This is a genomic window from Mycobacterium simiae (assembly GCF_010727605.1).
GTDB lineage: Bacteria > Actinomycetota > Actinomycetes > Mycobacteriales > Mycobacteriaceae > Mycobacterium > Mycobacterium simiae.
This window is the reverse complement of the sequence record NZ_AP022568.1, coordinates 2925966-3384292: the sequence shown is the minus strand read 5'-3', so window position 1 is coordinate 3384292 and position 458327 is coordinate 2925966. Positions and strand designations below refer to the sequence as shown.

Annotated in this window: 452 protein-coding genes, 7 tRNA genes and 4 pseudogenes (2 of these 463 cut by a window edge); 221 read left to right on the top strand and 242 right to left on the bottom strand. The window is 66.2% G+C overall.

Annotated elements, in window-relative coordinates; translation table 11 throughout:
- On the top strand, positions 1-103 hold the end of the coding sequence (locus tag G6N33_RS15845) for an acyl-CoA dehydrogenase family protein (protein WP_081662348.1). The gene continues 656 nt to the left of window position 1, outside the view; the window shows 103 of its 759 coding nt (coding positions 657-759); its start codon lies beyond the left edge, outside the window; its stop codon occupies positions 101-103.
- A gap of 66 nt (positions 104-169) precedes the next feature.
- Positions 170-484 carry a hypothetical protein gene (locus G6N33_RS15840; RefSeq protein ID WP_044508403.1) on the top strand — a complete coding sequence of 105 codons (315 nt, stop codon included), beginning with the start codon at positions 170-172 and terminating at the stop codon, positions 482-484.
- Positions 485-486: 2 nt separating this feature from the next.
- Here the strand turns inward: G6N33_RS15840 and G6N33_RS15835 are convergent, their stop codons facing one another.
- The gene (locus G6N33_RS15835; protein ID WP_044508404.1) at positions 487-1662 is read right to left on the bottom strand and encodes an acyl-CoA dehydrogenase family protein; all 1176 of its coding nucleotides are present in this window, start codon (positions 1660-1662) and stop codon (positions 487-489) included.
- A gap of 236 nt (positions 1663-1898) precedes the next feature.
- Here G6N33_RS15835 and G6N33_RS15830 point away from each other — a divergent pair, with 236 nt between their 5' ends.
- From G6N33_RS15830 to G6N33_RS15820, 3 genes are all read left to right on the top strand, one after another.
- Positions 1899-2549, top strand: a complete 651-nt coding sequence (locus G6N33_RS15830; protein WP_044508405.1) for a TetR/AcrR family transcriptional regulator — start codon at positions 1899-1901, stop codon at positions 2547-2549.
- A gap of 210 nt (positions 2550-2759) precedes the next feature.
- Positions 2760-3962 carry a cytochrome P450 gene (locus tag G6N33_RS15825; RefSeq protein WP_044508406.1) on the top strand — a complete coding sequence of 401 codons (1203 nt, stop codon included), beginning with the start codon at positions 2760-2762 and terminating at the stop codon, positions 3960-3962.
- Positions 3963-3996: 34 nt separating this feature from the next.
- The gene (locus tag G6N33_RS15820) at positions 3997-4848 is read left to right on the top strand and encodes a mycofactocin-coupled SDR family oxidoreductase (RefSeq protein WP_044508407.1); all 852 of its coding nucleotides are present in this window, start codon (positions 3997-3999) and stop codon (positions 4846-4848) included.
- A gap of 3 nt (positions 4849-4851) precedes the next feature.
- Here G6N33_RS15820 and G6N33_RS15815 read toward each other — a convergent pair whose 3' ends face one another.
- Together G6N33_RS15815 and G6N33_RS15810 are read right to left on the bottom strand one after the other, a co-directional pair.
- Positions 4852-5268: a DUF5313 domain-containing protein gene (locus tag G6N33_RS15815; protein WP_044508408.1), complete on the bottom strand. Its 417-nt coding sequence runs from the start codon at positions 5266-5268 to the stop codon at positions 4852-4854.
- A gap of 25 nt (positions 5269-5293) precedes the next feature.
- Positions 5294-5785 (bottom strand): MarR family winged helix-turn-helix transcriptional regulator, encoded by a 492-nt coding sequence (locus tag G6N33_RS15810; protein ID WP_044508409.1) that lies wholly within the window; start codon positions 5783-5785, stop codon positions 5294-5296.
- Between the two features lie 85 nt (positions 5786-5870).
- Here G6N33_RS15810 and G6N33_RS15805 point away from each other — a divergent pair, with 85 nt between their 5' ends.
- Positions 5871-6722 carry an SDR family NAD(P)-dependent oxidoreductase gene (locus G6N33_RS15805; protein WP_044508410.1) on the top strand — a complete coding sequence of 284 codons (852 nt, stop codon included), beginning with the start codon at positions 5871-5873 and terminating at the stop codon, positions 6720-6722.
- On the opposite strand, the gene G6N33_RS15800 is transcribed toward G6N33_RS15805, so the two are convergent.
- The 9 genes from G6N33_RS15800 to G6N33_RS15760 form a co-directional block, all read right to left on the bottom strand.
- Entirely contained in the window at positions 6719-7528 is an 810-nt protein-coding gene (locus G6N33_RS15800; RefSeq protein WP_044508411.1) for an SDR family NAD(P)-dependent oxidoreductase, read from the bottom strand. The two genes, G6N33_RS15805 and G6N33_RS15800, sit on opposite strands and share 4 nt — an antisense overlap.
- 6 nt (positions 7529-7534) lie before the next feature.
- Positions 7535-9964 carry a CaiB/BaiF CoA-transferase family protein gene (locus tag G6N33_RS15795; protein ID WP_101528632.1) on the bottom strand — a complete coding sequence of 810 codons (2430 nt, stop codon included), beginning with the start codon at positions 9962-9964 and terminating at the stop codon, positions 7535-7537.
- The gene (locus G6N33_RS15790; protein ID WP_044508412.1) at positions 9961-10215 is read right to left on the bottom strand and encodes a hypothetical protein; all 255 of its coding nucleotides are present in this window, start codon (positions 10213-10215) and stop codon (positions 9961-9963) included. Before G6N33_RS15790 ends, G6N33_RS15795 begins: the two co-directional genes overlap by 4 nt.
- 2 nt (positions 10216-10217) lie before the next feature.
- Complete coding sequence (locus G6N33_RS15785) at positions 10218-11345, bottom strand: M24 family metallopeptidase (protein ID WP_101528633.1); 1128 nt, start codon at positions 11343-11345, stop codon at positions 10218-10220.
- The gene (locus G6N33_RS15780; RefSeq protein ID WP_044508413.1) at positions 11335-12579 is read right to left on the bottom strand and encodes a M24 family metallopeptidase; all 1245 of its coding nucleotides are present in this window, start codon (positions 12577-12579) and stop codon (positions 11335-11337) included. Before G6N33_RS15780 ends, G6N33_RS15785 begins: the two co-directional genes overlap by 11 nt.
- Positions 12579-13640 (bottom strand): amidohydrolase family protein, encoded by a 1062-nt coding sequence (locus tag G6N33_RS15775; RefSeq protein WP_179962711.1) that lies wholly within the window; start codon positions 13638-13640, stop codon positions 12579-12581. The genes G6N33_RS15780 and G6N33_RS15775 overlap by 1 nt, the downstream gene beginning before the upstream one ends.
- A 168-nt stretch (positions 13641-13808) precedes the next feature.
- On the bottom strand, positions 13809-15062 hold the full coding sequence (locus G6N33_RS15770) for a cytochrome P450 (protein ID WP_044508415.1): 1254 nt from the start codon (positions 15060-15062) through the stop codon (positions 13809-13811).
- A gap of 1 nt (position 15063) precedes the next feature.
- On the bottom strand, positions 15064-15258 hold the full coding sequence (locus G6N33_RS15765; protein WP_044512409.1) for a ferredoxin: 195 nt from the start codon (positions 15256-15258) through the stop codon (positions 15064-15066).
- An 11-nt stretch (positions 15259-15269) separates the two neighbouring features.
- On the bottom strand, positions 15270-15935 hold the full coding sequence (locus G6N33_RS15760; RefSeq protein WP_044508416.1) for a TetR/AcrR family transcriptional regulator: 666 nt from the start codon (positions 15933-15935) through the stop codon (positions 15270-15272).
- A gap of 110 nt (positions 15936-16045) precedes the next feature.
- On the opposite strand from G6N33_RS15760, the gene G6N33_RS15755 reads away from it, so the two are divergent.
- Positions 16046-16285: an MDR/zinc-dependent alcohol dehydrogenase-like family protein gene (locus G6N33_RS15755; protein ID WP_044508417.1), complete on the top strand. Its 240-nt coding sequence runs from the start codon at positions 16046-16048 to the stop codon at positions 16283-16285.
- 3 nt (positions 16286-16288) lie between these two features.
- On the opposite strand, the gene G6N33_RS15750 is transcribed toward G6N33_RS15755, so the two are convergent.
- Entirely contained in the window at positions 16289-17098 is an 810-nt protein-coding gene (locus tag G6N33_RS15750) for an SDR family NAD(P)-dependent oxidoreductase (RefSeq protein ID WP_044508418.1), read from the bottom strand.
- 147 nt (positions 17099-17245) lie between these two features.
- Here G6N33_RS15750 and G6N33_RS15745 point away from each other — a divergent pair, with 147 nt between their 5' ends.
- The 8 genes from G6N33_RS15745 (at position 17246) to G6N33_RS15710 (ending at position 28421) form a co-directional block, all read left to right on the top strand.
- Entirely contained in the window at positions 17246-18121 is an 876-nt protein-coding gene (locus G6N33_RS15745; protein ID WP_044508419.1) for a hypothetical protein, read from the top strand.
- Positions 18122-18141: 20 nt separating this feature from the next.
- Complete coding sequence (locus G6N33_RS15740; RefSeq protein WP_408632730.1) at positions 18142-20934, top strand: ATP-binding protein; 2793 nt, start codon at positions 18142-18144, stop codon at positions 20932-20934.
- A 96-nt stretch (positions 20935-21030) separates the two neighbouring features.
- Positions 21031-21792 carry an SDR family oxidoreductase gene (locus G6N33_RS15735; protein ID WP_101528649.1) on the top strand — a complete coding sequence of 254 codons (762 nt, stop codon included), beginning with the start codon at positions 21031-21033 and terminating at the stop codon, positions 21790-21792.
- Between the two features lie 22 nt (positions 21793-21814).
- Positions 21815-22537 (top strand): SDR family NAD(P)-dependent oxidoreductase, encoded by a 723-nt coding sequence (locus G6N33_RS15730; RefSeq protein ID WP_044508420.1) that lies wholly within the window; start codon positions 21815-21817, stop codon positions 22535-22537.
- A 98-nt stretch (positions 22538-22635) separates the two neighbouring features.
- Positions 22636-24276, top strand: coding sequence for a multicopper oxidase family protein (locus G6N33_RS15725; RefSeq protein WP_044508421.1), 1641 nt, complete (start codon positions 22636-22638; stop codon positions 24274-24276).
- A gap of 300 nt (positions 24277-24576) precedes the next feature.
- Positions 24577-26016, top strand: a complete 1440-nt coding sequence (locus tag G6N33_RS15720; RefSeq protein WP_044508422.1) for an MFS transporter — start codon at positions 24577-24579, stop codon at positions 26014-26016.
- 4 nt (positions 26017-26020) lie between these two features.
- Positions 26021-27154 (top strand): lipase family protein, encoded by a 1134-nt coding sequence (locus G6N33_RS15715; protein WP_163771553.1) that lies wholly within the window; start codon positions 26021-26023, stop codon positions 27152-27154.
- Positions 27155-27395: 241 nt separating this feature from the next.
- Positions 27396-28421 carry an AraC-like ligand-binding domain-containing protein gene (locus tag G6N33_RS15710; RefSeq protein ID WP_163771551.1) on the top strand — a complete coding sequence of 342 codons (1026 nt, stop codon included), beginning with the start codon at positions 27396-27398 and terminating at the stop codon, positions 28419-28421.
- Positions 28422-28460: 39 nt separating this feature from the next.
- Here G6N33_RS15710 and G6N33_RS15705 read toward each other — a convergent pair whose 3' ends face one another.
- From G6N33_RS15705 to G6N33_RS15670, 8 genes are read right to left on the bottom strand one after another with little or no spacing between them, the layout of a single operon-like run.
- Positions 28461-29315, bottom strand: a complete 855-nt coding sequence (locus G6N33_RS15705; protein ID WP_044508424.1) for an alpha/beta fold hydrolase — start codon at positions 29313-29315, stop codon at positions 28461-28463.
- Complete coding sequence (locus G6N33_RS15700; protein WP_044508425.1) at positions 29315-30307, bottom strand: cyclase family protein; 993 nt, start codon at positions 30305-30307, stop codon at positions 29315-29317. The genes G6N33_RS15705 and G6N33_RS15700 overlap by 1 nt, the downstream gene beginning before the upstream one ends.
- On the bottom strand, positions 30295-31128 hold the full coding sequence (locus G6N33_RS15695; protein WP_044508426.1) for a coniferyl-alcohol dehydrogenase: 834 nt from the start codon (positions 31126-31128) through the stop codon (positions 30295-30297). The genes G6N33_RS15700 and G6N33_RS15695 overlap by 13 nt, the downstream gene beginning before the upstream one ends.
- A 30-nt stretch (positions 31129-31158) precedes the next feature.
- Positions 31159-32463, bottom strand: coding sequence for an LLM class flavin-dependent oxidoreductase (locus tag G6N33_RS15690; protein ID WP_044508427.1), 1305 nt, complete (start codon positions 32461-32463; stop codon positions 31159-31161).
- 18 nt (positions 32464-32481) lie between these two features.
- Positions 32482-34179 carry an FAD-binding protein gene (locus tag G6N33_RS15685; RefSeq protein ID WP_044508428.1) on the bottom strand — a complete coding sequence of 566 codons (1698 nt, stop codon included), beginning with the start codon at positions 34177-34179 and terminating at the stop codon, positions 32482-32484.
- A gap of 11 nt (positions 34180-34190) precedes the next feature.
- A complete protein-coding gene (locus tag G6N33_RS15680; RefSeq protein WP_044508429.1) occupies positions 34191-35108 on the bottom strand; it encodes a 3-carboxyethylcatechol 2,3-dioxygenase in 918 nt (305 codons plus the stop codon).
- Complete coding sequence (locus G6N33_RS15675) at positions 35056-36774, bottom strand: bifunctional 3-(3-hydroxy-phenyl)propionate/3-hydroxycinnamic acid hydroxylase (RefSeq protein ID WP_044508430.1); 1719 nt, start codon at positions 36772-36774, stop codon at positions 35056-35058. The genes G6N33_RS15680 and G6N33_RS15675 overlap by 53 nt, the downstream gene beginning before the upstream one ends.
- Positions 36774-37637 carry an alpha/beta fold hydrolase gene (locus G6N33_RS15670; protein WP_044508431.1) on the bottom strand — a complete coding sequence of 288 codons (864 nt, stop codon included), beginning with the start codon at positions 37635-37637 and terminating at the stop codon, positions 36774-36776. The genes G6N33_RS15675 and G6N33_RS15670 overlap by 1 nt, the downstream gene beginning before the upstream one ends.
- Before the next feature lie 125 nt (positions 37638-37762).
- Between G6N33_RS15670 and G6N33_RS15665 the strand changes: the two genes are divergently transcribed.
- Together G6N33_RS15665 and G6N33_RS15660 are read left to right on the top strand one after the other, a co-directional pair.
- Positions 37763-38440, top strand: a complete 678-nt coding sequence (locus G6N33_RS15665; protein ID WP_044508432.1) for an IclR family transcriptional regulator — start codon at positions 37763-37765, stop codon at positions 38438-38440.
- Positions 38441-38454: 14 nt separating this feature from the next.
- Positions 38455-40080 (top strand): FAD-dependent oxidoreductase, encoded by a 1626-nt coding sequence (locus G6N33_RS15660; RefSeq protein WP_101528634.1) that lies wholly within the window; start codon positions 38455-38457, stop codon positions 40078-40080.
- A gap of 66 nt (positions 40081-40146) precedes the next feature.
- Here G6N33_RS15660 and G6N33_RS15655 read toward each other — a convergent pair whose 3' ends face one another.
- Complete coding sequence (locus G6N33_RS15655) at positions 40147-41346, bottom strand: sensor histidine kinase (RefSeq protein ID WP_044508433.1); 1200 nt, start codon at positions 41344-41346, stop codon at positions 40147-40149.
- A gap of 113 nt (positions 41347-41459) precedes the next feature.
- On the opposite strand from G6N33_RS15655, the gene G6N33_RS15650 reads away from it, so the two are divergent.
- Positions 41460-42113 carry a response regulator gene (locus tag G6N33_RS15650; protein ID WP_044508434.1) on the top strand — a complete coding sequence of 218 codons (654 nt, stop codon included), beginning with the start codon at positions 41460-41462 and terminating at the stop codon, positions 42111-42113.
- Here G6N33_RS15650 and G6N33_RS15645 read toward each other — a convergent pair.
- A complete protein-coding gene (locus G6N33_RS15645; RefSeq protein WP_044508435.1) occupies positions 42106-43005 on the bottom strand; it encodes a thiamine pyrophosphate-dependent enzyme in 900 nt (299 codons plus the stop codon). The two genes, G6N33_RS15650 and G6N33_RS15645, sit on opposite strands and share 8 nt — an antisense overlap.
- Positions 43006-43131: 126 nt before the next feature.
- A complete protein-coding gene (gene meaB, locus G6N33_RS15640; protein WP_044508436.1) occupies positions 43132-44019 on the bottom strand; it encodes a methylmalonyl Co-A mutase-associated GTPase MeaB in 888 nt (295 codons plus the stop codon).
- 273 nt (positions 44020-44292) lie between these two features.
- On the opposite strand from meaB, the gene G6N33_RS15635 reads away from it, so the two are divergent.
- Both G6N33_RS15635 and mbp1 read left to right on the top strand, forming a co-directional pair.
- Positions 44293-45186 (top strand): proline iminopeptidase-family hydrolase, encoded by an 894-nt coding sequence (locus G6N33_RS15635; RefSeq protein WP_044508437.1) that lies wholly within the window; start codon positions 44293-44295, stop codon positions 45184-45186.
- A gap of 74 nt (positions 45187-45260) precedes the next feature.
- On the top strand, positions 45261-45503 hold the full coding sequence (mbp1, locus tag G6N33_RS15630) for a microaggregate-binding protein 1 (RefSeq protein ID WP_044508438.1): 243 nt from the start codon (positions 45261-45263) through the stop codon (positions 45501-45503).
- A 35-nt stretch (positions 45504-45538) separates the two neighbouring features.
- Here the strand turns inward: mbp1 and G6N33_RS15625 are convergent, their stop codons facing one another.
- Genes G6N33_RS15625 through G6N33_RS15610 form a run of 4 tightly spaced genes read right to left on the bottom strand, consistent with a single transcriptional unit; the run spans position 45539 to position 49690 of the window.
- On the bottom strand, positions 45539-46306 hold the full coding sequence (locus G6N33_RS15625) for an enoyl-CoA hydratase/isomerase family protein (protein ID WP_044508439.1): 768 nt from the start codon (positions 46304-46306) through the stop codon (positions 45539-45541).
- Between the two features lies 1 nt (position 46307).
- Entirely contained in the window at positions 46308-47396 is a 1089-nt protein-coding gene (locus G6N33_RS15620; protein WP_044508440.1) for an acyl-CoA dehydrogenase family protein, read from the bottom strand.
- Positions 47383-48297: an acyl-CoA dehydrogenase family protein gene (locus tag G6N33_RS15615; RefSeq protein ID WP_044508441.1), complete on the bottom strand. Its 915-nt coding sequence runs from the start codon at positions 48295-48297 to the stop codon at positions 47383-47385. Before G6N33_RS15615 ends, G6N33_RS15620 begins: the two co-directional genes overlap by 14 nt.
- Positions 48275-49690, bottom strand: a complete 1416-nt coding sequence (locus G6N33_RS15610) for a class I adenylate-forming enzyme family protein (protein WP_101528635.1) — start codon at positions 49688-49690, stop codon at positions 48275-48277. The genes G6N33_RS15615 and G6N33_RS15610 overlap by 23 nt, the downstream gene beginning before the upstream one ends.
- Before the next feature lie 165 nt (positions 49691-49855).
- Between G6N33_RS15610 and G6N33_RS15605 the strand changes: the two genes are divergently transcribed.
- The 3 genes from G6N33_RS15605 to G6N33_RS15595 are packed head-to-tail and all read left to right on the top strand — an operon-like array spanning position 49856 to position 51802.
- On the top strand, positions 49856-50158 hold the full coding sequence (locus G6N33_RS15605; protein WP_044508444.1) for a 2Fe-2S iron-sulfur cluster-binding protein: 303 nt from the start codon (positions 49856-49858) through the stop codon (positions 50156-50158).
- 21 nt (positions 50159-50179) lie between these two features.
- Positions 50180-50503 carry a DUF4286 family protein gene (locus G6N33_RS15600; RefSeq protein ID WP_044508445.1) on the top strand — a complete coding sequence of 108 codons (324 nt, stop codon included), beginning with the start codon at positions 50180-50182 and terminating at the stop codon, positions 50501-50503.
- Positions 50504-50539: 36 nt separating this feature from the next.
- Positions 50540-51802: an amidohydrolase family protein gene (locus G6N33_RS15595; protein WP_044508446.1), complete on the top strand. Its 1263-nt coding sequence runs from the start codon at positions 50540-50542 to the stop codon at positions 51800-51802.
- A 107-nt stretch (positions 51803-51909) separates the two neighbouring features.
- On the opposite strand, the gene G6N33_RS15590 is transcribed toward G6N33_RS15595, so the two are convergent.
- The 6 genes from G6N33_RS15590 to G6N33_RS15565 all read right to left on the bottom strand — a co-directional run bounded on the left by G6N33_RS15590 (position 51910) and on the right by G6N33_RS15565 (position 57509).
- Positions 51910-52893: a CaiB/BaiF CoA transferase family protein gene (locus G6N33_RS15590; RefSeq protein ID WP_456299198.1), complete on the bottom strand. Its 984-nt coding sequence runs from the start codon at positions 52891-52893 to the stop codon at positions 51910-51912.
- Positions 52894-52946: 53 nt separating this feature from the next.
- On the bottom strand, positions 52947-53903 hold the full coding sequence (locus G6N33_RS15585) for an LLM class F420-dependent oxidoreductase (protein WP_044508448.1): 957 nt from the start codon (positions 53901-53903) through the stop codon (positions 52947-52949).
- Positions 53888-54313 carry a cobalamin-dependent protein gene (locus G6N33_RS15580; RefSeq protein ID WP_044508449.1) on the bottom strand — a complete coding sequence of 142 codons (426 nt, stop codon included), beginning with the start codon at positions 54311-54313 and terminating at the stop codon, positions 53888-53890. Before G6N33_RS15580 ends, G6N33_RS15585 begins: the two co-directional genes overlap by 16 nt.
- Positions 54314-55891 (bottom strand): methylmalonyl-CoA mutase family protein, encoded by a 1578-nt coding sequence (locus G6N33_RS15575; RefSeq protein WP_044508450.1) that lies wholly within the window; start codon positions 55889-55891, stop codon positions 54314-54316.
- A gap of 80 nt (positions 55892-55971) precedes the next feature.
- Positions 55972-56784 (bottom strand): class I SAM-dependent methyltransferase, encoded by an 813-nt coding sequence (locus tag G6N33_RS15570; RefSeq protein ID WP_101528636.1) that lies wholly within the window; start codon positions 56782-56784, stop codon positions 55972-55974.
- Positions 56785-56846: 62 nt separating this feature from the next.
- Positions 56847-57509 carry a M15 family metallopeptidase gene (locus G6N33_RS15565; protein WP_232069481.1) on the bottom strand — a complete coding sequence of 221 codons (663 nt, stop codon included), beginning with the start codon at positions 57507-57509 and terminating at the stop codon, positions 56847-56849.
- A 578-nt stretch (positions 57510-58087) separates the two neighbouring features.
- Between G6N33_RS15565 and G6N33_RS15560 the strand changes: the two genes are divergently transcribed.
- Together G6N33_RS15560 and G6N33_RS15555 are read left to right on the top strand one after the other, a co-directional pair.
- Positions 58088-58474 (top strand): hypothetical protein, encoded by a 387-nt coding sequence (locus G6N33_RS15560; RefSeq protein WP_101528637.1) that lies wholly within the window; start codon positions 58088-58090, stop codon positions 58472-58474.
- 151 nt (positions 58475-58625) lie between these two features.
- Positions 58626-59081 carry a PPOX class F420-dependent oxidoreductase gene (locus G6N33_RS15555; protein WP_044512420.1) on the top strand — a complete coding sequence of 152 codons (456 nt, stop codon included), beginning with the start codon at positions 58626-58628 and terminating at the stop codon, positions 59079-59081.
- 214 nt (positions 59082-59295) lie between these two features.
- On the opposite strand, the gene G6N33_RS15550 is transcribed toward G6N33_RS15555, so the two are convergent.
- Entirely contained in the window at positions 59296-59484 is a 189-nt protein-coding gene (locus G6N33_RS15550) for a hypothetical protein (protein WP_044508451.1), read from the bottom strand.
- Positions 59485-59950: 466 nt separating this feature from the next.
- Between G6N33_RS15550 and G6N33_RS15545 the strand changes: the two genes are divergently transcribed.
- The 6 genes from G6N33_RS15545 to G6N33_RS27760 all read left to right on the top strand — a co-directional run bounded on the left by G6N33_RS15545 (position 59951) and on the right by G6N33_RS27760 (position 64983).
- The gene (locus tag G6N33_RS15545) at positions 59951-60451 is read left to right on the top strand and encodes a Chromate resistance protein ChrB (protein WP_044508452.1); all 501 of its coding nucleotides are present in this window, start codon (positions 59951-59953) and stop codon (positions 60449-60451) included.
- The gene (locus tag G6N33_RS15540; RefSeq protein ID WP_044508453.1) at positions 60448-60879 is read left to right on the top strand and encodes a chromate resistance protein ChrB domain-containing protein; all 432 of its coding nucleotides are present in this window, start codon (positions 60448-60450) and stop codon (positions 60877-60879) included. Before G6N33_RS15545 ends, G6N33_RS15540 begins: the two co-directional genes overlap by 4 nt.
- Positions 60880-60953: 74 nt before the next feature.
- On the top strand, positions 60954-62174 hold the full coding sequence (gene chrA / locus G6N33_RS15535) for a chromate efflux transporter (protein ID WP_081662088.1): 1221 nt from the start codon (positions 60954-60956) through the stop codon (positions 62172-62174).
- 113 nt (positions 62175-62287) lie between these two features.
- A complete protein-coding gene (locus G6N33_RS15530) occupies positions 62288-62581 on the top strand; it encodes a PepSY domain-containing protein (RefSeq protein ID WP_044512422.1) in 294 nt (97 codons plus the stop codon).
- A 354-nt stretch (positions 62582-62935) separates the two neighbouring features.
- Positions 62936-63646 (top strand): response regulator transcription factor, encoded by a 711-nt coding sequence (locus tag G6N33_RS15525; protein ID WP_269210866.1) that lies wholly within the window; start codon positions 62936-62938, stop codon positions 63644-63646.
- Positions 63643-64983, top strand: a complete 1341-nt coding sequence (locus G6N33_RS27760) for an ATP-binding protein (RefSeq protein ID WP_049919025.1) — start codon at positions 63643-63645, stop codon at positions 64981-64983. Before G6N33_RS15525 ends, G6N33_RS27760 begins: the two co-directional genes overlap by 4 nt.
- 289 nt (positions 64984-65272) lie before the next feature.
- Here G6N33_RS27760 and G6N33_RS15515 read toward each other — a convergent pair whose 3' ends face one another.
- Complete coding sequence (locus G6N33_RS15515) at positions 65273-66454, bottom strand: PucR family transcriptional regulator (protein ID WP_044508454.1); 1182 nt, start codon at positions 66452-66454, stop codon at positions 65273-65275.
- 112 nt (positions 66455-66566) lie between these two features.
- Between G6N33_RS15515 and G6N33_RS15510 the strand changes: the two genes are divergently transcribed.
- The 5 genes from G6N33_RS15510 (at position 66567) to G6N33_RS15490 (ending at position 73099) form a co-directional block, all read left to right on the top strand.
- Positions 66567-67394, top strand: a complete 828-nt coding sequence (locus tag G6N33_RS15510; RefSeq protein ID WP_044508455.1) for an alpha/beta hydrolase — start codon at positions 66567-66569, stop codon at positions 67392-67394.
- A gap of 37 nt (positions 67395-67431) precedes the next feature.
- A complete protein-coding gene (gene mdlC, locus G6N33_RS15505; protein WP_044508456.1) occupies positions 67432-69045 on the top strand; it encodes a benzoylformate decarboxylase in 1614 nt (537 codons plus the stop codon).
- A 10-nt stretch (positions 69046-69055) separates the two neighbouring features.
- Positions 69056-70882, top strand: coding sequence for an FAD-binding oxidoreductase (locus tag G6N33_RS15500; RefSeq protein WP_101528638.1), 1827 nt, complete (start codon positions 69056-69058; stop codon positions 70880-70882).
- A 4-nt stretch (positions 70883-70886) separates the two neighbouring features.
- Positions 70887-71798: an alpha/beta hydrolase fold domain-containing protein gene (locus G6N33_RS15495; protein ID WP_081662090.1), complete on the top strand. Its 912-nt coding sequence runs from the start codon at positions 70887-70889 to the stop codon at positions 71796-71798.
- A 62-nt stretch (positions 71799-71860) separates the two neighbouring features.
- The gene (locus tag G6N33_RS15490) at positions 71861-73099 is read left to right on the top strand and encodes a cytochrome P450 (protein ID WP_155945910.1); all 1239 of its coding nucleotides are present in this window, start codon (positions 71861-71863) and stop codon (positions 73097-73099) included.
- A 149-nt stretch (positions 73100-73248) separates the two neighbouring features.
- On the opposite strand, the gene G6N33_RS15485 is transcribed toward G6N33_RS15490, so the two are convergent.
- The 3 genes from G6N33_RS15485 to G6N33_RS15475 form a co-directional block, all read right to left on the bottom strand.
- Positions 73249-73325, bottom strand: a tRNA-Phe gene (locus G6N33_RS15485).
- 35 nt (positions 73326-73360) lie between these two features.
- Positions 73361-73434, bottom strand: a tRNA-Asp gene (locus G6N33_RS15480).
- Between the two features lie 48 nt (positions 73435-73482).
- Positions 73483-73555, bottom strand: a tRNA-Glu gene (locus G6N33_RS15475).
- Positions 73556-73691: 136 nt separating this feature from the next.
- Here G6N33_RS15475 and G6N33_RS15470 point away from each other — a divergent pair.
- Both G6N33_RS15470 and G6N33_RS15465 read left to right on the top strand, forming a co-directional pair.
- A tRNA-Lys gene (locus G6N33_RS15470) sits at positions 73692-73767 on the top strand.
- Between the two features lie 166 nt (positions 73768-73933).
- Positions 73934-74740 (top strand): TIGR04255 family protein, encoded by an 807-nt coding sequence (locus G6N33_RS15465; RefSeq protein WP_044512431.1) that lies wholly within the window; start codon positions 73934-73936, stop codon positions 74738-74740.
- Positions 74741-74749: 9 nt separating this feature from the next.
- Here G6N33_RS15465 and G6N33_RS15460 read toward each other — a convergent pair whose 3' ends face one another.
- Positions 74750-75649 carry an SAM-dependent methyltransferase gene (locus G6N33_RS15460; protein ID WP_044508459.1) on the bottom strand — a complete coding sequence of 300 codons (900 nt, stop codon included), beginning with the start codon at positions 75647-75649 and terminating at the stop codon, positions 74750-74752.
- Between the two features lie 119 nt (positions 75650-75768).
- On the opposite strand from G6N33_RS15460, the pseudogene G6N33_RS15455 reads away from it, so the two are divergent.
- Positions 75769-76281 (top strand): annotated as a pseudogene (locus tag G6N33_RS15455) (nucleoside deaminase).
- Here the strand turns inward: G6N33_RS15455 and G6N33_RS15450 are convergent.
- Positions 76278-77342 carry an oxygenase MpaB family protein gene (locus G6N33_RS15450; RefSeq protein ID WP_044508460.1) on the bottom strand — a complete coding sequence of 355 codons (1065 nt, stop codon included), beginning with the start codon at positions 77340-77342 and terminating at the stop codon, positions 76278-76280. The pseudogene G6N33_RS15455 and the gene G6N33_RS15450 overlap by 4 nt on opposite strands.
- Positions 77343-77410: 68 nt before the next feature.
- Here G6N33_RS15450 and G6N33_RS15445 point away from each other — a divergent pair, with 68 nt between their 5' ends.
- The 5 genes from G6N33_RS15445 (at position 77411) to phoU (ending at position 83423) form a co-directional block, all read left to right on the top strand.
- Entirely contained in the window at positions 77411-78022 is a 612-nt protein-coding gene (locus G6N33_RS15445) for a TetR/AcrR family transcriptional regulator (RefSeq protein WP_101528639.1), read from the top strand.
- A 159-nt stretch (positions 78023-78181) separates the two neighbouring features.
- Positions 78182-79204, top strand: coding sequence for an acyl-ACP desaturase (locus G6N33_RS15440; RefSeq protein ID WP_044508461.1), 1023 nt, complete (start codon positions 78182-78184; stop codon positions 79202-79204).
- A 17-nt stretch (positions 79205-79221) separates the two neighbouring features.
- Positions 79222-80355 (top strand): tRNA dihydrouridine synthase DusB, encoded by a 1134-nt coding sequence (gene dusB, locus G6N33_RS15435; RefSeq protein ID WP_044508462.1) that lies wholly within the window; start codon positions 79222-79224, stop codon positions 80353-80355.
- Positions 80356-80573: 218 nt separating this feature from the next.
- Complete coding sequence (locus G6N33_RS15430; protein ID WP_044508463.1) at positions 80574-82697, top strand: LCP family protein; 2124 nt, start codon at positions 80574-80576, stop codon at positions 82695-82697.
- A gap of 57 nt (positions 82698-82754) precedes the next feature.
- Entirely contained in the window at positions 82755-83423 is a 669-nt protein-coding gene (phoU, locus tag G6N33_RS15425; RefSeq protein ID WP_044508464.1) for a phosphate signaling complex protein PhoU, read from the top strand.
- Positions 83424-83427: 4 nt separating this feature from the next.
- Here phoU and pstB read toward each other — a convergent pair whose 3' ends face one another.
- The 6 genes from pstB to G6N33_RS15395 form a co-directional block, all read right to left on the bottom strand.
- The gene (gene pstB, locus G6N33_RS15420) at positions 83428-84204 is read right to left on the bottom strand and encodes a phosphate ABC transporter ATP-binding protein PstB (protein ID WP_044508465.1); all 777 of its coding nucleotides are present in this window, start codon (positions 84202-84204) and stop codon (positions 83428-83430) included.
- Between the two features lie 13 nt (positions 84205-84217).
- Positions 84218-85132: a phosphate ABC transporter permease PstA gene (gene pstA, locus G6N33_RS15415; RefSeq protein ID WP_044508466.1), complete on the bottom strand. Its 915-nt coding sequence runs from the start codon at positions 85130-85132 to the stop codon at positions 84218-84220.
- Positions 85129-86091 carry a phosphate ABC transporter permease subunit PstC gene (gene pstC, locus G6N33_RS15410; RefSeq protein ID WP_044508467.1) on the bottom strand — a complete coding sequence of 321 codons (963 nt, stop codon included), beginning with the start codon at positions 86089-86091 and terminating at the stop codon, positions 85129-85131. Before pstC ends, pstA begins: the two co-directional genes overlap by 4 nt.
- A 109-nt stretch (positions 86092-86200) precedes the next feature.
- Positions 86201-87316, bottom strand: coding sequence for a phosphate ABC transporter substrate-binding protein PstS (gene pstS / locus G6N33_RS15405; protein ID WP_408632729.1), 1116 nt, complete (start codon positions 87314-87316; stop codon positions 86201-86203).
- A 139-nt stretch (positions 87317-87455) separates the two neighbouring features.
- On the bottom strand, positions 87456-88385 hold the full coding sequence (mshD, locus tag G6N33_RS15400) for a mycothiol synthase (RefSeq protein ID WP_044508468.1): 930 nt from the start codon (positions 88383-88385) through the stop codon (positions 87456-87458).
- Positions 88382-89152, bottom strand: coding sequence for a winged helix-turn-helix transcriptional regulator (locus tag G6N33_RS15395; protein WP_101528640.1), 771 nt, complete (start codon positions 89150-89152; stop codon positions 88382-88384). Before G6N33_RS15395 ends, mshD begins: the two co-directional genes overlap by 4 nt.
- Positions 89153-89338: 186 nt before the next feature.
- On the opposite strand from G6N33_RS15395, the gene lmeA reads away from it, so the two are divergent.
- The 9 genes from lmeA to G6N33_RS15355 all read left to right on the top strand — a co-directional run bounded on the left by lmeA (position 89339) and on the right by G6N33_RS15355 (position 97377).
- On the top strand, positions 89339-90151 hold the full coding sequence (gene lmeA, locus G6N33_RS15390; protein WP_044508470.1) for a mannan chain length control protein LmeA: 813 nt from the start codon (positions 89339-89341) through the stop codon (positions 90149-90151).
- Positions 90152-90191: 40 nt separating this feature from the next.
- Positions 90192-90614, top strand: coding sequence for a thioredoxin family protein (locus tag G6N33_RS15385; RefSeq protein ID WP_044508471.1), 423 nt, complete (start codon positions 90192-90194; stop codon positions 90612-90614).
- A 5-nt stretch (positions 90615-90619) separates the two neighbouring features.
- Positions 90620-90739, top strand: a complete 120-nt coding sequence (locus G6N33_RS27990) for an Ms5788A family Cys-rich leader peptide (protein WP_408632728.1) — start codon at positions 90620-90622, stop codon at positions 90737-90739.
- A 93-nt stretch (positions 90740-90832) separates the two neighbouring features.
- Positions 90833-91303 carry a DUF4395 domain-containing protein gene (locus G6N33_RS15380; RefSeq protein WP_044508472.1) on the top strand — a complete coding sequence of 157 codons (471 nt, stop codon included), beginning with the start codon at positions 90833-90835 and terminating at the stop codon, positions 91301-91303.
- A 38-nt stretch (positions 91304-91341) separates the two neighbouring features.
- The gene (locus G6N33_RS15375) at positions 91342-92175 is read left to right on the top strand and encodes a sulfurtransferase (RefSeq protein ID WP_044508473.1); all 834 of its coding nucleotides are present in this window, start codon (positions 91342-91344) and stop codon (positions 92173-92175) included.
- A gap of 1 nt (position 92176) precedes the next feature.
- A complete protein-coding gene (locus G6N33_RS15370) occupies positions 92177-92479 on the top strand; it encodes a DUF1416 domain-containing protein (protein WP_044508474.1) in 303 nt (100 codons plus the stop codon).
- A 172-nt stretch (positions 92480-92651) separates the two neighbouring features.
- Positions 92652-93320, top strand: coding sequence for an FABP family protein (locus tag G6N33_RS15365; protein ID WP_044508475.1), 669 nt, complete (start codon positions 92652-92654; stop codon positions 93318-93320).
- A 100-nt stretch (positions 93321-93420) separates the two neighbouring features.
- On the top strand, positions 93421-95757 hold the full coding sequence (locus G6N33_RS15360; protein ID WP_044508476.1) for a hypothetical protein: 2337 nt from the start codon (positions 93421-93423) through the stop codon (positions 95755-95757).
- A gap of 117 nt (positions 95758-95874) precedes the next feature.
- Positions 95875-97377, top strand: coding sequence for a sensor domain-containing protein (locus G6N33_RS15355; protein WP_101528641.1), 1503 nt, complete (start codon positions 95875-95877; stop codon positions 97375-97377).
- A gap of 240 nt (positions 97378-97617) precedes the next feature.
- On the opposite strand, the gene G6N33_RS15350 is transcribed toward G6N33_RS15355, so the two are convergent.
- Positions 97618-98478: an aminodeoxychorismate lyase gene (locus G6N33_RS15350; RefSeq protein ID WP_101528651.1), complete on the bottom strand. Its 861-nt coding sequence runs from the start codon at positions 98476-98478 to the stop codon at positions 97618-97620.
- A gap of 98 nt (positions 98479-98576) precedes the next feature.
- Between G6N33_RS15350 and ygfZ the strand changes: the two genes are divergently transcribed.
- A complete protein-coding gene (gene ygfZ / locus G6N33_RS15345) occupies positions 98577-99671 on the top strand; it encodes a CAF17-like 4Fe-4S cluster assembly/insertion protein YgfZ (RefSeq protein ID WP_044508480.1) in 1095 nt (364 codons plus the stop codon).
- 147 nt (positions 99672-99818) lie between these two features.
- Positions 99819-99998, top strand: a complete 180-nt coding sequence (locus tag G6N33_RS15340; RefSeq protein ID WP_044508481.1) for a DUF3073 domain-containing protein — start codon at positions 99819-99821, stop codon at positions 99996-99998.
- Positions 99999-100061: 63 nt separating this feature from the next.
- On the opposite strand, the gene purM is transcribed toward G6N33_RS15340, so the two are convergent.
- The 3 genes from purM to G6N33_RS15325 all read right to left on the bottom strand — a co-directional run bounded on the left by purM (position 100062) and on the right by G6N33_RS15325 (position 103289).
- Complete coding sequence (gene purM / locus G6N33_RS15335; RefSeq protein WP_044508482.1) at positions 100062-101156, bottom strand: phosphoribosylformylglycinamidine cyclo-ligase; 1095 nt, start codon at positions 101154-101156, stop codon at positions 100062-100064.
- Between the two features lie 71 nt (positions 101157-101227).
- On the bottom strand, positions 101228-102763 hold the full coding sequence (gene purF / locus G6N33_RS15330) for an amidophosphoribosyltransferase (RefSeq protein ID WP_061557203.1): 1536 nt from the start codon (positions 102761-102763) through the stop codon (positions 101228-101230).
- A gap of 130 nt (positions 102764-102893) precedes the next feature.
- Positions 102894-103289 carry a sterol carrier family protein gene (locus G6N33_RS15325; protein WP_044508485.1) on the bottom strand — a complete coding sequence of 132 codons (396 nt, stop codon included), beginning with the start codon at positions 103287-103289 and terminating at the stop codon, positions 102894-102896.
- Between the two features lie 19 nt (positions 103290-103308).
- Between G6N33_RS15325 and G6N33_RS15320 the strand changes: the two genes are divergently transcribed.
- Entirely contained in the window at positions 103309-104523 is a 1215-nt protein-coding gene (locus tag G6N33_RS15320; RefSeq protein WP_044508486.1) for an MCE family protein, read from the top strand.
- A gap of 2 nt (positions 104524-104525) precedes the next feature.
- On the opposite strand, the gene purL is transcribed toward G6N33_RS15320, so the two are convergent.
- A complete protein-coding gene (gene purL / locus G6N33_RS15315; RefSeq protein ID WP_163771800.1) occupies positions 104526-106802 on the bottom strand; it encodes a phosphoribosylformylglycinamidine synthase subunit PurL in 2277 nt (758 codons plus the stop codon).
- 50 nt (positions 106803-106852) lie between these two features.
- Complete coding sequence (locus G6N33_RS15310; protein ID WP_044508487.1) at positions 106853-107641, bottom strand: helix-turn-helix domain-containing protein; 789 nt, start codon at positions 107639-107641, stop codon at positions 106853-106855.
- 124 nt (positions 107642-107765) lie between these two features.
- On the opposite strand from G6N33_RS15310, the gene G6N33_RS15305 reads away from it, so the two are divergent.
- Positions 107766-108164, top strand: coding sequence for a nuclear transport factor 2 family protein (locus tag G6N33_RS15305; RefSeq protein WP_044508488.1), 399 nt, complete (start codon positions 107766-107768; stop codon positions 108162-108164).
- Between the two features lie 135 nt (positions 108165-108299).
- Here the strand turns inward: G6N33_RS15305 and G6N33_RS15300 are convergent, their stop codons facing one another.
- Both G6N33_RS15300 and G6N33_RS15295 read right to left on the bottom strand, forming a co-directional pair.
- The gene (locus G6N33_RS15300; RefSeq protein ID WP_044508489.1) at positions 108300-108647 is read right to left on the bottom strand and encodes a VOC family protein; all 348 of its coding nucleotides are present in this window, start codon (positions 108645-108647) and stop codon (positions 108300-108302) included.
- Between the two features lie 34 nt (positions 108648-108681).
- Positions 108682-109950 carry a M18 family aminopeptidase gene (locus G6N33_RS15295; protein ID WP_044512437.1) on the bottom strand — a complete coding sequence of 423 codons (1269 nt, stop codon included), beginning with the start codon at positions 109948-109950 and terminating at the stop codon, positions 108682-108684.
- 109 nt (positions 109951-110059) lie between these two features.
- Between G6N33_RS15295 and G6N33_RS15290 the strand changes: the two genes are divergently transcribed.
- The 4 genes from G6N33_RS15290 to G6N33_RS27750 are packed head-to-tail and all read left to right on the top strand — an operon-like array spanning position 110060 to position 112688.
- A complete protein-coding gene (locus tag G6N33_RS15290; RefSeq protein ID WP_044508490.1) occupies positions 110060-111082 on the top strand; it encodes a Dyp-type peroxidase in 1023 nt (340 codons plus the stop codon).
- Complete coding sequence (locus G6N33_RS15285) at positions 111082-111888, top strand: family 1 encapsulin nanocompartment shell protein (protein ID WP_044508491.1); 807 nt, start codon at positions 111082-111084, stop codon at positions 111886-111888. The genes G6N33_RS15290 and G6N33_RS15285 overlap by 1 nt, the downstream gene beginning before the upstream one ends.
- A 58-nt stretch (positions 111889-111946) precedes the next feature.
- On the top strand, positions 111947-112207 hold the full coding sequence (locus G6N33_RS27755) for an SDR family NAD(P)-dependent oxidoreductase (RefSeq protein WP_269210868.1): 261 nt from the start codon (positions 111947-111949) through the stop codon (positions 112205-112207).
- A complete protein-coding gene (locus G6N33_RS27750; protein ID WP_269210869.1) occupies positions 112197-112688 on the top strand; it encodes an SDR family NAD(P)-dependent oxidoreductase in 492 nt (163 codons plus the stop codon). Before G6N33_RS27755 ends, G6N33_RS27750 begins: the two co-directional genes overlap by 11 nt.
- 61 nt (positions 112689-112749) lie before the next feature.
- Here the strand turns inward: G6N33_RS27750 and G6N33_RS15275 are convergent, their stop codons facing one another.
- Positions 112750-113466 (bottom strand): SDR family oxidoreductase, encoded by a 717-nt coding sequence (locus G6N33_RS15275; protein ID WP_044508492.1) that lies wholly within the window; start codon positions 113464-113466, stop codon positions 112750-112752.
- 153 nt (positions 113467-113619) lie between these two features.
- Between G6N33_RS15275 and G6N33_RS15270 the strand changes: the two genes are divergently transcribed.
- From G6N33_RS15270 to G6N33_RS15230, 9 genes are all read left to right on the top strand, one after another.
- Positions 113620-114489 carry an alpha/beta fold hydrolase gene (locus G6N33_RS15270; RefSeq protein ID WP_044508493.1) on the top strand — a complete coding sequence of 290 codons (870 nt, stop codon included), beginning with the start codon at positions 113620-113622 and terminating at the stop codon, positions 114487-114489.
- A gap of 74 nt (positions 114490-114563) precedes the next feature.
- Positions 114564-115265: a TetR/AcrR family transcriptional regulator gene (locus G6N33_RS15265; protein ID WP_044508494.1), complete on the top strand. Its 702-nt coding sequence runs from the start codon at positions 114564-114566 to the stop codon at positions 115263-115265.
- Positions 115262-115921, top strand: a complete 660-nt coding sequence (locus tag G6N33_RS15260; RefSeq protein ID WP_044508495.1) for a TetR/AcrR family transcriptional regulator — start codon at positions 115262-115264, stop codon at positions 115919-115921. Before G6N33_RS15265 ends, G6N33_RS15260 begins: the two co-directional genes overlap by 4 nt.
- A 123-nt stretch (positions 115922-116044) precedes the next feature.
- Positions 116045-117091 (top strand): zinc-binding alcohol dehydrogenase family protein, encoded by a 1047-nt coding sequence (locus tag G6N33_RS15255; RefSeq protein WP_044508496.1) that lies wholly within the window; start codon positions 116045-116047, stop codon positions 117089-117091.
- A 54-nt stretch (positions 117092-117145) separates the two neighbouring features.
- Positions 117146-118033 (top strand): DUF427 domain-containing protein, encoded by an 888-nt coding sequence (locus G6N33_RS15250; protein WP_044512439.1) that lies wholly within the window; start codon positions 117146-117148, stop codon positions 118031-118033.
- 24 nt (positions 118034-118057) lie between these two features.
- The gene (locus G6N33_RS15245; protein WP_231382492.1) at positions 118058-118651 is read left to right on the top strand and encodes a TMEM175 family protein; all 594 of its coding nucleotides are present in this window, start codon (positions 118058-118060) and stop codon (positions 118649-118651) included.
- Positions 118652-118653: 2 nt separating this feature from the next.
- Positions 118654-119343 carry a haloacid dehalogenase type II gene (locus G6N33_RS15240; RefSeq protein WP_044508497.1) on the top strand — a complete coding sequence of 230 codons (690 nt, stop codon included), beginning with the start codon at positions 118654-118656 and terminating at the stop codon, positions 119341-119343.
- Between the two features lie 43 nt (positions 119344-119386).
- Complete coding sequence (locus tag G6N33_RS15235; RefSeq protein WP_044508498.1) at positions 119387-120826, top strand: dihydrolipoyl dehydrogenase family protein; 1440 nt, start codon at positions 119387-119389, stop codon at positions 120824-120826.
- A gap of 14 nt (positions 120827-120840) precedes the next feature.
- On the top strand, positions 120841-121308 hold the full coding sequence (locus G6N33_RS15230) for a cupin domain-containing protein (protein WP_044508499.1): 468 nt from the start codon (positions 120841-120843) through the stop codon (positions 121306-121308).
- Here G6N33_RS15230 and G6N33_RS15225 read toward each other — a convergent pair.
- The gene (locus G6N33_RS15225) at positions 121302-121700 is read right to left on the bottom strand and encodes a VOC family protein (RefSeq protein ID WP_044508500.1); all 399 of its coding nucleotides are present in this window, start codon (positions 121698-121700) and stop codon (positions 121302-121304) included. The genes G6N33_RS15230 and G6N33_RS15225 overlap by 7 nt on opposite strands.
- A gap of 217 nt (positions 121701-121917) precedes the next feature.
- On the opposite strand from G6N33_RS15225, the gene G6N33_RS15220 reads away from it, so the two are divergent.
- Together G6N33_RS15220 and G6N33_RS15215 are read left to right on the top strand one after the other, a co-directional pair.
- On the top strand, positions 121918-122382 hold the full coding sequence (locus G6N33_RS15220) for a hypothetical protein (protein WP_044508501.1): 465 nt from the start codon (positions 121918-121920) through the stop codon (positions 122380-122382).
- A gap of 300 nt (positions 122383-122682) precedes the next feature.
- Complete coding sequence (locus G6N33_RS15215) at positions 122683-123495, top strand: lysophospholipid acyltransferase family protein (RefSeq protein WP_044508502.1); 813 nt, start codon at positions 122683-122685, stop codon at positions 123493-123495.
- 11 nt (positions 123496-123506) lie between these two features.
- Here G6N33_RS15215 and G6N33_RS15210 read toward each other — a convergent pair whose 3' ends face one another.
- The gene (locus tag G6N33_RS15210) at positions 123507-124346 is read right to left on the bottom strand and encodes a mycofactocin-coupled SDR family oxidoreductase (protein ID WP_044508503.1); all 840 of its coding nucleotides are present in this window, start codon (positions 124344-124346) and stop codon (positions 123507-123509) included.
- Positions 124347-124538: 192 nt separating this feature from the next.
- On the opposite strand from G6N33_RS15210, the gene G6N33_RS15205 reads away from it, so the two are divergent.
- Positions 124539-125954 carry a WS/DGAT/MGAT family O-acyltransferase gene (locus tag G6N33_RS15205; protein ID WP_179962634.1) on the top strand — a complete coding sequence of 472 codons (1416 nt, stop codon included), beginning with the start codon at positions 124539-124541 and terminating at the stop codon, positions 125952-125954.
- On the opposite strand, the gene purQ is transcribed toward G6N33_RS15205, so the two are convergent.
- From purQ to G6N33_RS15190, 3 genes and pseudogenes are all read right to left on the bottom strand, one after another.
- A complete protein-coding gene (gene purQ, locus G6N33_RS15200; protein WP_044508505.1) occupies positions 125925-126599 on the bottom strand; it encodes a phosphoribosylformylglycinamidine synthase subunit PurQ in 675 nt (224 codons plus the stop codon). The genes G6N33_RS15205 and purQ overlap by 30 nt on opposite strands.
- A complete protein-coding gene (gene purS, locus G6N33_RS15195) occupies positions 126596-126835 on the bottom strand; it encodes a phosphoribosylformylglycinamidine synthase subunit PurS (protein WP_044508506.1) in 240 nt (79 codons plus the stop codon). Before purS ends, purQ begins: the two co-directional genes overlap by 4 nt.
- A 75-nt stretch (positions 126836-126910) precedes the next feature.
- A pseudogene (locus tag G6N33_RS15190) lies at positions 126911-127644 on the bottom strand (ATPase).
- On the opposite strand from G6N33_RS15190, the gene G6N33_RS15185 reads away from it, so the two are divergent.
- A complete protein-coding gene (locus G6N33_RS15185) occupies positions 127621-128259 on the top strand; it encodes an MBL fold metallo-hydrolase (RefSeq protein ID WP_044508508.1) in 639 nt (212 codons plus the stop codon). The pseudogene G6N33_RS15190 and the gene G6N33_RS15185 overlap by 24 nt on opposite strands.
- A 25-nt stretch (positions 128260-128284) precedes the next feature.
- On the opposite strand, the gene G6N33_RS15180 is transcribed toward G6N33_RS15185, so the two are convergent.
- Together G6N33_RS15180 and G6N33_RS15175 are read right to left on the bottom strand one after the other, a co-directional pair.
- Positions 128285-129952: an FAD-binding dehydrogenase gene (locus G6N33_RS15180; protein WP_044508509.1), complete on the bottom strand. Its 1668-nt coding sequence runs from the start codon at positions 129950-129952 to the stop codon at positions 128285-128287.
- 49 nt (positions 129953-130001) lie between these two features.
- Complete coding sequence (locus tag G6N33_RS15175) at positions 130002-130706, bottom strand: DUF2334 domain-containing protein (protein WP_044508510.1); 705 nt, start codon at positions 130704-130706, stop codon at positions 130002-130004.
- A 183-nt stretch (positions 130707-130889) separates the two neighbouring features.
- Between G6N33_RS15175 and G6N33_RS15170 the strand changes: the two genes are divergently transcribed.
- Together G6N33_RS15170 and G6N33_RS15165 are read left to right on the top strand one after the other, a co-directional pair.
- On the top strand, positions 130890-132509 hold the full coding sequence (locus G6N33_RS15170; RefSeq protein WP_044508511.1) for a DHA2 family efflux MFS transporter permease subunit: 1620 nt from the start codon (positions 130890-130892) through the stop codon (positions 132507-132509).
- Between the two features lie 158 nt (positions 132510-132667).
- Positions 132668-134305 (top strand): DHA2 family efflux MFS transporter permease subunit, encoded by a 1638-nt coding sequence (locus tag G6N33_RS15165; protein ID WP_044512443.1) that lies wholly within the window; start codon positions 132668-132670, stop codon positions 134303-134305.
- A 15-nt stretch (positions 134306-134320) separates the two neighbouring features.
- On the opposite strand, the gene G6N33_RS15160 is transcribed toward G6N33_RS15165, so the two are convergent.
- Positions 134321-134884 (bottom strand): TetR/AcrR family transcriptional regulator, encoded by a 564-nt coding sequence (locus G6N33_RS15160; protein WP_044508512.1) that lies wholly within the window; start codon positions 134882-134884, stop codon positions 134321-134323.
- 92 nt (positions 134885-134976) lie between these two features.
- On the opposite strand from G6N33_RS15160, the gene G6N33_RS15155 reads away from it, so the two are divergent.
- A complete protein-coding gene (locus G6N33_RS15155) occupies positions 134977-135423 on the top strand; it encodes a DoxX family protein (RefSeq protein WP_044508513.1) in 447 nt (148 codons plus the stop codon).
- On the opposite strand, the gene G6N33_RS15150 is transcribed toward G6N33_RS15155, so the two are convergent.
- Positions 135352-137514, bottom strand: coding sequence for a S9 family peptidase (locus tag G6N33_RS15150; RefSeq protein ID WP_044508514.1), 2163 nt, complete (start codon positions 137512-137514; stop codon positions 135352-135354). The two genes, G6N33_RS15155 and G6N33_RS15150, sit on opposite strands and share 72 nt — an antisense overlap.
- Positions 137511-138416: a phosphoribosylaminoimidazolesuccinocarboxamide synthase gene (locus tag G6N33_RS15145; protein ID WP_044508515.1), complete on the bottom strand. Its 906-nt coding sequence runs from the start codon at positions 138414-138416 to the stop codon at positions 137511-137513. Before G6N33_RS15145 ends, G6N33_RS15150 begins: the two co-directional genes overlap by 4 nt.
- A 62-nt stretch (positions 138417-138478) precedes the next feature.
- Between G6N33_RS15145 and G6N33_RS15140 the strand changes: the two genes are divergently transcribed.
- Entirely contained in the window at positions 138479-139099 is a 621-nt protein-coding gene (locus G6N33_RS15140; RefSeq protein WP_044508516.1) for a hypothetical protein, read from the top strand.
- A 111-nt stretch (positions 139100-139210) separates the two neighbouring features.
- Here the strand turns inward: G6N33_RS15140 and G6N33_RS15135 are convergent, their stop codons facing one another.
- Positions 139211-140458: a cytochrome P450 gene (locus G6N33_RS15135; RefSeq protein ID WP_044508517.1), complete on the bottom strand. Its 1248-nt coding sequence runs from the start codon at positions 140456-140458 to the stop codon at positions 139211-139213.
- Positions 140455-141873, bottom strand: a complete 1419-nt coding sequence (purB, locus tag G6N33_RS15130) for an adenylosuccinate lyase (RefSeq protein WP_101528642.1) — start codon at positions 141871-141873, stop codon at positions 140455-140457. The genes G6N33_RS15135 and purB overlap by 4 nt, the downstream gene beginning before the upstream one ends.
- An 80-nt stretch (positions 141874-141953) precedes the next feature.
- Between purB and G6N33_RS15125 the strand changes: the two genes are divergently transcribed.
- Complete coding sequence (locus tag G6N33_RS15125; RefSeq protein ID WP_044508518.1) at positions 141954-142700, top strand: DUF429 domain-containing protein; 747 nt, start codon at positions 141954-141956, stop codon at positions 142698-142700.
- On the opposite strand, the gene G6N33_RS15120 is transcribed toward G6N33_RS15125, so the two are convergent.
- The gene (locus tag G6N33_RS15120; protein ID WP_044508519.1) at positions 142701-143318 is read right to left on the bottom strand and encodes a TetR/AcrR family transcriptional regulator; all 618 of its coding nucleotides are present in this window, start codon (positions 143316-143318) and stop codon (positions 142701-142703) included.
- A gap of 73 nt (positions 143319-143391) precedes the next feature.
- Here G6N33_RS15120 and G6N33_RS15115 point away from each other — a divergent pair, with 73 nt between their 5' ends.
- Together G6N33_RS15115 and G6N33_RS15110 are read left to right on the top strand one after the other, a co-directional pair.
- Positions 143392-144306, top strand: coding sequence for an alpha/beta hydrolase-fold protein (locus tag G6N33_RS15115; RefSeq protein ID WP_044508520.1), 915 nt, complete (start codon positions 143392-143394; stop codon positions 144304-144306).
- A gap of 58 nt (positions 144307-144364) precedes the next feature.
- Positions 144365-145948 (top strand): gamma-glutamyltransferase family protein, encoded by a 1584-nt coding sequence (locus tag G6N33_RS15110; RefSeq protein ID WP_044508521.1) that lies wholly within the window; start codon positions 144365-144367, stop codon positions 145946-145948.
- Here G6N33_RS15110 and purD read toward each other — a convergent pair.
- Positions 145945-147213: a phosphoribosylamine--glycine ligase gene (purD, locus tag G6N33_RS15105; protein WP_044508522.1), complete on the bottom strand. Its 1269-nt coding sequence runs from the start codon at positions 147211-147213 to the stop codon at positions 145945-145947. The two genes, G6N33_RS15110 and purD, sit on opposite strands and share 4 nt — an antisense overlap.
- A gap of 255 nt (positions 147214-147468) precedes the next feature.
- Here purD and G6N33_RS15100 point away from each other — a divergent pair, with 255 nt between their 5' ends.
- From G6N33_RS15100 to G6N33_RS15065, 8 genes are read left to right on the top strand one after another with little or no spacing between them, the layout of a single operon-like run.
- Entirely contained in the window at positions 147469-147990 is a 522-nt protein-coding gene (locus G6N33_RS15100) for an MSMEG_0572/Sll0783 family nitrogen starvation response protein (RefSeq protein WP_044508523.1), read from the top strand.
- A gap of 31 nt (positions 147991-148021) precedes the next feature.
- Positions 148022-148915 carry a carbon-nitrogen hydrolase family protein gene (locus tag G6N33_RS15095; protein WP_044508524.1) on the top strand — a complete coding sequence of 298 codons (894 nt, stop codon included), beginning with the start codon at positions 148022-148024 and terminating at the stop codon, positions 148913-148915.
- Positions 148908-149204, top strand: coding sequence for an MSMEG_0570 family nitrogen starvation response protein (locus tag G6N33_RS15090; protein WP_044508525.1), 297 nt, complete (start codon positions 148908-148910; stop codon positions 149202-149204). Before G6N33_RS15095 ends, G6N33_RS15090 begins: the two co-directional genes overlap by 8 nt.
- Positions 149201-150478, top strand: a complete 1278-nt coding sequence (locus G6N33_RS15085) for an MSMEG_0569 family flavin-dependent oxidoreductase (RefSeq protein ID WP_044508526.1) — start codon at positions 149201-149203, stop codon at positions 150476-150478. Before G6N33_RS15090 ends, G6N33_RS15085 begins: the two co-directional genes overlap by 4 nt.
- 41 nt (positions 150479-150519) lie before the next feature.
- Positions 150520-151575: an MSMEG_0568 family radical SAM protein gene (locus G6N33_RS15080; protein ID WP_044508527.1), complete on the top strand. Its 1056-nt coding sequence runs from the start codon at positions 150520-150522 to the stop codon at positions 151573-151575.
- Positions 151575-152999, top strand: a complete 1425-nt coding sequence (locus tag G6N33_RS15075; RefSeq protein WP_044508528.1) for an MSMEG_0567/sll0787 family protein — start codon at positions 151575-151577, stop codon at positions 152997-152999. The genes G6N33_RS15080 and G6N33_RS15075 overlap by 1 nt, the downstream gene beginning before the upstream one ends.
- Before the next feature lie 10 nt (positions 153000-153009).
- Positions 153010-153855: a carbon-nitrogen hydrolase family protein gene (locus G6N33_RS15070; RefSeq protein WP_044508529.1), complete on the top strand. Its 846-nt coding sequence runs from the start codon at positions 153010-153012 to the stop codon at positions 153853-153855.
- On the top strand, positions 153852-154973 hold the full coding sequence (locus tag G6N33_RS15065; protein ID WP_044508530.1) for an MSMEG_0565 family glycosyltransferase: 1122 nt from the start codon (positions 153852-153854) through the stop codon (positions 154971-154973). Before G6N33_RS15070 ends, G6N33_RS15065 begins: the two co-directional genes overlap by 4 nt.
- A 7-nt stretch (positions 154974-154980) precedes the next feature.
- On the opposite strand, the gene G6N33_RS15060 is transcribed toward G6N33_RS15065, so the two are convergent.
- Positions 154981-155412, bottom strand: coding sequence for a MarR family winged helix-turn-helix transcriptional regulator (locus G6N33_RS15060; RefSeq protein ID WP_044508531.1), 432 nt, complete (start codon positions 155410-155412; stop codon positions 154981-154983).
- Between the two features lie 56 nt (positions 155413-155468).
- Between G6N33_RS15060 and G6N33_RS15055 the strand changes: the two genes are divergently transcribed.
- The gene (locus G6N33_RS15055) at positions 155469-156554 is read left to right on the top strand and encodes an aldo/keto reductase (protein WP_044508532.1); all 1086 of its coding nucleotides are present in this window, start codon (positions 155469-155471) and stop codon (positions 156552-156554) included.
- A 65-nt stretch (positions 156555-156619) separates the two neighbouring features.
- Entirely contained in the window at positions 156620-157729 is a 1110-nt protein-coding gene (locus G6N33_RS15050; protein ID WP_044508533.1) for a zinc-binding metallopeptidase family protein, read from the top strand.
- Here the strand turns inward: G6N33_RS15050 and G6N33_RS15045 are convergent.
- The 4 genes from G6N33_RS15045 to G6N33_RS15030 are packed head-to-tail and all read right to left on the bottom strand — an operon-like array spanning position 157726 to position 161296.
- Entirely contained in the window at positions 157726-158157 is a 432-nt protein-coding gene (locus G6N33_RS15045) for a carboxymuconolactone decarboxylase family protein (protein WP_044508534.1), read from the bottom strand. The genes G6N33_RS15050 and G6N33_RS15045 overlap by 4 nt on opposite strands.
- Positions 158157-159014 carry an NAD(P)-dependent oxidoreductase gene (locus tag G6N33_RS15040; RefSeq protein WP_044512444.1) on the bottom strand — a complete coding sequence of 286 codons (858 nt, stop codon included), beginning with the start codon at positions 159012-159014 and terminating at the stop codon, positions 158157-158159. Before G6N33_RS15040 ends, G6N33_RS15045 begins: the two co-directional genes overlap by 1 nt.
- Before the next feature lie 48 nt (positions 159015-159062).
- Positions 159063-159812: an SDR family oxidoreductase gene (locus tag G6N33_RS15035; RefSeq protein ID WP_044508535.1), complete on the bottom strand. Its 750-nt coding sequence runs from the start codon at positions 159810-159812 to the stop codon at positions 159063-159065.
- Positions 159813-159829: 17 nt separating this feature from the next.
- A complete protein-coding gene (locus G6N33_RS15030; protein ID WP_044508536.1) occupies positions 159830-161296 on the bottom strand; it encodes an aldehyde dehydrogenase in 1467 nt (488 codons plus the stop codon).
- A 223-nt stretch (positions 161297-161519) separates the two neighbouring features.
- Here G6N33_RS15030 and G6N33_RS15025 point away from each other — a divergent pair, with 223 nt between their 5' ends.
- The 10 genes from G6N33_RS15025 (at position 161520) to G6N33_RS14980 (ending at position 170784) form a co-directional block, all read left to right on the top strand.
- On the top strand, positions 161520-162158 hold the full coding sequence (locus G6N33_RS15025; protein WP_044508537.1) for a TetR family transcriptional regulator: 639 nt from the start codon (positions 161520-161522) through the stop codon (positions 162156-162158).
- Entirely contained in the window at positions 162155-163375 is a 1221-nt protein-coding gene (locus G6N33_RS15020; protein ID WP_044508538.1) for a cytochrome P450, read from the top strand. Before G6N33_RS15025 ends, G6N33_RS15020 begins: the two co-directional genes overlap by 4 nt.
- Positions 163375-164199, top strand: a complete 825-nt coding sequence (locus G6N33_RS15015; RefSeq protein ID WP_044508539.1) for an SDR family oxidoreductase — start codon at positions 163375-163377, stop codon at positions 164197-164199. The genes G6N33_RS15020 and G6N33_RS15015 overlap by 1 nt, the downstream gene beginning before the upstream one ends.
- Before the next feature lie 220 nt (positions 164200-164419).
- Positions 164420-165775 carry a cytochrome P450 gene (locus tag G6N33_RS15010; RefSeq protein ID WP_044508540.1) on the top strand — a complete coding sequence of 452 codons (1356 nt, stop codon included), beginning with the start codon at positions 164420-164422 and terminating at the stop codon, positions 165773-165775.
- Between the two features lie 7 nt (positions 165776-165782).
- Positions 165783-165989, top strand: coding sequence for a ferredoxin (locus G6N33_RS15005; protein WP_044508541.1), 207 nt, complete (start codon positions 165783-165785; stop codon positions 165987-165989).
- A gap of 4 nt (positions 165990-165993) precedes the next feature.
- Complete coding sequence (locus G6N33_RS15000) at positions 165994-166548, top strand: nuclear transport factor 2-like protein (RefSeq protein ID WP_044508542.1); 555 nt, start codon at positions 165994-165996, stop codon at positions 166546-166548.
- Positions 166549-166701: 153 nt separating this feature from the next.
- The gene (locus tag G6N33_RS14995) at positions 166702-167829 is read left to right on the top strand and encodes an NDMA-dependent alcohol dehydrogenase (RefSeq protein ID WP_044508543.1); all 1128 of its coding nucleotides are present in this window, start codon (positions 166702-166704) and stop codon (positions 167827-167829) included.
- 22 nt (positions 167830-167851) lie between these two features.
- Positions 167852-169906 carry an oxidoreductase gene (locus G6N33_RS14990; protein ID WP_101528644.1) on the top strand — a complete coding sequence of 685 codons (2055 nt, stop codon included), beginning with the start codon at positions 167852-167854 and terminating at the stop codon, positions 169904-169906.
- Positions 169907-169921: 15 nt separating this feature from the next.
- A complete protein-coding gene (locus tag G6N33_RS14985) occupies positions 169922-170341 on the top strand; it encodes a ketosteroid isomerase family protein (protein WP_044508544.1) in 420 nt (139 codons plus the stop codon).
- Positions 170342-170379: 38 nt separating this feature from the next.
- Positions 170380-170784 carry an HIT family protein gene (locus G6N33_RS14980; RefSeq protein ID WP_044508545.1) on the top strand — a complete coding sequence of 135 codons (405 nt, stop codon included), beginning with the start codon at positions 170380-170382 and terminating at the stop codon, positions 170782-170784.
- Positions 170785-170787: 3 nt separating this feature from the next.
- On the opposite strand, the gene G6N33_RS14975 is transcribed toward G6N33_RS14980, so the two are convergent.
- Positions 170788-172227, bottom strand: coding sequence for a sensor histidine kinase (locus G6N33_RS14975; protein WP_044508546.1), 1440 nt, complete (start codon positions 172225-172227; stop codon positions 170788-170790).
- Positions 172228-172274: 47 nt separating this feature from the next.
- Positions 172275-172994 carry a two-component system response regulator PhoP gene (gene phoP, locus G6N33_RS14970; RefSeq protein ID WP_044508547.1) on the bottom strand — a complete coding sequence of 240 codons (720 nt, stop codon included), beginning with the start codon at positions 172992-172994 and terminating at the stop codon, positions 172275-172277.
- Between the two features lie 156 nt (positions 172995-173150).
- Here phoP and G6N33_RS14965 point away from each other — a divergent pair, with 156 nt between their 5' ends.
- From G6N33_RS14965 to G6N33_RS14955, 3 genes are all read left to right on the top strand, one after another.
- On the top strand, positions 173151-173873 hold the full coding sequence (locus tag G6N33_RS14965) for a hypothetical protein (RefSeq protein WP_044508548.1): 723 nt from the start codon (positions 173151-173153) through the stop codon (positions 173871-173873).
- Between the two features lie 28 nt (positions 173874-173901).
- Positions 173902-173976 (top strand) — tRNA-Thr (locus G6N33_RS14960).
- Positions 173977-175045: 1069 nt separating this feature from the next.
- On the top strand, positions 175046-175303 hold the full coding sequence (locus tag G6N33_RS14955) for a hypothetical protein (protein ID WP_101528653.1): 258 nt from the start codon (positions 175046-175048) through the stop codon (positions 175301-175303).
- Positions 175304-175563: 260 nt separating this feature from the next.
- Here G6N33_RS14955 and G6N33_RS14950 read toward each other — a convergent pair whose 3' ends face one another.
- From G6N33_RS14950 to G6N33_RS14940, 3 genes are all read right to left on the bottom strand, one after another.
- On the bottom strand, positions 175564-176823 hold the full coding sequence (locus G6N33_RS14950) for an amidase (protein ID WP_049919031.1): 1260 nt from the start codon (positions 176821-176823) through the stop codon (positions 175564-175566).
- Positions 176820-178043: an MFS transporter gene (locus G6N33_RS27485; RefSeq protein WP_163771547.1), complete on the bottom strand. Its 1224-nt coding sequence runs from the start codon at positions 178041-178043 to the stop codon at positions 176820-176822. Before G6N33_RS27485 ends, G6N33_RS14950 begins: the two co-directional genes overlap by 4 nt.
- Before the next feature lie 100 nt (positions 178044-178143).
- On the bottom strand, positions 178144-179430 hold the full coding sequence (locus G6N33_RS14940) for a M20 family metallo-hydrolase (RefSeq protein WP_044512448.1): 1287 nt from the start codon (positions 179428-179430) through the stop codon (positions 178144-178146).
- Between the two features lie 446 nt (positions 179431-179876).
- On the opposite strand from G6N33_RS14940, the gene G6N33_RS14935 reads away from it, so the two are divergent.
- Positions 179877-181100 (top strand): PucR family transcriptional regulator, encoded by a 1224-nt coding sequence (locus G6N33_RS14935; RefSeq protein WP_101528645.1) that lies wholly within the window; start codon positions 179877-179879, stop codon positions 181098-181100.
- Positions 181101-181147: 47 nt separating this feature from the next.
- Here G6N33_RS14935 and G6N33_RS14930 read toward each other — a convergent pair whose 3' ends face one another.
- Positions 181148-181942 carry a DUF732 domain-containing protein gene (locus G6N33_RS14930; protein ID WP_044508552.1) on the bottom strand — a complete coding sequence of 265 codons (795 nt, stop codon included), beginning with the start codon at positions 181940-181942 and terminating at the stop codon, positions 181148-181150.
- A 113-nt stretch (positions 181943-182055) separates the two neighbouring features.
- Here G6N33_RS14930 and G6N33_RS14925 point away from each other — a divergent pair, with 113 nt between their 5' ends.
- From G6N33_RS14925 to G6N33_RS14910, 4 genes are all read left to right on the top strand, one after another.
- Positions 182056-182424, top strand: a complete 369-nt coding sequence (locus G6N33_RS14925; protein ID WP_231382495.1) for a hypothetical protein — start codon at positions 182056-182058, stop codon at positions 182422-182424.
- A gap of 120 nt (positions 182425-182544) precedes the next feature.
- Positions 182545-182859 (top strand): hypothetical protein, encoded by a 315-nt coding sequence (locus tag G6N33_RS14920; protein WP_044508553.1) that lies wholly within the window; start codon positions 182545-182547, stop codon positions 182857-182859.
- A 121-nt stretch (positions 182860-182980) separates the two neighbouring features.
- Complete coding sequence (locus G6N33_RS14915) at positions 182981-183445, top strand: hypothetical protein (RefSeq protein ID WP_155945912.1); 465 nt, start codon at positions 182981-182983, stop codon at positions 183443-183445.
- 153 nt (positions 183446-183598) lie between these two features.
- A complete protein-coding gene (locus tag G6N33_RS14910; protein ID WP_044508554.1) occupies positions 183599-184045 on the top strand; it encodes an ATP-binding protein in 447 nt (148 codons plus the stop codon).
- A 145-nt stretch (positions 184046-184190) separates the two neighbouring features.
- Here G6N33_RS14910 and G6N33_RS14905 read toward each other — a convergent pair whose 3' ends face one another.
- Complete coding sequence (locus G6N33_RS14905; RefSeq protein WP_163771544.1) at positions 184191-184661, bottom strand: hypothetical protein; 471 nt, start codon at positions 184659-184661, stop codon at positions 184191-184193.
- A gap of 131 nt (positions 184662-184792) precedes the next feature.
- On the opposite strand from G6N33_RS14905, the gene G6N33_RS14900 reads away from it, so the two are divergent.
- Complete coding sequence (locus G6N33_RS14900) at positions 184793-185518, top strand: response regulator transcription factor (RefSeq protein WP_044508555.1); 726 nt, start codon at positions 184793-184795, stop codon at positions 185516-185518.
- Entirely contained in the window at positions 185515-186987 is a 1473-nt protein-coding gene (locus tag G6N33_RS14895; protein ID WP_044508556.1) for a sensor histidine kinase, read from the top strand. Before G6N33_RS14900 ends, G6N33_RS14895 begins: the two co-directional genes overlap by 4 nt.
- Positions 186988-186993: 6 nt before the next feature.
- On the opposite strand, the gene G6N33_RS14890 is transcribed toward G6N33_RS14895, so the two are convergent.
- From G6N33_RS14890 to G6N33_RS28105, 7 genes are all read right to left on the bottom strand, one after another.
- On the bottom strand, positions 186994-188610 hold the full coding sequence (locus G6N33_RS14890) for a diflavin oxidoreductase (protein ID WP_101528818.1): 1617 nt from the start codon (positions 188608-188610) through the stop codon (positions 186994-186996).
- A gap of 115 nt (positions 188611-188725) precedes the next feature.
- On the bottom strand, positions 188726-189496 hold the full coding sequence (locus G6N33_RS14885) for an enoyl-CoA hydratase (protein WP_044508557.1): 771 nt from the start codon (positions 189494-189496) through the stop codon (positions 188726-188728).
- Positions 189497-189518: 22 nt separating this feature from the next.
- Entirely contained in the window at positions 189519-190430 is a 912-nt protein-coding gene (locus G6N33_RS27195; RefSeq protein ID WP_179962629.1) for an MAP_0585 family protein, read from the bottom strand.
- A 54-nt stretch (positions 190431-190484) separates the two neighbouring features.
- Positions 190485-190949 (bottom strand): lipoprotein LpqH, encoded by a 465-nt coding sequence (locus G6N33_RS14875; RefSeq protein ID WP_044508559.1) that lies wholly within the window; start codon positions 190947-190949, stop codon positions 190485-190487.
- A gap of 123 nt (positions 190950-191072) precedes the next feature.
- Positions 191073-191675: a S1 family peptidase gene (locus tag G6N33_RS14870; RefSeq protein WP_044512452.1), complete on the bottom strand. Its 603-nt coding sequence runs from the start codon at positions 191673-191675 to the stop codon at positions 191073-191075.
- 316 nt (positions 191676-191991) lie between these two features.
- Positions 191992-192867 carry an alpha/beta fold hydrolase gene (locus G6N33_RS14865; RefSeq protein WP_179962633.1) on the bottom strand — a complete coding sequence of 292 codons (876 nt, stop codon included), beginning with the start codon at positions 192865-192867 and terminating at the stop codon, positions 191992-191994.
- 221 nt (positions 192868-193088) lie between these two features.
- Complete coding sequence (locus tag G6N33_RS28105; protein WP_044508560.1) at positions 193089-193316, bottom strand: hypothetical protein; 228 nt, start codon at positions 193314-193316, stop codon at positions 193089-193091.
- A gap of 161 nt (positions 193317-193477) precedes the next feature.
- Here G6N33_RS28105 and G6N33_RS14855 point away from each other — a divergent pair, with 161 nt between their 5' ends.
- Together G6N33_RS14855 and G6N33_RS14850 are read left to right on the top strand one after the other, a co-directional pair.
- On the top strand, positions 193478-193747 hold the full coding sequence (locus G6N33_RS14855) for a hypothetical protein (protein WP_044508561.1): 270 nt from the start codon (positions 193478-193480) through the stop codon (positions 193745-193747).
- Between the two features lie 411 nt (positions 193748-194158).
- On the top strand, positions 194159-195733 hold the full coding sequence (locus G6N33_RS14850) for an LCP family protein (RefSeq protein WP_081662096.1): 1575 nt from the start codon (positions 194159-194161) through the stop codon (positions 195731-195733).
- A gap of 33 nt (positions 195734-195766) precedes the next feature.
- On the opposite strand, the gene G6N33_RS14845 is transcribed toward G6N33_RS14850, so the two are convergent.
- From G6N33_RS14845 to G6N33_RS14835, 3 genes are all read right to left on the bottom strand, one after another.
- Positions 195767-196558: an SDR family NAD(P)-dependent oxidoreductase gene (locus G6N33_RS14845; RefSeq protein WP_044508563.1), complete on the bottom strand. Its 792-nt coding sequence runs from the start codon at positions 196556-196558 to the stop codon at positions 195767-195769.
- A 14-nt stretch (positions 196559-196572) separates the two neighbouring features.
- Positions 196573-197409 (bottom strand): SDR family oxidoreductase, encoded by an 837-nt coding sequence (locus G6N33_RS14840; protein ID WP_044508564.1) that lies wholly within the window; start codon positions 197407-197409, stop codon positions 196573-196575.
- Between the two features lie 119 nt (positions 197410-197528).
- Positions 197529-198464 carry an enoyl-CoA hydratase gene (locus tag G6N33_RS14835; RefSeq protein ID WP_044508565.1) on the bottom strand — a complete coding sequence of 312 codons (936 nt, stop codon included), beginning with the start codon at positions 198462-198464 and terminating at the stop codon, positions 197529-197531.
- A gap of 130 nt (positions 198465-198594) precedes the next feature.
- Between G6N33_RS14835 and G6N33_RS14830 the strand changes: the two genes are divergently transcribed.
- The 3 genes from G6N33_RS14830 to G6N33_RS14820 all read left to right on the top strand — a co-directional run bounded on the left by G6N33_RS14830 (position 198595) and on the right by G6N33_RS14820 (position 200926).
- Positions 198595-198759: a hypothetical protein gene (locus G6N33_RS14830; RefSeq protein WP_090607062.1), complete on the top strand. Its 165-nt coding sequence runs from the start codon at positions 198595-198597 to the stop codon at positions 198757-198759.
- On the top strand, positions 198760-200253 hold the full coding sequence (locus tag G6N33_RS14825; protein WP_044508566.1) for an alpha,alpha-trehalose-phosphate synthase (UDP-forming): 1494 nt from the start codon (positions 198760-198762) through the stop codon (positions 200251-200253).
- A gap of 94 nt (positions 200254-200347) precedes the next feature.
- The gene (locus G6N33_RS14820; RefSeq protein WP_044508567.1) at positions 200348-200926 is read left to right on the top strand and encodes a hypothetical protein; all 579 of its coding nucleotides are present in this window, start codon (positions 200348-200350) and stop codon (positions 200924-200926) included.
- 8 nt (positions 200927-200934) lie between these two features.
- On the opposite strand, the gene G6N33_RS14815 is transcribed toward G6N33_RS14820, so the two are convergent.
- From G6N33_RS14815 to G6N33_RS14760, 12 genes are all read right to left on the bottom strand, one after another.
- Entirely contained in the window at positions 200935-201426 is a 492-nt protein-coding gene (locus G6N33_RS14815) for a mammalian cell entry protein (RefSeq protein WP_044508568.1), read from the bottom strand.
- Entirely contained in the window at positions 201426-202115 is a 690-nt protein-coding gene (locus G6N33_RS14810) for a hypothetical protein (protein WP_044508569.1), read from the bottom strand. The genes G6N33_RS14815 and G6N33_RS14810 overlap by 1 nt, the downstream gene beginning before the upstream one ends.
- A complete protein-coding gene (locus G6N33_RS14805; RefSeq protein ID WP_044508570.1) occupies positions 202115-203791 on the bottom strand; it encodes a virulence factor Mce family protein in 1677 nt (558 codons plus the stop codon). Before G6N33_RS14805 ends, G6N33_RS14810 begins: the two co-directional genes overlap by 1 nt.
- 13 nt (positions 203792-203804) lie before the next feature.
- Positions 203805-204956, bottom strand: coding sequence for a virulence factor Mce family protein (locus G6N33_RS14800; RefSeq protein WP_044508571.1), 1152 nt, complete (start codon positions 204954-204956; stop codon positions 203805-203807).
- The gene (locus G6N33_RS14795; protein WP_101528711.1) at positions 204953-206401 is read right to left on the bottom strand and encodes a virulence factor Mce family protein; all 1449 of its coding nucleotides are present in this window, start codon (positions 206399-206401) and stop codon (positions 204953-204955) included. Before G6N33_RS14795 ends, G6N33_RS14800 begins: the two co-directional genes overlap by 4 nt.
- A gap of 16 nt (positions 206402-206417) precedes the next feature.
- Entirely contained in the window at positions 206418-207482 is a 1065-nt protein-coding gene (locus G6N33_RS14790; RefSeq protein WP_044508572.1) for a virulence factor Mce family protein, read from the bottom strand.
- Positions 207472-208524 carry an MCE family protein gene (locus G6N33_RS14785; RefSeq protein ID WP_044508573.1) on the bottom strand — a complete coding sequence of 351 codons (1053 nt, stop codon included), beginning with the start codon at positions 208522-208524 and terminating at the stop codon, positions 207472-207474. Before G6N33_RS14785 ends, G6N33_RS14790 begins: the two co-directional genes overlap by 11 nt.
- Positions 208524-209726: an MCE family protein gene (locus G6N33_RS14780; RefSeq protein WP_044508574.1), complete on the bottom strand. Its 1203-nt coding sequence runs from the start codon at positions 209724-209726 to the stop codon at positions 208524-208526. Before G6N33_RS14780 ends, G6N33_RS14785 begins: the two co-directional genes overlap by 1 nt.
- Positions 209727-209742: 16 nt before the next feature.
- The gene (locus tag G6N33_RS14775; RefSeq protein ID WP_044508575.1) at positions 209743-210585 is read right to left on the bottom strand and encodes an MlaE family ABC transporter permease; all 843 of its coding nucleotides are present in this window, start codon (positions 210583-210585) and stop codon (positions 209743-209745) included.
- 7 nt (positions 210586-210592) lie between these two features.
- A complete protein-coding gene (locus tag G6N33_RS14770; protein WP_044508576.1) occupies positions 210593-211357 on the bottom strand; it encodes an MlaE family ABC transporter permease in 765 nt (254 codons plus the stop codon).
- Between the two features lie 239 nt (positions 211358-211596).
- Positions 211597-212511, bottom strand: coding sequence for a 3-oxoacyl-ACP reductase (locus G6N33_RS14765; protein ID WP_044508577.1), 915 nt, complete (start codon positions 212509-212511; stop codon positions 211597-211599).
- Between the two features lie 34 nt (positions 212512-212545).
- A complete protein-coding gene (locus G6N33_RS14760; protein WP_044508578.1) occupies positions 212546-212737 on the bottom strand; it encodes a ferredoxin in 192 nt (63 codons plus the stop codon).
- A 190-nt stretch (positions 212738-212927) separates the two neighbouring features.
- Between G6N33_RS14760 and G6N33_RS14755 the strand changes: the two genes are divergently transcribed.
- The 5 genes from G6N33_RS14755 (at position 212928) to G6N33_RS14735 (ending at position 218462) form a co-directional block, all read left to right on the top strand.
- Positions 212928-214109 carry an acyl-CoA dehydrogenase gene (locus tag G6N33_RS14755; RefSeq protein WP_044508579.1) on the top strand — a complete coding sequence of 394 codons (1182 nt, stop codon included), beginning with the start codon at positions 212928-212930 and terminating at the stop codon, positions 214107-214109.
- 20 nt (positions 214110-214129) lie between these two features.
- Positions 214130-215227, top strand: coding sequence for an acyl-CoA dehydrogenase family protein (locus G6N33_RS14750; protein WP_044508580.1), 1098 nt, complete (start codon positions 214130-214132; stop codon positions 215225-215227).
- A 13-nt stretch (positions 215228-215240) separates the two neighbouring features.
- Positions 215241-216782, top strand: coding sequence for a long-chain-fatty-acid--CoA ligase FadD17 (fadD17, locus tag G6N33_RS14745; RefSeq protein ID WP_044508581.1), 1542 nt, complete (start codon positions 215241-215243; stop codon positions 216780-216782).
- Between the two features lie 4 nt (positions 216783-216786).
- Entirely contained in the window at positions 216787-217500 is a 714-nt protein-coding gene (locus tag G6N33_RS14740) for a serine hydrolase (protein ID WP_044508582.1), read from the top strand.
- 197 nt (positions 217501-217697) lie between these two features.
- On the top strand, positions 217698-218462 hold the full coding sequence (locus G6N33_RS14735; RefSeq protein WP_044508584.1) for an alpha/beta fold hydrolase: 765 nt from the start codon (positions 217698-217700) through the stop codon (positions 218460-218462).
- Here the strand turns inward: G6N33_RS14735 and G6N33_RS14730 are convergent.
- The 4 genes from G6N33_RS14730 to G6N33_RS14715 are packed head-to-tail and all read right to left on the bottom strand — an operon-like array spanning position 218459 to position 223268.
- On the bottom strand, positions 218459-220006 hold the full coding sequence (locus G6N33_RS14730) for an acetolactate synthase large subunit (protein WP_044508586.1): 1548 nt from the start codon (positions 220004-220006) through the stop codon (positions 218459-218461). The genes G6N33_RS14735 and G6N33_RS14730 overlap by 4 nt on opposite strands.
- On the bottom strand, positions 220003-220827 hold the full coding sequence (locus G6N33_RS14725; protein ID WP_044508587.1) for an amidohydrolase family protein: 825 nt from the start codon (positions 220825-220827) through the stop codon (positions 220003-220005). Before G6N33_RS14725 ends, G6N33_RS14730 begins: the two co-directional genes overlap by 4 nt.
- 24 nt (positions 220828-220851) lie before the next feature.
- Positions 220852-221619 carry a fructosamine kinase family protein gene (locus G6N33_RS14720; protein ID WP_044508590.1) on the bottom strand — a complete coding sequence of 256 codons (768 nt, stop codon included), beginning with the start codon at positions 221617-221619 and terminating at the stop codon, positions 220852-220854.
- On the bottom strand, positions 221616-223268 hold the full coding sequence (locus tag G6N33_RS14715) for an acyl-CoA synthetase (RefSeq protein WP_044512456.1): 1653 nt from the start codon (positions 223266-223268) through the stop codon (positions 221616-221618). The genes G6N33_RS14720 and G6N33_RS14715 overlap by 4 nt, the downstream gene beginning before the upstream one ends.
- Before the next feature lie 34 nt (positions 223269-223302).
- Between G6N33_RS14715 and G6N33_RS14710 the strand changes: the two genes are divergently transcribed.
- Positions 223303-224166, top strand: coding sequence for a crotonase/enoyl-CoA hydratase family protein (locus G6N33_RS14710; RefSeq protein WP_044508592.1), 864 nt, complete (start codon positions 223303-223305; stop codon positions 224164-224166).
- A gap of 61 nt (positions 224167-224227) precedes the next feature.
- Here G6N33_RS14710 and G6N33_RS14705 read toward each other — a convergent pair whose 3' ends face one another.
- Genes G6N33_RS14705 through G6N33_RS14695 form a run of 3 tightly spaced genes read right to left on the bottom strand, consistent with a single transcriptional unit; the run spans position 224228 to position 227234 of the window.
- Positions 224228-225436 (bottom strand): cytochrome P450, encoded by a 1209-nt coding sequence (locus tag G6N33_RS14705; protein WP_044508594.1) that lies wholly within the window; start codon positions 225434-225436, stop codon positions 224228-224230.
- Positions 225433-226149: an acetoacetate decarboxylase family protein gene (locus G6N33_RS14700; RefSeq protein ID WP_044508596.1), complete on the bottom strand. Its 717-nt coding sequence runs from the start codon at positions 226147-226149 to the stop codon at positions 225433-225435. The genes G6N33_RS14705 and G6N33_RS14700 overlap by 4 nt, the downstream gene beginning before the upstream one ends.
- Positions 226150-226193: 44 nt before the next feature.
- On the bottom strand, positions 226194-227234 hold the full coding sequence (locus G6N33_RS14695; protein ID WP_101528710.1) for an LLM class F420-dependent oxidoreductase: 1041 nt from the start codon (positions 227232-227234) through the stop codon (positions 226194-226196).
- 81 nt (positions 227235-227315) lie between these two features.
- Between G6N33_RS14695 and G6N33_RS14690 the strand changes: the two genes are divergently transcribed.
- From G6N33_RS14690 to G6N33_RS14675, 4 genes are read left to right on the top strand one after another with little or no spacing between them, the layout of a single operon-like run.
- Entirely contained in the window at positions 227316-228314 is a 999-nt protein-coding gene (locus G6N33_RS14690; RefSeq protein ID WP_044508600.1) for a Zn-ribbon domain-containing OB-fold protein, read from the top strand.
- A gap of 15 nt (positions 228315-228329) precedes the next feature.
- Complete coding sequence (locus tag G6N33_RS14685; RefSeq protein WP_044508601.1) at positions 228330-229394, top strand: thiolase domain-containing protein; 1065 nt, start codon at positions 228330-228332, stop codon at positions 229392-229394.
- Positions 229394-230587 (top strand): thiolase domain-containing protein, encoded by a 1194-nt coding sequence (locus tag G6N33_RS14680; protein WP_044508603.1) that lies wholly within the window; start codon positions 229394-229396, stop codon positions 230585-230587. Before G6N33_RS14685 ends, G6N33_RS14680 begins: the two co-directional genes overlap by 1 nt.
- A complete protein-coding gene (locus tag G6N33_RS14675; protein WP_044508605.1) occupies positions 230587-230994 on the top strand; it encodes a nuclear transport factor 2 family protein in 408 nt (135 codons plus the stop codon). Before G6N33_RS14680 ends, G6N33_RS14675 begins: the two co-directional genes overlap by 1 nt.
- Here the strand turns inward: G6N33_RS14675 and G6N33_RS14670 are convergent.
- On the bottom strand, positions 230991-231515 hold the full coding sequence (locus G6N33_RS14670) for a gamma carbonic anhydrase family protein (RefSeq protein WP_044508607.1): 525 nt from the start codon (positions 231513-231515) through the stop codon (positions 230991-230993). The genes G6N33_RS14675 and G6N33_RS14670 overlap by 4 nt on opposite strands.
- Before the next feature lie 114 nt (positions 231516-231629).
- Between G6N33_RS14670 and G6N33_RS14665 the strand changes: the two genes are divergently transcribed.
- Positions 231630-232805, top strand: a complete 1176-nt coding sequence (locus tag G6N33_RS14665; RefSeq protein ID WP_044508609.1) for a Rieske 2Fe-2S domain-containing protein — start codon at positions 231630-231632, stop codon at positions 232803-232805.
- 5 nt (positions 232806-232810) lie between these two features.
- Positions 232811-233257: a hypothetical protein gene (locus G6N33_RS14660; RefSeq protein WP_044508611.1), complete on the top strand. Its 447-nt coding sequence runs from the start codon at positions 232811-232813 to the stop codon at positions 233255-233257.
- Between the two features lie 2 nt (positions 233258-233259).
- Here the strand turns inward: G6N33_RS14660 and G6N33_RS14655 are convergent, their stop codons facing one another.
- From G6N33_RS14655 to G6N33_RS14625, 7 genes are all read right to left on the bottom strand, one after another.
- Positions 233260-234414 (bottom strand): sulfotransferase family protein, encoded by a 1155-nt coding sequence (locus G6N33_RS14655; RefSeq protein WP_044508612.1) that lies wholly within the window; start codon positions 234412-234414, stop codon positions 233260-233262.
- Positions 234414-235196, bottom strand: a complete 783-nt coding sequence (locus G6N33_RS14650; RefSeq protein WP_044508614.1) for an SDR family oxidoreductase — start codon at positions 235194-235196, stop codon at positions 234414-234416. The genes G6N33_RS14655 and G6N33_RS14650 overlap by 1 nt, the downstream gene beginning before the upstream one ends.
- Before the next feature lie 2 nt (positions 235197-235198).
- Positions 235199-236338 (bottom strand): hypothetical protein, encoded by a 1140-nt coding sequence (locus G6N33_RS14645; RefSeq protein WP_044508616.1) that lies wholly within the window; start codon positions 236336-236338, stop codon positions 235199-235201.
- 88 nt (positions 236339-236426) lie between these two features.
- Positions 236427-236735 carry a hypothetical protein gene (locus tag G6N33_RS14640; RefSeq protein WP_044508618.1) on the bottom strand — a complete coding sequence of 103 codons (309 nt, stop codon included), beginning with the start codon at positions 236733-236735 and terminating at the stop codon, positions 236427-236429.
- A 65-nt stretch (positions 236736-236800) separates the two neighbouring features.
- Complete coding sequence (dmpG, locus tag G6N33_RS14635; RefSeq protein WP_044508620.1) at positions 236801-237859, bottom strand: 4-hydroxy-2-oxovalerate aldolase; 1059 nt, start codon at positions 237857-237859, stop codon at positions 236801-236803.
- Positions 237856-238788, bottom strand: a complete 933-nt coding sequence (locus G6N33_RS14630) for an acetaldehyde dehydrogenase (acetylating) (RefSeq protein ID WP_101528709.1) — start codon at positions 238786-238788, stop codon at positions 237856-237858. Before G6N33_RS14630 ends, dmpG begins: the two co-directional genes overlap by 4 nt.
- Before the next feature lie 50 nt (positions 238789-238838).
- Positions 238839-239624: a 2-keto-4-pentenoate hydratase gene (locus tag G6N33_RS14625; protein WP_044508624.1), complete on the bottom strand. Its 786-nt coding sequence runs from the start codon at positions 239622-239624 to the stop codon at positions 238839-238841.
- Positions 239625-239696: 72 nt separating this feature from the next.
- Here G6N33_RS14625 and kstD point away from each other — a divergent pair, with 72 nt between their 5' ends.
- Together kstD and G6N33_RS14615 are read left to right on the top strand one after the other, a co-directional pair.
- On the top strand, positions 239697-241379 hold the full coding sequence (kstD, locus tag G6N33_RS14620; protein WP_101528728.1) for a 3-oxosteroid 1-dehydrogenase: 1683 nt from the start codon (positions 239697-239699) through the stop codon (positions 241377-241379).
- Position 241380: 1 nt separating this feature from the next.
- Positions 241381-242250 (top strand): MaoC/PaaZ C-terminal domain-containing protein, encoded by an 870-nt coding sequence (locus tag G6N33_RS14615; RefSeq protein WP_044508626.1) that lies wholly within the window; start codon positions 241381-241383, stop codon positions 242248-242250.
- Positions 242251-242281: 31 nt separating this feature from the next.
- Here the strand turns inward: G6N33_RS14615 and G6N33_RS14610 are convergent, their stop codons facing one another.
- The 7 genes from G6N33_RS14610 to G6N33_RS14580 form a co-directional block, all read right to left on the bottom strand.
- Positions 242282-243121, bottom strand: coding sequence for a DUF559 domain-containing protein (locus tag G6N33_RS14610; protein ID WP_044508628.1), 840 nt, complete (start codon positions 243119-243121; stop codon positions 242282-242284).
- Between the two features lie 116 nt (positions 243122-243237).
- Positions 243238-244407: a lipid-transfer protein gene (locus G6N33_RS14605; RefSeq protein WP_044508631.1), complete on the bottom strand. Its 1170-nt coding sequence runs from the start codon at positions 244405-244407 to the stop codon at positions 243238-243240.
- Positions 244407-244808 carry a MaoC family dehydratase gene (locus G6N33_RS14600; protein WP_044508633.1) on the bottom strand — a complete coding sequence of 134 codons (402 nt, stop codon included), beginning with the start codon at positions 244806-244808 and terminating at the stop codon, positions 244407-244409. The genes G6N33_RS14605 and G6N33_RS14600 overlap by 1 nt, the downstream gene beginning before the upstream one ends.
- Positions 244805-245764, bottom strand: a complete 960-nt coding sequence (locus tag G6N33_RS14595) for a bifunctional MaoC family dehydratase N-terminal/OB-fold nucleic acid binding domain-containing protein (RefSeq protein ID WP_044508635.1) — start codon at positions 245762-245764, stop codon at positions 244805-244807. Before G6N33_RS14595 ends, G6N33_RS14600 begins: the two co-directional genes overlap by 4 nt.
- Positions 245761-246924, bottom strand: a complete 1164-nt coding sequence (gene fadE29 / locus G6N33_RS14590; RefSeq protein ID WP_044508637.1) for an acyl-CoA dehydrogenase FadE29 — start codon at positions 246922-246924, stop codon at positions 245761-245763. Before fadE29 ends, G6N33_RS14595 begins: the two co-directional genes overlap by 4 nt.
- A complete protein-coding gene (locus G6N33_RS14585) occupies positions 246915-247940 on the bottom strand; it encodes an acyl-CoA dehydrogenase family protein (protein WP_044508638.1) in 1026 nt (341 codons plus the stop codon). Before G6N33_RS14585 ends, fadE29 begins: the two co-directional genes overlap by 10 nt.
- Positions 247940-249190, bottom strand: coding sequence for a cytochrome P450 (locus G6N33_RS14580; RefSeq protein WP_044508639.1), 1251 nt, complete (start codon positions 249188-249190; stop codon positions 247940-247942). Before G6N33_RS14580 ends, G6N33_RS14585 begins: the two co-directional genes overlap by 1 nt.
- A gap of 131 nt (positions 249191-249321) precedes the next feature.
- Here G6N33_RS14580 and G6N33_RS14575 point away from each other — a divergent pair, with 131 nt between their 5' ends.
- The 3 genes from G6N33_RS14575 to G6N33_RS14565 are packed head-to-tail and all read left to right on the top strand — an operon-like array spanning position 249322 to position 251363.
- A complete protein-coding gene (locus G6N33_RS14575; protein ID WP_044508640.1) occupies positions 249322-250497 on the top strand; it encodes a steroid 3-ketoacyl-CoA thiolase in 1176 nt (391 codons plus the stop codon).
- A gap of 8 nt (positions 250498-250505) precedes the next feature.
- Positions 250506-250904: a hypothetical protein gene (locus G6N33_RS14570; RefSeq protein ID WP_101528708.1), complete on the top strand. Its 399-nt coding sequence runs from the start codon at positions 250506-250508 to the stop codon at positions 250902-250904.
- 12 nt (positions 250905-250916) lie between these two features.
- On the top strand, positions 250917-251363 hold the full coding sequence (locus tag G6N33_RS14565) for a nitroreductase family deazaflavin-dependent oxidoreductase (protein WP_044508642.1): 447 nt from the start codon (positions 250917-250919) through the stop codon (positions 251361-251363).
- Positions 251364-251455: 92 nt separating this feature from the next.
- On the opposite strand, the gene G6N33_RS14560 is transcribed toward G6N33_RS14565, so the two are convergent.
- Positions 251456-252361, bottom strand: a complete 906-nt coding sequence (locus G6N33_RS14560) for an SDR family oxidoreductase (RefSeq protein ID WP_044508644.1) — start codon at positions 252359-252361, stop codon at positions 251456-251458.
- 15 nt (positions 252362-252376) lie between these two features.
- The gene (locus G6N33_RS14555) at positions 252377-253135 is read right to left on the bottom strand and encodes an SDR family oxidoreductase (protein ID WP_101528727.1); all 759 of its coding nucleotides are present in this window, start codon (positions 253133-253135) and stop codon (positions 252377-252379) included.
- Between the two features lie 104 nt (positions 253136-253239).
- Here G6N33_RS14555 and echA20 point away from each other — a divergent pair, with 104 nt between their 5' ends.
- The 4 genes from echA20 to ipdC are packed head-to-tail and all read left to right on the top strand — an operon-like array spanning position 253240 to position 256760.
- On the top strand, positions 253240-254007 hold the full coding sequence (echA20, locus tag G6N33_RS14550; RefSeq protein WP_044508647.1) for a (7aS)-7a-methyl-1,5-dioxo-2,3,5,6,7,7a-hexahydro-1H-indene-carboxyl-CoA hydrolase: 768 nt from the start codon (positions 253240-253242) through the stop codon (positions 254005-254007).
- Between the two features lie 47 nt (positions 254008-254054).
- Positions 254055-254936: a cholesterol ring-cleaving hydrolase subunit IpdA gene (gene ipdA / locus G6N33_RS14545; RefSeq protein ID WP_044508648.1), complete on the top strand. Its 882-nt coding sequence runs from the start codon at positions 254055-254057 to the stop codon at positions 254934-254936.
- Positions 254933-255679, top strand: a complete 747-nt coding sequence (ipdB, locus tag G6N33_RS14540) for a cholesterol ring-cleaving hydrolase subunit IpdB (RefSeq protein ID WP_044508652.1) — start codon at positions 254933-254935, stop codon at positions 255677-255679. The genes ipdA and ipdB overlap by 4 nt, the downstream gene beginning before the upstream one ends.
- Positions 255680-255689: 10 nt before the next feature.
- Complete coding sequence (ipdC, locus tag G6N33_RS14535) at positions 255690-256760, top strand: (3aS,4S,5R,7aS)-5-hydroxy-7a-methyl-1-oxo-octahydro-1H-indene-4-carboxyl-CoA dehydrogenase (protein ID WP_044508653.1); 1071 nt, start codon at positions 255690-255692, stop codon at positions 256758-256760.
- A 157-nt stretch (positions 256761-256917) separates the two neighbouring features.
- Here the strand turns inward: ipdC and fadA6 are convergent, their stop codons facing one another.
- The 4 genes from fadA6 to ipdE1 are packed head-to-tail and all read right to left on the bottom strand — an operon-like array spanning position 256918 to position 260676.
- Entirely contained in the window at positions 256918-258078 is a 1161-nt protein-coding gene (fadA6, locus tag G6N33_RS14530) for a steroid 3-ketoacyl-CoA thiolase FadA6 (protein WP_044508654.1), read from the bottom strand.
- A 13-nt stretch (positions 258079-258091) separates the two neighbouring features.
- Complete coding sequence (gene kstR2 / locus G6N33_RS14525; RefSeq protein WP_044508655.1) at positions 258092-258700, bottom strand: TetR family transcriptional regulator KstR2; 609 nt, start codon at positions 258698-258700, stop codon at positions 258092-258094.
- A 42-nt stretch (positions 258701-258742) separates the two neighbouring features.
- On the bottom strand, positions 258743-259531 hold the full coding sequence (gene ipdF / locus G6N33_RS14520) for a (5R,7aS)-5-hydroxy-7a-methyl-1-oxo-2,3,5,6,7,7a-hexahydro-1H-indene-carboxyl-CoA reductase (protein WP_044508656.1): 789 nt from the start codon (positions 259529-259531) through the stop codon (positions 258743-258745).
- Entirely contained in the window at positions 259528-260676 is a 1149-nt protein-coding gene (gene ipdE1, locus G6N33_RS14515; RefSeq protein ID WP_044508657.1) for an acyl-CoA dehydrogenase IpdE1, read from the bottom strand. Before ipdE1 ends, ipdF begins: the two co-directional genes overlap by 4 nt.
- 174 nt (positions 260677-260850) lie before the next feature.
- On the opposite strand from ipdE1, the gene fadD3 reads away from it, so the two are divergent.
- From fadD3 to G6N33_RS14490, 5 genes are read left to right on the top strand one after another with little or no spacing between them, the layout of a single operon-like run.
- A complete protein-coding gene (fadD3, locus tag G6N33_RS14510; RefSeq protein WP_101528726.1) occupies positions 260851-262389 on the top strand; it encodes a 3-((3aS,4S,7aS)-7a-methyl-1,5-dioxo-octahydro-1H-inden-4-yl)propanoate--CoA ligase FadD3 in 1539 nt (512 codons plus the stop codon).
- Position 262390: 1 nt separating this feature from the next.
- The gene (locus tag G6N33_RS14505) at positions 262391-263536 is read left to right on the top strand and encodes an acyl-CoA dehydrogenase family protein (protein WP_044508659.1); all 1146 of its coding nucleotides are present in this window, start codon (positions 262391-262393) and stop codon (positions 263534-263536) included.
- The gene (locus G6N33_RS14500; RefSeq protein WP_044508661.1) at positions 263533-264489 is read left to right on the top strand and encodes an acyl-CoA dehydrogenase family protein; all 957 of its coding nucleotides are present in this window, start codon (positions 263533-263535) and stop codon (positions 264487-264489) included. Before G6N33_RS14505 ends, G6N33_RS14500 begins: the two co-directional genes overlap by 4 nt.
- Positions 264486-265448, top strand: a complete 963-nt coding sequence (gene ipdE2, locus G6N33_RS14495; protein WP_044508663.1) for an acyl-CoA dehydrogenase IpdE2 — start codon at positions 264486-264488, stop codon at positions 265446-265448. The genes G6N33_RS14500 and ipdE2 overlap by 4 nt, the downstream gene beginning before the upstream one ends.
- Positions 265445-266614: a pyridoxal phosphate-dependent aminotransferase gene (locus G6N33_RS14490; RefSeq protein ID WP_044508664.1), complete on the top strand. Its 1170-nt coding sequence runs from the start codon at positions 265445-265447 to the stop codon at positions 266612-266614. The genes ipdE2 and G6N33_RS14490 overlap by 4 nt, the downstream gene beginning before the upstream one ends.
- Here G6N33_RS14490 and G6N33_RS14485 read toward each other — a convergent pair.
- Positions 266604-268427: a fatty acyl-AMP ligase gene (locus G6N33_RS14485; protein WP_408632798.1), complete on the bottom strand. Its 1824-nt coding sequence runs from the start codon at positions 268425-268427 to the stop codon at positions 266604-266606. The two genes, G6N33_RS14490 and G6N33_RS14485, sit on opposite strands and share 11 nt — an antisense overlap.
- Before the next feature lie 222 nt (positions 268428-268649).
- Complete coding sequence (locus G6N33_RS14480) at positions 268650-269480, bottom strand: arylamine N-acetyltransferase family protein (RefSeq protein ID WP_044512465.1); 831 nt, start codon at positions 269478-269480, stop codon at positions 268650-268652.
- 259 nt (positions 269481-269739) lie between these two features.
- Here G6N33_RS14480 and G6N33_RS14475 point away from each other — a divergent pair, with 259 nt between their 5' ends.
- On the top strand, positions 269740-270216 hold the full coding sequence (locus G6N33_RS14475; protein WP_044508667.1) for a hypothetical protein: 477 nt from the start codon (positions 269740-269742) through the stop codon (positions 270214-270216).
- Between the two features lie 17 nt (positions 270217-270233).
- Here the strand turns inward: G6N33_RS14475 and hsaB are convergent, their stop codons facing one another.
- From hsaB to hsaA, 4 genes are read right to left on the bottom strand one after another with little or no spacing between them, the layout of a single operon-like run.
- Complete coding sequence (gene hsaB, locus G6N33_RS14470) at positions 270234-270800, bottom strand: 3-hydroxy-9,10-secoandrosta-1,3,5(10)-triene-9,17-dione monooxygenase reductase subunit (protein WP_044508669.1); 567 nt, start codon at positions 270798-270800, stop codon at positions 270234-270236.
- A 14-nt stretch (positions 270801-270814) separates the two neighbouring features.
- Complete coding sequence (gene hsaC, locus G6N33_RS14465) at positions 270815-271729, bottom strand: iron-dependent extradiol dioxygenase HsaC (RefSeq protein WP_044508671.1); 915 nt, start codon at positions 271727-271729, stop codon at positions 270815-270817.
- A complete protein-coding gene (gene hsaD, locus G6N33_RS14460) occupies positions 271726-272613 on the bottom strand; it encodes a 4,5:9,10-diseco-3-hydroxy-5,9,17-trioxoandrosta-1(10),2-diene-4-oate hydrolase (protein WP_044508673.1) in 888 nt (295 codons plus the stop codon). Before hsaD ends, hsaC begins: the two co-directional genes overlap by 4 nt.
- A gap of 3 nt (positions 272614-272616) precedes the next feature.
- Complete coding sequence (hsaA, locus tag G6N33_RS14455; RefSeq protein WP_044508674.1) at positions 272617-273801, bottom strand: 3-hydroxy-9,10-secoandrosta-1,3,5(10)-triene-9,17-dione monooxygenase oxygenase subunit; 1185 nt, start codon at positions 273799-273801, stop codon at positions 272617-272619.
- Between the two features lie 158 nt (positions 273802-273959).
- Between hsaA and G6N33_RS14450 the strand changes: the two genes are divergently transcribed.
- Complete coding sequence (locus tag G6N33_RS14450) at positions 273960-275042, top strand: ferredoxin--NADP reductase (RefSeq protein WP_044508675.1); 1083 nt, start codon at positions 273960-273962, stop codon at positions 275040-275042.
- A gap of 47 nt (positions 275043-275089) precedes the next feature.
- Positions 275090-275647 carry a hypothetical protein gene (locus G6N33_RS14445; RefSeq protein WP_044508676.1) on the top strand — a complete coding sequence of 186 codons (558 nt, stop codon included), beginning with the start codon at positions 275090-275092 and terminating at the stop codon, positions 275645-275647.
- Between the two features lie 15 nt (positions 275648-275662).
- Here G6N33_RS14445 and G6N33_RS14440 read toward each other — a convergent pair whose 3' ends face one another.
- On the bottom strand, positions 275663-276544 hold the full coding sequence (locus G6N33_RS14440) for an SDR family oxidoreductase (RefSeq protein ID WP_044508677.1): 882 nt from the start codon (positions 276542-276544) through the stop codon (positions 275663-275665).
- Positions 276545-276629: 85 nt separating this feature from the next.
- Between G6N33_RS14440 and G6N33_RS14435 the strand changes: the two genes are divergently transcribed.
- A complete protein-coding gene (locus tag G6N33_RS14435; protein ID WP_044508679.1) occupies positions 276630-277202 on the top strand; it encodes a TetR/AcrR family transcriptional regulator in 573 nt (190 codons plus the stop codon).
- On the opposite strand, the gene G6N33_RS14430 is transcribed toward G6N33_RS14435, so the two are convergent.
- Positions 277199-279364 (bottom strand): acyl-CoA dehydrogenase, encoded by a 2166-nt coding sequence (locus G6N33_RS14430; RefSeq protein WP_044508681.1) that lies wholly within the window; start codon positions 279362-279364, stop codon positions 277199-277201. The two genes, G6N33_RS14435 and G6N33_RS14430, sit on opposite strands and share 4 nt — an antisense overlap.
- A gap of 274 nt (positions 279365-279638) precedes the next feature.
- Here G6N33_RS14430 and kstR point away from each other — a divergent pair, with 274 nt between their 5' ends.
- Positions 279639-280238: a cholesterol catabolism transcriptional regulator KstR gene (gene kstR / locus G6N33_RS14425; RefSeq protein ID WP_163771794.1), complete on the top strand. Its 600-nt coding sequence runs from the start codon at positions 279639-279641 to the stop codon at positions 280236-280238.
- Between the two features lie 2 nt (positions 280239-280240).
- On the opposite strand, the gene G6N33_RS14420 is transcribed toward kstR, so the two are convergent.
- Positions 280241-281320 (bottom strand): LacI family DNA-binding transcriptional regulator, encoded by a 1080-nt coding sequence (locus G6N33_RS14420; protein ID WP_044512467.1) that lies wholly within the window; start codon positions 281318-281320, stop codon positions 280241-280243.
- Between the two features lie 145 nt (positions 281321-281465).
- Between G6N33_RS14420 and G6N33_RS14415 the strand changes: the two genes are divergently transcribed.
- Genes G6N33_RS14415 through G6N33_RS14380 form a run of 8 tightly spaced genes read left to right on the top strand, consistent with a single transcriptional unit; the run spans position 281466 to position 288530 of the window.
- On the top strand, positions 281466-282416 hold the full coding sequence (locus tag G6N33_RS14415) for a metal ABC transporter solute-binding protein, Zn/Mn family (protein ID WP_081662098.1): 951 nt from the start codon (positions 281466-281468) through the stop codon (positions 282414-282416).
- Positions 282403-283230 carry a metal ABC transporter ATP-binding protein gene (locus G6N33_RS14410; protein ID WP_044508684.1) on the top strand — a complete coding sequence of 276 codons (828 nt, stop codon included), beginning with the start codon at positions 282403-282405 and terminating at the stop codon, positions 283228-283230. Before G6N33_RS14415 ends, G6N33_RS14410 begins: the two co-directional genes overlap by 14 nt.
- Positions 283227-284087 (top strand): metal ABC transporter permease, encoded by an 861-nt coding sequence (locus tag G6N33_RS14405; RefSeq protein WP_044508685.1) that lies wholly within the window; start codon positions 283227-283229, stop codon positions 284085-284087. The genes G6N33_RS14410 and G6N33_RS14405 overlap by 4 nt, the downstream gene beginning before the upstream one ends.
- Before the next feature lie 39 nt (positions 284088-284126).
- On the top strand, positions 284127-284837 hold the full coding sequence (locus G6N33_RS14400; RefSeq protein WP_044508686.1) for a sensor domain-containing protein: 711 nt from the start codon (positions 284127-284129) through the stop codon (positions 284835-284837).
- A 3-nt stretch (positions 284838-284840) separates the two neighbouring features.
- Positions 284841-285587, top strand: a complete 747-nt coding sequence (locus G6N33_RS14395; RefSeq protein ID WP_081662099.1) for a sensor domain-containing protein — start codon at positions 284841-284843, stop codon at positions 285585-285587.
- Between the two features lie 9 nt (positions 285588-285596).
- Positions 285597-286355, top strand: coding sequence for a LamB/YcsF family protein (locus tag G6N33_RS14390; protein WP_044508687.1), 759 nt, complete (start codon positions 285597-285599; stop codon positions 286353-286355).
- Positions 286355-287275 carry an MBL fold metallo-hydrolase gene (locus tag G6N33_RS14385; RefSeq protein ID WP_044508688.1) on the top strand — a complete coding sequence of 307 codons (921 nt, stop codon included), beginning with the start codon at positions 286355-286357 and terminating at the stop codon, positions 287273-287275. The genes G6N33_RS14390 and G6N33_RS14385 overlap by 1 nt, the downstream gene beginning before the upstream one ends.
- Before the next feature lie 13 nt (positions 287276-287288).
- Complete coding sequence (locus tag G6N33_RS14380; protein ID WP_101528707.1) at positions 287289-288530, top strand: SLC13 family permease; 1242 nt, start codon at positions 287289-287291, stop codon at positions 288528-288530.
- A 9-nt stretch (positions 288531-288539) separates the two neighbouring features.
- Here G6N33_RS14380 and G6N33_RS14375 read toward each other — a convergent pair whose 3' ends face one another.
- Positions 288540-291164 carry a helix-turn-helix transcriptional regulator gene (locus G6N33_RS14375; protein ID WP_044508690.1) on the bottom strand — a complete coding sequence of 875 codons (2625 nt, stop codon included), beginning with the start codon at positions 291162-291164 and terminating at the stop codon, positions 288540-288542.
- Positions 291165-291334: 170 nt separating this feature from the next.
- Here G6N33_RS14375 and G6N33_RS14370 point away from each other — a divergent pair, with 170 nt between their 5' ends.
- Complete coding sequence (locus tag G6N33_RS14370; protein WP_101528725.1) at positions 291335-292747, top strand: FAD-dependent oxidoreductase; 1413 nt, start codon at positions 291335-291337, stop codon at positions 292745-292747.
- Here G6N33_RS14370 and G6N33_RS14365 read toward each other — a convergent pair.
- From G6N33_RS14365 to carD, 6 genes are read right to left on the bottom strand one after another with little or no spacing between them, the layout of a single operon-like run.
- Positions 292744-293739 (bottom strand): glycerophosphodiester phosphodiesterase, encoded by a 996-nt coding sequence (locus tag G6N33_RS14365; RefSeq protein ID WP_081662100.1) that lies wholly within the window; start codon positions 293737-293739, stop codon positions 292744-292746. The genes G6N33_RS14370 and G6N33_RS14365 overlap by 4 nt on opposite strands.
- On the bottom strand, positions 293736-294668 hold the full coding sequence (rlmB, locus tag G6N33_RS14360) for a 23S rRNA (guanosine(2251)-2'-O)-methyltransferase RlmB (protein WP_044508693.1): 933 nt from the start codon (positions 294666-294668) through the stop codon (positions 293736-293738). The genes G6N33_RS14365 and rlmB overlap by 4 nt, the downstream gene beginning before the upstream one ends.
- A gap of 10 nt (positions 294669-294678) precedes the next feature.
- Positions 294679-296088, bottom strand: coding sequence for a cysteine--tRNA ligase (gene cysS, locus G6N33_RS14355; protein ID WP_044508695.1), 1410 nt, complete (start codon positions 296086-296088; stop codon positions 294679-294681).
- A gap of 51 nt (positions 296089-296139) precedes the next feature.
- A complete protein-coding gene (ispF, locus tag G6N33_RS14350; RefSeq protein WP_408632797.1) occupies positions 296140-296619 on the bottom strand; it encodes a 2-C-methyl-D-erythritol 2,4-cyclodiphosphate synthase in 480 nt (159 codons plus the stop codon).
- 5 nt (positions 296620-296624) lie between these two features.
- Positions 296625-297305 carry a 2-C-methyl-D-erythritol 4-phosphate cytidylyltransferase gene (ispD, locus tag G6N33_RS14345; RefSeq protein WP_044508699.1) on the bottom strand — a complete coding sequence of 227 codons (681 nt, stop codon included), beginning with the start codon at positions 297303-297305 and terminating at the stop codon, positions 296625-296627.
- A 15-nt stretch (positions 297306-297320) separates the two neighbouring features.
- A complete protein-coding gene (carD, locus tag G6N33_RS14340; RefSeq protein ID WP_003419482.1) occupies positions 297321-297809 on the bottom strand; it encodes an RNA polymerase-binding transcription factor CarD in 489 nt (162 codons plus the stop codon).
- Between the two features lie 381 nt (positions 297810-298190).
- Here carD and G6N33_RS14335 point away from each other — a divergent pair, with 381 nt between their 5' ends.
- The 3 genes from G6N33_RS14335 to disA all read left to right on the top strand — a co-directional run bounded on the left by G6N33_RS14335 (position 298191) and on the right by disA (position 301261).
- Positions 298191-298667, top strand: a complete 477-nt coding sequence (locus tag G6N33_RS14335; protein ID WP_231382681.1) for a hypothetical protein — start codon at positions 298191-298193, stop codon at positions 298665-298667.
- Positions 298668-298751: 84 nt separating this feature from the next.
- The gene (radA, locus tag G6N33_RS14330) at positions 298752-300173 is read left to right on the top strand and encodes a DNA repair protein RadA (protein ID WP_044508702.1); all 1422 of its coding nucleotides are present in this window, start codon (positions 298752-298754) and stop codon (positions 300171-300173) included.
- 14 nt (positions 300174-300187) lie between these two features.
- A complete protein-coding gene (disA, locus tag G6N33_RS14325) occupies positions 300188-301261 on the top strand; it encodes a DNA integrity scanning diadenylate cyclase DisA (protein ID WP_044508704.1) in 1074 nt (357 codons plus the stop codon).
- Between the two features lie 6 nt (positions 301262-301267).
- On the opposite strand, the gene G6N33_RS14320 is transcribed toward disA, so the two are convergent.
- Both G6N33_RS14320 and G6N33_RS14315 read right to left on the bottom strand, forming a co-directional pair.
- Positions 301268-302071 carry a hypothetical protein gene (locus tag G6N33_RS14320; RefSeq protein WP_101528724.1) on the bottom strand — a complete coding sequence of 268 codons (804 nt, stop codon included), beginning with the start codon at positions 302069-302071 and terminating at the stop codon, positions 301268-301270.
- Positions 302072-302199: 128 nt separating this feature from the next.
- Positions 302200-302817, bottom strand: a complete 618-nt coding sequence (locus G6N33_RS14315) for a carbonic anhydrase (RefSeq protein ID WP_044508707.1) — start codon at positions 302815-302817, stop codon at positions 302200-302202.
- Between the two features lie 30 nt (positions 302818-302847).
- Between G6N33_RS14315 and G6N33_RS14310 the strand changes: the two genes are divergently transcribed.
- On the top strand, positions 302848-303732 hold the full coding sequence (locus G6N33_RS14310) for an HhH-GPD family protein (protein WP_044508710.1): 885 nt from the start codon (positions 302848-302850) through the stop codon (positions 303730-303732).
- Here G6N33_RS14310 and G6N33_RS14305 read toward each other — a convergent pair.
- The gene (locus tag G6N33_RS14305; RefSeq protein WP_044508712.1) at positions 303715-304470 is read right to left on the bottom strand and encodes an alpha/beta fold hydrolase; all 756 of its coding nucleotides are present in this window, start codon (positions 304468-304470) and stop codon (positions 303715-303717) included. The genes G6N33_RS14310 and G6N33_RS14305 overlap by 18 nt on opposite strands.
- A gap of 64 nt (positions 304471-304534) precedes the next feature.
- On the opposite strand from G6N33_RS14305, the gene mhuD reads away from it, so the two are divergent.
- Positions 304535-304855 (top strand): mycobilin-forming heme oxygenase MhuD, encoded by a 321-nt coding sequence (mhuD, locus tag G6N33_RS14300; protein ID WP_044512474.1) that lies wholly within the window; start codon positions 304535-304537, stop codon positions 304853-304855.
- Positions 304830-306209 carry a class A beta-lactamase-related serine hydrolase gene (locus G6N33_RS14295; RefSeq protein ID WP_231382497.1) on the top strand — a complete coding sequence of 460 codons (1380 nt, stop codon included), beginning with the start codon at positions 304830-304832 and terminating at the stop codon, positions 306207-306209. Before mhuD ends, G6N33_RS14295 begins: the two co-directional genes overlap by 26 nt.
- Positions 306210-306233: 24 nt before the next feature.
- Here G6N33_RS14295 and G6N33_RS14290 read toward each other — a convergent pair whose 3' ends face one another.
- From G6N33_RS14290 to G6N33_RS14200, 19 genes are all read right to left on the bottom strand, one after another.
- Entirely contained in the window at positions 306234-306776 is a 543-nt protein-coding gene (locus tag G6N33_RS14290; protein ID WP_044508717.1) for a histidine phosphatase family protein, read from the bottom strand.
- Positions 306773-307576 carry a CbtA family protein gene (locus tag G6N33_RS14285; protein ID WP_044508719.1) on the bottom strand — a complete coding sequence of 268 codons (804 nt, stop codon included), beginning with the start codon at positions 307574-307576 and terminating at the stop codon, positions 306773-306775. Before G6N33_RS14285 ends, G6N33_RS14290 begins: the two co-directional genes overlap by 4 nt.
- A gap of 6 nt (positions 307577-307582) precedes the next feature.
- On the bottom strand, positions 307583-307792 hold the full coding sequence (locus tag G6N33_RS14280; protein ID WP_044508720.1) for a CbtB domain-containing protein: 210 nt from the start codon (positions 307790-307792) through the stop codon (positions 307583-307585).
- Positions 307793-307955: 163 nt separating this feature from the next.
- Entirely contained in the window at positions 307956-308336 is a 381-nt protein-coding gene (locus G6N33_RS14275) for a YbjQ family protein (RefSeq protein ID WP_044508721.1), read from the bottom strand.
- 77 nt (positions 308337-308413) lie between these two features.
- The gene (gene clpC1, locus G6N33_RS14270) at positions 308414-310948 is read right to left on the bottom strand and encodes an ATP-dependent protease ATP-binding subunit ClpC (protein ID WP_044508723.1); all 2535 of its coding nucleotides are present in this window, start codon (positions 310946-310948) and stop codon (positions 308414-308416) included.
- 299 nt (positions 310949-311247) lie between these two features.
- Complete coding sequence (lsr2, locus tag G6N33_RS14265) at positions 311248-311586, bottom strand: histone-like nucleoid-structuring protein Lsr2 (protein ID WP_044508725.1); 339 nt, start codon at positions 311584-311586, stop codon at positions 311248-311250.
- A 119-nt stretch (positions 311587-311705) separates the two neighbouring features.
- A complete protein-coding gene (gene lysS / locus G6N33_RS14260) occupies positions 311706-313214 on the bottom strand; it encodes a lysine--tRNA ligase (protein WP_044508727.1) in 1509 nt (502 codons plus the stop codon).
- A gap of 165 nt (positions 313215-313379) precedes the next feature.
- Positions 313380-314204, bottom strand: a complete 825-nt coding sequence (locus tag G6N33_RS14255; RefSeq protein WP_101528706.1) for a type III pantothenate kinase — start codon at positions 314202-314204, stop codon at positions 313380-313382.
- A 2-nt stretch (positions 314205-314206) separates the two neighbouring features.
- Positions 314207-314626 (bottom strand): aspartate 1-decarboxylase, encoded by a 420-nt coding sequence (panD, locus tag G6N33_RS14250; RefSeq protein ID WP_044508730.1) that lies wholly within the window; start codon positions 314624-314626, stop codon positions 314207-314209.
- Entirely contained in the window at positions 314626-315549 is a 924-nt protein-coding gene (gene panC / locus G6N33_RS14245) for a pantoate--beta-alanine ligase (protein WP_044512475.1), read from the bottom strand. The genes panD and panC overlap by 1 nt, the downstream gene beginning before the upstream one ends.
- Before the next feature lie 5 nt (positions 315550-315554).
- Complete coding sequence (locus G6N33_RS14240; protein WP_044508732.1) at positions 315555-316466, bottom strand: Rossmann-like and DUF2520 domain-containing protein; 912 nt, start codon at positions 316464-316466, stop codon at positions 315555-315557.
- A gap of 137 nt (positions 316467-316603) precedes the next feature.
- The gene (locus tag G6N33_RS14235) at positions 316604-318025 is read right to left on the bottom strand and encodes a DUF6779 domain-containing protein (protein ID WP_101528705.1); all 1422 of its coding nucleotides are present in this window, start codon (positions 318023-318025) and stop codon (positions 316604-316606) included.
- A gap of 122 nt (positions 318026-318147) precedes the next feature.
- Entirely contained in the window at positions 318148-318624 is a 477-nt protein-coding gene (locus tag G6N33_RS14230; RefSeq protein ID WP_044508734.1) for a DUF3180 domain-containing protein, read from the bottom strand.
- The gene (gene folK / locus G6N33_RS14225; protein WP_044508735.1) at positions 318624-319175 is read right to left on the bottom strand and encodes a 2-amino-4-hydroxy-6-hydroxymethyldihydropteridine diphosphokinase; all 552 of its coding nucleotides are present in this window, start codon (positions 319173-319175) and stop codon (positions 318624-318626) included. Before folK ends, G6N33_RS14230 begins: the two co-directional genes overlap by 1 nt.
- Before the next feature lie 101 nt (positions 319176-319276).
- Positions 319277-319675, bottom strand: coding sequence for a dihydroneopterin aldolase (gene folB / locus G6N33_RS14220; protein WP_044508737.1), 399 nt, complete (start codon positions 319673-319675; stop codon positions 319277-319279).
- A complete protein-coding gene (gene folP, locus G6N33_RS14215; RefSeq protein ID WP_163771538.1) occupies positions 319668-320510 on the bottom strand; it encodes a dihydropteroate synthase in 843 nt (280 codons plus the stop codon). Before folP ends, folB begins: the two co-directional genes overlap by 8 nt.
- Positions 320507-321115, bottom strand: coding sequence for a GTP cyclohydrolase I FolE (gene folE, locus G6N33_RS14210; RefSeq protein ID WP_044508739.1), 609 nt, complete (start codon positions 321113-321115; stop codon positions 320507-320509). Before folE ends, folP begins: the two co-directional genes overlap by 4 nt.
- A 15-nt stretch (positions 321116-321130) precedes the next feature.
- Positions 321131-323494 carry an ATP-dependent zinc metalloprotease FtsH gene (gene ftsH / locus G6N33_RS14205; RefSeq protein WP_044508741.1) on the bottom strand — a complete coding sequence of 788 codons (2364 nt, stop codon included), beginning with the start codon at positions 323492-323494 and terminating at the stop codon, positions 321131-321133.
- A gap of 183 nt (positions 323495-323677) precedes the next feature.
- Entirely contained in the window at positions 323678-324043 is a 366-nt protein-coding gene (locus G6N33_RS14200; protein WP_044512479.1) for a VOC family protein, read from the bottom strand.
- Positions 324044-324230: 187 nt separating this feature from the next.
- On the opposite strand from G6N33_RS14200, the gene G6N33_RS14195 reads away from it, so the two are divergent.
- From G6N33_RS14195 to G6N33_RS14185, 3 genes are read left to right on the top strand one after another with little or no spacing between them, the layout of a single operon-like run.
- Positions 324231-325199 carry an alpha/beta fold hydrolase gene (locus G6N33_RS14195; RefSeq protein WP_101528723.1) on the top strand — a complete coding sequence of 323 codons (969 nt, stop codon included), beginning with the start codon at positions 324231-324233 and terminating at the stop codon, positions 325197-325199.
- Positions 325196-326383: an LLM class flavin-dependent oxidoreductase gene (locus tag G6N33_RS14190; protein ID WP_044508743.1), complete on the top strand. Its 1188-nt coding sequence runs from the start codon at positions 325196-325198 to the stop codon at positions 326381-326383. The genes G6N33_RS14195 and G6N33_RS14190 overlap by 4 nt, the downstream gene beginning before the upstream one ends.
- On the top strand, positions 326383-327408 hold the full coding sequence (locus tag G6N33_RS14185; protein WP_044508745.1) for a zinc-binding dehydrogenase: 1026 nt from the start codon (positions 326383-326385) through the stop codon (positions 327406-327408). Before G6N33_RS14190 ends, G6N33_RS14185 begins: the two co-directional genes overlap by 1 nt.
- Before the next feature lie 14 nt (positions 327409-327422).
- Here the strand turns inward: G6N33_RS14185 and G6N33_RS14180 are convergent, their stop codons facing one another.
- The gene (locus tag G6N33_RS14180; protein WP_101528704.1) at positions 327423-328670 is read right to left on the bottom strand and encodes a PPE family protein; all 1248 of its coding nucleotides are present in this window, start codon (positions 328668-328670) and stop codon (positions 327423-327425) included.
- Between the two features lie 12 nt (positions 328671-328682).
- On the bottom strand, positions 328683-328982 hold the full coding sequence (locus G6N33_RS14175) for a PE family protein (RefSeq protein ID WP_044508746.1): 300 nt from the start codon (positions 328980-328982) through the stop codon (positions 328683-328685).
- A 405-nt stretch (positions 328983-329387) separates the two neighbouring features.
- Between G6N33_RS14175 and G6N33_RS14170 the strand changes: the two genes are divergently transcribed.
- The 4 genes from G6N33_RS14170 to G6N33_RS14155 all read left to right on the top strand — a co-directional run bounded on the left by G6N33_RS14170 (position 329388) and on the right by G6N33_RS14155 (position 332517).
- Positions 329388-330188, top strand: a complete 801-nt coding sequence (locus G6N33_RS14170) for a helix-turn-helix transcriptional regulator (protein ID WP_044508748.1) — start codon at positions 329388-329390, stop codon at positions 330186-330188.
- Positions 330189-330258: 70 nt separating this feature from the next.
- On the top strand, positions 330259-331506 hold the full coding sequence (locus G6N33_RS14165; protein WP_231382498.1) for a cytochrome P450 family protein: 1248 nt from the start codon (positions 330259-330261) through the stop codon (positions 331504-331506).
- Positions 331503-331772 carry a hypothetical protein gene (locus tag G6N33_RS14160; RefSeq protein WP_049919040.1) on the top strand — a complete coding sequence of 90 codons (270 nt, stop codon included), beginning with the start codon at positions 331503-331505 and terminating at the stop codon, positions 331770-331772. Before G6N33_RS14165 ends, G6N33_RS14160 begins: the two co-directional genes overlap by 4 nt.
- 10 nt (positions 331773-331782) lie before the next feature.
- A complete protein-coding gene (locus G6N33_RS14155; protein WP_044508750.1) occupies positions 331783-332517 on the top strand; it encodes an SIMPL domain-containing protein in 735 nt (244 codons plus the stop codon).
- 15 nt (positions 332518-332532) lie between these two features.
- Here the strand turns inward: G6N33_RS14155 and G6N33_RS14150 are convergent, their stop codons facing one another.
- From G6N33_RS14150 to glnT, 5 genes are read right to left on the bottom strand one after another with little or no spacing between them, the layout of a single operon-like run.
- The gene (locus G6N33_RS14150) at positions 332533-333723 is read right to left on the bottom strand and encodes an NAD(P)/FAD-dependent oxidoreductase (RefSeq protein WP_044508751.1); all 1191 of its coding nucleotides are present in this window, start codon (positions 333721-333723) and stop codon (positions 332533-332535) included.
- Entirely contained in the window at positions 333720-335093 is a 1374-nt protein-coding gene (locus G6N33_RS14145; protein WP_101528703.1) for an FMN-binding glutamate synthase family protein, read from the bottom strand. Before G6N33_RS14145 ends, G6N33_RS14150 begins: the two co-directional genes overlap by 4 nt.
- Positions 335093-335782, bottom strand: coding sequence for a GltB/FmdC/FwdC-like GXGXG domain-containing protein (locus tag G6N33_RS14140; RefSeq protein ID WP_044508753.1), 690 nt, complete (start codon positions 335780-335782; stop codon positions 335093-335095). Before G6N33_RS14140 ends, G6N33_RS14145 begins: the two co-directional genes overlap by 1 nt.
- Complete coding sequence (locus G6N33_RS14135) at positions 335770-336666, bottom strand: class II glutamine amidotransferase domain-containing protein (RefSeq protein WP_044508755.1); 897 nt, start codon at positions 336664-336666, stop codon at positions 335770-335772. The genes G6N33_RS14140 and G6N33_RS14135 overlap by 13 nt, the downstream gene beginning before the upstream one ends.
- A gap of 35 nt (positions 336667-336701) precedes the next feature.
- Positions 336702-338042 (bottom strand): type III glutamate--ammonia ligase, encoded by a 1341-nt coding sequence (gene glnT, locus G6N33_RS14130; protein ID WP_044508757.1) that lies wholly within the window; start codon positions 338040-338042, stop codon positions 336702-336704.
- 242 nt (positions 338043-338284) lie between these two features.
- Here glnT and G6N33_RS14125 point away from each other — a divergent pair, with 242 nt between their 5' ends.
- The gene (locus G6N33_RS14125; protein ID WP_044512486.1) at positions 338285-338950 is read left to right on the top strand and encodes a helix-turn-helix domain-containing protein; all 666 of its coding nucleotides are present in this window, start codon (positions 338285-338287) and stop codon (positions 338948-338950) included.
- A 7-nt stretch (positions 338951-338957) separates the two neighbouring features.
- Here G6N33_RS14125 and hpt read toward each other — a convergent pair.
- The 4 genes and pseudogenes from hpt to dacB all read right to left on the bottom strand — a co-directional run bounded on the left by hpt (position 338958) and on the right by dacB (position 343000).
- Positions 338958-339606, bottom strand: a pseudogene (hpt, locus tag G6N33_RS14120) (hypoxanthine phosphoribosyltransferase).
- Between the two features lie 12 nt (positions 339607-339618).
- Entirely contained in the window at positions 339619-340587 is a 969-nt protein-coding gene (tilS, locus tag G6N33_RS14115; RefSeq protein WP_101528702.1) for a tRNA lysidine(34) synthetase TilS, read from the bottom strand.
- The gene (locus G6N33_RS14110) at positions 340566-341618 is read right to left on the bottom strand and encodes a zinc-dependent metalloprotease (protein ID WP_044512488.1); all 1053 of its coding nucleotides are present in this window, start codon (positions 341616-341618) and stop codon (positions 340566-340568) included. Before G6N33_RS14110 ends, tilS begins: the two co-directional genes overlap by 22 nt.
- Positions 341615-343000, bottom strand: coding sequence for a D-alanyl-D-alanine carboxypeptidase/D-alanyl-D-alanine endopeptidase (gene dacB, locus G6N33_RS14105; protein WP_044508762.1), 1386 nt, complete (start codon positions 342998-343000; stop codon positions 341615-341617). The genes G6N33_RS14110 and dacB overlap by 4 nt, the downstream gene beginning before the upstream one ends.
- Positions 343001-343124: 124 nt before the next feature.
- Here dacB and G6N33_RS14100 point away from each other — a divergent pair, with 124 nt between their 5' ends.
- Positions 343125-343613 (top strand): inorganic diphosphatase, encoded by a 489-nt coding sequence (locus G6N33_RS14100; RefSeq protein ID WP_044508763.1) that lies wholly within the window; start codon positions 343125-343127, stop codon positions 343611-343613.
- Positions 343614-343627: 14 nt separating this feature from the next.
- On the opposite strand, the gene G6N33_RS14095 is transcribed toward G6N33_RS14100, so the two are convergent.
- Entirely contained in the window at positions 343628-344710 is a 1083-nt protein-coding gene (locus tag G6N33_RS14095; protein WP_044508764.1) for a DUF475 domain-containing protein, read from the bottom strand.
- Positions 344711-344846: 136 nt separating this feature from the next.
- Between G6N33_RS14095 and G6N33_RS14090 the strand changes: the two genes are divergently transcribed.
- From G6N33_RS14090 to G6N33_RS14080, 3 genes are read left to right on the top strand one after another with little or no spacing between them, the layout of a single operon-like run.
- Entirely contained in the window at positions 344847-346148 is a 1302-nt protein-coding gene (locus G6N33_RS14090; RefSeq protein WP_101528701.1) for a hypothetical protein, read from the top strand.
- Positions 346149-346162: 14 nt separating this feature from the next.
- Positions 346163-346864 (top strand): glycosyltransferase family 2 protein, encoded by a 702-nt coding sequence (locus G6N33_RS14085; RefSeq protein ID WP_044508765.1) that lies wholly within the window; start codon positions 346163-346165, stop codon positions 346862-346864.
- Positions 346865-346877: 13 nt separating this feature from the next.
- On the top strand, positions 346878-347219 hold the full coding sequence (locus G6N33_RS14080; RefSeq protein ID WP_044508767.1) for a DUF2304 domain-containing protein: 342 nt from the start codon (positions 346878-346880) through the stop codon (positions 347217-347219).
- Here the strand turns inward: G6N33_RS14080 and G6N33_RS14075 are convergent.
- Positions 347216-348160 carry an NAD-dependent epimerase/dehydratase family protein gene (locus tag G6N33_RS14075; protein WP_044508769.1) on the bottom strand — a complete coding sequence of 315 codons (945 nt, stop codon included), beginning with the start codon at positions 348158-348160 and terminating at the stop codon, positions 347216-347218. The genes G6N33_RS14080 and G6N33_RS14075 overlap by 4 nt on opposite strands.
- Between G6N33_RS14075 and G6N33_RS14070 the strand changes: the two are divergent.
- Positions 348126-349983, top strand: a pseudogene (locus G6N33_RS14070) (hypothetical protein). The gene G6N33_RS14075 and the pseudogene G6N33_RS14070 overlap by 35 nt on opposite strands.
- Before the next feature lie 162 nt (positions 349984-350145).
- Here G6N33_RS14070 and G6N33_RS14065 read toward each other — a convergent pair.
- From G6N33_RS14065 to G6N33_RS14055, 3 genes are all read right to left on the bottom strand, one after another.
- Complete coding sequence (locus G6N33_RS14065; protein ID WP_155945913.1) at positions 350146-350373, bottom strand: hypothetical protein; 228 nt, start codon at positions 350371-350373, stop codon at positions 350146-350148.
- A 105-nt stretch (positions 350374-350478) separates the two neighbouring features.
- Positions 350479-350554 (bottom strand) — tRNA-Thr (locus tag G6N33_RS14060).
- Between the two features lie 111 nt (positions 350555-350665).
- Positions 350666-351883, bottom strand: a complete 1218-nt coding sequence (locus G6N33_RS14055; RefSeq protein ID WP_101528721.1) for a DNA polymerase III subunit delta' — start codon at positions 351881-351883, stop codon at positions 350666-350668.
- Positions 351884-351972: 89 nt separating this feature from the next.
- Here G6N33_RS14055 and G6N33_RS14050 point away from each other — a divergent pair, with 89 nt between their 5' ends.
- Positions 351973-353655, top strand: a complete 1683-nt coding sequence (locus G6N33_RS14050; RefSeq protein WP_101528720.1) for an adenylate/guanylate cyclase domain-containing protein — start codon at positions 351973-351975, stop codon at positions 353653-353655.
- A gap of 11 nt (positions 353656-353666) precedes the next feature.
- On the opposite strand, the gene topA is transcribed toward G6N33_RS14050, so the two are convergent.
- From topA to cspA, 3 genes are all read right to left on the bottom strand, one after another.
- Entirely contained in the window at positions 353667-356480 is a 2814-nt protein-coding gene (gene topA, locus G6N33_RS14045; RefSeq protein WP_044508780.1) for a type I DNA topoisomerase, read from the bottom strand.
- Between the two features lie 190 nt (positions 356481-356670).
- Complete coding sequence (locus tag G6N33_RS14040; RefSeq protein WP_044508782.1) at positions 356671-357261, bottom strand: hypothetical protein; 591 nt, start codon at positions 357259-357261, stop codon at positions 356671-356673.
- Between the two features lie 184 nt (positions 357262-357445).
- A complete protein-coding gene (cspA, locus tag G6N33_RS14035) occupies positions 357446-357649 on the bottom strand; it encodes a cold shock protein CspA (RefSeq protein WP_007166602.1) in 204 nt (67 codons plus the stop codon).
- A 248-nt stretch (positions 357650-357897) separates the two neighbouring features.
- Between cspA and G6N33_RS14030 the strand changes: the two genes are divergently transcribed.
- Both G6N33_RS14030 and G6N33_RS14025 read left to right on the top strand, forming a co-directional pair.
- The gene (locus tag G6N33_RS14030; protein ID WP_101528719.1) at positions 357898-360225 is read left to right on the top strand and encodes a DEAD/DEAH box helicase; all 2328 of its coding nucleotides are present in this window, start codon (positions 357898-357900) and stop codon (positions 360223-360225) included.
- A 309-nt stretch (positions 360226-360534) separates the two neighbouring features.
- Positions 360535-361572 carry a PAS domain-containing protein gene (locus G6N33_RS14025; RefSeq protein ID WP_044508788.1) on the top strand — a complete coding sequence of 346 codons (1038 nt, stop codon included), beginning with the start codon at positions 360535-360537 and terminating at the stop codon, positions 361570-361572.
- Here the strand turns inward: G6N33_RS14025 and G6N33_RS27480 are convergent.
- From G6N33_RS27480 to ssd, 7 genes are read right to left on the bottom strand one after another with little or no spacing between them, the layout of a single operon-like run.
- Positions 361555-361884, bottom strand: a complete 330-nt coding sequence (locus G6N33_RS27480; RefSeq protein WP_044508790.1) for an Rv3654c family TadE-like protein — start codon at positions 361882-361884, stop codon at positions 361555-361557. The genes G6N33_RS14025 and G6N33_RS27480 overlap by 18 nt on opposite strands.
- Before the next feature lie 16 nt (positions 361885-361900).
- On the bottom strand, positions 361901-362203 hold the full coding sequence (locus G6N33_RS27475) for a TadE family type IV pilus minor pilin (protein WP_231382500.1): 303 nt from the start codon (positions 362201-362203) through the stop codon (positions 361901-361903).
- A gap of 23 nt (positions 362204-362226) precedes the next feature.
- On the bottom strand, positions 362227-362418 hold the full coding sequence (locus G6N33_RS14015) for a DUF4244 domain-containing protein (RefSeq protein ID WP_044512495.1): 192 nt from the start codon (positions 362416-362418) through the stop codon (positions 362227-362229).
- A gap of 45 nt (positions 362419-362463) precedes the next feature.
- A complete protein-coding gene (locus G6N33_RS14010) occupies positions 362464-363060 on the bottom strand; it encodes a type II secretion system F family protein (protein ID WP_179962631.1) in 597 nt (198 codons plus the stop codon).
- Positions 363057-363863: a type II secretion system F family protein gene (locus G6N33_RS14005; RefSeq protein WP_231382501.1), complete on the bottom strand. Its 807-nt coding sequence runs from the start codon at positions 363861-363863 to the stop codon at positions 363057-363059. Before G6N33_RS14005 ends, G6N33_RS14010 begins: the two co-directional genes overlap by 4 nt.
- Positions 363860-365032: a TadA family conjugal transfer-associated ATPase gene (locus G6N33_RS14000; protein ID WP_044508793.1), complete on the bottom strand. Its 1173-nt coding sequence runs from the start codon at positions 365030-365032 to the stop codon at positions 363860-363862. The genes G6N33_RS14005 and G6N33_RS14000 overlap by 4 nt, the downstream gene beginning before the upstream one ends.
- Positions 365029-366123: a septum site-determining protein Ssd gene (ssd, locus tag G6N33_RS13995; protein WP_179962630.1), complete on the bottom strand. Its 1095-nt coding sequence runs from the start codon at positions 366121-366123 to the stop codon at positions 365029-365031. The genes G6N33_RS14000 and ssd overlap by 4 nt, the downstream gene beginning before the upstream one ends.
- A 439-nt stretch (positions 366124-366562) precedes the next feature.
- Here ssd and G6N33_RS13990 point away from each other — a divergent pair, with 439 nt between their 5' ends.
- On the top strand, positions 366563-367420 hold the full coding sequence (locus G6N33_RS13990) for an HAD-IB family hydrolase (protein ID WP_044512498.1): 858 nt from the start codon (positions 366563-366565) through the stop codon (positions 367418-367420).
- Between the two features lie 437 nt (positions 367421-367857).
- Here the strand turns inward: G6N33_RS13990 and G6N33_RS13985 are convergent, their stop codons facing one another.
- The 5 genes from G6N33_RS13985 to G6N33_RS13965 are packed head-to-tail and all read right to left on the bottom strand — an operon-like array spanning position 367858 to position 373648.
- On the bottom strand, positions 367858-368619 hold the full coding sequence (locus G6N33_RS13985; protein ID WP_044508794.1) for a Fic family protein: 762 nt from the start codon (positions 368617-368619) through the stop codon (positions 367858-367860).
- Positions 368620-368630: 11 nt separating this feature from the next.
- Positions 368631-370244, bottom strand: coding sequence for a dipeptide ABC transporter ATP-binding protein (locus G6N33_RS13980; RefSeq protein WP_044508796.1), 1614 nt, complete (start codon positions 370242-370244; stop codon positions 368631-368633).
- Complete coding sequence (locus tag G6N33_RS13975) at positions 370241-371104, bottom strand: ABC transporter permease (RefSeq protein ID WP_044508798.1); 864 nt, start codon at positions 371102-371104, stop codon at positions 370241-370243. Before G6N33_RS13975 ends, G6N33_RS13980 begins: the two co-directional genes overlap by 4 nt.
- The gene (locus G6N33_RS13970) at positions 371097-372023 is read right to left on the bottom strand and encodes an ABC transporter permease (protein ID WP_044508800.1); all 927 of its coding nucleotides are present in this window, start codon (positions 372021-372023) and stop codon (positions 371097-371099) included. The genes G6N33_RS13975 and G6N33_RS13970 overlap by 8 nt, the downstream gene beginning before the upstream one ends.
- A gap of 2 nt (positions 372024-372025) precedes the next feature.
- On the bottom strand, positions 372026-373648 hold the full coding sequence (locus G6N33_RS13965; protein WP_044512500.1) for a peptide ABC transporter substrate-binding protein: 1623 nt from the start codon (positions 373646-373648) through the stop codon (positions 372026-372028).
- A 98-nt stretch (positions 373649-373746) separates the two neighbouring features.
- Here G6N33_RS13965 and G6N33_RS13960 point away from each other — a divergent pair, with 98 nt between their 5' ends.
- Complete coding sequence (locus G6N33_RS13960; protein WP_044508802.1) at positions 373747-374538, top strand: LppU/SCO3897 family protein; 792 nt, start codon at positions 373747-373749, stop codon at positions 374536-374538.
- A gap of 1 nt (position 374539) precedes the next feature.
- Here the strand turns inward: G6N33_RS13960 and G6N33_RS13955 are convergent, their stop codons facing one another.
- On the bottom strand, positions 374540-374989 hold the full coding sequence (locus G6N33_RS13955) for a DUF4232 domain-containing protein (RefSeq protein ID WP_044512501.1): 450 nt from the start codon (positions 374987-374989) through the stop codon (positions 374540-374542).
- Between the two features lie 232 nt (positions 374990-375221).
- Here G6N33_RS13955 and acs point away from each other — a divergent pair, with 232 nt between their 5' ends.
- The gene (gene acs, locus G6N33_RS13950) at positions 375222-377183 is read left to right on the top strand and encodes an acetate--CoA ligase (protein ID WP_044508804.1); all 1962 of its coding nucleotides are present in this window, start codon (positions 375222-375224) and stop codon (positions 377181-377183) included.
- Positions 377184-377192: 9 nt separating this feature from the next.
- Here acs and G6N33_RS13945 read toward each other — a convergent pair whose 3' ends face one another.
- Positions 377193-377891, bottom strand: coding sequence for a chymotrypsin family serine protease (locus G6N33_RS13945; RefSeq protein ID WP_061557428.1), 699 nt, complete (start codon positions 377889-377891; stop codon positions 377193-377195).
- Between the two features lie 267 nt (positions 377892-378158).
- Here G6N33_RS13945 and G6N33_RS13940 point away from each other — a divergent pair, with 267 nt between their 5' ends.
- Complete coding sequence (locus tag G6N33_RS13940; protein ID WP_044508807.1) at positions 378159-378701, top strand: phage holin family protein; 543 nt, start codon at positions 378159-378161, stop codon at positions 378699-378701.
- Positions 378702-379667 carry an alpha/beta fold hydrolase gene (locus G6N33_RS13935; RefSeq protein ID WP_044508809.1) on the top strand — a complete coding sequence of 322 codons (966 nt, stop codon included), beginning with the start codon at positions 378702-378704 and terminating at the stop codon, positions 379665-379667.
- On the opposite strand, the gene marP is transcribed toward G6N33_RS13935, so the two are convergent.
- The 4 genes from marP to nth form a co-directional block, all read right to left on the bottom strand.
- A complete protein-coding gene (gene marP, locus G6N33_RS13930) occupies positions 379660-380853 on the bottom strand; it encodes an acid resistance serine protease MarP (RefSeq protein ID WP_101528717.1) in 1194 nt (397 codons plus the stop codon). The two genes, G6N33_RS13935 and marP, sit on opposite strands and share 8 nt — an antisense overlap.
- Before the next feature lie 5 nt (positions 380854-380858).
- On the bottom strand, positions 380859-381563 hold the full coding sequence (locus G6N33_RS13925; protein WP_101528699.1) for an NUDIX hydrolase: 705 nt from the start codon (positions 381561-381563) through the stop codon (positions 380859-380861).
- A 136-nt stretch (positions 381564-381699) separates the two neighbouring features.
- Complete coding sequence (locus G6N33_RS13920) at positions 381700-382344, bottom strand: TlpA family protein disulfide reductase (RefSeq protein ID WP_044508818.1); 645 nt, start codon at positions 382342-382344, stop codon at positions 381700-381702.
- Between the two features lie 18 nt (positions 382345-382362).
- Entirely contained in the window at positions 382363-383043 is a 681-nt protein-coding gene (gene nth, locus G6N33_RS13915; RefSeq protein WP_044508820.1) for an endonuclease III, read from the bottom strand.
- A gap of 173 nt (positions 383044-383216) precedes the next feature.
- Between nth and G6N33_RS13910 the strand changes: the two genes are divergently transcribed.
- The 4 genes from G6N33_RS13910 (at position 383217) to G6N33_RS13895 (ending at position 386466) form a co-directional block, all read left to right on the top strand.
- A complete protein-coding gene (locus G6N33_RS13910) occupies positions 383217-383612 on the top strand; it encodes a hypothetical protein (RefSeq protein ID WP_044508822.1) in 396 nt (131 codons plus the stop codon).
- Between the two features lie 85 nt (positions 383613-383697).
- On the top strand, positions 383698-384372 hold the full coding sequence (gene crp, locus G6N33_RS13905; RefSeq protein ID WP_044508824.1) for a cAMP-activated global transcriptional regulator CRP: 675 nt from the start codon (positions 383698-383700) through the stop codon (positions 384370-384372).
- A 228-nt stretch (positions 384373-384600) separates the two neighbouring features.
- A complete protein-coding gene (locus G6N33_RS13900; protein WP_101528698.1) occupies positions 384601-385827 on the top strand; it encodes a TerC family protein in 1227 nt (408 codons plus the stop codon).
- Positions 385828-385842: 15 nt separating this feature from the next.
- Positions 385843-386466, top strand: a complete 624-nt coding sequence (locus G6N33_RS13895; RefSeq protein ID WP_044508828.1) for a DedA family protein — start codon at positions 385843-385845, stop codon at positions 386464-386466.
- Positions 386467-386584: 118 nt separating this feature from the next.
- Here the strand turns inward: G6N33_RS13895 and G6N33_RS13890 are convergent, their stop codons facing one another.
- From G6N33_RS13890 to G6N33_RS13880, 3 genes are read right to left on the bottom strand one after another with little or no spacing between them, the layout of a single operon-like run.
- Positions 386585-387376, bottom strand: a complete 792-nt coding sequence (locus G6N33_RS13890; RefSeq protein ID WP_044508830.1) for an MBL fold metallo-hydrolase — start codon at positions 387374-387376, stop codon at positions 386585-386587.
- Between the two features lie 5 nt (positions 387377-387381).
- A complete protein-coding gene (locus tag G6N33_RS13885) occupies positions 387382-387837 on the bottom strand; it encodes a RidA family protein (protein ID WP_044508832.1) in 456 nt (151 codons plus the stop codon).
- 12 nt (positions 387838-387849) lie between these two features.
- Positions 387850-388011 carry a DUF4177 domain-containing protein gene (locus G6N33_RS13880; protein ID WP_101528697.1) on the bottom strand — a complete coding sequence of 54 codons (162 nt, stop codon included), beginning with the start codon at positions 388009-388011 and terminating at the stop codon, positions 387850-387852.
- Between the two features lie 40 nt (positions 388012-388051).
- Here G6N33_RS13880 and G6N33_RS13875 point away from each other — a divergent pair, with 40 nt between their 5' ends.
- The gene (locus tag G6N33_RS13875; RefSeq protein ID WP_044508834.1) at positions 388052-389077 is read left to right on the top strand and encodes an ArsA-related P-loop ATPase; all 1026 of its coding nucleotides are present in this window, start codon (positions 388052-388054) and stop codon (positions 389075-389077) included.
- Complete coding sequence (locus tag G6N33_RS13870; protein ID WP_044508836.1) at positions 389074-390216, top strand: ArsA family ATPase; 1143 nt, start codon at positions 389074-389076, stop codon at positions 390214-390216. The genes G6N33_RS13875 and G6N33_RS13870 overlap by 4 nt, the downstream gene beginning before the upstream one ends.
- A gap of 282 nt (positions 390217-390498) precedes the next feature.
- Here the strand turns inward: G6N33_RS13870 and G6N33_RS13865 are convergent, their stop codons facing one another.
- Positions 390499-390849, bottom strand: coding sequence for a WhiB family transcriptional regulator (locus tag G6N33_RS13865; protein WP_044508838.1), 351 nt, complete (start codon positions 390847-390849; stop codon positions 390499-390501).
- A gap of 359 nt (positions 390850-391208) precedes the next feature.
- Between G6N33_RS13865 and ponA2 the strand changes: the two genes are divergently transcribed.
- From ponA2 to G6N33_RS13830, 7 genes are all read left to right on the top strand, one after another.
- Positions 391209-393635 carry a transglycosylase/D,D-transpeptidase PonA2 gene (gene ponA2, locus G6N33_RS13860; RefSeq protein WP_044508840.1) on the top strand — a complete coding sequence of 809 codons (2427 nt, stop codon included), beginning with the start codon at positions 391209-391211 and terminating at the stop codon, positions 393633-393635.
- A 72-nt stretch (positions 393636-393707) separates the two neighbouring features.
- Positions 393708-394706 carry a metallophosphoesterase gene (locus G6N33_RS13855; protein WP_081662107.1) on the top strand — a complete coding sequence of 333 codons (999 nt, stop codon included), beginning with the start codon at positions 393708-393710 and terminating at the stop codon, positions 394704-394706.
- The gene (gene cds1, locus G6N33_RS13850; RefSeq protein WP_044508843.1) at positions 394703-395809 is read left to right on the top strand and encodes an L-cysteine desulfhydrase Cds1; all 1107 of its coding nucleotides are present in this window, start codon (positions 394703-394705) and stop codon (positions 395807-395809) included. The genes G6N33_RS13855 and cds1 overlap by 4 nt, the downstream gene beginning before the upstream one ends.
- Positions 395810-395869: 60 nt before the next feature.
- Positions 395870-395943, top strand: a tRNA-Pro gene (locus G6N33_RS13845).
- Between the two features lie 226 nt (positions 395944-396169).
- On the top strand, positions 396170-396544 hold the full coding sequence (locus G6N33_RS13840) for an XRE family transcriptional regulator (RefSeq protein ID WP_231382502.1): 375 nt from the start codon (positions 396170-396172) through the stop codon (positions 396542-396544).
- Positions 396541-397215 carry an RES family NAD+ phosphorylase gene (locus G6N33_RS13835; RefSeq protein WP_044508846.1) on the top strand — a complete coding sequence of 225 codons (675 nt, stop codon included), beginning with the start codon at positions 396541-396543 and terminating at the stop codon, positions 397213-397215. Before G6N33_RS13840 ends, G6N33_RS13835 begins: the two co-directional genes overlap by 4 nt.
- Positions 397216-397376: 161 nt before the next feature.
- Positions 397377-397805 carry a hypothetical protein gene (locus G6N33_RS13830; protein ID WP_155945914.1) on the top strand — a complete coding sequence of 143 codons (429 nt, stop codon included), beginning with the start codon at positions 397377-397379 and terminating at the stop codon, positions 397803-397805.
- Positions 397806-397855: 50 nt separating this feature from the next.
- On the opposite strand, the gene G6N33_RS13825 is transcribed toward G6N33_RS13830, so the two are convergent.
- The 3 genes from G6N33_RS13825 to G6N33_RS13815 form a co-directional block, all read right to left on the bottom strand.
- Positions 397856-398236, bottom strand: a complete 381-nt coding sequence (locus G6N33_RS13825) for a thiol-disulfide oxidoreductase DCC family protein (RefSeq protein WP_044508849.1) — start codon at positions 398234-398236, stop codon at positions 397856-397858.
- Positions 398237-398258: 22 nt separating this feature from the next.
- On the bottom strand, positions 398259-398552 hold the full coding sequence (locus tag G6N33_RS13820; RefSeq protein WP_044508850.1) for a DUF4193 domain-containing protein: 294 nt from the start codon (positions 398550-398552) through the stop codon (positions 398259-398261).
- A gap of 178 nt (positions 398553-398730) precedes the next feature.
- Positions 398731-399030 carry a hypothetical protein gene (locus G6N33_RS13815; RefSeq protein WP_231382503.1) on the bottom strand — a complete coding sequence of 100 codons (300 nt, stop codon included), beginning with the start codon at positions 399028-399030 and terminating at the stop codon, positions 398731-398733.
- Between the two features lie 146 nt (positions 399031-399176).
- Between G6N33_RS13815 and G6N33_RS13810 the strand changes: the two genes are divergently transcribed.
- On the top strand, positions 399177-399851 hold the full coding sequence (locus G6N33_RS13810) for an HAD family hydrolase (protein WP_044508853.1): 675 nt from the start codon (positions 399177-399179) through the stop codon (positions 399849-399851).
- Positions 399852-399856: 5 nt separating this feature from the next.
- Here the strand turns inward: G6N33_RS13810 and G6N33_RS13805 are convergent, their stop codons facing one another.
- Positions 399857-400357 (bottom strand): DUF6328 family protein, encoded by a 501-nt coding sequence (locus G6N33_RS13805; RefSeq protein WP_044512505.1) that lies wholly within the window; start codon positions 400355-400357, stop codon positions 399857-399859.
- A 180-nt stretch (positions 400358-400537) separates the two neighbouring features.
- Between G6N33_RS13805 and G6N33_RS13800 the strand changes: the two genes are divergently transcribed.
- The 3 genes from G6N33_RS13800 to G6N33_RS13790 are packed head-to-tail and all read left to right on the top strand — an operon-like array spanning position 400538 to position 403435.
- Positions 400538-401098, top strand: coding sequence for a hypothetical protein (locus G6N33_RS13800; RefSeq protein WP_044508855.1), 561 nt, complete (start codon positions 400538-400540; stop codon positions 401096-401098).
- Between the two features lie 50 nt (positions 401099-401148).
- Positions 401149-402414, top strand: coding sequence for a Dyp-type peroxidase (locus G6N33_RS13795; RefSeq protein ID WP_101528716.1), 1266 nt, complete (start codon positions 401149-401151; stop codon positions 402412-402414).
- A 10-nt stretch (positions 402415-402424) separates the two neighbouring features.
- Positions 402425-403435: a hypothetical protein gene (locus tag G6N33_RS13790; RefSeq protein ID WP_044508860.1), complete on the top strand. Its 1011-nt coding sequence runs from the start codon at positions 402425-402427 to the stop codon at positions 403433-403435.
- Positions 403436-403437: 2 nt separating this feature from the next.
- Here G6N33_RS13790 and G6N33_RS13785 read toward each other — a convergent pair whose 3' ends face one another.
- Complete coding sequence (locus G6N33_RS13785; protein ID WP_231382504.1) at positions 403438-403806, bottom strand: STAS domain-containing protein; 369 nt, start codon at positions 403804-403806, stop codon at positions 403438-403440.
- Between the two features lie 159 nt (positions 403807-403965).
- Between G6N33_RS13785 and G6N33_RS13780 the strand changes: the two genes are divergently transcribed.
- From G6N33_RS13780 to G6N33_RS13755, 6 genes are all read left to right on the top strand, one after another.
- Positions 403966-404847, top strand: a complete 882-nt coding sequence (locus G6N33_RS13780; RefSeq protein ID WP_044508864.1) for an STAS domain-containing protein — start codon at positions 403966-403968, stop codon at positions 404845-404847.
- 22 nt (positions 404848-404869) lie between these two features.
- Positions 404870-405259 carry an STAS domain-containing protein gene (locus G6N33_RS13775; RefSeq protein ID WP_044508865.1) on the top strand — a complete coding sequence of 130 codons (390 nt, stop codon included), beginning with the start codon at positions 404870-404872 and terminating at the stop codon, positions 405257-405259.
- Positions 405249-405668, top strand: coding sequence for an anti-sigma regulatory factor (locus G6N33_RS13770; RefSeq protein ID WP_044508867.1), 420 nt, complete (start codon positions 405249-405251; stop codon positions 405666-405668). Before G6N33_RS13775 ends, G6N33_RS13770 begins: the two co-directional genes overlap by 11 nt.
- Complete coding sequence (locus tag G6N33_RS13765) at positions 405661-406287, top strand: SpoIIE family protein phosphatase (protein ID WP_044508869.1); 627 nt, start codon at positions 405661-405663, stop codon at positions 406285-406287. Before G6N33_RS13770 ends, G6N33_RS13765 begins: the two co-directional genes overlap by 8 nt.
- Complete coding sequence (locus tag G6N33_RS13760) at positions 406284-408521, top strand: SpoIIE family protein phosphatase (protein ID WP_044508871.1); 2238 nt, start codon at positions 406284-406286, stop codon at positions 408519-408521. Before G6N33_RS13765 ends, G6N33_RS13760 begins: the two co-directional genes overlap by 4 nt.
- Before the next feature lie 91 nt (positions 408522-408612).
- On the top strand, positions 408613-409617 hold the full coding sequence (locus G6N33_RS13755; protein WP_081662359.1) for an iron-containing redox enzyme family protein: 1005 nt from the start codon (positions 408613-408615) through the stop codon (positions 409615-409617).
- On the opposite strand, the gene G6N33_RS13750 is transcribed toward G6N33_RS13755, so the two are convergent.
- From G6N33_RS13750 to G6N33_RS13725, 6 genes are all read right to left on the bottom strand, one after another.
- On the bottom strand, positions 409610-409819 hold the full coding sequence (locus G6N33_RS13750) for a CDGSH iron-sulfur domain-containing protein (protein WP_044508872.1): 210 nt from the start codon (positions 409817-409819) through the stop codon (positions 409610-409612). The genes G6N33_RS13755 and G6N33_RS13750 overlap by 8 nt on opposite strands.
- On the bottom strand, positions 409816-410508 hold the full coding sequence (locus G6N33_RS13745; protein WP_044512509.1) for a HemK2/MTQ2 family protein methyltransferase: 693 nt from the start codon (positions 410506-410508) through the stop codon (positions 409816-409818). The genes G6N33_RS13750 and G6N33_RS13745 overlap by 4 nt, the downstream gene beginning before the upstream one ends.
- Positions 410509-410605: 97 nt before the next feature.
- Positions 410606-411160, bottom strand: coding sequence for a type 1 glutamine amidotransferase domain-containing protein (locus tag G6N33_RS13740; protein ID WP_044512510.1), 555 nt, complete (start codon positions 411158-411160; stop codon positions 410606-410608).
- Between the two features lie 10 nt (positions 411161-411170).
- A complete protein-coding gene (locus G6N33_RS13735) occupies positions 411171-411572 on the bottom strand; it encodes a hypothetical protein (RefSeq protein ID WP_044508873.1) in 402 nt (133 codons plus the stop codon).
- Between the two features lie 39 nt (positions 411573-411611).
- Positions 411612-412598: an LLM class F420-dependent oxidoreductase gene (locus G6N33_RS13730; RefSeq protein WP_044508874.1), complete on the bottom strand. Its 987-nt coding sequence runs from the start codon at positions 412596-412598 to the stop codon at positions 411612-411614.
- Between the two features lie 51 nt (positions 412599-412649).
- Entirely contained in the window at positions 412650-413114 is a 465-nt protein-coding gene (locus G6N33_RS13725; RefSeq protein ID WP_044508875.1) for a GatB/YqeY domain-containing protein, read from the bottom strand.
- Positions 413115-413173: 59 nt separating this feature from the next.
- Here G6N33_RS13725 and G6N33_RS13720 point away from each other — a divergent pair, with 59 nt between their 5' ends.
- The 5 genes from G6N33_RS13720 to G6N33_RS13700 are packed head-to-tail and all read left to right on the top strand — an operon-like array spanning position 413174 to position 418696.
- The gene (locus G6N33_RS13720; protein WP_044508876.1) at positions 413174-414568 is read left to right on the top strand and encodes a membrane protein; all 1395 of its coding nucleotides are present in this window, start codon (positions 413174-413176) and stop codon (positions 414566-414568) included.
- An 18-nt stretch (positions 414569-414586) separates the two neighbouring features.
- Positions 414587-415240: a DUF4129 domain-containing protein gene (locus G6N33_RS13715; RefSeq protein WP_044508877.1), complete on the top strand. Its 654-nt coding sequence runs from the start codon at positions 414587-414589 to the stop codon at positions 415238-415240.
- A 5-nt stretch (positions 415241-415245) separates the two neighbouring features.
- Positions 415246-416388 carry a DUF4350 domain-containing protein gene (locus G6N33_RS13710; protein WP_408632796.1) on the top strand — a complete coding sequence of 381 codons (1143 nt, stop codon included), beginning with the start codon at positions 415246-415248 and terminating at the stop codon, positions 416386-416388.
- Positions 416385-417362, top strand: coding sequence for an AAA family ATPase (locus G6N33_RS13705; RefSeq protein ID WP_044508880.1), 978 nt, complete (start codon positions 416385-416387; stop codon positions 417360-417362). Before G6N33_RS13710 ends, G6N33_RS13705 begins: the two co-directional genes overlap by 4 nt.
- Entirely contained in the window at positions 417362-418696 is a 1335-nt protein-coding gene (locus G6N33_RS13700; protein WP_044508881.1) for a DUF58 domain-containing protein, read from the top strand. The genes G6N33_RS13705 and G6N33_RS13700 overlap by 1 nt, the downstream gene beginning before the upstream one ends.
- Positions 418697-418699: 3 nt before the next feature.
- Here G6N33_RS13700 and G6N33_RS13695 read toward each other — a convergent pair whose 3' ends face one another.
- On the bottom strand, positions 418700-419701 hold the full coding sequence (locus G6N33_RS13695) for a stage II sporulation protein M (protein WP_044508882.1): 1002 nt from the start codon (positions 419699-419701) through the stop codon (positions 418700-418702).
- Positions 419702-419778: 77 nt separating this feature from the next.
- Here G6N33_RS13695 and G6N33_RS13690 point away from each other — a divergent pair, with 77 nt between their 5' ends.
- Positions 419779-420657: an RDD family protein gene (locus tag G6N33_RS13690; RefSeq protein WP_101528695.1), complete on the top strand. Its 879-nt coding sequence runs from the start codon at positions 419779-419781 to the stop codon at positions 420655-420657.
- A gap of 12 nt (positions 420658-420669) precedes the next feature.
- Here the strand turns inward: G6N33_RS13690 and G6N33_RS13685 are convergent, their stop codons facing one another.
- Positions 420670-421059, bottom strand: coding sequence for a hypothetical protein (locus G6N33_RS13685; protein WP_081662108.1), 390 nt, complete (start codon positions 421057-421059; stop codon positions 420670-420672).
- A 151-nt stretch (positions 421060-421210) separates the two neighbouring features.
- Between G6N33_RS13685 and G6N33_RS13680 the strand changes: the two genes are divergently transcribed.
- Positions 421211-421990 carry a PadR family transcriptional regulator gene (locus tag G6N33_RS13680; RefSeq protein ID WP_044512513.1) on the top strand — a complete coding sequence of 260 codons (780 nt, stop codon included), beginning with the start codon at positions 421211-421213 and terminating at the stop codon, positions 421988-421990.
- A gap of 48 nt (positions 421991-422038) precedes the next feature.
- On the opposite strand, the gene glpK is transcribed toward G6N33_RS13680, so the two are convergent.
- The gene (glpK, locus tag G6N33_RS13675; RefSeq protein ID WP_044508883.1) at positions 422039-423595 is read right to left on the bottom strand and encodes a glycerol kinase GlpK; all 1557 of its coding nucleotides are present in this window, start codon (positions 423593-423595) and stop codon (positions 422039-422041) included.
- Positions 423596-423741: 146 nt separating this feature from the next.
- Between glpK and G6N33_RS13670 the strand changes: the two genes are divergently transcribed.
- Positions 423742-425229 (top strand): hypothetical protein, encoded by a 1488-nt coding sequence (locus G6N33_RS13670; protein WP_044512514.1) that lies wholly within the window; start codon positions 423742-423744, stop codon positions 425227-425229.
- Between the two features lie 91 nt (positions 425230-425320).
- Here G6N33_RS13670 and egtE read toward each other — a convergent pair whose 3' ends face one another.
- From egtE to G6N33_RS13610, 12 genes are all read right to left on the bottom strand, one after another.
- Positions 425321-426466: an ergothioneine biosynthesis PLP-dependent enzyme EgtE gene (gene egtE / locus G6N33_RS13665; RefSeq protein WP_044508884.1), complete on the bottom strand. Its 1146-nt coding sequence runs from the start codon at positions 426464-426466 to the stop codon at positions 425321-425323.
- Positions 426463-427428, bottom strand: a complete 966-nt coding sequence (gene egtD, locus G6N33_RS13660; RefSeq protein ID WP_044508885.1) for an L-histidine N(alpha)-methyltransferase — start codon at positions 427426-427428, stop codon at positions 426463-426465. The genes egtE and egtD overlap by 4 nt, the downstream gene beginning before the upstream one ends.
- A complete protein-coding gene (gene egtC, locus G6N33_RS13655; protein ID WP_044508886.1) occupies positions 427425-428138 on the bottom strand; it encodes an ergothioneine biosynthesis protein EgtC in 714 nt (237 codons plus the stop codon). The genes egtD and egtC overlap by 4 nt, the downstream gene beginning before the upstream one ends.
- Positions 428138-429448 carry an ergothioneine biosynthesis protein EgtB gene (gene egtB / locus G6N33_RS13650; protein ID WP_044508887.1) on the bottom strand — a complete coding sequence of 437 codons (1311 nt, stop codon included), beginning with the start codon at positions 429446-429448 and terminating at the stop codon, positions 428138-428140. Before egtB ends, egtC begins: the two co-directional genes overlap by 1 nt.
- Positions 429445-430734: an ergothioneine biosynthesis glutamate--cysteine ligase EgtA gene (egtA, locus tag G6N33_RS13645; RefSeq protein WP_101528694.1), complete on the bottom strand. Its 1290-nt coding sequence runs from the start codon at positions 430732-430734 to the stop codon at positions 429445-429447. The genes egtB and egtA overlap by 4 nt, the downstream gene beginning before the upstream one ends.
- A 158-nt stretch (positions 430735-430892) precedes the next feature.
- Positions 430893-431534 (bottom strand): sensor domain-containing protein, encoded by a 642-nt coding sequence (locus G6N33_RS13640; protein ID WP_044512516.1) that lies wholly within the window; start codon positions 431532-431534, stop codon positions 430893-430895.
- A 59-nt stretch (positions 431535-431593) separates the two neighbouring features.
- On the bottom strand, positions 431594-433036 hold the full coding sequence (locus G6N33_RS13635) for a catalase (protein ID WP_044508889.1): 1443 nt from the start codon (positions 433034-433036) through the stop codon (positions 431594-431596).
- A 172-nt stretch (positions 433037-433208) separates the two neighbouring features.
- Positions 433209-433634, bottom strand: a complete 426-nt coding sequence (locus G6N33_RS13630) for a hypothetical protein (protein ID WP_044508890.1) — start codon at positions 433632-433634, stop codon at positions 433209-433211.
- Positions 433635-433845: 211 nt separating this feature from the next.
- Positions 433846-434232 carry a hypothetical protein gene (locus tag G6N33_RS13625; protein ID WP_081662109.1) on the bottom strand — a complete coding sequence of 129 codons (387 nt, stop codon included), beginning with the start codon at positions 434230-434232 and terminating at the stop codon, positions 433846-433848.
- A gap of 1008 nt (positions 434233-435240) precedes the next feature.
- Complete coding sequence (locus tag G6N33_RS13620; RefSeq protein WP_408632795.1) at positions 435241-436338, bottom strand: DUF4185 domain-containing protein; 1098 nt, start codon at positions 436336-436338, stop codon at positions 435241-435243.
- Between the two features lie 40 nt (positions 436339-436378).
- Complete coding sequence (locus tag G6N33_RS13615; RefSeq protein WP_044508892.1) at positions 436379-437413, bottom strand: aspartate-semialdehyde dehydrogenase; 1035 nt, start codon at positions 437411-437413, stop codon at positions 436379-436381.
- Positions 437414-438679, bottom strand: a complete 1266-nt coding sequence (locus tag G6N33_RS13610) for an aspartate kinase (RefSeq protein WP_044508893.1) — start codon at positions 438677-438679, stop codon at positions 437414-437416. It abuts the gene before it with no gap.
- Positions 438680-438975: 296 nt separating this feature from the next.
- Here G6N33_RS13610 and leuA point away from each other — a divergent pair, with 296 nt between their 5' ends.
- Positions 438976-440898, top strand: coding sequence for a 2-isopropylmalate synthase (gene leuA, locus G6N33_RS13605; RefSeq protein WP_232069434.1), 1923 nt, complete (start codon positions 438976-438978; stop codon positions 440896-440898).
- A 3-nt stretch (positions 440899-440901) separates the two neighbouring features.
- Here the strand turns inward: leuA and G6N33_RS13600 are convergent, their stop codons facing one another.
- Positions 440902-442425 carry a GMC family oxidoreductase gene (locus tag G6N33_RS13600; protein ID WP_101528692.1) on the bottom strand — a complete coding sequence of 508 codons (1524 nt, stop codon included), beginning with the start codon at positions 442423-442425 and terminating at the stop codon, positions 440902-440904.
- Between the two features lie 137 nt (positions 442426-442562).
- Between G6N33_RS13600 and G6N33_RS13595 the strand changes: the two genes are divergently transcribed.
- Positions 442563-443630: a helix-turn-helix transcriptional regulator gene (locus tag G6N33_RS13595; RefSeq protein WP_049919050.1), complete on the top strand. Its 1068-nt coding sequence runs from the start codon at positions 442563-442565 to the stop codon at positions 443628-443630.
- A gap of 66 nt (positions 443631-443696) precedes the next feature.
- Here the strand turns inward: G6N33_RS13595 and G6N33_RS27470 are convergent, their stop codons facing one another.
- Positions 443697-443834, bottom strand: coding sequence for a hypothetical protein (locus G6N33_RS27470; protein ID WP_231382506.1), 138 nt, complete (start codon positions 443832-443834; stop codon positions 443697-443699).
- 121 nt (positions 443835-443955) lie between these two features.
- The gene (locus tag G6N33_RS13585) at positions 443956-444957 is read right to left on the bottom strand and encodes a DEDDh family exonuclease (protein ID WP_044508894.1); all 1002 of its coding nucleotides are present in this window, start codon (positions 444955-444957) and stop codon (positions 443956-443958) included.
- Positions 444958-445257: 300 nt separating this feature from the next.
- Here G6N33_RS13585 and G6N33_RS13580 point away from each other — a divergent pair, with 300 nt between their 5' ends.
- The 3 genes from G6N33_RS13580 to G6N33_RS13565 are packed head-to-tail and all read left to right on the top strand — an operon-like array spanning position 445258 to position 447740.
- Positions 445258-446598, top strand: coding sequence for a Mur ligase family protein (locus G6N33_RS13580; RefSeq protein ID WP_232069433.1), 1341 nt, complete (start codon positions 445258-445260; stop codon positions 446596-446598).
- Positions 446591-447310: a type 1 glutamine amidotransferase gene (locus tag G6N33_RS13570; RefSeq protein ID WP_044508896.1), complete on the top strand. Its 720-nt coding sequence runs from the start codon at positions 446591-446593 to the stop codon at positions 447308-447310. The genes G6N33_RS13580 and G6N33_RS13570 overlap by 8 nt, the downstream gene beginning before the upstream one ends.
- A gap of 1 nt (position 447311) precedes the next feature.
- Positions 447312-447740 (top strand): hypothetical protein, encoded by a 429-nt coding sequence (locus G6N33_RS13565; protein WP_231382507.1) that lies wholly within the window; start codon positions 447312-447314, stop codon positions 447738-447740.
- Positions 447741-447754: 14 nt separating this feature from the next.
- On the opposite strand, the gene recR is transcribed toward G6N33_RS13565, so the two are convergent.
- Together recR and G6N33_RS13555 are read right to left on the bottom strand one after the other, a co-directional pair.
- Positions 447755-448366, bottom strand: a complete 612-nt coding sequence (gene recR, locus G6N33_RS13560; RefSeq protein ID WP_044508897.1) for a recombination mediator RecR — start codon at positions 448364-448366, stop codon at positions 447755-447757.
- A gap of 13 nt (positions 448367-448379) precedes the next feature.
- On the bottom strand, positions 448380-448748 hold the full coding sequence (locus G6N33_RS13555) for a YbaB/EbfC family nucleoid-associated protein (protein WP_044508898.1): 369 nt from the start codon (positions 448746-448748) through the stop codon (positions 448380-448382).
- A 98-nt stretch (positions 448749-448846) separates the two neighbouring features.
- Between G6N33_RS13555 and G6N33_RS13550 the strand changes: the two genes are divergently transcribed.
- A complete protein-coding gene (locus tag G6N33_RS13550; protein ID WP_044508899.1) occupies positions 448847-449620 on the top strand; it encodes an Rv3717 family N-acetylmuramoyl-L-alanine amidase in 774 nt (257 codons plus the stop codon).
- A gap of 408 nt (positions 449621-450028) precedes the next feature.
- On the top strand, positions 450029-458327 hold the 5' portion of the coding sequence (locus G6N33_RS13545; protein ID WP_163771531.1) for a non-ribosomal peptide synthetase. Its footprint extends 3926 nt past the window's final position; the window shows 8299 of its 12225 coding nt (coding positions 1-8299); the start codon lies at positions 450029-450031; its stop codon lies off the right edge, out of view.

The following is a 458327-nucleotide window of genomic DNA, read 5'->3' as shown; positions in this document are numbered from 1 at the left end:
ACTGGTTCTGGATAGCCTCCTGGGTAGCGCGCGGGAGCTGACCGGACAGGCCGGAGCGGCGTTGCGGGCCAAGGGCTTCGCGCCGCGGCTGGTGCAGCTTTAACTCGTCTGTAACTCGTCGAACGCCTCGGCATCCCGCTTCGGCCGGTGCTCCCTAGAATCAGGGCGCATGAACTCCCCCGGCGAACCGCGAAATCAGGTCGGCGTCGTCTCGGTGATCCTGGGCGTGTTGGCCTTGGCCACCTGCTGGCTGCTGATCGGCGTGCCGCTGGGTATCGCGGCGGTGCTGAGCGGGGATATCGCGCGGCGGCGCGCCCGCCGCGGCGAGGCGACGAATCCGCGGGTCGCGGCGGCGGGCATGGTGTTGGGTGGGGTGGCGATCGTGGCGGGACTCATCGCCATCGGCTACTACGCCTGGCTGGACTCCCTGGATCCGGGTCGCTTGCAGCGATGCTTGGACAATCCGGCCGCCACCAACTGCTAGCCCTATCCGCGGGGCAATCCCAGTACGCGTTCGGCGATGATGTTGCGCTGAATTTCGGAGGTGCCGCCGGCGATCGTGGCGGCGAAGGTGCGGGTGTAGCGGTCGAACCAGCTGCCGTAATGGCTGTCCAAGTTGAGCGGGGCGAACTGGGCGGTGACCCCCCGCAACACCAGCCCGTCACCGCCCTTGGCGTTGAGCGCATCCTCGCAGGCGCGCTGCATTGCCTCCGAGCCCAGCAGCTTGAGCACCGACTGCGCTGGCACGTCTTCCTCGCCGCGCGCGGCTTTGGCCAGCGTCGCCGACCCCAACAACCGCATCGCGTAGAAATCCATCACCAGCGTCGCGTAGCGATCTCGCTGCACGGACCCCGACGGGGTCGACTCGACCGTCAGCGCGTGCAGCATGTCGGCGTAATCCAGCCACAGCATGGCCCGTTCGTGGCCGAGCGAGCCGGTGGCCACGCGCCAGCCTCCGTTGAGTTCGCCGAGCAAGTTCTCCGCCGGCACCCGCACGTCGGTGAAAAAGACCTCGTTGAAATCGACGTCTTCGATGTCACCCATCGAGGCGAACGGACGGCGGACCACGCCGGGGGTGTCGGTCGGAATCAGTAACGCGCTGATGCCCTTGTGTTTTGGCGCGTTTGGATCAGTGCGAACGAACGTCAACAGCACGTCGGCATGATGGGCACCCGAGGTCCAGACCTTTTGTCCGTTGACCACGAAGTGGTCGCCATCCCGCACGGCGCGGGTCTTCAGCGAGGCCAGATCCGAGCCCGCGCCCGGCTCGCTCATGCCGAGCGAGGCCGTCATCTCCGCGCGCAAAATCGGCACGGCCCAACGCCGCTTCTGTTCGTCCGTTCCGAACGACAGCAAGGAAGCCGCAATGATGCCGACGCCTTGCGGATTGAAGCTTTGGTAGATCCGCCGCCGCGACAACTCTTCGAGATACACGTACTGCTGCAGCAGCGTCGCGTTGCGCCCGCCGAACTCCGGCGGGTTGCCGGGCAGCAGCCACCCGCTGTCGAACAGCAGCCGCTGCCACCGCCGCGCCCACTCGGGAATGTCGGAACTCGACCGCGGCCGCTCACCCGCCACTGCGGGCTCGGGCAGGTTCGCATCCAGGAACGAAGCGAACTCGGCGCGGAACTCCTCCACGTCGGAGTCGAAGGTCAGCTGCACTGCACTCCCTGCAATTCGCGGGCGCTCATTCGCCTAGATCCGGGTTTTCGCCGACGGCGCGGTTCACTCTTGCGATTCCGCTTCTATACACGCGTACAGGAGAATAGTATTCTCACGACAAGAAAGTTACAATCTCCGACACCTGGTCCAGGAGGGGGTCGAGCGCAGCGATGTCACGGCGTTCTCCGGTAGAGTCCAACCATGTTCTCCCCTCGCGGCAATCGTCCGAGCCTTCCGTGACCAACCCAAGCGAAGAGCCGGCCTGGAAGCAGCGCGCCGTCGAGCGATCCATCAAGACCGCGAAACTACGTGCCGCGCAGCGCGTGCAGCGTTTCCTCGATGCGGCGCAAGCCATCATCATCGAAAAGGGCAGCACCGACTTTACCGTCCAGGAGGTCGTTGACCGCTCGCGCCAGTCGCTGCGAAGCTTCTACCTGCAGTTTGACGGCAAGCACGAGCTGCTGCTCGCGCTGTTCGAAGATGCGCTGAGCCGGTCGGCCGATCAGATCCGCGCCGCGACCGAAAGTCACTCCGATCCCCTTGAGCGGTTGAAGGTGGCCGTCGAGCTGTTGTACGAGGCCTCGCGGCCCGATCCCGCCGCCAAGCGCCCCCTGTTCACCGACTTCGCCCCTCGGCTATTGGTGACCCATCCGGCCGAGGTCAAGGTGGCCCATGCACCGCTGCTGGCGCTGCTGACCGAGCTGATGGAAGCCGCCAGCGAGGCGGGCAAGTTGCGCACCGGACTCAACCCGCGGCGGATCGCCGCGATGACAATGCAGACGGTCATGTTCATCGCGCAGTCCAGCGGCGGCTCCGACGACGCGACGATCCATCCGATCACCGCCGACGAGGTGTGGGACTTCTGCTCAGCCGGATTCGTCGGCTAGCCCTAGCACGCACGACCTTCCTCTCATCCGCACTGAGCAGATAACGCACGCGGGTTGCCTCGTGAGAATGAGATTCTCTAATATCTAGAACTACAAATAGCCAAAACGGATTCGTCGTTGACACCCGGTTGCCGGTGATGACAGAGTTCAGTGGCGGCACCCCGGGGGAGCGGGGCAAACGCGGTTACTGCGAGAGGCGATTGATTACCCGTGACGGTCAGCGCGGCCAAGGATGTCTATTACGACCCGTACAACATTGAGCTCAACGCCGACCCGTATCCGACGTTCCGGCGCCTGCGCGAAGAATCGCCGCTGTATTACAACGCCGAACACGACTTCTACGCCATCAGTCGGTTTGCCGACGTCGACGATGCGCTGGTGGACTTCCAGACCTTCAGCTCGGCGAAGGGCGCAATACTCGAGCTGATCAAGGCGGATATCGAAATCCCTTCGGGCGTATTGTTGTTCGAGGACCCACCCGTCCACGATATCCACCGTAAGCTGCTGTCGCGGATGTTCACGCCGCGAAAGATCAACGAGTTGGAATCGAAGATCCGCGAATTCTGTTGTCGCTGCTTGGATCCGCTGATCGGCACCGACCGGTTCGACTTCGTCGCCGATCTCGGCGCACAGATGCCGATGCGGGTAATCGGGATGTTGCTCGGTATTCCCGAGGAATTCCAGGAAGCCGCGCGCGATCGAGCCAACGCGAATCTGCGCACCGAGGCCGGCAAGCCGATGGACACCTCGTCCGAGCACATGATGCAAGGCGACTTCTTCGGCCAATTCATCGACTGGCGCGTCGATCATCCCTCCGACGACATCATGACCGAACTGCTCCATGTGGAGTTCACCGACGAGACCGGGACCGTCCGCCGACTGCGCCGCGATGAGCTGCTCACGTACGTCAGCGTCGTGTCCGGCGCCGGCAACGAGACCACGACCCGGCTGATCGGATGGGCAGGCAAGGTGCTGGCCGAGCATCCGGACCAGCGGCGCGAATTGGCCGCCGACCCGTCGCTGATTCCGGCGGCCATCGAAGAGTTGCTGCGCTACGAGCCGCCTGCCCCGCAGGTGGCACGCTATGTCACGCGCGACGTCGAATACTACGGTGGACGGGTACCCGAAGGCAGCGTGATGATGATGCTGATCGGCGCGGCCAACCGCGATCATCGCCAATTCCCGCCTGACGGAGATACTTTCGACATTCATCGGGATCCGCGTCAACACCTGACGTTCAGCGTCGGCACGCACTACTGCCTCGGGTCGGCACTCGCACGGCTCGAAGGCCGCATCGCTCTCGAAGAAATTCTCAAACGCTTCCCCGACTGGGAGGTTGACCTTTCCGAGTGCAAGCTTTCCCCGACATCCACGGTGCGGGGCTGGGACACGATGCCGGCTGTTCTCCGCTGAGACATTCCCGTTCGAACAACGAAGTGAGGTAGCGATGACTGGACGTGTTGAAGGCAAGGTCGCTTTCGTCACCGGGGCGGCGCGTGGCCAGGGCCGCAGCCACGCGGTGCGGTTGGCGCAGGAGGGTGCCGACATCATCGCCGTCGACATCTGTAAGCCCATCCGGGAGGGTGCCGTCGAGGGCTCGGCGATCCCCGCCTCGACGCCCGAAGACCTGGCCGAGACGGCCGACCTGGTGAAGGGCCACAACCGCAGGATCTATACGGCCGAGGTCGATGTGCGTGACTTCGACGCGCTGAAGGCGGCCGTGGACTTCGGCGTCGAGCAGCTGGGGCGCCTCGACGTCATCGTCGCCAACGCGGGAATCGGCAACGGCGGCGAAACGCTGGACAAAACCAGCGAGCAAGACTGGACGGAGATGATCGACGTCAACCTGTCCGGCGTGTGGAAATCGGTGAAAGCCGGTGTCCCGCATATCCTCGCGGGCGGACGCGGCGGATCGATCATCCTGACCAGCTCGGTCGGCGGCCTGAAGGCCTACCCGCACACCGGTCACTACGTCGCCGCCAAGCACGGCGTGGTCGGATTGATGCGTGCGTTCGGAGTCGAACTGGGTCAGCACATGATTCGCGTCAACTCCGTGCACCCTACTCACGTCAGCACGCCGATGATCATGAACGAGGGCACCTGGAAGATGTTCCGGCCGGACCTGGAGAACCCCGGCCCGGACGACATGGCACCGATTTGCCAGATGTTCCACACCCTGCCGATCCCGTGGGTAGACCCGATCGACGTCAGCAATGCGGTGCTGTTCTTTGCCTCCGACGAGTCGCGTTACGTCACCGGCGTCACCCTGCCGATCGACGCCGGCAGCTGCCTGAAGTAGCCGTTAAAACGGGCTGCTGTTGTTCTGCCACTCCGCCGACTCGGGTCGCGGACCGTAACGGCGGATGTAGTCCTCGTGCATCCGTGCCTGCTTGCGCCGGTTGATCACATCGACCAGATTCGGGTCCAGCCCGTGGTCCTGCAATCGGTGTCGGCGCCAAACCTTGTTCAGCGCAAGGGATATCAGCAACGCCCAGATGTAGAGCGGTGCAGTCATCTCGGTATGCACGTAGAGCGATGCGGGCAGCAACCACAGTGGAGCCAGCACCACCAGTGGCGGTATGGCCCACCTGATCATGTGCCGCCGGATGGCACCCTGGCCGGCCAGATCCCGCGCAACCCAGCTGCGCATCGAATCCGGTAGGCGCCGCCCGTAGCAGTAGCAGACGTACTGCCAAAGATTGGGCTTTTCGGCGGTCATATTCGCTCCTCGGGGATGCAGATTGTCACGACTGTAGGGCGCCCGCCGCGACCGCGGCGGCGTTGATGCGGGTGAGCACCTGGTGGAGATGCTGCAGTTCGGCCAGATCGACGCCCAAACGTGCCACGACGGCGGGCGGAATTTCGAGCGCCCGCTCCCGTAGGGCGATGCCATGTTCGGTGAGCTTGACGTCGGTGGTGCGCTCGTCGGCCGGATTCTTGGCGCGGCTGATCAGTCCCAGACCCTCCAACCGCTTGAGCATCGGCGACAACGTGGCGGAATCCAACTGCAATGCCGCGGCGATCTGCTTGACCGACATCGGGAACTGCTCCGCCGCGGGCGATTTGCGATGATCCCACAGCGCCAGCATCACCAGGTATTGCGGATGTGTCAGACCCAGCGGCTCCAGCAGCGGCCGATACACCGCCAAGACCGCCCGGTTCGTGGTCGCCAATGCGAAGCACACCTGCTGTTCCAGGGCCAGCGGATCCACTTCGGGTGCGGTCGGCGCGGCCATGAGTACATGGTGCCCTAATAGTTAGGGCGCTATCTATATGATGCCACTCACAGCACGCCCGCGTGTGGGCATACGCTCGGGACCCATGGACGGATACACCTCCGATTTCGCGGGTCGCGGGGCAGTCATCACCGGTGGTGCCAGCGGTATCGGATTGGCCACCGCCACCGAATTTGCCCGCCGCGGCGCTCGCATAGTGCTGGCCGACGTTGACACCGCGGCACTGGAGCGGGCCGTCGCGCACCTGAAGACCGAGGGCATCGACGCCCATGGCGTGACCTGCGACGTGCGCCATCTCGAAGAGATGGTCCGCCTGGCTGACCAGGCCTTCTGCCTGCTCGGCCAGGTCGACGTCGTGTTCAGCAACGCCGGCATCGTTGTCGCCGGTCCGCTCGTGGCGATGACGCACGAGGACTGGCGTTGGGTGATCGACATCGATTTGTGGGGTTCGATCCATGCGGTCGAGGCGTTCGTGCCGCGGCTCATCGAGCAGGGCAAGGGCGGCCACGTTGCCTTCACCGCGTCTTTCGCCGGGTTGGTGCCCAACACCGGCCTCGGGGCGTACGGGGTTGCCAAGTATGGCGTCGTGGGGCTGGCGGAAACGCTGGCGCGTGAGCTGAAGGACCACGGCATCGGCGTCTCGGTGCTGTGCCCGATGGTCATCGAGACCAAGTTGGTCGCCAACTCCGAACGGATCCGCGGCGCCGATTACGGACTGGCGTCCACACCCGACCTGACCGAAGCGTTCGGGCCTCTCCCGCCGACGCAGGACGACACGGTGTCGGTCCACAACGTGGCGCAATTGACCGCCGACGCAATTCTGGCCAACCGGCTCTACATCCTGCCACACGAGGCGGCGCGGGCGTCGATTAAGCGCAGGTTCGAACGCATCGACCGCACCTTCGACGACCAAGCCGCCGAGGGCTGGAAACACTAGACCGGCGGTCCCAGCCGATAGGCACCGGTCTGCCGGTCGTGATACCAACCGCCGGCCGCGTGGGTGCCGCCGTCGACATGTAGTGTCTGCCCGGTGAGATAGACCGACATGTCGGACGCCAAAAATACTGCTGTAGCCGCGATTTCATCGACATGGCCCGCGCGGCCGATCGGGACGATGTCGGCCATCGCGGCCGCCGCACCGTCGCTGTTCAGCGCGGCCAGACCCTCAGTCAGGGTGATATCGGGCGCTATCGCGTTGACCCGGATGCCATGCGGCGCCAGTTCCAGCGCGGCGGTCTTGGTGTAGTTGATGACGCCGGCCTTGGCGGCGGCGTAGGCCGCATAGCCCGGGGCGGCACGCACGCCTTCGATCGACGTAACAGAGACGATGCTGCCGGGCAGGTCGGCGGCGACCAATTGCCGCGCGACGCGCTGAGTGCAGAGCAGCACGTGGCGAAGGTTAGCCTTATACAGTGCGTCCCAGCCGTTTTCGCTGGTCTCCAGCAGTGGCGACGAGAATACTCCACCGGCATTGTTGACCAGGATGGTGGGTGCCCCGAGTTCGGCGGTGGTCCGCTGCAGCGCGGCGTCGACCTGATCGCTGTCCCGGACATCGGTGACAAGGCCAAGGGCGCCAATCGATTCCGCCACCCGAGCGCAGGTCTGCGGGTCTCGCTCCCAGACCGCCACCTGGGCACCGAAGGCGACCATTCCGGCGGCGATGCCGCGGCCGATCCCTGACCCGCCACCGGTCACGACCGCGACCCGGTCGGTGAGCAGAATGTCCGAGGGATCGATCGCCATCGCGGCTCAGATCGCCGCCCGCAGCGCCGGTTCGGTGCCGATAACGTTCTCGGCTTCCAGCTCCGCTATCTCTGCCGCGCTCATACCCAACTCGGCGAGCAACTCGTGATTGTGCTGTCCCAGCATTGGGGCGGGCCGAGTGTGAAAGAGCTGGGGGCCGCCCGACAACCTCATTGGCACGGTGCTGAGCCTAGCCCGGTTGCCTATCGGATGGTCGACTTCTTCAAAGAAGCCGCGAAACCTCAGCTGTGCCAACTCGGTTTGCCGATGCGGTTGCAGCACCTTGGCCACCGGGACACCGGCGTCCCACAGCGTTGCGATGATCTCGTCGCGGCTGCGCGCTTGGCACCAGGCGGCGAGGTAGTCGTCGATGACGTCGTGGTGCTCGTGCCGGCCGCTCGCCGTGGCGAGTGCCGGGTCGTCTGCCCACGACGGCGTTCCGAGCGCGCGGCACAGCCTCGCCCAGTGCTCGTCGGTGGCCACGGCAATGGCGACCCAACTGTCGAGCCGGCCGAACTCGTCGATGTCGGCGCTGCGGTACAGGTTCTGCGGCGCCGCGCTGGGCCCCCGATTGCCGGCTCGCTCGAGCAGTGCCCCGTATGCGGAATACTCGATGACCTGCTCGGCCGCGATGTTGAGCGCAGCATCGACCATCGCCGCTTCGACGAACACGCCTTCGCCGGTGCGACGACGATGCTCCAGCGCCAGCAGCACGGCGTTGACCGCGTGCACCCCGGCGTTGGGGTCACCGACCGAATACGGGTCATATGGGGTCCGGTCCGGATAACCGGTCAGCCAACTGACCCCGGACGCGGCCTCGATGACGTAGGCGAAGGCCGGGTTGTCCCGCCACGGTCCGTCCAGGCCGAAGCCGGGCATGCGCACCAGTACCGCGTCGGGTCGCAGCGACTGGACCGCGGCGAAGTCCAGGCCGGTCTGGTCGAGCACCCGGGGTGTGAAGTTTTCCACGATCACGTCACATGTTTCGATGAGTCTGCGCAACACCTCTCGGCCGCGCGCGTGCTGCAGGTCCAGGGTGAGTCCCTTTTTGTTGGTGTTGAGGGCCTGGAAGATGGGCGACTTCTCCCACCACCGGTCTTCGGTGGTCGGTATCCCGGCGATCAGGCGGGTGCCGTCCGGCCGGCGGGTGGATTCGACGTGGATGACCTCCGCGCCAAGCATGGCCAGGAAATGGGTGCCGCACGGACCCGCCCAGAAGGTGGTCAAGTCCAGTACCCGAAGACCGCGCAGCGGCAGCACTTTTGCCGCCCCGGTGGGGGCCGGCCGAACGGGCAGCTTCGCGGCGCGGTAGTGCTCGGTGTGTTCGCCCAACCGCGGCGCGGGATGCGGCGGCCGCAGCCGCGCGGGACGCATCCGGTACGGGTGATCGGGTTGCTGAAACCCATCGCGCGGATTGTGGACGAACGAACCCCGCTCCACGAATTGGTCGAACGAGGTGACGTTGGCACCGTTGGCGACCGGCGCGTTAGGAATGCGGAATGCCGTTGCCAATTCCCGGATTTCGTTGGCCGGGGTACTCGCGATCCACGCGAAGATCTCGTCGGAGTACACATTGGCCAGCTCGGTGATGGACAGCGGCGAGTCTTCGTCGATCCACTCGGGGTGACCCACCATGGCACACAAGTCGAACCACTGCTGTGCGGTACCGCAGCCGAGATCCACCAGGCCGTCTTTGGCCTGGGCGACGCCCGGTACTGTCGGCCGGCGTGCATCGCGCCACGGCCGCCCAAGCATCTCGTAATAAGTGACCGGGTGGTAGGTGAGGCAGAGAATCTGCGCTTCCAGCATCGACAGGTCCACCAGTTCGCCTGCCCCGCCGTCGATGCCGCGCCACCGCGATGCCAGGGTGGCCACGCTCGCGAACGCCCCGGCCAGGTACTCGCCGACCTGACCGCCGATGAACACCGGGGCGCGTTGCTGCTCGCCCCGGCCTAGCCCGACGATTCCGCCCGACCACGCCTGCAGCGTGAATTCGGTTGCGGCGCGGTCGCGCCAGGGGCCATCGAGCCCGAACGGTGTGATCGCGGTGACCGTCAGGTGCGGGTGGCGCGCACGGATGGCATGTGGGGTGAACTCCGGTTGGTCGGCCAGTCGCGAGCCTCGAGACCACACGACCGCGTCCGCCGCGGCCAGTAACCGGTTGACCAGGGCAGTGTCGCATTCGCGGTCGGGATCGGCGACGACGCTGTGCTTAGCACCGGCCAGAAAGCTAAACAGCGCACCGTCGGCACCGTCGGGGACGGATGCCCCCGAGGCCGACCATCGGCGCAACGGATCACCCTCGGGCGGTTCGGTTTTCACGATGTCGGCACCGCCGTCGGCCAGTAACTTTGTGCAATACGCGCCGGCTATCCCGGTGGACAGATCGACCACCGAATAACCGGTCAGCGGCGGCTCGACGCGGCGCTGCGTCACGGATTCATTCTCTTCGACTTGGCGCCGTTGGCTGCTTTGGTGTCCTCGCACGCCGTCTTTCGTGCATTCTTGCTCCGGGGCAGCCCGGCGGGGAACTTCTCGTCGTTGTCGTTGACCGCGTCGCCCTTCGCCTCGAGGATGCTGATCTTCTTGCAGCCCTGCAGCCCACGAGTACCGGAGTTCGGGCTGGCGTACCACTGGCCGTCGTACCGAATAATCTTTTCGGCCGGTGATTCTGCCGGGCCGGGCATGGCTAGGGTTGCCAGAACGGGCTAGCGGTGAGCACCTCGCAACCGCCGGCGGTGATCAGGACCGCTTCTCGCCCGAAGATCGCGCCGACTCCTTCCTGCCACACATATCCGGTGACGGCGAGCACCATTCCCGGTTCCAGCTGCTCCCCGGCGGCGGTCGCGGGCAGATGCTTCGAGACGACCGGCGGATCGAAGCCCATGCCCAGGCCGCGGGCCACCGGCATCGGCGGTTCCGGCTCCCCGGCGGCGTGATACGCGCCGAGCAGGCCGCCTGCTCGCGCGCCCGGGCGGCAGGCGTCAAACAATTTGCCCCACAGGCTTTCCCACCTACTGTGCAGGGCCGCGGCGCCGCGTGGGGGCCGCCGCGTATCGGCCGGCCAGGTGCGGCCGACCTCGCCGACGTAGCCCCCGGCGAGAACACCGGCGGAGAATGCCACCAGGTCGCCGTCCTGTACGCGGCCGCCACCGTCGGCGCGCCGCCACGAATGCGTGCGCGACGTCACCCAGGCCACATCTTGATTCGACGGGGTGCTCACCCCGCCCGCGGCTGCTGCCTCTAGCAGGGCGCCGGCCAGCGCCTGCTCGGTGACGCCGGGACGCAGCTCCGTGACCGCGGCCGCCAGGGCCGCCTCGGCCACCACGACCGATTCCCGCAACGCGGCGATCTCCTCGGAGGTCTTGATGCGCCGGGCCGCCCGCATGGCCAGCTCGCCGTCCACCAGCTGCGCGTTGGGAAACGCGGTGGGCAGCAGCTGCGCGAAAGCCGGTGAGATTGCGTCGGTTCCGACACGTCGGGCCGTCGCCGCTCCATCGATACGGCTTACCGCCGCCATGGTGTTTACCGGGTTCCACGAGATGCCGTACAGGTTGTCGTGCGGGATATCCTCGGGCACGCCCTCGTCCCAGGTGCTCAGCAGGTGTACGGCGCCGGTCTCGCGTACGACGACACAGGTCGGGCCGAAGGGGCGGGTGCCCGCGACCCACAGCTGCGGCGCCCCGGTCACATACCGGACATTCGCTTGCCGGCCGAGCACCAGCACGTCGAGATCGTGTGCGGCCATCTGTTCCAGCGCCCGCTGGCGACGCCCCAGGCGCAGCGTGCGCTCATCGGGCAGGACTTCAGTTGACATGGCCGTAGGGGTCATAGGGGTAGTCGGTCAACCGGATCCAGCCTTCCTCGGTAATGACCAGGACCTCTTCGCTGCGGTAACCGCCGGTGCCGTCCTCCCACACCACCGGCTCGAGAACCAGCACCATCCCGGATTGCAAAACGAAGCTTTCGTCGAACTCCTGGCCCAAATCGGTTCCAATCATCGGCATTTCGGCGGCGTTGACGCCGATGCCGTGGCCCAGATAGAAGTGCGGCAGCCATGGCCTGGTGCCGCCGTTGGCCGCGGTCGCGGCTCGGCCGAGGTCTGCCGCGGTGGCGCCGGCCCTGGCCACACCCAGCACGGCGGTCATGATCTCCAACCATTTGTCGAACTGTGCCTGTTGTCGCGCCGACGGGTTACGTCCGACGATCCAGGTGCGACCGAAGTCGGAGCAGTAACCCTGGTAGGTGATGCTGACGTCGGTCCACAGCACGTCCCCCTCGGCGAGTGCGCGTTCGGTGCTCAGCAGTGGCAGGGCCAAGTCGCCGTGTGTCGTCCACACGCCCTCTGACTTGCTCGGCGGCATCACCTGCCAGATCGGCTCGAGCATGCTGGCTGTGGCTCCCAGCTCGAAGGCACGACGCAAAAAGCTTGCCGACAAATCGATCTGGCGCACCCCCGGCGCCAATCGCTTCTGGACTTCGACCATCGCTTCGTCGGTGATCCGGATGGCGGTCCGCATGCACGACAGTTCATCCGGGGTCTTGACGGACTTGGCCGCGCTGACGATGGCGGCGGCGTCTATCGGGGCGCCGGAGGGGAAGAGCAGATTCATGGCACGCGACATCGCGCCTGTGCATTCGTCGACCGCGACCACCGCGCCGGGCCGAATCAGGTCGGCGGTCGTTCGCGCGAATTCGAGGACACCTTCCTCGAATTCCAGGTATACCGGGCCGTGGAGGTGATCGCCGGGTAGGCCCGACTCGTGCGCGGCTCCTTCCCGGAACGGCAGGAACAGGTGTGGCCAGTCGTCGTCGGCGAGCACGACGGCGACGGGGCGTTCGACGTAGGAAAGCCCGGCATCGCCCAGCGGCCAACTGGCGCCGGTGGCGTAGACGACGGCATTGTTGCCCAGCAGGATCATGGCGTCGACGCCGCGGTCGGCCATGGCCGATCGCAACCGTGCGCCGGTGTCGCGGCGCAGCCGCGCCAGGTCGGGTGTCTCCGGGATCACCAGGCCGGGACCGGTGTCCGGTTGTGCGAACGTCGTCACTACAGGCCCAGGAATGCCGTGATGTTGTCGCTGACGACCTTCACCGCATCGGTCGGGCCCACCGCGTCAACGACGGCCTTCAGCGACTTTTCGGAGTAGCCGTACGTGCTTTCGTTGTGCGGGTAGTCGCTGGACCACATCACCTTGTCCACGCCGATCCGGTCGATCAGCTGCAGACCCAGCGGGTCGACCATGAATGACGCACTCATGTGCGTGTCCCAGTAATGACGCACGTCGTGCTGCAGCGACCGGTTGAACATGTGCTGGTAGGAGGCGACCAGGTGCTCGGCGTCTTGCAGAGCCCACGGCACCCAGGCGATCCCACCTTCGAACCAGCCGATCCGCAGCCCGGGGTGGTCGTCGAGAATCCCGGTGAAGAGGTACTTGGCGAACTGCTCGCGGAAGCCGTCGACGTTGATCATCATGCCGACCACCACGCTGTTGAACTGACACGGGGTTTTCGGTGGGGTCTCGCCGATGTGGTGGGTCACCGGCAGTCCGGCGGCTTCGATCTCGTCCCAGACCGGCTTCATCGCAGTGCTGCCGTAGTCGATCACGTTGCCGTCGTCGTCCTTGCCGGGGTTCAGGGGCAACAGAAACGTCTTGATTCCCAACGACTTCAGCTCGGACAGCGTGCGTCTGGCGCCTTCGGGTTCCCACCAGTTGATCAGTCCCGCGCCATAGAAGTGCCCGTCGGATCGCTCTTGCAACTCGGCGATGTACTCGTTGTAGATACGGAAAGCCAATTCGCGCAGCTTCTTATCGGGATAGTGAAACAGCGCCAGCACCGCGTTGGGGAAGGCCAGTTCCTTGTCGACACCGTCCTCGCGTAGTTCCTCGATGCGGGCCTCGATGTTGGTGCTCGCGGCGCCGGGTAGGTCGTCGTACTGCATCAGCACGGCACTGAAGTCGCCGGGCAAAAAAGACTGCCCCTTGCGGCCGAGCTGGTACGCGCCATCCTCATACCAGATCCGGGGCGCCTTGTCCTTCAGGTCGTCCGGGAAGCGGTCGTAGAAGATATCGTCGGCCAGCGAGATGTGGTTGTCCGCCGAGAAAACCACGGTGCCCTGGGGCAGGCCCACATCGCTGCCCGCGGCGTGACCGCGCCGATCCTTAGGAGCGCCGTAGCCTCCGGGCGGGTAAAGCGTGCTTGTCTGCGTTGACATTATTGACCCTCCATTTGGATCGGCACTGCGCACGTGATCATCGGGCTGCCCAAGATCTTTAGGTCACCACGTAACCGGCAGTTCATAGACGCCGTAGGCGAGTCGGTCGTGCTTGAACGGGATTTCCTCGATCGGCACGGCCAACGCCATCGTGGGGATGCGGCGCAGTAGCGTCTGGAACACGATCTGCAGCTCCGCGCGCGCCAGTTGCTGGCCCACACACTGATGGCGGCCGTAGCCGAAGGCGACGTTGCGGTCCGCCCCGGCGCGGTGCACATACAGCCGGTCCGGTTCGGGGAAGGCGTCGGCGTCCCAGTTGGCCGGTGCCAGGTCGATGATGATGCCCTCCCCGGCGCGGATGGTCTCGCCGCCGATGTGGATGTCGTCGAGCGCGACGCGGCGCTGACCGTTCTGGATGATGCTCAGGTAGCGCAGTAACTCCTCCACCGCGCTGGCAAGGACTTTCGGATCCTCGGCGTCGCGGACCACCGCCAGTTGGTCGGGATTTTCCAGCAGGGCAAGCACTCCGAGCCCGATCATGTTTGCCGTCGTCTCGTGTCCGGCGATCAGCAGCCCGGTGCCGAGCTGGGCGGCCTCTTTGACGCTCAGTTCGCCGGCCTTGACCCGTTCGGCGAGATCGGAAACCGCGTCCTGCGACGGGTTTTCCATCTTCGCCTCGACCAACTGGGCAAGGTATTTGTGCAGGCTCATCGCGCCCTTGGCGGTGTCCGCGCCGGTGGCGTAGCGCGCTAGCCCCATCGTCGCGTGCTGCTGGAACATTTCTGCGTCTTCGTAGGGCACCCCGAGCATCTGGCTGATCACCAGCGACGGAACCGGAAGGGCAATGCTGGCAACGATGTCCGCGGGCTGTGGACCGGCCAGCATGGTGTCGATGTGTTCGTCGGTGATCCGCTGAATCGTCGGCCGCAGGCCTTCAACTCGACGGAATGTGAATGGTTTGGCCAGCATTCGCCGGAACCGGGTGTGCTCCTCGCCGTCGGAGGTGAACACCGACCTGGGCCGTTTGTGCACTGTCGACAGCATGCCTTCGTTCCAGTGCGGGAAGCCGGGCACCCGGTCGTCAACGCTGACCCGGGAATCCGAAAACAGTTCGCGCACTTCCTCGTAACCCGTAACGAGCCAGGGCGTGCTGCCGTCCCAGATCCGCACCCGGGACAGTGGCCGCTCTTCGGCCAGGGCCATGACATCCGGCGGTGGGGCGAACGGGCAGCGCTCGTTGCGGGACATCGGGTAGTCCGGAATCTCCGAGCTCGGCTCGGTCTCGGAGATGCCCGTGCTCGTCACCGCGTCTGACATGTCATTCCTCGAGGTCGATGGCGTGCGCGGGGCACGCCGCGACGGCCTGGCGCACCCCTTCGGTCTGTTCGGCCGACGGCTGCTCGGTGAGCAGAACGACGACGCCGTCTTCTTCGCGCTGGTCGAATACCTCGGGTGCGTTCATCACGCAGTTGCCTGAGGATGCGCAAAGGTTCTGGTCGACAATCACTTTCATCAGCGTGCTCTTCATTCGTATGGCGTTACTGGCGCCAGCCACAGGCCCACGATCGCGTCGATGAGACCGGACGCGGCCGCCCGCCAGGAGGGCTGGACCATTGCTGCACCCGCGGCGAGCGCACGTTCGCGATCGGCGCAGGTGTGCATTAACAGGTTGCGGGCCATGATGTTTCGCTCGAAGCGCACGTCGACCGGAAGGTTGGGCAGGCAGCGGTTGATGCCGTCGACGACCTGCACCAGCGAGGGCGAGCTAAGTGCGCCCTTGACGATGATGTTGTAGTAGGCCGGGTCCGTCATGGCCTGAGCCGCGAAACGCGCATACCAGGTCGGGTTGCCGAGCTCCTCGAGGTGATCGGTCAATGGGCGCACCAGGCAGGCCACCCAGCCGCGCATCTCGCTGTCACGGCCCGAAGCAAGCAGCTCCGCCAACATCTGCTCCCGCAACCGCTCGACGGGTCCGCGGTGCTTTTCTTCGATGGCGCGCACCAGGTCCGCCTTGGTGCCGAAGTGGTAGCCCACCGCGGCGTTGTTGCCCTGCCCGGCTGCCTCGCTGACCTGCCGGTTGGACACCGCAAACATGCCGTGCTCGGCGTACAGGCGTTCGGCCGCCACCAGGATCGCCTCCTGGGTGGAGCTGGCGCGCTCGGTGCGAACGGCACGGCCGGCGGTGGTCATCGGCCCAGTCAACCCCCTTCCCAGCGGTTAAGTCAAGCGCTTGATTTAAACGTAGGGGTGCGCGTTTCGCCGCGACGCGCCGGGAGTGAAACCGGCTAGCTCGCGCCGGGATGAATAAAAACGTTCGGCTGCAATACATTCTGACCTACCTGACGGAGCCGGACGGGAAGCTGGCCTCGGTGCGTGCGGTTACTGCGGCGGCCGCGGCCGGTGCGCTGGAGGTCGGTGATCCGGCCGGGTTGCCCGTCATCCGCTATCTCCTCGAGCAGACCGCCGATGCGCACCGCGTCTCGCAGCAGGGCGTGGTGGGCAAGATCGTGATCGACGTGGCGCGGCTGGACGGGGCGTGAGAATCATCCGTCGCCCTTGGCGGATCGGATCGGTTTGCCCGCCACCGTCCCCCCGTCGACAGGAAGCACCGTGCCGGTGACGTAGCGGGACCGGTCAGTCGCGAAATACAGTGCCGCCTCGGCGATGTCGTCGGGCGTGCCCTCGCGCTTGAGCGGCCGGTCATCGCGCATCGTCTCGCGGATCCGAGCCTCGAATCGCTGCAGCTGCTCGGCGTCCATCCCGGCCGCTGCCTTCCCCAAAATTGGGGTGGGGATGTTGCCGGGCGCGATCGCGTTGACTCGAATGTCGTGATGCGCCAACTCAATTGCCGCGGCCTTGGTGAATTGGATGACGGCAGCTTTCGACGCGCGGTAGACCATCACCCCGCCGCCGGCTTGGATGCCGCCGATCGAGGTCATGTTGATGATCGATCCCCCGCCGTGGCCGGCCATGTGCCGTGCGGCGTCTCGGGTACCGGCCATCACGCCCAACACGTTGACCCCCATCACTCGATGAAAGTCCGCGAGGTCGTCGTCGAGCAGCCTGCGCAGCGGGCTGGACACCCCGGCGTTGTTCACCATGACATGCAGGCCGCCGAACCTTTCGACGGCGTCGGCCACCAGCGCTCCCACCTGTTCGGGGTCGGACACGTCGGTCTGGCGAAAGACGGCAGCATCGCCGAGCGATGCCGCCAGCGCCGTACCCGAGTCGGACTCGACGTCGGCGATCACCACCTGTGCGCGCTCGGCGACGAACCGCTGGACGAGACCGCGACCGATACCGGAGGCGCCGCCGGTGACGATGGCGACCTTGCCATCCAATTCGTTGACCACACCGAGAGTTAATCGGCGCGCGCCACTTTAAGTCAAGCACTTGATTTAGAAGCGACACTGGACGACGCCGCGCAGCAAACTTCCCGGTCTGCCCGCCAAGTCTGGCTACTGTTTGGCCATGAGCGCATGCATCGGAGTGCGGCGGCAATGAATCCCGACACCTTTTGCACATCCGACCAATGGAGCATGATCGCGTCGGCACCCTCGACCTCGCAACTGGCCGGCGTGCTCGGCGGATTTCTGATCACCGCGATCGCCCTGCTGTTCGACCGCAACAGCCGCGAAGGCATCCACACGCTGGCCTTGTTCGCGTCGGCGGTGCTGATCTTGATGCTCAGCAGTTTTCTGTTCAGTCTCATCAGCGGCACTCACCCGCCCGATAATGGTGATCGCCAAGGGATCTGCGCGATTGCCTGGACCCAGGGCGCCCTGGCGACCGGCATGCTGGCGGCCGGCACCACCGCACTGTTCGGCGGGCTGGGCTGGATGCTCGCCAGCCATGCGGTCAACAAGGCGCACCAGGTGGATCCGGAGGACATCCGTGCCTACTCTTTCCTCGCGGACCTCGGCGGCTGGCTGACGTTCGGCGCCGCGATGGCGACAACGCTGATCATGAGCGAGACGAGCATCGACTATCTGCACTTCGTACTGGGCCACCGGCCCGCGCTCTGGCTCACCGGGTTGATCGTGACGTTCTGCGCGCTAGCCATCGTCGTCGACCTGGTGGTGGTCTACATCCGCACCAGAAATCTCAACCGCTCGCTGTCCAACACCGCCGAGCCGACGCAGCTGGCGTTGCGGTCGATCAAAGTTGCCACGGTGGGCACGCTGTTTCTCGCGGTCGCTGCGTCCTGGCTGGCCGTCACTCTCGCCCGGCTTCCGAGCGGGTGGCTGACGACCCCCAACCGCGGCTTCGTCATGTTCGTCTTCGTGCTGGCGCTACTGGTCCCGACGATTATTTCGACCGCGTCCTGTTACTCGGTTGCCAGCACCGACGAGGGTCTCGCCCGCCGCTTCTCCTGACCGCCCGCAAACTGGTGTACGTGACTTCTCGGCGAACGCAGACTCTGCGCGGGCGGCGCGCCGAATGCACCACCCTCGAGCAGTTGACGGCGTCGGCCCGCGCGGGCCAGAGCCAGGTCCTGGTGTTGCGCGGCGAGGCCGGCATCGGCAAGACGGCGCTGCTGGACTTCGTCACCGGCAGCGCGGCGGGTTTCGGCATCGCGAGGACCGCCGGTGTCGAATCCGAAATGGAGCTCGCTTTCGCTGGCCTGCACCAACTTTGCATACCGTTGCTCGACTTCGTCGATCGCTTGCCGGCCCCACAATCCGAGGCATTGGACATCGCGTTCGGGCGCAGAACAGGGCCGGCGCCCGATCGCTTCCTTGTCGGGCTGGCCGTGCTGAGCCTGATCGGCGCCGCGGCCGAGAGCCGACCGTTGATCGTCGTCGTCGACGACGCACAGTGGATCGACCGCATCTCGGCCCAGACGCTGGCGTTCGTGGCGCGGCGGCTGATCGCCGAACCGGTCGCCTTGATCGTCGCCGTGCGCGACGGCTATGACGACGAGTTCGCTGGGCTGGCGGAAATGACGGTGCGGGGCTTGACGTCCGGCGATGCCAGGGCGTTACTGGATTCCGTCATCCCAGGCCGACTGGACGACCAGGTGCGCGATCGGATCGTGGCCGAAACGCGGGGCAACCCGCTGGCCCTTCTCGAGTTACCCCGCGGGTTGACGGCCGCCGAGCTCGCGGGCGGCTTCCAGCCGCCCGACGCGCGACCGCTAGCCGGGCAGATCGAGCAGACGTTTGTGCGCCGGATCCAGTCCCTGCCCGATGAAACCCAGCAGCTATTGCTGACCGCCGCCGCAGAACCGGTCGGCGACGCGGCGCTGCTCGCGCGGGCCGCCGACCGGCTGGGGTTGCCGTCGGATGCGGCGGGGCCGGCCGAGGCGGCGGGTCTGATCGAACTCGGCACCCGGGTGCGCTTCCGCCACCCGCTGGTGCGCTCCGCCGCGTACCGCTGCGCGGACCTAACGGAACGTCGCCGCGCGCATCGGGCGCTGGCCGACGCGACCGACTCCGTCATCGACCCGGACCGGCGCGCGTGGCATTTGGCGAGCGCGGCGCCCGGTCCCGACGAGGCCGTCGCCGCGGCACTCGAGCGCTCTGCCGATCGCGCGCAGGCCAGAGGAGGCATGGCGGCGGCGGCCGCATTCCTGGAGCGGGCAACGCAGCTGACCGCCGACCCGGGTCGGCGTGGTGCCCGCGCGTTGGCCGCCGCACAGGCCAAACGCGAGGTGGCCGCCTTCGACGCCGCGGAGGAGCTGCTGACCATCGCCGAATCGTCCGCACTGGACCCCTGGCAACAGGCCCGGTCGGCCCGACTACGCGCCCAGATCGCCTTCGCCCGCAGCCGCAGCGGCGCCGCGGACGCGCCGACCGTCTCCGACTCGGCCGTCGGCCTGCTTGACGCGGCACGTGGGCTGGTGACGCTGGACGCCGCGTTGTCCCGGGAGACGTATCTCGAAGCCGTCGCGGCTACCCTCTTCGGCGGCCGGCTGTGCCCGCACGGCGGGATCCAGATGACGGCGCGGGCGGCGCGGGCCGCACCTGCCGGACCGAACCCCGCGCGGCCGGTCGATTTGCTGCTGGACGGCATCGCCATCCGCGCCACCGATGGCCACGCCGCAAGTGTGCCGGCGTTGCGCGCGGCGCTGGAGCTGGTCCGCGCGGAATCCGCACGGGACGACGGCGACGCGATGCGGTGGTTCTGGCAGGCCTTCCCCATCGTGCAGGAGTCGGCGGCCCACGAAGTGTGGGATGACGACGTCTGGCATCAACTGGCCACCGAGTCGGTGCGGTTGGCCCGCGATGCGGGCGCACTGGCCGTGCTTCCGCATGCCCTGGTGTACCGCGCCGGCGTCCACGTGCAGGCCGGCGAGTTCGCGTCGGCCTCGGCGCTGATCGAGGAAGCCAACGCCATCAGCGCCGCGACGGGCGATGCCCGGGTCAAATACCACTCGGTGCTGCTCGCCGCGTGGCGCGGTGCCGACGGTGACGCCGTGAAACTCATCGAGACCGCAGCGGCCGACGGCATGTCTCGAGGCGAGGGACGAGTCATCGGCCTGACCGGGTATGCGAAGGCCGTGCTTTACAACGGTCTCGGTCGCTATCAGGAGGCGTTCGTTGCCGCCCGGGAAGCCTGCGAAGACGACGACTACGGGTTGTTCGGCTGGTGCTTGATCGAACTCATCGAGGCCGCCGCCAGAAGCGGCCAATCCGCGGCGGCCGGCAAGGCGCTGCGTCAACTCGAAGAGCGGGCGCGGGCCGCCGGAACGGATTGGGCTGCAGGCGCTTTGCTCCGGTCGCGGGCATTGCTGACCGATGGCAGCACTGCAGAAGACCTCTACCGCGAGGCAATCGAACGGCTCGAGCGGACGCGCATCGCCGTGCATTTGGCCCGCGCTCACCTCATCTACGGAGAGTGGCTGCGGCGGTGTAATCGCCGCGTCGACGCTCGCGTGCAGTTGCAAACCGCCCACCAGATGTTCGGGCGGATGGGTGCTGAGCCGTTCGCCGCGCGTGCTCGCCGCGAACTATTGGTCACCGGTCAGAAGGTGAGCAAGCGCGGCAGCCAAAGCGCCCCGGGCGAGGAGTTGACGGCCCAGGAAGCCCAGATCGCCCGGCTGGCCGGTGCGGGCCTGACCAATCCTGAAATCGCCGCGCAGTTGTTCATCAGTACGCACACCGTCGAATGGCATCTGAGGAAGGTGTTCGCCAAGCTCGGCATCACGTCGCGACGGCAGCTTCGGGGTGTCGAGCTGGCCCATTGAGTCCGCGACGACTACGGACTTTCCGGGGTTCCCGGGCGCACCGGCAAGGACCATGCTGAAGGGGCCAGCGCATCGGGAAACTCGGAAGGCGTGATCATGAAGGTTCTGGTAATCGGCGGCAGTGGACTCATTGGATCGCAGGTAGTAGCCCAGCTCACCGAACTGGGGCACGAGGCCGTCCCGGCCTCGCCGAGCTCGGGGGTCAACGCCATCACCGGCGAAGGTCTCGCCGCGGCGGTTGCCGGAGTGCACACAGTGGTGGACGTGTCGAACTCTCCCTCCTGGGCCGACGACGACGTACTGGAATTCTTCACTACCTCCACCCGTAACCTCCTCGAGGCCGAGCGCGCGGCCGGAGTGCAGCATCACGTCGCACTGTCCATCGTCGGAGCCGACCGGGCGGCCGCAAGTGGATACATGCGGGCCAAGATCGCCCAGGAGAAGCTGATCCAGGAATCCGGAGCGCCGCACACCATCGTGCGCGCCACCCAATTCTTCGAATTCGTTGGCGGCATTGCTGATTCGCTGACCGACGGGAATACCGTCCGGGCCCCGCACGGGGCTTTCCAGCCGATCGCGGCCACCGATGTGGCCACGGCCGTCACGCGCGCGTCGATCGGCGAGCCGGCCGGACTGATCAACATCGCTGGCCCCGAAAAGCAAGGCATGGACGACTTCATCCGGGCCCGGTTCGCCGCGACCGGCGATCCGCGCGAGGTGGTGACCGACCCCAACGCCCAGTATTACGGTGCGGTGCTCGACGACCGCATGATCGTTCCCATCGACGGTGAAGACGTGGCCCTCTACCCCACCAGGTTCGGCGACTGGCTCGCCGCTCAGGTGCCCTCCGCCAAGTAGCAATGCCCAGGAGGCGAGTCCGATGGAGCTGGTCGACCAGACCGCGGTGATCACCGGTGGGACAGCGGGCATCGGACTCGAGTCCGCGCGGTTGCTCGCAAGCGAAGGCGCCACGGTCATCGTCTCAGGCCGTGACCGCGACAGAGGCGAACGAGCGGTCCAGGTCATCGGCGGGGACGCCCGGTTCGTGCAGACCGATATGGCCGACGCCGAGGCCGTGAATTCGCTTGTGCGACAGTGCGGCGATGTCGACATCATCGTCAACAACGCCGGTAGTTTCCCGTCTGCGCTGACGGTCGACCAGGACATGGCCGCGTTCGAGGAGATGTTCCATACCAATGTGCGCGGCGCCTACTTTCTGGTCGCTGGCCTGATTCCGCGCATGTTGGAGCGCGGTCGCGGCAGCATCGTCAACGTCACCACCATGGCCGCGTTCAAGGGGATTGCCGGCGCGTCGGGCTACAGCGCCTCCAAGGCCGCCCTGGAATCGCTCACCCGTACTTGGGCTGTCGAATTCGGGGCCGCAGGGGTGCGGGTGAACAGCGTGGCGCCCGGCCCCACCCGCACCCGCGGGGTGGCCGCGGCCTGGGGAGAGATCAACGAGGAGCTCGGGCGGGCGCTGCCGTTGGGTCGTAGCGCCTACGCGTCCGAGATCGCCGAAGCCGTCCTTTTTCTCAGCTCCCCCCGCGCCAGTTTCATCACCGGCTCCACTCTGCACGTCGACGGTGGCGGCGCCGCAGTCTGAGTTCGGATAAGAATCGTCGATCGGTGGTTGCGTTCTGGCTAACTCCCGTGCACCGTTAATTCGCCGAGAACCAACCGACCGACGACAGGGAGCGATCAATGCCGGTGCAACCCACCAGTGGGGGTCCCTTCGGTGCGCGGTTCACCCGGCGCGGGTTCATGGCGGCAGGCATTGCGGGCGGACTGACGCTGGCGGCGTGTGGCCAGTCCAAGTCCACAGCGCCGGACAGTGCCACCAAGATGGCGGACGCGATCGCCACCGCGGAGGCCGCCCGGCCGCACAGCGGGCGGACGGTGACGGCCAGTTTGACCGCGCGGGTCAGGCAGATCGATCTGGGTGGGCCCGTCGTCCAAACGCTGACCTTCGGCGACACGATCCCGGGCCCGCTGATCCGGGCCGCGATCGGGGACGAGCTTGTGGTGCGGGTCTCGAACCAACTCGACCGGCCGACATCGGTGCACTGGCACGGTATTGCATTGCGCAACAACATGGATGGCGCCGAACCCGCGACACCGAACATCGAAGCCGGCCAGGAATTCACCTACCAGTTTTCGGCGCCCAATTCGGGTACCTTCTGGGGCCATCCCCACACCGGTCTCGACGAAGACACCGGCCTGTACCTGCCGGTCATCATCGATGACCCAACAGAGAGCGATTACGACGCCGAATGGATTGTTGTCCTTGACGATTGGACCGACGGGGTAGGCAAGAGCCCGCATCAGCTCTACGAGGAACTCACGAATCCGAACAAGACGAACGTGCCGCCGCCACCCCCTCCCGAGACGACGTCGACCACCCCCGAGACCACGTCTGAGACTTCTACGACAGCGACCACCGCGACCACATCCACCACGCCGACCACCTCCAGCACGCCGACCACCTCCACCAGCCCCGCGCCGCCGGCAGCCCCCGCGCGGGTCGGCACCAGCGATCTCCTCGGTGGTGACGCGGGCGACATCGCCTACCCGTTCTATCTGATCAACGGCCGGATTCCGGCCTCCCCTACCGTCTTCAATGCGAAGCCGGGCCAGCGCATCCGGATCCGTTTCATCAACACCGGGTCCGACACCGCGTTTCGGGTCGCGCTAGCCGGCCACACCATGACCGTCACCCACACCGACGGCTTTCCGGTCATACCGACGGAGGTCGACGCGCTGCTCATCGGGATGGCTGAACGGTATGACGTCATCGTGACCGCAGCCGACGGGGTCTTCCCGCTGGTCGCGCTGGCCGAAGGCAAGAACGCGCTGGCGCGCGCGCTGCTGTCTACCGGTAAGGGCAGTCCGCCGGACGCACAGTTCCAGCCGGCGGAACTCACCAAGCGGGTGGGCACCGTCGCGATGTTCGCCGCCACGACACCCGCCCGGCTGCCCCGTCCCGAGCCGGGGCTCAACCTTCCGGTCATATTGGGCGGCAATATGATTCAATACGACTGGACGATCAACGGCGAGCCCTACAGCAAGACCAATCCGCTGCGCGTGCAGCAGGGTCAACGACCCACCATCACGTTCGACAACACCACGACGATGTATCACCCGATCCACCTGCACGGGCACACTTTCCAGCTGATCAATCCCGACGGAACGCTGGGCGCCCGCAAGGACACCGTGATCGTGCTGCCCAAACAGAAGATGCTCGCCGTCCTGGTCGCCGACAACCCGGGCGTGTGGCCACTGCACTGCCATAACACCTATCACCAAGTGGCGGGGATGATGACCCGGCTGGAGTACGTCTTTTAAACGCTGCGGGCATCCTTTGCGGTGGGCCACAGCCTTTGACGTCACCCCGCACAGCATGTCGATGCTGACCGAATGTGCGCCACCATGCAACCCGTCATCATCTCCTCGATAGTGCTGGAACGGATCGCGGGAAACAATGAATCATCCCGTTCGTAGGTTGCAGCTTTCGACGACGTAAAGCAGGAAATAACAAGCACTTCGACGACCCTTGAGCCTTGGCCGATATGTCCGGCCACGGCATTCGTCAAGCCGCACCCCGGGTCTCATCACACAAACGTGCCCCGCCACGGGAAGGTCGACATGACGATTGAGTCAGCTGCGCGTCTGAAGGTCTTTGCGTTGCCATTGGTATGCATCGCACAGTTGATGGCGACCCTGGATGTAACCATCGTCAACCTCGCAATACCGGCGATTCAACAGGACTTTGGCCTGTCGAACGCAGGTTTGGCATGGGTGGTTGACGCTTACACGCTGGCATTCGCCGGCTTGTTGCTGGTCGGTGGCCGCACCGGTGATCTCATCGGTTACCGCAATACCTTGATCATCGGTATTGGGCTGTTCACGGCGTCATCATTGTTGGGCGGTCTTGCGCACGATTCAGCGATGTTGTTTGCAGCCCGTGCGGGACAGGGAGTCGGCGCCGCCGTCGCCAGCCCGACCACGCTGGCGCTGATCTCCACACTGTTTCCTCAGGGCCCGGCCAGAACGCGAGCGATGGTGGCTTACGGCGCAATGGCCGGCCTGGGGATCACGCTTGGCCTGGCATTGGGAGGCGTGCTTACCGAGTTGTACAGCTGGCACTGGGTTTTTCTGATCAACGTTCCCATCGGCCTCGTGGTGCTGTGTGTCGCACCCCGGGTATTGCCAGACGCGAGGGGCGTACGGCGTCGCATCGACGTGGCCGGGGCCGCGGCGGCAACCGCGGCGATGACCTTCCTCACCTATGGGGTGATCCGCGCGGGGACCGACGGATGGGGTGACGTTATTTCGACGGTGACATTGGTTGCGGCCGCGGTAATGATGACGCTATTCGGCTTCGTCGAGAAGGCCACGCCCGAGCCGATGCTGCCCGCGCGAATCCTGCGGCACCGCATACGACTCGGCGCGTATCTCATCGCTGCGTTACTGTTCGCCTGCTTGTATCCGGCGTTCTTCTTTCTCAGCCGAACCCTGCAGGTGATTCTTCGGCAGGGGCCGATCGAGGCGGGGCTGCGGTTCTTGCCGCTGGGAGCGGGGGTTCTTCTTTTTGCGATTGTTGCCCGGCGCCTCCTTGCGGTCACGCAACCGAAGACCATCGTTACCGGCGGCACGGTCGTTACCGCGGCCGCGGCGATAGGTCTCGTCTTTCTACGGGAGAACACGCCCTACACGCATCTGTTTCTTCCGGCAATCATTGGGCTCGGCGCCGGCGTGGGCACCACCTTCGTTGCCAACGCCGCCATGGCGATGGCCGATGTCGACGAGCAAGACGCCGGAATTGCCGCCGGGCTGCTGAGCACCTTCCAATCAACCGGCGGGACAATCGGAGTGGCGGTGCTGGCCTCGGTGGCCGCGACCCGCACCCGTGACGCGCTGACCACCGGTAGGACGACACCGACCGGCGCCCTGATGGACGGCTTCTCCCTCGGCCTAACACTCGCCGCCGCCCTTGCCCTCCTCGCCGTTGTGGCCGCGTTGTCCCTAGGACGCCCGTCGCGGCTCGAGTCAGGCCTTCGTGACCGATTGATCAATGAGAGGTAGTGCCGTGAAGATTCCCAGACCTGAAGCAGACCGTTTCTACGAACCCGTGGAGACCGACGGAATCCGGCCGGGCCACCTTTTCCGAATGCGGCAGGTCGAAGTCCAAACCGGGGTCGAAAGCTCGGCCTGCCAAGTGGTTTACAGCTCCATCGGCGTCCGAGGGGAAACGATCCCGGTGTCGGGCACGATATTGCAGCCACTCGCTGATTGGACTGGCCCGGGAACGCGTCCAATTGTCAGCTACGGTGTGTTAGCGCGCGGTCTCACCAGAAACGCCGCCCCCAGCTATGCGATGAGACGGGGTATAGAGTTCGAACTGCCGCTCATCGAACTCGCCCTTAGCCAGGGATGGAGTGTGGCCGTCACTGACGGTGTGGGTCTGGGGATGCCGGGACCGCATTCGTATTGCGCGGGGCGACCTGGCGGACACGCGATGCTGGACATAGTCCGGGCAATCTCGCGGACCGACCTCGTCGGTAACGATGCGCCAGTATTGTTGTGGGGCTATTCCGAGGGCGGCCGCTATGCCACCTGGGCGGCCGAACTTCAGCCCACATACGCACCGGAACTGAACGTGCGGGCGATCGCCGCCGGCGGAGTTCCGGCCGATCTCTACCAGGTCGCCAAGGCGCTCGATGGCGGTCCGTTCTCGGCAATCAATCTTGCGGTCACCGTTGGCCTGATCCACGCGTACGGCAGTTCCGTGCTCGGGCATGTACTGAACAAACAAGGACATGCCGCGGCCGCGCACGCAAAAACGCTCGACATCGCGGCCCTCATCCGTGCGTATCCACAGGAATTACGGCACCACATGCACTGCGATGACGCCTGGGACACACCCATGTGGCGCTCACTACTGGCGCGGGAACGACATGGGCGTGTCAAACCGGATGCCGCCGTTTTCCTCTACCACGCGAACAACGATGCGGTAGTACCGGTGCAGCAGGCGCGGGAACTTTACGACCGCTACGTTGCACTCGGAGCAGACGTCACCTGGTCCACCACGCCCGCTGAGGACCACTTCACAGGGACTTTCCAAGCCGGACCGGCAGCTGTGTGCTGGCTGAAGCAACAGCTCGACCGTCGGCAGGCGCATTTTCCCGAACAACACTTACACCTTCGCCATGACGCGAGCTAACCGACCGCGCGGAAGTTCAAAGTCGCTTCTGCAGGCTAACTTTGGGATCCGGACCCTCGGTCCGCATTGACTAATCGCTTCTCCGGATCAATGAGAGCCGCAAAGCCAGCGCATAAGCTCACCCACCACGAGATGGCGACAGTGATTGATCGGCTAATCGACATATTCCCGCGCTTGTCGATGCGTGCGGACTTCGCACCAAGGCGGGCAGAAGGTCAAGCGACATATAGTGATAACGCGTTTGTCGCTTGCCAAGCACTGCTTATCGCGGCGGCATACCAGGCGAAGAAAGGGTGCGTGGGTGGTCCGTCTTCTAGATCAAAGCTTCACCGGCACAGACGAATTCGAAGAGTATGGCCAGCACCTGTCCGACCGGCTCCTGCCGGTGTGCTTTTCCAGCGAGGACGTCGACGATTTCCGTTCCGTCGTGCGAACGGTAGATCTCGGCTTGATTCGGATCTCAGAGGTATGGACGCGCAATGCATTCGTGGTCCGTCGTACCAACAAGCTCATCGCGGCGGGCAATGACGACGATTTTCTGAAGCTCGGTGTGCAGCGAAGTGGTGTGTCCGAGGTCAGCCAGGGCGGCCGGCAATCGACATTGACCGCGGGAAGCCTCATGCTCTACGACACGGCGTGCCCGTATCAGGTCGACGGGACGCCATCTTCGCGGATGCAGATAGTGCTGGTCCCCCGCAGTGTGCTTGGGCTGCCCCCGACGGCACTGCGGCGCCTGCTGGGCCAGCCCATCGATGGCCGCGCGGGCCACGGATGGCTGTTGACGACGTATCTCGACGCCCTGACCCGAGAGCTTGGTGCCGGGATTGGCAAAGGGAGCTGGCATTCGGCCGAGGCCGTGTTGGAACTGATCCGAGCGCTGTTGACCGAGCGGCTGACGCCGACAAATCACGGCAGTCGGCACGACGCCAAAGCGAGTTTTTTCCTCAAGGTCCAGCTGCACATCGAGGAGAGGTTGAGCGAGCCGGACCTCAACGTGACCAGCATCGCTGAGGCTCATCACGTTTCGCTTCGGTGGCTTCAGCAGATCTTCGAGGAACGGGGGCACACCCTAAGTGGGTGGATCCGGGCAAGACGCCTCGAACATTGCCGCAGGGACCTGGCCAATCCCGCACTTGCGGGCGAACGGGTATGTTCCATCGGGGCGAGCTGGGGGTTGGCCAACCCGGCTCACTTCTCTCGGCTCTTCAAATCAAAATACGGCGTCACCCCCCGCACCTATCGCGCTAAAGCGTTGGGCGTCTCCTGACACCTGGCTGTCATGGTCTGCACGTACCGACGGACAGAACTAGTTGCGGCGACGGGTCCGCGGCGAGTCCTGATCGGCTTGTGCCAGGAAACGCAGCAGCAGCTCGTTGACTCGGGACGGTTGCTCGATCTGCGGGCAGTGACCGGCGTTGTCGACGATCACCGAGCGAGCCCCGGGGATCTGTGCCGCGATGTTGGCGGCCCAGCCCGGGGGCAGCAGCTTGTCATTGCCCCCCTCGGCTATCAGCGTCGGCACCTCGATGCGCTGGTATGCCCGCGCACTCGACGGCGTCGGTGCCCGCCCCGCACCGGGGCGGCGAAACCGGGCCGCCGCCACCGCCTCCCACGCGCCCGGTGCGATGCTCGATTCGTACCGCCGGCCCACATACTCGTCATCGGCCGGATAGCTGGGATCGTGGAACAACGCTTCGACGATGCGGCGCATACCGGCCAGGCTTGCGTCGTACTCCTGCAGCGCCTCAAAATGCTTGTTCTGCTGAATCTCTCCGCCGCCACAGATGATCGTCAGGCTGCGGACCGGCAGCAGCGGCGCGTCCGACGTGGCGTCGTTGAGCAGGTTGATGGCACCCATGGAGTTGCCGGCGAAGTGCGCCGACGTGATACCCAGCACCTCGCAGAACCGTGCCACATGCCGAATCCGCATGCCCCGGCCATTGACGAAGTCGATCACTTTCGCCGAATTCCCGTAGCCCAGCATGTCCGGTGCCAGCACCCAGTAGTGTGCCGCCAGCGCGGAAATGTTGTGTTCCCAGCCGAGTTGGGCACTGGCCCCGAACTCACCGCCGTGCAGCAGCAGCACCGGTTCGCCGTCTCCAGCCTCCAGGTAGCCGGTGGTCAGGCCGTCGACCACGAGGGTCTTGTAGTGCAAGCTCATCACTTGATCGCGATCGGATTCACCGGGGAGCCGACGGCACCGACCACCCGCAACGGCGGTGCGATCAGCTGGAAGTCGTAGACACCGTCGGCGGCGCAATCCTCGGCCAACGCGGTGAGGTCCCAGTATTCGCCGAAAATCATGCCCATGTCGCGCAGGCAGAGCAGGTGCAGCGGAAACGTGATGCCTTCGACGCCGGACACCAGGTCTTCGACCTGAAGATTGTCGGCTGCCACCGCGGCGATCTGGTGATCGTGCAGCCACTGCGCACATCGCCAATCCAGCCCGGAGTAGCCTACCGTCTTATTGCCGGTCATGAGAAACCTTGTCCACCAGCCGGTTCGGATGAGTACGATGTCGCCTCGCCCGATGGTCACGCCCTGGGCGCGGACCACGTCGTCGAGTTCTTCGGGCGAGATGGGATTACCGGCCTCCAGGAAAACCTCGGCTCCTCGATGCCGTACCAGGTCCAGCAGCACACCGCGTGACGTGACGCCCTTGACGTCCACCTTGTCGATGCCACAGTGGTAGGCGCCCATACTGGTCACCGAATCGGCTGGAAAACCGTTGTAGAGCCGATCGTCGTAGTAGACGTGCGACAGCGCGTCCCATTGGCTGGCCGCCTGCAGCGGCATGATGATGATGTCGTCGTTGAAGCGGAACGGATTGTCGGCGGTCATGTAGCCACTCAGCTGTTGCGCCAACGGGTTACGCGGCCAACTGGAACCGTACTTGGCCAGCGTGTGCACGTCGCCGCCGTCGACGGTCATGATGTGGACCGGGTTGTGCCGAAACTCGAAGGCGCCCTGTGGGCCCGAGGCGCCGAAGTCGACGCCGAGCGGAAAGATCTTGCCGTGCCGGACCAGGCTGGCGGCCTGCGCGACCTTGTCCGCGGTGATGAAGTTCAGGGTACCGAGTTCGTCGTCGTCTCCCCAGCGGCCCCAGTTGCAGACGTCACGCGCGACCCGCCGGAAATCAGTCAAGTCGGCCACGAGGATCCTTCCTGCGCTTGTAAGAGGTCGCGCGCGATTGCCGCGCCGACATTCCCACCGTCGACCCAGATGACCTGTCCGGTGATGTAACTGGCTGCAGCACTGTTCAAGAAGAGCAGCACCGCCGCCTGCTCGGCGGGTTCGGAAACCCGGCCTAACGGCTTGGGGATGTCGTCGAGGAAGCCTTGCCCGTAGGCGGTGCGCAACTGATCGAGGATCGGCGTCTCGGTCACGCCGGGGCCCGAGCAATTGATGCGGATACCGCGGGCCCCCAGCGGAGTAGCGCTTCGCATCGTGTAAAGAATGATCGCTTCCTTGGACAACTGGTAGCCGTTGCCCAGGGCATCGGGATTGCCACGACACCAGTTGATGCCCTCTCGCATGGTCGTGGTGTTCAGCAGCGGGGCCACCGCCGTCGCATGTTCGCGATACGCGGCCGCGGCGAGCGAGGACACACTGACGATGGACGATCCCGCGACCATTTTCGGGACCACCGCCTCGGTGAGCTGACGCAGACCCAGAAAGTTGATCGTCACGACGAGCACCGGATCACCGATTCCCGAGGAAACCCCGGCGACGTTGAACAACGCATCGACCGGCCCGACGATGCGCGCCGCGGCGTACTCGATCGAATCCGGGTCGGCGAGGTCCACCTCGTGAAAGGCGTTGGCTGCACACGACGGTCGGCGCCGGTCCAAGCCGATCACCTCGGCACCGGATTCAATGAGCTGACGGGCCACGTGTTCACCGATGCCCGACGCGCAGCCGGTCACCACCGCGCGGCGGCCGTCATATCGCCACAGCCCGTCGATTGCTCCCACGATCGTCCTAGCGCCGGAGCCCGTACGGAATCACTTGCTGCGCTCCTCCTTCGCGCGCTGCGCGGCCTGGACCCGACCCTCGTTGATCTCGGCCATCGCCTCAGGGATCTCACTGGCAGTGAAGCTACCGCCGCGACCGGTGGGCAGTCCGCCGAACGAGTAGCTTTCGTCGAATTTCGGCGAGCTGGATTGCGGGCGCCGCGACTCGACCTTGTCGATGACCGGCGCCAGCCGCTTCGCCTTCTCGGCCACCGCCTTCTCGTCTCGTTCGATGAACTCGGGCAGCACCTCTTTGCCCATCAACTCGATCGATTCCATGGTGCCCTCGTGGCTGCGAGGGTTGAGCAGCAGAATGATCTCGTCGACGCCGCTGTCCTCGTAGCCCCGCAAAAAATCGCGCACGGTGGCGGGGGAACCGATCGCGCCGCGTCCGGGGCCGTAGGCCAGCGTCGGGTCCTTGGCGACCTCCTGCAGATACCGCTCCCACACTCCAGTGCGTCCCGGCGTGTGCACGCCGGTCATGTAGTAGTGCATGATGCCGAACGAGAAAAACCCGCCGCCCTGGCCCAGCCGCTCGAGCGCCTGCTCGTCGGACTTGGCCACCATCATCGACAGGTCACCGCCGATGGCCAGGATGTTCGGGTTGATCTGCGGTGTGACCGGCACCCCGCTCTCCTCGAACTCCTTGTAGTAGCCGTTGACCCGCTCGGTCAACGGACCGGGACCGGTGTACGCGAAACTTAAAGCGCCGATAGCTTTTTGGGCCGCCATCTGCACGCTGGCCGGCCGGGTGCAGGCCACCCAGACCGGTGGGTGCGGCTTCTGCAGCGGCTTGGGCACCACGTTGCGGGCCGGCATCTGGATGTGCTTGCCCTGAAAGCCGGAGAATGGTTCTTCGACCATGCATCGGATCGAGACCTCCAGCGCCTCTTCCCATTGCGCACGTTTGTCGGCGGGGTCGATGTTGAATCCGCCCAGCTCGCCGACGGAGGACGACTCGCCGGTACCGAATTCGACGCGCCCGTTGGATAAAAGGTCAAGGGTGGCAATACGTTCGGCCACCCGAGCCGGGTGATTCACCGCTGGCGGCAGGTGCATGATGCCGAACCCCAGCCGGATGTTATTGGTTCGCTGGCTGGCCGCGGCCAAGAAGATCTCCGGGGCGGTGGAGTGGCAGTACTCCTCGAGGAAGTGGTGCTCGGTCAGCCAGACGGTCGAGAACCCGGCTTTGTCGGCGGCCTCCACCTCGTCCAGGCAGTCCTGCAACAGCTCATGTTCGTCGTCGGGTGCCCATGGCCGCGGCAGCGCGAACTCGTAGAACAGTGAAATTTTCATTGTTACCTCCTTAGCGACTCAGGCCTGGCTGGCAATATGTTTCGCGGCGACGAAGCCGAACGTCATCGCAGGACCGATCGTCGCCCCCGCTCCCGCATAGCTGCGGCCCATCACCGGTGCCGAGGTGTTACCCACCGCATACAACCCGGGCACAGTGGTCCCGTCGCGCCGCAGCACCCGGGCGTGTTCGTCGGTCAGCAGACCGCCCGAGGTGCCGAGATCGCCGAGCACGATGCGGAACGCGTAATAGGGAGGGTCGCCCAGGGGACACAGATTGGGATTCGGCAAGGTGGGATCGCCGTAGTAATTGTCGTAAACGCTGTCTCCTCGATTGAAATCGTCGTCGTGGCCCTTGCGGGCGAGCTCGTTGAAACGCGCCGCGGTGGCCCGGAGTTCGGCCGCCGGGACGCCGATCTTGGCCGCCACCTCGTCCCAGCTGTTCGCCGCTTTGACCACGCCGGATTCCAGCCAGGCGGGCGGCAGCTTACGGCCGGTGGGCACCGGCGCGAAAGGGATCTTCGGTATCGGCAGGTGCCCGGCCACCACGTAGCGATTGAAGGACCGGTGATCGGTGATCAGCCAGCACGGGATGTGGGTGACCCCGGACTTCTGGCCCTCGATCATCGCATGGCCGAAATCCATGTATGGCGCCGCCTCGTTGATGAACCGCTTGCCATCGCCGTTGACAATGAACTGCGCGGGCATCATCCGCTCGTTGAGCATGAACTGCATACGGCCGTCCGGCCATTGGATGGCCGGGAACCACCATGCCTCGTCGAGCAGGTCGGTTGCGGCGCCGACCTTTTGGCCGGCCCGGATGCCGTCTCCCATGGCGGCGGGGTTACCGAAGCTCCAATCCTGCGCCAGAATCGGCAGTTCCTCCTTGCGCCAGGCCAGGTCGTGATCGAACCCGCCGGAGGCCAGGATCACCCCCCGCCGCGCGCCAATTCGTTGTGTTTCGCCGTCGCGCTCGATCACCACACCGGTCACTGCGCCGTCGGCGCCGGTGAGCAATTCGGTCATCGGTGCGTTCAGCCAGAGCGGGATACCGCGGTCGCGCATCGCCAGCCGCAACCGTGCCGCCAGCGACTGGCCGATCGCCGCCATCCGCTCGTTGAATACCCGCGCCTTAAACATCCGCCAGATAAGTTTCACCAGCACGCCTTTCCCGGCCCACGACTGCCTGATCCGGTAGAACGTTCGAAGCTCTTTCGGGCCCAACCAGATTCCCCGAGGTGCCAGCGCCAAGGGCTGCAACAACGTCTTCTCGTCGGGACCTAGCTTGCGCAGATCGATAGCTGGCACATTGATCGTGCTGCCCAGCTCCGAGCCGCCGGGCAGTTCCGGATAGTAGTCGGCATACCCGGGCTTCCAGACGAATTCGAACCATCCAGAAAGTCCCTCGAGGAACTCGAGCATCTTCGGGGCCGAATCGACGTATTGCCGGATACGCGCTTGGCTGACCAGTCCGTCGGTGATCCGGAGCAGGTATCCAACCACGCCTTCGGGATCCGGGCAGTAGCCTGCCCGGCGTTGCGACGGCGCACCGGGCACCCAAATGCCGCCGCCGGACAACGCGGTGGAACCCCCGAAGTACGGCGATTTCTCGACCACCAGGGTGTCCAGCCCGAATGCGTGCGCGGTCAGGGCGGCGGCCATGCCGCCGCCCCCGGACCCAACGATCAGCACGTCGACGACGTGGTCGAAGTCATCCATCTCTGTCCCGGTCACGTCGATGTCGCCGTCCGGATCGCGAACCCGGCGATCAACTCTTCGGCCGGCTTGTAGTACCGCAGCGCCGTCCGATACGGACCCGCGGCTTCCAGCGCGGCGAAAGCGGCTATCCACGCGCGGATCTCGTGCGCCGAGCTACCGCCCTCGTAGGTCACGAACGCATTCGACCAGAGGTCGAACTCCTCAAGCCGATCGCCGTCGATGATCTCCAGGACGCGGTGATCCCAGGCCGGGTTGAGGGGCTGCAGATCGCTGTGACCGTCGGCGAAGGCCTTGGCCGCTTCAATGACGGCGAGCTGGCGGGCCTGGCGCTGCTCGGTTGTCATCGGCCGACCCTGCACGATCCGTTCGAGGACTTCAGGGCCCGCCGTCGCCAGGGTGGGCACCGGGGGGCTGTGGGAGAGTCCGCCGGAGCCGATCACCAAGACCCGCTTGTCCAGGGTGGACAGGTAGTTGCCCACGGCGGTGCCCAACGCACGGCAGCGGTGCAGCGGCCCCAGGGGCACCGCGACCGCGTTGACGAAGACGGGGATGACCGGACATGAGACCGCATCCCCGAACAGCTTCTCCAGCGGCTGGACGGTGCCGTGGTCGACATCCATGCTGGCCGACACCGCCACGTCGATGCCCGCGTCGAGGACGGCCTCGGCGCATTGCGAGGCCAGCTCGGTGGGCACGTCGAGCGGCCCGGAGTGCGTACCGTAGTCGCCAACCCCGTTAGCGCTCAACCCAATACAGAACGGCGGCATCGCCTTGTAGAAGAAGCCGTTGTAGTGATCGGGGGCGAAGATCACAGCCAGTTCGGGGTCGTAGTCACCGACGAAGTCGCGCGCCCGCGCGATGGCGTCCTCGACGTCGTCAAGCAGGTCCCGCGACGGCCCCGGAAGATTCAGGAGCGGGCTGTGGGACATACAGCACAGAGCCATTGCCACCGTCGACATCACCCCCTCCCGGAATCAGCGTCAGGGCATCGAGGAGCGACGCGCTCAGTTCGGGCGCGAGCTGAGCGATACAGGCACCGGCTATGCACCGGTCGGGACGCAAGAACAGCACCGATTCGGAGTGCGCGTCGAACCACGTCTTGAGCCCGCCGGTGCGATCACCCACGACGACGACGTCGGGATCGTCGTGTCCGGTCCAGTGCAGCTGGGTCAGCGGCCGCAGCGCAATGAATGACGCGCCCAACGCTTTCCACTTCGCGAAGGCCTCGTCGCCGAGAATTTTGTGCGGATTGTTGTTCCAGCACAGCACCGCGAACCAGGGACCGATGACGTCGTCCAACAACACATCCTGCTCGGTCCGGGTATCGACCCGGGGTTGGATGAACAACCTGCCTACCGGTGATTCGGTGCGCTGTGGCGAGCCAGGATTCGAGGTGTGTACGACGGCGCCGTGCTCGTAACGCGGCATCGGTTTGAACCGCATCTCCAGCACATATCGCTTGAGCGGCGGCACAATTGACGCCGAGCGCACCAGCAGGTCGCGGGCACTGGCCACGTGACGGTTGGTCGGCGAAATGACGCGGCCCACCATGGTGGACAGGTCGATCATGGCCCGGGCGTGCTTGCGGCGTTCCATGTCATAGGTGTCCAGCAATTTGTCGTCGGCGCTGCCGCTGACCACGGCGGCCAGCTTCCAGCCCAGGTTGGCGGCATCCCGGATGCCGCTGTTGTAGCCCTGCCCCTGCCACACCGGCATCAGGTGCGCGGCGTCACCGGCCAGCAGCAGCCGACCACTGCGAAAGACGCCGGCGAGTCGCGAGTGGTGGGTGTAGACGCGTCGCCGGATCACGTCGACACGACCGGGTCGCGGCACCATGCGGGCCAGCATCTGCTCCAGGAACGCGGGATCCTCGGCTTGCTCGTCGGTCTCGTGAGCGTGAATCATGAACTCGAACCGGCGGATTCCGTGCGCGATTGAGATCGAGGCGTAGGGGCGTTCGGGGTCGGCACCGACCTCACTGTTGGGGTGGCCCAACGGGTCGTTGGCAATGTCGACCACGAGCCAGCGGGTCGGGGAGGTCGTTCCGTCGAAGGACACACCCATCATCCGGCGGGTCATGCTGCGGCCGCCGTCGCAGCCCACCACATAGCGGGCCCGCACCGTGTCGGGCGCACCGCCCAGCTCGACGGTCACCGCATCGGCCGCTTGCTCGCATCTCGTCATCGGCCGGCTCCATCGAACTTCGACGCAGTCGAATCTGTCCAGCCCGGCCAACAATTCGGCATCGACGAGCGGCTGCACGAACCCGTTGCGCTTCGGCCAGCCGAACCGCGCATCGGGCGGAGCCATCTCGGCGAGTACCCGTCGCTTGGCGTCGTAGAACCGCAGGATCTGATTCGGGACGGTGTGCGGTAACACCCGGTCGACCAGGCCGATCGACTGGAAGGTGCGCAACGATTCGTCGTCGAGCCCGACGCCGCGCGGGTAGTCGATGAGGGTGTCGCGCTCCTCGACGAGCAGGGTCGGAACCCCTTGCACGCCGAGGATATTGGCCAGGGTCAAGCCAACCGGGCCGGCGCCGACGATGACGACGTCGAAATCCACGCCTTGCCTGGGGCGCCCGGCAGCTTCCATCAGCGCCCTAACAGAAAGTCGAGATGCAACTGATTGAACGTCTTGGCGTCTTCGTACTGCGGCCAGTGCCCACAACCGGGCATCACCTCGAACCGGGCGCCCGGGATCATCGACGCCATCCGGCGTCCCTCGCTGACGTCGGCCGTGGGATCGTCGCTGGTCCACAACACCAGCGTCGGTGCGACGATCGACCCGTATTCGTCCGGTCCGAGGATGTTGCGCGCGCGAATCCCGGGATCCTGCAATGCCATGATGTCGCTCATCGCCGAGACGAATCCCGGCTGGCGGTATACGCGCTGGCGACTGGCAACCAGGTCGTCGTAGTCCTTCGACTTGTCCGCCATCAGCCATTTGATGCGCGCCTGCACCGTTTCCCAGGTCGGATTCTCGGCTGCCGCCATGGACAGCGTGATGATCCGTTGCATCACTACGGGATCGGCCTGAGAGCCACCGGCCGTATTGAGCACCAGTCGCTCAACGACTTCCGGGTAGTCGGCGGCGGTACGGGCGGCCACCCAGCCGCCGAGCGATTCGCCGCTGAGGTGGGCGCGGTCGGCCCCGATGGTGCGCAGCACCGCCATCAGGTGCTCGACGTAGTGGCTCACTTCCAGCGGGTGACCCGGCTTGTCGGTGTACCCGTGCCCCAGCATGTCGATGGACCAGGTCCAGAAGTGCTCGGCGTGCGCCCCCAGGTTCCGCACATATGCCTCGGCGTGGCCGCCCGATCCGTGCAGCAGGACCAGTACCGGCTTGCCGGCATCGCCGGCCCGCAGGTAGCGGGTCCGGACGCCTTCGGCATCGAGGTAGCCCTGCTCGAACGCGACACCCTGCAGATCGCTCCAGATGCTTTCGAACTCCGCCACGGTTCCTCTGCCTACCTCTGGTGAAAATGTCGTTCTCGTTTTAGACTTATCTGATGTGCGAATATCGCACACTCGCGTGCGTTATATATTAGAGCCTTGCTCTCCTAGGGAGGTCTGTCAAGACTGTGACGGGTTCGGGTACCGGCTCACAGACACTGGCCAGGGGACTCACCGCGCTGCAGATAGTGGCCGATTCCCCGACCGGTCTGACCGTGCAACAACTCGCCGACCAGGTCGGAGTGCACCGAACCATCGCCTATCGCCTGCTGTCGACGCTGAGCCAATTCCGGCTGGTCGCCAAGGGAGAAGACGGGCGGTACCGGCCGGCCGCGGGTCTTGCGGTGCTCGGCGCGTCGTTCGACCGCAACGTCCGGCAGCTGAGCCTGCCCACGTTGCGCGCCCTGGCCGACGACCTGGGCACCACGGTATCGCTGCTGGTCGCCGAGGGCGACCAACAGGTGGCGGTGGCGGTAATCGTGCCCAGCCACGTCGCCTACCAGCTGTCGTTTCACGAGGGCAGCCGCTACCCGCTGGACCGCGGCGCCGCCGGAATCGCCTTGCTCGCAAGCCTTCCGCCGCGGCCCGGGGAACGCGAGCTGGTGGCGCGAGCACGCGAACGTGGTTGGGTGACGACCTACGGGGAGATCGAGCCGAATACCTACGGTCTGGCCGTGGCGGTACACCGCCCGGCACCGTCCCCACCGACGTGTATCAACCTCATCTCGCATCGAGAAGATGTCGTGCTGCGCGGCCGGGAGGCGGTCATCAAAGCCGCGAAGCAGTTGTCCGAGCTGCTGAGCTGAAGGGATAACCATTCATGTCTTGGGACCCCGAACCCGACCTCGAGACCGACGTCGTTGTGCTGGGGACCGGCAGCGCCGGGCTCACCGCCGCTCTGTCGGCGGCTGCGGCTGGCGCAGCCGTGGAGGTGTTCGAGAAGGCCGCGACCGTCGGCGGGACCACGGCGGTGTCGGGCGGCGTGGTATGGATTCCGGCCCATAATCGTTGTCCCGACGGCGAATTGACCGAGAGCGACGCGTTGCAATACCTGCGCGCCCAGTCCCTCGGCCAGATGGACGACGATCTGGTCGAAACGTTCGTCCGGACCGGGCCGGCCATGCTCGAGTTCGTCGAGGCGTACAGCGGCTTGCGGTTCGAAGTCGCCACCGGATTCCCGGACTACCGTCCGGAACTGCCCGGGGGACGACCGACCGGTGGCCGTTCACTCAGTGCCGGGCCGTTCGACCTCAACCAGCTTGGTGAGTGGGGCAGCCGGATCACCTTCTTTCCCGCCGACTGGTCCAACGTCGGTTTCGATGCCGAGACGCGTGCTCGTCTGCACGCTGCGGTCGAGGAAGGCAGCGAGCTTTGTGTGGCCGGCACCGCCCTGATTGCGGGGCTGCTCAAGGGCTTACTCGACGCGGGGATCACCCCGCACACCAATGCCCGCGCCGAAGAGCTCATCGCCGAGCGCGGAGAGATCGTCGGGGTACGCCTCGCGCTGCCCGACCGCACCCTCAGGGTGCGAGCCCGGCGCGGAGTTGTGTTGGGCGTCGGCGGTTTTGAATGGGACGCGAGATTGGTGCAAGCCTTCCTGCGTGGCCCGATGCACGGTGCGGTCTCCCCGCCCAACAACACCGGCGACGGGCTGCGCATGGCGATGGCACACGGCGCGGATCTGGGCAACATGGGCGAAGCCTGGTGGGTGCCAATCGTGCAGATCCCCGGCGACACCATCGACGGCAAGCAGCGCAGTCGCAGCGTGCGGTTGGAGCGCACCCGGCCCCGCAGCATCATCGTCAACCAGGCCGGGCACCGGTTCGTCAACGAGGCCTGCGACTACAACTCGATGGCCGGCGCGTTCCACTACCTGGACCCGCGAGACGGATACGTCAACGATCGCGGATGGATGGTCTTCGATTCGGTTCACTTGCAGCGCTACGGTTTTCTGGGCGTGGCGCCTGGCGAGCCAGTCCCCGACTGGTTCTGCGAATCCGCCGACCTCGCCGAGCTGGGCGCCAAGACCGGTATCGACGCCGACGGACTGATCCGCACGATCGACGAATGGAATCGCCACGTGGCCCAGGAGGTCGATCCGGAGTTCGGCCGCGGCTCCAGCGCCTACGACGGTTACTGGGGCGACGACAGTGCCACTACTGCCGCCGGGAAGACGCTCGGCCCCATCGACACCGCGCCGTTTTACGCGGTGCCGGTGCGCATCGGCGCGATGGGGACCAAGGGCGGGCCGCGCACCGACCACGACGGCCGCGTGCTCCACGTCAGCGGGGAGCCCATCCCCGGCTTGTTCGCCGCGGGCAACACGATGGCGGGTGCGACCGGGCGGGCCTACGGCGGGGCCGGCGGAACAATCGGCCCGGCAATGGTTTTCGGATATCGCGCCGGCTACACCGCCGCGACCGGAAAATCCGTAGACCTTCGGTAACTTTTCGCCGCGACACTCAACCGGTTACGAAGGCAAGTGTCGCGCGGTAACGGCCACCCGGATCGATTACTTCAGCGGTACGTCCACGCAGATGTGCGTGCCTTGCGGGACGTCCAGGAAGACGAACACTCCGCGAGCGGCGTCCACGCGGGCGCGGTGGGACGCCAACCCGATGTGGCCCTCCCCCAACCGGCGTGCGATGGTCTCGCCGCAGAACCCCACGCCGTCGTCAACCACATGCATGACACATCGGCGATCGGTGACCCCGAGCGTGACCGACGCGTGCCGGGCCCGCGAGTGTTGGACGATGTTGGACACCAGTTCGCGCGCCACCCCGAACATGATCGGGTCGATCTCGTTGCGGATCGGGTAGTCGATGTCCGTGGTGATCTCGATGCCCGAGCGCTGGGCCGCATCGGATGCCAGCTGGTGCACCGCCGCGCCCAAACCGACCTGCTGGAGCACGGCCGGGTGCAACTCGAAAGTGGCCTGCCGCAGGCGCTGTGAGGCGATCTGAAGTCCGGCCAGCGCGCGCTCGACGCGCTCGTCGCCGGGCAGTTCCATGCCCAGTTCGACGAGTTCCTGACGCACCACCAGGATGTCCTGCAACGGTCCGTCGTGGATCGACTCGGAGATGCGACGCTGCACGACGTCCGAGGCGGTCATCGTCTGCGCGAGCAATTCCTCCCGCAGCACGCTCAGGCCGGCAACCGATCGAGTGTGCCGATCCTCGATGCGGACGGCCAGGTACGCCGTCGCACATAGAAAGCCATACAGCAGAAAGCGAAAGATTGCCTCGAGCAGGCCGACCGAACGCAGCATGTCCGGGTCCTGAATCACCGCGATGGCGAACCCGGCCATGGAGAAGGTCAGCACCACCGCGGCGCGCCGCGACGACACGTCGAGGCCCAACAGAATCGGCAGCATGGTCATGATCAACAACGGGTAGACGCCGTCGGTCGACAACAGTTGAAAGACCGTCAGCGCAACGACATCGATGACCGTGAAGGCAAACGGTTCCAGCCGGCCCACCGCGCCCCGGCGACCGACCGGATAGAACGCGCGCACCATGGCGCACAGCGCGGCGAACGCGTACACGCCGATCAGGACGGCTTGGCGCGGCCATTCGGAGCGGCTGGTACCGATGATCATCGCGGCGACCATCAAGCCGACCACGCCGATGCGGATCACCGACGCGATGCGGTACGAGCGCAGCTGATGGATGCCGCGTACCCGACGTAGCTCCGCGTCGCTGGTATCGGCCACGCGAACACAGTACTCATCTGAGTCGGCGCCACCGGGGTGACGCGGCAAAATCCCCATCAGGACGTCCGTCGTGGCGAACGGTGCAGGTGCGGCCAGCCGTTACACTGTCCGCCATGGCCGGCGCAGCAACGCCAGAAAAGGTCAGCGTCGTTGTCGGCGATGATCACCCACTCTTCCGGGAAGGCGTCGTGCGCGCGCTCGCGTTGAGCGGTTCGGTGAACGTCGTCGGCGAGGCCGACGACGGCTCGCAAGCGCTCGACTTGATCAAGAAACACCGTCCCGACGTTGCGCTGCTCGATTTCCGGATGCCGGGCATGGACGGCGCGCAAGTGGCCGCGGCGGTGCGCAGCAATGAACTGCCCACCCGCGTGCTGCTGTTGTCGGCCCACGACGAGTCGGCGATCGTGTATCAGGCCTTGCAGCAAGGCGCCGCCGGCTTCCTGCTCAAGGACTCGACACGCACCGAGATCGTCAAGGCCGTGCTCGACTGCGCGAACGGACAGGACGTGCTGGCCCCGTCGCTGGCCGGTGGGCTCGCCGCCCAGATTCGGCAGCGAGCCGAGCCGGCGACTCCCGTCCTGTCCGCCCGTGAACGCGAGGTGCTCGGCCGGATTGCCCGCGGCCAAAGCATCCCCGCGATCGCGGCCGAGTTGTTCGTGGCGCCGTCGACAGTCAAGACGCATGTGCAGCGGCTATACGAAAAGCTCGGCGTCAGCGATCGGGCGGCTGCGGTCGCCGAGGCGATGCGGCAAGGCCTGCTTAACTAGCCGCGGGCCACGCTTCGGGCTCCCGAAACGGCGCCGGCTCCTCGTCCCACAGCATGGCCCGGGCGAAGGCCTCGGCCTCGGCGACCAGGCGGCGAGCCCGCCGCTCAACTTCGTAGAGGTGGGCGGCACTGATGCCGGCGCCGATCAGCTGTTGGCGGGCCAAGACCAGCGGGTCCACCGCGGCTGTGCCACGCGGGTAGTCGGTCACCGCCTGAAGCAGCACGGGACCTCCGCCGGCGCACGCCCTGCGGACCGCGTCGGCCACCGAGTCGCGCACGGCCGCAACGTTATTGCCGTCGACGGTTAGCACCGGCATGCCGTGGCATGTGCTCGCGTCGACGTCCGGGCGGGCGTTTGCGACGACGAAGACGACCGGCAGCTGCCAGGACATCGCGATGTGCGCGGCCTCAGCGAAGTCCGCGGACTCGGCGTCGCGCGTTTCCATCACGCACACCGTGACCCTGCCGTCGTCGACCAGCTGCTTGCCGTAGGCGTGCCCCACGGCAAGCAGCGGTGACTGTTGCAAAGCGTCTGACATCGAACACAATCCGCGAATGGAAGCCACGAAGGGAGCTTCCTCGCCGGCGTCCGAACCCAGGCCGGGGCCGCTCAACGCGGCGATCGCCGGAGCCAGCGGCAATGCGCACCCGATCTGCTGGGCGTGCTGCAAGTGGACGATGCCGGTGGTCATCAGGTCGCCGGGGCGCAGTGCCGCCACGGTGCCGATGGCCACGGCCTCCTGGCCGAAGGCGGGCCGCACCGCTCGGTTCAGTCGGCCGTCGATGCGCAGCTCCTCCACTGCCATGTCCAGTAGGCGCAGGACCCACATTTGGCGGTACAGCTCGAGCTGGTCACGCAACCGCGCCGCTGCGGCGTCAGGGGTGTGAGTCATGCCGTTGTCTCCTCACTCGTCGGGATACACGAGCAAAGTTAGGCGGCGCGGGCTCGCGACAACTCCGCCGATCGGACCGCTGTCGAGAGGAATGCCCGTTCCCCCGATTGGGGGACAGACAAGGATTCAGTCGTGCTGCTCACCGGCGCGCAGCAGCAGCCGCGCGGCGGCCGAATACGGATCGTCTTGGCCATCGACGACCGACTCCGCGAGCAAGACCAGGTCCGGCTGGGTCCGCAGCTGGCTCTGTGCCAGCGACAGGATCTGTGCGCGGGCGCGTGCCACCCGACGTGCGCGGTTGTCGCTGCGGTGATGTTCGTCGATGGCAGCCACCAGGTCGGCGACGCCGTCGCCGCGGGCCGCGACGAGGCGGATGATCGGCGCCTGGGTCTCGGCCCGCAGATCCCGCACCGTCTGTTCGGCGCCATCGCGGTCGGCCTTGTTGACCGCCACGATGTCGGCGACCTCGAGCAGGCCTGCCTTGGCGGCCTGCACGGCGTCGCCGGCCCCGGGGTTGAGGATGACGACGGTGGGATCGGCAACGGCAGCGATCTCGATCTCCGACTGCCCCACCCCGACGGTTTCCAGCAGCACCAGGTCGTAGCCGATCGCGCCGAGCAGCCGGATCGCCGCGGGGACCGCGGCGGCCAGGCCGCCGAGATGACCGCGGCTGGCGACCGAGCGGATCAGCACGTCAGAGTCGTTGATATGCGCGGTCATTCGAATGCGGTCACCCAACAGCGCGCCGCCGCTAAACGGTGACGACGGGTCGACGGCCAGCACGGCCACCCGGGAGCCACGCCCGCGATAAGCCCCGACCAGCGCCGCGACCGTCGTCGACTTACCTGCGCCGGGCGGACCGGTAATGCCGATGACACGCACCGTCAGACCGCTTGCCGGGTCCGTGGCCGCGAGCACCTCGTCTCGCCGGTCACTCTCGACGAGAGTGAGCAACCGACCCGCAGCACGCGGAGATCCGTTGCGCGCCCGGGAAATCAGGTCGGCGATGGTCATGGGCACATCATGCGGCGGGTACCTCGACGACCGTGGCGGAAGCCATGCCGACGCCGGCACACATCGCAGCCACTGTCACTCACGCGTTCCCCTTATCGCCGCCGAGAACCATAATGAGAACTTTATTCTCTCAACAGGAGAGTGGCAGCTGCAAGCACACCACCCGCGAGACTGCAACTACGAACACCGGCACTCGCGAAACGTGTCGCTAGTTGCAGTGTCGCGGGGAAAATAGGGGAACTGCTCGCAACAACCAGGAGGCGATGCCCGGCCATGACTCAATCGGAGGGGACCATTTCGGTCCCGGGCGGAAAAGTCTGGTTCAAGCGAGTCGGTGCTGGGCCGGGCCGTCCGCTGCTCGTAGTCCACGGCGGCCCGGGCGTGCCGCACAACTACCTGATGGCGCTGCAGCGCCTGGCCGACGAGCGCGAGGTCATTTTCTGGGATCAGCTCGGCTGCGGCAACTCCGAATGCCCCTCGGACACCGGACTGTGGACGATGGATCGTTCGGTGGCCGAGATGGACGCCGTGATCAATGCTCTCGACCTGGGACGTTTCCACCTGTTCGGCAACTCGTGGGGCGGCATGCTGGCGCAACAGTATGTGCTCGATGTGCCCTCGACCGCGGTGAGCCTGACGATCTCGAACAGCATCGCCTCGATACCCGAGTTCTCTGGCATGGTGGCGAGGTTGAAACGCGATCTGGATCCGGCTACCCAGGCCGCAATCGACCGCCACGAGTCCGCCGGTACGACGTCATCGCCCGAATACCAGGACGCGATTCGCACGTGGAACCAGACCTATCTGTGCCGCGTCCGGCCGTGGCCGGACGAGCTGCAGGACGCGTTCGCCCGAATGGGAATCGAGATCTTCACAACCATGTTCGGGCCCAGCGACTTTCACATTGTCGGAACGGTGCGCGACTGGGACGTCGTCGACAGGCTGACCGAGATCAGATTACCGACCCTCGTCGTCGCCGGCCGGTACGACGAATGCGCTCACGAACACATGTGGGAGATGCACCAGCGGATCAAGGATTCACGGTTCGAGTTGTTCGAGGCGAGTTCACACATGCCGTTCATCGAGGAACCGCAGCGCTTCGATGAGGTGGTGCGAGATTTCTTGCGGCACTGCGACGACATCGATGCGGATCGCCGGCCAGCGTGACCGACGCCACGTTGGCCTGCAACCCCTTTCGGGTATTGGCCAGTTGTCCGTAGAAATCACGAAGGGAGCTCGCCATGAGTGACCGCAACAATGGACTCGTGGAAGGCGTCCGGGGCGTCATCGAGGACGCGCTCGGCAAGACCAAGGAAATCGTCGGCATCCTGTTCAACCACGAGGGGCTTCGCAAGGAAGGCCGCGCACAGCAGGACAAGGCGCAGGCGCAGCGCGACGCGGCCAAGAAAGAGGCTCAGGCCGAGGCCGCGCGTGGGGCGGAAAAAACCGCGGAAGCCCGCGAGAAAGCCGCCGCCAAAAGCTAACTAGCCTCCGGAAAAGGCTGGGCCGCCGGTGCGGCTCAGTTTTTTCCGGCTGTCAGTTTGTCGACGATCGTCCGGAAGTCCTCGGTCACGAACGACGCGCTCTCGGCGGAGAGCGCATAGTCGAGGCTGGCCAGCACGGCGCGTTCCAGATGGATGTTGAGCACCCGCTTCGTGCTCTCCACGGCTTGCTGCGGCAACTCCAAAATCTTTCTGGCGCACGCTATGGCCTCTTCGACCGGATCGGTCGCGACGTGGTTGGCCAGCCCGAGTTCCACGGCGCGCTGCGCGCTGATGCGCCGACCCGTCAAGGCGTACTCCTTGGCCAGCATCAGGCTGATGTGTAGCGGCCAGGTCAGCGGACCGCCGTCGGCGGCCACCAATCCCACCTGGACATGCGGATCGGCGAGGTAGGCGTCCTCGGCGATGTAGACGAGGTCGCTCAGGGCGACCAGGCTGCAACCCAACCCGACCGCGGGCCCGTTGACCGCTGCTATCACCGGGATTCGGCATCGCGCCATGCCGAGCACGATCTCGCGACCGTCCCGGATCGTCTTGGCACGCAGCTCGGCATCGCCCGAGAGCTCCTTGAGATAGGTGAAGTCGCCGCCGGCCGAAAACGCCCGCCCCGCACCGGTGATCACCGCGGCACGAGCGGTGGGATCGTCGGTGAGCCGCTGCCATATTCGGGCCAGCCCCGAGTGCAGATCATCGTTGACCGAATTCAGCGAGTCCGGACGGTTCAGCGTGATGATCCGCAACGCGCCGTCGGCGCGGACGTCGATTTCAGCAGGCATGTCGTACACGTCAGACTCCCAATCCCAGGATTCGTGAAGCGATGATGTTCTTCTGTATCTGCGATGTCCCGCCCATTACGCTTTGCGCACGGCTGTACAAGTAGGCGCTGAGCAGATCGGGGTCGCGGGTCCCGGCGACGGCCAGGGCGGCGTGCCCCACGGACTGTTCGACCCAGGTCATCAGCAGCTTGTCGAGTGAGCCTGCCGAACCGTGCGAAACCCCGTCCAGTTGTTCAGAAAGCCGCCGACGCACATGGTGGGTCAGCATGTCGGACTGAATCGCCGCCCAGGCCAGCTCTTCCGATACCTCACCATCAGTGCGGCCCAACAATTCTCGGACCAGCTTGCCGTATCGTGCGGCATAGCCAAGGGTGGAGGGCTCGCGTTCGTGCCCGACGACCGTCATTGCCACGGCCCACCCGTCACCGGGCGCTCCGACCATCCGGTCAACGGGCACCGTGGCGCCGTCGAAGAACACCTGGCCGAACTCGTTGGTGACGCCGTTCATCATCTGCAGCGGGCGTTGTTGCACGCCAGGCTGTTTCATCGCGACCACGAACGCCGACAGACCGCGGTGCCGCTTGGCTTCGGGATCGGTGCGGGCCAGCAACAGACACCAGTCGGCCACGTCGGAGTAGCTGGTCCAGATCTTGTGTCCGTGAATGACGTAGTCGTCACCGTCGCGGGTGGCGGTCGTCGTCAGCGACGCCAGGTCCGAGCCGGCGCCCGGTTCGCTGAAGCCCTGGCACCAGCGCTCGGTGCCGTTGATGATGCCGGGCAGAAACCGCTTGCGTAGTTCGTCGTTGCCATGCGCACCGATGCCGTACACCAGATAACCGACGCTGGGTCGCGGCGGCGCACCGGCGCGCACCAGTTCCTCATCGACGATGACGTCGTACACCGGTGCCAACTCCTGTCCGCCCCAATCGCGCGGCCAGGACAGGCCGAAAAATCCGTTCTCGTACAGGGCGCGGTGCCAGTCCGCCATGCGCACCCAGTACTCGTCGCCCGAGCTGGAGAACTCCTTGGCATGCGCGGAAAGCCAAGTGCGCAAGCGTTTTCGGAATGCGGCCTCGTCGGCTGAGTCACGAAAGTCCAAAATCGATCTCCTTCAACGTGACGGGCCACAGCTCCGTCGATGTCAGTGCGCGGCGCAGATAGACATGGGCGATACACTCCCAGGTATTGCCGATGCCGCCGTGCACCTGAACCGCGGTCTCACACACGGTTCTGGTGGCACGCGCGCAGTAGACCTTCGCGATCTGTGCGGCGCGGATGGCCCGCGCCGGTTCGAGTTCGTCGACGCCCCACGCGGCATGCCGTAATACGCTGATCGAACCTTCGATCAACGCGAGGCTTTCGGCGAGTAGGTGGGCGACGGCCTGATACGACCCGATGGGCTTGCCGTATTGTTCGCGGATTTTGGCGTAGTCACAGGCGACGGCCTGAGCGCCACGGGCGATGCCGACCAGGTCCGCCGTCGTGGTGACCAGCGCGAGTGCCTGCCAGCGGGCCGCCTCGTCGGCGGGCAGTTCGCCGAGAGTCTGCGCGGCGCCGCCTAATTCGGCTTCGGCTCTGGTCAAGTCGGCGCCGGTGCGAACGTCACCCAGGTCCGCGCCGCGTACCGTGCTGCCAGACAGCCACAGCGCCCGGCTGGCACCTCGTGCGTCGACCGCGCGGTCGTCGACCGCCACGGTCGTCGCGGGTGTTCGGTCGACCTCGGCGCCGAGTCGGCGGGCCAGGTCGTCGGCCAGCACCGGACCAAGGAACGGGCTGTCGACCAAACGGCGGCCGAATTCCTCGGCAACGATTGCGACTTCGACTCCGGTGGCTCCGTCGAAGCGCAGCGACCGCCACCCGGTCGCTGCGATCTGCTTGTCCAAACGGGTGATTCGGCTCTCGTCGGCGAGGTCCTGCACGGCGGCCGGTCCGAGGTCGTCGGCCAGCTTGGCGGCAGCGTCACGCAACTGCTGCTGCTCAGCTGTCAGTCGTACATCCATAGCGCTCCTTAAGCACTCGGCGCAGCACCTTGCCCGACGGCAGGCGAGGAATATCCGGCACGAACACGATCCGGCTCAGGTGTTTGTAGGACGCCAGCTTCTCGTCGACCCAGGCGGTCAGATCCGCGGCAACCGTCTTTCCGTCATGCGAGCCGCGGGTGGCGACCGCGGCGACGACGGCTTCCCCGTTGATTCCGTCCGGAATCCCGAATACCGCACAGTCTTCGACCGCGGGGTGACCGTGCAGCACCGTCTCGATTTCGGCGGGGGCGACCTGGAATCCGCGCACCTTGATCATCTCTTTGAGCCGGTCGGTGATCCGCAACCAGCCGTCGCCGTCAAGCCAGCCGACGTCCCCGGTGCGATACCACCCGTCGCACATCACCTCGCCGGTGGCCGCGGCCGGCAGGTATCCCGCCATCAGCGTGGTGGAGCGCGCCTGGATCTCCCCGACCTCGCCCGGCCCGACCGGCTGACCGGTCAGCAACGAGACGACCCGCAGCTGCACCCCCGGCACCGCGCGCCCCACCGTATCCAGACGCGGAGCGTCGAGCGGATTGCATGCGATTACCGGCAATTCCGTGGTGCCGTAGGCCGGAACCCAGCCGACGCCGGTGCGCCGGGTCACCGTCTCGGCGACGCTCGCGGTGACCGGCGTCGCGCCCCACATGATGTAACGCAGTGACGACAGGTCGTAGGACTCCAGGGTCGGATGCGACGCGATGGCCAGCGCAATCGGCGCGACAGCCATTTCGATTGTGATGCGGTCTTTTTCGATGTGGTGCAACATCCGGTCGATGTCGAAGCGGGGGTGCAGCCGTACCCGGGCCCCGATGCGCAGCGCGGTGACGATGTTCAGCAACCCCAGGATGTGCGACGGCGGGGTGGCGACCTGGATCCGATCTCGGCGGGTCAGCTGCAGCGCGGTGCACCAGTGCTGGACCGCCTCGCCCAGCGCCCCGTGGGTGTGCCGGACCGCCTTGGGCAGACCGGTGGTGCCGGAACTGAACACCAGCACGGCGTCGGCGGCAGGCGGCCCCGACATCGCAACCGGCTCCGCGGTGGTGACCGGGTCGTCGAGATGCAGCATCGACATCCGCGAGCCCAGCACCGGGTGATCCCCGACGGCGTGCTGCGGTTCAGTGAGCCCCAGCGCGTGGTCGACCTCGTCGTGTTTCCATGCGGGACTGATCAGCACCGCCGTGGCGCCCAGCCGCCAGATGCCCAGCAGCGCGGCGACGAATTCCGGCCGGTTGGCGGACATGACGGCGATGCGCTGGCCCTCGGCGACCCCCCGTTTGCGCAGCGCGGCGGCCAGACCATTAGCCAGCGCGTCGAGCTGCGGCAGGCTGAATTGCCGTTCCTCGAACACGAGCGCGGCCCGCTCGCTCACACGTTCTGTCCTTCCCCGCAGGCCAGGCTAATCCCGACATCGGCGCAGTAGAGAAGATGCTATCGCTAGATGAGAATAGTATTCTCTATACTGAAGAACGCAAGTACGGCCGCGCGGGCCAGCACTGCGCGCGGCGGTTACGCGAACACCGAGGAGACTCCCAGGGTGGCAGATCCGACATCCAACGGTGCCGAGCCCGGCACAGTGACGATCCACCTGGAGCGCAAGAAGGTGACGGTGCCGCTGGTTCCGGGCGAGACGCTCCTGGAAAGCGCACGGCGGGCCGGCCTGGACCCGCCGTTCAACTGCGAGGCCGGCAACTGCGGGACGTGCATGGCGCGGCTCGAAAGTGGCCACGCCACGATGCGAACCAACGACGCGCTCGACGACGACGAAGTGGCCGAAGGCTACATTCTGACGTGCCAGGGCGTCCCGGACACCGACTCGGTCACGGTGCGCTACGAATAGTCACGAAAGAGGTGACGACCTATGTCCAAGAAGGCCAAGGGCATCATCCTGGTGGAGAGCCGACCCAGTTCGCCCGAACGCGACCAGGAGTACAACACCTGGTACGACGAAGTCCACTTACCCGAACTCGTAGCCCTCGACGGATTCGTCTCGGCGCGACGGTTGCGCCCGGTCAACGGTGACGGCGCCTACGTCGCCATCTACGAAATCGAGGGTGACGACCTGCAAGCCGTGCTGCACAACATGATCGCCAACGCCGGCCGGCTGACCATGTCCGACGCCCTGCAGCTGGATCCCGCGCCCATCCCCCGACTGCTGCAGACCACTACCGAGTGCACCGGCTAGCCCAATTGGGCTGCCGCGGCATGAGAGAGGATATCTATGCGGGCCGACGACCTGATCTTGGTGAGCATCGACGACCACGTGGTCGAGCCACCGGACATGTTCCTGCGCCACGTGCCCGCCAAGTACAAGGACGAGGCGCCCATTGTCGTGACCGACGACAAGGGCGTCGACCAATGGATGTACCAGGGCCGCCCACAGGGGGTGAGCGGACTGAACGCCGTGGTGTCTTGGCCCGCTGAGGAATGGGGCCGCGACCCAGCCGGTTTCGCGGAAATGCGACCGGGCGTCTACGACGTTCACGAACGCGTCCGCGACATGAACCGCAACGGCATCCTGGCATCAATGTGCTTTCCGACGTTCACCGGCTTTTCCGCCCGACACCTCAACATGACGCGCGAGGACATCACCCTGGTAATGGTGTCGGCCTACAACGATTGGCACATCGACGAATGGGCCGGCTCCTACCCGGACCGCTTCATTCCGATCGCGATCCTGCCGACGTGGACCCCCGAGGGGATGTGCGCTGAAATCCGCCGCGTCGCCGCGAAGGGCTGCCGCGCGGTGACCATGCCGGAACTGCCGCACCTGGAAGGACTTCCGAGCTACCACGACGACGACTACTGGGGTCCGGTGTTTCGCACGCTGTCCGAAGAGAACGTGGTGATGTGCCTGCACATCGGTACCGGGTTCGGGGCGATCAGCATGGCCTCGAACGCGCCGATCGACAACTTGATCATCCTGGCCACCCAGGTCTCGGCGATGTGCGCGCAAGATCTGTTGTGGGGCCCAGCAATGCGCAACTACCCGGACCTGAAGTTCGCTTTCTCCGAAGGCGGTATCGGCTGGATTCCGTTCTATCTGGACCGCAGCGACCGCCACTACACCAACCAGAAGTGGCTGCGCCGCGACTTCGGCGACAAACTGCCCAGCGACGTCTTCCGTGAGCACGCGCTGGCCTGCTACGTGACCGACAAGACGTCGTTGAAGCTGCGCCACGAGATCGGCATCGACATCATCGCGTGGGAATGCGACTACCCGCACTCGGACTGCTTCTGGCCTGACGCGCCGGAGCAAGTGTTGGCCGAGCTGAACGCCGCCGGTGCCGACGACACCGACATCAACAAGATCACTTGGGCTAACGCCTGCCGGTTCTTCAGCTGGGATCCGTTCGCCCGCACCCCCCGCGATCAGGCGAGCGTGAAAGCCTTGCGCGCCAAGGCCGCCGACGTGGACGTGTCGATCCGCTCACGCGCCGAATGGGCGCGGCTCTACCGGGAGAGGCAACTCGCCAGCTCGTGACGGCCGGGGCAGGGCGCGGCCGAACGTGCGGCTAACTTCACGCTCGGGACCGAACGTGCGGCTAACTTCACGCTCGCGCGGTGACGCCGGCCTGGCGCACGGCGGCTTCAGCCTTCGGGAAGCGGCGGCGGTGGCCGGTATTCGGGTTGGTAACCCGAGACCTGGATCGGCGAGCCGACCAATCGGAAATCGCCTGCGGTGACGATGACTTCCGGCGTCGCCTCCAGCGCCTCGGGCAGGGTCCGCACGGCCGCCGCCGGAACTCCGAGCGGGCGTAATCGTCGCTCCCACCCGACCGCGGTGTCGGTCGCGAGCATCGCCGTGACCACGGCCAGCACTTCGTCGCGACGGGCGACCCGTTCGGCCATGGTTTCGAAACCGCCGATGCCCGCTTCGGCGGCGAACGACTTCCAGAATCCGTCGTGGGTGATGAACAGCGCCAGATAACCGTCGGCGGTCGGAAAGAGTTGGGCCGGAACGTAATAGGAATGGGCGCCGTACGGGCGGCGCTGTGGCTCGATGCCGCCGTTGAGATACGCCGAAGCGTGGTAGTTCAGCTGCGAGAGCATCACGTCGCGCAGCGACACGTCGACCTGGCCGCCGGTGCCGGAGATGATCTTCGCCAGCAGCCCAAGAGCGGCAGTCATTCCGGTGGAGTTGTCGGCCGAGGAGTAGCCGGGCAGTGTCGGTGGCCCGTCCGGGTCGCCGGTCAGCGCCGCGGTGCCGACTCCCGCTTGCACCACGTAGTCGAATGCCGGATCGTCGCCGCCGTACAGGCCGAAGCCGGTGATCGCGACGCAGACGATTCTGTCGTTGTGTCGCCGCAGCGCGTCGTAGGTCAGACCGAGCCGGCGGATCGCGGACGGTTTCAGATTCACCAGCAGCGCGTGGGATTCGGCGACCAGTTCACCCAACCGATGCTGTCCGGAATCGGCATTGAGGTCCAACACGATGCTGGATTTGTTGCGGTTGAGGCTGGCGAAGTAGGTCGCGCCGACGCTGCGGGAGATCTCACCTCCGGCGGGCTCGATCTTGGTGACCTCGGCGCCGAGATCGGCCAGCAGCATGGTGGCGTACGGGCCCGCCAGCATGGTGCCGACCTCGAGGATGCGGATCCCCGTCAGCGGCCCGATGTTGCTGTCGGTCACCGCAATTCCGCCGCGAGTCCGGCGATCATCTCGCGGGTACGACGCTTGGAGGCGACCAACTCGTCCCGGTTTTCACCGATCGGCAGCAGCCGCACCGACAGGTCGGTCACCCCGGCGTCGGCGAAGCGGCGCATCCGGCCCAAGATGGCCGCCTCGTCGCCGGCCGCACACAGATCGCCGACATCGCGGGCGTCGCCACGGTCGAGCAGCCGCTGATAGTTCGGCGATACCTCGGCCTCACCCAGGATGCGGTTGGCCCGTTCCTTGGCCTCATCGACTTGTCCAGGTGCACAAAGACATACCGGGATGCCGGCAACGATTCGCGGTGCGGGGCGACCCGCGTCCGCGGCGGCCTTGGTGATCTTCGGCGCGATGTGATCGCCGATCGCGCGCTCGTCGGCCATCCACAACACGGTGCCGTCGGCGAGCTCGCCGGCAATCTGCAGCATCACCGGCCCCAGGGCGGCGACCAGCACCGGCATCACAGTGTCTGCCCCGATCGCCATCGGGTTGTGTACGGTGAACGAATCATTCTCGACGTCAACCGATCCGGGTCCCGCGATCGCGGCGTTGAGTACCTGCAGGTAGTCGCGGGTGTAGGCAGCCGGCTTCTCGTACGGTAGGCCGAGCATGTCCCGGATGATCCAGTGGTGCGACGGGCCGACCCCCAGCGCCAGCCGTCCCGATGCGACCGCGTGGGTCGAAAGTGCTTGGCGGGCAAGGGCGATCGGGTGCTGAGCCTGCAGCGGCACCACCGCGGTGCCCAGTTCGATGCGCGAGCTGTGCGCGGCCATCAACGAGACCATGGTCAGGCAGTCGAAATCGTTGGGCACCTGAGGCATCCACGCGGTGTCCAGTCCGGCAGTCTCGGCCCACTGGATGTCGGCGGCCAGCTTGTCCACCTTGCGGGCCATATCGCCCCGCTCGGCACCGATCATCACTCCGACGCGCATGGTTCCTCCGTGACGGGTTCCGCCGTGCCGGTCAGTGCGCGGATCTCGCGCACGAGCACGTCCAGCGGTGTCCCGGTGGGGAACACCGCCGCCGCGCCGGCGGACCGCAGCTTAGGCACGTCGGCGTGCGGGATGGTGCCGCCGACCACGACGGCGATATCGGCGGCGTCGGCGGCGCGCAGGGCGTCGATGGTGCGGGCGGTAAGCGCCAGGTGCGCTCCGGACAGGATGCTCAAGCCCACCACGGCGACGTCTTCTTGCACCGCGATCGAGGCGATGTCCTCAATGCGCTGCCGGATGCCGGTGTAGATGACCTCGAACCCGGCGTCGCGCAGCGTGCGCGCGACGATTTTCGCGCCGCGGTCGTGCCCGTCCAAACCGGGTTTGGCGACCAGGATGCGGGCGGCCACCTAGAACACCACCGGTTGCTGAAACTCGCCCCACACCGCCTTGAGCGCGGAAACCATCTCCCCGACCGTGCAGTACGCGACGGCGCAGTCGATCAAATTGTGCATCAGGTTGTCATTTCCTTCGGCGGCGCGCGACAGTGCGGCAAGACTGGATTTTACTGCGGCCGAATCTCTTTCCGACTTAATCTTCGAGAGCCGCTTGAGCTGGAGATCACGCCCTTCGGCGTCGAGCTCGTAGGTGACCACGTCGTGGTCGGGCTCCTCGGTGACGAACCGGTTGACTCCGACGACCGGGCGCGCGCCGGATTCGATCTCCTGGTGGAGTTTGAACGCCTCGTCGGCGATCAGGCCCTGCAGGTAACCGTCCTCGATGGCGTGGACCATTCCGCCGTGCCGCTCCAGGTCGGCCATGATCTCGACGATGCGCGCCTCGGTGGCGTCCGTCAGCGCCTCGACGAAGTAGGAGCCGCCCAGCGGGTCGGCGACGCTGGCCACACCGGTCTCGTGCGCCAAGATCTGCTGGGTGCGCAGCGCCAGGGTCGTGGTCTCCTCGGTGGGCAGGGCAAACGGCTCGTCCCAGGCCGCGGTGAACATCGACTGGACACCGCCCAGGACGGCGGCCATCGCCTCGTACGCCACCCGAACGATGTTGTTGTGGGCCTGCGGCGCGTACAGCGACGCTCCGCCGCAGACACAGCCGAAGCGGAACATCGCCGCCTTGGCCGTTTTCGCCCCGTAGCGCTCCTGCACGATGGTCGCCCAACGCCGCCGACCGGCCCGGTATTTGGCGATCTCTTCGAAGAAGTCGCCGTGGGTGTAGAAGAAGAACGAGATCTGCGGTGCAAACTGGTCGATCGTCATCCGGCCGCGTTGCACCACGGTGTCGCAGTAGGTCACGCCGTCGGCGAGGGTAAACGCCATTTCCTGCACCGCGTTGGCTCCGGCATCGCGGAAATGCGCACCGGCCACCGAGATGGCGTTGAACCGCGGCACCTCGGCGGCGCAGAACTCGATGGTGTCCGCGATCAACCGCAGCGACGGTTCCGGCGGCCAGATCCACGTCCCACGCGAGGCGTACTCCTTGAGGATGTCGTTCTGGATGGTCCCGGTGAGCTTCGCCCGCGGAATGCCCTTCTTCTCGGCCGCGGCGACGTAGAAGGCCAGCAGGATCGCCGCCGTGCCGTTGATCGTCATGCTCGTGCTGAGCTTGTCCAGCGGGATGCCGTCGAACAAGATCTCGAAGTCGGCCAACGTGTCGACCGCAACGCCGACCCGGCCGACCTCCTCGCCGAACTCGGGGTCGTCGGAGTCGTAGCCACATTGGGTGGGCAGGTCCAGCGCCACCGACAATCCGGTCCCGCCCTGCTCGAGCAGATAGCGGTAACGGCGGTTGGATTCCTCCGCGGTACCGAATCCCGAGTACTGCCGGAAGGTCCAGAGCTTGCCCCGATAACCGGACGCGAAGTTACCCCGGGTGAAGGGGAACTCTCCCGGCTGCGGCGGCTCCGCGGTCAAATCCGCCGGACCGTAGACCAGCTGCAGCGGGATGCCAGACGGAGTGTGGGCCGTATTATCCATCGATGCATAACGTACTTGCAAAAAAAGAGAATGCCAATACCATTGCCTTGACCAGGGCAAAGGAGACGTGTGGCGGCGATTTAAGCGCGGCAGATGATTTCGCCGTGTGGGATCCCGAACCAGCCGTCCGGGGCGGCGGCCCACCGGCGCCATGCCGCTGAGATCTCTTCGAGCTGCGTGGGCGTTGCCAGGCCGAGCCGCACGACGTCGTGGGCGATGCTGGAATGCAGGATGCGATCGGCCCACATGCCGCCCCACCACTGGCGGCTCGTGTCCGTCGCATAGCACCAGAGGCTGCCCGAGGGTGTGACGTCGTCGTAGCCGGCTGCCAAGGCCCACGACAACAGCCGTCGACCGGCGTCCGGTTCGCCACCATTGGCGCGGGCGGTCCGTTGATAGATGTCATGCCAGGCGTCCAGGCCGGAAAGCGTGGGGTACCAAGTGAATCCGGAGTAGTCGGCGTCGCGTGCCGCCACGATTCCGCCCGGTTTGCACACCCTGCGCATTTCCCGTAGCGCCTGCACCGGATCGGTGACGTGCTGCAGCACCTGATGCGCGTGCACGACGTCGAAGGTGTCGTCGGGCAGGTCGAGCCGATCGATGTCGCCGACTGCGAACGAGATGTTGGACAGGTTGCGCCGCTGCGCCTCCTCGCGGGCATCGTCAAGGACCTTGGCGGACTGGTCGATGCCCGTGACCGATCCAGGCGCGACGAGGGCGGCGAGGTCGGCGGTGATCGTGCCGGGGCCACATCCCACGTCGAGCACCGCGAGCCCTGGCCTCAGCCAGGGCAGCAGATAGCCGGCGGAGTCCTGCGCGGTGCGTCGCTGATGGCTTCGTAGCACCGACTCGTGGTGCCCGTGGGTATAGCTAGCCCGGCGCGCGTCATCCATGTGACACAGCCTACCGATGTTGGTTCAGGATATGAAACTATTGTCTCAATATATGAGACATATCAGTCTACCGGCACATCGAGAATCGGGCGGTCGACACCCGCGCCGGGTCCGTCGAAGTGCCACCATTCCCCGGAGTAGGGGCTCAACCCGCCGTACTTCATCGCATCTCGCAACCGGGCCCGGTTCGCCTGGGCATCGGCACTGACGCCCTGGGTGGCGTATGCCGTTGCGCGCGGGGAAAAGTCGTCGAATCCGGTACCCATGTCAGCGAGACACAGACCGCCGGCGTGCTGCTCGGGCGGGCACTGTTGTCCGGCGGCGGTCAATGTCACGTCCACCGAACGTCCGGACTCGTGACTGTGCGCGTACGGGCCGGGCCGAGCCACCCAGGCCGGATTGGGAACGACGTTGAACATCCGGACCTGAACGTCGTGCGGCCGGTAGCAATCCCAGAACACCAGCAGGTGGCCTTGTGCGCGCAGCGTGGACGCGGCGTTGGCGAGGCCTTGGGACAGGGATTGGTGCACAAGGCATCGAGCGTCGGAGGGATACAGCTGGGTGCCCGTGAAGTTGTTCGGGGTCGCATAACGCAGGTCGATGACGGCATCGGGGACGACGGTGCGGACGTCGACGAATCCAGCGGCCCGTGCGGCGTCGCTGACGGGCGGTACATCGGGACTGGCCTGAGCGGGCGGTGCGGTAACGAACGCGACAAGGAGCATTACCGCCGACCGGCGAACACTGGGCATCCCGCCATTGTCGCGGCCCACCGCGGGGTTGAACCGCAATTCGTTGAGAACTCATTGATCGGCTTGGCCGTCGTCCGGGACTCGGTCACCGAGCAGGCATTGGGCCGACTGGCCGACGAAGTCGAGGAGCCGGCGAGCCGCAATTCGGGTTGTATGCGCGGCGGGATTCGGACACTGGACCGAAAGCATTTCACGTCCGGACGCTCATTCACCAAATTCTCGAGGGCAATTGGGCCGGCGGTAACGTCCACTACCAGCAACGACCTCGTGGCCGAGAATTACGACCGCTCGGCAAGGCGCTTTCATCATGGTGTGAACTGCATGCCGATTTTTGCCGAATGTGATTTGGCTAACTTCTGTCACCTTGTAGGCGATTACGTTCACTACTCTTGGTACGTTTGCAAGACTAACTTTGGCAAACTTCATGCGTCGGGAAACAAATGCGGAAAATCACTACAGCGGTGCTCCTTGGCGCTAATCTGCTTGGCACAGCGACTGTTTGGGGATTAACCGGCGTCGCCGCGGCCGACTCCAGTGGAGCGGGCAAGTTCGTGCCATTGACGCCGAAACTTCGGGCGTGCGATTTCACCTGGGCGGTAAACGTGCCGACCGATGGTGTGGGCACGGGTCACACGGTGATCAGCACAGGGGCCTCCCACGATGTTGTCGCGCAGGTGCAACTCGCCGCAGCCGAGCCGCAGGCCCACTACAACGTCAGGCTGATCCAGTCGCCCAGAACTTCCCCGGGCTGCGCGGCCGGTGATCCCGGCGTCGCCACCGGCGGGATCGACACCGACGCAACCGGAGCCGGAACCGTAACGGTGCAAGGCGGTATCGCTGCGGGCACTACGGGTGTCTGGGTGTTCGTCGACCGCCCGTCGCCGCACTCGCAACGACCGATCGACTTTTACACCTCAGAAATCATCACCCCGATCTAGCGGTATCGCTAGTGCGCCGCGGCGAACTCGACATAGCGGTGCTAGGCCTCGCTCCTGGGATGAATCCCGTTACATCGCAGGTCTTCCCGCGACCGTCGGTGTCGGGCGCATGCGCAAGTAGGTGGCTCGGGTGGCCGCTACTGTGGACCTCATGGCTCCCAAGATGGCGACCGCCGATGCGGTCGGGCTTCCCGAACTTCTCGAATTCATCCGGCCCCGGCACAGAATGTTGCTGACCACGTTTCGCTCGGACGGATCGCTGCAGAGTTCGCCGGTGACCGGTGGCGTCGACGAAAAAGGGTGCATCGTGATCGCGACCTATCCTCAACGCGCCAAGAGCGTGAACCTGCGTCGCAACCCGTCGGCGAGCGTGGTTGTCCTCTCCGATGATTTCAACGGGGCGTATGTCCAAGTCGACGGTGACGCCGAGGTGATCTTGCTGCCAGAGGCCGTGGAGTTGCTGGTGGACTACTACCGGGTAATCGCCGGCGAGCACTCCGACTGGGCCGAGTACCGCAAAGCCATGGTGGATCAGGGCAAGTGTCTGATCCGGATCACACCGCGCCGCTGGGGGCCGGTTGCCACCGGCGGGTTCCCGCCGAAGTAGGACCGTTCGGCAGCTAGCGGAATTCGCTTCCGCGATGGTGGAACCGATCCTCCAATGATCTGACCTAGCGCCTTCGTTAACTGAGATAAAGCGCATGGCGGACAAGTGCGGCCCTGAGCACCCCTAGGAATGCGCAGGATTGGCCCCACAATAGGGTCCCGCGCAGAGCGGCCCGGATGGATCCGCTGGGGATGTCCGGGCCGCCCTGGTCGGTTTAGAGGTGGTGCAGTATCTGCTGCAGCACTGCGATCAACTCGTCGATCACCCATTCCACGCCCGCGAAGACTGCCTCGACCACCTTGACCGGGATCATGACGATTGCTTCCGCGGTCTTGATGACGGCCTCGACGATCTCATGAACGATCGGGAAGGGTGGCGGAGGCGGGACGTCCGCCAGCCACACACCGCCAGGCGTCAGTGGGAAGGCAGGCTGCAGCGGCCGGTGCGGGTAGGCCGGTGGTCTCGAAATCGAGGACTGCGAAGCCGGCCACGTGCACTCCTATTCCTCGCAGCGATCTGCCTTTCGCAGACTAAACAGGAGTTCGGTACAAAACCGCGCTTTTCGGCAAATCTGGTCTTCTACTACTTGCCAATTTAGTTAGGAGTTAACCGGGGATCCGCCTCGCACGTTGCCCCGCGCTTTATACCTGTATGTCACGGCCCGGGCCACCACGGCCCCGTTGCATGCGACCTCGACGGTCGCGCCCAGTCTCGTACCCAAGTTCATTCACAACGTTTCGTGGGTCATGCCGTCGAACAATTAACGCGAAAAGCAGCACCGCCACGCGACCGCCCGCGGGATCGACCGTTTCCGGGCCTTAGTGTGTGGATAAAGCGTTGCAAGGGACGAGATCAAATCGAGGTGGTCTATGGCAGAACAGAATGCCACCGCGCCTGGTCGCTGGGTGCTACTTTCCTATCGGATCCCGCGCGAGCCGTCCACGCCGCGGATTGCGGTGTGGCGCAAGCTTAAGCGCCTCGGAGCCGCGCAGATCTCGGACGGGCTGGTCGCACTGCCGGCCGACGCGCGGACCCGTGAGCAACTGGAATGGATCGCCGAAGAAGTAACCGAAGCAAGCGGCAGCGCCTCGATCTGGATTGCTCAACCGGCGACCCTGGGCGCTGAACGCGAACTCACCACCGCGATGGCCCAGGCTCGCGGAATCGAGTATGCGGCGATCATCGCCGAGGCCGAGGCTGCCGCCCACGCGACATCTACCGAACGCCAGTCGCTGGCGCGACGATTACGCGCGGAACTTCGGCGCATCCACCGCCGTGACTACTTCCCGCCCGCCGAGCGTGAGCTGGCTATTGCGGCTGTTCGCGCGTTGGTGGCCGACACGCCCCTTGGTAGCGAGAAGGCATTATGAAGTGGGCGACTCGAGCTGGTATCCACATCGACCGAGCTGCCTGCGCTTGGCTGATTCGCCGTCACATCGACGAGTCCGCCGAATTCATTTTCCTGACTGACCCGGTCGATCTGCCCACCGGGGCAACAGGTTTCGATATGCGCGGCGTCGACTTGTCCCACCACGGCGGTGACTGCAGCTTCGAAACGATCCTGCATCGCTATGACCTGCAGGACCCAGTGCTGTGGAAGCTCGCCGAGGTCATCCACGAGGCAGATATCGACGATGAGCGCTTCGACGCCCCCGAGGCACCGGGCCTGGACGCTGCTCTGCGCGGACTGTCGATGGTCTGCACCGACGATCAGATCATCGAGATCACCGGCCCTATTTTCGATGGGTTATACGAATTCTTCCGGCGAGCAACACTTCTCGGTCGCGAACCCGCCTGACGGTTAACCACACGTTCACCTCACGCCGAGCTCAACAGTCGACCTACAGGTGCAACCATGGTTACATAATCGCCATGACTGAGTCCGCCCGTGACCGACCGGCCAACCCGCAGCACCAGTCCGCAGAACCCGAATCCGCCGGAGCCGTCAACTTCGGGCGAGTTCTCGCATACTTCCTGAAGCTGGGTGCGATCGGTTTCGGCGGACCAATCGCCAGCGTTGGCTATATGCAACGTGACCTGGTCGAACAGCGTCGGTGGATTGACCGTCAAGACTTCCTCGATGGGGTAGCCCTCGGACAGACCATGCCCGGGCCGCTTGCGGCCCAAGTCGCGATGTGGGTCGGCTACTTGCGCCGCGGCGCCCTCGGTGCGGCCGCGGTGGCCGCAGCGTTCGTCGCACCCGCATTCGCGATCGTGGTGGCCGTGGGCGCCATCTACTCCCACTACTCAGGCTCGCGTGTCGTGCAGGCGCTGTTCTACGGAATCGCTCCGGCCGTGATGGCGATCATTACCATCGCTGCGATCAACCTGATCAAGCTAACCGACAGACGAGACTGGCGGCTCTGGACTATTAGCACGGCCGTATTCGCGCTTACCGCGTTCACCGGCTCCGAACCGGTCCTAGTAATCGTCGGGGCGGGCGTGCTAATGATTCTGCTTGACGCGCGGCCACGCATCCGCCTACGCCATCGCAAATCCGGAGACCACGTTGCCAAGCCGGACGATAACCCGAAACGGATGCCACTTGTGATCGGGCTGGGAATGATCGCTGGCGGCGGGACGCTGGCGGCTCTCGCGTGGTTCTTCTTGAAGACGGGTGCCATCGTGTTCGGATCCGGGCTGGCGATCGTGCCGTTCATGCGCGCCGGCGTCGTCGATCAGCACCATTGGCTCACCAACAGCCAGTTTCTCGATTCCGTAGCAATAGGATTGATCACCCCCGGGCCGGTCGTGATCAGCGCCGGGTTCATCGGCTACCTGGTTGCCGGATTGCCCGGCGCAATCGTCTCCAGCGTCGCCATCTTCACCCCGATCTACCTCGGCGTCGTCGTGCCCGGCCACTGGTTCTTGCGTCACCGCGATAACGCGCAAGTGCGCGCCTTCGTGGCTGGCGCCACATCCGCCGCCGGCGGTGCGCTCTGCGGCGCCGTCGTGGTGCTGACTCGACAAGCCGTCACCGACTGGATGACTGCGACGATCGCCGTGGTCACCCTCGGTCTACTGTGGCGCTTCAAGATTAAGGAACCCTATGTTGTGCTCGTCACGGGAGTGCTTGGGCTGCTTGTATTTTGAATCGAACCTACCCGCCATCTGGGCAGCAAAAGAACTGGATGACCTTCATCATGGCTTCATCTGTCGCCGCTAGCGTCGCCTTCACAACCAAGGTTACGAGGAGGGATGAATCAATGAGGGTCAGAACGAAGATCGGCATGGGTGTCGCAAGCGCCGCCATCCTGGCAACCCTCGGCGTCGGCATCGCCGTTGCCGACGACCAGGAGGTCACCGGACCTGCCGCAGATCAGGCTCGCACCGCAGCGGTACAAGCGATACCGGGTAAAGCCGGAAAGGTCGAAAAGGAAACCAACGAGGGAGCCGCCTATTACGGCGTACTCGTCACTAAGCCCGACGGCACTCAGGTGGAAGTGCACCTGGATCAGGGCTTCCATTTCGTGGGCACTGAAGCCCCGGATAACGACTGATCATGGGATTCCAAGTAGACACTGTCGCAAGGTGTTTCGCTAGGATCGCATTCCAGGCGAGCGACCAAGAGAGCGCGCCTAGCCGCCCATAGAAGCGTCTCGTTGTTGTCTGACTCGCCAAAGCCGCATGCCCGTCCAACGTGCCCCGGCTTGATGTCCACACCGGAGGAGGTGATGTGAAGATCGCCCTGGCCTATGGCTTCTTTATGAAGCCATGATGAAGCCCGACCGCGGGACGCCGGGGCGGCGAACCGTCCTCATCTCAGGTTCAGGACGCCGAATGCCTGCTTTACCTCACCTGAAGGCGATCCTGGATGAAGGTCCGGTGACGCCACGACACCAGAATCCAGAGAGGTGGTGGCGACCCTGCGCGTACTGGTGGTGGAAGACGAGCCCAAGATGGCCGCCCTACTGCGCCGCGGTCTAATCGAAGACGGATACGCCGTCGACCTTGCCGCCGACGGACCCAGTGGCTACGAGGCCGCAATGGTCTATGACTACGACGCGGTGGTGCTCGACGTGATGCTGCCCGGCATGTCCGGTTTCGATATCTGCCAGAAATGGCGAAGCGGCCAGAAGTGGGTACCGGTGTTGATGCTCACCGCGCGCGGCGCTGTCACTGACCGAGTCGCCGGACTTGACGGCGGCGCCGACGACTACCTCACCAAGCCTTTCCACCTCGACGAGCTATTCGCCCGGCTGCGATCGCTGATCCGACGCGGGCCGACACCACGACCCACGGTGTTGACGGTCGGGGCACTGCGCGCCGATCCTGCCAGCCACCGATGCTGGCGAGGTAATCTCGAGATCCTTTTGACCGCAAAGGAATTCGGTCTCATTGAATTGCTTATGCGCCGGCCGGGCACGGTACTGACCCGAGAGATGTTGGTGGAGCACTGCTGGGACTTCGCCTACGAGTCACGTTCGAATGTCGTCGACGTCCATATCCGGGCGCTGCGGGAAAAGATCGACCGGCCGTTCAGGGTGCGTTCCATCGAGACTGTCCGGGGTATCGGCTATCGACTACGTTCCGACGGCGGTGTGCCCGAAAACGCGGGCCGATGATGCACCGCTGGCCGATCCGGATCAGGCTAACGGCCGCGTTCACCGCGGTGATGGCGCTCGTACTGCTGGCTGTCGGGGCCTTGACGGTTGTCCACACGAAGGAATCGCTGGATGAAGCGATCACCGAGTCGTTGTCACACCGACTGGCTAACCTGCGCCCGGTCGTATCCTCGGCCGATCCAATGTTGGTCGGAGGCAATCCCGACACCGCGCAGCAGATAATCGGCGCAGACCGTCAGATATTGGCCGCGACCCCAAATCTCGCCGGGCAGGCGGCACTGACACCAGCCGAGGTCGACGTCGCCCGCCGCGGGCAACTGGTCGCCGATCGCTCGCATCTTGGCAATCTGGAGGGTCCGGTGCGGGTGGCAGCCGGACCGGCCCCCGGCGATCGCGTCGTTGTAGCGGCTCAGAGTCTTGCCGACCGCGACGCCGCGGTAGCGGACCTGCGCAACGAACTGGTCACCGGTCTCCCAATCGTTTTGCTAGCCGCCGCAGGGGGCGCGTATCTGCTGGGCGCCGCCGCCCTTCGACCCGTCGAACGCATGCGCGCCCGCGCCGCCGGCATCAGCGCGACCGACACGCATGCCCGCCTACCCGTTCCGCCAGCGCGTGACGAAATCCACTATCTTGGCACGACTTTCAATGACCTACTGCAACGGCTCCAAGACGCGCTAGAGCGAGAACGACAATTTGTCAGCGATGCGGGTCACGAACTTCGAACCCCCCTTAGCCTGCTGACCACCGAACTGGAGCTTGCGCTGCGGCGTCCACGCAGCAATCCCGAATTGGTCACCGCGATTCGCTCGGCCCTGGATGAGACTACCCGGCTGTCCCGTCTGGCGCGCGACCTGCTTACCGTTGCAGACACTGGGATTTCGGCCAAGCCGCCGATCATTGACCTAAGCAGGCGTCTGCGGGAGATCGGCGAGCGCTACCGTCACAGCCTCGACGGCCGACTCCATATCGTGTGCCCCACTGACCAATACGTCTGCGCCGACCCCAACGACGTCGATCGGATCGTCGGCAACCTCATCGATAACGCGACCGAGCACGGCGATCCACCTATCACCATCCGGGTCCAGCCCATCGAAGACGGTGTAGAGATCCGCGTCGGCGACCATGGTCCCGGATTCCCATCCGATTTTCTCCCACAGGCCTTCCACCGATTTACCCGTGCCGACGCCGCGCGGACCACCGGAGGGAGCGGACTCGGACTAGCCATCGTCGAGACCCTCACGCGCCGAAACCACGGCACGGTGACCGCCCAAAACCGCCCGGCTGGTGGCGCTGAAATCACCATTCTGCTCGCAGCTGCGTCTGGCAGTCCTCCATGACACCGCGGCGATCCAGCCGCGACGATGGGAAATCAACTTACCCGCGTAGTTTTTGGAGTTCCTCTCGGCGGTCGGGTCATTCGCAAGCCGTTACCGCATACGATGAAGTAGTGTTGCCCGGACTTCGATGCAATCGACACCCTGCTTGCCGGCATCGCGGAAGGTGCCGTTGACTTGCCGCCCGATGCCCTGACCAAGGACGCGACGCGGACATGGAGCTGCCCGCCGATTTTCAGAGCGCTTGGCGCTTTGGGAGTAGGCGTCGTGCAGATCGCGCGCGGTTTCCCTCCTAAGCGCGTGCGGCTTCCAGTGCCAATGCGACTTGGGCCAGCCAGAAATTGTCGGCCAGCGGCCGTCCGGTGAGTTCGGCGAACCGGCGCAACCGGTAGTTGACGGTATTGCGGTGACAATGCAGCTCGTCGGCGGTAGCCGCGACTGACTGGCCGCGCTGTAGCCAGGTGTACACCGCGGTGAGGATTGGTTCGCGCCGTTCAATCGGCAGCTCGAGCACGGGGCCCAGTGTGGCTGTCACTACGGATGCGGCGGCGTCCGGCGAGCTGGCCAGCAACACTGCCATGACATCGCGGTCGTAGCGAATGGTCGGGCGACCCGTCGAGCAAGCGGAAGCGGCGACTTGAGCTTGAGCGCGGGCCTTCGAGCAGTCAGCGATATCGGTGAAGGGGCTGCTGAGGCCGATCGTGACACGTATGTCGGCGCAGATGTCGCTGGCAATGCCATCGAGGGCGTCGGCGCGGTTCCGCCGAAGCGAGACCACCCCCAGTTGCGCATGCGACGTGAGGCGAAACCACGAGTCGTAAACAGCGGAGTGCGCCGAGATCAGCGTTTCGATGTCGGGAGGCGGATGCTGGACTGAGGGCTCTGCGCTGGAGGCCGCGATGATCGTGAGTTGACCTGTCCGCGGGAGGCCGAGGGCGGCGACCGCATCCCAGAATGGCGCTCCCATGCTGGACTCGTTGAACAGCACAGTGTCGAGCAGGGCCGCGCGAACTTGTTCGTTGCGTCGCGCGTCGCGGATGTCGATCTCGCGGAATACTGCATGTGCGCGGAGCGAATTGGTGTTCATCCAGGCGAATATTGACGGTGTCGCCGCAATGAGGGCCTCCTTGTCGATTTCGCCGGTGGCGGCTAGGCGCGCGAGCTCGTCCCAGATGGCTGCCGCCCCTAGGCGGTAGGCGTGCAACAGATTCGACAAAGTCAGACCTTGGCTAGCACGGTGACGAATGGCGGAATCGAAACTGGGATGGCCGGGTTCAGCACCCCGGTCAATCCAGTCGAGCATCTCTTCCAGATAATCGGCGATGTTGTCGCGGACAGATTCGCCGCTGTCGTCACTGCTGGGAAGGTAGTCCGGGACCTCCGTGCGAAGCAGAGTCAGCACCTTCGTCACGATCTCGCCGGAACGTTGCCGCACACGATCGACGAGGACTGCTGACGGTCGCTGCTGCAACATGTATCGAATCGTAAAGCGCAGCCCGGTGTTGTGCCTGGGCACAAGGCTCGAGATCGCGACTTTGGGCTGCCGTTCATTGTGAGGCCCACTCGCGCCAGCCACGATTCATGTCATGAACGCCGCCCCTGAGCAGACCATCGTTTTGGTCCACGGCCTGTGGATGACACCGTTTGCGTGGGAGGACTGGGTCGCGCGTTACCGCGCTCGCGGTTTCACCGTCCTGACACCCGGCTACCCCGGCGTGGCTCCCGGCCCGGGAGGGGTCGCCGCGCTGCGCGAAAATCCGGCACCCTTGGCCGACCTCGGGGTGCGGGAGGTCGTCGACCACCTCGCCGAGCTCATCGAGGAACTCGCCGAGCCGCCGATCTTGATGGGCCATTCGTTCGGCGGCACCTTCGTGCAGCTCCTGCTCGACGCCGGTTATGGGCGGGCCGGGGTGTCGATCGACGGTGCCGCTGTGAAAGGCATTAAAGCGCTGCCGTTCTCCGAGGTCCGGGCTACATTTCCGGTATTGAGTAACCCTGCCAACCTGCACCGCGCGGTGCCCATCACAGCCGAGCAATTCCATTACGCGTTCACCAACACACTCACCGAAGCCGAATCCGCGAACGCCTATGAGCGGTACGCGGTTCCGGTACCGGCGCGCATCTTGTTCCAGGGCGGCCTTGCCAACGTCACGCCCCACGCGGCCACCACATACAACTTCGCCAACGACGACCGCGCGCCACTGCTGTTCATCGCCGGCGGCCACGACCACATCCTGCCGCCCGCAGTGCAGCACGAGAACTACACGGAAAACGCCAAACACTCGGCCGCGATCACCGCCTACAAGCTCTTCCCTGAGCGAGACCACTTCACTTGCGGCGCACCGGGATGGGAAGAAGTCGCCGACTTCGCCTTGAGCTGGGCGCTGAACCCCGTGCCCGGGGAACTCGACTGACTCCTCTCACACCTTCGTCCGAAAGTAACGGCCATCCATGACCACCGTGCGCGACGCCATCATCGACCTGTTCCGCTCACACAATTTGACCACCTGGTTCGGCAACCCCGGCTCGTCGGAATTGGCTCTGCTGCAAGACTTTCCCGACGACTTCCGCTACTTCCTGGGCCTGCAGGAGATGATCCCGGTCGGGATGGCCGACGCCTACGCGCAAGTCACCGCCCGCCCGGCCCTGGTCAATCTGCACACCGCCCCGGGCATGGGTAACGCGCAAGGCCAGATCTACAACGCCTACGTCAACAAGACACCGCTGATCATCACCGCGGGCAACCAGCGCCGCAACATGCAAAACCAGTACTGCCTGCTCACCAATCACGAACCCACCACCACACCAAAGCCATTCGTGAAATGGGCTGCCGAGCCAGCCATCGCCAGTGAGTCACCGGCCGTCCTGGCTCGGGCGATCCACCTGGCCACCACCCCACCGATGGGACCGGTGTTCGTCTCGCTGCCGATGGACGACATGCCGGTCGAACTGACCGACGACCAGCTCGCCGATATCGCGGTGGTGCGCGATCGCACCGTGACCCACGCGACGGGTTTTCCGACCGAGCTGGCCGAGCAGGTCGGTGCACAACTCGACGCAGCCACCTCGCCGGCGATCATCGTCGGCGGCGACATCGACCGCTACGACGCCTATGACGCGGTGATCGAGCTGGCCGAGCGCACCGAATCACCCGTCTACACCGCGCCTTTGACCGGCTGGAGTGGGTTCCCGGAAAATCACCGGCTCTATCACGGCGCGCTACCCCCGGGGGCGGGCTGGATCTCTGGGCTTCTCGCCGGCCACGACCTGATCCTCACGATCGGTACGCCGGTGTTCCGCTATTACCCGTTGGTGCCCGGGCCGTACCTGCCTGAGGGTGCTCGCTTGATCCAGATCACCAACGATCCCGACGAGGCCGCCCGCGCCCCCGTCGGCGACGCGATTGTCGCCGACATTCGCACCGCCACAAAGGCGTTGGCGGCGGCGGTGAAACCCACTCAGCGCTCCGCGCCCGCGCCCCGCGCCGCGGTCCCCGAGCGGATCTCGGAGCAGGTACCGCTCAAGCCCGCGGATCTGTGGACCGCCGTCGCTCACGCCGCACCCGCGGACACGCTGTGGGTCAGCGAAGCCGGCAGCAACGAGATCGCCATGACCAACAGCATCCGTCCGGGCAATCCACGGTCACATCTGTCGGCCGCCGGCGGTGGGCTCGGCTGGGGCCTGCCAGCATCGGTCGGCGCGCAAATCGCGGCCCCCGATCGTCCGGTCGTGTCGTGCATGGGTGACGGCTCCATCCACTACGCGATCACCGCGCTGTGGAGCGCGGCACGCTACAACATTCCCCTCACGGTAGTGGTCGCGTCCAACGCCGAATATGGCGTGGTCAAAGAATTCGGTGTCTGGGAAAAGACCCCGAACGTTCCCGGACTCGACATCCCCGGCCTCGACATCGTCGCGACCGCAGCCAGCTACGGCGTCGACGCCCACGAAGCACAGAGCTCTGACGAGGTATACGAGTTGATCAAAGCCGGCATCGCCGACCGCGACCGACCCACCCTGATCAACGCCCGCACGACACCCGTGCCCGGCGGATTCGGCAGCTAGGAGACATCTAGTGGATGACGCGATCGTTTCGGCGTTTGCCGAAGCACTTCATGGCGGCGACGCGGTAGCCATTGACGATGCTACACTTGCCGAAAACGCCAAAGACTATTGGGGTTTCGGCCGACAACCCGGGCTGGTGTTGCGTCCGCGCAGTCGCGACGACGTCGTCGCCGCAGTCAAAGTTGCTGCTGCACACCATGTTTCGTTGGTCGCCCGCGCCGGCGCATCGAATTGCAGCGCCGGAGTCATGGCCGGGGCCGACCGCGCGGTGCTCGATCTGACCCAGATGAACCGGGTTCTCGACATCAACCCGACTGCCCGCACCGCCCGGGTACAGCCCGGTGTCATCAATTTCGATCTTCAGCAGCAGCTAGCCCCGCACAAACTGGTGTTCTCCCCCGACCCGGTCTCGGCACATCTGGCAAGCATCGGCGGCAACATCATCGAAAACGCCGGTGGGCCACACGCTCTCAAATACGGCGTCACCTACAACCACGTCCTCAGCGTCGAAGCGGTTCTGGCTGATGGCACCGTGATCAACCTCGACGCGGCCGACGACGGCCCGGACCTGCTCGGGATTCTGATCGGCTCGGAAGGCACCCTGGCGATCCTGACGGAGGCGACCGTCGCGTTGCGACCCATTGCGCCGGTCACGCGCAGCCTGATGGGCAGCTTCACCACCGCCCGGGCGGCAGCCGAAACCATCTCCGCGATCATCCACACCGGCACGGTGCCCGCGGCGGTCGAATGGCTCGACCGAGCCGGCATCAACGGCCTGCAGCAGTTCACCGACACCGGCTATCCCACCGACGCCGACGCGATCGTGCTCATCGACGTCGACGGGACCGCGGCCGAAGTCGACTGCGACGCCGCGATCGTCGAAAAGGTGTTGCGGCAACACGCCACCGAGGTGCGCCGCGCCGACGACGATGAAGCCCGCGCCAAGCTCTGGTATGGACGCCTGCACGCCCCCGACGCCGTCGTGCACAGCGGCAAGGGCTTCTTCATCGGTGACGTCACCGTCCCACGCCAACACATTCCGGAGATGCAGCAGGCCATCCAGGACGCCGCCAAACGACACTCCGACGGCCTGCTGTTCATCGCTGTGACCGGCCACGCCGGAGACGGGGACCTCCATCCGACGACCTTCTACGACAAGGACAACCCCAACGCGGCCACGGCGTTGGAGGCCGCCAATAACGAAATCATCGAAGCAGCACTGAAACTCGATGGCACCATCACCGGCGAGCACGGTGTCGGCACCGAGAAGATTCAATTCATGACCAAACGCTTCACCCCGGTCGAGATCGCCGCTCAGCGCATCCTCAAGCAGGTCTTCGATCCCGCGCAGACCTTCAACCCCGGCATCATGTTGCCCGACGTCTCGCCAGAAGAGCCCGCGCTGCCGGCATTCGAAGCCGCCGTGCGCGCGGCGCTCGAGGGCCAGCCGAGCTCCGCGCCCCACGCCGACGGTGACGACACCACGGTCGAGGTCAACACCGGCAACCTGAACCTTGTGGTCGGCGCAGCGGTCACGCTCGCCGATCTGTCGCGCACACTCCACGAGCAAGGTGTGATTTGCCCGGCCATCCCGACCGAGGGCCTCGACCGTACCGTCGGCGAAGTGATCGCCAACGCAACCGGCGAGGAACGCCTCGAGGTGCGCCACGGGCTGCTCGGCGTCGAGGTTGTCCTGCCCGACGGCGCCGCGGCCCGCTTCGGCGGCCAGAACATGAAAGACGTCGCGGGCTACGACACCAAACGGCTATTCATCGGCGGCAGAAATGCATTCGGGACGATCACCAGCGCTGTCTTCAAGATTGCGGTCGTACGGTAGACCGATGTCTTGGCAGATGCATGCCATCGCTACCTACGGGCGACTCGTCCGCCGGCCTCGCACCTATGCAACGGAGCGGAGCGCGCGCGCTTTTCTCAACCGGGCCAAGAAAAGCGGCAAACCACCCTCTCGGGTCGCAACGTCCGCTCGTTACCACCTGACCAGCACCACCGTGAGCGGGTTCGGTTGCTACACAGTGCAATCAGCGGGCGGAGAACCCATTCCTGAACGCGGACCGTCGGTGATCTACGTCCACGGGGGCGCCTACGTCAACCAGATCGAACCCGCGCACTGGAAACTCGTCTGCTCGATCGCCGACGCGACCCGACGCCCCGTACACGTCCCGCTCTACGGACTCGCGCCGCAGCATCATGCCGACGAAGCGGTCCAATTCGTCGGGCAGGTGATCAGCCGAGCCGCGCACAATGGGCCCACGTATCTGGCCGGCGACTCCTCCGGTGCCGGCCTCGCGCTCGCCGCGACCCAGGCGACCATCAGCGCCGGCGCCACCCCGCCGCTGGGGCTCACCCTGATCAGTCCCTGGCTCGACATCGCACTGACCAATCCCGCCATCCCGACCCTGGCCAAGCGCGACCCCTGGCTCGCGGTTCCCGGCCTACGTGAGTGCGGCCGCGTGTGGGCCGGACACCTCGCAGCGGATGATTACCGGGTCAGTCCCATCTTCGGTGCGCTGGACAACCTTCCACCGATCGACCTCTACATCGGCGACCGCGACATCTTCGTCGCCGACTGCCGTCGGCTGCGGGACAGCATTGGCACCAGCCGCATCACCTACCATGAGCAACCCGGGGCAATTCACGTCTACCCGCTGCTGCCCGTTCCGGAAGCCAAGCCCGCCCGCCGTGCACTGTTCAGCCACATCGATGCCGCCCTCATGAAAAGTGAGGAACTTTGACGAGTCGCACAGCGGCCCTCCCGCACACCAGCACACTGGAGAGCCTGCGTTTCACGACGCTGGTGGCGCTGCCCAATCTGGCCGAGGGGCTTTTCAGCCGCCGGCGCACGGTCACCGCCGCGCTCGGCCGGGCCGGTGTCGCCCGTCGCGCACACCGGCTGCTCGCCGCGCTGCACCGGCGCTACGGTAATGGACCTATCTGGGTGAAAGTCGGCGGCAAGCCCACGCTGCTCGTCTTCGGCCCGGATCAGATCCGCTTCGTACTCTCAGGTGCGCCATCGCCTTTCGCGTCCGACCCCGAACCCAAACTCTCCGGAATGAACAAATTCCAACCGCACGCCCTGACCATCTCACGAGGCGACCATTGGGCGGACCGCCGCCGCTTCACCGAGGCCGTCCTGGCGCACGCCACCGGTAACGGCGCGATCGCCCACCGCTGCGACGCCGTCACGGAGGAGGAAGCCCGAGCCCTGCCCGACAATCTCGACTGGCCACAGTTTCACAGTGCGTTACAGCGAATCGCGCGGCGAATCATTCTCGGCGACAACGCAGCTGACGATCAACAGTTATCGGCGCAACTCGTGACGCTGATGGCTAAAGCCAACCCGCCCGGCAAGGGAGATCCCGAGCTTTTCGACACCTTCCTGACCGCGCTGAACCGCTACGTTCAAGCCGCGGATGCACACGGTCTGGTCGGACAATTCGCCGCAGCGCCCGTCTCCGATATCACGTTCCCGACCCATCAGGTCATCCACTGGATGTTCGCGATGGGTGACACCCTGGCTATCAATCTCTGGCGTTGTCTAGCGCTGCTGGCCACACACCCTGAGGTTCTTCTCCACGCGCAGAAAGCAATCGAGGAAAACACCGCTCACGACTACCTTCTCGGCTGCCTATCCGAAGCAATGCGCCTCTGGCCCAGCACCCCCGCCCTCGCGCGAACCCTGACCGAGCCCACCGAGTGGGACGGCGAGACTGTACCCGCGGGAACACAAGTCATGATCGTCAACACCTTCAACCACCGCGACACCAGCCGTTTCCCCGATGCCGACCAGTTCAAACCCCTCGCATGGATCGAAGGGCCCGCCCAATCGTCGTGGTCGTTCAACTTCTTCAGTCACGGCCCGCAAGCATGTCCCGGAGCCGACCTGGCGTTGCGACTCGGCGTCGCCGTATTGACAGCGTTACTCGGCGAGCGCACACCGGCAACGACCGACGCCACACTCAACCCACATAAACCGCTGCCTCTCACGCTCGACCAGTCGCGTGTCAATTTTCGCTTGAAACCGCGGCACCGCTGAGCGCCTTCCCGGCCGACGCGACGGCGCCTCCGGCGCCGACCTTCGCTACGTCCAGAAGGCCGACCAGCTCAACGACGTCGCCAAGAACCAGGCGAACGGACAAGACCAATCCGATAGAGTGCCGGCACCGCGTCCGTGCAGCTAAAGCCTGGTGGCCAGGGCCGGGATCGAACCGGCGACCTTCCGCTTTTCAGGCGGACGCTCGTACCAACTGAGCTACCTGGCCCGGAAGGCACCGATAACGTGCCTCGCCTTCATGGGCGACCCTGACGGGACTCGAACCCGCGACCTCCGCCGTGACAGGGCGGCGCGCTAACCAACTGCGCCACAGGGCCTTGCTTACCTGCATATAGTGCTCGCTCCGACGTCGCCGCCGTTGCGCGTACCCCCAACGGGATTCGAACCCGTGCTACCGCCGTGAAAGGGCGGCGTCCTAGGCCACTAGACGATGGGGGCCAGTCCGAATCACTCCGGGGGTACTCGCAACGCAACTTGCGTTGGGAGCCACGCCAGCTTAGGTCACCGCAGGCCCAATCCTCAAACGAGGAGTGTTCGAGCCCCGATTCGGGTGCAAGTATCCTGAATCTTCGCCGCCCCTATAGCTCAGTTGGTAGAGCTACGGACTTTTAATCCGCAGGTCCTAGGTTCGAGTCCTAGTGGGGGCACCAAAGCGGTGTATGACGTCGGCTGATAGTTGACATTTTGTCTTCGGGTGATGCCTGACAGTGTTTCGGTTGATGCTTGACAGTTGCTTCGGCTGATCCGTGACACTCCGTGGATGAGGAGTTCAGCGTGGCCGAGGAACGGTACGTCCGCCCGCCGGGCGGCTTGGCTATGCTTCGCGAGGTGAGCGTCGATCCGAGCCGACAGAACGCGCCTGTAGCCCTGGTAACGATGGAAATCCGGCACCCGGCAACGGATGCCCTCACCGAGGGGTCGAGCCGGGAGCTCAAACGGTTTCTGGCTGACGAGCTGCCCATCGAACGGCCAGCTCAGGACGTCACGTGGGGCATGGGCCCGGGCGGAAGCCCGGTGCCGACCGCCGAAAACTTCGTTCGCTACGTCAACCGGGACAGCACCCTGGCCGCGTCGATCAAGACTCAGGCAGTTGTCGTCGAAACCACCGCCTACAACGGGTTCGAGTCGCTGTGCGACGTGGCGATGCGGGTCGTGGACGCCCGCGCCCAGGTGTCCTCGATCGTCGGGGTGGAACGCATCGGGCTGCGCTACCTGCTCGAGATCCGAATCCCGGCCGACGAGCACGGCCGCATCGAATGGAGCGAATGGATCTCCGAGTCGCTGCTCGGTCCACAACGCGTGACCCCCGGCGGGCTGACCCTGACCGAGTGGCAGGGCGCCGCGGTATACCGCGAGCCGCAGCCCGGCAAATCGATGATCGTGCGCTACGGCCCGGGCATGGGCCAGGCGCTTGACCCGAACTACTACCTGCGGCGCACCCTGCCTGCCCAGCCCGGACCGTTTTTCCAGTTGGACATCGACAGCTTCTGGACACCGGTGGCGTCCATCCCCGAATACAACCGTGACGCGGTCCGCGCGACCTTCCACAACCTCTACGAGCCGGCCCACGCCGTGTATCGGGAGCTCGTCACCAGCCCCCTGCACGGCGACTTGCCGCGCTGACGTCCGCCGCTATCGCGAGAGCACCGCGCTGCTGTAGGTCACGTCGGCGAAGGCCGCCGCGACCTCATCGTCGGGATAGTGAAAACCGTTGGCGGCGTGCAGCTCTTTGACCGTGCGCGACGACACTTCCCAGCCGCGCTGTTTGACGTGATCGACGAGATGACTGCGCTGGCCGTGGTAGACGAGATCGTTGAAATCCACCTCGAACCCGTACTCGCTCATCCGCTCGTGGTGCGCACGCCACCGCGGGTCGGCGAAAACCGCTGTGTCCGGGACGAATTCGAACGCCAGCCGACTGCCCGGGGCGCTGAGTTCGGTGATGTTGTCGAACAGCGCGTCCTGCGCGTCGTCCGGCAGGTACACCACCAACCCCTCCGCGCTCCACGCCGACGGCGCCTTGGGGTCGAATCCCGCCGCCTGCAGCGCGGTTGCCCAATCGTCGCGCAAGTCGACCGCGACCGTACGTCGCTGGGCAGTGGGCTCCGCACCCAGATCGCTCAGGGTCTGGGTCTTGAACTCGATCACGTCCGGCATGTCAACCTCATAGACGACGGTGCCCGCCGGCCATGGCAACCGGTAGGCCCGCGCGTCCAGCCCGGAGGCGAGGATGACCGCCTGCGTGATGCCGCCCCGGGTGGCGTCGAGGAAGTGCTGGTCGTAGAAGCGGGTCCGGGTGGCCATGGCTTCGGCGGTTCGCCGCGGGTCAAAATCGGAGCCCTCGCCCACCGGGATCTCCCCGTTGACCATGCGGACGTACACGTCGATTCCGACCGCACGCACCAACGGCGCGGCATAGGGGTCGTCGATCAGCTTCTCGTCGTTGGACAGCGCCCGCTGCGCGGCCACCATGGTGGCCGTCGCCCCCACACTCGTCGCGAGATTCCAGCGATCGCTTTCGGTGCGGGCCATGTGCTCTCCTACGTCAAAGACCAAAAATATAGATAAGCTAGTTATTACCACAGCGCCGATCGCCCGCCCCGGCGGGACTACTCTGCGAACTACCTGATCCCGTGCGCTTCGGAGGAACCGTGACCGACTTCGCCGAACGCACCATCGAGCTGGCTCGCCGTAACGTCGCTGCGGGTGGCCGTCCATTCGCAACGGTGATTGTCAACGACGGCGCGGTCCTGGCCGAGAGCGCCAACATGGTCGCCCAAACCAACGACCCCACCGCGCACGCCGAAATTCTCGCTATCCGAGCGGCATGCGTGAAGCTCGGAACCGAGCACCTGGTCGACGCCAGCATCTATGTGCTGGCGCACCCATGCCCAATGTGTCTGGGCTCGCTGTACTACTGCTCCCCCAAGGAAGTCATCTTTTTGATCACCCGCGACTCCTACGAGCAGTACTATCTCGATGACCGGAAATACTTTGAGGTGTCAACGTTTTACGACGAATTCGCGAAAGACTGGGACTAACGCCGGCTGCCGATGCGTTACGACCCCCGCGACGCCGCCGTGGACGTCTACCGATTCTGGCATGAACGCAACGGCGGGCAACGTGCGTCGACGATTGTCCCGCCGGCCTCGAGCGGACTTTAGGAAACCTCAGGGCAGTAGTGCATGGGATTGCTGCGCTCGTCCAGCGGCGGCAGATTGCGTGCCGGGGTGTGAACGAGCGGCGCGTCGGTCCGAATCCGTCCGGCGGCCCGATCCAAGCCCGCTCGCGCCCGCGGATGTTTGCGGAATCGTGTTGGCACACAGGCGAAGACGACGCGGACCAAGTTACCGAGGCGTCGGTGTAGCCATTCGTCGCGGCGGGACCACCGGTAGCCCATCAGCCGGCGCACCGCAGGATCGTAGAGGCCAACGGTGAACCACACGAAGAACGGCGCCAGCAGTTTGCGCTGTGCGGCCCATAGGCTATCCGGAAGCCATTGCGCGAAAGGAGGTTTGGGCAACTCCGTCAGGTCCAGCACCGCGCGGGCGGCCCAATTGTCCTCTAACACGTTGTTGCACATATGGTCCCAGTAGGCCTGGAACTCCTCCCACGACGCCGGAACCGGCCGCATGCTCATCCCGTACATCCGGTACCACTGGACGTGTTCGTCGAACAGCTGCCGCTTCTGATCTTCGGTCAGTCCCCCGCAAAAGCGTTCTGCCACAATGATTGTCCCGACGAAGAAGGTGGCGTGCGCCCAGTAGAACACCTCGGGGTTCAGTGCGTGGTATCGACGCCCCTGCGCGTCGACACCCTTGATGTTGATGTGGTAGTCACGCACCTCGGCGCCGGTGTTCGGGGCCCGGTCCCCGTCGAAGACCACTCCGCCGATCGGATACAACGACCGCAGTAACCGCGGCCAGCGTTCGCGGAAAAACGTCGAGTGATCGATGACCGCGGCCCCGAGCTGGGGGTGCATGTTCTGCATCGAGCCCGCCCACGGCCCCTGCAACATGCCGCGCCAATCGCCGAAGTAGCGCCATGTCAAAGACTCCGGACCAAGGGGGGTCGGCGGCGCCTGATACCCCGCCGGAGACACCGGGCACCCGCCCGCGACGGCGTCGGAGGCATCGGGTCCAATTGCCACCCCGCCTACCGTGGTCGTGTCGCTACCAGCTTCGGCGCTGGTCAGTGGGCAGGTCGCGGACGTATCTTGGGTCACTGTCGGGTTTCCTCATTGTGTCCGAAATTCTGACTACGAGCGTTGTCAATTTTAAGCTTAGGAGCGATGTGCAGACCAGTCAACGACGGGGCCGTTGGTCGGGCGTCCCCCTGGAAAGTCGCCACGCCCTTCGTCGCGACAACCTCATTGCCGCCGGCGTACAACTACTGGGCAGCGAGCGCGGGCCCGCGCTCACCGTCCGCGCAGTGTGTCGCAAGGCGGCATTAACCGAGCGGTATTTCTACGAGAGTTTCTCCGACCGTGACGAATTCGTCCGCGCGGTGTACGACGATGTCTGCGCCCGCGCTATGACGGCGCTCACATCGGCGGATACTCCGCGTGAAGCGGTCGAGCAATTCGTCGAGCTGATGGTCGACGATCCGGTGCGCGGACGGGTGTTGCTGTTGGCGCCGGCCGTCGAGCCGATCCTGACCCAATCGGGCGCCGAGTGGATGCCCAGTTTCATCGATCTGCTGCAACGCAAGTTGTCCAGCATCGGCGATCCCGTCCTGCAGAAGATGATCGCCACCAGCTTGGTCGGTGGCCTGACGAGTCTGTTCACCGCGTACCTCAACCGGCAACTCGGAGCGACCCGGAAGCAATTCATCGACTACTGCGTGAACATGCTCTTCAACACCGCCGCGCCGTATGTTCCGCCGACGGAAGGGGTATCCGAGTAGCAATTCCGTCCGGTCGCCAACGGCCGTCTCGGTGGCCTCCCGAACAAGCATGGGACGTAGGCCAAACCGTGACCTCGGCGCGCGCGGCGGAAACTTGATGCTACTGACCGACACAGATATATTGACTGCAACCACGAGACACAGATAACTGGGGGAGTCATGCCAGCCGAACTGACTGACCTGCAGCTTTTGCATGAGCTTGAGCCGGTGGTCGAGAAGTACCTGAACCGGCACCTCTCCATGCACAAGCCGTGGAACCCGCACGACTACATCCCGTGGTCGGACGGCAAGAACTTCTACGCGCTCGGCGGACAGGACTGGGAGCCGGGACAGTCCCAACTTTCTGATGTCGCTCAGGTGGCGATGGTGCAGAACTTGATGACCGAGGACAACCTGCCCTCATACCACCGCGAGATCGCGATGAACTTCGGCATGGACGGCCCCTGGGGACAGTGGGTCAACCGCTGGACGGCGGAGGAGAACCGGCACGGCATCGCGCTGCGCGACTACCTGGTCGTCACGCGCGCGGTGGACCCCGTCGAACTGGAGAAGCTGCGCATCGAGGTCGTCAACCGCGGCTTCAGTCCCGGCCAGAACCACCAGGTTCGCGAAGACCTGTTCGCGGAGAGCCTGTTTGATTCCGTCACGTACGTGACGTTCCAGGAGTTGGCGACTCGGATCTCGCACCGCAACACCGGCAAGGCCTGCGACGAGACGATCGCGGACCAGCTGCTGGGCAAGATCTCGGCCGACGAAAACCTGCACATGATCTTCTACCGCGACGTCACCTCGGCCGGGTTCGAGATCGCACCGAATCAGGCGATGAAGTCGCTGCACAAGGTGTTGCGCAACTTCCAGATGCCCGGCTACCAGGTGCCCGAATTCCGGCGCAAGGCCGTGATGATCGCCGTCGGCGGCGTCTACGACCCGCGCATCCACCTCGACGAAGTCGTTTTGCCGGTGCTGAAGAAGTGGCGCATCTTCGAGCGCGAGGACTTCACCGGAGAGGCCGCCGAGCTGCGCGAGGACTTGGCGTTGCTGATCAAGGAACTCGAACAGGCCTGCGAGAAATTCGAGGTGTCCAAGCAGCGCCAGCTGGAGCGGGAAGCCCGCACCGGCAAGCGCACGACCGCCTTCGAACTGCACCAAACCGCCGGCAAGCTGGCGATGAGCCGCCGGTAGTCGGACCGGACACCGCGTTGCGTATCGGCCCCATCACGCTCGCCAGCCCGGTGGTGCTGGCCCCGATGGCGGGTGTGACCAACGTCGCATTCCGGACGTTGTGTCGCGAACTCGAGCAAGCCAAGGTCGGCACGGTCAGCGGGCTCTACGTCTGCGAGATGGTGACGGCGCGCGCCCTCGTCGAGCGGCATCCGGTCACCATGCACATGACGACGTTCGCGCCGGACGAATCACCCCGTTCGCTGCAGCTCTACACCGTCGACCCGGCCACCACCTACGCGGCGGCGAAGATGATTGTCGACGAAGACCTCGCCGACCACATCGACATGAACTTCGGCTGCCCGGTGCCCAAGGTCACCAAGCGCGGCGGCGGTGCCGCGTTGCCCTACAAGCGGCGGCTGTTCGGCCAGATCGTGGCGGCCGCGGTCCGCGCGACCGAAGACGCCGACATCCCGGTGACCGTGAAGTTTCGGATCGGTATCGACGACGAGCACCCGACGCACCTGGACGCCGGCCGGATCGCCGAGGCCGAAGGCGCCGCGGCCGTCGCCCTGCACGCCCGGACGGCGGCCCAGCGCTACAGCGGCACCGCCGACTGGGAGCAGATCGCCCAGCTCAAGCAGCACGTGCAGACCATCCCCGTGCTCGGCAACGGCGACATCTACGACGCCAGCGACGCCCTGACGATGATGGCCAGCACCGGCTGCGACGGTGTCGTCATCGGCCGCGGATGCCTAGGCCGGCCGTGGCTGTTCGCCGAGCTGTCGGCCGCGTTCACCGGCAGCCCCGTCCCCGCGCCGCCCACCCTCGGAGAAGTCGCCGATATCGTCCGCCGGCACGGCGAGTTGCTCATCGCGCATTTCGGCGAGGACAAGGCCATGCGCGACATCCGCAAGCACGTCGCCTGGTACCTGCATGGTTTTCCGGCCGGCTCCGAGCTGCGCCGCGCGCTGGCCCTGGTCAAGACATTTGACGAGCTGAACGCTCTGCTGAATCAGCTCGACACCGCGATCGCATTCCCGGACGCGGCGAACGGACCGCGGGGCCGCCAGGGATCCGCCGCTCGGGTGGCCCTACCCGACGGCTGGTTGGACGACCCTGACGACTGCACGGTGCCGGCCGGGGCGGACGTGATGCACTCCGGCGGCTGAACCCCGCTCGAAATCGCGCCCGGGCCGATAAGTCAGTACGATGTGGACCTTGCTGGATTGCGCGTGGGCGGCGGTTCGGTTTGTCGGCCACGTAGGGGCTACGAAACACAGCGTGACCTGAGGGGCAGCGAAGTTGCAGCGCTTGGCAGGGCGCTGCGGTGATTTGACGCACGGACATCACTGACGGCGGCATCAACGCTTCGGAGGCGAGTAAGGACATGGGTGACGGCGAGGTAGACGCCACTCTGGGCTATCGCCGCTCCAGCGACCGGCCACCGGCCGGCTCCGTCGCCTTGGGTGCGGCGCCGTGGGAGCGGTTCTCCGAGCCGCCGCCCGACGACACCGTCCACCGCTGGCAAGTCCCGCAGCCGGCCGCACCAGCCCCCGACGAACCTGACGAATCCGACGAGTCACCGGAGCCCAGCGGAAACCACGCGTCGGGCGCAATCAGCGTCGCCGACCTGATCGCCAAAGTCGGCGCCGACACCGGCGGCCGCCGTCACCGCCGCGCGGCGTTCGACGACGACGAATTCTTGGACGACGAATTCTTGGACGCCGAACCCTTCGACTCCGATTCCTTCGAGTCCGACGCGGACCTGTTCGTCGCCATGCAGGACACCCAGGTCATCGATACTCCGGCCTATTCGCTCGCCGTCGCGGAGATACCCGAACTCGAGTCATCGGCCTCCCCGACCGACGACGAGGCCGAGCCGGCTCCGACCCCGCGTAAGCGGTTCCGCCGGTCGAAACCTGTCGAGGAGCCGAAACCCACGTCACGCCGTCGGGGCATGCTGGTCGCCGGGCGTTCGCTGGCCGCGCTGGTGGCGGTCCTGGCACTGGCCCTGACCGGCGGCGCCTGGCAGTGGAGCGCGTCGAAGAATCACCGGCTCAACATGATCAGTGCGCTCGACCCGCACTCCGACGACATCGTCGACCCGAGCGGACAGTACGGCGACGAAGACTTCCTGATTGTCGGCATCGACTCCCGGTCGGGCGCCAACGCTGACATGGGCGCCGGGGACACCGAGGACGCCGGAGGCGCCCGCTCGGACACCGTGATCCTGGTCAATATCCCGGCGAACCGCAAACGGGTGGTGGCCGTCTCGTTTCCCCGGGACCTCGCGATCACCCCCATGCAGTGCGAAGCATGGAACCCTGACACCGGAAAATACGGGCCCCTCTACGACGAGAAGTCGAAGACGTGGGGCCCGAAGATGGTCTACACCGAGACCAAGTTGAACTCCGCGTTTTCCTTCGGCGGTCCGAAGTGTCTGGTGAAGGTAATTCAGAAGCTATCCGGGCTGAGCATCAATCGATTTATCGCCGTCGACTTCGCGGGCTTCGCCAAGATGGTCGAGGCCCTCGGCGGTGTGGAGGTGTGCAGCAAGACGCCGCTGCACGACTACGAGCTCGGCACGGTGCTGGAGCATTCGGGACGTCAACTCATTGACGGCCCGACAGCGCTGAACTATGTGCGGGCGCGTCAGGTCACCACCGAGTTCAACGGTGACTACGGCCGGATCAAACGCCAGCAGTTGTTCCTGTCGTCGCTGTTGCGTTCGCTGATCTCCGAAGACACCCTGACCGACCTGAACAAGCTGAACAACGTGGTCAACATGTTCATCAGCAACAGCTACGTGGACAACGTGCAGACCAAAGACCTCGTGCAACTGGGCCAGTCGCTGCAGGGCATGGCGGCCGGTCACTTCACATTCGTCACGGTGCCGACCGGCGTGACCGACCAGAACGGCGACGAACCGCCCCGCACGGCCGGCATGAAAGCGCTCTTCAGCGCCATCATCAACGACGATCCACTACCCCAAGAAAACGACCAGAACGCCGCGAGCCTGGGCAATAACCCCAAGTCGGGGCCGACCACTGCCCCCACCACAAAGCCGTCGCCGACACCCGCTCCCGAGGCGCGCCGCGAGCAGGTAACGACGACCTCGCCCGAGGACGTCACCGTGCGCGTGTCGAATGCGACCGCTCAGAGTGGGCTTGCCGCGACCGCCACGAACCAGCTCAAGCGCAATGGCTTCAACGTCATGTCGCCGGATGACTACCCGAGCCCGCTGACGTCGACAACGGTGTTCTTTTCGCCCGGCAACGAGCAAGCGGCCGCGACGGTGGCCTCGGCCTTCGCCAACTCGAAGGTCGCGCGGGTGTCCGGCTACGGGCAGGTCGTCCAGGTGGTACTTGGGCCCGACTTCCAGTCGGTTAGCCCTCCCGCGCCCAGCGGCTCGTCGCTGTCCGTGCAGATCGACCGCAACCCAGGCAGCACACCCACCAAATTGCCCGACGACCTGACGGTGACCAACGCCGCCGATACCACCTGTGAATAACGGCATTTCGCCGCGCTAGACCGCCGTTTTCGACGCCGAGAAAGTAGGCTTGGCGACATGCGGACCGCCTACCACGAGCAACTCTCGGATTTATCCGAGCGGCTGGGCGAAATGTGCGGGCTGGCCGGGGTGGCCATGGAGCAGGCTACCCAGGCGCTGTTGCAGGCCGACCTCGTCCTTGCTGAGCAGGTGATTTCCGGACACGAACTGATTGCGCGGCTCAGCGCTGGCGCCGAAGAAAGCGCTTTCGTGTTGCTGGCGCTGCAGGCACCGGTGGCCGGTGATCTCCGCTCGATCGTCAGTGCCATCCAGATGGTCGCCGACATCGACCGCATGGGCGCCCTGGCGCTACACGTCGCCAAAATCGCCCGCCGGCGGCATCCACAGCACGCACTGCCCGAGGAGGTCAACGGCTACTTTGCCGAAATGGGCAGGGTGGCAGTCGAATTGGGTAACAGCGCGCAAGAGGTGGTGCTATCCCGCGACCCGGAGAAAGCGGCGCGGATACGCGAAGAAGACGACGCGATGGACGACCTGCACCGCCACTTATTCTCGGTGCTGATGGACCGGGAGTGGCGCCACGGCGTGGCGGCCGCCGTCGACGTGACGTTGCTGGGGCGGTTCTACGAACGCTTCGCCGACCACGCGGTGGAAGTCGCCCGGCGCGTCATCTTCCAGGCGACCGGCAAATTGCCCGAGGACGAGGCAACGTCCACGACGCCGTAGGACCTCAGCCGAAGCGGCCCGAAATGTAATCCTCGGTCGCCTTTTGCGAGGGGTTGGAAAAGATCTTTTCGGTGTCATCGATCTCGATGAGCCGACCGGGCTTGCCCGCCGCTTCCAGGTTGAAGAACGCCGTGTGATCGCTGACCCGGGCCGCCTGTTGCATGTTGTGCGTGACGATGACAATCGTGTAGTCCTGCTTCAGCTCACTGATCAGTTCCTCGATCGCCATCGTCGAAATCGGGTCCAGTGCCGAGCACGGCTCATCCATCAGCAGGACGTCGGGTTGCACGGCGATGGCCCGCGCAATGCACAACCGCTGCTGCTGCCCGCCGGACAGTCCACCGCCGGGCCTGTTCAACCGGTCCTTGACCTCATCCCACAGGTTGGCGCCGCGCAACGAGTGCTCGGCGACCTCGTCGAGCAGCTTGCGATTGCGCACCCCTTGAAGCTTCAGACCCGCCACCACATTGTCGCGAATCGACATGGCGGGGAACGGGTTCGGCCTCTGGAACACCATGCCGATCGCGCGGCGCACACCGACCGGGTCGATGCCGGAGGCGTAGATGTTCTCGTCGTCGAGCAAAACGGTGCCCTCGACGCGAGCCCCTGGGATGACCTCATGCATCCGATTCAGTGTTCGTAGCACGGTCGTCTTACCGCAGCCTGACGCTCCGATGAACGCCGTCACACTGCGCGGCAGAATCGACAGTGTCACATCCGCGACCGCCTGAAACGATCCGTAGTAGATGTTGACGTCTTTCAAGTCCAAGCGCTTGGCCACCCAGCACTCCTCCTTAGGACTTTTTGGGAGCAAACATCATTGAGACGACCCTGGCTCCGATATTGATCACCGCGATCAGCAAAATCAGTGTCAGCCCCGCTCCCCACAGCCGCTCCGTGGGTACCGGGTTGACGCCCGCACCGGCCGCCGTCTGATTGAACATCATGCCAGGCAGCGTTCCCATGAATCCTCTGAGTAGGTCGAAGTTCATTGCCTGCGAATAACCCACCAAGATCAGCAGCGGTGCCGTCTCGCCCATGACTCGGGCCACCCCCAGCATGACACCGGTGATGATGCCCGACAACCCGGTCGGAATCACAACTCTGACAATGGTTTTCCACTTCGGGACACCCAGGGCATAACTGGCCTCGCGGAGTTCTGTCGGAACTATCCGCAGCATCTCCTCGGTTGTGCGCTCGATCACCGGAAGCATCAACAACACCAACGCCAGCGACACCGCGAAACCCGAACGGGGCAGCCCCAGCGTCGCCACACACAGCGCGTAAATGAACAACGCCGCCACGATGGAGGGGACGCCGGACAGGATGTCCACCATGAAGGTCGCCACCCTGCCCAGCCGGGTGCTGCCGCCATACTCGACCAGGTAGACGGCGAGCATGACACCGATCGGGACCGAAATCGCCGCGGCCACCAGTCCCTGCAGCACGGTGCCGACGATCGCGTGATACGCGCCGCCGCCGGGCAGAAACGGTGTTATCCCCGCTTGGGAATGCGTCCACCACGTCGAGGAGGCGACCGCGCGGTACCCCTTCGCGATCACCGCGTACAGCAGCCACAGCAACGGGGTCAGCGCGATCAGCATCGCCACCGAGACCAGCACGGTCGCAACGATGTTGGCGGCCCGCCGGCGCCGGCCGAGGCGGGACAGCCTGCGCGCCTTGAGCGGCCGATCGAAGATCGAGGTCATCGCCGGCCCCGGACGGAACCGGCAACGACCCCACGCGCGACGGCGTCGATCACGAAGGTCAACAGGAAAAGCACCAAACCCGCGGCGATGTACGCGCCGGCCTTGTAGCGGTCGTTGAATTCCCATGCTGTCGCGGCGATCTTGGTGGCGAACGTCGAGCCACCGTCGAACAGCGACCAGCCGAACGCCTTCTGGGTGCCACGCAGGATGATCAACAGCGCGACCGTCTCCCCCAGCGCACGGCCCAGGCCCAGCATTGCGCCGCTGACATATCCCGACCGCCCGAAAGGCAACACCGTGGTCTTGACCACCTCCCATCGGGTCGCCCCGAGGGCGAGCGCGGCCTCGATCTGTTCATCGGGTGTCTGCATGAAAACCTCGCGGGTAACCGCGGTGATGATGGGCAAGATCATCACCGCCAAGACAAGCCCCCCGGTGAAAATGGTGCCGCCGCCGGCCGCTGACGCGCTGCCGTCGGCGAACAGGAAGCACCAGCCCAGCGAATGGTTCAGCCAGGTCGCGACGGGTCGCAGTTGCGGCGCCAGCACGTAAAGACCCCACACGCCGTAGATGATCGAGGGCACCGCGGCCAGCAAGTCGACCGTGTAGGCAAGCGCTCCGGCAAGTCGTCGCGGCGCGTACTGACTGAGGAAGATGGCGACGCCCAACCCGACCGGCATGGCCAGGATCAGAGCGAATATCGACACGAACACCGTCACCTGCAGCAGGTCCAGGATTCCGAAGTGCATGGCCGAGGTGTCCACGGTGACCCAGTTGCCGCGATAGGTGAAGAAGTTCTCCTGGTTGCGCTGCAGGGCCGGTATCGCACGCCAGAGCAGGAATCCGCCGATCGCGATCACCAGGACCGCGATCAAGGCCCCGGTAGCCTCCGCCAACCGGCGAAACGTCCGGTCCCCGAACCGCGGTGACGCGTCGTTCCACGGCGGGATCGGTAGCATCGGCGCCCGCGTCGACGACCGGGCGCTGTCCGCGGCCGAACTCGCAGGGCCTGGATCTGGCGTCGTCACTGTGAATCCGTCACTTCTGCTGTCGCTCTCGGCTCCAGGGCTACTCCATCGCGTCGATTGCGGCGATCAGTCGCTCCTTGACCTTATCGGTCACTGGGATGTAGCCGGCCGCCGAAAGGCTGTCCTGACCGGCGTTCGCGGCCACGGTCAAAAAGGACTTGATTGCCTGGGCGGTCTGCGGGTCGTACCCCTTCGAACAGACGATCTCGTAGGTCACCAGCACCAACGGGTAGGCGTTCGGCTGCTGATTGCCGTACATCGAGTTGAGGTTCAGCACCAAGTCGTTGCCCCCTTGCACGAACGTGGCGGTGTTGATCGCGTTACTCGTCGTCGCGGTAGTCAGTGGGACGACACCGCCACCGGTGGCGATCTGTGCGTAGGGCAGGCCGGCCTGGTCGGCGAAACCCTTCTCTACGTAGCCAATCGCACCATGCATCGTGCGCACGGCCTGGATGACGCCGGACGACTTCGCCGCACCTTCCCCCACGCCGCCCTGAAATTCGGTGCCGACCCCTTTAGGCCAACTCTGGGGTGCTGCGGCAGTCAGGTACTTCTGCAGATTGTCGGTGGTGCCCGACGAGTCCGACCGGTAGATCGGCGTGATCTTCAGGTCGGGCAGCGTCACCCCGGGATTCAGTCCGGCCAGGACCGGATCACTCCACGTGACGATCTTTCCGGTCAGGATCCGGGCCAGCGCGTCACTGTTCACCGTCAGCTCGGCTATGCCGGGCACGTTGTAGACCAACGCGACCGGTCCGAACACCAGTGGTAAATCCCACGCCGGGTTTCCGTTGCAGCGCTTGGTCGCCGGTGTGATCTGGTCGGCGACCAAAGGAGAATCCGAACCCGCAAAGTCGACGTGCCCGGCGATGAACTGCTCACGACCGGCGCCTGACCCAGTTGGGTTGTACGACACGGATTTTCGTGGACAGTATTGGCCCCACACGTGACCGAATACCGCCATCGCGTTCTGTTGCGCGGTGGATCCTTCGGCCGTCAGCTCGCCTTTGCCGCCGCATGCGACGGTGCCGGCGGGGTTGAGGGTGGTGGCGCCGTGGTGATTGTTGTCGTTGCCACAGGCCGTCAATCCGACGCACGTCATCAGCACTGCCGACACCGCTGCCGTCAGCGCGTTGCCCGCAACGTGGAGCCTCACCGATCTCGCTTTCTGACGCATTCCGTCGCATGCGACCGACGCTCGAAACTATCCGCCGGTGCACCTCGCACGAGGGCGCCTAATCCGTGAACGTGCGGTGAATAATTTGCTGGCACAGTACTTCTGCCCGCGATGTCCGTCAGCCCGGAGCGTACGCGGTGTCGACGCTGTAGGTGGTGAAACCCTGGCGTTGATAGGTCCGCACCGCGGGGATGTTGTCCGACTCGACGTAGAGCAGCACGGTGACTTCGTTTGCGGAGCCGTCGGAGTTCGCCGACCCGGACAGCCGTCGAGCCAGCGACTCAATTCCCACTGCGGTCAACATCTGCCCCAGCCCGCGACCTTGGGCCTCGGGGTCGACACCAAGGACGTACACCTCCCCCAGTCTCGATTGGTCGAGGTGCACCTTGGTCCAGTGAAAGCCCAGCAGCCGTCCCGCGTCGTCGAACGCCAGGAACAACCCTGCCGGGTCGAACCACGGCTCGCTGCGCCGCTCCGCCAGATCGGCCTCCGTCCAGCCGCCCTGCTCGGGATGGTCGACGAATGCGGCGTTGTTGACCCGCAACAGCTCCGCGTCATCGTCGGTACCCGCGTAGGTCCGCACCCGCACGCCGGGCATCGAGTCCACCGGCTCGGGAACCTCGGCAAGCGTGCGCCTCATCTGGACGAGTTCGCGCACCGGAGCCAAATCCAGCGCCGCCGCCGTCGCCTTGGCCGGCTCGAGCGTGCCGTGCGCCCAGAATCGGTTGGTGCCACCGGTTTTCGCGATGGTCGCCCGTGCCATCGCCGCGCCGATACCGCGGCGGCGGGCCCGCGGATGCACCACCATCTCGGCCATTCCGGGGCCGTCGTCGCGCGGCGGACCAAGGTTGAGATAACCCGCGATGGTGTCGTTCGCACTGACCAGCAGATGATCGGTGCGATCGTGTCCGAGTTCGCGCAGTACCTGCTCACCAACGGGCGCAACTCGATCGAATTCGGTTGCCGCCGAGATCAATTCGCGCACACCGTGCTGCTCATCACCGGTCAGTGCGGAGCGCCAGTCAGGCCTCCAGTCCGACCATTTCACTGACTGTGCAACGGGTCGGCCAACGGCTCTTCCAGTTCTTCGGCGTCGGCGTCGTCACCGTCGACGTCGTCGGGTGTCGCGATCGGCGGGCGGCCACGGGCCGGCCGGACGGCCTTGTAGCCGACGTTGCGCACCGTGCCGATCAGCGCCTCGTACTCGGGCCCCAGCTTGGCCCGCAACCGGCGGACGTGGACGTCGACCGTGCGGGTGCCGCCGAAGAAGTCGTATCCCCACACCTCGTGCAGCAATTGAGCGCGGGTGAAGACCCGGCCCGCGTGCTGGGCCAGATACTTCAGCAGTTCGAATTCCTTGTAGGTCAGATCGAGCGGGCGGCCCCGCAGCCGGGCGGTGTAGGTGCCTTCGTCGATCACCAGCTCGCCCAGGCTGACCTTGCCCGCGCTTTCCTGGTCGGCCAGGCCGCCCCGACGGCCCACGACCAGCCGGATCCGGGCATCGACCTCCGCCGGACCGGTGGCGGGCAACAGAATCTCGTCCAAACCCCAGTCGGCGCTGACCGCCACCAGGCCGCCTTCGGCCACCACCGCCACCACCGGAACCGACCGGCCCGCGGTGCTCAGCAACCGGCAAAGCCCGCGCGCCGCCGACAGGTCGGTGCGCGCGTCAACCAGCACCGCATCCGCGGTGCCCGCCTCGAGAAGTGACGATGGTTCGGGCGGCGCCGTCCGCACGGTGTGAGGGAGCAGTGACAACGACGGCAGGACCGGGTCCGGATGCAGCTCCGAGGTCAGTAGTAGTAACTCCAACAAGCCCCTCCAGCTTCGGGGGGAAAGGCATCTCCCAGATTCGCAAGCCACACGGCGTTAGTGGCGAGGTCACCCTACGATAACGTGCTACCTGGCCTTTGTGCGTGCGGATGTTACGTACTGTGAGGCCCACCACCGGGTGTTCGGCCAGAAATCCGCACCGCGCGCCGCAGCGGACTGCGTCACAATATGCGGATGCGCAGGGTGCTGATCGGTGTCATCACGGCGGTATCTGCCGTGGCGGTGATTGTCATCGGTGTTGTCGGCGTCGACTACGGAACCAGCATCTACGCCGAATACCAGCTCTCCCGCAGCGTGCGCAAAGCGGCAAATCTGGGCTCCGACCCCTTCGTCGCGATCCTGGCTTTCCCGTTTATCCCCCAGGCGCTGCACCGCCACTACAACGAGCTGGAGATCAAGGCCAACGGGATCGACCATGCGATGACCGGCACGGCCACCCTCGAAGCGACCATGCACTCGATCGACCTGACCTACGCATCATGGCTGATCAGACCCCACGCAAAGCTTCCGGTGGGCAAGCTGGAAAGCCGCATCATCATCGATTCGACGCACTTGGGCCGCTACCTGGGCATCGATGATTTGATGGTCGAGGCCCCGCCTGCCGAGACCAACGACGCGACCGGCGGCACCACCGAATCGGGGATCTCCGGCAACCACGGCCTGGTTTTCAGCGGCACCCCCAAAACGGCTGGGTTCGACCACCGGGTCAGCATCTCGATGGATCTCTCGATCGCTCCCGAGGACCAGGCGACGCTGGTGTTCACCCCGACAGGCGTGCTCACCGGTCCGGACACGGCTAACCGGGTCGTGCCCGACGACAAGCGTGACGCGGTGCTGCAGGCCTTCGCCACCCGGCTGCCCGATCAGCGCCTTCCATTCGGCGTGGCGCCGCGCACGGTCGGTGCACGCGGGTCCGACGTGATCATCGAAGGCATCACTACGGGAGTAACCGTGACCCTCGATGGGTTCAAACAGTCATGAGCGCGAACGGCAACCTGCCGGGCGAAAGTGAGGAGCGCAAGTGACCACTGTCGTCGTGGCCATCGCGGCGGCCCTTGCATTGGCCGGTCTACTCGGCTGGCTGCTGACGCGTCGGTCCGGGAGCATCACCGAGGTGGCCGCGGACTCGAGCCGGGCCACCGCAGCAGCCACCACGGACCTGGGGCTGTCCACCAGCGGCCCGACGATCGTGCATTTCAGCGCACCGTGGTGCGGGCCGTGCGACCGGGTCCGCCGACTTGTCGAGCAGGTGTGCGAGAACATGGGCGACGTCGCTCATGTCGAGGTCGATGTCGACGCCAACCCGGCGGCCGCGCGCCAGTTTGCCGTGCTATCGCTGCCGACAACGCTGATCTTCGACGTCGATGGGCGGCAGCGGTACCGGTCCTCGGGTGTCCCGAAGGCTGGGGACCTGCGTTCCGCACTCGAACCGCTGTTGGCTTGATCCCAATGTCATTGGGTAAGCTGACCGACGTGTTAGCCCGCATGGAGCTCATGCTCACCAAGCGCCGCGCAGTCGATCTGTGCCGCGTCGCGGGTTGTTGTTGTTGCTGTTGCTGTAGCTGCTGAGTAAGCCGCGCCGCCCGCGCCGCACTCAGACCAGCCCGGAGCCCCCTAGCGTGTCTCCACTTTTTCCGTGCAACAGGCAATGAGGAGTCGTTCGTGTCAAGCAGTAACACCACCGCCACGCCGGACCGCGTCGACGTTCGTGGACCCAGGTTCGCGGCGTGGGTCACCACCGCGGTGCTGGTCGCCACCCTGATCGTGTCGGCATTGCATCCGCTGGTTGCCGCGGTCCTTCTGGGCCTGCAGGCCGTGGTCTTCGCCATCGGTGCCGTCGGCGGCCCGCGCCGGCATCCGTACGGCCGCCTGTTCGCCACCCTGGTGGCACCCCGGCTGGGTCCGGTCAAGGAGCGCGAGCCCGCGCCGCCGCTGCAGTTCGCCCAGCTGGTGGGCTTGATCTTCGCGGTCGTCGGGGTCGCCGGGTTCGCCGTCGGTGCTTCCCTGGTCGGCGTCATCGCCACGGCTTTCGCGCTCGTGGCCGCGTTCTTGAACGCAGCCTTTGGCATCTGCCTCGGCTGCCAGCTGTACCCTCTCGTGGTTCGCTTACGACCGTCTGGCGGTCGCGCGTAACCCCCCCAAACCGCTACGTAGTGAAAGGACCACCCACCATGGCACGTTCCGACGTCCTGGTCTCCGCCGAATGGGCTGAGAAGAATCTCGACGCCGCGAACGTCGTATTCGTTGAGGTCGACGAGGACACCAGTGCTTACGACGACGGCCACATCGCCGGGGCGATCAAGCTCGACTGGCGCACCGATCTGCAGGACCCGGTCAAGCGCGACTTCGTCGACGCCGAGCAGTTCTCCAAGCTGCTGTCCGACCGCGGCATCGCCAACGACGACACCGTCATCCTCTACGGCGGCAACAACAACTGGTTCGCCGCCTACGCCTACTGGTACTTCAAGCTCTACGGCCACCAAGACGTCAAGCTGCTCGACGGCGGCCGCAAGAAGTGGGAGCTCGACGGGCGCCCACTGACGACGGACCCGGTCAGCAGGCCCGCCACCTCCTACACCGCCTCGGCCCCAGACAACAGCATCCGGGCGTTTCGGGATGAGGTCATCGCGGCCATCAACACCAAGAACCTGGTCGACGTGCGCTCCCCCGACGAGTTCTCCGGCAAAATTTTGGCTCCGGCACATTTGCCGCAAGAGCAAAGCCAGCGTCCCGGCCACATCCCGGGCGCCATCAACGTGCCCTGGAGCAAGGCTGCTAACGAGGACGGCACCTTCAAGTCCGACGAGGAGTTGGCCAAGCTGTACGCCGACGCGGGGCTGGACGGCACCAAGGAAACGATTGCCTACTGTCGAATCGGGGAACGTTCGTCGCACACCTGGTTCGTCCTGCAGGAATTGCTCGGGCACACAAACGTCAAAAACTACGACGGCAGTTGGACGGAATACGGCTCCCTGGTGGGTGCCCCGATCGAGTTGGGAAGCTGATATGTGCTCTGCACCTAGGCAAGGACAGACGTTGCCGGCCAGCGTCGACCTGGAAAAGGAAACGGTGATCACCGGCCGCGTCGTGGACCGCGACGGCCAGGCCGTCGGTGGCGCGTTCGTCCGCCTGCTGGACTCGTCCGACGAGTTCACGGCGGAGGTGGTCGCTTCGGCGACCGGCGACTTCCGGTTCTTCGCGGCGCCGGGTGCGTGGACCCTGCGTGCGCTGTCGAAGGCCGGCAACGGCGACGCCGTCGTGACACCGTCGGGCGCGGGCATTCACGAGGTCGACATCAAGATCGCCTGACCGGCTGCCGAGCGGGTTCGCGCGGCACGCTCCCCCGGCGGTGTGGCGCACAACAGGAGGCGAATAGACTTGTCGGCGTGGTGTTGTTCTTCGAGATCATGCTGGTCGCGGCCGTTGTGGTCATCTCCTGGTTCGCGTTGTACACCCTCTACCGGCTCATCACCGACGAGTCGTGAGTTACGGCGAGGACCCTGAGGGACCGGCCGGTTCCGCGGGTTCCGGTGACCGCGCCGTCGCAGCGGCCGCCGAACGCGCCAAGGTGACCGCGGCCCGCAACATCCCGGCCTTCGACGACCTGCCCGTCCCGGCCGATACGGCGAATCTGCGCAAGGGTGCCAACCTCAACGACGCTCTGCTGGCGCTGCTGCCGCTGGTCGGCGTGTGGCGCGGCGAGGGCGAAGGCCGTGGACCCGACGGCGACTACCGGTTCGGTCAGCAAATCGTGGTCTCCCATGACGGCGGCGACTACCTGAATTGGGAAGCCCGATCCTGGCGGCTCGACGACAGCGGCAATTATCAGCAGCCGGGCCTGCGCGAGACCGGCTACTGGCGTTTCGTCCGCGACCCCGACGACCCCAGCGAATCGCAGGCCATCGAGCTGCTGCTGGCGCACTCGTCCGGATATGTCGAGTTGTTTTATGGGCGACCGCGTAACCAGTCGTCGTGGGAATTAGTGACCGACGCGCTGGCCCGCAGCCGGTCTGGTGTGCTGGTCGGCGGCGCCAAGCGGCTCTACGGCATCGTCGAAGGCGGGGACCTGGCCTACGTCGAGGAGCGGGTGGACGCCGACGGCGGACTGGTTCCACACCTGTCGGCGCGGCTGTCGCGTTTCGTCGGCTAGCCGGCCGCCGGCTGGCACGCCAACCATTGCTTTCGGCCGACCTTTTGCGTGTACTGTTCGACGTCCGAGCAGCCGGTACCGCGCGAAGGGAGATCGGCGGATGCCCCGCACCAAGACACCCTCGCCCGTATTGCGCTGGGTCGTCACCGGGGTGGGTCTGCTCCTCATCGTCTATCTGACGGTGCTCGATTTGCGGCCCGCCATCATCGACGTCTTGCCGCGGACGTTGGCGTGGTTCGGCCGGCCCGGGTCGATGCCGACGCTGACCATCGTGGTGGCCGTGCTGATTTGGGCGTCGGTGCTGACCTTTCGCTCGGGCAGCAGTCATCGCGTGGTCGGTGTTTCGTTCACGCTGATTGCCGCCCTCGTTCCGATCACCGCGGTGCTCGGCCTCAGTTCCTACTGGGGATGTCACGACACCAACCATCCGGCCTTCTTCACCCCGCTGATGGCAACCGCCAGTCTGGTCAAGGGCGGCACCGGCGACTTCTCGCTGGGCGGGCGCACCTGCCCGAACCCGACGCCGGTCGGCCTGGAACTGGCTCGGATCGCAGCACTTTCGGCGATCTTTACCGGATTGGGCGGCGTCGTCGTCGGCGTGTTCCGGTCGCAGGTCGACCGGCTGCGAGCCAACTGGGCGGAGTCGGTCACCGTCATCGTCGGTCTCGACGACGACACCCAATCGATGATCAGCGCGGTCCGGCGCACGCTGGACCGGCGCGGCACCCTGGTCGTCATCACCGGTTTCAGCGACGACCGGGTCGCGCGGGCGCGCCGGCAGGGCGCCCGGGTGGTGCTGGCGGATTTCACCAATCCATCCACCCTGGTGTCACTTCGGTTATGGCGCCGCTTGTCTCGGCTTTACCTGATGGCACCGGACCCGGCCGTCAATCTGATGTGGCTGGATCTGATCAGTCGTCGGCTCACCGAGGTCGCCCAGCGGCAGCGGTTGCCACTCATCGTCCGGATGGACGATCCCTGGCTGGCCCAGGCGTGGCGTGCCCAGCAGTTCGGCGGATCGGATACCCGCTGGGCCGCCGACGTTGTCGGAAAATATGAGGTGACCGCCGGGCGGTTGCTGGACAGCATCATTGCAACCGGCCGGACTGAGCGTGTATTCGTTTGCGGCACTTCGCAATTGACCTTAGCACTGTGCGCCGACCTGACTCAGCGGGTGCTGGAGCGTGACTTCTACACGCCGCCCGGCGCGTCCGCGTTGCCCGCGCTCACCCTGGTCGAGCGAGACGCCCAGGAGTACTTGCGCGATCACGAATTCCACCGGCAGCAAGCAGGATTCGCCTCGCAAGGGCCGGCCATCGACGCCGTTGCAGAGGCGCCGACAATACCCACCATGCTCAAGCTGATCGGTGACGCCGGCCCTGCAACCAGCGCGGTGGTCTTCGTCGACGCTCACGCCGGCACGACGGTCGCTCGGCTGGCTGCCCGTTTTCCCGAAATGCCGATCTACGCCTCGGATCTGAACACCAGCATCAGCGACGATTCGATCCAGGTCGTCGGCCGGTTGCAGTCCTATTCACTGGTGCTCGACACCCAAGAGGGTCAGGTGCAAGACGCCTGGGAGCGCGCGGCACGGCTCATCCACGAGCGCTACGTTTCGACCATCGACCCGGACGGTCCGCGTTCCCCAGCCGCGATGCCGTGGAGCGAACTCAACGAGTTCTATCGCGGGTCTAACCGACGCCAGGTCCGCAACGCGTTGTGGATGGTGGAGCAGATCGCTGGTCACACCTGGAACACCTGGGGCAGCCCGCCCGCCCAGTTATCCGGCAGCCAGATGGGCGGATTGGCGCCTTTCGATCAGCTCGACCGGATGGGCTTCGACCATGACTCGGCGCTGCGGATGGCTCAAGCCGAACACGAGGACTGGTGTCGCTACTACCGCCGCAACGGCTGGCGATACGGCTCCCCACGCGACGACTCCCACAAGATTCACGACAAACTCGTCGACTGGTCGGTAGTGGAAAGCGACCCGAATCTGTTGAATGCCGCGGTTCGCAGTCTGGCGGGCACGCTGTGGAGTCTGCGCCAACTGGGCTTTCGGTCCCGCCCGCTGTGGCAGACCTTTACCCGGGTGGGCACGGTCACCGCCGAACAACGCGCTGCCCCATGGACATGGACATCGGACTCGGGGCACACCATGCGCGCCGACCCCGGCGACTGGGCGATCCACGAGGACGGCAAGGTGTGGTCGGTCCGCGACGACATCTTCCGCCAGACCTACGAGCCGGCCGGTGACGGGCAGTGGCACCGCAAGGGACGGGTGCACGCGCGCCCGGCCTACCCGGGCGAAACCGTCGACACCCTCGAAGGTCCCACCGTCGCCGCGGAGGGCGACTGGATCGTCCGGGGAAGCAACGGTGAGCAATGGCCGGTCCCCGGTGCCGAGTTCGCGCGGCGCTACGCCGAGATCCGCTGAAAATTTGCGCATCCGGGAGCACCCCAACACTGATACGGTATCGGCGCAGGTGCGTACGGGTCGCAAGGCCGGCTTTCGCGTCAGTTCGTTCGCTGCACTGCACTCTAGGAGACTGCGATGGCGCTGTTCATCAGCTACTCGAGCCAGGATCGGGCAAAGGTCGACGCCCTGACCAATGCGCTTCGGCGTGGGCAGAACCAGGTGTGGTTCGACCAAGAGCTCGGCGGCGGTGACTCCTGGTGGGCCAAGATTCTCGAGCAGATCCGCGAGTGCGAGGTCTTCATCGTTGCGCTGTCGAGCAATTGGCTGCAATCCAAGCCGAGCCAGGCCGAGTTGCGGTACGCCCAGGCTCTGGGTCGTCCGATACTCCCGGTTCGGGTCGGCGACGTCGACAGCATGCGGGTGAATCCCCTTGCGGCGTTGCAGATCATCGACTACCGCGAGCCGACGGTCGACGCCGGCATCCAGTTGGTCACCGCGGTGCACGGACTGCGTAGCAAGCCGGTGCCGCTGCCGGACCCGCTACCCGAAGAACCGCCGGTGCCGTTCGGGTACATCACCCGACTGGGAAACACACTCGCCGAAAAGGAACTCAGTCCGCAGCAGCAGCTTGCGCTGCTAGTCGAGTTGCGCTCCGGGCTCGACGAGGACGGTGACGATCCCAGCGCGCGCAGCGACATCGCCCAACTGTTGCGGATGCTTCGCCTGCGCCACGACGTTACGTACCGCACCCGCAGCGAGATCGACAACGTGCTAGCCGAAATCGAGGCGAAAGACGGGACGCCCGCGGGTCCGAAGGCGCCGGCGCCCGCGCCGCCCACCGCAACGCCCGGGGATCCATCCCCCGCGGCGGCCGTCCCGGCGCCGGCGGTCAGCGGCGTCGCGGCCGGCGGGTCCAACAAACGACTGCTCATCATCGGCGCCGCCGCCGTGGCGGTGATCGCCGCCATCGCGGTCGTGGTGGTGTTCACCACACAGGGCGGCAAGACCAAGTCGGCGTCGCGGGCCGGCAGCGCGAATTCCGCAACGTCAGCACCGAATTCGTCGGCGAGCGCAGGCAAGTTGGACGCCCTGTTGGTCGGCGCGCCGGAAGTCGGCACGGTAGTGGGTGACCCAACCGTAGTGCCGGGCGAAAGAATCAACGAACTGCGTAGCCCCAAGTGGACGCTGTCGGACCCCGATTGCGCGGGCAGCTACGAACCCGCCACGGCGGCGGCGTACCAAAGCGCCGACGGCTTCAACGCGGTCAGCGGTCTGATTGTGCACACGCCCGGTCAGGACGTGCCGAACCGGATCATCGAAACCGTCGCGGAGTTCTCCTCACCCGACAGCGCCCGCGCCTTCGTGCAGGCGTCCGCAGACAAGTGGAAAACCTGCGCCGGAAAAGCGGTGACAGAGACCCTCAATGGTCACAGCTTCGACTGGAACTTCGGTCAAGTCGAGGGCACCGTACCGAGGATCGCGCAACAGCGAACCCGGGGCGACAACGGCAAGATCTGCCACCACGTGCTGCACGCGCAGGGCGCCGACGTCATCGACGTATCGGTGTGCGGCCCGAACGCCGCGCCCGGCCAGGCGGGCAAGATCGCCGAGCTGATCGCCGCGAAATTGGTCCAGTAGCGGCCCAGACATGGAGCGGCCCCCGAGCAATGCTCCTGGTTGGACAGACCGGGATGCTCGGGGGCCGGGTGGCTACGGGGAATTCGCCAGCGCGCGTAAATCGCTAGCTCTTCCGAGCCATGCAGCTAGCGCGTAGCCACCTCACATGTCCATGAAGCTATCAATTTCGCGGACCACCTCCTTCCCTGTGTACGGCCGACCGTACCCGCCGTTCCGCGTGCCGACAACATAATTCAGCGCTCAGCGATCGCTGATGATCGCGGCATCGACCAGCTCTGCGAATTCCTCGGTCATGGGCGAACGGAGCAGTCGGCGACCGTCGAGCGTGTGCACGCGAGCCGCCAGAGTCATGCTCGACACCAGCCAAATCCCTTGAGCGGCATGCAAATCCGCGATGCGTAGGGCGCGATAGTCACAGTCGTAGCCTTTGCTGCGCGCCACCTCGAAGAGGGCCTGCTGGGTGGTGCCGCGCAAAATCGGATACCAGGGTGGCGGCGTCAGCAGACAGAGGTTACCGTCGGCGCCGGTTTCGGCGATCACCACCGTCGAGCGCGGGCCTTCGAGGATGTAGCCGTCGGTGCTGACGAAGATGACATCGCCGGCGCCTTGGCTGGCCGCGTGCCGCAGCGCGGCCATGTTCACCGCATAGGACAAGGTTTTGGCGCCGGCCAGCAGCCAGCGCATTCCGTCGACGCCGGTCGCGGGCAGACCCCGATCCAGCGTGAGGGCCGCAACCCCGTCCCGACGCACCGCGGCGACCCGTTCGGGAACGTCGGTGATCATCACGTACGCCGTCGGTGCCGACCCGCTTTCGCGGCCCCGGCTGTAGATCAACCGCAGCGCGCCCTCACGCGCCGAGCCGTTCCACTCCCGGACCGCCAGCTGGATCGCCCGCCGCCACCCCGGCAGGTCCGGCTCCGGTAGATCCATCAGTGTGGCCGAGTGGGTCAGCCGCTGCAGGTGTGGCTCGACCAGGCACGCGCGGCCGTCGCGGACCAGCAGTGTCTCGAAGGCGCCGTCGCCGCGAACGGCGGCGAGGTCGTCGGCGTACAGCAGCGGCGCACCGGGCGGGTGAACCGCGCCGTCCAGCGTGACGATCACACCCGTCTGACCTGCCATGCCGACTGAGCCTAGCGGCCGCATGCGGCTCCTAGCCGGGCGCCCGGATCCATAGAGTTGACGTCCGTAGAGTTGACACTGTGCATCCCGTTCCCGCGCCCGAATCCGGCCCCGACGCCGGCGCAATCTGGCACTACGGGGATCCGTTGGGCGAGCAGCGCGCGGCCGAGACGGACGCTGTGCTGGTGGATCGCACCCACCGCGCGGTTCTCACCCTGACCGGCGGGGACCGGCAGAGCTGGCTGCACAGCATCTCCACACAGCACGTCAGCTCGCTTCCCGACGGGACCAGCACGCAAAATCTCAGCCTGGACGGGCAGGGGCGTGTGGAAGACCACTGGGTCCAGACGGAGCTCGGCGGGACCAGCTACCTCGACACCGAACCGTGGCGCGGCGAGCCGTTGCTGGCCTACCTGAGCAAGATGGTGTTCTGGTCCGACGTCCAGCCGGCGGCCGCCGACTTGGTGGTGTTGTCGCTCCTGGGGCCGCGACTGGCCGACCGCGCAGTGCTCGACACGCTCGGGCTGGATGCGTTGCCTGCGGAGATGGCCGCGGTGCCGCTGGCGGGCGGCGGCTTTGTCCGTCGAATGCCCACCTCGCCCGCCGGCCAGCCCGAGCTCGACCTGGTAGTGCCGAGAGGCGCGGTTGCCGGGTGGCGCAGCCGTCTCCTCTCGGCGGGCGTGCGAGCCGCGGGGGTGTGGACCTACGAAGCGCACCGAGTGGCGGCGTTGCGTGCACGTCTGGGCGTGGACACCGACGAACGCACGATTCCGCACGAGGTGCGGTGGATCGGGGGTCCTGGTGTTGGGGCCGTGCATTTGGACAAGGGGTGTTACCGCGGCCAAGAGACCGTCGCCCGCGTGCACAACCTGGGCAAACCACCGCGGATGCTGGTGCTGCTGCACCTCGACGGCTCGGTGGAGCGCCCGTCCACCGGCGAGTCGGTACTCGCGGGCGGCCGCTCCGTCGGGCGCCTAGGCACCGTGGTCGACCACGTGGATCTGGGCCCGATTGCGCTGGCGCTCGTCAAGCGCGGACTGCCCGCCGACACCGAGCTTGCCACCGGTCCGGATGCCGCCGTCGCGGCAGTCATCGACGCAGATTCGCTGCCTGCGGCCGAGCAGATCGGGGCCGGACGGCTGGCCGTTGAACGCCTGCGAGGCGGTGCGGGATAATTTCCGATGAAGTCCAACACGGCGGGCAGGGGGCACCGACGCCCCTCCCCGAGGCACGGTAAACTGTTGGCAGGACAATAACGACACCAAGAGATCGGAGCCGCCTACTTGTTAGGCCGCTCCGTTATTGCGCGAGGGGGTCCCCCCATGGGCCGCGGCCGGGCGAAGGCAAAGCAGACCAAGGTTGCTCGAGAACTTAAGTACAGCTCCCCCCAGACCGACTTCGATCGGCTTCAGCGCGAGCTGTCGGGGACCGGTGCGGACGAACCCGGCGACCTGGACGGTGCCGATGACTCCTGGGATCACGACGACGACTGGCGCCGCTAGAACTTACTCCGTGCCGATGCCGCAAGCATCGGCACAGTGTTGGTGCCAGTTAGGCGCAGGTCCTTAAAATCTTGGGTGTTGCCCAACCAGCTTTGCGCGTGGGCCTTCTTTTCCGCCTTTGCAGACGGTGCCCAGGACCCAGCAGTCCAGGTGCCGTGCGGTCAAGATCGCCAGCGCGCGGTCGGTGTCTTCGGGAGCGACGACAGCGATCATGCCGACCCCCATGTTGAAGGTCTTCTCCATCTCCTCGCGGGTGACCCGGCCGCGCTGGGCGATCATCGCGAACACCGGTGCGGGCGTCCAGGTGCCGCGGTCGACCTCGGCGACCAGCCCCTGCGGGATGACGCGGCCGAGGTTGCCGGCCAGCCCGCCGCCCGTCACGTGGCAGAACGTGCGGACATGGGTTTCGGCCGCCAGGGCCAGGCAGTCCTTGGCGTAGATCCTGGTCGGTTCGAGCAACTCCTCGCCCAGCGTGCGGCCGAACTCCTCGACGTAGCCGGCGAGGTTCATGCGGTCGATCTCGAGCAGCACGGAGCGCGCCAGGGAGTATCCGTTGGAGTGCAGGCCGGAGGATCCCATCGCGATGATGACGTCGCCGGGTTTGACGCGGTCCGGTCCCAGCACATCGTCGGCCTCGACGACGCCGACACCGGTTGCCGAGATGTCATAGTGATCGGGTTCCATCAGGCCGGGATGTTCGGCGGTCTCACCGCCCAGCAACGCACAGCCCGCCCGCACGCAACCCTCGGCGATACCGCCGACGATCGCTGCCACACGTTCGGGCACCGTGCGGCCAACGGCGATGTAGTCCTGCAGGAACAGCGGTTCGGCGCCGCACACCACCAGGTCGTCGACGACCATCGCCACCAAGTCGAGGCCGACGGTGTCGTGCTTGTCCATCGCCTGCGCGACCGCCAGCTTGGTGCCGACACCGTCGCTGGACGCGGCGAGCACCGGCTCGCGATAGTCGCCGCGCAGCGCGAACAACCCGGCGAATCCGCCTAGCCCGCCGCGCACCTCAGGTCGGGTGGCTTTTGCCGCCAACGGCTTGAACAGATCGACTGCGCGGTCGCCGGCCTCAATATCCACCCCGGCCGACGCGTAGGTAATGCCCTGGCTGCCCGGTTCTGCTCCGGGGCTTTTTCCGGGATCGGTCATCGCGATAAAGGCTACCGGTAGGCGCTTCGCGCCGGTATCAAACGTGTTTGACCTACCCGCGCGAACCTCGGTCAGTGGTTGACCGGGACTTCGTCGGCGACCAGCTCGCCGAGCTCCGCACCGCGGGCCGCGTTGGCGAGCATGTGCTCGATGACGTTCTTGCCCAGCGCCGTTTCGCTGGGCAGCTCGATCGGATACTTGCCGTCGAAGCAGGCGGTACACAGCCGCGATGCGGGCTGCTCGGTCGCCGCGATCATGCCGCGCAGCGAGATGTAGCCCAGTGAGTCGGCGCCGATGGCATGCCGGACGGCTTCGAGCATCTCGTCTTCGTCTTCAACGGCGTTGGCGATCAGCTCCGCCGGCGACGGAAAGTCGATGCCGTAGAAGCATGGCCACTTCACCGGGGGCGAGGCGATCCGCACGTGCACCTCGACGGCGCCGGCCTCGCGCAGCATCCGCAGCAACGCGCGCTGCGTGTTGCCGCGCACGATCGAGTCGTCGACCACGATGAGACGCTTGCCGCGGATCACTTCTTTGAGCGGGTTGAGCTTCAACCGGATACCCAGCTGGCGGATGGTCTGCGACGGCTGAATGAAGGTCCGGCCCACGTAGGCGTTCTTCATCAGGCCCTGGCCGTAGGGAATGCCGGACTCCTGGGCGTATCCAACGGCCGCCGGGGTGCCGGATTCCGGCACGCCGATCACCAGGTCGGCCTCCACCGGAGCTTCGCGCGCCAACCGGCGGCCGATTTCCACCCGCGCGCCGTGCACGGAGCGACCACCGATGTTGCTGTCCGGCCGGGCCAGGTACACGTACTCGAAGACACAGCCCTTGGGGGTGGGGTTGGCGAACCTGGTTGAGCGCACCCCGTCAGCGTCGATCGCCAGCAGCTCGCCCGGTTCGATGTCGCGCACGAATGAGGCGCCGACGATGTCCAGTGCGGCGGTTTCGGAAGCCACCACCCAGCCGCGATCCAAGCGGCCCAACGAAAGCGGCCGCACCCCATAGGGGTCGCGGCAGGCGTACAGCGTCGTCTCGTCCATGAACGTCAGGCAAAAGGCGCCGCGGACGGTCGGCAGCAGTTCCAGCGCCGCCTGTTCCAGCGTGGCGTCGGCGGCGCCGTGGGCCAGCAGCGCGCCCAGGATGTCGGAGTCGGTGGTCGCCGGGGCCGGGGCCCGCTTGGCGATCAGCCCCTCGTCACGGGCGCGCGCGGCCAGCTCGGCCGTGTTGACCAGGTTGCCGTTGTGGCCCAACGCAACCCCGGTGCCGGCCGCGGTGTTGCGGAACACGGGCTGGGCGTTTTCCCAGGTCGTGTCCCCGGTGGTGGAGTAGCGGCAGTGTCCGATGGCGACATGGCCGGGCATAGCCGCCAATGTCTGCTCATCGAACACCTGACTGACCAGGCCCAGATCTTTGAAGACCAACACCTGAGATCCGTCGGCGACCGCGATGCCGGCGGCTTCCTGACCGCGATGCTGCAGCGCGTAGAGGCCGTAGTAGGTGAGCTTGGCGACTTCCTCCCCGGGGGCCCAGACGCCGAATACACCACATTCTTCGCGGGGTGAGTTCAGGTCCTGCTCGGCTGCATCTGATCCAGCGACGGTCACGGTGGGCGGCTCCCTAGAGAGAGTGGTGACGTACCCGGAGTTTACGGCCAGGACCGGCGCGCCGACGAATCCACGCGGCGTGTCAAGCGTTGAAGTTTTCGGCGTGTCAGGCTAAACCTGCAGTTCAGGGTTATATGCGCCGCACATCGAACAGCGGTAGCCAGTGGCCAATTTCACCCGCTCGAGCACCCGAGGATCGCAGCGCCCCGGTGCCTTCGGCGTCGGTGAGTGACAACATTCCGCTGACCAGCAGCAGCCACGTCCTCGGGTCCGTCTCCACCACGTTGGGCGGTGTGCCACGGGTGTGTTTCGGGCCGGCCACACATTGCACCGCGACGAATGGCGGGATCCGCACTTCGACGCTGGCGCCGGGTGCCAGGGTGGCTAGCGTGCGTGCGGTGAGCCGCACGGCCGTCGCGAGCGTGGTGCGCTCCGGCGCCGGGTGGGATTCGTCGCGCAGCCAATCTGCGACGGCGGTCAGGGCCTCGCGCGTCTTGGCCGGATCGGCATTATCACGGGCGGGCATACCTTAGGGTCTCAGAGTCATGGAGCGTCGTCGCTCTCGGCCGCCGCCCCCGTACAAGATCGTCGGCCTTCTGACGATCGTCGTCATGGGTCTCGTGGGGCTGGCCCTGTACGCACAGTTCCGCGGCGAGCTCACTGCAAAGACAGAGGTGACCATGATCGCCCCCCGGGCGGGCCTGGTGATGGATCCGGGCTCGAAGGTCACCTATAACGGTGTCGAAATCGGCCGGGTATCAGGCATTTTCGCGATCGAGCGCAACGGTAGACCCGCCGCCAAGGTGGTGTTAGACGTGACGCCGAGATACCTGGTCGCGATTCCGGCCAACGTGGCGGCCGAGGTCAAGGCGACCACCGTGTTCGGCAACAAGTACGTCGCCCTGAGTTCGCCGAAGCACCCTGCGCCACAACACCTTACGCCTTCCACTATTATCGATGCGACGTCGGTGACGACGGAGTTCAACAGCTTGTTCGAGACCCTGACGTCCATCGCCGAGAAGGTCGATCCCGTCAAGGTGAACTTGACGCTGTCCGCGGCGGCACAGGCGCTGACCGGGCTGGGCGAGAAATTTGGCGCCGCGCTGCTCAACGGCAACGCGATACTGGATGAGCTGAACCCCCGACTGCCCGGGCTGCGTTCCGACATCGCAAGCCTGGCATCGCTGAGCGACACGTACGCCGACGCCGCACCCGAGCTCTGGGATGCCCTCGACCACTCGGTGACGACCGCGCGAACGCTCAACCGGCAACAGACAGAGCTGGACGCGGCGCTGCTGGCGGCCGCAGGTTTGGGCGGCACCGGCGCCGACGTCTTCGGGCGGGGCGGACCGTACCTGGCCCGCGGGGCCGCCGATCTCACTTCTTCCAGCCAGCTGCTCGACTACTACAGTCCGGAAATCTTCTGCACCATCCGCAACTTCAACGAAGTGGCACCCAAGATTCACAATGCGCTCGGGGACAACGGCTACGCGCTCGGCGCGCACTCCTCGGGATCGATTGCGGGAGCACCTAATCCGTATATCTATCCGGAGAATCTGCCGCGGATCAAAGCCCGGGGTGGGCCCGGCGGCCGGCCGGGGTGCTGGCAGTCGATTACCCGCACGCTTTGGCCGGCGCCCTATCTGGTCGCCGACACCGGCGCGAGCATTGCCCCGTACAACCATTTCGAGGTCGGATCACCGCTAGCGGTGGAATACGTGTGGGGACGCCAACTGGGCGACTACACCATCAACCCGTGAACCTAGCCGAACAGTCGCGGCAACACCGCTTCGGAGATGGCGCGTAGTTCGGCCAGCGGCACCGTGAATAGCCCCTGGAATTCCACTTCATCCGAGGCCTGGTCGACGACGCCGATGCGCACCGCGGGCAGCCCCCGCGCCTCACACATCGACCGGAATCGACTCTCCTCGGTGCGAGGCACCGCGACCAGTACCCGGCCTGCGGACTCGGAGAACAGCATCACAAACGGATCCGTGCCCTCGGGAAGTACTATCCGGCAACCGGTTTCGCCGGCCAACGATGACTCCACGATGGCCTGGGCCAGGCCGCCTTCGGACAAGTCGTGAGCGGCGGTCACCAATCCATCGCGCGATGCGGCGGTCAGCACCTCGGCCAGCAGCTTCTCCCTGGCCAGGTCGACAGCCGGTGGCACCCCGCCCAGATGATCGGCGGTCACCTGCGCCCAGATCGATCCGTCGAACTCGTCGCGGGTGTCACCGAGCAGCAGCAGGCTCTCGCCCGGCTCGGCGCCCAGCGCCGTGGGGATGCGCCGGTCGACGTCGTCGATCACCCCGAGCACGCCGACCACCGGAGTGGGCAGGATTGCCACCGAACCGGTCTGGTTGTAGAAGCTGACATTACCTCCGGTCACCGGAATACCCAGGGCCACACAGCCATCCGCGAGCCCGCGGACGGCCTGGGAGAACTGCCACATCACCCCGGGATCTTCGGGTGAGCCGAAGTTGAGGCAGTTGGTCACCGCCACCGGCACAGCGCCGGTGACGGCGACGTTGCGGTATGCCTCGGCCAGCGCCAGCTGTGCTCCGACGTAGGGATCGAGTTTGGTGTAGCGGCCCGAGGCGTCGGTCGATATCGCGATGCCGCGGCCGGTGGATTCGTCGATGCGCAGCACCCCGCCGTCGGCGTGCTCGGCCAGCACGGTGTTGCCGCGCACGTAACGGTCGTACTGTTCGGTGATGAATGCCCGGCTGCACAGGTGCGGACTGCCCAGCAGCGCAAGCAAAGTCGAGCGCAGCTCGTCGCCGGTGGTGGGCCGGGGCAGCCCGGCGGTGGTGTCCGCGTTCAACGCGTCCTGCGTTTCGGGGCGGGCCACCGGCCGCTGGTACACCGGGCCCTGGTGGGCAACGGTGCGCGGCGGCACGTCGACGACCGTCTCGCCGTGCCAAGTGATCTGGAGCCGGTCACCGTCGGTGACCTCGCCGATGACCGTCGCCAGCACCTCCCACTTGCGGCACACCGCCAGGAAAGCCTCGACGTTTTCGGGTGCGACCACCGCGCACATCCGCTCCTGGGATTCACTGGACAGAATCTCGGCCGGGGTCATGTTGGCCGCTCGCAGCGGGACGGTCTCCAACTGCACTCGCATGCCGCCGTCGCCCGCGGATGCCAGTTCTGAAGTGGCACAAGACAATCCGGCACCGCCGAGATCCTGGATGCCGATCACCAGCCCGGCCGCGTACAGCTCGAGACAACACTCGATGAGCACCTTCTCGGTGAACGGGTCACCCACTTGCACCGACGGCAGCTTCTTGCGGCCGGGACCGCCACCCTCGTCACCGCCGAAGGTCTCCGACGCCAGGACGGACACGCCGCCGATCCCGTCGAGGCCGGTGCGGGCCCCGAACAGGATGATCTTGTTGCCGGTGCCGGAGGCGAACGCGAGGTGCAGATCCTCCTTGCGCAGCACTCCGACGCACAGCGCATTGACCAAGGGGTTGCCGGCGTACGACGCGTCGAATACGGTCTCGCCGCCGATGTTGGGCAGGCCCAGCGAATTACCGTAGCCGCCGATTCCGCGGACCACGCCGTCGAGCACCCGGCGGGTGTCCGGCGCGTCGGCGGCCCCGAAGCGCAGCTGATCCATCACCGCGACGGGACGTGCGCCCATCGCCATGATGTCGCGCACGATGCCGCCCACACCGGTGGCGGCGCCCTGATAGGGCTCGACGTAGGACGGATGGTTGTGCGACTCGACCTTGAACGTGACGGCCCAGCCGTCACCGATGTCCACCACGCCGGCGTTCTCGCCGATCCCGGCCAGCATCGCCGCGCGCATCTCGTCGGTCGTGGTCTCACCGAAGTAACGCAGATGGACCTTCGAGGACTTGTACGAGCAGTGCTCACTCCACATCACCGAGTACATCGCCAGCTCGGTGTCGGTGGGCCTGCGGCCGAGGATCTCGCGAATCCGCTGATACTCGTCGTCCTTGAGGCCCAGTTCGTGGAAGGGCTGCGGGTGGTCGGGGGTGGCGGCTGCGTGTTCGACGGTGTCCGCCACGTGGGTACGGGCGCCCGTTCCGGAGACAGTCACGCCCACAGTGTAGAGAGCTAACCGCCGCGCAGCAGGTGGGCGCTTTCGGGGTCGGCCGGATAGAACAACTCGACCGCCAGCTCGGCCAGCGTGATGTCGAGCGGAGTCCCGAACGTCGTCAAGGTGGTGAACATCGACAGTCGCCGGCCGGCGCCAGCGTCGAGCACGAACGGCACCAGCAGCGATGCGCTGTCGGAGGGTGGGGTTCGCGCTCGCGCGGCCGCGGCGACGCCGGGGTATTGCCGCACCTCTTCGTCGAGCGTCCGCAGCCCGGGGTCAGCGGTCAGCGCAATCGTGCGGTGCAGCTGGTGCAGCAAATAGCCCGCCCAGTCGGCGAAGTTCAGGGTCCGGCCGGCGAGTCCCTCGGGATGCAGACACAACCGGTAGACGTTGACAGGCGGCCCAAGCAGCTCCTGGGGCAGGCCGGCGGTGAGTGCGGACGCCGCGGCGTTGGCGCTGACGATGTTCCAGCACCGATCGATCACCACTCCCGGGTAGGGATCGTGCGCGTCGAGGAGGCGCTGCACCGCGGCGAGTGCCGGGGACAGTGCGGCGTCGTCGAGGGGGCGCGCCTGATAGCGCGGGGCGAATCCGGCGGCCAGTAATAGCGCGTTGCGCTCCCGTAGCGGGATGTCGAGACCTTCGGCGAGCGTGAGGACCATCTCCGGGCTGGGCCGCGCGCGTCCGGTCTCGATGAAGCTCAGATGACGCGCCGACACCCCGACGCTCAGCGACAGGTCGAGTTGGCTGACCCGTCGGCGGGTCCGCCATTCACGCAGCAGGACACCGACCGGCGCGTGACTCACGCCCTAACGGTAACCAGCCGCGGTACCTGCCGCGATGACCTCGGAGGTAATTGTGCGGCCGCACCGCGCCGGGACACGCTGGGGCGACCGCGCTCGATCGAAGCGCCCGACCGTTGGAGGAGTAATGACCGACACCACATCCACCGCGCCGAGGTTCAGCGCCGAGGTGTTCGCGGCGTTCTGGGCCGCGCCCGATGTGTCGCGGGGGTTGCCGATTTTGGCCGACGACATTGTGGGCTACTGGCCCAGCGACCCCGAGCCAGTCCGCGGCATCGAGGCATACACCGCCAAGATCGCTGAAATACTCGCGGCGGCACCGGATTTACGGCTCGAGGTGATCGACAGCGCGACCGTCGCAGGCGCCGTCGAGGGTGAGGAGCTGGTGTTCTTGCACTACACCGGTCGGGGTACCGGGCCGGCCGGCCCGTTCCGGCTGCGGGGTCTGGACCGGGTCCGCACCCGCGATGGGATGGTGGTGGAAAACGTCATCCGCTACGACCCGCTGTTCCTCGAGCAGGGCTGACGCTCACTCGGCGCTCACGGTGACCGGCCGCCGGGATCAGTCCGCGGGCGAGACCGGGGCCCGACAGCGCGACCAGACGTCCTCGCCGCCGGGCAGCAGGCAGGGGGATCGTTGACGCGCTCTGCGACCGGCTGGCTAACTGCCTGCCACGCAGAACGCGTTACCTTCGGGGTCGGCCAGCACAATCCAGCGGAAGCTGTCGCCGAACTGGTGCCGGCCGACCTCGGTGGCCCCCGCCGCCGTCAGCCGCGACACCTCGGCGTCGACGTCTTCGGCCGCGAAGTCGAGGTGGACGCGGTTTTTGCCCGGCGTGGGATCGGGCACCTGCTGAAAGCCCAATCGGGGACCGTCCGGCCGCACGACGGCGATGAATTCCCCGGGGATGAGTTCGTGTGTGGTGCCGCCGAACTGGGAGGCCCACCAACTGGCTAGTTTCGCGGCATCGCCGCAGTCGAACGTGACCATCTCCACTTTGAGCGTCATACCGATTGACTCTATGCCTGCCTGACCCGCCTGCCTATTGCGGTGACAAAAACGCCTGCAGCGCAGCGGAATAGGAAGCGACGTCGTGGGCACCCATCAATTCGCGTGCGGAGTGCATCGCCAGCTGCGCGGCACCGACGTCGACGGTCGGGATTCCGGTGCGCGCCGACACCAGCGGCCCGATGGTCGAACCGCACGGTAGGTCGGCGCGATGCTCGTAACGCTGCAGCATCACCCCCGCCTGATCGCAGGCCAACGCGAACGCCGCGGCCGTACGGCTGTCGGTGGCATACCGCAAATTCGGGTGCACCTTGAGCACGGGTCCGCCGTTGATCGCGATCAGGTGGCTGGGCTCGTGGCGCTCGGGGTAGTTGGGATGGGTGGCGTGCGCCATGTCCGCCGAGGCGAGCAGCGATGCGGGCAGCCGTCGCAGGAAGTCCTCCCGGGTGCCGCCACCCATCAGCACGATGCGTTCCAGCACGGTGCTCAGCAGGTTGGACTGCGCGCCGTGGTCTGACGACGAACCGACCTCCTCGTGATCGAAGAGCACCAGCACCGGAACGAAGCCGTGCGGCACGACGTTCAGTAAGGCCTCGGTTCCCGCATAGCAACTGGCGAGGTTGTCCAACCGGGGTGCGCTGAGCAGGCTTGCCGTCCCGTTGTCCGACGAGCCGATCACGGTCGACGGGGTCAGGTCGTGTGTCATCAAGTCGGCGGCCAGCACGTCGGCCGGGACCACGCCGGCCCGCTCGGCGACATGATCCACGAACGACCGCGGTTCGGCCCCCACACCCCAGACCGCATTGACGTGTCGCTGCGGGTCCAGGGTCAGGGACTTGCGGTCTTCGGCGAGATGGATGGCCAGCTGCGGGACGCGCAGCAGCGGCTCGTCGATCCGTACCAGCCGATGGTCCAACCCGGAGCCGGTGCGCACCGACAACCGTCCGGAGACGCCCAGATCGCGATCCAGCCAAGAGTTGAGCCAAGCTCCGCCGTAGGGCTCCAGGGCGACCACCCGCCAGCCGGCGACCAACCGATCAGGGTGCTGCTTGACGCGCAGGTTGGGACTGTCGGTGTGTGCGCCGACGATCCGGAACGGGCCGTCCGGGCCAGTGGTGTTCCAGGCCACCAGCGAACCGGCACGAACGGTGAAGAAGCGTCCCGGCCGCTCGGGCCAGGTATCGCCCTCGGGTAGTTCGGCATAACCAGCGGCGAGCAGACGACCGGCGACCGTTTCGCAGGCATGGAAGGGCGATGGGGAACCGTCGATGAATTCGCAGAGGCCTGCGGCGCTGGCCGACATGGTGAACATCATCGCGGTTCGCGACGACGCACGTCACGCTGGCCCCGATTGCGCGACTCCTCGTTCGCGTACTACCTACGCTCACCGTCGTCACGCTAAGGTCACCAGAGTGCCGTCGATTCAGCCGCAGCCCATCCTCGCGCCGTTGACGCCCGCCGCGATCTTTCTGGTGGTCACCATCGACGATGGCGGCGAGGCGACGGTGCACGACGCGCTGCCGGACCTGTCTGGGTTGGTGCGCGCCATCGGCTTCCGTGACCCGTCCAAGCGGCTATCGGTGATCGCCTCGATCGGTTCGGATGCCTGGGATCGGCTGTTCACCGGTCCGCGCCCCGCCGAGCTCCATCGGTTTCCTGAACTGAATGGCCCTCGGCACTTTGCGCCGGCCACTCCGGGCGATCTGATCTTCCACATTCGCGCCGAGACGATGGACGTCTGCTTCGAACTCGCCGGCCGCATCCTCAAGTTGATGGCCGGGGCCGTGACGGTGGTCGACGAGGTACACGGGTTCCGGTTCTTCGACAACCGCGATCTGCTGGGCTTCGTCGACGGCACCGAAAACCCTGATGGCGCAATCGCTCTCAGCGCGAGTGCCGTCGGTGACGAGGATCCCGACTTCGCCGGGTCGTGTTACGTGCACATTCAGAAGTACGTGCACGACATGGCGGCGTGGGAGTCGCTGTCCGTCGACGAACAAGAAATGGTGATCGGCCGGACCAAGCTCGAAGACATCGAACTTGACGATGACGTCAAACCGGCGAACTCGCACATTGCGCTGAATGTCATTGAAGACGACAACGGCACTGAGCTGAAGATCATCCGGCACAATATGCCGTTCGGCGAGGTCGGCAAGGGCGAGTACGGTACCTACTTCATCGGATACTCACGCACACCCGAAGTGACGGAACAGATGCTGCGCAACATGTTTCTCGGTGACCCGCCGGGCAACACCGACCGCATCTTGGATTTCTCCACCGCCGTCACCGGTGGTTTGTTCTTCTCCCCCACCGTTGACTTCCTCAATGATCCGCCACCGCTGCCCAGCTCTCTCGATACCCCGGCTACACCGCCCGCTGACCTCGCTTCAACCGACGGCTCGCTTGCGATCGGCAGTCTGAAAGGACCGAACTGATGAAGAACAACCTCTACCGCGAACTGGCTCCGATCACCGACGCGGCGTGGGCCGAAATCGAATTGGAGGCCACCCGGACGTTCAAACGCCACATCGCCGGGCGCCGCGTGGTCGACGTCAGCGAGCCCGGCGGCCCAACGACCGCGGCGATCAGCACCGGCCGGCTGGTCGATGTCGAGGCGCCGACCAATGGTGTGGTCGCCCATCTACGTGCCGCCAATCCCCTCGTGCGGCTGCGCGTTCCGTTCACGTTGTCCCGCACGGAGATCGACAACGTGGAACGGGGTGCGCAGGATTCCGACTGGGATCCGGTCAAAGCGGCTGCCAAGAAATTGGCGTTCGTCGAGGACCGTGCCATCTTCGAGGGGTACCCGGCCGCGCAGATCGAGGGCATCCGATCAGCCAGTTCCAACAAGCCGCTGACGTTGCCCGCCGACCCACGCGAAATACCCGACGTCATCACCCAGGCGATCTCGGAGCTGCGGCTAGCCGGCGTCGACGGCCCTTACTCGGTGCTGTTGTCCGCGGACGTGTACACGAAGGTCAGCGAGACCACCGAACATGGATATCCGATCCTTGAACACATCGACCGGCTGGTCCCCGGTGACATCATCTGGGCACCCGCCATCGACGGCGCCTTCGTATTGACCACGCGCGGCGGCGACTTCGATTTGCAGCTGGGCACCGATGTCTCGATCGGCTACACCGCCCACGACGCGGACTCCGTTCAGCTCTACCTGCAGGAAACCATGACCTTCTTGTGCTACACCGCCGAGGCGTCGGTACCGCTGGGGGCTCCGGAATAAAACCAACCGGGCTACTGCTGACGCGGGGTTGGTGAACTCCTCTTGGACGCAGGGTCCGTTGGCTACAACATTCGCCGGCTCGACGGCGTTGGTAGCGGGTGCCACCTCCGGCATCGGCCGCGAGGTCGCATGGGAACTGGCCAGGCTTGGTGCTGACGTCGTGGTGCATGGGCGTAGCGCCGAACGCGGCGCCAAGGTCGTCCGGGACATCGAGAACGTTGGCGGCACATCACATTTCGTCGCCGCGGACCTCAACGACGCCGATGACGTGCGGCGGCTCGCCGCCGACGCCGGAACCGTTGACGCCGGTGATCAATAACACCGGCATCTATCAGTTCGGTGAGACCGTGAATACCGACGACACAAAGTTCAACGAACACGTCCACGTCAACTTGCGGGCTCCCTACCTGCTGGTTCGGCAGCTGGTGCCGGGCATGGCCGAACGTGGCCACGGCGCGGTGGTCAATCTCAGCACCGTCGCCGCGTCCATTCCGGCCGCCGGCGCAGGCATCTACGGAGCCACCAAAGCCGGGCTGGAACTGCTGACGAAGGTGTGGGCCGACGAGTTCGGCAAGGCGAGTGTCCGGGTGAACGCGATCGCCGTCGGACCGACAGATACGCCCGGCGTCGCCGTCTATCCGGGCATGTTGAAGGCGGTCGCGGCGACCACCGCATTGGGTCGGCCGGCCGACCCGCACGAGATCGCCCGCGCGGTCGTCTTTCTCGCCTGCCCGGAGGCCAGCTACGTCAACGGCGCGGTGTTGAACGCGACCGGCGGTGAGCGGGCAATTGCCGCCTGAGGCAGCGGATCTCTTTGACCGTCGTCGTCGATGTTCAGACCGGCCTTGCCCCGGGGAGAGCCTAAATCAGCGGTTCGCCGCCGTCGACTTTCAATGTCATCCCGGTCATGAAGGTGTTTGTCATGCTGAACAACACCGCACTGGCCACGTCTTGGACGGTCCCGATCCGTCCCGCCGGATTGGTGGCGGCGATGTGCCGGAAATAGTCTCGCTTACCCTCGTCGCCGAGAGCGTCCCACGCGCCGGTGTCAATGACGCCCGGCGAAATCGCGTTGACCCTGATCGGTGCAAGTTCGACGGCCAGCCAGCGGGCGAGAAAGTCGACGGCGCCGTTAGTCACACCCACCCCGAGGTACCCGACGTTGAGTTTGAAGGCGTGCACACCGGAAAACAGCACCAACGAACCGCCCGGATTTATCTGGGAGGCAAAGTGTTTGGCCAGCATGGCGGGGCCGATGACCTTGGTGTCGAAGGATAATTGAAGGTTTCGGCGCTCGAGGTCGGCGAGCTTTCCCCGGGCCCGCGCAGAGGCCGTCGATATCACGTGATCCACGGCGCCCACGCGCTCGGCAAGCGCGGCGATCGAGGAATCCTCGGCGAGATCGATAGTTTCAGCGGTGATGGCGGTGTCACGATAGGCATTGTCAAGTTTGGCTCGGTCCCGCCCGGCGGCGATGACGCGCCCGCCCTCCGACTGCGCCAGCAAAGCGACCGCTCTGGCGATGCCGCTGCCCCGGCCGACCACCAGAACAGTCTTGTCTTGCAACGAGTTACCCACGCTTACTCCTCGACGCAAGGGCCCTAAATGGGATGTACAGCCCAGAATATCTCTGTGCTGGAGGCACGGTCAACCGATGCACACTATTGCGGGCCACCCCTGCGGGTGCATACTGGGATGCACATCCCAGAACATCTCGTCAGGAGGAACCTTATGCCGGTTGTTCATCATCGCTACATCGTCGTCGACGGTCATCGATTGTTTTTCCGGGAAGCCGGCGACTCCGCAGCACCCGTACTGGTGCTCCTGCATGGATTTCCGACCAGCTCGTTCATGTTTCGAAATCTGATTCCCGCGCTCGCCGACCGCTACCACGTGATCGCTCCGGATCACCTCGGCTTCGGATTTTCCGACGCCCCGGCGGTCACGGAGTTCGACTACACCTTCGATGCGCTCGCCGAACTGACGGCGGCCCTGTTGGGCAGCCTCGGCATCGTCCGCTATGCCATATACGTCCAGGATTACGGCGCCCCGATCGGCTGGCGGCTGGCGCTGCGGGATCCCTCCGCCATCGCGGCGATCATCACTCAGAACGGCAATGCGTACGACGCCGGTTTCGTGCCGGACTTCTGGAACGCCGTAACGGCCTACCAAACGGAGCAGACCGCCGAGACCGAGGCCCCGCTGCGCGGGTTCCTCACGTTGGACGCGACCCGATGGCAGTACGTCACCGGGGTGGACGACGAGACGGTGGTCGATCCCGAATGCTGGCATCACGACTACGCGCTCTTGTCCCGACCCGGCAATGATCTGGTGCAGTTGACACTGTTTCGGGATTACGCCACCAATGCGCCGATGTACCCGCGGGTGCACGAGTACTTCCGCATTAGCCAAGTTCCGCTGCTCGCAGTGTGGGGACGCGGCGACAAGATCTTCGGGCCGGCCGGAGCCGAAGCATTCGCCGACGACCTGCCCGACGCGCAGATCCATCTGCTAGACGGCGGGCATTTCCTGCTGGAGTCGGCACTCGACGAGGCGACTGTCCTCATTCGCGCATTCCTCGCGCAACACATGCCCGTCTGACGCCAACGGCGCACCCGCGAAGCAATGGGCTGGAGATCCCATAATCGGGGGCGTCACCGGGTTAGCCTGACGCGATGGCCCATCCCGAGGTCCATGATGAACGACGGTTGACCGCCAAGGGGCGGGCGACCCGCGACAGGATTGTCCAGGCCGCCGCCCAGCTGATCGTCAGCGAGGGGCTGTCGGCGGCGAACATGGAAAAAGTGCGCAGGGCCGCGTCGGTCAGCGGGTCGCAGCTCGCCCACTACTTCGCCGACAAGGGCGCCCTGATCCGCGAGGTGATCAGACGTCAGATCGCCGTGGTGCTCGACTTCCATCGCCAGCCCAGCCTCGGCGATCTGGACTCGTTCGACGACTTCGAGCGATGGATCGATCTCAACATGCGCTACCTGCGACGCATCGGGACCTCCGGCGGCACTCCCACCTACCACGCGCTGGCCGCTCAGTTGGCCAAGTCCGACAACACGACGCGCGCCACCTTGGCGGCCGGCTATTGGCAGTGGGTGGAGTTGCTCGAATCCGCGATCCAGCGCATGAAGGGCAACGGCGCCCTGATGCCCGGCGCCGATCCGCGACGGCTGGCCCTCGCCATCGTCGCCGCGCACCAAGGGGGCGGCACGATGGCCTTCACCTATCGAGCGGAGTGGCCGCACGCCGACGCCACGCGCTTCGCGGTCAACTACTTGCGCATGTTCGCTACCGACCCCGACGAGCGCAAGCCGCGCCCTGCCCGGCGCCCTCGGGTCCGCCGGGTAAGTCCGAGGGCCGCAACGTGATCGACGATGCGAAGCCTCGGTTCACCCGCAAGGGACAGGCGACGCGCAACCGCATCATCAAGGCCGCGGCCAAGTTGATGTTCGAGCGGGGAGTAGCCAACACAAGCATCGAAGACGTGCGCCGCACCGCGGCGGTGAGTGGGTCACAGATCTCGCACTACTTCCGCGACAAGCGCGACTTGACCCGCGAGGTCATCGCCGCGCGCCGCGACGATGTCATCAAGTTCCACACCCAACCGCGGCTCGCCGCGCTCGACAGCATCGACGCACTGCAAGCGTGGGCCGATGCCTGCATTGACGACATCGACAGGGTGTACCGAGTGGGTGGGTGCGTCTATGGGTCGCTGGCTGGCGAATTGATCGAAGCCGACGACGAAGTACGCGACGACCTGGCCTACGGCTACGACCGGTGGCTTGAACTGTTCCGGACCGGCCTGACAACCATGCGTCGGCGCGGGGAACTTCGGCCCGATGCCGATCCCCGGCATCTGGCCGCGTCGCTGGTCAGCGCGCATCAGGGCGGGGCCATGATTACCCATGCCACCGGCGATGCCGAACCGCTGCGGGTGGCGGTCACCGCGGCCGTCGACTACGTGCGCTCCTTCACCACCGAGCCGGGCAAACGGGGCCGATCTCGGCAGCGACGCAAATCCTGACCGTCCCCTGTCAGCGCTGGACATTGTGGGTCTCCCAGCCCATAATTACTGGGTTGGCCGGCCCATTATTGCCGCGTGCGTCGCTATCACCGTCTGCCCGACGAGTCGGAAAGAGGCATTGCTATGAGCACCACCACCAGCGGCACATTGCCGACCGCTCCAGCAGTGGTGCGGGAGCAACCCGGCGGGGAAAACATGCGCGCCATCATCTTGGCAGGGTTCGGCGGGCTCGACAGTCTGGTCTATACCGAAATCCCTAAGCCGCGACCCAAGGACGGCGAGGTGGTGATCGAGGTGAAGGGATTCGGGATCAACCATGCCGAGCTGCACATGCGCCGTGGCGAGTGGGCCGAGGCCGCGGAAGTCAGCGGGATCGAATGTGTCGGGATCGTCGATTCCTGCCCGAGCGGGGAATTTCCGGTCGGCGCCAAGGTCGCCGCGCTCATGGGCGGTCTGGGACGAACGATCAACGGTAGTTACGCCCAATACACGCGGGTACGGGCGGCCAACGTTGCGCTCATCGAATCCGAGCTGCCGTGGTCGCAACTGGCCGCGCTCCCTGAGACCTACGCGGTAGCGTGGACGTGCCTGTTTCGCAACCTCGATCTCAAGGCCGGACAAACGCTGGTGTTGCGCGGCGCCACATCATCATTCGGCCAGGCGGCGCTCAAGATGGCGGTGGCCGCCGGCGCGAATGTGATTGCCACCGCGCGTAATCCGAAGCGCTTTGCGACACTCGAAGGCCTGGGCGCCTCCCGCGTCGAGCAGGAAAGACCTGACCTTGCCGCCCACATTGCCGAATCCAAACGGATCGATGCCGTGCTGGACCTGGTGGGCAACAGCACGATTCTCGACTCGCTGGACATGCTGCGCCGCGGTGGCACTGCGTGCCTCGCCGGATGGCTGGGCGGCCTCGATCCGATCGGCGACTTCAACCCGCTGCTGCGCATGGCCAGTGGGGTCAACCTGAACTTCTTCGGTAGCTTCGTGTTCGGCACACCCGGCTTCCCTCTGTCCGACGTGCCCTTGCAGGACATCGCACGGCAGGTGGCGGAGGGCAAGCTCGATGCAACGCCGTCACACGTCTTCTCTTTCGACCAGATTCACGAGGCACACCGCATGATGGAGGCCGGAGAAGCCGGCGGAAAAATGGTCGTCGTCATGGACTAAAAGTTCACGAAATATCGGCTCTGACAAGGTATTCAGCGAAGGGTGGCGGCGAAGATGGGGTTGGCATGGCAGCAAGGCCCGCTGGCCACCGGGTCGGTCGGCCACTTCTTGACTCCGCAGCCGCTGCCGCCCCGGCTACTTTACGCAGAGCCGTTACGTCGCCGCATGCGCGTCCGCTTTGCGGACCGATGGATCGCCGACAGCCAGGACGTGGTGCTACTGCACGAGCCCGGCCGCTATCCCGTCGCGTATTTCCCGGTGGACGACGTGGCAGGGGGCATCCTGCTCTCCGAGGGCCGCGTGACCCAGCACCAAGACCTCGGCGACACTCAATGGTTCACCGTGCGGGTCCCCGGGCGGGAGGCCACGCACGCGGCGTGGCAGCACATCGCCCTGCCCCACCATGCCGCGATTCTCGGCGGACGTGTGGCCTTCGCGTGGCGTGCCGTGGACGCCTTCTTCGAGGAAGACGAGCGCATCGTTGGGCATGCGGCCGACGCCTATCATCGCATCGACATTCGCTCCACCTCACGGCATCTGGTGGTTCGAGACGCCGATCGGGTGGTCGCCGACACACACCGCCCGTTGGCTCTGTACGAATCCGGCTTTGCGCCGCGTTGGTACGTGCCACGTGACGACATCGACGACTCGGCACTCAAACCCGTTGATGGACAGACATTCTGCCCTTACAAGGGAATCGCCTCTTACTACGATATCGGCGCCCACAAGCGCGCCGCCTGGTCCTATGTCAATGCCTGGGCCGAGGTTTCTCGGGTGCGCAACCTGGTGTCCTTCGAGCCCGACAAGATCGAGGTGTGCCTCGACGACAAACGGCTGCACCTCGAACCGGGTCAAACCGTCGTCCCGCACGGCGTCGACCGGGGACTCGACATCGATGAGGTGCTCGGCGAGCCGCCGCTGGCAGACCGTCGGCCAGAGTGAAACGCGACGCGACGGGAGGTCACGGTGGCTGCACGCAAAGTCAGCGCGGAGCGAGTGCAGGCATTCTCCGACGGCGTCTTCGCGGTGCTCATCACCATTCTGGTGCTCGAACTCAAGCCGCCCAGTGCACCCAGCATCGACGCGTTGTTGCCGCTGTGGCCGACGGGGCTGAGCTACGTAGTCAGCTACGTGTTCATTGCGATCGTCTGGGTCAACCATCACCATCTGTTCGGCTACGCCCAGAGCGCAACACCGCGGCTGGTGTGGTCCAATTTCGCGCACCTCTTCTCGGTGTCGCTGATCCCGTTCACCACCGAATGGATCGCCGACAGCCGGTTGGCCGACGCACCGGTGGTCTTGTATGCCTCGGTGTTCGTCCTGGTCAACATCACCTACATTGCGTTGTGCACCGAGGTCATCGACCGTCCCGCCCATGAGGATGTTTCGCATCGGTTGCGCAGGCTGCTGCGGATGAGGTCATTCCTCACGATCTTCGTCTTCGCGACAGCTGCGGTTGTCGCACTCCGCTGGCCGGCCGTCGCGATGGCGTTGATATGTCTGTGTCTGATCGGATACATACGGCCGGACATTCCGGATCATCAGGAGGCGCAGCAATAGTCATGCGGACGACACCATCGGTACTTGTTTTCGACGTCAACGAGACACTCATTGATGTCGAATCGATAGCGCCGCTTTTCGGCGAACTGTTCGGTGACGAGAAAGTGCTGCGCGAATGGTTCGGCCAACTCGTGATGTACTCGATGACGATCACGCTGGCCGAGCGCTATGTCGACTTCTTCACGCTCGGCCAAGGCGTCCTGCGCATGCTGGCCGATGCCCACGCTGTCGACATCACCGACGAACAGGTCGACCGCCTACACGCGCACATGAGAACGATGCCCGCCCATCCGGACGTCGAAGAAGGCCTTGTGGCATTGCGAAACAACGGTTTTCGGCTTGTTACGCTAACGAATTCGCCACACCGCCCCGGTGCAACGACACCCCTCGAGCATGCGGGACTCGCCGGATTCTTCGAGCGGCAGCTCAGCGTGGACTCCTGTCGTGCATTCAAGCCGTCTCCCGCGGTCTACCAACACGCCTGCCAGTCCCTCGACGTGGATCCCGCCGATTGCATGATGGTGGCCGCCCATGTGTGGGATCTGCTCGGCGCGCAGAACGTCGGCTTCAGCACCGCCCTGATCACGCGACCGGGCAACCCCCCACTGCCGGTCGACGGCCTGCCCCAACCGACCCTGGTCGCAAGTGACCTGCGACAGCTAGCCGAGCAGCTCGCCGCCGGGGCCTCTTAACCGACCGCCGATCGACGCAAACAGGCCCACCGAAAGCGAGAACATGACACCCAGCAACGAATTCGACGTGGTGGTGCTCGGCGCCGGACCGGTGGGCCAGAACGCCGCCGAACGTGCCCGCTCCGGGGGCCTGCGGGTCGCGGTCGTCGAGCGCGAACTCGTCGGCGGTGAATGCTCGTACTGGGCGTGCGTGCCGAGCAAGGCACTGTTGCGGCCCGTCCTTGCCCTGGCCGACGTCGGGCGGGTTGACGGCGCACGCGAGGCTGTCACCGGTCCGATCGACCCGCTGGGGGTGTTCGGGCGCCGCAATCGCTATGTGACCGATTGGGATGACACCGGCCAGGCCGACTGGGTCAGCGGAATCGGCGCGACCCTGGTACGCGGGCACGGCCGGCTCAATGGGCCCCGGCGGGTCACCGTGTCGTCGTCCGACGGGGAGATCACCCTCGATGCCCAGCATGCGGTAGTCGTATGCACCGGTAGTCGGGCCGCGCTTCCCGACTTGCCGGGCATCGTCGAGGCGCGGCCGTGGACGAACCGTCAAGCAACCGATAGCAGCACCGTGCCGGGGCGACTAGCGATCGTCGGGGCCGGTGGTGTCGGCGTCGAAATGGCAACCGCCTGGCAGGGATTGGGATCCGCGGTAACTCTGCTGGTTCGAGGATCCGGCTTGCTGCCGCGAATGGAACCGTTTGTCGGCGAACGCATCCGGTGCGGCCTCACCGACGCGGGTGTCGATGTGCGGGTGGGAGTCACCCTACGCGCGCTTCGGCGGCCCGAGGCGGCGGGCCCGGTCACTGTCGAGCTCGACGACGGCACCGACATTACGGTCGACGAGGTGCTCTTCGCCACGGGCCGGGCACCGCTCACCGACGACATCGGCCTGGAAACAGTAGGGCTGACCCCGGGCAGCTGGCTCGATGTCGACGACACCTGCCGAGTGCAGGCTGTCCAGGACGGTTGGCTCTATGCGGCGGGCGATGTCAATCACCGAGCGTTGCTGACTCACCAGGGCAAGTACCAGGCCCGTATCGCCGGTGCCGCGATCGCCGCACGTGCCGCCGGAAAGCCGTTGGACACCGCGCCGTGGGGTACGCATGCCACAACGGCCGACCACCATGCGGTACCCCAGGCATTCTTCACCGACCCCGAGGCAGCCGCCGTCGGACTGACCGCTGAGCAGGCGGTGCAGGCCGGGCATCGGGTCCGCACCGTCGACGTCGAAATCGGTGAAGTTGTCATGGGCGCCAAGCTTTATGCCGACGGCTATAGTGGCCGAGCGCGTATGGTGGTCGATGAAGATCAGCGCTATCTACTTGGGGTTACATTGGTCGGTCCCGGTGCCACCGAAATGTTGCACTCGGCCACCATCGCGGTCGCCGGTCAGGTTCCCATCGCCCGGCTGTGGCATGCGGTGCCCTGCTTCCCGACGATCAGTGAACTGTGGCTGAAACTTCTTGAGGCCTACCGAAATTCAGACTAGCGACAGGAGCGCAAATGGCAACCGCGGACGGTTTTCACCCCGATTTCGACGACACCGAACAAAGCCCACTGCGCAGCCGGGTACACCACATCAAGGCGTCCGACATCAGCACCGACACCGCACAATCGGAAGGCCTGCGGCGGTTCGCGGCCCTCAACGGCAAGTCGGTCGGCGCTGAGAAGCTATGGATGGGTGAGACTCACGCGCTACCGAACACCGTCTCCGACAACCACCATCACGGCGACTCCGAGACGGCGATCTACGTGCGCAGTGGACACCCGGAGTTCGTGTTTCACGACGGAGTCGACGAGGTGCGCATCGCGACCGCCCCCGGCGACTACGTCTTCATCCCGCCCTACCTGCCGCACCGCGAAGAAAATCCCCGCCCGGACGAGCAGGCCGAGGTCGTGATCGCCCGCAGCACACAGGAAGCCATCGTTGTCAACCTGCCCGCCCTGTACCCCCTGGAAAACGGTCAGTAGACGGCGATTTCGACCAGGTTCCCGTCGATATCCCGGCAATAGTGCGAGGTCATCGGTCCCAGTGCACCGGTCTTGGTGACCGGACCGGCAGTGATCTCGACTCCACACTCGATGAGATGAGCGCGCACGTCGTCCGGAGCGGTGTCGGTGATGAAGCAGAGGTCTTCGGAGCCTGGCGCTTCCACGGCCCCGGTGACCCAGTCGGGATCGTCGGCCAGGGCGCCCAGGGGCCGAAGGTTGATCTTCTGATTCCCGAAGACCAGCGCGGTTCTGTTCGACGGCCCGAAGGTCTCTTTTTTCATGCCCAACACCCGCTCATACCACGCGGCGGTAGCTTCGACGTCGTTGCAGTTGATCACGATATGGTCGAACCGGTTCACGGTGAATCCCATACTCATCCCTCGTACGCTAATGCGTCGCAGCACGACCTGCCGCGGCGCGGGCCCGATGCGGCTCTACCCGCCGGCGTCAGAACGTCACGATTGGGTAGCTGTATTCCGTTGTGCGCGTGACTGAATCGTTATACTCAGCAAACTCTCAACAGATTCTTGGCTGACCCACTGCTTGGCTCCAAGGATCCGCAAAGGCGCAGGTCTCAGCATTGATTCCATGACGACTGAGGCGCTGTCCGCCGATCTGATCGAACGTTACCTGTGCACCCGCGGCAGCCGGTATTTTCGCGGCCAGCACGACGGGGAGTTCTTTTACGTGGCCAATACCCGCCCGCGGCGGTTGCATGTCCACCTCGGCATCTCCCGTTGGCACAGTGATGAATTCACGATCCAAGTGACTCCTGGTTGCTTCTTCCCGGTGGGCGACAGCGCGCGGCTGGCCGACCTCGCCGATTCGTGGAATCACAAGAGCCGAGCAGTCATCGCGACCGTTCATGGATCCTCCGATCCGCGGCGGGTCGGCGTCGTGGCGCGTAACTCTCGGAGGGTCCGCGAACCCATCGAGTTCGACGAGTTCGCGACGCACGTCGACCACAGCATCGCGGCCGCGATCGAATTCTTCGCCGAGCTGAGCTGTGTCCCCGAGTGCCCGCAGGAGCCGTTGCTGCGGGACGCCGGGTGAGAGCCCTCACTCGGGCCCGGACGCGGGTTGAACTCGTAACGGATCACCGCGCACGGTCGGCGTAGCCGCCGGATGAATTCGGCTGGGTGGCAAGGTGATTGAAGAATTAAGGCACGAATTACGCTCCGACCCGTCCGAAGCCACCGGGACCAGAACAGCGTCGGGCATATTCCCCGCGATGCCGCCGCCCCAGCAAACGGATATAGCATTCTCTAAAACTGAGAGTACTCTATGTCACATGCGCTGCGGCCCGGGGACGGCCTCGCGCCGCCAACTACTGGCAACACAGACCGCGGGGGAATGACCATGGCCGACGCCGAACCGGCGACGCATGAGACCGCTAAATGGGACCCTCTGTTCACCGAACAGGTCGGGAACACCATCGGACCCGTGGTCAACCGCTGGTATCGCGCCGAAGTGCGAAACCTGGACAACCTTCCTGCGACCGGCGGTGCGCTCGTGGTGTCCAATCACTCCGGCGGCATGTTCACCCCGGACGTGATGATCTTTTCGTCGGCGTATTACGACAAGTTCGGTTACGACCGCCCGGTCTACACCCTGGCCCACTACGGGGTGTTCATGGGCCCGATGGACGGCTGGCTGCGCCGCGTGGGCGTCATCGAGGCCAGTCGTGAAAATGCCGCTGCGGCATTGCGTTCCGGCGCAGTCGTGCTCGTCTTCCCCGGCGGTGACTACGATTCCTACCGTCCCACACTGAGCGCTAATACGATCGACTTCAACGGTCGTACCGGCTACGTGCGGACCGCCATCGAGGCCGAGGTGCCGATCGTGCCGACTGTCTCGATCGGTGGGCAGGAGACCCAGTTTTTCCTGACCCGCGGCAATTGGCTGGCCCGCAAGCTGGGAATCACGAAAGCCCGGGTGGACATCTTGCCGCTCAGCTTCGGCTTCCCATTCGGATTCAGTGTCATCTTCCCGCCGAACCTGCCGCTGCCCGCCAAGATCGTCACCGAGGTGCTCGAGCCTATCGACATCGGTGCGCGGTTCGGCAAAGACGCCGACGTCGACGAGGTGGATGCTCACGTGCGTCGGGTGATGGAGGCCGCGCTCAGGCGGCTGGCGGACCAGCGCAGGTTTCCCATTCTGGGCTGACGGCGCGGCGCCTAGTGCTTCAGGTGCCCGCGATCCACCACGATCTGACTGCCGGACATGTTTATCGATCCGTCCCCGGCAAGCCAGGCGACGACATCCGCGATGTCCTCGGGAGCCATGAACTCTTCCGGAGCCCCAAGCGCGCGGTACGGCATCGGCGAGAGACTGTGCAGATAGGACGGATGCTGGGACAGAAGCGTCAGCATCTCATCGGAGCTGTTCATCGGCGTGCTCACCGCGTATGGGTGCACCGAGTTGACGCGGATGCCGTATTCGCCCAATTCCACCGCCAAGGCGTTGGTGAGCCCGACCAGACCATGCTTGGCCGCCGAGTAGTGCCCGTTACCGGGCGTGGCCTTCAGGCCGGTGGTCGAGCTGATGACGATAATCGAACCGCCGTTACCCAGCTCGATCATTGCCGGGACGGTGGCGCGCAAGGTTCGCCATGTGCCGCTGAGGTTGACGTCGATGACGGTGTCCCAGTGCTCTTCGGAGAGCTCCCACAATCGGCCGAAGCTCAATATCCCGGCGTTGGCGACCACGACATCGAGTCGGCCGAATTGCTTGACTGCGTCGTCGACCAGCTGCTGCATGTCGCCCAACTGGCGAATATCGACCTCGCGGGTCAGCACTTTGCGGCCCAAGTCTTCTACCGTCCGCGCCGTCTCCACCAAGTCCGCGGAAGTGGCGGGTGGGTACCGAACGGTGCTGGATACCGGAGCGCAGACATCGACGGCGACGATGTCGGCACCTTCGCCAGCAAGCCGCGCCGCGTGGGCGCGACCCTGCCCGCGCGCTGCCCCGGTCACGAGCGCGACTCGGCCCTCAAGACCGTTGTCTTTTCGACTCATTGGCTTCCCCCCCCTTCTACGAATCGTGTCCGTCGGCAGCGGCCCTGACAACGACTCATCTCCTAACTCGAAAGAGGCCGCCCCTCTCACTGCCTCGCACCGCGACGGAGATGCGAAACCGACCCGTAGCAAACTTGGATGCACTGCGGCATAGTTGGATCAGGTCGCGTCGGGACGGCGAGACGGGGGCGGGTGAAAAGACTCAACGGCATGGACGCCATGCTCCTTTACAGCGAGACGCCGAACCTGCACACGCACACACTCAAGGTGGCGATCCTCGACCCGTCCGGCTGCGACGGCGACTTCAACTTCGCGGCTTTTCAACGCCACGTGCTGCGCCGGCTGCATCTGCTCGAACCGTTGCGCTACAAGCTCGTCGATATCCCCTGGCAGCTCCATCACCCGATGTGGCAGGAAGATTGCGACCTCGACCTGGACTACCACCTGCGTCAAGTACAGGTGCCGGCGCCGGGTGGCCGCCGCCAACTCGATGAAGTCATCGGGCGGGTGGCCTCCACGCCGCTTGATCGCAACCACCCGCTGTGGGAATTCCACTTCGCCGAGGGGCTCGCCGGGGGCCGATACGCGCTGATCGGAAAGATCCACCACGCGTTGGCCGACGGCGTGGCCTCGGTCAACCTGCTCGCCCGCGCGATGGATATCGAGGGCTCGGCACAAGACGAACATGACAATGACCAGGCGGGGCACACCGCGACAACGAGCGAGCTGCTGCGTGCCGCAGCGCGAGATCACGTCCGGCAAATCGCCGAGCTACCCGGCCTGATCCGGGACGTGGCGCTGGGCATGCGCCGGGTGCGGCGTCGCTGGAAGCAACGGGGCCAACATCCCGATCTCGCCGAGACCTTCGACGCACCGCGGACCTTCCTGAATCACGTGGTATCCCCGCAGCGACGGTTCGCCAGCGCGCCGCTGCCGCTGGCCGACGTCAAGGCAACGGCCAAGGCGTTGGGCATCACCGTCAACGACACGGTACTGGCGATTGCGACCGGGGGCTTGCGCACGCTGTTGTTGAACTACGACGGCCGGGCCGACCGGCCGCTCATAGCATCGGTGCCCACCGCGACCGACAAGTCCCAACGCATCACCGGCAACGAGATCAGCGGGCTGATGATCTCGCTGCCGGTGCACATCGACGACCCCGCCAAGCGGGCACGGCTGGTTTCGCTGGCGACCTCGATTGCCAAAGAGGACCACGAGATCATGGGCCCGGCACTCTACGGCCGGATGATGGCGTATCTGCCGACGGCGTTCGCCCCGACCGCGTTTCGCTGGCTCGGTCAGCATGACATGCCCAACCGGCTGATGAATGTGGCGGTGTCCAGCGTGGTGGGCCCGCGCAAGCGCGGGCATTTCGGCGGCGCCGCGGTGACCGAGATCTACTCCACCGGAGTGCTCTCGCCGGGGGCCCCAGTCAACATCACGGTGTGGAGCTACGTCGATCAGCTCGGGATCGCGGTGCTCACCGATGACCAGACCTTTAACGATCCACACGAGGCAACGGATGCGATGACCGAAGCATTCGCCGAATTACGCAGAGCCGCAGGCATTTCGGTAGGGTCAGGCAGTCAAGACGGCGTCCAGGGCTGAATAGAACAGCCCCAACCCGTCGTCGGACGGCCCCGTCAACGCCTCGATCGCATGCTCGGGATGCGGCATCAGCCCGACCACCCGACCGTTGGCCGAGCTGATCCCCGCGATGCCGCGCATCGAACCGTTGATGTTGTCGTGGTAGCGAAACACCACGCGTCCCTCGCCCTCGAGTTCGTCGAGCACATCGTCCGGCGCGACATAGCGCCCTTCACCCGATTTGAGCGGAATCAGCAGATCGGCGTCGGCAGCGAAGCGTGACGTCCATGAGGTCGTGTTGGAGGCGACCCGCAACCACACGTCGCGGCAGACGAAGTGCAGACCCGCGTTGCGAGCCAGCGCCCCCGGCAGCAGCCTGCTCTCGCAGAGCACCTGAAAGCCGTTGCAAATTCCCAACACCGGCATTCCTGCGCGTGCAGCGTGGATCACTTCGGACATCACCGGGGCGAACCTGGCGATCGCGCCGGCCCGCAGGTAGTCGCCGTAGGAAAAACCGCCCGGCACCACCACCGCGTCAACCTTCTTCAGGTCGGCGTCGGCATGCCAGAGGCTGACCGCCTCCGCGCCGACGCGGCGCACCGCGCGAGCGGCGTCGACGTCGTCGAGTGTCCCGGGGAAGGTGATGACGCCGATCCGCGCGCTCACAGCGCTTCCCGGCTGATGGACCAGTCCTCGATCACGGTGTTGGCCAGCAAGGATTCCGCGATTTCGGCGAGCGCGGAATCATCGACGGAATCGTCGATTTCCAGCTCAAACCTTTTGCCTTGCCGGACGTCTGAAATTCCGGGATGGCCGAGTCGGCCCAGCGCGCCGACAATCGCCTGTCCCTGCGGGTCGAGAATCTCCGCTTTGGGCATCACATTGACGACCACCCGTGCCACCGGCGTCCCTCCTGACGATTTGCTACCGGACCCAACTCTACCGGGGGGCCCTGGCCTTCGCGTGACCTGCGGCGCTTACGGACAGGACGCGATATACGCCTCGCACAGCGGCGCCGTCATCGCGTCCAACGGTTTGGTGTCGGGCATCGACGGCCAGGACACCTGGGGCGGCCCGGACGACCACAGCGTCAGCTCGCTGATCGTGCTGCTCGCGACGTGCGCGATCAGGTAGGTGTGCATGATCACCGGTCCGCTGATGACCGCGGCCATCCGGTTCGTCTCATCGGTGGTGATCGACGGTGATTGCAGCGGCGCCCCCTGCTGGCAGGCGCGCAGCACCGCGACGGCGTTGGCGAACACCGAGGCCGCGATGGCGCCGCCACGTGCCGTGTCGCCACGCCAGTGCAGGATCTGGGCCTGCAGCTGCCACTGCCCGTCGGGCTGGACCACCGTCGCGCGGGCCGTGACCGCCGAGTCGCGCGGGTCCTGCGGGCGCGGCAGCGTTGCGCACAGCTCCTCGAACCGAAACCGGGGGCCCGGCCTGGTCGCCGTCGTCTGCACCGCCCGCCCCGCCAGCACAGGCCAGTTATACGGCGAGTTCAGCGGAATCGCGCTCTGCTGGATCCATGCGCTCGCGGGGATTTGGTCGCACACCGGTGGGCAAGTCTCCGGTTCGGCCGGCGCGGGAACCACGAATACAACGCCCGCCACCAGGCCGCCGGCGAGAAGTATCGTCGCGAAAACTACCCGCACACGACCACCCCCGTCAGGGCACAATCGTAGACATGCAACTGACGCATTTCGGGCATTCCTGCCTACTTGCCGAGTTCGACCACACTAGCTTGCTCTTCGATCCCGGTACCTTCGCGCACGGCTTCGAGGGAATCACCGGTTTGTCCGCCATTCTGATCACCCACCAGCACCCGGATCATGTCGACCCGACGCGGTTGCCGGCGCTGCTCGAGGCCAATCCCGGCGCCGCGCTATATACCGATTCGCAGACGGCGGCACAGCTGGACGCGCCGTTCGAGGTCGTACACGTGGGTGACGAGCTGCAGATCGGGGAGCTGACTATTCGGGCCGTCGGGGGCAGGCACGCAACCATTCACCCGGAAATCCCTGTGATAGAGAATATTTCGTATCTGGTGGATGATGGGGACCACCGTGCCCGGCTGATGCACCCCGGTGACGCGCTGTTCGTGCCCGACGAGCCAGTGGATGTGTTGGCCGCACCGGCCGCAGCGCCATGGATGAAGATCGCCGAGGCCATCGACTACCTGCGCGCGGTCGCTCCGGCCCGCGCGGTACCCATTCACCAGGGCATCGTCGCACCCGAGGCGCGCGGTATCTACTACAGCCGCTTCACCGAGATGACCGACACCGATTTCCAGGTGCTGCCCGAAGAATCCGGGGTCACCTTCTAATCTGCGCCGATGGCGAACCGCCGGACTAGGTTATGTCGCCGGCGGCGCCGCGGCCGGCAGCCCGGCCGCTGAAGATGCAGCCGCCCAAAAATGTGCCCTCCAAGGCTCGATAGCCGTGCACCCCGCCGCCACCGAAACCGGCAACCTCGCCGGCCGCGTACAGTCCGGCCAGCGCAGTGCCACCGGCTTTGAGAACACGCCCATCCAGATCAGTCTCGATGCCGCCCAAGGTCTTTCGCGTGAGTATGTGCAGTTTGACGGCAATCAGCGGACCGGCCTTCGGGTCGGTCAGCCGGTGTGGCGGCACTACCCGGCCCAGCCGGTCGCCGAGGTATCCGCGGGCCGCACGAATCGCGGTGATCTGACCGTCCTTCGTGAAGTTGTTGGCCACCTCGCGATCGCGGGCGGTGACCTCGGCCGCCACCGTCGCATAGTCCAGCGGGACCACATTCGGCAGCTTGTTCATCCCGGTTACCAACTCGCGCAACGAGTCTGCGCTGACAAAGTCGACCCCTCGGTCGACGAATGCTTGCACCGGACCAGGCGGACCGGAACTAACCCTGTTGCGCAGCAGCGCCCGCACACTCTGGCCGGTCAGATCCGGATTCTGTTCCTGCCCGGAAAGTGCGAACTCTTTCTCAATGATCTTGGCGTTCAAGATGAACCAGGTGTAGTCGTACCCGGATTTGGTGATGTATTCGCACGTACCGAGGGTGTCGAAGCCGGGATACAGCGGAACCGGCAACCGGTTGCCGGTCGCGTCCAGCCACAGCGACGACGGTCCGGGGATGATGCGGATGCCATGCAGCGGCCAGATCGGGTCGTAGTTGGTGATGCCCTCGGTGTAGTGCCACATCCGGTCCGGGTTGATCACCCGGGCTCCGGCCCGCTGGGAAATACCGATCATCCGGCCGTCCACGTGCGCCGGCACCCCGCTGAGCAGCTGCTCGGGCACCCGGCCCATTCGTTCGGGCCAGTTCTTGCGCACCAGATCGTGGTTGCCGCCGATGCCTCCGCTGGTCACGATCACCGCGGAAGCACGGAATTCGAACTGACCCAACCCTTTCCGCGACGACGGTCTGCCGCGCGGCTCGGCCGATGGCTCTAAAACGGTGCCCCGCACGCCGGTTACCGCGTTGCCCTCGACGATCAGCTCGTCGACTTGATGCCGGTGCGCGAATCGGACCGTGGAGCGATCCCGCAACCGACGAGCGAAGATGTCGACCAGCGCCGGCCCGGTGCCCCAGGTGATGTGGAATCGGGGGACGGAATTGCCGTGCCCCTGAGCGTTGTAACCACCGCGCTCGGCCCATCCGACCAACGGAAAGAGCTTCAGACCGCGCTCCCGCAGCCAGCTGCGCTTCTCGCCCGCGGCGAAATCCACGTAGGCGTGCGCCCATTGCCTTGGCCAGTAGTCCTCTTCGCGATCGAAAGCCGCTGTGCCCAACCAGTCCTGCAGGGCAAGCTCGTGACTGTCCCGAATACCCAGCCGCCGCTGCTCGGGGCTGTCCACGAAGAATAGGCCGCCGAACGACCAGAACGCCTGCCCACCCAGATTGGCGCTGTTCTCCTGGTCGACAACAAGCACCCGCAAACCGCGGTCCACCAGCTCACACGCGGCCACCAACCCCGACAGCCCGGCCCCGACAATGATCGCGTCAGCGGCGAAACCCGCCGCCGAAGAATCGCTCATGTCCGAAGAGCGTAGTGGCCGCAACCCACCGGGAGATCAGTCGGCTTGCTCAGGCCGCGTCCAGAATCGCCCTGTCGGGTCGCCACCGATACACGGTGGGCACGCAGCCGTGCATCGAGGCCAAGTCGACGGCATCGAGCATTGTTTGCAGTGGGCCGGGTTTGCGCAATTGCCGCGCCGCGACTGCGACCCGCACGATTCCACCACGTCGTGCGATCCGCTCGGCCGACAGCACCACCATGCGGCACCACCACGGCTCGGTCAAAAAGCCTTCGCCGATGCCCAGCACCCGGGCCCGGACGGTGCTGTGCCGGACCAGGTCGGTGACGCCGTGTAGATCAGCAAGCAATCGAAAGCCGTTGTGAGGCAATGCCTTCACCACGCCCGGCGACACTGTCCAGCCCGGTGCCGCGAACAGCCGGGTGCGCAGGCCGATGTGCTCGAGCACGCGGTCGGCCGCCATCAGCCGCAGGTTGGCCTCATGCGCCCGCAACATGGCGAACTCACCGCGTCGTTTCTTGCTCGCCGCATCGTCGTAGCCGTGCAGGACGATTGCGTCCCCTCCGGCGCGGCGGGCCGCCAGCCATTCGACGGTGCGCGGATCGCGGTCAAGTCGGTAGTCACCGGATAGGCGCGGCGCCACCAGCAACGACACGGGCACCCGGCGGGCGTCCATTTGGGCGCAGAACGCCTCGACGTCATCGAGGGTGCGCTCGCCAATCCCCGAGACCGAGACGATCAATTTTCCAGCCACGACCGAAGTTTGACCAGCTCAGGTGTCGGGACGGTGAAGGACACGCAGACGAGAGGCATATATCCACGCAACCAACGGACGCCATGGTGCGCTCGACGCGTGCCGCCTGCTACCGGACCACCGGCCACAACGCCCTAGGAAGCGAGCAAACACATGCCAGCCCCGGCTCGAAATCGATTCGATATGCTAAGCAACGTCATGGAGAAGGCCCGTTCCGCGGCGGGCGACGCCGCACCGCCCGCCACCCACACTGGGTTGCTGGGCGCCGGCGAACGAGTTTATCCGGACAAATTGGACGCGCCGCTGCTGCGGATTTCGGGCGTCTGCCTGCTCGCGGCCATCATGGCGATACTCGATGTCACCGTCGTCACCGTCGCGCAACGCACCTTCATCACCGAGTTCAACTCCGACCAAGCCGTCGTCGCATGGACGATGACCGGCTACACGCTCGGGTTGGCAACCGTCATTCCATTGGCCGGGTGGGCCGCCGACCGGTTCGGCACCAAACGACTCTTCATGGGCTCCGTGGTGGCGTTCGTACTGGGGTCACTGCTATGCGCGGTGGCGTCAACAATTGTGCAGCTCATCGTATTTCGGGTGGTGCAAGGTGTCAGCGGTGGCATGCTGATGCCGCTGGGATTCATGATCATGACCCGGGAAGCAGGCCCGGGACGGCTCGGGCGGCTGATGTCGATTCTGAGTATTCCCATGCTGCTTGCGCCGATCGCCGGGCCAATCCTGGGCGGGTGGTTGATCGACACCTCCAGCTGGCGGTGGATCTTCCTGATCAACCTGCCGATCGGACTGGCAACGCTGGTGCTGGCGGGCATCGTGTTCCCCAAGGATCAACCGGCGCGTTCGGAGACGTTCGACGTCGTTGGCGGATTGCTGCTCTCCCCGGGATTGGCCACGTTCTTGTTCGGAGTCTCCTCCATCCCGCACTGCGGGACGGTCGCCGACCGTCGCGTGGTGCTGCCGGCGACGATCGGGTTGCTGCTCATCGCCGCGTTCGTCGTGCACGCGTTGCGTCGCGCGGATCACCCGCTGATCGATCTGCGGTTGTATCAGAACCCGGTACTGACTCAGGCCAACGTGACAATGCTGCTATTCGCCGCGGCTTTCTTCGGTGCCGGCCTGCTGCTTCCGAGCTATCTGCAGCAGGTGCTGCACCAGAGCCCGATGCAAGCCGGCGTGCACCTCATCCCGCAAGGCCTCGGTGCCATGCTGACCATGCGACTGGCCGGACCACTGGTGGACCGGCAAGGACCGGGGAAGTTCGTGTTGGCCGGCATCGCGATGATCATCGCCGGCCTGGGCGCCTTCGCCTTCGGTGTAGCCAGGCACGCCGCATACCAGCCGATCCTGTTGGTTGCGCTGGCGATCATGGGCCTGGGGATGGGGTGCACGATGATGCCGCTCTCGGTCGCGTCCGTGCAGGCCTTGGCGCCACATCAGATCGCTCGCGGAACGACGCTGATGAGCGTGAGCCACCAGGTGGGCGGGTCGCTGGGGACCGCGCTGATGGCGATGATTTTGACGAATCAGTTCAACCGCAGCCACGACATCGTCGCGGCGAATAAATTGGCGGCGTTGCAGCAAAAGGCCGCAATTTCCGGGGTGCCGGTCGACCCGTCTCAAATACCGCCCGAATCGCTCGCGCCGGGCTTTTCCGCCAATCTTTTGCACGACCTTTCGCATGCCTATACGACGGTGTTTGTGGTGGCAGTCATCGTCGTGGCATTCACCATCGTCCCGGCAGCATTTCTGCCGAAAAAACCGGCCATCCAGACCGCCGCCCAATAGCCGTCCAGCCCGGTGTGCGCTGTCCGCCGCCGTTATCTCCACCGCCGCGCCCGTGAGCTGGAGCTTCGTCCCGGTCGCGCGCGATGAATGCGCAGTTGAGCGCCGTGGGTATACCCAAAGCTCCCACACAACAGAACGGCCTCGATATGCTCAGCCGCATGCTCAGCGACGCCATGGGACGAGCGCGTTCCACAGCTCCCAGGGTCGCGACGCCGCAACCGTCCCCCCAAGTTCAGGCTGCGAGCGACCAGGACTATCCCGACAAGCTCGACGCCAAGATGCTTCGCATCGTCTTCGTGTGCGGACTGGCCTGCATCATGGCGGTGCTGGACAGCACGGTGGTCGCGGTCGCCCAGGGCACCTTCGTCACCCAATTCAATTCCGATCAGGCGGTCGTGTCGTGGACGGTCGCGGCCTACATGTTGGCGTTTGCCACCGTGATACCGATAACGGGATGGGCCGCCGACAGGTTCGGCACCAAACGACTTTTCATCGGCTCGGTTCTGCTGTTCATGGTGGGCTCGCTGCTATGTGCGATAGCACCAAACATCGTGCTGCTGATCATATTTCGAGTAGTGCAAGGCATCGGTGGCGGCATGTTGATGCCGGTGAGCTTCGTGATCCTCACCCACGAGGCCGGCCCGAAGCGGGTGGGCCGTCTGATGGCGATCGGCGGCATCCCGATTTTGCTGGGGCCGATCGGCGGGCCAATCCTGGGCGGGTGGTTGGTCGGCGCCTACGGCTGGCAGTGGATTTTTCTGGTCAACCTGCCGATCGGCCTGCTCGCGGTGGCGCTGGCCGCCCTCACCTTTCCGAAAGATCGGCCGGCGCCCGCGGAGGCGCTCGACATCGTCAGCGTGCTGCTGCTACCTCCCGGCGTCACCTTGTTCCTGGCCGGGGTGTCGTCGGTGCCGGCGCAGGGCACGATCCTCAATCGGTACGTGCTGGCACCGACAATCGCCGGGCTGGTATTGGTCGCGGCATTTGTGTTTCACTCCTTTCGCGTGCAGCACCCGCTCATAGACCTGCGCTTGTTCAAAAACCGCGTGGTGACACACGCCAATTTGGCCCTGCTGGTATTCGGTGCCCCGTTTGTCGGCGTCGGCTTGCTGGTTCCGAGCTATTTCCAGCTCGTCATGCATCAGACCCCGATGGAGTCCGGGATGCATTTAGTACCGGTCGGCCTGGGTGCCGTATTGACGATGCCGCTCGCCGGCGCATTCATGGACAAACACGGACCTGGCAAAGTGGTGCTGGTCGGGCTACCGGCCATGGCGATCGGCCTGGGTATCTTCACCTACGGTGTCGCGACGCAGGCCGCCTTTTCCCCGGTGCTGCTGATCGGATTGTCGGTCATGGGACTCGGCGTCGGCTGCACCACGTCGCCACTGTCGGCGGCGGTGCTTCAGTCCCTGGCTCCGCACCAGGTGGCCCGCGGCACCACGCTGGTGACCGTCAACCAGCAGGTGAGCGGGTCGATTGGGGCCGCGTTGATGACGGTGATCCTGACTCAGCTGTTCAACCACAACGAAAGCCTGATCACGGCGAACAAGTTGGTGGCGGCGCAACAACAGAGCAGCGGACGGCGCCTTCCGGTCGAATCCGCGGACAGCGCATGGAAGGGTTTGGGCCCTGACTTCGGGGCCAGTGTGGCGCAAGCCTTTTCGCACGCCTACACCACCGTATTCGTGGTCGCCGTCGCATTGATCGTCGTGACGATCATTCCGGCGGCGTTCCTGCCGATGAAGCGGCCGGAGCCCCCGGTAGACCCAGAACCCGCCGCACCGTCCGCCTGACCACCGGCTGGCCGACTACCCCTCGAACAGCATCGTCGCGATCCGCAGCACAGTCACCAGCGGGTCGGTCGCTTTCACATCGGCGTTGACCGCGTCGTTGAGCCAGAGCGTCGAAAAGCCGTGCACCAGTGACCATGCCGCCAACTGTGCCGCCGCGGGGTCGGCCCTGGCCTGGGGATCACTTAATGTGTCCACGCCTCTGGACAATTCGGCGCCGGCGGCTGCTTGGGCCTCGGCCAGTTCGGCGTTCGCGGAGTCCAGCAGCGACCCGTCGAACATCACCTGGTAGTGCCCGGGGTGTTCGAGGGCGAACCGCACGTAGGCCAGCGCGGCGCCGGCGAAGTCGCCGCGGGCGTCGTTCAGCGCCTCGGCGAGCAGCCGGAAGCCCTGCGCGGCCAGCGCGGTGAACAAGCCGCGACGATCGGTGAAGTGATGCGCCGGCGCGGCATGGGAAACCCCCGCGACACGGGCCAGCTCGCGCAGCGATATGCCATCCGCGCCGCGTTCGGCCACCAGTTGTGCGGCTTGGCCGAGGATCACCGCCCGTAGGTCGCCGTGGTGGTAGGTGGGACGGTCCACCCGCCCAGCATAGCGGGTTCATCTTGACAATGACTAGATACAGCGAATAGCCTCAGATTTCGTATCTTGTCACTGTCTAGATTGGATCTGAGATGGCTCCGCTGATCACCTTGTTGTCGGGTAGCGTCGTCGCCGGCGTCGCCGGGCTGCTCGGCGTCGGTTACCTGCAGGGTTGGGCCGCGCCGATTGCCGTCGGCCTGGCCGCCATGTTTACCGTGACCGGTATCGCGCATTTTGCGCCGCCGCTGCGTCACGACCTCGTCGCGATCGTCCCGCCCCGGCTACCCGCCCCCGCCCTGCTCGTCAGCATCACCGGTGTGCTGGAACTCGCGGGGGCGGTCGGGCTGCTGCTGCCCGCTACCCGGGCAAGCGCAGCCTGGTGCCTCCTGGTGCTGATGCTGGCCATGTTTCCGGCCAACGTCTACGCCTCCCGGATGCCGCAACCCCCCAAGTCGATGACCACACGGCTACCGTCGCGCACCGGCACCGAGATCGTCTTTCTCGCCGCCGCCGTAGCGGTTGCCGTCGGCAACGGATAATAGCCAGGCGTACTGAAACGCGGTTTCCTGCCATGCCCGGTAACGGCCACTGACCCCACCGTGGCCCGCCGCCATCTGAGTCTTGAGCAACACCGTGTTCCCGTCCGGGTTGGCGTGCCGCAGTGCGGCAACCCATTTGGCCGGTTCCACGTAGTACACCCGGGTGTCATTGAGCGAGGTCATCGCCAAGATGGCGGGATACCTTTTGGTCTCGACATTCTCATAGGGCGAATAGGACTTCATGTATGCGTAGACTTCACTGTCGCTCAACGGGTTTCCCCATTCGTCCCACTCGGTGACGGTCAGCGGCAGCGACGGGTCCAGGATGGTGGTCAGCGGGTCGACGAACGGAACCTGGGCGAGGATTCCGGCGAACAGATCCGGCGCCAGGTTGGCCACCGCGCCCATCAGCAACCCACCGGCACTGCCACCCAACGCCACGAGCCGGTCCGGGCGCGTCACGCCGGAATCCACCAGATGCTGTGCTGCCGCAACGAAGTCGGTGAACGTGTTCTTCTTCTCCAACAGCTTGCCGTGCTCGTACCACAGCCGGCCCATCTCTCCCCCGCCGCGGGCATGGGCAATCGCGAACACCATGCCCCGGTCCAACAGCGACAACCGCGCTATCGAAAAGCTTGGATCCGTGCAGATTTCGTAGGCGCCGTAGCCGTAGATGAGGGTGGGAGCGGGAAGGTCCAGACCGGCCCGATGCACGATCGAGACCGGGATCAAGGTGCCGTCGGAGGCCGGTGCCCAGTCGCGGCGCTCCACATAGTAATCGGGTCGATAGTCGCCGAGCACGGGCTGCTCCCGCAGCAGCGTGCGCTCGCCGGTGCTCAGGTCGATGTCATAGATCCGCAACGGCGTGACCAAAGACCCCGCCCTGACCCGAAGCTTTGGCGAAACCCAGTTCGGATTGGCACCCAGGCCCGACGACATCAGTTCCGACTCGAAACCGATCTCCTCCGGCTCACCGTAGCTGCCGTCGGAAGCGATGGGCCACAACTGTATTCGCGGCAGGGCTGCGCGCCGGTAGCTGATCACCAGATGACTGGCGAAGGCATCCGCGGCTTCGATCCGCACGTCATCGCGGTGTGGGATCAGCGTTCGCTGCTGGGTGGGATCGCTGACCGGGGCCTCGGTGAGAGTGAAATTCACCGCGCCGTCGTTGTGCAGAATCAGGAAGCGGTCCCCCGCGCCGGCTATCGCGTGCTCCACCGAGTACTCGACGCCGTCCCGGCGCGGCAACACGACGGTGAATCGGGCCTGTGGGTCCCACGCGTCGGCGTAGTGAACCTCAGAGGTGATGGACGAACCGGACGCGATGAAAACGTAGGCTTCGCTGCGGCTCAGCCCCACCCCGAGCCAAAATCGCTCGTCGGCTTCGTGATAGACCAATTCCGCCGGCTCGCCGGAGCCCAGCCGATACCGCCACACCTTGTCCGGGCGGTGTGCGTCGTCCAGGGTCAGGTAGTACACCGTCCGGTTGTCCGCGGCCCATGTCACTCCGCTCGCGATATCGGCAATTTCGTCTGGGTATTTCTCGCCCGTACGTAAATCCTTGAACCGCAAGGTATACCGCTCGTCGCCGACAGTGTCGACGGAGTAGGCGAGCAGCTGGGCATCCAGGCTCACCAAGGCGGCGCCCAGGGCGAAGAAGTCGTACCCCTCGGCCTCTTCGTTCGAATCGAGCAGTATTTGCTCATCAGCAATGTCGGTGTTCTCGTCCAGGGCCGGCGGGTCCCAGTCGTCGGGGTCAGCGACCGGGCACCGGCATTGAACACGGTACTGCTGACCCTCGAACGTGCGTGAGTAGTACCACCAATCGCCCTGCCGGGTGGGCACCGAGAGGTCGGTCTCCTTGGTGCGCGCCTTGATCTCGTCGAAAAGCTGCTGCCGCAGCGGTTCTAGATGTTCAAGCCTCCGGTCGGTGTAGTCGTTTTCGGCCTCCAGGTAGGCGATGACCTCGGGATTGGATTTCTCACGCAACCACTCGTAGGGGTCGACGAAGACGTCGCCGTGGTGCTCACGGGTGGTCGGAACACGCTTGGCGACCGGCGGCGACGCCGTCGGGGCGTTGACCTCCGTCATGCCGCCGGGCCGATCCAGTCGTCGAAACTCAAGCCGGAGATGCGTTCGTAGGCGTTGAGGTAACGGTCACGAGTGGCGTCGATGATCGGCTGCGGCAACGGCGGTGGCGGTATGGAGCCGTGCCGGTCCCAGCCGGATTCCGGGCTCGTCAGCCAGTTACGCACGAACTGCTTGTCGAAACTGGTCTGCACCACCCCGACTCGGTAATCCTCAGCGGGCCAGTACCGCGACGAGTCGGGAGTGAAGATTTCGTCGGCCAATAGCAGATTGCCGTCCGGGTCGGTGCCGAATTCGAACTTCGTGTCGGCGATGATGATTCCCCTCGTCAGCGCGTGGTCGGCGGCCTGGGCATAGATCTGCAGCGTGCGATCGCGTAGCTGGTTGGCGCGGTCCGCACCCACCAGCTCTATCACCCGGTCGAAGGCGATGTTTTCGTCGTGGTCGCCCAGCGCGGCCTTGGTGGCTGGTGTGAATAGCGGCTCGGCGAACTTGCTGGCTTCGACCAGGCCGGGCGGTAATTCGATGCCGCATACCTGTCCGGTCTTCTGGTAGTCGAGCAACCCGGAGCCGGTCAGGTATCCCCGAGCCACGCATTCGACGGGCATCATCTCCAACTGCCGTACCACCAGCGCGCGGCCCAGCACCGAGTCGGGGATGCGCGGGTCGTCGGGCGGTCCGGCCAGGTGATTGGGAGTGTCGGTGAGTTCAGAGACGAGGCCGAAGAAGAAGACGCTCATCGCGGTCAGGATGCGTCCCTTGTCCGGGATTGTGCTGTCCAGGACGAAGTCATATGCGGAGATCCGGTCGCTGGCGACCAGCAACAGATGCTCGCCGTCGACGCGGTAGAGCTCACGGACCTTTCCGCTGGCCAGGTGCTGATAGTCGGACAGTGCAGGGCGCATCGGGCCAGCCTATCGGGCGTCGCGACGACCGTCGGGGCGGGAGCTGTGCTGGGATCGAGGTCATGAGATCGCGCTTTTTGCCCTACGCCACCAGGCCGGGCCGGCTGCTGGCCCAGTTGTTCAGCGACGCCGTCATCGTCGTGTGGACGGCGATCTGGCTGTTGATCGGCACCGCCGTCTACGATGCCCTCTCGACTATCGCCGACGCCGGCCGGCAGGTGGAGAGTGGCGCCCATAGCATTGCTGACAACTTGGGTTCGGCCGGCCATGGGGCACAACATGTTCCGCTCGTCGGGGACGCGGTTGGCAAGCCGCTCAATGCGGCCAGTCAAGCGGCTGTCGACATCGCGGGCGCCCTGCACGAGTTGGACACCACGGCAAGCTGGCTGGCAGTGCTGCTCGCACTGGCCGTGGTCGCGGCGCCAATCCTGGTGGCGGTCACGCCGTGGCTTTATCTGCGGCTGCGCTTCTTCCGGCGCAAGTTGACGGTCACCGCGCTGGTCGCCACCCCGGCGGGCGAGCAGCTGCTGGCCCTGCGGGCATTGACCAACCGCTCACCGGCGAAGCTGGCCGCGGTCAGTGCGGATCCGGTCGGCGGCTGGCGTCGCGAGGATCCCAATACCATCCACGCGTTGGCGGCGCTGGAACTGCGCGCGGCGGGCATCGCAGTTCGCCGGCGCTAACCGGCGGATACGACTGCGTGGCGTTGCCTGCAGCCCATCGGGTAGCAATCCCGGTCGTCATCACCGCGGCGACCATATCGGGCGAGGGCTCGGTGTCGGCGAGCCGAAACCTCACTGTTCCTCGATGAGTTCCACGATCAAGTGCCGGATACCGGTGTGCCGGTTGCTCCGTGTCCATTCGACGGGGCCGGCCACTCGGACCGCACCGAAACGCGACAGCAGCTCCTCGAACAGGACGCGCAACTCCAGGCGTGCCAGATTGGCGCCCAGGCAGTAGTGCACACCTTGGCCGAATCCCAAGTGCGGATTGGGTTTCCGGCCGATGTCGAACTCGTCCGGTTGGTCGAAAACGTCGCCGTCGCGGTTGGCCGAACCCTCCCAGATCTGCACCTTCTCACCGGCGCGGATCGCCTGGCCGCCGAGGACGACGTCTCGCGTGGCGGTGCGTCGTTTGGACGGCGACGGCGACGTCCAGCGCACGATCTCTTCGATCGCGGTCGGCAACAGCTCGAAATCGCTACGCAGCCTGGCCAATTGGTCGGAGTGTTCGGCCAGCGCCAGCAGCCCGCCGGCGACCGAGTTACGGGTCGTCTCGGCACCGGCACTGAATAGCAGGCTGAAGAACAGGTACAGCTCGAGATCCGACAACGCCGGCGCGTCGGCGTCGTCGAGGACGGCGTTGGCGACGATCGACAACATGTCGTCGGTGGGGTTGGCGCGCTTGGCCGCGATCAGCTCCTGGCCGTAGGCGTACATCCGCGACCCTGCTTCTTCCGCGGGTAGCTGCGGCAGGGCGGCCCGGCGTGATCCACCGAAGTCGAACTGTGGCTCGATGGCCTGGAACAGCCAATGTCGTTCGGATTCCGGCACTCCCAACAAGATGCAGATCATCTGCATGGGCAGCTCGGCGGCGATGTCGACCAGAAAGTCGAACGGCTGCCGGGGAACCACGTCATCGAGCAGCCGGCGCGTCCGCGTCCGCAGATCGTCTTCGACCAGCCCGATCATGCGCGGTGTCAGCCCGGAGCTGACCAGCCGCCGAATCTGCGAATGCCTGGGGTCGTCCATCATGTTGAGCACCTGTCCCGCGATGGACAGGTCTTGCAGCAATGTGCCGCCGAACGGTCGAGCACCCCCGGTCACCGACGAGTAGGTGATCGGATCTTTCAGCACTGTCAGGGTTTCCGCGTAGCTGGCGACGGACCAGAAGCCCTCCCCATCGGGGGTGTTATCGGTCGGCTGGTGCCAATAAATCGGCGCTTCTCGACGATGCACGGCGAACAATTCGTGCGGGAACCCGTTGGCGAAGTTGTCCAGATCGGTGAAGTCGATGTCCGAGAGCGCCGTGGTGATCGTCACAGAATCTCACTCGGAGCGTATTTGGCGGCGTCCGGGTAATTGCTCACCAGCGCGTCGACGGCCGCAGCCACCTCGTCGACCTGGTCCCCGGCTGCCCCGGTGAACGCCTTCTTGTCGGCGAGTGCGGCGTCCAACGCGGCGCGGTCCAGCGGCAGCCGCTCGTCGGTGGCGAGCCGGTCCAGCAGGTCGGGCTCGGCGCCATGTTCCCGCATCGCCAAAGCGGTTGCCACGGCGTGTTCCCGGATCACATGATGGGCGGCCTCGCGGCCCATCCCGGCACGGACGGCGGCCATCAACACCTTAGTGGTGGCGAGGAACGGCAGATAGCGATCCAGCTCGCGCTCGATCACTGCCGGGTAGGCGCCGAACTCATCGAGCACCGTCAAGAACGTCTCGATCTGGCCGTCGATGGCAAAGAAGCTGTCCGGCAACGCAACCCGGCGCACGACCGAGCAGAACACATCGCCCTCGTTCCACTGGGCGCCGGCCAGTTCGGCGGCCATCGACGCGTAACCGCGCAGCACCACCTGCAGCCCGTTGACCCGCTCGCAGCTGCGGGTGTTCATCTTGTGTGGCATCGCCGAGGAACCGACCTGGCCCGGCGCGAACCCCTCGGTGACCAGCTCGTGGCCCGCCATCAGCCGGATGGTGTGCGCCAACGAGGATGGTCCGGCACCCAGCTGGACCAGGGCGGAGAGCACGTCGTGGTCCAGCGAACGCGGATATACTTGGCCCACGCTGGTCAAAACCGTTGTAAACCCCAGAAATTCGGCGACACGCTGTTCCAGCTCGGCCAGCTTGACCGGATCGCCGCCCAACAGGTCCAGCATGTCCTGCGAGGTTCCCATCGGGCCTTTGATGCCGCGCAACGGATAGCGGTCGATCAACTCGCGCAGCCGCGTCAACGCGATCAGGGTCTCCTGGGCCGCGGAGGCGAACCGCTTGCCCAGTGTGGTGGCCTGCGCGGCAACGTTGTGGCTGCGCCCCGCCATCACCAGATCGCGATAGGCCACCGCCCGCTCGGCCAGCCGCGCAACCACGGCCACCCCGTGGGTGAATACCAATTCCAGCGACCGCCGGATCTGTAGTTGCTCGACGTTTTCGGTCAGGTCGCGACTGGTCATCCCCTTGTGCAGGTGCTCGTGCCCGGCCAGTGCGTTGAATTCCTCGATGCGCGCCTTGACGTCATGGCGCAGCACCCGTTCCCGGGTCGCGATCGAGGCCAGGTCCACGGTTTCCAGCACCCGCTCGTAGTCGGCGAGCGCATCGGTAGGCACGGCAACGCCGAGCTCCAACTGTGCCCGCATCACGGCCAGCCACAGTCGGCGTTCGGCGACGACCTTGGCCTCCGGCGACCAGATCGCGACCATCTCGGCGCTGGCGTACCGGGCGGCCAGCACATTCGGAATGCTCACCGGGTCAGCTTATCGATCGCGAGACTGCAACTGGCAACGCATTTCCGCACTAGCGACGTCGGTGGTTACAGTTTCGCGGCATGTACTTCGCCGGCGTCGACCTGGCCTGGGGTGTCCGCAACCCGACCGGCATCGCGGTCGTCGACTCCGACGGTTGCCTGGTGCGGGCCTGCGCGGTCCGCGACGACGACGAAATCCGTGCCGAATTGCGGCCTTACCTGCGCGGCCGCTGCGTAGTCGGATTTGACGCGCCCCTGGTGGTGACCAACCCGACCGGAACCCGACCGGCGGAGGCCGCGCTCAACCGCGACTTTCGCCGGTTCGAGGCCGGCGCTCATCCGGCCAACACCGGCAGACCCGAGTTCGCCGACGGTTCGCGCGGGGGCCGGTTGGCCGCGGCACTGGGCTTGGATCTAGATCCGCATTCGCCCGGCATGCGGCGCGCGATCGAGGTCTACCCGCATGCCGCGACCGTCGCGCTGTTCCGCTTGGAGCGGACGTTGAAATACAAGGCCAAGCGCGGCCGTACCCTGGATCGCCTCCGGTCCGAGCTGTTGATACTGATGGACGGTGTCGAGCGGCTCGCCGACACCGACGTGCGGCTACACGTCGCCGATCACCGTGACTGGGCTGGGCTGCGCGCACAGGTGGCGGCCGCGCGACGCAAGAGCGAGCTGCGGCGCGCCGAGGATCCCGTCGATGCGGTGGTGTGCGCCTATGTCGCGCTGTACTCGGTGCGCTGCCCGGCGCGCATCACCAGCTACGGCGACGCCGACACCGGATACATCGTGACGCCATCACTGCCGCCGGAGCTGACCGCGCAGTGATCAGATCCGCACCGGCCGTTCGTCGATGGGCGCGAGCACATCGATGATGTCGATCACCGTGCCCATCGCCGCGGTACGCGGGTCACGGCCCTCGACCAGCGCGGAGACGACCGAACCGTCGACTGCACAGATCAGGGTGCAGATCAGCTCGATCCGCACCGCGCGGCCGGAGCGCTCGATCGCCTCGGCGACGGCGTCGGCACGCTGACGCAGGCTGCGGCGCATGGTCTCGCGCAGCGCGGTCAGGCGCGTGCAGGCGATGTTGCGCTCGTATCGCGAGATCAGTTGCTCGACGAGAGTCTGATCGGACAGGTCGCCCACCAACAGGTCGACCAGCACCTCGGCGGTCGTCTCGGGCCCGCGGCGCCGGCGAGATAGCGCGTTGACCCGGGCGCGCAGCTGGGCGACCTCGATCATCGCGATGTGCTCGACGGCGCGGGCGATCAAGTCGTCAAGGGAGGAGAAGTAATAGGTGGTGGATGCCAGGGGCAGACCGGCACGCTGAGCAACCGCCCGGTGCCGCACCGCCTCGAAGCCGCCTTCGGCAAGCAGCTCGGCGGCAGCGCTGATGAGCGCATACCGTCGACGTTCTCCTTTCGGAGTAACCGCTGCAGTCACGAGTAGCCATCGTGCCAGCCAAAGTGGTACTGCATTGCCATTTCCGCTAAACGGCCCGCCAGACCAACATGGCATGATGGCCCGCATGCCTGACTTGAGCCGCCGCGCCGTGCTCGGTCTTGGTGCCAGCGCGGCCATCGGTGCAACGGGTGCTCTTGTGATCGACAACCTGTTGCACACCAGAACATCTCGCAGCGTTCCCGTGTCGACGGCCAGCACGCAGGTGCCGATGGCCCCGCCGGCTGCGCCGCTCGAGCCGGCCGCACCAGGCGAACCGGCGCCCACCATGACGACCGGTTCGTTCGTGTCGGCGGCCCGGGGCGGGATCTCGACCAACTGGGCCATCGCGCGGCCGCCGGGGCAGACGAAGCCGCTGCGACCGGTGATCGCACTGCACGGCAAGGGCAGTGACGCGGCCACCGTGATGGCCGGCGGCGTCGAGCAGGGTCTGGCCCAGGCGGTCAACGCCGGGTTGCCGCCCTTCGCGGTCGTCGCCGTCGACGGCGGCGGCAGTTATTGGCACAAGCGGGCTTCCGGAGAGGACTCCGGGGCGATGGTGCTGGGCGAACTGCTTCCGATGCTCGACACCCAGCGGCTGGACACCTCGCGGGTGGCGTTTCTGGGGTGGTCGATGGGCGGGTATGGCGCGTTGTTGCTCGGCGGACGGCTGGGGGCGGCACGGACCGCGGCCATCTGCGCGGTGAGCCCGGCGTTATGGCTGTCGTCGGGGGCGGCGGCGCCCGGCGCTTTCGACGGACCCGACGATTTTGCGGCGAATTCGGTGTTCGGAATGCCTGCGCTGTCGTCCATTCCGATCCGCATCGACTGCGGTGACAGCGATCCGTTCTACGACGCGACCAAGCAGTTCATCGCGCAGTTGCCTAATCCGCCCGCGGGCGGCTTCTCACCGGGCGGTCACAATCCCGCGTTTTGGAGTTCCCAGCTACCGGCCGAGCTGACCTGGCTCGCGCCGCTGCTGACCGGCTAGGTCTCGGCGGCACCGGGACGGACCGGCCCAAACCGACCGTAGCGCTACGCTCGCGTGCGTGAACGCACCTTTCGACTGGACCCTCCCCTACGCCTGGCCGCGCAAGCCCGTGCTGGGCGCCAACGTGGTCTGCACCTCGCAGCCCCTTGCCGCCCAGGCCGGACTTCGGATGCTCGCCCAGGGCGGCAGCGCGGTCGATGCAGCGGTCGCCACCGCCATCGCGCTGACCCTGGTGGAGCCGGTATCCAACGGTATCGGCTCGGACGCCTTCGCCATCGTCTGGGACGGCGCGCAACTGCACGGGCTGAACGCCTCTGGCCGCTCACCGGCAGCGTGGACGCCAGACTACTTCGGCGGCAACATGATTCCGATCGTTGGATGGAATTCGGTGACGGTCCCGGGCGCGGTATCGGCGTGGGTGGAGCTGCACGCGAAATTCGGCAAGCTTGCGTTCGAGAAGCTGTTCGAGCCGACCATTGGCTACGGCCGCGACGGCTTTTTGGTCTCGCCCACCATCGCCCAGCAATGGGCCGCTCAAGTTCCCACGTTCGAGTCGCAACCCGGCTTCGCCGAGGCGTTTCTGCCCGACGGACGCGCGCCGCGAGCAGGCGAGCGGTTCCGGTTTCGCGATCACGCGGCCACGCTGGAAAAAATAGCCACCACCGGCGGGGCGGCGTTCTATCACGGCGAGCTGGCAGACCGACTCGACGCGCACGCGACAGCGAGCGGCGGCGCGATGCGGGCCAGTGACCTCGCCGCTCACCGCGCCGACTGGGTCGGCACGATCAGCGGCAGCTACCGCGGGTACACCGTCCACGAGATACCACCGAACGGTCAGGGCATCGTGGCCTTGATCGCGCTCGGCATCTTGCAGCACTTCGATATGGCTTCGCTGCCAGTCGATTCCGCCGACAGCGTGCATCTGCAGATCGAAGCGCTCAAGCTGGCCTTCGCCGACGCGCATGCCTACGTCTCCGACATCGATCACATGTCAATCCGTCCTGAGAACCTGCTGGACGAGGGCTATCTGAAACAACGGGCCGGGTTGATCGATCGCGACCGGGCCAAGGCGGCATCGGCGGGTACCCCGAGCGGCGGCACGGTGTACCTCACCGCCGCTGACGCCTCGGGACAGATGGTGTCGATGATCCAGTCGAACTACATGGGCTTCGGGTCCGGCGTGGTGGTGCCCGGCACCGGTATCTCCCTGCAGAACCGAGGCGCGGGTTTCGTTGCCGCACAAGGTCACCCGAATCAGGTTGGGCCGAACAAGCGGCCATTTCAGACGATCATCCCGGGCTTTGTCACCAAGGACGGCACACCCGTGATGAGCTTCGGCGTGATGGGCGGCCCGATGCAACCCCAGGGCCACGTTCAGGTGATGGTGCGCATCGCCGACCACGGGCAGAACCCGCAAGCCGCCTGCGACGGCCCGAGGTTCCGCTGGGTGGACGGCTTGCAGGTCAGTTGCGAGCATGGGTTTGCGCCGTCGACGCTGGAAGAATTGCGTCGGCGCGGACACGACCTGCTCGCTGTCGACGACTACAACGCCTTCGGCAGCTGCCAGGCGATCTGGCGTCTCGAGGACGGATACGTCGCAGCCAGCGACCCCCGTCGCGACGGCCAGGCCGTGGCGTTCTAGACGCGGATCTTGCCTTCCTGCGCCAGCAACCCGATATCGCTTCGGAAGTGGCTGCCCGGCAATCGGATTGACTCCAGAATGCGATAGGCGTGCGACCGCGCCGCGACCAGGTCGGCACCGGTGCCGACCACTGACAGCACTCGCCCCCCGGACGATACGATCGCCCCGTCGTCGCGCACCGTCGTCCCGGCGTGCAGCACCCCCTCGGCCTCGGACCCGACGATGACGTCACCGACCCGCGGGCGCCCAGGATAGTTCTCAGCGGCCAGCACCACCGTCACGGCGGCACCCTCGCGCCAGCGCACCTCGCCGAAGTCGGCGAGCGTGCCGTTTCCGGCCGCGTAGAGCAGCTGGCCCAGCGGCGAGTCGAGCAGGGCCAGCACAGCTTGAGTCTCGGGATCGCCGAAGCGGCAGTTGAATTCGACCACCGCCGGCCCCTTGGCGGTGATGGCGAGTCCGGCGTACAGCAGGCCGGAGAATGGACAGCCACGCCGAACCATCTCGGCCGCAACAGGTTCCACGATCCCAGTGAGCACCTCGCGATACACGTGATCGGGCAGCCACGGGAGTGGCGCGTAAGCGCCCATGCCGCCGGTGTTGGGGCCGGTGTCGCCGTCACCCACCCGCTTGAAGTCCTGCGCGGGCAACAACGGCACCACCGTCGCACCGTCGACGACGCAGAACAGCGAAACTTCAGGACCGTCGAGGTAGGACTCCAACAAGACGGGATGGCCCGACTCGAGCAGGCCGGCGGCGTGCGCGCGGGCAGCGCCGCGATCCGGCGTTACCACCACGCCTTTGCCAGCCGCCAGCGAATCGTCCTTGACCACCCACGCCGGGTCACCGGCCGGTGGTCCGAACCGCTCGAGCGCTGCGTCCAAATGAGCCGGGTTGTCGATGATCTCGCTGGACGCGGTCCGAACCCCGGCGGCCGCCATGATCTCTTTGGCAAAGGCCTTTGAACCCTCGATTCGCGCTGCGTCCTTGCCGGGGCCGAAGCAGACGATGCCAGCCGCCCGCACCGCATCGGCGACCCCGAGCACCAACGGCACCTCGGGACCGATCACGACCAAGTCGGCACCCACGTCGCGGGCCAGCGCCACGACGGCGTCGCCGGAGGTGATGTCGACATCGTGCTGCTCGGCGAGCCGGCCGGTGCCGGCATTGCCCGGTGCGATCGCCAACATCGTGACCTGCGGATCGCGACTCAGAGCCAGCAGCAAAGCATGCTCACGGGCACCGGAACCGATCACCAGAACGCGCACGACACGTCAGACTAGCGGCGCAATGGCCGGCCGCCTACGGCAGGTATGTGACAGCAGTCACGGCCCAACGATCCGGACCGATCACACCCCGATATGTTTCCAATATATTACGGAAGTGATGTATACGATACAGTCACGTAATTCACCCATAACCATTTGGCAACGACCCGGGACTGTAATCGGCAGATCGGCATCCGCCGACACCCTGGCACTGTCGCCAACTCTTCGATATCACACCGAAATGTGGAGCACTCCATGCCTTTTGACGAATCCATCGCCGCAAACATCAAGGCGTCGCTGGCCGAAATCCCACACCCGTCGACGTCGAAAGGCTCGAGCATCTACGGCGCCACCAAGATCTTCCCCGCGTACCAGGCCGAGAACGGGGAAAGCTATTTCACTCTCATCCACGGCATCGCCCACGAATCATCTGCCTCGTTCGTCGCGGTCCTGCAGGCTACTCGCGCCCTGCGCCAAGGCTTTGAGTCGACACTCTACTTTTACGGCCCGGGTTCTATGAATTGTCTTGCTACACGCGGCTTTCCGAAGATCGGTGACGCCGCCTTCCCGGGTCAGCAGAACATCAACGAGGCGCTGGCGACGTTTATCAGCGAGGGTGGCACCGTGTTCTGCTGCCGGTTCGGCCTCGGTTTGCACGGCGGCCGCGAAGAAGATCTCATCGAGGGCGTCATCCCGGCCCATCCGCTCGACGTGCAAGACGCACTCATTTACTACTCCCGAAAAGGCGCCATCATCAACTCCGCCTACATGGTGTGAGTCAGAGCCTGAGCCACAACGGGATTCATACATGAAGACTCTTGCTGCCGTCTCGGCAAACTTCACCCGCGACCTCGAGCAGAACTACGCGGTCATCACCTCGCTGGTCCAGCAGGCCCGCGACAAAGGTGTCGACTTCATGGCTCTACCGGAGGCCGCCATCGGTGGTTACCTGCCATCACTGGGGAACCACGGCGATACGGTGCGCACGACACAGCGCTCGTTGCCGCCGGCCATTCGCCTCGACGGCCCCGAAATCGCACGTGTGCAGGCGATCCTCGGTGACCTGGTCGCCGCGATCGGCTTTTGCGAGCTGGACGACGACGCTGAAACCCGCTACAACACCGCCGCGGTGCTCGACGGCGGCAACGTGTACGGCGTTTACCGTAAGGTGCATCAACCGCTCGGCGAGAGCATGTCGTACTCCGCCGGCTCGCGTTACGAGGCCTTCGACACACCAGTCGGTCGGGTAGGGCTGCAGATATGTTACGACAAGGCTTTCCCCGAAGCCGCGCGCATCATGGCACTTGACGGTGCACAGATCATCGCCAACTTGTCGGCGTGGCCGGCCGCACGCACCGCGCCTGCCGAGAATCTCCAGGAGGACCGCTGGACCTACCGGTTCAACCTGTTCGACATGGCCCGCGCCCTGGACAACCAGGTGTTCTGGATTGCTTCCAACCAGAGCGGCACCTTTGGTTCGCTCCGGTACGTCGGTAACGCAAAGGTCGTGGACCCGGGTGGAAACATCCTGGCCACAACGCTTCTCGGCAGCGGTATGGCGGTCGCCGAGGTGGACATGGACGCAACCTTGCGCACCATGCGGGCCGGGATGTTCCACCTGCGTGACCGTCGGCCCGACGTGTACGGCCCGTTGACCCAGACAACTCAGACGGCCAAGTGGCGGGAAGTCTCCCGTGCCTGAGATGACCTTTGAGGTGCGCTGGCCCGACGGCAGCACGCAACGCTGCTATTCCCCCAGCTTGGTAATGCACGACTACCTGAGCGCCGGAGCCGACTACACCGTTGCCGAATTCTTGGACCGGTCGAGCCGCGCGCTGGCCGAGGCCAATGACAGAGTGCGCGCCAAATACGGCTTTGAATGCGCATCGGCAGCCGACACCAGAGTACGGATCCGCAATGCCGCCAACCACTTTCCGCTCGACGCCGTGATAACGATCACCGCGATGCATCCTGAATTGGAGCAGTCATGACAACGCCAGAGCACACCCGCGTCGCCATCATCGGCGGGGGTCAGGCCGGTCTGTCGGTCAGTTGGTACCTGTGCCGTGCCGGTGTCGAGCATGTCGTCCTCGAGGCACAGACCCCGGTTCATGCCTGGGCCGACAGCCGCTGGGACAACTTCACGCTGGTGACGCCGAACTGGCACTGTCAACTGCCCGGGCACGCCTATGACGGACCAGACCCGGATGGATTCATGACCCGCGACGAGGTCGTCGCGTGGTTAGCCGGCTGGCTGGAGAAGTTCACCCCGCCCGTGCGTGCCCACTCACGGGTGACCCGCCTGACCAACCGGTCCGACGGCGGGTTCGAACTGACGGTGCAGACCACACCTGGTACCCAGACATTGACTTGCGACCATGCCGTCGTCGCGACTGGCGGATACCCAGTGCCGGTGGTGCCGCCGTTTGCGCACTCGATAGATTCGGCAATCGCCCAAGTCCACTCGGCGCGGTACCGCAACCCCGACCAGCTGCCCGATGGCGCGGTATTAGTGGTCGGCACCGGGCAGTCGGGCGCCCAGATAGCAGAGGACTTGCACTTGGCGGGCCGCCAAGTACATCTGTGCGTGGGTGGCGCCCCCAGGGTCGCTCGCTTCTACCGCGGACGCGACTGCATGGCGTGGCTCGCCGACATGGGTCTGTACGAGAAGCCGGTGCAGGAGTATCCCGGCGGCAAGGCCGCGATCGAAAAGACGAACCACTATGTCACCGGCCGTGGCGGCGGCCGCGACATCGACCTGCGCCAATTCGCCGCCGAGGGCATGAAACTCTACGGATTGCTCAGCGCCGGAAAGGATTCGACGCTGAAATTCGACGCCACCCTCACCGCGTCGCTCGACCAGGCCGACTCCGTCTACAACTCCATCTGCGCGGATATCGACGGGTACATCACCCGCGAAAACATCGACGCCCCGCCGCCGTCTCGCTATACACCGGTGTGGCGTCCCGAGTTTGAGCCGACGGAGCTGGATTTGGCGGCCGAGGGTGTGACCAGCATCGTGTGGGCGATCGGCTACCGCCCCGACTATCGATGGATAGAATCCAGTGCCTTCGACGGCGGTGGGCACCCGATGCAAACGCGCGGGATCACCAACGTGGCCGGGCTGAGTTTTGTCGGCCTACCCTGGATGCACACTTGGGGCTCGGGCCGATTCCTCGGCATCGACCGCGACGCTCGGCATATCGCCGCCACCATCGTCAGCAGCCAGCACGAATCCGTGCTGCGACTCGCGGCGGGCCACTGACGCGCGAGACTTTGCCCAACCAACGTCTAGGAGCATCAGCGATGGCCACGTCCACCAGAGTCGAACTTACGCTGCGTGGTTTCCGCGGTGAGGTTCCCGTGAGCCGCACGGCGGGTGCCGGCCCCAGCGCCGACGGCCACTTGGTCATCGATGGACTCAACGCCGCCATTCCGCTGAATCCCAATAGTCCCTTCGTATTCGACGGCAGCCGAATACTCTTGGACGACCAGGACACCGGCCTGGACGTGCAGCTCATCCGCCGGCCCCGTTTCTACGATTTAACGACCGCCAATGGCGTTCCGTACGAAAAACTGGCCCGGCTACACGGACGCAACGTGCTCGCTACCACCGTCGTGCAAACCTGTATCCGCTACGCGCCAGATCAGCGGTGCCGGTTTTGCACCATCGAGGAGTCGCTGCGATCCGGTAGCACCACGGCGGTGAAACGCCCGGCAGAACTTGCCGAAATCGCCGAGGCGGCAGTGCGACTCGACGGCGTGACGCAGATGGTGATGACCACGGGCACATCGGCCGGCGCCGACCGCGGAGCCCGACACCTGGCCCGGTGTGTGCGCGCGGTCAAGGCCGCGGTACCCGACTTGCCGATTCAGGTGCAGTGTGAACCGCCCGCCGACCTGGCGGTGCTCGCCGACCTTCGCAAGGCCGGTGCGGACGCCATCGGCATTCACGTCGAATCGCTTGACGACGAGGTTCGCCGGCGATGGATGCCTGGCAAAGCCGCCATCCCACTGGATGCTTATCGCGTGGCCTGGCGTGAGGCTGTCCGCCTGTTCGGCCGCAACCAGGTCTCCACCTATCTGCTCGTCGGACTGGGCGAAGATCCCGAGCAACTCGTTGCCGGCGCAGCCGAACTGATCGGTATCGGGGTGTATCCCTTCGTGGTGCCGTTCCGGCCGCAGCCCGGATCACTGGCCGTCGACGTCGATGCCGCTCAGGCTCCGGACACGATCGTCGTCGAGAAGGTGACCCGGGCGGTCGCCACCCTGCTGCGCGCGGCCGGCATGTCCGGTGCCGCGCAACGGGCCGGGTGTGCGACTTGCGGGGCCTGCAGCGTCCTGCAGAATTTCGGTGCCTGATGATTCCGTTCAGCACCAACATCGAGATCGCGGCGGTGGATTCGTCGATTCTGACGGGCACGCCGCCAGCGCCCGCGCCGTTTCTGATCCATCCCGTCGAGTCCGCACGCGAACTCGAGGCCTACCGGCGGATACGCCACGATGCATTCGTCACCGATCAGGGTCTTTTCGCCGGAACAGACCGCGACGACGTCGACGAGGATCCACGGGCTGTCGTACTGGTCGCGACGACACCCGACGGCCAGGTACTCGGCGGAGTGCGGCTGGCGCCGGCCACGGCGGTTGACCTCGGCTGGTGGACCGGCTCGAGACTGGCGACACATTCGGCCCGCCGGATCGCGGGGTTGGGCTCCGCGCTCATTCGTGCCGCATGCGCCTACGTCGAATCGGCCGGCGTGCTGCGGTTCGAGGCCACCGTGCAGCAACGCTACGCGCCCCTGTTCACCATGCTGGGCTGGCAGATGCTGGGCGAATGCACCATCGCGTCGCGACCTCATGCGTGGATTCGCTGGCCACTGAACCCGATTCAGCGCATTGCAACGGCAACCAAATCATTCCTCGGGCCCGCGCTCGAGCCGCTGCGTGCCATGCCGGGTGGGCTCGGGCCGGCGGGATTCGTGGGCGATGACGGCACACCGATTCCCGGCAGCGATCTGATCGCCGCGTGCGACGCCATCGTCCCCGCGATGGTCGAGCGCGACCCCGAATGGGCGGGGTGGTGTTCGGTTCTGGTCAACGTCAACGACCTCACCGCGATGGGGGCTACGCCGGTCGGTCTGCTCGACGCCGTGGGCGCGCCGACGCCGCTCCTGCTCGACCGGGTGGTCGCCGGGTTGTCGGCCGCGTCGGCGGCATGGCAGGTGCCGGTGCTGGGCGGGCACACCCAACTGGGCGTTCCGGCGGCCTTGGCGGTCACCGCGCTGGGGCGGGCCGCGACTCCGATTCCGGCCGGCGGCGCATCGGCCGGCGACCGGATCCGGTTGACGGTCGACACCTCTGGTCAATGGCGACCAGGTTATAAAGGGATGCAATGGGATTCGACAAGCACACGCAGCAGCGGCGAACTCGTCACTATGAGCCGCGTGGTCGCATCGATGCATCCACGCGCCGCCAAGGACGTCAGTATGGCCGGCGTCGTCGGGACGCTGGGGATGATGGCGGAGGCCAGTCGATCCGGCGCCGAACTCGACGTGGCCGCGATTTCGCGGCCCGCTGACACCGCCATGGGCGAATGGCTCACGTGCTTCCCGGGATTCGCCATGCTCACCGCCGGCGACGGACTCCCGGTTCCAGATCTGCCCAAGGGCGTCGTGAGCGCGGAATGTGGTTCATTGACCGCGACCCCTGGGGTGAGGTTGCGCTGGCCGGACGGCGTTGTGACAATGGCGCTGGACTCCCCCGTCACCGGACTCGGGCCGGCTTGAGGAGGGCGCGTTGGCACTGACTACGGTCGCCGCTGTCGCCGCTCATTTCGGTAGAGATCTGCAGCGCTGCCTGGACAAGGTTCTGGGAATCACCGCAGCCGCCGCGCAGGATGGGGTCGACCTACTGGTGTTTCCCGACGCCTGCCTCGGCGGCTACATCGGCGATTTCCGGACGCCCGACCTCAATGATCCGCCGCCGGCGCTGGACCCCGACGGTCCTGAGATCGCGTCGGTCGCTGCCGCCGCAGGCTCCATGACGGTGTGCCTCGGGTATGCCGAAGCGGCACCGGACGGCGGCCGCTACAACGCTGCGGTGTGCGTCTGTGGGGACGGCATTCTGGGCACCCATCGCAAAGTGCACCAGCCGGCCGGTGAGTCATTGACCTACCTGGCCGGCGACGCGTTCTCCACGTTCGACGCCCCAGTCGGGCGGATCGGGATGCTCATCGATTACGACAAGACGTTTCCGGAAGCCGCCCGTGCCCTGGCAACCGACGGGGCCCAGATCATCGCGGCACTCTCGGCCTGGCCGGCCAGCATCACCGACCGGGCTTCCCGCTTGCCCGCCGACCGGCAGTCGCGGCTCTTCGACCTCTATGACTGCGCACGCGCCGCCGAAAACCAAGTGGTCGTTGTGTCGTCCAATCAGACTGGCGTGATGGGAAATCTTCGTTTCCTGGGTCAGGCGAAGGTGGTGGGGCCAGGCGGCGACATTCTGGCGACGACCCGCTCCACGGGCGGACTTGCCAAGGCGGACGTCGACATCGATTCCGAGATTGCCCGCGCGCGCCGGGTTTTGAACCATATTGCCGAGCTACGGCCGGCGGCCTATCGGGCAAGGACCAAGCCGAGATGACGCTACGTGTTGCATTGCTGACTTACTCGACCAAGCCGCGCGGCGGTGTCGTCCACACGTTGAGCCTCGCCGAAGCGCTCGCCGGGCTCGGGATCGACGTGACGGTGTGGTCATTGGCACGCGCCAACGACAGCGGCTTCTTTCGCACCGTCGACCCCGCCGTGAAGGTGCGCCTAGTGGAGTTCATCGACTACCCGGGCGACACCGTCACCGATCGTGTCGTCCGCTCGATCGAACTGCTGAGCAAGGCATTCAGGCCCGGCGACTACGACATCGTGCACGCCCAGGACTGCATCAGTGCCAACGCCGTCGGCGACTGCATCCGCACCATTCATCATCTCGACGAGTTCACCACCGCAGTCCTGGCTGCGTGTCACGAGCAGGCCATCACCAAACCCTACGCACGGATTTGCGTTTCCACTGCCGTCGCCGACGAAGTCGCCTCGAAGTGGGGTTTTTATCCGACCGTTATTCCGAATGGTGTTCATGCACAGCGGTTTATCGATGCCGCCGCCGATGATGCCGCGGCAACGGCCGCGCGAGCACAGTGGCGGGACCGCCTGGGGCGGTACCTCCTCACGGTGGGTGGTATCGAACCGCGTAAAGGCACCATCGACTTGGTCGACGCCTACCACCTGGTGCGCCAAGGGGTTCCAGACCTCGCCCTGGTCATCGCGGGGGGTGAAACATTGTTCGACTACCGCGAGTATCGCGCCGCGTTTGAACGGCGGTGCGCCGAGCTCGACGTCGAACCGACCATCCTCGGGGCCGTCGACGACCGGCAATTGCCGAGCCTGGTGGCCGGATGTGACGCGTTCTGTTTTCCCTCCACCAAAGAGGGATTCGGCCTGGCCGCCCTCGAAGCACTGGCTGCGGGACGACCGGTGGTCGCACGCGACTTGCCGGTATTGCGCGAGGTTTTCCGAACCACGATCACGTACGCCCACGATGCCATTGGCATGGCCGCCGGCTTGACCACGGCCATCCAAGGTTGCTACGACCCCACGCCCGGACGCCGCCTCGCTCAGACTATGACGTGGGCTGTCGCCGCGCAGGCACACATCGACTTCTACCGCGACCACCCAAAACCACTGCGACAGAGATCTTCCCGCCACTAAGACGGCGTCAGACGATCCTCTCGAGCAAGCTTTTGAAGTCCTTTCGCTGGGTGGCAGTCAGCCGCCCGAGACGCTTGTCGAACTCGCCGGACAGGACGGCCAGACCTTTGCTCACCACCTGACGTCCGGCAACGGTGAGCAGCAACCGGTGGCGCCGCAGATCGGAGGGGTCGATCTCACGGCGCACGAAGCCCGCGGACTCGAGCCGCTTCAGGTACAGCGTCACCGTGGCCTTCGGCATACTCAACGTCGCAGCCAACTCGGCTGGATAGGGATGGTCGTCGATCTCGGCGAGTAGGAACAACTCCTTCGATTCCAGTCCCAGCGCGCAGATATCGGCCTCGGCACCCGCGATCACCGACAGCAGCACCCGATAGTTCAATGACCAGATCTTGGCGGCATCGAGCGCAGGCACCGACTTGCCAGTTCGTTCAGTCATGAACTAGTTTACTTACGAACAACCGCATAGTCGAACAATCTACAGGAAGTCGTCCCATGCCTCTAGATCAATACGTGACACTCGGGCGCTCCGGCCTGCGTGTCAGCCCCCTCTGCCTGGGCGCGATGACGTTCGGAGAAGACCTTGGCTGGGGTACCAGTGTCGAAGAGTCCCAACGGATCCTCGACCGCTACACCGAACTCGGCGGCAACTTCATCGACACCGCCAACTTCTACACCAGAAGCCACTCGGAAAAGATCATCGGCGACCACGTCGGACGCCACCCCGCCCGTCGCGACCGCTTGGTCATCGCCACCAAGTTCAGCGGCAACCTCTATCCCGGCGACCCCAACGGGGGCGGCGCCGGCCGCAAGTCGTTGATCAACGCCTGTGATAACTCGTTGCGCCGCTTGCAAACCGATTACATCGACCTGTACTGGCTGCACATGTGGGATGTGAACACCCCCATCGAAGAGACGATGGCCGCACTCGACGACCTCGTCGCGGCGGGCAAGGTTCGCTACATCGGCGTCTCGGACACTCCGGCGTGGAAGATCGTCGAAGCCAATCTGATCGCCCGGTTCCGGGGCTGGTCGGCGTTTATCGGCTTGCAGGTCGAGTACTCGCTGCTGGAACGCACGATCGAACAGGAATTGGTGCCGATGGCCGACGAGTTCGGCCTCGGCATTACGCCCTGGTCTCCCTTGAAGGGTGGCGTGCTCAGCGGCAAGTACACGCGGCGAAACGCCGGACAGCACAACGCCGGTCGCGGCGCGCTGGTCGATTCGTTCCTCACCGACAAGACCTACGCGCTGATCGACGAGCTGGAGAATATCGCCGCCGCGCATCAGTGGACCGTCGCCAGCGTCGCCCTGGCGTGGGTGCGGGCCCAGCGTGCCGTCTCCTCCATCATCATCGGCGCGCGCACGCTCTCGCAGCTCGAGGACAATGTGCGCGCCGTGGACGTCAACCTTGGCACCGACGAACTGGCCCGGCTGAGTGCATTGACCAAGCCGAGGTTGGGTTTTCCGCAGAGCATGCTGGAAATGGCAACCAGCATGATCCAGGGTGGGACCACCGTCAACGGTGTCTTCGCACCGCCGTCGGAATACGTCATGCCCGCAGGCGGCCGGCCGTACTGAACGCGCGCGGCACCGCCGACCGTTTTGCGCTCGCCGCGGGAGGGTAGCCGGTTCGGGGAGGACTGATGACGCACAACGATGCCGACGACCTGCTGCAGGAACTGTTGTGGAGCTACGGTCCCTGCGGTCAGGAGGACGTGGTGCGCGCCATATGCGCGCGTGAACTCGAGCCCGTTGTCGACGACATGTGGATCGACGACGCTGGCAACCTGATCGGATTCGTCGGTGCCGCAACCGGTTCCGGTACCGACACTGAACAGAATCGGCACCGGTGGACTCCAACGACGGGGCCGGGCACCGGAACCCGCGTCCTGGCACACCTAGATGAGCTGTCGATGCTGGTCAAGCGGATCGAGCCGGACGGGTCCCTGCGCGTCACACAGCTCGGCGTGATGTATCCGGGCAACTTCGGTCTTGGTCCGGTGGCGGTGCTCGGCGACAACGAGACGTTCACCGCGGTTCTCACGCACGGCTCTGAACACACCACGAAGGAGAGTCCGCGGATCTGGGAGACCAAGCCCGATCAAGGCGACCGAGCGCTGGACTGGCAACACGTCTACGTCTTCACCGGTCGCAACCAAGAGCAGCTGGCGGCCGCCGGAGTCCATGCCGGGACCCGGGTCTGTGTCGACCGAAGCAAAAGGACACTGGTCGACGTCGGTGACTACATCGGCTGCTACTTCCTCGACGACCGCGCCGCCGTGACAGCCCTGCTACGCGCCGCCCGGCTGCTACGCGACCGGGGACTACGGCCGGCCGTGGATGCCTACCTGGTCTTCACCACAAACGAAGAGATCGGCGGGATCGGTGGCTGCTACGCCAGTGCCACGCTGCCGGGCACGCTCACCCTGGCGCTCGAGGTGGGACCCACTGAAGAGGAGTACGAGACCACCGTCCGCGGAGGACCGATCGTGGGTTACAGCGACGCGTTGTGCGTTTACGACAAGGACATCGCCGACCGGCTGATGCGGACGGCCGCCGATCGGGGCCTGACGCCCCAGGCCGCGGTGCTGGGCGCTTTCGAAAGCGATGCGTCTCGCGCCAAGGCCGGGGGTCTGACGCCGCGTGCCGGACTGCTGTGTCTGCCCACCTTGAGCACGCACGGTTTCGAAGTCATCACCCGCGGTGCGATCGACGCGATGGCCGCGATCGTCGCCGACTTTCTGGTGGCCTAGTCGGGCGTCTTGCCCGAATGCATCTTCAGCGCAGTGTCGACGTTGGCCTTCTTGTCCTCGGCTGCGCCCGCGGCCTTCTTGCGCTTGGCCACGACGCTCTCCACCGCACCGTTGAGCGCGGAGCCGAGCGGGAAGCCCAGGTAGTGAGTCAGGAAGACGGCCATCTCCTTCAGTTCGGTCTCGGAGAGTTCGCCGTTGAGCAGCGCTGCGTTGATCTGAATCTCGGCCAGGTCCCGCTTCCCGGCCGCGGTCACCGCGGTCAGCGTCATGATGCGCTTGTCGCGCATCGACAATCCCGGGCGTGTCCAGATACTGCCGAACAAGTGATCGACGGTCAGGTCGAAGTAGGCGTCGCCCTCGACATTGGGCATCTCCCAGCCGTAGACCTCGTTCATTTTCTCGAGACCCTTGCGGCGTAGTTCGTCCATTACGACCCTCCCTCTGTGTGCGGCACGCCGAGACCTGCTGCCAGCCCGTCATACGCCAACCGGGCCAGCGGCAAATCGACCGACACCGATTCGCCCAATGCCAAGGCCAAACTCAGATCCTTCTCCCCCAGCTCCCGCGTGTGCACGAAGGGTTGATACAGGAAGTCGTCTGGCTCAATGTCCTTCATATTGTCGCGCACCATGATCGCGCCGGGCCCGCTGGTGAGCGCATCGGTGTGACGCACCACCCGACCCAACGCCTGCAAATCCAGCCCGGCAGCCTCCGCCAGTCTCATGGCTTCGCATGCCGCGACGTATGAGGTGAAGGTCAACATGTTGCGGGCCAACTTCATTCGTGTGCCGGCGCCCGGCTCACCGGCGTGCACGACCACCGCCGCCCAATGTTTGAACGCCGGCTTGATCCGCTCGTAGACTTCGCGTTCGGCGCCCACCATGGTGGCGAGCTCACCCTTGCCCGCCGCAGCGGCCCCGCCGCTCACGGGTGCGTCGACGACGTGGATGCCGTGCGGTTTGAGCTCGGCAGCGAGCTCGACGGCCGTGGTGTCGCTGATGGTGGAGTGAATCGCAATGACGGTGCCGGGCTTGGCGTTTGCGGCCAGCTCGGCGACAACCTCCCGCACCTGGGCGTCGTCGAGGACGGTGATGTGGATGATGTCGGCGGCAGCCACGCTCGCCACGCTATCCGCCAGGCTGGCGCCCTTCTCGGCCAGCGGCGTCATCGCCTCGGCGCGAACATCGTAAACCGTTACCCCACCAGGCCATTCGGTCATCTTCGTCGCCATCGGGGCGCCCATGTTGCCCAGACCGATATAGCCGAGCCTGAAATGCTCAGTCATCTGCGCCGCTCCTTTCCACGGGAAGCGTTGCATCGTCACGGGCGCGACTCATGACCGGATTACCTGCCCGCCGTCGACGTTGAAGATCTGCCCGGTGATCCACTTGGCCTCATCGGAGAGCAGGAACAGGCACATGCCGACCAGATCCTCGGGAGTTCCCATGCGAGACAACGGAAGTCCTTTGACGATGTCGTCCACCATCTCTTTGGGCGTGGTGGTCCGACTGGCCTCGGTGTCGATCGGTCCGGGTGCGATCGCGTTGATCCGGATGTTGCGGCCACCCAGCTCGCGCGAGAGCTGCTGGGTCAGACCGTTAATGCCGACCTTGGCCAGTCCGTAGTAGTTGGAGTACAACCACGCCGCGGTGGAGGACTGGTTGACGATCGCCCCGCCACCGCGCTTGCTCATCTTCTTGTACACCGCACGCGTACACCACAGCGCTCCGTCGAGATTGACGCTCATGAACTTCTTGTAGTACTCGGGCTCAATGGTCAGCAGGAAGTCCAGCTTCATCCCGCCGAAGATCGCCGCGTTGTTGACGAGGTAGTCGATGCCGCCGAACTCGGCCAGCGTGCGATCGGCCATCGCCTTGGCCGACTCCGGATCCGACACGTCAACGGGGATGCTGATGGCCGTGCCGCCGTCGGCGGTGATCTGCTTGGCCACCCCGTCGGCCGCCTCGGCGTTGATGTCGGCGACGACGACCGCGGCGCCCTCGCGCGCCAGCGCCTCGACGTAGGCCCGGCCGATGCCGCCGCCCGATCCGGTGACGATCGCGACCTTGTTTTCGAATCTCATCTGTCAAGCTCCTCGACTCAAACCGCGGTCGCAATGGTTTTGATCTCGAGGTACTCCTCGAAACCGGCCAACCCCATCTCACGACCGTTCCCGGACTGCTTGTAACCACCGAACGGCGCATCGGCCGAATACCACACGCCGCCATTGACATTGATCGTTCCGGCACGGACGCGGGTGGCGGCCGCGGCCGCCCTGTCGGGATCAGCGCCGAAAACGGTGCCCGACAAGCCGTAGAGCGAGTCGTTGGCGATGCGGATGGCGTCGTCGTCGCCGTCGTGAGCGATGACGGTCAAGACCGGGCCAAAGATCTCTTCACGCGAGCAGCGCGCGTGGTTGTCCAGCCCCGCGATCACGGTCGGTTCGATGAAGAAGCCGAGTTCGCGGCCGGCCGGTCGGCCGCCCCCGCATGCGAACGTCCCGCCCTCGGTGATCGCCGACTCGAGGTAGCCCTCAATGCGGTCCCGCTGCCGTGCTGAAATCACCGGCCCACAAATGGTTCCGGGGTCGGTGGGATCGCCGGCTTTGATGCCGCCCATCGTGGCAGCGGCGACCGAGACGGCTTCGTCATACCGTGCACGCGGCACCAACAGCCGGGTGGTGATTGCGCATCCCTGGCCGGCGTGCATGCACACCGAGAATCCCGCCACGCTTACCGCTGCGCTCAGGTCGGCATCGTCGAGGACGATGAACGCCGACTTGCCGCCCAGCTCGAGGAACACCTTCTTGATTGTCGCGGCGCCATCCGCCATCACGCTGCGCCCGGTGGCGGTCGATCCGGTGAACGAAACCATATCGACCCGAGGGTCTTTCGCCAACAATGCGCCGACGCTGTGGTCAGTGGAGGTGACGATGTTGATCACGCCCGGCGGAAAGTCCGTGTGCTCGGCAATGAGTTCACCTAGCACGGCGGCACACCACGGGGTGTCGGGGGCGGGCTTGAGGACAACGGTATTTCCGGCGGCCAGGGCCGGCCCGATCTTGGCGAGGTTGATCTGATGCGGGAAGTTCCACGGCGTGATAGCGCCGACCACGCCGACGGCTTCGCGGGCGATGGTGCGCCGCGTCGGGATGCCCATCGGCGACGCCACCCCGAGATCCTGGTTGTATTCATAGGATTCGGCGGTATCCGCCGCGAACGCCAGGTCGTTGACGGGACCTTCCAGCTGCGCGATGCCGGTCAGCATGCGCGGCGCGCCAACCTCGGCGATGGTGAGTTCGCGTAGCTCTTCGAGATTCTGTTGCATCGCCTCGCGTAATTGCCGCACGCACCGCACCCGCAATGCGGTGTTGCGCGACCAGTCCGTCTCGTCAAACGCGCGGCGGGCGGCGTCGATGGCGCGGCTCATGTCGTCGGCGTCGCCGTCGGCCGCGACTCCGAGCACTTCCTCGGTCGCCGGGTTGATGGTGGGGAAGGTGCCGGCGCTGCCGGCCGACATCTTGCCGTCGATGAACAGTTCACTCACGCCGTCGGCCAGCAAGGCCATCTCGCACTCCCGTCTGTGCGTCGCATCCCAGCGGCCGAATATCGACATCCCGCTTAGGTGGACAGTTGTCCGATATTGTTTCCCCGCACCATAGCCGCCGGGCCCTCAGCGGTGCAAGGCCCCCGTCCCGAATGACGGCCTAGCAAGGCTTATTCCGCACCATAAGCTGGGTTTTTACTCGACGGACTTGCTTCGCCTGCCACCCTTCCTCTAGTTTGGACATGTGTCCAGCGATGCCTTAGTTGCGGTCACTTCCCAGGCCGAGCAACAATCCGGTCTTCCGGCGCGCAACCGACGCCAGGAGGGGACCTTCCGTAAGGTGCTCGCCGCCGGCATCGAGACCTTGCGGGAGAAGTCGTATGCCGGCTTGACGGTGCGCGCGGTCGCCGCCCGCGCCAAGGTCGCACCGGCCACCGCGTACACCTATTTCTCGTCGAAGAACCACCTGATCGCCGAGGTTTATCTGGACCTGGTGCGGCAGGTGCCGTTCTTCACCGACGTCAACGAACCGATGCCGATCCGAGTGGACAAGGTGTTGCGCCACCTGGCGCTGGTCGTCGCCGACGAACCCGAGGTCGGTGCGGCGTGCACGACGGCGTTGCTCGGCGGCGGCACCGATCCCGTGGTGGCGGCCGTGCGCGACCACATCGGCGGTGAGATTCACCGCCGCATCGAGACGGCCATCGGGCCGACCGCCGACCCGAACACGGTCGCCGCGTTGGAGATGGCCTTCTTCGGTGCCTTGGTGCAGGCCGGCAGTGGCCAATTCACCTACCACCAGATCGCCGACCGGCTGGCCTATGTCGTCGGCCTGATGCTGCCCGGTCACGGGAGGACGAGCCAGGAGGCAGGAACCGAATGACCGTGCACATCGGAGACCACGAGTTGGTGCTTGACCCCTACGATTACCACTTCCACGAGGATCCGTACCCGTATTACAAGCGGCTGCGCGACGAGGCCCCGCTGTACCGCAATGATGAATTGAACTTCTGGGCGCTATCGCGCCACCAGGATGTGCTGCAGGGATTTCGCAACAGCACCACGCTTTCCAACAAGTACGGGGTGTCGTTGGACCCGGCCTCGCGCGGCCCACATGCCAGCAAGACGATGAGCTTTCTGGCCATGGATGATCCCGCCCACTTGAGGCTGCGTACCCTGGTGTCGAAGGGCTTCACGCCGCGCCGTATCCGCGAGCTGGAACCGCGGGTCACCGAGATCGCGGTCAGACACCTCGACACCATGCTCGACCTCGCCTCGTCCGGCGCCACCGTGGATTTCGTCGACGAGTTCGCGGGCAAACTGCCGATGGACGTGATCTCTGAGCTGATGGGCGTGCCGGAACAGGACCGCGTGCAGGTGCGAGCCTGGGCCGACGGAGTGATGCATCGCGAGGAAGGCGTCACCGACGTTCCGCCGGAGGCGGTCGAGGCTTCGCTCAACCTGATCGTCTACTACCAGCAGATGGTGGCCGACCGGCGCGCCAAACTGACCGACGATCTCACGTCGGCCCTACTGGAGGCCGAGATCGACGGCGACCGGCTCACCGACGACGAAGTCCTCGGCTTCATGTTCTTGATGGTGATCGCCGGCAACGAGACCACCACCAAACTCCTTGCCAACGCCGCGTTTTGGGGGCACAAGCATCCCGACCAGCTCGCGCCCGTCTACGACGACGCCGCCCTGGTGCCGCAGTGGGTGGAAGAGACCCTGCGCTATGACACCTCGAGTCAGATCCTGGCCCGCACCGTGTCCGGCGAGCTGACTCTCTATGACACCACCATCCCCGACGGGGATGTCCTGCTGCTGCTGCCCGGCTCCGCCCATCGCGACGAGCGGGTGTTCGACAACCCAGACGAGTATCTGATCGGACGCGATATCGGTTCCAAACTCATGAGTTTCGGTAGCGGCGCGCACTTCTGCCTCGGTGCCCACCTGGCCCGGATGGAAGCCCGCGTGGCGCTCACCGAGTTGTTCAAGCGAATCCGCGGATACCGGGTGGACGAGGCCAACGCCGTCCGCGTCCACTCCAGCAATGTCCGCGGATTCGCTCACCTACCCATCACCGTGGAGAGCCGCTGATGCCCCGCTTTGAGCCCCTGCCCGAACGTCGACCGGCCATCGTGGCCGGTGCGTCCTCTGGCATCGGAGAAGCCACCGCGATCGAACTCGCCGCGCACGGCTTCCCGGTGGCGCTGGGCGCCCGGCGGGTGGACAAGCTCGACGACATCGTCGGCAAGATCAACGCCAACGGCGGCGAGGCGGTGGGATTTCATCTCGACGTCACCGATCCGAACTCGGTGAAATCATTTGTCGCGCAGACGGTCGACGCGCTTGGTGAGATCGAGGTCCTGGTGGCCGGGGCGGGCGATACGTACTTTGGCAAGCTCGCCGAGATCACCACCGACGAGTTCGAATCCCAGCTGCAGATTCACCTCGTCGGCGCCAACCGGCTGGCCGGCGCGGTGTTGCCCGGCATGCTCGATCGGCAGCGCGGCGACCTGATCTTCGTCGGCTCCGACGTGGCGCTGCGTCAGCGCCCGCACATGGGCGCCTATGGCGCCGCCAAGGCGGCACTCGTCGCGATGGTCACCAACTTTCAAATGGAGCTGGAGGGCACCGGCGTGCGGGCCTCGATCGTGCACCCGGGCCCGACGAAGACATCGATGGGGTGGAGCCTGCCGGCCGAGAAGATCGGTCCTGCCCTGGAGGACTGGGCGAAATGGGGCCAGGCCCGTCACGACTACTTCCTGCGCGCGGCGGACCTGGCGCGGGCCATCACGTTCGTCGCCGAGACACCGCGCGGCGGCTTCATCGCCAACATGGAGCTGCAGCCCGAAGCGCCGCTGGCCGACAACAAGACTCGTCACAAACTCGCGCTCGGCGAAGAGGGGATGCCGTCATGACCCGCGAAACAACGATGCGGCGCGCGACACGCGCGCCGAGGAGGCGTGAGCACATCACCCCCGAAACAACGATGCGGCGCGCGACACGCGCGCCGAGGAGGCGTGAGCACACCACCCCCGAAACAACGATGCGGCGCGCGACACGCGCGCCGAGGAGGCGTGAGCACACCACCCCCGAAACAACGATGCGGCGCGCGGCGCGCCGGGGAGGCATGAACACATGACATCTACCGCTATCGTGCCGCGGGTGTCCGGGGGTGAAGAAGAGCACGGCCACCTCGAGGAGTTCCGCACCGACCCGATCGGTTTGATGAAACGGGTCCGCGAGGAATGCGGCGATGTGGGGTGGTTCCAACTCGTCGACAAACACGTCATCCTGCTGTCCGGCGCCCGCGCCAACGAATTCTTCTTCCGCTCCGCGGATGAGGATCTGGACCAGGCCGAGGCCTATCCGTTTATGACGCCGATCTTCGGTAAAGGTGTGGTGTTCGACGCCAGCCCCGAGCGGCGCAAGGAGATGCTGCACAACTCGGCGCTGCGCGGCGAGCAGATGAAGGGCCACGCCACCACCATCGAGGGCGAAGTCAAGAAGATGATCGCCGACTGGGGTGAGGAGGGTGAGATCGAGCTGCTCGACTTCTTCGCCGAGCTGACCATCTACACCTCGACGGCCTGCCTGATCGGCCTGAAGTTCCGTGAGCAACTGGACCACCGCTTCGCCGAGTACTACCACGAACTGGAACGCGGCACCGATCCGCTCTGCTACGTCGATCCCTACCTGCCGATCGAGAGCTTCCGGCGCCGTGATGAGGCGCGCGTCAAACTCGTTGCGCTGGTGCAGGAAATCATGGACCAGCGGCTGGCCAACCCGCCGCAGGACAAGGCCGACCGCGACATGCTCGACGTGCTGGTGTCGATCAAGGACGAGGACGGCAATCCCCGTTTCTCCGCCGACGAGGTCACCGGGATGTTCATCTCGCTGATGTTCGCTGGGCACCACACCAGCTCCGGCACCTCAGCCTGGACGCTGATCGAGCTGATCCGCCATCCCGACGTGTACGCCGAGGTGCGGGCGGAGCTCGAAGAACTCTACGCCGACGGCCAGGAGGTAAGTTTCCATGCGCTGCGGTCGATTCCAAAGCTGGACAACGTGGTCAAAGAAACCCTGCGGCTGCACCCGCCGCTGATCATCCTGATGCGGGTCGCAAAGGGCGAGTTCGAGGTTGAAGGTTTTCCGATTCACGACGGCGATTTCGTCGCGGCGTCCCCGGCGATCTCCAACCGGATTCCCGAGGACTTTCCCGATCCGGACACATTCCGTCCGGACCGCTACCTCAAGCCCGAACAGGCCGACATCGTCAACCGGTGGACCTGGATCCCGTTCGGCGCGGGGCGACACCGCTGTGTCGGCGCGGCCTTCGCCCAAATGCAGATCAAGGCGATCTTCTCGGTTTTGTTGCGCGAGTATGAGTTCGAGATGGCACAGCCGGCCGACAGCTATCACAACGACCACTCCAAAATGGTGGTGCAGCTAGCCCGGCCGGCCAAGGTGCGGTTCCGCAAACGGAAGGGGTGAGAAGATCATGCCTTTTCGAATCGGAGCAGATTTGGATCTATGCCAGGGCCACGCCATGTGCGAACTGGAGGCACCGGACTACTTCCGAGTGCCCAAGCGGGGCAAGGTCGAGATCGTCGATCCCGAGCCACCCGAAGACGCCCGCGACGAGGTCGAGCTTGCGGTGCAAATGTGCCCAACCCAAGCACTATTCATCAAAGAGAAAGAAGACTGACCCCATGAATTCCAAGGCGTCACATTCGCGGGAAGATCTTGAGGCGTGGGTGCAGCGCTGGCTGCAGGTAAACAGGGACTGCGAAAAGGCCGGTGACTGGCGGCCACTGGCCGACTTCTATGCCAAGGACGCCACCTATGGCTGGAACATCGGTCCCAAGGAAGACGTGATGTGCGTGGGCATCGACGAGATCCGCGACATCGCACTGGGACTGGAGATGGAGGGCCTGGAGAACTGGGTGTACGAATACCAGAAGGTGCTCATCGACGAGAAGCAAGGCGAGATCGTCGGCTTCTGGAAGCAGATCGTCAACAAGACCGACGGCAGCAAGGACGAGATCTACGGCATCGGCGGCAGCTGGTTCCGGCTCAACGGTGATGGGCTCATCGAGTGGCAACGCGACTTCTTCGACTTCGGTCACGTGGCCAAGATGTTCGCCAAACTCATCGAGTCCGGCGACCTCAGCGAAGGCATGCAGCGACGCATCGAACGCAGCGTCGCGGGTGAGAAGCTCCCCGGCTACTACCCGCTGGGCGAGGCGCCGGTTCCGATCTGGTGAGCACCGGGCCAATGCCAGCCAACCAAGCATTTGATTTGTTGCACGCGCTATGCTGACGCGACGGGGTGCCTGTGGCACCCGTCACCGAGCTGTCCGGCAGCAAGGGCCGGGTAGCGCTGATCAATTCAACGGCGAAATGGGGTCAGGACCATCGTGAAGACAAAAGGCGCACTGATCTGGGAGTTCAACCAGCCCTGGTCCATCGAGGAGATCGAGATCGGCGACCCGCAAGCCCATGAGGTCAAGATCCAGATGGAAGCGGCAGGCATGTGCCACTCCGACCACCACCTGGTCACCGGCGGCATCCCGATGGCCGGCTTCCCAGTGCTCGGGGGCCACGAGGGCGCCGGCATCGTCACCGAGGTCGGGCCGGGCGTCGAGGACATCGCCCCCGGTGATCACGTCGTGCTGTCGTTCATCCCGTCCTGCGGGCAATGTCCGACCTGTCAGGCGGGCATGCGCAACCTCTGCGACCTGGGCGCTGGACTGCTCGGCGGCGCCGCGGTGTCCGACGGCACGTTCCGTATCCAGGCACGCGGACAGAATGTCTTCCCCATGACACTGCTGGGGACCTTCTCGCCGTACATGGTCGTGCACCGCAGCTCGGTGGTGAAGATCGACCCGTCGGTCCCCTTCGAGGTGGCCGCGCTGGTCGGTTGCGGCGTGACCACGGGCTACGGTTCGTCGGTACGCACCGCCGACATCCGGCCAGGCCAAGACGTCGCTATCGTCGGCGTCGGCGGGGTGGGCATGGCGGCGCTGCAGGGTGCGGTCAACGCCGGTGCCCGCTACATCTTCGCGATCGACCCGGTTGAGTGGAAGCGCGACCAGGCCATGAAGTTCGGCGCCACCCACGTCTACCCCGACATCTTTGCCGCGATGGCGGGCATGGCGGAGGTTACCTACGGTTTGATGGCGCATAAGGTCATCGTCACGGTGGGTGAGTTGCAAGGCGCCGACATCGACAACTACCTCAACATCACCCAAAAGGGCGGCACCTGCGTGCTGACCGCGATCGGCAGCCTGCTGGACACCAACGTCACCCTGAACCTGGCGATGCTGACCCTGATGCAGAAGAACTTGCAGGGCACCATCTTCGGCGGCGGTAACCCGCAGTACGACATCCCGCAGTTGTTGTCGATGTACACGGCCGGAAAGCTGAACCTGGACGACATGATCACTCGCCAATATCGGCTCGAGCAGATCAATGACGGTTACCAGGACATGCTGGACGGCAAGAACATTCGCGGCGTGATCCGCTACACCGACGCCGACCGGTAACACCGCGAGCCACGTCCATCACGTGACGGGCTTCCCGTTCCTGATGGCGCCGGGACACATCGGCGCCATGAGGCTGCGCAATCGCGTGGTGATGTCTCCGATGGAGACGATGTACGGGACGCCGGACGGCTTGCCCTCCGCCCGCACTCGCGATTATTTCGCCGCGCGCGCTCGGGGCGGCGTCGGACTCATCACGGTGGGCGCCACGGGAGTCGACCATCGTCATCCCGAGACTCCCGGTGGATTGCATCTGGCCACCGATGACGCGGTCCCCGCGCACCGGGCACTGGTGGAGGTGGTGCACGAACACGGCGCCAAGATCCAGCCGCAGATCGTGCATGCCGGACCCGACGGCCTGGGGCCGGAAATCTTTGGCGTAGCGTCGCTGGGACCCTCGGTGATCCCTTCCTACCTCACTGGCCGCCCGTCGAGCGAAATCACTAAGCAGCAACTGGCCGACGTCTTCGACCGGTTCAAGGCCGCCGTCCGGCGTGCCGCCGAGGCCGGTTACGACGGAATCGAGCTGCACGCCGCACACGGCTACATGCTGCTCGGCTCTTTCCTTGCTCCGCAACGAAATCGGCGCACCGACGACTATCGGGGCGACTCGACGCGCGGCCGGCTGCAGGTGGTACTCGAAGCGTTGGCGGCGATCCGGGCCGAGGTGGGCGACACGTTACCGATCACGCTGCGTATCTCGGGGTACGAGCGAGTCGCCGGCGGCCGGCCGATCTACGAAACCGCGCGGATGGCACCCCAACTCGTGGCCGCCGGCGTGGATGCCTTCCACGTCAGCGGGGGCGTGATCGACCGCCTGGTCACCGGCATGGTCAACGCCGCCGACGATGGCGACGAGGTCAACGTCGGCGCCGCGACAGCCGTCAAGCAGGTGGTCGATGTGCCAGTGATTACCGTCGGCCGAATCCACGACCCCGCCCGCGCCGAACAGATTCTGGCCGATGGACGCGCGGACTTCGTTGCAATGGGGCGCCCACTGCTGGCCGACCCCGAGTTGCCGCGCAAAATTGAAGCCGGCCACGCCGACCGAGTGCGCCGGTGCATCTCCTGTGAAAACTGCATCGACGCAATGGAACAGCGGTTTTTTGTCGACTGCGCCGTCAATCCGCGAACCGGCCGGGAACGCGAACTGGCGGCAACCCGGGCGGCTCGCGCCAAGCGCGTCACCGTGATCGGCGGCGGCCCGGCTGGCCTGGAGGCCGCCCGGGTGGCCGCCGAGCGCGGCCACCGCGTCACGCTTTTCGAACGCACCGGGCAGCTGGGCGGGGCACTGCGCTGGGCGTGCGTGCTGCATCCGGAGAATCAGCCGTTCCTGCAGTACCTGCGTGACGAGATCAACCGCAGTTCCACCAAAGTCCATCTAGGACAGGCTGTTTCGGCCGATGACGTCGTCGCGCAAGCGCCCGATGCGGTGGTGGTGGCCACCGGCGGCCGGATCACGGTGCCGCCCATCCCGGGAACGAACCTGCCGCACGTGTACACCGGCCCCGGATTGCGCGAGCTACTCGACGGCAGTGCCAACGCCACCGATCCGGCATGGCAGCGGCTGGGCGCGTCGCTGCTGGGCGGCTGGCGGCAGCGGCTGGTCCGGCCCGCCGCAGTGCGGCTAGCCACCCGCGCCTGGATGCCGGTCGGTCGGCGCGTCGCCATCATCGGCGCCGACTTGGTGGCGCTGGAGCTCGCGGAGTTCCTCGCGGCCCGTCGCCGGCTGGTGTCGATCTTGGCAGCCGGCACGGACATCGCCCCGGAAGTCGGCAACAAACGTAAGACCGAACACATGGATCGCCTGGACCGGTTACAGGTCACCGTGCATGTGGGTGCGGCCGTCGAACGGATTACCACGCGGGCCGTCGTGTTCACGCCTGCCGGCGGGACGGTCCGGAAGCTGCCCGCCGACAGTGTCGTGATCGCCGGATCGGTCGAGCCCGACACCGCTCTGTTCGACACGTTGCGGGTCGCCCTGCCCGACGCCGACGTGCACGCCGCCGGTGATTGCAGCGGCCTCGGGCTCATTCGAAAGGCAACCGAGGAAGGCGCACGCGCCGCGTGCGCGATCTAGTGACAGGAGAGAACCATGACCCAAACCGCTCAATCGCCGGCTCTGACCGCGTCGCAGTCGTCGTGGCGGTGCGCCCAGGCCAGAGACCGCGAGGGCTGGCTGGCCCTGATGACAGACGACGTCGTCATCGAAGATCCGATCGGCCCGTCGGTCACCAACCCCGACGGCTCGGGAGTGCGCGGGAAGGACGCTGTCGGTGAGTTCTTCGACAACAACATCGCCAAGAACCAGCTCACCATCACTTGTGAGGAGACCTTCCCGTCCAGCTCTCCCAACGAGATCGCACATATTCTGGTGCTGCAGAGCAGATTTGAAGGCGGGATGACCAGCAAGGTGCGCGGCGTGTTCACCTATAAGGTCGACGACGCGGGCCTGATCACCAACATGCGCGGTTACTGGAACCTCGACGTGATGGAGTTCGGCCAAGAGGACTGACGCGAGGTCGTCGGATCGAAAGAACCTATGCTGGGCCCATGGCGTCGATCTTCACCAAGATCATTAACCGTGAGCTACCCGGCCGATTCGTTTACGAGGACGACGACGTCGTCGCATTCCTGACGATCGAGCCCATGACGCAGGGGCACACCCTGGTCGTGCCCCGCGCCGAGATCGATCAGTGGCAAGACGTCGACAGCGCGGCATTGGGCCGGGTGATGTCGGTGAGTCAGCTGATCGGCAAGGCCGTCTGCAAGGCATTCCGCGCCGAACGTGCCGGCCTGATCATCGCTGGGCTCGAGGTGCCGCATCTGCATGTGCACGTCTTCCCCACCCGCAGTCTCAGCGACTTCGGTTTCGCCAATGTCGACCGCAATCCGTCGCCGGAATCACTGGACCAAGCTCAGGCCCGGATCAAGGCGGCCCTGGAGCAGCTGACCTGATCCTCATGTCAGCTGGGCGGCAACATCGCTGACCCGCGGCAGGGTGACACGGAAACAGCAGCCCTTGCCGGGCGCGGTCTGCACGGTCACCGTGCCGCCGTGCGCCTGCACCAGCGAGGCGACGATGGACAGGCCGAGCCCGGTCCCGCCGCTGGCGCGGGCCCTCGACGAGTCGGTGCGGTAGAACCGCTCGAAGACCCGGGACGCATCCTCCTGGCTCATGCCGGGGCCGGTGTCGGCCACCTCGATCACCGCGTCGTCGCCGGAGGTGCCGACCCGCACTATGACGTGCGCGGTGACCGGTGTGTGCTGCAAGGCGTTGGCCACCAGGTTGCTCAGCACCTGGCGTATGCGGGGCTCGTCGCCGACCACCTCGGGGGTGCCGGGCCCGTCCAGCACCTCCATCGAAATGCGCCGCTTGGGATCGATCGCCTGCCCGTCATGCACGGCATCGCTGGCCAGCGCCAGCAAGTCGACGCGGTGGTGTTCTAGCGGCCGTTGCACGTCGAGGCGCGCCAGCAGCAGCAGGTCGTCGACCAGTAGGCCCATCCTACTGGCTTCATTCTCGATGCGCGACAGCAGCATGGCTACGTCGCGGGCGGCGCCCTGCCGATACAGTTCCGCGAAGCCGCGGATAGTGGTGAGCGGGGTGCGTAGCTCGTGGCTGGCGTCGGTGATGAACCGGCGCATCCGATCCTCTGAGCTCCGGGCCTTTTCGGCCGAGGACTCCGACGAGGCCACCGCTTGCTGAATCTGGGTGAGCATCCCGTTGAGCGCCAAGGAAAGTCGGCCCACCTCGGTACGCGGATCGCGTTCGGGGACCCGACGATCCAGCTGCCCGGCGGCGATCGCGGCGGCCGTCTGTTCGACTTCGATCAACGGCCGCAGGCTGCGGTGCACCACCGCAAAACCTGCGATGCCCACAACGGCCAGCACCGCGACCCCGATGCCGAACTGCAGCCACACCAAGGACCGCACCGTGTTATCGACGTCGGACAGGTCGATCGCCACGGTCGTCAGGCCGTTGGGTCCGCGAACCGAGACCGCCCGCCACTGAATGTCCGAACCGTTGACCGACTCCAGCGTCGTCGGGTTCGGGCCGACGTCGTTGTCGGGCGGCAGGGCGGGCTCGGCGTTGCGGTCATTGATCGCGGTGAACGGCTTGCCGTCGGGACCGATTCCGCGTACGTAGTACTTTGACGGCGGCCGCCCCGGATCCGGACCCTCGTAGGGGGACGCCGGAACCTGCCGTCGCGGCGCCGACGCCCACCCGCGGGAGGCCTCGAGCAGCGTCTGGTCGATGCGGCTGATCAGACTGTGCCGCAGGATTGAGGTGACCATGACGCCCGAGGCGGCCAGCCCGCAGGCCACCAGTACCAGGGTCGCGGCGACCAAACCTACCCGCAGGGGTAATCCGTGCGGGACCGGTGTGGACGTCTCCATCGTTGTCGCCACCGATCGCTACTTTCTCCGACTGGGAGAGGATGTACTCAGCGCGGCTCCCGCAGGACGTAACCCACTCCGCGCAGAGTATGCAGCAGCCGCTTCTCCCCAGTATCGATCTTGCGACGCAGGTAGGACACATAAGACTCGACGACGTTGACGTCGCCGCCGAAGTCGTAACGCCACACGTGGTCGAGGATTTTCGGTTTGCTGAGCACCGTTCCGGCGTTTATTACGAAGTAACGCAGCAGAGTGAATTCGGTCGGAGACAACGACACCGGTTCGCCGGCCTTCCACACTTCGTGGGTCTCTTCGTCCAGTTCGATGTCGGCGAATGTCAGGCGGGCGTTGTGCGCTTCCGTGGTGCCCTTACCGGCGCGTCGCAAGATGACCCGCAACCGGGCGACAACCTCCTCGAGGCTGAACGGCTTCGTCACATAGTCGTCGCCGCCCAAGGTTAAACCCGCAATCTTGTCCTGCAGCGAGTCGCGGGCTGTCAGGAAGAGCGCGGGAGCATCGATGCCGTCGGCACGCAGCCGACGCAGCACCCCGAAGCCGTCCATTCCGGGCATCATGACGTCGAGAATCACCGCGTCGGGCCGGGTTTCGCGGGCCCGGTCGAGCGCTTGTGCGCCGTTGGTCGCCGTAGCGACCTCGAATCCCTGGAACTTGAGGCTCACGGAGAGCAATTCGACGATGTTGTCCTCGTCATCCACTACGAGAACACGTGCTTCGGGTTTGGTTTCGTTTACAGTCGGCGCTGTCATCTGCTTACTTCCGCCCTGTTTGTACGTTGCCTTTACAATTATTGTGCAAATACTGGGAATTGGTTGAAAACGACCTGCCAGTATTCTGCCAGGAATCATCGGGTCAGCTTGGACCGGTGCCGCTTTTTCTGCGGACCGCGTGCCTAGACTCGGATTATGAATCTCGCCAAGAGCATGGTTTCCGCGGCGACGGCCCCCGCGCGAGTCGGCCTTGCGGCCGCCGAGGCGAGCCTGAACCTGGCCAGCGCGGCGGTCGGAGTGGCCAAGCGTTCGCTCGGTGAAGGCGAGACCGCAACCAACGTCGTGACGTCCATGCTGGGGCTCGACGATGCGATCGTCCGTGCCAATCGCCTGGCCAGAATGATGGACGACGACGCGCCGTTGGGACGCGCGATGGCACCCGACGGACCGCTCGACCGCTTACTTCGCCCCGGCGGCGTGGTCGACCTGCTGATGTCCGATGGCGGTCTGGTTGACCGTCTGACCGCCGAGGGCGGCGGCCTGCACCGGGCGCTGCAACCCGGCGGTCTGGCCGATCAACTGTTGGCCGAAGACGGTCTGATCGAGCGTGTCCTATCCGAGGACGGACTGGCCGATCGGCTGCTCTCCGAGGGCGGCCTGATCGATAAACTCACCGCCAAAAACGGTCCGCTCGACCAGCTCACGGATGTCGCTGACACGCTGGCCCGGTTGACGCCCGGCATGGAAGCACTCGAGCCGGCCATCGCGACGTTGCAAGACGCGGTGGTCGCGCTGACCATGGTCGTCAACCCGTTGAGCAGCATTGCCGATCGCATCCCGTTGCCCGGCCGACGCACCGGTCGCCGCGCGCCGTCGCGTCCGGTGCCCTCGCAACGCATCATCGAGGGCGAGGCGTGACCGGCTAAGCTGGCAGCCGATTTACCCGGCCTCCTTAGCTCAGTGGTAGAGCACTCGCCTTGTAAGCGAGCGGTCGTCAGTTCAATCCTGACAGGGGGCTCCAATGCCTGTGCGTGGGCACTTCACCGGCGGCTTGAGATAGACAAAGATATGAGGGGCTCGAATGCCAGTCTCCGGACCGTCAGAGTGGCATCAGCACCGCCGGACGCGAGTTAGGCCCGACGTTCTTCGGGTCGGCGCTGCAAGGCTGCAGGTCGTGGCAGCGCACTGCGAGGTGGTGTCGGCGGAGTTGATAGCGGCCACTCGGCCGGCCACAATTGGGCTACCAATCCAGGCCACATCGGGCGCTGTCGGTGCTGCCCATGCTGCCCTGGACGGAGCTATCACGGTCCCAGCCCAACGAGCGCAAACGAACTCAGTCACATCGGCCCTGGCACGTGCACAATTTGCGGCGACCGACACTGCTGGTGCGCGGCAAGCCGCCGCGGTCGGTGCCTCGATAGCCCAGGTGTGATCGGTGTCGGAGGTTGGCCGCGTCGGCGTGCCGTCCCTCTCCGAGATTCAAGCGTGGGATGTCGCTCATTTAGAAGGTGCAGCCACGGACTGGAAAGCTACTGCCGAGCATTGGGAATCCTCATTCAGTTCGATCCATCGAGCTACCATCTCCCCGGGCGGGACGGAGTGGGAGGGTGTCGCAGCCGAGGCGGCCCAGCAAACGGCATTTGCTGATCTGGTACTGGTACGAGGGCTGGCCGATGTCCTCCATGAATCCGCCGCGGTAGCGCGCCGCGGGGCCGAGATTCTCGATTCGGTCAAGCGCAGGGTTCTGGATGCCGTCGAGGAAGCAAGAGACGCCGGATACGTTGTCGGCGAAGACCTTTCGGTAACGCCGCCGCGAGGCGGGGTGGCAGCTCAGGCCCAAGCGGAGCTATACACCGCCACGATCCAAGAACGTGCCGCACAGCTCGTCGCCCACGACACGGCAATCGCCGCGTCAACGACGGCGCGCTCACCGACGCAGTTCAGCACCCTCTCAATCCGCCGAGATTTAGGCTCGACGACCAGGGCCGCGGTTCTTACGCGTATGAGGACCCGGATGCGGTGGTCGTCTTGAATCAGGACGGCCAAGTGGTGACCGCCTGGGCTAAGAACCAAAACGGATGGAGGCACCCGTGAACAGTGTTCTGGACGCCATCCCGCCCGAGCATCGCGCGGTGATTATTGACGAACTTTCACGCCGGGATCCGACGATGCTGGCTGAACTTCGCGCCACAAAAGAGCCAAGCGGCGAACAGACTCGCGCCGTGGTGGACGTGCTGATCAGCGAGATGATGAATAATTTTGGGCCCGATTGGCAGCCGAATGAGCGTGGGCGAGCCATCGAAAAAGCACTAGACGCCTACTATTCCGCGTGGCCTACCAATGATTGACTGACAGGTTGCCGGACGGTTTCTGAAGTGCAATGTGGGCGAGTGGGAACCGGCATCCGCAGGCGGGGGGCGCGCACTCCTCCAGCCTTCTGCCCACAAAATGCCGAGAATTCCCGTGGAATAACAGATGTTTCCGCTGAATTCTAGTGATCAGCTTCCACTGATACGAGGGGTTTTCACCCTCCCCCGCTGGCCCGTCGGACGAGTTCAATCCTGACAGGGGGCTCCACGCCGGACCTCATGGACGGCTACTCACCGAGCTATTGGGGTGCGACGTACTCAGACGGCAACGCCGCGAGCAATGAAAGAACGGTCTGATCGGCACCCCACCGGCCCCAGACCTGGATCCCTACCGGGAGACCGGATCGGCCGAGCCCCGCGGGTATGACCGTGATGGGAATGCCCGCCATACTCGAGAGCGTCGACAGCGCCGGCGACCCGGTATAAGTAAGCGTTCTCGGTGCGCAGGACGTCGCCGCAGGCAATATCAGCGCGTCGAACTGATCGAAATAGCCATCCACCCGCGTCCGGATCTCCGCTACCACCTTCTCGGCCTCACGTTGCTGGGTAGCGGTTGTATCACGCCCACGCTGCAGAATCTCAACAGTGTTGGGGCCGAGCTTGTCGATAAGATCCGGGGACAGCAGGTTTCGATGTAATTGATAGATCTCCGGGGCTAAGACACCGTAGTATGCGTCGAATGTCTTGGGCGCCAACACTTCCGGAAGTCGTATCGAATCGACGGTGTGGCCGGCGTCCCGCAACTGCCCGACGTATGTGGTGAACGTTTCCAGGACCTCGTCGTCGGCATCGGCCAAATCTTGGGTGTCGACGACCCCAAGACGATAGTCGCCGGAAACATGTTGGGGCACCACGAAGTTCCCCGCGACTTCTGCCAGCTTTATCACGGTTGCCGCGTCGCGGGCAAAGAACCCGGTGTGATCGAATGAGTCACTGATCCGCGTCATCCCGGTCAGGTCCAGGCGGTCATAGCCTGATTTGTACGCGAACAGTCCGCAGTAGCTGGCGGGTCTGACTATCGAGCCATTCGTCTGGCTTCCGATCGCCGCAGTCACCATGTCAGCCGCGACTGCGGCCGCGGACCCGCTCGACGATCCTCCCGGCGTGCAGTCGATATCGTGCGGGTTTCGCGTGAGAGTTGGTTGGTACCAACAAAGTTCCGTCGAGCGTGTCATACCGGTGAGGACCGCTCCGGCGTCGCGCAATAGCCGGACGAGTGCGGCGTCATCCTCCGGCACTTCGCGAACGAGCAGTTCAAAAGCCGCGCGGTTCCCGTTGCCGGGGCGGCGACCGCTCAGCTCGAAGATGTCCTTGACCCCGAGCGTCATGCCCCGCAGCGGTTGCGTTGCCGCTGCGGGATCTCCCCCGTCGAGAAGCTCGGCCTGTGCGGTTGCATCGTCGGCGAAGACCTCTTCGAATGCCTGAATGGTGTTGTCTGACTGGCGAATCTTCGCTAGCGACGACGAGACCGATGTGCGGACACTGGTGGGGCTGGTCATGATGCGCTGCTCACTGTGGCTGGTTGCGGAACTTCTTGACTCGGTTCGCGCAGGCTGGCGGTAATCAACAGACAGGTTACGGCCGCCGCCGCGAGGAAAAGAAATCCGGCGGTATACGTCCCGGTGACCGCGATCGTCCAACCGATGACAATGGGTGATATGAATCCCGCCAGCTGTCCGGCGAAGTTGATCAGTCCAGCGCCCGCGCCCATCAGTGAGCTCGGGAGCAGCTGCATCGGCAGTGACCAGAACGGGCCGTACATCGCGGGCAGGAAGAACCCGACCCCAATGAGGCAGGCGATCGCGGCGCCCGGGCTCTTCGCAAGAGCCAACAAGGTGAGGAAGGTGGCGTTTCCGACCAGGCAGACCATGATCACGGTGCGGCGCTTCGCGATTCGGTCGGCAGCGTAGCCCGCGCCCAGCATTCCGAGGATGCCAACCGCAAACGGGAGTGAGGCCAACAGGCCGGTCTTTTCCAGCGAGAATGCTCGCCCGGAGTACAGGTACGAAGGCACCCAGGAGATGAATCCCCACCAGGTGATGTCCCAGGTTCCCCAGATGAGGAACAGTTTCCCGATCACCGGATTCATCAGGGCCTTCCGCATGGAGATCGGCTCGGCGGGCGATTCATTCTGTGCGTCGTTGTTGGCCCCGGATCCGTTCTTGGCGGCCGGAAGAAACTTCAAACAGATGAAGGCAGCGAAAATGCCGGGTACGGCGAGGCACCAGAATGCCGGGCGCCACCCGATCGATGCGATGAACGGAGCCAGGACAATGGGCGCCAGGGCCGGCCCGACGAGATTCGATGTCAGCATCAGGGCGTTAGCCCGTGCCCGATTTGTCTCATCCACGGCCATGGACAGGATTTTCCAGGACGCGGGAGAGAATGCGCCCTCGGTCAAACCAAACAAAATCCGCACCGTGATCAGCGTCAGGATGCTCCCAGCCGCTCCGGTAAGGGCACAGAATATGGACCAGCCCAGCACAGCCGCGAACGCGACCCGGCGGGGGCCCACCCGGTCGGCCAGGATACCGCCCGGGATCTGCACCGCGGCATACCCGATAAAGAAGGCGCTGCTGACAAAGCCTTTCAGCGTCGGCGATAGGCCGAAGTCGCGACCAATGAACGGAAGAGCGGTCGCAATTAGCGATCTATCGAAGTATGAAATCAGCCATGTCACAAACAAAACGGCGATGATGGTCCATCGTGATCGTGTCAACGTTATTCACCTACTTGAGAAGTTGAAGGAGTTATGCCGGACTTCAGCGGACGGGCCACCGGCATGTTTGATGCCCGCCGGGTGCTGTCGACCCGCGACCTCAACGTTGCGCTGGCGGGCGGCTGGCAGCGCTGCCGAGTGCGCCGGTGGTGATGCGTGCAAGGAGTTCGGTGACCATGGCCACGCCGTTGCACAGATCCACGTCGGCGGTGTACTCCAATTCGCTGTGTGAGATTCCGCCGACGCTCGGGATGAACAACATCATTGTTGGGACCAGGTCCTTCATATTGGTCGAGTCATGGCCGGCTCGAGTGCGGATCTCCATGTAGCTCAGACCCAGATCTTCGGCAGTTCGGCGGGCGAGTTCGACGCCTTCGGGCTGGTAGTAATTGGCCGACCAGCTATGCGTGCGTCGTTTCTCGATTTTGACGTTGGCCTTTACCTCGATAGCCGCGCACCGTTGTCGTAGTTGCTCCTCCGCCTCAACGAGAATTGGATCGTCGGAGGTTCGTAGGTCGAGATGCATTTGGACTTTGCCCGCAACCGCGTTGGGAGAGTTCGGAAATACAGTTAACTGACCACACGAGCTGTGCAAACGGCCGGGAAACGAATCAGCGATTTCGCGCACAGCGGCCACCACAAGTGCCGCACCGTACAGGGCGTCCTGACGGTCTTCCATGTCGGTCGCGCCCGTATGCGATTGTGCCCCAACAACTTCAACCTCGTACTTGTTCGCCGCCCAAGTGGAGGTGACCAGCCCGATAGCTGTCGCTTCTTTTTCGAGCGTCTTGCCCTGTTCGATGTGGATCTCGACATACGCCGCGGCGGCGACACTCGGCGAGCCGACGGGGTTCGAGCCGAGCTCGTCGATGCTTGCCATCGCTTCCCCCACAGTGACGCCCGCGAGATCTGGGGTGCTCAGCGCATCTTCGAGGTCAAGCTTGCCGGTAAAGACGCCGCTGCCCATCATGCTGGGCTGAAACCGCGACCCCTCCTCGTTGAACCAGTCCACGACGGCGATATTCAGTACAGCTTGAGCACCGTTGCGCCGGTATCGTTTTCGCACTCGGTCGGCGGCGTGCGCGGCCGCGAGGACTCCGTAAGCGCCGTCAAACTTACCGCCTCGTGGCTGGCTATCGAGATGGGAGCCAACAAGTACGTACGGAGCACCGGGCGTTAGCTCGAGGAATCCGAACAGGTTGCCGATACGGTCTCGCTCGATGCGGAAGCCGCGGCCTCCTAGCCAGCTGGCAAGCCATTTACGCGCCTGTCCGTACGCGGCGGTTGCGGCCTGCCGATCCACGCCACCTGCGTCGGTAGCGCCGAAGGCGGACATGGCCGCGAAATCGTCGAGGAAGGCGTCGTCCTGGTTCGGAGCTGTCGCCATGGCCGTGACATGCTCAATATCGGTCCGCGAGGCCACCTGTTACTCACTTCCTGTGCTGATAGGCTGGGTCGATTACGCCAAGCCGCACAAGCTTTTTGGAGCTATGGCCATGCGTCGGCTGGTAAGGAAGTTAGCGCGAGGCGCGCGCTGTTTTCGAGAGCAGGGAGCAACCAGTTATCGGCAATTGGGTGTGCATCTGCACACCCAATTGCCGATAGGTGCGGCCAGCTGCCGCGCTGTCACGGGAAGACCGACCCCGACCTCGGCGACGCCGATATCCGTTGGAAACCATCGATAAACCGCGTTAACACTGGTTGATCGGCTTGTTACAGTCCCGCGCTTCCGCGGCCTCGAGTGCGGCCCGCACCGACCTCACGATCAGTATCGCCGGGGCACAAGCACTCGACAAGAGCTGATGTCACCACAGTGCAACTAAATTTCGACTCATGAAGAGTGTCGATCGCATCCGCGTGACGACGACGGCACGCTGGCTCGAACTTCTCGGAGAGCTTCACGGGTGGCGCGACCAACTTGCGGATCGCTTCATGCAGGAGATCCAGGAAGGACAGCTGTACTACGAGGGATTGGTCGAACGCCAAGAGTTGCGCGAGTCATCCAGGGATGCGTTCGACTTCCTCCTCTCCGAGTTGCGTCGCTATGCCGCGGCCGGCTCGGCGCAACCACCCGCTGCGTCCGACCCCGACTTTCCCCACCGGCTCGGTGCGCGGCGCGCCCGCCAAGGGGTCGAAGCCCAGAAGCTCACTGCAGCAATCCATCTCGACTTCGGCTTACTGTGGTCACACCTGTTGTGGCTGGCCAAGCAAAGCGACGCCCTGACTTTGGCGGTCCACGTTCAACACGTCTGGACGGCGGTCGACTCTTTCGCAGGGCGTATTCACAACGCATTCATGGACGAGCGAGTCCGCATGGCCGAAGAGAAGTCGATCAGCAAACAATCCTTTGTAGCGCTGCTGCTGTCGGATGAGCCGCAGGCGCCTGAGCTGACGGCCCGCGCCAGCGCGACGTTGTCGATCCCCGTGGATGCCGGGCTGTGGGCGGCAGCCGCTCCGATCACGCACGACGACTCACTGCGGTCATTCGCCGAACAACTGCGCAGGCAAGGGCGGCAGGCCTACAGCCATGCACGGGGCGGCTGCACAGTTGTCTTCTGGGCGGCACTCCCGGCGGACGCTACCGCCCTGCACGGGGTACCGGACGGCTGGCGACGCAGCGGCGATGCTCACGCCCTCCTGCAAGTCGCCTGCGGAATCGCGCCGCTTCATCTCGGCTTGCAAGGCGTTCGTCACGCCGCGAGTGTGGCCTGCGAGATCGCGCTGGCCTTGCCACCGAAGTTCACCGGCCCTGCGGCGATGTCTGACGTCTGGACGCTGATGGCTGGCGCAAGCCTGCGGAGTCGAATGCCACAATTTGTCGACAGCGTGCGGCAAAGCGTCGACGCTTTGAGTGAAACTGAACGACACCAACTGCTCATGACAGTCCGGACCTATTCCCGAACCGGGGACATCGCCCGCACGTCGGCAATGCTGTTCTGCCATCGCAACACCATCATGAAACGGCTGCGGCGGTTCAAAGAAGTCACCGGATTAGACATGTCAGTACCCGAGGATGCGGCGCAAGCGCTCATCGCCTTGGCGGACAGGTCGCCGTAACGCGCACCTTCGGGCTGGCCCGGCGGCGACCGGACACGACACCCGGATCAGGGATGCCCCGGCAGACTGTCCAGGCTCCCCCGAATCCCGTGCAGGTCATCCTGAATGCCTTGCAGTTTTCCTTCGATGGCCTGCAAGTCGGAGAGGGTGTTCTGGTAGGTCGGCTGCAGCTCGTCGGCCATGGAGGGTTGAGACTGCGGGCAGTAGGAGATGATGGCGCCCGCGGTGACCTCAGCGCTCTGGTCGGCATCCCAAATCGACGAGCGCTGCACGAAGGCGACCGCATCCGCGTAATTGCGGTGCTGCGCGAGGTAGTCGCACACGGCGTGGCCCTGGCTCACGACGTATTCCGCGCTGGGCACCGGCACGCCTTCGTGCGTCAAGGCCGCGACGAATACCTTGTCTGTAACGCCGCTGCGCGGCTCGGGCGCTTGCGGCACAACCGGGCGCGGCGCTGCGGGCGTGCTCGCTCGCGGCGGGCTTTGCGCCGGTTGCGCCTCAGCCGGCTGTCCTGCCAAAGACTGACGATGCATCACGAAGGTCACGATGACCGCGGCAATCAGACCCACCACGGAAAGCGGCAACGCCGCCCTCAGGCCGAAACGGCGCAGCGTGCCGCGGCAGCGGCGGGTAGCGCGGCGGGCCCTGGTCTCACGGGTCTCACGCAACCAGGCGTCGGGGACGAACACGAGCTCCTCTGCTGCCACCGCGTCGGTGCGGGGCGCGCCCGCGTTGTGCGCCAGGAGCTCATCTAGCAGCGCGTCAGCCTCTCGCGGCGAGAGCTGCCCGCCCCGTTGCGCAAGTCGCCGCAATTCCGACTCGATGGTCTCGCGGTCGCGCATATCACCAGTTTGAGAGCGGCGCGCGGTTGCCACAAGTCTGGGTTGACACGAATGACGGGCGTCACTGCGGGCACAACGTCTATGGACGGTAGATCGCGACAAGAAGGCAGACCATGGCTACTGAACGTGACCCCGAGATACGAGCGGTCGACGCCGCACGCCGCGCCGCTGAACTGCGGCGGCGCCCGGACGGACCGGACGAGGGAAGACCGGTCACCCGGCAAGACGTCGAGGACGCCGAGCACCGAGCAGAGCAGGCGCGTCGAGCGGCGGCTGCGGCGGCGCGTTCGGCTGCCGGAAGCCTCGAAACGTCGGCGAGACTGCACGAGCGACTCGCTGCGGTCGAAGACGAAACCATTCAACAGGGCGTCGGCAACGCCGACGTCATGCGCGAGTCTGCCTGCTTTCACCGCCAGTCGGCCGCGGCCGACCACAAACTGGCCGAGCTCAAACGCCAGGAAGCCGAAGCCGACGACCGGTGACCTCCCGCCGCGATGGTCCGGCGGCCCACTGGGGCGTCCCATCCGAATGGTGTGAACGGCGGGCCGACGTACAGTAACGACACAGCCAACTCCCGGTTAACTTGCGTACGGTCAGCGCCTATGACGAAATTGCTCCCAGTGCTGGTGTTGGCGATTCCGCTTATCGGCGCGGCTGTGACACCCGCTGCGATGGCCACCGCTCACGGCGACCCGATTACGTTTGCTCCCGACTGGCCGAACCACAGGAATCAGACGGAATCGACGATCTGCGCGGCGCTGGCGCAAGGCTGGACACGCCGGCAGATCGTCAGCACGGCCGAGAAGGCCAACGACGTCTTGGTGACCGGTATGGATGACGACGAGGCCGCGGAGCGGGCGGACGCCTTCATCGATGCGGCTCGCTATCAAGATTGTCCCGGGCTGAACGCGAACTAGCCGCCCGCGCACACGGGTTTGCCCCGCGGGGCCGTCGGGTAACTCTGCACTGAACGAAGCGGAATTGAACGAATCCGTCCGAGATTCGTTGACTTCATTGGTGGGGAGACAAGGACACATTGTGGGGGCCAAACATCGAATGCCGGTATTGCGCAAGCGAGACCGCGCAGTCGTATGTGCTGCTGCTCCCCTGTCGCTGCTGTGTGCGGCGGCGTTTGCCGCGTTGACGATGTTGGGGACGTACACCGAGAAGCCCTCGCCGTCCGACGGGGTGGCGGCCACGATACCTTCGGCAGCGGGCGCTCTCCCGGTGAGTCAAGAAGGCGTCCTGATCGCGGTGACACAGGATTCGGTTACCGCGCGCAGTGCCGGCGGGTTTACCCGGACCTACTTCCTCACCCCCGATACCACCGTGATTACCCACAGCGGAAGCCAACGGGTCACCGCCGCTTCGCCTTTCATGGTCGACGAAGCCGTGGACATTGTCGGGACCGTGCAGGGTGGCAAAGCATTCGCGACCAGTTTGGCCGGCCACAATCTCGGACATGGTGACGGGCCACCGATGGACAGCGTCGCGGGCCCGTAGCCCGCGATGGCCGCCATCACCCAAAGATGCTCAGCATCAATGGCTTCGGTGATGAGCCAGGTATCGGCTCCGCTATTGTTCTGTGGCAGAAGCGATACACACCCAGGGTTCTTTCCCGGTTCTTTCCCGGCCCGGCTGGGTATCCGAGGACCTATGAGCTTAACGAATTCAGCGGTCTCGCCAGCGCCGGCGCCGTTGAGCTGTGCGGGCTCAGCCGACGCCATCACCGCGAGCGAGTTGCGTCGCGTCTTGCAAAGCTGGCTGCGAAAGCTGCCGCAGGCGTCGCCGGAGATCAGCGACGACATCGTTCTCGGCGTCAACGAGGCGCTCGCCAACTGCGTTGAACACGCCTACCGCGCCCGGAACACCGTCGGCACCATGGAACTCGAGGCCGGTTACGACCCCGCCGCGGAGACAATCAGGGTATGCGTCAGCGACCGGGGGACCTGGCGACGACAATCGTCGCCGCGCCATCCCCACGACCCACGCGCCTCTCGCGGCATCATGCTGATGCATGCGTTGGCCGATCATTGCCGCATCGACACACGCCCCGACGGCACCACCGTGTGCCTCGATTACTTTGCCAATCAGAAGCATTAAACCCCCGGGGTGGGGTGATGCGGGTCCGGGCAGTCCGCCAGGCGGAGGCGGACTCACCGGACCGGCCATCACCGCTTGACATGCAGCACACATTTCCTCCTGCTACTCGGCCACGTGCGAGTGGCCCGTGCGACACGCAGCACCTTCATCGCTGCGGCCCGGATACCGGAGGCGGGCCACCGGGCTGCGCTGCTCCCGGAGGAGGGGGAGTGATGGCTCCGGGCGGCGTCGGTAGCTGGCCAGGCGGGGGCGGCATAACGGCACGCCCAGGCGGCGGCCCCCATCCGGGGGACGGCGGCCCCCATCCGGGCGGCGGCGGCCCCCATTCGGGAGGTGGTGGTGGTGCGCCCCACGGCGGGACCGGCACTGCGGGCGGCGGTGGGGGTGCACCGAAAGGCCCGGCGATCGGGGGGCCGAACATCAGGGCCGGCAGAATGGCGGCCGTCAGGATCCCGCCCATGACCAGGCCGGCGACGCCGGCTCCGACAGCCACACCGACGGGATACCGCCGCACGATCGAGCGCCGGGGCACCGGTGTCCTCGAGTTGTCGAGGTGGTCAGGGTGTTCCCCGATCGCCGCGCCGGGTGTAGGGGGTATTTGTTGCTCGTCAGCCATGAGTCTGCCTCCAAAAGTGGAAATCTTGCGATGCCCGCGACCGTAGGGAGCGGATCTGAGCCCGACCTGAAGACGAGGGCCGGAACGCGATTTCCTCAGGTCGGCTTCAGAAATCGGTCGACAATGGAGACATGAGCCATCCCCACCGCACGCCCGGAGTCGGGAGGGGTGCGGCACGCTCCGATGTCGCCGCACGCGTCTTGGTCGTCGAAGATTCCGAGGCCATTCGCGAAATGGTCAGCGAAGCGTTGACCGAAGCCGGCTATTTCACCGCGACCCGGCCCGACGGCGGGGAGCTGGAGGACACCCTTAACGGCTTCCGGCCCGACCTCGTCGTCTTGGATGTGATGATGCCGGGACGCGACGGCTTCGAACTGATTGATGTCGTTCGTGATTGGGGCCAGGCCGGGATCGTGTTGCTCACCGCCCGAGACGGGCTGCCCGACCGGTTACGCGGACTCGACGGGGGTGCCGACGACTACATCGTCAAACCCTTCGAACTGGCCGAGTTGATTTCCCGGGTGGGCGCGGTGCTGCGCCGCCGCGGTCGCCTACCCTCAGTCGTCCAATGCGGCGACCTGACGTTAGACCTCGATGCCGCCGTCGCCGCCCGGGCGGGAGCAGCACTGGACCTGACCGGCACGGAGCTACGACTGCTCGCTTTCCTGGTGGAGCAGCGTGGCCGCATCGTCAGTGCCGGACAGATCCTGACCGCGCTGTGGGGATACGACGCCTACGACGCCAATCTGGTGCACGTCCACATCAGCGGGCTGCGACGCAAACTCGAGGCGCACGGGCCCCGGATCCTGCACACCGTGCGTGGTATCGGCTACCGGCTGCAACCAACCCGACCGTGACCGCCCATCCTGCCCCGTCGCTGCCGCGCACCCGGACGCCATCGTTGAGCCGGCGGGTAGCCCTGCTGGTGCTCGGCGTGCTCACCGTCCTGCTGGTGGTGTTGGGTCTCACCATCGACGTGCTGATCGGGATCCAAACTCGTCACGACCTCCACGATCGATTGATGTCCCTCGCGGCCAGGGCGGATGCATTGGCCGCGGCGAATACCGACCCCGACCAGTTGGTGGCACAACTGGGCGGCGGCGGCATCCGTGCACTTCTCGTCGCCCCGGACGGATCGACTCATGGCGACCGGACCATCCAGCCCGACACCACCAACTGGGCCGCAGCGCCTTTACCTCCCCCGGAATGGCCCGCACCGCAGGCTAATTGGGGTGCACCCCCACCGCCGGGCTGGCCCCCGCCACCCCCGCCGGGCTGGCCCCCGCCGCCACCGCCACCTGATGCCACGACGACCATGGTGGTTCACCCGTTGACGTCGGGCGGGCGGGTGATCCTGGTGGCTGACACCAGCCAAACGACCGCGCTGATTCGACGACTACGTGAAGTCATGCTTGCCGGAGGACTGATCACCCTGGCGGTCGCGGGTTTACTACTCACGGTGGTCACCCGTACCGCACTCCGGCCGCTGGACCGACTCACCACCCTCGCCCGGTCCATCACGACCGGCGACCGCGGCCAGCGACTGCGGCCCGATCGCGTGAACACCGAATTGGGCCGCGCTGCGGCAGCTTTCGACGGCATGCTGGATGCCCTTGAAGCCTCCGAACAACGCACCCGCCAGTTCCTCGCCGATGCTGCCCACGAACTGCGCACTCCAATCACCGGCATCCGTGCCACGGCAGAACAGATCCTAGGTGCTGCGGCACAGCAGGGCGACGACACGGCGACGAACAGCCAATACCGCCGCGCGGCACTGTTATTGACCGAATCCAGACGCGCCGGGCGGTTGGTCGCCGACATGCTCGACTTGAGTCGTATCGACGCCGGGCTCACCTTGAACCTCGCCGACACCGATCTGGCGGCCATAGCCGAGGCTGAATGCGAACGGGCGGCAGTCCTGTCCCCCGACCTCGTCGTGACCCGCACCGGCGACCCGACCGCGCCCATTCACGCCGACCGCACCCGCGTCAATCAGATCGTGTCCAACCTCGTTGACAACGCGCGCCGGCACACCCCACCCGGTGGCCAAATCGTGCTCGACGTGCGCCGGTCCACCCAATCTGCCTCACCGAGAGCCGAATTGACGGTGACCGACTCCGGGCCCGGGATCCCCGACGCCGACCGCGAACGCATCTTCGATCGGCTCGTCCGACTAGACACTGCCCGCACGCGCGACCATGGCGGCGCAGGTTTGGGATTGCCCATCGCCCGAGCCCTCGCCCGTGCCCACGGCGGTGAATTATCTTGCGTAGCACATCATCCCGGCGCGCGATTCCTGCTCACCCTGCCGCTTCGGGCGACCTGACCGCGGTCAGTAGACGTCGCGTAGGTAGCGGTGGTTCTTCATGAGGTCGTTGACGTAGGCGTGCGCGGCGGCGTCGTCCATCCCGCCGCAGCGCCCGACGATGCCGCGCAGCGCCGTGTCGACGTCTTTGGCCATCCGTTCGGCGTCGCCACACACGTACACGTGGGCGCCATCTTCGAGCCACGCGTAGATCTCTCCCGCATTCTCCCACATACGTTGCTGCACATATTGTTTCGAGTCGCGTGCAGCACAGTCGCGAGAGAACGCAAGATCGAGGCGGCTGAGGGTGCCGGACCCGATGAAGGCGCCGAGCTCGTCGCGATAGAGGAAATCGCAGTGGCGCCGGCGATCGCCGAAGAACAGCCACGACCGGCCGGACGCGCCCATCGCCTTACGTTCCTGCAGGAACGCCCGAAACGGTGCAATGCCGGTTCCCGGGCCGATCATGATGATCGGCACGTCGGCGTCGGGCAGCCGGAAGGAATGGTTGGGCCGCAGCAGCACTCGTACCGTCTGGGCTCGATCGGCCAGGAACGTCGAGGCCACGCCGCCGTGCCGGCGCCCGCCGACGTCGTAGCGCACCGTCGCGACCGTCAGGTGCACCCGCTCGGGATACATCAGCGGGCTGGACGCGATCGAATAATCCCGGGACTGTAGTGGCCGCAGGGTGTCGACGACTTCACCCACGGTCAGCCCGATCAGCCTGATCAGATCGAGCACATCCTTCCCGTACCACCACGAGCCCGGCGCGTACGCCGCGGCGCCATCCCCGACCCGCATTGCCACCAAAGCCTGCAACGCCCGCGACGGAGTCCGAATTTCGAGCCGCTCCGTAAGCAGGAGGCCCAGCGGCTCGTCATAACCGGCCACCGCATCCTCGCGATCCGCACCCAGCTCGGCAAGGATCGCGTCAACCAGCAATGGATCGTTGCTTGCCTGAACCCCGATGGAATCCCCTGCCTCATACACGATTCCCGATCCGGACAGGTCGATCTCGTAATGGCGGACCTCTTTGTCGGAGCCGGCAGCGCTGAGCAGGCGATTGACCACGACGGGCGCCTCGAAAAGCGGGTGGCTGCGATCGCGCCGGGCGGACTCGACGTTGTCGGCCGGCGTCGGTCCCGGCACGCATGCGACAACCGCGGGCACTGTATTGCTCTGGGCGGCGAGCAACAGCTTGACCACGTCGTCCGTCCAACCCTGCGCCGCCTGTTGGTAGGGGCCGTCGACGTCGACGCGATCGAGCATCCGCATGCCACCCAGACTTGCCAGGCGCTCGTCCAGCAGCCGGCCCGCGTTGCAGAACTTCTCGTAGCCGGTGTCACCGAGCGCGAGGACCGCGAATCGCAAATGCTCCAGCCCGTGGGCGTTCTCGGCGCTTATTGCCTCCCAGAACAATGCGGCATTGTCCGGGAACTCGCCTTCGCCCCACGTCGAGCACACCACGAGGAAGTGCGTCACGGATTGCAGGTCGGCGGGTTCGACCTGGTTGAGTTCGATCGCGGTGGTGCTCAGGCCGAGTGTCTCTTCGAGCGCTTCGGTGAACGACATGGCGGCGTCTTCAGCATTCCCCATGTCGCTGCCGTAGCCGACGAGGACAGCACATTCCGAGCCCGAACTCATGACCGCTCCTTGGTTAGCGCACCCGGACACCGTTATAAGGTAAGGCTTACCTTAATAAGCTGCCCGCGGGGCCGCAACCACATCCGCCGCACGTCGACGGAGCGACGAAGCTCGGCTAACTCATATGGCGTTTGCGCGACAGGAATGCGCGCATGTGCTGCTGCGGCTCTCCGGTCAGAAAGGACAGACCGAACTGTTCCACGCTGTCTTCAATCGCCGCGTGCACGGGCATGTCGAACCATTTGTTGAGTAGGCGCTTCTGCTGGCGGACCGCGGCCGTGCCGAATCCGCTGAGCTTCGTCACCAATTGGGCGATGCGGTGGTCAAGATCCTCGGCGGCCAGGACCTCGTGCACCAGCCCCCAGCTTGCGGCCGTGCGTGCGTCGATCGTTTCGCCGGTCAACAACAGCCAAGCCGAATGCGAGGCCCCGATCAGGGCGGGCAACATGGCCGAATGGATCACCGACGGAATTCCGACGGCCACTTCCGGCATCCCAAACTTGGCCCCCACCTCCGCAATTCGCAGATCGCAGGATATTGCCACCTCCAGACCGCCGCCCAGGCACCACCCCGCAAGCCGGGCAATCACTGGCACGGGGCATGCCCGGATCGCCTCGCACAGGCCGGCGAGCCGACGAATGAACACCTCAGCGGTGGACGGCTGAAGGGTGACCATCTCGTTGATGTCGGCGCCGCCGATGAACGCCGTGTCGCCCGCGCCCCGCAGTACCACCACGCGAACGTCGTTGTCGTCACCGATCGTGCGAAACGCGTGGGTCAGTTCGTCAATAGCGGCGCTGCCCACGACGTTGAGCCGCTTGGAGTTGATCAGCTCGACGACGGCCAGTCCGCCGTCGCGAGAGACCCTGACGAATTGGCTTGCCAACTAAAGGAGCTCTCCGTCGGTATCAGTACAGCGGAACCCACACACCAAAGAACCAGTAGCCCCAACCACCGAACTGCCAGTTGAATACGGGAACGACGGTGAAGGTGTTGTAGGCGAACGGGCCGAAGTCGGCGCGGGCGACGGCCACGTCACGCGGCGGCCCGGACCACGGGCGGTTCCAGCCGCCCGGAGGCGGCGGGCCGTTCCAGCCACCGGGAGGGGGCGGACCCTGCCAATGTGGCGGGGGGTGTCCGGGGGCGGGGCCGTCGTTCCAGCCCCAGCCTCGCGGCGGCGGGGGCGGCGGCGCACCGCGGCCCACAATGCTGAAGCCGACGTCAGCGTTCGTCGGACCACCGACGTCGGCGGTGGCCGTCAGGAACGCGCCGCGCGGAGCGTAGGGCTGGTGCGGCGGTTGGGTACTCGGCGCCACCAGGGCCCGGGTGGGCCGCTGCGCCGACGGCGACGTGGCCTGGCTACCCGCCGGGGTGGTGGTTTGCGCGCTGGGTGAGGTGGTCGTTTGTTCGGCCGGCGTTGTCGCGGACCCGCTCGGCGGCGTCGTGGATGGTGCTGCCGGAGTGGTCGTCTGGCCGGCCGGCGAGGTGGTGGTCTGGCTCGCCGGCGCGGTTGTGGTGGGCGCGCTGGCGCTGGTTTGCGGTGGCGTGGTCTGCGGCACGGTCGTGCTGGGCGCGCTGACGGTGGTCTGTGGACCCGCGGTGGTCTGCGGAGCCGCCGTGGTCTGCGGACCCGCCGTGGTCGCCGGCGCGACCGGGTGCTGCGGTCCCCCACCGGGGCCGCCGGGACCGCTGTGGCAGTCACCCCCAGGGCATGGCGGCGGATCGAGTGGAGCGGCGCTGGCCAGCGCCTGGCTCAACGTCAGTGCGGAGATGCTGAGCCCCGCGGCGACGGCCACCGCACTGACACGCTTTCTAGACATAGCTTGCGTCCCCTCTGGGGCTTCGGCCCCGACGATGTCTCTCGGTGGCCCGGGCTACGGGCAAGTCACGTCCATTTCGAATGTCTTGGTGACGGTTTGCGGCTGCTGCGGATTTGTCATGTCGGTCCCGGTTGCCGTGCCCTTGATCGCATAGTTTTTGCCGTCCACCGCGGCTCCGGCGTTAGTGGCCTGGTTGGGCGCGGCGTCGGAAAAACCGAACGCGATGCCATTGACGTTGCCCAGCCCCACCGAGTGAACGATCGGCGGGTTGCCGTTGCTGATCACCGCGCCGATGCCGGCAGTCGGATCACCAATGCCGATGTTGATGTTGTCGCCGGACGGCGTGCACGAGACCTGACCGGTGACATTCTGCTGCTGCCCGTCCAAGATCACCCGCGGGCCCGACGGCGCCGCCGCCGTACTCGACGCGCCGGTGGTGGACTTGTTGCTCGAACACCCGGCACAGCCGGCGACCACCATGGCCACGCCGGCCGCGCCGATGACGATTTGACGTTTCACCGCCCACCCCCCGTGTTGTTCGCAATCTTTGCGTTCGCCTGGACCCTACCGCTACCCGTGGGCCATCACGCAAGACACCGCGCCGGCCGGCACGCCTCCGCGGGGCCAGATGAAACGGCACCGTCAGGGCAGGATGTGAAGTCCCCACTCGTCCAGCACCGGCTGCACCAGCGCGAAATAGGTGGTGTTGTCGTCGCCGTCAGGGGAGGACATCAACAGGCCGACGGCACTGACCGTTCCGTCGTCGTTCTTGACGTAACCCGGACTCCCACTGTCGCCGTCCAGGCTGAACACACTTGCTTCAACGACGTCGCCGTCGATTCCCATCACCTTGCCGCAGGTTTCCCCGGTGATTGCACCCAGCTTGCAAAACGGTGCACCGACATTGATTTGGTTGCTACTCAACACGTCTCGGATTGGGAAGCCGCCTACTCCACCGGATGGCGGGCCGACATCGGTGTTGAGCCGGATGATGGCCGCATCTCGCCCATCGCCTTCTTTCTCACTCGCCGTGATGGTTCCGAGCGGGATGTGCGCACCATAGGTCCATACCGAACCGTCGTGCGGGTCGCAGTGCCCGCTGGTCAACAGGTAGTAGCTACCGTCGGTGCCCAGAGTCGCGAAACCCGCTGTGCACCTGCCGCTTTTATCATCGAGCTGCACCCCCGCTTTCGGCGGCGCCTCTGCTGCGGCCGTATTCGCGAACAGCGTCGCGGCCATTACCATGCTGACGAACAGCGCCAACGCCCATAACCGCGCTCCGACCACGCCGATCTCCTCTTGTCGGGCCAGGATGCTACCAGCCTCGGGCCGCGCGTGCCTGGTCAGAGCGGCGGCGCTGAGCTGGCGGCGCCGGCCCCGGTTGCAGTCAGTGGACGGTCATAGGTGGGATGGGTGCAGTCCGGTTCGAACGGTGCGATGGCCGCAGGCGACGGGCTGTTCACCGGTGTCGACGAGTTCGGCGGCGCATGTGTGGAACAAATGCGAGGTAGCGACGGAGGTTGCGCCGCAACGGCTCTCGCACCGGTCGATCAGTGCGCCGTTATGCCGCACCGACGTGGCGGGACAGAAAATCCAGGACGGCGTCGGCGAAGATATCGTTGCGATCGCCGGCGACCATGTGTCCGGCCCCGCGGACGTCGGTGAACTCGACCTGCGGGAAACGAGCGAGGAACTCGTCCGCCCGCTCCTGGCTGACCAGATCGCTCATCTGTCCCCGAATCAGCAGCATGGGAACCCCATCCCGCAGAATCGCCTCGACGGCGGTATGCATACGGTCTGCATCGGTGACCTCGAACGGCGGGAAAGCCGCAGTGCCACTAATGAATTGAGGATCCCAATGCCAATACCACCGATCGCCGCGGCGACGCAGGTTGGTGGTCAGCCCCTCGAGGTCGGTCGGCCGCGCGCGGTGCGGGTTGTACTCGGCGATCGCGTCGGCAACTTCCTCCAGCGAGGCGAAGCCGGACTCCACCCGATCGGACATGAAGTTGTGAATACGGGTCGCCCCGGATTGCTCCATGTCCGGCACGATGTCAACCAGAACGACGGCGCCGGCGATGCCCGGCGAGAGTTCCCCGGCCAGCAGCATCGAAGTGAACCCGCCCAGGGATGCACCCACCAACACGGGCTGCGGGGGCAGGCCACGCAACACCTCTTCGACGTCTTTGGCGAAGCTGACCACGCGGTAATCGCCTTCGCTGGACCAGTCCGATTCCCCGTGACCGCGTAAATCGATGGTGACCGCCTGCCAGCCACGCCTGGCCACGGCGGCGGCCGCCCGGCCCCAAGAACGCCTGGTCTGGCCCCCGCCGTGCAGGAACACCACTGCCCGTGCCCGCGGATCGCCTTGCCGGTCGGCGACGATGCGCACACCGCCCAGCCCGGTGGTGGAGAACTGTTCAGGAGCGGTCGTCATCCAGAGATCGTAAGACGACCTAAGCAGGGTATGGCACCCTATTGACCACGAAAGAACCGGCTAATCCGCTGTACGAGTCGCCCCACGGGGTTTTGAGCCCGTTGCGCATCCTTGATGCGGTCGTGCGTCTGCTTACCTTCGGCCGCGTACTCGCGGACGGTTTCGTCGCCTTCCTCAGCACGCATATCGTCATTCCCTTCGTTTGCGACGCTCACCGTTGCCTACCCGCCGAGTCGGCGGCTCAAAACGGAGCCGTCGCCCAACCACCCGCCGTCGCGGCCCGAGTTTCGGGGCGCGTGCTGCTTGCTGGCCTTGACCGGCGCGGTGCTCGGCGGCAGCTTGAGCAGATTTCCGCGCAGACTGCCCTTCGCGGTGCGGACGGCGACCAGCAGCCAGGTGAACAACAATCCGGCGTGAACATCAGAAACGGGATGCTCACCGCGCTGCATAACCCGGCGGCGGTGCCGGCAGTCCACAGCAGGGCCCGATGTTGCCGAGCACCTCGACTCGCCGTTGCAGCGGCGGCCGCTCGCCGGCGGGTGCATGCGTCATAGCTGTGAGACCCTACTTCCCCGGAATCGCCGGTGGTTGTGCTTAGACTCCATCGGTTATGTATTCCGTACACACGAGGCATCCAGTGACTAAAGCTCCCGCCTTGATCGGAATCGTCCTGTCGCTGGTCCTCGCCGTACTCGCGCTGCCGACCAAACAACGGTGCGGCGGGCCGGGGCTCACCTGCGCCACCACGCTGGATACGCGCGGCTATGTTCACCATTACTACGAGGTCGAACCGATCGGTGTGTCCCTTGCCGAAATGATCACCGGGTCGAACATCCGTTTCTTCTACTATTCGGGCGAGGAACTGGAAAGAGCTCGGTAAACGAGCGCCCGCAGCAAACTCTATGGCGCAGCTGGCCCGGAACGCCCGCGGGCTGTTCTGTCGGCCTTACCCACGCCGCGCCAGCCTGCATCGCGGCCCGGTTTGTATCCGTACGGCGACGAGTTGGGATCGGTTTGGTCGGCCCTGAATTCCTCGCGAACCTGGTCCGCGACGTGCCCTGGCCGCGGGATCGCCGGATCATAACGAAAACACGCAGGTAGCGGCGAGATTACGGCCGGCGAGTCGGTTCGTGATGCCCGGTGACAACCGCCACAGTCGGCCGTTTCGGGCGGCCTTCGTGGGGGGCTTCACAGCAAGCTACCGCATACTTGACCTCATGCTTTTCGCGTCAGCACCGCAAACCGCCACGGCGGACCGCGGTGCTGCGCGGGTGACGGGCCGGAGTATCTGATGGGACGTTCCGGCGGCGCGCATCGCCGCCATCGGGCGGTTCGCCGACCCTCGCCGCTACGCCGGGGCGTATCGCGGGCCTTCATGGCATTGGTGTCCACGGCCGCGGTGCTGATGACCGGAGCGGGCTATTACGTGGCGCATGGGGCGTTGGGCGGCATTACCGTCTCCGACGCGTTGACCCCCGACGATCCGCGGTCCACCGGCGACAACATGAATATCCTGCTGATCGGCCTGGACTCCCGCAAAGACCAGAACGGCAACGATCTTCCCAATTCGATTCTCAAGCAGCTGCACGCGGGGGATTCCGACGACGGTGGCTACAACACCAACACACTGATACTCGTGCACGTCGGCGCCGACAACAAAGTGGTGGCCTTTTCGATTCCCCGCGACGATTGGGTCCCGTTCAACGGCGTCCCGGGGTACAACCACATCAAGATCAAAGAAGCCTATGGGCTGACCAAGCAGTACGTCGCGCAGAAGCTCATCAACCAGGGCATCAGCAGCCAAAAGGAATTGGAGACCAAAGGCCGCGAAGCCGCCCGGGCGGCGACATTGCGCGCGGTGCGCAGCCTGACCGGGGTGCCGATCGACTACTTCGCCGAGGTGAACCTGGCGGGCTTCTACGATCTGGCACAAAGTCTGGGCGGGGTGAATGTGTGCCTCAACCATGCGGTGTACGACTCGTACTCGGGGGCCGACTTCCCCGCCGGACCGCAGCGCTTGGACGCTTCGGAAGCGCTGGCCTTCGTCCGGCAGCGGCATGGCCTGGACAACGGCGACCTGGACCGGACCCATCGCCAGCAGGCCTTCATCTCTTCGGTGATGCGGGAGCTGGAGGATTCCGGCACCTTCACCAACCTCGACAAAATGAAGAGCCTGATGGCGGTGGCCCGCAAGGACGTCGTGCTGTCCGCCGGGTGGGACGAGGACATGTTCCGGCGGTTGGGCGAGATCGCCGGCAGTGCCGCGGCGAACCAGGTGGAATTTCGGACGTTGCCGGTGGTCCGCTACGACACCATCAACGGCCAGGACGTCAACATCATCGATCCCGTCGCGATCAGGGCGGAAATCGCGTCGGCCATCGGCGCCAACACTTCGACGAGTTCGTCGCCGACGACGGTCGCCAAGCCCAATCCGTCCACCGTGGTTGACGTCGTCAATGCGGGCAGCATGAGCGGTCTTGCCAGCCAGGTATCCCGCTCGCTGAAGAAGTACGGCTACACGCCGGGACAGGTCCGTGACCGCACCTGGTTCGATCCGACCGCCAGCACCGTCCAATACGGCGCAGGCGCCGAAACCGATGCCCAGAACCTGGCGAATCTGCTCGGTCTGGACGCGCCCAAACAACCCGATCCCAACCTCCAGCCCGGACACGTCCGGGTGACCGTCGACAGCAGCTTCTCCATACCGACACCCGACGAATCCATGGACGATTCGTACTCTTCCACGTCATCAACCACCACGACGACGAGCAAAAGCAGCAGCGGGTACGGCTACGGCACCAGCACCTACCCCACCCCCGATCAGGGCAAACCGATCGACGGCGGCGGCGTGCCCTGCGTCAACTAGCGGCATCACCCGGCGGTGGGCGCGAGGCGCCCGTCAAGCGTGTGTGCCGCCGTCCATCCGGATTTCGGTGCCCGTGATCCAGGCCCCGTCGTCGGACACCAGCATGGCGATCACGCCAGCGACGGCGGCGGGTTCGGCCATCCCCGCCCCGCTGGATTGCGCTGTCGTCGGAAGGATCGGCATCAACCGGGGAAACAGCGACCAGTCCGCGTCGGTGGGCAGGTAGCCGCCGGTGGCATCGGTGATCCCGGACTTGATGCTGCCGGGCGCAACGCAGGTGGCGCGCAGGCCGCCCTTCGCGTACTCCAGCGCCAGGGAATGAGTGAAGGCCTGGATGCCGCCCTTGCTCGCGGCGTAGGCCGCCATGTACGGGTGGGCGAAGGCCGCCGACGTCGAACTGAAGTTCACGATCGCGCTGCGCGGATTTGCCAGCAGCGCCGGCAGGGCCTCCCGCACCACCAGAAAGGTGCCGGTCAGGTTTACCGCGATGATCTGGTTCCACTGGTCGAGCGAGGTCTGGTGGGTATGCCACGCGCGCAGCACCCCAGCCGCATTGACCAGCGAATCCAGCCCTGCGAGCTGGTCGACCGCCGTGGCCACCCCCTCGGTGACCGAGTCCTCGTTGCTCACATCGATCGGCATCGTGGTGAGGCGCTCGCCGGTGCCGGCCCGCTCGGCGCTCACCCGGGTGCGGCTGAGCCCGTCGGTCGAAACATCGGCGGCCGCGACACGGGCTCCTTCGTCCAGCAACCGCAACGCGGTGGCCTGCCCGATGCCCGACCCGGCGCCGGTAATCAGAATCCGTTGTCCCTCAAGTCTTTTCATCTGGTTATCCCGGCTCAGACCACTCCGCGCAACGCGTCCTGACCGAACATCTGCACCATCATCGAGGAGTAGTCCGGGCCGCGGCGCAAGATGTGACCGCCGTCGACGTTGATGCATTGTCCGGTGATCCAGCCGGCCGCATCGCTGAGCAAGAACGCGGCCAGGTTCGCGACGTCCTCAACCTCTCCCACCCGGGGCAGCGGCGTGCACAGCGCATAGTCACCGCTGATCTCCGGTGATCCAATGACGCTCGCGTCAACGAGATCGGTGCGAATCAGACCCGGCCGAATGCTATTGACCCGCACCCACGACGGCCCCAATTCGTCGGCGGCCAACATCATCATGTGATCGATGGCCGACTTGGTGACACCGTACGGCCCGAACCACCGGTGCGTGTTGCTGGCCGCGATCGACGAAATCCCGACGAACGACCCACCGCCGGCGCGGACCAATTCGCGGCAGACGTGCTTGAGCACGTACATGGTGCCATTGACGTTGAGGTCGACGGTGTTTCGCCAAGCCTGCGAGTCGGTGTGGGTGATCGGACCGACCGTCAACGAGCCACCCGCGCAGTGCACCGCGCCGTTGAGCCGGCCGTGCCACGCGGTTGCGGCATCGACGGCGCGGGACACCTCGTCCTCCTTGGTGACGTCGGTGGGCTCGTAGCGGATCGCGCCGCCCTTGGCGGCCAACGGCTCCAGCTCTTCAACGGCACTGGCCAGCCGATCCGGGTTGCGGCCGACGATCATCACCGAAGCCCCCGCCGAGACGAGCCCAGCGGCGACGCCCTTACCGATCCCACTGCCGCCGCCGGTGATCAGGTACGTCCGGTCTTCGAAAGTAAGCTGCACGCGATAGCCTCTCAAACTGGAACAAGTTCTAGATATAGAAGCATGTGCCTTTCGCGTGAATATCGCTACCCCCGGTCTCGTTACCGGGAACCGTGGGGCGGAGCCCCGCGCGGTGGGAGTTACGGTGTGTCGCGGCGAGCGACCTTCGTCGGCTTGGCATTGCGCCAATCCTCGACGTGTGGAGGCTGGCCGACCGGCCACCGGTTCTCGTTGAACGCGGCCCAATGGGCGTGTCCGAGCAGGTGGACGTGGAACGCGTGCCGCAATGCTTCCGTATATCCCATCGCGTCGGAAGCGGCATTCACCGAATCCTTGATGAGCAGCGACGCCATCGTGGGACGCTCCGCAATACGACGGGCGAATTCCAGTGTCTTTTCCTCTAATTCGTCGACCGGGAACACCTTGGACACCATCCCCAGCCGATATGCTTCGTCGGCGTCCAGCGAATCACCAGTCAACAGTAGTTCTTTGGCCTTACGTGGACCGAATTCCCAAGGGTGGGCATAGTATTCGACACCAGGCATGCCTAGCCGAACCGCGACCACGTCGCTGAACTTCGCGTTGTCGGCGGCGACTATCAAATCGCAGGCCCAAATCAGCATCAGGCCGGCTGAAATGGCGTTGCCCTGGACCTGAGCGATCGTGATCTTACGCAGATCTCGCCAGCGGCAAGTGTTCTCGAAGAAAAAGTGCCACTCCTGGTGGTACAGCTTCTCCATGATCGGTTCATAGGTCGCGCCGTGCGAGCGGAAGGTCGGGTGCTGGCCCGGACCGGGCGTACGCTCAGCCAAGGCCTGCTCGGAACCCAGGTCGTGGCCGGCGGAGAAGTTCCTGCCGCGGGCCGCCAGGATCACCACGCGGACGGTGTCGTCGGCCTCGGCCCGCCCGAATGCCTCGTCGAGCTGAACCAGCAGGCCGCGGCTCTGCGCGTTGTGCGCGTCTGGCCGGTTCAACCAGATCCGGGCGATGCGACCCTCGTCAAGGGTTTCGTAGGCCACCAATTCCGGGACCTCGGCGTTGGCCGCCCCGGCGTCGGCTTGCTCGGAGACCGTCATTGCGCCCACCTCGTTCGTCGTTGATTCGCCTTGTTTACACATTACGGCGAGTATGTAAGCGGACCCGCGCCGGGTTGGCCGCTGGCCAAGACCGGTGCGAGCGAATATCGACGTCGCATACAGTTATGTCATGCCTACCAAATCTGATCCTGGCGAAATCGGGGACGTCGAGCCGCTGGCCGACAGCACCGCGAACCAGGCCAGGCGTGTCGTCGCCGCGTATGCGAATGACGCCGACGAGTGCCGCGTCTTTCTGTCCATGCTCGGTATTGGACCGGCGAAACTCGACGCATAAATGGCTTCCGGCGCAGACCCATCCTCGAAGAAAGCGGCGGGCGCCGAGAGCTTCGGGGACTCCGACTTCGTGGTGGTCGCCAACCGGCTGCCGGTCGATCTGGAGCGGTTACCGGACGGCACCACCACCTGGAAGCGCAGCCCCGGTGGCCTGGTCACAGCGCTGGAGCCGTTGCTGCGCCGCCGCAGCGGGGCCTGGGTCGGTTGGCCGGGCATCACCGATGACGAGATAGATGTCGGCGACGAGCCCATCGAGCAAGACGACCTTCAGCTGCACCCGGTGGGGCTGTCCGCCGACGACGTCGCGGAATACTACGAAGGTTTTTCCAACGCCACCCTGTGGCCGCTGTACCACGACGTCATCGTCAAACCGATCTACCACCGTGAATGGTGGGAGCGGTACGTCGATGTCAACCGTCGCTTCGCCGAAGCCGCGTCCCGAGCGGCCGCCCGGGGTGCCACCGTGTGGGTGCAGGACTACCAGCTGCAACTCGTCCCGAAGATGCTGCGCGAGCTGCGCCCCGATCTGACTATCGGCTTCTTCCTGCACATCCCGTTCCCGCCGGTGGAGCTGTTCATGCAGATGCCCTGGCGCACGGAGATCATCGAGGGCCTGCTCGGGGCCGACTTAGTGGGTTTTCATCTGGTTGGCGGCGCCCAGAATTTCCTGATTTTGTCCCGGCGGCTGGTTGGCGCCAACACATCGCGGGGCGCGGTCGGGGTGCGCTCGCGGTTCGGCGAGGTCGAGGTGGGTCACCGCAGGGTCCGGGTGGGCGCGTTTCCCATCTCGATCGACTCCGGCTCGCTCGATCAGGCCGCCCGCGACCGCAACGTCCGGCGCCGCGCCCGCGAGATCCGGGCCGAGTTGGGCAATCCCCGCAAGATCATGCTCGGTGTCGACCGGCTGGACTACACCAAGGGCATCGATGTTCGGCTGAAGGCTTTTTCGGAGTTGCTCGCCGAGGGCCGCGCGAAACGCGACGACACCGTGCTGATCCAGCTGGCGACCCCGAGCCGTGAACGGGTGGACAGTTATCGCCTGCTGCGTAACGACATCGAGCGCCAAGTCGGCCATATCAACGGCGAATACGCCGAGGTTGGTCATGCGGTGGTGCACTACATTCATCGCCCCGTCCCCCGCGACGAACTCATCGCGTTTTTCGTGGCGGCCGACGTCATGTTGGTCACCCCGCTGCGCGACGGCATGAACTTGGTGGCCAAGGAGTACGTCGCCTGTCGCAACGACCTCGGCGGTGCTCTCGTGTTATCTGAATTCACCGGCGCCGCAGCCGAATTGCGGCAGGCCTATCTGGTCAACCCGCACGATCTCGAAGGGGTCAAGGACGTGATCGAGGCGGCCCTGAATCAGACGGCCGAAGAGGGGCGGCGACGGATGCGCTCGTTGCGGCGCCAGGTGCTGGCCCACGACGTGGATCGTTGGGCTCGGTCATTTCTCGATGCGCTTGCCGAAGCGAATCCACCGGAAACCGGGTAGCGACGACCGAACCATGGTGTTGGCGCCGAAACGCTGTGATACTCGATGCAGCGTGCCGGCAACGGCGCGACGAGAGGGCGTGAGGGGAGGGATCGTGAAGGTCCGCCGGATACTGGCCGCCGGGGCTGGCGTAGTCTGCGCGGTAGCGATCGCAGTCGCGCTGGAATCGGGTAATCCGGCGCGCGCGCTGGGCCCGCCCGCAGATGGCAACTACACCTACAACGAGGCCGGGGTCTCGGGGGTTACCTGGACCATCACCGCGTTGTGCGATCAGCCGTCCGGGACGCGGAACATGAACGACTATTCCGACCCGATCGTGTTCGCCATGCAATGCGCGCTCAACATCGTCAGCTTCACCGACGAAAAGATCAGCGCCGCCGACAAGTTGCAGAACTTCACCGGTCGGGCCCGCATGTCGAGCATGCTGTGGACTTTCAAGGTCGAGAAGTCCGATGGCGTCGCATGTCCGGGTGGTGGCACCGCTCCCACCAGCGAGACTTGGGCATTCAGCGACGAAACCATGAGCGGGACCCACACCGTCATACACGGCGCCGTATGCGGGTTGCAGCCGTCGATGAAAAAGCAACCCTTCTCCCTGCAGATGACCGGGCCACCACCCAGCCCGATCCAGCGTTATCCGTTGTACTGCAACGGTATTGCGATGTGCTACTGATCGGTGGCTCAGATCGGGGTGATGTAGTTGATCAGCCACTCGTTGCCGATCTTCTGAAAGTCCACCCGCAACCGGCTGCCGTCGTAGAGCGGCTGTCGCGACTTGTCAGTCACGGTGCGGTTCATGTAGACCATCACCGACGCGGAGTCGCGCTTGGCCGACATAACCCCTGCGCCAACGACATTGGCCTGAACGACGACCTCACGCTTCTTGGCCTCGGGGATGATTTGGGCATTGGCGCTCTTCTGGAACTCCTGGCGGTAGGCGGGCGTCAGCAGCGGATACGCGGCGGCCAGACTGCGTTCCACGGTCTGGTAGTCATAGGCAAACACCTCGGGAACTTCCTTGGCCGCCAACTGCGGCAGCAGCGCCCGGGCAGTTTGCTCGCCGCGCGTCTGCACCCGGTCCCAGTAGAACCAGCCGGCCGCTGCGGACAATCCGACAACGGTCGCGATCGCCAGGTACACCGAGGCGGCAATCAGCCAGCGCCGCAACCGCATCAGTTGCCCCCGTCGGGATACTTCAGGTCGTAGCCCGTCATGTGGCCCTGCTCATCCTCGTGCACGATGACCCGCAGTCGGTACGGCATGGATGGCTTGTGGACGCCGTCGATGTCGGCCACCGTGACGCGCACGGACACCAGCACCGACGCGTTATCGGTCACCGCGTCAATGCCTTCCAGCGCGGCGCCGTTGATCACTGCCTCCGATGTCGCGTTGGTCGAGCGGAACAAGGCCTTGAGGTTTTCGATGTTGTTGTTGGCGCCCAGCATGCCGCGCAACGGACCGCTGGTGCCGTTGTAGAAGCGATTCACGCTCTCGTCGATGTTGTCCTGCTTGTAACTGAACATGTTGACGACCGTCTGAGTGGCGGTGTCGACGAAGCGCTGATCGCGGTCCTGGGCAGCCTGGGCATGCCGCTGCTGGACGACGAGCACGGTGACACCGGCGGCCAGCGCACCGATGGCTAGCAGCGCGGCCGCGAACGAGATCCAGCCGACCAGAACGCGGTTGGGCCTGCGCCGCGGCGGCGGCTTGACCGCCTTGAGCGTCTTGGCACGTGTCGGGGTTTCCTGCTTCGGCTCGGCGGGCGCGTCGAGCGCAATGGTTGCGGCCGCGCTCGGCTCGACCTTCGCCGGCCCCGCCGCCCGCGACGCCCGCCGACGCACCCGTGGTGTCGGAGAAGCCACTACATCGGCCTCGGATCAAGCATCAGGTCCACCCAATTCTCGGCTTTGGACGTGTTTGCGCCGGCCGCGAAAATACCAGTCCCTCCTGCCGGGTCCCTGAAGGCACCGGTATCCGGGTCATAGGTGGTGTATGCCGGCCCGCTGGCCTGCGGGCCCGGACCGGGCACCGGCGCTTGGGGCGGCGCCGGGGGTGGCAGCCACTTCGGATACGGGATCTGCGGCGGTACCGGGGGCACGCCGGGCGGTTGCCACGACGTGAACGGCGGCGGCGGTCCGTTGTCGTTGGGTGGCGGCGGTGAGTAGGCGGGCTGGTGGTTGGGCAGCGGGCCCGGCCCCGGCACCACACCCGGCGGTGGCGGGCCGACGATGGGTGTGCCGGGGTCCGGTTCGACCTCCGGCGGAATGTAGGGGAACTTGTTGGGTGGCAACGTGTTCAGCCCGTTCGTCTGCGGCGTGTTGTACGGCACCGGCGGACCGCGCCACGGGTTGCGGCCCACCGGCACGTAACCCTTCGGATCGCGGCACAGCTGAATCGTCGGAGCCCGCTTGCCCGGGAACTCCTGGCACGGATAGTTGCGCGCGCCCCGAACCGTACTGGGGTCGTTCTGGGCGACCTTGCAGTACAAATCGCTGGGGAGTTCGCGCAGCGTCTCGTCGGCGGGGGTACGCATCAGCGGTGGGGGCAGGAAGCCAACGGCACACGGCGGCGGGTCGTTGAGGTCGAGCTTGAAGTCCAGCTTGGCGCCCTCGTCCTGGGGCGCACCGCCGGCGGCTGTGGCGATCGCCGCGAACAATGCGGGCAAGACCACTAAGAGTTGTTCGATCGTCTTGTGGTAGATCACGCCCACCCGACCCAAATTGGCCAAGTTAGCGGCCAGGGCGGGAAACGACGGGCGGATGCCCGAAAACGCCGTGCTGGCTTCGTCGGTCGCACCCGGGGCGGTCGCCAACGTCGAGCGCAGCTGCGGGTCGGCTCGATGCACTTCGGAGGTGAACCGGGCCAACCCGTCGGACAGCGACTTGATGTCGGCACCGGCGCGAATCTGGGATTCCAGCAACGGGCCGGCCTGATCGATCAGCTGTGAGACCTGTGGATAATCCGCGTTGGCCTCGTCAACCAGCAATCGGGCCGATTCGAGCAACCGGGCCAATTCCGGCCCCGATCCATTGGCCGCCTGGAATGTCTCGTGCAGCAACTCCCGCAACCTGGTGTCGCCGAGGCTGTTGACCAGCGTCTCGGCCCGCTTCAACAGGTCGGAGACATCTTGGCCGATCCGGGTGTTGGCCCGATCGATCCGGGAGCCGTTGTGCAACTTGGTCGTCGCGGGATTGCTCGGCGGCACCAGGTCGATGTACTGCTCGCCGACCGCGGACACGCTCTTCACCGTGGCGACGACGTTGGACGGGATGGGCGTGCCGCTGTTGAGCCGCATTTGGGCGGTGACGCCGTTGGGGTTCAACCCCACCGCGTCCACCCGGCCGACCGCGACCCCGCGGTATGTGACGTTGGCGCTCTTGTACAGGCCACCACCCGCGACGAAATCAGCACTCACCTCGTAAGTTCCGAGTCCGAACGTGGCGGGCAGGCGCAAGTAGAAGATCGCCATGATGGTCAGAGTGATCACGGTGATCACGGCGAATATCCACAGCTGGATCCGGGTGAGTCTGTCAATCACGTCTGCGCCGCCCTCAGTGTGCTGCCGTGCCGGGCGGGATCTTGAACGGGTCGGCGGCCTGTCCGGACAGGTTCGCCAATTCACCGATCAAGAAGTCGGGCGGATTGAGGATCTCGGACATGTGCGCCATGTTCGGGTCGAAATAGGCCGTGGTGAAGAACGTTTCACCCAGCCGCCGCAAGGTGAGGTCGAAGGTGGTGAACACGTTGAGGTAGTCGCCACGCACCGCCTGCTTGATGCCGAAGTTTGGGAACGGAAAGGTCAGCAGCAGCTGCAGCGAGGTGACGAAGTTCTTCCGGTTGTCGTTGAGGGCCTTCACGACCGAGTACAGACCCTTGAGATCCTCGGCGAAGTCGGTCTTCGTCTCCGACAGCACGTGGGAGGTGACCGTCGCCAGCTTTTTCAGCGCGGCGAACGCCTCGACGATGTGGTCGCGATTCTTGTTGAGCACGCGCAACGCGTCCGGCAGGGTGTCCAGCGTTCGACTCAAGTTCTCCTTGTCCCGAGCCAGCGTGGCGGAGAACCGGTTCAGGCCGTCGATCGCGTCGATGATGTCACCGACCTGCCGGCTCAGTCCCGAGGTCAACTCCGCCAGCCTGGGCAGCAGGCCCTTGAATTGGTCTTGCCTGCCGGCCACCGCCTGATATGTCTCGTCCGTGATCTCTTCCAGGGCACCAAGATTGCCCTTGTTGACCACCACGCCGAGAGCGGAGAACACTTCTTCGGTGGTGGGAAAGCGACCGGTGTTGGATTCGCTGATCTTGGATCCGTCGACCAGCCGGCCGGTCGCCGGCTTGCCCTTGGGCGGGGACAGATCGATGTGCAACGAACCCAGCAGCGATGTCTGGGCGACCGTTGCGGTCGCGTTCGCAGGCAGGACGACATTCTTATCCAACGCCAATTTCACTGCGGCGTAGAAGGATCCGTCGCTGCGCTGCTCGGCGGAGATCCCGGAGACGCTTCCGACGGTGACATCATCGATCATCACCGGGGAGTTCTGCGGCAACGTCGCCACGTCGGCCATCTCGACGGTAACCGTGAAAGCGCCACCGCCGTGGCCGGCGGTCCCCGGCATCGCCAGTGAGTTCAGACCATCGAACTGGCACCCGGCCAGCAATACGCTGCCCGCCACCAAGGCACCGCCCCGCAACAGGATTCGCCTCATCCGCCGGACCCCTGACCGTTCTGCAGTCCCGCCGAAGGTCCCGGGGCAGGTCCGGAATTGGGGGCCGGGCCGGGCAGCGGGCCGAACGCTGAACCCGCATTCGGGCCGGGTCCCGGCGCGTTCGCCGGGCCCGGAGCACCCGGCGGTGGGGCGGCCGGCGGGGCCGTCGGCACCAACAGGGCCTGCAGGTCGGCCGGATTCTGCGTGGGGGCAGGCGCGGCGCCGCTGGCCGGCACCCACGTCAGCTGCGGGATCGGGGTCTGCGCCTTGGCTTGCGTTTGAGGGGTGTCGTAGATTATCTGCCCCTTGTACGCCGTGATCGTGTTGAGCGGGTGGAACATGATCGGCGGGTAGTTCACCGCCAGCCGGCGCAGCACCGGGCCCAGCCGCTCGCGGCACAGCTCGGCGCGTCGGTAGTAGTCGGGAGCCCTTGGGCCGCCAGCGGTTTCGAACGAGCCACCGCAGATGAACTGCACCGGGTTGGCGAACTCGGGGATTGACAGCAGACCGTTCAGCGTGCCCTGCGCCGGGTCATAGATGTTGTAGAAGTTCGCGATGCCGGGCCCCGCTACGTGCAGCACCTGTTCGATGTTGTCGCTCTGGTCGCTCAACGTCTTGCTGAAATCGTTGAGCTGGTTGACCGTGTCGATCAATGTCGAGTTGTTCTCGTGCAGGAAGCCGCGGATGTCGGACAGCGCCTGGTTGAGGGTGCCCAGGGTGTTGTCCAGGTGGCGCGAGCTGTCGGCGAGTACCTGGGAGACCGACGCGACATTTCCGGCGAACTGCACGATCTGCTCGTTGCTCTCCGACAACGCGTTGACCAAAACCTGCAGGTTCTTGACCGTGCCGAAGATGTCGCTGCGCGAATCCCCCAGCCGCCCGGCGACTTGCGAGAGCTCCCGCAGCGCACTGTGGAACGATTCACCCTTGCCGTCGAATGTGTTGGCGGCCTGGTTGATCGCCGCACCCAACGGCCCCTGCATGGAGCCGCTGGTCGGCCCGAGCGAGACGGACAGTTGAGTCAGCGCTTCCTTTACCTCGTCCCACTCCACCGGCACGGCGGTACGGTTCAGGTCGATGCTGCCGCCGTCGGGCAGCACCGCCCCGCCGGTGTAAGCGGGGGCGATCTGAATGAAGCGCGCCGCCACCAGATTTGGCGACATGACGACGGCCCGCGCATCATTCGGGATCTTCACGTCCTTGGGCACCGTCATGGTGATCTTGACGTCGGATGGCCGGGGCTCGATCGAGTCGATCGTGCCCACCGGGACTCCGAGGATGCGTACCTGGTCACCGGGATAGAGCCCGACCGCGGAGGTGAAGTAGCCGACGATGGTGCGGTTATTCGCTTGCGCAGTCAGCACATACACGCCACCCACCAGCACCGCGACCAACGCGATGATGGTGAAGTAACGCAACCCCCGGCTGCCGGCGAGCCTTCTCATGAGGCCAATCTCTGCATCATGGTGACTTCGGCCTGATGGTCCAGCGCTCCTGGATCAGCCCGCGCAGGTAGTCCGACAGGCTGGCCGGCAACTTACCCGGCTGATAGAAGAAGTCGAACATCGCGGCCAGCAGCGGCGCCGGGATCACCCCGTAGACGTTGACGTTGAAGCCCGGCCCGGAGCCCACCACCTCGCCGAGCTCGGTCGCGTAGGTGGGCAGCCGTTTCAGCGCCTCGGTGATGTAATCGCGGCGCTCGTTGAGATTGCTCAACACGTCGTTGAGCTTGCTGAGCGCCGGGCCGAATTCCTTGCGGTTGTCGGCGACGAAACCGGAGATCTGTGTCGACAAACCGCTGATTCCCGAGATCAGTTGCGCCAGTGCACCTCGGCGCTCATCGAGGGCGGCGAACAACTCGTTGCCGTCGTTCACCAGCTGGTTGACCTGATTGGCTCGGTCGGACAGCACCGCGGTTACCGACTTCGCGTGGGCCAGCAGGTTTTGCAATGCCTCGTCACGGCGGTTCAGGGTGCGCGACAACGAGGTGACCCCGTCCAGCGCGCCGCGCAATTCCGGGGTGGCGTCCTGCAACGTGTCGGTGAGCACGTTCAACGCCTGTTCGAACTGTGGTTTGTCCAAGTTGTTCGCATTCTGGCCGAGGTCCTCGAGGGCACCGGCCAGCGTGTACGGCGTGGTCGTGCGGCTGCGCGGAATGCTGGTCGCCTTGCCATGACCCGCCGGCGTGACCGCGATCGAGCGCTCGCCAAGGATGGTGTCGGTCCGGATCGCGGCCAACGACTGGTCACCCACGGCGATGTGGCGATCCACCGAGAACGTCACCTTGGCGCTGTCGCCGGCCAGACCGACTTCCTGCACCTTGCCCACCTTGACACCGGAGACGTAGATCGAATTCCCGGGCGTGATCCCGCCGGCGTCGCTGAAGTAGGCGTCGTACACCTTGCCCTGCGGGTAGAACGGCAAGCTGGCATAGCCGAAGGCGAGCAGCACAATACAGACCACCAGCACGACTCCGAATACCCCGGTGCGCAGTGGATCGCGTTCACGTTTCGGGTTATTTGACAAAGGCGCACCTCCCCTGGCTGGGATCCACCTGGCCACCGAGGGGCAGCAGAATGTCGCTGCCGGCCGGTCCGTTGATCTTGATGGTTACGGAGCAGAAGTAGATGTTGAAGAACGATCCGTATGCACCGAGCGCGGCCAGGCGCAGATAGTCCTCGCCCAATTGCTCGATGTCGTTGTTGACCTCGGCCTTGCGATTGTCGAGCTCGGTGGCCAGCGGCCGGGTATTTTCCAGGATGCCCTGCAGCGGCCGACGTGACTTCTGCAGCAGCTCAGTCAGATCCGTCGTCGTTGACGCCAGCGGCGGAATAGCGCCCGCGATCGAATCCTTGTTTTTGGCCAGCCCGGTGATCAGTTGTTGGAGCTGGTCCACGCTGGCCGAGAATTGGGCACTCTTTTGATCGATGGTGCCCAGCACCGTGTTGAGGTTGGTGATCGCGTCACCGATGAGTTGATCGCGCTGGCCCAGTGCCGTCGAGAAGGCGCTGGTGTTGGCCAGCACGTCCGACAACGCCCCGCCTTGACCCTGCAACAGCTCGATCACGGCGCCGCTGATCGTGTTGACCTTGTCCGCATCCAGACCCTTGAGCACCGGCTTGAGTCCGCCCAGCAGCGCGTCCAAGTCCAGCGCCGGCTGGGTGTGTTGGGCGTTGATCGTTCCGCCCGGCGGCAACTTGCGCAATTCCCCCGGCCCCGAGGTGATCTCCAAAAACCGGTCACCGACCAGGTTTTCGTACCGGATTACCGCGCGGGTCGATGAGTACAGCGTGTAGCGGCTGTCGATTTCGAATCCGACGTCGACGGTGTTGTCTGAGTTGAGTTTGATGCCTGTCACCGACCCCACCGGCACCCCGGAGATGCGCACCTTCTGGCCGGCCTTCAATCGGGACGCGTCGATAAACGTTGCATGGTAGGTGTTTTCATCCCCGAACCGGAAGTCGCCGAAAACCACCACCAGGCCCGCGGCAACGAGCAACATCGTGACGGTGAAAATGCTGACCTTGATCACCATCGACCGGTGCGACGGCATTTCCGAACCAACCATTAAAAGTCGTCCCGTTCCGCGAAGGCGCCGTGGAACAGGAACTGCAGCGTCGAGGGCGCGTCGACCTGGAGTTCGGTGAACGGCTCGTACGGGATATTGGCGTTGTCGGTGACCAAGAACTGCGAGCGGTAGAACGATCCGCCGTTCTGCTTGGTCGGGATGTCCGGCAACCCACGGCAATTCGGCCCACCGGAGGCGTTCACGATTGGCAGCGACTCGGGGTAGGTATACGACGGCGCACCCAACACGAAGTTCGACGAGGTGAACAGGCCGGCCTTGCGAACACCGAGTAGCGGGGCGAACTCCTTGATACCGCGCTCGATACCGCCGAATAGGCAACCGAATTCGGGCGAGTAGTCGGCGGCTACCTTGACCGGTGCGCGCAACCGATTGATGGCGGCGATCAAATCCTGCTCGGCCGGCGCCAAGGTGTCATAGGCGTTGTTGGACAGACCGATCGTCGCCAACAGTGTGTCGTTGAGGTTCTTCTGCTCGTCAACGACGGTCTTGTTGATGGTGGGCAGGTTGTCGAAGATCGTGTTCAGGTCCGGCGCCGCGTCGCCGTAGACGCCGGTGACGACGGCGGCCTTGCGGAAATCCTCCTGCAGGGTGGACAGCTTCGGATTCGCTTGCTCGGAAAGGGTATTCAATCCCGACAGCAACGCGCCGAGGTCGTCGCCGTGACCGCGCAGCCCCTCGGCGAAGGCGCTCAGCGTGCCGTTCAATTCGACCGGATCGACCTTGTGCAGCAGGTCGATCAGCGACTGGAACAACGTGTTGACTTCCAGTTGCACCGCGGAGGCTTCGACATGCGCATTGGGCCGCAGGGATGTCGGCGACGGCGTTTGCGGCGGAATGAATTCGACCGACTTGGCACCGAAGATGGTGTTGCCCGCGATGTGCACCGCCGCGTTGGACGGCACGTAATGCATATCGTCGCTGTTGATTGCCAGGGTAAGCCGCGCCTGGTCGTCGCCGTAGCTGATGTCGGTGACCTTGCCGATCTGGATGCCGCGGTATTTGACCTTGGCGCCCTTGTCCATCACCAGCCCGGCCCGCGGAGTTGCGACAGTGACGGTGTCGACCGAGGCGAACGCCGCCGTGTACGAGAGGTAGGTCAGCACCGAAAACGCCACCAACAAACTGGCCAGCAGCGCCGCTGCCAGCCGTACCGTTGTGCGTCGTGGATCGGTATCTGCCATGTATCGAAGCGGTCCCTTACCCGGAGAGGTTGAAGTTACCGGACGCCCCGTAGACGGCCAGCGAGATGAACAAAGTAATGACGACGACGACGATCAGCGAGGTCCGCACCGCCTGACCGACCGCGATGCCCACACCGACTGGCCCGCCGCCGGCGTTGTAGCCGTAGTAGGTATGCACCAGCATCACCGCGATGGACATCACAACGGCCTGCAAGAACGACCACAGCAGGTCCGACGGGATCAGGAAGGTATTGAAGTAGTGGTCATACAGGCCGGCTGACTGGCCATTGATGAACACAGTGGTGAAGCGCGCCGCGAAGAATGCGGCCAGCACCGACAACGAGTAGAGCGGAATGATCGCCACGAGGCCGGCGATCAGCCGAGTCGAGACCAGGTAGGACACCGAGTGCACAGCCATGCATTCCACGGCGTCGATTTCCTCCGACACCCGCATCGCGCCCAGTTGGGCGGTGGCCCCGGCGCCGATCGTCGCGGCCAGCGCAATGCCGGCGATCACCGGTGCGACGACGCGGACGTTCAAGAACGCGGACAAGAAACCGGTCAGCGCCTCGATGCCGATATTGCCCAAAGACGAGTAACCCTGGACGGCGATGACGCCACCAGAGGCCAGGGTCAGGAACGCGGCGACACCGACCGTGCCCCCGATCATCACCAGTGCCCCCGCGCCCAGCGTCATCTCGGCGACGAGCCGGATCGTCTCCTTGCGGTACCGGGTCAGCGCGTTGGGGACATAGCGCATGGTCTGGCCGTAGAACAGCGCCTGTTCGCCGAAGTCGTCGACCGGTCCCTGCAATCGGGCCGCGAAGGTGCGGAACCGGTACGTGAGGTCGTAGCTCATCGGGTGCTCACTTCGTCGAGAACCGCACGCCGATTGCGGTCATCACCACGTTGATGACGAATAGGCAGATGAACGCATAGACGACCGTCTCGTTGACGGCATTACCGACACCCTTCGGCCCGCCCTTGACCGTGAGGCCGCGGTAACACCCCACCAGGCCGGCCATCACGCCGAACAACAGCGCCTTGACCTCGGCAAGCACCAACTCGCGCAGTCCGGTCAACACAGTCAGGCCGTTGATGAATGCGCCCGGGTTGACACCCTGGAGGAAGACGGAGAATACATAGCCACCAGATAAACCGATCGCGCACACCAAACCGTTCAGCAGCAGTGCGACAACGGTCGACGCCAACACGCGGGGCACCACCAGCCGATGGATCGGGTCGATGCCCAATACCCGCATTGCGTCGATCTCTTCGCGGATGGTGCGGGCACCCAAATCGGCACAGATTGCAGTGGCCCCGGCCCCCGCGACGACGAGCACGGTGACCACCGGACCCAGCTGGGTGATGGTGCCGAAGGCCGTCCCGGCGCCGGACAAGTCGGCCGCACCGATTTCACGCAACAGGATGTTGAGGGTGAAGGCCACCAGCACGGTGAAGGGGATGGAGACCAGCAGCGTCGGGACCAACGACACCCGGGCGATCATCCACGTCTGATCCAGGAACTCGCGGAACTGAAAGGGCCGACGGAAGCTCGCACGGGCGGTGTCGATCATCATCTCGAAGAACCCGCCGACAGCACGGGCCGGGACGGCGAGTTGTGGGATCAACCCGACTCCCCCCTTTGCTGCTCACGGCGAAACCTGTGCGTCGCCTTTGCGTAGTCTTCGGTCGCACCCGGCTCCGTGTGAGCCGGATCATATTAACTCAGAAGAAGTTCACGGTTGTCAATGAACAGGTTCTAACTGCCCAATGCGTCAATTTCCCCTGGTCAGGGGCGTTCCGGCAGTACTAATCTGACACACGTTCTACTAACGGATTCCGCCCCCGGGAGAACCTTATTATGCCGCTATTGCTCCATTAAAGCGGTCGCGGAAAAGTTCTGTTCAGGGTCGCGGCCAGCAAAGTAGCCCTGCAAAGTGCTGGTGAGTTGAGCAGCGTCCCAGGCGGGACCGTCCGCGATGAACCGGTGCTCCGCCGTCGGGGCTGAGACCAAGGTCACCTGCGGGCCGTAGACGATGAAGACCTGACCGTTGACCTCCGCGGCCGCCGGCGAGGACAGGAACTGCACCAGCTTCACCACGTGCTCGGGCGACAACGGGTCGACATCGCCTTCCTCTATATCCGGCACGCTGCCGAACACGTCGGCCGTCATGGCGGTGCGGGCGCGGGGGCAGATGGCATTGGCGCACACCCCGTAACGACCCAGCGCCCGGGCGGCGGTCAGGGTCAGCGAGATGATGCCTGCCTTCGCCGCGCCGTAGTTGGCCTGCCCCACCGGACCGACCAGACCCGCTTCCGAGGCGGTGTTGACGATCCGGCCGAAGATCGAACCGCCGGCGTCTTTGGCTTTACCGCGCCAATAGGTCGCGGCGTTGCGGGTGAGCAGGAAGTGCCCGCGCAGATGCACGGCGATGACCTGATCCCATTCCTCGTCGGACATGTTGAACAGCATCCGGTCGCGGGTGATCCCGGCATTGTTCACCACGATGTCCAGCCCGCCCAGCCCGTCGGCGGTGGACACTAGTTCGTCGGCGGTGGCGCGCTGACTGATGTCGCCGGAGACCGCGATGGCCTTGGAGCCGGCCGAGCTGATTTCATCGATGACGTCGGAGGCGTCCAGCGCGGTGGCGATGTCGTTGACGACGACGGTCGCACCCAGGCGCGCCAGCCCAAGCGCCTCGGCGCGCCCCAGTCCCGCGGCCGCGCCGGTAACCACCGCGACCTTGCCGGAGAGATCGGTCGCGTTCGTGCTGCTACTCAATTTATGAATACCTCTAGTTTCGGGGTCCTCGCCATTAGTCCGCACGCAGCAACGCCGCGCGCGGACACTCGGCGATCGCCTGCTCGGCGAGAGCTTCTTGGTCCGACGGAATCGGATCGGTCTTCACCACGGCATAGTCCTCATCGTCGAGGTCGAAGATATCCGGCGCGATTCCCAAGCACACCGCGTTACCTTCGCACCGGTCACGATCGACGATCACCCGCACGGCATCCTCCTTGAAGCTAGCCAGGGATCCGGCCCTATGGCCCCACAGAATGTAGCTCCACCATAGGGCTCGCGAACGCCTGAGGAAACGGTAGCTGGATTCCCAGACTAGAACGTGTTACAACCGGGAAGACGAACGGGTAGCCGTTGGTCGAGTCACAGCGTGTCACGTTAAGCAAAGGACGGCTGGAATGCGCATCAGTTACACCCCCGAACAGGAGGAGCTGCGTCGCGAGCTGCGGTCGTACTTCACCGGGCTTATGACACCCGAGCGTCGCGAGGCGCTGACCTCCTCGGGCGGCGGCGAGGTCGGGACCGGCACCGCGTACCGTGACACCGTCGCGCAGATGGGCAAGGACGGCTGGCTGACCCTGAACTGGCCCAAGGAGTACGGCGGCCAGGACCGTTCCCCGATGGACTCGCTGATCTTCACCGACGAGGCCGCGATCGCCGGCGTGCCGGTACCGTTCCTGACGATCAACAGCGTGGCGCCGACGATCATGGCGTTCGGCACCGAGGAACAGAAGAAGTTCTTCCTGCCCAAGATCGCCGCCGGGGAGCTGCATTTCTCGATCGGCTACTCCGAGCCCGGCGCCGGCACCGACCTGGCCAACCTGCGTACCACTGCCGTCCGCGACGGTGACGACTACGTCATCAACGGCCAGAAGATGTGGACCAGCCTGATCGCCTACGCGGACTGGGTCTGGCTGGCGGTGCGCACCAACCCCGAGGCCAAAAAGCACCGCGGCATCTCGATGCTGGTCGTGCCCACCACCGCCGACGGTTTCTCGTGGACGCCGGTGCACACCATGGCGGGTGTGGACACCAGCGCCACCTACTACTCGGATGTGCGCGTCCCGGTGAGCAACCTGATCGGCGAAGAGAACGGCGGCTGGAAGCTGGTGACCAACCAGCTCAACCACGAGCGGGTCGCGCTGGTGTCGCCGCAACCGATCTTCCTCGCGCTGCGCGAGGTTCGGGAGTGGGCACAAAACACCAAGGACTCCGGCGGGGCACGGCTGATCGACTCGGAGTGGGTGCAGCTCAATCTGGCCCGGGTGCACGCCAAGGCGGAGGTGCTCAAGCTGATCAACTGGGAGCTGGCGTCATCGGACGGCGAATCGCTCAACCCGGCGGACGCGTCGGCGGCCAAGGTGTTCGGGACCGAGTTGGCCACCGAGGCCTACCGGTTGCTGATGGAGGTGCTGGGCACGGCGGCGACCTTGCGCCAGGATTCGCCGGGGGCCAAGCTGGCCGGCCGGGTCGAGCGGATGCACCGCGCCTGCCTGATCCTGACCTTCGGCGGCGGCACCAACGAGGTGCAGCGCGACATCATCGGCATGGTCGCGCTCGGCCTGCCGCGAAACCGCTAAGCCCTGAGAAAGGGATATCGATGGACTTCACGACAACCGAAGCAGCCCAAGACCTCGGCGGCCTGGTCGACACGATCGTGGACTCGGTGTGCACGCCGGAACACCAGCGGGAACTGGACTCGCTCGAGCACCGGTTCGACCGCGACCTCTGGCAGAAGCTGATCGAGGCCGACATCCTCACCAGCGCATCGGCGTCGGTGCTGGGCGGCGATGGTTTCGGAGCGCTCGAGCAGATCGCGATCCTGGTCGCCCTGGGCCGCCAACTGGCCGCCGTGCCCTACCTGGAGTCGGTGATGCTGGGCGCCGGAGTGCTGGCCCGGTTTGGCTCCGAGGACTTGCAGCAGGCGTGGGGGGTTCCGGCCGTCAAGGGCGAGAAGATTTTGGCGGTCGCGCTCGACGGTGAGATGGGCGAAGGGCCGGTTCAGGCCACCAGCTCCGGCGAAGGCTATCAGCTGACCGGAACCCGCACCCAGATCAGTTTCGGCACCGTCGCGGACGCATTCCTTGTTCCCGCCGAAACCAATTCCGGCACAGCGGTTTTTCTGGTCACCGCCGAGGACCCCGGTGTTCGCGTGACCCCGTTGGTCACCACCGGCCTGGGCAGCGTCGCCCACCTGGGGCTGGACGGCGTGGTGCTGGATGAGGCGCGGCGGGTCGGCGGGGGCGAGGTCGCGGCGTGGCTGAGCACCCTGGGAACCTTGGGCCGCACCGCGTATCAGCTCGGGGTGCTCGACCGTGGGTTGCGGATGACGGCCGAATACGCCCGTGAGCGTGAACAATTCGACCGCCCGATCGGCAGTTTCCAAGCCGTGTCGCAGCGGCTGGCGGACGGCTACATCGACGTCAAGGGCTTGCGGCTGACGCTCACTCAGGCTGCCTGGAAGGTTTCGGAGGACATACCCGCCGAGCTCGACGTGGCCAGCGCGGCGTTCTGGGCGGCGGAGGCCGGGCACCGGGTCGCGCACACCATCGTGCATGTACACGGCGGCGTGGGCGTCGATACCGATCACCCGGCGCATCGTTATTTCCTGGCAGCCAAGGAAACCGAGTTCGCGCTGGGCGGTGCCACCGGTCAGCTGCGCCGGATCGGGCGCGAGCTGGCGGAAACCCCGGCCTAGCTACCCGGCGACGATGCGGTCCGGGCAAGCGGGCGTTTTCACCCCGGCGATCCCGTCGGATCCCACGGTCACCAAACTGTTGGCGCCGCTGGCTGAAATTGATGACCGGGGCGTCTTTTTCGAGGATTCGTTCACCAGCTGGCGCGACCATCTGCACCATGGGGCCGCGATCGCGGCGACGCTGCGCGAACGGCTCGACCCGGGCCGACCGCCGCATGTCGGCGTGCTGCTGGAGAACACTCCGCTGTTTTCGGCGATGTTGGTGGCGGCCGGAATGTCGGGCGTCGTGCCGGTCGGTCTCAACCCGGTGCGCCGCGGCGAGGCGCTGGCCAAGGACATCGCCAAGGCCGATTGTCAGCTGGTGCTGGCTGACGCCAAATCGGCTGCCCCGCTTGGCGACATCCCGCATGTGAATGTCGACTCGCCGGCGTGGGCCGGCGAGGTCGAGGCCCATCGCGACGCCGAGCCACATTTCCAGACCGCCTCGGCCGAAGACCTTTTCATGCTGATCTTCACCTCGGGCACCAGCGGTGAGCCCAAGGCGGTCAAGTGCAGCCACGGCAAGGTCGCGATCGCCGGATTGACGATGGCCCAACGCTTCGACCTCGGTGTTGACGACATCTGTTATGTGTCGATGCCGTTGTTCCACTCCAACGCGGTGCTGGTGGGGTGGGCGGTGGCCGCAGCATGCCGGGGTTCAATGGCATTGCGGCGCAAGTTTTCCGCGTCGAACTTCTTGGTCGACGTCCGCCGCTACGGTGCCACCTACGCCAACTATGTGGGCAAGCCGCTGTCGTACGTGCTGGCCACACCGGAGCAACCCGACGACGCGAATAACCCGTTGCGGGCGGTGTACGGCAACGAGGGAGTCCCCGCGGACATCGAGCGGTTCGGCCGCCGATTCGGCTGCGTCGTGCAAGATGGGTTCGGCTCGACCGAGGGTGGGGTCGCTATCGCACGCACTCCCGACACGCCGCCCGGCGCATTGGGGCCGCTGACCGAGGGGCTCGAGATCGTCGACCCAGACACCGGTAAGCCCTGCCCGGTGGGCGTCGTCGGCGAACTGGTGAACACAGCCGGGCCGGGCCGATTCGAGGGCTACTACAACGACCCCGCGGCCGAAGCCGAACGCATGGCGGGCGGCGTCTATCACAGCGGCGACCTTGCCTATCGCGATGAAGACGGATATGCGTACTTTGCTGGGCGGCTTGGTGATTGGATGAGGGTCGACGGTGAGAATTTGGGTGCCGCACCAATCGAGCGAGTGTTGCTGCGTTACCCTGACGCAGCCGAGGCCGCCGTCTATGCGATCCCCGACCCCGTGGTCGGTGACCAGGTGATGGCCGCGCTGGTGCTGACGCCCGGCGCCGAGTTCGATGCCGAACGGTTTAGAACCTTCCTAGCCGCGCAACCCGACCTGGGGCCCAAACAGTGGCCGTCATACGTCCGGATCAGTTCGGAGCTGCCCCGGACGGTGACGTTCAAGGTGCTCAAGCGCCAGTTGGCGGCCGAAGGCCTCGACTGCGATGATCGGGTATGGCCTATACCTCGATAGCCCCATGACGTCCAGACCTTTGGAGCTGGCGCTCGAAGCTAGCTTTGACCAGCTTGCCGAGGGGGTACCGGCCAACATTGGCGTCGCGGTTGCCCGACCGGACCGGACATATTCACTGGGTAGATGGTGGTCTGGCGTCGCTTGGTCGACAATCAAAGTTCCGCTGGCGATCGCGGCGCTGCGCAGCGACTGGCTCAATGCTCGTGACCTTGCGGTCAAGGCCATCGCCGAATCCGACAATCGCGCATCAGAACAGCTGTGGTCGCTGCTGGGCGAGCCGGTGGACGCGGCACGCAAGGTACAGGGAGTCGTCGCCGAAGGGGGTGACACCGCCACCGTGGTCGAATCACGCCGGCTGCGCCGTGGTTTCACCGCGTTTGGCCAGACGCAGTGGACGTTGCAGCGACAAGCCCGGTTCGCCGCGGAGCTGCCATCGATTCCCGGTGCGACCGAGGTAATCGAGATCATGGGTGACCTCATCCCCGATCATCGATGGGGGCTGGCCGCCAACGGCTTTGCGGCCAAAGGCGGTTGGGGACCGGGGACGAACGGTGATTACCTGGTCCGGCAATTCGGCATTCTGCCCACTCCGTCGGGGCAGTGGGGTGTGGCGTTGGCCGCCGAGGTGAGCGACCACAGTTTCGAGACCGGCGTCGAGGTCATCAACACGACGGTGGACTGGCTGATCAGCCGCCTTCCCGTGCTGGCTCGCTACTGATCGACGTCGATGAGTTCATTCAACGAACAGCGACCGAGCCGGCTGACCGGATCGATTCTCGGCACTGCCCAGTTACCCCGACAGCATTTTCGACAACGCGCGATGCCAATTTCGCGGAGCATTCCTACAATCTGACGAAAGCGTAAAATCAGCTGTGCCGCTTAGCTTTCCAGGCAACCGGCAGGCAGGAGACCGCGATGACGACATTCGCGTTGATACACGGTGGCTGGTACGGCGCCTGGTGTTGGGAACTGTTGACACCACTGCTCGAAAGCGGCGGACACCGGTCGGTGGCAATGGATCTGCCCGCCGCTGACGGATCGGCGACATTCGACACATATGCCGAGGTAGTGTGCGCCGCACTCGACGGCTGCAATGACGACGTGGTGGTGGTCGGGCACTCCATGAACGCTACGACGGCGGCGCTGGTCGCGGCGCGGCGGCCGGTTCGGCACGTGGTCTATCTGTGTGCCATCCCGCCTGCCCTCGGCCAGAGCCTGCAGGAACAATTCGCGACCGAAACCGACATGACCGACTTCGCCTGGATGGCAGCGCTCGGGGCGTTGGACGGGCAGGGAGCGCAGACGTGGGCCGACCACAGCCTCGCTCGACAGCTGCTGTTCGCCGACGTCGATGACGTCACGGCCAAACGTGCGATCGACCGGCTCCGGCCGCAATCCCCTGGGCCCACCGAAGTGAAGTTATCGCTCACCGAATTCCCTTCGACGAGATACACTTCCGTCATTTGCGCCGACGATCGGATGGTCCGACCGGAGTGGTCCAGGCGGGTCGCTCGCGAGCGGTTCGCCGCCGACATCGTCGAACTCGCCGGCGGTCACACACCATTCCTCTCCAGGCCGGCGGTACTGGCAAACCTGTTGCGGTGCATAGCAGATTTGCCTGAGGAAAGGATGCTCGTCGCGAAAAGTCGCCGCAGACCTTCTAATCCCACCGCCGTCTAGCCGGTGATCGAGGGCACCACCGCATCGATGAGGTGCGGCCCGGGCTCGGCTAAGGCGGCGCGCAGCGCATCGGCGAATTCCTCGGCCGTGGTCGCCCGACGCGCCGGCACCCCCATACCCTCGGCGATTTTGACGAAATCCATTGTTGGCCGGGACAAATCGAGCAGATCGAGTGCCTCCGGCCCGGGCGCCGATCCGGCGCCTACGCGTTGCAACTCGATGCGCAGGATGTCGTAAGCGCTGTTGTCGTAAACCACCGTCGTCACGTCGAGGTTCTCCCGCGCCTGGGTCCACAATCCGGAAATCGTGTACATCGCCGAGCCGTCGGATTCCAGGCAGAGCACCGGGCGGTCCGGAGCAGCCACCGCCGCACCCACCGCGGCGGGAATGCCATAGCCGATGGCCCCGCCGGTCAGGGTCAGCCAATCATGCGCGGGTGCTCCGGCGGTGGCCTGTGCCAGCAGCAACCCGGAGGTGTTCGACTCGTCGACGACGATCGCCCGTTCGGGCATCAGCGCCCCTATCACGCCAGCCGCCGACGCGGAGGTCAGCGCGCCAGTCGGCAATTGCGGGCGCGACGCGGCGGCCACCGGTGCCATGGTGCCGGGTGCGAGCTCCTCGGCCAAAGCCTCCAATGCGTCGGCCGCGCCGTCGTACTCGGCGAGCACGTGCACCCCGCAGCCCGCCGGAACCAGGTCGCTGGCCATGTTGGGGTAGGCGAAAAACGACACCGGCGATTTCGCGCCAGCCAGGACGAGATGCTTGGCGCCGTCCAGCTGGGCGGCCGCCGCTTCCGCGAAGTAGGCCAACCGATCCACGGCCGGGACACCGGCACCACGCTCCAGCCGGGTGGGAAACGTCTCGCACAGCAAGCGCGCCCCGGTCGCCTCACAGATCCGGGCTGCCGCGGCCAGACCGCGGGCCCGGGTCGCATCGCCGCCCACCATGATCACCGTCGGCTCCCCCGACTTCAGCACCTCGGCGACCTCGGGTCGCAACAACGGGGCCGCCGCCGGGCGTGCGGCGGGAGCCGGCGCGGGCTGGGCTCCGTCCGACCAGGATGCATCGGCAGGCAGGATCAAGGTGGCGATCTGCGACCCGGCGCGGCACGCGGCGATCGCCTCGGCGGCATCGAGTGCGACGTCGGTGGCGGCACCCGAGCGGCGCACCCATCCCGAGACGGTGCCGGCAACCGCGTCGATGTCGGATTCCAGTGGGGCGTCATACTTTTTGTGGTACGTGGCGTGGTCGCCGACGACCACCACCATCGGTACCCGGGCTCGCCGGGCATTGTGCAGATTCGCCAGGCCGTTGCCCAGTCCAGGCCCCAGATGCAGCAGCACGGCGGCCGGACGGTCCGCGATGCGCGCATACCCGTCGGCCGCACCCGTCGCGACGCCCTCGAAAAGGGCGAGCACACCCCGCATCTGGGGTACGGCGTCCAGCGCGGCCACGAAGTGCATCTCCGAAGTACCGGGGTTGGCAAAGCATACGTCGACGCCGGCGTCCACCAGCGTCTTGATCAAAGCCTGCGCACCGTTCACCTGTTCGCCTCCAGTCTGAATACGCGTTCGGCGTTGCCGTGCAGAAAGTCGTGACGAGCCACCTCGTCGAGTCCCAGGTCGTCCAGCCCGACCAAAGCATGCTCGTGACCGATCATCGGGTAGTTGGTGCCGAATAGGACTTTGCGTTGTCCGGTACCGGTTTTCATGAATCTAATCAGTTCTTCCGGCAGCCGCCGCACGGTATAGGCGGACGTATCGATGTACACATTGTGGTGCTTACGCGCGACGGCCACCATCTCCTCGGTCCAGGGGTAGCCGACGTGTCCGCACACGATCACCAATTCGGGAAAGTCGAGCGCGACCTGGTCAACGTAGGGAATCGGGCGGCCGGTGTCCGACGGCCGCAGCGGGCCCGTGTGACCGACCTGAGTGCAGAACGGCACGCCCGCATCGACGCACTCGGCGAACAGTGGGTAGTAGCGGCGATCGGTGGGCGGGGCATTCCACAGCCACGGCACCACTCGCAGCCCGACGAATCCCGCACTGATTCGTCGCCTCAACTCGCGGACCGCTTCCATCGGACGATCCAGGTCGACCGTCGCCAAACCGGCAAAACGGTTCGGATGCAACCGAATCCACTCCGCGACCTCGTCGTTGGAGATCAGGTCTTGGCCGTTGGGGCCGTACCACGCGCTGAGCAGACCCCACTGCACGCCGGCGGCGTCCATCGACGCCAGCGTCGCCTCGATCGCAACGTCGCCGTCCGGCATCGACCCGCCCGTCCACCGCCGCAGGGACGCCAGCATCTCGCTGCGCAGGAACCGCGCCGTCGGATGCTGCATCCACACATCGATGGTCATCGCGCTCAACAGTAGTCGCGAGGTTCAGCCGGCCAGGACGGCCCGGGCACAGGACCACACCCGTTGCACATAACCGCCGCCGAACAGCACGACATGGGCCAGCAACGGGTAGAGCTGATGCAGTCCGATGCGCTGACGCCAGCCCGGCTGCAGCGGTCGTACCTCCTGGTAGCCGGCGACGACGAGCTCGTAGTGCGGGCAGCCGAACAGGGCGAGCATCGCGAGGTCGGATTCCCGGTGCCCGGCGTGTGCGGCCGGGTCAATCAGCACCACGCCGTCCCGCGTCCACATCACGTTGCCGCTCCAGAGGTCGCCATGCAGCCGCGCCGGCCCGTCATCGTCGTCGAAGTCGCCCGCCCGGCAGCGCTGCATGACGGTGTCGATGAGGGTGCGGGTCGAGGCGTCGAGCCGTGGCGCGGCACGCTCGGCCATGGGAGCCAGTCGCTCGTCGGCGTAGAACTCGCCCCAGCGTGGATGCGGTCGCAGCGACATCGGCAATGGGTGCGCCAGCGGGCCGAAAAAGCCCGGGCCGGTCCAGCCGTCGGGACCGGCGCCGAAGGCGGGCGCACCCGCGTCGTGCGTGACAGCCAATCGACGGCCGAACACGCGGGCCGACGCGGAGGTCGGGCTCACCGACGCGAGTCGGCGCAAGACAAGGCTGGATGCGTCGACCGATACCACCCGCGCGCACGGCACGCCCCCGGGGACAGCGGATAACCAGCGCAGGCCCGCGGCCTCCCACGCAAAGTAGCCGGGGGGCGCGTTCGGATTCTGTTTGGCGAAGTCGCTCAAGCGGTCACGTGCGCGGCGTGCACGTCGTCGGCGGGCCGAGCCTCGGTCTGCTCCTTGGCCCAGCGGTAATCCGGCTTCCCGGCCGGTGAGCGCTTGACCTCGTCGACCAACCAAAGGCTGCGTGGCACTTTGTATCCCGCGATCTCAGAGCGCACAAAGGCGTCGAGCTCGGCCAGCGTCGGCCGGGTTCCGGGTCGGGCCTGCACCACCGCCGCGACATGCTGGCCGTAACGCGGGTCGGGCACCCCGACCACCAACGCGTCGAAGACATCTGGGTGGCCTTTGAGGGCGGCCTCGACCTCTTCGGGGTAGATCTTCTCGCCACCACTGTTGATCGACACCGAACCGCGGCCCAACATCGTGACGGTGCCGTCCTCTTCGACGGTGGCGAAATCGCCGGGGATGGCGTAGCGGACGCCGTTGATGGTCTTGAACGTCTCGGCGGTCTTCTTCTCGTCCTTGTAATAGCCGACGGGAATGTTGCCCTTCTTGGCGATGAAGCCGCGAACTCCAGAGCCCGGCTTGACCTCGTTGCCGTCCTCGTCGAGGACGACCGTGCGGTGATCGATTGTCACGCGCGGACCGCCGCTGTGCGGGGCGTCCTTGGCGACGACGCTGGTACCTCCAAACCCTGTTTCCGAAGAGCCGATGGAATCGGTGATCACCCGGTTCGGCAGCAGCTCGAGCAGCTTCTCCTTGATGCTGGGCGAGAACAGGGCCGCGGTGGAGGCGAGCAGAAACAGCGACGACAGGTCGTACTCGTTACCTTTGTCCTGGTGGGCCAGCAGGGCGTCCAGCAACGGCCGGGCCATCGCGTCGCCGGTGAAGAACAGCAGGTTCACTTTGTGCTCGTGAATCGTGCGCCAGACTTGGTCGGCATTGAATTCGGGTGCCAGAACAGTGGTTTGACCGGAAAAGATGGACATCCAGGTCGCCGACTGGGTGGCGCCGTGGATCATCGGCGGAATCGGGTAGCGGACCATCGGCGGGTTGGCCGCGGCGGCCTTGGCCAGGTCGTACTCGTCGGAGACGAATTCGCCTGTCACGAAGTCGGTTCCACCGAACAGCACGCGGTAGATGTCCTCGTGCCGCCACATCACGCCCTTCGGGAATCCGGTGGTGCCGCCGGTGTAGAGCAAGTAGATGTCGTCGGCGCTGCGCGGGCCGAAGTCGCGTTCGGCTGAGCAACCGGCGATGGCGGAGTAGAACTCGACGCCGCCGTAACGGTGGTAGTCGTTGTCGCTACCGTCCTCGACCACCAGCACCGTCTTGACGTTCGGCGTCTCGGGCAGCACGTTGGCCACGCGATCGGAATATTGCCGCTCGTGGACCAGCGCGACCATGTCGGAATTGTCGAACAGGTAGCGCAGCTCGCCCTCGACGTAGCGATAGTTGACGTTCACCAGGATTGCGCCGGCTTTGACGGTGCCGAGCATCGCAATGACGATCTCAATGCGGTTGCGGCAGTAGAGTCCGACTTTGTCGTCTTTTTTCACGCCCTGTTCGATGAGGTAGTGCGCGAAGCGGTTGGCCTTCTCCTCGAGCCCGGCGTAGGTGAGCTTGTCAGCACCGCAGATGAGGGCGACACGGTCAGGCACGGCGTCGATGGCGTGCTCGGCAAGATCGGCAATATTCAGGGCCACGGCCACCAAATTAGAACGTGTTACATTTCTTGACAAGTTCATGCTCGATGTGGAGGGAAAGGCGGGAGCCGTGGCCCCTGATAACGGCCAAGCGCCAGCAAAGGTCGAATCCGGTCCTCAGCAGGCAGACGCGCTGGTCGAGCAGCGTGGCCACACCCTGATCGTGACCATGAACCGCCCGCACCGGCGCAACGCGTTGAGCACCGAAATGATGGAAATCATGGTGCAAGCCTGGGATCGCGTCGACAACGATGACGACATCCGCTGCTGCATCCTGACCGGCGCCGGCGGCTACTTCTGCGCGGGGATGGACCTCAAGACAGCAACGCAAAAGCCGCCGGGCGATTCGTTCCAGGACGGCAGCTACGACCCGTCACGGATCGACGCGTTGCTCAAGGGCCGCCGGCTCAAGAAGCCGCTGATCGCTGCCGTCGAGGGTCCGGCAATCGCCGGCGGCACCGAGATTTTGCAGGGCACCGACATCCGGGTGGCCGGCGAAAGCGCGAAGTTCGGCATTTCCGAGGTCAAGTGGAGCCTGTATCCGATGGGCGGCTCGGCGGTGCGGCTGGTGCGCCAGATCCCCTACACCGTGGCCTGCGACCTGCTGCTGACCGGTCGACACATCACCGCCGCCGAGGCCAAGGAGATCGGCCTCATCGGCCACGTCGTTCCCGACGGGCAGGCTCTGGCGAAGGCGCTCGAGATCGCCGAGGTGATCGAGAACAACGGCCCGCTCGCCGTGCAGGCCGTGCTGAAGACGATTCGTGAGACCGAGGGCATGCACGAGGAAGAGGCGTTCAAACCGGACACCGCCAACGGCATCCCGGTGTTTTTGTCCGAAGACTCGAAGGAAGGGCCGCGCGCGTTCGCCGAGAAGCGTAAGCCCATCTTCAAAAACCGCTGACTGGGCCGTACCGCGTTCGTCCTGCGTACCGTCGGCGGCTGCTGGCGATCGGCGATGAAACTCAGCGCAGCGGCGCGCCGGGGGTGAATTCGACCGGCATCTTCTCCAGGCCGGACACAAAATTGGCCGGCCGCAGCGGCAGCGGCGCGTCGGGGGACGCCAGCCGCAGGTCGGGCAGGCGCTGCAGCAGGCGGGTTTGCATGATCGACAACTCCAACCGGGCGAGCTGGTTGCCCAGACAGAAGTGCGTGCCGAAGCCGAACGCCAGATGATTGTTCGGGTAGCGCTCGATGTTGAACTTCTCGGGCTCGTCGAAGACTTTCTCGTCGAAGTTCGCCGACTCGAAGAGCAGGATCATCTTTTCGCCCTCGCGCAATTGCGCGCCGTGGAACTCGGTGTCGGAGGTGACCGTGCGGGCCATGTTCTTCACCGGCGCGGTCCAGCGCAGCATCTCTTCAATTGCGTTGGGCAACAAGCTCAAGTCGCTCGCCAGCCGCCGGTGCTGATCGGGGTGCGCAAGCAGCTGACGGGTGCCGCCGGATAGCGTGTGTCGCGTGGTTTCGTCGCCGCCGATCAGCAGCAGCAGCACCTCGGTGACGATTTGGTGGTCCTCCAGCCGGGAACCTTCGACCTCGGCGTGCACGAGCACGCTGACTAGATCGTCGGTCGGTTCGGACTTACGCGCCTCGATCATGCCCATCATGTATTGGCTGTAGGCGGCAAAGGCATCCATCGTGACCTGAACGTCGGCTTCGGCCGCGGTGCTGCTCAGCGCCCCAACCAGATCGTCGGACCACTTGAGGAACATCGTGCGTTCCTCGGGCCGCACGCCGAGCATGTCGCCGATGACTGCCATCGGCAGGGGTGCGGCCAGGTCCCAGACGAAGTCACACTCGCCGCGTTCGCACACCGCGTCGATCAGCGTGTCGCACAGCAAGGTGATCTTGGACTCCAGATCCTTGACGCGCTTGCGGGTGAAGCCGGAGTTGACGAGCTTGCGGCGCAACAGGTGTTGCGGATCGTCCATCTCGATCATCATCTCTACGCCGGGCTGGTCTGGGCGGATGCCGCCGGCATTCGAAAACAACTCGGGGTTGCGCTCCGCCTCGATCACGGCCTGGTAGGTCGACGCCGCAGCCAGGCCGTTTCGATCCCGGAAGACCGGCTCGTTCTCGCGCATCCACTTGTAGACGGACCGCGAGTCGCCCGCGTAGAACGCCCCGTCGGTCAGGTCGACGTCGGGTTTGGTCTTCAGATCGGGAAGGGTCATGAGATCTCCTGGGCGTCGCCGAATGTCATCTGTACCTGGTCCGCCGAGCTGGACAGCATGGCGCGCTTCGGAAGGCCCAGCGAGGCAAGCTCTTTCGCATAGGGATGGTCACCCAGCCGGACGCGTACCCCGCCAAGCCGGGTCCGCACGCCGTCGAGCGTGTGCTCGAACGCCGTCTCGCGGGTGATCCCGTCGCGATGCGAGTAGCTGCGCTGGGCCTGAGTGCGCGGCATCAGACGAATCGGCAGACCAGGGCGAAAGTCCATGCCGATCACCAATTGCCCGTCGACGGTGCAGTCGAAGCCGAATTGGCGCTCGTCCCGAATCGTGAAGTCCGCCATGACTTTCGGATAACCCCAGATCTTTGTGCCGGCCTCCAGCGTGAACGGCTGATCCACGGGCAGATGGTGGATGAACGCTCCGGCCGACTGCAGTGCCCGCGGCCCGCTGGCGGTGGACCCGGGCGGGTTGACCATGACGCTGGTGCCGAACTCGTAGTACTGCCCCAGGTCGCCGTCGATGTAGTGCATCAGCATCAGGACCACGACGGTGCGGCCGGGCAGATACCGGCAGACCTGCAAGCCGCTGTAGTCGATCAGGTGCTGGGCGGCGTCGGCGTCCACCGAGAACATCGCCATGTGCTGATTTGCCTGGCGGATCCTCACCGGCATGGTGAGAACGGTGCCCGCGATGGTGTGCTGCGACACAGTCATCCGGTCAATCTAGAACCCGTTCTACTGACGGGGCAAGCCTGGGCCTAGATCAGCGCGGCGAGGTCCCGGACCTGCTGGGGAGAGCGGCCGGAGACGACCATCATCGTGACGCCTGCGGCCTCCCACGCCGCGATTTGCTTACGCACGTAGTCGACGTCTCCGACGATCGCCGCGTCGTCGATGACCTCGTCGGGGATGATCTCGGCGGCTCGTTCTTTGCCGTCCTTGCGTCCACTGCGGAACAGCTTGGTGACGTCGTCGACCACCTCGGCGTAACCCATCCGGCGATAGACGTCGGCGTGGAAGTTGGTGTCCTCGGCGCCCATCCCACCCATGTAGAGCGCGATGTAGGGCTTCATGGCCGCGAACGCGGCGCTGCGGTCGTCGGTGATCACGATGTTGGCCGTCGCGCAGATCTCGAAGTCCTCGCGGCTGCGGCGGGCGCCCGGCCGCGCGAAGCCTTCGTCCAGCCACTCGTTATAGGTGTCGGCCATCCGCGGGGTGTAGAAGATCGGCAGCCAGCCGTCGCAGACCTCGGCGGCCAGCGCAATGTTCTTCGGGCCCTCGGCGCCGAGCATGATGGGAATGTCCGCCCGCAGCGGATGGGTGATTGGCTTGAGCCCCTTGCCCAGGCCCGTGGTGCCCGCTCCGGTCCGCGGCAGCGGATAGTGGGGGCCATCGCTGGTCACTGGCTTTTCGCGGGCCCAGACCTGCCGGACGATGTCGATGTATTCGCGGGTGCGCGCCAACGGCTTGGGAAACGGCTGGCCGTACCAACCCTCCACCACCTGCGGGCCCGACACACCGAGGCCGAGAATGTGCCGGCCGCCGCTGAGATGGTCGAGGGTGAGCGCCGCCATCGCGCATGCCGTCGGCGTGCGGGCCGACAGCTGAACAACTGACGTGCCCAGCCGCACCCGCTGCGTCGACGAGCCCCACCATGCCAGCGGCGTGTAGGCGTCCGATCCCCAGGCCTCGGCGGTGAATACGGCGTCGAATCCCGCGGCCTCCGCCTCGGCGACGAGTTCGCCGGCGTTCTCCGGCGGATGTGCACCCCAATATCCGAGCTGCAAACCGAGCTTCATGTCTCCGCCTCTCCGGGCCGTGATGGATTCGATCCAAAGAAATATTTGAAACGGTAGTTAGAACCTGTTCTACTCGAAGGCGTGACAGCCACTTCGAGCGGCCCGACCACGATCGATCACTCTGAGCCGCCTCTCTCAGCGCCGCTAACCCTGGCCTTCGACTACACCCGTTCAGTGGGTCCTACGCTAGGCAAGTTCTTTACCGCACTGCGTGAGCACCGCATCCTCGGAGTGCGCGGATCCGATGGCCGGGTGCACGTGCCGCCGGCCGAATACGACCCGGTCACCTATGAACCGCTGGGCGAAATGGTACCGGTCGCACCGGTCGGCACCGTGGTCTCCTGGACGTGGCAGCCCGAGCCATTGCCGGGCCAGCCGCTGGACCGACCCTTCGCGTGGGCACTGATCAAGCTCGACGGAGCCGACACCGCGCTGCTGCATGCCGTCGACGCCGGCGAACCCGCCGAGATCAAGACCGGCGCGCGGGTGCATGCGCACTGGGCCGACGAGACGGTGGGCGCCATCACCGACATCGCGTACTTCAAGCTGGGCGAGGACGCCGAACCAGCTTCGGCGCCCGAGGGCTCGTCCGATCAGGACCCGGTAACCATGATCGTCACCCCGATCTCGTTGACGATTCAGCACACCGCATCCCACGAGGAAAGTGCCTATCTGCGTGCCATCGCCGAAGGCAGCCTCCTCGGCGCGAAGACGGGCGAGAACGGCAAGGTGTACTTCCCCCCGCACGGTGCCGACCCGGCGACCGGCCTGCCCACCACCGACTTCGTCGAACTGCCGGACAAGGGCACCGTAACGACGTTCGCGATCATCAACATCCCGTTTCAGGGCCAGCGAATCAAGCCGCCCTACGTGGCGGCCTACGTGCTACTCGACGGCGCGGACATTCCCTTTCTGCATCTAGTCGCCGACATCGACGCGAACGAGGTGCGGATGGGCATGCGAGTGGAAGCGGTGTGGAAACCCCGCGAGGAGTGGGGATTTGGCATCGACAACATCGAGTACTTCCGTCCGACCGGTGAGCCAGACGCCGACTACGACACCTACAAGCACCACCTGTAAAGGGCCCCACTGCACATGAGCGAACGCAAAGTTGCGGTCGTCGGCTTTGCCCACGCCCCGCATGTCCGCCGCACCGACGGCACCACCAACGGTGTCGAGATGTTGATTCCCTGCTTCGCCCAGCTGTACGAGGATCTCGGCATCAGCAGGACCGACATCGGATTCTGGTGTTCCGGATCCTCCGATTACCTTGCTGGACGGGCCTTTTCATTCATCTCGGCCATCGACTCGATTGGCGCCGTGCCGCCGATCAACGAGTCACACGTCGAGATGGACGCCGCCTGGGCGCTTTACGAGGCCTACATCAAGATCCTGACCGGCGAGGTCGACACCGCGCTGGTGTACGGCTTTGGCAAGTCCTCGGCCGGGATCCTGCGGCAAATCCTGTCGCGTCAGACCGATCCCTACACCGTCGCGCCGCTGTGGCCGGACTCGGTGTCGATCGCTGGATTACAGGCCCGCATGGGTCTCGAAAACGGCAAGTGGACCGACATCCAGATGGCCCGCGTCGCCTTCGACTCCTTTGCCAACGCCCGCCGCGTCGACCGGGTGGAGCCGCCGGTCAACGTCGAGGAACTGCTCGACCGTCCCTTCCACACCGACCCGCTGCGCCGCCACGACATCGCGCCGATCACCGACGGCGCCGCCGCAATCGTGCTCGCCGCCGACGGCCGGGCCCGCGAACTGCGCGACAACCCGGCCTGGATAACCGGAATCGAGCATCGGATCGAAACTCCGGTGCTGGGAGCGCGTGACCTCACCGAGTCGCCGTCGACCAAGGCCGCGACCAAGGCGGCCACCGGTGGCACCACGGCGAACCTCGACGTCGCCGAGATCCACGCCCCGTTCACCCACCAGCACCTGATCCTCGCGAACGCCATCAGGATTCCGGGCAAGACGAAAGTCAACCCGTCCGGTGGCGCGCTGGCGGCCAACCCGATGTTCGTCGCCGGGCTGGAACGCATCGGATTTGCCGCACAACATATCTGGGACGGCTCCGCGAACCGGGTGCTCGCACACGCCACCAGCGGGCCAGCGCTGCAACAGAACCTGGTCGCGGTGATGGAAGGAAAGAACTGATGGCCGGCGCAGGGGCGCACCTCGCCGCGGTACTGGGTACCGGGCAAACGAAATATGTGGCCAAGCGCAAAGACGTTTCGATGAACGGCTTGGTGCGCGAGGCGATCGACCGTGCCCTGGAAGACTCCGGGTCGACATTCGACGACATCGACGCGGTGGTCGTGGGCAAGGCGCCGGACTTCTTCGAGGGCGTCATGATGCCCGAGCTGTTCATGGCCGATGCCATGGGCGCCACCAACAAACCGCTCATCCGGGTGCACACCGCGGGTTCGGTCGGTGGATCCACCGCAGTGGTGGCGGCCAGCCTGGTGCAGTCCGGGAAATACCGGCGGGTGCTGGCGATGGCCTGGGAGAAGCAGTCGGAATCAAACGCCATGTGGGCGTTGTCGATTCCCATTCCGTTCATCAAGCCGGTAGGCGCGGGGGCGGGGGGCTATTTCGCCCCGCACGTGCGGTCCTACATCCGCCGGTCGGGCGCGCCGTTGAACATCGGCGCCATGGTCGCGGTCAAGGACCGGCTCAATGGGGCACGCAACCCGTTGGCGCATTTACACCAGCCCGACATCACCGTGGAAAAGGTGATGGAATCGCCCATGCTGTGGGATCCGATCCGCTATGACGAGACCTGCCCGTCCTCCGACGGTGCGGCCGCCGTCGTCATCGGTAACGAGGAGATCGCCGAAGCCCGCGTGGCGCAAGGGCACCCGGTTGCGTGGGTTCACGCGACCGCGTTGCGCACCGAACCGTTGCAATTCTCCGGCCGTGACCAGGTCAGTCCGCAGGCCGGCCGCGATGCGGCGGCCGCACTGTGGGCCGCAGCCGGGATCAAGAGCCCGATCGACGAGATCGATGCCGCCGAGATTTACGTGCCGTTCTCGTGGTTCGAGCCAATGTGGCTGGAAAATCTGGGCTTTGCCGCCGAGGGCGAAGGGTGGAAGCTCACCGAGGCCGGCGAGACCAAGATCGGTGGACGGCTGCCGGTGAACCCCTCCGGGGGCGTGTTGTCGTCGAACCCCATCGGCGCCTCGGGCTTGATCCGGTTCGCGGAGTCGGCGATTCAGGTGATGGGTAAGGGCGGCGACCATCAGGTGCCCAACGCCCGAAAGGCGTTGGGCCACGCCTACGGTGGCGGTTCACAGTACTACTCGATGTGGGTCGTCGGTGCCGACAAGCCCGAAAAAGTAAGCGCGTGATGGCTGAGCATCTCGCGCACGAGGCCGGTCGTCGCTCCCGTGCGGCCGTGACGGCCAGGGACAAGGACGCTTGGCTGGCGTTGTTCGCCGACGACGCCATCATCGAGGACCCAATCGGGCCTTCGGTGTTCGACCCGGAGGGCAACGGGCACCGCGGCCGTGACGCGATCGCGGCGTTCTGGGACAAGGCGATTGCTCCGACGAGCAAAATCGAGTTTGTTTTCCGCGACACCTATCAGTGCGGCAACGAGGAAGCCAACGTCGGACAGATTCTCATCACGACCGGCGAATACCAAACGACCGCCGAAGGCGTGTTCACCTACAAGGCCGACGACGAGGGCCGGTTGGTGGCGTTGCGCGCGTACTGGGAGATGGACCGGGCCGCCGCCAACACGCGCAAGATCTAGATCGGCTCCAACCCGTCAAGGTGCCGCTGGGCCAGGTCGCGATAGGTCTGCGGGTTGAGATTGACCCAAATCTCCGCACCGGTTCCCGCGATCGGGCCCTTGATCTGCGCCGGCGCCCCGACGACCAGCACGCCCGAGGGAATCTGCGTGCCGGCCGTCACGAGAGAATGGGCCGCGATCAAGCTGCGCGCCCCGATGACCGCCCCGTCCAGCACGGTGGCGTGGTTGGCAATCAGTGCCTCGGCGCCGACGTGTGCGCCGTGCACGACGCACAGATGGGCCACCGTCGCACCCGGCCCGATATCGACCGGGATCCCGGGCGTCGCGTGCAACACCGAACCGTCCTGCACATTGGCGCCCTCGCGCACCACGATCGGCCCGAAGTCACCGCGCAGGACGGCGTTGAACCACACCGATGCGCCGGCTTCGACCGTGACGTCGCCGATCAGGGTTGCGGTAGGCGCCACGAATGCTGTCGGATCGATCCGCGGCGCGCGTCCCTCGAAAGCAAACAGCGGCATCGTTTAGATATACCTCAGCCGGAATATCCCGTGGCTAGGACCACTCTCGTTGCGCGGTCGCAGGACAAAACTGTAACGTGTTCTAGTTAGAGGGCAAAACGTTGGAGGTGACAGGTGACTACCGACACGAAAGCGGTCGGCATCCGGGAGATCGATCCCGGCGCCTTGCCGACCAGGTATGCCCGGGGCTGGCACTGCCTGGGTGTCGCGAAAGACTTCCAGGACGGCAAGCCGCACCCGATCGAGGCGTTCGGCACCAAGTTGGTGGTGTTCGCCGATTCACACGGGGACATCAAGGTTCTCGACGGCTACTGCCGGCACATGGGCGGTGACCTCTCCGAAGGCACAATCAAGGGCGACGAGGTCGCCTGCCCATTCCACGACTGGCGCTGGGGCGGGGACGGCCGCTGCAAGCTGGTGCCGTATGCCAAGCGCACGCCCAAGACTGCCCGCACCCGCGCCTGGACGACCGACGTGCGGGGTGGCCTGTTGTTCGTCTGGCACGACCATGAGGGCAACCCGCCGGATCCGCAGGTTCGAATCCCCGAGATTCCCGAGGCCCATTCCGACGAGTGGACCGACTGGCGGTGGAACCGCATCCTCATCGAGGGGTCCAACTGCCGGGACATCATCGACAACGTCACCGACATGGCGCACTTCTTCTACATTCACTTCGGCTTGCCGACGTACTTCAAGAACGTTTTCGAGGGGCACGTCGCCTCGCAATACCTGCACAACGTGGGCCGCCCGGACGTCAACGATCTCGGAACTTCTTACGGTGAGGCGCATCTGGACTCCGAAGCGTCCTACTTCGGGCCGTCGTTCATGATCAACTGGCTGCACAACAGCTACGGCGGCTACAAGGCGGAGTCGATCCTGATCAACTGCCACTACCCGGTGACGCAGAACTCGTTCGTGCTGCAGTGGGGCGTGATCGTGGAGAAGCCCAAGGGCATGGACGAAGAGATGACCGACAAGCTATCTCGCGTGTTCACCGAAGGCGTCAGCAAGGGCTTCCTGCAGGATGTCGAGATCTGGAAGCACAAGACCAGGATCGACAACCCGCTGCTGGTCGAGGAAGACGGTGCGGTTTATCAGCTGCGCCGCTGGTACCAGCAGTTTTATGTCGATGTCGCCGACATCGAGCCCGAGATGGTGGAGCGCTTCGAGATCGAGGTGGACACCACCCGCGCCAACGAGTACTGGAACACCGAGGTCGAGCAGAACCTGAAGGCACAGGATCATCTCGAATCGAGTGCGGCCGAAGACGTTCCGGCCAAACAGCACTGATCCTGATGCCTGACGATCAGTCGGCGGTTCCTGACGTCGATCGGCTGGCCCGGTCGATGCTGTTGCTGCACGGCGACGGGCATGACCACGAGGACAAGCCGGCCCGCGACGGTGGCTCGGGAACGTGGTCAAAGTCCCGGGATTTCGCGAACGACCCGGAACGCGCGGCCGCGGTTCGCGAGGCCAGCCGCGCCGACCGGGAACGTTACCTCACGTCCGGTTTGCAGCCCGTGGATTGCCGGTTCTGCCACGTCACCGTGACGGTCAGGCGACTGGGCCCGGGACACACTGCCGTGCAATGGAATACCGAAGCATCACAGCGGTGCGCACACTTCGCCGAGGTGCGTGCAGCAGGCGGCGACACGGCACGGACCAGGGCCTGCCCACGGCTGTCCGACAGCATCGAGCATGCCGTGGCCGAAGGCGTCCTCGAGCACCCGGCCGACGAATAGATTCACAGACCGGTGAAGCGCTCTTTGACCTCTTCGGCGGTGAGACCGTAATCGGCGAGGGAGTACTTGTGTTTCGGCGCCCGCGGACCGGTCTGGCTTTCGGCGTGGCTGTCCGCCATGGCCTTGCGCGCCTCATCGGTAAGCGTCAGGCCGAAATGACGGTAGACGCTTTCGACCGTTCCGAGCGGATCGGCGATCAACTCGTGGTAGTCGACGTCGAAGAACTGAGCGGGGTCGTGTTTGGCGCGTACGGTGTTGAACCGCTGCAGACCTCGTGACCAGGTTTCCATTGCGTCCGCGCCGATTTGGGCGCCGTGGAACGTCGTCGACCATCCTTCGGCGGTGTGCTGCGCTAGCGAGCACATCGATGCCAGGATCGTCTCGACCGGTCGATGGGTTTGGATCACCAATGCATCGGGGTAGGTGGCCAGCAATGCGTCCAGCGCGAAGAGATGGCTGGGATTCTTTAGCACCCAACGCTTTTCGGCGTCGTTGAGACCGATGAGCTGAAGGTTGCGGCGGTGCCGACGGTAGGACGGCGTCCAATCCTGCTCCGAGAGCCACCGCGAGTAGCTGGGTAGGTGTGCCAGCGTCTCGTAGGAGACCGAATGCAACGACTGGCGCAGCAACTGCCAGCACTCCTCGAGCTCATAGGCGGCCATGAAATGCAACCCGGTGTAATCCGGGTTGTCTTGATGGTGCTGGGTGAACTGTGCGTCCAACTGGCGGTACCACGGGTTGGATTCCCAGGTTTCGCGCGGCGGACGCGGCTGCGGAAACTCGGCCAGCCACAGGTGTAGTCCCTGATGGCAGGGGTCCGCACCCAGCAGGCGGTGCAAGATCGTGGTGCCGGTACGCGGCAACCCGGTGACAAAGATCGGCCGTGCGATGGCGACGTCGGCGTGCTGTGGATACTGCTTCCAGGCGGCTTCGGAGAGCAGCCGGGCCACCAGCGCGCCGCGTAGGAAGAACCGATTCATCTTGCTGCCCAACACAGTTAGGTTGGCGTCACGCTGGTAGGAATCCAACAGCACGCCCAGCGCTTCGCGGTAGTTGTCGTCGTCGGGGCCGAAGTCGTCGAGTCCGACCAGTTTGGTCGCCGACGCGTGCAAGTCGTCGACGGTACCGATATCGGTCCGGCCGGCTAGCTCAGGCATTAGGTGTGGTACTCCCCGCAGTTGACGTCCAGGGTCTGCCCGGTGATGCCGCTGGACAGATCGCTGGCCAGGAACATGATGGCCGAGGCGACCTCATCTTCGGTGGGCAGCCGCTTGAGATCGGAGTTCGCCGCGGTGGCCTGATAGATCTGCTCGGCCGTGGTGCCGTACTTGCCGGCCTGATGGTTGAAGTAAGCCTGCAACGTGTCGCCCCAAATGTAACCGGGCGCAACCGAATTGACGCGAATACCCTGGTCACCTAGCTCGGTGGCCAGCGAATGCGACATAGACAGCAGCGCGGATTTGGCCATCTTGTAGGCGCCGTACTTTGCCTGCGAGTGCCGCAACACCATGGAGTTGACGTTGACGATCGACCCGTGCGAGGTGGCCAGCGCCGGGGTGAAGGCTTGAATCAATCGCAATGCCCCCAAGGCGCTCAACTCGATCGCGTCGCGGATGTGTTGAAAGGTGGTGCCGGCCAATGGCTTCATTGACGGCACCCGGAATGCGTTGTTGATCAGCACGTCGGCCCTGCCGTAGGTGGCCATGGTCTGTTCGACGAGGTTGTTCACCTGGCCGTCATCGGTGATGTCGGTACATACCGCCAACGCCTGGTGGCCGGCGTCCTTGATCTGTTGAGCGACGTCCTCGAGCCGCTCCGCCGTGCGCGCTGCCAGCACCAGGTCCGCCCCGTCGCGCGCACATCGGTGCGCCAGGGTGGTGCCCAGGCCCGGGCCGACGCCGCTGATGATGACTACTTTTTTGTTGAGCATCCCAAGCATCGTCACCCCAGCATCCTCGCTTGAATTTGCTTCTGGCGCAGTGCGATTCGTGAGCGCCAGTCGTCTTCGGAAATTTTGTTGTGGTCGAAATACGGCAGCGCGGCCGGCACCTTGTCGATGTCGACGACCTCCACGGTCGGCCCGTCCGCGTCGGTGATCTCCCGCGATACCCGTTGCCAACGGAACTGCAGAAAGCCCCGCCGATGGCCCACCGTCTCGACCCAGTTGGTCACGCCCGGACTTTGGTCGGCGACCACAATGCGCACCATGCCATCCGGGTCCGCTTGCGCCTGAGCGTTGTTCAGCGATGTCTGATGGTTGATGTAGTCGAGCGAGATGTACCAGAGACTGCCGAGCTGGAAGCCCAGGTAGGGCGCATCCGACGCGGGTATCGTAATCACCATCGCCTGATCGGGCCGCAGCTCGAAATGCCCCACCGACGAGTACTGAGTGGCCAGTCCGCCCGGCGTCAACCGCGGCGCCACCATGGTGTTGACCGGGATGTCCAGATAGAACCATTGCGGGAATTGCAGCCAGGTCTTCACCCGTTGCACCAGCTGCTTTGCGGCTGTGGCATAGCGCTTTTCAATGGTCTGCCGGGTCAGCGGCGGCGGCGCGGTGCCGGCGGTGTCCAGCCGGGAGATCGCCAGCGTGCCGCGCTGAGCCGACCAGTCGCCGTACACCTCACGGATCACCAGCTGTCCGGGGCTGGTCGGTCGCACCCGCCATTCGAAGCTGCCGTCGGCCGCGATCTCGAGTTCACGGTCGTCGAAGGCGGCCTGGCTGACCGGTACGAAGTCGTCGGTGTATTCGCCGCCGAGCAGCTGGAAGCTCAGGTCCGTGGTAGTACCGCGCACCCCGCTGACCACGTAGTCGTGGTTCGCGTGCACGCGGGTGCCGAAGTAGAGGGTATCGGGATTGTCCAGCGCCATCTTGGTGAACGGCCCGGTGCCCGACTGCAGGAAGGGATGGTCGCGGTCGTAGTCGAAGGCCAGATGGGTGCAGCCGGCGATGCAGCCGGCCAGATACTGCAGCCCCTCGAGCAGGTCAGCTTCGGTCTCGATGAACGGTGCGGCGGCGACGAGTTGCTCGGCTTCGGCGATCGCCGACGTCAGCGGGCCGGAAAAGGGGTGGGTAGACACGCCTAGACGCTAGAACGTGTTCTACTTTTTCGTCAATGGCGAACATTCCCGCGCGTCGCCGCAGACGTTTACGAACGAGGCCCGCTCGCTACGAGGTGCACTGCTGGGACAGGTCGATCAGGTGCTGCCGGACATCGGGATGCCGGTTCAGGTAGTCGATCACGTTGGGACCCCCGCCCTCCGCCTGCGATCTGGCGGACAGCTGCGCCTTGACGTCGGGGTGCCGAGTCAAATACGCATCGATGGACTGCCCCACCGTCTGATTGCACGGTTGCGCATTCGCGGTGCTTGCCAGTGGCAGCGCGATGACCGTCGCGGCCGTAGCGGTGAGTAGCCCCCCGGCGAGCAGGCCGTACAGTCCGCGGCGACGTTGGCCGCATGTGTTGGATGTGCTCATGGCGGCCAGGCTACCCCCGCCGGCTGTGGCCGGGCTGTGCTGCCGCTGTGCGGTGGGGGGTCGGATTAGGGCGTGGGGGCGGTGTTGTCTTGTTCGCGTTTGATTTCTAGGGCGATGTCGATGAGTTGGTCTTCTTGGCCGCCGATGAGTTTGCGTTGGCCGGCGCGGTGCAGCAGTTCGTGGGCGGGTACGTCGTAGCGCTCGCCTTGGCGGATGGCGTGTTTGAGGAAGCTGGAGTAGACCCCGGAGTAGCCCATGATCAGTGCGTTGCGGTCGAGCAGGCATTCGGTGGGCATGGCCGGGCGCACGATGTCTTCGGCGGCGTCGGCGACGTCGAAGAAGTCGATGCCGGTCTTGACGCCGATCTTGTCGAACACCCCGATCAAAGCCTCGACGGGGGCGTTGCCGGCGCCGGCGCCGAACCGGCGCACGCTGCCGTCGATCTGCTTGGCCCCCGCGCGCACGGCGGCCACGGAGTTGGCCACGCCAAGGCCGAGGTTCTCATGCCCATGAAAACCGACTTGAGCGTCCGAGCCCAATTCGGCGACCAGGGCGGCGACCCGGTCGGCTACCCCCTCGAGCACCAGGGCGCCGGCGGAGTCGACGACGTAGACGCATTGACAGCCCGCGTCGGCCATGATGCGGGCCTGGGCGGCCAGTTTCTCGGGGGTGATGGTGTGGGCCATCATCAGGAATCCGACGGTTTCGAGCCCGAGTTCGCGGGCCAGGCCGAAGTGCTGGATCGACACGTCGGCCTCGGTGCAGTGGGTGGCGATCCGCACGATCTGCCCACCGTTGTTCTGGGCCTCTTTGATGTCCTCTTTGGTGCCCACCCCGGGCAGCATCAAAAACGCGATCTTGGCGTCCTTGGCCGTCTGGGCGGCCAGTCTGATCAGTTCCTGCTCCGGGGTTTTGGAAAACCCGTAGTTAAAGCTCGACCCGCCCAGTCCGTCACCGTGGGTCACCTCGATCACCGGCACCCCGGCCGCGTCGAGGGCGGCCACGATCGCGCCGACCTCGTCGGTGCTGAACTGGTGGCGTTTGTGATGGGAGCCGTCGCGCAGCGACGTGTCGGTTATCCGCACGTCCCACATCGGGTTGAAGAAGATGTCTTGTGTGCTCATGCTTGCGCTCCTGGCGCCGTCGCCGACAGGGATTGCTTGGCGATCTCCTCGCCGACCTTGGTAGCCGCCGCGGTCATGATGTCCAGATTCCCGGCATACGGCGGCAGGTAATCCCCAGCGCCCTCCACCTCAACGAACGTCGTGACCAAATGGTTGCCGCCGTTGACCACCGAAGGCTCGTCGAACTGCGGCTCGTTGAGCAACCGATACCCCGGCACATAGGTCTGCACCTCGGCCACCACCTCGCGAATAGACTCCGCGATCGCCTCACGGTCGGCGTCGGCGGGGATCGCACAAAAGATCGTGTCGCGCATGATCATCGGCGGATCCGCGGGGTTGAGGATGATGATCGCCTTGCCGCGGCGGGCACCACCAATGGTCTCCACCCCCTTGCTGGTGGTCTTGGTGAACTCATCGATATTGGCCCGGGTGCCCGGCCCCGCCGACACCGACGCCACCGACGCCACGATCTCGGCATAGGGCACTCCACCCTGCTCGGCCACCGCCCGGGAGACCGCATACACGATCGGAATGGTGGCCTGCCCGCCGCAGGTGATCATGTTGACGTTCGGCGCATCCAGATGCGCACGCAAATTCGCCGGCGGAATGACCGCCGGACCCACCGCGGCCGGCGTCAAATCAATCGCCCGAATCCCGGCGGCCTCGTATTTCGGCGCCGCGTCCCGGTGCACATAAGCGCTGGTCGCCTCGAACACCAGGTCGGGCTTCTCCGAGAGGGCCAACAACCAGTCGACTCCCTCGTGGGTGGTCTCCAAACCCAGCTTGCGGGCGCGCGCCAAGCCCTCACTGTCCGGATCGATACCCACCATCCAGCGCGGTTCCAGCCAGTCTGACCTCAGCAGCTTGTACAACAAGTCGGTACTAATATTTCCCGACCCCACAATCGCCACACTCGCCTTCGACGGCATGATGCTCCTTTTCGAAGCTTTAAATCACCTGATTCAAAGCTAATCGGTGCCTATTCAAACGACAAACGAACAGATCCCAGCCCGGTGAAGTCGGCGACGAACTCATCACCCGGGCGGGCATCGATGGCTCTGGTGCACGATCCGGGCAGGACGATGTCGCCCTTGCGTAGCCGCACCCCGAAGCTTTCGACCTTGCGGGCCAGCCACGCCACCGCGGTCACCGGGTTACCCAGCACGGCGTCGCTACGCCCCTGCGCGATGACTTCCCCGTTGCGGGTCAGCACCGCATCGATCGTCTTGACGTCGATATCAGCCGGCGACACCCGCGCCGTGCCCAGCACGAAACCCGCCGACGAGGCGTTGTCGGCGATGGTGTCGCACAGCGCGATCTTCCAATCAGTGATCCGGGTATCAATCAACTCGATCGCCGGTGCCAGCGCTTCGGTGGCCGCGAGCACATCCTCTTCGGTGCAGCCCGCACCCGGCAGATCCTGGGCCAGGATGAAACCCACCTCCACCTCCACCCGCGGGTAGAGGTAGTTGCTCGTCTTGACCGGCGTGTCCTCGAAGACCTCCATCTCGTCGAGCAAATGACCATAATCCGGCTCGTCAACACCCATCATCTGCTGCATCGCCTCGCTCGACAGGCCCACCTTGTGACCCAACACCCGAGCCCCCTGCGCCACCCGCTGACGGATATTGATCAGCTGAATCTCATAGGCGTCGACGACGTCGATGCCCGGGTTCGCCGACGTCAACGGCGGGATCGGCTCGCGGCTACGCTCAGCCTGCGCCAGGTCGGCAGCCAGCTCGTCGCGGGTCGCAGAACTGAGCATTTACCGAAGTCCCCTCGTTCGTTTGACCGGGCCGGTAGCGGCCAGCCCGGGCAATTCTATAACGTGTTCTACATGACAGCGCAGGAGTACGACGTCGTGGTGGTCGGAAGCGGCGGAGCCGGCATGGTGGCCGCCCTTACCGCCGCGCACCGAGGCCTTTCGACAGTAGTCCTGGAAAAGGCGGCCCACTTCGGCGGTTCCACTGCGCGGTCCGGCGGCGGCGTCTGGATCCCGAACAACGAGGTCCTCAAGCGCGACGGGGTGCGTGACACTCCGGAGGCGGCCCGCACCTATTTGCACGGCATCATCGGTGATGTCGTGGAGCCGGAACGCATCGATACCTACCTGGACCGCGGCCCCGAAATGCTGTCGTTCGTGCTCAAGCACACGCCGCTGAAGATGTGCTGGGTGCCGCGTTACTCCGACTACTACCCCGAGGCGCCCGGCGGTCGCGCGGAGGGACGCTCGATCGAGCCCAAGCCGTTCAACGCCCGCAAGCTCGGCCCCGACGAGGCCGGGCTGGAGCCGGCATACGGCAAGGTGCCACTCAATGTCGTTGTGATGCAGCAGGATTACGTGCGACTGAACCTGCTCAAGCGACATCCGCGCGGCGTGCTGCGCAGTCTGAAGGTCGGCGCGCGCACCATGTGGGCCAAGGCGACCGGGAAGAATCTCGTCGGAATGGGCCGCGCGCTGATCGGGCCCTTGCGCATCGGGCTACAGCGGGCCGGGGTGCCGGTGCGCCTCAACACCGCGCTCACCGACCTCTACGTTGCGGACGGCGTCGTGCGTGGCGTCTACGTCCGTGACACCGGCGCACCGGAATCGTCTGAACCGCAGCTTATCCGGGCTCGCCGCGGGGTGATCCTGGCCTGCGGCGGCTTCGAACACAACGAGCAGATGCGGGTGAAATACCAGCGCGCGCCGATCACCACGGAGTGGACGGTGGGAGCCAAGGCGAATACCGGTGATGGCATCATCGCCGGCGAAAAGCTCGGCGCCGCACTGGATGTCATGGAAGACGCCTGGTGGGGTCCGACGGTGCCGCTCGTCGGGGCGCCGTGGTTCGCTCTGTCCGAACGCAACTCGCCAGGCTCGATCATCGTCAACATGTCGGGCAAGCGCTTCATGAACGAGTCGATGCCCTACGTCGAAGCCTGCCATCACATGTACGGCGGCGAGTTCGGTCAGGGCCCCGGGCCAGGCGAGAACATTCCCGCTTGGCTGGTGTTCGATCAGCAATACCGTGATCGGTACATCTTCGCCGGATTGCAACCGGGGCAGCGTATCCCGAACAAGTGGATGGAGTCCGGCGTCATCGTCCGCGCCGACACGCTCGAGGAGCTGGCCGAGAAGGCCGGCCTGCCCGTCGCCGAGTTCACCGCAACGGTGGCGCGGTTCAACGGCTTCGCCCGTCAGGGTGTCGACGAGGACTTCCACCGCGGTGAGAGCGCCTATGACAGGTACTACGGCGATCCGACCAACAAGCCCAACCCGAACCTCGGTGAGCTCAGCCATGCACCGTATTACGCCGCCAAGCTGGTGCCCGGCGACCTCGGAACCAAGGGCGGCATCCGCACCGATGTGCACGGCCGGGCGTTGCGCGACGACGGCAGCATCATCGAAGGCCTCTACGCCGCGGGTAACGTCAGCGCACCAGTGATGGGGCACACCTATCCGGGGCCGGGCGGGACCATTGGACCGGCGATGACCTTCGGGTACCTCGCCGCACTGCACATCGCTGGAGAGAACTGACATGCCGATCGACGTCGACGTAGCGTTGTCCGCCGAGCTGGAGCCGCTCGAATTCTCTTGGTCCAGCAGCGATATTCAGCTTTACCACCTGGGACTTGGGGCGGGCGCGGACCCGATGGATCCGAGCGAGCTGCGCTACCTGGTCGACGACACCCCACAGGTGTTGCCGACGTTCGGCAATGTCGCGGCGTCGTTTCACATGACCAAGCCGCCGACGGTGCAGTTCCCCGGCATCGACATCGAGTTGGGCAAGGTACTGCACGCCAGCGAGCGGATCGAGGTGCCCGGGCCGCTGCCACCGTCCGGTTCGGCCACCGCCGTCACCCGATTCACCGATATTTGGGACAAGGGCAAGGCAGCGGTGATCTGGAGCGAGACAACGGCCACCGCGCCGGATGGCACGCTGCTGTGGACGCAGCGGCGGTCGATCTACGCGCGCGGTGAGGGCGGATTCGGTGGTCAGCGCGGGCCGTCTGGGGCTGGGGGGTCGGACGCGGCGCCGGACCGGGCCCCGGACGTGGAGCTCGAGGTGCCGATTCTGCCGCAGCAGGCGCTGCTGTACCGGCTATGCGGCGACCGCAACCCGTTGCACTCCGACCCCAAATTCGCCGCCGCCGCAGGGTTTTCCCAACCGATCCTGCACGGACTATGCACTTATGGCATGACCTGCAAGGCGATCACGGACGCGCTGCTCGACGGGGACGCCGCGGCTGTCGCCGCCTACGGGGCACGCTTCGCGGGTGTAGCGTTCCCGGGCGAGACGCTGCGCGTCAACGTGTGGAAGGAAGATGGCCGCTTTTTAGCCAGCGTGATCGCGCCCTCCCGCGACGACGCCGTAGTGCTCAGCGGCGTCGAGCTCGTCCCGGCCTAGCGGGTGTGTCGCTTCGAGCGTGAAGTTAGCTTCACGTTCGACGGGCGCGGGCGGCGCGAACCCGACGGAGGATCTCGGCCGGCCTGTCCCCCGCGACCACCCGGACGACGATCCAGCCGAGTCGCTCGAGCCTTTCTAACCGCCGGACATCCCAGGTGTATTGCCGTCGGTCATTGCGATGCTGCTCACCGTCGTATTCGACCGCGACTTTGAGGTCCTCCCAACCCATATCGAGATAGGCGATCGCACTACCGAATTCGTCGCATACCGGGATCTGTGTCTGCGGCCTCGGTAGACCGGCTTCCACTAGAAGGAGCCGCAGCCAGGTCTCCTTCGGCGACTGCGCACCCGCGTCGAACAGAGCAAGCGCGCGGCGAGCTCGCGTGATGCCTCGCCGTCCTGGATAGCGCTGAGCCAACAGTTCGACATCAGCAGCTTTGACTTCCACCGCACGGGCCAAAGAGTCGATGGCGGCAACCGCGCTGGTGGTTGGGTACCAGCAACCCAGATCCAGCACGGTCCTCGCCGGCATCGTCGTCGGAACACCGTTGACGATGCTGATCTCGTCTTCCTCGATGCGGTCCCCCCGCGTGTGAATGCCTGGAAGCCGGTGGCGGTTCTCGTGGATCAAATCGACCGTCGCCGTGCCGTCGACCCATTTGCTGCCGTATAACGCGGCCGCAGACAGTCCTGCGACAACGCCTTGTCGCTTCGCCCACAACCATCCCGCTTGCGCGCGCAGAGCGGCGGTGACCTCCACGTCCCGATGCACGTAGACGTCGCGGAACAGCCGGGTGTGCCGGGTGACTAGCTGACTCGGAGTGACCAGTCCGCAAGCAATTGCCTCGCTACCGACGAAAGGCTCACCCATCGCCGCAGCGTCGCATGGCGCGCGCTTTGCGTCACTTCACCCGCCGAACGTGAAACTAACTTCACGCTCGGCCGCGAACGTGAAACTAACTTCACGCTCGGCGGATGGACGAAGGGCTAGCCCAGAATCAGCCCCGATGTGGGGACGCCCGTTCCGGCGGTGACGAGTACGTGCTCGACGTCGGGCACCGGGTTGACCGAGGTGCCGCGCAATTGCCGCACGCCCTCGGCAATTCCATTCATGCCGTGGATGTAGGCCTCGCCCAGTTGGCCGCCATGAGTGTTGATGGGCAGCCGCCCGCCGAGCTCGACCGCACCGTCGGCGATGAAGTCTTTGGCTTCGCCCTTGGCGCAGAAGCCCAACTCCTCCAACTGAATCAGCGTAAACGGTGTGAAGTGGTCATAGATGACGGCGGTCTGAATGTCAGCCGGCGACAGGCCCGACTGCTGCCACAGTTGGCTACCCACCACACCCATCTCGGGCAGCCCGAGTTCGGGCCGGTAATAGCTGACCATCGTGTACTGGTCGGGACTGGAGCCCTGCGCCGCCGCCTCGATGACCGCCGGGCGCTGCTTGAGGTCCTTCGCGCGCTCCACCGACGTCACCACGATCGCGACCGCACCATCGGTCTCCTGGCAGCAGTCGAGCAGCCGCAGCGGCTCGGCGATCCACCGCGAATTCTGGTGATCCTCAATGGTTATCGGCTTCTCGTAGAAATACGCCCGCGGGTTCTTGGCAGCGTGTTTGCGGTCGGCCACCGAGATGGCGCCGAAATCGCGGCTCGTCGCACCCGACCAGTGCATGTAGCGCCGGGCGATCATCGCGACCTGCGCGGCCGGCGTCGACAGACCGTGCGGATACGAGAAAGAATTGTCCGCGGCGGTCGAATCTGCTTGCACACCAGCATTTCCCACCAGCCGGGTCTGCACCTGACCGAACCGCATGCCGGACCGTTCGTTGAACGCGCGGTAGGCCACCACGACGTCGGCCACCCCGGTTGCTACGGCCATCGCCGCATGCAGAATGGTTCCGCAGGCCGCGCCGCCGCCGTAGTGCGTCTCGGCGAAGAACTTCAGGTCGCCGATTCCCACCGCGCGCGCCACCGCGATCTCGGTGTTGGTGTCCATCGTGAAGGTCGTTAGACCGTCGACGTCGGACGGGCTCAAACCCGCGTCGTCGAGCGCGTCGAGCACCGCTTCGGCGGCCAGTCGCAACTCGCTTCGGCCCGAGTTCTTCGAGAAGTCGGTCGCACCGATACCGGCGATCGCCGCCTTACCCGACAGCATCAAGCGTCCCCAATCGTGAGTGTGACCGTCGCGATGACGTGATCGCCAAGGCTGTTGCGTCCCACGACTTTCACGGTGATGAGCCCGTTCTCGACCGCGGTCACTTCACCGCTGAAGGTCACGGTGTCGTAGGCGTACCACGGCACCCCTAGGCGCAGACCGATCGATTTGATCAACGCCGACGGCCCCGCCCAGTCGGTGACGAACCGTTGCACCAGACCGGTGTCGGTGAGGATGTTGACGAAGATGTCCTTGGATCCCTTGGCCTGCGCCAGGTCCCGGTCGTGATGCACATCCTGGAAATCGCGGGTGGCCAGAGCCGTCGAGATGATGAACGTCGGATCGCCGTAGAGCTTGAGCTCGGGCAGCATTGTTCCGACTTCGATGGCCGGTGCACTCATGCCAGCGGCTCCCACGCGTAAAGTGTCCACTCCGGACCGGATTCGCCGGCCGGGAAGTCGATATACGTTGCCCGCACCGGCAATCCGATCTGCACCTCGGCGGGGTCGATGTTGCGCAACTCGCCCAGCATGCGCACCCCTTCGTCGAGCTCCACCAGAGCGATCACAAAGGGTAGCGTACGGCCGGGGACCTTGGGCGCGTGGTGCACGACGAAGCTGTACACCGTGCCCTTGCCTGCGGAAATCACATAGTCGGTCGGCTGGTCCTTGTCCTGCCACACCGCCGGCACCGGCGGATGTTGCAGGCTTCCGTCGGGCCGCCGCTGGATACGCAACTCGTGCGCCGCGACGCCCTCCCAAAAGAATGCGGTGTCCCGCGACACCGCGGGCCGCATCATCGCATCCGCATCCAGGTCCGGCGGCACAGCCGACGCTTCGGCAGATTCTCGCGGTTTGAATTTGAGGATGCGCCAGTTCATCTCGGCGACATCCTCGTCACCGACCCGCCAGACGATGTGTTGGTTGATGAAGTAGCCCTCACCAAGGGCGGTCTGTTTGGGCCCGACCACGTCACCCATCTCGGAAGTGATGCTGACTTCCTCGCCGGGACGGAGGTAGCGGTGATAGGTCTGCTCGCAGTTGGTCGCGACCACGCCCACATAACCGGCATCGTCGAACAACTTCATCATCGGCCCCATCGGGTCGTCGGCAGGACGCTCACCACCCAGGCCGAACATCGTCCACACCTGGATCATGGCCGGCGGAGCCACAATTCCCGGATGACCGGCGGCCCGGGCCGCCGCCTCGTCCACATAGATCGGATTGCGATCGCCGAGGGCTTCCACCCAGTTGTTGATGATCGGCTGATTCACCGGATCCCGGCCCGCGCGGGGCTTGGGACCACCGGCCGCCTTGATCTCCGCAATCGCCTCGGCGATCTCGGCCGCCTCGGTCATCGGGGCACCCTCGGCACTTTGAGCCCTGCGGCCGCAATCATTTCGCGCATGACCTCGTTCACGCCTCCACCGAAAGTAATCACCAGATTGCGTTTGGTCTGCGAGTCTAGCCACTCGAGCAGCTCGGCGGTGGCCGGCTCGGCCGGGTTGCCGTACTTGCCGACGATCTCCTCGGCCAGCCGCCCGATGTACTGAATGCGCTCGGTGCCAAAGACTTTCGTCGACGCCGCATCGGCCACGTTGATGTCTTCGCCAGCCGCGGCGACCTGCCAGTTCAGCAGCTCGTTGATCCGCCACATCGAGTAGATCTCACCGAGCGCCCGCTTCACGTCCTGATGATCGATCGGGGTGACGCCGTCACCGCCAGGCTTGGATGCCCAAGCACGCAACCGGTCATAGATGCCGGCGGTACGGCCTGCCGGTCCCAGCATCACCCGCTCGTTGTTGAGCTGGGTGGTGATCAACCGCCATCCGCCGTTCTCCTCGCCGACCAGCATGTCGGCCGGGACCCGCACATCGTTGTAGTAGGTGGCGTTGGTGTGGTGGGCGCCATCGGACAGGATGATCGGCGTCCAGGAGTAGCCCGGGTCCTTGGTGTCCACTATCAGGATGGAAATGCCTTTGTGCTTGACGGCTTCCGGATCCGTGCGGCAGGCCAGCCAGATGTAATCGGCGTCGTGCGCGCCGGTGGTGAAGACCTTCTGCCCGTTGACGATGTACTCGTCGCCCTGGCGCACGGCGGTGGTCCGCAACGACGCGAGGTCGGTGCCGGCTTCCGGCTCGGTGTAGCCGATCGCGAAGTGCACCTCGCCGGCGAGGATCGCCGGCAGAAACTTCTGCTTCTGCAACTCGCTGCCGTACTGCTGCAGGGTGGGGCCGACGGTCTGCAGCGTGACGGCGGGCAGCGGCACGTCGGCACGGTGCGCTTCGTTGACGAAGATCGACTGTTCGATCGGTCCGAAACCCAAGCCGCCGAACTCTTTTGGCCAGCCGACCCCGAGCTTGCCGTCCTTGCCCATGCGGCGGATCACCGCACGGTAAGCCTCGTTGTGCCGGTCGGACTCCATCGCCTTCGCCTCTTCGGGCGAGATCAGAGTCGAGAAGTATTCGCGCAGCTCCGCTTGCAACTGCCGCTGTTCGGGGGTCAAATCTATGAACATTGCGCCCCCACCAGATCGAGACGATGCGAAGGCCCACCCAGCACTCGGGACAGGTCTTTGATCGTGGAGTAGTACCGATGCATCGGATAGGTGATGTCCATGCCCATCCCGCCGTGCAGGTGATGGCAGATCTGCATCGCCGGCGGGGCCTGGGAGGTGATCCAGTAGCCGAGCACGTCGAGGTCGGCCCGCACACCGGGAGCGTCTCCGCCCCGTTCGGAGAGCCGCCAGACCACCGACTTCGCCGCCAAATCGATGGTGCGCGAAGTGATGTACACCTCAGCCAACTGCGCGGCCACGGTCTGGAAGGTTGACAGCGGCTTGCCGAACTGCTTGCGCCCGGCTACGTAGTCCGCGGTCAACCGCAGCGCGCCGGACACCAGCCCGTCGGTGAAGGCGCCGACCGCCGCTAGCGCCAGCTGGTTGACCCGGCGCGCGGTGGCGCCGTCGAGCACATCGGTGTCGGGCACCGCGACACCGGCGAACGTCACCGTGTACTCGTCGGCACCGTTCGAGGTCGGTGTTCGAACCAGCTGCACGCCATCGGCTTTCGGCGACACCACGACGACCGCGTTGTCGGCGGTCACGATGAGCCACTCGGCCTGTTCGGCATGGGCCACCGCGACCTTGGTGCCCGACAATCGACCGCCGGAAAAGGTGGTGGCGGGCCGCTCCGGCAGCGCGCTGCCCGGCTCGTTGAGCGCCGCACTGAGCACGCTGCCGCTGGGCACGCCCGCCAAGAAGCGGTCCTGCTGGTCCGCGGAGGCTAAATCGAGCAGCGTCAACACGCCGAAGCCCAGCGTTGCCAGCGCCGGGGTGATGGCCCCGTGGCGTCCCACCTCGGTCAGTAGCGTGGCCACCTCGGGCAGCCCGACGCCGTCGCCGCCGAGGCGCTCGGGCACCGGCAATGCCGTTACGCCGCCGCTGACCAGCGCGTCCCAGCTCAGCTCCCGATCGAGTACCGACGTGGCCACATCGGCGACAGCTTGTTGTGTCGCAGTGGGATTGAAGTCCATCAGGACGTCACCGCGCTCTTTCCGGTGTAGTCCACCTGCCAGTGCTTGATGCCGTTGAGCCATCCCGACCGTAACCGCTCGGGCTCGCCGATCGCCTTCAGGTCCGGCATGTGATCGGCGACCGCGTTGAAGATCAGGTTGATGGTCATCCGGGCCAAGTTCGCGCCGATGCAGTAGTGCGCGCCAGTGCCGCCGAACCCGACGTGCGGGTTGGGGTCGCGCAAGATGTTGAATCGGTGCGGGTCGTCGAAGACCTCTTCGTCGAAGTTGGCCGACCGGTAGGACATCACTACCCGCTGACCCTTCTTGATCCGCACACCGCCCAGCTCGATGTCCTCGTTGGCGGTGCGCTGGAAAGCCGACACCGGCGTGGCCCATCGGATGATCTCGTCGGCCGCCGTGGCCGGCCGTTCCTTCTTGAACAGCTCCCATTGATCGGGGTTGTTCGCGAAGGCAATCATGCCGTGGGTGATCGAGTTGCGGGTGGTCTCATTGCCCGCCACCGCGAGCATCACCACGAAGAAGCCGAACTCGTCGTCGGAGAGTTTCTCGCCGTCGATGTCAGCCTGGATGAGCGTGGTGACGATGTCGTCGGTGGGGTTCTTGCCCCGCTCCTCGGCCATCGCCATGGCGTAGGCGATCAATTCCATCGACGACTGTGCGGGGTCGACGGTGGCGTATTCGGGGTCGGTGCCGCCGGTCATCTCGTTTGACCAGCGGAAGAGCTTGTCCCGGTCCTCCTGGGGAACACCGAGAAGACCGGCGATGGCCTGCAGCGGCAGCTCGCAGGACACCTGCTCGACGAAGTCACCGCTGCCTTCGGCCGCCGCGGTCTTGGCGATGTTCTCCGCGCGCTGAGCCAGTTCGGCTTCCAACCGTCCGATCGCGCGCGGCGTGAACCCGCGCGAGATGATCTTGCGCAACCGGGTGTGGTGCGGGGCGTCCATGTTGAGCATGACGCTGCGCTGAAGTTCGACCTGCTCACGCTTCATCTCCGGCGGCCAGGTCGGGATGGCGCCGTTCTGCCAGCTGGAGAAGACGTCGCTGCGGCGTGACACCTCCTTGACGTCGGCATGCTTGGTGACGATCCAGTAGCCGTGGTCCTCGAAGCCGCCGGCGCCGCCCGGGATGTCGACCCAGTGAATCGGCTCCGCCTTGCGCAGCTCGGCCAGCTCCGCAACGGGCAGCCCCGCCAGGTTCACGTCGGGGTCGAGAAAATCGAAGTCTGCGGGAATGTTGGGGGGTGCCATGTGAGTGCGCTCCTTTTACAACACTAATTGCAACGTGTTCTAGTGCCAGTAAAACACGGCTCTTGCGCAGATAAAAGGCAGGTCATCATCGTCGCTTGTCAGAGTAATGAAACGTGTTCTAGCCTGACCGAATGGGTAACCCTGTCATCGTTGAAGCCACACGCAGCCCGATCGGTAAACGGAACGGATGGCTGAGCGGCCTGCACGCCACCGAGTTGCTGGGGGCCACGCAGAAGGCACTTGTCGAGAAGGCCGGTCGCAATTCTGGCTTTGAAGCCGGGATGGTCGAGCAGATCGTCGGCGGCTGCGTCACGCAGTTCGGCGAGCAGTCCAACAACATCACCCGGGTCAGTTGGCTTGTCGCGGGCCTGCCCGAACATGTCGGCGCGATGACCGTCGACTGTCAGTGCGGCAGCGGCCAGCAGGCCAACGGCCTCATCGCCGGCCTGATCGCCGCGGGGGCCATCGACATCGGCATCGCCTGCGGCATCGAGGCGATGAGCCGCGTGGGGCTGGGCGCCAACGCCGGGCCCGACCGCAGCATCCTTCGGCCCGCGTCGTGGGACATCGACCTGCCGGACCAGTTCACCGCGGCCGAGCGTATCGCCAAGCGCCGCGGCATCACCCGTGAAGACATCGACCAGTTCGGCTTCGATTCCCAGCGCAAGGCCAAGCAAGCGTGGGCCGAGGGCCGGTTCGACCGCGAGATCAGCGGCATCGAGGCGCCGGTACTCGACGAGAACAAGCAGCCGACCACCGAACGGCAGGTCGTCACGCAGGATCAGGGCCTGCGTGACACCACCCTTGAGGGCCTGGCATCGCTGAAACCGGTGCTCGAAGGCGGAATCCACACGGCGGGCACATCGTCGCAGATCTCCGATGGTGCGGCCGCGGTGTTGTGGATGGACGAGGACAAGGCCAAGGCGCTGGGCCTGCGGCCGCGGGCCCGCATCATCAGCCAGGCGCTGGTCGGCGCGGAGCCGTACTACCACCTGGACGGCCCCGTGCAATCGACCGCCAAGGTGCTCGAGAAGGCCGGCATGAAAATGGGCGACATCGACATCACCGAGATCAACGAGGCCTTCGCGTCGGTGGTGCTGTCGTGGGCACGCGTGCACAACCCGGACATGGACAAGGTGAACGTCAACGGCGGCGCGATCGCGTTGGGTCATCCGGTGGGCAGCACCGGCAGCCGGCTGATCACGACCGCGCTGCACGAGCTGGAGCGCACCGACCAGACCACCGCGCTGATCACGATGTGCGCGGGCGGCGCGTTGTCTACCGGCACCATCATCGAACGCATCTAGCGCGACGGGTGGTCGTCACCAAGCCGGTCCCCGCAACGGACCGCATCGCCGCGGCGCAAGCCTACATCGACGCGCTCGTCAGCCACGTCGGCGATGCGGTTCCATTCGCGCCGCGCTGCACCCGGACCGAGCAGGGGATCAAGAACGGCTTCTCCGGAAACCACTTGCGGCGCAGCCTCAATCGTGGTCTGCAGTATCGCCTGATCGCCGAGACGACACCGCCGGACTATTTCATCGTCGGCGACGAGGTGCGCGCCGAGTACGTGGTACTGACCAAGGCGGTATTCGGCGGCCGCAAGCTGGCCGCCCGGGTCGACGAAACGTTCCTGATCCCCGCCGAAAGCCCAGCCGGGCAAGCAGAAATCCAGCACATCAAGGTTCGGTTTCATCCGTTCATTCAGCGCTAAGGGGCCGAGCATATGGAAAAACCCAAAGCTCTCAACTCGCCCGTCATCGGCTTTTTCATCAAGTGGATGTCGAAGGGCAACGCGTGGATCTACAAGCGCAGCAACGGAAAACTGGGCGGGGTCTTCCAGAAGAGCCCGGTTGCGCTGTTGACCACGATCGGCCGCAAGACCGGCGAGCCCCGGGTGAGCCCGCTGCTATACCTGCGCGAGGGCAACCGCGTCATCCTGGTGGCTTCCCAGGGCGGGCGCGACAAGCACCCGTTGTGGTACCTCAACCTGAAGGCCAATCCGAAAGTCACAGTTCAGATCAAGGACGAGGTGCTGCCGTTGCGGGCGCGCGACGCCACCCCGGAGGAACGCGCCGAGTACTGGCCCAAGCTGGTGGCGATGTATCCCAACTTCGATGACTACCAGTCGTGGACCGACCGCGTGATTCCGGTCGTCATCTGCGACCCCTAGCGTCTCGGGACAGTCCGGACGGGAATCATCCGGACACGATGCCTTCAACGGCGGTGGATTCGTCATTCCCGGCTATTGGCCGGCCCGACTGGCTAGGCGCCGTAAACCGGAACCGGCGGGCGCGACTTGGCCAACAGGTCGGCGACGACGGGGCCCAGTTCGGCGGGGTCCCAACGCGCGCCCTTGTCGATCTGCGGTCCGTGCGCCCAGCCCTCGGCGACGCGAATCTTGCCGCCCTCGACTTCGAAGACCTTGCCGGTGACGTCGCGGGCTTCCGCGCTGCCAAGCCAAACCACCAGCGGGGAAACGTTTTCCGGTGCCATCGCATCGAAATCCTGGTTCTGCGTGGCCATCATCTCGGCGAAGACCGTCTCGGTCATCCGGGTGCGGGCGGACGGCGCGATGGCGTTGACCGTCACGCCGTAGCGGCCCATTTCGGCCGCGGCAACCAGCGTCAGGGCGGCGATACCGGCCTTGGCCGCGCTGTAGTTGCCCTGCCCGACGCTGCCCTGCAGGCCCGCGCCGGAACTGGTGTTGATGATCCGGGCCGCAACGGCTTTGCCCGCTTTGGACTGCGCGCGCCAATACGACGCGGCATGGCGCATGGTGGCGAAGTGGCCCTTGAGATGCACGGCGATGACGGCGTCGAACTCTTCCTCGCTGGTATTGGCCATCATTCGGTCGCGCACGATGCCGGCATTGTTCACCAGGACATCCAGACCGCCGAAGGTGTCGACGGCGGTCTCGACCAGGGCGGCGGCTTGCGCCCAGTCGGCAACGTTGGAGCCGCTGGCAACCGCTTCGCCGCCGGCCGCAGTGATCTCGTCGACCACCGCCTGTGCAGCGCTGCCGCCGCTCGCCGGTGACCCGTCCAGTCCTACACCGATGTCGTTGACGACGACGCGCGCGCCTTCGGCCGCGAAGGCCAACGCATGCGCACGACCGATACCGCCGCCCGCTCCGGTGACGATGACGACACGGCCGTCAACTAGCCCCATATTTCCTCGTCTCCTCTACTTGATCGCGCCGGCGTTCGTGGTCGCCAGATAGTGTGGCGGCTCGCCGCCCCCGTGCACCTCCAACGACGCACCGCTGATATAGCACGCGGCGTCCGACGCCAAAAACGCTGCGGCCCAACCGACATCCTCGGGCTTGGCCAGCCGGCCCAGCGGCACATTCTTCGAGATCGCAGCGATCGACTCCGCGTCACCATAGAACAGGTCGGCCTGTTCGGTTTCGACCATGCCGACCACGCAGGCGTTGACCCGAACCTTCGGACCCCATTCCACCGCCAGCGTCTGGGTGAGGCTTTCCAGCCCGGCCTTGGCCGCCCCATACGCCCCGGTGCCCGGTGAGGGGCGCCGGCCGCTGAGACTGCAGATGTTGACGATCGTCCCGCCACCGGGCTGGTTCTGCATTTTCTCGTTGGCAAACTGCGAAACGAGCAGCGAGCCAATGAGGTTGAGCTCGATGATTTTACGGTTGAACTTCGGGCTGGACTCGGCGGTCAGCACGTACGGCGAGCCGCCGGCGTTGTTGACCACGACGTCGAGGCGGCCGTGCCGCTCGACGATCGTGTCGATCAACGTCTCGACGGCCGCTTCGTCTCGGACATCGCAGGCATGAAATTCATACGGCAGACCCTCGACGGCGCGGCGCGCACACGTGACGACGGTCGCGCCCTGCTGGACGAAAACCGCGCTGATGCCAGCGCCTACCCCGCGAACCCCACCGGTCACCAGAACGACCCGCCCGGCCAGTCCCAAATTGATCGCCCCCGGGGAAAGGGGGCCTGCCTCGGCGCGAGTCACTGTGCTAGCGTACCAAGCAAGTGCTTGCTTAGGTAGTCGACCGCAATGTCTTCAGGAAGTGCCAATTGACGATCACATCCACCAGCACAGAACCGGGCATAGCCGCGGTCACCGTCAACTATCCGCCGGTCAACGCCATCCCATCGCGAGGCTGGTTCGAGCTTGCGGACGCGATAACCGCCGCGGGCACTGACCCCGACACGCACGTCGTGATTTTGCGGGCGGAGGGCCGCGGGTTCAACGCCGGCGTCGACATCAAAGAAATGCAGCGCACCGACGGTTTCACCGCGCTCATCGACGCCAACCGCGGCTGCTTCGCGGCCTTCCGCGCCGTCTACGAGTGCGCCGTACCCGTCATCGCGGCGGTGAATGGGTTCTGCGTCGGCGGCGGCATCGGCCTGGTCGGCAATGCCGACGTCATCGTGGCCTCCGACGACGCCACCTTCGGGCTGCCGGAAGTGGAACGCGGCGCCCTCGGCGCCGCAACGCACTTGTCACGGCTTGTGCCCCAACACATGATGCGGCGACTGTTCTTCACCGCGGCAACCGTGGACGCCGCCACCTTGCACCACTTCGGCTCGGTGCACGAGGTGGTGCCGCGCGACCAGCTGGACGAGGCCGCGCTGCGGGTCGCGCGCGACATCGCCGCCAAAGACACCCGCGTCATCCGCGCGGCGAAAGAAGCGCTGAACCTCATCGACGTGCAACGGGTCAACTCGAGTTACCGGATGGAACAAGGCTTTACCTTCGAGCTGAACCTGGCCGGGGTGTCGGACGAGCATCGGGACGCGTTCGCCGGTACCAGCAAGGGCGAGAAGGGCGAGAAGTCTTAGCCGCCGACGACGATCCAGAACGAAGTGATGAAGAGGAGCGGCGCATAGTGGCCGACAAGACAACAACATTGGACGAAGCGGTCGCGGGGCTGCGCAACGGCATGACCATCGGCATCGGCGGCTGGGGCTCGCGGCGCAAGCCGATGGCGTTCGTGCGCGCCATCCTGCGCACCGACGTCAAAGACCTGACCGTGGTCACCTATGGCGGTCCGGACCTCGGCCTGCTCTGCGCGGCCGGCAAGGTCAAGCGCGTCTACTACGGCTTCGTCTCGCTCGACTCGCCGCCGTTCTACGACCCGTGGTTCGCCAAGGCCCGCAGCGCCGGCCAGATCGAAGCACGGGAGATGGACGAGGGCATGCTGCGGTGCGGTCTGCAGGCCGCCGCACAACGGTTGCCATTCCTGCCGATTCGTGCCGGGCTGGGCAGCTCGGTGCCGGACTTTTGGGAGGGCGAGTTAAAAACCGTGACCTCGCCCTACCCAACGGATGGCGGCAACGAGACGCTGATCGCCATGCCGGCGCTGCGCCTGGACGCCGCCTTTGCCCACCTGAATCTCGGGGACAGCCAAGGCAATGCCGCCTACACCGGAATCGATCCCTACTTCGACGACCTGTTCCTGATGGCCGCCGACCGGCGTTACCTCTCGGTGGAGCGCGTCGTCCCGACCGAGGACCTGGTCAAGGCAGTGCCCCCGCAGGCGCTGCTGGTGAACCGTATGATGGTGGATGCCGTCGTGCAAGCACCCAACGGCGCCCACTTCACCACCGCGGCACCGGATTACGGTCGCGACGAGAAGTTCCAGCGGCATTACGCTGAGGCGGCATCGACCGACGAGGGCTGGCAGAAGTTCACCCAGACCTATCTGTCGGGCAGCGAAGACGACTATCAAGCCGCCGTGCGCGCGTTTGGTCAGGAGGCCGTAAAGTGACCGCCACCCGGGCCGAAGTGTGTGCAGTCGCCTGCGCGGAGTTGTTCCGGGACGCCGGTGAAATCATGGTCAGCCCCATGACGAACATGGCTTCGGTGGGCGCGCGGCTGGCTCGGTTGACGTTCTCGCCCGACATTTTGCTGACCGACGGGGAGGCGCAGCTGCTGGCCGACACTCCCGCGCTGGGGGCCCCGGGTGCCGTCGAAGGGTGGATGCCGTTCGGCCGCGTCTTCGAAACCCTGGCTTGGGGCCGGCGGCACGTGGTGATGGGCGCCAATCAGGTTGACCGCTTTGGGAATCAGAACATCTCCGCCTTCGGACCACTGCAACAGCCCACCCGGCAGATGTTCGGCGTGCGCGGCGCACCCGGCAACGCCATCAACCACGCGACCAGTTACTGGGTCGGCAACCATTCCAAGCGGGTGTTCTGCGAAAAGGTGGACATCGTCTGCGGAATCGGCTGGGACAACGTCGATGCCGACAATCCGGCATTCCGTTTCGCCAACACCTACCGGGTGGTGTCCAACCTCGGCGTCTTCGACTTCGGCGGCCCCGACCGGACCATGCGAGCGGTGAGCCTGCACCCCGGAGTGTCGGCCGACGAGGTGCGAGAAAACACCTCGTTCGAGATCCACGGGCTTGACGAGGCGGACGAAAGCCGGCTGCCGGCCGAGGAGGAACTGCGTCTGATCCGCGAGGCCGTCGACCCGAAGTCGCTGCGGGACAGAGAGATCCGGTCGTGAGAAGTCCGCTATGAAGCTGCGTACACCGCTGACCGAGCTGGTCGGAGTCGAGCATCCGGTGGTCCAAACCGGGATGGGCTGGGTCGCCGGGGCGCGGCTGGTGGCGGCCACCGCCAACGCGGGCGGGCTCGGCATCTTGGCGTCGGCCACCATGACATTGGACGAATTGGCGACGGCCATCGATAAGGTCAAGGCCGCGACGGACAAACCGTTCGGCGTCAATATCCGCGCCGACGCCGCCGACGCCGGTGATCGGGTCGAGTTGATGATCCGCGAGGGCGTCAAGGTGGCGTCATTCGCGCTGGCACCCAAACAGGAGCTGATCGCCCGCCTCAAAGAGGCCGGCGCCGTGGTGATTCCGTCGATCGGCGCGGCCAAACACGCGCGCAAAGTGGCCAGCTGGGGTGCCGACGCGATGATCGTGCAGGGCGGCGAGGGCGGTGGGCATACCGGGCCGGTCGCGACGACCCTGCTGTTGCCGTCGGTGCTCGACGCGGTGCGGGGCTCCAGCATCCCGGTCATCGCAGCGGGCGGGTTCTTCGATGGCCGCGGCCTGGCGGCGGCGTTGTCCTATGGTGCGGCCGGCGTGGCGATGGGTACCCGGTTCCTGCTCACTTCGGATTCGACCGTGCCGGACGCCGTCAAACAGCGCTATCTGCAGGCCGCCCTGGACGGCACCGTGGTCACCACTCGCGTCGACGGGATGCCGCATCGCGTGCTGCGTACCGGACTGGTCGAGAAGCTGGAAAGCGGCTCGCCGCTAAGGGGTTTCAGTGCCGCGCTGCGCAATGCCGCAAAGTTCAAGCATATGTCGCAAATGACCTGGCGGTCGATGATCACCGACGGCATGGCGATGCGCCACGGCAAAGAGATGACCTGGTCGCAGGTCGTGATGGCGGCCAACACGCCGATGCTGTTGAAAGCCGGACTGGTGGAAGGCAATACGGAGGCGGGCGTGCTGGCGTCGGGTCAGGTGGCCGGCATCCTCGAGGACCTGCCGTCGTGTGCCGAACTGATCGAGTCGATCGTGCGCGACGCGATCAAGCACCTGCAGTCGGCGTCCGCGCTGATCGAGGATTGATCCCGGGGCGCCGAGTGTGCAGTTACGGCTTTGACTGTGACGCCTCGGCGTGGTCTGCCCGGCGTGTCGGCACCCTGGACGCACACTGAAAGCCGCGGTGCGACACTCGCGGCGGTTGGCTAGTCCTGACCCATGAGTCTCGCACTGGGCCAGCGAGTTACAGCCGCTCGATGATGGTCACGTTGGCCGTCCCACCGCCCTCACACATCGTCTGCAAACCGTAACGGCCACCGGTGCGCTCGAGCTCGTTGAGCATCGTGGTGAACAGTTTTGCGCCGGTGGCGCCCAGCGGATGGCCGAGGGCGATCGCGCCGCCGTTGGGGTTGACCTTCTCCGGATCGGCCTTGACTTCCTTGAGCCACGCCATCACCACCGGTGCGAACGCCTCGTTGATCTCGATGGTGTCGATGTCGCCGATGGACAGGCCGGTCTTGTCCAGCGCGTAGCGAGTGGCCGGGATGGGACCGGTGAGCATGAACACCGGGTCGGCCGCCCGGGCGCTGATGTGGTGGATGCGCGCGCGTGGCGTCAGCTTGTGCTCCTTGACCGCCCGATCCGAGGCGAGCAGCACCGCGCTGGCACCGTCGGAGATCTGGCTGGCCATCGCCGCCGTGAGCCGGCCGCCCTCGACGAGAGTTTTAAGTCCGGCCATCTTCTCCAGCGACGACTCGCGGGGCCCCTCATCCACCCGGAACGGCCCCGATTCGCTTTCCACGGTGATGATTTCGTTGTCGAAGTGGCCGCTGCGAATCGCCGCGAACGCGCGCTCGTGGCTGGTTAGCGAGTACTGCTCCATCTCCTCGCGCGACAGGTTCCACTTCTCGGCGATCATCTCGGCGCCACGGAATTGGGAAATCTCCTGATCGCCGTAGCGGTGCAGCCACTGCTTGGACTCGTTGGTGGGCGAGGTGAAACCGAACTGCTCGCCGACCGTCATCGCCGACGAGATCGGAATCCAGCTCATGTTCTGCATGCCACCGGCCACGATCAGATCGGCCGTCCCCGCCATGATCGCCTGCGCGCCAAAGGAAATCGCTTGTTGACTGGAACCGCACTGGCGGTCCACAGTGACGCCCGGGACCTCCTCGGGGTAGCCGGCCGCCAGCCAGGAGAGCCGCGCGATGTTGCCCGCCTGCCCGCCGATGGCGTCGACGCAGCCGGCGATCACATCGTCAACCGCGGCGGGATCGACGTCGACCCGGTCGAGCAGCCCGCGCCACGCATGAGCGCCCAGGTCGATGGGATGGATCCCGGCCAGTGCGCCGTTGCGCTTGCCGACCGCGGTACGTACAGCGTCAATGACGTACGCCTCAGTCATACTTCAGACTCCTTTATTCCTTGGAAACTTCGGCCGTGATCCCACCGAGCACGATGGCGAGATATTGCCGACCCACTTGTTCGGCGGTGAGTGGCCCGCCGGGTCGATACCAGCGCACCGACACCCAGGTGGTGTCGCGGATGAAACGGTAGACAAGATCGACGTCGAGGTCGGGCCGGAAGTAGCCCTCGTCGACACCTTGATGCAGCAACTCGACCCACATCTTGCGCTGCTGGCGATTCATGTCCTCGATATAGGCGAACCGTGGTTGGGCCAACAGCCGCTGGGCTTCGTCCTGATAGATGACGACCTGCGCGTGCCGATGCTCGATCGCTTCGAACGACGCCATGAACAGTCCCTTGAGCCGCTCCAGGGGATTGGCCTGCGCCTCGATGATTTCGCGATATCGGGCGAACAGCCAGTCCAGGAAGCTGCGCAGCACTTCGTCGACCATCTCCTCTTTCGAGGCAAAATGGTGATACAGGCTCCCCGACAAAATCCCGGCGCCATCGGCGATGTCCCGCACCGTGGTGGCCCGCAGTCCGCGTTCGGCGAACATCCTCGCGGCGAGTTCGAGCAACTCGTCTCGTCGACTATTGGCCTGACCGGTCACGCGGTCCATCCGATCAGAGTATCAACCAAGCGCTTGCTTGGCCAGTTGGGGTCACGGATGCTGACTGGAGACCGAGATCACCTCGCCCGTGAGGTAACTCGAGTAGTCGCTGGCCAGGAAGGCGATGGCGGCCGCCACCTCCCACGGCTCGGCGGCGCGGCCGAACGCCTCCCCGGCCGCCAGCCGGTCCAGCAATTCGGCCGACGACGTCTTTTCCAGGAATTTGTGCCGGGCGATACTCGGGGACACCGCGTTGATGCGGACCCCGTACTCGGCGGCTTCGATTGCGCTGCAACGGGTTAGCGCCATCACCCCGGCCTTGGCGGCGGCGTAGTGCGACTGCGAGTGTTGCGCCCGCCAGCCCAGCACGCTCGCGTTGTTGACGATCACGCCGCCGTGCTTCGCGTCGCGGAAGTAACGCAGTGCCGCGCGGGTGGCTCGCAGTACCGAGGTCAGCGTCACGTTCAGGACGCGATCCCACTCCTCGTCGGTCATGTCCACCACCGCCGTTTGCCCACCCAGCCCGGCGTTGTTGACCAGCACGTCGATCCGTCCCAATCGGGCATTCGCCGAGGAGATCAGCGCGTCGACCTGCGCCGTCGACGTCACGTCACACACCACGTGCTCGACCCGGCCGAGTCCCAAGCCGGACAGTTCCTGGGCGGTCTCACCGAGCCGTCGCTCATGATGGTCCGAGATCACGACGTCGGCCCCCTCGGCCAGCGCCCGGCGTGCGGTCGCCGCCCCGATGCCGGTACCCGCGGCCGCGGTGACGACGACGACCTTGCCCGTCAGAAGCCCATGTCCGGCAATCTCTTTCGGAGTCTCGGACAGACTCATGCTTTAACCTCTCGCGGTAGGCCGAGCACCCGCTCGGCGATGATGTTGCGCTGAATCTCGTTGGATCCGCCGTAGATGGTGTCGGCCCGGGTGAACAGGAACAGTCGCTGCCACTCGTCGAATTCCCCTTCCGACAACGTCATACCCGGCTTGCCGATGACATCCATCGCGAGCTCACCCAGATCACGATGCCAATTGGCCCACAACAGCTTTGACACGTTGTCCTGGCCGGGCTGCTCGACGTCCATGGTGGCCAGCGCATAGGAGCGCATAGCCCGCAGGCCGGTCCAGGCCCGGGTAAGGCGCGCCCGGATGAACGGATCGTCGGCGGCACCGTTGCGCTGCGCGAGCTCGGCGAGATTGGAAAGTTCACGTGCGTAGCGGATTTGCTGCCCGAGAGTGGAGACGCCACGCTCGAAAGTCAGCGTTCCCATCGCCACCCGCCAACCGTCGCCTGGCTGGCCGACCACCAGCCCGGCCTCGGTGCGGGCGTCGTCGAAGAAGACCTCGTTGAACTCCGCGGTGCCGGTGATCTGCACGATCGGCCGCACCTGCACGCCGGGCTGATCCAGCGGCACCAGCAGATACGACAGGCCCGCGTGGCGCTTGGAACCTTTCTCGGTGCGCGCGACCACGAAACACCACTGCGACACGTGCGCCAAGGATGTCCACACCTTCTGCCCGTTGATCACCCACTCGTCACCGTCTAACTCCGCCGTCGTGGAGACGTTGGCCAAGTCGCTGCCGGCACCCGGCTCGGAGTAGCCCTGGCACCACAGCTCGGTGACGTCGAGGATGCGCGGCAGGAAGCGGCGCTGTTGCTCGGGGGTCCCGAACGCGATCAGGGTGGGGCCGAGTAGCTCCTCGCCGAAGTGATTGACCTTGTCCGGCGCATCGGCCTTGGCGTACTCCTCGTAGAAGGCGACCCGGTGCGCCGTCGACAGCCCGCGGCCGCCGTGCTCGACCGGCCACCCCAAACAGGTCAGCCCCGCCGCGGCCAGATGCTGGTTCCAGGCCCGGCGCTCTTCGAACGCTTCGTGTTCGCGCCCGGGGCCACCGAGGCCCTTCAGCGCCGCGAATTCGCCGACCAGATTGTCGGCGAGCCAATCTCGGACCTCCGCCCGGAACTCCTCGACATCCTGCATGCCCTGTAGGCTAACCTACCAAGCACTTGCTTTGTTAGGAGCGTCGCCGAAGGCCGCCGGGCAACGGGGAGGAGGAATAGCTTCCATGTGCCACGCCGCGACACCGCACCAGCTGCGACGACATGCCGCACGAGGTCGCAATCGGATATGTTTCGGCGGCGGCGAGCCGCGCTGATGACTCCGCGCACCGTGCCGGCGGCATTAGATCGCCTCGTCGAGCGGTCGCCCGACCAGCTCGCCTTGGTCACCGACGAACGCTCCTTCACCGCGTCCGAACTGCGCGACCAGGTATACCGCGCGGCCGCCGCGCTCATCGCGCTGGGCGTCGAGCACGGCGATCGGGTGGCCGTGTGGTCGCCGAACACCTGGCATTGGGTAATAGCCTGCCTGGCGATTCATCACGCCGGCGCCGCGATGGTCCCACTGAACACGCGCTATACCGCGGCAGAGGCCGGCGACATCCTGGCCCGCACCGGTGCGCCGGTGTTGTTCGGCATGGGCCGCTTCCTCGGCCACGACCGCGTGGCCGACCTAGACCGTGCGGCCCTGCCCGCGCTGCGGCACGTCGTGCGGATACCGGTCGACGGGCCGGAAACGGGTACCGGGACCTGGGACGAGTTCATCGCGCGCGGGAACGACACGGCGGCGGTGCCCGCCCGCGCCGCCGCCGTCCAACCGGACGACGTCAGCGACATCCTGTTCACCTCCGGCACCACCGGACGCAGCAAAGGCGTGCTGTGCGCACACCGGCAGTCCCTGTCGGCCTCGGCGGCCTGGGCGGCCAACGGCAAGATCACCAGCGACGACCGCTACCTGTGCATCAACCCGTTCTTTCACAACTTCGGCTACAAGGCCGGAATCCTGGCGTGCCTGCAAACCGGCGCGACGCTGATTCCGCACCTCACCTTCGATCCGCTGCGAGCGTTGCAGGCCATCGAGCAGCATCGCATTACCGTATTGCCCGGGCCGCCAACGATTTACCAGACGCTGCTCGATCACCCGGCACGCAAGGACTACGACCTGAGCTCGCTGCGATTCGCGGTGACCGGCGCCGCGACCGTGCCCGTCGTGTTGGTGGAACGCATGCAATCCGAGCTCGACATCGACATCGTGCTGACCGCCTACGGCCTCACCGAGGCCAACGGCATGGGGACCAGTTGCCGAGCCGACGATGACGCGGTGACCGTCGCGACCACCTGCGGGCGCCCGTTCGCCGGCTTCGAATTGCGCATCGACGCGGCGGTCCCCGGGGAAGCCGGCGAGGTACTGCTGCGGGGTCCCAACGTAATGCTGGGCTATCTGGACGACCCGGCGGCCACCGCCGCGGCCATCGACGCCGACGGCTGGCTGCACACCGGGGACATCGGCGCGGTGGACGAGAACGGCAACCTGCGCATCACCGACCGGCTCAAGGACATGTACATCTGCGGCGGATTCAACGTCTACCCCGCCGAAATCGAGCAGGTGCTGGCCCGGATGGACGGGGTGGCCGACGCCGCGGTGATCGGAGTTCCCGACGAGCGTCTCGGTGAGGTGGGACGCGCGTTCGTGGTGCCCCACCCAGGTGCGGAGCTCGACGAACAGTCGGTAATCGGTTATTGCCGTGAGCATTTGGCGAATTTCAAGGCACCTCGATCGGTGCGGTTCGTCGACGCGTTGCCGCGCAACGCGGGTGGCAAGGTGGTCAAACCACAACTGCGAGAATGGACCTGAATTGGATCTGGAACTAGACGAAGAAACCCTGGCCTTCCGGTCCGAGGTCCGCGAATTCCTCGCGGCCAATGCCGAGTCGATTCCCACGCAGTCTTACGACAACGCCGAAGGCTTTGCCCAGCATCGGCATTGGGACCGAGTGCTGTTCGACGCGGGCCTGTCGGTGATCACCTGGCCCAAGAAGTACGGCGGCCGGGACGCGCCGCTGCTGCACTGGGTGGTGTTCGAGGAGGAATACTTTCGCGCCGGCGCACCGGGCCGCGCCAGCGCCAACGGCACCTCGATGCTGGCCCCGACGCTGTTCGCGCACGGCACCGAAGAACAGTTGGACCGGATACTGCCCAAAATGGCTAGTGGCGAACAGATCTGGGCGCAAGCCTGGTCGGAACCCGAGTCCGGCAGCGACCTGGCGTCGCTGCGGTCCACCGCGACCAAGACCGAGGGCGGCTGGCTGCTGAACGGACAGAAGATCTGGAGCTCGCGGGCGCCGTTCGCCGAAATGGGTTTCGGGCTGTTCCGCTCCGACCCCACCGCCGAGCGCCATCACGGGCTGACGTATTTCATGTTCGACCTGAAGGCCACCGGGGTTACCGTGCGCCCCATCGTGCAGCTGGGCGGGGACACCGGCTTCGGTGAGATCTTTCTCGACGACGTCTTCGTGCCCGACGAGGACGTCATCGGCACGCCGAACGACGGTTGGCGGGCCGCGATGAGCACGTCGAGCAACGAGCGCGGCATGTCGCTGCGCAGTCCGGCCCGATTCTTGGCGGCCGCCGAACGACTGGTGCAGCTGTGGCAGGACGCCGGCTCCCCCGCCGAGTTCACCGACCGGGTTGCCGACGCCTGGATCAAGGCGCAGGCCTATCGGTTACAGACCTTCGGCACGGTGACGCGGCTGGCCGGCGGCGGCGAACTGGGCGCCGAATCGTCAGTCACCAAGGTGTTCTGGTCCGACCTCGACGTGGCAATCCATCAGACCGCCATCGACATTCGCGGCACCGACGGTGAGATCGCCGGCCCGTGGACCGACGGCCTGCTGTTTGCCCTGGGCGGCCCGATCTACGCCGGCACCAACGAGATCCAACGCAACATCATCTCCGAGCGGTTGCTGGGCCTGCCGCGGGAGAAGTCCGGAGGCACCAAGTGAAATTTGCGCTCGACGAACAGCAGCGTGACTTCGCGGCCAGCATCGACGCGGCGCTGGGCGGTGCGGACCTGCCCGGCGCGGTGCGCGCCTGGTCCGACGGCGACCTCGCCCCCGGCCGCAAGGTGTGGGAGCAATTGGCCGATCTCGGCGTCACCGCGCTGGCGGTGCCGGAGAAATTCGACGGACTCGACGCTCATCCGGTGGACCAGGTAGTCGCGCTGGAACGACTGGGGCGGTGGTGCGTGCCCGGGCCGGTCACCGAATCCATCGCCGTGGCACCGGTTCTGCTGGCCGAGCAGGCCGACCACAGCGCCGCGCTGTCCTCCGGGGAGTTGATCGCCACGGTCGCGCTGCCGCCGGACATGTCCCGCGCGGTAGACGCGCACGCCGCCGGCCTGGTTTTGCTGGCTGACGGCGACGAGGTCAGCGCGGCAACCGCGGGTGCGTGCCAGCGCTCGGTCGATCCCAGCCGCCGCCTGTACGACGTCACCGCGACCGGTGCGCCATGGCAGGCAGATATCCAGCGCGCCTACGAGTTCGGCGCGCTGGCCACCGCGGCGCAACTGATCGGTGCCGCCGAAGCCCTGCTGAGCGACACCGTCGCCTACGCCAAACAGCGCTCCCAGTTCGGTCGAGTCATCGGCTCGTATCAGGCGATCAAACATAAGCTCGCCGACGTGCACATCGCCATCGAGCTGGCGCGCCCGTTGGTCTACGGCGCGGCGCTGGCGCTGGCCGACGAACCGAGCACCGCGGCGCGCGACGTGAGCGCGGCCAAGGCAGCCGCGGCCGATGCCGGACTGCTCGCCGCCCGCTCGGCGTTGCAGACCCACGGCGCAATCGGTTTTACCCAGGAACATGACCTGTCCCTATGGCTGCTGCGGGTACAGGCGTTGCGCTCGGCCTGGGGCACTCCGGAGGTGCACAAGCGCCGGGTGCTGGAGGCGCTATGAGTGAAGAACGGGAACTGCTGCGCGACACCGTCGCCGCGCTGGTGGCCAAACACGCCAACCCGGCGGCCGTCCGCACGGCGATGGAATCCGAGCGCGGCTACGACGACGGGTTGTGGCAGCTGCTGTGTGAGCAGGTCGGCGCCGCCGCCTTGGTGATCCCCGAGGAGCTGGGCGGCGCCGGCGGGGAATTAGCCGATGCGGCAACGGTTTTACAGGAGCTTGGCCGCGCCTTGGTGCCCTCGCCGCTGCTGGGTACCACGCTGGCGGAGCTGGCGTTGCTGGCCGCGCCCGAGCCGGACACCGCAACGCTGGAAGCGCTGGCAGCCGGAACGTCAATCGGGGCGTTGGTGCTTGACGCCGACTATGTGGTCAACGGCGACATCGCCGACGTCGTCGTCGCCGCCACCCACGGCCGGGCCGGCGGCCGAGTGAGCCGGTGGACGCGCTTCAGCGCGCAACCCGCGACCACGATGGACCCGACCCGTCGGCTGGCCTCCCTCCAGCCGCAAGACACCGTCGAGTTTGGTCCCGACCCCGGGCTGGCCGACGCTGCGGCGATTCTGCTGGCGGCCGAGCAGATCGGGGCCGCCGAGCGTTGTCTGGAGCTGACGGTCGAATACACCAAGAGCCGGGTGCAGTTCGGTAGGCCGATCGGTAGCTTCCAGGCGCTCAAACACCGGATGGCCGACCTATACGTGACGATCGCCGCGGCCAAGGCCGTGGTGTCGGATGCCTGCACCGATCCCACCCCCACCGCCGCGGCGACCGCTCGCCTGGCCGCCACCGAAGCGCTGTGTACTGTGGCGGGCGAGGGCATTCAGCTGCATGGCGGCATCGCGATCACCTGGGAGCACGACATGCACTTGTACTTCAAGCGCGCGCACGGCAGCGCCCAGTTGCTCGGCACACCGGCACAGATGCTGCGCCGACTGGAATCAGAGGTGTTCGAGACCCCGTGAACGACTCGGTCGCACTGCGCGCCGGCATCCCGCCGTTCCACGTGATGGATGTGTGGCTGGCGGCCGCCGAGCGTCAGCGCAGCCACGGCGATTTGGTCAACCTGTCGGCAGGGCAGCCGAGTGTCGGCGCCCCCGAGCCGGTGCGCGCGGCCGCGGCGGCTGCTCTGCAGCGCAACCAGCTGGGCTATACCGTGGCCTTGGGCATACCCGAGCTGCGTACCGCGATCGCAACGAATTATCAACGCGTGCATGGAATTACCGTCGACCCCGATGCTGTCGTCATCACCACCGGATCGTCCGGCGGATTCCTCCTCGCGTTTCTGGCGTGCTTCGACGTCGGCGATCGAGTCGCGATGGCCAGCCCCGGCTACCCCTGCTACCGCAACATCCTGTCCGCGCTGGGGTGTGAGGTGGTCGAGATCCCCTGCGGCGAGCAGACCCGGTTCCAGCCCACCGCGCAGCTGCTCGCCGAACTCGACCAGCCGGTCCGCGGCGTGGTCGTCGCCAGCCCGGCCAATCCCACCGGAACCGTCATCCCCCCGGACGAACTGGCGGCGATAGCGTCCTGGTGCGATGCCTCCGGCGTGCGGTTGATCAGCGATGAGGTCTACCACGGTCTGGTCTATGACGGCGCTCCGCAGACCAGCTGCGCTTGGCAGACTTCGCGAAATGCCTTGGTGGTCAACAGTTTTTCGAAGTATTACGCGATGACCGGTTGGCGGCTGGGCTGGCTGCTGGTCCCGCCCGAGCTGCGCCGCGCAGTGGATTGCCTGACGGGGAATTTCACCATCTGCCCGCCGGTGCTGTCCCAGATCGCCGCCGTCGCCGCGTTCACCCCGGAGGCAACCGCCGAGGCCGACGGCAATCTGGACCACTACGCGGTGAACCGAACGCTGCTGCTGGACGGCCTGCGCGGCATCGGCATCGACCGGCTGGCGCCCACCGACGGAGCGTTCTACGTCTACGCCGACGTCTCGAACTTTACCGAGGACTCGATGGCGTTCTGTTCAAAGTTGTTGGCCGACACCGGTGTTGCAATCGCCCCCGGTGTCGACTTCGATCCCGTACAGGGCCACAAGTTCGTTCGGCTCTCGTTCGCCGGACCGACAAGCGACATCGAAGAAGCCGTGCGCCGGATCGGCCCGTGGTTGTCCGTCAGCGGTTGAACTTGCCCGCGAGATACTCGGTCCGGCAGGCGCTGCGGGCGAGTTTGCCGCTGGTCGTGCGGGGAATGGTGCCGGCGGCGACCAGCCGCATGTCAGCGACGCGTACCTGGTGGTTGCGTGAAATAGCCGCCCGCACCGTGTCGGCCACCGCACCCAGGTCGGCACGGCCGGCGCCGGCAGCCCGCTCGGCCACCACGACGAGCTGCTCGCCGGAGCCACCGTCGACCGCGCCGAGGTCGGCGGCGGGGACGGAGAACGCGGCGACGTAGCCGGTGCGGATGGCGGGCGAGGACTCGCCGACGGTGGTTTCGATGTCGAACGGGTAGTGGTTGCGCCCGTCGATAATGATCAGGTCTTTGATCCGGCCGGTCAGGTACAGCTCACCGTCCAGGTATACGCCGAGATCGCCGGTCGCCAGCCAGCAGCCGTGGTCGGCGGCACCCTCGGCATGGCTGCCGACGTCGAGCCGGGACTGCAGCTTGTTGCCGAACACCCGTCGGGTTTCGTCCTCGCGTCCGAAGTACCCGCGGCCGATGTTGTTGCCCTGCAACCAAATCTCGCCCACGGTGCCGTCCGGCACCTCGGCACCGTCCGGGCTGGCGATCACGGCCCATTGGTCGGGGATCGGCTGCCCGCAGGACACCTGGGCGACCGCACCCGGTGCGTCCGGCGAGACGACCACCGCACGGCCTTCGCCGAGCTGCTCGCGATCGAGATAGACGGCGCTGGCCGCCGCGTCCTGCGAGATGCTGGCCACCGACAGCGTCGCCTCGGCCATCCCGTAGGAGGGCTTGACCGCATTGGTGGGCAAGCCGTACGGGGCGAACGCGTTGGTGAACTTCTCGATGGCCGACATGGTGACCGGCTCGGACCCGTTGAGGATGCACACCACGTTGCTCAGATCCAGAGTCTCGCCGGCCGGCGGCAACCCGCGCTCCGAGGTCAGCTCGAAGGCGAAATTGGGGGCCGCGGCGAAGGTCCGGCCGTATGTCGACTCGATGCCCAATTGCTTGATCCAGCGGTACGGGCGGCGCAAAAAGGCCATCGGATCCATGATCGTGACATGCGCCCCGAAAAACGCCGTGAACATGATCATCATCAGCCCCATGTCGTGGAACAGAGGCAGCCAGCTCACCGTCCGGACGTCGACATCCAGCCCACCGCTCATCACCATCTGCATCGCGTTGGTGTAGACGGAACGATGCGTGATCTCCACGCCGGCCGGTGATCGCGTCGAGCCCGAGGTGTACTGCAAGTAGGCGATGTCGTCGGTGTCCAGGTTCGCTCCGGTGAACATCGCACCGAGTGTCTCTGGCAGCGCGTCCACGGCGATCATCCGCGGCCGCTGGTCCGGCGCCAGCGTCCGGATGAATGTCCGGACGGACTCGGCGGTGGCGGCCGTGGTCAAGACGGCGGCGGGCCGGGCGTCGGCCAGCACGGCGGCCAACCGCTCGGCGTGGCCGGACATGGTCGGCGCGAAGAGTGGGACGGCGATAGTGCCGGCGTAGACGGCGCCGAAAAACGCCGCGACATAGTCCAGGCCCTGGGGCGCCAGGATCGCCACCCGGTCCCCCGGCTGGGTTACCTGCTGCAGGCGGGCGCCGATCGAGCAAACCCGGCTCCACAGCTCATTCCAACTCAGCACCACCGGGTGTCCGTCGGGTTCCTGCGAATAGTCCAGAAAGCGGTAGGCGGGATCGTCACCGTGCAGGGACCGGTTGTGGTCGAAGTATGACGTCAGCGTCAGACCCTCGGGGACGTCGATCCGAAGCCCGTAACTATGGCTACGCGCCGTCTCGCCCGATGTGGGCACGGCAGTGCCCACCAAGTGATCCCGACTCACGGTAGGACAGATTAATAGGCGTCCGTGTTATTTGCCGCACTGGTTGCCTATGGCACAGCTCACGCACCCGGCATTGTTGCTGCTCATGGCGCGGCGGGGCCACTCGGGCGGCCGGCAGATCATTTGCCAGGATCGAATATCCGGGTCGATTTCCGCCCTATTTTCAAGTCCGGCGCTCGTTCGAATCGGCGATCAATTGTCGAGGGTATCGGCGATCCGCGCTTCGAGCCGATCGCGCGGTCCGAGATCGTCGATGTCGATCCCGAAGCGGTCGGTGAGGGTGTCGAGCACCGCGGCCGCATCCTCGAGGAGCATCTTTTCGGTGCCGCCGGCGCGGTGGATGGCCAAGTTCCGGCCGGACAGGTTGATTCGGGCGTCGTCGGTGACGGTCGCCGCGACCAGGCCCGTCACGAAGTGCGAGTCCGGATTGGTCGAGACGTACCAGCTGCCGACCGTGAGGTCGATCTGCGGCCGGGTTTCCGTGGTGAATTCGTACAGCGACTGCCACTGCCCGCGGATCTGGGCCTGCAGCACCAGGCCGTCGCCGCGATCGTGCAATCGGAAGGGCTCGTGCGTCGTTTGCTGGACGGTACCGGTTTCGAAGCGGATCGGCGATGTCAGGGTCTGGCCACCGAAGCCGACGTCGACGAGGTAGGAACCCTGCGACCCGGGGAAGGTGACTGCCAGCGCGGTGTGGGTCATCGCCGGCACCGGCGCGTCGGGCGCCAGCATCCAGACCACCCGGCCGGCTAACCGGCGCACCCGGAAGCCGAGTTCGGCCAGCACATAGCCCATTAGCCCGTTCTGCTCGTAGCAGTAGCCGCCGCGGCGCCGGCCCACCAGCTTGTCGAACAACGCTTCCGGACCCAGGTCGCCGACCGGTACACCCATCAACGGGTCGAGGTTCTCGAACGGGATGGTCCGGGTGTGGGCCGTCATCAGGTCTTGGAGCACCTCGAATGTCGGCTCGACGGGGCCGCGGTAGTTGACGCGGTCGAAGTAGCCGGCCAGGTCCAGTCTCATCCATCCATTCTGGCCGAGCGTCGGATCCTGCCTGGCTTCGGTAACCGCCACGGCCTCGCGCACGGTGCACTTGTTTGATATATGTCTAATACGGGGATCCGCATCGGATCGGCCCGGTGGCCCGACCCCTCGACGGGCCACCGGGCAACCCATAACCACTCCAACTGGCGCCGTCGTCTTGTTTTAGGTGTGTCAAATATGGGGACCCGGGTGGCGTAGGGCTGCAGCCAAGAACGCCACACAGATACCGGAGCCGCTGATGTCCCACCACACCTTATGGATTGTGATCGCCGTAGTAGTCGCGCTGTTGCTGATCGCCGGCGTGCTCGTCGCTAGCAGCGCCACCCGGAGTCGCCGCCACCGGCAGGCCAAGCAAATTCGTGAGCAAGCCAGTCTGGAGTCGGCCAAACTCGAACGCCGCGAGGCGCTCGCCCAGGAGACCGCCGCCAAGGCACGCGCCGCACAGGCCGAGGCGGAGGTCAAGGCGGCCGAAGCCGCCCGATTGCAGGAGCATGCCGCCGCGCATCAAACCGAGGCCGCGGCCTCGCGCGAACAACTCCAAGAGCAATGGGACCGAGCCGACCGCATCGACCCCAAGACCGGCAAGCCCGACCGCCGGGACGCCGAAGACGCCCAAGCCGCCGAGGAGGACCGGGCATGGTCGGCCGAGTCGACACAAGCGACGACGGACGCGGGCGTGGTCCGACAAGAAAACTCTCGGGGGACCCGCGGCTGACGCCGCATCTTGCAGCGCTACAGCCAGGTGTCCTGGGTCGTGGTGGTGAGGAACGCTTCCAGGTCGTCGCGCCACTGGGCCGGGGTGGTCTTATCGGGCTCGATGCCGGTGTACTCGCCGCGATAGAACAGCAACGGTCGCGGCTTGATCTTCGGCGCCTCCGAAAGGGATTGCACCGCACCGAAAACTACGAAGTGATCGCCGCCGTCGTGCACACAGGACACCGTACAGTCAATGTAGGCGAGCGAACCAACAATGATCGGTGAGCCGAGTTCCGATGGGTGCCAATCTATTCCGGCGAACTTATCGGGCTCCTTGGAGCCGAATCGCGCCGAGACATCCTTCTGCTGCTCGGTAAGCATGTTGACGCAGAACCGGCCGCTCGCCTCGATCGCCCGCCACGAGCGTGACACCTTGGTGGGGCAGAACAGTACCAGCGGCGGGTCGAGCGACAACGCCGCGAACGACTGACAGGCAAAACCGACGGGGACGTCGTCGTGCACGGTGGTGATGATCGTTATCCCGGTGCAGAACTGGCCGAGCACGTTGCGAAACGTACGCGGGTCGATGGGCGCGGCGGTCATGGTCGGCCTCGAAATCAGCTTTTGAAGCCGACGCTGAAGTCGTGGCCCCAGAGGCTGACCGCGGTGCTTTCCCGGGCAATCCAGTCCTCGTCTTCGACTTTTCTTCCTTCGCAACCGAATTCGATGTCAAACCCGCTGGGCGTCTTCATGTAGAAGGACAACATCAGATCGTTGACGTGGCGGCCCAGCGTAGCCGACATCGGCACCTTGCGGCGCAACGCCCGGTCCAGGCACAGACCGACGTCGTCGGCCTCTTCGACCTCGACCATCAGGTGCACGATGCCGCTGGGCGTCTGCCCCGGCATGAAGGCCAGGCTGTGGTGACGCGGATTGCAGCCCAGGAACCGCAGCCAGGCCGGCGGCCCGTCGGCGGGCCGACCCACCAGCTGGGGCGGCAGCCGCATCGAGTCGCGCAGCTTGAAACCCAATACGTCGCGGTAGAAATGCAATGTCTCCTCGTCGTCGCGGGTGGTCAGCACGACGTGCCCCAGACCCTGCTCCGCGGTGACGAACTTGTGCCCGTACGGGCTGACCACCCGGCGGTGCTCGAGGGCCGCGCCGTGGAAGACCTCCAGGCAGTTGCCGGACGGATCGGCGAACCGGATCATCTCGTCGACCCGGCGGTCGGCCAGCTCCGCGGCCGTCGCTTCCTTGTAAGGCGTGCCCTCGACGTCGAGCCGATTCCGAATCTCCTGCAACCCAGCAGCATTCGCGCATTCCCACCCGGCCTCGATGAGCCGGTCCTGCTCGCCGGGAACGATCACCAGCCGGGCCGGGAAGTCGTCCATGCGCAGATACAGCGCACCGTCGGTGCCGCCCTGTGAACCAGCGGAGCCCTCGACCATGCCGAGGACCTTCAAACCAAATTCACGCCAGGCCGCCATATCGGTGGCCTCGATACGCAAATACCCCAGAGAGCGGATGCTCACCGCGCACCTCCCAGAAAATCGAGGGTGAGTCTGTTGAACTCGTCGAATTTCTCCACCTGCGCCCAGTGCCCACATTGCCCGAAGACGTGAAGCTGAGCGCGCGGAATGGTTTTCAGGGCGACCAGCGCACCGTCGAGCGGGTTGACCCGATCCTCGCGGCCCCAGATCAGCAGCACCGGCTGACGCAGCCGGTGCACCTCGCGCCACATCATGCCGAGCTCGAAATCCGCACCGGCAAAAGACATTCCCATCGCGCGGGTAGCCGCAAGCGATTCCGGCGTACTGGCCAGCGCGAAACGCTGCTCGACCAACTCGGGGGTGATCAGTTTCTGGTCGTAAACCATCACCCGGAGAAACGCCTCGAGGTTCTCCCGGGTGGGCTCGGCGGAGAACCTGCCCAACCGCTTAACGCCCTCGGTCGGGTCGGGCGCGAACAAGTTGACGCTCACCCCGCCGGGGCCCATCAGCACCAGCCGACCGGCGCGGTCGGGGTAGTCGAGCGCGAACCGGACCGCGGTACCACCGCCCAGCGAATTACCTACCAGCGGAACACGTCCCAGTCCGAGTTGGTCGAACAGGCCGTGTAGCGCCCGGGCCGCGTAGCGGTTGAACTGCCCGTGCTGGGTGCGTTTGTCGGAGTGGCCGTAGCCTGGCTGGTCGACGGCGAGCACGTGGAACTGCCTCGCCAGCACCGGGATGTTGCGGGAGAAGTTCGTCCAGCTCGCCGCGCCCGGACCGCCGCCATGCAGCAGCACCACCGTCTGTTCGTTGCCTACCCCCGCCTCGTGGTAGTGCAGCCGCAGCGGCCCATCCACGTCCACCTCGGCGAAGCGTGAGGTGGATTCAAAGGTCAGTTCCTCGGTCTCGGACTGAGTCGCTGCCATCGGCTAGACCATGGTGTCGCCGGGCGGCAACCCGAACTCGTGATTGCCGAAGATCTGGTAGGCGCGTTCCGGATCGTTGGCCGCGTGCACCCGTCCGGCGTGCGCGTCGCGCCAAAACCGTTGCACGGGTTGGTCGTTGGCCAACGCCGTAGCGCCCGACGCTTCGAACAACCGGTCGATGGAGGCGATCGCACGCCCGGTGGCCCGCACCTGGTCGCGGCGGGCCCGAGCCCGCAGCTGGAACGGGATCTCCTTGCCGGCGGACAACAGCGCGTACTCGTCTGCGACGTTTCCGCTCAGCTGACGCCACGCGGCGTCGATGTCGCTGGCGGCCTCGGCGATACGCACCTTGGCGAACGGGTCGTCCTTGGCCTTCTCGCCGGCGAACGCCGCGCGCACCCGCTTGCCCTGGTGCTCGACGTGGGCATCGTAGGCACCGTACGCCATCCCGACGATGGGCGCCGAAATAGTCGTGGGATGCATTGTGCCCCAAGGCATTTTGTAGACCGGCGCGGTGTTTGTCTGATAACCGCCCGCGGTTTGGTCATTCATGGCCTTGTAGGACAGGAACCGGTGTCGCGGCACGAAGACGTCCTTGACGACGATGGTGTTGCTGCCCGTGCCGCGCAGCCCGACGACATGCCAGACGTCGTCGATGCGGTACTCGCTGCGCGGGATCAAAAAGCTGCCGAAGTCCACGGGCCGGCCGTCCTTGATGACGGGCCCGCCGAGGAACGCCCAGGTGGCGTGATCACAGCCGGAGGACCAGTTCCAGGAGCCGCTGACCAGGTAGCCGCCGTCGGTCACCACGCCCGCGCCCATCGGGGCGTACGACGACGAGACCCGGGTCTTGGGGTCCTCGCCCCAGACCTCCTCCTGGGCTTGCTGCTCGAACAGGGCCAGGTGCCAGTTGTGCACGCCGATGATCGAGCTCACCCAGCCGGTGGAGCCGCAGGCGCTGGCCAGACGTCGTACCGCCTCGTAGAACAGCGCGGGATCACATTGCAGGCCACCCCACTGCTCGGGCTGTAGCAGGGTGAAAAAGCCGACCTCGTCGAGTTCGGCAACGGTCTGGTCGGGCAGCCGGCGCAGGTCCTCTGTCGCCTGAGCGCGCTCCCGGATCTTCGGGAGCAGATCGTCGATCCCCGCCAAGACCGACTGCGCGTCACGCTGTTGAATGGACGTCACTTACGTTTGCCTCCTGGGCCTGACTTACTCAACTGGGCTTACACAGCAGACTAGAACATGTTCTGATTTGTGTCGAGCAGGGTATTCCTGCGGCTGGTGGCGATATAAATCGGGTTTTCTGTAACATGTTCTAGTTGTCATGAAAGGGAGGGCGGGTCTTGACGCAAGCAGATCTGGACGAGCCGCTGGGCGACCACGTCCTTGAGCTGCAGATCGCCGAGGTCGTCGACGAGACCGACGACGCACGCTCCCTGGTGTTCGCGGTGCCGGACGCGTCGGGTGATCCCGCGATCCCGCCCGAGCGACTGCGCTACGCACCGGGCCAGTTCCTGACCTTACGGGTGCCCAGCGACCGCACCGGTTCAGTAGCGCGCTGCTACTCGCTGTGTAGCTCGCCGTTCACCGACGACGCCCTGACCGTCACGGTCAAACGCACCGCCGACGGCTACGCGTCCAACTGGCTGTGCGACAACGCGAAGCCCGGCATGCGGATCCACGTGCTGGCCCCCTCGGGCAACTTCGTCCCCAAGACGCTCGACGACGATCTTCTGCTGTTCGCGGCTGGCAGCGGGATCACCCCGATCATGTCAATCTGTAAATCCGCGCTGTCGGAGGGCAGCGGCCAGGTGACGCTGGTCTACGCCAACCGCGACGACCGCTCGGTAATCTTCGCCGAAGCGCTGCGCGAGCTGGCCGCCAGCTACCCCGACCGGCTCACGGTGCTGCATTGGCTGGAGTCGCTGCAAGGTCTGCCGAGCACCGCCGCGCTGGCCAAGCTGGCCGGGCCATTCACCGACCGGCATGCGTTCATCTGTGGGCCCGGGCCGTTCATGGAGGCCGCCCGGCAGGCGCTCGAGGCACTGAAAGTGCCCGCCACACAAGTACATATCGAGGTTTTCAAGTCGCTGCAGTCCGATCCCTTCGCGGCGGTGACGATCGAGGACACCGACGCGGACGACCAGCCGCCGGCCACCGCCGTCGTGCAGCTGGACGGAGAAACCCACACCGTGTCGTGGCCACGCGGCGCCAAACTGCTCGACGTGCTGCTCGCCAAGGGCCTCGACGCGCCGTTCTCCTGCCGGGAAGGCCATTGCGGCGCCTGCGCCTGCACGCTGCGCAGCGGCAAAGTGAACATGGAAGTCAACGACGTGCTCGAGCAGCAAGATCTGGACGAGGGGCTGATCTTGGCCTGTCAATCTCACCCGGAATCTGATTCGGTAGAAGTCAGTTACGACGACTAGTCGCCCAGTTACGTTCTCCCTTTGAGGTTCGACGGAAGGAAGCGCCGATGTTGCGGTCGGTCACGGGCACGCTGATCGCCGGCGCCGCCGCCGCACTGGTGTCGACCGTGCTGCCGGTTCCGGTTGCCGTTCCCGTCGCCAAGGCGGCAAGCAACACCGCGACCACCCTGTTCCCGCTGGACGGCCCCAACCAGCTGGAGACGCGGGCCATCCTCAATTGCTTCAAATCCGATGGCCACTGCGATTTCAACGTCGGCGCGGATATGCAAACACCCAACGGGGTCACCGGGTTTCCCCCCGGCCTGTGGGCGCGCCAGACCACCGAGATCCGGTCGTCCAACCGGATGGCCTACCTGGACGCGCACGCCAACGGCCAGTACGAGCGGGTGATGAAGTCGATGGGTACCGACGAGATCACGACGGTGTATTTCGGCGAGGGGCCGCCGGAGAAGTACCAGAGCACCGGCCGCATCGACTCCACGGATTGGTCGACGGGTCAGCCCAAGACCGACGTGAACGTCATCGTGTGCACCCACATCCAGGTGGTCTATCCCGGCGTCAACATCACCTCGCCGAGCACGTGCGCCCAGACGACCTTCTCCTGACCCGGCCGCGCCATCTCATGCCGGAATGACGCCGGTCTCCAGGTCTTCGAGCAGGCCGGGGCCACTGGGGTTCCAGCCGAACCGCCGGCGGGTGAGCGCGCTCGACGAAGGCTGATCGACCGCGAATATGGTCCCGAGCGGGCCGAATCTCTCGGCCGCCGCGGCCTCGACGGGCACCTCGAGCCGGCGGCCGATCACCTCGGCGATCTGCCGCATCGAGTCCCCTTCGTCCCCCACCGCGTGCAGTACCGAGCCGGGCGGGGCCTGTTCGACGGCGATCCGGAACAACGTTGCGGCGTCGTCGCGATGCACCGCAGGCCAGCGCTGCCTGCCGTCGCCGACGTAGGCCGACACCCCGCTGTGTTGTGCGGCCTGAATCAGCAGGCTGGCGAAGCCGTAGCGGCCGCCGGCGTCGTGGACCGACCGCGGCAACCGCACCACGGCGGATCGCACGCCACGGGTGGCGAGATCGATGACGGCTCGTCCGGTGCGGCCGCGGCCCGCCATCGGGCCCTCGGTGTGGAACGGATCGTCTTCGGTGCTCGGACGTCCGGGCGTCGCGGGGGTACCGCCGGCAAGCACCAACGCCTTCCCAGTGTCGACGAGCACGTCGCCAAGCGCGGCCAGCGCGCGGGCCTCGTCACCGATCGCGTCACCGGCACGGCTGAAGTCATGCGAGAAGGCCAGGTACACAATGCCATCGGCGTCGGCAGCAGCCTTCGCTAACACGTCGAGGTCGGTGATGTCGCCGCGCAGCGGCTCGGCGCCCAGCCCGTCGACCGTCGCGGCCGCAGCCTCGGAGCGAGCCAGGCCGACGACCTGATGCCCTGCGGTGAGCAATTCCGAGACGACGGCCGAGCCGATCCCTCCGCTGGCGCCGGTGACGAATACGCGCACGAGCAACTCCTCCCCTCCGATGAGACTTTTGTCCCATCACCATACACCCGTGACGGGACAATGGTTCCGTCACTATCGTGGGGCCATGGCCCGTTGGGAACCCGACGCGCGCGAACGCCTGGTCGCCGCGGCACTCGACCTGTTCAACGAGCAGGGATACGACGAGACGACCGTGACGCAGATCGCCGAGCGGGCCGGCCTGACCAAGAGCACGTTCTTCCGGCATTTCCCGGACAAGCGCGACCTGCTGGCGGCCGGCCAAGACGCGATCGCCCAGCTGCTGCGGGACGGCATCGCCGCGGCACCCGCCGACGCGACACCGTTGACCGCGGTGTGTTGCGGCCTGAAGTCGGCAGCGGCGGCGTTCACGTCGTTCAACCGCGAGCTCGCGCCACGGCTCAAGGCCGCGATCGCGGCCAGCCGCGAACTTCAAGAGCGCAACGCGCTCAAGCAGATCGGGCTCGCACTGGCAATGGCCGAAGCGCTGCAAAGCCGGGGCGTGCCCGAGCCGACGGCGGTACTGGCCGCAGAGCTGGGGGCGCTGGCCTTCAAAAAGGCCTATGCCCGTTGGGGCGAACCGGGCGATAGCGGCGATTTGGGCGCCATGGCGTGCCAGGAGTTACGCGAGATCCACTCCGCCGCAGCTGATCTGGGCTAACGCGGCAGGCCCAACAGTCGCTCGGCCGCGACCGTGAGCAGAATCTGCTCGGTGCCGCCCGCGATCGTCAGGCAGCGGGTGTTGAGGAAGTCGAACACCGCGCGGTTGTGGACCAAGCCGCCGCCGTCGGCGACGTCCATGGTGAATTCGGCCAGCGCCTGTCGGTAGCGGACACCGATCAGCTTGCGCACGCTGGATTGCGCGCCGGGGTCCTGGCCGCCCACCGCGAGCTGGGCGATGCGCTGGTCGAGCAGGGCGCCAGTCTGCGCCAACACGATCAGCCGCGCCAACCGGTCCTGCTCGGCAACGTCGAGATCCCTTGCCGCCAAAAGCTTCAGCAAGTCTTCCATCGGATTGCCAAGGGCTGTCCCGTTAGCCATCGCCACCCGCTCGTTCGCCAAGGTGGTGCGGGCCAGCCGCCAGCCATCGTTGACCGCGCCGACCACCATCTCGTCGTGCACGAACACGTTGTCCAGGAACACCTCGTTGAACAACGAGTCGCCGGTGATCTCCCGCAGCGGCCGGATCTCGATGCCGGGCGAAGTCATGTCGATCAAAAAATAGGTGATGCCTTTGTGTTTCGGGGCATCGGGATCGGTGCGTGCTAGGCACACCCCCCAGCGCGCCTTGTGCGCCGCGGACGTCCACACCTTCTGTCCGGTGAGCAGCCAGCCGTCGCCAGGCTCTTGGGTGCGCACCGCTTTGGTGCGCAGCGAGGCCAGGTCGGATCCGGCCCCGGGCTCGGAAAACAGCTGACACCAAAGGAATTCGCCACGCAGCGTGGCCGGTACGAAGCGCTGTACCTGCTCGGGTGTGCCGTGCTCGAGGATGGTCGGCGCCGCCCACCAACCGATCACCAGGTCCGGCCGTTCGACCCCGGCCGCGGCCAGTTCCTGGTCGATCAGCAGCTGCTCGGCCGGGGAGGCGGCCCGCCCATAGGGCTTGGGCCAGTGCGGCGCCTGCAGGCCCGCTTCGGCCAACGCCACCTGCCGCTTCTCGACGGGCAGCGCGGCGATCTCGGCGACCGTCGCGGCGATCTCGGCGCGTTGGCTCTCGACCTCGGTGAGGTCGATACTCAGCCGGCGCCGCACCCCGGCCTGGGTCAGCGCGGTAATGCGGCGTAGCCACCGCTGGGGGCCACCTTGCGATCCACCCAGAAACCGGCCGATGGCATGGGCGCGGCGCAGGTATAGATGTGCGTCGTGCTCCCAGGTGCAGCCGATGCCGCCGAGCACCTGGATGCAGTCCTTCACGTTGGCCTTGGCCGCGGCGATACCGATGCCGGCGGCCAAGGCCGCGGCGATGGCGAACTGGTCGGCATCCCCGGCCCCGTCTTGGGCAGCGCTCGCCGCGCGCGCTGCATCGGCCGCGGCCACCTCCGCCTGCTCGGCCCGGCACAGCATCTCGGCGCACAGGTGCTTGATGGCCTGGAAGCTGCCGATCGGCTTGCCGAATTGCTCGCGCACCTTGGCGTAGGCGACCGCGGTCTCGAGCGACCAGCGGGTGACCCCAGCCGCCTCGGCGGCCAGCAGCGTCGCGGTCAGGTTCTCGATGCGCGCGCGCGATACGGCAAGCGGGGTGGCCGGCGCCGACGACAGCAGCACGCGCGCCAGCGGCCGAGAGAAGTCGGTAGCCTGCAGCGGCTGCACTGTGACCCCATCGGCGGCGGTGTCGACCAGCACCCACTGCTCGCCGGCGGGCAACAGCAGCACCCCGCCGCTGGCGGCGCCGAGCACGAAGTCGACGGTCCCCGACACCGAGCCGCCGTCGACCCGCGCGTTGCCCTCCAGGGCGAGCCCGGCGAAGCGTTCACCGCAAGCCAACCCGGACAGCAGCTCGGGGTCGGTGATAACAAGCGTTGCCAGCGCGGTGGTGGCGATCGGCCCGGGAACCAGCGCCTTGGCCGCCTCCTCGACCATCGCGCACAGGTCCTCGACGCTGCCGCCGGCCCCGCCGGCGTCCTCGGATATCGCCACACCGAACAGCCCGAGGTCGGCCAGCCCGGCAAACACCGGCCGCCACGCGTCCGCTCCCCCGGTTTCCCAGCCCCGCTCCATCGCGCGGATCGCCGCGGTCCCGCCCGGTCCCGACGTCGTATTACGGGCCCAGTCGCGAACCAACTCGCGCGCCGCGAACTGTTCGTCGGTGACGGTCGCTACCACCTCAGGGCCCTCCGTGTACTTGATTCAACGTGACCGTTAGGGGCACTACTGCAGACTAGAACGTGTTCTAATAGTGCCAGCGAACGACCCTCAAGTCGAACGCCATCACAGCAGGACAGCTCGTTGCCCCGGCGGGACGGAGGTGGGAAATTCCCATTCGGCTTGCGTATCGTTTGCGAACGAACCGCCCGGAAGAGGAGCAACCCGTCAGATGTCGCCAACGAACGTTAACGAGGGCCACGTCTCTGACTCGCAGCCACGCGAGGTCATGAACGTGGCCGTTCTCGCCGAGTCCGAACTCGGCTCGGAGGCGCAACGGGAGCGCCGCAAACGCATCCTGGACGCAACGATGGCCATCGCGTCGAAGGGCGGCTACGAGGCCGTCCAGATGCGCGCGGTGGCCGACCGGGCGGACGTCGCCGTCGGCACGCTGTATCGCTACTTCCCGTCGAAGGTGCACCTGCTGGTCTCGGCCCTGGGCCGGGAGTTCAGCCGCATCGACGCCAAGACCGACCGCTCTTCGATGACCGGCGGCACCCCGTTCCAGCGGCTGAACTTCATGGTCGGCAAGCTCAATCGAGCGATGCAGCGCAACCCACTGCTGACCGAGGCGATGACGCGCGCCTACGTCTTCGCCGACGCCTCGGCGGCCAGCGAGGTCGACCAGGTGGAGAAGCTGATCGACAGCATGTTTGCCCGCGCGATGAGCGACGGCGAACCGACCGAGGATCAGTACCACATCGCCCGGGTGATCTCCGACGTGTGGCTGTCCAACCTGCTCGCCTGGCTAACCCGGCGTGCCTCGGCGACCGATGTCAGCAAGCGGCTCGATCTGGCCGTACGCCTGCTGATCGGCGACACCGACGCCAAGTAGCGCTACACCGGCGGACCGGCGGTCCGGCCGCGGATCAGCTCGGTGTCGAGCAGCTCGACCACCGGCAGTCCGGACCGCGGCGGATTGAGCAGTAGTTCGCCGGCCCGATGACCCTTTTGCAGGCTGGGCTGCGCCACCGTGGTCAGGCCCCGGGCGATGGCATCGGGCACGCCGTCGAAGCCCGTGACGCTGATCTGGCCGGGCACGTAAATGCCATGTGCGCGAAGGTAATCCATCGCTGACAACGCCAAAACATCTGCCGTGCACATTAATGCGGTGATCCGCGGATTGGCCTCCAGCGCCACCCTGGCCGCCTCGCCGCCCGAGGTCGGCAGATGTTCGTAACTTTCCACCACGGTCAGCGAATCCGGGTCCAGCCCGACGGCCTGCATGGCGTCCCACACCCCGGCGATGCGGTCACGCTGCACGCTGAACATCAACGAGCGCAACCGTTCCGCGTCCGCCACGTCTTGTCGCCGGTCCCGACCGAGCCGCATGGTCAACAGCCCGATCTCGCGATGCCCCAACCCGAGCACGTACTCGGCGAGCTGGCGCATGGCCGCCCGGTCATCGATGCCGACCCGCGACACCCCGGACAGCCCCTTGGGTTGGTCGACCACCACCACGGGCAGCCGGCGCTGCAACACCAGTTGCAGGTACGGATCGTCGTCGCGCACCGAATACACCACGAACCCGTCCACACCCGCGCTCAGCACTGCGGCGTTGCCGTCGTTCGGGCTCCGGGTCGGCCCGACCGCGACCAGCAGCAGCCCCTGGCCGCGCTCTTCGCACGATTCGGCCACGCCGGCAACGAAATCGCGGGCCGCGGGGTCGTTGAAGAAATACGTCAACGGCTCGGCCATCAGCAAACCCACCGCGTCGGCCCGGCGGGTGCGCAACGACCGTGCCACCGGGTCGGGGCCGGCGTAGCCGAGCCGTTTGGCCGTGGCCAGCACGCGTTCGCGCAGGTCAGGCGAGAGCTGATCCGGCCGGTTGAAGGCGTTCGAAATGGTGGTTCGCGACACCTTCAGTTCGGCCGCCAACGACGCCAACGTCGCACGCCGTCGTGGTGTCGGGCTCACGTTGGCTGACGCTACCGCCCATCCCTCGGCCGCGCTTCCGCCGCCGCGATCTGCTAATTTGTTGGAAACGATTTTCAATTCGGATGCGTCTGCACGCGGGGGTGGCGAGCAGGAGCCCGCACCCGTACGCGCTGATGGGACGGGAATGAGCCAAGTCGAACGGCGCCGCCGGCGGGCCGGCTCACGCCCTGCCCGCCGCACTTTCGCGGTGGCCTGTTTGGTAGGCGCGGCGACCATCACGAGCTGCGGGTCGGGCGGTTCGGATCACCTCCATGACGCCCCCATCGTGGCCTCCACCGACGTTTGGGGCAGTGTCGCCCAAGCTGTCGCGGGATCGCATCTGCGCATCAAGTCGATCCTGCGGGGCGCCAACGTCGACCCGCACACCTACCAGGCCACCGCCGCGGACGCCGCGGCCGTCGCCGACGCCCGACTGGTGATCTGCAACGGCGGCGGTTACGACCCGTGGCTCACCCAGGTGCTGGACCAACATCCGAACATCAAGTCGGTGAACGCCTACTCGTTCGCCGCCAAGCCGGTCAACGGGTCACCGCCCAACGAACACGTCTTCTACGACCTCAACGTGGCCAAGTCCGTGGCCACCGCCATCGCCGACCGGCTGGTGGCCGACGACGCGAACGACGCCGGCGATTACCGAGCCAACGCCGCCGCATTCGGCCGGGAGGCCGACGCCATCGCCGCCGCGGAACACTCCATCGCCCGCACCTATCCCGACACCTCCGTCGTCGCAACCGAACCGGTGGCCTACTACCTCATCCAGGCCATCGGACTGGTGAATCGCACTCCTCCCGCGTTCGCCAGCGCCAACGAGAACGGAACCGATCCGGCACCGGCCGACATGGCGTTCGTGTTGGACCTGGTCAATCGTCATCAGGTGGCGGCGGTGCTGCTCAACCCGCAGACAGAGACCCCCGCGATCAACGGCCTGCAGGACGCGGCAAAACACGCGGGCGTTCCGGTCGTCCTGGTGACCGAAAGCCTGCCTGACGGCACGGAATATCTGAATTGGCAGCGCAACACGGTCAACCAGTTGCAGGCTGCGCTGCGGTCGGGCCGGGCCGATGCCCGTCATTGACGAAGCGATCGGGACGGCCGACCCGCGGCCACCGGCGGTCCGCCTGTCCGGTGCTCGGCTGGCGTTCGGCGATCGTGTCCTTTGGGACGGCCTGGACTTGACGGTATCGGCGGGTGAGTTCATCGCGGTCCTCGGTCCCAACGGCACCGGCAAAACCTCGCTGCTCAAGGTGCTGCTCGGCCAGTTGCCGCTGACCGCAGGCGCCGTCCAGGTCGACGGAAAAGAGGTCAGCTCGGGTAGCGGGGACATCGGCTACGTCCCGCAACACCGCCCGATCGACCGGGACGTGATGCTGGTCGGCCGCGACCTGGTTGGGCTCGGTGTGGACGGGCACCGGTGGGGCACCGCGCCGTTGCGGTTCACCCAACGGACCCGGCGCCGAGACGCCGTCGACCGAGCGCTGGCACAGGTCAACGGCGAGCAGCTGGCCGATGTTCGCGTCGGGCTGATGTCGGGCGGGGAACTGCAGCGCATACGCATCGCTCAAGCCCTGGCCAGCGATCCGATGCTGCTGCTGTGCGACGAACCGTTGCTGACGCTGGACCCGGCCAACGCCAAGCTCGTCGCCGCGCTGATCGACCGCCGCCGCCGCGAGGCCAACACCACCGTCATGGTGGTGACCCACGAGATCAACACGATCGTGCCCTACGTCGACCGGGTGCTCTATCTCGTCGACGGGCGGTTCCGCATCGGTGCCGTCGAGCAGGTGATGACCACCGAGACGCTCTCGACGCTGTATCGGGCCGACATTCAGGTGGTGAAGGTCAACGATCGCTTCGTCGTGGTCGGCGAAGACGGCGGGCACGCGTTATGAACGACCAGCTCTCCGAGGTGCTGGGCAATCTGTTTTCCTTCGACATCACCGCCCGACTGCTCAGCCACGACTTCGTCCAACAGGCGGTACTGGCGGCCGCGCTGCTGGGGCTGGTGGCCGGATTGATCGGTCCGTTCATCGTGATGCGGCAGATGTCGTTCGCCGTGCACGGGTCCAGCGAACTGTCACTGACCGGAGCCGCGTTCGCGTTGCTGGTCGGGATCCAGGTCGGCTTGGGCGCGCTGATCGGCAGCGCCGTGGCCGCCGCGCTGTTCGGGATACTCGGCGGTCGGGCGCGGGAACGCGATTCGGTGACCGGGGTGGTGCTGGCGTTCGGGCTGGGCCTGGCGGTGCTGTTCATTTACCTCTACCCGGGACGCACCACGACCAGCTTCGCCCTGCTCACCGGGCAGATCGTCGGGGTCGGCTACACCGGGCTAGCCATGCTGGCGCTGGTGTGCCTGCTGGTGGTCGCGGTGCTAGCGACGTGCTACCGGCCGTTGCTGTTCGCCACCGTCGATCCCGACGTCGCGGCCGCGCGTGGCGTGCCGGTCCGGGCGCTGGGCATCGTGTTCGCCGCGCTGGTCGGGGTGGTGGCCGCCCAGGCCGTGCAGATCGTCGGCGCGCTGCTGGTGATGTCGCTGCTGATCACGCCGGCGGCCGCGGCCGCGCGGGTGATCGCCTCACCGACGGCGGCCATCGTCACATCGGTGATCTTCGCCGAGACTGCGGCCGTGGGAGGCATCGTGCTGTCACTGGCGCCCGGCATCCCGGTGTCGGTTTTCGTGGCATCGATCTCGTTCCTGATTTATCTCCTGTGCTGGCTGCGGGGGCGACGCCAAGAGGCCGCCGCTTAAGCTTGTCCCACGCAGTGGCCATGGCAGGGGGAGGCAACGGTGCGCCGGCAGTTCGCGGTCTGGGTGCTGACCGCGGCGGCCACCTTGATCGGTGGTTGCACCACTAGCGTCTCCGGCCGTGCCATCCCGGCGGACCTCGGGGCCCATGCTCGCGATCCGGTGGCGGTGTCGGCGCTGGAGGGGTTGCTCCTCGGGATCGCCGAGATCAACAACGCGTTGGGCGCTACCTCGATGAAGGTGTGGGTGACCAACAAGGGCATGTGGAACTGGAGTTCCGGTGTCAGCGACCAGAATTGTCTTGCGATCGACGGACCCGCCCAAGCGAAGGTCTACTCCGGCACGGGCTGGACCGCGGTGCGCGGCCAGCGGCTCGACGACAGCGTCAACGACTCCAAAAAGCGCGACCACTACGCCATCCAGGCCGTCATCGCGTTTCCGTCCGCGCACGATGCCGACGCGTTCTACGAGTCCTCGGTGCAGAGCTGGCACGCCTGCTCGAATCGGCGTTACTCCGACGTCGTACCGGGCCAGCCGGACACGGTATGGACGGTCGCCGGCGTCACCAACGACAACGGCATGCTCAGCACGTCGGAGGTCCAGGAGGGCGGCGACGGGTGGACCTGCCAGCGGGCGCTGACCGTCCGCAACAACGTCGCCGTTGACGTCGTCGCGTGCGCTTACAGCCTGGCGGGGACGCCAGCCGCCGACATCGCCGGCCAGATCGCGGCGAAGGTGAGGCGGGGGCGGTAGGCGATGCACCGGGCACTCCGCTGGTCGACGGCCTTACTCGCCGCGCCGCTGGCCTGCGTCCTGACGGCGGCGGTCGCCGGCTGCACCCGGGCGGTCGACGGCACCGCGTTGGCCACCGAACCCGGCTTGCGCAGCCCGACGACGTCGACGACCCTGACCTCAGCCCCGCCGGTGCTGCCCCCGACGGCCCTGGAGGGCATGCTGCTGAATCGGGACCAACTCATCGCTGTGGCCGGTGGCACCGCGATGGCGTTGGTCGGCACCGCCACCAGCACGTCGGACTCCGCACAGATCGTCGACGATCGCACCTGCCTAGGACTGAGCTCGGTGGGCGATGTGACGGTCTACGCCAACAGCGGATACGTCGCCATGCGCGGGAACCAGTTCAGCACCCCCAACGCGGTGGCCGCCGACGTCACGCAGCTAGTGACGTCGTTCACCACGTCCGGCGATGCCCAGGCGCTGCTGCAACGCGCCCGACAGGATTGGCAACGATGCGCCCAGCGGCGGTTCGGCTTCCACTCCTCCAACGGCAACCACAGCTACTTTTTGACCCACGACCTGCGGGCTGGCGACTCACGCATCACGGTGTCGATGCGACAGGAGGAAGACGCGCGCTGGGGCTGCTCGCACGCGATGGCCGTGCGGGGAGCTGTAGTGGTCGAGGCGCGAGTCTGCCTGCTCAACGAGGACACCGACTCGGCGGTCAACAACCTGCTCGATCAAGTCGTCGCCAAGGTTCCCCAATAAGCTAGGCGAATGCCCGCTATCGATCTCAACGCCGACTTGGGCGAGGGCTTCGGCGTCTGGCGACTCGGCGACGACGACGCCATGCTCGGGATCGTCTCCAGCGCCAACGTGGCGTGTGGTTTCCACGCCGGTGATCCGGCCGGCCTGGTGCGGGTCTGTCAAGGCGCCGCCGCGCGGGGGGTGCGCATCGGCGCCCAGGTGAGCTATCGCGACCTGGCCGGGTTCGGCAGGCGCTTCATGGATGTGGACGCCGCGGATCTGACGGCCGATGTGGTGTACCAGATCGGCGCGTTGCAGGCGATCGCGCACGCGGCCGGGTCGACCGTAAGCTACGTCAAACCCCATGGCGCGCTGTACAACACGATCGTGACCAACCGCGAGCAGGCCGCCGCCGTCGCCGAGGCGGTCCGAATGGTCAACGACACGCTGCCGGTGCTGGGCATGGCGGGGTCGGCGTTCTTCGCCGAGGCCGAGCGGCTGAAGCTGACCACGGTCGCCGAGGCGTTCGCCGATCGCGCCTACCGGCCGGACGGACAGCTGGTGTCCCGTAGGGAACCGGGTGCGGTACTGCACGACCCGGTGGCGATCGCGCAGCGCGTGCTGGACATGGTGTCCGGCGGGCGGGTCACCGCGATCGACGGCAGCCCGGTCGATGTGCGGGTGGAATCCGTTTGCGTGCATGGTGATTCGCCCGGCGCGGTGCAAATCGCGACGGCCGTCCGCGACCGGCTGCGGGCCGCGGACATCGACATCAGGGCGTTCTGCTGATGCGGCTGCGGCTCGGTCGCCCCGATATCGGGCGGTATTCCGACCGCTTCGACGTGCCCGCCGCCACGGCCGGTGCCGGGCTCTCGGTGATGTGGATGGGCGTGGCGACGCTGCTCATCGACGACGGGTCGTCCGCGCTGCTGACCGACGGCTACTTCTCGCGCCCCAGCCTGCCCCGGGTGGCCGCCGGAAAGGTGGCGCCGTCACCGGCCCGGGTGGACGGCTGTCTGACCCGGGCCGGTGTGTCGCGGCTGGCGGCCGTCATCCCGGTGCACACCCACATCGACCATGTGCTGGATTCCGCGCTGGTCGCCGATCGCACCGGCGCGCAATTGGTCGGCGGCGAATCGGCGGCCAACGTCGGGCGCGGCTACGGCCTGCCGGAAGACCGGCTGGTGGTGGCGGTGTCGGGTGAGCCAATTCGGTTGGGTGCCTACGACGTGACCCTGGTGGAGTCACATCACTGTCCGCCGGATCGTTTCCCCGGCGTGATCGACGCACCGCTGGTGCCGCCGGTGAAGGCGGCCGCCTATCGCTGCGGGGAGGCCTGGTCGGCACTGATCCACCACCTGCCGTCGGACAAGCGGCTGCTGATCCAGGGCAGCGCCGGTTTCGTCACCGGGGCACTGGCCGGCCGGCACGCCGATGTGGTGTATCTGTCCGTCGGCCAGCTGGGCCTGCGGCCCCGGTCCTATCTGCTTGACTACTGGGCCGAGACCGTGCAGGCGGTGGGCGCGCGCCGGGTGATCGCCATCCACTGGGACGACTTCTTCCGCCCGCTGTCAAAGCCGTTGCGGGCCTTGCCCTACGCGGGTGACGACCTCGACGTGTCCATGCGCATCCTCGACGAGCTGGCGGCACGCGACGGCGTCGCGCTGCATTTGCCGACGGTGTGGCGGCGCGAAAACCCGTGGCAATGAAGCGGTTCAGACGTTGGCACTGACCGTCGCACTGCTGTTGCTTGCCGTGGTTCTTGGGTTCGCCGTGGTACGCCCGCGCGGATTGCCGGAGGCGGTCGCCGCTGTTCCGGCCGCCGTCATCGTCGTTGCGATCGGCGCGGTGTCGGTCGATCAAGCGGTCAAGCAAGTCTCCGGATTGTTCGGCGTGGTGGCGTTTTTGGGCGCGGTGCTGGTATTGGCCAAGTTGTGTGACGACGAGGGCCTCTTCGAGGCCGCGGGCGCGGCCATCGCCCGTACTCCTCGTGGCTCACACGGGCTGCTGCGTCAGGTGTTCGTCATCGCCGCTTCCATCACGGCCGTCCTGAGCCTGGACGCCACCGTGGTGTTGTTGACGCCGGTGGTGCTGGCGGCGGTGCGCCGGCTGCGGACCCCGGTACGCCCTTACGCCTATGCGACCGCGCACCTCGCCAACGGAGCCTCCCTGCTGCTGCCGGTGTCCAATCTGACCAACCTGCTGGCATTTCACCTCGCGAACATCTCCTTCACCCAATTCACGCTCGTGATGGCATTGCCGTGGCTGCTCACCATCGCCACGATGTACGCGGTGTTCCGCTGGTTTTTCGCCGCGGACCTGCGCGCCGCCCCAAACCCGGAAGAACTCGGCCCGGCACCGCGACCGCCGGTGTTCGTCTTGGTGGTGGTGGGGCTGACGCTGGCCGGGTTCGCGTTGTCCGAACCGCTGGGCGTGCCGCCCGCGTGGGTGGCGCTGGCCGGCGCCGCGGCGCTGGCGGTGCGCAGCCTGCGCCGCGGGCACACCACCGCGACGGAAATCCTTCGCTCGGTGCACCTCTCGTTTCTGGTGTTCGTGCTGGCCCTGGGTGTGGTGGTGCAGGCGGTCACGCTCAACGGAATGGCCCGGGTGATGTCGGCGGTGCTGCCGCACGGATCGGGGTTGCCGGCGTTGCTGGCCATCGCCGCGGTGGCCGCGCTGTTAGCCAACATCGTCAACAATCTGCCCGCGACGCTCGTGCTGTTGCCGCTGGTCGCGCCTGCTGGACCGGTGGGAATCCTGGCGGTGCTGATCGGGGTCAACGTCGGACCCAACCTGACCTATGTCGGTTCGCTGTCAAACCTGTTGTGGCGGCGGGTGCTTCGGCGACACGACGTCGAGGCGGCCGTCGGCGAGTACACCCGACTCGGGCTGTGCACGGTGCCGCCGGCGCTGGTGATAGCGGTGGTAGCGCTGTGGGGATCGGCGCGGGTGCTGGGCCTGTAGTCGACGGACCTAGGTGTACGTCGGACGCCCGGCGCGAACGATGGAGGCCAATTCCTCACGAGACTGGGCGCCCACCCGTTGGCAGGCCCGGTACACGTGGCCTTCCACGGTGCGCACCGACATCACCAGCTGTTCGGCGATCTCGCGGTTGGACAGACCGGTGGCCACGAGTTCGACGACGTCGCGCTGGCGGCCGGACAGTTTCAGACCCGTCGGGGTGCGCAGCGCGGGGGTCTGCAGGCCGCCGCATTCGTCGGCCAACTCCCGGGCCAGGGCCGCCGCATACAGAGCCCGGCGATGGTGCTGGCGCTCGTCGAAAGCGACGGACGCCTGGGCGGCCGCATCGGCGGCCGCGGCACGATCGCCGACGCGTCGGTAGGCCGCCGAGGCCGCCAGTAGCCCATCACCGTCGCACGTGCGCAGGGCCTTGGCATGCGCCGCGACGGCATCCGCCAATGGCAGGGCCAATGCGTCGGCCAGCTCCCGGGCCCGACCTGTCAGCGTGGCGTCGCCCCATTGCGCCGCGGCCTGAATGCAGGCCAGTTCATGGGTGGGTTGATTGCGCTCGCGAGCCAGCCGAGCGGCCTCTCGGGCAACGGCCGCGGCCTCGGTCAGATGGCCGCTGGCCGCCAGCGCCCAGCCTTCGGCCAGGGCCAGGGCGGTATGCATGAAGAGAAATTCCCGCGGAACGCACGATCGCGCCGCGGCCAGGGCGTCAGTGGCCTCCGCGGCCTGACCCAGCTTGGCGTGCGCCTCGGCAAGAGTGAAGTAACTCGCCGGTCGCAGACCGGTAGTGACGGAATGGATTTGAACCCCGGCGACCGCCTCGTGCACCAGCCGCACCGCCTCGGCGACGGAGCCACGCACCAACTCGGCATTTGCCATCAGTAGGGCCAGGTTCGCATAGGCCAGGCCGGGAATGTCGCGAGTGGAATGGGCCAATTGTTCGGCCGCGCTGACGAATTCATCGATTCGTCCGGTCAACCTGCAGGCGCGACCATACACGGCACCGAACCAGAAGCGCATGTGCGATGCCTGAAAAGACGTGGTGGCGCGCCGCAACGCCGCCTCGGCTACCTTCGCAAGCTCATCGACCTGTCCCAGCGCGCCCATCGCCATGATCCAGGCAAGCGAAGCCATCATCGTGTGAAATCCGGGCAGTTCGGGAAACGCCATCGCGGCACGCGCGTTCTCGATGGCCCGTTGACACCGTGCCGCCACCGCGTCCAGGCAGGCCTGCACGGCCAACCGTTCCGCCCGCTGCGCCGGGCTTTCGACACCCGCGGAGGCCAGTTCGTCGAGAATCTGTGCTGCCGCCGCGGGGTTGAAAAGATTCCACATCAGGTTGGCCGCACGCACGGTCGCCCAGTGATGTCCGTCAGGCACGTCGCTGCCGGACATCGCACTCAGCGCCGCCTCGGCCGGCTCACCGCGTCCCAACAGGGCCAGGTTCATCGCCCGCACGCCGGCGGCTCCCGGCGCCCCGGCATGCGTGGCGGCGGTGGCCAACCGGTCGGCCAGGTCCAGATCCAGCAGTGTCATGGCGTGCCGCGCCGATTCCAGATACAAGCCGGGGTCGGGATCGAGATCCGACTCCAGCAGCAGCAACGCGCGTCGCACGGTGGCCTGCATGTCGACATCGCCGTCGGCGGCCATCCGTGTCGCCAACCTGCCGCGAATCTCGGACAGGTACAACTCGCCGGCGCCGGCTCGACGCAGCTCACCGAACAGTGGGTGGGCCAGTCTGGCCGCCAGGCCGGCGGCGGTGCGTTCGATGCTCACCAGCCCCATCCGCTCGGCGGCGGCCAGGTCGTGACGGTGCGCCAAATCGCACAGCACGTCGACGGACAGCGGTTCGCACTGCGACAACGTGTCGACCACGGTGGCCACCCCCGGACTGAGCCGACCCATCTGGCGGCTCAATGTGTCAGACAGGCTCGCCGAGACGGCGACGTCCCCGTCCCACATCCATACCCCGGCCGACTGGTGCATGCGCCCGGCAGCGAGCTGATCGGCCAGCAGTAGCCGCAAAAACAGGGCATTGCCACCGGTCAGCTTCTGAAATCGCGCCGCGGTGCGTGCATCGATCGGGCCACCCAACCTGCTCTCGATGACCTCGCGGGTGGCCATCGCCGAAAGCGGCTCGAGATCAAGCCGATCCAGCAGCCCGTCCTTCCACAGCGCCGTCACCGCGTCGGGTTCGTCGCTGCCGGTGCGAATCGTGACCACCAGCCGGACTTCACCCGACTGCGCCAGCTGGTGCACAACCAAGGCCGACAATCCGTCGAGCAGGTGCGCGTCGTCGACTCCGACGACCACCCGGCCCCGACGCTGCTGCGCGACAAACGAATTAATGACCCGCTGCACGTCGGTGCGCGGGTCGGACATGGCGTCGCCGAGCAAGCCGATGAATGCACCCAGCGGCAACGCGCGCGCCGACTCGGTGCCGACGATCCATTTCGTCCGCTGCCCGGCCGCCTCGGCGCGCCGCAGCACTTCGTGGGCCAGCCACGTCTTGCCCACGCCCGCGGCTCCGGCGAGCAAAACGCCCGAACGGTTGCCCACCGCACCGAGCGCGCGGCGAATGATCCCTAATTCACTGTCGCGCCCGGTCAGCGGCTCAGCGCCGATCACTCGGCGACTATAACGGCGAGCACGCGTCGGGCGGGCCGTTATCCCGACGTTTCCCGACCCCGATGCGTAGTGACACGCACCGCATTGGGTAGTCGACTACGCTGCCGGCCCCGGTGGCGTGCCGTGAGCATGACAGTTAGTCGGATAAGCGCTCAGCACGGATGGTGGGAATGGCAAAGATCGGCACGCACGCGTTGGTATTGGGAGCAAGCATGGCCGGGTTGCTGGCCGCGCGGACGCTCAGTGAGTTCTACATCGACGTCACGGTGGTGGAACGCGATCCGCTGCCGGACTGCCCGTCCGCGGCCGGTCCTCGTCGCGGCGTCCCGCAGGGCCGGCATCTGCATGGGTTGCTGCCCCGCGGCGCGCAGGTGTTCGAGGAGTTGTTCCCCGGCATCCTCGATCAGTTGGTCCTCGACGGCGCCCACTACTTCGGCGGCGACCTGTCGCAGGTGTACTACAACGTGGGCGGACACCTGGTGGCGCGGCGCGGCCACGCCGACTCGTTCACCGCGTACCTGGCGACCCGGCCCTTCCTCGAGGAACACGTGCGCGCCCGGCTGCGGGCCGTTCCCAACGTCACGCTGCTGGACGAGCACGACATCGTGGAGCTGACCTCGACGCTGGACAGCCGCCGGGTGACCGGCGCCCAGGTCGTCGACCGCCGCACCGGCGAACTGCGCACGCTGAGCGCCGACCTGGTCATCGACGCGACCGGGCGTGCCGGACGCACCCCCAACTGGTTGAACGCACTTGGCTACGGTTGCCCGCCCGACCAGCATGTCCTGGTTCACCTGACCTATGTGACCCAGGCGCTGCGGATGGCGCCCGGCTCGCTCGACGAACTCGGTTTCGTCATCGCACCCGTACCGGGGCGCCCGCGGGGACTGGGCGTCCTGCATACCGAGAACGACACCTGGATGTTCACCGTCTTCGGCGTGGCGGGCCGCGAACCGCACCCGGACCTGGTGTCGATGTGCGAGTTCGTCGAGGACTGCGCGCCCCGCCACCTGATCGCCGCAATCCAAGCTGCCGAACCCATCGGCGAAACCACTCGGCACCGCCAACCGTCCAGCCGCTGGCGCCGCTACGACCGGATGCCCCGATTCCCCGAGGGTCTGCTGGTCATCGGCGATGCGATCTGTAGCTTCAACCCCGTCTACGGCCAGGGCATGACGGTCGCCGCACTGGAAGCGTTAGCGCTGCGCGACTGCTTGTCGCGCGGAACAACGGATTTGGCGCGCCGATACTTCCGCGCGACCAAGGTGCCGATCCGTCAGGCGTGGGAGCTGTCGGCCAATCCCGACCTGTGCCTGCCCGAAATCGAAGGCACGGCGCCGCTGCTCACCCGCATGCTGGGGGTCTACCTCGATCGGGTGCTCACCGCGGCCGAACAGGACCCCGCCGTGGCCAATCAATTCTTCCGGGTGACTGCGCTTCTCGACCCGCCCACCCGACTGCTGCGCCCGGCCATGATCCGGCGCGCTGCGGGTGCCCTCGCGGGCAGCCATCGCCGCCGGCAGCGGCGCGGCATCGACGAGCACGCGGCTTTCGGCGGGCTAGCCGACAGCAAGTTCGGCTAAACGCGCCGATAAGCCGGCGGCAACGGCATGCCGAGGTCAGCCAGTACGCCACGAAGTTTGGTCGGGTAGTCGGTGATGATGCCGTCGACACCGTCGCCGATCTGCTCACGCATCGCGTCCGCATCGTTGACGGTCCACGGGATTACCTTGAGCCCCAATGCATGTGCGTGATCGACAAATTGCCTACCGGTGACCAGTCGATATTCGGGCGCAACGATGTTCGCTCCGGCCAGCAGCGCTCCCAGGACGGGATCGCCGACGACCGCGGGGTCGATGCCGGCCAACCACGGCGACCCCGGCGCCCAGGTCGTGTCGTCGTACAGGGCCACCAGCGGGATGGCCGGCTCAGCCCGATGCACCATGGGCAAGGTGCGCCAGTCGAAGCTTTCGATTTCGACGTTATCGATCTTGCCCGCCGCGCGCACCGCGGCCAGGATCACGTCCACGAATTGCTGCGGGCCCGCCGACGCGCCTGGATTGGCCGCCTCGACCTTGGTTTCGATGTCGTAGCGCACCCCTGTTTCGGTCGGCGCCCGATACGAGTCGGTGAGCGCGAAAACCTCCCGTAGGGTCGCTATCTTGTTGCCGCGCACCACTGTTGCGTCGGGAAACTCGGCCAGCCGACGACCGCAGTCCAGGGTGCGGATCTGTTCGAGGGTGAGTTCGTGCACCAGTTTCCCGACGTAGGGGTACTGCGGGTCGCCGGTCACGACGGGCGCGGTGTCGGTGCACTTGCCGGCGTCGATCGCTGGGTCGTGCCAGACCAGGGGCTGGCCGTCTTTGGTGATGACGACGTCGAGTTCCAGTGTGCTGACGCCAAGTTCGAGCGAGGCGGCGAAGGCGCGCAGCGACTCCTCGGTGGTCTCACCGCGTCCGCCGCGGTGCGCCTGCAGGTCGAACTCCGGGGCCGCGGCGACGGCGGCCGGCGGCAACAGCGTCAGCGCGGCCAGTGCGACGCCCAGGAGCACGAGCCGGCCGGGCAAAGTCGTCAACTCCGGCGTTGGCGAGCTATCTCGGCGAGTACTACCCCGGCGGCCACTGACGCGTTCAGCGATTCGGCCTGCCCGGCCATCGGTATCGACACCACCTCGTCGCAGTTCTGCCGCACCAGCCGCGAGAGGCCCTTGCCCTCGGACCCGACAACCACGACGATCGGGTCGGTGCCGTCCAGCTCATCGACGGCGGTCTCGCCGCCCGCGTCGAGGCCAACCACCCGGACCCCGCGGTAGGCCCAATCCTTCAGCGTTCTGGTGAGATTGGTGGCACGTGCCACCGGGATGCGGGCGGCGGCGCCGGCACTGGTGCGCCAGGCGACCGCCGTCACGGAGGCCGAACGGCGTTGCGGTATCAGGACGCCGTGACCGCCGAAGGCCGCGACGGATCGGACGATGGCACCGAGATTGCGGGGATCGGAGATGTTGTCCAACGCGACCAGCAGCGCCGGTGGCGTTTGCAGTGCGCTGCCAAGTAGGTCGTCGGGATGGGCGTAGTGGTACGGCGGGACCTGCAAAGCGATGCCCTGGTGCAGATGGTTGGTGGTCATCTTGTCCAGGTCTGGACGCGGCACTTCCAGAATGGCGATGCCCAAATCTGCTGCCCGCGAAACGGATTCGGTGACGCGCTCGTCGGCCTCGATACCGAGTGCCACGTAGAGCGCGGTGGCGGGCACACCGGCGCGCAGACACTCCAGCACGGGATTGCGACCGAGCACGGTTTCGGTGTCGTCGGTGCGCTTGGCCGGCCGGCGGGACTGGCTTTTGGCGGACCGCTTTGCCGCGGGATGATTCGGACGCAGGTGCGCCGGCGGCGTCGGTCCCCGGCCCTCCAGCGCGCGGCGCCGCTGACCACCCGACCCTACGGTCGGCCCTTTTTGGCTGCCGGTCTTGCGCACGGCCCCCTGGCGCCGAGAGTTACCGGCCATTACTTGTCCATCACTTTTCTGAACCGGCTTGCAGCTCCCACTGCGGTCCGTCGGCGGTGTCGGTGACCTCGATGCCGGCCTGCTTGAGCCGATCCCGAATCTCGTCCGCCAGCGCCCAATTGCGCTCCTCGCGAGCGCGTTGGCGCCTTTCCAGCTCTGCGCGCACCAGCGCGTCGACCGCCGCGAGTGCGGCCGAGGTCTCGTCGCGGGTTTCCCAACGTTCGTCGAGCGGATCACAACCCAGGATGCCCATCATCGCGCGGATGGCACCGGCATGATGCAAGGCGTTTTCGTGGTCGCCGGCATCGAGTGCCCGGTTGCCCTCCGCCCGGGCGTGATGGATCTCGGCCAGCGCGATCGGAACCGCGAGGTCGTCGTCGAGCGCGTTGGCGAATCGCGTTGTCCACTGTCCCGGGACGACCCCGCCGACGCGGACACGCACCCGGTGCAGGAAATCCTCCACTCCCACATAGGCTTTCACGGCGTCCTGCAGCGCAGTCTCGGAGAACTCCAGCATCGAGCGGTAGTGGGCGCTGCCCAGGTAGTAGCGCAGCTCGGGCGCCCGGACACGCTGCAGCATCGCCGGGATGGACAGCACGTTGCCCAGCGATTTGCTCATCTTCTCCCCGCCCATCGTCACCCAGCCGTTGTGCAGCCAGTAGCGGGCGAACCCGTCTCCGGCCGCATGGCTCTGCGCGATCTCGTTCTCGTGGTGCGGGAACACCAAATCCATTCCGCCGCAATGGATATCGAACTCCGGTCCCAGATACGTGCGGGCCATCGCCGAGCATTCCAGGTGCCAGCCCGGGCGGCCGCGACCCCAGGGTGTCGGCCAGGATGGTTCACCTGGCTTGGCGCCTTTCCACAAAGTGAAGTCGCGTTGGTCGCGCTTCCCGGTGGCCACGCCTTCGCCCTGGTGGACGTCGTCGATCCGGTGGCCGGACAATTGTCCATACTCGGGGAAGCTGAGCACGTCGAAGTAGACGTCGCCGTTGCTGGCATAGGCATGACCCTTTTCGATCAGCCTGTCCATTAACTCGACCATTTGCGTGATGTGCCCGGTCGCTCGGGGCTCGGCCGAGGGCGGCAACACGTCCAGCGCGTCGTAGGCGGCGGTGAAGGCACGCTCGAAGGTCGCCGCCCATTCCCACCACGGCCGGCACGCGGCGGCGGCCTTGTTGAGGATCTTGTCGTCGATATCGGTGACGTTGCGGATGAACGCGACGTCGTACCCGCGCGCCATCAGCCAACGGCGCAGGATGTCGAAGGCCACCCCGCTGCGGACGTGCCCGATGTGGGGCTGCCCCTGGACGGTGGCGCCACACAGGTAGATGGAGACATGCCCCTCGCGCAGCGGAACGAAATCGCGCACGGCGCCGGCTGCCGTGTCGTGGAGCCGCAGACGGGGGCGATCGGTCACGACGTGCCAGCTTACCTGGAACTTCGGATCGGTCGGCCGCAGCTCGCGAGGCTATCCGTGGGCGACGATCAGCGCAGTCGCAATCGCGGCCAAACCCTCGCCCCGGCCGGTAAGGCCCAGCCCGTCGGTCGTCGTCGCTGAGACCGATACCGGGGCCCCCAGCAGTTCCGACAAGACCTGCTGCGCCTCGGCACGGCGCGGGCCGATCTTCGGCCGATTGCCGATCACCTGCACGGCGGCGTTGCCGACCCGGTAGCCGTGCGCCGCGATCACTTCGGCAACGTGGCGCAGCATCTGGGCACCGCTGACGTCCTTCCAGCGCGGATCGTCGATCCCGAAGACGGCGCCGATGTCGCCGAGCCCGGCGGCGGACAACACCGCGTCACACAGTGCATGGGCGGCCACGTCCCCGTCGGAGTGGCCAGCGCAGCCGTCGGCGTCGTCAAACAGCAGTCCCGCCAGCCAGCAGGGGCGTCCGCGTTCGATCGGGTGCACATCGGTGCCCAGACCGATGCGGGCAGAGGTGGGCAGCTCGGTCACCGGCGCACGATTGCTTCGGCCAGCAGCAGGTCCAGCGGGGTGGTGATCTTGAAGGCCAGCGGGTCCCCGTCGACCACCCCAACCTGGCCCCCGATTTGCTCGACCAGCGACGCGTCGTCGGTGGCCGTGGCGTCGGCGGTGTCGGCGGCGCGCTGGTACGCGCGCAACAACAGGTCGGTGGCAAACCCCTGCGGTGTCTGCACCGCGCGCAACCCGGCACGCTCAGGCGTCCCCAACACCACGCCGTTGGCATCCACGGCCTTGATGGTGTCATGCAGCGGCAGCGCGGGCACCACGGCCGGGTGCCCGGCCCGCAACGCCGCCACCACTCGTGTGATCAGCGGCGGAGGAGTCAGCGCCCGGGCCGCGTCATGGACGAGGATGAACTCCGGGGTGCCGGGCACCGCGGACAGGGCCAGACGGACCGACTCGGTGCGCCCGGCCCCGCCTGCCACGACTATGGCCCGCTCGCCAAGGAGGCGCTTGGCCGCATCGATACGATCGGCGGGCACCGCCGCCACGACCTGGTCTACGACCCCCGAGCGGAGCAGGCCGACGACCGCTCGTTCGAGCAGAGTGCGCCCGTCGAGCTCACAAAACGCCTTTGGAATGCCGACACCTAAACGTTCCCCCGACCCCGCGGCGGGAACTAATGCGACAACTGTGCCCCCGGCCACCGGAGCTCAGGGCCTTCAGGAAGCGGCGGCCAGAACCTCGTCGAGGATGGTCTCCGCTTTGGCGTCGTCGGTGCTCTCCGCGAGCGCCAGTTCGCCGACCAGAATCTGGCGAGCCTTCGCCAGCATGCGCTTTTCACCCGCGGACAAGCCGCGTTCCTGATCACGACGCCACAAGTCACGGACGACTTCGGCAACCTTGTTGACGTCGCCCGAGGCGAGCTTTTCCAGGTTGGCCTTGTAACGGCGTGACCAGTTGGTGGGTTCTTCGGTGTGAGGAGCGCGCAGTACCTGGAAGACCTTGTCCAGGCCCTCTTGTCCGACGACGTCGCGGACGCCGACGTACTCGGCGTTCTCGGCGGGAACTCGAACGGTCAGGTCACCCTGCGCAACTTTCAAGACGAGATACTCTTTTTGCTCCCCTTTGATGGTGCGGGTTTCGATCGCCTCGACTAACGCAGCACCGTGGTGTGGATAAACAACGGTGTCGCCGACCTTGAAGATCATCTGATTCGAGCCCCTTTCGTTACCTCATTCTAACACGGCGGTCCAAGTCGCGCGAAGCAACAGTGCAGGTCAGGGGCACAACGCGCGCTGATTAGGGGTTGACAGAAGGACGAAGACGTGCAATGCCCCACCCTATCAACGCCCCGAATTGCCCGGCGCGGGCCCCCGCCATCGCGGCTGCGGTGCTGGTCTGGCCACCTGCGCTACCGCCCGAAAGACCTTCCTACTACTGTGCATAGTTGCGTGGTCGGCCCCGCGGTCGCCGTGCCACGATTCGCTTCGATCAGCCAGACCGAGCCCAGGAGGCACTGAGTGAACCGCTTCAAGACCGGCCTCGCTGTCCGCTTCCCCGCCCGAATTGCCCTCGCCGGCCTGGCCGTAATGGTCGCCGCCGCGCTGACCGCGTGCGGCGCCGGGCAAATCTCGCAAATGGCGACCCAGGAGCCGGCCATCAACGGCAACAGGGTCTCGGTCAACAACGTCGCGCTACGCGACATCCGCATCCAGGCCACCCAGACCGGGGACTTTTTGCAGCCGGGCAAGACCGTGGACCTGGTACTGGTGGCGGTGAATCAGTCCCCCGACGCGGCGGACCGGTTGGTGGGCATCACCAGTGACATCGGCGCGGTGACGGTGTCCGGCGACACGCGACTGCCGCCCAGCGGAATGCTGTTCATCGGCACACCGGAAGGGCATCAGGTGGCGCCGGGGCCGTTGAACCCCAACACCGCGGCGAAGGCAACCGTCAATTTGGCGAAGCCCATCACCAACGGCCTGACCTATCCGTTCACCTTCACCTTCGAAAAGGCCGGACAGGCCAGCGTGCAGGTACCGATCTCCGCCGGACCGGCTGCCTAAGCGGTCGTCCAGAGCGCTCTTCACGGCCGCGAGGGGGCCGTGTCACGCAGGGCACTTGTCACCCCGTGCCGATACCGTCATGTCGTGGCAAATGCGCGCTCGCAATATCGCTGCTCGGAGTGCCGGCACGTCACCGCGAAATGGGTGGGCCGCTGCGGAGAATGCGGCACCTGGGGCACCGTCGAAGAGGTGCCCTTGCTCAGCCCGGTCAGCGGCGGCCGCCGGACCATGACCGCGGCGTCGCGGGCCGTTCCGATCAGCTCCGTCGAGGCCGGCGTCAGCCGGCACCGGGCAACCGGGATCGACGAGCTCGACCGGGTGCTCGGCGGCGGCGTGGTGCCCGGCTCGGTGACGCTGCTGGCCGGAGATCCGGGTGTCGGCAAGTCGACATTGCTGCTCAAGGTCGCGCACCTGTGGGCGCAGTCCGGCCGGCGTGCGCTCTACATCTCCGGCGAGGAATCCGCCGGACAGATCCGGTTGCGCGCCGACCGGATCGGCTGCGGCACAGGCGATGTCTACCTGGCCGCCGAATCCGATGTGCACACCGTGCTCGAGCACATCGCAACGGTCCAGCCCGCGCTGGTGATCATCGACTCGGTGCAGACCATGTCCACCACCGAAACCGACGGCGTCGCCGGCGGGGTGACGCAGGTCCGGGCGGTCACGGCCGCGCTCACCGCCGCGGCCAAGACCAACGGCGTGGCACTGATCCTGGTCGGCCACGTCACCAAGGACGGAGCCATCGCCGGACCCCGCTCGCTGGAACACCTCGTCGACGTCGTGCTGCATTTCGAAGGCGACCGCAGTGGGTCGCTGCGCATGGTCCGCGGCATCAAGAACCGGTTCGGCGGCGCCGACGAGGTCGGCTGTTTCCTCTTGCACGACAACGGAATCGAGGGCGTCTCTGACCCGTCGAACCTGTTCCTCGATCAGCGACCCAACCCGGTGCCCGGCACCGCGATCACGGTCGCGCTGGACGGCAAGCGTCCGCTGATCGGTGAAGTACAGGCGCTGCTGGCCACGCCGAACGGCGGCTCACCGCGTCGCGCCGTCAGCGGCATCGACCACTCCCGCGCCGCGATGATCACCGCGGTGCTGGAAAAGCACGCCAGGCTGCCCCTGGCCGCCAACGACATCTACCTGTCCACGGTCGGCGGTATGCGGTTGACTGATCCCTCGTCGGACCTGGCCGTCGCCATCGCGCTGGCGTCGGCGTTGGCCGACCTGCCGCTGCCCACCACCGCGGTGATGATCGGCGAGGTAGGTCTGGCTGGTGATCTGCGCCGGGTCAGCGGGATGGATCGGCGGCTGGCAGAAGCCGCGCGGCAGGGGTTCACCATCGCCCTGATGCCACCGGGGTGCGACGCCGTGCCGCGGGGAATGCACGCGCTGACGGCGCCTACCATCGGAGCGGCACTCGAGCACATGATCGACGTCGCCGACCATCGCAGCGCGCCGCCGACGTTCGAACGGCGGAACCCTCCCACACTGCGAGCCCTCACGTAGCAGAATGACATGGTGTGACCCGTCCAACGCTGCGTGAGACGATTGCCCGCCTGGCACCGGGCACCGGCCTTCGCGATGGCCTGGAGCGCATCCTGCGCGGCCGCACGGGTGCCCTGATCGTGCTGGGCAACGATGAGAACGTCGAGGCCATCTGCGACGGCGGTTTCGCGCTGGATGTCCGGTACGCCCCGACGCGGCTGCGCGAGTTGGCCAAAATGGACGGTGCCGTGGTGCTGTCCACCGACGGCAGCCGGATCGTACGAGCCAACGTGCAGCTGGTGCCGGATCCGTCGATTCCCACCGATGAGTCGGGCACTCGCCACCGCTCGGCGGAACGGGCCGCGATCCAGACCGGCTATCCGGTGATCTCGGTAAGCCACTCGATGAACATCGTCACCGTCTACGTCGGCGGGGAACGCCACGTGCTGGCCGACTCCGCGACCATCCTGTCGCGCGCCAATCAGGCCATCGCCACCCTAGAGCGCTACAAGACTCGTCTGGACGAGGTCAGCAGGTTGTTGTCCCGCGCTGAGATCGAAGACTTCGTCACCCTGCGCGACGTGATGACGGTGGTGCAGCGACTCGAGCTGGTCCGCCGGATCGGGCTGGTAATCGACTACGACGTCGTCGAACTGGGCACCGACGGGCGTCAGCTGCGGCTGCAGCTCGAGGAGCTGCTTGGTGGCAACGACACGGATCGGGAGCTGATCGTGCGCGATTACCACGCCAGCCCCGAGCCGCTGTCCGACGCGCAGATGACCGCAACCCTCAACGAGCTGGACGCGCTGTCTGACACCGAGCTACTCGAAATCACCTCACTGGCAAAGGTTTTCGGGTACCCGACCACGACCGAGGCGCAGGATTCGGCGCTGAGCCCCCGTGGCTACCGCGCGATGGCCGGTATCCCGCGGCTACAGTTCGCCCACGTGGATCTGTTGGTGCGCAGCTTCGGCACGCTGCAGGGTCTGCTGGCCGCGAGCGCCAACGACCTCCAATCGGTCGACGGCATCGGCTCGATGTGGGCGCGCCACGTGCGCGAGGGGCTGTCGCAGCTGGCCGAGTCGACGATCGCCGACCCGCTCAACTGACTGCGCTCAGCCCGCGGGCGAGGGACCCGGAGCCCCGGGCGGCGATTCGGGCTGCGGCACCGCGGGTTGACCCGGTACCGGCCCCGGCGGGGGCGGCGGCTGGTTCAGGATGAACGGAACCGGAAGTGAGCGCAGGTTGCCCAGCTGGACGACAAGGTTGTAGGTGCCCGGCCCGATCGCCGGGCGGGGCAGCGGGCAGTGCGGCGCCGAGCCCATGCCGGTCCACGTCACCGCCGTCGTCACCTGCTCGCCCGGGGTGAAGGTCTTTACCAGGGTCTCGTTGGATGGTGCGCAGTCCAGGTTCGACCACAGCCGCTTGTTATCCAGGGTGTAGACGTAGGCGGCCAGGACGGCGGCGCCCACATCACGCTTGCAGGCCACCAGCCCGATGTTGGTCACGACCATCGTGAATTTCGGCTGGTCGCCGATGAAGTATTGCGGGGCATTGGTCAGACCCTTGACGGCCAGCGTCGAGTCGGGGCAGTCGTCGCCCTCCTTGAGCACCGGCGGCGGTTGCACCGCGGCGGTGGGCGTCGCCGACTCCGGATTCTGCCCCTGCGGCGCGGGCACCTGGGTGGCGCCTTCCTGGCCGGGTGGGGGTGGCGCCTGCGGCGCCGCGGCGGCCGGGGTGTTCTGCGCCGATCCGGGCTTGCTGACGCTGGCGGGCTTGGCTCCGGCGTTGTTGCCCATGAACGCGATGATGGTGGCGACCGCAATGCCGATCACGATGACCGCGATCCCCAGGGCCAACCCCCTGCGCCGCCAATAAATCTCCGTGGGTAGCGGGCCACGCGGTTCCAGATCCAGCACGATTCCACCGTAAGTCCAGGTCACACCGATTTGTCCGATCCGGCTCGGCGTGTCGCGATGTTAGCTGGCCGACAACCGTGTTAGAGGCACCCGCACACGGGTGGAATTCCCACCGGCACTGTCGGCTGTTATTCGCCGATATCGCCGATGTGGCCGACCAGCGCCACTCGACCGTCGGCCAGGTGGTAGGTGAGCCCGACGAGCGCCACCGTGCCGGCCGCCAGGCGTTCGGCGATGGCCGTCGACCGGGCCGTGAGCTGCGCCAACGTTTCGCTGACGTGCCGCGCCTCGAACTCGTCGACCCGGCTCAGCCCGTCGCGGCGGCCGATCAGGATCGACGGCGCGACGCGCTCCACCACGTCGCGCACGAAGCCCGACGGTATCGCGCCCTCGTCGACCGCGCCGATCGCGGCCTTGACGGCGCCGCAGCTGTCGTGGCCGAGTACGACGATCAGCGGGACATCGAGCACCGTTACCGCGTACTCGATCGAACCCAGCACCGCGGTGTCGATGGCTTGGCCGGCGGTGCGCACCACGAAGACGTCGCCCAGCCCCTGGTCGAAGATGAGCTCGGCCGCCACCCGGCTGTCCGCACATCCGAAGATGACCGCGGTCGGTTTCTGGCCGGCAGCCAGGCTGGCGCGATGCTCGATGCTCTGGCTCGGGTGTGCGGGCCGGCCGGCGACGAATCGCTCGTTACCCTCTTTGAGTGCTTTCCATGCGGTTATCGGGTTGGTGTTGGGCATGGCACACATTGTGGCTTGTCACGGACGCCAATGCCTAGCCAGTCGCGGATCCCGGCTAATGAACTGCTGCGGTGGTACGAGCGCTCGCACCGCGACTTGCCCTGGCGACAACCGGGTGTAAACGCGTGGCAGATCCTGGTGAGTGAGTTCATGCTGCAGCAGACGCCGGTGGCCCGGGTGCTGCCGATCTGGACCGAGTGGGTGCGGCGCTGGCCCACCCCGTCGGCCACCGCGGCGGCCACTGCGGCCGACGTGCTGCGGGCGTGGGGCAAGCTGGGCTACCCGCGACGGGCCAAACGGTTACACGAGTGCGCCGTCGTCATCGCCCGCGACCACGGCGACGTCGTTCCGGATGACGTTGAAACCCTGTTGGTTCTGCCGGGTGTCGGCAACTACACGGCCCGAGCCGTGGCGTGCTTCGCCTATCGGCAACGGGTTCCGGTGGTGGACACCAATGTGCGCCGGGTGGTCGCCCGCGCGGTGCATGGCCTAGCCGATGCCGCGGCCCCCTCGGCGACCCGCGACCATGCCGACGTGGCGGCGCTGCTTCCGAAAGATGATACGGCTCCGCTTTTTTCGGTCGCACTGATGGAGCTGGGCGCCACGGTGTGCGTCGCCCGGACGCCGCGTTGCGGGTTGTGCCCGCTCGATGAGTGCGCCTGGCGGCGGTCGGGCTATCCCCCCGCGCAGGGGCCGGCCCGTCGGGTGCAAAGTTACGCCGGCACCGATCGTCAGGTCCGTGGCCGGCTACTGGATGTGCTGCGCGCCAACGATTCCCCGGTTACCCGGGCCGAGCTGGACGTCGCCTGGCTGACCGACACTGCGCAGCGAGACCGGGCATTGTATTCGCTGCTGACCGACGGCTTGGTGACCCAGACCAGCGACGGCCGGTTCGGGTTAGCCGGCGAGGAATGACTCGACCGCCCGACGGTACACCTGCGGTGCTTCGTCATGGATCAGATGTCCCGCTTCCGGTACTGCTAGATACGTTGTCGACGAACCTTTTTCGTGCATCGCGCGCATCTGGCCCGACGGGGTGACCGAGTTACCGGCTTCTAGTAACAGCACCGGCGCCCGCACCGCCGACCATTGCGACCAGTAGTCCCGGGTGCCCCATTCAGCGGCGATCTCGATCCACCGCGCGGTGTGCCCGTGCAGTCGCCAGCCGGTTTCGGTGCGGTCGAATGCGTCCAGGAAATACCGGCCCGCGACCGGACCGAATTCATTGAATACCTGTTCGGCAGTGTCGAATTCGACCGGAAGCGCATGCAACCACGGCTCCCATGGGCCGGTCGTGCGACCGCGGAAATCCGGCGCCATGTCCTCCACCACCAGTGCGGAAACCAATTCCGGCCGCTCGGCCGCCAGACACCAGGAATGCAGCGCCCCCATCGAATGCCCCACCAACCTGACCGGCACCCCCAACGCCGCCGCCGCGTCGCCGAGATCGGCCATGAAACGCTCGGTGCTGATCGGGTGCGGATCGATGACGTCGCGGCCGCGGTGCCAGGGCGCGTCGTAGGTGTACACGGTGCCCAGCCGGGTCAGCCAGGGCAGCTGGCGCGACCAGGTGGTGCCCCGGCCCATCAGCCCGTGCACCAGGACCAACGGTTCACCGTGCCCTCCGTGCGGAGTCAGCAGATCGGTGGGCATAGCACCATCTTGCGTCCCCCGCCCACCAGCAGCACAAGGCGGGATGCGGGGTAGCCTGGCGGGCATGCCGCCAGTGGTGAAGATCAACGCAATCGAAGTTCCCGCCGATGCCGGTCCTGAGCTGGAGAAGCGGTTCGCCCACCGAGCACACGCGGTGGACAACCAACCGGGCTTCCTCGGCTTCCAGCTGCTGCGCCCGGTCAAGGGTGAGAACCGCTACTTCGTCGTGACACACTGGGAGTCCGATGAAGCATTCCAGGCCTGGGCAAGTGGGCCCGCCGTCGAAGCCCATGCCGGTCAGCGTGCCAACCCGGTGGCGACCGGCGCGTCGCTGCTGGAGTTCGAGGTTGTCATGGACGTTGCCGGGGGCAAGTCGGCTGAATAGGCCTAATAGGCCGGGTCCCGCGCAGCGCGTACTGGCCGTCACCGCGGCAGCAGCACTCGTCGCGACCCTGGCGCCGGGTTGTTCGCCGTCGCCGCCGCCGCAGGCGAACGCGGCCAACGCCGGCCGGGGCATTGACACCCGTACGCCTCCAGGGCTGCGGGCCCAGCAGACCATGGACATGCTGAACTCGGACTGGCCGATCGGCCCGGTCGGGGTTGGCACCCTGTCCGCCCCCGACAAGGTGGACACGGTCGAAACCACGATGGAAGAGCTCTGGTGGGATCGCCCCTTCGCCCTGGACGGTGTCGACATCAGCGCCAGCGTTGCTACGCTGCATCTCACCTCGTCGTACGGTGCGCGGCAGGACATCCGGATTCACACCGACGACATGGGGCGAGTCGACCGCTTCGACGTCGACACTGAGGCGCCGACGATCGCCTCATGGCATGACATCGATGCGACGCTGAGCAAGACCGGCGCGAAATACTCCTACCAGGTCGCCAAGGTCAACGGGACTCCTCAGGGCCGCTGCGACCCCGTCGCGGGCACCAACACCGGCGAATCCTTGCCCCTGGCATCGATTTTCAAGTTGTATGTGCTGCACGCCTTGGCCGGCGCCGTGCAGCGCCACACCGTGTCCTGGGACGATCAGCTGACCGTCACCGAAAAGAGCAAGGCGGTGGGTTCCTCGGGCCTGGGACTCAATCCCGGCGACCATGTTTCGGTGCGCGACGCCGCCGCCAAGATGATCGCCAACAGCGACAACATGGCCACCGACTTACTGATCGAAAAATTGGGCACGCCGGCCATCGAGGAGGCGCTGGCCTCCGCCGGCCACCATGATCCGGCCAGCATGACGCCGTTTCCCACGATGTACGAGATCTTCTCGATCGGGTGGGGGCAGCCGGACCTACGCGCCCAGTGGCAGCACGCCACCCCGCAGGTCCGTGCCCAGCTGCTGGCACAGGCGAATTCCACTCCCTACCAACCGGATCCGGCCCGCGCTCACGTCCCAGCGTCGACCTATGGTGCAGAATGGTATGGCAATGCCGAGGACATCTGCCGAATCCACGCGGCCCTGCAAGCCGACGCCGTCGGCGCGGCCGCTCCCGTGCGGCAGATCCTATCCGCCGTTTCCGGTATTCAGCTGGATCGAAACGTCTGGCCGTATATCGGCGCGAAAGCCGGTGGCTTGCCGGGTGATTTGACCTTCAGCTGGTACGCCGTGGACAAGACCCAACAAGCGTGGGTAGTCAGCTTCCAGCTGAACTGGCCGCGCGATCACGGGCCTAAAGTGACCGGCTGGATGCTGCAAGTTGCCAAGCAGACGTTCGCGCTGATCGCCCCGCCCTAGTCATCCCGTTAGTCACCCCGCTAGTCACCCGAGGCGCAGCGTCCAGCGGTCGTTGCGGTAGTGCAAGGTCGTGCGGCTAAGCGGTGCAATGTCGATGCGCCAGAACGACTTCGGCGGTATGTCCAGAGCCGTCAGGATCGCCGCGCGGATCAACGCCGGATGCGTCACTGCCACCGTCACCGACGTCACCGACATCAGCCAACCGGCTACCCGCTCGGTGAGGTCGACGATGGACTCACCGCCGTGCGGTGCCGCGGCCGGATCGGTCAACCACAACTCGAGGTCGGCCGCGGGTAGGGCCTCGAGGGTGCATCCACGCCAGCGTCCGCAATCCAAGTCGGACAGCCGCGGCTCGGTGGTGGCGTCCAGCCCGAGCCGCTTCGCGGTTTGGCGCACCCGCTTCTCGGGGCCTACCAGCAGCCGGGCACCGCGAATACCAAGGCCCGCAACAGCTTCGGACTGCCGGCGACCGGTTTCGTTCAGCGGCTCGTCGTCGGGAAAACGCGCGGCCGCGACCGCGTCGGTCATCGCGTGCGACACGAGTGTCAGCCGGACGACCTCCGTCACGCCGCGGTGCTCGATACCCGTCGGCCGCCGGCGCTCTCACCGAGTAACCGCCCCGCCAGCGTCCCGAAGACCAATCCGATGGTCAGCCAGAGCAGCAGCTGGGCACCCAATGACAGCAGCCGGAATTCGTAGAGAACATCGGCGGGGAAGCCGGGATAGATGATCGCACCCGAGTTGTCGCGCAACGGTTCCGGCGTCTCGTCCACCGACGGCAGCGCTACCATCACCACCGCAACCCCCACCAGATAAGCCCCGCCGGCCAGCAGCCGACCGTTCCACGCGCCGATCCGGTCAGTCAGCCGGCGGGCCAGCCACACCGCCCCCACGGCCAGCAGCACCGACGCCAGTGCCAGCGCCAAATACCAGCCGGTGCGCGCCCCGATCGTGTCCGATTGGCCGACCGCGGGCGGATTGGGCGGATATTTCACAAACGGGACCAGGTACACGGTCACAACTGCCGCGGCGGCCAGCCACAGCGAAAGTGGCCGCGGCTCCCGGCTTTCCGGGTGCCCGGCGCTGCGCGCGTAGACGACACAGAACAGCACCGCGAACAGGGCGCCCATCGCGAGACCGAAGATCAGCACACCGAAACCGAGACCGGCGTTGGCCTGCACGCCGCGCGTGAACAACTCGGCGCCGTGCTCATGCACCCCATGCGCGTTCTCGGCGTCGGTTCGGCCGTCTTCGAAGGCGATGGCGCGGGCGATGACGGGCTCAGCGCACAGCCGGGCGAATAGGAACGATAGCGCCGCGCCGACGGCGCCCGCCAACAGCCCGCGTGCGATCAGACGCTTCTCCACGCCGGGTCAGTGGCAGGGGAAGCCAAGTAGGTGGCGCGCATCGTGCACGAATTCGTGCACGTGCGAGTCGCTGCCGAACAACGACACCGCGCCCTGATCGACGCCGACGAAGTAGAGCGCCAACAGCGCCAGCACGGCGGTCGCGGCCAGCCAGAGCGCGGCGCCTGCCGCCGACAAATCGATCGCGCGTGTGCCGGTGGTCTCGGAAGTGGACACTGTTGGCTCCTTCTGGGAATGACGCGTCCCGCCGTGGGCGACGGGTTTCCGGGTCTGACTTTGCACAGTGGCGCGACCGTTCTGGAGTTTCACCAGATTCCGTTGCCCGTCGGATGCTGACAACAGTGCTCAGTCTAGACGGAGCGCACCGCTGAGCAAACGATCACTGCTGCGGGGGCGGCCCACCGTAGCCGAGCTGGCTTGCCGTGTATCGCGCACCGTCCGTCACCGGAACCGCCTCGACCGCGGTGCCGTAGGCGCAGATCTCGGTCCACACGTCGCCGATTTCGGTGGTGTCGAACCGCATCGCGACGATGGCGTTGCCGCCCCGGCTGCGCGCCTCCGCGATCAGCCGCCCCATGGCTTCGTTGCGGCTCTCGGCGAGGTTCTTGGTCATCCCTTGCAGTTCGCCGCCGAACATGGCCTTGAACCCAGCACCCATTTGTGCAAACGCGTTGCGCGAACGAACGGTCAATCCGAAGACTTCGCCACAGACGCGTCGAATCTCCCAGCCCGGGAGGTCGTTGGTGGTCACGATCAGCACAGGCGAGCCCCTTAGCTCTCGGCACAGCAAAACGGGCGGTTAGTCCCGTGAGACTAACCGCCCGTTTCCCGTAATCGCTACTGCGGCTCGGGAGCTGCGTGCGCCCCGGCCTTCGCCAGGTCCGGCTCGGCGTCCGGCTTGCGCATTCCGGTGAACGTGAACACCGCGTCCTCGCCGGCGCCTTCGCCATCCCAATTGTCGACGTCGACTTTCACCAGCTGCCCGGGGCCGACCTCGTCGAAGAGAATCTTCTCGGAGAGCTGGTCCTCGATCTCGCGCTGGATGGTGCGCCGCAGCGGGCGGGCACCCAGCACCGGGTCGAAGCCACGCTTTGCCAGCAGCGCCTTGGCCTTGTCGGTCAGCTCCAGCGCCATGTCCTTGCTCTTGAGCTGGTTGGCAACCCGGCTGACCATCAAGTCGACCATACGGATGATCTCGTCGCGGCTGAGCTGGTGGAAGACGATGATGTCGTCGATACGGTTCAGGAACTCCGGGCGGAAGTGCTTCTTCAGCTCGTCGTTAACCTTTTGCTTCATCCGCTCGTAGTCGTTCTCACCGCCACCCTGGGTGAATCCGAGGCCGACGGGCTTGGAGATGTCCGACGTACCGAGGTTGGACGTGAAGATCAGCACGGTGTTCTTGAAGTCGACCGTGCGACCCTGCCCGTCGGTGAGCCGGCCGTCCTCGAGAACCTGCAACAGACTGTTGTAGATCTCTTGGTGCGCCTTCTCGATCTCGTCGAACAGCACCACCGAGAACGGCTTGCGCCGCACCTTCTCGGTCAGCTGGCCGCCCTCCTCATAGCCGACGTATCCCGGCGGGGCGCCGAACAGCCGCGACGCGGTGAACCGGTCGTGGAACTCGCCCATGTCGATCTGGATGAGCGCGTCGTCGTCACCGAACAGGAAGTTCGCCAGCGCCTTGGACAGCTCCGTCTTACCAACACCGGACGGGCCGGCGAAGATGAACGAGCCGGACGGGCGTTTGGGGTCCTTCAGCCCAGCGCGGGTACGACGGATTGCCTTGCTGACCGCCTTGACGGCGTCCTCCTGGCCGATGATCCGCTTGTGCAGCTCGTCCTCCATGCGCAGCAGCCGCGTCGTCTCGGCCTCGGTGAGCTTGAACACCGGAATGCCGGTCCAGTTACCCAACACCTCGGCGATCTGTTCATCGTCAACCTCGGCGACCACGTCGAGATCGCCTGAGCGCCATTGCTTTTCACGCTCTGTGCGCTGGGCGACCAGTTGCTTCTCCCGGTCGCGCAGGCTCGCGGCCTTCTCGAAGTCCTGGGCGTCGATCGCCGATTCCTTCTCCCGGCGCGCGTCGGCGATCTTCTCGTCGAACTCGCGCAGGTCTGGCGGCGCGGTCATCCGGCGGATGCGCATCCGCGCCCCCGCCTCGTCGATCAGGTCGATGGCCTTGTCGGGCAGGAATCGGTCGTTGATGTAGCGATCGGCCAGTGTCGCGGCCGCGACCATCGCCGAGTCGGTAATCGACACCCGGTGGTGCGCCTCGTATCGGTCGCGCAGACCCTTGAGGATCTCGATGGTGTGCTCCACCGTCGGCTCACCAACCTGGACCGGCTGGAAGCGGCGCTCCAGGGCGGCGTCCTTCTCGATGTACTTGCGGTACTCATCGAGGGTGGTCGCCCCGATTGTCTGCAGTTCACCGCGCGCCAGCTTGGGCTTGAGGATGCTGGCGGCATCGATCGCCCCCTCGGCGGCACCGGCACCCACCAGGGTGTGCAGCTCGTCGATGAACAGGATGATGTCGCCGCGGGTGTTGATCTCCTTGAGCACCTTCTTCAGGCGTTCCTCGAAGTCACCGCGGTAGCGGCTGCCCGCGACCAGGGAGCCGAGGTCAAGGGTGTAGAGCTGCTTGTCCTTGAGCGTCTCGGGCACCTCGCCATGCACGATGGCCTGCGCCAGGCCCTCGACAACGGCGGTCTTGCCGACGCCGGGCTCGCCGATCAGCACCGGGTTGTTCTTGGTGCGCCGGCTCAGCACCTGCATCACCCGCTCGATTTCCTTCTCGCGGCCGATGACCGGGTCCAGCTTGCCTTCCATCGCGGCGGCCGTCAGGTTGCGGCCGAACTGGTCGAGAACCAGCGAGGTGGACGGGCTGCCGGACTCGCCGCCACGGCCGCCGGTGCCCGCCTCGGCGGCCTCCTTGCCCTGGTAGCCGGAGAGCAGCTGGATGACCTGCTGGCGCACCCGAGTCAGCTCGGCGCCCAGCTTGACCAGCACCTGGGCGGCGACGCCCTCGCCCTCGCGAATCAGGCCCAGCAGAATGTGCTCGGTGCCGATGTAGTTGTGGCCGAGCTGCAATGCCTCGCGCAGGCTCAGCTCGAGGACCTTCTTGGCACGCGGAGTGAACGGGATGTGCCCGGACGGGGCCTGCTGTCCCTGGCCGATGATCTCCTCGACCTGGCTACGGACGCCCTCGAGCGAGATCCCTAGCGACTCCAGCGACTTGGCGGCTACGCCCTCGCCTTCGTGAATCAGACCCAGCAGGATGTGCTCGGTGCCGATGTAGTTGTGGTTGAGCATCCTGGCTTCTTCTTGCGCCAAGACGACCACCCTGCGGGCACGGTCGGTAAATCTTTCGAACATCGGTGGTTACCTGCTCTCCCTCACCATCGGTACTCCAGTCATTGTCGGCACAGGGGCCGACAGTGCGTACCTGGTGTCCACTGTAATGGTCGGCCCGTCAGGGTTCGAACGTTGCGGTGTCTTGCCGTTCGGGCCTGCTTGCCGCTGCGTCCCGGGATTCCCCGCCGACAGCGGCGTAACTGAAGCAACGAGACAAACCACCAAATCGTTTCCGGGAGAAGGCGGCGATCATTCATTTCGCCGCCAGCGAAAATAAACCGGCGCCCGGGCCTTGCGACCGGACGCCGGATACCGATTTGTTAGGTGGCCGCGTGAAATGCGTCGATGACGTCTGCCGGGATGCGACCGCGCGTCGACACGTTATGCCCGTTGCGGCGGGCCCATTCGCGGATCGCCGCGCTCTGCTCGCGGTCGATCGCCCCACGACCGCGGCCCGAGCCGGAGCGGCCCCGACGCCGACCACCGACACGGCGGCCCGCTGCCACCCACTGCTTCAGATCGTTACGGAGTTTCGCGGCATTCTTAGTGGAAAGGTCAATCTCATAGGTCACCCCGTCAAGCCCGAATTCGACGGTTTCGTCGGCGGCTCCTGCACCGTCGAAATCATCAACCAAGGTGACGGTGACTTTCTTCGCCATTAGCTTACCCTCGCGTTCTTCCTGAGCACTTGCTGAGCAGATTGGACCCACTCCCCGGCCACTAATCTGCCATAAGGCCGCAGCATATTCAATCTGAGCGCAACAGCGCGTTAGATGTTTCAGCCCGTGTGCGGCCGAACAATCGGGAACAAAACTGTCTCTCTAATTGACAGGCCGGTCAAAGTCATCAACAAGCGGTCGATACCCATTCCCGTTCCCGTGCACGGGGGCATCCCATACTCGAGCGCGGTGAGAAAGTCTTCATCGAGCTGCATGGCCTCATCGTCACCGGCTGCGGCGGCCCGCGCTTGCTCGGCGAAACGCTCGCGCTGGATCACCGGATCGTTGAGCTCCGAGTACCCGGTCGCCAGCTCGACGCCGCGTACATAGAGGTCCCACTTTTCGGTGACCCCGGGGATGCTGCGGTGTTGGCGAGTCAAAGGTGTTGTCTCGACAGGGAAATCCTTGACAAACGTCGGGGCGGTCAACGTATTGCCCACCATGTGTTCCCAGAGTTCCTCGACGTACTTTCCATGCCCGTAGCCGCGGTCGTCGGGAATCTCGGGAAAGTCGGGGCCGAGCCGGGCCGCGATGGTCCGCAGCTGTTCGAGCGTCGTTTGGGGTGTGATCTCTTCACCCAGCGCCGCCGACAACGATGGATACATTTGTATAGATGCCCATTCTCCGTCGATGTCGTAGACGCTTCCATCTGGCAACGGCAGTTGCCGAGTACCGATCGCCTCGTCGGCCACCTCTTGAATAAGCTCTCGGGTGACGACTGCCGAATCGTCATACGTTCCGTAGGTCTGGTAGGTCTCCAACATCGAGAATTCCGGAGAATGTGTCGAATCGGAACCTTCGTTTCTGAACACCCGATTTAGCTCGAAGACCTTGTCGAATCCACCGACGATGCATCGCTTCAGGAACAGTTCCGGTGCGATGCGCAGGTAGAGATCGATGTCGAGGGCATTGGAATGCGTGATGAACGGGCGAGCGGCCGCGCCGCCGGCCAACGTCTGCAACATCGGCGTTTCGACTTCCAGAAACCCGCGGCGGTCCAGGGCGTTGCGGATCGCGCGGATAACGGCGATGCGTTGGCGAGCTACCGAGCGCGCCTGTGGCCGCACGATGAGGTCGACATAACGCTGCCGCACCCGCGATTCTTCGCTCATCTCCTTGTGCGCGACGGGCAGCGGCCGCAGCGCCTTGGCCGCGATGCGCCAGGAGTCGGCCAGCACGGACAGTTCGCCGCGGCGTGAACTAATCACGGTGCCGTGTAGGTAGACGATGTCGCCGAGATCGACGTCGGCCTTCCAGGCGTCCAGCGACTCCTTGCCTACTTTGTCCAGGCTGATCATGGCCTGCAGGGTGGTGCCGTCGCCGTCCTGCAAGGTCGCAAAGCACAATTTGCCGGAATTGCGGGCGAAGATGACCCGCCCGGCCACGCCGACGACGTCGTCGGTCGCGGTGTCGACCTCGAGGTCGGGGTAGGCCGCGCGGACCTGGGCCAGCGTGTGGGTGCGCTCGATGGCAACCGGATAGGGGTCGGTCCCCTCGGCCAACAGCCGAGCGCGCTTATCCCGGCGAATCCGGAACTGCTCGGGAAGGTCTTGATCGGCTGCACTCACGACGTGCCAGCTTAAATGACCTCGCACGGCGGCCGCCGAAGGCGTCGAGTGTGCGCCCGCGGCCTTGGGTGTGCGCTCGGGGCCTGCGGTGTGCGCCGGCGGCGGCGACACGCCGGGCCACACCGCCCGGCTCGCACGCTCAACGCCGAGAATTCACACTCAACCTCAGCGCGCGGTCTTCAGCCGGCCGCGCTGCGCGTCCCGGTTTCGCTCGAAGACCAGCCGCAGCCCGTGCAGCGTCAGGTGCCGGTCGTAGTGCACCTCGGTGTCCAGCTCGGACAGCAACAGCGGCGCGGTATGGCCGGTGGCCACCACTACGACTTGATCTCCTAAGTCGCCGGAAAAGCCGTCGACGTCGGTGCGGATCCGCCTCACCAGGCCGTCGACCAGGCCGGCGAAGCCGAACACCGCGCCGGCCTGCATGCATTCGACAGTGTTCTTGCCCACGACCGAACGGGGTCGGGACAGCTCGACCCGGCGCAGCGCGGCCGAGCGCGCGGCGGCGGCGTCCGAGGAGACCTGGATACCGGGCGCAATCGCACCGCCGAGAAACTCGCCCTTGGCCGACACCACGTCCACACAGATGGAGGAACCGAAGTCCACGACGATGCAGGGCTTTCCGAAATTATGAAAAGCTGCCAGACAGTTGATAATTCGATCGGCACCGACTTCTTTGGGATTGTCGACCAGCAGCGGGATGCCGGTCCGCACGCCGGGCTCGATCAGCACGTGCGGCACCGTCGGCCAGTATTGGTCGAGCATCACCCGCACCTCGTGCAGCACCGAGGGCACGGTCGACAAGGCCACCGCTCCGGTCAGTCGCTCGGAGTCGTCGCCGATCAAGCCGTCGATGGTCAGCGCCAACTCGTCCGCGGTGACCTCTGATTCGGTGCGAATCCGCCACTGCTGCACGACCTTTGCGTGCTCTTTGGCGCCGGAGATCAGCCCGACGACGGTGTGGGTGTTACGGACGTCGATCGCCAGCAGCACGGCTATCGCACACCGATGCGTGGGTCGAGAAGTTCGTCGAGACCGTCGGGGACGAAGGCCGGATCGCTGCCCAGGTCGATCTGCTTGTTGTCGGCGTCGACGAAGACGATGCGCGGCCGGTAGTCCCGCGCCTCGGCGTCCTCCATCGTGCCGTAGGCGATCAGGATCACCAGGTCGCCCGGGTGTACGAGATGTGCAGCGGCGCCGTTGATCCCGATGATGCCGGTGCCGCGCTCACCGGTGATCGCGTAAGTGACCAGCCGGGCGCCGTTGTCGATGTCGACGATGGTCACCTGCTCACCCTCTAGCAGGTCGGCCGCATCCATCAGGTCGGCGTCGATGGTCACCGAGCCGACGTAGTGCAGATCGGCCTGGGTAACCGTGGCGCGGTGAATCTTCGACTTGAGCATCGTCCGTAACATCAGTTCCTCCAAGGGGTTTCATGGGTGTCCAGCCCGAAAGGTGCCGGCGTGGCCTCGATGTCGATGGCAATGTTGTCCAACAGTCGGGTGCTGCCCAGCCGCGCGGCGACGAGCAGCCGGCCGGGCCGGCCGACCTGCGCCGGCCCGAGGTCCGCGTCGCGCAGCTCCAGGTAGTCGACGGCGACGGCGGGTACCGCGTTGAGTACGGCATGCGCCGCCTCCAGCGCCGCCTGTGGACCGGCCCCGGCCGCATGCGCACCGGCCAGCAGGGCCGCCGACAGCGTCGTCGCCAACTCGCGCTGGGTGGCATCCAGGTAGCGATTACGCGACGACATGGCCAGTCCGTCGGATTCGCGGACGGTCGGCACGCCGACCACCTGCACATCGATGTTCAGGTCGGCGGTCATCTGCCGGATCAGCACCAGTTGTTGATAATCCTTCTCGCCGAAGAAAATTCGGTCCGGGCGCACGATCTGCAGCAGCTTGCACACGACAGTGAGCACGCCGGCGAAATGCGTTGGCCGGGCACCGCCTTCGAGTTCGTGGGCCAGCGGACCGGGCTGCACCGTGGAGCGCAGGCCGTCGGGGTACATCGCCGCGGCGGTCGGGGCGAACACGATCTCGACGCCCTCGCCGCGCAGCAGCGCCAGGTCATCGTCGAGCGTGCGCGGGTAGGCGTCGAGGTCTTCCCCGGCACCGAATTGCAAGGGGTTGACGAAGATCGACACCGCGACCACCGACCCGGGCACCCGCTTGGCGGCACGCACCAGCGCCAGATGCCCGTCGTGCAGCGCCCCCATCGTCGGCACCAGCATCACCCGGCGCCCGGTGTGCCGCAGCGCGCGGCTCACGCCGGACACCTCGCGCGGCACCGAGTACACGTTGAGATGGCCCGGCTGAAACGCCGGCGGCCGGGCCGTCATGGAGTTCATCGGGCCAGCACCTCGACCACTTCCTGCGGCGCGTGCGCACGCTGCGCGGTCCGCAGCGCGTTCACCCGGTAGGCGTGCGCCAGCTCGGGGTCGACCTGCATCAGCGCCCGTAGGTGGCCGGCGACCGCGGCCGCGTCACCGCGAGCAACCGGGCCGGTGAGCGCGGACTGGCCGCGCTGCAACGTGTTTTCCAGCGCCGCCCGGGCGAGCGGACCGACAATGCGTTCGGCCACACCACCCGGCTGGTCGTCGACCAGTTGCTGGCCCAGCAGTTCGGTGCCACGGACCGCCGCGCGCAGCGCCTCGACCGCATCGGCGAGCACGGTCACCAGGTGGTTGCTCGCATGGGCCAAAGCCGCGTGGTAGAGGGTGCGGGCCTCCTCGCGGACCCGGAACGGTTCGCCGCCCATCTCCAGCACCAGCGACTGCCCGATCGCGTAGCCGATGTCGTCGGCCGCGGTGATGCCGAAGCAGGTGTCCGGCAGCCGGTTGATGTCCTCGTCGGAGCCGGTGAACGTCATCGCCGGGTGGATGGCCAGCGGTATGCAGCCATGGTCGGTCAGCGGGCTGAGAATGCCGACGCCGTTGGCGCCCGAGGTGTGCACCACGATCGTCCCTGGCCGGACCGCGGAGGTCGCCGCCAAGCCGGTCACCAAACCCGCCAGCTCGCTGTCAGGCACCGCGAGCAACAACAGTTCGGCAGCGCCGGCCACGTCCGGCGGCGATGCCACCGGGGTGTCGGGCAGCCGGCGGGCCGCCCGCTGGCGCGACGCATGAGAGATGGCGCTGCACGCCACCACGACATGTTCGGCGCGCTCCAGCACCACCCCCAAGGCGGTGCCCACGCGGCCCGCCGAGATGATGCCGACCTTGAGCCGGGCCGGGCGCAAACCGTCGAACTGCCCCATCGCAGACGACCTCACATTGTTGGTTCGTACGTTCCGGTCCACTGTTGACATCCACTGTTGACAGATGTCGGGTACCGGACGGTCACTAAAACTGTAGTCGATCAGGCACGCGGCCCCAATGTGAGGAAGCTCCCAGCTCAGTCTTCCCGGCGCCGACGCCGACCGCCCCCGGACGGCTGCACCTGCAGGCGCGCCAGCAGGTCGGCAACGGATTGGCCACCGGTTTGTGGGCCGGTGTCGGAGCTGCCCTGGTCGTCCTCGGCGCCGTGGTGGCGGGGAGTGGGCGGCGGCGCCAGGCGCGGTGGGGGCGGTGGTGCCTCCTCCTGGGGCGCCGGCCGAGGGTATGGCGGCGGAGCGGTCGCGGGGGCGGGCGCACCAGGAGGAGGTGGCGGCGGGGCATCGGCAGGGTCCGTGGCCTGATCCGTGCCCAGGAAGTTGCGGACACTGTAGTCGCGGTATTCCGCGGAGTGGCGCGAACGGGCCCGACGACCGGATTCGGCGGGCGGTGTCGGCGGCTCGGAGTCGGTCCGCGGCCCCGTGACACCACCCGCCAGCGATTCCTCCGCGTTGGCGTGGCGGGAGCGCCGACGCCGGCCGCCGCTTGTGGCATCCGCTTCGTCCGGGGACTCGCCGCCCGCCCAGTTACTGCCTGGTGCGCCGGGGGGCAACCAGAGGCCGTCGGCGTTGACGGGCTGCCAGTCCGTGCGCACCCGTTCGGGCCGCGGCGGCGGCTGCCATTGTGGCGGGCCGAATCGCTCGGCTTCGGCGGGTGCGGCCATCGGCGGGGGGACGAACGGCGGCGGCTCGGGGTACTGGACCTGCGGTTCGGCCGCGTAGCGAGCGTCCTGCGAGCCCTGGTAGGGCGGCCGATCTCGCTCCTGGAACCCTGGCGGCGGTCCGGCGCTCGCCGCGCCCACGGGAAATTCCCCCACCTCGGGGACGTCGATGATCGCGGACTCGTCGGTGCGCGGCTCCGCGGTGTCCGCCGGGCGACCCTGGCGGACCGAGGTGACCCGGTCACTGGTGACCCAATCGACCCCAGCGCCTTCACCGTTGCGGTCCCAGTCGCTGTACGCCCGGGCGGGCGGCGTCTCGGTGTCGACGTTCTCCAGCGCGGGCCGCTGCTCGAGGTCGGTATCGAACAAAATCTCCAGGCTGGTCCGCAGCGCCGCAACTTCGGCGCGCAGGGCCGCCAGGTCGTCGGCGGCCTGGGCGCGGATCTCGGAGGCTAGCTCGCGGCGCAATTGGGATTCGACGGTCAGCTCGTATTCTCGCCGCGCCGAGATCTCCCGGTCCAACTGCAGGTCGTAGACCAGCTTGAGGTCACGCACGCGCGACTGATCGGCATCGCTTTGCCGGCGGTACAGCACCGACACGAAGGCGCCGGCGACTGCGGCCCACAGCGCCAGGATCACAGCGAGCTTGAGGAGTTCCACACGATTGGTGAAAACCAGCGCGGAACTGGCCCCCATTGCGAGGACCAGCAACGCCGTCAAGAGCACCCACCCCGGCCTGCGGCCGCCGCGCCGACCCCGGGCGCCGCGGGACAGAACGGTCATGGCCTGACTGTACCTGTGCGATGTCATTCCGCGTGTCGCGCTAGTCCGGCGATTCTCACCTGGGTTGATCCACCGGTTACCCGGCGTTTCGGCCCCCGGGTGCGCGGCAACCTTCGGCCGTTCTAGCTTTCCGCTCCCTCGCCCCGCTCGGTCGAATCCGGCGGGGACTTACAGCAATGCTGCAACCACAGCGCGGCAACCAACAATGCCAGCGCGCTGATCGCGGCGACCACAGTCCCTGTGGTGTCCTCGGCGGCGACCCGCAACCAGGATCGGCGCGGCAGGAAGAACGCCAGCACGCCGACCCACCAACCCAGCACCAGGGCGCCGACCCAGGCCGAGGCTTTGGCGACCGTCACACTGCGGGCCACCGCGAGCGGGTGCAGCCAGCCGGGCCCGGCCCCGATTTCCCCGTCACTGATCTTGGTCCGGACGTAGCGCGCCCACAGTGCTTCGCCGATCGCGACCCCGAGCAGGGACAGGCCCGTCCACACCGTGACGGGCGGAAACCAGCGGAACAGCACCTGGATCAGCAGATAACTCAGTACCGCGGCGCCGACCACCGCGACGGTCAGGTCCCGCTTCCTGGTCGGCCCCATCAGCTCGTCGACTCCGGGTCGCCTGGGGAGTCGGTGTAACGGTGCAGGGTCCAGCCGGTCAACTGGACGGCCTGCTGATCGGCGGGCTCGAGTTCGGCCAGCAGCTCGGCGACCGGGCGCGGCCCGCCGGCCACGGTCAGTCGCGCATCCGGGTCGATGGCCAGCCAGGGCACCATCACGAAGGCACGCAGGTGGGCCAGCGGGTGCGGCAGCGTCAGGTTGTTGTCCCGGCTGAACACCTCGCCCTCGGCGGAGTAACAGGTGATCAAATCCACGTCCAGGGTGCGCGGCCCCCAGCGCTCACCGCGGATGCGGCCCGCGGCCCGTTCGAATCCCTGGGCTCGGCGTAGCCAACCCTGCCCGTCGAGGGTGGGGTCGTCGGCGATCAGCACCGCGTTGAGGAACGGCCCCTGATCCACGCGCCCCCACGGCGCCGTCTCGTATACCGGGGAGATCTGCAGCAGCGCGGCACCGAGCCCGTCCACGACCGACTGCAGCCGCGCCAGCCGGTCGCCCAGGTTGGAGCCGATGGACAGTACGACCCTGGTCATGTGTGCTGCTTTCCCCCTCCAGCGGATGGGGGTACCTCCCACTCGTGGGGGCGTGCCCCCACCTCACCGCGTCGTTCTGCGTCGTCGTCGATGCCGGTCATTCACACCCCGCCGGCGGGGACCACCGAACCACGACCGCCCCGCCGCGACCGCCGGATTACCACCGCGACATCGGCGAACCGTTGCGGGATCGGCGCCTGCGGCTTGTGCACCGTGACCTCGACGGCGTGCACCCGGTTGTCGGCCATCACGTGCTCGGCGATCTCGGCGCCCACCGTCTCGATCAGGTTCCGGGGCGGTCCGGCGACGATCTCGGCGGCACGCTGGGCCAGGGCCGCGTAGTCGTGGGTGTCGGCCAGGTCGTCGCTGGCGGCGGCGTCGGCCAGATCGATCCACACCACGATGTCGACGACGAATTCCTGGCCGTCGGTCCGCTCGGCCTCAAAGACACCGTGGTGTCCGTGAATTGTTAAGCCGCGCAACTCGATTCGGTCAGCCATCGCTTTCATCCCGCTCGGTTTGGGTCCAGGCCCCGACAACTTTGAGAGCGTCGACCGAGGCCCGCACATCGTGCACTCGCACTCCCCAGACGCCGTGCAGTGCGGCCAGTGCGGATATCACCGCCGTCGCCGTTTCGCGCCCGTCGGGTGGTCTTGGGGACCCATCCGGTCCGGCCAAGAGCGTACCGAGAAAACGTTTGCGCGACGCGCCCACCAGGACCGGGATCCCGGTGGCCACCAGTTCGGGCAAGCCGTGCAGCAACGCCCAATTATGTTGTCCTGTCTTAGCGAATCCCAGGCCCGGATCGATGATCAGGTTGTCCGGATCAACCCCGGCGGCCACGGCGTCGTCGACAGCGGCCAGCAGTTCGGCACGCACATCGGCCACCACGTCACGGTACTGGGGGGCCCGGTGCGGTTGGTCGGACGATACCGATCGCCAGTGCATCAGCACCCAGGGCACACCGGCCTCGGCCACCAGCGGCGCCATCGCGGCATCGGCACGCCCGCCGGACACATCGTTGACGATTTGGGCTCCGTTTTCCAGCGCCACCCGCGCGACTTCGGCGTGCATGGTGTCGATGCTCACGGTAAGGCCTTGCGCCACAAGCTCTTTGACGACCGGCACAATGCGCGCGCTCTCGATCCTGGGGTCGATTCGAGTGGCACCGGGTCGGGTCGACTCCCCGCCGACGTCGATGATGCCCGCGCCGTCGGCCGACAGTGCCAGGCCGTGCGCGATGGCGCTGGCCGCACACAGGTAACGCCCGCCGTCGGAGAATGAGTCATCAGTGACGTTCACCACCCCGACCACCTGCACGGGCAGCGGACTCACCTACGCAGGATGAGGTCGAGTGCTTCGGCTCGAGAGGCGGCATCGGTCTTGAACTGCCCGCGCACCGCCGAGGTGGTGGTAGTGGCGCCGGGCTTGCGGACACCGCGCATCGCCATGCACAGATGCTCCGCCTCGACCACGACGATCACCCCGCGGGGGGCGAGCCGACTCACCAGGGCGTCGGCGATCTGGCTGGTGAGCCGCTCCTGCACCTGCGGCCGTTTGGCGTAAAGGTCAACCAGCCGAGCGATTTTCGACAGACCGGTCACCCGGCCGTCCGGGCCGGGGATGTAGCCCACATGGGCCACCCCGTGAAACGACACCAGGTGATGCTCACACGTCGAGTACAGCGGAATCTCTTTGACAATCACCAGCTCGTCGTGGTCTTCGTCGAACATGGTGTTGAGCACCGCGTCAGGCTCGGTGTAGAGGCCGGAAAACATCTCCCGATACGCGCGCGCCACCCGGGCCGGGGTCTCCCGCAACCCATCCCGATCCGGATCTTCGCCGATGGCGTACAACAACTCGCGGACCGCTGCTTCCGCGCGCGGCTGGTCGAACGCCCGTACGCGGTGCGGCGCGGTGCGGGTATCCGGCATCACCATCGAATCCTCCGTTCGTCAGCCGCGGGCCGGCGGGTTGGACCGGCTTACGTCGTCATCCGGCTGATCGGGCGGCCTTCCCGGATCCGGGCTGGGCTGCCCGGGTGGGGGGTAGGGCGGGTAGGGCGGATAGGCGGGCTGACCCTGGACCTGACCCCGGCTCTGCTGGCCCGGATGGCTCGGTGCCGGTTGCGGCCAATGGGGTTGCGGCGCGGGTGGATACCAGTGGCCCGGCGGCTGGTGGGGCTGCTGCGGTGGTGGCCAACCGGGCGCATACCAGCCGGCCGGAGCGCCGTAGTCCGGCTGGGTGGGCCGCTGCGGGTCCACCGGCCGCTGGGGGCCGCGAGAACCGTTGGGGCCATGAGCTTTTCTGTCGGCCTCCGCCCGTGCGGCCTCGGCCGCCTGGCTGGCTGCCGCGATCGCCGCCTTGAATGCCGGTTCGGGGACCGGTTGGGGCCACGGCTCGCCGCGCTCGATGGCCAGCTCGCCGGGCGTCTTGATCGGCGGCTTATCCGACGGGATCCGGCCACCGAAATCGTCGAACACGGCGAGCCGAGGCCGCTTTTCGACGTCGGCGAAGATCTTCTCCAGTTCGGGGCGGTGCAGGGTCTCCTTTTCCAGCAGCTCGCCGGCCAGCGTGTCGAGTACGTCGCGGTATTCGGTAAGGATCTCCCAGGCCTCGGTGTGGGCCGCCTCGATGAGTTTGCGGATCTCGTCGTCGATGTCGCGAGCCACCTCGTGCGAGTAGTCCGCCTGCGTACCCATGGTGCGGCCCAGGAAGGGGTCGCCGTGCTCGGAGCCGTATTTGACCGCACCGAGCTTGGAACTCATGCCGAATTCGGTGACCATCGCACGCGCGGTCTTGGTGGCCTGCTCGATGTCGGATACCGCGCCGGTGGTCGGCTCGCGGAACACCAGCTCCTCGGCCGCGCGTCCGCCCATCGCGAACACCAGCTGCGCAACCATCTCCGAGCGGGTGCGCAGGCCCTTGTCCTCTTCGGGCACCGCGACGGCGTGCCCGCCGGTGCGGCCGCGCGCCAGGATCGTCACCTTGTACACCGGGTCGATGTCGGGCATCGCCCACGCCGCCAGGGTGTGCCCGCCCTCGTGGTAGGCGGTGATCTTCTTCTCCTGCTCGCTGATGATCCGGCCCTTGCGGCGTGGACCGCCGATCACCCGGTCCACCGCCTCCTCCAGGGCGGGCCCGGTGATCACGGTGCCGTTCTCACGAGCGGTCAGCAGCGCCGCCTCGTTGATCACGTTGGCCAGATCGGCGCCGGTCATGCCGACGGTCCGCTTGGCCAGCCCGTCGAGGTCGGCGTCGGGGGCGATCGGCTTGCCCTTCGAGTGCACGGCCAGCACGGCGCGACGGCCCGCCAGGTCGGGGTTGGACACCGGGATCTGACGGTCGAAGCGACCGGGCCGCAGCAGCGCTGGGTCCAGGATGTCGGGCCGGTTGGTCGCGGCGATCAGGATGACGCCGGCACGGTCGCCGAAGCCGTCCATCTCGACGAGCAACTGGTTGAGCGTCTGCTCACGCTCGTCGTGACCGCCGCCCAGCCCGGCGCCGCGCTGACGACCGACCGCGTCGATTTCGTCGACGAAAATGATGCACGGACTGTTTTGTTTTGCCTGCTCGAAAAGGTCGCGTACGCGGGAGGCGCCGACGCCGACGAACATCTCGACGAAGTCGGAGCCGGAGATCGTGAAGAACGGTACCCCGGCCTCCCCGGCCACGGCGCGGGCCAGCAAGGTCTTGCCGGTGCCGGGCGGGCCGTAGAGCAGCACACCCTTGGGGATCTTGGCGCCCAGCGCCTGGTAGCGCGCCGGGTTCTGCAGGAAGTCTTTGATCTCGTAGAGCTCCTCGACCGCCTCGTCGACCCCGGCGACGTCGGCGAACGTGGTCTTCGGCATGTCCTTGGACAGCTGTTTGGCACGCGACTTGCCGAACCCGAAGCCCATCCGGGCGCCGCCCTGCATGCGGGAGAACATCACGAACAGCCCCACCAACAACAGCAGCGGCAGCACGTACACCAGCAGCTCACCCAGGATGCTGCCCTCGTTCACGACGGTGCTGACCTTGGCGTTCTTCGCGTTGAGCGCGTTGAAAAGATCGACGGCGTAGCCGCTGGGGTACTTGGTGATGACCTTGTCGGAGTTGTCGGTGTCGTTGTTGCCCTTTTTCAGGGTCAGCCGCAGCTGCTGTTCCCGGTCGTCGATCTGCGCACTCTTGACGTTGTCGCCGTTGATCTGGGACATCGCGACCGAGGTGTCGACGGGTTTATACCCGCGGGTGTCGTCGCTGAAATAGAAGAACGACCAGCCGAGCAGCAGTACTACAGCGATCGCCGTGACTGTGCGAATCACGTTTTTCCGGTTCATCAATCATCGGCCTTTTCGGCCAGGTCCTTCCGATACACGCAGCTGGAAAGTTCAGGCTACCGCTAGCTCCGGCAATGCCGGAGCGCAGCGGTCATCACCGTGCTGCCCAGACAACGAGCGGCGGGTTCCCGATGTTGCCAGCGGCCCGATCCAAAGCACGGCAAATTGGTTCGGCGCGCGCCGTTAGTCGTAATGGCGGGCTTCGATCACATTGCCATCGGGGTCGGAAAAGTAGAACCCGTGCGGCGCCCACCCCCGAGCACCGTAGCTGCGGGTCAGGCGGGCGCCGGTGTCGACACCCGCGTCCCGCAGCCGCCGGTCCAACGCGTCGTATTCGCTCTTCGACAGCGCCAGGCACACATGATTGACCGCATGCCCGGCACTCCCCGGGACTTTCGTCAGTGTCTCCACGGCGTCGATACCGGCCAACGGCACCAGGTCGATGATCGATTCTTCGCACACCCGCACGCTCGGAAACGGTGCCTCGCCGGCTTCGAATTCGTCGAAGCGCACCGGCTCGAGGCCGACCACCTGTGTGTAGAAGTCCATCGACGCGCGCGAATCCTTCGTCCACAACACGATGTGGTCCAGCCGCCGCACGCCGATTCGTTCCCTTCCGCCCCGTCGGGGATGTCGATGCCGCCGGTACGCGACGTCTCCGAGGTAAGTATGTGACACCCATTTTCAACCCAGCTGAGCACTTCTCAGCTCATTGGGGTTGTGCTTTGGTGTGTTGGTGCCCACATCTACCGAACGGTTAGTAGAGACCAATGGGGTCCGGCTTCGGGTCGTCGACGCCGGCGAGCGCGGAGCGCCAGTGGTCGTCTTGGCGCACGGATTCCCCGAGTTGTCCTACTCCTGGCGCCACCAAATTCCGGTCCTTGCGCAGGCCGGCTATCACGTGCTGGCACCCGATCAGCGGGGGTACGGCGGATCGTCGCGCCCGGAGGCGATCGACGCCTACAACATCCGGGAGCTGACCGGCGACATCGTCGGCTTGCTCGACGATGTCGGCGCCGAGCGGGCGGTCTGGGTCGGCCACGACTGGGGCGCCCCGGTCGCCTGGACCGCGCCGCTGCTACATCCCGATCGAGTCGCCGCGGTGGTCGGATTGAGTGTCCCGCCCACACCTCGCTCGAAGGCGCCGCCGACGCAGCTGTGGCGCGGCAGGTTCGGCGAGAACTTCTTTTACATCCTTTACTTCCAAGAGCCCGGCGTTGCCGACCGTGAGCTCAACGCCGAACCCGCCCGCTTCATTCGCCGCATTATGGGCGGTTCGGCCGCACCCGGCGACCACGAGGCCGCGGTGCGGATGCTGGCACCGGGGCCCGAGGGCTTCATCGAGCGGCTGCCCGACGCCGAGGTGCTGCCGGACTGGATCAGCCAGCACGAGCTCGACCACTACATCGCGGAGTTCTCCCGCACCGGGTTCACCGGCGGCCTGAACTGGTACCGCAATTTCGACCGCAACTGGGAGATCACTGCCGAGCTGGCCGGCGCGAAGATCGCGGTTCCGTGCCTATTCATCGGCGGCACAACCGATCCCGTGCTGGCCTTCACCCCGGCCGACCGCGCCGGCGAGCTCATCTGCGGTCCGTACCGTCAGGTGATGATCGAAGGCGCGGGACACTGGCTGCAACAAGAACGACCCGACGAGGTCAACTCGACACTGCTGGAATTTCTCAACGGATTGGAGCTGCGGTGACCGCCCCGCTTCGTTTCGGCGTATTTATCACGCCCTTTCATCCGATCGGCCAATCGCCCACGGTGGCACTGGAATACGACATGGAACGCGTCGTTGCCCTGGACCGCCTGGGCTATGACGAAGCCTGGTTCGGCGAACATCATTCCGGTGGCTACGAATTGATCGCCTGCCCAGAGGTGTTCATCGCAGCCGCGGCCGAACGGACCAAACACATCCGCCTGGGCACCGGGGTGGTCTCGCTGCCCTACCATCACCCGCTGATGGTGGCCGACCGCTGGGTGCTGTTGGACCATCTGACCCGCGGCCGGGTGATGTTCGGTACCGGCCCCGGGGCGTTGCCGTCGGATGCCTACATGATGGGCATCGACCCGGTCGACCAGCGACACATGATGCAGGAGTCACTGGAGGCGATCCTGGCGCTGTTCCGTGCCGGCCCCACCGAGCGCATCGATCGGCACACCGATTGGTTCACCTTGCGTGACGCGCAACTGCACATCCGTCCCTACACCTGGCCGTATCCCGAGATCTCAACGGCAGCAATGATTTCGCCGTCCGGACCGCGCCTGGCGGGTGCGATGGGGACGTCGTTGCTGTCGCTGTCCATGTCAGTGCCCGGTGGCTACGCGGCACTGGAAACCACCTGGGACATCGTGCGTGAACAGGCCGCCAAGGCCGGTCGCGACGAGCCGGACCGCGCCGATTGGCGAGTGTTGTCCATCATGCACATCGCCGACACCCGCGAGCAGGCGATCCAGGATTGCACGTACGGTCTGCAGGATTTCGCCAACTACTTCGGCGCCGCGGGCTTCGTGCCACTGGCCAACACCGTCGAGGGCACGCAGTCACCCTATGAGTTCGTCGAAGACTATGCGGCGAAAGGGAATTGTTGTATTGGCACACCCGATGACGCCATCGCCCACATCGAAGACCTACTGGAACGGTCGGGCGGGTTCGGGACATTGCTGATGCTCGGTCATGACTGGGCCTCCCCCGAGGCGACCTACCACTCCTACGATCTGGTTGCCCGCAAAGTGATCCCGCACTTCAAGGGTCAACTGGCGGCGTCGCGGGCCTCGCACGACTGGGCCAAAGACCGCCGTGACCAACTGATCGGCCGCGCCGGCGAGGCCATCGTAAAGGCGATCACCGAGCACGTCGGCGAGCAGCAAGACGCGATGCAGTGATGCGCGCCGCCGTGCTGCGCGACGGCCGCATGGTGCTGCGCGAGGACGTCCCCGACCCGGTACCCGGACCCGGACAGGTGCTGGTGGCTATTCGGGCCTGCGGAATATGCGGCTCCGACTTGCACTTCGCCGCCCACGGCCAGCAGATGCTGGACATGACCGAGCGGGTCAGGCGGGGCTCCGGCGGCATGGCGGTGGATCTCAGTCGCGACATCTTCATGGGCCACGAGTTCAGCGCCGAGGTGCTCGAGGCGGGACCCGACACCGAGACCCATCCGGCCGGGACCTCCGTCACGTCAGTTCCACTGCTGTTGTCTACCCAGGGCGTCGAGCCGATCGTGTACAGCAACCACACCATCGGCGGCTACGCCGAGCGGATGCTGCTGTCCGCGCCGCTACTGCTGCCCATTCCCAACGGCCTGGACCTCAAGCACGCCGCCCTGACGGAGCCGATGGCGGTGGGGTTGCACGCCGTCAACAAGTCCAACATCGAGCCCGGCGAAACGGCCTTGGTGCTGGGATGCGGCCCAATCGGCATCGCAATCATCGCCGCACTGCGGGTGCGGGGTGTGGAAAACATTGTGGCATCCGACTTTTCGTCGAAGCGGCGCGAGCTGGCCACCGCCATGGGCGCGCATCAGACACTTGATGCCGCCGCCGGTTCGCCCTTCGACTCGGTCAAACGGGCCGACAAACCAGCCGTAGTCTTCGAGGCGATCGGGGTGCCCGGCATCATCGACGACGTGCTACTGCGGGCCCGTTCGGGCACCCGGCTGGTGGTTGCCGGTGTCTGCATGGAGTCCGACACCTTTCATCCATTCTTCGCGATCGCCAAGGAAATCAACGTGCAGTTCTGCCTGGCCTACACCGCCGAGGAGTTTGCCGAGTCGCTGCGCAGCCTGGCCGAGGGCGAGATCGACGTCAGCCCGCTGATCACCGGCGAGGTGGGCCTGGACGGGGTCGGCACCGCTTTCGACGACCTGGCCGACCCCGAGCGGCACTGCAAGATCCTCGTCACGCCCTGATCGGGTCGTCCCCGTTACCCGCCGGCCGGGGGGTGCGTGATGATCGACGGCTTGAAACCGTAGCGCGGCGGCGCAAAGTGGGCGGCCCCGACGCTGCGCGCGGCGCCGCTGCCCATCAGCGGCATCCCACCCACCGCATGCGTCGCCGGTTCTGCGGCTCCGACACCCGCGCCCAGGCCGTTGAGCGTCACCACGGCCGGGTTGACCGCCGGGGTCACGGCCCCCCAGGAGGCCGGGACCGAGAGGCCGCCGACAGATGCCGCCCGGCCCGCCGCGCCCAAGGCATTGCCCAGGGCGCCGGACAGCCCCTGCGGTACCGCCTCGACGGCCCGGGCGGCCCCCTCGGCGACCTTGGCCGCACCCTCCGTCGCGGCCTTGGCGGCCTGCGGCGCAAAGCCCTGCGCGATGCTCTGGACGTCCTTGAACGCGGTGGTGAACAGCCGGGTGGGCGACACCATCCGGATGAACGCGTCGAAGGGCGAACTGAGGTCCAATTCCTGCGAGCCGGTGAGGCCCTCGAACAAATCGCCCAGCGGGCCACTGAGCTGCAGTCCGTCCCCCTCGTCGTTCATCCCGATGCCCCCGAATGGAAAGCCCGGCGGCTGAGCGGTATTCGGTGTTCCGGCCAGGGCGGACAACGTCTGCGGCACCGTGTCGAGGCCCGGCGCGTTGCTGCCGGCATTGCTGCCGGCGGCCTGGGCGACAGCGGCGGCCTGGCCGGCCGCCCCGGCGGGATTGGTGGTGGGCGCGGCGGGCTGGGGCTGCGGCAATTTCGCGGCCGCGGCCGACGCACCCGCGTAGCCGTACATTGCGGCCGCATCCTGCGCCCACATTTCCCCGTATTCGGTCTCGACGGCCGCGATCGCCGCCGTGTTCTGCCCGAGAAAGTTCGTGGCCAGCAGTTCTAGCAACAACGCCCGGTTCGCCGCGACCACTGGCGGCGGCACCGTTTCGGTGAAGGCCGCCTCGAAGGCAGCCGCGGCGGTCGCGGCCTGGGTGCCCGCCTGCTCTGCCTGCGCCGCGGTGTCACGCAGCCAGACGACTTGAGGCAGGGCGACCGTCAGCATGGCCGAGGCCGACGGCCCCTCCCACGGGCCGTCGGTGAGCCCGGCTATCAGCGCCCCATACGCGGCGGCGGCCGCGTACAGCTCAGCGGCCAACGCCTCCCACGCCGCGGCGGCAGCCAGTAACGGTCCGGAACCCGGGCCGGTGTATATCAGCGCGGAGTTGACCTCCGGCGGCAGCTGCGCGAAATCCAGCATCCTCGTCCCCGCCTAGCCAACCGCGCTCAAGTTCGCAATTTCCGTGGCGGCATACGACCGAGCGCTGATCCCAAGCGTGGTCGCCAATTGTTCGCGGACCGAGGCGGCCTCGGCACTTATCGCCTGGAAAAGCTGCGCGTGCGAGGCAAATTGCGCCGCAGTCAATATTGAGACGATATCCGCGGCGGCCGGGACGACTCCCGTCGTCGGTGTGGTTGCCACCGAACTACCCGCCCGGACCGCTTCATTGACGCTGTGCAGCCCATCTGCAACCGCGTCCAATACTTCCGGTTGCGCCCTTAGAAAGGACATACCCGCTCCTCAAAAACCGTATATTTCACGGACTTTCAACAGCCCACGCTGGCTGCCGAATCAGACGACTCGCCACGTTAGACGCGGGATAACCAGTGACAACAGCCCACACGGGCCAATTCATTACGGATTCGATAACTGTTCACATTGCCGATCGAGCACGCTGCGACATTTGCTTTTCGTATGAATAATCATGAGAACCAATATGATTGGAGAATTGTATGAGTATTCGCGCGAGTCGCCAATTTCCGTTATTGTGCGCGCCGCATCCCGCCGATTCCTACCGACCTCGCGTCACCCGGCCGGCCGCTGCCCACCTGGTTATGCTGGGCTGAACAGCTACTTCACCGGGAGACGACGAGACCGAGCCCATGCCGACCTCTGATTGCTGAACGGGTGGGCCGTGTGACCGAACAATCCGCCTTGGCGCAGTTTCTGCGCGCCCGCCGAGGCCTGGTGCAACCCGGCGAGGTCGGCCTGCCGCCGGGCAGTCGCCGCCGGGTAGCCGGTTTGCGCCGGGAGGAAGTGGCGATACTGGCCAACATCAGCACGGACTACTACCTGCGCCTCGAGCAGGGCCGCGAAGATAACCCGTCGGATCAGGTTCTCACTGCGCTGAGCCGAGCCCTGAAGTTGGACGAGGACGCGGTGGCGTACATGCGAAACCTCACGCGGCACCGATCCGGCGATGCCGTTGAGCCGTTGCAGGATCCGCATCCCGGGCTTCGCGGACTGATCGGCGGCTGGCCGCTGACTGCGGCGCACGTCGTCGACCCCGGACTCACCGTGGTCATCGCCAACAAACTGGCCGACGCGTTGTCGCCGCACTACGCGGTCGGCTCCAACACCATGCGGGAATTGTTCCGTGACCCGGAGGCAAAGCACTTTTACCGGAATTGGAAAGCACTCACCGCGTGGGCCGTCTCCCTGCTACGCGTCCTATACGGCCAGCGGCCCGACCCGGCACTGATCGGACTGGTCGACGAGCTGATCGGACAAAGCCCCCGGTTCCGCCAGCTCTGGGAACGGCACGACGTCAAGTACGAGCCTGCCGGTTTGATGCTGGTCAACCATCCGCGGGTGGGCAAGCTCAATCTGAACTATCAGCAGATGGTTCTGCCGGCGACCGGTCATGTGCTGGTTGCCTACTGGGCCGAACCCGGCTCCCCGTCAGAGGACGGCATGCGCCGACTCGACCCCGGCTGAGCCTGGGAGTCGGACAACCAGGAATCGCACGTCCTGGATAACGTCGTTGCGCGGCTGCAGGATTCGTGGTGTGAGCCCGAACTCAGTCAGCAACGGTGTGCACCCCACGACGCCGGAAAGCCCGGTGCGGTTGGGGCGGGCCTTCATTCAGGACCCACATACCTGCTACCGCACACTCAATGCCGAGGCCCCGGCGCACCGCGTCACCATCTGGGGGGCGACGCAAGCGTGGCTGATCACCCGGTACGCCGAGGCGCGGGTCTTGCTGGCCGACCCGCGACTGAGCAAGAACTGGCAGGGGCTGGCCGAGTTACTCCCGCAGGGAGACCACACCCCACACAAATCGTTACTCAATAACCATATGCTGCAACAGGATCCACCAGACCACACCCGGCTGCGCAAACTGCTCACCAAGGAGTTCACCGCCGGCAGTGTGCGCAGCATGCGCCCCGACATCGTCGCTATCGCCGACGAGTTGCTCGATGGGGTCGCCCAGGCCGCCGACGGTGACACGGTGGTGGACCTGATGCAGGCGTACGCGATTCGGCTGCCGCTCGGGGTGATCGGCAAGCTGTTGGGAGTACCGCCCGATGATAGCGACCGCTTCCGCCTGCTGTGCGAACCGCTACTCACCAGCATCGACCACGCCGCACTGACAAGCTCGGAAAACGCGTTGATCGAGCTGCTGACCGGGTTGATCGCGGGCAAGCGCGCAGCGCCGGCCGATGACCTGCTCAGCGCATTGGTCAACGCCTCCGACGTCGGCGACCGGCTCGGCGAGGACGAGTTGCTGGCGACCGCCTACTTGCTGATTTTGGCCGGATACGAGACCACGGTGAACCTGATCGGCAACGGCGTGCTCGCCCTGCTACGCAATCCATCTCAACTTGCGGCGTTGCGCGCCGATCCCGGGATACTGCCCTCGGCAGTGGAAGAGTTTCTGCGGATCGAAAGCCCGCTCAACACCGCCACCCTGCGGTACACCACCTCGGCGGTACGGGTGGGCGAGGTCGAGATTCCGGCGCGGCAACTGGTGCTGATCGCGCTGCTCGGCGCCAACCACGACGGCCGCCAATTCGACAAGCCGGACGTCCTCGACGTGACCAGGACCCCCAACCCGCATGTCGCGTTCGGGCACGGAATTCACCACTGCCTCGGAGCGCCGCTGGCCCGCTTGGAGGGTGAGATCGGGATCGGACGACTGCTCGATCGCTTCGAGCGAATCACGTTGGCTGACAACGTCGTGCTCCAATACCGCAACAGCACTCTGATGCACGGGCTGGCCGCACTGCCCGTCCGTCTTCGCGAGCGACGATGACTGCGCAGCCGCACCGGGACGGGCCGCTGCGCGCAGTCGGCATGATCTTCGGGCTGATGTTCGCGCCGGTCGCCACTCCCACCCTCATCTGGACGACGGTCGCGGTGGACGTACCCCTTGCCCTCGTGATTCTGCAGCTGCTGGTGCTGGCGCTGGTATCAAACACATTCGCGCACAGGTTGATTCACAATTGCGCTGCAGACGGTGACGGCGTCAACCCGCCAATGTTGGACAAATCCTGGAGCAGCGAACCGACCAGCGGCTAGGGTGCCAGGCATGGCGGTCGAACAACGCGCTGGACGGTGCCCACGCTGGTCGATCGTCGTTGCCTCGGCCGTGCTGGCCATGACCGCGGCAGCGGCGTGTGATTCCCACACTGCGGCGCCGCCGGGCGCGAATCCGCGTCAGGTGACCGTGACGGGTTCGGGGCAGGTGCAAGGGGTGCCGGACACCTTGACCGCCGACGTCGGGATCGAATTCAATGCACCGGACGTGACCACGGCGATGAATCAAACCAACGACCGTCAGCAGGCGGTCATCAATGCGCTCACCGGTGCCGGCATCGACCGCAAGGACATCAGCACCACCCAGGTGACCTTGCAGCCCCAATACGCCAGTCCCGAGCCCATCATCACCGGCTACCGTGCCACCAATGCCATCCAGGTGAAGATCCACCCGACGGACGCGGCGTCGCGCATGCTGGCGCTGATCGTGAGCACCGGCGGCGATGCCACTCGGATCAGTTCGGTCAGCTACTCGATCGCCGACGACTCGCAACTGGTCAAGGATGCGCGGGCGCGGGCGTTCAACGACGCCAAGAACCGTGCCGACCAGTACGCGCAGTTGTCCGGCCTGCGACTGGGCAAGGTGCTGTCCATTTCGGAGGCCACCGGGGGCCCACCCCCGCCCGGGGGCCAGCCGGCACCCAAGGCCATGGCCATCCCGGTACCGCTGGAGCCCGGTCAGCAGACGGTGAGCTTCTCGGTGACCGCCGCGTGGGAGCTGGACTAGCCGGTACCCACCCGCTCAGCGCATCTCGCCGGCGCCCAGGTAGGGAAATCGGCTGGTGAGCGGTTTGTCTTCGGCGAACCGCGATAACCGGAAGTCCGATTCGGGGATGCGTGGGTCACTGGAGTGTCCGTCGACCACCAGGTCGGCCACCAACCGCCCCACCGCCGGCGAGATCTTGAAACCATGACCACTGAATCCGGCGGCGATGATCAACCCGTCGACAGCGCAACGCGAGATCACCGGGTTCCAGTCCGGAGTGACGTCGTAGCAGCCGGCGTAGCTGCCGCTGATCGAGGCGTCGCCCAGACCGGGGAACCGGGCGCTGATTTTCTCGGCCGCTAAACCGAGAAATGCCTCATCGGCGCGGTTCAGATAACGGTCCGGGTCGGCCACGTCGAGTTCGGCGAGATCCGAATTACCGAACAGGAGGTCACCGCCGATTTCCGGCCGAACGTATTGCAGCGAAATCAAATCGGAGAACACCGGCACCGGTCCCAGCTCGACGCCGAGCGCCACCAGCACGATCTGCTCGCGGTGCACGGTGATGGGGACGTCGATGCCATGGGGAGCCAGCAACGGGGGCGTCCACGCGCCGGTGGCGACGACGACGGTGCCGGCGTGGATCTCGGTGCCGTCCGCCAACACCGCCCCCGAGGCACGATCGGCGGCCACCAGCAGCCGCACCACCCGGGCGCCCTGCCGCAGGCGGGCGCCGGCGGCGCGCGCGGTCAGCATCATCGCCTGGGCGGTTTGGTAGGCATCGCCGTAACCGCCGCGCGCCTCGAAGCCGAACGCGCCGAACGGCTCCAGGTCGGCATACGGCCAGAGCCGGGCGACCTCGGACTTGTCGATCTCTTCGGTCTGGACCCCTACTTCGCGTTGAGCAGCAAGGCTTTTGCGCATGTTGTCCGCGTTGGCTTCGCCCACTCCGACCACGTAGCCGGTCTGGCGGAAACCGATGTCGGTGCCGAAGAGTTCCTCGGCCTTCTCGAAGACCTCGAGACCGACGGCCGCCATGGCGGCCAGCGAACCGACTCCGTAGTGACAGCGCACGATGCCGCTGGATTTCCCCGTCATCCCCGAGCCGACGGTATTACGTTCGGCAACAACGACATCGGTGACGCCTCGCTGGCTCAGCGCCCAGGCAGCAGCGGCGCCCTCGAGACCGCCGCCAACGATGAGGACATCGGCGGTTTCAGCGGTCATAGCCCACCCACGGTGCCGGGGATCCACTCGGTGCCCGCCAGCGGCACTCGGGCCATGGCGGCCGCCTCGATGGTGACGGCCACCAGGTCCTCGGGCTCGAGGTGGCAGACGTGTGCCTTCCCGCAGGCCCGGGCAATGGTCTGGGCCTCCATGGTGAGCACGCGCAGGTAGTTGGCCAACCGCCGGCCACCCGCGACCGGATCGAATCGGGCCGCCAGATCGGGGTCTTGGGTGCTGATGCCTGCCGGATCGCGGCCGTCTTGGAAGTCGTCGTAGAAGCCCGCCGCGCTGCCGAGCTGCTCGTATTCCGCGGCGTAACGAGGGTGATTGTCCCCCAACGCAATCAGCGCGGCGGTGCCGATGGCGACGGCGTCGGCTCCCAACGCGAGCGCCTTGGCCACGTCGGCGCCGCTGCGGATACCGCCGGAGACAATGAGCTGGACCTTCCGGTGCACCCCGAGTTCCTGTAGCGCCTGCACCGCCTGCGGAATGGCGGCCAGCGTGGGGATACCGACGTGCTCGATGAACACCTCCTGTGTGGCAGCGGTGCCGCCCTGCATGCCGTCGACCACGACGACGTCCGCACCGGCGTGGACGGCGAGTTTGACGTCGTAATAGGTGCGGGTCGCGCCGAGTTTGACGTAGATGGGCTTTTCCCAATCGGTGACCTCGCGCAGCTCGTTGATTTTGATGGTGAGGTCATCCGGACCGGTCCAGTCCGGATGCCGGCAGGCGCTGCGTTGGTCGATACCGGGCGGCAGCGTGCGCATCGCCGCGACCCGGTCGGAGATCTTCTGGCCCAAGAGCATTCCGCCGCCGCCTGGCTTGGCCCCCTGCCCCAACACCACCTCGATGGCGTCGGCCTTGCGCATGTCGTCCGGGTTCATCCCGTACCGCGACGGCAGATATTGATAGACCAGCTGCGTGCTGTGGCCGCGTTCCTCCGCCGTCATGCCGCCGTCACCGGTGGTGGTGGAGGTACCGACCTCGCTGGCGCCGCGGCCGAGGGCTTCTTTCGCCTGCGCAGACAGCGCGCCGAAACTCATTCCGGCGATGGTGATCGGAATGGCCAGCCGCAGCGGCCGTTTGGCATGACGGTCGCCCACCACCACATCGGTTCCACAGCGCTCGCGGTACCCCTCCAGTGGGTAGCGCGACATGGACGCACCCAGGAACAGCAGGTCGTCGAAGTGCGGCAGCGCCCGCTTGGCACCCCAGCCGCGGATGTCGTAGATCCCGGTCTCTGCCGCCCGCTGAATCGCGGCAATGGCGGCGCGGTCGAAGGTGGCGGATTCCCGCAGTCCGCGTTGTGCACGGGAATCACTGCTGATTTCGCTGCTCGTTTGGAATGTCGGCCGGATCGCAGTCATCAGTAGGCGCTCGCATTGTCGACGTGGAAGTGGTACAGGGCGCGAGCCGAGCCGTAGCGGGTGTACTCGCTGGTCTGGTCGTCCTCGAATCCCGCAGCCTTGAGCAGCGCCGCCAGCTCGGCATGGTGCTCGTCGGTCATCTGCTTGGGTACGCAGTCGGCGCCCAGCGATGCGACGTGGCCGCGCACGTAGATCCGGGCCTCGTAGATCGAGTCACCGAGCGCCTCGCCGGCGTCGCCGCGGACCACCAGTCGTCCGGCCTGGGCCATGAACGCGCTCATGTGACCGACGTCGCCGCCCACCACGATGTCGGCACCTTTCATCGAAATACCGCACCGCGCAGCGGCATTGCCCTCAATGACCAGTAGCCCGCCGTGGGCGGTCGCCCCCGCCGATTGGGACGCGTCGCCGGTGACCCAGACCGTGCCGCTCATCATGTTCTCGGCGACACCGGTGCCGGCGTTGCCGGCGATGGTGATCCCGGCCTGCTGGTTCATGCCCGCCGCGTAATAACCCACGTGCCCGTCGATGGTCACCCGCACCGGCGCGTTGAGCCCGACCGCGACGTTGTGCGCACCCGCGGGATTACGGATCACGAAGTCGCCGAACAGCTCTGCCGCATGCAGCTTCGTGTTCACCTCGCGCAATGGTGTGTGGCGTAGGTCGAACTCCGTGCTCATCTGGTCCATGCGTAGACCACCTCGGGTTGGGGTTCCCAGACGCGGGCCCGCTCGACACCGGGCAATTGGGCAAGCGCGCGGTATTCGCTGGCCATCGCTACCCAGTCGTCGGTTTCGGCGATCACCGCGGGCTTGCACGCGATGGCGTCGCGGACCACCGCGAACGAATTGCGGTCGGACACCAGCAGTGTGTAGAAGCCGTCGAAGGCGGCACACAACGCCTTCAGCGCGGTTTGCATGTCCCGCCCGTCGGCGAGCTGTTGGGCAACAAAGCGCGCGCCCACTTCGCTGTCGTTTTCGGAATCGAATTGCACACCGGCCCTTTGCAATTCCCGTCGGATACTGGCGTGGTTAGCGAACGAGCCGTTGTGGACCAAACATTGACCTGGTCCCACCGCGTACGGGTGACAACCCGACGGGTTCACCGCCGATTCGGTGGCCATCCGGGTGTGGCCGACACCCTGCCAGCCCTGCGCGGCGGCCAAGCCCCAGCGCTGCACCAAATCTCGCGGCCGCCCAACCCCTTTGAGCACTGCGAAATCTTGGCCGAAGCCGGCGAGGACCGCGTGCGGAAACGCGACCCGAGCGGCATCGAGCAGCACCGCGGCCGGGGCCGCACTGCGCAGCAACAAGGTGTCGGCGACGAAGACGGCGTCGACGGGCTGTCCGAGTTCGGCGCCGACCGCGGCCACGGCGCTTCGGGCGTCCCCGGTGACGCCGATGAGGCTGACGCAGCCCTGCCCGCTCGGTGACCATACCGGGTCGCCGTAGATCGCCACCCCGGCCGAATCGGCGCCGCGGTCTTGCATCTCGCCGAGCATCGCAGCGAGCAGTGCGCCCAGCCGTGGGTAGAGATCGGGGTTGCGCAGGTGTAACCCGATGATGCCGCACATTGTGTGGTGAGTCCTTCGTCTGTTAACGGCAGCCGCTAGAAGGCGGCCAGGTAGGTGTCGATTTCCCAGGGGCTGATCGCGGCGTGCCAGGCGAAGAATTCATCACGCTTGAGCGCCGCGTAATAGTCTGACACCGTTGGCTTTTCGACGCGCTCGCCTGGTGGCAGCGCCGCATCGAGGACGCCGGTCAGCACCGCGTCGGATTCGAGATGCTCCACGGCGTGCAACAAGGTCAACGGCAGGGCCGGCCGGGTGGCGGCGAGCGTGCCGATGGCACCGGGGTCGGTGCTGCGTTTGATGCCGTCCAGGCCGGCACCCAGGGCTGCCGCTATGGCCAGGTAGGGGTTGGCCGAGCCGTCTCCCCCGCGCAGCTCGACGCGCTGGTTGTCGGGCACCCGGACATAGTGGGTCCGGTCGTTTCCACCGTAGGTCGGTGCGCGGGGCGCCCAGGACGCTCCGGAGGCAGTGGACACCGCTCCGGTTCGCTTGTAGGAGTTGACAGTTGGGGCGATCAGCGCCTGCAGCGCGGCGGCGTGATCGAGGAGGCCGCCCACGAAGCCGTACGCGGTCTGCGAGAGCCCGAGCCCGCGCTCGTCCTCGACACCGGGAAATACGGCCGCTCCCGCGCTGGTCAGGGACAGGTGCAGATGTAGGCCGCTGCCGGTGCGGTCGGCGAAGGGTTTGGGCATGAACGTGGCAATCATGCCGCGCTCCGCGGCCAGCACCGACATCAGATAGCGCAGTGTGACGACGCGGTCGGCAGTGGTCAGGGCATCGGCGAACTTGAAGTTCTGTTCGAATTGCCCGTTTCCGTCCTCGTGGTCGTTGGCGTAGTTGCCCCAGCCGAGCGCGTTCATCGCGTCGCTGAGCGAGGTCAAGTGGTCATACATGCGGGTGACGGCACGCGCGTCGTAACAGGGCTGCGGGGCGGTGTCGGCGTCGTCGGCGGTAGTGAGGGTGCCGTCGGGATTCTTCTTGAGCAAGAAGTACTCGACCTCGGCGCCCACCCAGGCGTCAAACCCGGCGTCGCCCACCTGGCGCAGCACGGCCTTGAGAATGTTGCGCGGCGCGAACGGCCACGGGCTGCCTAGTACGTAGGGGTCGCAGTGCACCAGCGCTAGGCCCGGCTTGACGAACGGGATCGGGGTAAACGACGCCGGGTCGGGCATGGCGATCAAATCGGGATCTTTCGGCGTTTGGCCGATCGCGCCGACGGCGTACCCGGCGAATCCGACGCCGTCGGTGCTGAGCTCCTCGACGGCTGTAGCGGGAACGAGCTTGGCGCACGGCTTGCCGTTGAGGTCGACGAACAGCGCCAGAACGAACGCGGTGTCGGTGTCCCGACACAGCGTCGCCAGGTCAGGAGTGACGGGCATGGCGGTTCTCCCTCGGCGTTGACTGTCGACGGTGCGATTACCGCGACTTCCTCGACTAAGAGGAAACCGGTCGAATATTGCCAACACATCAACCGATTGTTTCCTTGTATGAAATGCTGATTCGTCATAGTAGACCCTACGATCTGACGGGCGCCACTGTCGTTGGGAAACGCGCTACGATGCCCGACCGTCATCGGGATCCGTTTCCTGACAGGAAACAATTTCTGTTAAACTCGCGCGCCGTGGAGGAGCGCAAACCTGGTGTCGTACGCGACAGCGGCGATCCGGCGCCGGTACAGCGCGAGGTGGTGGGCGAGGCGCTGACCGGAAACGACCTGGAAAACGCCATCGCGCGCCAAGTTCGCAGCCTGCGGCGGGCCGCCGGCCTGTCGATCGCCGACATGGCCGATCGGGTCGGGATCTCCAAGGCGATGCTGTCGAAGATCGAGAACGCGCAAACCTCGTGCAGCCTCTCCACGCTGGCCAGGTTGGCCGCGGGCCTGGACGTCCCGGTGACGGTGCTGTTCCGCGGCGCCGACACCGGACACGACGCGGTCTACACCGAGAACGGGCGCGGCTCGACGATCATCGGCCGCGGCACCCGGGTGGGACACCACTACGAACTACTCGGGGCACTGCGGGGTCCGCACAAGCGCCTCGAGCCGGTACTGGTGACCCTGACCGAGGCCAGCGAAGTCTTCCCGCAGTTCCAGCACCCCGGCACCGAAGTCCTCTACATGCTCGAAGGCGTCATGGTCTACGGCCACGGCGATGCGGAATACACCCTGCGGCCCGGCGACACGCTGCTGCTCGACGGCGAGACGCTGCATGGCCCACATCAGTTGGTGCGCTTGCCAATCCGGTTCTTGGCGATCACCGCCTACCCCGACGACCGCGCCGACGGCTGACCGCCGTCTACTGCTCGTAGATCCGGGGGTCCAGCGTGCCGATGTACGACAGGTCGCGGTAGCGCTCGTCGTAGTCCAAGCCGTAACCCACGACGAATTCGTTGGGAATGTCGAAGCCCACGTAGGCGATCTCGGCGTTGGCACGCAACGCGTCGGGTTTGCGCAGCAACGTGCACACCCGCAGCGAGCGGGGACGGCGAGTCTTGAGGTTCCGCAGCAGCCAGGACAAGGTCAGGCCGGAGTCCACGATGTCCTCGACGATCAGCACGTCGCGATCGTTGATGTCGCGGTCCAAGTCTTTGAGAATGCGCACCACACCCGAAGACGATGTCGAGGAACCGTAGGAGCTGACGGCCATGAACTCGAACTGCGTCGGCAGCGGGATCGCGCGAGCCAAGTCGGTGACAAAGATGACCGCGCCCTTGAGCACGGTGATCAACAGCAGATCCTGGCCACTCTCCGCCTGGCCGTAGTCGTTGCCGATCTGCTCGCCGAGCTCGCCGATGCGCGCCTGGATCTGCTCCGTGGTGAGCAGCACGGACTTGATATCCCCCGGATACAGGTCCACGGGCTGCTCGGGTGTTATCGCCGAGGAGATCTGGGCCACGCTCCACAGCGTGCCACGTCAGCCGGTGAACAACCAACGGCGCCGACAATTTGGGGGAAATTCACACAGGTTCGCGCCGCAGCACGAGCACGCCGTCGCGCCGTCCGGCGATCAAACGCTCGCGCGGCGCGTCGGAACCGACCGCCACGCCCCCCTGGCCGCGCCACGCGGTGATCAGCCGGTCGACACCGCGGATCTGCTTGTCGGTGAGCCCGGTGGCGCCGCCGGCCAGCAGCCAGGCCCGGATGACCCGCCGCCGCACCGGCTCGGCCAGGGCCGCCAGCGCGCCCGCGCGCAGCCCGGCACCCTCCGTGACGCCGGGCAGCGCCTCGGCCGCCAGCTCGTCGATGAAGCCGGTGTCCTCCCGCAGCGCGGTCGCGGTGCGGGCCAGCGCCTCGGCCACGCCGCCGCCGAGCACCTCCTCGAGCAGCGGCAGCACCTCCAGCCGCAGCCGGGTTCGAGTGAAGCGGCGGTCGGTGTTGTGCGGATCCTGCCAGGCCCTCAGGCCCAACTCCTGGCAGGCGGCGTGGGTGATGGCGCGGCGGACTCCCAGCAACGGCCGCAACCACGGCGGATCATGCGGGCGCATCCCGGCAATGGAGCGGGCCCCGGAACCGCGGCCCAGCCCGAGCAACACCGTCTCGGCCTGGTCGTCGAGGGTGTGGGCCAGTAGCACCGGCCCGCGCCGGGCCGCACTCAACGCCGCATAGCGGGCGGCGCGGGCCGCGGCCTCCGGGCCCCCCGCCGGTCGGGTTGGGCCCACCTCGACCCGAATTACCTGTGCGGCAACGCATCCCAACTCGAGCGCTTGGGCACGTGCGGTTTCGGCGACGGCGGCCGAGTCGGGCTGCAGGCCGTGGTCCACGATCAGCGCGGTGGTCGCCCGCAGACCGGCGGCGACGGCGGTCAGGGCAAGGGAGTCCGGTCCGCCCGACAGCGCCACCGACCATCGGTCGCCGGCAACCGGATAGGTGGTCGCGAACGCCTCGACAGCGCCGCGCAGCTGTCCTACAGGACCCGATCGATCCATCGCTGGGGCTCTTCGATTTCGACGGGCAACGGCAACGTCTCGGGGCCCGACCAGACCGCGTTGAACCGTTCCATGCCGACCCGGGCCACGACCTCGTCGACGAAGGCCTTCCCACGGGTGTACTGGCTGAGCTTGGCATCGAGGCCCAGCAGGGCGCGCAGCAGCCGCTGCAGCGGCGGTTGTTTGCGTTGCCGCCGGTCGTCGAATCGGCCGCGGATGGTGGCCACCGATGGCACCGCCTTGGGCCCGACGGCGTCCATCACGTGCTCGGCGTGGCCTTCCAGCAGCGTGCCCAGGACCAGCAGCCGATCCAGCGCGTGACGCTGCGGCTCAGACTGGACCGCGCGTACCAGCCCGACGATGCCGGTCGGGCCCCCCTCGGACTCGGAGCCGCTGAGTCCGCGATTGCGCACGTAGTCCGACAGCCGGCTGGCCACCTCGCCGAAGTTGTCGCCCGCGTCCCGGGTCAGCAGCGCCAGCGCGTCCGACATGTAGTCGGGCAGCCACGGGTTGGTGGTGAATTGCACGCGATGGGTCACCTCGTGCAAGCAGACCCACAGCCGGAAATCCGCCGGCACCACCCGCAGCTGCCGCTCGACCGCGATGACGTTGGGATAGACCAGCAGCAAACAGCCTTCTTTGTCGGCCGCGAACGGGTCGTACTGGCCGAGGATGCCGGATGCCACGAACGCCAGCACGGCCCCGGTCTGCGCACCCGTGACCCGGCCGGTCACGAAGCCCCGCGGCTTTTCGGTGCCGTTCGTCATCAACCGCATGGAGTTTGCCGCCGCGCGAACCCACTCCCGCCGGTCCACGATGCGCGCCGCCGGCACGTCGCCGCCGGTGACCAACCCGGTGACGTCACGCACCAGCGGTTCGGCTCGCGTCGCCGAACTCGCCAGCTCCTCGATGACCTGGCGGCGGGTGTAATCGCTGGCCGGCGGACCCGGCCGGGCCAACCGGACGCCGACGGTGGCGGCGAAGCCCCAATCGACGGCGGTACCCAGGGTCAGTTCGGACGACTGCGTCATGCGCACCCGCACGTCCACAGCCGGGCGGCGACAGCGTCCATCGCGTTGCGCCCGTTGGGGCCCGCGGCGTTGGAGATGAACGCAAACGTGAGGACCCGCCCACTGCGGTCGGTAACGACGCCGACCAACGAGTTGATGGCGGTCAACGATCCGGTTTTGGCGCGCAACCAGCCGGCCGGGCCTTGATTGGTGGACTGGTCGAGGAAGCGTTCGGCCAGCGTCCCGCTGCCGCCGGCGATGGGAAGGAGATCCAGCAGCGCGCGCAGCGACGGCTGGTCCGGCCCGGCCGCTGCCTGCACTGTCCCGTCGAGGGTCCGGGCGGTCAGGCGGTCGTCGACCGAGAGTCCACTGGAGTCCACCAGCGTGGCGCCGGTCGTGTCGACGTGCGCGGTGTTCAAGCGGTTGGTCACCGCATCGACCGCGCCCGCGAAGCTGCGCGGGCGATTGATCGCCGCCGCCACCTCACGCCCGATGGACTCGGCCAGCACATTGTCGGAGTGGTCCATCATTTCGCCGAGCCGCTGCACCAGCGGCGCGGATTGCACCACCGCCAGCTGGCGTGCCCCGGACGGCGCCGTGCCGATGCTCACCGCGGCCGGATCCAGACCGAGCGCTTTCGCCAGTTCCCGCCCGGCGTCCAGGGCCGGTGTCTTGGATCGCCGCGAGTTGACGGTGGTCGGCTGGATACGCCCGCAGTCGATCATCACCGGCTCGATCGGCGCGATGTCGCCGTTGTCGATGTCGGCCGGGTCCCAGCCCTGCGCCATCGTCGGTCCGGAAAATGCCGAGATGTCCACCTGCACGGCCGTCGGGGTCATGCCACTGCGATGGATCTGCTCCACCAAATCACCGATCCGGGCGGCGCCGCGGTACCAGGTGGGCACCTCGGTCGGTGCGGCAGACAGGGTCGGGTCCCCCGCGCCGACCAGCACAACCGGTCCTTGCGCGTTCGCGCTGCCGGCCACCACGCGGGTGCTGATCCGGGCCTGCCGATCCAGCGTCAGCAATGCCGCGGCCGCGGTCAGTACCTTATTCGTCGACGCCGGCACCAGCGGCATGTCGTCGGCCAACTGCCACAGCTGGTTGCCGGTGAGCGCGTCGGTGATCCGGCCGCCGAACCGGCCCAGGTTGGGGTCGGCGACCACGGGTGCCAACACGGCCGCCAGTCCACCGGGCGACGGCGTCTCGGCATTATCGGCGACGGGCACCACACCCGGCTTCAGGACCGGCGGCCGGGGCGGCGGTACCGGAGCGTGGCTGCCGCTACTGCCGTGGCCACCCGTGGTGAAAAAGGTTGCGGCGGCCACCACGGCGGCGACGAACGCCAGCACGGCCAATCCGATCAAGACCTGGGTGGATTTCCGCCAGCGAGTACGACCCATCACTCTCCTGACTGTTTGGTCCTATTCTGCCGAAGCTGCCGAATAGCGCTCGACTAGGGTGATCCGCGACGTATCCGACCTACCCGGGTCCACCCAGTGACTTTTCTTCAAAGGAGCCGAGCCAGTGCAATTCGACGTGGTCATCGAGATCCCGAAAGGCCAACGCAACAAGTACGAAGTCGATCACGAGACCGGGCGGGTGAAGCTCGACCGCTACCTCTACACATCGATGGCCTACCCCACCGATTACGGCTTCATCGAGAACAGCCTCGGTGAAGACGGCGACCCGCTGGACGTCCTGCTGCTGCTCCCCGAGTCGGTGTTCCCGGGTGTGCTGGTCGAGGCGCGTCCGGTGGGCATGTTCAAGATGGTCGACGAGGCCGGCGGCGACGACAAGGTGTTGTGCGTGCCGGCCGGGGATTACCGGTGGGACCACATCCAGGACATCGGCGACGTTCCGGCCTACGAGCTGGACGTCATCAAACACTTCTTCTCGCAATACAAGGCGCTCGAGCCGGGCAAGTACGTCAAGGCCGCCGACTGGGTCGGCCGCGCCGAGGCCGAGGCCGAGGTGGAGCGCTCGTTCGCGCGGTTCAAGGAAGCCGGGCACTAACCGCCCACCGCGAGTCAGCCGGCCCCGGCGGCACGGCGGTTGCGCAGCACGCTCCACCCCAACGCGGCACCGATCACGACAACGCCCACCGAGGCGGTCACGACTTGGTGGATCCGATAACGCTCGTCGATGGACAGCAACATGATCACCGACAACGCGCCGATCGCCCAGTGCGCGCCGTGTTCCAGGTACACGAAACGGTCCAGCGTTTGCTGCTGGACCAGATAGATCGTGATCGATCGGACGAACATCGAACCGATCAGGCCGAGCCCCAAGGCGATCACGATGGGGTCCGAGGTGATCGCGAAGGCGCCGGTGACCCCGTCGAACGAGAAGGAAGCGTCGAGCACTTCCAGATACACGAACAGCGTCAGCCCGGCCCGGCCCGTCGCCAGTAGCCCAGCCTCGCTGGGGTCCTCGTTATCGATACCCGCAGGCCGGAACGCCTGGCTCAAACTGTTGACGACCAGGTAGCTCACCAGACCCAGCAACCCGGCCGTCAACACCGTCGCGCGGTCGTCGCCGGAGTGGGTCAACTGCGTGCCGACCACGACCAGCGTGACGGCCGCGACCACCACGGAAACTTCGGCGAGCCGACCGACCCGGGCGAACGGCACCTCAATCCATTTGAGCCACTTGATATCTCGGTCATTGAAGAGGAAGTCCAGAAACAGCATCAGCAAGAACAGCCCGCCGAATGCGGCGATCTGCGGGTGGGCGGAGGTGACCAGCTTCTCGTAGCTGGGCGACCCGTCGGGAAACTCCAGCGCGTCGTGCGGGGGCGGCGCGGCCGCCAGCTCCAGCGCGCGCACGGGGTCGACTCCGGCGGTGGCCCACACGATGAGCAACGGGAACAGCAGTCGCATGCCGAAGACGGCGATCAGGATCCCGATCGTCAGGAACATCCGCCGCCAGAACGGGCTCATTCGCTTCAGCACGGCCGCGTTGATCACCGCGTTGTCGAAGGACAGCGATACCTCGAGAACGCCGAGGGCGACCAACAGATACAGGGCGTCGAGCCCGCCGTGCAGGAACCCGAGTACCAGGGCCGCCACGGTGACGATTAGCGAAATCCCGAAGATGCGCGCCGCCGCCATGGATCCTTCCCGACAGCCGCCCACCCCAGGGCGAAGCTGGTCGTCGCTGCCAGACACTACTGTCGCGCACTTATTATTTTCAGATTGTGGCGATAGTGGCGGCGGGTAGGGGCGATCGGCCGAAGGCGCCGCCTCGGTGACCGAAATCGGCGGCGCGGCGGCGCCCCTGGGTGCTGCCCCGGCCGCGGGAGCGCCCCAGGGACCGATCGCACGAGGCAGTGTGGCCCGGGTAGGTGTCGCGACGGCGCTCACCGCGGTGTGCGGCTACGCCGTCATCTATCTGGCCGCTCGCGACCTGGCTCCGAGCGGCTTCTCGGTGTTCGGCGTGTTCTGGGGGGCGTTCGGCCTGGCCACCGGGGCGGCCTTCGGACTGCTGCAGGAGACGACGCGGGAGGTCCGGGCCACCCGGTTCCCCCACCCGGGGGCACCATGTCCGGGCGAACCGCGCAACCACCCGCTGCGGGTGGCGGCCCTGGTCGGCGTCGCCGCGGCCATGATCATCGCGGGCAGCTCGCCGTTGTGGAGCGGGCGGGTGTTCATCCAGGAGCGGTGGTTGTCGGTGGCCCTGCTGGCCATCGGGCTGGCCGGTTTCTGTGTGCACGCCACGCTGCTGGGCATGTTGGCCGGCACCGACCGATGGACCCAGTACGGCGCGTTGATGGTGACCGACGCGGTCATGCGGGTGACGATCGCGACCACGACGTTCGTGCTGGGCTGGGATCTGACCGGTTACCTGTGGGCGACCGTCGCCGGCGCCGTTGCCTGGGCGATCATCCTGCTGGCCGCGCCCGGCGCTCGCGCGGCGGCCCGGCTGCTCACCCCGGGCGACACCGCGACGTTCCTGCGCGGCACCGCGCATTCCATCACCGCCGCCGGGGCCAGCGCGATCCTGGTGATGGGATTCCCGGTGCTGCTCAAGCTGACGTCGAATGAGCTTGGGGCACAAGGCGGGGTGATCATTCTCGCGGTGACGCTCACCCGGGCACCGCTGCTGGTGCCGCTGACCGCCATGCAGGGCAACCTGATCGCACACTTCGTCGACGAGCGTCGCAACCGGCTGCGGGCGCTACTGACCCCCGCGATGCTCATCGCTGCCATCGGCGCGGCCGGGGTGGTAGCCGCCGGGCTGCTCGGACCGTGGCTGCTGCGGGTCGCCTTCGGGTCTCAGTACGACGCCAGCGGCGCCCTGCTGGCATGGCTGACCGCTGCGGCGGTGTCGATCGCGATGCTGACCCTGACCGGCGCCGCCACGGTAGCCGCCGCGCTGCACCGCGGGTACGCACTCGGCTGGGTGGGCGCGACGGTGGCGTCGGGGGTGTTGCTGCTCCTGCCGCTGCCGCTGCAGACCCGCACCGTGGTCGCCCTGTGCTGCGGCCCGCTGGTGGGAATCGCGGTACACCTGTTCGCCCTGGCGCGTGCCGAGCGCCCAACCGGCTGATCCTGGCTAACCTGGTGAGCATCGAAACGCATTACCCCGGCGTCTGGATCGTCATTCCCGCCTTCAACGAAGCCACCGTCATCGGCGAGGTGATCGCCGACGTGCGCTCGGTCTTCGACAACGTGGTGTGCGTCGACGACGGCAGCACCGACGACACCGGCGAACTGGCCCGCCGGGCCGGGGCGCATCTGGTGCGCCACCCGGTCAACCTCGGTCAAGGAGCGGCCATCCAGACCGGCGTCGAGTACGCCCGCAAGCAGCCTGGGGCGCAGATGTTCGCGACCTTCGACGCCGACGGTCAACACCGCGTCAAGGACGTGGCCACGATGATCGATCGGCTCACTACCGAAGACGTCGACATCATCATCGGCACCCGGTTCGGCGGGCAAGAGACCACCCGTCCGCCGTTGCTGAAGCGGCTCGTGCTGCAGACCGCCGCGCGATTGAGCCGGCGCGGCCGCCGGCTGGGCCTGACCGACACCAACAATGGGCTACGGGTGTTCAACAAGACGGTGGCCGACGGCCTCGACATCACCATGAGCGGCATGAGTCACGCCAACGAATTCGTCATGCTCGTCGCCGAAAACCATTGGCGGGTGGCCGAACAACCGGTCGAGGTGTTGTACACCGAATACTCGCGGTCCAAGGGCCAGCCACTGCTCAACGGCGTCAACATCATTTTCGACGGGTTCCTGCGCGGCAGGATTCCGAGATGAGAAGGACTCAACGATGAACTGGATCCAGGTACTGCTGATCGGCTCGATCATTGCGCTGCTGGTGTATTTGCTGCGGTCCCGCAGAAGCTCGCGGTCCAAGGCGTGGGTCAAGGTCGGCTACGTCTTGTTCGTGCTCGCCGGCATCTACGCCGTGCTGCGCCCCGACGACACCACCGTGATCGCGAACTGGTTCGGCGTACGGCGCGGCACCGACCTGATGCTCTACGCGCTGATCATGGCGTTCAGCTTCACCACGCTGAGCACCTACATGCGGTTCAAGGACCTGGAATTGCGCTACGCGCGGCTGGCCCGTGCGGTAGCACTGGAAAGCGCGCAGGCACCCGACCCGCGCTAGCCGGCGTGCGCCTTGCGGAAGTACTCGACGGTGCGGCGCACGCCCTCTTCGAGCTGAACGCGCGGACGCCAACCCAAAACGTCTGCCGCGGCACCGATGTCCAGGCAGGAACGCCTCAAATCGCCCAGCCGATCGGGATGGAACTCCGGGTCGTCCGGACCACCGACAGCGTTTGCCACCGCCGTGTGCAGCTGCCGGTCGGACGTCTCGATCCCGGTGCCGACGTTGAACCGCTGTCCGCCGCCCACATCGCCGGCGGCCCTGACGAACGCATCGACCACGTCGTCGACGAACACATAGTCGCGGGTCTTGCTGCCGTCGCCGAACACCTTGGTGGGCTTACCCGACAGCAGCGCCTGAGCGAAGATCGCCACCACGCCGGCCTCGCCGTGCGGATCCTGGCGCGGGCCGTAGACGTTGGCCGGTGCGATGTGCGAGCAGTCCAGGCCGTACAGGTTGCGGAAGGTGTTCAGGTAGATCTCGCCGGCCACCTTGCCCGCGGCGTACGGCGACGCCGGATCGGCGGGAACGGTCTCTGGCGTGGGGTACTGCGGCGGGGTGCCGTAGATGGACCCGCCGGACGAGGTGTGCACGACCTTGCGCACGCCCGCGCGGCGCGCGGCTTCGGCCAGCCTGATCGTGCCAATCACGTTGACCGAGGCGTCGAACTGCGGATCGGCCACCGAACGCCGGACGTCGATCTGCGCCGCGAGGTGGAACACCACCTCGGGTCGATGCTCGTCGAGGATCGCGACCAGGTCCGCGGTGACGATGTCGGCCTCGATGAAGTCGTGGGCGACATCGTCGGCCAGATGCTCGAGGTTGGTCGCTTTGCCCGTCGCGAAGTTGTCCAGGCTCACGACCGAGTGACCGTCCGTCAGTAGGCGGTCGACCAGCGTGGAGCCGATGAACCCGGCTGCCCCGGTAACCAGTGCGCGCACCGGCCCACCATACCGACCGGTAAGAAATAACCATGCCCGCCCTCCTCACCCGGATCCCGTCCGTCGTTTTCGCGGCGGCAGCGCTGATCGCGGTGCAGCTGGCGATCCGGGCGGTGCTGGCATTCGGTGGCTACTTCTATTGGGACGACCTGATCCTGATCGGCAAGGCCGGATCCGAGAGTTTGCTGGCGCCGTCGTACCTGTTCGACGACCACGACGGCCACGTGATGCCGGCGGCCTTCCTGATCGCGGGCGCGTTGATCCGACTGGCCCCGCTGGATTGGACCGGACCCGCGGTCAGCCTGGTGGTGCTGCAGCTGCTGGCGTCGGCGGCGCTGCTGCGGGCGCTGCACGTGCTGCTCGGCTGGCGCCGCGTGCTGCTGATCCCGTTGACGTTCGCGCTTTTCACCCCGTTGGGGGTGCCGGGATTCGCCTGGTGGGCGGCGGCGCTGAACTCGCTGCCGATGCAGGCGGCGCTGGCCTGGGTGTGCGCCGACGCGGTGCTGCTGGTGCGCACCGGCAACCAGCGGTACGCGCTTAGCGGCACGCTGGCCTACCTGGGCGGGTTGCTGTTCTTCGAAAAAGCCGCGGTGATCCCGTTCGTCGCCTTCGCGGTGGTGGCATTGCTCTACCACGTGGGCGGCCAACGTTCGGCGCTGGCCGCGGCCTGGCGTGCCGGGGTTCGGTTGTGGACGGCGTCGCTGATTCTGACGATCTGCTGGATCGCGCTGTATCTGATCGTGGTCAATCAGCGGCGGTGGAGTTCCGACCTGGCGATGACGGGAGATCTGCTGGCCCGGTCCATCACCCACGGCATCGTGCCGGGACTGGTTGGCGGGCCGTGGCATTGGGGCCGCTGGGCCCCGGCGTCGCCGTGGGCCACTCCACCGCCGGCGGTGATGGTGTTGGGCTGGCTGGCGTTGGCCGTGGTGCTGGTGCTCGCGCTGCTCCGCAAACAGCGCATCGGGCCCGTCTGGCTGACCGCGGCAGGTTACGCGCTGGCCTGCCAGGTGCCGATCTACCTGATGCGTTCGTCGAAGCTCACCGCGCTGGAACTCGCCCAAACCCTACGTTATTTGCCGGATCTCGTCGTCGTGCTGTCGCTATTGGCCGCGGTTGGCCTGTGCGCGCCGAATCGGCCGGCGGCTGCGCGCTGGCTGGACGCTTCGGGTACCCGCACTGCGGTGACGACCGGCCTCGCCGCGCTCTTCGTGGTCAGCAGCCTGTACTCGACCGCGACGTTTCTAACCAGCTGGCGCGACAACCCCACCAAAGCGTACCTGCGCAATGCACAGGCGAGTTTGACCGCGGCGCATGCTAATTCGACCGCACCGATGCTGGATCAGGAGGTCGATCCGCTGATCCTGCAGCGGGTGGTGTACCCGGAGAACTTGGCCAGCCACCTCTTCGCCCTCCTGCCGGATAGGCCCGAATTCGCGTCGGCGACAACACAATTACGGATGTTCGACAGTTCCGGGGGGCTGATCCCCGCACGGGTCACCTGGGTTCGGACCATCAAGCCCGGCCCGATGCCGCACTGCGGCTATTTCGCTCAACCCGACAAGGCGGCTCACCTGACGCTCGACGGGCCGTTGCTGCCCGCCGACTGGACGGTCGAACTGAACTACCTCGCCAACAGCGAGGGTTCGATGACGGTCGCGCTCTCGGAGGGGCCCGCCGTCAAGGTTCCGGTGCACCCCGGCCTGAACCGCGTCTTCGCCCGGCTGCCGGGGGCCGGCGACGCAATCACCGTCCGTGCGGACACGGCCGCGCTGGCACTGTGCATTGCCTCCGGGCCGGTCGGCTTCCTGGCGCCGGCCTAATCGGGAGCGCCGTCATCTTCGCCGTGCTCACCGGATTGTTCGTCCTGGTCCTCGGAGACCTGCGGGGGCTGGTCGTCGCCCTCTGGTGGCGGCTGTTCGGCGGTGGTCACCGGGGTGGCCTACCCGGGGCAGCGACGACGGAAACCACCCGCCACGCTGTGACTACCCGGCGCCAGGCCCGCGCCAGGCCGCCGGCGCGGTGGCCCGTTTGGGCTCGTGCTCGACCTTCCGGTACGCCCACCACGCGGCGACCATGGTCGCGGTCGCCATCGCGAGAGCCGACAGTACGAACGCATCACCGAAGGCAAACATCAGGACGATGCCCGCGGCGATCCAGATAGCCTCCCCGATCGGAAAGCGGATTAGCTTGTCCATGTCAGCCTCGCTCACAGTCGAGTCACCCAAGCGGTGACGCAGGCTGCAACGCGACACACCCGGAAACGCTGCCCGGAACGGGCCCACGGTGACCGAAGTCACCGCGAGGCACACCGAATTTGGAGCCGCCTGGGGGAATCGAACCCCCGACCTATTCATTACGAGTGAATCGCTCTACCGACTGAGCTAAGGCGGCATCCCCTCGCGCCGGGCGGCACGAGTCTACGGCAGGCGAGGGCGCGCCCCCAACTTCGGATCGCCCGGCCGCCGTGCACCCGGCCGCGCGGCTCGCATCGCCGGCGGGCGGTCAATCCCGCAGTTCCTGCCCGATGGTGGCGACCATCGCGTCGACGGCGAACTTGGGCTTGACGTTGACCGCCAACGCATCACGGCACTGCAGCACCGCTTCAATGCATCGCAACAGCCGCTCCGGTGCGGCGTGCGAGGCCAGCGCGGCCACCCGGTCGGTCATGTCCGGATGGTTGGCCCGAACCCCGTCGGCGTGCGCCGAGACCACCAGCGCGTCACGGAAATACGTCGCCAGATCGATCAGGGCCCGGTCCAGCGCATCGCGGGAGGCCCGGGTCTGCCGCGACTTCTGACGTCGCTCCAGGTCCTTGATGGCGCCGGTGGCACCGCGCATCGCCCCCGCGGTGCCCTTGCCGGTACCCCCGGCTCCCAACGCGGTGCGCAGTTCTTCGGTCTCGGCCTCAGCCCGATCGGCGGTCAACACGACGGCCTCGGTTTCGGCTGCGGCCACCAACTCTTCGGCGGCGGCGTAGGCCCGTGAGGGTGTCGCGGCGTCGCGCACCAACCCCAGCGCCCGCTCGCGCCGCTCGCGGGCTTCCGGGTCGGTCGCCAGCCGCCGCGCCCGACCGACGTGACCGCCGCTGACCGACGCGGCCCAGGCGGCCGTGTCGGCGGGCAGGCCGTCGCTGTCGATCAGCACCCGGGCGATCGACTCGGTGGACGGCGTCACCAGCGCGACGTGCCGACACCGAGAACGCAGCGTGACCGCGATGTCCTCGGGGTCCACCGACGGCGCACACAACAGGAACACCGTCGAGGGCGGCGGCTCCTCGACGACCTTCAGCAACGCGTTGGCGGCGCCCTCGGTCAACCGGTCGGCATCTTCGATCACCACGATCTGCCAGTGCCCGGTCGTCGGGCGGCGCGACGCGATCTGCACGATGCCGCGCATCTCGTCGACACCGATCGACAGTCCCTCGGGAATCACCCGCCGGACATCGGCGTGGGTGCCTGCCATCGTTGTCGAGCAGGCCCGACACCGACCGCACCCGGGACCGCCGTCCTCGGTGGCAGCGGTGCATTGCAACGCCGCAGCGAAGCACAGCGCCGCGATCGAGCGGCCCGAACCGGGAGGACCGGTGATGAGCCATGCATGTGTCATAGTCCCGCGATCAGCGTCACTGTGAGCCGGATCACGGCGCGCGGCGCGGGCCGCCGCGAACAACTCCGCTTCGACCGCTTCCTGGCCTACCAGCCGCGTAAACACTCCGGACATCATCGGCAACACTAGTGAGACGGACCGACGGCTATCGTGCGGATACCAGATCGCGACGATTTCGTGATCTCTGGCGGTGTTTTGCCAGGATCCGGCGACTTGCCGAAGCATTTTGGGGTTACCGACTAGTCCCCACTGACCGATACGGTGGGTTGGTGGCAACGGCAGGTGCACTACCGGGGCGAATCAGCGCATTCGTCCGTTGGGTGGTGCGCACTCCGTGGCCGCTGTTTTCGCTGAGCATGCTGCAGGCCGACATCATCGGCGCGCTCTTCGTGCTTGGTTTCCTGCGCTACGGTCTTCCCCCCGAGGATCGTATTCAACTGCAGGATCTCCCGACTCTCAACCTGGCGATCTTCGCGAGCTCACTGGTCGTGCTGTTCCTGGTTGGCGTCGTGGTCAACCTCAAGCTACTGATGCCGGTCTTTCGCTGGCAGCGGCGCGACAACATGCTCGCCGAAACCGACCCGGCCGCTACCGAACTCGCCCGCAGCCGGGCCCTGCGCATGCCGTACTACCGCACCCTGAGCACCGTCGTGTACTGGTGCATCGGCGGCGTGGTGTTCGTCGTCGCCAGCTGGTCGGTGGCCAAGTTCGCCGCCCCCGTCGTCACGGTGGCCACCGCGCTGGGAGCGGCGGCCACCGCGATCATCGGCTACCTGCAGTCCGAGCGGGTATTGCGGCCGGTGGCGGTGGCGGCTTTGCGCAGCGGGGTGCCGGAGAACGTCAAGGCACCCGGCGTCATCCTGCGCCAGATCTTGACGTGGATGCTTTCCACCGCGGTGCCGCTGCTGGCGATCGTGCTCGCGGTGGTGGCCGATAAGGCCTCGCTGCTGCATGCGGCGCCGGAGAGCCTGTTCAACCCGATCCTGCTGCTGGCCCTGACCGCGCTGGGTGTCGGGCTGATCAGCACCCTGCTGGTGGCCATGTCGATCGCCGACCCGCTGCGCCAGCTGCGCTGGGCCCTGTCGGAGGTTCAGCGCGGCAATTACAACGCGCACATGCAGATCTACGACGCCAGTGAATTGGGTCTGTTGCAAGCAGGATTCAACGACATGGTCCGCGACCTGTCCGAGCGGCAACGGCTGCGCGACCTGTTCGGGCGCTACGTCGGCGAAGACGTGGCGCGCCGCGCGCTCGAGCGGGGTACCGAGCTGGGCGGCCAGGAGCGCGACGTCGCGGTGCTCTTCGTCGACCTGGTCGGCTCCACCCAGCTGGCCGCGACCCGGCCGCCCGCCGAGGTGGTGCACCTGCTCAACGAGTTCTTCCGGGTGGTGGTCGACACTGTCGGCCGCCACGGCGGCTTCGTCAACAAGTTCCAGGGTGATGCGGCGCTGGCGATCTTCGGCGCGCCCATCGAGCACCCCGACGCCTCCGGCGGTGCGCTGGCCGCCGCGCGCGAACTGCACGACGAATTACTGCCGGTGATCGGCGCCGCCGAGTTCGGCATCGGGGTGTCGTCGGGCCGGGCCATCGCCGGCCACATCGGCGCGCAGGCGCGCTTCGAATACACCGTGATCGGAGATCCGGTCAACGAGGCGGCGCGGCTGACCGAGCTGGCCAAACTCGAGGCCGGGCACGTGTTGGCGTCGGCGATCGCCGTCAGCGGCGCCCTGGACGCCGAAGCGCTGTGCTGGGACGTGGGCGAGGTCGTCGAATTGCGTGGCCGCACGGCACCCACTCAACTGGCCCGGCCGCTGAATTTGGCTGCGCCCGACTCGGTTTCGAAACCGGACTATGCGGCCGAGGAAGTGTCCAGCGAAATCATGTGACCGCGCGCGGCCTAGCTGCGCTTGACGGCTCTTTTCGCCGGGGCCTTGCGGGTCGACTTCTTTGCCGCTCGCTTGACCGGGCCCCGGGCCCGCCGGTCGGCCAGCAGCTCGGCCGCACGCTCGTCGGTGATCGTCGCGACGTCGTCGCCCTTGCGCAGGCTCGCGTTGGTTTCGCCGTCGGTGACATACGGCCCGAATCGACCGTCCTTGACCACCATTGGCTTACCCGACGCCGGATCGGTACCCAGCTCACGCAGCGGTGGCGCCGCGGCGCCCTGCCGGCCACGACGTTTCGGCTCGGCGTAGATCTTCAGTGCTTCGTCGAGCGTGATCGTGAACATCTGCTCTTCGGTCGCCAGCGAACGAGAATCGGTGCCACGCTTCAGGTACGGACCGTAACGTCCGTTCTGTGCGGTGATCTCCTCCCCGGTCTGCGGGTCGACACCGACCACCCGGGGCAGCGACAACAGCTTGAGCGCATCCTCGAGCGTGATGGTCTGCAGATCCATGGTGCGCAGCAACGAGCCGGTGCGAGGTTTGGGACCGGTGGGCTTCTTGCCCTTCTTTGCCGGCGCGGCACTTCCACCGTCGGGGCCGTCCTCCGGCGGCGGCTCCGGCAGCACCTCGGTGACATACGGTCCGTATCGCCCGTCCTTGGCCACGATTTCGTGGCCGGTCTCGGGATCCACGCCCAGCGAACGACCCTCCTGAGGGGTGGCGAAAAGCTGTTCGGCCACCTCGAGCGTGAGCTCATCGGGAGTCAACGAATCGTTGAGGTTGGCCCGCTGCGGCTTGGGCTCGCCGTCCTCGCCGAGGATGGTGCGCTCCAGGTAGGGGCCGTTCTTGCCGACCCGGACATAGACCGGCCGACCCTGATCATCGTCAAACAGCTTGATGGAGTTCACTTCTCGGGCGTCGATGCCCTCCAGGTTCACGCCCACGAGCTTCTTGAGACCGCCGGAGCGAGCAACCGAGTCGGCCACACCGTGCTCGCCGCCGAAGTAGAAGTTGTTGAGCCAGTTGGTCCGTTGCTCGTTACCGGCGGCGATCGCGTCGAGCTCGTCTTCCATCGCGGCGGTGAAGTCGTAGTCGACCAGCCGACCGAAGTGCTGTTCCAGCAAACCCGTCACGGCGAATGCGACCCAGGACGGCACCAGCGCGCTGCCCTTCTTGTGCACGTAGCCGCGATCCTGAATGGTCTTGATGATCGACGAGTACGTCGACGGCCGGCCGATGCCCAATTCCTCGAGCGCCTTGACCAGCGAGGCCTCGGTGTAACGGGCGGGCGGATTGGTCGAGTGACCGTCCGGGGTCAGTTCCAGGACGTCCAACCGCTGCCCCCGCGTCAGCTGCGGCAACCGGCTTTCGGCGTCGTCGGCTTCGCCGCCGGCCAGCTCGTCCACCGTCTCGACGTACGCCTTGAGGAAACCGGCGAAGGTGATGGTGCGGCCGCTGGCGGAGAACACCACGTCCGTCGAGGCCCCAGCCGCCGTTGACTGACCGTTGATCCGCAGGCTCAGTGTGGTGCCGCGGGCGTCGGCCATCTGCGAGGCTACCGTGCGCTGCCAGATCAGCTCATAGAGCCGGAATTCGTCGCCGTCGAGCTCGCGGCGCACCGCGTCGGGAGTGGCGAACGTCTCACCCGCCGGCCGGATCGCCTCGTGAGCCTCCTGGGCGTTCTTGACCTTGCGGGTGTACTGGCGCGGCGACGGCGACACGTACTCGTCGCCGTAGAGCTGGCGTGCCTGATTGCGCGCGGCGCTGATGGCCGACTGCGACAGCGTGGTCGAGTCGGTCCGCATATAGGTGATGTAACCGTTTTCGTAGAGCCGCTGGGCGATGCTCATCGTCCGCTCGGACGAGAAACGCAGCTTGCGGCCCGCCTCCTGCTGGAGAGTCGACGTCATGAACGGCGCGTAGGGCCGCCGCGTGTAGGGCTTCTCCTCGACCGAGGCCACCGACAGCTGCGCCCCGCGCAGTCCCGCGGCCAACTCGGTGGCCCGGGCCTCATCGAGCACCACGACTTCGTCCGCTTTACGCAGCTGGCCCAGCGAGTCGAAATCGCGGCCGGTGGCGACCCGCAGGCCGTCGACGGAGGTCAGCCGGGCGGCGAAGGTGGGCGGCGCCGCGTTCGCGTCGGACACACTGGCGTCCAGCTGGGCGACGATGTCCCAGTACGACGCGCTGCGGAACGCCATCCGGTCGCGTTCTCGCTGCACGATGATGCGGGTGGCCACCGACTGCACCCGTCCCGCCGACAGCTTCGGCGCGACCTTTTTCCACAGCACCGGGCTGACCTCGTAGCCGTACAGCCGGTCCAGGATGCGGCGCGTTTCCTGGGCGTCAACCAGGTCGATGTCGAGGTCACGCGGATTTTGCGCGGCCTCGAGGATGGCCGGCTCGGTGATCTCGTGGAACACCATCCGCTTGACCGGGATGCGCGGCTTCAGCGTCTCCATCAGGTGCCAGGCGATGGCCTCGCCTTCGCGGTCACCGTCCGTGGCCAGGTAGAGCTCGTCGACGTCTTTGAGCAGCCCTTTCAGCTCGCTGACGGTGCTCTTCTTTTCCGGGCTGATGATGTAGAGCGGTTCGAAGTCCGCGTCGACGTTGACGCCGAGCCGGGCCCAGGGCTCCGACTTGTACTTGGCGGGTACGTCGGCGGCGGCTCGCGGCAGGTCGCGGATGTGGCCACGCGACGATTCGACGATGTATGTGGAGCCGAGGTAGCCCGCGAGCTTGCGCGCCTTCGTCGGCGACTCGACAATCACAAGTCGCCGCCGGCTGCCATTGCCGCTGCTTTCGCGGCCTAAAGTCGGGTCAGCCACCTACGGTTACGCTCCATATCTTTCCCGGTCTCCGTTCGAGACCGCCTGCAGGAAGAATGACAGGCACACGTCTGAAATTCCGCTGAATTCGGACCCCGGTCAGCGACGCCAACGTTCCTTCCCGTGTGGGCACCTGACAATTTCGCACCCTGAGGCGGGCGGACGCAAACCGACTCCCCGAACAGCCTGACTAAACCCGGGGCCATTGCGCCAACGCTTCGGCGCCCTCGGGGGGTTCCCCGACGTTCTCTACCAGCCTCGATAGCCTGCGTCTACCGCTGATACGCAGGGCTGGACGGCCGCCGCGGGTGCCGATCAGGGTCGGGGCGATGCCGACCCGCATCAAGGCCGACGCCAGCGGCGAATGGGTGTCCGGGGCGTGTGGGTCCAGCCCGAGCTGATAGTGATCGCCTTCCGGGGTACCTGCGGCGATGGTCCACGCGCGCAGCTCGCGCGGGCCCGGCAGCCAGCGCGGGGGCACCGTCTTGACCGCGCCGCGGATCCATTCGGCCGCGATCGCGGTCAGCGCCGGGTCGATCGCCGTCCGCACCAGCGGTGTGTCCTCGTCGGTGCGGCTGATCTCGGGCACCAGGCCGGCCTGCTCGATCATCTCGGCCAGGGCCGAGGCGCGCCACAGCTGGTCCACCACCACCGAAAGTCGGGCGCCGCGAGATTCCGGCGCTCCCACCGTCACGATCTGCCCCGAGGCTGCCAGCACCCCGCACAGGTCGGCGACCGCGGGGGGCACCGCCTCTGCTGTGAAGAAGGAAAGCTGGCTCACCTCACCGACAGTAAGCCAGGAGCCCGATCCGTGCCGTCAAGTTTTCGGCGCGGCGCCCGGTCGGGCGGCGGGGCGGATTGCATGCCCGTGAATAGATAGTGACAACGTGAATAGATAGTGAAAACCCCCCGGCGAAATCCGCTGAGCGGATTGCACGGGGGGTTTTCGTCAGAATCTGCTCGTTTTAGACGGAGCGGACTCCGGTGGCCTGGGGGCCCTTAGGGCTATGGCCGATCTCAAACTCGACCTTCTGGTTTTCTTCAAGGGTGCGGAAGCCCGAACCCTGGATCTCCGTGTAGTGGACAAAAACATCCGCGGAACCATCTTCAGGGGCGATGAAACCGAACCCCTTCTCCGCGTTGAACCACTTCACAGTTCCCTGTGGCATTTCTCGATCTTTCCTTTTCTTCAAGGTTCGGAGCACCGCCTTTCGGTGCCCCGGGCCCGTTGTCGCCGCCATACCTCGCGGAGTCGTCGGAACGTCACCCGAACGTTAACCTCGCAGGAACCGCGGGTCGCAACGTCGATCCTGCGAAGTTTTGACACGAACACAGAAGCTACGACCGCAAACAGTCAACCATGTTCAACGTCTTGGCGACAGAGTTGCGCCACGGACGGATTTTTGGAGGGTACGAGGTGCCGAGTTTCGGCAGCGATCTGCTCGCCGTCGCTCTCGCCGGGGTCGCGCCGGACGAAAACCCGGTGCGCCACGTCGCGGAGCTGCCAGCGCGCAGCGGACGGCCCGATCGATGGCCGCGGTGGGCCGATCCTGATGTCGTCGCGGCCTTCACCGGCCGCGGCATCCGCGAGCCCTGGTCACACCAGGCCCAGGCCGCCGAATTGGCCCACGCGGGCCGCCATGTCGTGATCAGTACGGGAACCGCGTCCGGCAAGTCGCTGGCCTATCAGCTCCCGGTTCTGCACGAGTTGAGCACGGATCCGTTGGCTCGGGTGCTGTATCTGTCCCCGACAAAAGCCTTGGGGCACGACCAGCTGCGCGCCGCCCACGCGCTGACGTCGGCGGTGGCGCGGCTGAATCAACCCGGTTTCGCGGTCGCTCCGACCGCCTACGACGGTGACAGCCCGGCCGAGGTACGTCGTTTTGCGCGCGAGCGCTCGCGTTGGCTGTTCTCCAATCCCGACATGATTCATTTGTCCATTTTGCGAAACCACCCGCGCTGGGCTGTGTTGCTGCGCGGGCTGCGGTTCGTGATCGTCGACGAATGCCATTACTATCGCGGAGTTTTTGGCTCGAACGTGGCGATGGTGCTGCGTCGCCTGTTGCGGTTGTGCGCGCGTTACGCCCCCGAGCCGGGACGGATGCCGACGGTGATCTTCGCCAGCGCCACGACGGATTCGCCGGGCATAACGGCCTCCGAACTCATCGGCCTGCCCGTCGAGGAGGTCGTCGACGACGGGTCGCCGCAAGGTGCACGCACCGTGGCACTGTGGGAGCCCGCGCTGCGCACCGACGTCACCGGAGAACACGGCGCCCCGGTGCGTCGGTCCGCCGGCGGGGAGGCGGCGCGGGTGATGGCCGACCTGGTCGCCGAGGGCGCGCAGACCCTGACCTTCGTGCGTTCCCGGCGCGCTGCGGAGCTCACCGCGCTGGGCGCCCAGGCCCGGCTCGACGACATCGCACCGGAGTTGTCGCACACCGTGGCGTCCTACCGTGCCGGTTATCTCGCCGAGGACCGCAACGCGCTGGAGCGTGCCCTGGCCGAGGGGAAGTTGCGCGGGCTGGCCACGACGAATGCGCTCGAGCTCGGTGTCGACATCGCCGGGTTGGACGCGGTGGTGCTGGCCGGTTTTCCCGGGACGGTGGCGTCGTTCTGGCAGCAGGCCGGCCGCTCGGGCCGCCGTGGCCAGGGCGCCTTGGTGGTGCTGATCGCCCGCGATGACCCACTGGACACCTATCTGGTGCACAATCCGGCGGCGCTGCTGGACAAGCCGGTGGAGCGGGTGGTGATCGACCCCACCAATCCATACCTGCTGGGTCCCCAATTACTATGTGCGGCAACGGAATTGCCACTCGACGAGGCCGAGGTCCGAAACCTCGGCGGCACCGAGGTAGCGCAGGGACTCGTCGACGACGGGCTGCTGCGCCGGCGCGGCGGAATGTATTTTCCGGCCCCGGGCGTGGAACCGCATGGTGCGGTTGACATCCGGGGTTCGGCGGGCGGCCAGATCGTGATCGTCGAGGCCGACACCGGGCGTCTGCTGGGCAGCACCGGGGTGGGCCAGGCCCCGGCGTCCATCCATCCCGGCGCGGTCTACCTGCATCAAGGTGACAGTTATGTGGTCGATTCGCTGGACCTCGATGGCCAAATCGCGTTCGTGCACGCCGAGGATCCCGGGTATGCCACCTTCGCCCGCGAGATCGTCGACATTCAGGTCACCGGCAGCGGCGAGCGACGGACCTACGGCCCGGTGACGTTGGGCGTGGTGCCGGTCCGGGTCACCCACCAAGTGGTCGGTTACCTGCGCCGGTACCTTTCCGGCGAGGTCATCGACTTCATCGAGCTGGACATGCCCGAACAGGTCCTCGACACCACCGCCGTCATGTACACAATCACGCCGGAGGCATTGGCGCACAAAGGGATCGATGCGCCCCGGATTCCGGGCTCATTGCATGCCGCCGAGCACGCCGCGATCGGCCTGCTGCCACTGGTGGCCAGCTGCGACCGCGGCGACATTGGCGGCTTGTCCACCGCGCTCGGCCCGCTTGGCCTGCCGAGTGTTTTCGTCTATGACGGATATCCGGGCGGGGCGGGATTCGCCGAACGCGGCTTCCAGCAGGCTCGCACCTGGCTGAGCGCGACCGCGGCGGCAATCGAAGCGTGCGAATGCCCGACGGGCTGCCCGTCGTGTGTGCAATCGCCTAAGTGCGGCAACGGCAACGACCCGTTGGACAAGTCGGGAGCGGTGCTGGTCCTGCGACTTGTGCTTGCGGAGTTGCCGTAGCGATCGCGCTGAGCCATCCACGGACGGCGACCGACCCCTCGACGGCCGACCTCCATGGATCTGCATATAACAGCCGCCGAGTGCGGTCCCTCTTTGTTGAAGAAACGCCAGCGTGCTATCTCAAAGCGCGATCAACGGCCGGAGCAGAAAACCTACCAAGGCTGTGATCTCGTTTGCAAACTTATCAGTAACGTGACGGTAGCGAAGGCGATTCGCTTCATCGACCGGCGTTTGCTGACGGGTTTGCTGGCGCACCCTGTGCCCGCCCGGTCGGGCGTGTAGTCCACGCGGCGCATTAAAATTGACGCCATGGCCCACGACTGGTTGCTCGTGGAGACACTGGGGGACGAGCCCGCCGTAGTAGCACAAGGACGGCAGCTCAAGAACCTTGTCCCGATCACAACCTTCCTTCGCCGCAGTCCTCACCTCGCCGCTGTGCGCACCGCGATCGCGGAGTCGATGCGCACGGGCCAGGGACTGACTAGCATCACACCCAAGCGCGACCGAGTAATTCGCACCGAGCCGGTGGTGATGTCCGACAATTTCATCCACGGTGTGCAGGTGTGGACCGGGCCAGCCGACATCGAACCACCCGAGCGGCCCACTGTCGGCCCGCTAAAGTGGGATCTGACAATGGGTGTGGCCACCGATACCCGGGAGTCGTTGGCGATTAGCGGTAAGAACCCGGAAGTGGAAGTCACGTTCGGCCGGGCGTTTGCCGAAGATCTGCCAACGCGGGAGCTCAACCCGAACGAAACCAAGGTGTTGGCCATGGCCGTCAAGGCCGAGCCGGGACTAACTCTTTGCAGCACTTGGGATCTCACTGACTGGCAAGGGCAGCCTATCCGAATCGGTTTCGTGGGGCGCAGTGCGATGGAGCCCGGGCCCGACGGCCGGGACCATTTGGTCGCACGGGCGATGAACTGGCGGGCCGAGCTCAAGGGCCCGGTGATCTCCACCGACGACCTGGCGTTGCGAATCCTCAACGGTTTGCGGCAGGCCGGCGTGCACCGGGCACTAGTCGACCTCAACAACTGGACGTTATTGAAATGGCTCGACGAACCCTGCACCTTCTATGACTGGCGTGGCGCCGGCAAGGACCGGCCGAAGGTGCACCCCGACGATGTTCCCCAAATATCTGCCATGACAAGGGAGTTCAGTAAGGGCACGACCAGCCGGGTGTTGCGAATGCGCGGGCTCGACGGCGATTGGGTTCCGGTGCATGTCACCGCGAATCAAGTGGAGCTGGAACCGGATACGTTCGTCGGGCTGGTCTCGCTGCGGTTGCCCAGCGAGGAGGAGCTTGCTGCGGCCGGGTTGACGGAAGGCTCAGCCGCCGGCGACTGATTCGCTCGCCTCCACCGGTCCCGCCCGGGCGGCGGCCCGCGCCACCCCGGCGTACCGTACTGCCACCCCTAATGTCACGACGACGTCCAGATCGTCTACCCGGCAGCCGAAGTCGTCGACCCGTAGTGAGCGCGCAACCGTGCTCGCCCGGGCGCAGGCCGCCTCCGCGCCGGCGGGCAGTGCCGCCGCGGCGGCCAGCGCGGCCAGATCGGCAGCCGACTGCGCACGATGGCGTGCCACCACCACTGCCCCGACGTAGGCGCACGCGCCCGCGACACACAGCAGCACCAAGACCATCGCTGCCGCAAGCACCGTCGCCGCACCCCGGTCATTGCGACGGCTCCGCCGCGGCGACGGCCCGAGCGCTGATATCCAAGGCGGGCAACAGATTCGAATGTATGACGACAGTCGCCACCAGAAAGTCGCCGTCGCGGCGGACCTGGACGCGCGCGCCACCGGGGGCAATCCGGCGCGCGACGTCCACCGCCGCACGGTCATCACCGCGCGCCGCCAGTCGGGCCGCCTCACGTGCCGCGTCGACACAACGAACCTGCATCGACACCGCTGTGATGCCGGCCAGGCACAGCACCAGCACCACGACCAACGCGGCAATCGCCAAGGCCGCCTCCACGGTGCTGGCACCGGAACACCCGACTAGACCTTGGTGTTGAGCGCGCGCCCGATGATGTTCGTCAACGCCGACACGATCGAGTCGCCGGTGACGACGGTGTAGAGGATCGCACCGAAGGCGGCGGCGGCGATGGTGCCGATCGCGTACTCGACCGTGGACATTCCGGACTCGTCGGTCGCCAGCACCGCCAGGCGCGCCGCGACCACACGGAACATGTTGATCACCAATACTTCTCCTTCGCTTTGGTGGGTATTGCTCGTTCACAGCACGCCCGACTGCAGGACATCCCCGGCCAGCCCAGCCACGACGGGCACAATGCCCAGGCAGACGAATGCCGGCAGAAAGCACAGTCCCAGCGGCCCGGCAATCAGCACCCCGGCACGCTCGGCAGCCGCGGCGGCGGCGTGCGTGGCATCGTGGCGCGACTGTTCGGCCAGTTCAGCGACGCCGCCGGCCAGCGCCGAACCGGAGGACGCCGAACGGCGGGCCAGCCGCAACAGAGCCTGGATCTGTCCGTGCTCCGCCGTCCTCGCCGCGTCCGGCGAAATCGACCATGCCACAGCCGGGTCCGCGCCCAGCGCCAGCAGATCAGCGGCTCGGCGCAACACTCTGCCGAGCTCGGGCGGCGCGGACCCGGCCGTCGCCGCCGCGGCGGTCGACACCGCCATTCCGGCCTCCAGGCACACCGCGAGCACGTCCAAACTGGACGCAACGGCCAGCGGGTCCGGTCCGCGCACCGACGCGTTCGGCGGCCGAAGTCGTGGCGTAGGCAGCGCCGCACCAGCGCGTGCGCGTACCAGCGACGGTCCGGGCACCAGCAGCAACGCCATCGACAGGAGCATCGCCGCGGTACTCATGTCCCGGCTCCCGCGCGCTGGATGATCCGATCCGACCACAGCAGACCACCGCACCCGAGCACCGCCCCGGCCAGCAGCAACCACCCGCCGACGTGCCCGCCGAGCAAGAAACTCAACGGGCGGGCCCCAATGGCCTGACCCAGCACGACGCCGAGGGCCGGCAGGCCCGCCAAAATCACCGCGGTGGCGCGCGCCCCGGCCATGCCCGAGCTGACTCGATCCGAAAACCGTTGCCGCTCAATGATATCGCGCTGCCCGGTGCGCATCAGGATGGCGATCGCCAACCCGTGCTCGCTGGCCAGCTGCCAGCACACCGCCAGTCGATGCCAATGCGCGGGCTGGGCCGACGACCGCGCCGCCGCGCGCAGTCCTGCCGCGACATCGGCACCCAATCGTGCCCGGGCCGCGACCCCGCGCAGTGCCACGGCAACCGGGCCGGCGGTTTCGTCGGCGGCCACCGTGAAGGCGCGCACCGGATGCGACCCGACGCGCAGCTCGCCGACCAACACGTCGAGCGCGGCTTCCAGCGTGCGGGCCTCTTCGGTCGCCCGCCGCAGCCGGCGACTGCGGTGCAGGCGCAAGCCCGCCGTGGCCACCACCACCGCGCCGGCGAGCACCACCGCCACCGGGAGCACCACCGCGGCCGCGACGATGCCGCACCCCGGCACCCAGCCCGCCGCGCGGATCGAGACGACAAGCGGTCGGCGCGTCGGCCGCGCCCTGCCCAGCCGACGCCCGCGTGACGCCGGGAAGACCAAGAGCGCCAACGCCAAGCACAGCATTGCAGCCGACACTGCGCTCACGGCAGTCTGCTTTCCAACAAGCGATGCAGTGCACCGGCATCGTGGGTCATCCCCTGCTCCGCGTGCCACGCCGTCACCGCGTGGACCCGCCCGTCGACGTGGCGCAGCACCGCGATCTCGGTGAGCCGGCGTCGGCCCGTTCGGTCCCGGGCGACGTGGAGCAGCACCTGCACGGCGGCGGCCAACTGACTGTGCAACGCGGCACGGTCCAGGCCGCCGAGGGCGCCCAGCGCCTCCAATCGCGCCGGGACCTCACCCGGACTGTTCGCATGCACGGTGCCCGCCCCGCCGTCATGGCCGGTGTTCAACGCGGCCAGCAGGTCCACCACCTCGGCGCCCCGAACCTCGCCGACCACGATGCGATCGGGCCGCATGCGCAAGGCCTGCCGAACCAGTTGACGCACCGAAACCTCGCCCACGCCTTCGACATTGGCGCATCGCGCAACCAGCTTCACCAAGTGCGGGTGCGGCGGCGCCAACTCCGCGGCATCCTCGACACACACGATCCGCTCGGATGTCGGCACGGCGCCCAACATGGCGGCCAGCAGGGTTGTCTTGCCGGCGCCGGTGCCGCCGCAGACCAGGAATGCCAACCGCGCCGCGATGATGTCGGCGACCAGCGCGGCCGCCTCCGGTGGGATCGCACCCGCCGCGGCCAGTGCCGACAGATCCTGTGTAGCCGGCCGCAACACCCGCAGCGACAAACACGTGCCCGCGGCCGCTGCCGGGGGCAGCACCGCGTGCAACCGGACCGCAAACCCGCCGGACCCGATCCCGGTGAGCTGACCGTCAACCCACGGCTGGGCATCGTCGAGGCGTCGGCCCGCGGCCAGGGCGAGCCGCTGCGCCAACCGCCGCACTGCCGCCTCGTCGGCAAATCGGATGTGACTGCGGCGCAGGCCGTTTCCGTCGTCGACCCACACCGCGTCCGGCGCGGTGACCAGGACGTCGGTGGTGCCGTCGGCGCACAGCAGCGGTTGCAGGATGCCGGCGCCGGTCAACTCGGTTTGTAACACCCGAAGATTGGCCAGCACCTCGGTATCGCCGAGCATCCCGCCGGCCTCGGCCCGGATCGCCGCGGCCACCACGTTGGGGCGCAGCGACGAACCCAGCGGCGCGGACTCTGCGGCGAGCCGCTCGCGGACTCGCTCGATCAATGGCTCACTCACGCCGCCCGGCCTTTCGCCGCCGACCGCGCTTGGGGCAGCATGCCCAGCACGCGCCGCGCCGCGGCCGCCAGCGCGGACCGCCGTCCCAGTCGCAGGCCGCCATGCTCGAGCCGTTCGACCAGGTGCGGTTCGGCCCGCATTGACGCCAACAGCGGCAGCCCGGTGATGTCGGCGAGTTCGGCGGCCCGCAAGCCGCCCGGCGACGGCCCGCGGGCCACCAACCCGAGGTTCGGATTGGTCGCGGCCAGCACCGGGGTGATCGCCGCCGTCGCCGCGCACGCGCGCACGTCACAGGGACTGACGACCACGACCAGGTCGGCGGCATCCAGCGCGGCGTGGGCGGCATCAGTCAGCCGGCGCGGCAGATCGCACACCACGCTGACCCCGCCGCGGCTGCCCGCGTCGACCACCGCCTGCACCGGCCCGGCGTCCAACTCGTAACTGTGCCGCGTGCCGGACAGCAGGCTCATGCGACCGAGCCGCGGCAACGCATCACGCACGGCCGACCAGTTGAGGCGTCCGGCTTGCAAGGCCAGGTCCGGCCACCGCACTCCCGGCGTCGCCTCGGCGCCGAGCAGCAAATCGGCGCCGCCGCACCAGGGATCAAGATCGATCAGCAGCGCCTCGGGCGCGACGCGCGCCAGGGCGGCAGCGAACAGCGAGGCGCCGGCCCCGCCACAGCCGCCAATCACCGCGACAACTTCGCCGCGCGATCGGTCGTCCCGGACCGATTCGGCCGCCTCAGCGAGTTCGCGGATGAGTTCGTGTTCCCGCTCGGGCAGGGTCAGGACGTCTTGGGCGCCGACCGCGACCGCCGCCGCCCAGGTCGACGAGGCGGGTGTGGCGGCGCTCAACACACTCACATGGGCCCGGCGGGGCAGATCGGCGCAACGTCGCGCCGCGGCCTCGTCGAGCACCACCGCGGCGGCCGCCGACCAGGTTTTCCGACCGATGGACGACCCGCCGGCGTGCACCACTCGCACACCGACTGCGGCGGCCACCCGGTCCAGCTCATCACGCAGGTTCGCGTCGGTCAGGACCGCCAAAACGCCGGCGGAACGTCTCGCCTCCGGGCCCGTGCTGACCGTCACCCCACCACGGTGCAAGCAGGCCAGGATGGGACACCAGTCCCAAACCCGGATTTGTGCAGAGAGACGCCAGTGTGCACAAAGACGTGCCGCGAGTGTCTGCCGGTGCTATGGATAACAGTGTGCCCGCAACGCGCAGAGGGCAGATTGCGATGGTTCGAATGCCGGGAAAAATACCCCAGAAAAGGGACGACCCCCGCCAGGGGGGGAGGAGGCGGAGGTCGTCGTGCATCAGCCCCGGGGGGTCGGGCTGATACACCCTCGGCGTAGGCCGAGTAATGCTTACTATACACACGACAGTGCGTATTGACGCAATAGCGGTTTTTTGCCGAGCGGCCCTTTTCGCCGCAAAAACCCCGTTGGCCTCGTGCGTTTCACCCTGTTCAGCGGCTTGTACCGACAAGCACGCGGACGGCGAGGCCAATCCACCTATGCTGAGGTCGTGACCGTCTCCGACTCGGACGCACCCCAGCAAACTTCCGTCCAGACCGCCGCACCCGAGCTCTCGCACGCCCGCACCGCGGCCTTCTTCGACCTCGACAAAACGATCATCGCCAAGTCCAGCACCCTGGCGTTCAGCAAACCGTTCTTCAACCAAGGACTGCTCAACCGACGTGCCGTGCTGAAGTCCAGCTACGCCCAATTCATATTCCTGCTCTCGGGTGCCGATCATGACCAGATGGACCGCATGCGTACCCACCTGGCCAACATGTGCACCGGCTGGGACGTCGCTCAGGTCAAGTCGATCGTCAACGAAACGCTGCACGACATCGTGACCCCGCTGGTGTTCGCCGAAGCCGCGGACCTGATCGCCGCGCACAAGCTGTGCGGCCGCGACGTCGTCGTGGTCTCGGCGTCCGGCGAGGAGATCGTGGCGCCGATTGCCCGTGCGCTTGGTGCCACGCACGCGATGGCGACGCGGATGGTCGTCGAGGACGGCAAGTACACCGGCGAGGTCGCGTTCTACTGCTACGGCGAAGGCAAGGTGCAAGCCATCCGCGAGCTGGCCGCACGCGAGGGCTATCCGCTGGAACACTGCTACGCCTACTCCGACTCGATCACCGACCTGCCGATGCTCGAGGCCGTCGGCCATCCGAGTGTCGTCAACCCCGACCGCGCCCTGCGCAAGGAAGCGACCGAACGTGGTTGGCCGGTGCTGAGCTTCTCCCGGCCGGTGTCGCTTCGCGACCGGATCCCGGCGCCGTCGGGCGCCGCGATCGCCACCACGGCGGCAGTGAGCATCACGGCGCTGGCCGCCGGTGCGGTCACCTATTCACTGTTGCGCCGCTTCGCGTTGTAGCGTCGGCGCGACTCGCCGAACACCGTCGGCCGGCAAATACGATCGCCGGCGAATTCGCAATGTTTACAGAATTGACCCTTGCTGTGCTAAGGGTCTAGTAGTACAAAGGAACCACGGAAGCCCGGTGCGGCCAAGGTCGATCCGGAAGAGAAGGTTCGATCTCCCAACCCGGGCGCCCAGCACGGTACCCGGCACCCACGCGGAGTCATAGCCGCGATAATGGCAGAAGTGTTGCGGGCCTGCGTAATTGCGAAAAAGCAGAAGAGCTTGGACGACCCTTTGGGTGGGGTTGAGGCTCGAAGCGTCGCAAGATCGCCGAGGCCACCCACGCAGCCCAAAAGTGCACGCATGGTAACCGGGTTCCGTGCTAGCGGGCGGCGGACCGAATACTTCGGAGCGTCGCCCGCTCTGCATGTTCAAGTCTTTTTTCGCCCGGGCTATTTCTTCCCCGGCAAAGACTCCGCGATCGACAAGGCCTCCTGCGCGCCGGCTTGCAGCGCCCGGCAACACAGCACCAACCAAGCGCCCACCCCCCGCGGCGTGCCCTCGGCGAATCCGCTTGCGGCAGAGCGATAGTCGCCCGGTTTGCGCATCCAGCTGACCTCAGGCACGCCCAGACCGTGCGGGTCGAGCCCGCTGGCGATGGTCACCAGTCGCGAGGCCGCGCGCGCCACCACACCGTCGGCGCTGCCAAAGGGCTTGAGGGTCAGCAATTCTCCGTGCGCGACCGCGGCCATCACCGGCGCCGGCACTTGGCTGCGGCCGCTGACGATGTCGGCCAGCAGCGCCAGCCGCGGGCCCACCTCGGAGTCGGCCCGGGGCCGACCCAGGTGATCATCGTCGGCCAAGTCCGCGGCGGCCAGCATGTGCAGGCGCGCCAAGGCCTGCAGCGGAGCCCGCTGCCATGTCCTGACCACCAGACCGCCGCCGCCCTCCAGCTCCTGGGCCACCCGCAGTGCGCCACCGAACACCGGGTCGCTGACCCCGGCCTGATCCGCCAAGTCTTCAAACCGCACCGGGCCGCCGTCGAGCACCGAGGAGGCGCGGGCCGCACGTAACGAGGCTTCAGCGGCAGTGACCGGCCAGCCGCGCAGGTTCGCCCGATGCCGGTGGGCGCGGCCCAGCGCCTCGCGAGCCCGATCGCTCGCCTCGGCGACGCCGGGCAGCTCCATCAGCGGGGCCAGCGGGTCTGCCGTCACAGCTTGCCAACCTAGCGGGACGGGGTGGATGCCCCGGGAATGGCCTCCAGCAATTGCCGGGTGTACTTGTGGTTGGGCCGGGTGAACAGCTCCGCGGTGGCGGCCTGCTCGACGATTCTCCCGGCGCGCATCACCAGCACTTCGTCGGCGATCTGCCGGACCACCGCCAAGTCGTGACTGATGAACAGGTAGGCGAGACCGAGGTCGGCCTGCAACGAACTCAGCAGCTCCTGGATCTGCGCCTGCACCAGCACGTCGAGCGCCGACACCGCCTCGTCGCAGATCAGCACATCAGGCCGCAGCGCCAAGGCCCGCGCGATCGCGACCCGCTGGCGTTGACCGCCGGACAACTCGCGCGGCAACCTGCCCAGCACCGACGACGGCAGCGCCACCTGGTCGAGGAGCTCTCGCACGGCCCGCTCGCGCTGCCGGCGGTCGCCGAGGCGGTGGATGCGCAACGGTTCTTCGATGGCTCGAAACACCGAATACATCGGGTCCAGGCTGCTGTACGGGTTCTGGAACACCGGCTGCACGCGTCGGCGAAAGGCCATCATCACCGCGCGGCTCGACGTGCCCGAGATGCGGGTGCCGTCGAACATCACGGTGCCTGAGGTCGGTTCGAGCAAGCCGAGCGCCATCCGGGCCACCGTGGACTTGCCCGAACCCGATTCGCCGACAATGGCCAGGGTTTGGGCCCGACGCAGCCGGAACGACACCGCGTCAACAGCGCGAATCTCGGCACGCCGCCACGGTGCACCGTGCGATTCCCGGTAGACCTTGGTGAGCCCGGTGCCGACTAGGATGTCGTCCGCCTGGGTCAACGCCGACGTCCGGCTGCGAACCGTGAGCGACGGGGCAGCGGCCACCAGTCGCCGCGTGTACTCATGGTGCGGTTCGCGCAGGATGGATTGCGCAGCACCGGTTTCCACCACTACCCCGCGGTGCATGACGACGACCCGCTCGGCCCGTTCGGCGGCCAACGCCAGGTCGTGGGTGATCAGCAACAGCGCGGTGCCGAGTTCATGGGTCAGGTGTTGCAGATGGTCGAGCACTTGGCGCTGCACGGTGACGTCGAGCGCGGATGTCGGCTCGTCGGCGATCAACAGCTGCGGGTGCCCCGCGAGGCCGATGGCGATCAAGGCTCGTTGGCACATGCCGCCGGAGAGCTGGTGCGGATACTTGGCGGCTTGTTTCACCGGCTCGGCCATCCCGGCCTGAGCCAACAGCTCCACCGCCCGCCGGCGGGCCTGACGACCATCGGTGTTGGCCCGCAGCGCCTCCCGGACCTGGAAGCCGACCTTCCAGACCGGGTTGAGGTTGGTCATCGGATCTTGCGGAACGTAGCCGATGCGACGCCCCCGGATGGAGCGCAGCACGCGGCGATCCGCCGAGGTGATGTCGATCCCGTCAAACATGATGCGGCCACCCGTGATTCGACCGCCGGGCGGTAGGAGCCCGAGGATCGCGGCGGCCGTGGTGGACTTTCCCGAGCCCGACTCGCCTACCACGGCGACGGTCTGACCGCGCAAGACGCCCAGATCCACGCCGCGCACCGCGGGGGCATGATCACCGAAACTGACCTTCAGGCCCTCGACGGTCAGCAGCGGCGACTGCGAGGTGTTCATGCGCGCCTCGCTCGCGACGCGGGATCCAAGGCGTCGCGCAGCGCATCGCCCATCATCATGAACGCCAGCACCGTGACCGCCAGCGCACCGGCCGGGTAGAACAGGATCGGCGAACCCGCCCGCAACCGTGTCTGCGCGAGGTTGATATCGCCGCCCCAGGACACCACCGAGGTCGGCAGGCCGACGCCCAGGTAGGACAGGGTGGCCTCGGTGACGATGAAGACTCCCAGCGCGATCGTAGCCATCGCGATCACCGGTCCTACGGCATTCGGCACTGCGTGCCGTAGCAGCGTTTGAAACCTGCTCAACCCCAATGCTTTAGCCGCCAACACGTAGTCGCTGGCCCGCACCTGCAGTACCGCGCCCCGGGCGATGCGCGCGATCTGCGGCCAGCCGAACAATGCCAGGATGGCGATCACCGTCCACACCGTGCGGTGGTGCAAGACCTGCATCAGCACGATCGCGGCCAACAGCAGCGGCAGCCCGAAGAAGATGTCGGTGACGCGCGAGACGACGGCGTCGATCCAGCCGCCGTAGAACCCAGCCAACGCACCGAGCGCCCCGCCCAGGACGAACACCAGCAGGGTGGCGCCCAGTCCGACCGTCACCGACGCCCGCGCCCCGTAGATGGTGCGCGCGTAGATGTCGTGGCCCTGCAGGTCCGTGCCGAACCAGTGCGCCGCCGACGGGCTGCGCAGGCTCTGGCTGGGATCGGCATAGCTGGGGTCGGCGTGGGTGAACAACGTCGGAAACAGCGCGACCGCCAGAATCAGCACAATCAGCACGCTCGCGACGACGAACTTGGGGCGGCGGTGCAGCTTTCGCCAGGTTTCACGCCAGAAACCGGAATGTTCAGCCATAGCGGATCCGTGGGTCCAGCGCCGCGTAGAGCAGATCCACCAGCAGGTTGGTGATCAGATAGATGAGCACCAACACCGTCACGATCGACACGACAGTCGGCGCCTCTTGCCGCGTGACGGCTTGGTAGAGCACGCCACCGACGCCGTGAATATTGAAGATGCCTTCGGTGACCATCGCCCCACCCATCAGCGCCCCCAGGTCGGCGCCCAAGAACGTCACGACCGGGATCAGCGAGTTGCGCAGGATGTGTACAGTCACCACCCGCGGCCGCGACAGTCCTTTGGCCGTCGCGGTGCGGACGTAGTCGGCGTCCGCGTTGGCGGCCACCGCCGATCGGGTCAGCCGCACCACGTAGGCGAACGAGACTGAGCCCAAGACGATGCCGGGTAGCAGCAGGCGCACGAACGTCGCCCGTTCGCCGACGGTGACCGGCGCGATGCCGAGCTTGACCCCGAACAGGAACTGAGCCAGGAAGCCGAGCACGAAAATCGGGATCGCGATGATCACCAGGCCGGTGATCAGCACCGTGGCGTCGAACAGCCCGCCCCGCCGCAGGCCGGATACCACGCCGAACCCGACGCCCAGCACTGCCTCGACCACGAGTGCGATCAGCGCCAGCCGGATAGTGACCGGAAAGGCATGCGCCATAACGGAACTGACCGGCAACCCGGAGTAGGCGCGGCCCAAGTCGCCGTGCAGGACGCCGCCGACGTAGCGCAGGTACTGCACCAGGAACGGATCGTCGAGGTGGTAGCGGGCCCGCAACTGCGCGGCCACGGCCGGCGTCAGCGGCCGGTCCCCCGCGATCGCGGCCAATGGATCGCCGGGAAGCAGAAAGACCATGCCGTAAATCAGCAACGTGGCGCCCAAGAAGACGGGCACCAGCACGGCGATCCGGCGCGCGAGATACCACCCCATGGCTACGCCTTGACGACGTTCTCGTAGTCGGGCAGCCCGTTCCAGGTGACCGTGACGCCGCTGACCTGTGGTGACCACCCGATCACCGCAATGTAGTACCACAGCGGCACGGTGGGCATGTCGCGCAACAGGATTCGCTGGGCGACGTTGACCAACACATCGGCTGCACGCAGGTCGGGCGCGGCCTCGGCTGTCGCCAGGGCGGCGTCGAATTCCGGGTTGGAGTACCCGACGTCGTTGGACCCTGCGCCGGTCGCGTACAGCGGGGCAAGGAACTCGATCATCGACGGGTAGTCGCCGATCCAGCCGGCACGAAACGCTGTGTCGATGGTGCGGTTGGTGATCTCGGTACGAAATCCCGCGAAGGTGGGATGCGGCACACCGACGGCATCGATGCCCAGCACGTTCTTGATGCTGTTGGCCACCGCGTCCACCCATTCCTGATGGCCACTGTCGGCGTTGTAGGCGATGGCGTACCGTCCACTCCACGGCGACATCGCGTTGGCTTGAGCCCAAAGTTGGCGGGCCCGTTCGGGGTTGAAGTCCAACGTGTTGTTGCCCGGGATATGCGGGTCGTATCCCGGCAGGGAGCTGGCGGTGAAATCGCGGGCCGGGCTGCGGGTGCCGTTGAAGATTTGCTGACAGATCTGCGGCCGGTTGATCGCCGCCGACAGCGCCAGCCGGCGCAGCCGCCCCTCCTCGCCGCCGAAGTGCGGCAACCGCAATGGCGTGTCGAGCGACTGGCTGACGGCGACGGGTCCACTGGCCCAGTTGCCACTCAGGTCACGCCGATAGATCGTCAGAGCGCTGGACGGAATGGTATCCAGGACATCGAGATTGCCGGACAACAAGTCGGCGTAGGCGGTGTCGAGGTTGCCGTAGAACTCGAACCGCAAACCTTTGTTGTGGGGCTTGCGGTTGCCGTGATAGCGGGGATTGGGTTTCAAGTCGATCTTCACATTGTGCTCCCAGGCTGGCCCATCGGGACTGTCCGCCAACTGGTACGGGCCGTTGCCGACCGGATGCCGGCCGAACTCTGTCATGTCCCGAAAAGCCTTGTCCGGCAATGGATAGAATGCACTATGCCCCAACCGAAGCATGAAGTCTACGGTCGGCGCCTTGAGCCGCACCGTGAACTCCGAATCGTTGACGACATGCAACCCGGACATCGTGGTCGGTTTGCCGTCGCCCGGCGGGCCGGCCACATCTTCGAATCCGGCGATCGGACGGAAAAAATCCTGCTGCAGTTGGGCATTGGCGCTCAACGCGCCGTAATTCCAGGCATCGACGAAGGAATGGGCCGTCACCGGTGAGCCATCGGTGAATTCCCAGCCCGATTTGAGAACGATGCGGTAGTTGATGTTGTCGGTGGTCTCGATCGACTGCGCCACCTCGGGCGCCGGCCTGCCCGCGGCATCGTAGGACACCAAGCCGGCGAACAGCCGGTCCAGGATCCGCCCACCGAGGCTGTCGTTGGTGCCGGTCGGGATCAGCGGGTTGGGCGGTTCGCCGCCGTTGACCACCACCAATTCGGGACTCAGCGCACCGCCCCCACAACCGGATAAGCACCCGGCCACCAGCAGAACCACGGCGGCGGCAGCCGGCCAGGCCGGCCTGCCCCGCATCCCATGCATGACTGTGACCCTAGGGCCTGCGCCAGCGCCGACCGCGCAGGACCGCTGGTGAAGTGCGTCATCTGATCTCGACAACCTAGGATCTCGCCATGGGGGTCACTGTTGTTGCTGCGGACTACACCGTCGCCGCGTTGGCGGGCCGCCTGACGTTTGCGCTGGGCCTTCCGCTGGTCGGATTGACCCTTCTGGTGATCGGCCTGTGGGAGCGCTCACGGAGTCGTCGACAGCCGAGTCCCGGCTACCCGTACCCGCCGGCGATGGGGTACCCGTACCCGTACCCGGGGCCGGCGTATCCGGGTTATCCACCGCACGTCCCGCCGCCGCGCCCGCACGTCCCGCCGCCGCGCCGTGCCAGCAAATCGTCCACCACCCTGATCACGATCGGCAGCGTCGTGCTGACCTTGGGAATTCTGGGCGACGTCGCCAACGCCGCGACCGGGCTCGCCAGGCACCAGCAGCGCACGTCGATGCGGGTCGGCGAATGCATCACCCAAACGTCTTATCGCTCAGAGTCGTTCAGTTCGAGTACCAACAACGACTGCGCCAATCCGATGAACACATACCAGCTCGCCTTCAAAGGCGGATCGTCGGCCACGTGCCCCGACGGAAGGCGCGAGGGCTCTTACTACGACCGCTACACCGACAGCTCCACCATCCTGTGTTTCGCACTGAACCTCAAACAGGGTCAGTGTTATGAGTTCGGCTCCGACACCAGCCACCCCACCATCACGTTGAGCAACTGCTCTACCACCGCGTCCAGGCAAGTCCGAGTCGTCGCGCGCATTGACGGCAGCACCGACGAGTCTGGGTGTCCGGCGGGAGCCAAGGGCGTCGGCTATCCCAGCCCCGCAGTCGTCTACTGCCTGGCGCGCGAGCCCTAACTCACCCTCCCTGAATGGCGGTCACCGGATGCACCTGCGCGTCGCAGGCGTCGATGGTGACCGGCACGGGGAGCACGACCACCGTGTTCGGCGGGTTGACCTGTAGCTCGGTGTAGGTAGGACACGGGTCGCCGCGGCGGTCGACAGCCATCCCTTCAACGATCGCCTGCCCCTGCCCGGCCAGCGACAACGTCACCGTCGGCGGCCCGTCGACGCCGGGAGGCAGCCCGCCCATATAACCGCGCGGCGTGGGCGTGGCATGGACTTCCGGCCACTGGTCGCCCATCTCCACCGCGGGGTAGCCGGTCAGGGTGCATGGCTCGGCGCCGCCGGCAAGACTGAAGGTCAGGGTTACCGCACGGTGGCCGACGGCGCCCTGAGTCGGCGAGGCCGTCGCGGTGACCTGCTCGGAACGGCACGGCTCGGCCTGATCGCCGCTTTCGATCGGCATCGCGTGAGCCGGCGTCCCGATCCCGGTGCCCAGCGCGTAACTCGTTGCCACAGCAGCAAAGAGGACGCTCGGCCGACGCGCGTCCGGCCCACGCAATTCCCGCACATCGGCGATTATCCGTTATGACTACAGGCTTTGCCATCGAATTGAAGCGCGCGGATTCCACCGGCAAGACTAGGCTCGCAGAGGGCTGACCAGCTTGAACCCCGGTCTTCGAATTAGGAGTAAAGCAGTGACCGCCACACCCATCGATGGGCCGTCGTCGTACCCGCCCCCGGCGCACTTCGTCGAGCAGGCCAACGCCCGTGAAGACCTCTACCACGAGGCCGAGCAGGACAGATTGGCCTTCTGGGCCAAGCAGGCCAACCGGCTGTCGTGGGCGACGCCGTTCACCGAGGTGTTGGACTGGTCGGAGCCGCCGTTCGCGAAGTGGTTTGCTGACGGCAAGCTCAACGTCGCCTACAACTGCGTGGACCGGCACGTCGAGGCCGGGCTGGGCGACCGGGTCGCCATTCACTGGGTGGGCGAGCCGGTCGACGACAGCCGCAGCCTGACCTACGCCGAGCTGCAGGCCGAGGTGTGCAAAGCCGCCAACGCGTTGACCGATCTCGGTCTGCTCGCCGGTGACCGAGTCGCCATCTATCTGCCGCTGATCCCGGAGGCGGTGATCGCGATGTTGGCGTGCGCGCGGCTGGGCGTCATGCACAGCGTGGTGTTCGGGGGCTTCACCGCCAAGGCGCTGCGGGCCCGCATCGCCGACGCTCAGGCCAAGGTGCTGATCACCAGCGACGGGCAGTTCCGGCGCGGCAAGCCGGCACCGCTGAAAGACAACGCCGACGAAGCGGTCGCATCCGGGCCGGACGGCGAAAGCCCCATCGAGAAGGTTCTGGTGGTGCGGCGCACCGGAATTGACGTGGCCTGGAATGACGACCGTGACGTCTGGTGGCACGACGTGGTGGGCTCGGCCTCGCCGGAACACACGCCGCAGGCTTTCGACGCCGAGCACCCGCTGTTCCTGCTGTACACCTCGGGAACCACCGGCAAGCCCAAGGGGATAGTGCACACCAGCGGCGGCTACCTGACGCAGTCCTGCTACACAGTCCACACCATCTTCGATGTCAAGCCGGAAAGCGATGTGTTTTGGTGCACCGCCGACATCGGCTGGGTCACCGGGCACACCTACGGCGTCTACGGCCCGCTGTCCAATGGCATCACCGAGATCCTCTACGAGGGCACGCCGGACACGCCGGACCGCAGCCGCCATTTCCAGATCATCGAAAAATACGGCGTGACAATCTATTACACCGCGCCGACGATGATTCGGACGTTTATGAAGTGGGGACGCGAGGTTCCCGACGCCCATGACTTGTCCAGCCTGCGACTGATCGGATCTGTCGGTGAGCCGATCAATCCGGAGGCGTGGCGCTGGTACCGGGAAGTCATCGGCGCCAACGCCGTTCCGGTGGTGGATACCTGGTGGCAGACCGAGACTGGTTCGGCGATGATCTCGCCGCTGCCGGGGATCGCTGTGACCAAACCGGGTTCGGCGATGGCGCCGCTGCCCGGAATCTCGGCGAAGATCGTCGACGACCACGGGGATCCGCTGCAGCCCGACCCCGACAGCGACAAGAACGTCACCGGCTACCTGGTCCTCGATCAACCGTGGCCGTCGATGCTGCGGGGTATTTGGGGTGACCCGGACCGCTACCGGGACACCTACTGGTCAAAATTCGCCGACAAAGGCTACTACTTCGCCGGCGACGGCGCGCGTTTCGATCCCGACGGCGCGATCTGGGTGCTGGGCCGCATCGACGACGTGATGAACGTGTCCGGGCACCGGATCTCCACCGCCGAGGTGGAGTCAGCGCTCGTCGGCCACTCCGGGGTGGCCGAGGCCGCGGTGGTCGGCGTCACCGACGAGACCACCGGTCAGGCCATCTCCGCGTTCGTCGTCTTGTGTGCCGGCTACGACGCGCACGAGGACACGATCAACGAGCTACGCACCCAGGTGGCCAAGGAAATCTCGCCGATTGCCAAGCCGCGCGAGATTCACGTGGTGCCGGAGCTGCCGAAGACCCGCAGCGGCAAGATCATGCGCCGGCTGTTGCGCGATATCGCCGAGAATCGCGACCTCGGCGACACCTCGACGCTGCTCGATCCGGGCGTGTTCGACGCGATCAGGTCGGCCAAGTAACCGCGGCGCTCAGGCCGGCACCGGGACGAATCCGGCGCCCGGCCGATGCTTGGCGGTGACGTCGGCCAGGACCGCGTTGAACGAGACCACCACGGCCGGGGTGTGCAGTGGAATGTACTTGATGACACAGGTAGGCAGACTGTCGCTGAACGCGCCGTGGATCATCCCAACCAACATGCTGTCGACGGTCACCGGTCCGCCGGAGTCGCCCGGCCGGCCGCACACCTGCATGACAATGGTGCCCGGATCTTGCCCCGGGCCCCACGTCACACCGCACGAGTTGCCAGTGGTTCGGCCCTGCTTGCAGGCGACCTGACCGAACACGGGTTCCGGACCGATCCCGTTGATCACGAAGCCGTTGTAGTTGGCCACCGGCGCCACCTTGGCCGGATCGAACTTGATCACCGCGTAATCGAGAGCGTCGTTGCCCGCAACCATCTTGCCGAGCACCCCGCGGCCTTCGGCCGCCTCGGCGGCGATCTGCGCGCCCGGGCCACCGCAGTGCGCGGAGGTGAAACCGATCAGGTCGCCCGCGGTGTCGGTGCCGATCGTCGTCAGGGTGCACATGGTGTCCCCATTGATGACGATGCCGGCACCCCCACCCATCGGCACCCGGTCGTCAGCGGACGCGACGTTTGCAGGCAAACCGGGCTGAGATACGAGCACCGTCACCAGCAACGCCACCACGCACCGATGTGCTCTCTGCAATGCGTAACCCCCATCGGTGCCCGGACGTCGGAGAATAGCTGCGCCAGTCTAGATGATCACCCGGGCGGCCCTCTTGCTGTACGAATGCGCGCCGGCGAGGAGTCGACCGGAGCCGCGTGGCGCCGGGCCGCCCGTGCTCGGCTGGCCTCGTCTGGCATCGCAGCACATGGCAACATAAACCGCGACGAAGCGAACGGGCTCGGCGACGATGCGGGCCGTGCAACGGCTCGATGACCGGCCGGGGCAGTTGAGCGGAGAGGACCGTCTGTGAGCAAAGTCGATCGCAAAAATGGTGTGCCGAGCACCCTGACCACGATTCCGTTAGCGGATCCGCATGCCCGCAACGGCGAGCCGTCGATCGGTGACCTGATCAAAGAGGCGACGACACAGGCGTCCACCTTGGTACGCGCCGAGGTTGAGCTCGCCCGCGCCGAGATCACCCGTGACATCAAGAAAGGGCTCACCGGCAGCGTCTTTTTCATCGCCGCCCTGGTGGTGCTGTTCTACTCCACCTTCTTTTTCTTCTTCTTTCTCGCCGAGCTGCTCGACAACTGGTTGTGGCGCTGGGCGGCGTTCCTGATCGTGTTCGCGCTCATGGTGGTGGCCGGTGCCGTGCTGGCGCTGCTGGGATGGCTGAAGGTGCGCCGGATCCGGGGACCGCAGGAAACGATCGAGTCGGTCAAGGAGACTCGTACCGCACTCGCCCCCGGCCACGACAAAGCCGCTTCGGAGAGCAAGGAGCTCACCGAGGCCACCGGACGGCACGCGAGGCCGGGCAACGACAGCCCGTCCGATCCGTCGGGTTGGTAGATGGCAGCACCAGCTCCGTCGGTGGTACGCATCGACGGCCCGTGGCGGCATCTGGACGTGCACGCCAACGGCATTCGCTTCCATGTCGTCGAAGCGCTCCCGAACGGCAACGAGGCGCGCGGCGCAGCGGCGACGCGGCCGCTGGTGATGCTGCTGCATGGTTTCGGTTCCTTCTGGTGGTCCTGGCGTCACCAGCTGCGCGGATTGACCGGTGCGCGTGTCGTCGCGGTGGACCTTCGTGGCTACGGCGGCAGCGACAAGCCGCCGAGAGGTTACGACGGCTGGACCTTGGCCGGTGATACGGCCGGACTCGTTCGCGCGCTTGGGCATTCGTCGGCGACGCTGGTCGGGCATGCCGACGGCGGCCTGGCGTGCTGGACCACTGCACTATTGCATTCACGGCTGGTGCGCGGCATCGCGCTGATCAGCTCGCCCCACCCCGTCGCGTTGCGGCGCTCGGCGTTGACACGCCGCGACCAGGGTTCCGCACTGCTGTCGACGCTGTTGCGCTATCAGTTGCCCGTATGGCCCGAGCGACTGCTGACCCGCGACGACGGAGCCGAGATCGAGCGAATGGTCAGCAGCCGCAGCTCCGGGAAATGGGTTGCCTCCGAGGACTTTTCACAGACCATCGGTCACTTGCGCACAGCCATTCAAATTCCCGGCGCGGCGCACTGCGCGCTGGAGTACCAGCGCTGGGCGGTGCGCAGCCAGCTGCGCAGCGAGGGACGACGATTCATGAAATCGGTGTCCCGCCAGCTGGGTGTGCCCCTGCTACACCTGCGCGGCGACGTCGATCCCTACGTGCTGGCCGACCCGATCAACCGCAGCCAACGCTTCACGACGCAGGGCCGCTACGTATCCGTCGCCGACGCCGGACATTACAGTCACGAAGAGGCGCCCGAAGAAGTGAACAAGCATCTGACGAGGTTCTTCGAGCAGGTGCACGGACCCGCGATCAGCTGACGCAGTTGCCGGTGCCTACCTGCTGCGTGTCGCCGATGCGCGACAGCTGGCTGGCGACCTCACCGGCCGTCAACACGAATCCGGTGTCGGGATCGTCGACGGCGGCGCCGAACACCACACCCAGCACGTGGCCGCTGAGGTCGATCAACGGTCCGCCCGAATTCCCTTGTTCCACATTGGCTCTGATGGTGTAGACGTCGCGAGTCACCGGCGCGGGGTCCCGATAGATGTCCGGGCCGCTGAGCTTGATCGCCTCCCGGATCCTGGCCGGGGTCGCGGTGAAGTTGCCGCCGCCGGGATATCCCAGCACCACCACGCTGGTGCCCGTTTTCGCCTCGGTGTCACTGAACGCCAGCGGAGGCGGCGGCAGGTTCGGGATGGACAGGATCGCGATGTCGACTGACGGGTCATAGGACACCACGGTGGCGTCCAGCGGATTGCCGCTGGCGTAGATCTGGACGCTGCTGGAACCCGCCACCACGTGCGCGTTGGTCATCACCCGGTCGGGAGCGATGACAAAACCACTGCCCTCCAACACTTTCTGACAACTCGGCGCCAGGCTGCGTACCTTGACGACACTGGGCGCGGCGGCCTTCACCACGGGATTGTTGGCCAACGCGGGATCCGGTGATTCGACCGGGATCACCGGGGTGCGGCTGAACGGCTCCAACACCGCCGGCAAACCGGAGGTGTTCAGCAGCGCCGAAAGGCGTTTGGGCACCGTCTTCAGCCACGGCGGCGCGATGTCGTTGACCTCCGCCAGCACGCGCGAACCGCGGACCGCGGCCGCCAGCTCGGGCTGGTCTTTCGACTGGGTCAGCGGCGTCGCCAGCAGCCACGCCGCGGTGAGCACCACGACGAGTTGCACACCCACCCCGATGACGGAGTCGGCCGTTCGGATGGTGCGGCTGTGAATCGCGCCGCGCACCGCCCGCCCCAGCACCACGCCGGCGACCTCACCGACGACGACGAGCGCGAGAATCAGGAACAGCGCGGCGAATAGCTTGGCGCGCGGCGCGGCGATGTGGCTGACGATGTGCGGCGCCAGCAGCACCCCGGCGATCGCGCCCAGCAGCACGCCGACGAAGGAGAACAGCGATCCCACCGCGCCGGACCGCCAGCCCGAGATCGCGGCGATGAAGGCCACGGCCAACACGGCGACATCCAGCCACTGCGACGGGGTCATCGAGTTCATCGGCCGCCCTGCCCGCCGACCAACCTCATGACGTCGTCGAGTTCGCGGACGTCGTTGCTGTCCCAAGGCTTCGCCCAGCCCGCGACGTCGAGTACCGCAGAAATCACCTGGCCAGTGAATCCCCAAACCAGCATCTGGTTCAACAAGAACGCCGGCCCTGCCCAGCGGTTGCCAAGGTCGCCCCGGTACACCATCAGGCGATTCTGCGGGTTGATGAACGCCCGCACCGGAACCCGCGACACGATCGCGGTCTCGGCTTCGTTGACCACGGCGACCGGTCCGGGATCCGGCGAATAGGCCAGCACCGGAACGACGTGGAACTGCGACGGCGCGATGAAGGTCTTCTCCAGTGTGGCCAGCGGGTGCAACCGAGTGACGTCGATGCCGGTCTCCTCGTTGGCTTCCCGCAGCGCGGTGGCGACCGGTCCGCTGTCGTCGGGGTCGGAGGCGCCGCCCGGAAATGCCGCCTGGCCCGCGTGATGCCGTAACGACGAGGCGCGCACGGTGAGCAGCAAGTCGGCGTCGTCGGGCACACCCCCGTCGGCCGGTCCGGACTCGGGGCCCGAGAACAGCACCAATACCGCGGCCTCGCGCTCGTCACGCTGTGCGGACGCCGCCGCCCTGGCCGCGGTCACCATTGCCAGCACGTCCGGCGGCAGCCGGCGCCGGTAGGCATCGGGGATCTGATCGACGTTGTCCATCAGCGGCCGCAACCAGGACGGGCAGGCGTCGGGTACCAGGGGAACCGTCCCCTGCGCGCGGGCGGCACCCCCAGCACTCACCGGCGCCTCCTCGTCGGGTCCACCTGCCCAGGCTGTTTAGAGCGGTGGAGCTTGGTCATGCGTCGCTTCCGACCGCGGCCGCGATCTCGTCGGCACTCGCGAAGTCCCGCAGCAGCGTTTGCGCAACGCTACCGTCCGGTCGCAGCACCACCGTCGCGGGCACCACATTTGCAACCTTGAGCGCCACGGCGATCAGCCGCCGCCCGTCTTGCAGGGTCGGCAGCCGAACGCCCAGCTCCGCCAGCCGCGCCAACGCGGCGGCTTCGTTCTCGTCCTGATGCACGGTCACCACCATGACGTCGGCCCCGACCCGCCGCTGATATTCGGCCATCGCGGGCAGTTCGGCGGCACACGGCGCGCACCAGTACGCCCACAGGTTGAGTACCACCCGCCGGCCGGCCAACGCACGGGCGACATCGACGGTGGATCCGTCGGCCGCGCATTCGACCCGCACACCGCTCAGTGCTGCCGGGCCGGGACCGGTACCGGGCGCCGGGCAAGGCGGCAGGCCGGCCCGCTGCCGGGGGCCGGCCAACGCAGCCGGTGTGTCGGCATCCCGGTGTTCGCGATTGGGTGAGGGCGCGGGCGCCGAGAAGGGCGGCACGTCGTCACGCAGTCGTGCGACCAGCGCGACGACCAGCGCCGCGACGACCGCCAAGACGGCGATGGTCCAGCGAGTTCGTCTGGTCAACGTCGTCATAGGCGGCCGAAGGCCGTGTTACAGACCGACCAGCGAGAGCAGATGTTCGGCTTCCGGACCCTGTACCAGGGGTGCGGCCAGGGCCGGCTCGGTGGGGCCGAGACCGTACGACGGGCAGTCTTTGGCGAGCACGCAGACGCCGCACGCCGGCTTGCGGGCGTGACACACGCGTCGGCCGTGAAAGATGACGCGGTGGCTGAGCATGGTCCATTCGCGGCGTTCGACCAGCTCGCCGACGGCGTGTTCGATCTTGACCGGGTCCTTTTCCGCGGTCCACCGCCAGCGCGCCACCAGCCGCTGGAAATGGGTGTCCACGGTGATCCCGGGGATGTCGAAGGCATTCCCGAGGATGACGTTGGCGGTTTTGCGTCCGACGCCGGGCAGGGTCACCAGTTCTTCCATAGTTGAGGGCACCTCGCCGTCGAAGCGCTCGACGAGCGCCTGGCCGAGGCCGATCAACGAGCTGGCCTTGTTACGGAAGAAACCAGTGGGGCGGATGAGGTTTTCCAGCTCGTCGCGGTCAGCCTGCGCATAATCCACGGCCGACCTGTATCGCCGGAACAGCGCTGGGGTCGTCAGATTCACCCGTTTATCGGTGCTCTGCGCGGACAGGATGGTGGCCACCGTGAGCTCCAACGGCGTCGTGAAATCCAGCTCGCAATGCGCCTCCGGAAAGGCTTGCGCCAGAGTGCGATTCATTCGACGAGCGCGCCGTACCAATGCGGCGCGGGTTTCGGAGGCCCAGCGGCGCGCGAGTGCCGAATCAGGCTTGGCGTCGGACACGACCGGTTTCGATTTCGAACGCCCAGACGGCCGCGCCACGGTCACCTACGACAGAGTACTGATTTCGTAACCTCGCTGAGACCTTGGGCATGTTTACTCTCCTTGTGTTGTGGTTGCTGGTGGCCTGCGTACCTGGGCTGCTGATGCTCGCGGCGCTTGGCCTCGGGCGACTCGAAAGGGAACTCGGGCGCGAGTCGATCACCGCGACCGACGTCGACGAGTTCCTTGACCAGGCGCAGCCGATGGACATGCACACGCTCGCCAGGGAAGGGATGCCGGAGGCGCTGGAATACCTCCATCGGCGACAAGCCCAGCAGTTGGCGCTGCCGACACCGCCCACCCCCCGCATCGGCCGCCACCGCGCCGAGTCCCTCGCGATCGGGGACCTCACCGACCCATCTGGCCGCGCATTACCGATGCGGATACATGCCCATTCGGCCGCTAATCCAGAATTTGGGGCGACTAGACACGTCAATCGTGTGTAGCGTTGGCACGTTGGCCTACCTCTAGACTCGTCACGGGCAAGGTGGTGGGCACCTATATCACTTCGTTGAAAGCTGAAGAGGCAAAGTGGACGAGATCCTGGCAAGGGCAGGAATCTTCCAAGGGGTTGAACCCGGCGCAGTCGCCGCACTGACCAAGCAGTTACAACCCGTCGACTTCCCGCGGGGACACACCGTTTTCGCGGAAGGTGAACCGGGCGATCGGCTCTACATCATCGTCTCGGGGAAGGTGAAGATCGGCCGGCGGTCACCGGACGGCCGGGAGAACCTGCTGACGATCATGGGCCCGTCGGACATGTTTGGCGAGTTGTCGATCTTCGACCCGGGGCCACGGACTTCGAGCGCCACCACGATCACCGAGGTTCGCGCGGTGTCGATGGACCGCGACGCGCTGCGGGCCTGGATTGCAGATCGTCCGGAGATCGCGGAGCAACTGCTGCGGGTGCTGGCCCGACGGCTGCGCCGCACGAACAACAATCTGGCCGACCTCATCTTCACCGACGTGCCGGGCCGGGTGGCCAAGCAGCTATTGCAGCTGGCTCAGCGGTTCGGCACCCAGGAGGGTGGCGCGATGCGGGTCACCCACGACCTGACGCAAGAGGAAATCGCCCAGCTGGTCGGAGCTTCCCGCGAGACGGTGAATAAGGCGCTGGCCGACTTCGCGCACCGCGGGTGGATCCGTCTAGAGGGCAAGAGCGTGCTGATCTCGGACTCCGAACGCCTGGCGCGCCGAGCGAGGTAAGCGCCCGCGAAGCGGGGGCGCAACCGAGCGAGCCTCAGACCCCGAGCGAGGTAGTTCGACGACGATGCGGCCCGCGCGGCGGGCCGAGGAGGAGCCGGACAATCAGGCCGAAGCGCCCGCCCTTCTAACATCTGAGTTTGCCGAAGCCACGCCTAGTGTGGCTGCAGAGCGGGTACCGACAGGTGACGACCGCGAAGGCAGCTGCACAGAAGGTGGGTTACGTAGCAAATGAATGTCCCCACCTGGGTTTGGGCTTTGACCGTGCTCGCCATCGCGGGCCTGCTGGCGTTCGACTTCTTCTTCCATGTCCGTAAGGCGCACGTCCCGCAACTACGGGAAGCCGCCGTCTGGTCGGCGCTCTACGTCGGAATCGCGGTGCTGTTCGGGGTCGGCGTGTTTGTGTTCGCCGGCAGCGACGTCGGCTCGGAGTACTTCGCCGGATACGTGACCGAAAAAGCGTTGTCGGTCGACAACCTGTTCGTCTTCCTCATGATCATCACCAGCTTTCGAGTGCCCCGCGAGGACCAGCAGAAGGTGCTGCTGTTTGGGATCGTCTTCGCCCTGAGTGCCCGCACCGGCTTCATCTTTGTGGGCGCCGCGCTGATCAATGCCTTCGCCTGGATCTTCTATTTGTTCGGATTGGTTCTGTTGCTCACCGCCGGGAGCATTCTCAAGCCGGACGACGACGATTCGCGCAAAGCCGACAACTTCGTGATCCGGGCGGCGAAGAAGGTCATGCGCACCACCGAGCACTACGACGGGGACAAGTTGTTCACCACCGTGGCCGGCAAGCGTGTGATGACACCGATGCTGCTGGTGGTGGTCGCCCTGGGCGGCACGGACATCCTGTTCGCGCTCGACTCGATTCCAGCGATCTTCGGCCTCACCCAGCACGTCTACATCGTTTTCACTGCCACGGCCTTCTCACTGCTGGGCCTGCGGCAGCTGTACTTCCTGATCGACGGGCTGCTGGACCGGCTGGTCTACCTGTCCTATGGGCTCGCGACCATCCTCGGCTTCATCGGGGTAAAGCTGATCCTGCATGCCCTGCACGAGAACAACGTCCCTTTCGTCAACGACGGCGAGCCGGTGCGAGTGGCCGAGATCAGCACGGCGCTCTCGCTGGTGGTGATCCTCGGTGTGCTGCTGGTGACGCTCGTCGCGTCGCTGCTCAGCAAGCGTGGCAAGGCCGAGACGGCGATCGCCAACGCCCGGCGGCACGCAACGGCCTATCTGGACTCCGAGTACACCCACGACCCCGAGGAACGCGAGCGCATCTTCAAGAAACTGCTCGCCGAACGCGACCAGATCATGGCGCTCGGCAAGAAGTATCAGCAGCGGGTCCGCGGCGAGCCGGCCCTGATCGATTTACTCGAGCGCGCGGCCGCCAGCCACGACCAGGCCGTAGACCGCGGCGAGGCCGAGCAGTTCACCCGCAAGGGGTTCATCTCGTGAGCGCGGTGATGCGCGGTGTTTGACTCGTTGCTCGACGCGCTCGGCCACTCTTGGTGGGCCTACCCGCTGATCTTCGGCTTGTGCACGCTCGACGCCATTCTGCCGATGCTGCCGAGCGAAACGGTCCTGCTCACCGGCGGCATTCTGGCGGCCGACCACTCGATGATCCTGGCCGGGGTGATCGCGATGGGTGCTTTCGGCGGATTCGCCGGCGACAACATCGCCTACCGCATCGGCCACTCGGCCGAGGGGTGGGCCCGGCGCTGGATCACCCGAGGGGAGCGAGGTCAGCGCGGGCTGGACTGGGCCCAGCGGCAATTGGAGCGACACGGCGGCCCCGTGGTGATCGTCGCGAGGTTCCTGCCAGGCGGCCGCACGGCGACCACCATCGCTTGTGGCGTGCTGGAATTCCCGTATCGGCAGTTCGTGATGTACGACGCGACCGGCGCCGTGTTGTGGGCGACCGTCAACACGCTGATCGGCTTTGTCGGCGGGCACGCCTTCGAGGGCCGACCGCTGCTGGCGTTCGCGGTGTCGTTCGTCGTGGCGCTGGCGTTGGCCGGGAGCATCGAAGTAATCCGGTGGCTGCACAGACGGGCGAAGGATCGGGGCCCAGCGGACACCCCGATGCGCACCTAACGGTTTATTGTTCGGGCTCTTGCGTTCCGTCGGCCGGCTGAACGTCCCGGCTTCGAGTTGTTGTGGATATGCCTGTGGCGCAACGCTTTCCGGGAAGAGCAGTGCCAGGTAGTGGCCGCTAGTCGCGCAGATAATCCAGTTGCACCTGTACTGACCATTCGGCGGCATCCCAGAGCTTCTCGTCGACGTCGGTGTAGACGTGTTCGACGATCTGCCGGGCGTCCGCATCCTCACCGAGCTCCCGCAGCGCGGCGCGCACCTGCTCCAGCCGCTCCTGCCGGTGCACCAGGTATCCCTGGGCGACGCTTTCCAGGTCACCGAGGTCGGGCCCGTGCCCCGGTAACACGGTCCGCCGCCCCAGCCCGCGCAGGCGCTGCAGTGATTCCAGGTAGTCGCTGAGGTTGCCGTCTTCCTTGTCCATGACGGTGGTGCCGCGACCCAGCACCGTGTCGGCAGTCAGCACCGCGTCGTCGAGCAGGAAGCTCAGCGAGTCGGCGGTATGGCCGGGGGTAGCCATCACCTTGATCTTCAGGCCGGCGGCGTCAATGACTTCACCGTCGAGCAGATGGCCACCGAATCCACGCAGGAACCCGCTGCCTGCCGAGCGCACGGTGGCCCCCGTCAGCTCGACCAGCTTGTCGATGCCGTCAGTGTGGTCGGGATGCCGGTGACTGATCAACACCAAGGTGATGCGGCCCAGCGCCGCGACCCGCGCGATGTGTTCGTCGTCGTCCGGCCCGGGGTCCACGATCACCAACTCGTCGCTGCGCGCCCCCCGTAATACCCAGGTGTTGGTGCCTTCCAACGTCATCAGCCCAGGATTGTCGGCGAGCAGGACCGACGCGGTGTCCGTCACCGCCCGCAGCTGGCCGTAGGCGGGATGCGTCGGCGTCTCGACTGCCTTGGCCACCGCCGTTAACCGACCTCGACGATCAACTCGACCTCTACCGGCGCATCCAATGGGAGCTCGGCGACTCCTACCGCCGAGCGGGCGTGTGCGCCGCTATCGCCGAACACCTCGGCGAGCAAGTTCGATGCGCCGTTGATGACGCCCGGTTGTCCGTGGAATCCGGGGGCGGAGGCGACGAAGCCGACGACTTTCACGACCAGGGTCACCGAATCCAGGCCCACCAGCGAATCCACCGCAGCCAACGCGTTGAGCGCGCAGATCCGCGCCAGCGCTTTGCCTTGTTCGGGGGTGACGTCCGCACCAACCTTGCCGGTGTGCGTCAACTTGCCGGCCTCGAACGGCAGCTGCCCGGCGGTGTAGACGAGGTTGCCGCTACGCACCGCCGGCACGTACGCGGCCAACGGCGCGGCCACCTCCGGAAGCGCGATGCCGAGCTGCTGGAGGCGAGCCTTCGCACTCATCTACCTGCCCCCTTACTTGGGGCGTTTCAGATAGGCGACGTGCTGCTCACCGGTGGGCCCCGGCAACACCGAGACCAGCTCCCAGCCATCGGCACCCCATTGGTCGAGGATCTGTTTGGTGGCGTGGGTGAGGAGCGGAACCGTCGCGTATTCCCATGTGGTGGGTGAAGTCATGCCGCGAGCTTATCGGCCAAATCCCAGCGGCTAGCATGCTGTGGTGGCAACCACATCTAGCGGCAGCGCTGCCGTGGGCTGGCCCGCACGCCTCTCGAAAGCCCGCCTGCACTTCGTCACCGGCAAAGGCGGAACGGGTAAGTCGACGATCGCGGCGGCGCTGGCGTTGACGCTGGCGGCGGGCGGTCGCAAAGTGCTATTGGTCGAAGTCGAGGGCCGCCAAGGGATTGCGCAGCTGTTCGACGTCCCGCCGTTGCCTTATCAAGAGCTCAAGATCGCCACCGCCGAGCGCGGCGGCCAGGTCAACGCACTCGCGATCGACATCGAGGCCGCGTTCCTGGAATACCTGGACATGTTCTACAACCTCGGGATCGCCGGGCGGGCGATGCGCCGCATCGGGGCCATCGAGTTCGCGACGACGATCGCGCCCGGCCTGCGCGACGTGCTGCTCACCGGCAAGATCAAGGAGACCGTGGTGCGCGTCAACAAGGGGACTCGGACCCCGGTTTACGACGCAATCGTCGTCGACGCCCCGCCGACCGGGCGGATCGCACGTTTTCTGGACGTGACCAAGGCGGTCTCGGATCTGGCCAAGGGCGGCCCGGTGCATTCGCAAAGCGAGGGGGTGGTCCGGCTGCTGCACTCCGACCAGACGGCCATCCACCTGGTCACGTTACTGGAAGCGCTTCCGGTGCAGGAAACGTTGGAGGCCATCGAGGAGCTGGCCGAAATGAAGCTGCCGATCGGCAGCGTGATCGTCAACCGCAACATTCCCGCCTATCTCGAACCCGGCGATCTCGCCAAGGCCGCGGAGGGCGATGTCGACGCGGACGCCGTGCGCGCCGGCTTGAAGGCGGCGGGAATCGAGCTGGGCGACAACGACTTTGCCGGATTACTGACCGAGACCATCCAGCATGCGACCCGGATCAGCGCGCGCGCCGAGACTGCGCAGCAGCTCGACGCCTTGCAGGTGCCGCGGCTGGAGTTGCCGGCCATCTCCGACGGCATCGACCTCGGAAGCCTGTACGAATTGTCGGAATCGCTTGCACAGCAGGGAGTTCGATGAGTACGGTCCCGAAAGCTCTTGATCTGGCTTCGATCCTGGCCGACCGCTCGAATCGGGTCGTGGTGTGTTGCGGCGCCGGCGGGGTAGGCAAGACCACCACAGCTGCGGCCATGGCATTACGTGCAGCCGAATATGGGCGCAATGTCTGCGTTTTGACCATCGACCCGGCTAAGCGGCTGGCCCAAGCGCTGGGTGTCAATGATCTCGGCAACACTCCGCAGCGGGTCCCGCTGGCGCCCGAAGTCAGCGGCGAGCTGCACGCGATGATGCTCGACATGCGCCGCACGTTCGACGAGATGGTGATTCAGTACTCCGGAACCGCTCGGGCCCAGGCGATTTTGGACAACCAGTTCTACCAGACGGTCGCCACATCGCTTGCCGGTACGCAGGAGTACATGGCGATGGAGAAGCTCGGCCAGCTACTCGGCGAGGATCGCTGGGACCTGGTGGTGGTGGACACTCCCCCGTCACGAAATGCGCTCGACTTCCTAGATGCACCGAAGCGGCTGGGCAGTTTCATGGATAGCCGGTTGTGGCGGCTGTTGCTGGCGCCCGGCCGTGGTATCGGCCGATTGGTCACCGGCGCAATGGGTTTGGCGATGAAAGCGATGTCGACGATCCTCGGGTCGCAGATGTTGGCCGACGCGGCAGCGTTTGTGCAGTCGCTGGATGCCACGTTCGGCGGTTTCCGCGAGAAGGCGGACCGTACCTACGCGTTGCTCAAGCGACGCGGTACCCAGTTCGTCGTGGTGTCGGCGGCCGAGCCCGACGCGCTGCGCGAGGCCTCGTTTTTCGTCGACCGGCTGTCGCAGGAGAGCATGCCGCTGGCAGGCCTCATCTTGAACCGCACGCATCCGCTGTTGTGCTCGCTGCCGGTGGAGCGGGCCATCGACGGCATCGAGTCGCTGAAGTCCGTGGACGACGCCAACGCGACCCTGACCACCGCGGTGCTGCAGATCCACGCCGATCGGGGCCAGACGGCCAAGCGCGAGATCCGGCTGCTGTCGCGTTTCACCGGCGCCAATCCGCACGTGCCCGTGGTGGGTGTTCCGTCGCTGCCGTTCGACGTGTCCGATCTGGAAGCCCTGCGGGCGCTGGCCGATCAGATCACCGCCGTGGGGGCCGATGCGGCCCGCTGACCTGCTTTTACGTCGGCGTCAACCGGAGCCGCTCACCGGATCGCTGAGCGGGCGCCAAAACGGCATTAGCAATTCGTGACGGCGGGTTGCTGGCCGTTGCGAAGTGTGCGGTATTGGACACAAGCCAAGTTATGAGCCTGAATTATGCACGCGCACAACGTACTTCGTATTTGCGGAGCTGATCGACACGCACTCAACAAGGCGGATGCTGTAACGAAAACGTAATACCGAGGTTGGGCCTATCAGTGCGTCACGAAGCCCGGAGAGTGGGCGGGATGCCCGTCAGCTGACGCCGCGGTTCCGGCGCTTGTCGAAGAAATCGGACCAGGAAACGACCTCGGGATGCTGCTTGAGCAAGGCCCGGCGCTGCCGCTCGGTCATGCCGCCCCAGACGCCGAACTCGACCTTGTTGTCCAACGCGTCCGCCCCACACTCCTGCATTACCGGGCAGTGCCGGCAAATAACGGCGGCCTTACGTTGGGCGGCGCCGCGGACGAAGAGTTCGTCGGGATCAGTGGTCCTACACAGCGCTTTGGACACCCAGGCAATGCGTTCTTCAGCATCCACACTGTGCAGTACCCCCTGTGCTGCCGCAATGTTGGTTCGGCGTGCTGCCGGTCGTGTTCCTGACACGAGCTGTTCCCTTCCTCCCGGTCGCGGTGTGCGACCGCCCTCCTCGGTTGGCAGACCGTCGTTGCGATCTACGCCACATGGTGCTGCTCGGTGTTACCTGAATCTCACCGTCTGTATAAGTTAGGTGGTCAGGGGCCAATTGCGCAACAGTCCGATAACGGTTTTTTTGGGACGGGCGTGCCGTCTTGTCGTCCAGCGTAAGTCGCGCCATGTCTTTGGGTACCCGATTTGAGTAGCCGATATGTGAATCGATTGCAAGGCCAGGTTGCTGCCGGCGGCAAAGACGCTGCTCAAGGCTTGTTGGTCCGCACAGCGGATTCGAAGCGCAGGGGGTATGAACTGGCAGTTACCCTGTACGCATGTCAGACCGGCCACCGGCAGCACTCACTATTCTCAAGCTGGCCGGGTGCTGTCTGCTGGCCAGTATCGTCGCCACCGCACTGATGTTCCCGATGGCTGGTGGACTGGGACTGATGTCCAACCGGGCCTCCGAGGTTGTCGCCAACGGCTCGGCCCAGCTCCTCGAGGGACAGGTACCCGCCGTCTCGACGATGGTCGACGCGAAGGGTAACACCATCGCCTGGCTGTATGAGCAACGTCGTTTCGAGGTGCCGACCGACAAGATCGCCAACACGATGAAGCTCGCCATCGTCTCGATCGAGGACAAGCGGTTCGCCGAACACAACGGCGTCGACTGGAAGGGCACGCTGACCGGGCTGGCCGGCTATGCCTCCGGCGATGTCGACACTCGCGGCGGGTCCACGATCGAGCAGCAGTATGTAAAGAACTACCAACTCCTGGTGACCGCAAAGACCGATGCGGAGAAGCGCGCGGCCGTCGAGACCACCCCGGCGCGCAAGCTGCGCGAGATCCGGATGGCGCTCACACTCGACAAGACGTTCACCAAGCCGGAGATCCTGACCCGTTACCTCAACCTCGTCTCGTTCGGGAACGGCTCGTTCGGCGTCCAGGATGCGGCCCAGACCTACTTCGGCATCAACGCTTTGGATTTGAACTGGCAGCAGGCGGCGCTGCTGGCGGGCATGGTGCAATCCACCAGTGCGCTCAACCCCTACACCAATCCCGAGGGCGCGCTGGCGCGGCGGAACCTCGTCCTCGACACGATGATCGAGAACATCCCACAGGAGGCTGACGCGTTGCGCGCCGCCAAGGCCACCCCGCTGGGGGTGTTGCCGCAGCCCAACCAGCTGCCGCGCGGCTGCATCGCCGCCGGCGACCGTGCCTACTTCTGCGATTACGTCCAGGAATACCTCTCCCGCGCCGGCATCAGTAAGGAACAGGTGGCGCGGGGCGGCTACCTGATTCGCACCACGCTGGATCCGGACGTGCAAAACCCGGTCAAGGCCGCCATCGACAAGTTCGCCAGCCCGACGTTGCCGGGGATCTCGAGCGTGATGAGCGTGATCCAGCCGGGCAAGACGTCGCACAAGGTGATGGCCATGGCCAGCAACCGCACCTACGGTCTGGACGTCGACGCCGGCCAAACCATGCGGCCGCAACCGTTCTCGCTCGTCGGCGACGGTGCGGGGTCGGTGTTCAAGATCTTCACCACCGCCGCGGCGCTGGACATGGGGATGGGCATCAACGCCACCCTCGACGTACCGCCCCGATTCCAGGCCAAGGGCTTGGGTAGCGGTGGAGCCAAGGGCTGCCCCAAGGACACCTGGTGTGTGGTCAACGCCGGTAATTACCGCGGCTCGATGAATGTGACCGAGGCGTTGGCGACCTCGCCCAACACGGCGTTCGCCAAGCTGATCTCGCAGGTGGGCGTGACCCGCACGGTCGACATGGCGATCAAGCTCGGGCTGCGCTCCTACGCCGATCCCGGCACGGCGCGTGATTACAACCCGGACAGCAACGAAAGCCTCGCCGACTTCGTCAAGCGGCAGAACATCGGGTCGTTCACGCTCGGCCCGATCGAGGTCAATGCGTTGGAGCTGTCGAACGTCGCGGCCACGCTGGCCTCCGGCGGGGTGTGGTGCCCGCCGAACCCGATCGACAAGCTGATCGACCGCAACGGCAATGAGGTCGCCGTCACCACCGAAACCTGTGACCAGGTGGTGCCCGAGGGGTTGGCGAACACGCTGGCCAACGCGATGAGCAAGGACGCTACCGGCGGCGGCACGGCGGCCGGCTCGGCCGGTGCCGCAGGTTGGGACCTGCCGGTGTCCGGTAAGACCGGTACCACCGAGGCGCACCGCTCGTCCGGTTTCGTCGGCTTCACCAGCCACTACGCGGCCGCAAACTATATCTATGACGACTCCCCCAACCCGACGGATCTGTGTTCGTCGCCGTTGCGGCATTGCGGTGAGGGCGACTTATACGGCGGCAACGAGCCAGCACGCACCTGGTTCACTGCGATGAAGCCGATCGCGCTGAACTTCGGTGACGTCAAACTGCCGCCCACCGATCCCCGGTACGTCGAGGGCTCACCGGGCTCACGCGTGCCCAGCGTCGCGGGCATGGACGTGGATGCGGCCCGCACCCGTCTCAAAGATGCGGGCTTCCAGGTGGCCGACCAGACCAACTCCGTCAACAGCAGCGCGAAGTTGGGCGAGGTGGTCGGGACGTCACCGTCGGGCAATACGATCCCCGGGTCGGTGATCACGATCCAGGTCAGCAACGGCATTCCGCCGGCGCCGCCGCCACCGCCGGACGGCGCGCCGCTGCCGGTCGGTTCGCAGGTGGTCGAGATCCCGGGCCTGCCACCGATCACCATTCCGTTGCTCGCCCCGCCTCCGCCGCCGGGCCAACCGCCTCCGTAGCCGCGCTACGGCGCGACAGGCGCTCCGGACCGCAACCGGCAGTAAACTGCCCGCATGGCTGATGCAAGCTCAATGGCCCCCGTCTTCGGCGGTCCGCTGCGCGGACCGCATCGTCGCGGGGCATTGCCCACCCTCATTCGCACCGGCGCCGTCACGCTCGGTTCGGCCGTCGCCGGCATCGGTTATGCCGCGGTGGTCGAGCGCAATGCGTTCGTCCTGCGCGAGATAACCATGCCCGTCCTGTCCCCGGGCTCCACCCCGCTGCGGGTACTGCACATCAGCGATCTACACATGCTGCCCAACCAACGCCGCAAACAGGCCTGGCTGCGGGAGCTCACCGGCTGGGAGCCCGACCTGGTCGTCAACACCGGGGACAACTTGGCCCACCCCAAAGCGGTTCCCGCCGTTATTCAGGCCCTCGGGGATCTGCTGTCCCGCCCCGGGGTGTTCGTCTTCGGCAGCAACGACTACTTCGGTCCGCGGCTGAAAAACCCGCTGAACTACGTGATCAATCCGTCGCACCGGGTGAAGGGTGAGCCGCTACCCTGGCAGGATTTGCGCGCGGCCTTCACCGAGCGGGGTTGGCTCGACCTCACCCACACGCGGCGCGAGTTCGAGGTGGCCGGCCTGCACATCGCCGCGGCCGGGGTGGACGACCCGCACATCGACCGCGACCGCTACGAGACGATCGCGGGCCCGGCCAGCCCGGCCGTGAATCTTCGCCTGGGACTGGTGCATTCGCCGGAACCGCGGGTACTGGATCGATTCGCCGCGGATGGCTACCAGCTGGTGATGGCCGGGCACACGCACGGCGGCCAGCTGTGCCTGCCGTTCTACGGTGCGCTGGTCACCAACTGCGGCCTGGACCGCACCCGGGCCAAGGGGCCGTCGCGGTGGGGCGCGAACATGCAACTGCACGTCTCCGCGGGGCTAGGGACTTCCCCGTTCGCCCCAGTGCGGTTTTGCTGTCGGCCGGAGGCGACCCTGCTGACGTTGATCGCCGCCCCGATGGGAGGCCGGGATTCGCGCAGCGACCGGGGCCGCTCCCAGCCCGCGGCATCGCTGCGTTGAACGCTCGGACCGAGATCGCGGTCCGCAGCGCCTCGCGAAGCTGGGCGGACAACGCGATCCGGCTCATCGAGGCCGATGCCCGTCGCAGCGCCGACACGCACCTGTTGCGGTATCCGCTGCCCGCGGCGTGGTCGACGAACGTCGACATTGCGTTGTACCTCAAAGACGAGTCCACCCACATCACCGGCAGCCTCAAACACCGGCTGGCACGCTCGCTGTTTTTGTACGCCCTGTGCAACGGGTGGATCGGCGAGAGCACCACGATCGTGGAGGCGTCCTCGGGTTCGACCGCGATCTCCGAGGCGTACTTCGCGTCGCTGCTGGGCCTTCAGTTCATCGCCGTGGTCCCCGCCGCCACCAGTTCGGCGAAGGTCGCACTGATCGAATCACAAGGTGGCCGTTGCCATTTCGTGCAGAACTCCAGCGAGGTCTACGCTCAGGCCCAGCGTGTGGCCGACGAAACCGGCGGCCATTACATGGATCAGTTCACCAACGCCGAACGCGCGACCGACTGGCGCGGCAACAACAACATCGCCGAGTCGATATTCGCCCAGCTGCGCGACGAGCAACACTGCATCCCCGAATGGATCGTGGTCGGGGCGGGCACCGGCGGAACCAGTGCCACGATCGGCCGCTACCTTCGCTACCGGCGCCACGCCACCCGCCTGTGCGTCGTCGACCCGGAGAACTCCGCGTTCTTTCCGGCCTACGCGGAGCAACGCTACGACCTGGTGCTGTCGGCGTCGTCACGGATCGAGGGCATCGGCCGGCCGCGGGTCGAGCCCTCGTTTCTGCCCGACGTGGTCGACCGCATGGTCGCGGTGCCCGACTCGGCGTCGGTCGCCGCGGCACGCCATGTCAGCGCCGTGCTCGGGCGACGGGTGGGGCCGTCCACGGGCACCAATCTGTGGGGTGCGTTCGGGCTGCTGGCCGAGATGGTGGCCGCGGGCCGCAGCGGCTCGGTGGTCACGCTGATCGCCGACAGCGGCGACCGCTACGCCGACACCTACTTCAGTGACGAATGGGTCGCCGAGCAGGGGCTCGATCTGACCGATCCCGCGGGGGCACTGGCCGAATTCGAACGCAACTGCAACTGGATCTAGCTTCCGGCCAGCGGTTTGGCGAGTTGGCGGGCCGGTGCGATAGGCTGTCGAGGCTTCAAGCGGGGTGTGGCGCAGCTTGGTAGCGCGCTTCGTTCGGGACGAAGAGGCCGTGGGTTCAAATCCCGCCACCCCGACTCAAAAACTGGTCCATCAGACCAGTTTCGCGGGCGCCAGATGACTGAGCCTGGCGCACCGACAGAGTGCGCAAATCGGTTTCCCGCTGAGGTGCCGTCGGCGGCTTTTGACGGCCCCGGGTGTAGTTTTAGGTGTATTTTCCAGGCGATTTCCTGGTACAGTTGTGCACAGATGTTTCGGTAGATCGAGCCGTGGAGGCGCTCAATGCCCGTTCTGACGGTATCTGTGGCGCAGCAGCTCGATATCGAGGCGGCGTCGCGCCCGATCGGCGAAATCGCGGCATACCTGCAAGGCACGGTGGGGCAGCGGGTTGCCGCCGCGATCGCCGGGCTGGCCGACGCCAGGCAGATCGGCCGCTACGCGCGCGCGGGCGGACCGGAGCCGCACGGGATGACCGAACGCCGCCTTCGCGAGGGATACAAGGTGGTGCGGATGCTCGTCGACGCCTATGACGACAAGACGGCGCGGGCGTGGCTGTTCGGAACGAACACCCGCTTGGACGACCAAGCCCCCGTGGAAGTTCTGGGTGCCGCGACCGACACGAAGCACTTCACGATGGTGGTGCAAGCGGCGCGGCAGGTTGCTAGCTTTCAGGCGTGAGCGCCGGCGCCGGTGAAAACTTCCTGTGGCGAGTCGGCTACCACGCCAGCGCCCTCGACTTCGCACCCTGGCATCTGTACGGGTTCAGCCATCGGTTCGACGACATCGAACACCGTTTCCGGACCTTGTATTTGGCCGAATCGGAGGTGACCTGCCTGCGCGAGGTCCTCGCCGACTTCCGGCCCAACCTCGCCGCCCGGCAACGCCATGTCCAACGCTACGGGCCTGCGGCCGCCGCCGACTTCGCCACCGCACCAGTGACCGCGAAATGGCGACAGGAAAACGTGTTGGTGCGGGCGATCCTGGAACTCGACGGGCCCGTGGTCGATTTGACCAAAGCCCGGACCCGGCATCAGATCGAGCGTCGGCACGCGGAACTCTTGGTCAGTTATGATCTGAAACATCTTGACCTACATGAGATCACGACAGACCGACGCGTCGTCACCCAGACCATCGCGGGCGATCTGTTCGATACCGGTGTCGCGGCGGTGAGGTTCCCGTCCAGCCTCGATGGCAACCCGTGTCTCGCATTGTTCGAAGGCCGCGGTGCGGCACATCCAGCCGGTGAAGTCGTACCGCTGACAGACCCGGCGCCCAGCCCCCTGTCGACCGTGGCGAGCGAGTGGCACCTGGCCTTGGAGGCCGCACCGCCACGGCGCCGCAGACGTTAAACTTTGCTCGCATGGCGCCGGTCGGACCGATTCGAGGACCGCGAAAGATTCGCTGGTCGCAAAAGGCTACCGCCAAACCACTCGATTCAGTGGCTTTGGAGGGCGAATTCCCCTACCACCCAACACTTTTAGAAATTGCTCAGCGCCGGCAGGAAATCGAAGTGTGGGAAGCGCTTCAGGTCGGCGGCTACCGGTTCGTCAAGCCGGTCACCGTTGCCAGTTTCCTGATCTCGGCGGTGATGCTTTTCCTCGCAATCACCCCGATCCCCCCGAATTGGCCGTGGAACATCCCTCTGGTGATCGTGGCCATCTCCGGTGCGGTGGTGATGGTGGTTTGCGGGTTGCTGTGGTTCGACACCCCCCGCGCCGGCCCCTGCCCCACGGCGCTGGCCATCGTGCCCTACTCCCGGGCCGAAAATCTGCACCTCATGCACGCGCAGCCCGTCGAGCCTTACCGCGCGAAGTGCACCTGCCCCGGCTGCGGCGACCAAGCTACCCATCGGGTCCGTAAACCGACCGAGGGTGAGCCCGATTGGTCGACGGCCATCCGACAGTGCCGGGTTTGCGGGCGGGAATGGGCCCAGCATTGAGCTACCCGGTCCGGGCGCAGGTCAACGCGAATGTGGTTGTCGGACAACGGCTACGCGCATCGCTCGGGCTGGGCCTCGCAGAGCGGCACCGCACCCGGGAACCGATAGCGGTGTGTTGAGATCCAGCGGTACACGGCGTCCTGCACTGCGCTCACGCCGGGGATCCGGTAAAGCTGCAGCGGGATACGAGTGCCCAACGCCGCGGCCAGTGCGGCGTTCATGGCATGCGCACCGTCGTAGATCGCACCCGAAGAATCGACCCACCATGCCGATTTCAGCATCCGGTCGTCGGTGACACCGAGCCGCTCGGCCATGCCCGGCGCCTGCATTGGCTCGATGCGCAGCATGCCCGTGCGATCCCACCGCGCCAAGGCGTTGACCGCCCGCGTGCACACGCCGCACCGCCCGTCGAACACCAATATGCCGCGCATTCTTCGAGTGTAGGCCCGACGCTCAGGCGCAGTCGGTGCAAACGGGGAGCCCGGCGCTGGACAACTGCATCCGGTGCCGGTGCTGCACCAAGAAGCAGCTCGAACAGGTGAACTCATCGGCTTGCTGGGGGATCACCGTCACGGCCAATTCTTCACCGGACAGGTCGGCGTCCGGCAGCTCGAAGAACTGCACATCGTTGGGGTCCTCGTCGACCACCGCCGCCGACGGCCCTAACGTGGGATCTAGCTGACGCAGCTCGGCCGGCTCTTGGGGCTCGGTCACGCGGCGCGCGTCGTAATCGCTTGCGGTCTTCATGGGCGTACCTCTCTGGCTCAGTGGCGGGACGACGCACGTCGATGTCCTCCCCCGTGGCACAGTCGGTACCCCGTTCGCGGGGTCTCCACACGGATCGAATGCAACAAAATTGCCGACGCGACAATTCAGGCGTATGCCGACCGCACCGGCCCCTCACCAGGTGAGGGAGAACCCGTCCTTAACTGGTGGGCGGTGGTGGCGGCTCGTCCGAAGCCAAGGCAGAAAGCTGCCGCTCGGCCTCACGCACTTTGCGGTGCGCGCGAGCCAGCCAGACCGAGCCGAACGCACCCAAAGCGACAGCGAGAACAACCGCGACCACACCCACGCTCACTTGGCGGGCGGCGAACTCGTACAGGCCGAAGGTCAGGGCCGCGACGGCGAGCACGATCGCGGCCACGCCGGGCGCGTTCGCCGGGTTCTTCAGCGTCTCACCGGCATGCCGCCGCGTAGTACGTTCATGATCAACTGGGTAACTCAAAATCGGACTCCTCGCGAAATATGTTGTCGGCCAGACCTATTCGCGTTTAGTCGGCACTCTTATCGAGGGCGCGCTTAGCAGACCCTTATTTCACTTACCCGCTGGCTACAGGGGTCAAACGACCGCGGGACGGGTATGCCGGAGCGATGAATGCTCCCGCTGTGCTGTTCGACGTCGACGGAACCCTAGTCGACTCCAACTACCTGCACGTCTATGCGTGGCAACGCGCCTTTGCCGCCGAAGACATTTCGGTGGCGGCCTGGCACATCCACCGGTGCATCGGCATGGACGGCTCGACACTGGTCCGGACCCTTTCCGACAACGCCCCCGACGAGGTTCAAGACCGGCTGAGCGAGGGACACGGCCGGCACTATCGCGAGCTCTCGCCGCTGCTGGCACCGCTGCCGGGCGCCCAGGAGTTGCTTCGCCGCGTCGCGGACCTGGGCCTGCAGGTGGTGCTGGCCAGCTCGGCACCCGACGACGAACTTCAGATGCTGCGCAAGGTGCTGGACTGCGACGACGTGATCGCGGCGACGACGTCGTCGCGGGACGTCGACACCGCCAAGCCGGAGCCCGGCATCGTGCAGGTCGCCCTGGACCGCGCCGGAGTCGACGCCGACCACGCGATCTTCGTCGGCGATGCGGTCTGGGATGCCCACGCCGCTCGGGCCGCTGGCGTCTCCTGCATCGGGGTGTTGAGCGGCGGCATCTCTCGCGAGGAATTAGCGGCAGCGGGAGCCTCGCCGGTCTATGCCGATCCGCAGGATCTGCTCACGCAGCTGAACGCCACTCCGATCGCCGGCCTGGCGCCCGGCGGCTGATCAGATCAGGTGCCGCGGGTGCGCAACGCCAACGGCAGCAGCCACCAAAAACACCCGAACATCATGAGGGCACACGCTCCGGCAATCAATCCCACCGTGGTCCCGGCCACCGCGACGAAGACGATGATCGTCACCCCGGTCAGTGCCAACCCAAGCAGCGCCAGACCGGCGTACGCGCACCGGTGCGCCGCCGACACCAGCACCCGCAGGCGATGCCGTCGGAACAGCAGCCGGTGGATACCCACCGGCGCAATCAGCAGCACCGTCGCGGCCACCGAACAACCGACCGTCGCCAAATAGGTGATCCGCATCGGTTGATCGAGGACATCGAACCGCTGCTGAAAAGGCAGCGTCAGCAAGAACCCGGTGAGCAGTTGCACGCCCGTCTGCACGACGCGAAGCTCCTGCAGCAGGCTATTCCAGTTGCGATCGAGCCGCTCGGTCTCGGTCTCGCCGCGCGTGTCCCGATCCCACCGCTGGTCGTCTTCCGGGTGGTCGACATCCATGTCGCTGATCATCGCACCGAAACCCTCCGGCGGTGCAACGATACTTAGGTGGATCACGCGCGCGGTGCGCCGACACCCCGGCTTCGCAGGGGCGGGATTGCCCGCAATGGCGGCAGTCCGCGTCACGCATTCATGACATGTGGCCGTGGCCCAGGCCGCGCCTAACCCGAGGAGTACTCGATGTCGGCAACCGAACCCGAATGGAGTAAGCCCGCGGCGATGGCGATTCCCGCCGACGGCTACTTCGAACTTCAGCGCGGCCGCTACGGACCCGTGTTCCCGAGAACGCCTGCATGCTACGGCTTCTCGATCATCGCCAAGGTCAAGCCCGGCCGCGAAGACGCGATTCGCGAATACGGAAAAGTGATCGAGGCCGCCATCGCCGAGCACCCGGATCTGCTCGCACCGCTGCGCCTGCACTATCTTCGCTGGCAACTGTTTGACGTCGGCTCGGGGTTGCATTTCCAGTACCAGGGGATCTTCGACACCGATTTCGACAAATACACCGAAGATGCGATTCAGCTGTTCTCGCAGTCGGGTGTGACCACCGTGTTCACCAATCTTGAAGGCTTTCCCGAGGATTGGCAGACCAACCCCGAAGCGTTCATCAGGTTCGTCCGCGAGCACCAATGCCCCAGTTTCCTCGAGTACGGGGAGTACCCATACGTCAGCGCCGACGAGATAAAGAAGGCGCTGCGGCTTAAAGCCGCTTTCTCCGACATGCTCGACCAGATGCAGTGACGCTCGATCTCGACAACATCCAGCACATCCTGGTGACGCGGACGCCCGCGATGACCGGACGCTACGAGTTCCTGTCTTTCGACGATCCGGCCGGCGGCCAGGCATGGCTGAGTGAACTGCTCGACACGGTCCAATCGGCGTCGGACGCCCGCAAAACGATGGACAGCCAAGACCGCTGGATCACCCTGGCGTTCACCTGGCCTGGCCTGCGGGCGCTGGGCGTACCGGAAGATTCGCTGGCCAGTTTCCCGGACGCGTTTCGGGAGGGCATGGCGGCGCGGGCCGACATCTTGGGCGACACCGGCCGAAACCACCCCGACAGCTGGAGCGGCGGGCTGGCCGGCGACGATCTGCATGCGATCGCAATCCTATTCGCCCGCAACGATGCCGAGCATCACCGGTGCACCGCCGTGCACAGGAAGTTGGTCGAGCGATGCCCCGGGGTGCGAGTGTTGTCGCATCTCGACTTGAACGCCACACCGCCTTTCGACCACGCCCACGATCACTTCGGCTTCCGGGACCGCTTGTCCCAGCCGGTAATCGAGGGCACGGGGGAAGAGCCCACGCCGGGCTCGGGCGGGGCGCTCAAGGCAGGAGAATTCATCCTCGGCTATCCAGACGAAGAGGGCGTCGTCGCTAATCTCCCTCAGCCACCGGAACTCTCGCGTAATGGCAGCTACATGGCCTATCGCCGCCTGCAAGAACATGTCGGCCTGTTCCGAAACTACCTGCGCGAGCAGGCGGGCACACCCGCCGATGAGGATCTACTGGCGGCGAAGCTGATGGGCCGATGGCGAAGTGGCGCGCCGCTGGTGCTTGCCCCGGAGCAGGACGATCCGGAGCTCGGCGCAGACTCGTTGCGTAACAACGACTTCAACTACAAGGAGATGGACCCCTTCGGATACGCGGTACCCCTGGGGGCCCATATCCGCCGGCTAAATCCCCGCGACACGGCAGTAAACATGAACCGGCACCGGATAATCCGGCGGGGGGCGACCTACGGCGAGGCGCTGCCGGAGGGTGCGGACGACGACGGCACCGACCGCGGCATCGCGGCATTCATCATCTGCGCCAGCCTGGTGCGCCAGTTCGAGTTCGCGCAGAACGTGTGGATCAACGATCACAACTTCCACGAGCTGGGCAACGAGCGCGATCCGATCTGCGGAACGCAGGACGGCACAATGGAATTCAAAATCCCTAAGCGTCCGATCCGCAAGGTGCTGCGGGGTCTGCCCGCCTTTACCACCCTCACCGGCGGCGCCTACTTCTTTCTGCCGGGCCTCAACGGCCTGCGATATTTGGCCACGCTGACTTAGTGGAGACACCATGACTACGCCCGCACGCACCTACAACCAGGCGCAGGTTCCGCGCCGGCATACCCCGGGCCGCCGTCGCATCAGCATCTACTGGACCTGGAGCTATCCGTGGGAAGCACAGCGAGACATCGCCGCGCTCGATAACCGGTTCTCCACGATGACCGAGGTCCGCCGGGTCGCGTGGCCCAAGTACGAGACCCCGGAATGGGACGAGGCGCACTTCCTGCAAGGCATCGCCGGAACCCTGGAGCTGTTCCATCGCTCGACACTGCACTTCCAGCAGCTGGCCGGCGAGCTGACGGGTCACCCGGTCGCGGTGTTCCAGCGCATCGACCAGGCCGGCTACTTTTTGCCCGTCGACGAACGGGTCCTCGCCGACACCGACACGTTGATGGTGTTCGGGCTGGACCACGTAATCGGGCAGGACGAAGCGCGGCCAGCCGAAATCGCGGCGATCCAAAGCTGGCTACAGCGCGACGGCACGTGCCTGCTGCTAGCCCCGCATCACGATGTCGGCTTCACCGATGACCAGGGACAACGCCAAATCGAATACTCCCACCACGGCGACCCGTTAGTGCCGCGCCAGCAGCGATTCAGCCAGTACACCCGTTCCCTGATGCGGGCGCTCGACGTTCCCGTCCACAACATCTGGGGGTTGCGACCGGCGGTCACCGCCGGGGGCAGCGAGATCGCTCCGCTCACCGGGTTCCGGGACCTGGATCCGCTAGGACTGCTCGACAATGTCACGACCCTCAACTTCCACCCGCACCTGCCGCACTATGAGCTGAGGGCGCCCGAGGGCGATACGCTGCGCGTGCTGGGCCGTCAACGCGTCGATCCGACCCGTCCACACCCGTTCACCGCGGCGGGCAACACCGAATTCAACGCGCTGATCTGGATGCCGCCCGACGGCCAACGCGCGGCCGACATCGTCCTGGTCGACTCCACGAACTTCACCACGTTGTTCGGCGGCACCGACAGCCTGGTGAGCTTCTGGCGCAATCTTTCGCTGATGCGGTGACGTCAGTGGTTGAGTTTGCCGTCCCGCACGCCCGTCAACGCGTCGTCCAGCGTCGGATACAGCGGGAACGTCTTGTCCAGACCGGTCAGATGAATCGGGCGCCGGGTGGCCGGACCCCGAGCGACCACGCCGAACTCCGCGGACTTGCCGAGCTTCTCGTAGGTCGCCGCCAGGATCTTCAGCCCCACTGAACCCAGGAACTCCACCGCGGACAAATCGATGACCAGCGCCGTGGGCCCTTCAGCAACAACCGCACTAATGGCTTGCTCCAGGGCGGGCGCGGTGACCAAATCGATCTCACCGCTGACACTGACCACAGACACCCCATCGTGGTCCGCAATCAACGTGGTAATCGAATCAGGAGCTGACAATGGCGATCCTTCGTCCGGGCCTTAACTGTGGTGCAAGCCTAACCTGCCGTACGAACTGCGAGAAGAAGATGCCCTCAACACCTCTGTCGCGTCAAACCAGGCTAGTCTCGCAAAAGAACCTGCGCACTGCGGAGCGCGTCGCGGCACTCGGGAGGCCAGATGTCAGATTCCAGCAGCACCGGCACCACCGTGAGCATCTCCAGCGAAGGTCTGCTACCGCAGCTAGTGCAGCATTTGCGGCAGAACCGCACGGTCCTGCGTGAGGAGTGGGCGCGCCGCATCACCGAGGCCGAATTGCTCACCGCGATGACACCCGAAGAGCTGTTCTCCGAAGCGACCGCTGTCTACGACAATTACGTCGAGGTGCTCGAAACCGGTAGCGTCGAGGCGCTGCAAGCCTACGCGCGCGACCTCTCCGAGCGCATCATTCCCCGAGGAGTGGAAACCGACGAAGTCGTCGGCATCGTGCTGCTGCTGCGCGACGTGCTCGCGCGCTCGCTGTTCGAGAAGTATCAGACCGACTTCGAAATGCTCAACCGCGTCCTAGACGCCTACGAACCGGCCGCCAACCGCATCGCCAATACCGTGGCCGTCAGCTTCGTGCAGGAACGTGAGCGCATCATCCGCCAACAGCAGGAAGCCATCCGCGAGCTGTCGACACCGGTGTTGCAGGTGCGCGAGCAGCTGCTGATTCTGCCGATCATTGGGGTGCTGGACAGCCAGCGCGCCCGCCAGGTCACCGAGCAGCTGCTGCGCGCCATCCGGGCCAACCGCGCGAAAGTGGTCGTCATCGACATCACCGGTGTGCCGACCATCGACTCCACCGTGGCGAATCACCTTGTGCAGACGGTCGATGCGTCGGGCCTGATGGGTGCCAGCGTGATCATCACCGGCCTGTCCTCGGAGATCGCGCTGACGCTGGTGACGATCGGTCTGGATCTGTCGAAGATGAACGCCGTCGGTGACCTGCAGGGTGGTATTGAAGAGGCCGAACGTTTGCTCGGCTACGAAGTCACGCGCACCGGCGAGCAGCCCGGGTGAACACGACTGACACGGGCGCCACATGCCAGTCCCCATCCTGAAGCAGGGCTCGATCCTCATCGCCACGGTCCAGGCCGCCCTGTCCGACTCCGACACCGAAAAGCTGCGCGAAGATCTGATGGAACGGGTCAGCCGGTTCCGGGCACAGGGCATCGTGGTCGACGTCACCGCCATCGACGTGATGGATTCGTTCGCCGCGCGCTCACTACGCACGATTGCGCATATGACCCGGCTGCGCGGCGCCGAAACAGTCATCGTCGGCCTGTCGCCGGAGGTCGCGTTCGCGATGGTCCAGCTGGGGCTGGCCTTCGACGACATGAACACCGCCCTAGACCTCGAAGAGGGTCTCGCCCTCCTGAATCGCCAACGCGCAGTTGGCAAATCAACGATCGGGCGCGACGGTGGCGTGTGACCCCGACATTGTGGTCGTCGCCATCAACAATCCCGACGACATTGTCGACGCGCGCAAGGCCGGTCATCAGCTCGCCCTGGACCTCGGCTTTTCGCTGACCGACGTCACCATGATCGCGACCGCGATCTCCGAAATCGCACGAAACATCACCAGCTACGCCGGCCGCGGCGCCGTGCGGGTCATGGTCGCCGAGCGGGAGAACCGGGAGGCGCTGGTGGTCCGCGCCGAGGACGACGGGCCGGGGATCGCCGACGTGGAACGCGCGATGGAGGACGGCTACTCGACCGGGCGCGGCCTGGGCATGGGGCTGCCGGGCGCGCGCCGGCTGATGGACCGGTTGATCGTCGAATCCGCGCTGGGCAAGGGAACTGTCATCGAAATGTGGAAGTGGGTCCCCGGCAGTGCGTGAAAACGGCCGACTGGGCCCGATCGAGTGGGCGAACGCCGGACGTCCGGTCCCGGGTGAAAACACCAGCGGCGACCGGAAAATCGCGATCGGCATCGACGGCAGTGCCGCGCTGTTCGGTGTGGTCGACGGCCTCGGCCACGGGCCTGCCGCCGCGACCGCCGCGACGCGCGCCGTCGAGGCGGTGCAGCGGGCGGCCGACGAGCGCCTCGAAGTCTTGGTCCAGCTCTGCCACCGGGTGCTGGGCGGGACCAGGGGAGTCGCAATGACGTTGGCACGGGTGGACTTTGCGGCCAACACGCTGACCTGGACCGGGGTGGGCAACGTCAGTGCCAACCTCGTCTCCAAGGACGCAACCGGGGTGCACATCCGGTCCAGCGCGCGTCTGGCCGCCGGAATCGTCGGCTACCGCATCCCGGAAATCCGTCCCGCTCAGGTGGTTTCGATGCGCATCGGCGACCTGATCGTGATCGCCAGCGACGGCATCGCCGAGGACCACCTGGAGCGCATCGACTTCGCCGCGCCTGCGACGGTGATCACCGACCACATATTGGGAAAGCACGCGAAGGAAACCGACGACGCCATGGTCCTCGCCGCGCGGCACCGAGGGGCCCCGACATGACCGCTGCGGACCAATTCCACGCCCAGTACAACGCGGCGCTGCGCGCCTACTTGGCCGCACGCGACGAGGACACCCTCGCGGTCGGTCACGAGCTTGGACGCCGGGCGCTCCAGGAGCAGATCAGCATGCTCGACATCGTCGAGCACCACGTCCGGCTGATTCTCCACGTCGCCCAGAACATCCAGATCGAGGCACCCATCGCACTGGAGTTCCTGTTGCAGACGCTGGCTCCGCTCGACGTCGCCACGCGCGGCTTCCTCGACGGCACCAAGCGGTACGCCGAACAGCGCGCCCGCGCCGACGTGCTCGCCCATCGGGATAAATTCCGCACCGCACTGGTCAATTCGTTGCAGGAGGGGTTCTTCGTCGCCGACCACGAAGGGTCGATCATCGAGGTCAACCACGCCTTCGAGGAAATCCTCGGCTACTCGCACGAGGGGTTGCCCTATCGCTGGCCACACCCCTGGGTCGTCGACAAAAAGACTGCGCGAGAACAACAATCGCGGGTGCGCGCCGAGGGTCTGGCCCAGTACGAGACACCGGTCCGGCATCGAGACGGGCACCTCGCCTGGGTGATGGTGAGCATCAACATCGTTAAGGAGAGCGGCGCCGAACACGAAATGTACGTGGGCACGATCCGCGACGTCACCGCCGAACGCGCGTTCGCCGCACGGGAAAGCGCCGTGCTGCGGTTGGCCACCGCCGTCGCCGTCGCCAAAAGCGTCTCCGAATTACTGTCGATCACCCTCGACGAGTGCCGCGGCGCCATCGGCGTCCAGCGCGTCATCGCGGTCACCTGGCCGGCCGGCGACGGTGAACCCACCGTCCAGGTGGCCGGTGAACCCGTCGAAACGACGTGGCGAGGCCTGGAACCGTGGCTGCGCAACACCTTTCAAGACGCGCGCCAGCAACTACCGTTGACCGCGAAGACGGTCGAACCCCCCAACAAGCCCGGTAAGGCACAAGGATTGGTCGCGGTGCTGTCCGGCAAGGGAGACCTCGCCCTGTGGCTGGAGCTGGGCGCGCCACGCTGGGTGAGTGCGGAGGATCGACTCCTGGTGACGGTGCTGATCGGTCACCTCAGCCTTGCCATGCAGCATGTCCGGCAGTTCGAGAGCGCGCGCGAGACGTCGTTGACCTTGCAGCGTGCGCTACTGCCGCCGATGCAACCGCCGCCGGGATTCGCGATGCGTTACGAACCGGCGGTCCCGCCGTTGGAGATCGGCGGCGACTGGTATGACGTGTTGCCCATCGGCGCCCACCGCATCGGCATCGTCGTCGGCGACTGTGTGGGCCGAGGGCTGCCCGCCGCCGCCACCATGGGCCAGTTGCGCAGTTCGGCCCGGGCCCTATTAATCAACGGCGCTCAACCCGCGTTGCTGCTCGAGCAGCTCGACCTAGCGGCCTCGCTGATTCCGAATGCCTACTGCACCACCGTTTTTCTGGCGATTCTAGACACCGATACCGGGGTTATGGAGTACAGCAACGCCGGTCACATGCCCGCGGTGCTCGCCGGACCGTCGGGCACCTCGGTGCTCAACGATGCCCGTTCCGTCCCGCTCGCGGTGCGCCGCGACGGGCCGCGCCCGCAGATTTCCCGGCGGCTATCCTCCGGCTCCACCATGCTCGTGTTCACCGACGGGTTGGTTGAGCGCAAGCACGAGTCCATCGACGACGGAATCACCCGTGCCGCCGAGGTTTTGGTGGAGACTAGAACACTGCCGCTGGATGCAGTCGCAGACGCCGTGCTGCGCCGACTGGCTCCGCCGGCCGGGTATGACGACGATGTGGCGATGGTGATCTACCGGCACCAGCACGCGCCCCTGCGCATCGAAACCCACGCCATCGCAGACGAATTGGCCACGGTCCGGCACCGGCTGGCCGACTGGTTGCGTGCCGCCGACGTGCCGCGCGAGTTGATCGACGACATAGTGCTGGTCGTCAACGAGGCGTGCACCAACTGCGTCGAACATGCCTACCGCGGCCACGGCCTGGGCACCACGCTCGTAGAGGTCGAGACCGTCGACGGACAGATCCGGGCGCGTGTCATCGACCACGGCTCCTGGAAGGCCCCGGCGGTCAACCCCGGCAACAGCGGACGCGGCCTGGTGCTGATGAGGGCGATGAGTGACACGATGACCATCGACAGCAGCCCTACCGGAACAACCGTCGCCATCACGTTCCGGTTGCCGACGGCGCCCGACTCGCCCGACGACTGGTCCGGTGGCCGCTGACCAGCGCGCGGTGCGCCAACCCGTTGCCGCCGCCACCGTTTGCGGGGTTGCCGATCGTGGTACCTCCAGCAAGGTGACCAGCGCGTCGATCATGCTCGAACCCGCCCTTCCGGCAGCACACGGACCGTTATCGACGGCCGTGCGCCACGCCTTGACTCACCCGCCCTCCGGTGATCATCTCGCGCGGGTGAGTGCGTCGGTCGGCGACTCGGACCCCTACGGCTTGGACCTGCAACTGGCCCTGTGCATGTGCTACGAGCTGCACTACCGCGGTTTCGCCGGGGTGGACCCGACCTGGGAGTGGAATCCCGACCTGTTGCGCCTGCGCGCCGAACTCGAACGCGCGTTTTTGGCGGGAGTGCGCCGCGACGTCGGACCCATCGACCGCACGGCGGCGCAGGAGATGGACGCGATCTCGACCGAACTGGTCGAGGACGCGAATGTGGTAGGCCCGTCGTACTATCTGCGTGACACCGGAACCTGGCAGCAGATGCGCGAATACTTTGTGCACCGGTCGATGTACCACCTCAAGGAGGGCGACCCGCACGCGTGGGCCATTCCGCGGCTGACCGGCGGCGCCAAGGCGGCGTTCGTGGCGGTCGAGTTCGATGAATACGGCGCCGGACACCCCGAACGCGTACACCAGCGGCTGTTCGCCGACCTGCTGGCGGCGGCCGATCTGGAACCGACCTATCTGGGCTACCTCGAGTTTGTTCCGGCCGAAGCGCTCGCGGTGGTCAACCTGATGTCACTGTTCGGGTTGCACCGCTGGCTGCGCGGCGCGGCCATCGGGCATTTCGCCGCCACCGAGATCACCTCGTCGCCCGGTTCGCGGCGCATGGTCCAGGCGCTCGAGCGAATGGGTGCGCCGCAAGCCTGCGTCGTCTTCTACCGCGAACACGTCGAGGCCGACGCCGTGCACGAACAGGTCGTGCGCCACGATGTGGTCGCGGACTTGGTGGCCCGCGAGCCAAAATTGGACTGCGACATCGTGTTTGGCATGCGGGCGTTCGCGGCGGTGGAGGACCGGCTAGCGGAGCGCATCATGGCGTCCTGGACGCAAGGGCAGAGTTCGCTGCGCCGGTCGCTCAGTTAGGTTTCGGGTCGCCGCTTTCGACACGCCGACACCGGCGATGGCTGGTGTCGCACAGGGGATATTCCTTGCTGCGCCCGCAGGTACAAATAGCGACCATGAATCGATCGGACTCGACGACACCGCCGCCGTCGATCTCGATTCGCGCCGGACCCGACACCAGGATCGGTCCCTTCGGGACTACCCGCACCCGGGTTGCGCTCACGGCTTGTCCGCCCGGATCACGACCAACTCCTCCTCCCGGCAGCCCCGCGGCACGAGGCCGATCTCCTCGAGCCAGCCCGCTCGCGCGGACAGCACCGGCCCGAACGGAATACGCTCGCAGGCAACGATGTCAGCATCCAAGCCGGTCGAGCGCAGGCAGTCCAGCGACCGGTGTGCGCCGGCCAATGCCGACTGTACAAGCAACAGTGAGCCGCCACGGCAGAGCATATTCGTCGCCGAGGCGCACAGCGGATCCAGTACCCGGCGCCCGTCAGTACCGGCATTCCACGCCCACGAGGGACCGACGTCCGGAGCCACCGTGTCGATGTCTTCCTCGGAAGGGGTTGGCACGTAAGGCGGATTCGACACCACCACCTCGAAAGGTTCGCACCTCAATGCGGCAATCCACGACCCTTCCCGGACGTCGATTTCGACACCCGCCACCGTCGCGTTACCGCGAGTGGAGTGCACCGCGTGCGGACAAATATCGAATGCGGTGACACTCGTACAACCCATTTCGGCCGCCGCGATCGCAACAAATCCACTACCGGTACAGAGATCCAATACTCGCCGACCGGGAATCAGTCCGCTGTATTGCATTGCGCGGACCAGTAATCGCGAGTCGTCTTGTGGCTTATACACCGCGGGTTCAACCGACACATCGGAAACAACGGGGTACGTGCTTGTCAACGGTGGGCCTTTCGAGCTGGTCGCCGTGGCTATCACGGCGTGTTGTGATTAATGCCCACATCGAAAGCGTTGAAACCAGCAACCCGCTGCCCAGGACCTATCCCGTTGTCGCGTGCGCGAACTGCTCGATAATGGTCGAGCAAAATGCCTCGAGGTCGGAGGGGGAGCGACTGGTGATCAAATTGTTGTCCACCACGACTTCCTTGTCGACGACGTTCGCGCCCGCATTGCGAAGGTCGGTGCGGATGCTCGGGTACGACGTCAGTGTTCGGCCCTCCACCACGTCGGCCTCTACCAGCGTCCACGGTCCGTGACAAATGGCCGCGACCGGCTTACCCGATCCGACGAAGTCGCGCACGAACGCGACCGCGGTGTCGTCGGTGCGCAGCTTGTCGGGATTCACTGTGCCCCCGGGCAGCACGAGTCCGTCAAACTCGTCCACCGAGGCATCCGAGACCGCGCGGTCGACGGCGAATTGCCCGGCGGGTTCGAGATCGTGTTCGCGCGCCTGGATCTCACCGGTTTTCAGCGAAAGCAGCTCGGTGTGGGCACCCGCCTGCTCCAGGGCCGCGCGGGGTTGCTCGAGCTCGACCTTTTCCACACCGTCGGCGGCCAGAAACGCGATCGTCTTGCCTTGCAATTGGTTTCCCATCATTTCTCCTTTACCGTTGTCCGGCGCTTACCGCGCCGTTGCGGGTGGCGCGCAGTGCCGCGTACAGGTCGAGGGCACCGATACCCGAAAGGGCTATGCCCGCGATCGCTCCGCGCCTCCGTTGCCCCGCAGCGCGCCGGCCAACGCCCACGGCCAGCGCCGCCAGATCCAGGACGTCGCCCGCCACACGGGTCCACACCATCGATTTCGGTCCGCCCAACAACGCGGCGCCATGGCCACATTCGCGCACCCCGAGCATTCGTATGACGCGGCGGGTGCCCGGGGTGTCGTCGACGCCGGCGAGCGCGGCCACCTTGCCGGGCGCCACCATCTCGGTGAGGCCCAGCCCCAGACTGGCCCCGCCCAGTCCGTTCACCAGTGCCGTGGTTGTGTTGCCGGGTTGATCGGTCATGGTCCCTCCCGTTTGCCTCGCAGCTCCGCGAACCTGCCGCTACGGCGATGCCGCCCGCAGCGCATCGAGCAGGGGTTCTGCTGCTTCCTTCAGGAACAGTTCTTGCGTCTGCCCGCCGATCTGAATCAGCGCGACATCGGTGAAGCCGGCCTCCCAATATGGCCGGACCGCGTCCACGATCGCGTCGAGGTCGGGCCCGCAGGGAATGCTTTCGGCGACGTCCTCGGGCCGCACGAATTGCGTAGCACCGGCGAACCCGGCCGGCGTGGGCAAGTCGGCGTTGACCGCCCACCCGCCACCGAACCAGCGGAACTGGTCGTGCGCGCGTTCGATCGCGGCGTCACGGTCGGGGTCCCAGCACACCGGAATCTGTCCGATCACGCGTCCCCCTTCGGCGCCGTTGGCGGTTTGACGGGCCGCATGCCAGGCGTCGACCAGGTCCTTGTCGGGCTGGACCGCAATCAGGTGGTCGGCGAGCTTGCAGAGTTTCTCGACGCCCTTGGCGCCGCTCATCGCAACTCCGAGACCGACCGGGACGTCGGGCAGGTCCCACAGGCGGGCGGAGTCCACCTGGAAGTACTCGCCACGCCAGTCGACCAGCCGGCCGCCGAACAGCTCCCGCATGATTTTGATGGCTTCGCGCAGCATGTCGTGGCGCCGCTCGATAGTCGGCCAGCCCTTGCCGACGACATGTTCGTTGAGGTTCTCCCCGCTGCCCAATCCGAGCGTGAACCGCCCGTCGGCCATGATTTGTATGGTGGCGGCCTGCTGGGCGACGATCGCCGGGTGGTACCGCATGGTCGGGCAGGTGACATAGGTGTAGAGCCCTACCCGCTCGGTCGCGTGCGCCACCGCGCCCAGGACCGCCCACGCGTTGGGCGCATGCCCCTGCGATGTCAGCCATGGCGAGAAGTGATCGCTGCAGACTTCGAAGTCGAACCCACGTTCCTCGGCTGAAACCGCGTACTGCACAAGGTCTTTGGGCCCGCTTTGCTCGGTCATAAGGGTGTAGCCGAACCTGGTCATGACAATCCGGGTACCCCGCACGGGCACGAACAAACGGGTGTGCGGGCGCGGCTAAAGCCGCTCTTTGACCGCCGCGGAAAGCCGGGCGCCGTCGGCCTTTCCGGCCGCGATCGCGGTGGCGGCCTTCATGACCTGCCCCATCTGTTTCATGCCGGGACGCTCACCGATCGCCTCAGCAACCTGAGCGATCGCGGTATCGGCCACATCGGCTAACTCCGCCTCGGTGAGCGGGGTGGGCAGGTACTCGTCGATGATGCGCGCTTCGGCGTGCTCCGAGGCGGCGAGCTCGCCGCGACCGTTCTGGGTGTAAATCTCGGCGGCCTCGCCGCGCTTGCGGGATTCCCGGGCCAGTACTTTGACGATTTCGTCGTCGGTGAGTTCCCGGGCCTGCTTGCCGGAAACTTCCTCGGTCTGGACCGCGGCCAGCAACATGCGCAGGGTCGCGGTCCGCAACTTATCCTGGGCCTTCATCGCCCCGGTCAGATCCGCCCGGAGCCGGGCTTTGAGTTCCGCCATGTTGGAAACGCTACGCGTCCGGACGGTGCAGGCCAGTGGGGCGGCACGCAAAACTCGGGATGATTGAGAAAAGCTTTGAGCGCCGACAGGATGGACCCCATGACCCACGACTACGGCTGCCGAACCTGGTGAGCACGCCGCCGCCTGGCTATCCGGCCGGTCCCCCGCCGGGAGGGCCCCCACCGGTCGGCTACCCGCCGGCATACGGGCCGCCCGCCTACGGTGCCACGCCCGGTTACCCACCACCCCCGGGTTACGGCCCGCCCCCGGGTTACGGTCCACCTCCCGGTTACGGTCCACCTCCCGGTTACGGTTCACCTGCTGGTTATGGTCCACCGCCGGGCTACGGTCCACCTCCCGGTTACGGTCCACCTGCTGGTTATGGTCCACCGCCGGGCTACGGTCCACCCTCCGGTTACGGCCCGCCGCCCGGCTACGGGGCCCCCACGGGGTACGGCGCGACCCAGCCGATACCCGGCGCGATTAAACCCGGCATCATTCCACTGCGACCGCTGAGCCTGAGCGACATCTTCAACGGGGCGGTCAGCTATGTCCGCACCAACCCGAAGGCCACTCTGGGGCTGACCGCGATCGTCGTTGTGGTCATGCAGATCATTTCGCTGATCGCTACGGTCGGGCCGGTCGCCGCGTTCGGCAAGTTCTCCGGCGACGAACCGGGCGAGGTTAACTGGGGAGTCTTCGGCGCGTGGTTGGGCTCGGCCGGCGCGGGCCTGCTCGTCACCTGGCTGGGCGGCATGCTGCTGTCCGGCATGCTCACCGTCATCGTTGGCCGCGCGGTGTTCGGCTCGACGATCACCATCGGTGAAACGTGGTTCAAAATCCGTGGGCGGCTGCTTCCGCTGCTCGGCTTGGCGCTGCTGGAGGCGGCAGCCGTGGCGGTGCTGTTCGGGCTGGCGGCTGTCGTCATCGCGGTGATCGCGGCGATCGGCAACGGGGCCGCAGCGGTGCTGCTCGGCGTCCCGCTGATCTTCGCCGTGGTCGCGTTGATGGTCTACCTGTACATGGTGGTGTTGTTCGCCCCGGTGCTGATCGTGTTGGAGCGGCTGCCGGTGCTGGACGCGATCACCAGATCCTTCGCGCTGCTTCGACACGGGTTCTGGCGAGTCCTTGGCATCCGATTGTTGACATTCATCGTGGCCGGTGTGGTCTCCGGCGCGATCAGTGCGCCGTTCAGCATCGTCGGCCAGGTGATATTGGCCGGGATGCCCTCAACCGGGGTCTTGCTGTTGGGCACGGTGATCACGTCCATCGGTTCGGCGATCGGGCAGATCATCACGGCGCCGTTCAACGCCGGTGTCATCGTGTTGCTCTACACCGACCGCCGAATCCGTGCCGAGGCCTTCGATCTGGTGTTGCAATCCGGCGCCGCGGGCGGCCCCTACGCGGCCGCCTCAACCGACAACCTCTGGCTGACCCGGCCGCTCAACGGCTGAGCGAAGGATCAGCTGACAGTGCCTTCCATTGACATCGATCGCGATGACGCACATCAGATCGCCCAGATCGAGCTGAACAAACCGATTTACGCCAAGGCGTCGCCGCCCCAGCAGTTCCTGGATTGGGTCAACGAAATGTTGTACCGGCTGCTGCAGAAGACCGCGTCGGTCCCCGGTGGATGGCTGACCACCGCGGTCCTGCTCACCCTGCTCGCCGTCGCGGTGGTGGTCGGAGTTCACATCGCCCGGCGCACCATGCGCACTCGGCGGCGCGGCGACTACCAGCTGTTCGAAACCGCCCTGCTCACCGCCGCCCAACACCGCGAGACTGCGGAACGCTATGCGGCGGAAGGCAATTGGACCGCGGCCATTCGGCATCGGTTGCGCGCCGTGGCACGGCAACTCGAAGAGACCGGCGTACTCAACCCGGTGCCGGGCCGTACCGCCAACGAGCTGGCCCGCGACGCCGGTGCGGCGCTGCCGCACCTGACCGACGAATTAGGCCAGGCCGCAACGGCGTTCAATGATGTGACCTACGGCGAGGTGCCCGGAACCCAGGAGGCGTATCAGATGATCGTCGACCTCGACGACCACCTGCGCATGCGGGCACCTGCCGCCGCGCCGACCGCGGGCCATGCCGTGCCGGTCGATTCCTGGGCCGAGGTGCGGTGATGGCCATGGTCTCGGCCCCCACTCCGGCCGCCTCCGCCGGGACCGGACGATGGCGGTCGTGGCGCTGGGTGGTGCTCACGCTGGTCGCGCTGGGGCTCATCGCCTGGGTCGGCGCCTACCTGACGGCCCCGCGCCCAGGACCACGCATGGACCCGGAGTCCACCGGAACCGATGGCGCCCACGCGCTGGCGGCGCTGCTGCGCGACGGCGGCGTGCAGGTCATCGTCGCCGAGAACCTCAACGACGTCGAAAAATCGGCTCGTCCCGACACCCTGATCCTGGTGGCCCAAAGTCAGTACCTCACCAACGATGAACAACTGCAGCGGCTGGCCGCTGCGCCCGGTGACCTGCTGCTGGTCGAACCGACCGCCCGCACCCGCGCCGCCCTGCTGCCCGGTATCCGCGTCTCGGGTTCCAGCGGCTTCGACCTCGACCCGAATTGCACCCTGCGCGAAGCTGTTCGCGCGGGGTCGGTGCGCTTCGGACCGAGCGACAGCTTCGAGGCCAAGGACGGCCGGACCATGACCCGCTGCTATGACGGGGTGCTGATCCGGTTCCGGGACGGCGGACGCACCGTGACCGCGGTCGGCAGCAGCGACTTCATGACCAACGAAGGCCTGCTGCACGCAGGCAATGCCGCGCTGGCGATGAACCTCGCGGGCGACCGACCCCGTCTCATCTGGTACGCACCACACCATGCCGAGGGTGAAACATCTTCTCCCGCATCAATTCTCGACCTCATTCCGGACAACGTGACCTGGATCGTCTGGCAATTGTGGCTGGTCGTGTTGCTGGTCGCGCTGTGGAAGGGCCGTCGCCCCGGACCGCTGGTGGCCGAGGATCTGCCCGTGGTGGTGCGCGCCTCGGAGACGGTCGAGGGCCGGGGCCGGCTGTACCGGTCGCGCCGGGCCCGCGACCGCGCGGCCGCGGCGCTGCGCGCCGCGACGTTGCACCGACTGTCGCCCCGGCTGGGTCTGGGGCCCGGCGCGCATCCGCAGTCGGTGGTGCTGACCGTCGCACAGCGGACCGGCCTCGACGCGGGACTCGTCTCTTACCACCTGTTCGGCCCGCCGCCGGGCACCGACAATGATTTGCTCAACCTCGCCCGCGCGCTCGACGAAATCGAAAGGCAGGTCACCACCTCGTGACGCAATCCCCGACCGCTCAAACCTCCACCGCCGACTCGGCGCGTGATGCCCTGCTGGCATTGCGCGGCGAGCTCGCCAAAGCCGTTGTGGGACAGGAAGGAGTGATCAGCGGCCTGGTGATCGCACTGTTGTGTCGCGGGCATGTACTGCTCGAAGGCGTCCCGGGAGTGGCTAAGACGCTCTTGGTGCGTGCGCTGTCGGCGGCATTGCAATTGGAGTTCAAACGGGTGCAGTTCACGCCCGACCTGATGCCGGGTGACGTCACCGGCTCCCTGGTTTACGACGCTCGCACCGCCGCATTCGTCTTCCGTCCGGGCCCGGTTTTCACCAACCTGCTGTTGGCGGACGAGATCAACCGCACCCCACCCAAGACCCAGGCCGCACTGCTCGAAGCGATGGAGGAACGGCAGGTCAGCGTGGAAGGTGAAGCCCGGGCATTACCCGACCCATTCATCGTCGCCGCCACCCAGAATCCCGTCGAATACGAGGGCACCTACCAGTTGCCGGAAGCCCAGCTCGACCGCTTCCTGCTCAAACTGAATGTGACACTGCCCCCGCGAGACGCCGAGATCGCCATTCTCAGTCGGCACGCCCACGGCTTCGATCCGCGCGACTTGTCCGCGATCAAACCGGTGGCCGGGCCCGCCGAATTGGCGGCCGGTCGGCAAGCGGTGCAACAAGTCCTCATCGCCGACGAAGTGTTGGGTTACATCGTCGACATCGTCGGCGCAACCCGGTCCTCCCCCGCACTGCAACTGGGCGTGTCACCGCGCGGGGCCACCGCCCTGCTGGGCACGGCGCGCTCGTGGGCATGGCTGTCCGGTCGCAACTACGTCACTCCGGACGACGTCAAGGCGATGGCCCGGCCCACGCTGCGGCACCGGGTGATGCTTCGTCCCGAGTCCGAACTGGAGGGAGCCACGCCCGACGGAGTGCTCGACGGCATCTTGGCGTCGGTTCCGGTGCCCCGCTAGTGATCCTGACCGGACGCACCGGCCTGGTGGCGCTGCTGGGCGTCATACCGATCGCACTTTCCCCGTGGCCGGCAAGGGTTTTCGAGGTACTGCTGGCGGCACTGGCGGTGGCGGTGGCCATCGATATCGCCTTGGCGGCCAGCCCCCGCCGGCTGCGTTACGTCCGCTCACCGGACAGCTCGGCTCGGCTTGGCCAGCCGGTCGATGTCACTCTGGAAATTCACAACGACGGGTCGCGCCGCTTTCACGGTCAGGTGCGCGACGCCTGGTCGCCCAGTGCGCGCGCCACGCCCCGTCTTCACCCGGTGCAAATCTCGGCCGGCCAAGAGCAGCGGATCCAGACTCACCTGCGCCCGGCCCGGCGCGGCGATCAACGCGCCGCCGTCGTCACGGCCCGATCCGTCGGCCCGCTGGGGCTGGCCGGGCGGCAGTCGTCGCGGCCGGTCCCCGGGCAGGTCCGGGTGCTGCCGCCATTTCTGTCGCGCAAGCATCTGCCGTCGCGGCTCGCCAAACTGCGCGAGATCGACGGACTGTTGCCCACCCTGATCCGCGGGCAGGGCACCGAGTTTGACTCCCTGCGCGAATACGTCGTCGGCGACGATGTGCGCTCGATCGACTGGCGGGCCTCGGCGCGGCGCGCCGACGTGATGGTCCGCACCTGGCGCCCCGAGCGCGACCGGCGAGTGGTGATCGTGCTCGATACCGGGCGCATGGCAGCGGGCCGCGTCGGCGTCGACCCCACCTCTTCTGATCCAGGGGCCGACCCCGCGGGATGGCCACGGCTCGACTGGTCGATGGATGCGGCGCTGCTGCTGGCCGCGCTCGCCTCCCGGGCCGGCGACCACGTCGACTTCCTCGCCCACGACCGGGTGAGCCGGGCCGGCGTGTTCGGCGCGGCACGCACCGAGGTGCTCGCCCAATTCGTCGACGCCATGGCCCCGCTACAGCCGACACTGGTCGAATCTGATTGGCGCGCAATGGTTGCGGCCATTACCCGGCGTACCCGTCGGCGCGCACTGGTGGTGCTGCTGACCGATCTCAATGCCACCGCGCTCGACGAGGGTCTGCTGCCGGTGCTGCCGCAGCTGTCGGTCAAGCACCACCTGCTCATCGCGGCCGCCTCCGATCCGCGGGTCGATCAAATGGCCACCGGACGTTCCGATGCCGCCGCCGTGTACGACGCGGGGGCCGCCGAGAAATCCCGCAACGACCGTCGCGCCATCGCGACCCGGTTGCGCCGGGTCGGGGTGGAAGTCGTCGACGCGCCGCCCACCGAACTGGCGCCCGCGTTGGCCGACCGTTATCTCGCGATGAAGGCGACTGGGCGCCTGTAGAAGTCAGCTCGTCGGGACGACGTCGGGAGCGTCATCGATGTCGCCGGTCTCGCCGGCTTTGACGGCGCGGCGCCCGAAATAGATGACATAGGACACAAACGCCGCCTCGGCGGCGATCCCGATGCCGATGCGGACGAACGTCGGCAGCGGCGACGGCGTCACGAGCGCCTCGATCAGACCCGATACCAACAGCACGCCGACCAGTCCCACCGCGACCGACACCACGGCTCGGCCCTGCTCGGCCAGGACCTGCCCGCGCGGGCGGTCTCCGGGCGAAATCACCGACCATCCCAGACGCATCCCCGCCGACCCGGCCAGAAACACCGCGGTCAGCTCCAGCAGCCCGTGCGGAATCAGCAGACCCAACAGGATGCCGCCCTTGCCCGCGTGAAACATCAAGCCGGCGATCAGCCCCAGGTTGGCGGCGTTCTGGAACAGCACGATCGGGATCGGCAACCCCAGCAGCACCGCGAACGCGATGCACTGTGCGGCCACCCAGGAGTTGTTCACCCAGACTTGCAACGCGAACGCCGCGGCCGGGTGTTCGCTGTAGTAGGAGGCGACATCGTGATTCACCAATTGGTCGATGTCGCTTGGGGTTCCGATCGCCGACTGCACCTCGGGGTTGGTGGCCACCCACACCGCGATGATCGCCGCGACCGCGAAGAAGGCCGCGGCGGTGCCCACCCACCACCGCCAACCGCGGTAGGCGACCACCGGGAACGACACCGTCCAGAACCGGGCGAACGCACTGGTTACCGGCGCATGCGCGCCTGTGACCGCCGAGCGGGCCCGGGCGATCAGGCTGGACAACCGCCCGATCATCAGCGAATCGGTGCCGATCGTGCTGGCCGACCGCAACATCGACAAATGGGTAGACACTCGCTGATACAGCTCGACGAGCTCGTCGACTTCGGCGCCGGTCAACGACCTGCGCTTCTTGATCAACTGGTCGAGCCGATCCCAGGTGCCACGATGGGTCAGCACGAATGCGTCGACGTCCACCTTGGGCAGCCTAATCGCAATTACGGGATAGCCGAGTCCAGCCGGCCAGACCCGTGAAACCTGTACCGTTCGGAGTTATGTCGGAGGTGGTGACCGGGGACGCGGTGGTGCTCGACGTGCAGATCGCCCAGTTGCCGGTGCGCGCGTTGAGCGCGCTGATCGACATCTTCGTGATCTTCCTTCTCTATGTGGTCGGACTCATGCTGTGGGCGGCCACCTTGACGCAGTTCGACGGCGCGCTTAGCGCCGCCATCCTGATTATCTTCACCGTGGTGGTCCTCGTCGGGTACCCGATGGTCTTCGAGACGGCCACCCGTGGACGGTCGGTAGGCAAGATCATCATGGGGCTACGCGTGGTGTCCGACGACGGCGGCCCGGAACGCTTCCGGCAGGCCCTCTTTCGCGCATTGGCAGCCCTGGTGGAGATCTGGATGCTCGCCGGCAGCCCCGCGGTGATCTCGAGCATCCTTTCGGCCAAGGCCAAACGAATCGGTGACATCTTCGCCGGCACCGTCGTCGTCAGCGAGCGCGGACCGCGGCTCACACCTCCGCCGCAGATGCCGCCATCCCTGGCGTGGTGGGCCGCGTCGCTGCAGCTGTCCAACCTCGACGCGGGTCAAGCCGAGGTGGCACGCCAATTCCTTTCCCGCGCACCACAACTCGAACCCCAGCTGCGGCTGCAAATGTCGTACCGCATCGCCGGTGACGTGGTGTCCCGAATCGCCCCGCCGCCACCGCCTGGCGCCCCGCCGGAGCTGGTTCTGGCCGCCGTCCTGGCCGAACGGCACCGCCGCGAGCTGGCGCGGCTACGCCCGGCAATGCCACCCGGTCCAGCCGGCCCGCCGCCCGGCCCCTGGGCAGCCGTGCCGCCGTTCGCCGTGCCCGCCGCGCAACCCCAGCCGATGCCGGCGCCGCAGGCACAGCAGCAGCCCGGCGGCTTCGCACCGCCGTCCTGAGCGTGCGCCGCGCTAGCGCGCGACCGCGGCCGCCATCAGCGCGACGTCGGCGACCAACAGCACCCAGCCGAACAGCGGCACCGCAATCCCGCCGCGGTGCCTGGCCGTGAAAAACGACACCAGGATGACCACGAAGGCCACCAGCGGCGCCCCGTAAAACGCAACCCCGAAATCGATCCCGCCGCGGCCCAGGTTCGGACAAGTGCGTTGGGTGCACCCGTCGGTGCTCATCACCGCCCCGAGCGCGAAGAGCATGACGATCGCGGCGGCGGGCACCGTGGAGAACGCCAACCCCCAATTCACCCACGTCCACACGGGCCGGTCCGGACCGCCCTCGCGCCGCGGATCCGGCGTCGTCCCTCCGGTGCGGTCAAACCTCACGTCGGAGTTCTTTGCGTTCATCCGGAAGTCCGTACCCGGCCCGGGTCGGGCACAAACGAGGCTTTTCCCACCACGAGCGTTGCATCGCGATCGATTACGATATATCGTGATATTCCGTAACTACTGGCGGCGCACGAACAGTGCGCTCCTCCGAAAACATGAGGACCAAACCATGATCACTCCATTCACTCCCGGTGACCAGCCATTCGCCGGTCACCAAGAATTCGGTTTCGGCCACGGCGATACGGCCGGCCTTGGACCCGCGACAGGACTCGGTGCGCCCCCCGGCCGCGGCGGCCGACGCGCATTGCACATGGCCCGACGGCAGGCCCGCCGAGAATTCCTCGACAACATGCGCGAGCACGCCGGCGACGGCGGCTTCGGTCCCGGGTTCGGGCCCGGCTTCGGTGCGGGGTTCGGGCCCGGCTTCGGTGCGGGGTTCGGCCCTGGCTTCGGTGCGGGCTTCGGGTTCGGCCCCGGTGGGCGACGTGGCGGATTTCGCCGAGGGGGCGGCCGCAGCCGACGCGGCGACGTCCGCGCGGCCATCCTGACCCTGCTGGCCGAACGACCCATGCACGGCTACGAAATGATTCAGCAGATCGCCGAACGCAGCAACGGAATCTGGAAGCCCAGTCCTGGCTCGGTATACCCAACGCTGCAACTGCTGGACGACGAAGGACTGGTCACCGCGAACCAAACCCACGGCAGTAAAAAGCTTTTCGAACTGACCGAGCAAGGACGCGCGGCGGCCGAGAAGATCGCGACCCCACCGTGGGACGAGATCGCCGAAGGCGCCGACCCGGGTCAGATGAATCTGCGCTCGGCCGTCGGCCAGTTGTGCGGCGCGGTCGCGCAATCCGCGCACACCGCCACCGCCGAGCAGCAGCAGCGCATCATCGAGATCCTGAACACTGCGCGGCGCGAGATCTACGGCATCCTCGGCGAAGACTGACCCCGCGGCACCCGAGTGTCCGCCGGCACAGCGCCGGCGGACACTCGGCTAGGACACATCGACCCAATCCAGGGTGCGCTGCACCGCCTTTCGCCAACCCGCATATCCCTGCGCGCGCTGGTCGTCATTCCACGCCGGCGTCCACCGTTTGTCCTCCTGCCAATTGGCCCGCAGATCCGACGGATCGGCCCAGAACCCCACCGCTAGGCCCGCCGCATAAGCGGCGCCCAGCGCGGTGGTCTCCGCGACCACCGGCCGCACCACGTCCACACCGAGCACATCGGCCTGAATCTGCATGCACAGCTCGTTTTGCGTGATACCGCCGTCAACCTTCAAAACGTCAAGGCGCACACCGGAATCGGCCTCCATGGCGTCGACCACGTCGCGGCTCTGGTAACAGATCGCCTCCAGCGTGGCGCGAGCCAGATGGGCGTTGGTGTTGTAGCGCGACAGCCCGACGATCGCGCCGCGCGCATCCGACCGCCAATACGGTGCGAATAGCCCGGAAAACGCCGGGACGAAATACACCCCGCCGTTGTCGGGAACCTCGCGCGCCAGCGATTCGCTCTGCGCGGCGCCGCTGATGATGCCCAGCTGGTCGCGCAGCCACTGCACCGCCGAGCCGGTCACCGCGATCGACCCTTCCAGCGCGTAGACGGGTTTGGCATCGCCGAACTGATAGCAAACCGTGGTCAGCAATCCGTTGTCGGATCGCACGATTGTCTCGCCGGTATTGAGCAACAGGAAATTACCGGTGCCGTAGGTGTTTTTCGCCTCCCCTGCCGACAAGCACACCTGACCGACCATCGCGGCGTGCTGGTCACCGAGCATGCCGGCGATCGGCACCTCGGCGCCGATCGGCCCGTCGCCGAACGTCACGCCGTAGGGCTGCTTCGGCGACGAGGCCGCGATCGCGGGCAACATCTCTCGCGGAATGGAGAAGAACGACAACAGCTCGTCGTCCCACTCCAGCGTCTCGAGATCCATCAGCATGGTGCGGCTCGCGTTGGTGACGTCGGTGATGTGCACCCCGCCCCGCGGCCCGCCGGTCAGATTCCACAGCACCCAGCTGTCCGCGGTGCCGAACAACGCGTCACCGTTTTCGGCCGCCGCGCGCACCCCGTCGACGTTCTGCAGGATCCATTGCAACTTGCCGCCCGAGAAATAGGTGGCCGGGGGCAGGCCCGCCTTCTGCCGGATCACGTCGCCCCTGCCGTCGCGCTGCAGCGCCGACGCGATCCGGTCGGTTCGGGTGTCTTGCCAGACGATGGCGTTGTAGTACGGCCGCCCGGTGCGCTTGTCCCAGACCAACGTCGTCTCGCGTTGATTGGTAATGCCCAGCGCAGCAATATCTTTCGCCGAGAGTTTCGACGTATTCAATACCGACATCAACACCGACGCGGTGCGTTCCCAGATCTCGATCGGATTGTGCTCCACCCAGCCCGCCTGGGGCAGCACCTGCTCGTGCTCGAGCTGGTGACGGGCCACCTCGGCGCCGCCGTGGTCGAAGATCATGCAGCGGGTGCTGGTGGTGCCTTGGTCGATAGCTGCGACGAACTCAGCCACCTGCTCTCCTTTGTCGTGAACTGGGACACGTCCTGCCATCGTCCATGATGGGCTACCGACCCACCAGATCCGCAGCTAATCGGCCCCATCCGGCCGCCCGGTCGATGCGGCCGGACATGGCCCCGATCGCTGCGCCGGGCGCGCCGCTCTTGCGTTACCGCCGGCAACCCTGTTGCATCGGCGATGTGGGCGAAGAGGTCAAGCGCACCACGTATGACCGCGCACAACGGCGGGCGTACCGGCGCAAGGTGCAGCTTTGTCTGGACGTCTTCGAGACAATGCTGACCAAGTCGCGTTTCGACTCCGACCGGCCACTTTCCGGAATGGAAATCGAATGCAACCTCGTCGACGGCAACTATCAACCCGCCATGTCGAATCGGCATGTGCTGGACGCGATCGCCGATCCGGCCTATCAGCGGGAATTGGGTGCCTACAACATCGAATTCAATGTGCCGCCCCGGCCGCTGCCCGGACATACCGTCCTCGACCTGGAGACAGAGGTGCGTACCAGCCTCAACGAAGCACAAATCCGGGCCGGATCGGACGGCACCCGCATCGTGATGATTGGCATTCTGCCCACCCTGATGCCCGAACATCTATCCCGCGACGGCTGGATGAGCGAGTCGACCAGGTACGCCGCGCTCAACGATTCCATCTTCAGTGCGCGCGGCGAGGACATCCCGATCCGCATCTCCGGCCCGGAGCCGCTGAGCTGGGAGGCCGCCACCATCGCCCCCGAATCCGCTTGCACCAGTATGCAATTGCACCTTCAAGTGGCACCGGAGGATTTCGCCGCAAACTGGAACGCGGCACAAGTGATGGCCGGCCCGCAGCTGGCGCTGGGTGCCAACTCGCCGTACTTCTTCGGCCATCGGCTCTGGTCGGAAACCCGCATTGAGGTGTTCGCCCAGTCCACCGACACTCGGCCGGAGGAACTCAAGGTCCAGGGCGTGCGGCCCCGGGTGTGGTTCGGCGAACGCTGGATCACCTCGATCCTGGATCTGTTCAAGGAGAACATCCGCTACTTCCCCTCGCTGCTGCCCGAGCTGTCCGACGAGGATCCGGTCGCCGAGCTGGCCGCCGGGCGGGTACCCGCGCTGCCCGAACTGCGCCTGCACAACGGCACCGTGTACCGGTGGAACCGGCCGGTGTACGACGTCTTGGAGGTGGACGGAGTCGGTCGCCCGCACCTGCGGCTGGAGAATCGGGTGTTGCCTGCCGGTCCCACCGTCGTCGACATGCTGGCCAACTCCGCGTTCTACTACGGCACCCTGCGCGCCCTCTCCGAAGACCAGAAGCCGATCTGGACAAAAATAAGTTTTGCTGCGGCACATGCCAATTTCCTCGCCGCGGCACGCCACGGAATCGAGGCCCGGCTGCACTGGCCGGACCGGGGCGAGGTGGCGGCCGCCGACTTGGTGCTCGACACGTTGCTGCCGATCGCCCACGAAGGACTCCGGCGCTGGGGTGTCGACGCCGAGGTGCGCGAGCGGTTCCTCGGGGTAATCGAGGGCCGGGCCAAGGCGGGTCGCAACGGCGCCACCTGGCAGGTCGCAACGGTGCAGGCGCTGGAAGAAGATGGCATGACCCGACCCGCCGCCCTCGCCGAGATGCTGCGCCGGTACTGCGACCACATGCACGCCAACGAGCCGGTCCACACCTGGCCCTGCTGAGCACCGGGAGGTCTGAATCGATGACACCGTCACGATGCCCGGCTGCTGTGCGTCCTTCGGCGCCAAGGCTGGGCGTTGGCGTCGAACCCCGCTAGGCGGCGGTCGCGGCGGTCGCGGCGATCAGCGCCTCGGCGAAGGTCTCCAGGTCCGCCGCGGTGGTGTCGGCATGCGGGGAGATCCGCAGCACCGGTGCCGTCATCGCCAGCGGCGCGCGCTGAATGCCCGCGAAGGTACTCAAGATCCGTCGTTCGGTGAGCAGCCAATCCTGCACCAGCTGCGGGTCGGCGCCGTCGGTAGGCGCCAAAGTGGTTATTGCGCTTGGTTCTTCGACTTCTTCGAGCACGGCCCATCCCGGCACGTCGGCCAGCGTGCTGCGGCTGATGCGGCCGACCTCGGCCAGCCTCGCCCGCACCGCCGCGGGCCCAAACCCCAGATACTCACCGAGCGCCACCGAAAACCCGACGCGCGCGGCGATATTGGCTTCACCGAATTCGAGTTGCTGGGCCACCGACACCGGTTCGGACCATGTCGGCGCCGGCAGCCGGGGGCGCAGCCGCCGCGTCAGGTCCGCCCGGATGGCCAGGAAACCCACGCCGCGCGGACCGGCCATCCACTTGCGGGACGAGGAGTACATCACGTCGGCCCCGACCGCGCAGTCCACCTGGCCCAACGCCTGGGCAGCGTCGACAACCAGCGGCAACCCCAGGTCGCGGCACAGCTGCACCACCATCGAAATAGGTTGCACCACACCGCTGTGGCTGGCCACCGGAGTCAGGTGGACGAAATCGGGCGGGTCGGTCTCGAGGGCGAACGCCGCGTCGTCGAGCGCGAGCCGGCCATCCTCGAGCGTCGGCAGCAACCGTCGATCGAAGCCGTAGGCCGCCATCACCGCGAGGTTGGGACCGTATTCGCCGGGCAGGCAAGCCAGGGTCCGGCGCTCGGTGGGCCAACTACCGAGCAGCAGATCCAAGGCATTCAGCGAGCCGGTGGTGTAGATGACGTCGGCGTCGGCCATTCCGGTCAGCGCGGCGAGGGCGGCGCGCCCGGCATCCAACGTGGTGGCCGCCGCCTGTGCCGCCACATATGCGCCGACCTCGGCCTCGTGCCGGGCGTGCTGTGCAGCGGCGTCGATGGCCGCGAAGCTTTGCCGCGAGCTGGCGGCACTATCGAGATGGAGGCCGGCCGCCGGTGGTCGGGCCGCCCGCCACCGGTCGGCCAGCGACGCAGCCTCGTTCACTTGACCGCTAACGACAAACCGAAATCGCCCGCGGTGTCGGTCCACCACTGAAGGCGGCGCAGGCCCGCGCCGGCCAGCTCCGCGCTTACCCCCTCGGAACGGAACTTGCTGGACACCTCGGTCAGCATCTCCTCACCGGCCGCGAACTCGACGGTCAGGTCCAGGGCCCCGATCCGGACTCGCTGCGGTCGGTCGGTCCGCAGCCACATCTCAATGCGTTCCTCCGCAACGTTCCACCGCGCCACGTGCTCGAAGGCGGCGACGTCGAAATCCGCATCCAGTTCCCGGTTGACCACGGCGAGCACATTGCGGTTGAAGCGTGCCGTCACTCCCGCGGCGTCGTCGTAGGCGCGCAGCAACCGGCCGGTGTCCTTGACCAGGTCGGTGCCCAGCAGCAGGGTGTCGCCGGGCTGCATAACCCCGGCCAGGGTGGTGAGAAATTCGGCGCGCGGCCCCGGAGTGAGGTTGCCGATCGTCGACCCGAGGAACACGAACAGGCGCCGGCCCCCGGCCGGGATCTCACCGAGGTGCTCCTCGAAATCGCCGCACACGGCCTTGATCTCGACGCCTGGGTATTCCTGTTGGATGGCAGCGGCGGCGGTCGCCAGGATGCCGGCATCGACGTCGAACGGGACGAACCGACGCAAGGCTGTGCGCCGGTGCAGTGCGTCCAGCAATAGCCGAGTCTTCTCCGACGTTCCGCTACCCAACTCGACCAGCGTGTCGGCCTGGCTTGTCGACGCGATCTCGGCGGACCGGGCGCCCAGGATCTCCGCCTCCGCCCGGGTGGGATAGTACTCCGGCAGCCGGGTGATCTGGTCGAACAGTTCGCTGCCCACAGAATCGTAAAACCATTTGGGCGGCAACGACTTCGGCGCACGCTGCAGGCCATCGAAGACATCTCGGCGCAATGCGTGATACGCCGAGTCGGCGGCCAGGTGGTTGGACAGCGACAGCGTCATCGAGATCCCTTCGGCTCGTCCAGCGGGGTCATCGTCACACCCTGCGCGGTGACTTCGACGAGATGGTGATCGGGTATGTCTTCCCAATCCGAGTCGTCGTCGTAGGGCTCGCTGGCCAACACCACGCCGTCGTCGCGGCGCAGGATGGACAGGGTGTCACCCCACGCGGTGGCCAGCATGCGAGAACCGTTGGCCGCCAGGATATTCAGCCGGGCGTGGGGGTCGAGCGCGCCGATCTGCGCGATCGTCGCACCCAGCGCGTCCAGGCCCAACGCGAAGATGGTAGCCGCCAACATCGCGCTATCACAAACGGATTCGGCCGTTGCCGTCAACGGCAGCACACCACGATCGACGACGCCGTTGTGCGACAACAACCATTGCCCGTCGGTGAACGGTGCGGTGGCACTGACTTCGATCGGCATGCCCACCGTCGCCGAGCGCACCGCGGCCACCACGCAGCCGCTGCGCAGCGCCGGGGCTACCGAGTCGAACGAAGCGTCGCCCCACAGCGGTGCCGCGCTGCGCCAGCGTCGGGGCACACCGCCGGCGACGGAGCGATCGAAAAACCCTACGCCCCAGCCGTCGGCGTTCATCAGGCCGTGTTTCTGGCGGCGCGGTGCGTAGGACTGCACCCGAAGGCCGAACGGCGGATCCAGCACCAGCGTCGAGACGCTGACTTCGGCGCCCAGCCAGCCGAGGTGACGACACATCAGGTGCGATCTCCCGCGTCGGGAACGTCCCAAGCCAACCGCACCCCGGAGAAGATCTGCCGACGGATCGGATGATCCCAATTGCGGAAGCTGGGCCGCAGGATGGCCGCTTCCACCGCCCACGATCCACCGCGCAAAACCCGGTAGTCGCCGTCGAAGAACGGCTGCGAATACCGCTCGTAGATCATCGGCACAAATCCGGGCCACGGCCGCAGCGGCGAGCTGGTCCATTCCCAGACATCACCGAGCATCTGCTCAACGCCGTAGGCCGAGGCGCCGGCCGGGTAGGCACCCACCGGCGCCGGGCGCAGCGCGGTTCCGCCCAGGTTGGCGAGCTCGCTTGACGGCTCGTGGGACCCCCACGGGTAGCGGCGCCGGGTCTCGGTGGCCGGATCCCAAGCGCAGGCCTTCTCCCACTCGATTTCGCTGGGCAGCCGGGCACCGGCCCAGGCGGCGTAGGCCTCCGCCTCGAAATAGGTGACATGCTGCACCGGTTCGTCGGGCGGGATGTCCTCGATGTAGCCGAACCGGGTCCGGGTGCGGCCGTCAGAACCCCAGAATTGCGGTGCGGCAAGACCGGCGTTCGACCGGTACTCCCACCCGCGTGCCGACCACCAACGGGGATCGCGGTAGCCGCCGTCGCCGATGAACTGCTGCCATTCGCCGTTGGTGACCGGGACCCGTCCAATTCGAAACGACGGCACGTCGACGACGTGGGCGGGGCGCTCGTTGTCCAGCGAGAAGGGTTCGCTGGAGGCGTTTACGCCGAGTACGAACGGGCCGCCCGGCACCAGCACCGACGTCCCGGCCAGGCCAGCCCGCCCAGGCGGCAAGCTGACGGGGTCGCGCAGCAGCGGGCTGCCGGTGCGCAGGTTCAACGCCTGCAGCATCGTTTCGTCGTGTTGGTGCTCGTGGCTGACGATCATCCCGTAGGTGAAGGCCGCACGGTCACCGGCCGGATTGTCAGGCAGCGCGTCCAGCGCATCCAACGCCGCGGAACGCACTGTGCGGCAATACGATCGGGCTTGTTCGGGAGACAGCAGCGGCAAGTCGACACGGCTGGCGCGCGGATGCACGAAGGCGTCGTAGAGGCCCTCCACCGCCGGGTCCAGCATCCCGGGGCGAGCGGGGTCGCCGCCGCGCAACAGCCACAGCTCCTCTTGCTGGCCGATGTGCGCGAGATCCCACACCAGCGGGCTCATCAGCGGGTGGTACTGACGATGCAGTTCGTCGTCGTCGAAATCGACCAGCCGCAATGTGCGGGCCCGCGCCCGCTCGAGATCGTCGGCGATTCGTTGTCGCGAAGTCACAACTCCCCTTGCGCCAGCTGCGACACCGTGGCCGCGATGCCGCTGTCGATGACCTGATCGGAGAAGCCATCGCCGGGACATCGGCCCCGCTCGACATCGGCGAGCAACCGCTGCATCGCGTCAGTGAGGTCGACCGGAGCCTTGTCGGCCGCGATTGCCACACACGACACGGCGGCCGCCCGCAGCCGCCGGTCGGCCAGACCGAGCCGGGCCGCGTTATCCCAGGCGGTCGCCACCGGCTCGACCGCCGCGGCAGCCGCGGCGGCGGCATCCGGGTCGTCGAGCAGCGTCGTCAGAGTGAACACGAGGGCGGGCCAGTACTGGTCCGGCGTGCTGTCGAGGTAGCGGATTTCCAGCCACCGTCTGGGTCGCACCGGCGGGAACAGCGTGGTGAGGTGATAGTCGAGGTCGGCGAGGCTGGGGCGGCGGCCGCACAGCTGCGCTGAGCCGTCGGCCCAGTCCGCGAACGACACGTAGTGGGTGAGCGGGACGGCCTGGGGATTGTGCACCATCATCACCGGCGCCTTGAGTGCGTAGCGGGCCCACTCGGTGCCGGGGTCGTCACCGCTTGCGCCCAGGATCGGCCCGCAGCGCGCCGAGTCCATCTGCCCCCACACCCGCTGGCGGCTGGACTGCCAACCGGTGAATTCACCGCCGAGCATCGGGGAGTTCGCGGTGATCGCAATCATGGTGGGCCCCAAGGCATGGGCCAGCCGCACCCGGGCGGCCCACTCGGTTTGCGGCCCGGCATCCACGTTGAGCTGAATCGAGGCCGTCGACGTCATCATCGCGGCGCCCGCCTCGGCGGACTGGCCGGCGGCGAAGAACTCCTCCATCGCGCGGTAGCGTGCGCCCGGGTTGATGCGCTTGGGCGACCGCAGCGGATCGGTGCCCAAAAAGACCAGTCCCAGCCCCTCGTCGGCCAGGGTCTTACGCAACACCCCCTGGTCAGTGCGCATCGCCTCGATAGCGGTCAGCACACTGTCCTCCGGTCGACCGGATAATTCGATCGCGCCGCCAGGCTCCACGGTGACCGCGCTGCCGCCGGGCAGCAACGGCAGCGCGTCGATGACTCCGGTGATTTCGTCCCAGCTGGGCCGGCGGTGTGGGTCAACCGGGTCGAAGCAGTGCCCTTCCATCTCCAGCCCGACACGTCCCGCGGGGCCGTCGATCAGGCACCCGTCGGCGATGTATTGGGCGGCTTCCTCGGAGCTGGTCAACGCCGATTCGGCGGGGCGGGCGACGTCGAGTTGCGAGGCCGCGGCGGTGATAGCGGCGAGCGTCATATCACGATCCCTCCGGGCCCGACCAGGCACGCCGAGCAACATGTTGGGCGGATATCCGAACGATAGCCGCCATCAGTTCATCTTCCAGATCGCCCCGACATATTCCCGTCCGCACAGGTCCGGACGGCGCGGCTGGCATGGACACCCGACTTCACCGGCTACTGCCCCAGCGCGTTTTGCATGGCACCGGCCAGCACATTCACCGCGGGGCCCGCGTTGCCAGACTGACAAACCTTGGCCTGCAACACCACGTTTTCGCGCAGCCGGGTTTGATTGAAACAGCGTCGATCGGTGCCCGCTTCCTGCTTGGTCCAATTCGCGTCGGCGGCCGTTGCCGGTGCGCCGGCGAACGTCCACACCTGCGTTTGCCCGTTGTCCAGGTGCATCGCGGTGGTCTGCCCCGAGCAGCCGCCGGTCCGGTCGACCACGCGGTGAAAGGCACGGTTTGCGGCGTCGGTGGTGGCGAACACCCCGACCGCCTGCTTGACCAGGTGAGTTTGGTCGGTGGCCGACGTTTGCGTGACGGCCCCGTTGAACGACGCCAGGTCGGGATCGTTGAACACCTCGGGCAGACCGATGTCGGCCCAATTGTTGCAGTCGGGCACGTCGACGAAGAACCCCTGGAAGGGCTCCATGAATACCGACTCCCAACCCATCGGGCCGCCGACGACGTTGCCGACCGACCCTTTGCCGAGGACCGCATACGACACGACACCGGGATCGGAGGGATGGGCGGACGCGGTCGGGGTGGACCAGCCCAGCGCCAGACCGGCGCTCACCGCCACGGCGGAGATCCGCATCATGAGGTTCGATCATGCCAGGCTGACGCCGACCCGTGCACCCACGTCACCCGGGTGAACTACTGGCCCCGAAAGCCTTCCTCCACCTTCTTGCCGAGATCGGGATCGACGTTGCGCCAATACTCGAAGACCCGCGACAGCACCGGCTCCCGCACACCCTTGGAGAGGTGTCCAATGATGTTGTGCGCCAATCGGTCGCGGGCCGCGTCGTCGAGGACCTCGCGGACCATGGTGCCCGCCTGGCTCCAGTCGTCATCCTCGGCGTGCAACGTGTAAGCCGCGCGGATCATCTGGCCGTCGGCATGCCAGCGCACCTCAGCCGCGCGTGCCGGATCCGCGTGCGGGCCGCCGTAAGAGTTGGGCGCATACACCGGATCGGTCACATTCTTGATGCGCATCACGCCGTCTTTGGAATAACTGTTGACCTCCACCTTGGGCTCGTTGACCGGGATTTGCCGATAGTTGGCACCCAGTCGAGCGCGGTGCGCATCGGAGTAGGAGAAACCTCGCGCCTGCAACATCTTGTCCGGACTCAGCCCGGTGCCGGGCACGGTGTTGTTCGGTTCGAACGCCGCCTGCTCGATCTCGGTGTGGTAGTCCGTGACGTTGCGATTCAGCGTCATCTTGCCGACGTCGATCAGTGGATAATCGCCGTGCGGCCACACTTTCGTCAGGTCGAACGGGTTGAAACGGTAGTCCTTCGCCTCCTCGTACGGCATGATCTGCATCTTGAGCGTCCAGCTGGGATAGTCACCCCGCTCGATTGCGTCGTACAGGTCGCGCTGGTGGTAATCGCCGTCCTCGCCGGCCAATCGGTCGGCGTCTTCCTGGGTGAGGAACTCGATCCCCTGATCGGTGATGAAGTGATACTTCACCCAAAAGATTTCGCCGGCGGCATTGATCCAGCTGTAGGTGTGGCTGCTGTAGCCGTTCATGTTGCGCCACGTCTTGGGAATTCCGCGATCGCCCATCAGCCACGTCACCTGATGCGCGGATTCCGGCGACAGGCTCCAAAAATCCCATTGCATGTTATGGTCACGCAAATTTGTTGCCTGCATCCGCTTTTGGGAACGGATGAAGTGCTGGAACTTCAGCGGATCGCGCATGAAGAAGACCGGGGTATTGTTACCCACCAGGTCGAAGTTGCCTTCGGATGTGTAGAACTTCAATGCGAAACCACGCGGGTCCCGCCAGGTGTCCGGGCTGCCGCGCTCACCGGCCACCGTCGAAAAACGGGCCAGCATCTCGGTTTTGGTGCCGGGCTGGAACACCGCGGCCCGAGTGTACTGGCTGACGTCGTTGGTCACTTCGAACTGACCGAATGCACCGCCGCCCTTGGCGTGCGGCTGACGTTCCGGGATACGCTCCCGGTTGAATTGCGCCATCTGCTCGATCAGGTAGTGGTCCTGCAGCAGAATCGGGCCGTCGGGGCCGATCGTTAGCGACTGCTCGTCGCTGGGGGCAGCGATCCCCGCATCCGTCGTGGTGAAACGCTCCGTCATCTCAGATCTCCTCGTCATCTCCTTGTCGGATGGGGCTGATGCACTGCCGAGGGCAGTGCCATGTGTACCCAACCGGGCTGAATACGAATCAATGTCAAGAACTTTCACTGTCAAACCACGACGACCCAGCACCCCGTAGGGGCGCCGGGCCGTCGTGGCTGCTGAATCGACACTACGGACGCGGTCCCGGCGGAGCCGGGATCGGAGCGCTGGTTGCCGGTGCCGGACCGCCCGGCCCGCCGGGCGCCGCAATCGGGCCGCCGGGGCCGCCAGGTCCGAACGGACCCGCAGCGGGGCCGGGTCCATACGGACTGCCCGGATAAGGGCCGGGGGCACCCGGTCCGCCGTACTGCCACGGGCTCGGGCCGCCGGGGCCGCCTGGTCTGAACATCACGCCGTGATGGTGGCACCGCTGATGGTGATAACCGAAGATCATAGCGCCGGAAAAGAAGACGACCGACAGGATGAAGACGATGCCTGCGACGATGACCACCCACGCTGCGGCCGCGTAGAGCTTGGGCGGCTTGGCCCGCGGCGGTGCTGGAGGCGCAGTGGTGTCGACAGCCGGCTGTATCCCGCGTTCTGGTGTTTCGCTCATGCATTGAATACTGCCCCCGGATGGACTGCTGCAACACAGTCGGCGGCAAAGTTGCTGTGAATTCACCCGAACTCGAGCCCGGCCGCCGCGATCGCAGACGCACAGTAGCCCGGCGCTGCGCTGAGCACCGGGCTACTGTCCTGTTGATTTGTGGTCCCCGGAGTCCTCCTGTTACCCCGTGAGCAGTTGAGTCGGATCGGTTGTCTGGCGACTACGGCGTGCGCGACGGTGCGACCGACGACGGAATCTGGCTGGGTCCCGGGGCACCCGGTGCTACCGAGACAGGTCCACCTGGTTGGTTGGCACCAGGCCCGCCGATGGCTCCGCCACCCGGACCGCCGGGACCACCCCAGCGGTGCGGATGAAACATCGCGTGGTGCTTGTGGTGGTGATGGAAGCCATGGTGGTGTCCGGTCGACCTACCGAGCAGGAAGCCGGTGAAGAAGATGACCGCGATGATGAACACGGTCCCGGCGACGATGGCGACCCAGGCCGCCGCTTGGAAGACCCTGGCGGGTCGGTGCACGACCGGCTCTGCCAGGGCCGGTGCAGTTGCGGTCGCGGACCGCGTGGTGGGGGTGTCAGATGTTTCACTCATGAGACAAATGATGCGGGTGTAACCAATAGTTCCGGCTATGCGCTACTTATGAAGCAGCTGTGAGCCAAAACCCCTCCTCGCCTGGGGAATCGCTCTGCAGAGCGGCTTGACCGATGCCACGGTTTCGGACGGCGCTTTCCTCTCCGGTGCGGACCTCGCCGCCGGTTTGGTCGAGGCGGCCGGCTGACGATAGGGCCTCAGAACGCCATGCTGCCGGAGGGTTTGAGCACGAATCCATGTGGACCGCTGCTGGTGCCCAGGGATGCGACGAGCCGGTCGGGACCCACCGCGCAGGTCGCATTGGGGACGCTCACCTTCTGGCCGACGTTGAGTAGCACACCATGGGTGAACGGCGCACCACACGCATCATCCGTCCGGTTGATGGCGTATGGGCCCGGACTCCCCGCGCCCGCCGACCCGACGACGCACGGATTTCCGTCTGGCCGCTGCCTGCTCGCCAGCCTCGAACCGACATTCAACGTTCTACGGCGTTCTACGGCGTTCTACGGCGTGGAGAAGTGGGCAAAACGAGGTCCCCGCATCGAGACCACCTCCTTGCCGTCGATCTCTTGGATGCCGGTGATGGTCGGCCCGTAAACTTGCGGCAAGGTCTGCGGCGTTACTAGTGCAGTCGGCGTGGCAGTCAACAACCCTTACGGCGTGCTCGCGGTGGCGGCCTGAATCGGCAGCGTGTGGTGATCGGGAATCTCGCCGGCGCCGACCACCATGAAGCCGCCCTGCTTCTGTAAACCGTTGCCCCACAAGCAATTCTGACTGACTGGGGCAGACTGCCACAGCGCCCGTTGTCCGTTCTGGTTGCAGGGTGTACAACACGGTCTCCGGATGGGACAAGTCCAGGACGACGGTGTCGGGCGATGTGTAGCTGGTGTTGGGACTGCCGTCGGGATTGTGGTACGGCGCGATGGCATAGAACGCCAATGAATATTGATGTGACGCAGCTGCATCGCCACCCCCCGTTACTTGCACGGCCCGGGTGAGGTGGCCGGTTCAGTCAGGTTTGAACGGATTGACCGCGAACTGGATCACCCGATACGGCGCGGCCACCCGCGCACGAGTGTCCCACTGGCTGACGAAGATTCGTATCTCGTCGAGCGTGGAACCGGGCGAAATGTAACCGCCGTAGGGCTGGGCGAGCCGGTTGTCTTCGGGGGGCGGCAGGCTTTCCGCCGGTTCGGGCCATTCGTCGTGCTGCACCACCGTCGTCACCGGCGCCTCACCTAGCGAGGTGGGGTCGTTGGCCACGCGCACTTCCATGTTGCCCGTGCTGGCGTTGAAGTAGGACAACACGGCCTTGCCGTCGATCTGCCGGACACACATCTCTCCGACCATGTCCGGCCACAACGGCGTCGGCGGCTTGTTCCAACCGCCGCCCGGCCCGGCTGCCCAACCCTGCCATCGCGAACGGTCCGTAAAGTATTGCGGTGCAACACGATACAGCACAACCGGCTGACTACGGGTGAAGCTGTTGGCGACGATGTACACCCAGCCGGTCGGTGACTCGTCGGTTGGGATCGGGTCGTAATATCCGCTGATCTGGGTCTGCGAGCCGCCCTGATACGACCCGTCACGCGTGGATCCCGCAACGGTCTGCCACCCCGGGTGCGCCGGTTCGGCCGCCACCAGCCGCGAGCTCTGCGGCTTCAGATCCTTGGTGGTCGTCACCATCAAGTAGTTGCGCCGGTTGATCTGTACCACGCCGGCCGGCAGCTGCGAATCACCCGCGGGGGTGGGATCAGCCAACAGCGGCTTGCCGATCCCGGTGACGCCCGTGTACCTCACTCCGCCGGGGTCGTTGATCGAAGCGGTGTCGACGTGCAACGCGATCGGTGAGTACCAGCCACCGAACCCCACGCCCTGGCCGGCGAAGCTGTCGCCACAGACCTGCAGCAGTTCGGTGGGGAATTCCAGGAATTCGCAGAGATCCGTCGCGCCTATGCCGTAATCCTTTGTGGGAGTGCCGGTCCCGGCAGTGGGCCCGAGGCGCAGCACTTCACCCGGCGCCAGGGGGCGCACGATGGGCCCCGGCGCAGGCGCCGGAGGGTCGGCGTGTACACACCAAACTGGTTGTGCGACAACCAACCACAGCACAACGAGCAGCGTGAACCGACCGCCGCTCACCGGCGGATCAGAGCGCTGCGGCCAGCAGCTCGGCGATCTGTATGGTGTTGAGCGCCGCGCCCTTACGCAGGTTATCCCCCGAGACGAATAGCGCCAGCCCACGCCCATCCGGTACCCCCGGATCCTGGCGGATGCGGCCGACCAAGGACTCGTCGACACCGGCGGCATCCAGGGGAGTCGGCACGTCGACGACCTTCACCCCGGGGGCCGCGGCGAGCAGTTCCAGGGCACGCTCCGGCGAAAGTGGCTGCGCGAACTCGGCGTTGATGGACAACGAGTGCCCGGTGAACACCGGAACGCGGACGCAGGTCCCACTGACCAGCAGATCGGGAATACCGAGGATCTTGCGGCTCTCGTGGCGCAGCTTCTGGTCCTCGTCGGTCTCACCCGAGTCGTCGTCCACCAGCGAACCGGCCAACGGCACCACGTTGAACGCGATCGGCGCCACGTAGGTCTTGGGCGCCGGGAAGTCCACCGCCCGCCCGTCGTGCACAAGTTGTTCGGCGTTGCCGACGACGGCGCGCGCCTGGCTGGCCAACTCCTCGACACCGGCGATGCCGCTACCGGAGACCGCCTGGTAGCTCGAGACCACCAGCCGCACCAGCTGTGCCTCTTCGTGCAGCGGTTTGAGCACCGGCATGGCGGCCATGGTGGTGCAGTTCGGGTTGGCGATGATGCCCTTGGGTCTGCGGTGCGCGTCCCGTGCGAAGTTCACCTCCGACACCACCAGCGGCACGTCGGGATCCTTGCGCCACGCCGAGGAGTTGTCGATCACGGTCACCCCGGCCGCCGCGAACCGTGGCGCCTGCACCAACGACATCGTCTTCCCGGCCGAGAACAACGCGATGTCCAGGCCGCTCGGGTCAGCCGTGGCGGCATCCTCCACCTCGATCTCCTGCCCCCGGAACGGCAGCTTGCGACCCTGCGAGCGGGCCGAGGCGAAGAACCGCACGGAGTCGGCCGGGAAATCGCGTTCGTCGAGCAGGTTGCGCATGACCTGGCCCACCTGACCGGTCGCACCCACTACCCCGATGGCAACCATCTATCGCCCCGTCCCCGCATACACCGTGGCCTCCCCATCGCCGCCTAGCCCAAACGCCTCGTGCAACGCAACGACGGCCTTATCTAGTTCGGTGTCGCGGCACAGGACCGAAATGCGGATCTCCGAGGTCGAGATCAGTTCGATGTTGACCCCGACCTTGGCCAGCGCCTCACAGAACGTCGCAGTGACCCCGGGATGGCTGCGCATGCCCGCCCCGATCAGCGAGACCTTGCCGATGTGGTCGTCGTAGAGCAGCTGCGTGAAGCCGATCTCCTCCTTGAGCGCGTCCAGCTTGGCCACCGCCGTGGGCCCGCTATCGCGCGAGCAGGTGAACGTGATGTCGGTCTTTCCGTCCTCGACCTTGGAGACGTTCTGCAACACCATGTCGATGTTCACGTCGGCGTCGGCGACGGCGCGGAACACGCTGGCCGCATAGCCCGGGATGTCCGGGATACCGACGATGGTCACTTTGGCTTCGCTGCGGTCGTGCGCGACGCCAGTCAGCAGGGGGCTTTCCATGTCTATGTCCTTGATCGATCCGACGACGACGGTGCCGAGCTTGTCCGAGTACGAGGACCGGACGTGTACCGGAAGGTTGTAACGGCGGGCGTACTCCACGCAGCGCAGCATCAGCACCTTGGCACCGCAGGCGGCCATCTCGAGCATCTCCTCGAAGGTCACGGTGTCGAGCTTGCGGGCATTGGACACGATCCGGGGGTCCGCGCTGAAAATGCCGTCCACGTCGGTGTAGATCTCGCAGACGTCGGCTTTGAGTGCGGCGGCCAGGGCCACCGCGGTGGTATCCGAGCCGCCGCGGCCCAGGGTGGTCACGTCGCGGCTGTCCTGGCTGACGCCCTGGAAGCCGGCGACCAGCACGACGTCGCCCTGTTCGAGGGCGGATTGCAGCCGCGTCGGCGTGACGTCAATGATTTTCGCGTTGCCGTGCGTACCCGTGGTGATCACGCCGGCCTGCGACCCGGTGAACGACCGGGCGCGGGCGCCAAGCGATTCGACGGCCATGGCGACCAGCGCGTTGGAGATGCGTTCCCCCGCGGTCAGCAGCATGTCCAGCTCGCGGGCCGGCGGCACCGGGCACACCTGCTGCGCGAGATCGAGCAGGTCATCGGTGGTGTCGCCCATCGCCGAGACCACCACCACGACGTCGTTGCCCTGCTTTTTGGTCTCTACGATGCGTTCCGCGACACGGCGGATTCGGTCGGCGTCGGCCACCGAGGATCCGCCGTACTTCTGTACGACGAGCGCCACTGTTTTCCTGCCTGCCCTTCCCGCCCACCGACGTGGTTTAAGTTCACCTCAGAATACGTGGCGGCGCATCTCGTTTAATGACCCGTTAGCGGTGGCTACGGCCTGCGGTTTTGGTTCCCAGTCCGCGCGGTTTCGGCTCAGTTTCATCCCAGCCGCCGGTCGCGGTAGAGTTCAGGTCGTGCAGCGGGTGCTCCTTCTCGGACGCCGCGACGGGGTCTGATCCAGACCGGCTTCCCGTCGCGGGTGTTCGCGATGCGCCGGTCTGAAGTCCCTTCTGACATCCCGGAGCAATTACCGTGACCAACTTTTCTGAGATTGCCGATGCATACGTCTCGGCCCGAACTCTGAGCAAACCCGCGGGCCCGCCGCGGCCGGGCCAGCCGACTTGGAACCCGCAGCGCGGCTCGTCAATGCCGGTCGACCGGTACCGGCCCTTCGCCGACGAAGTGGAGCCCATCAAGCTGGCCGACCGCACCTGGCCGGACCGCGTCATCGACAGCGCGCCGCTGTGGTGTGCGGTGGATCTGCGCGACGGCAATCAGGCGTTAATCGATCCGATGAGCCCGGCCCGCAAGCGGCGCATGTTCGATCTGCTGGTCGCCATGGGCTACAAGGAAATTGAGGTCGGATTCCCGTCGGCCAGCCAGACCGACTTCGACTTCGTCCGCGAAATCATCACCGACAAAGCCATTCCCGACGACGTCACCATCCAGGTGTTGACCCAGTGCCGACCTGAACTGATCGAGCGCACGTTCCAGGCGTGCGAAGGCGCGCACCGGGTGATCGTGCACTTTTACAACTCGACGTCAATCCTGCAGCGGCGCGTGGTTTTTCGCGCCGACCGGGCAGCTGTGCAGGCCATCGCGACCGAGGGCGCGCGCAAGTGTGTCGAGGAGGCGGCGAAATACCCTGCTACGCAATGGCGATTCGAGTATTCGCCGGAGTCCTACACGGGCACGGAATTGGAGTACGCCAAGCAAGTTTGCGATGCCGTCGGCGAAATCATTCAGCCGACACCGCAGAACCCGATCATCTTCAACCTGCCCGCCACGGTGGAAATGGCCACGCCCAACGTCTACGCCGACTCGATCGAGTGGATGAGCCGCAACCTGGCCAACCGGGAGTCGGTCATTCTGAGTCTGCATCCGCACAACGACCGCGGAACCGCTGTTGCCGCAGCCGAATTGGGCTACCAGGCCGGCGCTGACCGAATCGAGGGCTGCCTGTTCGGCAACGGGGAGCGGACCGGCAATGTGTGCCTGGTGACGCTGGGACTGAACCTGTTCTCTCGCGGCGTCGACCCGCAGATCGACTTCTCCAACATCGACGAGATCCGCCGGACGGTGGAGTACTGCAACCAGCTGGCGGTGCCCGAACGTCACCCCTACGGCGGCGATCTGGTGTACACCGCGTTCTCCGGTAGCCACCAGGACGCGATCAACAAGGGCCTGGATCAGATGAAGGTGGACGCCGACGCCGCGGGCACCGACGTCGAGGACATGCTCTGGCAGGTGCCGTACCTGCCGATCGACCCGCGCGATGTCGGCCGCACCTACGAGGCCGTGATCCGGGTCAACTCCCAGTCCGGCAAGGGCGGGGTGGCCTACATCATGAAGTCCGACCACGGGCTGGTGCTGCCGCGACGGCTGCAGATCGAGTTCTCCCAGGTGATCCAGAAGATCGCCGACGGCGAAGGCGGCGAGGTGTCGCCGAAGGAGATGTGGGACGCGTTCTCCGAGGAGTACCTGCAACCGGTGTGGCCGCTGGAGCGGATCAAGCAGCGGGTGGAGGCTGCCGAGGATGACGGCGGCATGACCAGTATCACCGCGGTCGTCAAGATCAACGGGGTGGAGACCGAGGTGAGCGGCTCCGGCAACGGACCGTTGGCCGCGTTCGTCCACGCGCTGGGCGGCGTCGGGTTCGACGTTGCGGTGCTGGACTACTCCGAGCATGCACTGAGCGCCGGTGACGACGCGCAGGCCGCCGCGTATGTGGAGGTTTCGGTCGCGATCGCGAGCGCGGCGGAGCCGGGCGAAGCGGGTCGCGGCCCATCCAACCCGGTCGCGATCGCGAGCGCGGCGGAGCCGGGCGAAGCGGGTCGCGGCCCATCCAACCCGGTCACCGGCAAAACGGTGTGGGGTGTCGGCATCGCGCCGTCGATCACCACGGCCTCGCTGCGCGCGGTCGTCTCGGCGGTCAACCGCGCTGCACGCGGCTAGCGGCTACACCGTCTGGCGAACCAGGTCGGCAGCCCTTTCGGCGATGGCTAGGACGGTGGCGTTCGGGTTCGCGGCGGGCGGCGACGGCATTACTGCGGCGTCGGCGACACGAAGGCCATCGATTCCGTGCACGCGCAGTTCGGTGTCGACCACCGCGTCGGCACCGCTGCCGATCCGGCAGGTGCCCACCGGGTGGAAGTAGGTGCCGACAGCACGCCGGAGGTGGGCGACCAGTTCGGCGTCGGAGGACACCTGCGGCCCGGGGATGACTTCGGCAGCGCGCCACCGCGCCAGCGCGTCGGCCGCACCCACCTCACGGGCCACACGGGCTGCCCGCAGCATCAGCACGACGTCGCGCTCGTCGCTGAGAAATCCCGGGTCGATCAGCGGGGCTGCCGTCGGGTCCGGCGACGCCAGGCGCACCGAGCCGCGGCTATGCGGCCGCAGCACGCCGAACTCGATGGAGTATCCCTGGTCCGGGCCAGACGTCCCGGGCGGCGGCAGCGGAATGTCGACGAACAGCAGATGCGTGTCGGGCATCGTTGCGCCGGGGTCTACCCGAAGCGCCGCCAGCGCGTCGACGTGGTTGTAGGCCCCCAGCGGGACCGGTTGTGCCGCGGCATACACCAGCGCGGCGAGCGGATGGTCGGACAGGTTCGCCCCCACGCCGGGCAGGTCGGCGATGACGCCAATGCCGTGCCGCCGCAGGTCCGCGGCCGGGCCAATCCCGGACAGCTGCAACAGCTGTGGTGATCCGATCGCCCCCGCGCACAGGATGACCTCCCGCTCGGCACGCACGGTGTGCCGTTCGCTGGCCGTAAGCCGGTACGTCACGCCGGTGCAGCGGCCGACCGTCACCGTCAGTCCGGTCACCATCGCCCCGGTCTGCACGGTGAGATTGGCCCTGCCCAGTGCCGGGCGGAGGTACGCATCGGCCGCCGACTGCCGTACCCCGGCGACGATGTTGCGGTCATACCAGCACACGCCCTCCGACTGCGCACCGTTGAGGTCGTCGGACACCGGATAGCCGCGCTCCTTGCATGCCTGGAAGAACGCCTCGGCGGTCGGATGGACCTGTGGGGCGCCTTCGATGATCATCGGGCCGCGCATGCCGCGGAATCGGGGGTCGCGGCCGTCGGCGGTCTCGCTGCGCCGGAAGTACGGCAACAGGTCGTCGAACCCCCAACCGGGCGCCCCCTCGGCAATCCAGCAGTCATAACTCGCGCGGTCGGCCCGCAGGTGGGCCATCGCGTTCGTGGCACTCGAACCGCCGAGCGCTTTGCCCCGCGGGTAAGGCAGGACGGCGCCGCCGAGGCCAGCCTGCGGCACCGTGCGCAAACCCCAGTCGATGTGGGAACCCAGCAGCGCAGGCCACATCCCGGGCACGCTCGCGTCCGGCCCGGGATCGCCGCCCGCTTCGAGCAGAAGCACCCGCAGGTCGCGATCTTCGCTCAGCCGTGCGGCGAGGACGCATCCCGCCGTCCCAGCACCGATGACGACGAAGTCGTAGTAGTCATAGCGGCCCATGCCGACCGAGGCTATGGTCGGCGCGGACCGGCGGGTAGCCACTGCGCGCCGCAGCCGTGCCATTTTGCGCGTACGGCAGCAAGGCACCCCCGCGGCGGCCCCGGTCTGGATAGGCGAAGTAGTTCAGAAGGAGGGTCATGCAGCACGACGCCGGTACGCCGACGGGTGCGGGGTGGGCGTCGGCGCGCTCGTTCGAGGACGCCGTCGAGCTGTGCGGGGCGGCGATGTATCCGCACCAGAAAATCGGTTTGCTGCAGCCCCGTACGACCGTTTCGTTTCAGCAACGCGTCGCCAGCGTCGGCCCCGTCACGGTCGGAGAGATGGTCTTCGGCGCGCCGGTGTGGATCAATTGCGGCGACGAACATCTCACCTACCACGTCAACGTCGCGCTGTCGGGTCACTTGGAGTCGGTGCATCGCGACGGGCAACTGACCGTGCGCGAGGGCATGGCCGCCGTCTACCAGCCGCAGGGCGAGACGGCGATTCCCCGGTGGGAAAACGGCCGGTTACTGTTCGTCAAGATCGAGCGCAGTTTCGTCGAGGACACGCTCGCGCGCTGCCTCGGACACACGCCAGCACCGCGGATCGACTTCGACGGCGCGATGTCGACACGTGCGGGACCGGGGCACGGCTGGCTGCAGTTGCTGTTGCTACTGCGGCGCGAGCTGTTTATCCGCGACAGTGTGGTTGATCAGCCGCTGCTCGGGTGGCCGCTGGTAGACGCCCTGGTGCGCGGGCTGCTGGTCAGCGTCGACCATCCGGATCGCCAAGCCCTGGTCGATGATTCGCCGCGCGCGACCCCGCGGGTGGTCCGAGCAGCGATGGACTTCATCGAGGCCGAAGCGGCGTCGCCGCTGACCGTGTCACTGTTGGCGTCCCAGAGCCACGTCAGCGTCCGGACGTTGCAGGATGGGTTCCGCCGGCATCTCGGCACGACGCCGATGAACTACCTGCGCGACGTGCGGCTTCGTCATGCGCACGAGGCGCTGTTGCACAGCGACCCGTCCGTCACCACGGTGACGGCGGTGGCGCACCGCTGGGGGTTCGGCAATGTCGGCCGCTTCGCCGCGGTATACACCGCCCGCTACGGGGAGCGGCCCGCGGACACGCTGCGGCGTCAGCCCCCGACGTATGTATCCAGGAGCCGGTCGACCAGCCCGGACGGGTCTTCGGCGCCGGGGATAGTCAGGGCGCCGAAGACGTAGCCGTTGAGCAGCCGGCTGAGCTCGTCCATCCGTCCGGTGTCGGGGACTGGCCCGCCGCCTCGAAGATCAGCGTGGCGGTTTGACCGCGGCGGCCTGCAGGTCTCGCAGAAACGGCTGCAGCTGCGGGCGGCGGGCGCCCTCCATGAACAGCTCGAAACGGGCCAGCGTGTACCGGCGGAACTGCTCGTCACCTAACGAACGCATTTGCGCCATAAGCGCTTTCGCGCCGAAGCGATCGAGTGGCCCGACGGCGCCACGCAGCGCCTCGACGCGCTGCCAGTGCAGGTCGACCGACGACCCGCTGCGGCAACGGCATCGCGCCTTGTCAGAACAGGGCGAGCTGATCGTCGGCCCGGGATGCGTCGACGAATTCCTCCATGCTGGTGCCGCCGACGACCGAACTCACCCCCGCCATGAACTGCGCGTCGGACACCATCGGTACGCCCAGCTGCCGAGCCTGGAACCCTTTGCCCTGCTCAGGCGCAACGTCGTTGCAAACGACCAGCGACGTCTCCCGGTCGACTACATCGGTGTAGGCCAGTCCGGTATGCAGGATTCGTTCGACGAGTTCCTCATGCGTGCGGCGCACCTCGGCGGCCAGCGCCACCCGCATACCCTGCACCAGCGGCCGGCCCCGGACATACGGGCCCGGGTTGAGATACGGGCAGGGCAGCCGAGAAGCGAGCGCCTTCAACGGCCGCAGCTCGTCGTGGGTGACCCGGCCATTGGGCCACCGACGCCGCGTCACGGGGTGAACGGGCAACCAGATGTCGCGTTCCCGGGCCCGCTTGAGCGCGGAGGCCAGCACATTGGTCAAGACCAATGCGTCGTCGAAGGCGTCGTGTGGGCGTTGCTGGGTCACGCCCCAATGCGCGGCCAGGGTCTCCAATCGCAGATTATCCAGGCCGAGATCGAGGCGGCGGGCCAACTCGACCGTGCACATGACGGTGTCGACGGGAAGTTCGGCGCCCGTGAGCTCGGCCTCGGCGGCCAGAAACGCATAGTCGAACGCGACGTTGTGCGCCACCAGCGTGCGACCGCGTACGACCTCGATGACGTCACCGATGATGTCGCCGAACTGGGGCTGGTCCTCGAGCATGGCGGCGGTCAGCCCGTGCACGTGGGTCGGACCGGGGTCCACGCCGGGATTAAGCAGGCTGACGACGGACTGCTCGACGCGGCCGTTCGCGTCGAGGCCGAGCACCGCGAGGCTGATGATCCGGGCCAGACCGGGCCGAAATCCCGAGGTCTCGACGTCGATGACGGCCCACCCCGCCTCTGGATCGCTTGCCGGCCGTCCCCAGGGAGCCGGATTCGTAGGGCTCATGGACTGAGAATGGCACGTCTGACCGACATCGCCCGGTCGTTGCACCACCGTGTCGCCGTTTCAGGGCGACCCGCAGCGCCCGGCCAAAAGCGCCGCGCTTGCGATCACCCTGAACCAGACGAGGGCGACCCGCAGCGCCCGGCCAAAAGCGCCGCGCTTGCGATCGCCCTGAACCAGACGAGGGCGACCCGCAGCGCCCGGCCAAAAGCGCCGCGCTTGCGATCGCCCTGAACCAGACGAGGGCGACCCGCAGCGCCCGGCCAAAAGCGCCGCGCTTGCGATCGCCCTTAAACTGCGCGGGTGGTCACCACCCGCGCCCGTCTCGCCCTCGCCGCCGGGGCGAGCGCGCGCTGGGCGTCGCGCGTGACTGGGCGCGGCGCGGGGGCGATGATCGGCGGCCTGGTCGCGATGACCCTAGACCGCTCGGTCCTGCGTCAGCTCGGCGCTGGACGGCGCACGGTCGTCATCACCGGCACCAACGGCAAGTCGACCACCACCCGGATGATCGCGGCCGCGTTGAGCACGCTCGGCTCGGTCGCCACCAACGCCGAGGGCGCGAACATGGACGCGGGCCTGGTCGCCGCCCTGGCCGCCGATCGCGGCGCCGGCCTGGCCGCTCTGGAAGTCGACGAGATGCACGTGCCGCACGTATCCGACGCCGTCGTGCCCAGCGTCATCGTGCTGCTCAACCTGTCCCGCGACCAGCTGGACCGGGTCGGCGAGATCAACGTGATCGAACGCACGCTGCGGACTGGGCTGGCCCGCCACCCGTCCGCAGTGATCGTCGCCAACTGCGACGACGTGCTGATGACGTCGGCGGCCTACGACTGCCCGAACGTGGTGTGGGTGGCCGCCGGCGGCGCCTGGGCGAACGACTCCGTCAGCTGCCCACGCAGCGGCGAAGTGATCGTCCGCGAACAGGGCCACTGGTACAGCACCGGCGTTGACTTCAAGCGCCCCACCCCGCACTGGTGGTTCGGCGCCGCAGATGGGGACATGCTGTATGGCCCCGACGGGCTGGCACTGCCCATGCATCTGGCCTTGCCCGGCGCAGTGAACAGGGGTAACGCCGCCCAGGCCGTCGCGGCCGCCGTCGCACTGGGCGCCGACCCCGCCAAAGCCGTCGCGGCGGTGTCGGCCGTGGACGAGGTGGCAGGGCGGTACCGCACCGTGCGCATCGGCGCGCACGACGCGCGGATTCTGCTGGCCAAAAACCCGGCCGGGTGGCAGGAAGCGCTGTCGATGGTGGACAAGCATGCGGCCGGGGTGGTCATCGCGGTCAACGGCCAGGTGCCCGACGGCGAGGATTTGTCCTGGCTGTGGGACGTGCGCTTCGAGCATCTCGCTGGTGAGCCTCGTGCATCACGAGGCGAATCCAGCGAGGAACAACAGCGCGCTGGTGAGCCTCGTGCATTACGAGGCGAATCCAGCGAGGGACAGCCGCGCGAGGAAGCAGCCGTCGTTGCGGCGGGCGAGCGGGGCACGGACCTGGCGGTGCGTCTGGGATACGCCGGGGTCGAGCACACCCTCGTGCACGACACGCTCGCCGCGATTGCGTCCTGCCCGCCGGGGCGAGTCGAGGTCGTCGCCAACTACACGGCGTTCCTGCAGCTGCAACGAGCGGTGGCCCGCTATGGCTGACACTGGGTCGCTGTCCACGGTGCGGATCGGACTGGTGCTGCCCGACGTGATGGGCACCTACGGCGACGGCGGCAACGCGGTCGTCCTGCGTCAACGGCTGCGGCTGCGGGGCCTCGCCGCCGAGATCGTGGAGATCACACTGGACGACCCGGTGCCCGAATCGCTGGATCTGTACACGCTGGGCGGGGCCGAGGACTACGCGCAGCGGCTGGCCACCCGGCATCTGCTGCGCTACCCCGGCCTGCAACGTGCCGCGGAGCGAGGCGCGCCGGTTCTGGCGATCTGCGCGGCCGTCCAGGTGCTCGGCCACTGGTACGAGACGTCGTCCGGAGAACGCGTCGACGGCGTGGGGATGCTGGATGCCACCACGACGCCGCAGCAGCAACGCACGATCGGTGAGCTGGTGAGCACGCCGCTGCTGACCGGGCTGACCCAGCCGCTGACCGGCTTCGAGAACCACCGTGGTGGCACGGTGTTGGGGCCCGCGGCCTCGCCACTGGGTGCGGTCGCCAAGGGGGCGGGCAACCGCCTGGGCGATGGTTTCGACGGTGTTGTCCAGGGCAGCATCGTCGCGACCTACATGCACGGGCCGTGTCTGGCCCGCAACCCGGAGCTGGCCGACCTGCTGCTCGGCAAGGTAGTGGGCGAGCTGACGCCGCTGCAGCTGGCCGAAGTGGACCAGCTGCGCCGCGAACGACTGGCGGCGCGCTGACGTGCCGGCCCGGCTGGCGAAGTTCGGTCTCGTGGCCGGTGCCGCGCTGCTCGGTACAGCTGCAGTCAGCACGTCGTCGCCGGCCCACGCCAATCCGGAGGTATTGAACGGCCGCTACAACGTCCTGTACGCGGGCAGCGACAAACCGACCGCCTGGCTTTTCGTCCCGTGCGGATCCGACTGCACCCTGGCGACCTCACAGGATGGCGGGACGTTCGTCATTAGCTGGGAATTCCAACTCGCCAATGGACGATGGACGCACCGCGGCACGGCCCCGGTGCCATGCCCCAACGGCGCATCGGCTCCGGCGGCCGTCAACTACAGCTTCGATGCCGTGACGCTGGCCGGGGAAGGCGAGACGACGACACCGGAGTGCGGTGCAGATCCGGGCCAGGTCGTCGCCAGGCAATTTCAGCTGAGCAAGGCCTGACGGCCCGCCGCTGGTCAGACCATCGAGCGGCGACCGGTGAGCGCGCGCCCCAGCGTCAGCTCGTCGGCGAACTCCAAGTCGCCGCCCATCGGTAGCCCGGACGCGATCCGCGTCACGGTCAGCCCGGGGATGTCACGCAGCACCCGGACCAGGTAGGTGGCCGTCGCTTCGCCCTCGGTGTTGGGGTCGGTCGCGATGATCACCTCGGTGATGTCGACGCCGTCCACCCGCTCGCCGATGCGACTGAGCAGCTCACGGATCCGCAGCTGATCGGGGCCCACCCCGGACAGCGGATCGAGCGCGCCGCCCAGGACGTGGTAGCGGCCGCGGAACTCCCGGGTGCGCTCCACGGCTTGGACGTCCTTGGGTTCCTCGACGACACACACCTGGGAGCCGTCCCGGCGCGGGTCGGCGCAAATCCGGCAGCGCTCACCGTCGGACACGTTGCCGCACACCGCACAGAAGCGAACCCCGTCGCGGACTTTAGCCAGTACGGCGGTCAATCGGTCGATGTCCGGCGGTTCGACCGACAGCAAATGAAAAGCGATGCGCTGGGCGCTCTTTGGCCCGATGCCCGGCAGCTTGCCCAGCTCGTCGATCAAATCCTGGACGGGTCCCTCAAACATGTCGGTATGTGGGTCACAGCCCCGGCATCTGCATCGGCGGCGCCGGTGGAGCCGATGGGCCGGCCGGGTTCGGTGGCGCGCCCAGACCCGCGGTCAACGACCCCAACTGCTCCTGGGCGAGTTTGGTGACTTGCTTGGAGGCATCGGCCATGGCGCCGACGATTAGGTCCTGCAAGGTCTCGACGTCGGAGGGGTCGACGACCGAGGGATCGATCTTGACCGCGACGACCTCACCGCTGCCCTTGACGATGGCTTCAACCAGGCCGCCGCCGGCCTGACCGTGGATTTCGGCATTCGCGAGTTGTTGCTGAGCCGCCATCAGCTTTTGTTGCATCTGCTGCGCCTGGGCGAGCAGCGCCGACATGTCGCCACCGGGTTGCATGACAATCCCCTCGCATCTTGGTCTCGAGTTGGTTTCGCCTGTGGATGTCTGGCGATTCGAAACACCCAGCGTAGACTGCGCGACGTTACCTTTGCCCCGTGCATCTACGAGTGAGCAGGCGTGTCGGGGCCAAGTTCGTCATCGGGGCAGTGATTGCTGCGTCGACAGCGGTCACCCCGGCCGCGACCCCGGCCGCGTGGGGGGTCCCGTCGAGCATCGCGGGCATGGTCGTCTTCATCGACCCCGGCCACAACGGAGCCAACGACGCCTCCATCAGCCGGCAGGTAACGACCGGCCGCGGTGGCACCAAGGACTGCCAGACCAGCGGAACCGCGACCAACAGCGGCTACCAAGAACACACGTTCACCTGGGACACCGCGCTGCGGGTACGCGCGGCACTGAACGCGTTGGGTGTGCGGACCGCCTTGTCGCGGGGCAACGACACCGGTTTGGGGCCATGTGTCGATGAACGCGCCAACGTGGCCAACTCGTTGCGCCCCAACGCGATCTTGAGCATCCATGCCGACGGCGGGCCGCCGTCCGGCCGGGGATTCCACGTCAACTATTCGGCCCCACCGCTCAACCAGGTGCAGGCGGGACCGTCGGTGCAGTATGCCCGCATCGTGCGCGACCAGATGCAGGCTTCCGGCATACCGCCGGCCACCTACATCGGCCAGAGCGGGCTGTACGGCCGATCTGACTTGACCGGTCTCAATCTGGCGCAGTACCCCGCAATCCTGGTCGAGTGCGGCAACATGAAGAATCCGGTGGACTCCGGGCTGATGGAGTCACCGGAGGGACGTCAAAAATATGCCGACGCGCTGGTCCGCGGCGTCGCGGGGTTCCTGGCCACCCAGGGTCAGGCCCGCTGAGCTCATTGGTAGAGCCGGCCCGCGATCGCTGTCGAGTAGCGGCCGGGTTCGTTACACGGTACCGTGGTCGCTGATTCGCGCGGGTCTCCGGTACACCGCAAATCCGTTGCTGCACGGGCATTTTCGCTTTGCGCGCGCGGACGCCCGCCGAATTCCTCTCTAACAGCCAGCTAACTCCAGGAACTTTGCCAAAACCCCTGTCGGTGCTGGGTTGTGTCCACTAGGGTTTGTTCCACTCATGTCGATTAGACGTGTGGGGAGCATCGGTGAGTAACAAGACGTCGACGACAACCAACACCGTCCGAAAGGGCGGCCACTCGGCGTGCGGCCGCGGAAAATGCGCAACTCGAGCCAGCATAGGGCCGTTATTGCGTATATTGCGTAGGCCTTTTGGGTAAGGGCGATCGGATGGAACTTGACGCCAGTGTCCTGCCGCTGACGCGCCGGCAATTGGACATTTGGCTCGCCCAAGAAACGGGTGACACCGGCACCGACTGGCAACTCGGTCTATTCGTCAGAATCGGCGGCGCCGTCGATCCGGATTTGCTTAAGCAGGCAATCAGCAAAGCGCTTAGCGAGGCGGAGGCAGCTCGGGCTGTCTTCTTTGAGGTCGACGGTCAGGTTTTCCAAAAAGTCACCGAACACCCGGATTTCGAGCTGGCTTGCTATGACTTACGCGACTCGTCGGACCCCGAACAACAAGCCCGCGCGATTGCATCGTCGATGCAACACACTCCGATGCCACTCACCGGGAAGTTGCTCAAATTCGCGCTCTTCCGGACGAAACATGATGAATATTACTGGTTTACGTGTTGCCACCACATAATCCTGGACGGGTTGGGCATTGCGCTGGTTGGGCGCCGGATTGCGGCTATCTATTCCGCAATTGTTTCCGGTTCGTCGCCGTCTCCGCCGTTTTTCGGGTCGCTACACGACCTGGTACACAGCGAACTGGACTACGAGGCGTCCGCGGATTACCTGGCCGACCAGGCTTACTGGAGTAGCCATCTGCCGTCGGCACCGGCCCCGGACTACCCGCCAGGCGCGGTCCGGCGAAATTCGTCTGAACCGTCCGCGCCCGTTCAGTTGGATCCGTCGGTGGTCGGCCGGATCAAGGAGCTGTCCAAGGCGCTAGGTGTCCGGCGATCTTCGGTGCTCACGGCCGCGTGCGCCCTGCTAGTACGCGGCTGCACCGGCGGTTCGGAGGTGGTACTCGACTTCCCGGTGAGCAGGCGAGTGCATCCGGAGTCCAAGTCGCTGCCCGGCATGGTAGCCGGCGTGGTGCCATTGGTATTGCAGACGGCCCCGATGATGACGGTCGCCGAGTTTTGCCGGCACGTCGACACCCAGACCCGAGACGCGTTGCGCCACCAGCGATTTCCCGTACATACCCTCGGCGACGACGGCGGTATTCGCGGTAACGGGCAGGGCGGGAATCGGGTCGTCGTCAATTTCATTCCGTCTCGGCTCACGCTGAACCTGGCCGGCATCCCGGCGACAGCCACCTACACCAGTTTCGGCCCGATCGGACATTTCGGGTTGTTCTTCGTCGGCGTAGGCGACGAACAGTTCCTCACCACCGCCGGTGCCGGGCAACCGTATTCGGACTTCGACGTCGCGGAATTGACGGACCGGTTACATCGGCTGTTGGCGGCGATGACGGCCAACTCGGGGCGCGACTTGTCGTCCGTCGAGTTGGTCAGCCCCGACGAGCATGCGGTCCTCGATCGCTGGGGCAATCGGAAGGTGCTGGACCGGCACACGGTTCGCGCGTCGGTGCCGGAGCTGTTCGCCGCGCAAGTCGCGCGCACCCCCGACACCGTCGCGGTGACGTGCCAGGGCAGCTCGCTCACCTACCGCGAACTCGATGCGGCCGCCAACCGGCTGGCACATCTCCTCGCTAGACATGGCGCAGGCCCGGGAACCGTCGTCGCACTGATGTTTCCGCGGTCCGCCGACGCGATCGTCGCGGTCCTGGCGGTGTTGAAAACCGGTGCGGCTTACCTGCCGATCGACCCGACCCACCCGCGTGCGCGCATCGATTTCATGCTCGCCGACGTGGCGCCCACCATCGCGGTGACCACCGCGGCGATAGCCGATCGGTTTGAGGGATGCGACAGCCTGCAAGTCATCACGACCGACGATCCCGCCATCGCCGCCCAACCCGACACCGCGCCGCCGGGCCCCTCCCCCGACGAGATAGCCCACATCATCTACACGTCGGGGACTACCGGCGCGCCCAAGGGTGTGGCCGTCACCCAGCACAACATCACCCAACTGCTCGATTCGCTCACCGCCGGCCTCCCGCCAGCGCAGGTGTGGAGCCAGTGCCACTCCTACGCGTTCGACTTCTCGGCGTGGGAGATCTGGGGCGCGCTGCTGCACGGCGGGCGGTTGGTGGTGGTGCCCGAATCGGCAACCGCCGCGCCCGAGGAGTTCCAGGCGCTGCTGGTCGACGAGCGCGTGAGCCTGCTGACCCAAACTCCGTCATCGGTGGCGGCGCTGTCGCCCGAGGCGGTGGGCCCGGTGGCGCTGTTGATCGGCGGCGAGGCGTGCCCGGCCGGGGTGGTGGACCGATGGGCGCCGGGACGAGTGATGCTCAACGTCTACGGGCCCACCGAGACCACGATGTACGTGGCCAAGAGCGCACCGCTGACGGCGGGCGGGACGGCCCCGATCGGCTCACCGGTGCCGAGCGCCGCGTTCCTGGTGCTCGACGACTGGCTGCGCCCGGTGCCGGCCGGGGTGATCGGGGAGCTGTACGTGGCCGGGCGCGGTGTCGGCTGCGGCTACGTACGGCGGCCCGGGTTGACGGCTACCCGGTTCGTGGCGTGCCCGGGGGCCTCCGGACAACGCATGTATCGCACCGGGGACCTGGTGCGCTGGAACAGCGGCGGGCAGCTGGAGTACATCGGGCGCTCCGACGACCAGGTCAAAATCCGCGGCTACCGTATCGAGCTCGGCGAAATACGCTCTGCGCTGGCACAACTGGCCGGGGTCGAGCAGGCGGCCGTGCTGGTGCGGGAAGACCGCCCGGGAGACAAGCGCCTAGTCGGGTACGTCACCGGCACCGCCGATCCCGCCGAGCTGCGCGGCGCGCTGGCCGAACGGCTGCCGGCACACATGGTGCCTGCGGCCATCGTGGTCCTCGACGCAATGCCGTTGACGGTCAATGGAAAACTCGACACCCGGGCCCTGCCCGCCCCTGAATACCGCGACAACGGCCGTTACGTCGCGCCCAGCACTGCGGTCGAGGAAATCCTGGCCGGAATCTACGCCCAGGTACTCGGTGTGTCGCAGATCGGGGCAAACGACTCCTTCTTCGATCTGGGCGGAGACTCGCTGTCGGCCATGCGGGTGATCGCCGCGATCAATTCCGTTGTGAACAGCGGTCTTTCGGTGCGGACACTGTTCGAGGCTCCCACCGTCGCCGCGCTGGCGCCGCACATCGTCGCCGGCCAACAGCGTTCGGAGCCGCTGACGGCGATGCCGCGGCCGGCGGTGGTGCCGCTGTCGTTCGCGCAGTCCCGCCTGTGGTTTCTGGGCCAACTGCAAGGACCGTCCCCGGTCTACAACATCGCGGTCGGATTGCGGCTCACCGGCCGACTCGACGTCGACGCGCTGACCGCCGCGCTCGCCGATGTGGTGGCCCGCCACGAAAGCTTGCGGACGGTGTTCCCGGCTCCCGACGGCACCCCGCACCAAGTCGTGGTGCCTGCCGATCGCGTCGAGTTGCCGTGGCGGGTCGTCGATGCCCTCGAGTCCAGTGCCGTCCAGCTGGACGAAGCGATCGTCACCGCCGCGCGCTACGCGTTCAACCCAATCGCTGATATCCCGTTGCGGGCCACGCTCTTCCGACTCGACGACACCGAGCACGTGCTAGTCGGCGTGGTGCACCACATCGCAGCCGACGGCTGGTCGGTGGCCCCGCTGCTGCGCGATCTGGGCGAGGCGTACACGGCTCGGCAAGCGGGACTAGCACCGCGGTGGGACGACTTGCCGGTGCAGTACATCGACTACACGCTTTGGCAACGTGGACAATTCGGCGACGTAAACGACCCCGGCAGCGCCATCGCATCCCAGCTGACTTATTGGGAAGACGCCCTGGCGGGGATGCCCGAGGTCTTGCCGTTGCCGACGGACCGGCCCTACCCGCCGGTCGCCGATCAGCGCGGGGCGAGCATGGCCATCGACTGGCCGGCCGATTTGCAGCAGCGCGTTCGCGACCTGGCCCGCGCTCACAATGCGACTAGCTTCATGGTCGTTCAGACGGCGCTGGCGATCATGCTGTCCGCGGTGACCGCGAGTTCCGAAGTGGCCGTGGGGTTTCCGATCGCCGGGCGTGGTGATCCAGCATTGGACGAACTGGTCGGATTTTTCGTCAACACCTTGGTCCTGCGCGTCGACCTGGCCGGAAATCCGACGATGGCCGACGTGCTGGACCAGGTTCGCCGGCGCAGCCTGGCCGCCTACGAGCACCAGGACGTGCCCTTCGAAGTCCTGGTGGAACGGCTCAACCCGACCCGATCCCTGACTCATCACCCGCTGGTGCAGGTGCTGCTCGGCTGGCAGAACGCCGAACCGGGCGAGCTGGCCTTGGGTGACGTGCGGGCGGTCCCTTTCGCAATCCACACTCACACCGCGCGAACGGATTTGTCATTCTCCATCACCGAACACTTCACCGCGACGGGTGAGCCCGCGGGGCTGCGCGGAATGTTGGAGTATCGGACCGATGTGTTCGACGCGGCGTCGGTTGAAACGCTGCTCGGGCGGCTGCAGCGGGTCTTGGCCGCCATGACAATCGCTCCGGCGCAGCGGCTTTCGTCGCTGCGACTGCTGGGCCCCGACGAGCACGCCCGGCTGGCCGAGATCGGCAACCGTGCCGCCCTGACTAGGCCGGCCGACCCGGTAACCGTCCCAGGATTGTGGGCCGCTCAGGTCGCCCAGGCGCCGGACGCGGTGGCGGTAACGTTCGAGGGGCGGTCGATGACCTATCGCGCGGTCGACGCGGCCGCCAATCGGCTGGCCCATCTATTGATGTCCGAAGGCGCGGTCCCGGGACAGTCAGTGGCGCTGCTGTTTTCGCGGTCCGCGGAGGCCGTCATCGCGATCTTGGCAGTACTCAAGGCGGGAGCGGCGTATCTGCCGATCGACCCCGCCCACCCGACGGCGCGGATCGCATTCATGGTTTCCGATGCCGCCCCGGTCGCTGCCCTCACTACCGGGGAGCTGCGGTCGCGGTTCGCCGGGTGCCCCCTGCCGGTCATCGACGTCGACGATCCCCGCATTGACGACCAGCCCGACATCGATCCCCCGGGACCGCGCCCCGACGATGTCGCACACATCATCTACACCTCGGGCACCACCGGCCTACCCAAAGGCGTTGCGGTTACGCACCGCAACGTGACCCAGCTGTTCGATTCACTGGAGGTGGGTTTCGACCTGTCCCCGGAACAGGTGTGGACCCAGTGCCATTCGTATGCGTTTGACTTCTCCGTTTGGGAAATCTGGGGCGCCCTGCTGCACGGCGGTCGTCTGGTGGTGGTGCACGAGGCCGTAGCCGGCTCACCGGACGACCTACGCGCCCTGTTGCTCGCCGAGCGGGTGACCGTGCTCACCCAGACGCCGTCGGCCGTCGCCATGCTCGACCCACATGGGTTGGAGTCGACGACGTTGGTGATCGGCGCCGAATCCTGTCCGGCCGAGGTGGTGGATCGGTGGGCACGCGAACGGGTGATGATCAACGTCTACGGCCCGACCGAGACGACGATGTGGTTGTCCAAGAGCGCACCACTCGCCCCGCGCCGGGAGGTACCGCCGATCGGCTCGCCGGTCACCGGGGCGGCGTTCTTCGTCCTCGATGAGTGGCTGCGCCCGGTGCCGGTCGGAGTGGTCGGCGAGTTGTACCTGGCCGGTCGCGGGGTGGGGTGTGGCTACGTCAACCGCGCGGGCCTGACCGCGTCGCGGTTCACCGCCTGCCCGTTCGGCCAGCGCGGTGCCCGCATGTACCGCACCGGCGACCTGGTGCGCTGGCGCCCCGACGGGCAGCTCGACTATCTGGGCCGCTCCGACGAGCAGGTCAAGATCCGTGGGTATCGGATCGAGCTCGGCGAAATACGTTCTGCGCTGGCTAGTTTGGCGGGCGTGGAGCAGGCGGTCGTCATCGCTCGGGAGGACCGGCCCGGCGTCAAACGACTCGTCGGCTACATCACCGGAACCGCCGACCCCGGCCAAGCCCGCGCGGTGCTGGCCGATCGGCTGCCGCCGTACATGGTGCCCGCGGCGGTGGTGGCGATCGATGCCATGCCGATGACGGTCAACGGTAAGCTCGACGCCCGCGCCCTGCCCGAGCCCGAGTACCACGACGCCGACCGGTACCGCGCTCCCGCCGATGCCATCGAAGAGATTCTGGCCGGGGTGTACGCCCAGGTGTTGGGGCTAGAGCGGGTGGGCGTCGAGGAGTCGTTCTTCGACCTCGGCGGCGACAGCATCCTGTCCATGCAGGTGGTGTCCCGGGCCCGCGCGGCCGGTGTATTGTGCCGTCCCCGTGATATTTTCGTCGAGCAGACCGTAGCCCGGCTGGCCCGGGTCGCCACTGTGGTAGCGGATGCGGGCGGCCCGGTCGACGAGGGCACGGGAGAGCTGCCGGCGACACCGATCATTCGCTGGTTGGCCGGTGTGGCGGGAGACACCGAACAGTTCAACCAGACCGTCGTGGTGCAGGCGCCCGCCGCGGCGACCGAGGCCGACGTGGTGGTGCTGTTGCAAGCACTGCTCGATCGACACGCGATGTTGCGGCTGCGCGTCGACGGTGACGACGCGGGCGGTTGGTCGCTATGGGTTCCCCAGCCCGGCCTGGACGCGCGGGGCTGCCTGGACACCGTCGCCGAGCTGTCCGAGGACGCGGTGCTTGGCGCCAGGGCACGGCTGAATCCGGCCACCGGGAAAATGCTGAGCGCGCTGTGGGTGACGACCACATCCCAGCTGGTGCTCATCGTGCACCACCTGGCAGTAGACGGTGTGTCATGGCGAATCCTGCTGGAAGACATCAACCTTGGCTGGGCGCAGCACCACGGTGGGCACCAAGTGACATTGCCTGCTACTGGGACATCTTTCGCCCGCTGGGCGACGCGGCTCGGCACCTGGGCCCGCACGACGGAGCTCGCGGCCCACGCCGAGGCGTGGCGGCAGGTGGCCGCGACGCCGCCCGCACTGCCTACACCGAACCCGGAGGTCGATACCTACGCCACGGCCGGACGGTTGTCGGCGTGCCTGGACACCGAGACCACCCGACGGTTACTGGGTGAGGTCCCGGCCGCGTTTCACGCCGGAGTGCAGGACATTCTGCTGATCGCATTCGGGTTGGCCTGCGCCGAGTTCCTGGCCGCCGGCACCGTGCCCGTCGGCATCGAGGTGGAAGGCCACGGCCGCCACGACCATCTGGCCGACGACATCGACTTGTCCCGCACCGTCGGCTGGTTCACCACCAAATACCCGGTGGCATTGGCGGTCGGCGGATTGTCCTGGCAGCAGGTGTGCGCCGGTGATACCGCGCTGGGGGTGGCGCTCAAGGACGCCAAGGAGCGGCTGCGTGCCCTGCCCGATGTCTTGACCTATGGCCTGCTGCGCTACCTCAATCCCGACGTCGACCTGACCGGGCCCGAACCGGTGATCGGATTCAACTATCTCGGACGGCTCGGCGCTGGCGCCGGCCAGCATTCCGACCAGCTGTGGCGCATCGGCCCGGACGGCCTGTCGCTGGCCGCGGCGTCCTCGGCAATCCCAATGCCGTTGGGGCACACCGTAGAACTCAATGCCGGCGCCGTGGACACCGAAGTCGGCCCGCAGCTGCACGCCGACTGGACATGGGCGACGTCGGCCCTCGACGCCGAACGGGTGCGCCGGTTGAGCGAGTTGTGGTTCGAGGCTCTCGCCGGCATCTGCGCCCACGTCGATCGCGGTGGCGGCGGCCTGACCCCCTCGGACATCGCCCCGGCCCGGCTCACCCAGCAGCAGATCGACGAGTTGTGCCGGCGGAACCGGATCGCCGATATCTTGCCGCTGACGCCGTTGCAACAGGGACTCCTCTTCCACGCCAACACCTATCGCGACAGCGAGTTGTATGCGGTCCAGCTGGACATCGGCATCGCCGGTGCACTGGACCCCGCCCGCCTGCGCCGGGCCGTCGACACCGTGATCGACCGCCACCCCAACCTGGCCGCCCGATTCTGCCCGGAGTTCGACGAACCGGTGCAGGCGATCCCCGCTAGTCCGGTATTGGCTTGGCAATACTTGGAATTGGACGGCGTCGACGGCGCAGAGCCCGACGAGCACCTCCGGCTGCTCTGCGCCGCCGAACGCGCGGCGGTGTGCGACCTGACCGAGCCGCCGGCGTTCCGGGTGGCATTGATCCGGACCGCCGAAGACCGGCACCGGTTGGTGCTGACCAACCATCACATCGTCCTGGACGGCTGGTCGCTGCCGATCCTGTTGCAAGAAATCTTCACCAGCTATCACGGGCAGCGACTTCCCGCGGCTCCGCCCTACCGCCGGTTCGTGACATGGCTGGCCGGCCAAGACCGCGACAGCGCCGAAACCGCCTGGCGTGGAATGTTTGCCGGCTTCCAGACGCCCACCCTGGTCGGTCCACCCGGCCGGCTCGGGCTGGGCCGCCGCGAGGTGGCCACCGCCCGGATTCCGGCCGCGA

Bases quoted from the DNA above. Each gene is read 5' to 3' on its own strand.
- G6N33_RS15840 (WP_044508403.1), top strand. From the start codon at position 170: ATGAACTCCCCCGGCGAACCGCGAAATCAGGTCGGCGTCGTCTCGGTG.
- G6N33_RS15820 (WP_044508407.1), top strand. From the start codon at position 3,997: ATGACTGGACGTGTTGAAGGCAAGGTCGCTTTCGTCACCGGGGCGGCG.
- G6N33_RS15815 (WP_044508408.1), bottom strand. From the start codon at position 5,268: ATGACCGCCGAAAAGCCCAATCTTTGGCAGTACGTCTGCTACTGCTAC.
- G6N33_RS15810 (WP_044508409.1), bottom strand. From the start codon at position 5,785: ATGGCCGCGCCGACCGCACCCGAAGTGGATCCGCTGGCCCTGGAACAG.
- G6N33_RS15805 (WP_044508410.1), top strand. From the start codon at position 5,871: ATGGACGGATACACCTCCGATTTCGCGGGTCGCGGGGCAGTCATCACC.
- G6N33_RS15800 (WP_044508411.1), bottom strand. From the start codon at position 7,528: ATGGCGATCGATCCCTCGGACATTCTGCTCACCGACCGGGTCGCGGTC.
- G6N33_RS15790 (WP_044508412.1), bottom strand. From the start codon at position 10,215: ATGCCCGGCCCGGCAGAATCACCGGCCGAAAAGATTATTCGGTACGAC.
- G6N33_RS15785 (WP_101528633.1), bottom strand. From the start codon at position 11,345: ATGTCAACTGAAGTCCTGCCCGATGAGCGCACGCTGCGCCTGGGGCGT.
- G6N33_RS15770 (WP_044508415.1), bottom strand. From the start codon at position 15,062: ATGTCAGACGCGGTGACGAGCACGGGCATCTCCGAGACCGAGCCGAGC.
- G6N33_RS15765 (WP_044512409.1), bottom strand. From the start codon at position 15,258: ATGAAAGTGATTGTCGACCAGAACCTTTGCGCATCCTCAGGCAACTGC.
- G6N33_RS15760 (WP_044508416.1), bottom strand. From the start codon at position 15,935: ATGACCACCGCCGGCCGTGCCGTTCGCACCGAGCGCGCCAGCTCCACC.
- G6N33_RS15755 (WP_044508417.1), top strand. From the start codon at position 16,046: ATGAATAAAAACGTTCGGCTGCAATACATTCTGACCTACCTGACGGAG.
- G6N33_RS15745 (WP_044508419.1), top strand. From the start codon at position 17,246: ATGAATCCCGACACCTTTTGCACATCCGACCAATGGAGCATGATCGCG.
- G6N33_RS15735 (WP_101528649.1), top strand. From the start codon at position 21,031: ATGAAGGTTCTGGTAATCGGCGGCAGTGGACTCATTGGATCGCAGGTA.
- G6N33_RS15730 (WP_044508420.1), top strand. From the start codon at position 21,815: ATGGAGCTGGTCGACCAGACCGCGGTGATCACCGGTGGGACAGCGGGC.
- G6N33_RS15725 (WP_044508421.1), top strand. From the start codon at position 22,636: ATGCCGGTGCAACCCACCAGTGGGGGTCCCTTCGGTGCGCGGTTCACC.
- G6N33_RS15720 (WP_044508422.1), top strand. From the start codon at position 24,577: ATGACGATTGAGTCAGCTGCGCGTCTGAAGGTCTTTGCGTTGCCATTG.
- G6N33_RS15705 (WP_044508424.1), bottom strand. From the start codon at position 29,315: ATGAGCTTGCACTACAAGACCCTCGTGGTCGACGGCCTGACCACCGGC.
- G6N33_RS15690 (WP_044508427.1), bottom strand. From the start codon at position 32,463: ATGAAAATTTCACTGTTCTACGAGTTCGCGCTGCCGCGGCCATGGGCA.
- G6N33_RS15685 (WP_044508428.1), bottom strand. From the start codon at position 34,179: ATGGATGACTTCGACCACGTCGTCGACGTGCTGATCGTTGGGTCCGGG.
- G6N33_RS15680 (WP_044508429.1), bottom strand. From the start codon at position 35,108: ATGTCCCACAGCCCGCTCCTGAATCTTCCGGGGCCGTCGCGGGACCTG.
- G6N33_RS15675 (WP_044508430.1), bottom strand. From the start codon at position 36,774: ATGGAAGCTGCCGGGCGCCCCAGGCAAGGCGTGGATTTCGACGTCGTC.
- G6N33_RS15660 (WP_101528634.1), top strand. From the start codon at position 38,455: ATGTCTTGGGACCCCGAACCCGACCTCGAGACCGACGTCGTTGTGCTG.
- G6N33_RS15650 (WP_044508434.1), top strand. From the start codon at position 41,460: ATGGCCGGCGCAGCAACGCCAGAAAAGGTCAGCGTCGTTGTCGGCGAT.
- G6N33_RS15645 (WP_044508435.1), bottom strand. From the start codon at position 43,005: ATGACTCACACCCCTGACGCCGCAGCGGCGCGGTTGCGTGACCAGCTC.
- meaB (WP_044508436.1), bottom strand. From the start codon at position 44,019: ATGACCATCGCCGACCTGATTTCCCGGGCGCGCAACGGATCTCCGCGT.
- G6N33_RS15635 (WP_044508437.1), top strand. From the start codon at position 44,293: ATGACTCAATCGGAGGGGACCATTTCGGTCCCGGGCGGAAAAGTCTGG.
- mbp1 (WP_044508438.1), top strand. From the start codon at position 45,261: ATGAGTGACCGCAACAATGGACTCGTGGAAGGCGTCCGGGGCGTCATC.
- G6N33_RS15615 (WP_044508441.1), bottom strand. From the start codon at position 48,297: ATGGATGTACGACTGACAGCTGAGCAGCAGCAGTTGCGTGACGCTGCC.
- G6N33_RS15600 (WP_044508445.1), top strand. From the start codon at position 50,180: ATGTCCAAGAAGGCCAAGGGCATCATCCTGGTGGAGAGCCGACCCAGT.
- G6N33_RS15595 (WP_044508446.1), top strand. From the start codon at position 50,540: ATGCGGGCCGACGACCTGATCTTGGTGAGCATCGACGACCACGTGGTC.
- G6N33_RS15590 (WP_456299198.1), bottom strand. From the start codon at position 52,893: ATGCTGGCGGGCCCGTACGCCACCATGCTGCTGGCCGATCTCGGCGCC.
- G6N33_RS15585 (WP_044508448.1), bottom strand. From the start codon at position 53,903: ATGCGCGTCGGAGTGATGATCGGTGCCGAGCGGGGCGATATGGCCCGC.
- G6N33_RS15575 (WP_044508450.1), bottom strand. From the start codon at position 55,891: ATGGATAATACGGCCCACACTCCGTCTGGCATCCCGCTGCAGCTGGTC.
- G6N33_RS15570 (WP_101528636.1), bottom strand. From the start codon at position 56,784: ATGGATGACGCGCGCCGGGCTAGCTATACCCACGGGCACCACGAGTCG.
- G6N33_RS15565 (WP_232069481.1), bottom strand. From the start codon at position 57,509: ATGCTCCTTGTCGCGTTCGTTACCGCACCGCCCGCTCAGGCCAGTCCC.
- G6N33_RS15555 (WP_044512420.1), top strand. From the start codon at position 58,626: ATGGCTCCCAAGATGGCGACCGCCGATGCGGTCGGGCTTCCCGAACTT.
- G6N33_RS15545 (WP_044508452.1), top strand. From the start codon at position 59,951: ATGGCAGAACAGAATGCCACCGCGCCTGGTCGCTGGGTGCTACTTTCC.
- G6N33_RS15540 (WP_044508453.1), top strand. From the start codon at position 60,448: ATGAAGTGGGCGACTCGAGCTGGTATCCACATCGACCGAGCTGCCTGC.
- chrA (WP_081662088.1), top strand. From the start codon at position 60,954: ATGACTGAGTCCGCCCGTGACCGACCGGCCAACCCGCAGCACCAGTCC.
- G6N33_RS15530 (WP_044512422.1), top strand. From the start codon at position 62,288: ATGAGGGTCAGAACGAAGATCGGCATGGGTGTCGCAAGCGCCGCCATC.
- G6N33_RS27760 (WP_049919025.1), top strand. From the start codon at position 63,643: ATGATGCACCGCTGGCCGATCCGGATCAGGCTAACGGCCGCGTTCACC.
- G6N33_RS15515 (WP_044508454.1), bottom strand. From the start codon at position 66,454: ATGTTGCAGCAGCGACCGTCAGCAGTCCTCGTCGATCGTGTGCGGCAA.
- G6N33_RS15510 (WP_044508455.1), top strand. From the start codon at position 66,567: ATGAACGCCGCCCCTGAGCAGACCATCGTTTTGGTCCACGGCCTGTGG.
- mdlC (WP_044508456.1), top strand. From the start codon at position 67,432: ATGACCACCGTGCGCGACGCCATCATCGACCTGTTCCGCTCACACAAT.
- G6N33_RS15495 (WP_081662090.1), top strand. From the start codon at position 70,887: ATGTCTTGGCAGATGCATGCCATCGCTACCTACGGGCGACTCGTCCGC.
- G6N33_RS15465 (WP_044512431.1), top strand. From the start codon at position 73,934: ATGCTTCGCGAGGTGAGCGTCGATCCGAGCCGACAGAACGCGCCTGTA.
- G6N33_RS15460 (WP_044508459.1), bottom strand. From the start codon at position 75,649: ATGGCCCGCACCGAAAGCGATCGCTGGAATCTCGCGACGAGTGTGGGG.
- G6N33_RS15440 (WP_044508461.1), top strand. From the start codon at position 78,182: ATGCCAGCCGAACTGACTGACCTGCAGCTTTTGCATGAGCTTGAGCCG.
- G6N33_RS15430 (WP_044508463.1), top strand. From the start codon at position 80,574: ATGGGTGACGGCGAGGTAGACGCCACTCTGGGCTATCGCCGCTCCAGC.
- phoU (WP_044508464.1), top strand. From the start codon at position 82,755: ATGCGGACCGCCTACCACGAGCAACTCTCGGATTTATCCGAGCGGCTG.
- pstA (WP_044508466.1), bottom strand. From the start codon at position 85,132: ATGACCTCGATCTTCGATCGGCCGCTCAAGGCGCGCAGGCTGTCCCGC.
- pstC (WP_044508467.1), bottom strand. From the start codon at position 86,091: ATGCTACCGATCCCGCCGTGGAACGACGCGTCACCGCGGTTCGGGGAC.
- lmeA (WP_044508470.1), top strand. From the start codon at position 89,339: ATGCGGATGCGCAGGGTGCTGATCGGTGTCATCACGGCGGTATCTGCC.
- G6N33_RS27990 (WP_408632728.1), top strand. From the start codon at position 90,620: ATGTCATTGGGTAAGCTGACCGACGTGTTAGCCCGCATGGAGCTCATG.
- G6N33_RS15375 (WP_044508473.1), top strand. From the start codon at position 91,342: ATGGCACGTTCCGACGTCCTGGTCTCCGCCGAATGGGCTGAGAAGAAT.
- G6N33_RS15370 (WP_044508474.1), top strand. From the start codon at position 92,177: ATGTGCTCTGCACCTAGGCAAGGACAGACGTTGCCGGCCAGCGTCGAC.
- G6N33_RS15360 (WP_044508476.1), top strand. From the start codon at position 93,421: ATGCCCCGCACCAAGACACCCTCGCCCGTATTGCGCTGGGTCGTCACC.
- G6N33_RS15355 (WP_101528641.1), top strand. From the start codon at position 95,875: ATGGCGCTGTTCATCAGCTACTCGAGCCAGGATCGGGCAAAGGTCGAC.
- G6N33_RS15340 (WP_044508481.1), top strand. From the start codon at position 99,819: ATGGGCCGCGGCCGGGCGAAGGCAAAGCAGACCAAGGTTGCTCGAGAA.
- purM (WP_044508482.1), bottom strand. From the start codon at position 101,156: ATGACCGATCCCGGAAAAAGCCCCGGAGCAGAACCGGGCAGCCAGGGC.
- G6N33_RS15325 (WP_044508485.1), bottom strand. From the start codon at position 103,289: ATGCCCGCCCGTGATAATGCCGATCCGGCCAAGACGCGCGAGGCCCTG.
- G6N33_RS15320 (WP_044508486.1), top strand. From the start codon at position 103,309: ATGGAGCGTCGTCGCTCTCGGCCGCCGCCCCCGTACAAGATCGTCGGC.
- G6N33_RS15305 (WP_044508488.1), top strand. From the start codon at position 107,766: ATGACCGACACCACATCCACCGCGCCGAGGTTCAGCGCCGAGGTGTTC.
- G6N33_RS15300 (WP_044508489.1), bottom strand. From the start codon at position 108,647: ATGACGCTCAAAGTGGAGATGGTCACGTTCGACTGCGGCGATGCCGCG.
- G6N33_RS15295 (WP_044512437.1), bottom strand. From the start codon at position 109,950: ATGTCGGCCAGCGCCGCAGGCCTCTGCGAATTCATCGACGGTTCCCCA.
- G6N33_RS15285 (WP_044508491.1), top strand. From the start codon at position 111,082: ATGAAGAACAACCTCTACCGCGAACTGGCTCCGATCACCGACGCGGCG.
- G6N33_RS15270 (WP_044508493.1), top strand. From the start codon at position 113,620: ATGCCGGTTGTTCATCATCGCTACATCGTCGTCGACGGTCATCGATTG.
- G6N33_RS15265 (WP_044508494.1), top strand. From the start codon at position 114,564: ATGGCCCATCCCGAGGTCCATGATGAACGACGGTTGACCGCCAAGGGG.
- G6N33_RS15255 (WP_044508496.1), top strand. From the start codon at position 116,045: ATGAGCACCACCACCAGCGGCACATTGCCGACCGCTCCAGCAGTGGTG.
- G6N33_RS15250 (WP_044512439.1), top strand. From the start codon at position 117,146: ATGGGGTTGGCATGGCAGCAAGGCCCGCTGGCCACCGGGTCGGTCGGC.
- G6N33_RS15240 (WP_044508497.1), top strand. From the start codon at position 118,654: ATGCGGACGACACCATCGGTACTTGTTTTCGACGTCAACGAGACACTC.
- G6N33_RS15235 (WP_044508498.1), top strand. From the start codon at position 119,387: ATGACACCCAGCAACGAATTCGACGTGGTGGTGCTCGGCGCCGGACCG.
- G6N33_RS15230 (WP_044508499.1), top strand. From the start codon at position 120,841: ATGGCAACCGCGGACGGTTTTCACCCCGATTTCGACGACACCGAACAA.
- G6N33_RS15225 (WP_044508500.1), bottom strand. From the start codon at position 121,700: ATGGGATTCACCGTGAACCGGTTCGACCATATCGTGATCAACTGCAAC.
- G6N33_RS15220 (WP_044508501.1), top strand. From the start codon at position 121,918: ATGACGACTGAGGCGCTGTCCGCCGATCTGATCGAACGTTACCTGTGC.
- G6N33_RS15215 (WP_044508502.1), top strand. From the start codon at position 122,683: ATGACCATGGCCGACGCCGAACCGGCGACGCATGAGACCGCTAAATGG.
- G6N33_RS15210 (WP_044508503.1), bottom strand. From the start codon at position 124,346: ATGAGTCGAAAAGACAACGGTCTTGAGGGCCGAGTCGCGCTCGTGACC.
- G6N33_RS15185 (WP_044508508.1), top strand. From the start codon at position 127,621: ATGCAACTGACGCATTTCGGGCATTCCTGCCTACTTGCCGAGTTCGAC.
- G6N33_RS15180 (WP_044508509.1), bottom strand. From the start codon at position 129,952: ATGAGCGATTCTTCGGCGGCGGGTTTCGCCGCTGACGCGATCATTGTC.
- G6N33_RS15170 (WP_044508511.1), top strand. From the start codon at position 130,890: ATGCTAAGCAACGTCATGGAGAAGGCCCGTTCCGCGGCGGGCGACGCC.
- G6N33_RS15165 (WP_044512443.1), top strand. From the start codon at position 132,668: ATGCTCAGCGACGCCATGGGACGAGCGCGTTCCACAGCTCCCAGGGTC.
- G6N33_RS15155 (WP_044508513.1), top strand. From the start codon at position 134,977: ATGGCTCCGCTGATCACCTTGTTGTCGGGTAGCGTCGTCGCCGGCGTC.
- G6N33_RS15150 (WP_044508514.1), bottom strand. From the start codon at position 137,514: ATGACGGAGGTCAACGCCCCGACGGCGTCGCCGCCGGTCGCCAAGCGT.
- G6N33_RS15145 (WP_044508515.1), bottom strand. From the start codon at position 138,416: ATGCGCCCTGCACTGTCCGACTATCAGCACCTGGCCAGCGGAAAGGTC.
- G6N33_RS15140 (WP_044508516.1), top strand. From the start codon at position 138,479: ATGAGATCGCGCTTTTTGCCCTACGCCACCAGGCCGGGCCGGCTGCTG.
- G6N33_RS15125 (WP_044508518.1), top strand. From the start codon at position 141,954: ATGTACTTCGCCGGCGTCGACCTGGCCTGGGGTGTCCGCAACCCGACC.
- G6N33_RS15115 (WP_044508520.1), top strand. From the start codon at position 143,392: ATGATGGCCCGCATGCCTGACTTGAGCCGCCGCGCCGTGCTCGGTCTT.
- G6N33_RS15100 (WP_044508523.1), top strand. From the start codon at position 147,469: ATGCCTTTTGACGAATCCATCGCCGCAAACATCAAGGCGTCGCTGGCC.
- G6N33_RS15095 (WP_044508524.1), top strand. From the start codon at position 148,022: ATGAAGACTCTTGCTGCCGTCTCGGCAAACTTCACCCGCGACCTCGAG.
- G6N33_RS15085 (WP_044508526.1), top strand. From the start codon at position 149,201: ATGACAACGCCAGAGCACACCCGCGTCGCCATCATCGGCGGGGGTCAG.
- G6N33_RS15080 (WP_044508527.1), top strand. From the start codon at position 150,520: ATGGCCACGTCCACCAGAGTCGAACTTACGCTGCGTGGTTTCCGCGGT.
- G6N33_RS15075 (WP_044508528.1), top strand. From the start codon at position 151,575: ATGATTCCGTTCAGCACCAACATCGAGATCGCGGCGGTGGATTCGTCG.
- G6N33_RS15065 (WP_044508530.1), top strand. From the start codon at position 153,852: ATGACGCTACGTGTTGCATTGCTGACTTACTCGACCAAGCCGCGCGGC.
- G6N33_RS15060 (WP_044508531.1), bottom strand. From the start codon at position 155,412: ATGACTGAACGAACTGGCAAGTCGGTGCCTGCGCTCGATGCCGCCAAG.
- G6N33_RS15055 (WP_044508532.1), top strand. From the start codon at position 155,469: ATGCCTCTAGATCAATACGTGACACTCGGGCGCTCCGGCCTGCGTGTC.
- G6N33_RS15050 (WP_044508533.1), top strand. From the start codon at position 156,620: ATGACGCACAACGATGCCGACGACCTGCTGCAGGAACTGTTGTGGAGC.
- G6N33_RS15045 (WP_044508534.1), bottom strand. From the start codon at position 158,157: ATGGACGAACTACGCCGCAAGGGTCTCGAGAAAATGAACGAGGTCTAC.
- G6N33_RS15040 (WP_044512444.1), bottom strand. From the start codon at position 159,014: ATGACTGAGCATTTCAGGCTCGGCTATATCGGTCTGGGCAACATGGGC.
- G6N33_RS15035 (WP_044508535.1), bottom strand. From the start codon at position 159,812: ATGAGATTCGAAAACAAGGTCGCGATCGTCACCGGATCGGGCGGCGGC.
- G6N33_RS15030 (WP_044508536.1), bottom strand. From the start codon at position 161,296: ATGGCCTTGCTGGCCGACGGCGTGAGTGAACTGTTCATCGACGGCAAG.
- G6N33_RS15020 (WP_044508538.1), top strand. From the start codon at position 162,155: ATGACCGTGCACATCGGAGACCACGAGTTGGTGCTTGACCCCTACGAT.
- G6N33_RS15015 (WP_044508539.1), top strand. From the start codon at position 163,375: ATGCCCCGCTTTGAGCCCCTGCCCGAACGTCGACCGGCCATCGTGGCC.
- G6N33_RS15010 (WP_044508540.1), top strand. From the start codon at position 164,420: ATGACATCTACCGCTATCGTGCCGCGGGTGTCCGGGGGTGAAGAAGAG.
- G6N33_RS15005 (WP_044508541.1), top strand. From the start codon at position 165,783: ATGCCTTTTCGAATCGGAGCAGATTTGGATCTATGCCAGGGCCACGCC.
- G6N33_RS15000 (WP_044508542.1), top strand. From the start codon at position 165,994: ATGAATTCCAAGGCGTCACATTCGCGGGAAGATCTTGAGGCGTGGGTG.
- G6N33_RS14985 (WP_044508544.1), top strand. From the start codon at position 169,922: ATGACCCAAACCGCTCAATCGCCGGCTCTGACCGCGTCGCAGTCGTCG.
- G6N33_RS14980 (WP_044508545.1), top strand. From the start codon at position 170,380: ATGGCGTCGATCTTCACCAAGATCATTAACCGTGAGCTACCCGGCCGA.
- G6N33_RS14975 (WP_044508546.1), bottom strand. From the start codon at position 172,227: ATGGAGACGTCCACACCGGTCCCGCACGGATTACCCCTGCGGGTAGGT.
- phoP (WP_044508547.1), bottom strand. From the start codon at position 172,994: ATGACAGCGCCGACTGTAAACGAAACCAAACCCGAAGCACGTGTTCTC.
- G6N33_RS14965 (WP_044508548.1), top strand. From the start codon at position 173,151: ATGAATCTCGCCAAGAGCATGGTTTCCGCGGCGACGGCCCCCGCGCGA.
- G6N33_RS14950 (WP_049919031.1), bottom strand. From the start codon at position 176,823: ATGACCAGCCCCACCAGTGTCCGCACATCGGTCTCGTCGTCGCTAGCG.
- G6N33_RS14940 (WP_044512448.1), bottom strand. From the start codon at position 179,430: ATGGCGACAGCTCCGAACCAGGACGACGCCTTCCTCGACGATTTCGCG.
- G6N33_RS14935 (WP_101528645.1), top strand. From the start codon at position 179,877: ATGAAGAGTGTCGATCGCATCCGCGTGACGACGACGGCACGCTGGCTC.
- G6N33_RS14930 (WP_044508552.1), bottom strand. From the start codon at position 181,942: ATGCGCGACCGCGAGACCATCGAGTCGGAATTGCGGCGACTTGCGCAA.
- G6N33_RS14925 (WP_231382495.1), top strand. From the start codon at position 182,056: ATGGCTACTGAACGTGACCCCGAGATACGAGCGGTCGACGCCGCACGC.
- G6N33_RS14920 (WP_044508553.1), top strand. From the start codon at position 182,545: ATGACGAAATTGCTCCCAGTGCTGGTGTTGGCGATTCCGCTTATCGGC.
- G6N33_RS14910 (WP_044508554.1), top strand. From the start codon at position 183,599: ATGAGCTTAACGAATTCAGCGGTCTCGCCAGCGCCGGCGCCGTTGAGC.
- G6N33_RS14905 (WP_163771544.1), bottom strand. From the start codon at position 184,661: ATGGCTGACGAGCAACAAATACCCCCTACACCCGGCGCGGCGATCGGG.
- G6N33_RS14900 (WP_044508555.1), top strand. From the start codon at position 184,793: ATGAGCCATCCCCACCGCACGCCCGGAGTCGGGAGGGGTGCGGCACGC.
- G6N33_RS14890 (WP_101528818.1), bottom strand. From the start codon at position 188,610: ATGAGTTCGGGCTCGGAATGTGCTGTCCTCGTCGGCTACGGCAGCGAC.
- G6N33_RS27195 (WP_179962629.1), bottom strand. From the start codon at position 190,430: ATGTCTAGAAAGCGTGTCAGTGCGGTGGCCGTCGCCGCGGGGCTCAGC.
- G6N33_RS14870 (WP_044512452.1), bottom strand. From the start codon at position 191,675: ATGGTAATGGCCGCGACGCTGTTCGCGAATACGGCCGCAGCAGAGGCG.
- G6N33_RS14865 (WP_179962633.1), bottom strand. From the start codon at position 192,867: ATGACGACCGCTCCTGAACAGTTCTCCACCACCGGGCTGGGCGGTGTG.
- G6N33_RS28105 (WP_044508560.1), bottom strand. From the start codon at position 193,316: ATGCAGCGCGGTGAGCATCCCGTTTCTGATGTTCACGCCGGATTGTTG.
- G6N33_RS14855 (WP_044508561.1), top strand. From the start codon at position 193,478: ATGTATTCCGTACACACGAGGCATCCAGTGACTAAAGCTCCCGCCTTG.
- G6N33_RS14850 (WP_081662096.1), top strand. From the start codon at position 194,159: ATGGGACGTTCCGGCGGCGCGCATCGCCGCCATCGGGCGGTTCGCCGA.
- G6N33_RS14845 (WP_044508563.1), bottom strand. From the start codon at position 196,558: ATGAAAAGACTTGAGGGACAACGGATTCTGATTACCGGCGCCGGGTCG.
- G6N33_RS14835 (WP_044508565.1), bottom strand. From the start codon at position 198,464: ATGACGGTCTCCGAGCAAGCCGACGCCGGGGCGGCCAACGCCGAGGTC.
- G6N33_RS14830 (WP_090607062.1), top strand. From the start codon at position 198,595: ATGCCTACCAAATCTGATCCTGGCGAAATCGGGGACGTCGAGCCGCTG.
- G6N33_RS14825 (WP_044508566.1), top strand. From the start codon at position 198,760: ATGGCTTCCGGCGCAGACCCATCCTCGAAGAAAGCGGCGGGCGCCGAG.
- G6N33_RS14815 (WP_044508568.1), bottom strand. From the start codon at position 201,426: ATGCGGTTGCGGCGCTGGCTGATTGCCGCCTCGGTGTACCTGGCGATC.
- G6N33_RS14800 (WP_044508571.1), bottom strand. From the start codon at position 204,956: ATGAGGCGAATCCTGTTGCGGGGCGGTGCCTTGGTGGCGGGCAGCGTA.
- G6N33_RS14795 (WP_101528711.1), bottom strand. From the start codon at position 206,401: ATGAGAAGGCTCGCCGGCAGCCGGGGGTTGCGTTACTTCACCATCATC.
- G6N33_RS14785 (WP_044508573.1), bottom strand. From the start codon at position 208,524: ATGGTTGGTTCGGAAATGCCGTCGCACCGGTCGATGGTGATCAAGGTC.
- G6N33_RS14780 (WP_044508574.1), bottom strand. From the start codon at position 209,726: ATGGCAGATACCGATCCACGACGCACAACGGTACGGCTGGCAGCGGCG.
- G6N33_RS14775 (WP_044508575.1), bottom strand. From the start codon at position 210,585: ATGAGCTACGACCTCACGTACCGGTTCCGCACCTTCGCGGCCCGATTG.
- G6N33_RS14755 (WP_044508579.1), top strand. From the start codon at position 212,928: ATGCGCATCAGTTACACCCCCGAACAGGAGGAGCTGCGTCGCGAGCTG.
- G6N33_RS14750 (WP_044508580.1), top strand. From the start codon at position 214,130: ATGGACTTCACGACAACCGAAGCAGCCCAAGACCTCGGCGGCCTGGTC.
- fadD17 (WP_044508581.1), top strand. From the start codon at position 215,241: ATGCGGTCCGGGCAAGCGGGCGTTTTCACCCCGGCGATCCCGTCGGAT.
- G6N33_RS14740 (WP_044508582.1), top strand. From the start codon at position 216,787: ATGACGTCCAGACCTTTGGAGCTGGCGCTCGAAGCTAGCTTTGACCAG.
- G6N33_RS14735 (WP_044508584.1), top strand. From the start codon at position 217,698: ATGACGACATTCGCGTTGATACACGGTGGCTGGTACGGCGCCTGGTGT.
- G6N33_RS14725 (WP_044508587.1), bottom strand. From the start codon at position 220,827: ATGACCATCGATGTGTGGATGCAGCATCCGACGGCGCGGTTCCTGCGC.
- G6N33_RS14710 (WP_044508592.1), top strand. From the start codon at position 223,303: ATGCTCGATGTGGAGGGAAAGGCGGGAGCCGTGGCCCCTGATAACGGC.
- G6N33_RS14705 (WP_044508594.1), bottom strand. From the start codon at position 225,436: ATGACCCTTCCCGATCTGAAGACCAAACCCGACGTCGACCTGACCGAC.
- G6N33_RS14700 (WP_044508596.1), bottom strand. From the start codon at position 226,149: ATGACTGTGTCGCAGCACACCATCGCGGGCACCGTTCTCACCATGCCG.
- G6N33_RS14695 (WP_101528710.1), bottom strand. From the start codon at position 227,234: ATGAAGCTCGGTTTGCAGCTCGGATATTGGGGTGCACATCCGCCGGAG.
- G6N33_RS14685 (WP_044508601.1), top strand. From the start codon at position 228,330: ATGAGCGAACGCAAAGTTGCGGTCGTCGGCTTTGCCCACGCCCCGCAT.
- G6N33_RS14680 (WP_044508603.1), top strand. From the start codon at position 229,394: ATGGCCGGCGCAGGGGCGCACCTCGCCGCGGTACTGGGTACCGGGCAA.
- G6N33_RS14675 (WP_044508605.1), top strand. From the start codon at position 230,587: ATGGCTGAGCATCTCGCGCACGAGGCCGGTCGTCGCTCCCGTGCGGCC.
- G6N33_RS14670 (WP_044508607.1), bottom strand. From the start codon at position 231,515: ATGCCGCTGTTTGCTTTCGAGGGACGCGCGCCGCGGATCGATCCGACA.
- G6N33_RS14660 (WP_044508611.1), top strand. From the start codon at position 232,811: ATGCCTGACGATCAGTCGGCGGTTCCTGACGTCGATCGGCTGGCCCGG.
- G6N33_RS14655 (WP_044508612.1), bottom strand. From the start codon at position 234,414: ATGCCTGAGCTAGCCGGCCGGACCGATATCGGTACCGTCGACGACTTG.
- G6N33_RS14650 (WP_044508614.1), bottom strand. From the start codon at position 235,196: ATGCTTGGGATGCTCAACAAAAAAGTAGTCATCATCAGCGGCGTCGGC.
- G6N33_RS14640 (WP_044508618.1), bottom strand. From the start codon at position 236,735: ATGAGCACATCCAACACATGCGGCCAACGTCGCCGCGGACTGTACGGC.
- dmpG (WP_044508620.1), bottom strand. From the start codon at position 237,859: ATGAGCACACAAGACATCTTCTTCAACCCGATGTGGGACGTGCGGATA.
- G6N33_RS14630 (WP_101528709.1), bottom strand. From the start codon at position 238,788: ATGCCGTCGAAGGCGAGTGTGGCGATTGTGGGGTCGGGAAATATTAGT.
- G6N33_RS14625 (WP_044508624.1), bottom strand. From the start codon at position 239,624: ATGCTCAGTTCTGCGACCCGCGACGAGCTGGCTGCCGACCTGGCGCAG.
- kstD (WP_101528728.1), top strand. From the start codon at position 239,697: ATGACAGCGCAGGAGTACGACGTCGTGGTGGTCGGAAGCGGCGGAGCC.
- G6N33_RS14615 (WP_044508626.1), top strand. From the start codon at position 241,381: ATGCCGATCGACGTCGACGTAGCGTTGTCCGCCGAGCTGGAGCCGCTC.
- G6N33_RS14610 (WP_044508628.1), bottom strand. From the start codon at position 243,121: ATGGGTGAGCCTTTCGTCGGTAGCGAGGCAATTGCTTGCGGACTGGTC.
- G6N33_RS14605 (WP_044508631.1), bottom strand. From the start codon at position 244,407: ATGCTGTCGGGTAAGGCGGCGATCGCCGGTATCGGTGCGACCGACTTC.
- G6N33_RS14600 (WP_044508633.1), bottom strand. From the start codon at position 244,808: ATGAGTGCACCGGCCATCGAAGTCGGAACAATGCTGCCCGAGCTCAAG.
- G6N33_RS14595 (WP_044508635.1), bottom strand. From the start codon at position 245,764: ATGACCGAGGCGGCCGAGATCGCCGAGGCGATTGCGGAGATCAAGGCG.
- fadE29 (WP_044508637.1), bottom strand. From the start codon at position 246,924: ATGTTCATAGATTTGACCCCCGAACAGCGGCAGTTGCAAGCGGAGCTG.
- G6N33_RS14585 (WP_044508638.1), bottom strand. From the start codon at position 247,940: ATGGACTTCAATCCCACTGCGACACAACAAGCTGTCGCCGATGTGGCC.
- G6N33_RS14580 (WP_044508639.1), bottom strand. From the start codon at position 249,190: ATGGCACCCCCCAACATTCCCGCAGACTTCGATTTTCTCGACCCCGAC.
- G6N33_RS14575 (WP_044508640.1), top strand. From the start codon at position 249,322: ATGGGTAACCCTGTCATCGTTGAAGCCACACGCAGCCCGATCGGTAAA.
- G6N33_RS14565 (WP_044508642.1), top strand. From the start codon at position 250,917: ATGGAAAAACCCAAAGCTCTCAACTCGCCCGTCATCGGCTTTTTCATC.
- G6N33_RS14560 (WP_044508644.1), bottom strand. From the start codon at position 252,361: ATGGGGCTAGTTGACGGCCGTGTCGTCATCGTCACCGGAGCGGGCGGC.
- ipdC (WP_044508653.1), top strand. From the start codon at position 255,690: ATGAAGCTGCGTACACCGCTGACCGAGCTGGTCGGAGTCGAGCATCCG.
- fadA6 (WP_044508654.1), bottom strand. From the start codon at position 258,078: ATGACTGAGGCGTACGTCATTGACGCTGTACGTACCGCGGTCGGCAAG.
- kstR2 (WP_044508655.1), bottom strand. From the start codon at position 258,700: ATGGACCGCGTGACCGGTCAGGCCAATAGTCGACGAGACGAGTTGCTC.
- ipdF (WP_044508656.1), bottom strand. From the start codon at position 259,531: ATGAGTCTGTCCGAGACTCCGAAAGAGATTGCCGGACATGGGCTTCTG.
- ipdE1 (WP_044508657.1), bottom strand. From the start codon at position 260,676: ATGCAGGATGTCGAGGAGTTCCGGGCGGAGGTCCGAGATTGGCTCGCC.
- fadD3 (WP_101528726.1), top strand. From the start codon at position 260,851: ATGACTCCGCGCACCGTGCCGGCGGCATTAGATCGCCTCGTCGAGCGG.
- ipdE2 (WP_044508663.1), top strand. From the start codon at position 264,486: ATGAGTGAAGAACGGGAACTGCTGCGCGACACCGTCGCCGCGCTGGTG.
- G6N33_RS14480 (WP_044512465.1), bottom strand. From the start codon at position 269,480: ATGAGACTGGACCTGGCCGGCTACTTCGACCGCGTCAACTACCGCGGC.
- G6N33_RS14475 (WP_044508667.1), top strand. From the start codon at position 269,740: ATGTCCCACCACACCTTATGGATTGTGATCGCCGTAGTAGTCGCGCTG.
- hsaB (WP_044508669.1), bottom strand. From the start codon at position 270,800: ATGACCGCCGCGCCCATCGACCCGCGTACGTTTCGCAACGTGCTCGGC.
- hsaD (WP_044508673.1), bottom strand. From the start codon at position 272,613: ATGGCAGCGACTCAGTCCGAGACCGAGGAACTGACCTTTGAATCCACC.
- G6N33_RS14445 (WP_044508676.1), top strand. From the start codon at position 275,090: ATGTTGCGGTCGGTCACGGGCACGCTGATCGCCGGCGCCGCCGCCGCA.
- G6N33_RS14435 (WP_044508679.1), top strand. From the start codon at position 276,630: ATGGCCCGTTGGGAACCCGACGCGCGCGAACGCCTGGTCGCCGCGGCA.
- G6N33_RS14415 (WP_081662098.1), top strand. From the start codon at position 281,466: ATGAGCCAAGTCGAACGGCGCCGCCGGCGGGCCGGCTCACGCCCTGCC.
- G6N33_RS14410 (WP_044508684.1), top strand. From the start codon at position 282,403: ATGCCCGTCATTGACGAAGCGATCGGGACGGCCGACCCGCGGCCACCG.
- G6N33_RS14405 (WP_044508685.1), top strand. From the start codon at position 283,227: ATGAACGACCAGCTCTCCGAGGTGCTGGGCAATCTGTTTTCCTTCGAC.
- G6N33_RS14395 (WP_081662099.1), top strand. From the start codon at position 284,841: ATGCACCGGGCACTCCGCTGGTCGACGGCCTTACTCGCCGCGCCGCTG.
- G6N33_RS14390 (WP_044508687.1), top strand. From the start codon at position 285,597: ATGCCCGCTATCGATCTCAACGCCGACTTGGGCGAGGGCTTCGGCGTC.
- G6N33_RS14385 (WP_044508688.1), top strand. From the start codon at position 286,355: ATGCGGCTGCGGCTCGGTCGCCCCGATATCGGGCGGTATTCCGACCGC.
- G6N33_RS14370 (WP_101528725.1), top strand. From the start codon at position 291,335: ATGGCAAAGATCGGCACGCACGCGTTGGTATTGGGAGCAAGCATGGCC.
- rlmB (WP_044508693.1), bottom strand. From the start codon at position 294,668: ATGGCCGGTAACTCTCGGCGCCAGGGGGCCGTGCGCAAGACCGGCAGC.
- carD (WP_003419482.1), bottom strand. From the start codon at position 297,809: ATGATCTTCAAGGTCGGCGACACCGTTGTTTATCCACACCACGGTGCT.
- G6N33_RS14335 (WP_231382681.1), top strand. From the start codon at position 298,191: ATGGTCGCCGCCGCGCTGACCGCGTGCGGCGCCGGGCAAATCTCGCAA.
- G6N33_RS14315 (WP_044508707.1), bottom strand. From the start codon at position 302,817: ATGCCCAACACCAACCCGATAACCGCATGGAAAGCACTCAAAGAGGGT.
- G6N33_RS14310 (WP_044508710.1), top strand. From the start codon at position 302,848: ATGCCTAGCCAGTCGCGGATCCCGGCTAATGAACTGCTGCGGTGGTAC.
- G6N33_RS14305 (WP_044508712.1), bottom strand. From the start codon at position 304,470: ATGCCCACCGATCTGCTGACTCCGCACGGAGGGCACGGTGAACCGTTG.
- mhuD (WP_044512474.1), top strand. From the start codon at position 304,535: ATGCCGCCAGTGGTGAAGATCAACGCAATCGAAGTTCCCGCCGATGCC.
- clpC1 (WP_044508723.1), bottom strand. From the start codon at position 310,948: ATGTTCGAAAGATTTACCGACCGTGCCCGCAGGGTGGTCGTCTTGGCG.
- lsr2 (WP_044508725.1), bottom strand. From the start codon at position 311,586: ATGGCGAAGAAAGTCACCGTCACCTTGGTTGATGATTTCGACGGTGCA.
- panD (WP_044508730.1), bottom strand. From the start codon at position 314,626: ATGTTACGGACGATGCTCAAGTCGAAGATTCACCGCGCCACGGTTACC.
- panC (WP_044512475.1), bottom strand. From the start codon at position 315,549: ATGACGGCCCGGCCGCCGGCGTTTCAGCCGGGCCATCTCAACGTGTAC.
- G6N33_RS14240 (WP_044508732.1), bottom strand. From the start codon at position 316,466: ATGGGGCAGTTCGACGGTTTGCGCCCGGCCCGGCTCAAGGTCGGCATC.
- G6N33_RS14235 (WP_101528705.1), bottom strand. From the start codon at position 318,025: ATGACCGTTCTGTCCCGCGGCGCCCGGGGTCGGCGCGGCGGCCGCAGG.
- G6N33_RS14230 (WP_044508734.1), bottom strand. From the start codon at position 318,624: ATGGGGCCGACCAGGAAGCGGGACCTGACCGTCGCGGTGGTCGGCGCC.
- folK (WP_044508735.1), bottom strand. From the start codon at position 319,175: ATGACCAGGGTCGTACTGTCCATCGGCTCCAACCTGGGCGACCGGCTG.
- folB (WP_044508737.1), bottom strand. From the start codon at position 319,675: ATGGCTGACCGAATCGAGTTGCGCGGCTTAACAATTCACGGACACCAC.
- folE (WP_044508739.1), bottom strand. From the start codon at position 321,115: ATGGTGATGCCGGATACCCGCACCGCGCCGCACCGCGTACGGGCGTTC.
- ftsH (WP_044508741.1), bottom strand. From the start codon at position 323,494: ATGAACCGGAAAAACGTGATTCGCACAGTCACGGCGATCGCTGTAGTA.
- G6N33_RS14200 (WP_044512479.1), bottom strand. From the start codon at position 324,043: ATGGACTTCTACACACAGGTGGTCGGCCTCGAGCCGGTGCGCTTCGAC.
- G6N33_RS14185 (WP_044508745.1), top strand. From the start codon at position 326,383: ATGCGCGCCGCCGTGCTGCGCGACGGCCGCATGGTGCTGCGCGAGGAC.
- G6N33_RS14180 (WP_101528704.1), bottom strand. From the start codon at position 328,670: ATGCTGGATTTCGCGCAGCTGCCGCCGGAGGTCAACTCCGCGCTGATA.
- G6N33_RS14175 (WP_044508746.1), bottom strand. From the start codon at position 328,982: ATGTCCTTTCTAAGGGCGCAACCGGAAGTATTGGACGCGGTTGCAGAT.
- G6N33_RS14160 (WP_049919040.1), top strand. From the start codon at position 331,503: ATGACTGCGCAGCCGCACCGGGACGGGCCGCTGCGCGCAGTCGGCATG.
- G6N33_RS14155 (WP_044508750.1), top strand. From the start codon at position 331,783: ATGGCGGTCGAACAACGCGCTGGACGGTGCCCACGCTGGTCGATCGTC.
- G6N33_RS14150 (WP_044508751.1), bottom strand. From the start codon at position 333,723: ATGACCGCTGAAACCGCCGATGTCCTCATCGTTGGCGGCGGTCTCGAG.
- G6N33_RS14145 (WP_101528703.1), bottom strand. From the start codon at position 335,093: ATGACTGCGATCCGGCCGACATTCCAAACGAGCAGCGAAATCAGCAGT.
- G6N33_RS14140 (WP_044508753.1), bottom strand. From the start codon at position 335,782: ATGGACCAGATGAGCACGGAGTTCGACCTACGCCACACACCATTGCGC.
- G6N33_RS14135 (WP_044508755.1), bottom strand. From the start codon at position 336,666: ATGTGCGGCATCATCGGGTTACACCTGCGCAACCCCGATCTCTACCCA.
- glnT (WP_044508757.1), bottom strand. From the start codon at position 338,042: ATGCCCGTCACTCCTGACCTGGCGACGCTGTGTCGGGACACCGACACC.
- tilS (WP_101528702.1), bottom strand. From the start codon at position 340,587: ATGGATCGATCGGGTCCTGTAGGACAGCTGCGCGGCGCTGTCGAGGCG.
- G6N33_RS14110 (WP_044512488.1), bottom strand. From the start codon at position 341,618: ATGACGCAGTCGTCCGAACTGACCCTGGGTACCGCCGTCGATTGGGGC.
- dacB (WP_044508762.1), bottom strand. From the start codon at position 343,000: ATGGGTCGTACTCGCTGGCGGAAATCCACCCAGGTCTTGATCGGATTG.
- G6N33_RS14095 (WP_044508764.1), bottom strand. From the start codon at position 344,710: ATGGCGGCGGCGCGCATCTTCGGGATTTCGCTAATCGTCACCGTGGCG.
- G6N33_RS14080 (WP_044508767.1), top strand. From the start codon at position 346,878: ATGAACTGGATCCAGGTACTGCTGATCGGCTCGATCATTGCGCTGCTG.
- G6N33_RS14055 (WP_101528721.1), bottom strand. From the start codon at position 351,883: ATGTCCGGAGTGTTTACGCGGCTGGTAGGCCAGGAAGCGGTCGAAGCG.
- cspA (WP_007166602.1), bottom strand. From the start codon at position 357,649: ATGCCACAGGGAACTGTGAAGTGGTTCAACGCGGAGAAGGGGTTCGGT.
- G6N33_RS14025 (WP_044508788.1), top strand. From the start codon at position 360,535: ATGGCCCACGACTGGTTGCTCGTGGAGACACTGGGGGACGAGCCCGCC.
- G6N33_RS14015 (WP_044512495.1), bottom strand. From the start codon at position 362,418: ATGTTCCGTGTGGTCGCGGCGCGCCTGGCGGTGCTGGCGACCGACGAG.
- G6N33_RS14010 (WP_179962631.1), bottom strand. From the start codon at position 363,060: ATGAGTACCGCGGCGATGCTCCTGTCGATGGCGTTGCTGCTGGTGCCC.
- G6N33_RS13980 (WP_044508796.1), bottom strand. From the start codon at position 370,244: ATGAACACCTCGCAGTCGCCGCTGCTGACCGTCGAGGGCCTGAAGGTC.
- G6N33_RS13975 (WP_044508798.1), bottom strand. From the start codon at position 371,104: ATGGCTGAACATTCCGGTTTCTGGCGTGAAACCTGGCGAAAGCTGCAC.
- G6N33_RS13970 (WP_044508800.1), bottom strand. From the start codon at position 372,023: ATGGGGTGGTATCTCGCGCGCCGGATCGCCGTGCTGGTGCCCGTCTTC.
- G6N33_RS13965 (WP_044512500.1), bottom strand. From the start codon at position 373,648: ATGCGGGGCAGGCCGGCCTGGCCGGCTGCCGCCGCCGTGGTTCTGCTG.
- G6N33_RS13960 (WP_044508802.1), top strand. From the start codon at position 373,747: ATGGGGGTCACTGTTGTTGCTGCGGACTACACCGTCGCCGCGTTGGCG.
- G6N33_RS13955 (WP_044512501.1), bottom strand. From the start codon at position 374,989: ATGCCGATCGAAAGCGGCGATCAGGCCGAGCCGTGCCGTTCCGAGCAG.
- G6N33_RS13935 (WP_044508809.1), top strand. From the start codon at position 378,702: ATGGCAGCACCAGCTCCGTCGGTGGTACGCATCGACGGCCCGTGGCGG.
- marP (WP_101528717.1), bottom strand. From the start codon at position 380,853: ATGACCCCGTCGCAGTGGCTGGATGTCGCCGTGTTGGCCGTGGCCTTC.
- G6N33_RS13925 (WP_101528699.1), bottom strand. From the start codon at position 381,563: ATGGACAACGTCGATCAGATCCCCGATGCCTACCGGCGCCGGCTGCCG.
- G6N33_RS13920 (WP_044508818.1), bottom strand. From the start codon at position 382,344: ATGACGACGTTGACCAGACGAACTCGCTGGACCATCGCCGTCTTGGCG.
- nth (WP_044508820.1), bottom strand. From the start codon at position 383,043: ATGAATCGCACTCTGGCGCAAGCCTTTCCGGAGGCGCATTGCGAGCTG.
- G6N33_RS13910 (WP_044508822.1), top strand. From the start codon at position 383,217: ATGTTTACTCTCCTTGTGTTGTGGTTGCTGGTGGCCTGCGTACCTGGG.
- G6N33_RS13900 (WP_101528698.1), top strand. From the start codon at position 384,601: ATGAATGTCCCCACCTGGGTTTGGGCTTTGACCGTGCTCGCCATCGCG.
- G6N33_RS13885 (WP_044508832.1), bottom strand. From the start codon at position 387,837: ATGAGTGCGAAGGCTCGCCTCCAGCAGCTCGGCATCGCGCTTCCGGAG.
- G6N33_RS13880 (WP_101528697.1), bottom strand. From the start codon at position 388,011: ATGACTTCACCCACCACATGGGAATACGCGACGGTTCCGCTCCTCACC.
- G6N33_RS13870 (WP_044508836.1), top strand. From the start codon at position 389,074: ATGAGTACGGTCCCGAAAGCTCTTGATCTGGCTTCGATCCTGGCCGAC.
- ponA2 (WP_044508840.1), top strand. From the start codon at position 391,209: ATGTCAGACCGGCCACCGGCAGCACTCACTATTCTCAAGCTGGCCGGG.
- G6N33_RS13855 (WP_081662107.1), top strand. From the start codon at position 393,708: ATGGCCCCCGTCTTCGGCGGTCCGCTGCGCGGACCGCATCGTCGCGGG.
- G6N33_RS13825 (WP_044508849.1), bottom strand. From the start codon at position 398,236: ATGCGCGGCATATTGGTGTTCGACGGGCGGTGCGGCGTGTGCACGCGG.
- G6N33_RS13820 (WP_044508850.1), bottom strand. From the start codon at position 398,552: ATGAAGACCGCAAGCGATTACGACGCGCGCCGCGTGACCGAGCCCCAA.
- G6N33_RS13810 (WP_044508853.1), top strand. From the start codon at position 399,177: ATGAATGCTCCCGCTGTGCTGTTCGACGTCGACGGAACCCTAGTCGAC.
- G6N33_RS13805 (WP_044512505.1), bottom strand. From the start codon at position 400,357: ATGGATGTCGACCACCCGGAAGACGACCAGCGGTGGGATCGGGACACG.
- G6N33_RS13800 (WP_044508855.1), top strand. From the start codon at position 400,538: ATGTCGGCAACCGAACCCGAATGGAGTAAGCCCGCGGCGATGGCGATT.
- G6N33_RS13795 (WP_101528716.1), top strand. From the start codon at position 401,149: ATGACCGGACGCTACGAGTTCCTGTCTTTCGACGATCCGGCCGGCGGC.
- G6N33_RS13790 (WP_044508860.1), top strand. From the start codon at position 402,425: ATGACTACGCCCGCACGCACCTACAACCAGGCGCAGGTTCCGCGCCGG.
- G6N33_RS13780 (WP_044508864.1), top strand. From the start codon at position 403,966: ATGTCAGATTCCAGCAGCACCGGCACCACCGTGAGCATCTCCAGCGAA.
- G6N33_RS13775 (WP_044508865.1), top strand. From the start codon at position 404,870: ATGCCAGTCCCCATCCTGAAGCAGGGCTCGATCCTCATCGCCACGGTC.
- G6N33_RS13760 (WP_044508871.1), top strand. From the start codon at position 406,284: ATGACCGCTGCGGACCAATTCCACGCCCAGTACAACGCGGCGCTGCGC.
- G6N33_RS13755 (WP_081662359.1), top strand. From the start codon at position 408,613: ATGCTCGAACCCGCCCTTCCGGCAGCACACGGACCGTTATCGACGGCC.
- G6N33_RS13740 (WP_044512510.1), bottom strand. From the start codon at position 411,160: ATGGGAAACCAATTGCAAGGCAAGACGATCGCGTTTCTGGCCGCCGAC.
- G6N33_RS13735 (WP_044508873.1), bottom strand. From the start codon at position 411,572: ATGACCGATCAACCCGGCAACACAACCACGGCACTGGTGAACGGACTG.
- G6N33_RS13730 (WP_044508874.1), bottom strand. From the start codon at position 412,598: ATGACCAGGTTCGGCTACACCCTTATGACCGAGCAAAGCGGGCCCAAA.
- G6N33_RS13725 (WP_044508875.1), bottom strand. From the start codon at position 413,114: ATGGCGGAACTCAAAGCCCGGCTCCGGGCGGATCTGACCGGGGCGATG.
- G6N33_RS13720 (WP_044508876.1), top strand. From the start codon at position 413,174: ATGATTGAGAAAAGCTTTGAGCGCCGACAGGATGGACCCCATGACCCA.
- G6N33_RS13710 (WP_408632796.1), top strand. From the start codon at position 415,246: ATGGTCTCGGCCCCCACTCCGGCCGCCTCCGCCGGGACCGGACGATGG.
- G6N33_RS13690 (WP_101528695.1), top strand. From the start codon at position 419,779: ATGTCGGAGGTGGTGACCGGGGACGCGGTGGTGCTCGACGTGCAGATC.
- G6N33_RS13685 (WP_081662108.1), bottom strand. From the start codon at position 421,059: ATGAACGCAAAGAACTCCGACGTGAGGTTTGACCGCACCGGAGGGACG.
- G6N33_RS13680 (WP_044512513.1), top strand. From the start codon at position 421,211: ATGATCACTCCATTCACTCCCGGTGACCAGCCATTCGCCGGTCACCAA.
- glpK (WP_044508883.1), bottom strand. From the start codon at position 423,595: ATGGCAGGACGTGTCCCAGTTCACGACAAAGGAGAGCAGGTGGCTGAG.
- egtD (WP_044508885.1), bottom strand. From the start codon at position 427,428: ATGACGCTGTCGCTGTCCAACCACCTGGCCGCCGACTCGGCGTATCAC.
- egtC (WP_044508886.1), bottom strand. From the start codon at position 428,138: ATGTGTCGTCACCTCGGCTGGCTGGGCGCCGAAGTCAGCGTCTCGACG.
- egtA (WP_101528694.1), bottom strand. From the start codon at position 430,734: ATGACGCTCGCCGCTATCACCGCCGCGGCCTCGCAACTCGACGTCGCC.
- G6N33_RS13640 (WP_044512516.1), bottom strand. From the start codon at position 431,534: ATGCGGATCTCCGCCGTGGCGGTGAGCGCCGGTCTGGCGCTGGGCTGG.
- G6N33_RS13635 (WP_044508889.1), bottom strand. From the start codon at position 433,036: ATGACGGAGCGTTTCACCACGACGGATGCGGGGATCGCTGCCCCCAGC.
- G6N33_RS13630 (WP_044508890.1), bottom strand. From the start codon at position 433,634: ATGAGCGAAACACCAGAACGCGGGATACAGCCGGCTGTCGACACCACT.
- G6N33_RS13625 (WP_081662109.1), bottom strand. From the start codon at position 434,232: ATGAGTGAAACATCTGACACCCCCACCACGCGGTCCGCGACCGCAACT.
- G6N33_RS13615 (WP_044508892.1), bottom strand. From the start codon at position 437,413: ATGGTTGCCATCGGGGTAGTGGGTGCGACCGGTCAGGTGGGCCAGGTC.
- G6N33_RS13600 (WP_101528692.1), bottom strand. From the start codon at position 442,425: ATGGGCCGCTATGACTACTACGACTTCGTCGTCATCGGTGCTGGGACG.
- G6N33_RS13595 (WP_049919050.1), top strand. From the start codon at position 442,563: ATGCAGCACGACGCCGGTACGCCGACGGGTGCGGGGTGGGCGTCGGCG.
- G6N33_RS27470 (WP_231382506.1), bottom strand. From the start codon at position 443,834: ATGCGTTCGTTAGGTGACGAGCAGTTCCGCCGGTACACGCTGGCCCGT.
- G6N33_RS13585 (WP_044508894.1), bottom strand. From the start codon at position 444,957: ATGAGCCCTACGAATCCGGCTCCCTGGGGACGGCCGGCAAGCGATCCA.
- G6N33_RS13570 (WP_044508896.1), top strand. From the start codon at position 446,591: ATGGCTGACACTGGGTCGCTGTCCACGGTGCGGATCGGACTGGTGCTG.
- recR (WP_044508897.1), bottom strand. From the start codon at position 448,366: ATGTTTGAGGGACCCGTCCAGGATTTGATCGACGAGCTGGGCAAGCTG.
- G6N33_RS13555 (WP_044508898.1), bottom strand. From the start codon at position 448,748: ATGCAACCCGGTGGCGACATGTCGGCGCTGCTCGCCCAGGCGCAGCAG.